General features: G+C 68.8%; 417 protein-coding genes, 4 tRNA genes and 2 pseudogenes (1 of these 423 cut by a window edge). 186 read left to right on the top strand and 237 right to left on the bottom strand.

Going from position 1 to position 449,425, the window contains the following annotated elements; all coding sequences use genetic code 11:
* From KHC28_RS07360 to KHC28_RS07380, 5 genes are all read left to right on the top strand, one after another.
* On the top strand, positions 1–690 hold a 690-nt coding region (locus tag KHC28_RS07360; RefSeq protein WP_214007702.1), incomplete at its 5' end, for a type IV secretion system protein.
* Positions 687–1,376, top strand: coding sequence for a conjugal transfer protein TrbF (gene trbF / locus KHC28_RS07365; RefSeq protein WP_214007703.1), 690 nt, complete (start codon positions 687–689; stop codon positions 1,374–1,376). The genes KHC28_RS07360 and trbF, both read left to right, overlap by 4 nt.
* The gene (gene trbG / locus KHC28_RS07370) at positions 1,373–2,356 is read left to right on the top strand and encodes a P-type conjugative transfer protein TrbG (protein WP_214007704.1); all 984 of its coding nucleotides are present in this window, start codon (positions 1,373–1,375) and stop codon (positions 2,354–2,356) included. The genes trbF and trbG overlap by 4 nt, the downstream gene beginning before the upstream one ends.
* Positions 2,353–3,534 (top strand): TraB/TrbI/VirB10 family type IV secretion system protein, encoded by a 1,182-nt coding sequence (locus KHC28_RS07375; RefSeq protein ID WP_214007705.1) that lies wholly within the window; start codon positions 2,353–2,355, stop codon positions 3,532–3,534. The genes trbG and KHC28_RS07375 overlap by 4 nt, the downstream gene beginning before the upstream one ends.
* Before the next feature lie 2 nt (positions 3,535–3,536).
* Entirely contained in the window at positions 3,537–3,809 is a 273-nt protein-coding gene (locus KHC28_RS07380; protein ID WP_214007706.1) for a DUF2274 domain-containing protein, read from the top strand.
* On the opposite strand, the gene KHC28_RS07385 is transcribed toward KHC28_RS07380, so the two are convergent.
* The 5 genes from KHC28_RS07385 to rutR all read right to left on the bottom strand — a co-directional run bounded on the left by KHC28_RS07385 (position 3,769) and on the right by rutR (position 7,728).
* On the bottom strand, positions 3,769–4,686 hold the full coding sequence (locus tag KHC28_RS07385; RefSeq protein ID WP_214007707.1) for a LysR family transcriptional regulator: 918 nt from the start codon (positions 4,684–4,686) through the stop codon (positions 3,769–3,771). The genes KHC28_RS07380 and KHC28_RS07385 overlap by 41 nt on opposite strands.
* Before the next feature lie 285 nt (positions 4,687–4,971).
* A tRNA-Gly gene (locus tag KHC28_RS07390) sits at positions 4,972–5,046 on the bottom strand.
* A gap of 124 nt (positions 5,047–5,170) precedes the next feature.
* Positions 5,171–6,250 carry a threonine aldolase family protein gene (locus KHC28_RS07395; RefSeq protein ID WP_312893126.1) on the bottom strand — a complete coding sequence of 360 codons (1,080 nt, stop codon included), beginning with the start codon at positions 6,248–6,250 and terminating at the stop codon, positions 5,171–5,173.
* 67 nt (positions 6,251–6,317) lie between these two features.
* A complete protein-coding gene (locus KHC28_RS07400) occupies positions 6,318–6,956 on the bottom strand; it encodes a DsbA family protein (protein WP_214007708.1) in 639 nt (212 codons plus the stop codon).
* Between the two features lie 52 nt (positions 6,957–7,008).
* The gene (rutR, locus tag KHC28_RS07405) at positions 7,009–7,728 is read right to left on the bottom strand and encodes an HTH-type transcriptional regulator RutR (protein ID WP_246564489.1); all 720 of its coding nucleotides are present in this window, start codon (positions 7,726–7,728) and stop codon (positions 7,009–7,011) included.
* Positions 7,729–7,821: 93 nt separating this feature from the next.
* Here rutR and KHC28_RS07410 point away from each other — a divergent pair, with 93 nt between their 5' ends.
* Positions 7,822–8,811, top strand: coding sequence for an esterase-like activity of phytase family protein (locus tag KHC28_RS07410; RefSeq protein ID WP_214007710.1), 990 nt, complete (start codon positions 7,822–7,824; stop codon positions 8,809–8,811).
* Between the two features lie 48 nt (positions 8,812–8,859).
* Here KHC28_RS07410 and KHC28_RS07415 read toward each other — a convergent pair whose 3' ends face one another.
* Positions 8,860–9,483: a queuosine precursor transporter gene (locus tag KHC28_RS07415; RefSeq protein ID WP_214007711.1), complete on the bottom strand. Its 624-nt coding sequence runs from the start codon at positions 9,481–9,483 to the stop codon at positions 8,860–8,862.
* Between the two features lie 15 nt (positions 9,484–9,498).
* Positions 9,499–9,795 (bottom strand): 50S ribosomal protein L28, encoded by a 297-nt coding sequence (gene rpmB / locus KHC28_RS07420; RefSeq protein WP_214007712.1) that lies wholly within the window; start codon positions 9,793–9,795, stop codon positions 9,499–9,501.
* Positions 9,796–10,151: 356 nt separating this feature from the next.
* Between rpmB and KHC28_RS07425 the strand changes: the two genes are divergently transcribed.
* Positions 10,152–11,042, top strand: coding sequence for a DUF3108 domain-containing protein (locus tag KHC28_RS07425; RefSeq protein WP_214007713.1), 891 nt, complete (start codon positions 10,152–10,154; stop codon positions 11,040–11,042).
* A gap of 31 nt (positions 11,043–11,073) precedes the next feature.
* Here the strand turns inward: KHC28_RS07425 and KHC28_RS07430 are convergent, their stop codons facing one another.
* Entirely contained in the window at positions 11,074–11,643 is a 570-nt protein-coding gene (locus KHC28_RS07430) for a DUF4269 domain-containing protein (protein ID WP_214007714.1), read from the bottom strand.
* A 141-nt stretch (positions 11,644–11,784) separates the two neighbouring features.
* On the opposite strand from KHC28_RS07430, the gene KHC28_RS07435 reads away from it, so the two are divergent.
* The 4 genes from KHC28_RS07435 (at position 11,785) to KHC28_RS07450 (ending at position 17,136) form a co-directional block, all read left to right on the top strand.
* The gene (locus KHC28_RS07435) at positions 11,785–15,204 is read left to right on the top strand and encodes a helicase-related protein (protein WP_214007715.1); all 3,420 of its coding nucleotides are present in this window, start codon (positions 11,785–11,787) and stop codon (positions 15,202–15,204) included.
* Between the two features lie 30 nt (positions 15,205–15,234).
* Complete coding sequence (locus KHC28_RS07440; RefSeq protein WP_214007716.1) at positions 15,235–15,540, top strand: RNA-binding S4 domain-containing protein; 306 nt, start codon at positions 15,235–15,237, stop codon at positions 15,538–15,540.
* 283 nt (positions 15,541–15,823) lie between these two features.
* A complete protein-coding gene (fdxA, locus tag KHC28_RS07445; RefSeq protein WP_214007717.1) occupies positions 15,824–16,159 on the top strand; it encodes a ferredoxin FdxA in 336 nt (111 codons plus the stop codon).
* A 383-nt stretch (positions 16,160–16,542) separates the two neighbouring features.
* Positions 16,543–17,136, top strand: a complete 594-nt coding sequence (locus tag KHC28_RS07450) for a CarD family transcriptional regulator (RefSeq protein WP_214007718.1) — start codon at positions 16,543–16,545, stop codon at positions 17,134–17,136.
* A gap of 1,210 nt (positions 17,137–18,346) precedes the next feature.
* Here the strand turns inward: KHC28_RS07450 and KHC28_RS07455 are convergent.
* Both KHC28_RS07455 and KHC28_RS07460 read right to left on the bottom strand, forming a co-directional pair.
* Positions 18,347–18,913 carry a cytochrome b gene (locus KHC28_RS07455; RefSeq protein ID WP_214007719.1) on the bottom strand — a complete coding sequence of 189 codons (567 nt, stop codon included), beginning with the start codon at positions 18,911–18,913 and terminating at the stop codon, positions 18,347–18,349.
* Between the two features lie 10 nt (positions 18,914–18,923).
* Positions 18,924–19,997 carry a catalase family peroxidase gene (locus KHC28_RS07460; protein WP_214007720.1) on the bottom strand — a complete coding sequence of 358 codons (1,074 nt, stop codon included), beginning with the start codon at positions 19,995–19,997 and terminating at the stop codon, positions 18,924–18,926.
* Positions 19,998–20,316: 319 nt separating this feature from the next.
* Here KHC28_RS07460 and KHC28_RS07465 point away from each other — a divergent pair, with 319 nt between their 5' ends.
* From KHC28_RS07465 to KHC28_RS07550, 18 genes are all read left to right on the top strand, one after another.
* The gene (locus KHC28_RS07465) at positions 20,317–20,814 is read left to right on the top strand and encodes a universal stress protein (protein WP_214007721.1); all 498 of its coding nucleotides are present in this window, start codon (positions 20,317–20,319) and stop codon (positions 20,812–20,814) included.
* A 68-nt stretch (positions 20,815–20,882) separates the two neighbouring features.
* Positions 20,883–21,731: a hypothetical protein gene (locus tag KHC28_RS07470; RefSeq protein ID WP_214007722.1), complete on the top strand. Its 849-nt coding sequence runs from the start codon at positions 20,883–20,885 to the stop codon at positions 21,729–21,731.
* A 68-nt stretch (positions 21,732–21,799) separates the two neighbouring features.
* Positions 21,800–22,354 (top strand): NifU family protein, encoded by a 555-nt coding sequence (locus KHC28_RS07475; protein WP_214007723.1) that lies wholly within the window; start codon positions 21,800–21,802, stop codon positions 22,352–22,354.
* Between the two features lie 166 nt (positions 22,355–22,520).
* Entirely contained in the window at positions 22,521–23,204 is a 684-nt protein-coding gene (tsaB, locus tag KHC28_RS07480; RefSeq protein WP_214007724.1) for a tRNA (adenosine(37)-N6)-threonylcarbamoyltransferase complex dimerization subunit type 1 TsaB, read from the top strand.
* 33 nt (positions 23,205–23,237) lie between these two features.
* Positions 23,238–23,735, top strand: a complete 498-nt coding sequence (locus KHC28_RS07485; RefSeq protein ID WP_214007725.1) for a GNAT family N-acetyltransferase — start codon at positions 23,238–23,240, stop codon at positions 23,733–23,735.
* Positions 23,736–23,910: 175 nt separating this feature from the next.
* Positions 23,911–24,342 (top strand): Fur family transcriptional regulator, encoded by a 432-nt coding sequence (locus KHC28_RS07490; protein ID WP_214007726.1) that lies wholly within the window; start codon positions 23,911–23,913, stop codon positions 24,340–24,342.
* Between the two features lie 15 nt (positions 24,343–24,357).
* Positions 24,358–25,122: a lyso-ornithine lipid O-acyltransferase gene (olsA, locus tag KHC28_RS07495; RefSeq protein WP_214007727.1), complete on the top strand. Its 765-nt coding sequence runs from the start codon at positions 24,358–24,360 to the stop codon at positions 25,120–25,122.
* 287 nt (positions 25,123–25,409) lie between these two features.
* Complete coding sequence (miaB, locus tag KHC28_RS07500) at positions 25,410–26,855, top strand: tRNA (N6-isopentenyl adenosine(37)-C2)-methylthiotransferase MiaB (RefSeq protein ID WP_214008156.1); 1,446 nt, start codon at positions 25,410–25,412, stop codon at positions 26,853–26,855.
* 35 nt (positions 26,856–26,890) lie between these two features.
* A complete protein-coding gene (locus tag KHC28_RS07505) occupies positions 26,891–28,030 on the top strand; it encodes a PhoH family protein (RefSeq protein ID WP_376772650.1) in 1,140 nt (379 codons plus the stop codon).
* Positions 28,027–28,545, top strand: a complete 519-nt coding sequence (gene ybeY, locus KHC28_RS07510) for an rRNA maturation RNase YbeY (protein WP_214007728.1) — start codon at positions 28,027–28,029, stop codon at positions 28,543–28,545. Before KHC28_RS07505 ends, ybeY begins: the two co-directional genes overlap by 4 nt.
* A 6-nt stretch (positions 28,546–28,551) precedes the next feature.
* Complete coding sequence (locus tag KHC28_RS07515) at positions 28,552–29,814, top strand: hemolysin family protein (protein ID WP_214007729.1); 1,263 nt, start codon at positions 28,552–28,554, stop codon at positions 29,812–29,814.
* A complete protein-coding gene (gene lnt / locus KHC28_RS07520) occupies positions 29,804–31,486 on the top strand; it encodes an apolipoprotein N-acyltransferase (RefSeq protein WP_214007730.1) in 1,683 nt (560 codons plus the stop codon). The genes KHC28_RS07515 and lnt overlap by 11 nt, the downstream gene beginning before the upstream one ends.
* Positions 31,487–31,591: 105 nt before the next feature.
* A complete protein-coding gene (locus KHC28_RS07525) occupies positions 31,592–32,002 on the top strand; it encodes a helix-turn-helix domain-containing protein (protein WP_214007731.1) in 411 nt (136 codons plus the stop codon).
* A 121-nt stretch (positions 32,003–32,123) separates the two neighbouring features.
* Positions 32,124–33,317 carry a methionine adenosyltransferase gene (gene metK / locus KHC28_RS07530; protein WP_214007732.1) on the top strand — a complete coding sequence of 398 codons (1,194 nt, stop codon included), beginning with the start codon at positions 32,124–32,126 and terminating at the stop codon, positions 33,315–33,317.
* Between the two features lie 134 nt (positions 33,318–33,451).
* Positions 33,452–34,195: a tRNA (guanine(46)-N(7))-methyltransferase TrmB gene (trmB, locus tag KHC28_RS07535; protein WP_214007733.1), complete on the top strand. Its 744-nt coding sequence runs from the start codon at positions 33,452–33,454 to the stop codon at positions 34,193–34,195.
* Positions 34,196–34,272: 77 nt separating this feature from the next.
* Positions 34,273–34,620, top strand: a complete 348-nt coding sequence (locus tag KHC28_RS07540) for a hypothetical protein (RefSeq protein ID WP_214007734.1) — start codon at positions 34,273–34,275, stop codon at positions 34,618–34,620.
* Complete coding sequence (locus KHC28_RS07545; protein ID WP_214007735.1) at positions 34,620–35,024, top strand: phage holin family protein; 405 nt, start codon at positions 34,620–34,622, stop codon at positions 35,022–35,024. Before KHC28_RS07540 ends, KHC28_RS07545 begins: the two co-directional genes overlap by 1 nt.
* 245 nt (positions 35,025–35,269) lie before the next feature.
* On the top strand, positions 35,270–37,054 hold the full coding sequence (locus tag KHC28_RS07550) for a tetratricopeptide repeat protein (protein ID WP_246564491.1): 1,785 nt from the start codon (positions 35,270–35,272) through the stop codon (positions 37,052–37,054).
* A gap of 124 nt (positions 37,055–37,178) precedes the next feature.
* Here the strand turns inward: KHC28_RS07550 and KHC28_RS07555 are convergent, their stop codons facing one another.
* The 3 genes from KHC28_RS07555 to KHC28_RS07565 all read right to left on the bottom strand — a co-directional run bounded on the left by KHC28_RS07555 (position 37,179) and on the right by KHC28_RS07565 (position 39,959).
* On the bottom strand, positions 37,179–37,601 hold the full coding sequence (locus KHC28_RS07555; RefSeq protein WP_214007736.1) for a DoxX family protein: 423 nt from the start codon (positions 37,599–37,601) through the stop codon (positions 37,179–37,181).
* Positions 37,602–38,001: 400 nt separating this feature from the next.
* A complete protein-coding gene (locus KHC28_RS07560) occupies positions 38,002–38,484 on the bottom strand; it encodes a hypothetical protein (protein WP_214007737.1) in 483 nt (160 codons plus the stop codon).
* 236 nt (positions 38,485–38,720) lie between these two features.
* Positions 38,721–39,959: an MFS transporter gene (locus tag KHC28_RS07565; protein WP_214007738.1), complete on the bottom strand. Its 1,239-nt coding sequence runs from the start codon at positions 39,957–39,959 to the stop codon at positions 38,721–38,723.
* A 392-nt stretch (positions 39,960–40,351) separates the two neighbouring features.
* Between KHC28_RS07565 and KHC28_RS07570 the strand changes: the two genes are divergently transcribed.
* Positions 40,352–41,281, top strand: coding sequence for a DMT family transporter (locus KHC28_RS07570; protein WP_214007739.1), 930 nt, complete (start codon positions 40,352–40,354; stop codon positions 41,279–41,281).
* Between the two features lie 19 nt (positions 41,282–41,300).
* Here KHC28_RS07570 and KHC28_RS07575 read toward each other — a convergent pair whose 3' ends face one another.
* Complete coding sequence (locus KHC28_RS07575; RefSeq protein WP_214007740.1) at positions 41,301–43,721, bottom strand: thiamine pyrophosphate-binding protein; 2,421 nt, start codon at positions 43,719–43,721, stop codon at positions 41,301–41,303.
* Positions 43,722–43,860: 139 nt separating this feature from the next.
* Between KHC28_RS07575 and KHC28_RS07580 the strand changes: the two genes are divergently transcribed.
* The gene (locus KHC28_RS07580; RefSeq protein ID WP_214007741.1) at positions 43,861–44,334 is read left to right on the top strand and encodes an Lrp/AsnC family transcriptional regulator; all 474 of its coding nucleotides are present in this window, start codon (positions 43,861–43,863) and stop codon (positions 44,332–44,334) included.
* Positions 44,335–44,454: 120 nt separating this feature from the next.
* On the opposite strand, the gene KHC28_RS07585 is transcribed toward KHC28_RS07580, so the two are convergent.
* The 3 genes from KHC28_RS07585 to KHC28_RS07595 all read right to left on the bottom strand — a co-directional run bounded on the left by KHC28_RS07585 (position 44,455) and on the right by KHC28_RS07595 (position 46,973).
* Complete coding sequence (locus KHC28_RS07585; protein ID WP_214007742.1) at positions 44,455–45,345, bottom strand: LysR family transcriptional regulator; 891 nt, start codon at positions 45,343–45,345, stop codon at positions 44,455–44,457.
* A 19-nt stretch (positions 45,346–45,364) separates the two neighbouring features.
* Positions 45,365–46,471, bottom strand: coding sequence for a YeiH family protein (locus KHC28_RS07590; RefSeq protein WP_246564493.1), 1,107 nt, complete (start codon positions 46,469–46,471; stop codon positions 45,365–45,367).
* 109 nt (positions 46,472–46,580) lie between these two features.
* Complete coding sequence (locus KHC28_RS07595) at positions 46,581–46,973, bottom strand: RidA family protein (protein WP_246564495.1); 393 nt, start codon at positions 46,971–46,973, stop codon at positions 46,581–46,583.
* Between the two features lie 525 nt (positions 46,974–47,498).
* Here KHC28_RS07595 and KHC28_RS07600 point away from each other — a divergent pair.
* The 8 genes from KHC28_RS07600 (at position 47,499) to KHC28_RS07635 (ending at position 56,089) form a co-directional block, all read left to right on the top strand.
* The gene (locus KHC28_RS07600) at positions 47,499–48,485 is read left to right on the top strand and encodes an ABC transporter substrate-binding protein (RefSeq protein ID WP_214007743.1); all 987 of its coding nucleotides are present in this window, start codon (positions 47,499–47,501) and stop codon (positions 48,483–48,485) included.
* Positions 48,486–48,582: 97 nt separating this feature from the next.
* Positions 48,583–49,386, top strand: a complete 804-nt coding sequence (locus KHC28_RS07605) for an ABC transporter permease (RefSeq protein ID WP_214007744.1) — start codon at positions 48,583–48,585, stop codon at positions 49,384–49,386.
* 11 nt (positions 49,387–49,397) lie between these two features.
* Positions 49,398–50,237, top strand: a complete 840-nt coding sequence (locus KHC28_RS07610) for an ABC transporter ATP-binding protein (protein ID WP_214007745.1) — start codon at positions 49,398–49,400, stop codon at positions 50,235–50,237.
* Between the two features lie 42 nt (positions 50,238–50,279).
* Positions 50,280–51,083, top strand: coding sequence for an SDR family NAD(P)-dependent oxidoreductase (locus tag KHC28_RS07615; protein WP_214007746.1), 804 nt, complete (start codon positions 50,280–50,282; stop codon positions 51,081–51,083).
* 117 nt (positions 51,084–51,200) lie between these two features.
* A complete protein-coding gene (gene hisD, locus KHC28_RS07620) occupies positions 51,201–52,526 on the top strand; it encodes a histidinol dehydrogenase (RefSeq protein ID WP_214007747.1) in 1,326 nt (441 codons plus the stop codon).
* A gap of 3 nt (positions 52,527–52,529) precedes the next feature.
* Positions 52,530–53,552 carry a zinc-dependent alcohol dehydrogenase gene (locus tag KHC28_RS07625; RefSeq protein WP_214007748.1) on the top strand — a complete coding sequence of 341 codons (1,023 nt, stop codon included), beginning with the start codon at positions 52,530–52,532 and terminating at the stop codon, positions 53,550–53,552.
* Complete coding sequence (locus KHC28_RS07630) at positions 53,549–54,850, top strand: hypothetical protein (RefSeq protein ID WP_214007749.1); 1,302 nt, start codon at positions 53,549–53,551, stop codon at positions 54,848–54,850. The genes KHC28_RS07625 and KHC28_RS07630 overlap by 4 nt, the downstream gene beginning before the upstream one ends.
* Before the next feature lie 87 nt (positions 54,851–54,937).
* Complete coding sequence (locus KHC28_RS07635; RefSeq protein ID WP_214007750.1) at positions 54,938–56,089, top strand: alpha-hydroxy acid oxidase; 1,152 nt, start codon at positions 54,938–54,940, stop codon at positions 56,087–56,089.
* Between the two features lie 189 nt (positions 56,090–56,278).
* Here KHC28_RS07635 and mmsB read toward each other — a convergent pair whose 3' ends face one another.
* The 15 genes from mmsB to ytfQ all read right to left on the bottom strand — a co-directional run bounded on the left by mmsB (position 56,279) and on the right by ytfQ (position 75,172).
* Positions 56,279–57,466, bottom strand: a complete 1,188-nt coding sequence (gene mmsB / locus KHC28_RS07640; RefSeq protein ID WP_214007751.1) for a multiple monosaccharide ABC transporter permease — start codon at positions 57,464–57,466, stop codon at positions 56,279–56,281.
* Positions 57,463–59,055, bottom strand: coding sequence for a multiple monosaccharide ABC transporter ATP-binding protein (mmsA, locus tag KHC28_RS07645; protein ID WP_214007752.1), 1,593 nt, complete (start codon positions 59,053–59,055; stop codon positions 57,463–57,465). Before mmsA ends, mmsB begins: the two co-directional genes overlap by 4 nt.
* A gap of 90 nt (positions 59,056–59,145) precedes the next feature.
* On the bottom strand, positions 59,146–60,210 hold the full coding sequence (gene chvE, locus KHC28_RS07650; RefSeq protein ID WP_214007753.1) for a multiple monosaccharide ABC transporter substrate-binding protein: 1,065 nt from the start codon (positions 60,208–60,210) through the stop codon (positions 59,146–59,148).
* A gap of 151 nt (positions 60,211–60,361) precedes the next feature.
* On the bottom strand, positions 60,362–61,324 hold the full coding sequence (locus KHC28_RS07655; RefSeq protein ID WP_214007754.1) for a 2-dehydro-3-deoxygalactonokinase: 963 nt from the start codon (positions 61,322–61,324) through the stop codon (positions 60,362–60,364).
* A complete protein-coding gene (locus KHC28_RS07660) occupies positions 61,324–62,247 on the bottom strand; it encodes an SMP-30/gluconolactonase/LRE family protein (RefSeq protein ID WP_312893128.1) in 924 nt (307 codons plus the stop codon). The genes KHC28_RS07655 and KHC28_RS07660 overlap by 1 nt, the downstream gene beginning before the upstream one ends.
* Positions 62,234–64,039, bottom strand: a complete 1,806-nt coding sequence (locus tag KHC28_RS07665) for an IlvD/Edd family dehydratase (RefSeq protein ID WP_214007755.1) — start codon at positions 64,037–64,039, stop codon at positions 62,234–62,236. The genes KHC28_RS07660 and KHC28_RS07665 overlap by 14 nt, the downstream gene beginning before the upstream one ends.
* A 10-nt stretch (positions 64,040–64,049) precedes the next feature.
* Complete coding sequence (locus KHC28_RS07670) at positions 64,050–64,970, bottom strand: Gfo/Idh/MocA family protein (protein WP_214007756.1); 921 nt, start codon at positions 64,968–64,970, stop codon at positions 64,050–64,052.
* Between the two features lie 82 nt (positions 64,971–65,052).
* Positions 65,053–66,651 (bottom strand): aldehyde dehydrogenase (NADP(+)), encoded by a 1,599-nt coding sequence (locus KHC28_RS07675; RefSeq protein WP_214007757.1) that lies wholly within the window; start codon positions 66,649–66,651, stop codon positions 65,053–65,055.
* Positions 66,648–67,580, bottom strand: coding sequence for a dihydrodipicolinate synthase family protein (locus KHC28_RS07680; protein WP_214007758.1), 933 nt, complete (start codon positions 67,578–67,580; stop codon positions 66,648–66,650). The genes KHC28_RS07675 and KHC28_RS07680 overlap by 4 nt, the downstream gene beginning before the upstream one ends.
* Positions 67,581–67,639: 59 nt before the next feature.
* Positions 67,640–69,397, bottom strand: a complete 1,758-nt coding sequence (locus tag KHC28_RS07685) for an IlvD/Edd family dehydratase (RefSeq protein ID WP_214007759.1) — start codon at positions 69,395–69,397, stop codon at positions 67,640–67,642.
* Between the two features lie 12 nt (positions 69,398–69,409).
* Positions 69,410–70,132: a FadR/GntR family transcriptional regulator gene (locus KHC28_RS07690; protein ID WP_214007760.1), complete on the bottom strand. Its 723-nt coding sequence runs from the start codon at positions 70,130–70,132 to the stop codon at positions 69,410–69,412.
* Positions 70,129–71,121 (bottom strand): galactofuranose ABC transporter, permease protein YjfF, encoded by a 993-nt coding sequence (gene yjfF, locus KHC28_RS07695; protein WP_214007761.1) that lies wholly within the window; start codon positions 71,119–71,121, stop codon positions 70,129–70,131. Before yjfF ends, KHC28_RS07690 begins: the two co-directional genes overlap by 4 nt.
* Positions 71,118–72,101 carry an ABC transporter permease gene (locus KHC28_RS07700; protein WP_214007762.1) on the bottom strand — a complete coding sequence of 328 codons (984 nt, stop codon included), beginning with the start codon at positions 72,099–72,101 and terminating at the stop codon, positions 71,118–71,120. Before KHC28_RS07700 ends, yjfF begins: the two co-directional genes overlap by 4 nt.
* An 11-nt stretch (positions 72,102–72,112) precedes the next feature.
* Positions 72,113–73,684 (bottom strand): sugar ABC transporter ATP-binding protein, encoded by a 1,572-nt coding sequence (locus KHC28_RS07705; protein WP_214007763.1) that lies wholly within the window; start codon positions 73,682–73,684, stop codon positions 72,113–72,115.
* A gap of 510 nt (positions 73,685–74,194) precedes the next feature.
* Positions 74,195–75,172: a galactofuranose ABC transporter, galactofuranose-binding protein YtfQ gene (ytfQ, locus tag KHC28_RS07710; RefSeq protein WP_214007764.1), complete on the bottom strand. Its 978-nt coding sequence runs from the start codon at positions 75,170–75,172 to the stop codon at positions 74,195–74,197.
* A 279-nt stretch (positions 75,173–75,451) separates the two neighbouring features.
* Between ytfQ and KHC28_RS07715 the strand changes: the two genes are divergently transcribed.
* On the top strand, positions 75,452–75,901 hold the full coding sequence (locus KHC28_RS07715; protein ID WP_214007765.1) for a GNAT family N-acetyltransferase: 450 nt from the start codon (positions 75,452–75,454) through the stop codon (positions 75,899–75,901).
* A gap of 116 nt (positions 75,902–76,017) precedes the next feature.
* Here KHC28_RS07715 and trpS read toward each other — a convergent pair whose 3' ends face one another.
* Complete coding sequence (trpS, locus tag KHC28_RS07720; protein WP_214007766.1) at positions 76,018–77,073, bottom strand: tryptophan--tRNA ligase; 1,056 nt, start codon at positions 77,071–77,073, stop codon at positions 76,018–76,020.
* Between the two features lie 139 nt (positions 77,074–77,212).
* The gene (murJ, locus tag KHC28_RS07725) at positions 77,213–78,802 is read right to left on the bottom strand and encodes a murein biosynthesis integral membrane protein MurJ (RefSeq protein ID WP_214007767.1); all 1,590 of its coding nucleotides are present in this window, start codon (positions 78,800–78,802) and stop codon (positions 77,213–77,215) included.
* Positions 78,803–78,981: 179 nt separating this feature from the next.
* Here murJ and KHC28_RS07730 point away from each other — a divergent pair, with 179 nt between their 5' ends.
* Together KHC28_RS07730 and KHC28_RS07735 are read left to right on the top strand one after the other, a co-directional pair.
* Complete coding sequence (locus KHC28_RS07730; protein WP_214007768.1) at positions 78,982–79,983, top strand: adenosine kinase; 1,002 nt, start codon at positions 78,982–78,984, stop codon at positions 79,981–79,983.
* 107 nt (positions 79,984–80,090) lie between these two features.
* Positions 80,091–80,915 (top strand): class I SAM-dependent methyltransferase, encoded by an 825-nt coding sequence (locus tag KHC28_RS07735; RefSeq protein ID WP_214007769.1) that lies wholly within the window; start codon positions 80,091–80,093, stop codon positions 80,913–80,915.
* A gap of 96 nt (positions 80,916–81,011) precedes the next feature.
* Here KHC28_RS07735 and KHC28_RS07740 read toward each other — a convergent pair whose 3' ends face one another.
* A complete protein-coding gene (locus KHC28_RS07740; RefSeq protein ID WP_214007770.1) occupies positions 81,012–81,560 on the bottom strand; it encodes an ActR/PrrA/RegA family redox response regulator transcription factor in 549 nt (182 codons plus the stop codon).
* Between the two features lie 130 nt (positions 81,561–81,690).
* The gene (locus KHC28_RS07745) at positions 81,691–83,052 is read right to left on the bottom strand and encodes an ActS/PrrB/RegB family redox-sensitive histidine kinase (RefSeq protein ID WP_214007771.1); all 1,362 of its coding nucleotides are present in this window, start codon (positions 83,050–83,052) and stop codon (positions 81,691–81,693) included.
* 252 nt (positions 83,053–83,304) lie between these two features.
* Between KHC28_RS07745 and KHC28_RS07750 the strand changes: the two genes are divergently transcribed.
* The gene (locus tag KHC28_RS07750) at positions 83,305–84,684 is read left to right on the top strand and encodes a polyhydroxyalkanoate depolymerase (RefSeq protein WP_214007772.1); all 1,380 of its coding nucleotides are present in this window, start codon (positions 83,305–83,307) and stop codon (positions 84,682–84,684) included.
* Positions 84,685–85,081: 397 nt separating this feature from the next.
* On the opposite strand, the gene KHC28_RS07755 is transcribed toward KHC28_RS07750, so the two are convergent.
* The 3 genes from KHC28_RS07755 to KHC28_RS07765 form a co-directional block, all read right to left on the bottom strand.
* Entirely contained in the window at positions 85,082–85,615 is a 534-nt protein-coding gene (locus KHC28_RS07755) for a hypothetical protein (RefSeq protein WP_214007773.1), read from the bottom strand.
* 124 nt (positions 85,616–85,739) lie between these two features.
* Positions 85,740–86,693: an AraC family transcriptional regulator gene (locus KHC28_RS07760; protein WP_214007774.1), complete on the bottom strand. Its 954-nt coding sequence runs from the start codon at positions 86,691–86,693 to the stop codon at positions 85,740–85,742.
* Between the two features lie 121 nt (positions 86,694–86,814).
* Positions 86,815–87,711 carry a LysR family transcriptional regulator gene (locus tag KHC28_RS07765; protein ID WP_214007775.1) on the bottom strand — a complete coding sequence of 299 codons (897 nt, stop codon included), beginning with the start codon at positions 87,709–87,711 and terminating at the stop codon, positions 86,815–86,817.
* A 138-nt stretch (positions 87,712–87,849) separates the two neighbouring features.
* On the opposite strand from KHC28_RS07765, the gene KHC28_RS07770 reads away from it, so the two are divergent.
* On the top strand, positions 87,850–88,614 hold the full coding sequence (locus KHC28_RS07770) for an SDR family oxidoreductase (RefSeq protein WP_214007776.1): 765 nt from the start codon (positions 87,850–87,852) through the stop codon (positions 88,612–88,614).
* A 296-nt stretch (positions 88,615–88,910) separates the two neighbouring features.
* Here the strand turns inward: KHC28_RS07770 and KHC28_RS07775 are convergent, their stop codons facing one another.
* From KHC28_RS07775 to nthA, 4 genes are read right to left on the bottom strand one after another with little or no spacing between them, the layout of a single operon-like run.
* Positions 88,911–89,249 carry a nitrile hydratase accessory protein gene (locus KHC28_RS07775; RefSeq protein WP_214007777.1) on the bottom strand — a complete coding sequence of 113 codons (339 nt, stop codon included), beginning with the start codon at positions 89,247–89,249 and terminating at the stop codon, positions 88,911–88,913.
* Positions 89,246–89,611, bottom strand: coding sequence for an SH3-like domain-containing protein (locus KHC28_RS27705; RefSeq protein WP_214007778.1), 366 nt, complete (start codon positions 89,609–89,611; stop codon positions 89,246–89,248). The genes KHC28_RS07775 and KHC28_RS27705 overlap by 4 nt, the downstream gene beginning before the upstream one ends.
* Positions 89,611–89,949: an SH3-like domain-containing protein gene (locus KHC28_RS27710; RefSeq protein ID WP_214007779.1), complete on the bottom strand. Its 339-nt coding sequence runs from the start codon at positions 89,947–89,949 to the stop codon at positions 89,611–89,613. Before KHC28_RS27710 ends, KHC28_RS27705 begins: the two co-directional genes overlap by 1 nt.
* Positions 89,949–90,662 (bottom strand): nitrile hydratase subunit alpha, encoded by a 714-nt coding sequence (nthA, locus tag KHC28_RS07790; protein WP_214007780.1) that lies wholly within the window; start codon positions 90,660–90,662, stop codon positions 89,949–89,951. Before nthA ends, KHC28_RS27710 begins: the two co-directional genes overlap by 1 nt.
* Before the next feature lie 272 nt (positions 90,663–90,934).
* Here nthA and KHC28_RS07795 point away from each other — a divergent pair, with 272 nt between their 5' ends.
* Positions 90,935–92,059, top strand: a complete 1,125-nt coding sequence (locus KHC28_RS07795) for a linear amide C-N hydrolase (RefSeq protein ID WP_214007781.1) — start codon at positions 90,935–90,937, stop codon at positions 92,057–92,059.
* Positions 92,060–92,132: 73 nt separating this feature from the next.
* Here the strand turns inward: KHC28_RS07795 and phoB are convergent, their stop codons facing one another.
* From phoB to KHC28_RS07830, 7 genes are all read right to left on the bottom strand, one after another.
* Entirely contained in the window at positions 92,133–92,834 is a 702-nt protein-coding gene (gene phoB / locus KHC28_RS07800) for a phosphate regulon transcriptional regulator PhoB (RefSeq protein ID WP_214007782.1), read from the bottom strand.
* Between the two features lie 32 nt (positions 92,835–92,866).
* Entirely contained in the window at positions 92,867–93,583 is a 717-nt protein-coding gene (phoU, locus tag KHC28_RS07805) for a phosphate signaling complex protein PhoU (RefSeq protein ID WP_214007783.1), read from the bottom strand.
* A gap of 26 nt (positions 93,584–93,609) precedes the next feature.
* Positions 93,610–94,431, bottom strand: a complete 822-nt coding sequence (pstB, locus tag KHC28_RS07810) for a phosphate ABC transporter ATP-binding protein PstB (RefSeq protein ID WP_214007784.1) — start codon at positions 94,429–94,431, stop codon at positions 93,610–93,612.
* Positions 94,432–94,438: 7 nt separating this feature from the next.
* On the bottom strand, positions 94,439–95,272 hold the full coding sequence (gene pstA / locus KHC28_RS07815) for a phosphate ABC transporter permease PstA (protein ID WP_214007785.1): 834 nt from the start codon (positions 95,270–95,272) through the stop codon (positions 94,439–94,441).
* A 14-nt stretch (positions 95,273–95,286) separates the two neighbouring features.
* Positions 95,287–96,264, bottom strand: coding sequence for a phosphate ABC transporter permease subunit PstC (gene pstC / locus KHC28_RS07820; protein WP_214007786.1), 978 nt, complete (start codon positions 96,262–96,264; stop codon positions 95,287–95,289).
* A gap of 201 nt (positions 96,265–96,465) precedes the next feature.
* Positions 96,466–97,509 carry a phosphate ABC transporter substrate-binding protein PstS gene (gene pstS / locus KHC28_RS07825; protein WP_214007787.1) on the bottom strand — a complete coding sequence of 348 codons (1,044 nt, stop codon included), beginning with the start codon at positions 97,507–97,509 and terminating at the stop codon, positions 96,466–96,468.
* Positions 97,510–97,653: 144 nt separating this feature from the next.
* Complete coding sequence (locus tag KHC28_RS07830; protein WP_214007788.1) at positions 97,654–98,979, bottom strand: ATP-binding protein; 1,326 nt, start codon at positions 98,977–98,979, stop codon at positions 97,654–97,656.
* 146 nt (positions 98,980–99,125) lie between these two features.
* Here KHC28_RS07830 and ppk2 point away from each other — a divergent pair, with 146 nt between their 5' ends.
* Both ppk2 and KHC28_RS07840 read left to right on the top strand, forming a co-directional pair.
* Positions 99,126–100,187, top strand: coding sequence for a polyphosphate kinase 2 (ppk2, locus tag KHC28_RS07835; protein ID WP_246564497.1), 1,062 nt, complete (start codon positions 99,126–99,128; stop codon positions 100,185–100,187).
* Between the two features lie 224 nt (positions 100,188–100,411).
* Entirely contained in the window at positions 100,412–101,170 is a 759-nt protein-coding gene (locus KHC28_RS07840; protein WP_214007789.1) for a hypothetical protein, read from the top strand.
* A gap of 33 nt (positions 101,171–101,203) precedes the next feature.
* Here KHC28_RS07840 and KHC28_RS07845 read toward each other — a convergent pair whose 3' ends face one another.
* Together KHC28_RS07845 and KHC28_RS07850 are read right to left on the bottom strand one after the other, a co-directional pair.
* A complete protein-coding gene (locus tag KHC28_RS07845) occupies positions 101,204–102,361 on the bottom strand; it encodes a putative bifunctional lysylphosphatidylglycerol flippase/synthetase (protein ID WP_246564499.1) in 1,158 nt (385 codons plus the stop codon).
* Positions 102,362–102,580: 219 nt separating this feature from the next.
* A complete protein-coding gene (locus KHC28_RS07850; RefSeq protein WP_312893129.1) occupies positions 102,581–104,434 on the bottom strand; it encodes a potassium transporter Kup in 1,854 nt (617 codons plus the stop codon).
* 625 nt (positions 104,435–105,059) lie between these two features.
* Between KHC28_RS07850 and KHC28_RS07855 the strand changes: the two genes are divergently transcribed.
* Positions 105,060–105,698 carry a TetR/AcrR family transcriptional regulator gene (locus KHC28_RS07855; RefSeq protein ID WP_214007791.1) on the top strand — a complete coding sequence of 213 codons (639 nt, stop codon included), beginning with the start codon at positions 105,060–105,062 and terminating at the stop codon, positions 105,696–105,698.
* A gap of 3 nt (positions 105,699–105,701) precedes the next feature.
* Here the strand turns inward: KHC28_RS07855 and KHC28_RS07860 are convergent, their stop codons facing one another.
* The 3 genes from KHC28_RS07860 to KHC28_RS07870 all read right to left on the bottom strand — a co-directional run bounded on the left by KHC28_RS07860 (position 105,702) and on the right by KHC28_RS07870 (position 108,566).
* Positions 105,702–106,565, bottom strand: a complete 864-nt coding sequence (locus KHC28_RS07860) for a Rossmann-fold NAD(P)-binding domain-containing protein (protein ID WP_214007792.1) — start codon at positions 106,563–106,565, stop codon at positions 105,702–105,704.
* A gap of 115 nt (positions 106,566–106,680) precedes the next feature.
* Positions 106,681–107,799 carry a tRNA epoxyqueuosine(34) reductase QueG gene (queG, locus tag KHC28_RS07865; RefSeq protein ID WP_246564501.1) on the bottom strand — a complete coding sequence of 373 codons (1,119 nt, stop codon included), beginning with the start codon at positions 107,797–107,799 and terminating at the stop codon, positions 106,681–106,683.
* Positions 107,800–107,876: 77 nt separating this feature from the next.
* Positions 107,877–108,566: a glutathione S-transferase family protein gene (locus KHC28_RS07870; protein ID WP_214007794.1), complete on the bottom strand. Its 690-nt coding sequence runs from the start codon at positions 108,564–108,566 to the stop codon at positions 107,877–107,879.
* Between the two features lie 218 nt (positions 108,567–108,784).
* Between KHC28_RS07870 and KHC28_RS07875 the strand changes: the two genes are divergently transcribed.
* The 10 genes from KHC28_RS07875 (at position 108,785) to KHC28_RS07920 (ending at position 117,843) form a co-directional block, all read left to right on the top strand.
* A complete protein-coding gene (locus KHC28_RS07875) occupies positions 108,785–109,168 on the top strand; it encodes a VOC family protein (RefSeq protein ID WP_214007795.1) in 384 nt (127 codons plus the stop codon).
* A 146-nt stretch (positions 109,169–109,314) separates the two neighbouring features.
* Positions 109,315–110,244, top strand: coding sequence for a sugar phosphate isomerase/epimerase family protein (locus tag KHC28_RS07880; RefSeq protein WP_214007796.1), 930 nt, complete (start codon positions 109,315–109,317; stop codon positions 110,242–110,244).
* Between the two features lie 283 nt (positions 110,245–110,527).
* The gene (gene dnaK, locus KHC28_RS07885; RefSeq protein WP_214007797.1) at positions 110,528–112,426 is read left to right on the top strand and encodes a molecular chaperone DnaK; all 1,899 of its coding nucleotides are present in this window, start codon (positions 110,528–110,530) and stop codon (positions 112,424–112,426) included.
* 240 nt (positions 112,427–112,666) lie between these two features.
* Positions 112,667–113,812: a molecular chaperone DnaJ gene (dnaJ, locus tag KHC28_RS07890; RefSeq protein ID WP_214007798.1), complete on the top strand. Its 1,146-nt coding sequence runs from the start codon at positions 112,667–112,669 to the stop codon at positions 113,810–113,812.
* A gap of 165 nt (positions 113,813–113,977) precedes the next feature.
* Complete coding sequence (locus tag KHC28_RS07895; protein WP_214007799.1) at positions 113,978–114,577, top strand: class I SAM-dependent methyltransferase; 600 nt, start codon at positions 113,978–113,980, stop codon at positions 114,575–114,577.
* A gap of 114 nt (positions 114,578–114,691) precedes the next feature.
* Positions 114,692–115,288: an NADPH-dependent FMN reductase gene (locus KHC28_RS07900; RefSeq protein WP_214007800.1), complete on the top strand. Its 597-nt coding sequence runs from the start codon at positions 114,692–114,694 to the stop codon at positions 115,286–115,288.
* Between the two features lie 68 nt (positions 115,289–115,356).
* Positions 115,357–116,079, top strand: coding sequence for an orotidine-5'-phosphate decarboxylase (gene pyrF, locus KHC28_RS07905; protein ID WP_214007801.1), 723 nt, complete (start codon positions 115,357–115,359; stop codon positions 116,077–116,079).
* A 37-nt stretch (positions 116,080–116,116) separates the two neighbouring features.
* On the top strand, positions 116,117–116,740 hold the full coding sequence (locus KHC28_RS07910) for a DUF1330 domain-containing protein (RefSeq protein ID WP_214007802.1): 624 nt from the start codon (positions 116,117–116,119) through the stop codon (positions 116,738–116,740).
* Positions 116,741–116,940: 200 nt separating this feature from the next.
* Entirely contained in the window at positions 116,941–117,180 is a 240-nt protein-coding gene (gene rpsU, locus KHC28_RS07915) for a 30S ribosomal protein S21 (RefSeq protein ID WP_214007803.1), read from the top strand.
* A 156-nt stretch (positions 117,181–117,336) separates the two neighbouring features.
* Complete coding sequence (locus KHC28_RS07920; protein ID WP_214007804.1) at positions 117,337–117,843, top strand: GNAT family N-acetyltransferase; 507 nt, start codon at positions 117,337–117,339, stop codon at positions 117,841–117,843.
* A gap of 6 nt (positions 117,844–117,849) precedes the next feature.
* On the opposite strand, the gene KHC28_RS07925 is transcribed toward KHC28_RS07920, so the two are convergent.
* The 6 genes from KHC28_RS07925 to KHC28_RS07950 all read right to left on the bottom strand — a co-directional run bounded on the left by KHC28_RS07925 (position 117,850) and on the right by KHC28_RS07950 (position 121,859).
* Complete coding sequence (locus tag KHC28_RS07925) at positions 117,850–118,122, bottom strand: hypothetical protein (RefSeq protein ID WP_213366745.1); 273 nt, start codon at positions 118,120–118,122, stop codon at positions 117,850–117,852.
* 207 nt (positions 118,123–118,329) lie between these two features.
* Positions 118,330–118,833, bottom strand: coding sequence for a tyrosine phosphatase family protein (locus KHC28_RS07930; protein ID WP_214007805.1), 504 nt, complete (start codon positions 118,831–118,833; stop codon positions 118,330–118,332).
* Positions 118,830–119,426, bottom strand: coding sequence for a YfbR-like 5'-deoxynucleotidase (locus KHC28_RS07935; protein WP_214008163.1), 597 nt, complete (start codon positions 119,424–119,426; stop codon positions 118,830–118,832). Before KHC28_RS07935 ends, KHC28_RS07930 begins: the two co-directional genes overlap by 4 nt.
* A 32-nt stretch (positions 119,427–119,458) precedes the next feature.
* Complete coding sequence (locus tag KHC28_RS07940) at positions 119,459–120,097, bottom strand: DNA-3-methyladenine glycosylase I (RefSeq protein WP_214007806.1); 639 nt, start codon at positions 120,095–120,097, stop codon at positions 119,459–119,461.
* Complete coding sequence (ygfZ, locus tag KHC28_RS07945; RefSeq protein WP_214007807.1) at positions 120,097–120,942, bottom strand: CAF17-like 4Fe-4S cluster assembly/insertion protein YgfZ; 846 nt, start codon at positions 120,940–120,942, stop codon at positions 120,097–120,099. The genes KHC28_RS07940 and ygfZ overlap by 1 nt, the downstream gene beginning before the upstream one ends.
* Before the next feature lie 119 nt (positions 120,943–121,061).
* Positions 121,062–121,859: a Crp/Fnr family transcriptional regulator gene (locus tag KHC28_RS07950; RefSeq protein ID WP_214007808.1), complete on the bottom strand. Its 798-nt coding sequence runs from the start codon at positions 121,857–121,859 to the stop codon at positions 121,062–121,064.
* Between the two features lie 256 nt (positions 121,860–122,115).
* Here KHC28_RS07950 and KHC28_RS07955 point away from each other — a divergent pair, with 256 nt between their 5' ends.
* Positions 122,116–123,168, top strand: coding sequence for a sensor histidine kinase (locus tag KHC28_RS07955; protein ID WP_214007809.1), 1,053 nt, complete (start codon positions 122,116–122,118; stop codon positions 123,166–123,168).
* A 124-nt stretch (positions 123,169–123,292) separates the two neighbouring features.
* The gene (locus KHC28_RS07960) at positions 123,293–124,627 is read left to right on the top strand and encodes a dihydroorotase (protein WP_214007810.1); all 1,335 of its coding nucleotides are present in this window, start codon (positions 123,293–123,295) and stop codon (positions 124,625–124,627) included.
* A gap of 19 nt (positions 124,628–124,646) precedes the next feature.
* Here the strand turns inward: KHC28_RS07960 and truA are convergent, their stop codons facing one another.
* A complete protein-coding gene (truA, locus tag KHC28_RS07965) occupies positions 124,647–125,396 on the bottom strand; it encodes a tRNA pseudouridine(38-40) synthase TruA (protein WP_214007811.1) in 750 nt (249 codons plus the stop codon).
* Positions 125,397–125,512: 116 nt separating this feature from the next.
* On the opposite strand from truA, the gene polA reads away from it, so the two are divergent.
* Positions 125,513–128,461, top strand: a complete 2,949-nt coding sequence (gene polA, locus KHC28_RS07970; RefSeq protein ID WP_214007812.1) for a DNA polymerase I — start codon at positions 125,513–125,515, stop codon at positions 128,459–128,461.
* 18 nt (positions 128,462–128,479) lie between these two features.
* On the opposite strand, the gene cysW is transcribed toward polA, so the two are convergent.
* The 3 genes from cysW to cysP all read right to left on the bottom strand — a co-directional run bounded on the left by cysW (position 128,480) and on the right by cysP (position 131,401).
* Positions 128,480–129,358, bottom strand: a complete 879-nt coding sequence (cysW, locus tag KHC28_RS07975) for a sulfate ABC transporter permease subunit CysW (protein WP_214007813.1) — start codon at positions 129,356–129,358, stop codon at positions 128,480–128,482.
* Between the two features lie 2 nt (positions 129,359–129,360).
* Positions 129,361–130,182 (bottom strand): sulfate ABC transporter permease subunit CysT, encoded by an 822-nt coding sequence (gene cysT / locus KHC28_RS07980; protein WP_214007814.1) that lies wholly within the window; start codon positions 130,180–130,182, stop codon positions 129,361–129,363.
* Between the two features lie 199 nt (positions 130,183–130,381).
* Entirely contained in the window at positions 130,382–131,401 is a 1,020-nt protein-coding gene (gene cysP, locus KHC28_RS07985; protein WP_214007815.1) for a thiosulfate ABC transporter substrate-binding protein CysP, read from the bottom strand.
* Between the two features lie 213 nt (positions 131,402–131,614).
* Here cysP and KHC28_RS07990 point away from each other — a divergent pair, with 213 nt between their 5' ends.
* From KHC28_RS07990 to KHC28_RS08010, 5 genes are all read left to right on the top strand, one after another.
* A complete protein-coding gene (locus KHC28_RS07990; RefSeq protein ID WP_214007816.1) occupies positions 131,615–132,388 on the top strand; it encodes a phosphoribosylanthranilate isomerase in 774 nt (257 codons plus the stop codon).
* A gap of 50 nt (positions 132,389–132,438) precedes the next feature.
* Positions 132,439–133,596, top strand: a complete 1,158-nt coding sequence (trpB, locus tag KHC28_RS07995) for a tryptophan synthase subunit beta (RefSeq protein WP_214008164.1) — start codon at positions 132,439–132,441, stop codon at positions 133,594–133,596.
* Positions 133,593–134,432, top strand: coding sequence for a tryptophan synthase subunit alpha (gene trpA / locus KHC28_RS08000; protein ID WP_214007817.1), 840 nt, complete (start codon positions 133,593–133,595; stop codon positions 134,430–134,432). Before trpB ends, trpA begins: the two co-directional genes overlap by 4 nt.
* A 133-nt stretch (positions 134,433–134,565) precedes the next feature.
* Positions 134,566–135,501 carry an acetyl-CoA carboxylase, carboxyltransferase subunit beta gene (accD, locus tag KHC28_RS08005; protein ID WP_214008165.1) on the top strand — a complete coding sequence of 312 codons (936 nt, stop codon included), beginning with the start codon at positions 134,566–134,568 and terminating at the stop codon, positions 135,499–135,501.
* A gap of 7 nt (positions 135,502–135,508) precedes the next feature.
* A complete protein-coding gene (locus tag KHC28_RS08010; protein ID WP_214007818.1) occupies positions 135,509–136,870 on the top strand; it encodes a bifunctional folylpolyglutamate synthase/dihydrofolate synthase in 1,362 nt (453 codons plus the stop codon).
* A 147-nt stretch (positions 136,871–137,017) separates the two neighbouring features.
* Here the strand turns inward: KHC28_RS08010 and infC are convergent, their stop codons facing one another.
* Positions 137,018–137,542: a translation initiation factor IF-3 gene (gene infC / locus KHC28_RS08015; protein WP_214007819.1), complete on the bottom strand. Its 525-nt coding sequence runs from the start codon at positions 137,540–137,542 to the stop codon at positions 137,018–137,020.
* A 303-nt stretch (positions 137,543–137,845) separates the two neighbouring features.
* Between infC and KHC28_RS08020 the strand changes: the two genes are divergently transcribed.
* Entirely contained in the window at positions 137,846–138,628 is a 783-nt protein-coding gene (locus KHC28_RS08020; RefSeq protein ID WP_214007820.1) for an alpha/beta hydrolase, read from the top strand.
* A 12-nt stretch (positions 138,629–138,640) separates the two neighbouring features.
* On the opposite strand, the gene rsmD is transcribed toward KHC28_RS08020, so the two are convergent.
* Both rsmD and KHC28_RS08030 read right to left on the bottom strand, forming a co-directional pair.
* On the bottom strand, positions 138,641–139,210 hold the full coding sequence (gene rsmD, locus KHC28_RS08025; protein ID WP_214007821.1) for a 16S rRNA (guanine(966)-N(2))-methyltransferase RsmD: 570 nt from the start codon (positions 139,208–139,210) through the stop codon (positions 138,641–138,643).
* A gap of 17 nt (positions 139,211–139,227) precedes the next feature.
* Entirely contained in the window at positions 139,228–141,702 is a 2,475-nt protein-coding gene (locus tag KHC28_RS08030; RefSeq protein WP_214008166.1) for a pseudouridine synthase, read from the bottom strand.
* 128 nt (positions 141,703–141,830) lie between these two features.
* Between KHC28_RS08030 and KHC28_RS08035 the strand changes: the two genes are divergently transcribed.
* Positions 141,831–142,259: a nucleoside deaminase gene (locus KHC28_RS08035; protein WP_214008167.1), complete on the top strand. Its 429-nt coding sequence runs from the start codon at positions 141,831–141,833 to the stop codon at positions 142,257–142,259.
* 15 nt (positions 142,260–142,274) lie between these two features.
* Here KHC28_RS08035 and KHC28_RS08040 read toward each other — a convergent pair whose 3' ends face one another.
* The 8 genes from KHC28_RS08040 to KHC28_RS08075 all read right to left on the bottom strand — a co-directional run bounded on the left by KHC28_RS08040 (position 142,275) and on the right by KHC28_RS08075 (position 150,241).
* Positions 142,275–143,180: a patatin-like phospholipase family protein gene (locus KHC28_RS08040; RefSeq protein ID WP_246564504.1), complete on the bottom strand. Its 906-nt coding sequence runs from the start codon at positions 143,178–143,180 to the stop codon at positions 142,275–142,277.
* 83 nt (positions 143,181–143,263) lie between these two features.
* Positions 143,264–144,529, bottom strand: a complete 1,266-nt coding sequence (gene purD / locus KHC28_RS08045; RefSeq protein ID WP_214007823.1) for a phosphoribosylamine--glycine ligase — start codon at positions 144,527–144,529, stop codon at positions 143,264–143,266.
* A gap of 161 nt (positions 144,530–144,690) precedes the next feature.
* Positions 144,691–146,706, bottom strand: coding sequence for a MacB family efflux pump subunit (locus tag KHC28_RS08050; protein ID WP_214007824.1), 2,016 nt, complete (start codon positions 146,704–146,706; stop codon positions 144,691–144,693).
* Between the two features lie 10 nt (positions 146,707–146,716).
* The gene (locus KHC28_RS08055) at positions 146,717–147,919 is read right to left on the bottom strand and encodes an efflux RND transporter periplasmic adaptor subunit (RefSeq protein ID WP_214007825.1); all 1,203 of its coding nucleotides are present in this window, start codon (positions 147,917–147,919) and stop codon (positions 146,717–146,719) included.
* Between the two features lie 117 nt (positions 147,920–148,036).
* The gene (locus KHC28_RS08060) at positions 148,037–148,228 is read right to left on the bottom strand and encodes a hypothetical protein (RefSeq protein ID WP_214007826.1); all 192 of its coding nucleotides are present in this window, start codon (positions 148,226–148,228) and stop codon (positions 148,037–148,039) included.
* Between the two features lie 16 nt (positions 148,229–148,244).
* Complete coding sequence (locus tag KHC28_RS08065) at positions 148,245–149,135, bottom strand: S49 family peptidase (RefSeq protein WP_214007827.1); 891 nt, start codon at positions 149,133–149,135, stop codon at positions 148,245–148,247.
* A 105-nt stretch (positions 149,136–149,240) separates the two neighbouring features.
* Positions 149,241–150,020, bottom strand: a complete 780-nt coding sequence (locus KHC28_RS08070) for a tRNA1(Val) (adenine(37)-N6)-methyltransferase (protein WP_214007828.1) — start codon at positions 150,018–150,020, stop codon at positions 149,241–149,243.
* Positions 150,017–150,241, bottom strand: a complete 225-nt coding sequence (locus KHC28_RS08075; RefSeq protein WP_214008168.1) for a putative signal transducing protein — start codon at positions 150,239–150,241, stop codon at positions 150,017–150,019. The genes KHC28_RS08070 and KHC28_RS08075 overlap by 4 nt, the downstream gene beginning before the upstream one ends.
* Before the next feature lie 173 nt (positions 150,242–150,414).
* On the opposite strand from KHC28_RS08075, the gene KHC28_RS08080 reads away from it, so the two are divergent.
* On the top strand, positions 150,415–151,425 hold the full coding sequence (locus KHC28_RS08080) for a polyprenyl synthetase family protein (protein ID WP_214007829.1): 1,011 nt from the start codon (positions 150,415–150,417) through the stop codon (positions 151,423–151,425).
* A gap of 69 nt (positions 151,426–151,494) precedes the next feature.
* Here KHC28_RS08080 and KHC28_RS08085 read toward each other — a convergent pair whose 3' ends face one another.
* Both KHC28_RS08085 and KHC28_RS08090 read right to left on the bottom strand, forming a co-directional pair.
* Entirely contained in the window at positions 151,495–151,818 is a 324-nt protein-coding gene (locus KHC28_RS08085) for a YnfA family protein (protein ID WP_214007830.1), read from the bottom strand.
* A 24-nt stretch (positions 151,819–151,842) separates the two neighbouring features.
* Positions 151,843–152,778: a 4-(cytidine 5'-diphospho)-2-C-methyl-D-erythritol kinase gene (locus KHC28_RS08090; protein WP_246564508.1), complete on the bottom strand. Its 936-nt coding sequence runs from the start codon at positions 152,776–152,778 to the stop codon at positions 151,843–151,845.
* A 218-nt stretch (positions 152,779–152,996) separates the two neighbouring features.
* Between KHC28_RS08090 and rimP the strand changes: the two genes are divergently transcribed.
* The 9 genes from rimP (at position 152,997) to KHC28_RS08135 (ending at position 164,320) form a co-directional block, all read left to right on the top strand.
* Complete coding sequence (gene rimP, locus KHC28_RS08095; RefSeq protein WP_214007831.1) at positions 152,997–153,842, top strand: ribosome maturation factor RimP; 846 nt, start codon at positions 152,997–152,999, stop codon at positions 153,840–153,842.
* Entirely contained in the window at positions 153,842–155,458 is a 1,617-nt protein-coding gene (gene nusA, locus KHC28_RS08100; protein WP_214007832.1) for a transcription termination factor NusA, read from the top strand. The genes rimP and nusA overlap by 1 nt, the downstream gene beginning before the upstream one ends.
* Positions 155,459–155,575: 117 nt before the next feature.
* Positions 155,576–156,271: an RNA-binding protein gene (locus KHC28_RS08105; protein ID WP_214007833.1), complete on the top strand. Its 696-nt coding sequence runs from the start codon at positions 155,576–155,578 to the stop codon at positions 156,269–156,271.
* A gap of 65 nt (positions 156,272–156,336) precedes the next feature.
* A complete protein-coding gene (gene infB / locus KHC28_RS08110; RefSeq protein WP_214007834.1) occupies positions 156,337–159,192 on the top strand; it encodes a translation initiation factor IF-2 in 2,856 nt (951 codons plus the stop codon).
* Between the two features lie 151 nt (positions 159,193–159,343).
* Positions 159,344–159,787, top strand: a complete 444-nt coding sequence (gene rbfA / locus KHC28_RS08115; protein WP_214007835.1) for a 30S ribosome-binding factor RbfA — start codon at positions 159,344–159,346, stop codon at positions 159,785–159,787.
* A gap of 8 nt (positions 159,788–159,795) precedes the next feature.
* A complete protein-coding gene (gene truB, locus KHC28_RS08120) occupies positions 159,796–160,848 on the top strand; it encodes a tRNA pseudouridine(55) synthase TruB (protein ID WP_376772652.1) in 1,053 nt (350 codons plus the stop codon).
* Between the two features lie 205 nt (positions 160,849–161,053).
* Positions 161,054–161,323 (top strand): 30S ribosomal protein S15, encoded by a 270-nt coding sequence (gene rpsO / locus KHC28_RS08125; protein WP_214007837.1) that lies wholly within the window; start codon positions 161,054–161,056, stop codon positions 161,321–161,323.
* 265 nt (positions 161,324–161,588) lie between these two features.
* Positions 161,589–163,745, top strand: a complete 2,157-nt coding sequence (gene pnp, locus KHC28_RS08130) for a polyribonucleotide nucleotidyltransferase (protein ID WP_214007838.1) — start codon at positions 161,589–161,591, stop codon at positions 163,743–163,745.
* Positions 163,746–163,870: 125 nt separating this feature from the next.
* The gene (locus tag KHC28_RS08135) at positions 163,871–164,320 is read left to right on the top strand and encodes a hypothetical protein (protein WP_214007839.1); all 450 of its coding nucleotides are present in this window, start codon (positions 163,871–163,873) and stop codon (positions 164,318–164,320) included.
* Positions 164,321–164,362: 42 nt separating this feature from the next.
* Here the strand turns inward: KHC28_RS08135 and KHC28_RS08140 are convergent, their stop codons facing one another.
* From KHC28_RS08140 to KHC28_RS08165, 6 genes are all read right to left on the bottom strand, one after another.
* A complete protein-coding gene (locus KHC28_RS08140) occupies positions 164,363–165,391 on the bottom strand; it encodes an asparaginase (RefSeq protein WP_214007840.1) in 1,029 nt (342 codons plus the stop codon).
* 282 nt (positions 165,392–165,673) lie between these two features.
* A complete protein-coding gene (locus tag KHC28_RS08145) occupies positions 165,674–166,027 on the bottom strand; it encodes an antibiotic biosynthesis monooxygenase family protein (RefSeq protein WP_214007841.1) in 354 nt (117 codons plus the stop codon).
* Between the two features lie 37 nt (positions 166,028–166,064).
* Positions 166,065–167,384 carry a glycolate oxidase subunit GlcF gene (gene glcF, locus KHC28_RS08150; protein ID WP_214007842.1) on the bottom strand — a complete coding sequence of 440 codons (1,320 nt, stop codon included), beginning with the start codon at positions 167,382–167,384 and terminating at the stop codon, positions 166,065–166,067.
* A 5-nt stretch (positions 167,385–167,389) separates the two neighbouring features.
* Positions 167,390–168,631: an FAD-binding protein gene (locus tag KHC28_RS08155; protein WP_214007843.1), complete on the bottom strand. Its 1,242-nt coding sequence runs from the start codon at positions 168,629–168,631 to the stop codon at positions 167,390–167,392.
* Positions 168,632–168,655: 24 nt separating this feature from the next.
* Entirely contained in the window at positions 168,656–170,071 is a 1,416-nt protein-coding gene (locus KHC28_RS08160; RefSeq protein ID WP_214007844.1) for an 8-oxoguanine deaminase, read from the bottom strand.
* A gap of 14 nt (positions 170,072–170,085) precedes the next feature.
* A complete protein-coding gene (locus KHC28_RS08165) occupies positions 170,086–171,630 on the bottom strand; it encodes an FAD-linked oxidase C-terminal domain-containing protein (RefSeq protein WP_214007845.1) in 1,545 nt (514 codons plus the stop codon).
* A gap of 215 nt (positions 171,631–171,845) precedes the next feature.
* Between KHC28_RS08165 and KHC28_RS08170 the strand changes: the two genes are divergently transcribed.
* Positions 171,846–172,253: a hypothetical protein gene (locus tag KHC28_RS08170; RefSeq protein WP_214007846.1), complete on the top strand. Its 408-nt coding sequence runs from the start codon at positions 171,846–171,848 to the stop codon at positions 172,251–172,253.
* Here the strand turns inward: KHC28_RS08170 and KHC28_RS08175 are convergent.
* Positions 172,246–172,995 (bottom strand): hypothetical protein, encoded by a 750-nt coding sequence (locus tag KHC28_RS08175; RefSeq protein ID WP_246564510.1) that lies wholly within the window; start codon positions 172,993–172,995, stop codon positions 172,246–172,248. The genes KHC28_RS08170 and KHC28_RS08175 overlap by 8 nt on opposite strands.
* A 320-nt stretch (positions 172,996–173,315) precedes the next feature.
* On the opposite strand from KHC28_RS08175, the gene KHC28_RS08180 reads away from it, so the two are divergent.
* Positions 173,316–174,629, top strand: coding sequence for a DUF3422 family protein (locus KHC28_RS08180; protein ID WP_214008171.1), 1,314 nt, complete (start codon positions 173,316–173,318; stop codon positions 174,627–174,629).
* A gap of 75 nt (positions 174,630–174,704) precedes the next feature.
* Here KHC28_RS08180 and KHC28_RS08185 read toward each other — a convergent pair whose 3' ends face one another.
* The 8 genes from KHC28_RS08185 to KHC28_RS08220 all read right to left on the bottom strand — a co-directional run bounded on the left by KHC28_RS08185 (position 174,705) and on the right by KHC28_RS08220 (position 185,750).
* Positions 174,705–175,799 carry a hypothetical protein gene (locus KHC28_RS08185; RefSeq protein WP_214007847.1) on the bottom strand — a complete coding sequence of 365 codons (1,095 nt, stop codon included), beginning with the start codon at positions 175,797–175,799 and terminating at the stop codon, positions 174,705–174,707.
* Positions 175,800–176,075: 276 nt separating this feature from the next.
* On the bottom strand, positions 176,076–177,422 hold the full coding sequence (locus KHC28_RS08190; protein WP_214008172.1) for a M16 family metallopeptidase: 1,347 nt from the start codon (positions 177,420–177,422) through the stop codon (positions 176,076–176,078).
* Between the two features lie 104 nt (positions 177,423–177,526).
* Entirely contained in the window at positions 177,527–178,891 is a 1,365-nt protein-coding gene (locus KHC28_RS08195; protein WP_214007848.1) for a M16 family metallopeptidase, read from the bottom strand.
* A gap of 338 nt (positions 178,892–179,229) precedes the next feature.
* Complete coding sequence (locus KHC28_RS08200; protein WP_246564512.1) at positions 179,230–179,937, bottom strand: hypothetical protein; 708 nt, start codon at positions 179,935–179,937, stop codon at positions 179,230–179,232.
* 70 nt (positions 179,938–180,007) lie between these two features.
* Positions 180,008–180,505, bottom strand: a complete 498-nt coding sequence (gene lspA / locus KHC28_RS08205; protein ID WP_214007849.1) for a signal peptidase II — start codon at positions 180,503–180,505, stop codon at positions 180,008–180,010.
* Complete coding sequence (gene ileS, locus KHC28_RS08210; RefSeq protein WP_214007850.1) at positions 180,502–183,564, bottom strand: isoleucine--tRNA ligase; 3,063 nt, start codon at positions 183,562–183,564, stop codon at positions 180,502–180,504. Before ileS ends, lspA begins: the two co-directional genes overlap by 4 nt.
* 98 nt (positions 183,565–183,662) lie before the next feature.
* The gene (locus KHC28_RS08215; protein ID WP_214007851.1) at positions 183,663–184,616 is read right to left on the bottom strand and encodes a bifunctional riboflavin kinase/FAD synthetase; all 954 of its coding nucleotides are present in this window, start codon (positions 184,614–184,616) and stop codon (positions 183,663–183,665) included.
* 222 nt (positions 184,617–184,838) lie between these two features.
* Positions 184,839–185,750, bottom strand: a complete 912-nt coding sequence (locus tag KHC28_RS08220) for a TIGR01459 family HAD-type hydrolase (RefSeq protein WP_214007852.1) — start codon at positions 185,748–185,750, stop codon at positions 184,839–184,841.
* A 328-nt stretch (positions 185,751–186,078) separates the two neighbouring features.
* Here KHC28_RS08220 and KHC28_RS08225 point away from each other — a divergent pair, with 328 nt between their 5' ends.
* Positions 186,079–186,495: an Ohr family peroxiredoxin gene (locus KHC28_RS08225; RefSeq protein ID WP_214007853.1), complete on the top strand. Its 417-nt coding sequence runs from the start codon at positions 186,079–186,081 to the stop codon at positions 186,493–186,495.
* Between the two features lie 494 nt (positions 186,496–186,989).
* Here KHC28_RS08225 and KHC28_RS08230 read toward each other — a convergent pair whose 3' ends face one another.
* The 7 genes from KHC28_RS08230 to KHC28_RS08260 all read right to left on the bottom strand — a co-directional run bounded on the left by KHC28_RS08230 (position 186,990) and on the right by KHC28_RS08260 (position 193,205).
* On the bottom strand, positions 186,990–187,379 hold the full coding sequence (locus KHC28_RS08230; RefSeq protein ID WP_312893133.1) for a lipopolysaccharide assembly protein LapA domain-containing protein: 390 nt from the start codon (positions 187,377–187,379) through the stop codon (positions 186,990–186,992).
* Between the two features lie 27 nt (positions 187,380–187,406).
* Entirely contained in the window at positions 187,407–187,700 is a 294-nt protein-coding gene (ihfB, locus tag KHC28_RS08235) for an integration host factor subunit beta (protein WP_213353364.1), read from the bottom strand.
* An 84-nt stretch (positions 187,701–187,784) separates the two neighbouring features.
* Positions 187,785–188,747, bottom strand: a complete 963-nt coding sequence (gene sppA / locus KHC28_RS08240) for a signal peptide peptidase SppA (RefSeq protein WP_246564514.1) — start codon at positions 188,745–188,747, stop codon at positions 187,785–187,787.
* A gap of 113 nt (positions 188,748–188,860) precedes the next feature.
* Complete coding sequence (locus tag KHC28_RS08245; protein WP_214007855.1) at positions 188,861–189,475, bottom strand: DapH/DapD/GlmU-related protein; 615 nt, start codon at positions 189,473–189,475, stop codon at positions 188,861–188,863.
* A 3-nt stretch (positions 189,476–189,478) separates the two neighbouring features.
* A complete protein-coding gene (locus KHC28_RS08250) occupies positions 189,479–190,282 on the bottom strand; it encodes a DUF1045 domain-containing protein (protein ID WP_214007856.1) in 804 nt (267 codons plus the stop codon).
* A 43-nt stretch (positions 190,283–190,325) separates the two neighbouring features.
* Positions 190,326–191,465, bottom strand: a complete 1,140-nt coding sequence (locus KHC28_RS08255; protein WP_214007857.1) for an alpha-D-ribose 1-methylphosphonate 5-triphosphate diphosphatase — start codon at positions 191,463–191,465, stop codon at positions 190,326–190,328.
* A gap of 117 nt (positions 191,466–191,582) precedes the next feature.
* Complete coding sequence (locus KHC28_RS08260) at positions 191,583–193,205, bottom strand: gamma-glutamyltransferase family protein (protein ID WP_214007858.1); 1,623 nt, start codon at positions 193,203–193,205, stop codon at positions 191,583–191,585.
* A 142-nt stretch (positions 193,206–193,347) separates the two neighbouring features.
* Here KHC28_RS08260 and KHC28_RS08265 point away from each other — a divergent pair, with 142 nt between their 5' ends.
* On the top strand, positions 193,348–193,587 hold the full coding sequence (locus KHC28_RS08265; protein ID WP_214007859.1) for a hypothetical protein: 240 nt from the start codon (positions 193,348–193,350) through the stop codon (positions 193,585–193,587).
* Between the two features lie 36 nt (positions 193,588–193,623).
* On the opposite strand, the gene KHC28_RS08270 is transcribed toward KHC28_RS08265, so the two are convergent.
* Positions 193,624–194,031, bottom strand: a complete 408-nt coding sequence (locus KHC28_RS08270) for an SRPBCC family protein (protein WP_214007860.1) — start codon at positions 194,029–194,031, stop codon at positions 193,624–193,626.
* Between the two features lie 641 nt (positions 194,032–194,672).
* Between KHC28_RS08270 and KHC28_RS08275 the strand changes: the two genes are divergently transcribed.
* The 5 genes from KHC28_RS08275 (at position 194,673) to hemH (ending at position 200,519) form a co-directional block, all read left to right on the top strand.
* Entirely contained in the window at positions 194,673–195,803 is a 1,131-nt protein-coding gene (locus tag KHC28_RS08275) for a type III PLP-dependent enzyme (RefSeq protein WP_214007861.1), read from the top strand.
* A 227-nt stretch (positions 195,804–196,030) separates the two neighbouring features.
* A complete protein-coding gene (locus tag KHC28_RS08280) occupies positions 196,031–196,672 on the top strand; it encodes a GNAT family N-acetyltransferase (RefSeq protein WP_214007862.1) in 642 nt (213 codons plus the stop codon).
* A gap of 339 nt (positions 196,673–197,011) precedes the next feature.
* The gene (locus KHC28_RS08285; RefSeq protein WP_214007863.1) at positions 197,012–198,439 is read left to right on the top strand and encodes a homospermidine synthase; all 1,428 of its coding nucleotides are present in this window, start codon (positions 197,012–197,014) and stop codon (positions 198,437–198,439) included.
* A gap of 146 nt (positions 198,440–198,585) precedes the next feature.
* A complete protein-coding gene (locus KHC28_RS08290) occupies positions 198,586–199,290 on the top strand; it encodes a glutathione S-transferase N-terminal domain-containing protein (protein ID WP_214007864.1) in 705 nt (234 codons plus the stop codon).
* Between the two features lie 161 nt (positions 199,291–199,451).
* Complete coding sequence (gene hemH / locus KHC28_RS08295) at positions 199,452–200,519, top strand: ferrochelatase (RefSeq protein WP_214007865.1); 1,068 nt, start codon at positions 199,452–199,454, stop codon at positions 200,517–200,519.
* Positions 200,520–200,927: 408 nt separating this feature from the next.
* Here the strand turns inward: hemH and KHC28_RS08300 are convergent, their stop codons facing one another.
* A complete protein-coding gene (locus KHC28_RS08300) occupies positions 200,928–202,010 on the bottom strand; it encodes a bifunctional transcriptional activator/DNA repair enzyme AdaA (protein WP_214007866.1) in 1,083 nt (360 codons plus the stop codon).
* An 86-nt stretch (positions 202,011–202,096) separates the two neighbouring features.
* On the bottom strand, positions 202,097–203,368 hold the full coding sequence (locus KHC28_RS08305) for a polyhydroxyalkanoate depolymerase (protein WP_214007867.1): 1,272 nt from the start codon (positions 203,366–203,368) through the stop codon (positions 202,097–202,099).
* Positions 203,369–203,806: 438 nt separating this feature from the next.
* Between KHC28_RS08305 and KHC28_RS08310 the strand changes: the two genes are divergently transcribed.
* Entirely contained in the window at positions 203,807–204,451 is a 645-nt protein-coding gene (locus tag KHC28_RS08310) for a glutathione S-transferase (protein WP_246564575.1), read from the top strand.
* 188 nt (positions 204,452–204,639) lie between these two features.
* Positions 204,640–205,215 carry a sugar O-acetyltransferase gene (locus KHC28_RS08315; protein ID WP_214008175.1) on the top strand — a complete coding sequence of 192 codons (576 nt, stop codon included), beginning with the start codon at positions 204,640–204,642 and terminating at the stop codon, positions 205,213–205,215.
* A gap of 27 nt (positions 205,216–205,242) precedes the next feature.
* On the opposite strand, the gene KHC28_RS08320 is transcribed toward KHC28_RS08315, so the two are convergent.
* Complete coding sequence (locus tag KHC28_RS08320; RefSeq protein WP_312893134.1) at positions 205,243–206,127, bottom strand: dihydrodipicolinate synthase family protein; 885 nt, start codon at positions 206,125–206,127, stop codon at positions 205,243–205,245.
* Between the two features lie 255 nt (positions 206,128–206,382).
* Positions 206,383–208,038 (bottom strand): arylsulfatase, encoded by a 1,656-nt coding sequence (locus KHC28_RS08325; protein ID WP_214008176.1) that lies wholly within the window; start codon positions 208,036–208,038, stop codon positions 206,383–206,385.
* Positions 208,039–208,426: 388 nt separating this feature from the next.
* Between KHC28_RS08325 and KHC28_RS08330 the strand changes: the two genes are divergently transcribed.
* The gene (locus KHC28_RS08330; protein ID WP_214007870.1) at positions 208,427–208,696 is read left to right on the top strand and encodes a hypothetical protein; all 270 of its coding nucleotides are present in this window, start codon (positions 208,427–208,429) and stop codon (positions 208,694–208,696) included.
* A gap of 80 nt (positions 208,697–208,776) precedes the next feature.
* Here KHC28_RS08330 and rpsA read toward each other — a convergent pair whose 3' ends face one another.
* The 7 genes from rpsA to aroA form a co-directional block, all read right to left on the bottom strand.
* Positions 208,777–210,483 (bottom strand): 30S ribosomal protein S1, encoded by a 1,707-nt coding sequence (gene rpsA, locus KHC28_RS08335; protein ID WP_214007871.1) that lies wholly within the window; start codon positions 210,481–210,483, stop codon positions 208,777–208,779.
* A gap of 435 nt (positions 210,484–210,918) precedes the next feature.
* Positions 210,919–211,407 carry a GNAT family N-acetyltransferase gene (locus KHC28_RS08340; protein WP_214007872.1) on the bottom strand — a complete coding sequence of 163 codons (489 nt, stop codon included), beginning with the start codon at positions 211,405–211,407 and terminating at the stop codon, positions 210,919–210,921.
* Between the two features lie 126 nt (positions 211,408–211,533).
* The gene (locus tag KHC28_RS08345) at positions 211,534–211,755 is read right to left on the bottom strand and encodes a hypothetical protein (RefSeq protein WP_214007873.1); all 222 of its coding nucleotides are present in this window, start codon (positions 211,753–211,755) and stop codon (positions 211,534–211,536) included.
* A 221-nt stretch (positions 211,756–211,976) separates the two neighbouring features.
* Positions 211,977–212,753 (bottom strand): precorrin-6A synthase (deacetylating), encoded by a 777-nt coding sequence (cobF, locus tag KHC28_RS08350; protein WP_214007874.1) that lies wholly within the window; start codon positions 212,751–212,753, stop codon positions 211,977–211,979.
* A 7-nt stretch (positions 212,754–212,760) separates the two neighbouring features.
* Entirely contained in the window at positions 212,761–213,186 is a 426-nt protein-coding gene (locus KHC28_RS08355; RefSeq protein WP_214007875.1) for a carboxymuconolactone decarboxylase family protein, read from the bottom strand.
* A 51-nt stretch (positions 213,187–213,237) separates the two neighbouring features.
* Positions 213,238–213,867 carry a (d)CMP kinase gene (gene cmk, locus KHC28_RS08360; protein WP_214007876.1) on the bottom strand — a complete coding sequence of 210 codons (630 nt, stop codon included), beginning with the start codon at positions 213,865–213,867 and terminating at the stop codon, positions 213,238–213,240.
* Positions 213,864–215,234: a 3-phosphoshikimate 1-carboxyvinyltransferase gene (gene aroA / locus KHC28_RS08365; RefSeq protein WP_214007877.1), complete on the bottom strand. Its 1,371-nt coding sequence runs from the start codon at positions 215,232–215,234 to the stop codon at positions 213,864–213,866. Before aroA ends, cmk begins: the two co-directional genes overlap by 4 nt.
* Positions 215,235–215,392: 158 nt before the next feature.
* Here aroA and KHC28_RS08370 point away from each other — a divergent pair, with 158 nt between their 5' ends.
* Together KHC28_RS08370 and KHC28_RS08375 are read left to right on the top strand one after the other, a co-directional pair.
* Complete coding sequence (locus tag KHC28_RS08370) at positions 215,393–215,794, top strand: TIGR02300 family protein (protein ID WP_214007878.1); 402 nt, start codon at positions 215,393–215,395, stop codon at positions 215,792–215,794.
* Positions 215,795–215,946: 152 nt separating this feature from the next.
* A tRNA-Ala gene (locus KHC28_RS08375) sits at positions 215,947–216,022 on the top strand.
* A gap of 161 nt (positions 216,023–216,183) precedes the next feature.
* On the opposite strand, the gene KHC28_RS08380 is transcribed toward KHC28_RS08375, so the two are convergent.
* On the bottom strand, positions 216,184–216,849 hold the full coding sequence (locus KHC28_RS08380; RefSeq protein WP_214007879.1) for a TetR/AcrR family transcriptional regulator: 666 nt from the start codon (positions 216,847–216,849) through the stop codon (positions 216,184–216,186).
* Between the two features lie 217 nt (positions 216,850–217,066).
* Between KHC28_RS08380 and KHC28_RS08385 the strand changes: the two genes are divergently transcribed.
* From KHC28_RS08385 to KHC28_RS08405, 5 genes are all read left to right on the top strand, one after another.
* On the top strand, positions 217,067–218,596 hold the full coding sequence (locus tag KHC28_RS08385) for an efflux transporter outer membrane subunit (RefSeq protein ID WP_214007880.1): 1,530 nt from the start codon (positions 217,067–217,069) through the stop codon (positions 218,594–218,596).
* 61 nt (positions 218,597–218,657) lie between these two features.
* The gene (locus KHC28_RS08390; protein ID WP_376772635.1) at positions 218,658–219,878 is read left to right on the top strand and encodes an efflux RND transporter periplasmic adaptor subunit; all 1,221 of its coding nucleotides are present in this window, start codon (positions 218,658–218,660) and stop codon (positions 219,876–219,878) included.
* A gap of 17 nt (positions 219,879–219,895) precedes the next feature.
* The gene (locus KHC28_RS08395) at positions 219,896–221,848 is read left to right on the top strand and encodes a MacB family efflux pump subunit (RefSeq protein ID WP_214007881.1); all 1,953 of its coding nucleotides are present in this window, start codon (positions 219,896–219,898) and stop codon (positions 221,846–221,848) included.
* 209 nt (positions 221,849–222,057) lie between these two features.
* Positions 222,058–224,220 (top strand): malate synthase G, encoded by a 2,163-nt coding sequence (locus tag KHC28_RS08400; protein WP_214007882.1) that lies wholly within the window; start codon positions 222,058–222,060, stop codon positions 224,218–224,220.
* A 260-nt stretch (positions 224,221–224,480) separates the two neighbouring features.
* Positions 224,481–226,763 (top strand): mechanosensitive ion channel domain-containing protein, encoded by a 2,283-nt coding sequence (locus KHC28_RS08405; RefSeq protein ID WP_214007883.1) that lies wholly within the window; start codon positions 224,481–224,483, stop codon positions 226,761–226,763.
* Positions 226,764–226,795: 32 nt separating this feature from the next.
* On the opposite strand, the gene KHC28_RS08410 is transcribed toward KHC28_RS08405, so the two are convergent.
* The 6 genes from KHC28_RS08410 to KHC28_RS08435 form a co-directional block, all read right to left on the bottom strand.
* Positions 226,796–228,634 carry a monovalent cation:proton antiporter-2 (CPA2) family protein gene (locus tag KHC28_RS08410; RefSeq protein WP_214007884.1) on the bottom strand — a complete coding sequence of 613 codons (1,839 nt, stop codon included), beginning with the start codon at positions 228,632–228,634 and terminating at the stop codon, positions 226,796–226,798.
* Between the two features lie 252 nt (positions 228,635–228,886).
* Positions 228,887–229,171, bottom strand: a complete 285-nt coding sequence (locus tag KHC28_RS08415) for a formate dehydrogenase subunit delta (RefSeq protein WP_214007885.1) — start codon at positions 229,169–229,171, stop codon at positions 228,887–228,889.
* Positions 229,161–229,994 (bottom strand): formate dehydrogenase accessory sulfurtransferase FdhD, encoded by an 834-nt coding sequence (fdhD, locus tag KHC28_RS08420; protein ID WP_214007886.1) that lies wholly within the window; start codon positions 229,992–229,994, stop codon positions 229,161–229,163. The genes KHC28_RS08415 and fdhD overlap by 11 nt, the downstream gene beginning before the upstream one ends.
* Positions 229,995–230,006: 12 nt before the next feature.
* Positions 230,007–232,865 carry a formate dehydrogenase subunit alpha gene (fdhF, locus tag KHC28_RS08425; RefSeq protein ID WP_214007887.1) on the bottom strand — a complete coding sequence of 953 codons (2,859 nt, stop codon included), beginning with the start codon at positions 232,863–232,865 and terminating at the stop codon, positions 230,007–230,009.
* Between the two features lie 11 nt (positions 232,866–232,876).
* Entirely contained in the window at positions 232,877–234,436 is a 1,560-nt protein-coding gene (locus KHC28_RS08430; protein ID WP_214007888.1) for a formate dehydrogenase beta subunit, read from the bottom strand.
* On the bottom strand, positions 234,433–234,906 hold the full coding sequence (locus KHC28_RS08435; protein WP_214007889.1) for a formate dehydrogenase subunit gamma: 474 nt from the start codon (positions 234,904–234,906) through the stop codon (positions 234,433–234,435). The genes KHC28_RS08430 and KHC28_RS08435 overlap by 4 nt, the downstream gene beginning before the upstream one ends.
* Before the next feature lie 247 nt (positions 234,907–235,153).
* Here KHC28_RS08435 and KHC28_RS08440 point away from each other — a divergent pair, with 247 nt between their 5' ends.
* From KHC28_RS08440 to KHC28_RS08485, 10 genes are all read left to right on the top strand, one after another.
* On the top strand, positions 235,154–236,686 hold the full coding sequence (locus tag KHC28_RS08440) for a YifB family Mg chelatase-like AAA ATPase (protein ID WP_214007890.1): 1,533 nt from the start codon (positions 235,154–235,156) through the stop codon (positions 236,684–236,686).
* 277 nt (positions 236,687–236,963) lie between these two features.
* Positions 236,964–237,815, top strand: a complete 852-nt coding sequence (locus KHC28_RS08445) for an alpha/beta hydrolase (protein ID WP_214007891.1) — start codon at positions 236,964–236,966, stop codon at positions 237,813–237,815.
* Positions 237,816–237,929: 114 nt separating this feature from the next.
* Positions 237,930–239,096 (top strand): ABC transporter substrate-binding protein, encoded by a 1,167-nt coding sequence (locus KHC28_RS08450; protein WP_214007892.1) that lies wholly within the window; start codon positions 237,930–237,932, stop codon positions 239,094–239,096.
* Between the two features lie 55 nt (positions 239,097–239,151).
* Positions 239,152–240,075, top strand: a complete 924-nt coding sequence (locus tag KHC28_RS08455) for a branched-chain amino acid ABC transporter permease (RefSeq protein WP_214007893.1) — start codon at positions 239,152–239,154, stop codon at positions 240,073–240,075.
* Positions 240,072–241,007 (top strand): branched-chain amino acid ABC transporter permease, encoded by a 936-nt coding sequence (locus KHC28_RS08460; RefSeq protein ID WP_214007894.1) that lies wholly within the window; start codon positions 240,072–240,074, stop codon positions 241,005–241,007. Before KHC28_RS08455 ends, KHC28_RS08460 begins: the two co-directional genes overlap by 4 nt.
* Positions 241,004–241,771 carry an ABC transporter ATP-binding protein gene (locus KHC28_RS08465; RefSeq protein WP_214007895.1) on the top strand — a complete coding sequence of 256 codons (768 nt, stop codon included), beginning with the start codon at positions 241,004–241,006 and terminating at the stop codon, positions 241,769–241,771. The genes KHC28_RS08460 and KHC28_RS08465 overlap by 4 nt, the downstream gene beginning before the upstream one ends.
* The gene (locus KHC28_RS08470; RefSeq protein ID WP_214007896.1) at positions 241,772–242,491 is read left to right on the top strand and encodes an ABC transporter ATP-binding protein; all 720 of its coding nucleotides are present in this window, start codon (positions 241,772–241,774) and stop codon (positions 242,489–242,491) included.
* Between the two features lie 290 nt (positions 242,492–242,781).
* Positions 242,782–243,693: a l-ornithine N(alpha)-acyltransferase gene (gene olsB, locus KHC28_RS08475; RefSeq protein ID WP_376772654.1), complete on the top strand. Its 912-nt coding sequence runs from the start codon at positions 242,782–242,784 to the stop codon at positions 243,691–243,693.
* A gap of 173 nt (positions 243,694–243,866) precedes the next feature.
* On the top strand, positions 243,867–244,289 hold the full coding sequence (locus KHC28_RS08480) for an Hsp20 family protein (protein WP_214007898.1): 423 nt from the start codon (positions 243,867–243,869) through the stop codon (positions 244,287–244,289).
* A gap of 45 nt (positions 244,290–244,334) precedes the next feature.
* The gene (locus KHC28_RS08485) at positions 244,335–244,616 is read left to right on the top strand and encodes a BQ00720 family protein (RefSeq protein WP_214007899.1); all 282 of its coding nucleotides are present in this window, start codon (positions 244,335–244,337) and stop codon (positions 244,614–244,616) included.
* Positions 244,617–244,686: 70 nt separating this feature from the next.
* On the opposite strand, the gene gshB is transcribed toward KHC28_RS08485, so the two are convergent.
* From gshB to rsmI, 3 genes are all read right to left on the bottom strand, one after another.
* Positions 244,687–245,628 carry a glutathione synthase gene (gene gshB, locus KHC28_RS08490; RefSeq protein WP_214007900.1) on the bottom strand — a complete coding sequence of 314 codons (942 nt, stop codon included), beginning with the start codon at positions 245,626–245,628 and terminating at the stop codon, positions 244,687–244,689.
* Positions 245,629–245,740: 112 nt separating this feature from the next.
* Positions 245,741–246,103, bottom strand: coding sequence for a YraN family protein (locus KHC28_RS08495; RefSeq protein WP_214007901.1), 363 nt, complete (start codon positions 246,101–246,103; stop codon positions 245,741–245,743).
* The gene (gene rsmI, locus KHC28_RS08500) at positions 246,100–247,005 is read right to left on the bottom strand and encodes a 16S rRNA (cytidine(1402)-2'-O)-methyltransferase (protein ID WP_214007902.1); all 906 of its coding nucleotides are present in this window, start codon (positions 247,003–247,005) and stop codon (positions 246,100–246,102) included. Before rsmI ends, KHC28_RS08495 begins: the two co-directional genes overlap by 4 nt.
* 166 nt (positions 247,006–247,171) lie before the next feature.
* Between rsmI and KHC28_RS08505 the strand changes: the two genes are divergently transcribed.
* Positions 247,172–248,401: a penicillin-binding protein activator gene (locus tag KHC28_RS08505; RefSeq protein ID WP_214008178.1), complete on the top strand. Its 1,230-nt coding sequence runs from the start codon at positions 247,172–247,174 to the stop codon at positions 248,399–248,401.
* A gap of 5 nt (positions 248,402–248,406) precedes the next feature.
* Here KHC28_RS08505 and hemW read toward each other — a convergent pair whose 3' ends face one another.
* The 3 genes from hemW to rph are packed head-to-tail and all read right to left on the bottom strand — an operon-like array spanning position 248,407 to position 250,954.
* Entirely contained in the window at positions 248,407–249,552 is a 1,146-nt protein-coding gene (hemW, locus tag KHC28_RS08510; protein ID WP_312893135.1) for a radical SAM family heme chaperone HemW, read from the bottom strand.
* A gap of 25 nt (positions 249,553–249,577) precedes the next feature.
* Complete coding sequence (rdgB, locus tag KHC28_RS08515; protein WP_214007904.1) at positions 249,578–250,237, bottom strand: RdgB/HAM1 family non-canonical purine NTP pyrophosphatase; 660 nt, start codon at positions 250,235–250,237, stop codon at positions 249,578–249,580.
* A 3-nt stretch (positions 250,238–250,240) separates the two neighbouring features.
* The gene (gene rph, locus KHC28_RS08520; protein ID WP_214007905.1) at positions 250,241–250,954 is read right to left on the bottom strand and encodes a ribonuclease PH; all 714 of its coding nucleotides are present in this window, start codon (positions 250,952–250,954) and stop codon (positions 250,241–250,243) included.
* 280 nt (positions 250,955–251,234) lie between these two features.
* Between rph and hrcA the strand changes: the two genes are divergently transcribed.
* Both hrcA and grpE read left to right on the top strand, forming a co-directional pair.
* Complete coding sequence (gene hrcA / locus KHC28_RS08525) at positions 251,235–252,335, top strand: heat-inducible transcriptional repressor HrcA (protein ID WP_214007906.1); 1,101 nt, start codon at positions 251,235–251,237, stop codon at positions 252,333–252,335.
* 80 nt (positions 252,336–252,415) lie between these two features.
* Positions 252,416–253,030: a nucleotide exchange factor GrpE gene (gene grpE, locus KHC28_RS08530; protein ID WP_214007907.1), complete on the top strand. Its 615-nt coding sequence runs from the start codon at positions 252,416–252,418 to the stop codon at positions 253,028–253,030.
* Between the two features lie 69 nt (positions 253,031–253,099).
* On the opposite strand, the gene KHC28_RS08535 is transcribed toward grpE, so the two are convergent.
* The 9 genes from KHC28_RS08535 to hisB all read right to left on the bottom strand — a co-directional run bounded on the left by KHC28_RS08535 (position 253,100) and on the right by hisB (position 259,391).
* A complete protein-coding gene (locus KHC28_RS08535) occupies positions 253,100–254,044 on the bottom strand; it encodes a hypothetical protein (RefSeq protein ID WP_214007908.1) in 945 nt (314 codons plus the stop codon).
* Positions 254,045–254,084: 40 nt separating this feature from the next.
* On the bottom strand, positions 254,085–254,744 hold the full coding sequence (locus KHC28_RS08540; RefSeq protein WP_214007909.1) for an alpha-ketoglutarate-dependent dioxygenase AlkB family protein: 660 nt from the start codon (positions 254,742–254,744) through the stop codon (positions 254,085–254,087).
* A 7-nt stretch (positions 254,745–254,751) separates the two neighbouring features.
* Complete coding sequence (gene coaA / locus KHC28_RS08545; protein ID WP_214007910.1) at positions 254,752–255,711, bottom strand: type I pantothenate kinase; 960 nt, start codon at positions 255,709–255,711, stop codon at positions 254,752–254,754.
* A 126-nt stretch (positions 255,712–255,837) separates the two neighbouring features.
* Entirely contained in the window at positions 255,838–256,167 is a 330-nt protein-coding gene (locus tag KHC28_RS08550) for a phosphoribosyl-ATP diphosphatase (protein ID WP_214007911.1), read from the bottom strand.
* Positions 256,168–256,177: 10 nt separating this feature from the next.
* A complete protein-coding gene (gene hisF, locus KHC28_RS08555) occupies positions 256,178–256,951 on the bottom strand; it encodes an imidazole glycerol phosphate synthase subunit HisF (protein ID WP_214008179.1) in 774 nt (257 codons plus the stop codon).
* Positions 256,952–256,962: 11 nt separating this feature from the next.
* Positions 256,963–257,697 (bottom strand): 1-(5-phosphoribosyl)-5-[(5-phosphoribosylamino)methylideneamino]imidazole-4-carboxamide isomerase, encoded by a 735-nt coding sequence (hisA, locus tag KHC28_RS08560; protein ID WP_214007912.1) that lies wholly within the window; start codon positions 257,695–257,697, stop codon positions 256,963–256,965.
* A complete protein-coding gene (gene hisH / locus KHC28_RS08565) occupies positions 257,694–258,350 on the bottom strand; it encodes an imidazole glycerol phosphate synthase subunit HisH (protein ID WP_214007913.1) in 657 nt (218 codons plus the stop codon). Before hisH ends, hisA begins: the two co-directional genes overlap by 4 nt.
* Complete coding sequence (locus KHC28_RS08570; RefSeq protein ID WP_214007914.1) at positions 258,347–258,781, bottom strand: DUF2628 domain-containing protein; 435 nt, start codon at positions 258,779–258,781, stop codon at positions 258,347–258,349. The genes hisH and KHC28_RS08570 overlap by 4 nt, the downstream gene beginning before the upstream one ends.
* 16 nt (positions 258,782–258,797) lie before the next feature.
* Entirely contained in the window at positions 258,798–259,391 is a 594-nt protein-coding gene (hisB, locus tag KHC28_RS08575) for an imidazoleglycerol-phosphate dehydratase HisB (RefSeq protein ID WP_214007915.1), read from the bottom strand.
* A 154-nt stretch (positions 259,392–259,545) separates the two neighbouring features.
* Between hisB and KHC28_RS08580 the strand changes: the two genes are divergently transcribed.
* From KHC28_RS08580 to hslU, 3 genes are all read left to right on the top strand, one after another.
* Positions 259,546–260,745 carry an MFS transporter gene (locus KHC28_RS08580; protein ID WP_214007916.1) on the top strand — a complete coding sequence of 400 codons (1,200 nt, stop codon included), beginning with the start codon at positions 259,546–259,548 and terminating at the stop codon, positions 260,743–260,745.
* 64 nt (positions 260,746–260,809) lie between these two features.
* Positions 260,810–261,382, top strand: a complete 573-nt coding sequence (hslV, locus tag KHC28_RS08585; RefSeq protein WP_214007917.1) for an ATP-dependent protease subunit HslV — start codon at positions 260,810–260,812, stop codon at positions 261,380–261,382.
* Positions 261,383–261,484: 102 nt separating this feature from the next.
* A complete protein-coding gene (gene hslU / locus KHC28_RS08590) occupies positions 261,485–262,795 on the top strand; it encodes an ATP-dependent protease ATPase subunit HslU (RefSeq protein WP_214007918.1) in 1,311 nt (436 codons plus the stop codon).
* A gap of 30 nt (positions 262,796–262,825) precedes the next feature.
* Here hslU and KHC28_RS08595 read toward each other — a convergent pair whose 3' ends face one another.
* The 4 genes from KHC28_RS08595 to KHC28_RS08610 are packed head-to-tail and all read right to left on the bottom strand — an operon-like array spanning position 262,826 to position 265,814.
* Positions 262,826–263,191, bottom strand: a complete 366-nt coding sequence (locus KHC28_RS08595) for a helix-turn-helix domain-containing protein (protein WP_214007919.1) — start codon at positions 263,189–263,191, stop codon at positions 262,826–262,828.
* Positions 263,188–263,808 (bottom strand): Smr/MutS family protein, encoded by a 621-nt coding sequence (locus KHC28_RS08600; protein WP_214007920.1) that lies wholly within the window; start codon positions 263,806–263,808, stop codon positions 263,188–263,190. The genes KHC28_RS08595 and KHC28_RS08600 overlap by 4 nt, the downstream gene beginning before the upstream one ends.
* Entirely contained in the window at positions 263,805–265,064 is a 1,260-nt protein-coding gene (gene mltA, locus KHC28_RS08605; RefSeq protein WP_312893136.1) for a murein transglycosylase A, read from the bottom strand. Before mltA ends, KHC28_RS08600 begins: the two co-directional genes overlap by 4 nt.
* Positions 265,065–265,076: 12 nt before the next feature.
* Positions 265,077–265,814 carry a Tim44/TimA family putative adaptor protein gene (locus tag KHC28_RS08610; RefSeq protein ID WP_214007921.1) on the bottom strand — a complete coding sequence of 246 codons (738 nt, stop codon included), beginning with the start codon at positions 265,812–265,814 and terminating at the stop codon, positions 265,077–265,079.
* A 398-nt stretch (positions 265,815–266,212) separates the two neighbouring features.
* Here KHC28_RS08610 and secB point away from each other — a divergent pair, with 398 nt between their 5' ends.
* Positions 266,213–266,677, top strand: a complete 465-nt coding sequence (gene secB / locus KHC28_RS08615) for a protein-export chaperone SecB (protein WP_214007922.1) — start codon at positions 266,213–266,215, stop codon at positions 266,675–266,677.
* Between the two features lie 35 nt (positions 266,678–266,712).
* Here the strand turns inward: secB and dnaQ are convergent, their stop codons facing one another.
* Genes dnaQ through KHC28_RS08640 form a run of 5 tightly spaced genes read right to left on the bottom strand, consistent with a single transcriptional unit; the run spans position 266,713 to position 270,391 of the window.
* Positions 266,713–267,432 (bottom strand): DNA polymerase III subunit epsilon, encoded by a 720-nt coding sequence (gene dnaQ, locus KHC28_RS08620; RefSeq protein WP_214007923.1) that lies wholly within the window; start codon positions 267,430–267,432, stop codon positions 266,713–266,715.
* Positions 267,433–267,436: 4 nt separating this feature from the next.
* On the bottom strand, positions 267,437–268,057 hold the full coding sequence (gene coaE, locus KHC28_RS08625) for a dephospho-CoA kinase (RefSeq protein WP_312893137.1): 621 nt from the start codon (positions 268,055–268,057) through the stop codon (positions 267,437–267,439).
* A complete protein-coding gene (locus KHC28_RS08630; protein ID WP_214007924.1) occupies positions 268,054–268,899 on the bottom strand; it encodes a shikimate dehydrogenase in 846 nt (281 codons plus the stop codon). Before KHC28_RS08630 ends, coaE begins: the two co-directional genes overlap by 4 nt.
* On the bottom strand, positions 268,896–269,534 hold the full coding sequence (locus KHC28_RS08635) for a Maf family protein (protein ID WP_214007925.1): 639 nt from the start codon (positions 269,532–269,534) through the stop codon (positions 268,896–268,898). The genes KHC28_RS08630 and KHC28_RS08635 overlap by 4 nt, the downstream gene beginning before the upstream one ends.
* On the bottom strand, positions 269,534–270,391 hold the full coding sequence (locus tag KHC28_RS08640; RefSeq protein WP_312893139.1) for a pyruvate, water dikinase regulatory protein: 858 nt from the start codon (positions 270,389–270,391) through the stop codon (positions 269,534–269,536). Before KHC28_RS08640 ends, KHC28_RS08635 begins: the two co-directional genes overlap by 1 nt.
* A 332-nt stretch (positions 270,392–270,723) precedes the next feature.
* Here KHC28_RS08640 and hemE point away from each other — a divergent pair, with 332 nt between their 5' ends.
* The 4 genes from hemE to KHC28_RS08660 all read left to right on the top strand — a co-directional run bounded on the left by hemE (position 270,724) and on the right by KHC28_RS08660 (position 274,305).
* Complete coding sequence (gene hemE, locus KHC28_RS08645; RefSeq protein WP_214008182.1) at positions 270,724–271,758, top strand: uroporphyrinogen decarboxylase; 1,035 nt, start codon at positions 270,724–270,726, stop codon at positions 271,756–271,758.
* 62 nt (positions 271,759–271,820) lie between these two features.
* A complete protein-coding gene (hemJ, locus tag KHC28_RS08650) occupies positions 271,821–272,246 on the top strand; it encodes a protoporphyrinogen oxidase HemJ (RefSeq protein ID WP_214007927.1) in 426 nt (141 codons plus the stop codon).
* 276 nt (positions 272,247–272,522) lie between these two features.
* On the top strand, positions 272,523–273,788 hold the full coding sequence (gene rho / locus KHC28_RS08655) for a transcription termination factor Rho (protein ID WP_213352391.1): 1,266 nt from the start codon (positions 272,523–272,525) through the stop codon (positions 273,786–273,788).
* A gap of 97 nt (positions 273,789–273,885) precedes the next feature.
* On the top strand, positions 273,886–274,305 hold the full coding sequence (locus KHC28_RS08660) for a hypothetical protein (RefSeq protein WP_246564520.1): 420 nt from the start codon (positions 273,886–273,888) through the stop codon (positions 274,303–274,305).
* 319 nt (positions 274,306–274,624) lie between these two features.
* On the opposite strand, the gene KHC28_RS08665 is transcribed toward KHC28_RS08660, so the two are convergent.
* Positions 274,625–276,658 carry a thioredoxin domain-containing protein gene (locus tag KHC28_RS08665; protein ID WP_214007928.1) on the bottom strand — a complete coding sequence of 678 codons (2,034 nt, stop codon included), beginning with the start codon at positions 276,656–276,658 and terminating at the stop codon, positions 274,625–274,627.
* 90 nt (positions 276,659–276,748) lie between these two features.
* Here KHC28_RS08665 and mnmE point away from each other — a divergent pair, with 90 nt between their 5' ends.
* The 5 genes from mnmE (at position 276,749) to KHC28_RS08690 (ending at position 282,988) form a co-directional block, all read left to right on the top strand.
* Entirely contained in the window at positions 276,749–278,122 is a 1,374-nt protein-coding gene (gene mnmE, locus KHC28_RS08670) for a tRNA uridine-5-carboxymethylaminomethyl(34) synthesis GTPase MnmE (RefSeq protein ID WP_214008184.1), read from the top strand.
* 294 nt (positions 278,123–278,416) lie between these two features.
* A complete protein-coding gene (gene mnmG, locus KHC28_RS08675) occupies positions 278,417–280,267 on the top strand; it encodes a tRNA uridine-5-carboxymethylaminomethyl(34) synthesis enzyme MnmG (protein ID WP_214007929.1) in 1,851 nt (616 codons plus the stop codon).
* Between the two features lie 146 nt (positions 280,268–280,413).
* Complete coding sequence (gene rsmG, locus KHC28_RS08680) at positions 280,414–281,091, top strand: 16S rRNA (guanine(527)-N(7))-methyltransferase RsmG (protein WP_214007930.1); 678 nt, start codon at positions 280,414–280,416, stop codon at positions 281,089–281,091.
* Positions 281,092–281,169: 78 nt separating this feature from the next.
* Positions 281,170–282,057, top strand: a complete 888-nt coding sequence (locus KHC28_RS08685; protein WP_246564522.1) for a ParA family protein — start codon at positions 281,170–281,172, stop codon at positions 282,055–282,057.
* Between the two features lie 19 nt (positions 282,058–282,076).
* On the top strand, positions 282,077–282,988 hold the full coding sequence (locus tag KHC28_RS08690) for a ParB/RepB/Spo0J family partition protein (protein ID WP_214007931.1): 912 nt from the start codon (positions 282,077–282,079) through the stop codon (positions 282,986–282,988).
* Between the two features lie 34 nt (positions 282,989–283,022).
* Here KHC28_RS08690 and holA read toward each other — a convergent pair whose 3' ends face one another.
* From holA to KHC28_RS27845, 4 genes are all read right to left on the bottom strand, one after another.
* Positions 283,023–284,048 carry a DNA polymerase III subunit delta gene (gene holA / locus KHC28_RS08695; protein WP_214007932.1) on the bottom strand — a complete coding sequence of 342 codons (1,026 nt, stop codon included), beginning with the start codon at positions 284,046–284,048 and terminating at the stop codon, positions 283,023–283,025.
* A 7-nt stretch (positions 284,049–284,055) separates the two neighbouring features.
* Positions 284,056–284,700 (bottom strand): hypothetical protein, encoded by a 645-nt coding sequence (locus KHC28_RS08700; protein ID WP_214007933.1) that lies wholly within the window; start codon positions 284,698–284,700, stop codon positions 284,056–284,058.
* The gene (leuS, locus tag KHC28_RS08705; protein WP_214007934.1) at positions 284,687–287,326 is read right to left on the bottom strand and encodes a leucine--tRNA ligase; all 2,640 of its coding nucleotides are present in this window, start codon (positions 287,324–287,326) and stop codon (positions 284,687–284,689) included. The genes KHC28_RS08700 and leuS overlap by 14 nt, the downstream gene beginning before the upstream one ends.
* Positions 287,327–287,447: 121 nt before the next feature.
* Complete coding sequence (locus tag KHC28_RS27845; protein WP_214007935.1) at positions 287,448–289,094, bottom strand: diguanylate cyclase; 1,647 nt, start codon at positions 289,092–289,094, stop codon at positions 287,448–287,450.
* A gap of 241 nt (positions 289,095–289,335) precedes the next feature.
* On the opposite strand from KHC28_RS27845, the gene KHC28_RS08715 reads away from it, so the two are divergent.
* Positions 289,336–290,022, top strand: a complete 687-nt coding sequence (locus KHC28_RS08715; RefSeq protein ID WP_214007936.1) for a YggS family pyridoxal phosphate-dependent enzyme — start codon at positions 289,336–289,338, stop codon at positions 290,020–290,022.
* Between the two features lie 20 nt (positions 290,023–290,042).
* Here KHC28_RS08715 and KHC28_RS08720 read toward each other — a convergent pair whose 3' ends face one another.
* Entirely contained in the window at positions 290,043–290,612 is a 570-nt protein-coding gene (locus KHC28_RS08720; RefSeq protein ID WP_312893141.1) for a L,D-transpeptidase family protein, read from the bottom strand.
* 166 nt (positions 290,613–290,778) lie between these two features.
* On the opposite strand from KHC28_RS08720, the gene KHC28_RS08725 reads away from it, so the two are divergent.
* From KHC28_RS08725 to arfB, 3 genes are all read left to right on the top strand, one after another.
* Positions 290,779–291,465 (top strand): response regulator transcription factor, encoded by a 687-nt coding sequence (locus KHC28_RS08725; RefSeq protein WP_214007938.1) that lies wholly within the window; start codon positions 290,779–290,781, stop codon positions 291,463–291,465.
* A 78-nt stretch (positions 291,466–291,543) separates the two neighbouring features.
* Entirely contained in the window at positions 291,544–292,032 is a 489-nt protein-coding gene (locus KHC28_RS08730; protein ID WP_214007939.1) for a cyclic nucleotide-binding domain-containing protein, read from the top strand.
* A 114-nt stretch (positions 292,033–292,146) separates the two neighbouring features.
* A complete protein-coding gene (gene arfB / locus KHC28_RS08735; RefSeq protein ID WP_214007940.1) occupies positions 292,147–292,578 on the top strand; it encodes an alternative ribosome rescue aminoacyl-tRNA hydrolase ArfB in 432 nt (143 codons plus the stop codon).
* A gap of 42 nt (positions 292,579–292,620) precedes the next feature.
* Here arfB and KHC28_RS08740 read toward each other — a convergent pair whose 3' ends face one another.
* Entirely contained in the window at positions 292,621–292,833 is a 213-nt protein-coding gene (locus tag KHC28_RS08740; protein ID WP_214007941.1) for a DUF1674 domain-containing protein, read from the bottom strand.
* Between the two features lie 189 nt (positions 292,834–293,022).
* On the opposite strand from KHC28_RS08740, the gene htpX reads away from it, so the two are divergent.
* From htpX to KHC28_RS08755, 3 genes are all read left to right on the top strand, one after another.
* The gene (gene htpX / locus KHC28_RS08745; protein WP_214007942.1) at positions 293,023–293,994 is read left to right on the top strand and encodes a zinc metalloprotease HtpX; all 972 of its coding nucleotides are present in this window, start codon (positions 293,023–293,025) and stop codon (positions 293,992–293,994) included.
* A gap of 172 nt (positions 293,995–294,166) precedes the next feature.
* Positions 294,167–294,242, top strand: a tRNA-Thr gene (locus KHC28_RS08750).
* A gap of 157 nt (positions 294,243–294,399) precedes the next feature.
* Entirely contained in the window at positions 294,400–294,588 is a 189-nt protein-coding gene (locus KHC28_RS08755) for an Arm DNA-binding domain-containing protein (protein ID WP_214007943.1), read from the top strand.
* A 57-nt stretch (positions 294,589–294,645) separates the two neighbouring features.
* Here KHC28_RS08755 and KHC28_RS08760 read toward each other — a convergent pair whose 3' ends face one another.
* From KHC28_RS08760 to KHC28_RS08790, 7 genes are all read right to left on the bottom strand, one after another.
* Positions 294,646–295,107, bottom strand: coding sequence for a hypothetical protein (locus tag KHC28_RS08760; RefSeq protein WP_246564525.1), 462 nt, complete (start codon positions 295,105–295,107; stop codon positions 294,646–294,648).
* A 131-nt stretch (positions 295,108–295,238) separates the two neighbouring features.
* The gene (gene arcC / locus KHC28_RS08765) at positions 295,239–296,177 is read right to left on the bottom strand and encodes a carbamate kinase (RefSeq protein WP_214007945.1); all 939 of its coding nucleotides are present in this window, start codon (positions 296,175–296,177) and stop codon (positions 295,239–295,241) included.
* A gap of 1 nt (position 296,178) precedes the next feature.
* Positions 296,179–297,180 carry an ornithine carbamoyltransferase gene (locus KHC28_RS08770; protein ID WP_214007946.1) on the bottom strand — a complete coding sequence of 334 codons (1,002 nt, stop codon included), beginning with the start codon at positions 297,178–297,180 and terminating at the stop codon, positions 296,179–296,181.
* A gap of 22 nt (positions 297,181–297,202) precedes the next feature.
* Positions 297,203–298,429, bottom strand: a complete 1,227-nt coding sequence (locus KHC28_RS08775; RefSeq protein ID WP_214007947.1) for an arginine deiminase — start codon at positions 298,427–298,429, stop codon at positions 297,203–297,205.
* Entirely contained in the window at positions 298,426–299,805 is a 1,380-nt protein-coding gene (locus KHC28_RS08780) for an amino acid permease (RefSeq protein WP_214007948.1), read from the bottom strand. The genes KHC28_RS08775 and KHC28_RS08780 overlap by 4 nt, the downstream gene beginning before the upstream one ends.
* 4 nt (positions 299,806–299,809) lie before the next feature.
* Entirely contained in the window at positions 299,810–301,285 is a 1,476-nt protein-coding gene (locus KHC28_RS08785) for a YfcC family protein (RefSeq protein ID WP_214007949.1), read from the bottom strand.
* Between the two features lie 96 nt (positions 301,286–301,381).
* Entirely contained in the window at positions 301,382–302,140 is a 759-nt protein-coding gene (locus KHC28_RS08790) for a TorF family putative porin (RefSeq protein WP_214007950.1), read from the bottom strand.
* 573 nt (positions 302,141–302,713) lie between these two features.
* Here KHC28_RS08790 and KHC28_RS08795 point away from each other — a divergent pair.
* Both KHC28_RS08795 and KHC28_RS27305 read left to right on the top strand, forming a co-directional pair.
* Positions 302,714–303,097, top strand: a complete 384-nt coding sequence (locus KHC28_RS08795; RefSeq protein WP_312893142.1) for a hypothetical protein — start codon at positions 302,714–302,716, stop codon at positions 303,095–303,097.
* Between the two features lie 216 nt (positions 303,098–303,313).
* Positions 303,314–304,264: an IS5 family transposase gene (locus tag KHC28_RS27305; RefSeq protein WP_312893153.1), complete on the top strand. Its 951-nt coding sequence runs from the start codon at positions 303,314–303,316 to the stop codon at positions 304,262–304,264.
* Here KHC28_RS27305 and KHC28_RS08805 read toward each other — a convergent pair.
* The 6 genes and pseudogenes from KHC28_RS08805 to KHC28_RS08830 form a co-directional block, all read right to left on the bottom strand.
* Positions 304,224–305,564: an HlyD family type I secretion periplasmic adaptor subunit gene (locus KHC28_RS08805; protein WP_214007951.1), complete on the bottom strand. Its 1,341-nt coding sequence runs from the start codon at positions 305,562–305,564 to the stop codon at positions 304,224–304,226. The genes KHC28_RS27305 and KHC28_RS08805 overlap by 41 nt on opposite strands.
* Positions 305,561–307,699 (bottom strand): peptidase domain-containing ABC transporter, encoded by a 2,139-nt coding sequence (locus KHC28_RS08810; RefSeq protein ID WP_214008187.1) that lies wholly within the window; start codon positions 307,697–307,699, stop codon positions 305,561–305,563. Before KHC28_RS08810 ends, KHC28_RS08805 begins: the two co-directional genes overlap by 4 nt.
* Positions 307,700–308,122: 423 nt before the next feature.
* Positions 308,123–308,440 (bottom strand): hypothetical protein, encoded by a 318-nt coding sequence (locus KHC28_RS08815; RefSeq protein ID WP_214007952.1) that lies wholly within the window; start codon positions 308,438–308,440, stop codon positions 308,123–308,125.
* Positions 308,441–308,488: 48 nt separating this feature from the next.
* Positions 308,489–317,341, bottom strand: a complete 8,853-nt coding sequence (locus KHC28_RS08820) for a beta strand repeat-containing protein (RefSeq protein ID WP_214007953.1) — start codon at positions 317,339–317,341, stop codon at positions 308,489–308,491.
* Positions 317,342–318,267: 926 nt separating this feature from the next.
* Positions 318,268–318,543 carry a hypothetical protein gene (locus KHC28_RS08825; RefSeq protein WP_214007954.1) on the bottom strand — a complete coding sequence of 92 codons (276 nt, stop codon included), beginning with the start codon at positions 318,541–318,543 and terminating at the stop codon, positions 318,268–318,270.
* A gap of 199 nt (positions 318,544–318,742) precedes the next feature.
* Positions 318,743–319,015: pseudogene (locus KHC28_RS08830) on the bottom strand (IS3 family transposase); the annotation flags it as partial.
* Positions 319,016–319,278: 263 nt separating this feature from the next.
* On the opposite strand from KHC28_RS08830, the gene KHC28_RS08835 reads away from it, so the two are divergent.
* Complete coding sequence (locus tag KHC28_RS08835) at positions 319,279–320,340, top strand: class I SAM-dependent methyltransferase (RefSeq protein WP_246564527.1); 1,062 nt, start codon at positions 319,279–319,281, stop codon at positions 320,338–320,340.
* 148 nt (positions 320,341–320,488) lie between these two features.
* Here KHC28_RS08835 and KHC28_RS08840 read toward each other — a convergent pair whose 3' ends face one another.
* Positions 320,489–321,085 carry an IMPACT family protein gene (locus KHC28_RS08840; protein ID WP_214008188.1) on the bottom strand — a complete coding sequence of 199 codons (597 nt, stop codon included), beginning with the start codon at positions 321,083–321,085 and terminating at the stop codon, positions 320,489–320,491.
* A gap of 98 nt (positions 321,086–321,183) precedes the next feature.
* On the bottom strand, positions 321,184–321,435 hold the full coding sequence (locus KHC28_RS08845; protein WP_214007956.1) for a hypothetical protein: 252 nt from the start codon (positions 321,433–321,435) through the stop codon (positions 321,184–321,186).
* Between the two features lie 236 nt (positions 321,436–321,671).
* On the opposite strand from KHC28_RS08845, the gene KHC28_RS08850 reads away from it, so the two are divergent.
* Positions 321,672–321,833, top strand: a complete 162-nt coding sequence (locus KHC28_RS08850; RefSeq protein WP_214007957.1) for a hypothetical protein — start codon at positions 321,672–321,674, stop codon at positions 321,831–321,833.
* A gap of 585 nt (positions 321,834–322,418) precedes the next feature.
* Here the strand turns inward: KHC28_RS08850 and KHC28_RS08855 are convergent.
* Positions 322,419–322,838: a winged helix-turn-helix transcriptional regulator gene (locus KHC28_RS08855; RefSeq protein ID WP_214007958.1), complete on the bottom strand. Its 420-nt coding sequence runs from the start codon at positions 322,836–322,838 to the stop codon at positions 322,419–322,421.
* Between the two features lie 84 nt (positions 322,839–322,922).
* Here KHC28_RS08855 and KHC28_RS08860 point away from each other — a divergent pair, with 84 nt between their 5' ends.
* Positions 322,923–323,657 (top strand): SDR family NAD(P)-dependent oxidoreductase, encoded by a 735-nt coding sequence (locus KHC28_RS08860; RefSeq protein WP_214007959.1) that lies wholly within the window; start codon positions 322,923–322,925, stop codon positions 323,655–323,657.
* 253 nt (positions 323,658–323,910) lie between these two features.
* On the opposite strand, the gene KHC28_RS08865 is transcribed toward KHC28_RS08860, so the two are convergent.
* The 9 genes from KHC28_RS08865 to KHC28_RS08905 all read right to left on the bottom strand — a co-directional run bounded on the left by KHC28_RS08865 (position 323,911) and on the right by KHC28_RS08905 (position 332,770).
* On the bottom strand, positions 323,911–325,185 hold the full coding sequence (locus tag KHC28_RS08865) for an L-fuconate dehydratase (protein ID WP_214007960.1): 1,275 nt from the start codon (positions 325,183–325,185) through the stop codon (positions 323,911–323,913).
* Positions 325,186–325,218: 33 nt separating this feature from the next.
* On the bottom strand, positions 325,219–326,064 hold the full coding sequence (locus KHC28_RS08870; protein WP_214007961.1) for a fumarylacetoacetate hydrolase family protein: 846 nt from the start codon (positions 326,062–326,064) through the stop codon (positions 325,219–325,221).
* 22 nt (positions 326,065–326,086) lie between these two features.
* A complete protein-coding gene (locus KHC28_RS08875) occupies positions 326,087–326,818 on the bottom strand; it encodes an SDR family oxidoreductase (protein WP_214007962.1) in 732 nt (243 codons plus the stop codon).
* Between the two features lie 27 nt (positions 326,819–326,845).
* On the bottom strand, positions 326,846–327,175 hold the full coding sequence (locus KHC28_RS08880; protein WP_214007963.1) for an L-rhamnose mutarotase: 330 nt from the start codon (positions 327,173–327,175) through the stop codon (positions 326,846–326,848).
* Positions 327,176–327,187: 12 nt separating this feature from the next.
* Positions 327,188–328,027, bottom strand: a complete 840-nt coding sequence (locus tag KHC28_RS08885) for an amidohydrolase family protein (RefSeq protein WP_214007964.1) — start codon at positions 328,025–328,027, stop codon at positions 327,188–327,190.
* Positions 328,028–328,034: 7 nt separating this feature from the next.
* Entirely contained in the window at positions 328,035–329,039 is a 1,005-nt protein-coding gene (locus KHC28_RS08890) for an aldo/keto reductase (protein ID WP_214007965.1), read from the bottom strand.
* A gap of 64 nt (positions 329,040–329,103) precedes the next feature.
* Complete coding sequence (locus tag KHC28_RS08895) at positions 329,104–330,060, bottom strand: ABC transporter substrate-binding protein (RefSeq protein WP_214007966.1); 957 nt, start codon at positions 330,058–330,060, stop codon at positions 329,104–329,106.
* 86 nt (positions 330,061–330,146) lie between these two features.
* Positions 330,147–331,187: an ABC transporter permease gene (locus tag KHC28_RS08900; RefSeq protein WP_214008189.1), complete on the bottom strand. Its 1,041-nt coding sequence runs from the start codon at positions 331,185–331,187 to the stop codon at positions 330,147–330,149.
* A gap of 17 nt (positions 331,188–331,204) precedes the next feature.
* Positions 331,205–332,770 (bottom strand): sugar ABC transporter ATP-binding protein, encoded by a 1,566-nt coding sequence (locus tag KHC28_RS08905; RefSeq protein WP_214007967.1) that lies wholly within the window; start codon positions 332,768–332,770, stop codon positions 331,205–331,207.
* Positions 332,771–333,006: 236 nt separating this feature from the next.
* Here KHC28_RS08905 and KHC28_RS08910 point away from each other — a divergent pair, with 236 nt between their 5' ends.
* Positions 333,007–333,702, top strand: a complete 696-nt coding sequence (locus tag KHC28_RS08910; protein WP_214007968.1) for a FadR/GntR family transcriptional regulator — start codon at positions 333,007–333,009, stop codon at positions 333,700–333,702.
* Between the two features lie 121 nt (positions 333,703–333,823).
* Here KHC28_RS08910 and katG read toward each other — a convergent pair whose 3' ends face one another.
* Positions 333,824–336,001: a catalase/peroxidase HPI gene (gene katG, locus KHC28_RS08915; RefSeq protein ID WP_214007969.1), complete on the bottom strand. Its 2,178-nt coding sequence runs from the start codon at positions 335,999–336,001 to the stop codon at positions 333,824–333,826.
* A gap of 250 nt (positions 336,002–336,251) precedes the next feature.
* On the opposite strand from katG, the gene KHC28_RS08920 reads away from it, so the two are divergent.
* Positions 336,252–337,241: a LysR substrate-binding domain-containing protein gene (locus KHC28_RS08920; RefSeq protein ID WP_214007970.1), complete on the top strand. Its 990-nt coding sequence runs from the start codon at positions 336,252–336,254 to the stop codon at positions 337,239–337,241.
* Positions 337,242–337,272: 31 nt separating this feature from the next.
* Here the strand turns inward: KHC28_RS08920 and KHC28_RS08925 are convergent, their stop codons facing one another.
* The 3 genes from KHC28_RS08925 to KHC28_RS08935 form a co-directional block, all read right to left on the bottom strand.
* Positions 337,273–337,623, bottom strand: a complete 351-nt coding sequence (locus tag KHC28_RS08925) for a hypothetical protein (protein WP_214007971.1) — start codon at positions 337,621–337,623, stop codon at positions 337,273–337,275.
* Between the two features lie 554 nt (positions 337,624–338,177).
* A complete protein-coding gene (locus tag KHC28_RS08930; protein ID WP_214007972.1) occupies positions 338,178–340,418 on the bottom strand; it encodes a transglycosylase SLT domain-containing protein in 2,241 nt (746 codons plus the stop codon).
* Between the two features lie 364 nt (positions 340,419–340,782).
* On the bottom strand, positions 340,783–341,556 hold the full coding sequence (locus KHC28_RS08935) for an SDR family oxidoreductase (RefSeq protein WP_214007973.1): 774 nt from the start codon (positions 341,554–341,556) through the stop codon (positions 340,783–340,785).
* A gap of 416 nt (positions 341,557–341,972) precedes the next feature.
* Here KHC28_RS08935 and KHC28_RS08940 point away from each other — a divergent pair, with 416 nt between their 5' ends.
* Entirely contained in the window at positions 341,973–342,860 is an 888-nt protein-coding gene (locus tag KHC28_RS08940) for an oxygenase MpaB family protein (protein WP_214007974.1), read from the top strand.
* A 53-nt stretch (positions 342,861–342,913) separates the two neighbouring features.
* On the opposite strand, the gene KHC28_RS08945 is transcribed toward KHC28_RS08940, so the two are convergent.
* The 8 genes from KHC28_RS08945 to KHC28_RS08980 form a co-directional block, all read right to left on the bottom strand.
* Complete coding sequence (locus KHC28_RS08945; protein WP_214007975.1) at positions 342,914–343,129, bottom strand: hypothetical protein; 216 nt, start codon at positions 343,127–343,129, stop codon at positions 342,914–342,916.
* Between the two features lie 56 nt (positions 343,130–343,185).
* The gene (locus KHC28_RS08950) at positions 343,186–343,815 is read right to left on the bottom strand and encodes a hypothetical protein (protein WP_214007976.1); all 630 of its coding nucleotides are present in this window, start codon (positions 343,813–343,815) and stop codon (positions 343,186–343,188) included.
* A 389-nt stretch (positions 343,816–344,204) separates the two neighbouring features.
* A complete protein-coding gene (locus tag KHC28_RS08955) occupies positions 344,205–344,837 on the bottom strand; it encodes a DUF3313 domain-containing protein (protein ID WP_246564529.1) in 633 nt (210 codons plus the stop codon).
* A gap of 137 nt (positions 344,838–344,974) precedes the next feature.
* The gene (locus KHC28_RS08960) at positions 344,975–346,324 is read right to left on the bottom strand and encodes a sensor histidine kinase (RefSeq protein WP_214007978.1); all 1,350 of its coding nucleotides are present in this window, start codon (positions 346,322–346,324) and stop codon (positions 344,975–344,977) included.
* The gene (locus tag KHC28_RS08965; protein ID WP_214007979.1) at positions 346,321–347,070 is read right to left on the bottom strand and encodes a response regulator; all 750 of its coding nucleotides are present in this window, start codon (positions 347,068–347,070) and stop codon (positions 346,321–346,323) included. The genes KHC28_RS08960 and KHC28_RS08965 overlap by 4 nt, the downstream gene beginning before the upstream one ends.
* An 87-nt stretch (positions 347,071–347,157) precedes the next feature.
* Positions 347,158–347,553 carry a hypothetical protein gene (locus KHC28_RS08970; RefSeq protein ID WP_214007980.1) on the bottom strand — a complete coding sequence of 132 codons (396 nt, stop codon included), beginning with the start codon at positions 347,551–347,553 and terminating at the stop codon, positions 347,158–347,160.
* Between the two features lie 542 nt (positions 347,554–348,095).
* A tRNA-Leu gene (locus tag KHC28_RS08975) sits at positions 348,096–348,182 on the bottom strand.
* A gap of 123 nt (positions 348,183–348,305) precedes the next feature.
* On the bottom strand, positions 348,306–349,085 hold the full coding sequence (locus KHC28_RS08980; RefSeq protein ID WP_214007981.1) for a glutamine amidotransferase-related protein: 780 nt from the start codon (positions 349,083–349,085) through the stop codon (positions 348,306–348,308).
* Positions 349,086–349,246: 161 nt separating this feature from the next.
* Here KHC28_RS08980 and KHC28_RS08985 point away from each other — a divergent pair, with 161 nt between their 5' ends.
* On the top strand, positions 349,247–350,443 hold the full coding sequence (locus KHC28_RS08985) for a CaiB/BaiF CoA transferase family protein (RefSeq protein WP_214007982.1): 1,197 nt from the start codon (positions 349,247–349,249) through the stop codon (positions 350,441–350,443).
* Between the two features lie 527 nt (positions 350,444–350,970).
* On the opposite strand, the gene KHC28_RS08990 is transcribed toward KHC28_RS08985, so the two are convergent.
* From KHC28_RS08990 to acnA, 7 genes are all read right to left on the bottom strand, one after another.
* Positions 350,971–351,645 carry a class I SAM-dependent methyltransferase gene (locus tag KHC28_RS08990; protein ID WP_214007983.1) on the bottom strand — a complete coding sequence of 225 codons (675 nt, stop codon included), beginning with the start codon at positions 351,643–351,645 and terminating at the stop codon, positions 350,971–350,973.
* A 406-nt stretch (positions 351,646–352,051) separates the two neighbouring features.
* On the bottom strand, positions 352,052–352,711 hold the full coding sequence (locus KHC28_RS08995; RefSeq protein WP_214007984.1) for a hypothetical protein: 660 nt from the start codon (positions 352,709–352,711) through the stop codon (positions 352,052–352,054).
* Positions 352,712–352,879: 168 nt separating this feature from the next.
* Positions 352,880–353,968 (bottom strand): agmatine deiminase, encoded by a 1,089-nt coding sequence (aguA, locus tag KHC28_RS09000; protein ID WP_214007985.1) that lies wholly within the window; start codon positions 353,966–353,968, stop codon positions 352,880–352,882.
* Positions 353,969–354,100: 132 nt separating this feature from the next.
* Positions 354,101–354,982 carry an N-carbamoylputrescine amidase gene (aguB, locus tag KHC28_RS09005; RefSeq protein WP_214007986.1) on the bottom strand — a complete coding sequence of 294 codons (882 nt, stop codon included), beginning with the start codon at positions 354,980–354,982 and terminating at the stop codon, positions 354,101–354,103.
* 45 nt (positions 354,983–355,027) lie between these two features.
* Complete coding sequence (locus KHC28_RS09010; RefSeq protein WP_246564612.1) at positions 355,028–355,369, bottom strand: DUF2794 domain-containing protein; 342 nt, start codon at positions 355,367–355,369, stop codon at positions 355,028–355,030.
* Positions 355,370–355,850: 481 nt separating this feature from the next.
* Positions 355,851–356,810 (bottom strand): DUF1223 domain-containing protein, encoded by a 960-nt coding sequence (locus KHC28_RS09015; RefSeq protein ID WP_214007988.1) that lies wholly within the window; start codon positions 356,808–356,810, stop codon positions 355,851–355,853.
* 286 nt (positions 356,811–357,096) lie between these two features.
* Positions 357,097–359,781: an aconitate hydratase AcnA gene (gene acnA / locus KHC28_RS09020; protein WP_214007989.1), complete on the bottom strand. Its 2,685-nt coding sequence runs from the start codon at positions 359,779–359,781 to the stop codon at positions 357,097–357,099.
* Between the two features lie 220 nt (positions 359,782–360,001).
* Between acnA and ccmA the strand changes: the two genes are divergently transcribed.
* The 9 genes from ccmA (at position 360,002) to KHC28_RS09065 (ending at position 368,333) form a co-directional block, all read left to right on the top strand.
* The gene (gene ccmA / locus KHC28_RS09025; RefSeq protein ID WP_214007990.1) at positions 360,002–360,667 is read left to right on the top strand and encodes a heme ABC exporter ATP-binding protein CcmA; all 666 of its coding nucleotides are present in this window, start codon (positions 360,002–360,004) and stop codon (positions 360,665–360,667) included.
* On the top strand, positions 360,664–361,335 hold the full coding sequence (gene ccmB / locus KHC28_RS09030) for a heme exporter protein CcmB (RefSeq protein WP_214007991.1): 672 nt from the start codon (positions 360,664–360,666) through the stop codon (positions 361,333–361,335). Before ccmA ends, ccmB begins: the two co-directional genes overlap by 4 nt.
* A 341-nt stretch (positions 361,336–361,676) precedes the next feature.
* Positions 361,677–362,231: a F0F1 ATP synthase subunit delta gene (locus KHC28_RS09035; protein ID WP_214007992.1), complete on the top strand. Its 555-nt coding sequence runs from the start codon at positions 361,677–361,679 to the stop codon at positions 362,229–362,231.
* A 1-nt stretch (position 362,232) separates the two neighbouring features.
* Positions 362,233–363,762, top strand: coding sequence for a F0F1 ATP synthase subunit alpha (atpA, locus tag KHC28_RS09040; protein ID WP_214007993.1), 1,530 nt, complete (start codon positions 362,233–362,235; stop codon positions 363,760–363,762).
* Positions 363,763–363,802: 40 nt separating this feature from the next.
* Positions 363,803–364,681 carry a F0F1 ATP synthase subunit gamma gene (locus KHC28_RS09045; RefSeq protein ID WP_214007994.1) on the top strand — a complete coding sequence of 293 codons (879 nt, stop codon included), beginning with the start codon at positions 363,803–363,805 and terminating at the stop codon, positions 364,679–364,681.
* A 26-nt stretch (positions 364,682–364,707) separates the two neighbouring features.
* Positions 364,708–366,141 carry a F0F1 ATP synthase subunit beta gene (gene atpD / locus KHC28_RS09050; protein ID WP_214007995.1) on the top strand — a complete coding sequence of 478 codons (1,434 nt, stop codon included), beginning with the start codon at positions 364,708–364,710 and terminating at the stop codon, positions 366,139–366,141.
* Between the two features lie 97 nt (positions 366,142–366,238).
* Complete coding sequence (locus KHC28_RS09055; RefSeq protein WP_214007996.1) at positions 366,239–366,655, top strand: F0F1 ATP synthase subunit epsilon; 417 nt, start codon at positions 366,239–366,241, stop codon at positions 366,653–366,655.
* Positions 366,656–366,758: 103 nt separating this feature from the next.
* On the top strand, positions 366,759–367,451 hold the full coding sequence (gene tenA, locus KHC28_RS09060) for a thiaminase II (RefSeq protein WP_214007997.1): 693 nt from the start codon (positions 366,759–366,761) through the stop codon (positions 367,449–367,451).
* An 87-nt stretch (positions 367,452–367,538) separates the two neighbouring features.
* A complete protein-coding gene (locus KHC28_RS09065) occupies positions 367,539–368,333 on the top strand; it encodes a GntR family transcriptional regulator (RefSeq protein WP_214007998.1) in 795 nt (264 codons plus the stop codon).
* A 339-nt stretch (positions 368,334–368,672) separates the two neighbouring features.
* Here KHC28_RS09065 and infA read toward each other — a convergent pair whose 3' ends face one another.
* Entirely contained in the window at positions 368,673–368,954 is a 282-nt protein-coding gene (gene infA / locus KHC28_RS09070) for a translation initiation factor IF-1 (protein WP_144341050.1), read from the bottom strand.
* A 193-nt stretch (positions 368,955–369,147) separates the two neighbouring features.
* Positions 369,148–370,773 carry a DEAD/DEAH box helicase gene (locus KHC28_RS09075; protein ID WP_214007999.1) on the bottom strand — a complete coding sequence of 542 codons (1,626 nt, stop codon included), beginning with the start codon at positions 370,771–370,773 and terminating at the stop codon, positions 369,148–369,150.
* A 336-nt stretch (positions 370,774–371,109) separates the two neighbouring features.
* On the opposite strand from KHC28_RS09075, the gene KHC28_RS09080 reads away from it, so the two are divergent.
* A complete protein-coding gene (locus tag KHC28_RS09080; RefSeq protein WP_214008000.1) occupies positions 371,110–371,850 on the top strand; it encodes a class I SAM-dependent methyltransferase in 741 nt (246 codons plus the stop codon).
* 7 nt (positions 371,851–371,857) lie between these two features.
* Here KHC28_RS09080 and metW read toward each other — a convergent pair whose 3' ends face one another.
* Together metW and metX are read right to left on the bottom strand one after the other, a co-directional pair.
* Positions 371,858–372,490: a methionine biosynthesis protein MetW gene (metW, locus tag KHC28_RS09085; protein ID WP_246564616.1), complete on the bottom strand. Its 633-nt coding sequence runs from the start codon at positions 372,488–372,490 to the stop codon at positions 371,858–371,860.
* A gap of 35 nt (positions 372,491–372,525) precedes the next feature.
* Positions 372,526–373,761: a homoserine O-acetyltransferase MetX gene (gene metX / locus KHC28_RS09090; RefSeq protein WP_214008002.1), complete on the bottom strand. Its 1,236-nt coding sequence runs from the start codon at positions 373,759–373,761 to the stop codon at positions 372,526–372,528.
* 161 nt (positions 373,762–373,922) lie between these two features.
* On the opposite strand from metX, the gene KHC28_RS09095 reads away from it, so the two are divergent.
* Genes KHC28_RS09095 through KHC28_RS09105 form a run of 3 tightly spaced genes read left to right on the top strand, consistent with a single transcriptional unit; the run spans position 373,923 to position 376,971 of the window.
* Positions 373,923–374,861 (top strand): chorismate mutase, encoded by a 939-nt coding sequence (locus KHC28_RS09095; protein WP_214008003.1) that lies wholly within the window; start codon positions 373,923–373,925, stop codon positions 374,859–374,861.
* A 42-nt stretch (positions 374,862–374,903) separates the two neighbouring features.
* Positions 374,904–376,046, top strand: coding sequence for a histidinol-phosphate transaminase (gene hisC, locus KHC28_RS09100; RefSeq protein ID WP_214008004.1), 1,143 nt, complete (start codon positions 374,904–374,906; stop codon positions 376,044–376,046).
* Positions 376,036–376,971: a prephenate/arogenate dehydrogenase family protein gene (locus KHC28_RS09105; protein WP_214008005.1), complete on the top strand. Its 936-nt coding sequence runs from the start codon at positions 376,036–376,038 to the stop codon at positions 376,969–376,971. The genes hisC and KHC28_RS09105 overlap by 11 nt, the downstream gene beginning before the upstream one ends.
* Positions 376,972–377,208: 237 nt before the next feature.
* Here the strand turns inward: KHC28_RS09105 and KHC28_RS09110 are convergent, their stop codons facing one another.
* Entirely contained in the window at positions 377,209–377,619 is a 411-nt protein-coding gene (locus KHC28_RS09110) for a VOC family protein (protein WP_214008006.1), read from the bottom strand.
* A 74-nt stretch (positions 377,620–377,693) separates the two neighbouring features.
* Complete coding sequence (locus KHC28_RS09115; protein ID WP_214008007.1) at positions 377,694–378,437, bottom strand: helix-turn-helix transcriptional regulator; 744 nt, start codon at positions 378,435–378,437, stop codon at positions 377,694–377,696.
* Between the two features lie 96 nt (positions 378,438–378,533).
* On the opposite strand from KHC28_RS09115, the gene KHC28_RS09120 reads away from it, so the two are divergent.
* Positions 378,534–378,992, top strand: a complete 459-nt coding sequence (locus tag KHC28_RS09120) for a hypothetical protein (RefSeq protein WP_246564531.1) — start codon at positions 378,534–378,536, stop codon at positions 378,990–378,992.
* Between the two features lie 97 nt (positions 378,993–379,089).
* Complete coding sequence (locus tag KHC28_RS09125; RefSeq protein ID WP_214008008.1) at positions 379,090–379,233, top strand: hypothetical protein; 144 nt, start codon at positions 379,090–379,092, stop codon at positions 379,231–379,233.
* A gap of 555 nt (positions 379,234–379,788) precedes the next feature.
* On the opposite strand, the pseudogene KHC28_RS09130 reads toward KHC28_RS09125, so the two are convergent.
* Positions 379,789–381,282, bottom strand: a pseudogene (locus tag KHC28_RS09130) (CoA-acylating methylmalonate-semialdehyde dehydrogenase).
* A 113-nt stretch (positions 381,283–381,395) separates the two neighbouring features.
* Between KHC28_RS09130 and KHC28_RS09135 the strand changes: the two are divergent.
* The gene (locus tag KHC28_RS09135; protein ID WP_214008009.1) at positions 381,396–382,289 is read left to right on the top strand and encodes a LysR family transcriptional regulator; all 894 of its coding nucleotides are present in this window, start codon (positions 381,396–381,398) and stop codon (positions 382,287–382,289) included.
* Here KHC28_RS09135 and KHC28_RS09140 read toward each other — a convergent pair.
* Entirely contained in the window at positions 382,286–383,311 is a 1,026-nt protein-coding gene (locus KHC28_RS09140; protein ID WP_214008010.1) for an aldose epimerase family protein, read from the bottom strand. The genes KHC28_RS09135 and KHC28_RS09140 overlap by 4 nt on opposite strands.
* Complete coding sequence (locus KHC28_RS09145; protein WP_214008011.1) at positions 383,308–383,991, bottom strand: GntR family transcriptional regulator; 684 nt, start codon at positions 383,989–383,991, stop codon at positions 383,308–383,310. Before KHC28_RS09145 ends, KHC28_RS09140 begins: the two co-directional genes overlap by 4 nt.
* A gap of 373 nt (positions 383,992–384,364) precedes the next feature.
* On the opposite strand from KHC28_RS09145, the gene KHC28_RS09150 reads away from it, so the two are divergent.
* The 5 genes from KHC28_RS09150 (at position 384,365) to KHC28_RS09170 (ending at position 390,021) form a co-directional block, all read left to right on the top strand.
* Complete coding sequence (locus KHC28_RS09150; RefSeq protein ID WP_214008012.1) at positions 384,365–385,261, top strand: dihydrodipicolinate synthase family protein; 897 nt, start codon at positions 384,365–384,367, stop codon at positions 385,259–385,261.
* Between the two features lie 269 nt (positions 385,262–385,530).
* Positions 385,531–386,769 (top strand): NAD(P)/FAD-dependent oxidoreductase, encoded by a 1,239-nt coding sequence (locus KHC28_RS09155; protein ID WP_214008013.1) that lies wholly within the window; start codon positions 385,531–385,533, stop codon positions 386,767–386,769.
* Positions 386,770–386,787: 18 nt separating this feature from the next.
* Complete coding sequence (locus KHC28_RS09160) at positions 386,788–387,789, top strand: 4-hydroxyproline epimerase (protein WP_214008014.1); 1,002 nt, start codon at positions 386,788–386,790, stop codon at positions 387,787–387,789.
* A 26-nt stretch (positions 387,790–387,815) separates the two neighbouring features.
* Positions 387,816–388,916: a cis-3-hydroxy-L-proline dehydratase gene (locus KHC28_RS09165; RefSeq protein WP_214008015.1), complete on the top strand. Its 1,101-nt coding sequence runs from the start codon at positions 387,816–387,818 to the stop codon at positions 388,914–388,916.
* A 67-nt stretch (positions 388,917–388,983) separates the two neighbouring features.
* A complete protein-coding gene (locus tag KHC28_RS09170) occupies positions 388,984–390,021 on the top strand; it encodes a trans-3-hydroxy-L-proline dehydratase (protein WP_214008016.1) in 1,038 nt (345 codons plus the stop codon).
* Between the two features lie 467 nt (positions 390,022–390,488).
* Here the strand turns inward: KHC28_RS09170 and KHC28_RS09175 are convergent, their stop codons facing one another.
* From KHC28_RS09175 to KHC28_RS09225, 11 genes are all read right to left on the bottom strand, one after another.
* A complete protein-coding gene (locus KHC28_RS09175) occupies positions 390,489–393,227 on the bottom strand; it encodes a TIGR02302 family protein (protein ID WP_214008017.1) in 2,739 nt (912 codons plus the stop codon).
* A 201-nt stretch (positions 393,228–393,428) separates the two neighbouring features.
* Entirely contained in the window at positions 393,429–394,697 is a 1,269-nt protein-coding gene (gene lysA / locus KHC28_RS09180) for a diaminopimelate decarboxylase (protein WP_214008018.1), read from the bottom strand.
* Positions 394,698–394,778: 81 nt separating this feature from the next.
* Positions 394,779–394,994 carry an LPS translocon maturation chaperone LptM gene (lptM, locus tag KHC28_RS09185; RefSeq protein ID WP_230360160.1) on the bottom strand — a complete coding sequence of 72 codons (216 nt, stop codon included), beginning with the start codon at positions 394,992–394,994 and terminating at the stop codon, positions 394,779–394,781.
* Between the two features lie 108 nt (positions 394,995–395,102).
* A complete protein-coding gene (locus KHC28_RS09190; protein WP_214008019.1) occupies positions 395,103–395,921 on the bottom strand; it encodes an exodeoxyribonuclease III in 819 nt (272 codons plus the stop codon).
* Positions 395,922–395,984: 63 nt separating this feature from the next.
* Positions 395,985–396,239, bottom strand: coding sequence for a hypothetical protein (locus tag KHC28_RS09195; protein ID WP_214008020.1), 255 nt, complete (start codon positions 396,237–396,239; stop codon positions 395,985–395,987).
* 31 nt (positions 396,240–396,270) lie between these two features.
* A complete protein-coding gene (locus tag KHC28_RS09200; RefSeq protein ID WP_214008021.1) occupies positions 396,271–396,951 on the bottom strand; it encodes a LolA family protein in 681 nt (226 codons plus the stop codon).
* Between the two features lie 128 nt (positions 396,952–397,079).
* Entirely contained in the window at positions 397,080–399,554 is a 2,475-nt protein-coding gene (locus tag KHC28_RS09205; RefSeq protein WP_246564624.1) for an FtsK/SpoIIIE family DNA translocase, read from the bottom strand.
* 195 nt (positions 399,555–399,749) lie between these two features.
* Positions 399,750–401,009, bottom strand: a complete 1,260-nt coding sequence (locus KHC28_RS09210) for an aminotransferase class I/II-fold pyridoxal phosphate-dependent enzyme (RefSeq protein WP_312893144.1) — start codon at positions 401,007–401,009, stop codon at positions 399,750–399,752.
* Positions 401,010–401,444: 435 nt separating this feature from the next.
* Complete coding sequence (locus KHC28_RS09215) at positions 401,445–402,797, bottom strand: ammonium transporter (RefSeq protein WP_214008023.1); 1,353 nt, start codon at positions 402,795–402,797, stop codon at positions 401,445–401,447.
* A 52-nt stretch (positions 402,798–402,849) separates the two neighbouring features.
* Positions 402,850–403,188, bottom strand: coding sequence for a P-II family nitrogen regulator (locus KHC28_RS09220; protein WP_214008024.1), 339 nt, complete (start codon positions 403,186–403,188; stop codon positions 402,850–402,852).
* Between the two features lie 303 nt (positions 403,189–403,491).
* A complete protein-coding gene (locus KHC28_RS09225) occupies positions 403,492–404,385 on the bottom strand; it encodes an acyl-CoA thioesterase (protein WP_214008025.1) in 894 nt (297 codons plus the stop codon).
* 84 nt (positions 404,386–404,469) lie between these two features.
* Between KHC28_RS09225 and KHC28_RS09230 the strand changes: the two genes are divergently transcribed.
* A complete protein-coding gene (locus tag KHC28_RS09230) occupies positions 404,470–405,720 on the top strand; it encodes a ubiquinone biosynthesis hydroxylase (RefSeq protein ID WP_214008026.1) in 1,251 nt (416 codons plus the stop codon).
* Positions 405,721–405,738: 18 nt separating this feature from the next.
* Here the strand turns inward: KHC28_RS09230 and KHC28_RS09235 are convergent, their stop codons facing one another.
* On the bottom strand, positions 405,739–405,960 hold the full coding sequence (locus KHC28_RS09235) for a Trm112 family protein (RefSeq protein ID WP_214008027.1): 222 nt from the start codon (positions 405,958–405,960) through the stop codon (positions 405,739–405,741).
* A gap of 180 nt (positions 405,961–406,140) precedes the next feature.
* Here KHC28_RS09235 and KHC28_RS09240 point away from each other — a divergent pair, with 180 nt between their 5' ends.
* Positions 406,141–406,815 (top strand): GntR family transcriptional regulator, encoded by a 675-nt coding sequence (locus KHC28_RS09240; protein WP_214008028.1) that lies wholly within the window; start codon positions 406,141–406,143, stop codon positions 406,813–406,815.
* 6 nt (positions 406,816–406,821) lie between these two features.
* Here the strand turns inward: KHC28_RS09240 and KHC28_RS09245 are convergent, their stop codons facing one another.
* Together KHC28_RS09245 and KHC28_RS09250 are read right to left on the bottom strand one after the other, a co-directional pair.
* Positions 406,822–407,637 (bottom strand): gamma-glutamyl-gamma-aminobutyrate hydrolase family protein, encoded by an 816-nt coding sequence (locus KHC28_RS09245; RefSeq protein WP_312893145.1) that lies wholly within the window; start codon positions 407,635–407,637, stop codon positions 406,822–406,824.
* Positions 407,638–407,716: 79 nt separating this feature from the next.
* Entirely contained in the window at positions 407,717–408,145 is a 429-nt protein-coding gene (locus KHC28_RS09250) for a DUF1801 domain-containing protein (RefSeq protein ID WP_214008029.1), read from the bottom strand.
* 91 nt (positions 408,146–408,236) lie between these two features.
* Here KHC28_RS09250 and KHC28_RS09255 point away from each other — a divergent pair, with 91 nt between their 5' ends.
* From KHC28_RS09255 to KHC28_RS09265, 3 genes are all read left to right on the top strand, one after another.
* The gene (locus tag KHC28_RS09255; protein ID WP_214008030.1) at positions 408,237–408,803 is read left to right on the top strand and encodes a prolyl-tRNA synthetase associated domain-containing protein; all 567 of its coding nucleotides are present in this window, start codon (positions 408,237–408,239) and stop codon (positions 408,801–408,803) included.
* A gap of 70 nt (positions 408,804–408,873) precedes the next feature.
* Positions 408,874–409,797 carry a thioredoxin gene (gene trxA, locus KHC28_RS09260; RefSeq protein ID WP_214008031.1) on the top strand — a complete coding sequence of 308 codons (924 nt, stop codon included), beginning with the start codon at positions 408,874–408,876 and terminating at the stop codon, positions 409,795–409,797.
* Between the two features lie 80 nt (positions 409,798–409,877).
* Positions 409,878–410,549: an LON peptidase substrate-binding domain-containing protein gene (locus KHC28_RS09265; RefSeq protein WP_214008032.1), complete on the top strand. Its 672-nt coding sequence runs from the start codon at positions 409,878–409,880 to the stop codon at positions 410,547–410,549.
* Between the two features lie 80 nt (positions 410,550–410,629).
* Here the strand turns inward: KHC28_RS09265 and KHC28_RS09270 are convergent, their stop codons facing one another.
* The 4 genes from KHC28_RS09270 to KHC28_RS09285 form a co-directional block, all read right to left on the bottom strand.
* Positions 410,630–413,812, bottom strand: coding sequence for an efflux RND transporter permease subunit (locus KHC28_RS09270; protein ID WP_214008033.1), 3,183 nt, complete (start codon positions 413,810–413,812; stop codon positions 410,630–410,632).
* Entirely contained in the window at positions 413,812–415,071 is a 1,260-nt protein-coding gene (locus tag KHC28_RS09275; RefSeq protein ID WP_214008034.1) for an efflux RND transporter periplasmic adaptor subunit, read from the bottom strand. Before KHC28_RS09275 ends, KHC28_RS09270 begins: the two co-directional genes overlap by 1 nt.
* Positions 415,068–415,772, bottom strand: coding sequence for a TetR/AcrR family transcriptional regulator (locus KHC28_RS09280; RefSeq protein WP_246564532.1), 705 nt, complete (start codon positions 415,770–415,772; stop codon positions 415,068–415,070). Before KHC28_RS09280 ends, KHC28_RS09275 begins: the two co-directional genes overlap by 4 nt.
* A gap of 217 nt (positions 415,773–415,989) precedes the next feature.
* The gene (locus KHC28_RS09285) at positions 415,990–416,502 is read right to left on the bottom strand and encodes an RNA pyrophosphohydrolase (protein ID WP_214008194.1); all 513 of its coding nucleotides are present in this window, start codon (positions 416,500–416,502) and stop codon (positions 415,990–415,992) included.
* Between the two features lie 257 nt (positions 416,503–416,759).
* On the opposite strand from KHC28_RS09285, the gene KHC28_RS09290 reads away from it, so the two are divergent.
* Complete coding sequence (locus tag KHC28_RS09290) at positions 416,760–417,767, top strand: alpha/beta hydrolase family protein (protein WP_214008036.1); 1,008 nt, start codon at positions 416,760–416,762, stop codon at positions 417,765–417,767.
* Positions 417,768–417,845: 78 nt separating this feature from the next.
* Here the strand turns inward: KHC28_RS09290 and KHC28_RS09295 are convergent, their stop codons facing one another.
* From KHC28_RS09295 to KHC28_RS09325, 7 genes are all read right to left on the bottom strand, one after another.
* Positions 417,846–418,250, bottom strand: a complete 405-nt coding sequence (locus KHC28_RS09295; protein ID WP_214008037.1) for a hypothetical protein — start codon at positions 418,248–418,250, stop codon at positions 417,846–417,848.
* Between the two features lie 289 nt (positions 418,251–418,539).
* On the bottom strand, positions 418,540–419,889 hold the full coding sequence (locus tag KHC28_RS09300; RefSeq protein ID WP_214008038.1) for a S41 family peptidase: 1,350 nt from the start codon (positions 419,887–419,889) through the stop codon (positions 418,540–418,542).
* Positions 419,886–421,499: a murein hydrolase activator EnvC family protein gene (locus tag KHC28_RS09305; protein ID WP_246564534.1), complete on the bottom strand. Its 1,614-nt coding sequence runs from the start codon at positions 421,497–421,499 to the stop codon at positions 419,886–419,888. Before KHC28_RS09305 ends, KHC28_RS09300 begins: the two co-directional genes overlap by 4 nt.
* A gap of 70 nt (positions 421,500–421,569) precedes the next feature.
* Positions 421,570–422,052: a 23S rRNA (pseudouridine(1915)-N(3))-methyltransferase RlmH gene (gene rlmH / locus KHC28_RS09310; protein ID WP_214008039.1), complete on the bottom strand. Its 483-nt coding sequence runs from the start codon at positions 422,050–422,052 to the stop codon at positions 421,570–421,572.
* Positions 422,053–422,071: 19 nt separating this feature from the next.
* Positions 422,072–422,485, bottom strand: coding sequence for a ribosome silencing factor (gene rsfS, locus KHC28_RS09315; RefSeq protein WP_214008040.1), 414 nt, complete (start codon positions 422,483–422,485; stop codon positions 422,072–422,074).
* Between the two features lie 282 nt (positions 422,486–422,767).
* Positions 422,768–423,397, bottom strand: coding sequence for a nicotinate-nucleotide adenylyltransferase (locus tag KHC28_RS09320; RefSeq protein ID WP_312893146.1), 630 nt, complete (start codon positions 423,395–423,397; stop codon positions 422,768–422,770).
* Entirely contained in the window at positions 423,394–424,692 is a 1,299-nt protein-coding gene (locus KHC28_RS09325; RefSeq protein WP_214008041.1) for a glutamate-5-semialdehyde dehydrogenase, read from the bottom strand. Before KHC28_RS09325 ends, KHC28_RS09320 begins: the two co-directional genes overlap by 4 nt.
* Before the next feature lie 244 nt (positions 424,693–424,936).
* Here KHC28_RS09325 and KHC28_RS09330 point away from each other — a divergent pair, with 244 nt between their 5' ends.
* The 12 genes from KHC28_RS09330 to KHC28_RS09385 all read left to right on the top strand — a co-directional run bounded on the left by KHC28_RS09330 (position 424,937) and on the right by KHC28_RS09385 (position 433,536).
* The gene (locus KHC28_RS09330; protein WP_214008197.1) at positions 424,937–425,770 is read left to right on the top strand and encodes a YihY/virulence factor BrkB family protein; all 834 of its coding nucleotides are present in this window, start codon (positions 424,937–424,939) and stop codon (positions 425,768–425,770) included.
* An 85-nt stretch (positions 425,771–425,855) separates the two neighbouring features.
* Positions 425,856–426,344, top strand: a complete 489-nt coding sequence (locus KHC28_RS09335; protein ID WP_214008042.1) for a MarR family winged helix-turn-helix transcriptional regulator — start codon at positions 425,856–425,858, stop codon at positions 426,342–426,344.
* Positions 426,341–427,033 carry a GNAT family N-acetyltransferase gene (locus KHC28_RS09340; RefSeq protein WP_214008043.1) on the top strand — a complete coding sequence of 231 codons (693 nt, stop codon included), beginning with the start codon at positions 426,341–426,343 and terminating at the stop codon, positions 427,031–427,033. The genes KHC28_RS09335 and KHC28_RS09340 overlap by 4 nt, the downstream gene beginning before the upstream one ends.
* Before the next feature lie 119 nt (positions 427,034–427,152).
* On the top strand, positions 427,153–427,608 hold the full coding sequence (locus tag KHC28_RS09345; RefSeq protein WP_214008044.1) for a baeRF12 domain-containing protein: 456 nt from the start codon (positions 427,153–427,155) through the stop codon (positions 427,606–427,608).
* A gap of 177 nt (positions 427,609–427,785) precedes the next feature.
* A complete protein-coding gene (locus KHC28_RS09350) occupies positions 427,786–428,262 on the top strand; it encodes a TspO/MBR family protein (protein WP_214008045.1) in 477 nt (158 codons plus the stop codon).
* Between the two features lie 52 nt (positions 428,263–428,314).
* Positions 428,315–428,518, top strand: a complete 204-nt coding sequence (locus KHC28_RS09355) for a twin transmembrane helix small protein (RefSeq protein ID WP_214008046.1) — start codon at positions 428,315–428,317, stop codon at positions 428,516–428,518.
* A 9-nt stretch (positions 428,519–428,527) separates the two neighbouring features.
* On the top strand, positions 428,528–429,109 hold the full coding sequence (locus KHC28_RS09360; RefSeq protein ID WP_214008047.1) for a cob(I)yrinic acid a,c-diamide adenosyltransferase: 582 nt from the start codon (positions 428,528–428,530) through the stop codon (positions 429,107–429,109).
* Between the two features lie 15 nt (positions 429,110–429,124).
* Positions 429,125–429,763, top strand: coding sequence for a glutathione S-transferase family protein (locus KHC28_RS09365; RefSeq protein WP_214008048.1), 639 nt, complete (start codon positions 429,125–429,127; stop codon positions 429,761–429,763).
* 109 nt (positions 429,764–429,872) lie between these two features.
* Positions 429,873–430,592: a rhomboid family intramembrane serine protease gene (locus KHC28_RS09370; RefSeq protein WP_214008049.1), complete on the top strand. Its 720-nt coding sequence runs from the start codon at positions 429,873–429,875 to the stop codon at positions 430,590–430,592.
* A 273-nt stretch (positions 430,593–430,865) separates the two neighbouring features.
* Positions 430,866–431,618, top strand: coding sequence for an electron transfer flavoprotein subunit beta/FixA family protein (locus KHC28_RS09375; protein ID WP_214008050.1), 753 nt, complete (start codon positions 430,866–430,868; stop codon positions 431,616–431,618).
* Position 431,619: 1 nt separating this feature from the next.
* Positions 431,620–432,582 carry an electron transfer flavoprotein subunit alpha/FixB family protein gene (locus KHC28_RS09380; RefSeq protein WP_214008051.1) on the top strand — a complete coding sequence of 321 codons (963 nt, stop codon included), beginning with the start codon at positions 431,620–431,622 and terminating at the stop codon, positions 432,580–432,582.
* Positions 432,583–432,654: 72 nt separating this feature from the next.
* Positions 432,655–433,536, top strand: a complete 882-nt coding sequence (locus KHC28_RS09385) for a 3-hydroxybutyryl-CoA dehydrogenase (RefSeq protein ID WP_214008052.1) — start codon at positions 432,655–432,657, stop codon at positions 433,534–433,536.
* Positions 433,537–433,576: 40 nt separating this feature from the next.
* Here KHC28_RS09385 and KHC28_RS09390 read toward each other — a convergent pair whose 3' ends face one another.
* On the bottom strand, positions 433,577–434,170 hold the full coding sequence (locus tag KHC28_RS09390; protein WP_214008053.1) for a TetR/AcrR family transcriptional regulator: 594 nt from the start codon (positions 434,168–434,170) through the stop codon (positions 433,577–433,579).
* Positions 434,171–434,292: 122 nt separating this feature from the next.
* Here KHC28_RS09390 and KHC28_RS09395 point away from each other — a divergent pair, with 122 nt between their 5' ends.
* Positions 434,293–434,601 (top strand): putative quinol monooxygenase, encoded by a 309-nt coding sequence (locus KHC28_RS09395; protein ID WP_214008054.1) that lies wholly within the window; start codon positions 434,293–434,295, stop codon positions 434,599–434,601.
* 321 nt (positions 434,602–434,922) lie between these two features.
* Here KHC28_RS09395 and KHC28_RS09400 read toward each other — a convergent pair whose 3' ends face one another.
* Entirely contained in the window at positions 434,923–435,330 is a 408-nt protein-coding gene (locus tag KHC28_RS09400; protein ID WP_214008055.1) for an OsmC family protein, read from the bottom strand.
* 130 nt (positions 435,331–435,460) lie between these two features.
* On the bottom strand, positions 435,461–436,897 hold the full coding sequence (locus tag KHC28_RS09405) for a helix-turn-helix domain-containing protein (RefSeq protein WP_214008056.1): 1,437 nt from the start codon (positions 436,895–436,897) through the stop codon (positions 435,461–435,463).
* A 135-nt stretch (positions 436,898–437,032) separates the two neighbouring features.
* Here KHC28_RS09405 and KHC28_RS09410 point away from each other — a divergent pair, with 135 nt between their 5' ends.
* Both KHC28_RS09410 and aceA read left to right on the top strand, forming a co-directional pair.
* Complete coding sequence (locus tag KHC28_RS09410; RefSeq protein ID WP_214008057.1) at positions 437,033–437,281, top strand: hypothetical protein; 249 nt, start codon at positions 437,033–437,035, stop codon at positions 437,279–437,281.
* 157 nt (positions 437,282–437,438) lie between these two features.
* Positions 437,439–438,752, top strand: coding sequence for an isocitrate lyase (gene aceA / locus KHC28_RS09415; protein ID WP_214008058.1), 1,314 nt, complete (start codon positions 437,439–437,441; stop codon positions 438,750–438,752).
* Positions 438,753–438,927: 175 nt separating this feature from the next.
* Here the strand turns inward: aceA and KHC28_RS09420 are convergent, their stop codons facing one another.
* The 3 genes from KHC28_RS09420 to tlpA form a co-directional block, all read right to left on the bottom strand.
* Complete coding sequence (locus KHC28_RS09420; protein WP_246564536.1) at positions 438,928–439,878, bottom strand: DMT family transporter; 951 nt, start codon at positions 439,876–439,878, stop codon at positions 438,928–438,930.
* A gap of 195 nt (positions 439,879–440,073) precedes the next feature.
* Positions 440,074–440,988 (bottom strand): alpha/beta hydrolase, encoded by a 915-nt coding sequence (locus tag KHC28_RS09425; protein ID WP_312893147.1) that lies wholly within the window; start codon positions 440,986–440,988, stop codon positions 440,074–440,076.
* 14 nt (positions 440,989–441,002) lie between these two features.
* Positions 441,003–441,800, bottom strand: coding sequence for a thiol:disulfide interchange protein TlpA (gene tlpA, locus KHC28_RS09430; protein WP_214008060.1), 798 nt, complete (start codon positions 441,798–441,800; stop codon positions 441,003–441,005).
* Between the two features lie 27 nt (positions 441,801–441,827).
* On the opposite strand from tlpA, the gene argH reads away from it, so the two are divergent.
* Positions 441,828–443,213, top strand: coding sequence for an argininosuccinate lyase (argH, locus tag KHC28_RS09435; RefSeq protein WP_214008061.1), 1,386 nt, complete (start codon positions 441,828–441,830; stop codon positions 443,211–443,213).
* A 38-nt stretch (positions 443,214–443,251) separates the two neighbouring features.
* On the opposite strand, the gene KHC28_RS09440 is transcribed toward argH, so the two are convergent.
* Positions 443,252–445,600: a heavy metal translocating P-type ATPase gene (locus tag KHC28_RS09440; protein ID WP_214008062.1), complete on the bottom strand. Its 2,349-nt coding sequence runs from the start codon at positions 445,598–445,600 to the stop codon at positions 443,252–443,254.
* Positions 445,601–445,683: 83 nt separating this feature from the next.
* On the opposite strand from KHC28_RS09440, the gene KHC28_RS09445 reads away from it, so the two are divergent.
* Positions 445,684–446,142, top strand: a complete 459-nt coding sequence (locus KHC28_RS09445) for a MerR family transcriptional regulator (RefSeq protein ID WP_214008063.1) — start codon at positions 445,684–445,686, stop codon at positions 446,140–446,142.
* 38 nt (positions 446,143–446,180) lie between these two features.
* On the opposite strand, the gene hpt is transcribed toward KHC28_RS09445, so the two are convergent.
* Positions 446,181–446,747, bottom strand: coding sequence for a hypoxanthine phosphoribosyltransferase (hpt, locus tag KHC28_RS09450; protein WP_214008064.1), 567 nt, complete (start codon positions 446,745–446,747; stop codon positions 446,181–446,183).
* A gap of 172 nt (positions 446,748–446,919) precedes the next feature.
* Here hpt and ftsE point away from each other — a divergent pair, with 172 nt between their 5' ends.
* From ftsE to KHC28_RS09465, 3 genes are read left to right on the top strand one after another with little or no spacing between them, the layout of a single operon-like run.
* Positions 446,920–447,579 (top strand): cell division ATP-binding protein FtsE, encoded by a 660-nt coding sequence (gene ftsE, locus KHC28_RS09455; protein WP_214008065.1) that lies wholly within the window; start codon positions 446,920–446,922, stop codon positions 447,577–447,579.
* Complete coding sequence (locus tag KHC28_RS09460) at positions 447,572–448,582, top strand: cell division protein FtsX (protein ID WP_214008066.1); 1,011 nt, start codon at positions 447,572–447,574, stop codon at positions 448,580–448,582. The genes ftsE and KHC28_RS09460 overlap by 8 nt, the downstream gene beginning before the upstream one ends.
* A gap of 12 nt (positions 448,583–448,594) precedes the next feature.
* Positions 448,595–449,287 carry a YdcF family protein gene (locus tag KHC28_RS09465; RefSeq protein ID WP_214008067.1) on the top strand — a complete coding sequence of 231 codons (693 nt, stop codon included), beginning with the start codon at positions 448,595–448,597 and terminating at the stop codon, positions 449,285–449,287.
* Here KHC28_RS09465 and KHC28_RS27715 read toward each other — a convergent pair.
* Positions 449,263–449,425 carry the 3' end of a M23 family metallopeptidase gene (locus KHC28_RS27715; RefSeq protein WP_214008068.1) on the bottom strand. The gene runs 1,049 nt beyond the window's last position, so 163 of the gene's 1,212 nt are visible here — the last part of the coding sequence; the start codon falls outside the window, past its right edge — the gene reads right to left on this strand; its stop codon occupies positions 449,263–449,265. The two genes, KHC28_RS09465 and KHC28_RS27715, sit on opposite strands and share 25 nt — an antisense overlap.

Genomic DNA, 449,425 nt, shown 5'->3' on the forward strand with positions numbered 1-449,425 from the left:
ATCCCCTTCGGCCTGTTCGGCAAAACCGCCTTCATGGCCGAACGGGTGCTGGGCAACGTCGTCTCCTCCGGCATCAAGGTCATGGTGCTCGCGGTCATCATCGGCATCGGCTCGACCCTGTTCGGCCAGTTCACCGCGGGGTTTGGGGGGCAGACGCCAACCATCGATGATGCGATGGCCATCGTGCTCGCCGCGCTGTCACTGCTCGGCCTCGGCATCTTCGGTCCCGGCATTGCCGCCGGCCTTGTGTCCGGTGGCCCACAGCTGAGCGCCGGAGCGGCCATCGGCACAGGCCTCGCCGCCGGTGGCGCCCTGATGGCGGCCGGCGGTGCCGCCAGCCTCGCAGTTCGGGGCGGCGGGGCCGCACTCTCGGCGACGGCGGCTGCGGCGCGCGGTGGTGCGACAGCCTACAGCATTGGTGCGGCCGGTCAGTCCGGCATGGCGGGTGTCACCTCCGGTCTCGGTGGCCTCGCGCGGGCCGCAGGCGCCGCCGCCGTGTCACCGCTCACGAACACCATCAACGGCACGGCCTCGGCTTCCGCGGCCGGTGACGTGCCCGACTGGGCGAAGCGCATGAAGCGCGGCCAGTCCCTTCGCCATGGCGTCTCCGCCGCCGCCCATGCTGTCCGTTCCGGCGACAGCCATGCCGGCGGCTCTTCCGTTTCCCTCAGTGAGAGCGACCGCTCATGAGCCTCTTCAAGCGACCCGCGACCCATTCCGGCACCTCGCCCGAACCCGTCACGCCCTATCAGAAGGCAGCCCAGGTCTGGGATGAGCGCATCGGCTCGGCCCGTGTGCAGGCAAAGAACTGGCGGCTGATGGCGCTTAGTAGCCTGTTCCTCTCGGCCGGCTTTGCCTCGGCGCTGATCTGGCAGTCGACGAGGGGCACCGTCATGCCCTGGGTGGTCGAGGTCGATCGTCTCGGCCAGACGCAGGCCGTTGGACCCGCCACCGGCGATTATCGCCCCACCGATCCGCAGATTGCCTGGCATCTTGCCCGCTTCATCGAGCAGGTGCGCAGCCTGCCGGCCGATCCCGTTATCGTGCGGCAGAACTGGCTCAGGGCCTATGAATTCACTACCGATCGCGGCGCCGCCGCTCTGAATGATTATGCCCGCGCCAACGATCCGTTCACACGGGTCGGCAAGCAGCAGATCGACGTCGAGGTCTCCAGCGTGATCCGGGCCTCCCCGGATTCCTTCCGCGTCGCCTGGGTCGAACGACGGTACGAGAACGGCCAGCTCGCCGCCACCGAGCGCTGGAGCGCGATCCTGACCCTGGTGATTCAGCCGCCGCGCGATGTCGAGCGCCTGCGCTCCAATCCGCTCGGCATCTATGTCAACGCCATCAGCTGGTCGCGGGAGATGAGCCAGTGAAAACGTCCTTCCGTAAACCCGCATCTCCGGCTTTCCGCCGATCCGCCTTTGCGGTTCTCCTGTTCTCGGCACCCGCGCTGGGGGGCTGCGCATCGGCACCGAAGCCGCCGCAGATCAGCTATGACAGTGTGGTGCCGGCGCTACCGGCGGTGCCGACAGTGGTTCCGGATGAGCATCCGCGCCCGCTCCACACGCCGCCCGCCTGGACGCCGGCAAAGGGCGGTACGGACGCCAAAACGGCCGTCGCTCGCGTCGAGAACGCCAATGCGGCGGCCCGCGTGGAGCCGCGCCGCGAGGGCTATTACAACGCCATCCAGATCTATCCCTGGAGCGAGGGCGCGCTCTACCAAATCTATGCAGCGCCGGGCCAGATCACCAACATCGCACTGGAGCCGGGCGAGAGCCTGACCGGCAGCGGACCCATCGCGGCGGGCGACACCGCGCGCTGGATTATCGGTGACACCGAGAGCGGCGAAGGGGCAAGCCGGCGCGTGCATGTGCTGGTGAAGCCGACGCGGGCGGACATCTCCACCAACCTTGTCATCACCACCGACCGACGCAGTTACATGATCGAGCTGCGCGCCGGCGAGAAGCCCTATATGCCGGCCGTCGTCTGGGCCTATCCGCAGGTTCCGGGAGCGCAGCGCCCCAGTATTCCGCCGGCCCCGGTCATTCCGAGCTTCGCCGCCCGAAACTACCGCTATGCGCTCACCGGGGACACGCCGCCCTGGCGGCCAATGGCCGTCTATGACGACGGGCGCAAGGTCTATGTTGAGTTCCCGCGTGGCATCGTGCAGGGCGAAATGCCGCCGCTCTTCGTCATCGGAGCCGACGGTGAGGCGCAGATCGTCAACAGCCGCATCCACCAGAACATCCTGATCGTCGATCAGCTGTTCGGTGCGGCCGAGTTGCGCCTCGGCGGCGGCGAGCGCCCGCAGAAGGTACGGATCGAGCGCACGGACGGGAGGCCGGCATCATGAGCATCCCCGACAATCATGACCTCGAGGCGGATCTCGGCGCTCGGACCACCGATCACGCCGCGGCAATGCGGCTGCGTCCCGAGCCGCCGCGCGTCACGCGTCTCTCGCGCAAGGTCCTCGCCGGCGCCGGGCTGGTTGTCAGCCTCGGCATAGGCGGCGCCCTGATCTATGCGCTGCAGGGGCGCGATAAGGGCACCGGCGGCGAGGAGCTCTACTCCACCCAGAACCGCTCCACGGCCGATGGCCTTGCCGGCCTGCCACGGGACTACACCGGGCCGATCCTGGGTCCGCCGCTGCCAGGCGATCTCGGTCGGCCGATCCTTGAGGCACAGAACCGCGGCCAGCCCGTTGTGCCGCCGACACTGACAGCGACACAGGTCGATCCCGAGCAGCAGCGGCGCCTCGCCGAACAGGAAGCCGCGCGGACCAGCCGCGTCTTCTTCCAGGCGGCGCAGGCTCGCGCGCCGGCGCCATCAGTGAAGAGTGCTTCCGGCTTCAGCGGCCCTGGCTCGGCAGGAACGAGCGGCACGTCCTCACCCCAGGATCGCCAGCTTGCCTTCCTCAATGCCACTGTGGATCGGCGCGTCGTCGCATCCGATCGAGTCATGGCACCGGCATCGCCCTACGTGCTGCAGGCGGGTGCCGTCATCCCGGCCGCGCTGATAACCGGCATACGTTCCGACCTTCCGGGCCCGATCACCGCCCAGGTGATCGAGAACGTCTATGATAGCCCGACCGGCCGCATCCTGCTCATCCCGCAGGGCACGCGGCTGCTCGGCCAGTACGACAATGGCGTCGGCTTCGGTCAGCGCCGCATCCTGCTGGTCTGGAACCGACTAATCTTCCCCAATGGCCGCTCCATTGTGCTGGAGCGCCAGCCCGGCACCGATGCGCAGGGCTATGCCGGCCTCGAGGACGCCGTCGACATGCACGGGTGGGACCTCGCCAAGGCGGTCGGGCTCTCGACTCTGCTCTCCGTAAGCGCCGAGCTCGCCATGGATGATGAGGACGAACTGATCCAGGCGCTGCAGAGCGGGGCGCAGGACACCATCAACGATGCCGGGCAGGAGATCATCCGCCGGCAGCTGCAGGTCGCGCCAACCCTGACTATCCGGCCGGGATTCCCGGTGCGGGTCATGGTCACCCGCGACCTGATGCTCGAACCTTACAGGTACTGACTATGGCGAAGCTCAAACTCGGACCCATCACGAACGACAAGCCAGTAAAAGTGGCGCTGTCGCTGCCCGGGGCGTTGCACCGCGATCTTGTCGCCTATGCCGAGGTGCTCGCGCGGGAAACCGGCGAGCCGGCCCCGGATCCCGTGAAGCTCATCGTACCCATGTTGGAGCGCTTCATCGCCACCGATCGCGAGTTCGCCAAGGCGCGCCGCGAGGTTGGCGGCGCTGCGAGCATCAGCGTGTCGCTGCCCGCTCCTGGGCCATCTTCCGTGTGAGGCTGAGCAAGGTGCGCACCGCCGGATTATCGTTTTTCGGCGAATAGATCACCGAAAACGGGATCGCCTCGCCGGCAAGAGGCCGATACACAACCTTCCGCAGGCTGATGACCGTCTCGGATTCCAGCACCGGCACAATCCCGCGCCCCGTGGCGACGAGACCAAGAAGGCTGTAGCGGGCAAGCTGCTGCGTGCTGATACGCGGGGAGATGTCGAGCTCACGGAATTTGCGTCCAAGGAACCCGCGCACCTCGTTGCCCGAGCCTTGGGTGCGTACCAAGAAAGTCTCGTCGGCGAGATCGCCCCATGAGAGCTGCTCACTCTGGGCCGGGCGGTGCAGGCGCGGCAAGGCGAAGAACAAAGGTTCGGTCCACAGAGGGATAGCATCGCAGTCCGCCCAGCCTTGCCGGCCGAGGATGTAAGCGGCATCGAGATCGAACCGCCGGATCGCGGCCGCATGGCTCTCTGCAGGGGCCTCCACGAAATCGATGTGCACACCGGAATAGCGCTGGTCGTACCTGTGGAATAGGTCGGCCAGGAAGCCGGAGGCCAGCTTCGAGAACAGTCCGATTCTCAGGTGACCTTCTTCCACACGACCGAACGCCGCGGCCTCCTCGCCGGCCTCGCGAATCTGACCCAGCGCCTGCCGTGTCCGGCTGAGATACCTTTGCCCCGCCAGAGTGAGGTTCACACCGCTTGAGTGCCGGATGAACAGCGAGACACCGATCTGATCCTCAAGATCCCGGACGCTCCGGCTGATGGACGACTCCTTGACCTCAAGAGTGACCCCCGCCTTGCGGAAACTTCCGTGCTCGGCGGCCGCCACGAAATAGCGCAGATGACGCAATTCGATCGAGGGTGATAACGGTGCAGCCATCCGGATTCCGGCGTTTTGAAAAACTTCTGGATATTGATACCCAAAGTTGCGGCCGGGTCGAGGGTTGCAAGGGGCTTTGCAACGCGGCCGTTGGGGCGCGCGCCGCCACGCGCAGCGCATAGACAGAGCGTCGCCGCTTCGAAAACCCCCGAACGCACGCCATAGCATCCGGGAATTTTCTTTCGGGAGCATAGATTCTGCTCAGAATGTCGCGTTCGGGGGCGAATCTAAGCAGCAAACGACCCGAAGGGCGCTTGCTAACTATCTGATTTTACTAGGAAAATTTGGAGCGGGCGATGGGATTCGAACCCACGACCCCAACCTTGGCAAGGTTGTGCTCTACCCCTGAGCTACACCCGCCCGCTCCTGTCGAGACCGGCCGGCAGCGCCAGCGACCTCGAACGGGCGCCTCTATGCCCCATGCCGAGACGGATTGCAACGCCCTTTGCTACAGTTTCGCGAAGCCTGTGGAAATGTCGGCGCCTCAGACGCCGCCGACCGGGGACAGGGCGAAGTCGCGCGCGGCGGCAACGAAGAGGTCCACCTCCGCCGCCGTGGTGGCGAAGGACGTGACCAGCCGCACCACGTTCGGCGCCCAGCGGTCGGCATAGAAATAGAAGCCGGCCGCCAGCAGCGCCGCCGCCATTCCGTCCGGCAGCTTGCAGAACAGGATGTTGGCCTCGGCCCCCTCCTGCACCTCCACGCCTGTCACCTCGGCCAGCCCGCGTCCGAGCCGGTCCGCCATCGCATTGGCATGATGGGCATTGGCGAGCCACAGATCGTCGGCGAGATAGGCCTCCATCTGCGCGGCGAGGAAACGCATCTTGGAGGTGAGATGGCCGCCACGCTTGCGGCGCAGCGCCAGTTCCTGCGCGCGCTTCGGATCGAAGGACAGCACCGCCTCCACGCCCATCGCGCCGTTCTTGGTCGCGCCGAAGGAAAGCAGGTCTACCCCGACCTTCCAGCTCATCTCCGCCGGCGAGACGCCGAGCGCCGCCACCGCATTGGCGAATCGCGAGCCGTCCATGTGCAGCGCTAGCCCCGTTTCGCGGCACACCGCGCCGAGCGCCGCGACCTCGTCGGGCGTGTAGAGCGTGCCAAGCTCGGTCGCCTGGGTGATGCTGACGCAGGCCGGCTGGACGGCATGCACGTCGCCCTTGCCATCCCGGGCCTTCACCAGCAGGGCTTCGGGATCGATCTTGGCCAGCGGCCCGTCGACCGGCACCAGCTTGGCGCCACCGGTGAAGAATTCCGGCGCGCCGCATTCGTCGTTCTCGATATGGCTCAGCGGATGGCAGAGCACCGCCCCCCAGGGCGGGGTCGCCGCAGCGAGGCACAACGTGTTGGCGGCGGTGCCGGTGGTCACCAGCAGAACCGTCACCTCGCGCTCGAACAGCTCGGCGAAGCGACGCTCCAGCTGCGCGCTCACCTCGTCGGCGCCATAGGATCGCGCCGTGCCGCCATTGCAGGCGGCGAGCGCCTCGAGGATCTGCGGCGACACGCCGGCCATGTTGTCGCTGCCGAAGGCCGGCATACGGGTGGGCGAGGCGGGAGAGATCGTCACGGCAGCTTCCTTCCAGTTCCAAGGTCGCCAGTTCCCAAGTCACCAATTCCTGGCGCGGCGACCATCCTTATCGCTCCGCCGCCCGGCGGCGGGCATCGGCGACCACGTCCACAAAGCCTTGATAATCCAGCGCGGCGGCCACCTTGTAGGGTCCGACCAGATAGACCGGCGTGCCCGGCAGCTGGAGCGCCTTGGCCTGCTCATTGTTGCGCTTGAGCACCCCGGCGATCGGCTCGACATGCTTGTCGACGTCGATGTTCAGGCGGGCGAGATCGAGGCCAGCGCGCTTCAGCGCCTTGCTCATGCCCTCCTCGTTCATGGAACGGCTCTGCAGGCCCATAAGCGCGTGATGGGCGGCCTCGTAGCGGTCCTGGTACTTGGCGGCGAGAGCGAGCCGGGCCGCCGTCACCGACGATTTATGCAGGATCGGCCAGTCCTTGTAGACGAGGCGGATCTTGCCGTCGGTCTTGATCAGCTTGGCCAGCGCCGGCGTCGCACCTTTGCAGTAGCCGCAATTGTAGTCGAAGAAGGCGACGATGGTGACGTCACCGGCCGGGTTGCCGCCGACCGGCACATCCGGATCGAACAGCAGCGCCTGCACGTCAAGCGCCGGCGCCGCCGATGAATTCTCCTCCGCCAGCGGCGCCGTCAGCACCGCGCCGAGCGAGACGCCCATGGCGGAGCGCAGGAAGGTGCGGCGGTGCATCGGACATCTCCAGGAGGGCGCGACGGACGCGGGATGGCGAAAATCGAGGCAGCTAAGGCTCTGAGCGGAAACGGATTCCCTCAAGGATGATGCGGCTGACATTCTCGGCCGCCGCGTTCGCGAAAGCCTCGTCGCCGAGACCGGTGCCGAGCAGCGCGTCGATCTGGCCGGCGAAGTCGGCATAATGCTGCGTCGTCGCCCAGATGGCAAAGATGAGGTGGTGCGGGTCGACCGGGGCCAGCTTGCCGGCGGCGCTCCAGTCGCGGATCATCGCTGCCTTGGCGTCGACCAGCTGCTTGAGCGAGGTTTCCAGCTCATGCTTCAGCAGCGGCGCGCCCTGCACGATCTCCAGGCAGAACAGCCGCGACGCCTCCGGCTGGGTGCGCGAGAACAGGATCTTGCGGCGGATATATTCGCCGATGGCGACAGTCGGATCCGCCTCCGGCTCGATGGCGCGCAGCGGCGCCAGCCACTCGTCGAGCAGGCGGCTCAGCACCGCGACGTAAATTTCCTCTTTGGAAGCAAAGTAATAGAAGAGGTTGGTCTTGGAGACCCCGGCATCCTCGGCGATCTGCTCCACCGTGGTGCCGTGCAGGCCGGCGCGGGAGAACAGGCCGAGCGCGGCGTCGAGGATGGCGGTGCGCTTGGCCTCGATCTGCTTCAGCCGGCGCGGGGTCTTCGGGTGAGCGGTGCGCTGGCCGGGCGGGGATTTGGGCGCCGCCGGCGCCTTGGCCTTGCCGGCTGGATTCCGCGTGACCGCGCTGCGTGCCAACGACCGATACTCCTTCCACGTCCCGGACTGACATGACATGGAAATCAACGGCGTCGCAATATGAAGCGGCGTTCCGCCGCTTCGGAGATTGCGATGTTCGATGTCAAGTCATTGATTTTGGTTGGCTTTATCTCCGTCTCGGCGGTTACCGCAGCCGCTCAGACGGCGCCGATCACGGTGCGGGCGACGCCGATCGAGCACTTCGACGCCTCCGGCCGCACGCGGATCGGCGCGCTGGAATTCCGTGGCGGCCTGGTACTGGCCTCGCCGGAGGCCCATTTCGGCGGGCTGTCGGGTATGGCGCTCGACGCCACCGGAGAGAAGCTTATCGCCTTGACAGACAAGGGTTATTGGCTCTCCGCCACCCTCACGAGCGAGGAGGGGCGGCCGACCGGCCTCGCCGATGTGCGCATGGCACCGCTGATGGCCGCCAACGGGCGGGAGCTCGCCGAGCAGGGGCTCGGCGACAGCGAATCGCTCGCCCTCACAGGGCAAGGCGTGGTGGTCGGCATCGAGCGTCGCCACGAGATCTGGAGCTTTCCCGGCCCGGACCCGCTGGCGGCGAAAGGCAAACAACTGATATCTTTCAAAGGGATAGCCGAGCTTGGCTCCAATGAGGGTATCGAGGCGCTGGCGATCCCGCCCGAGGGCAAGCCGGCGGCGCTGATCGCCATCGCCGAGCAGGATCCGAAGGACCCGACCATCCTGCCCGGCTTCCTGTTCTCGCCGCTCGACAAGCCCCGGCTCGTGGGACGCTTTGCCATTGAAAGGATTGACGAATTCAGCGCCACCGACCTCTCGCTCGGGCCGGATGGCAAGGCCTATCTACTGGAGCGCCGCTACGACCCGCTGCGCGGGGTGGCCATGCGCATCCGCCGGTTCGAGCTGGCGCAACTCGTTGACGGCGCTCGGCTTTCCGGCGAGGTACTGATGGAGGCGCACCGGGCGGCGGCCATCGACAACATGGAGGCGCTGGCGGTGACGCGCAACGCGGCGGGCACCATCCTGCTCACCGTGCTGTCGGACGACAATTTCTCGCCGCTGCAGAAGACCGTGCTGCTGCGCTTCGCACTGGTGCCGTGAGACCGGTGCGGTGGACGATCAGGCCGACGGGCGGGGAAAGATGGCCGATCAGGCCGAGGTGCCGGAGACCGGCGCGGTCCAGGGCTTCAGCCGGCCCATCAGCGCGCCATAGGGCACCAGGGCGACGAGCGCACAGGAGAGCTTCACCAGGAAGTCGAAATAGGCGAGGCCCATCCACAGCGGCACCGTGATGCCGGTCGAGGCATAGGTGACGGGGACGGACATGTCGGCGTCGCCCGCGAAGGCTAGGGAGAAGAACAGCACCGTGTCGAGCGCCGAGCCGAGCAGGCTACCGGCGAGCGGCGCCTGCCACCAGCTCATGCGGCGCAGGCGGTTGAACACGGTGATGTCGAGCAGCTGGCCGACCAGGAAGGCGCTGCCGGAGGCGAGCGCGATGCGCGGGGTGGCGAGCCACACCGACAGCAGCACCGCGAGGGCGAAGCCGGCATAGACGACGCGCCGCGTCACCGCCGGTCCGAACCGGCGGTTGGTCAGGTCATTGACGAGAAAGGCGAGCGGATAGGTGAAGGCGCCCCAGGTGAGCGCCTCCTGCAGACCCCAGAACTGCACCGGGTACTGCACGGCGACGTTGGAAGCCGCCACCACCGCCATCATGGCGAGGATGGGCAGCATCAGCGCCCGCAGCGAGACCCGCGTTCCGGCGATCCGCATCGGCTCAGGCCCGGATCACGCCGCGACGGCTTCAGCCGAGGCCTTCACGACCGCGCGCTTCAGCTCGACGGCCTTCTGCGACAGCTCTTCGGCGCGGGCCTTGAGCAGGAACGCATCGAGACCACCGCGGTGATCGACGGTCCGCAGGGCATTGGCGCTCACGCGCAGCTTCACCGACCGCTTCAGCACGTCGCTGGTGAGCGTGACGTTCACCAGGTTCGGCAGATAGCGCCGACGGGTCTTGCGGTTCGAGTGGCTCACGAGATTGCCGGTCAGAACCGCCTTCCCGGTAAGTTCACACCGACGGGACATCGTGGACTTCCTTAATGTTCGCAGCTGCCGCGCGCCGGACCCGAATATCGAGCCTTGCGATCTTGCAGGCAGCATCCGTGAAAGAGTGCGCTCCTATAGGCAAGCGGCCCGCACACGTCAAGGCTCAAGACAGAGCGGTGACATGATGGGCGCGGGACGCGGAAGCGGGCCGCGACGGCTGCCGGCGACGCCCGCCGGGGCCGGAAGCCTCGCGCGGGTGCCTCGCGCACAGGTGATGGGCGCGGGCCGCGGGCGTCACAGTTCCGCCGGCTTCGACGGCCATCGGAAATCATAATAGACTGATTCCCCACTGTGATTCACGGCCCGCGCCGCGCGGCCGCCGGAGCCTTTCATTCATGCCGCGTCCCGTGCCGCGTCTTCTGTCGCCTTCGCGCCTGCCACGCCTGCTGGCATTCGCCGGCGTAGCCTTGGCCGGGACAGCCTTGGCCGGCGTCTCCCCCGCCCTCGCCGACGGCAAGCTGGAAGCGCGCTACAAGCTGTCGCTCGCCGGGCTGGAACTCGGCCGCGCCGCCTTCCTGCTCGAAGTGGACGACAATTCCTATACCGCCTCCGGCAGCGCCCGTCTCACCGGCGTGGTGCAGGCGATCTCCTCCGGCAAGGGCTCGGCCGGCGCGCGCGGCACGGTGCAGTCGGGCGCGCTGGTGCCGCGTTCCTTCGCCATGGAAGCGGAAACCGAGAAGAAGGCCGAGGCGATCCGCCTGTCGCTTGCCGGCGGCAACGTCACCGACGCCAAGGTGGAACCGCCGGTACCGCCCGCCGACGACCGCGTGCCGATGGCCGACAAGGACAAGCGCGGCGTGCTCGACCCGATGACGGCGGCTTTGTTCCTGGCGCCGGGCTCTGGCGACCTGATGGCGCCGAAAAATTGCGAGCGGCTGCTGCCGGTGTTCGACGGCCGCCAGCGCTACGACCTCGACCTCAGCTTCGAGCGGGTCGACCAGGTGAAGGCCGAGAAGGGCTATGCCGGCCCGGCGCTGGTGTGCCGCATTTCCTACAAGCCGGTGGCCGGACATCGCGCCAACCGCACCAGCGTCAAATTCATGATGCGGAACAAGGAAATGTATGTGTGGTTGGCGCCGGTCGCCGGCACGCGCGTGCTCGCCCCGTTCCGCGCCTCGGTGGCGACCGCCATCGGCGTGGCGCAGATCGAGGCGGTGTCGTTCCAGACCGAGCCGATGGTCGCCAAGGGCGCCGGCGCCGCGCCGGCCAAGGCGGGCGTGCAGTAGGGCGGACGCCCGCGCGGGACGTTTCTCCTGTCTATTCCTTTATAGCGGTGTCGAGACCCGCTTGCGCCAGCAGCCCGGCGAGCGCGGCGTCGTCCTGCTCGAACAGCGCCAGCATCGCCGCATGGGGATTGCCGGCGAGGCCCAGCACGGCGGCGAAGGCCGGCTCGGTCTTCAGCCCGGCCTGCCGCCGCGCCATCACCGCCGCCCGCAGCCCATCGCCGCCCAGCGCCAGCAGGCGCTGCTCGACGCGAAAATGCCGCCAGCCGGCCTGCCCGGCGACCGGGCACGGTGCCGCGAACACCTCGAACGGCCAGCCCGCCGCGGTGAAGCTCGCCACCACCGGCCGGCCATCCTTCCGCCACTGCCAGAGCCGGAAATGTTGCTCCCGGCGAAACTCATCCCACATGAGACGGGCGACGGCCTCCGGCTCACGCGCATGGCAGACTATGTCGATGTCGATGTCGCTGCCGGCGAGGTCGAGGCCGAGCGGCGGCGTGCCGACCACATGTGGGTCGAAGCCGGCGAGGCGGTCCATGAGGCCGGTTGCCGCCAGCGCGGCGCGGTAGTCGCGGATGGGAGTTGGTGACGTCGATGCGATCATCCTGTTTCCCTGCGGCGGCGCGCGTCGCCGCCTCGCCCGGCGGACCGATTCGCCGATGGCGCGCATCCCATGCTAGAACGGCCGCCCTTCCGGCTCGACGGAACGGTCGCCGCATGAACGTTACCTGGTGAACGTCGTCTTATGAACATTGCCGCCCCGCCGGACATTGCCCGCGCCGCCCACGCCGCCTCGCTGAACCCGCTGCCGCCCCGCCTGCGCGCGCGCGGCGTCACCGCCGTGCTCGGGCCGACCAATACCGGCAAGACCCATCTCGCCATCGAGCGCATGCTCGGCCATTCCTCCGGGCTGATCGGCCTGCCGCTGCGCCTGCTCGCCCGCGAGGTCTACCAGCGCCTCGTCGAGCGCGCCGGCGCCGACCAGGTGGCCCTCGTCACCGGCGAGGAACGCATCAAGCCGCCGCATGCCCGCTACTGGGTGGCGACGGTGGAGGCGATGCCGCGCGACCTCGACGTCGCCTTCGTGGCGCTGGACGAGATCCAGATCGCCGCCGACCTCGATCGCGGCCACGTCTTCACCGACCGGCTGCTCAACCGGCGCGGCCGCGAGGAGACGCTGCTGCTCGGCGCCGCCACCATGCGCCCGCTGGTCGAGAAACTGATCCCCGGCGCCAATATCCTGGTGCGCCCGCGCCTGTCGCAGCTCACCTTCGCCGGTGAGAAGAAGATCACCCGGCTGCCGCGCCGCTCCGCCATCGTCGCCTTCTCCGCCGACGAGGTCTACGCCATCGCCGAACTGGTGCGCCGCCAGCGCGGCGGCGCGGCGGTGGTGCTCGGCGCGCTCTCCCCGCGCACCCGCAACGCGCAGGTCGCGATGTACCAGAACGGCGATGTGGATTACCTCATCGCCACCGACGCCATCGGCATGGGGCTCAACCTCGACGTCGACCATGTCGCCTTCGCCGGCGACGTGAAGTTCGACGGCTGGCAGTTCCGCCGGCTCAACCCCGGCGAGCTCGCCCAGATCGCCGGCCGCGCCGGCCGCGCCCAGCGCGACGGCACCTTCGGCACCACCGGGCGCTGCCCGCCCTTCGATGCCGAGCTGGTCGAGCGGCTGGAGAGCCATGCCTTCGATGCCCATCGCGTGCTGCAATGGCGCAACACCGCGCTGGACTTCGCCACGATCGAGACGCTGAAGCGCAGCCTCGCCGAGCCGCCGCGCGAGGAAGGCCTGACCCGCGCGCCCACCGCCGCCGATGTGGAAGTGCTGGAAGCGCTGGCACCGGACCCGGAGGTGCGCCGCTTCATCGGCAGCCGCGCCGGGGTGGAACGGCTGTGGGAAGCCTGCGGCCTGCCGGACTATCGCAAGGTGTCCCCGGCCTCGCATCGCGACCTCGTCGGCACCGTCTACGACCACCTGATGCGGCTCGGTCGCCTCGAAACCGACTGGTTCGCCAAACAAGTGGCCTTGGCGGACCGGACGGAAGGTGACATAGACACGCTGTCGGGACGTATCGCGCAGATCCGTACGTGGACCTTCGCGGCCAACCGTCCCGACTGGCTCGACGACCCGGAGCACTGGCAGGGGATAACACGGCGCGTGGAGGACCGACTCTCCGACGCGCTTCATGAGAGGCTGGCAAACCGTTTCGTCGACCGACGGACGAGCGTCCTGATGCGGCGCCTGCGGGAAAACGCAATGCTCGATACAGAAATCACCAAGACCGGCGACGTCGTCGTGGAAGGCCATGTGATCGGCCATCTGCTCGGATTCCAGTTCGCGGCGGACGCCTCCGCCGGCGGCCCGGAGGCGAAAGCCTTGCGCGCCACCGCCCAGAAGGCGCTGGCCGGCGAGATCGAGGCCCGCGCCACGCGGCTCTCGGAAGCCGGGGACGATGCCTTCGTGCTCTCCGCCGACGGCACGCTGCGCTGGATCGGCGACCCCGTCGCCAAGTTGATCCCCGGCGAGGAGGTGCTGACCCCGCGCCTCAAGATCATCGCCGACGAGCACCTGACCGGCACCGCCCGCGACGCGGTGCAGGCGCGGATCGACCTGTGGCTGAAGGCGCATACCGAGAAGCTGCTCGGCGCGCTGCTGGCGCTCGGCAAGGCCGAGGACGTCACCGGCATCGCCCGCGGCATCGCCTTCCAGCTGGTCGAATCGCTCGGCGTTCTGGAGCGCCAGAAGGTCGCCGAGGAGATGAAGACGCTGCCGCAGGAGCAGCGCGCGGTGCTGCGCGCCCATGGTGTGCGCTTCGGCGCCCATCACATCTACCTGCCGGCGCTGCTGAAGCCGGCGCCGCGCGCGCTCGCCGCCCAGTTCTGGGCGCTCAAGCATGGCGGGCTGCAGCAGAAGGGCCTCGACGAGCTGCCGCATCTCGCCGCCTCCGGGCGCACCTCGATCGCGGTGGACCCGGAGATCCAGAAGGGTCTCTACCGCGCGGTGGGCTTCCGCGTCGCCGGTGAGCGGGCGGTGCGCGTCGACATTCTCGAGCGCCTCGCCGACCTGATTCGCCCGGCGCTGGCCTGGCGCCCCGGCGCGACCGGCGAGAAGCCGGCCGGCGCCTTCGACGGCAGCGGCTTCACCGCCACCGTCGCCATGACCTCGCTGGCGGGCTGCGCCGGCGAGGACTTCGCCTCCATCCTGCGCTCGCTCGGCTACCGCATGGAGCGCCGCCCGGCGCCGGTGGAGCCGGCGGCGGAAGCACCTGCCTCCGAGACCGTGACGGTCGAGGACGTGACGGACGCCGCGACGGCGGAAGCCGGCGCCGAGGTCGTGGCCGACGCGACGGACGAGCCGGCAGCGGAACCCGTCGTCGAGCCGGCCGTGGAAGCGGTGGCTGACGAGGCGCCGGCGGTCGAGCTCACCGAGACCAGCGTCGAGGTGGCCGAGCCGGCCGAAGAGCCGGCGCTGGAAGCCGCCGCCGAAGTGGCCGAGGCTACCGAGATCGGCGAGGCCGCTCCGGTGGAAGCGCCCGTGGAAGCATCGGTCGAGACGGAGGCTGTCGAGGCGATTGCTGCCGAAGCTGCGACCGTCGAGGCAACTATTGCCGAGCCGGCGCCCGCCGAGCCGGCGATGATCGAGGTGTGGCGTCCGGGTCGTCCGGCCGGCCAGCCGCATCATCGCGGCGGCCAGCGCGGGGCTCCGCGCGGTGGCGCGCGCCAGGGTGAGGGCGCCGAGGGCGGACGCCGCTTCGAGCGTGGCCCGGCTCGCGAGGGTCAGCCGCGCGACGGCCAGCCCCGTGAGGGCCAGCCGCGTCCCGAGGGCGAGGCCGCCCGTGCCGCCGATGGCCGGCGCGACGAGAATCGCCGCGACGACCGCCGTCCGCGCCCGGAGCGCGGCGAGCGGCCGGATCGCGGCCCGCGTCCCGAGCGGAGCGAGCGCCCTGGCGGGCGCGAGGAGCGCGGCGAGCGTGGGGAACGTCGCGGCGGCGAGCGTCGCAACGAGTTCCGCGACGGCCCGCGCCACGACCAGCGGCCGGATCACCGCGCCGCCCAGCGCAACGAGCCGCCGCGCCGCGACAAGCCGGTGGATCCGGATTCGCCCTTCGCCAAGCTGCTGGCGCTGAAGGCGAAGATGGAAGCCGAAAAGGACGGCAAGTAGGAAGCCCCCCGGGCTTCCGGGAGGGCGGCCTTGAGCGGCGAGCGGCATCGTCTCGACGTCTGGCTGTGGCACGCGCGCTGCGTGCGCACTCGCAGCGCGGCGGCCGATCTGGTCCGCGCCGGCCATGTGCGGCTCAACGGCGCGCGGGTGAGCGCGCCGGCACAGCCGGTGCGGCTCGGCGACGTGCTCACCGTCGCCCTCGCCGGCCGGGTGCGGCTGATGAAGGTGACCGGATTTTCCGAGCGTCGGGGGGATGCGCAGGCGGCCCGCGAGACCTATCTGGATCTCAGCGAGCCGCTCGAGGGCGGCGAGGGCGCGTCGGAAGGCAAGCACTAGCCGGAATCGGGCACCCAGCCTCGCGGGAGCCCTGCGTCCGGGGCGGGTCTGCCCCTCGCGTCAGGCGGGACAGCGGTAGCCCGAACCGTTCGTGCCCGGTTGCGCGGCGGCAGGCGGTGCGCTAGAGCGCTCAGCGGCCGGGTGAGAGACCCGGCCCGCCACAGCGCTCTCGATAGGTTGATCGGGAGCATGTTCTCCTCGCAAAAGGCATTTCGGTTTTTGCGGAACATGCGCTAGGTAAGGGCCGCGGGTAAATCACGCGTCCCGCACGGAGATAGGATAAATGCCCTACGTCGTGACGGACAATTGCATCAAGTGCAAGTACACCGACTGCGTCTCGGTGTGCCCCGTCGACTGCTTCTACGAGGGCGAGAACTTCCTGGTCATCCACCCCGATGAATGCATCGACTGCGGCGTTTGCGAGCCGGAATGCCCGGCCGAGGCGATCAAGCCCGACACCGAGCCGGGGCTGGAGAAGTGGCTGCAGATCAACGCCGACTACGCCAAGGTCTGGCCCAACATCACCGACCGCAAGGACCCGCTGCCGGACGCCAAGGAGTGGGATGGTGTAGCCGACAAGCTACAGTATCTCTCGCCGGAACCCGCTAAGCAGGACTGACGACGCGACCCGCACGGCGGACGTTACGTCACCCGACCCGACGCGCAAGATTCGCGAGCGGCGGCGAGGCCGTGCGCACGCTGCGTTGCGGCAGTGTTTTGATTCTGTGCCGAATTGTGCTATAACCCTTTTCGAGCAGTCGATTGGGTTTGCCATGGCGCAACGCTCCGGATTTGGAGCGATCCCCCCGGAATTGATGAAGGGCTTGGTCTGACACGCCATTGGCGCGTGCCGGGGACCCCCCGATTTTCCGTCGTCGGCTGATGGTACGGCTCCGGTAATCCGCCGGTGCCGGGCGTGTCTTATGCCCGGAGCGATCCGGGATGGCAAGTCGGCCGAGGTGGCCGGGTGCCGAAGAACCGAGACCCAGGAGCAGGCTCAGCATGTCGACGAAGAAGCCGTCCACCAACGTCCGTCAGGGGTTCAAGACGGGCGAGCATATCGTGTACCCGTCGCATGGCGTCGGGCGCATCACGTCGATCGAAGAGCAGGAAGTGGCGGGCTTCAAGCTCGAACTGTTCGTCATCCACTTCGAGAAGGACAAGATGACGCTCCGTGTCCCGGTGCCGAAGATCGCCTCGGTGGGCATGCGCAAGCTTTCTGAACCGGCGGTGATGAAGAAGGCTCTGGAGACGCTCAAGGGCCGCGCCCGGGTGAAGCGCACCATGTGGAGCCGCCGCGCCCAGGAATACGAAGCCAAGATCAATTCCGGTGACATCGTCGCCATCTCCGAGGTGGTGCGCGACCTCTATCGTTCCGACGCCCAGCCCGAGCAGTCCTATAGCGAGCGCCAGCTCTACGAGGCCGCGCTCGACCGCATGGCCCGCGAGCTCGCCGCGGTGGAGAACCTGACCGAGACCGAGGCGATCAAGTCGATCGAGGCCAATCTGCAGAAGGGCCCGCGCCGGCCCGGCAAGGGCGAGGAAGCCGAGGCCGAGGACGTCGACGACACCGACACCGAGGAAGCCGCCGCCTGAGCGCGCCGCTTTACGACACACGAAAAGCCCGGCCTCGCGCCGGGCTTTTCTTTTGGCGCTGCAGTGCGGGGCGCCGGCCGTTAGCGGCCATGCAGGGGCGGGCGCCCTGTTTCCGTGGGAACGAGCGGGGCGGCGGGCCGCACGGCGTGATGGCGCGGGTATGGTACGGCGTAGTCCCGGGGGCGCAGTGCGGTGGGACGCCGGAAGCGGGGCGCCGTCCCCCTCTACACGCGCGCGCCTCCACGCGCGCGACGAATGGCTGGGCAAGCCGTCGACTGGGCGAGGCGACAGCCGAGAGAGGCAGCCGTCGAGGCATGACCCGATGGGAGCAGGCGCCTCGATGCCATGACGGCGTCGTAGCCGCACCGGGCGGGCGCAGGACATTCCGGCGTCGCCTATCGCTCGGACGGGGCGGTGGCGCCTAAGACGCAGCGCCATTGTCGCGGCTGCACCAGGCGGGGCTGGTCCGGCATCGCCGTCGCTCGGGCGGATCGGGGCGCCCCACATACCGGCAGAGCCGGGCATCCCAGGGAACAGGGCGGGGGTAGCGTCGCGCCGCCCGGCAAGATGCGGCAAGCATGGCGCCACCCTCCCGGCACGCGCCGCCAATGGCCGGGAGATGCCGATAGCTGGACGGACCGCGCGCTGAGCGAGCCATCCGTCAGCGGGGGCCTGGTGCGAAGCGGGCACATCGCGGCCCTGCCCGGTATCGCCGCCGCATCGTGCGGCGTTCCGGCACCGCATGTCGCTCAGACAGGTGGGTGCACGCCCTGTGATGCCGCGCCGGTGGCGCAGCCGTAACAGACGGGAGCGGAGCGGTCCGGCGCCGCGTATGGCTCAAAAGGGCGGACGAACCGCCAGGTGCCCGCCGAGCCGGGCATCACGGGATGTGGGGTGCGGGCAGTGGCATGCCATTCACCGCGCTTTGGGGGAGATGTTCACGCCGGCCCTCCCGTCGGACAGGACGTAGGAGACTGGCGCCCGCCGTCATCGCGAGCCCTTCGGGCCGAGCGAAGTGGCAAAATCCGGGGGACACGGTTGGCCCGAGCAAATAGCCGCAAGCCGTAGCTCGCTCGATTTGGCCTGCCGGACAGACGGACCAGACACCGCCACAAGTCATAGCCACCCGTCACAACCCGCGAGCTTCGGCCCGCGTGTCATCGTCCAGTAGTCTCGGCCCACCGGACACACCGGCCGGACACGCGCCCGCTCATTCCGCCGGCGTCGTGCCCTCGCGGGGACGGGCGACCGGGGCCATGCTCTCGAACACGCCGTCGCGACGGATGAGGGCGTGGAACAGCCCGGCCGCCAGATGCATCAGGATCAACGCGAAGAAGGCGAAGGCCAGCCAGACATGCGCCTGCCACAAGAGCGCGTGCAGCCCGGCATTCTGCGGCAGGATCGACGGCAGGCGGATGCCGCCATACAGCACCACCGGATAGGCGCCGGCCGACAGCATCGCCCAGCCGAGCAGCGGCATGGCGATCATCAGCGCGTAGAGCCCGTAATGCGAGAGATGCGCGGCGAGCTTCATCGGCGCCGGCATCGAGGCCGGCAGCGCCGGCGCGCCATAGACGAAGCGCACCGCCAGCCGGAGAAGCGCCAGCAGCAATATGACGATGCCGAGCGTCTTGTGGGCTTCGAGCAGCGGCAGGTATGTCGGCATCACCGTCGACACCATGCCCACGCCGATGAACAGCATGGCGAGGATGCCGACGGCCATCAGCCAGTGCAGTGCGCGCTGGAGGACGGTGAACCGGGTCGACTGAGCGTTCATCGTCTCCTCCTCACGGCTGCGCGGTCGAAGCGGCGGGCTTGGCCGGCGCCTGGTAGGGATAGTCCTTCCATTCCGCGGTGCGCAGATTGTAGGAGCGCGCATAGGCGGCGGAGCGGGCGGCCGGGAACGGATCGTCGGAGACGGCGATGCCGTCCGGCAGCAGGGTCGGGTCGAAATTGATGTCGCGGCAGGGGCCGTCGCGCTCGTCCTCGACCTTCTCGACCACCAGCGTGCCGGCCTCGACGCTGCGCCGGCCCGCCGGCCACGCCTTGCTCGGATCGTCGGTCGGATCGCCGGGATCGGCCACGGTGAGCACCAGCGTCCAGCGCTGCGGCGCGCCGGCCACCCGCTCGGCGATATCGGTTTCCAGATGGTTCGGCCCCAGCTTGGCGAAATCGGCCGGGCTGAGCGGCTCGAGCTGCGCCTGCGGCCTGAACGACCAGCGCACCGCACTGGTGGTGCCGGCGGCGTTCGTGAACAGGAAGGCGTTGAGGCTGTTGAACGCATCCTCGGCATAGCTCGCCATGAAGGGCGCGCTGCCGGCCCAGCCGGCGAAGGTCGCGAATTCCGGATGCCCGGCGATGAAGCCCTTCATCGCGTCGGGATCCTTGCTGTGGCTCGCCTCCAAGAGGGCGTAGAAGGCGTCCGGCGTCGCCACCGGGAAGAAGGGCGGATCGATCATCGCCGCGCGCCACACCTGCCCGCCGGCGGTGATCTGCAGGCCGAGGCCGCGCACCCGCACGGTGGCGTCCGGCGCGTTGGGATCGGGCGTGCCGAGATTGAAGCGGCCGACCACCGGATAGCTGCCGGCGGCCAGCTGGGGGGCCTTCGACAGCGCGGCGCCCTGCCCGTTCGACTGGAAGGTGCCGGTGAAGCAGATGCCCTTGGCGTGGTTGCGGCGATGGCCGAGCGCCGGGCCGCCCGGCGGCGCCAGCGCGCCCACCAGCTTTGGCGGGGTCAGCCTTTCAGGCGACAGGAAGCCGCCGGTATAGGCGAACGCCCCGGCGGCGGCGGCGACGACGCCGGCGATGAGAACCAGCGAGCCGATCGCCGCGCGGGAGGTCGGCGGAGGCGACTGAGCCATGAAAGCGCTTCCCATGCTGCGGCCCGGCCGGACACGCCGGCGCGGGCAAGCGACCCAAGGATGGAGTCATTCTAGGCTAGCGCATACCTCGCGACTTCTCCATTCGGCGCCGCTCTTGCCGGATCGCACGCCGGGGCGGGCGGGCAGCTCGCCGGCGGCCCATGGCGCGCTGAAGACCGGCGCCGCCCGCCGGGCCGGCCCAGTCCCCATCCGCGTCATCGGGAAGCGGTGGCGCCGCATGGCTTTGCACCTCCGCGACCTGTGGTAGAAAGGACGACCGGGACGCTGCGCGCTCCGGCGCCGGGGGAGTGATTGTTCAATGCCGCGCAGGCGCCAGAGCCACGAGCCGGGACATCGCCGGAAGTTTCTCGTGGTGATCGACGACACGCCGGAATGCGACCGTGCCGTCTATTACGCCGCCCGCCGCGCCGCCCGCACCCAGGGCGGGGTTGTGATGCTGGCGGTGCTGCAGCTCGCCGACGTGCAGAGCCAGTGGCTCGGTGTCGCCGAGCTGATGCGGGCGGAGGCGACCGACAAGGCCCGCGCCCGGCTCGACCATTTCGCCGCCCGCACCCGCAACCTGTCCGGCGTCGAGCCGGAACAGGCGGTGCATGAGGGCGAGGTCGCCGGCGAGATCCTCAAGCTCATCGAGGCGGACGAGGACATTGCCGTGCTGGTGCTGGCCGCCGGCACCGGCAGCGAGGGACCGGGGCCGCTGATCGCCGGGCTCGCCGGCGGGCTGCTCGACGGCCTGCCGATCCCCGTTACCATCGTGCCCGGGCAATTGTCCGACAGCGAGATCGACGCGCTGGCCTGACATCGCCCGATCCGTGCCGGCCCCTTGCGGGACAAGTGCGTCGCAGAGTGTATCGAGGGGGGAGTGTGATGTCGTCCGGTTCGCTGATGCCCGTGCATGCCCTGTGGATCGGTCCCGAGCTCGGGCCGATGGCGCGGGCCTGCCTCGCCTCCTTCCTGCGCATGGGCCATGCGGTGACGCTGCACGGCTACCAGCGCCCGCACGACCTGCCAGCCGGCATCGCCTTCGCCGACGCCGCCCTGCTGGTGCCGCCGGAGCGGATCATCCGCCACCGCGAGACCGGCAGCTACGCGCTGTTTGCCAATGTATTCCGCTACCGGCTGCTGCAACGCGTCGACTGCCTCTATGTCGATTGCGACGTCTATTGCCTGAAGCCGGTTGAGCGGGCGGACTATCTGTTCGCCTGGGAAGACGACGTCCACATCAACGGCGCGGTGCTGCGGCTGCCGAGGGAGTCGGCGCTGCTGCGCGCCCTCAATGCCGTCGCCGCCGACCCGACGCCGATCCCGCCCTGGCTGCCGGAGGAACTGCAGGAAGAACTGCGGGAAAACGCCCGGCAGGGCCGGCCGACCAGCGTCCAGGACATGCCCTGGGGCGTGCTCGGTCCGCGCGCCATAACCTGGCTGGCCAAGGATTGCGGCGTCGACGGCAAGGCGCTGCCGCCGGAGAGCTTCTACCCGATGCACTACACCGACGTGCACCGGATGCTCGACCCGGCGCTGACCATCGAGGACCTGGTGACGCCGAACTCGCAGTGCCTGCATCTCTACCACGAGCTGCTGCACCGGCTGGATCTCTCCGCGGTGCCGCCCTCCTCGCCGCTCGGGCGGATATTGGCGGAGCCGATGCCGCCGCCACTGCCCACTCCCCCGCCGGGACGGTGGGAGCGGCTGCGAGGCTTCCTTTGGCGGTCGTGAACGCCTATCTATAACGATACCAAACCACGTCGCCGGGGCCTTGAACCCCGGTAGGCCAGGAGCATGAAATGTTTATCCAGACCGAGCCGACCCCGAATCCCGCCACGCTGAAGTTCCTGCCCGGCCGCAGCGTGCTCGGCGCCGGCACCTTCGAGGCGCGCGACGCCGACGAGGCCGCGCGCTCGCCGCTCGCCGCCAAGCTGTTCGACATTCCCGGCGTCACCGGCGTGTTCTTCGGCTCCGACTTCGTGACCGTGACCAAGGACACCGCCGAGTGGGCGCATCTGAAGCCGGCGATCCTCGGCGCCATCATGGAGCATTTCGTCTCCGGACAGCCGGTGCTGCCCGAAGAGCATGAGCACGCCGATGACGACGCCTTCTGGGAAGAGAAGGACGCCGGCCTCGTCGACACCATCCGCGAGCTGATCGACACCCGCGTGCGCCCGGCGGTGGCCAATGACGGCGGCGACATCACCTTCCGCGGCTACAAGGACGGCGTGGTGTTCCTCGCCATGAAGGGCTCCTGCTCCGGCTGCCCCTCCTCCACCGCGACGCTGAAGAACGGCATCGAGAACCTGCTCCGACATTTCGTGCCGGACGTCGTCGAGGTGCGGCCGGTCTGAACCGCCGCATCCTCGCCATCCTGACGTGGTCCGAGGTGCCGCGGGACCCGCCGCGGGACCTGCCGCGGTGCCCGTCGTCGCCGGCGGGCCGCCTGTGGAGGGGACCTGACGAGGCTTTGCCTCGCCATCCGGCCATGTGCAAGGTGAGGCGAAGGACAATGGCGCCATGCTGATTCTCGCCCTCGATACCGCGCTGGAGGCCTGCTCCGTCGCCCTCCACGACGCCGCCCGCGACGAAACGCTGGCGCGCGCCTCGCAGGAGATGAACCGCGGCCATGCCGAGGCCTTGGTGCCGATGGTCGACCAGGTGATGGTCGCGGCCGGCCGCGTCTTCGCCGATATCGGCATGTTCGCCGTCACCGTCGGGCCGGGCAGCTTCACCGGACTGCGGGTCGGGCTGTCGGCGGCACGCGGCTTCGGCCTCGCCCAGGACCGGCCGGTGATCGGCATCACCACGCTCGCCACGCTGGCGGCGCCGCTGCTCGCCCTCGACGACGGCGTGCCGGTGGTCGCCGCCATCGATGCGCGGCACGACAATCTCTATGTGCAGATGATCGGCCCCGGCGGCCGGGTGATGGTGTCGCCGCGCCAGCTGCCGCTGAAGGAAGCGGTGCGGGCGGTGGCCGGCGGCGCGGTGCGGCTGGTCGGCTCCGGCGCGCCGCTCATCGCCGCCGCCTGGCCGGACGCCGCGCCGGCGCCGGTCGAGGTGGTGGCCACCAATACGCCGGACCCGGTCTGGCTGGCCCGGCTCGCCGCGGTGGCCGACCCGGCCAAGTCCGAGCCGCGCCCGCTCTATCTGCGCGACGTCGACGCCAAGCCGCAGACCGCGGCCCGCATCGCCCGGCGCTGAGCGCGGGAGGCGGCGCGCCATGGGCCGGCGGCGATGAGCTGGAAGATCACCGACATCACCCGCGCCTGGCGCGCCGCGCCGGCCTTCCGCCCGGCGGTCGCCGCCGACGCCGAGGCGCTGGCGGGGCTGCACGCGGCGAGCTTCCGCATCGGCTGGGAGGCGGCGGAATTCGAGCGCCTGCTCGCCGACCGGCTGAGCCGGGCGCTGGTGGCGACCGACGGCCCGGGCGGGCGGCCGACCGGCTTCATCCTCACCCATGGCGTCGCCCCGGAAATGGAGATCCTCTCCATCGCGGTGGCGCGCTCGCATCGCGGCGGCGGCATCGGCCGGACGCTGGTGGAGAAGGCGATGGCCCGCCTCGCCGCCGAGGGCTTCGCCGTGCTGTTTCTCGAGGTCGAGGAAGGCAACCGCCCGGCGGTGGCGCTCTACGAGAAGACCGGCTTCGTCGAGATCGGCCGCCGGCCGGGCTATTATCGCGATGCCGGCGGCAAGCCGGTGGCGGCGATCGCCATGCGGCGTGACCTGAGGTAATTCGACGTCCGCCCCGCGCGTGGGGATAGCGCGGGAGGAATCGGTTGCCCTCCACCGACGGGTTGCGCCATAAGCAGCGGAACAGTTGCGAGGGTGGGGTCCGTTCTCGCCGCACATGCCTTTGGGCGTCATGCCTTTCGGCATTGCGGAACCGGCCCCGGGAGACGTTGCGCGGATGACCGACAAGCCGACCGCCATCGAGGAGGCCTGCGTGACGCTGGGCCTGCGCATGACGGACCAGCGCCGGGTGATCGCCCGCGTCATCGCCGACGCGCAGGACCATCCCGACGTCGAGGAATTGCATCGTCGCGCCGTGGCGGTGGACGACCGCATCTCGATCTCCACCGTCTACCGCACGGTGAAGTTGTTCGAGGACGCCGGCATCATCGAGCGGCACGATTTCCGCGACGGCCGCTCACGCTACGAGCCGGTACCGGACGAGCATCACGACCACCTGATCGACCTGCGCAACGGCACGGTGGTGGAGTTCCGCTCCGAGGAGATCGAGCATTTGCAGGAGGAGATCGCCCGCAAGCTCGGCTTCCGCCTCGTCGGCCACCGGCTGGAGCTCTACGGCGTCCCGCTCGATCCCCAGCCGAAGAAATAGGCGAAGAGACCGGCGATGCGCCCCGTCCTCGTGCTGGTGCCCGTCGCGCTGCTCACGCTCGCCGGCATTCCCGCACAATGGCTGGCGGTGAAGCTGAACCTCGACGCCCGGCGGTGGATCCCGGTGCTCTATCACCGGGCGGTGCTGGCGCTGGTCGGGGTGCGGGTGCGGGTCAGCGGCGCCCCGGCGCCCGAGCGGCCGCTGCTGATCCTCGCCAACCACGTCTCCTGGCTCGACATCTGCGTGCTCGGCTCGCGCTTCCCGCTCTGCTTCGTCGCCAAGAGCGAGGTGGCCGGCTGGCCGGGCATCGGGCTGCTCGCCAGGCTGCAGCGCACCATCTTCGTCGACCGGCAGGCCCGGGCCGCCACCGGGCGGGTGAGCGAGACGATCGCCGCCCGGCTCGGCGCCGGCGACCCGGTGGTGCTGTTCGCCGAGGGCACGTCGAGCGACGGCAACCGGGTGCTGCCGTTCCGCTCCGCGCTGGTCGGCGCCGCCCGGCCTAGCACCGACGGCGCGCCCGCCGCCATCCAGCCGCTCGCCATCGCCTATGTGGCGCAGGGCGGCGTGTCGCTCGGCCGCGCCCGCCGGCCGCTGGTGGCCTGGTACGGCGACATGGACCTGGCGCCGCATCTCATGGAGATCCTGCGGCGCGGCGGCGTCGAGGTCGAGCTGTGCTTCGGCGCGCCGATCCTTGGCGCCGACCGCAAGGCGGCGACCGGCCGCGCCGAGGCTTCCGTGCGCGCCATGATGAGCGAGGCGCTCAATCCCCGGCCGGTGTGACGGCAAGGGCGAAGAGGCGGACGGCAGGACGGGTAGCGGGGGTGAAAACCCGGCGGCGGCTCATTTCCTTTTGCCGGGAATCCCGCTAAACAAGGACAGGTGTCGACCGAGGAGACGTAGACGATCTCGACCAGGGAACGAGCGGCGGTAAGCGGAGGCGCCTCGTCACGGGCGCATGACAAGCGCGCCGTGTCCTCAACCTTCAGCGACCCTGCGGCCGGTGCGGCCGGGCAGGGCGGGTCGATCGAGACGCCATGAGTGACTTGCAGGAAGCGCGCGAAACCCAGATGCCGCACGACGTGCGAGAGCCGGGGAATGCACGCAAGATTTACGTCCGGTCCTTCGGCTGCCAGATGAACGTCTATGACGCCCAGCGCATGACGGACACCATGGCCAAGGAAGGCTATGTCGAGACCGACAAGCCTGATGATGCCGACCTCATCATTCTCAACACCTGCCATATCCGCGAAAAGGCGGCGGAGAAGGTGTATTCCGAGCTCGGCCGGCTGCGCGTGGCGCAGGAAGAGGCCGGCCGCAAGCCGATGGTGGCGGTGGCCGGCTGCGTCGCCCAGGCCGAGGGCGCCGAGATCATCAAGCGCGCCCGCATGGTCGACCTCGTGGTCGGGCCGCAGAGCTACCACAAGCTGCCCGAACTGGTGGCGCTGGCGCAGGAAAAGCACGGCCAGCACAAGAAGGGCATCGTCGAGACCGAATTCCCGGTCGAGGACAAGTTCGACTTCCTCGCCCCGCCGACCAAGCAGGCGATCGCCAAGCGCGGCCCCACCGCCTTCGTCACCGTGCAGGAAGGCTGCGACAAGTTCTGCACCTTCTGCGTGGTGCCCTATACACGCGGCGCCGAAGTGTCGCGTCCGCTCGGGCGCCTCCTCGACGAGGTGAAGCGCCTCGCCGATGGCGGCGTGCGCGAGGTGACGCTGATCGGCCAGAACGTCAACGCCTATCACGGGCTCGACGACCATGGCCGCAGCGCCAATCTCGCCGAGCTGATGGCGCGCGTCGCCGAGGTGCCGGGCATCGCCCGCATCCGCTACACCACCAGCCATCCGCGCGACATGGACGACGAGCTGATCGCCGCCCATCGCGACATGCCCCAGCTGATGCCCTATCTGCACCTGCCGGTGCAGTCCGGCTCCGACCGCATCCTCGACGCGATGAACCGCAAGCACGGGCGCGAGGCCTATTTCGAGCTGGTCGCCAAGGTACGGGCGGCGCGGCCGGACATCGCCTTCTCCTCCGACTTCATCGTCGGCTTCCCCGGCGAGACAGACGCCGACTTCGCCGACACGCTCGACCTGGTGGACAAGGTCGGCTTCGCCGGCGCCTTCTCGTTCAAATACTCGCCGCGCCCCGGCACGCCGGCGGCGACCCTGGGCGCGCAGGTGCCCGAGGCGGCGATGAACGAGCGCATCTATGCGCTGCAGGCGCTGCTCGACAAGCAGAAGGCGGCGTTCGACGCCGCCTGCCGCGGCCGGCGCTTCGACATATTGCTCGAGAAGCCCGGCCGGCTGCCCGGCCAGCTGATCGGGCGCTCGCCCTATCTCCAATCCGTGGTGGTGCTGGCTCCGCGCGAGGCGATCGGCACGCTCGCCAGCGTCGTGATCCGCGACGTCAGCACCAAAAGTCTTTCCGGCGACATCGTCGCGGGCGAATTCTGGCCCGAGGGCGTGCCGGCCGGCGCGAACTTAGTGAGGCAGGACGAACAACTGGAGGCCTGATGGTGCGTCGTGGGGGATCGGACACGGATCGGACACTGGTGGCGACCCGGACGGGAGCGCGTGGAAGCGGGACGACGGCTCAGGCGGCCCCGGCGGCCCGCTGGCTGCCTCCCGACACCGAAACGCCCGGCCAGACCGTACTCGCCTTCGACGACAACCGGCTGGCCAGCCTGCTGTTCGGCAATTACGGACAGAACCTCGCCACCATCGAGCGACGGCTCGACATCGTCGCCGAGCAGCGTGGCAACCATGTCACGCTGGAAGGCCCGCGCGAGGCCTGCGACCAGGCGCGCCACGTGCTCGAAACCCTCTATGCAAGGCTGAAAAAGGGCGGCGAGATCGCCCCCGGCGACGTCGAGGGCGTGCTGCGCGAGGCGGCTTCCCAAGGCTTCCTGTTCGACTTCGACCCGGCGACCAAGAAGCAGAGCTTCGACGAGATCCAGCTGCGACGCCGCCCGGTGCGCGCCCGCACCCTGGCGCAGGACGCCTATATCCGCGCGCTGAAGCGGCAGACGCTGGTGTTCGGCGTCGGCCCGGCCGGCACCGGCAAGACCTGGCTGGCGGTCGCCTATGCGGTGCACCTGCTGGAGCGCCGCGTGGTCGACAAGCTGATCCTGTCGCGCCCGGCGGTGGAAGCGGGCGAGCGGCTGGGCTTCCTGCCCGGCGACATGAAGGAGAAGGTCGACCCGTATCTGCGGCCGATCTACGACGCGCTGCACGATCTGATGGACCGCAATTTCGTCGAGCGGGCGCTGACCTCCGGCGAGATCGAGATCGCGCCGCTGGCCTTCATGCGCGGGCGCACGCTGGCCAATGCCTGCGTCATCCTCGACGAGGCGCAGAACACCACCTCGATGCAGATGAAGATGTTCCTCACCCGCCTGGGCGAGAACTCGCACATGATCATCACCGGCGACCCCAGCCAGATCGACCTGCCGCCCGGCCAGGTGTCCGGGCTCGGCGAGGCGGTGTCGCTGCTGCGCGACGTCGAGGGGGTCGAGGTGTGCCACTTCGAGGCCTCCGACGTGGTGCGCCACGAGCTGGTCGGCCGCATCGTCGCCGCCTATGACGGCAAGGCCGCCGCCATCCGCCGGGCCGCCACGCCGGCGCGGGAGCCGGCACCGGCGCCGGTCATCGAGGCCGTGCCGCCCCCCACGGAGGAACCGCCGCAATGAGCGAGGACTTCGCCATCGAGGTCGACGTGCTGGCCACCGCCGATCAGTGGTCGGCGCATCCCGGCGCCGCCGAGCTGGTGACGCGGGCAATCCGCGCCGCCCATGCCGGGGCGATGGCGGAGTACGATCTCGGCCTCGAGAGCGGCGAGGTGGCGGTGATGCTGACCGACGACGCCGGCATCCGCACGCTCAATCGCGACTGGCGCTCCAAGGACAAGGCGACAAACGTGCTATCATTCCCGACGCCGCAGGTGGCGCGGGAGGCCGGAGAGCCCCATCTGGGCGATATCGCCATCGCCCATGAAACCGTCGCCCGCGAGGCGGCCGCCGAGGAGAAGAGCTTCGACGACCACCTGACGCATCTCGCCGTTCACGGCATGCTGCATCTGCTCGGCTTCGACCACGAGACGCCGGACGAGGCCGAGGAGATGGAAGCGATGGAGCGGCGGATCTTGTCCGGCCTCGGCATCGCCGATCCCTATGCCGAGACCGAACCTGTTCATCAAACCCACTAGAAGGCCATGTCCGACCCTGTTTCCAACCCCGTCTCCAAGACGCTGCCCCCCGCCGACGCCAGCGACGGGCCAAGTATAAGTTCCTCCCCGCTTCCCGCCGAGCCGCGCGCCAGCGAGGGGCGGGGAGGATTGCTCGACCGGCTGCGCCACCTGATCGGCGGATGGCGGACCACCGGTTCGCTGCGCAGCGATCTCGCAGAGGCGTTGGCCTCCAATGCCGATATCAGCGCCGACCTGTCGGCGACCGAGCGCGCGATGCTGAAAAGCATCCTCGAGCTGCGCGAGCAGCGGGTGGGCGACCTGATGGTGCCCCGCGCCGATATCGTCGCGGTGCAGAAGGACATTCCGCTCGGCGAGTTGCTCGCGGTGTTCGCCGATGCCGGCCATTCCCGCCTCGTGGTCTATGACGACACGCTCGACGACCCGGTGGGGATGGTCCATATCCGCGACCTCGTCACCTATCTGACCCAGCGCGCCATGACCTCGCGTCCGCCCGCCGCGCTCGGCCGTCCGCGCCCGCCGCGGCCCGAGCCGGGCGAGAACCGGGGCGATGCGAAGCTGGCGCCGGCCTTCAACCTCAAGGCGATCGACCTGTCCGCCTCGCTGAGCGCGGCGCGGCTGATCCGCCGGCTGCTGTTCGTGCCGCCCTCCATGCCGTCCATCGAGCTGCTGGCCAGCATGCAGGCGAGCCGCATCCATCTCGCCCTCGTCATCGACGAATATGGCGGCACCGACGGCATCGTCTCGATGGAGGACCTCGTCGAGGAGATCGTCGGCGACATCGAGGACGAGCACGACGACGACGAGGCGCCGATGATCGCCCGCCAGGCGGATGGCAGCTACATCGCCGATGCCCGCGCCGGCCTCGACGAGGTGGCCGAGATGGTCGACCCGGCCTTCGCCACCGGCGAGGAGGCCGAGGAGGTCGACACGCTGGGCGGCCTGCTGGTGACGCTCGCCGGCCGGGTGCCGGTGCGCGGCGAGATCGTCTCCGGCCCGGGCGCCTTCGAGATCGAGGTGCTCGACGCCGATCCGCGCCGGGTGAAGCGGCTGCGCATCTCGCCCGCCCGCGGCAACGGCCATGCGGGGCGCGATGCCGTCGAGCGGCCGGCCGACGAGCCCGCCGCGCCTTCGGCCAGCCTGCCGCCGCCGGCCCAGCAGGCCGGCACCGACCCGCGTGTGGCGGATCCGCGCCTCGTGGATCCGCGCGCGGCCGAAAACCGTGCGGCCGAAAACCGTGCGGCTCTGCGCGGCCCCGATGCGGCGTGACACGTTGCCGGCCGGCGCGGCCGGGCCGTCGGGCGACCGCTCGGTGGCCGGCCGTCCGGCAAGCGGCCTGCTCGATCGCTTCGTCGGCCTGCTGCGACACGGCTCCCTCCGGCGGCGGGGGCTGATCGCGCTGGCCGCCGGAGCGGTCTCGGCACTCGCCATGCCGCCCTTCGGGCTGTGGCCGCTGCTGGCGCTGACCTTGCCGGTGCTGGTGCTGCTGCTCGACGGCGTGCGCGCGCGCGCCACGGGAGTGCGCGCGGCATTTGGGCCGGCCTTCGGGCTCGGCTGGTGCTTCGGCCTCGGCTATTTCGTCGCCGGGCTGTGGTGGATCGGCGCCGCCTTCCTGGTGCAGGCCGACGATTTCGCCTGGCTGATGCCGTTCGCCGTGCTCGGCCTGCCGGCCTATCTCGCGCTCTATACCGGGCTCGGCGCCAGCGCCTGCATGCTGCTATGGCCGCGCGGGCCGGCGCGCTTCCTCGGCTTCGCGGCGCTGATGACCGGCACTGAGTGGCTGCGCGGCACGCTGCTCACCGGCTTCCCGTGGAACAATTTCGGCTACGCGCTGGGCAACGACCTGAATTTCGCCCAGTCGAGCGCAGTGTTCGGCGTTGCCGGGCTGTGCCTCGTGACCCTCGCCTGCCTGTCGACGCCGGCGGCGCTGGTCGACGGCTCCCGCTCCCGGTGGGCGCGCCTCGGGCCGCCACTCGCCGCCGCGCTGGTGCTGGCGGGGATGTGGCTCGGCGGCGCCTGGCGCCTCGCCCATGTCGAGGTCGGCACGGTGCCCGGCGTCAAGCTGCGGCTGATGCAGCCCGACCTGCCGCAGGACCAGAAATTCCGCTACGAGGCCCGACGCGAGGTAATGGACCTCTACATCGCCACCAGCGAGAGCGCCGGCGGGCTCGACGGCATCACCCATCTGTTCTGGCCGGAATCGGCCTTCCCGTTCTTCCTCGAGCGCGAGCCCGAGGCGCTGGCGCGGCTGCGCACCATGCTGCCGCCGGGCACGACGCTGATCACCGGCGCCGGCCGGCTGCAGGAACGGCCGAACCAGCGCCCGGCGATCTATAACAGCCTGCTCGCGCTCGATTCACAGGGGCGGACGATCGCCACCGCCGACAAGGTGCATCTCGTTCCGTTCGGCGAATACCTACCGTTCCAGGAAACGCTGGAAGCGCTGGGCTTGCAGCAACTGACGCGTGTGCGCGGTGGTTTTTCGGCCGCGACGGACCGAAAACCGATGGAAATTTCGGGATTGCCCCCGGTCCTACCGTTAATATGTTACGAAGCAATATTCCCCGCCGAAATTGTATCGGTAAGCAATTCCTATGAATTGCATCGTCAGGGCCTATTACTAAACGTCAGCAATGATGCCTGGTTCGGCGACACGCCCGGACCGTTCCAGCATTTCGAGCAGGCCCGCATGCGCGCGATCGAAGAGGGATTACCGCTGGTCCGCGCTACGAATAACGGCATTTCGGCCATTGTCGATCCGCTCGGACGCGTGATCGGCCTTCTACCGTTGGGTGCGCGCGGCGTGCTTGATGGCGCATTGCCGCAAGCACTTCCGCGCACCATTTATGCCAATATTGGCAATCTTGTATCCAACTTCCTCGCGACGCTGTTTCTGCTACTCGCCTTTGCATCGCAACGAGGATATACACGTGCAGATTGATCGACGTGTGCGCGTAGTTTGCCTAGACTGCCTGCCCTGATCGATGCGCTTTCCCTACTCGCTGCGGGCAGGGGAGGTATTTTTTTGTCCGTTTCGGGGAAGCCGATGACCAAGAAGTCTCCCAACCCAATTGATAAGCATGTTGGTAGCAGGGTGCGCATGCGCCGGATGATGATCAACATGAGTCAGGAAAAGCTGGGAGAAAGCTTAGGGATTACTTTTCAGCAGATTCAGAAATACGAAAAGGGCACCAACCGCATCGGCGCCAGCCGGCTGCAGCACATCTCGACCGTGCTGGCCGTGCCGGTTGCGTTCTTTTTCGAGGGTGCGCCCAGCACCGGCACCGTCGCGCCCGGCTTCGCCGAGGACAGCTCGCCGGCCTATGTGGCTGATTTCCTCGCCACCTCCGAAGGCCTGGCGCTTACCCGCGCTTTCACCCGCATCTCCGATCCCAAGGTGCGTCGCCGGATCGTCGACCTCGTCGAGACCCTTGCCGACCAGGGCGGTGCGGCCTGATCGCGCCGTTCGTTTTTCCGAACAAATTCGTCCGGAAAACTTGACCTGCCTCATCCGTGTTGCCAAAAAAGGCGGCCGGACGTTTTTTCGTTGCGCCGGCGATGAGATGAGGATCCGACGCATGTCTCGACAAGACTATATTTTCACGAGCGAATCCGTTTCCGAGGGCCATCCCGATAAGGTCTGCGATCGTATTTCCGATGAAGTTGTCGATGCGTTCTTCCGCGAAGGCCCGAAGCTCGGCTGGGATCCGAGCCATCTGCGCGTCGCCTGCGAAACCCTCGCCACAACCAACCGGGTGGTGATCGCCGGCGAGACCCGCGGCCCGGCCGCCATTACCCGTGACTTCGTCACCCACATCGCCCGCCTCGCCATCAAGGATATCGGCTACGAGCAGGACGGCTTCCACTGGGAAGACGCCGATATCGAGGTGCTGCTGCACGCCCAGTCGGTCGACATCGCCCAGGGCGTCGATTCGGCCGGCAACAAGGATGAAGGCGCCGGCGACCAGGGCATCATGTTCGGCTATGCCTGCCGCGAGACGCCGGAGCTGATGCCGGCGCCGATCTATTACGCGCACCGCATCCTGAAGCTGCTGGCCAATGCCCGCCACTCCGGCGAGAGCTCGGTGCTCGGCCCCGACGCCAAGAGCCAGGTGAGCGTGCGCTACGAAGGCGGCAAGCCGGTCGAGGTCACCCAGATCGTGCTGTCGACCCAGCATCTCGACGCCGACCTGTCGTCGCACGACGTGCGCGCCATCGTCGAACCCTATATCCGCGAGGCGCTGCCGGAAGGCTGGATCACCCCCGGCACCATCTGGCACGTCAACCCGACCGGCAAGTTCGTCATCGGCGGACCGGACGGCGATTGCGGGCTCACCGGCCGCAAGATCATCGTCGACACCTATGGCGGCGCGGCCCCGCATGGCGGCGGCGCCTTCTCCGGCAAGGACCCGACCAAGGTCGACCGCTCGGCCGCCTATGCCGCGCGCTACCTCGCCAAGAACGTGGTGGCGGCGGAAGTCGCCCAGCGCTGCACCATCCAGCTCGCCTACGCCATCGGCGTCTCCGACCCGCTCGCGGTCTATGTCGACCTGCACGGCACCGGCGTGGTCGAGGAAGCCAAGCTGGAGAAGGTGCTGCGCGAGGTGATGAACCTGCGCCCGCGCGGCATCCGCGAGCATCTCGAGCTCAACAAGCCGATCTATGCCCGCACCGCCGCCTATGGCCATTTCGGCCGGGCGCCGGAAGAAGATGGCGGCTTCTCCTGGGAGCGCACCAACCTCGCCGCGGCGATCCGCGCGGCGGTGAGCTGAGCGCACGCCGGGACCGGCCGTCGGCATAGGCCATCAGCATGGGCCATAGGCTCGTGCCGCTTGCGCCTTTTGATTCCTGATCTTATGCGGGGCGGATCTGCGGGTCCGCCCCGCTTCGTTTTTCGGTAACGACCATGATCAGCCCGGACGAGACCAGCCCGGACGAAACTCGCGCCGACGAGCACGGCCACGACGCCGCCGCGTCCGGCACCGCCTTCTACGGCCGGCGCAAGGGCAAGCCGCTGCGCGCCCTGCAGGCCCAGCACCTCGAACAGGACCTGCCGCGCCTGCAGATCGACCTCGCCACGCTCGGCGAGGCCCCGCTCGCGGCGCTGTTCCCGGTGCCGGTCAGCGCGGTGCGGCTGGAGATCGGCTTCGGCGGCGGCGAGCACCTGCTTGCCGAGGCGGCGCAGCATCCCGGCATCGGTCATATCGGCGCCGAGGCCTTCGTGAACGGCGTCGCCAAGGCGACGACGGGCATCGTCGAGGCCGGGCTCGCCAATGTGCGGCTCTATGGCGACGACGTGGTGCCGCTGCTCGACGCGCTTCCCGCCGGCTCGCTGGAACGCATAGACCTGCTCTATCCCGACCCCTGGCCGAAGCGCCGCCACTGGAAGCGCCGTTTCGTGCGCCCGGACAATATCGACCGCTTCGCCCGCCTGCTGGCGCCGGGCGGGCATTTCTGCTTCGCCACCGATGTCGAGGACTACGCCGCCTGGACGCTGCGCCACCTACTCGCCGATGCCCGCTTCGAATGGACCGCCCGCGTCGCCGACGACTGGCGCCGCCCCTTCGCCGGCTGGCCGGGCACCCGCTACGAGGCGAAGGCGCTGCGCGAGGGACGTATCCCGGGCTATTACGAGTTCCGCCGCATCTGACTACCGCATAAGGTGGAACCCCAGCGCGCCGCGAACGTTATCGCCGGCATCACCGGGGTATGGCACAGGAGACGAGCATGGCCGATCCGAATCCGCAGGAAGATTTCTCCAAGCTCACCGCCGACCTCGCCGCCCTGCGCGAGGACGTCGCCAAGCTCGCCGAATCGCTGGCCGCGCTCGCCAAGCAGGAAGGCGCCGCCGCCGCCGAGACGGTGAAGGAGAAGGTGCGCAGCGGCAAGGCGCAGGCCGAGGCCACCGCCGCCGGCCTGCTCGACGAGGGCGCGGCCGCCGTCGAGGACGCCAAGGCCTGCGCCTCCGCGCTGTGCCGCGACGCCAGTGGCGCCATCGAGCGCAATCCCTTCGCCGCGGTGGTCGCGGCGCTCGGCATCGGCTTCGTCTTCGGCCTGATCTCGCGGGGCCGGTGATGCTGAAGCTGCTGCTCGGTCTCGTCGGCGCGGAGGTCAATCTGGCGCTGCGCCGCACCGCGACGACCGCGCTGTTGCTGCTGCTCGGCGCGCTGCTGTTCGGCGGCGCGCTCATCGCCGCGATGGCGGCCTTGTTCATCGCGCTGGCCGAGGCTTACGACCCGCTGGTGGCGGCGCTGCTGATCGCGGCGCTGTGCTTCGTGCTCGGCACCGTCCTGCTGATCATCGCCTATGCGCGGCTGAAATCGCCGGCCCGCCGGCAGGCGCTGCCGCTGGTCGGCCTGCGGGCGGCGCCGATTCGCCCCGAGGCAGGCCCCGCCGAGCCGCCCTTCGCCGCCCAGACCGTGGTGGGGATTGCCGCGGTTGCGGCGATTGTCGGCCTTATTCTTGGCCGACGTATCTGAAACTCTCGGCTTCGTGCGCGACTCAGGCTGTTCCGAGGCCCGCCCCGTTCTTGCGGGAGCTGGCAAAAAGGAACAATCTGCCCGCTGGCATTGGGAGGCCGCCTCGGCAGTCGCCCAGGAATCAGCCGCCCGGATGGTGGCCCCTCGGCTCGTAGCCAGTTGGGTAACTATTTGAGTGGCAATCTGGGCTATCGGCTGTCCGATCGGTTGCGGCTGACCACGCTTCGCCGCTGGAGGTTTTGGATTTGACGTTTCGACGCTCGTCGCTGCGGCCGGGTGTGGCCGTACTCGCCCTGCTCACCGCCCTTGGCGGGGCGAGCGCGGCAAAGGCCGAGGCGCCGTCGGCGGCGCTGATCGCCCGCTCCTCGCCCGCCGGCAATTATCTCGCCGCCCGCCTCGCGCTCGCCGAGCGCGACACCGGTGCCGCCGCCGCCTATTACCGGGCGCTGGTGCGGGTGTTCCCGCGCAATGGCGAAATCCTGGAGCGCGCCTTCCTCACCCTGCTCGCCGATGGCTCGATCGACGAGGCGGTGGAGCTCGCCCAGCGCATCGTGCGCATCGACCCCGAGCACGCGCTCGCCCGGCTGGTGCTCGGCGTGAAGGCGATCAAGGGCAAGCAATATGTCACCGCGCGCTCCAATCTGCGCCGTGCCGGCGACGGCGCCATCGCCGAACTGAACTCGACCCTGCTCAGCGCCTGGGCGCAGTTCGGCTCCGGCAATGCCCGCCAGGCGGTCGCCTCCATCGACGAATTGCAGGGGCCGGAATGGTATGCCGGCTTCAAGGCGCTGCATGCCGGGCTGATCCTCGACGCCGCCGGCATGCGCAAGGAAGCCGGCCAGCGGCTGGAACAGGCGGTGCGGGTCGATCCGCGCTCGCTGCGGGTCGTCGACGCCTATGCCCGCTGGGCCTCGCGCAGCGGCAACAAGAAGCTCGCGGTCGAGACCTACGAGGCCTATGACAAGGTGGCGCCGAACGATCCGCTGGTGGAGCGCGCCATGGCGCAGCTCGACGCCGGCAAGACGCTGCCGCCGCTGATCGACACGCCGCAGGCCGGCGCCGCCGAGGTGATGTACGGCCTCGGCGCCGCGCTCGGCCGCCAGGGCGGCGAAGACCTCGCCATGGTCTATCTGCAGCTCGGCCGCTGGCTCGATCCCTCGCATCCGCTGATCGAGGTGACGCTTGCCGACCTGTTCGAGAGCCTGAACAAGCATGACGAAGCCATCGCGCTGTTCCGCGCCGTGCCGGCCGATTCGCCGCTGAAGCTGAACGCCGACATCCAGCTCGGCATCAACCTCAACGCCGCCGGCAAGAAGGACGAGGCCGAGAAGACGCTGGAAGAGGCGCTCGGCCGCAACCCCAAGGACCTGCGCGCCATGATGGCGCTGGGCGACGTGCTGCGCGCCAACGAGCAGTTCGACCGCTCGGTGGAGATCTACACGCGGGCGATCGACCAGATCGGCACCCCGACCGGCCAGAACTGGATGCTGTTCTACTTCCGCGGCATCGGCTACGAGCGCACCAAGCAGTGGGCGAAGTCGGAAGCCGACCTGAAGAAGGCGCTGGAGCTGCGTCCCGACCAGCCGCACGTGCTGAACTATCTCGGCTATTCCTGGATCGACCAGGGCGTCAATCTCGACCAGGGCATGGAGATGATCCGCAAGGCGGTGACGCTCCGGCCGGATGACGGCTATTTCATCGACAGCCTCGGCTGGGCCTATTACCGCATCGGCAAATATGACGACGCGGTGCGCGAGCTGGAGCGGGCGGTCGAGCTGAAGCCGAACGAGGCTGTCATCAACGACCATCTCGGCGACGCCTACTGGAAGGTGGGGCGGCATCTGGAGGCCCGGTTCAAGTGGAACCATGCCCGCGACCTCAACCCCGAGCCGGCCGACCTTGCCAAGATCGAGCGCAAGATCGCCGTCGGCCTCGACGAGGCGCAGAAGACCGAGGCGGCGCAGATTAACACCACCGCCGAGAAGCCGGCGACACCGCCGGCCGACAAGCCGGCCGGCCAGGGCGGCTGACCGGGGTCGAACGGATCCGAGCGGGACGGAGCTTCCGGCCGCTCTCCTGTGAAACAGCATCGCCGGCCAGGTGGCGTCACCTGGCCGGCGATGTGCTTTTGGGAGGTACTCAGGCGTCGGGCGTTCAGGCGTTGGCGGCGCGGGCGAACAGCAGCGGGCGCGAGCGCAGCGCGAAGGCACCGTCGCCGAGCAGCCACAGGGCGAAGGAGGTCGCGATCAGGAAGGCGGGGTATTCCCAGCCGCCGCCGGGGACCGAGAACAGCCAGCCATTGCCGATATGCGCGCTCATGGCACCGACCATGACCGGGATCATGACCAGGGCGACGTGACGGGCATAGAGGCCGGCGACGATGAGCACGCCGCCGACCAGTTCGGCGAGGATGACCGGTCCGGCGAGCGCGCCGGGCATCCCAATGCTGTCGAGATAGCCGGCGAATCCGGGGACGGTGAAGACGACATACTTCATCAGCGCATGCGAGATCCACATGAGGCCGAGGGCGACGCGCAGGATGAAGACGCCATAGGGGGCGGAGCGATTGTCGAGCATGGTGTGAGTTCCGTGTCTGGTGCGATGGGGTGAAGTAACCGTGCACCAGAGCTAACCCATCGCATGGAAGCACGCGATAGCCGGAAAATCTCAACCAATATTGCTATTTTGCAATGTAAAGCCGATGCGCCGCTTTACCGGACGCACCGACGTTGCCAGCTCAAAGCCGCCTGACGACCGCTTCAGTGCTTCGGGCAGCAGGGATTGGGTTGGCGCTGGCGGGACGAGGCTTCATCCCGCACCGGAGACAATCTCACCGCCCTTACCGCGCGAAAGACGGCTGGCCGCCTAGCGGGTTGCCTCGGTGCGGCTACACGCACCGCAGCCGCAGGACGCTTCCAGCGAGGCGCGCCAAGACCGGCCCTGGATAGACCCATCCTGGATCATTGAAAGGCTTCGGTCAGTGAACGCCGTCGATCTGTGCGGTCTTGGTGCCGGTGTCGGAGGTCTTCCTCGCCCGTTCCACCAGCCGGGTGCGGCCGCTGCCGCCACGCTTGAACTCGCACCACATCTGGTCGAAGCCGGCGAGATTGCCACGGAAGGCATCCCCCGCGGTCTTCTCCAGCTCGAAGCAGGGCTGGAAGGCGACGCCCTTCAGCTTGGCGCAGACCTTCTCCGACGAGGTCTGCACCGTGCCGGCCGGCAGGGTGACATAGCGGGCATTGCCCTTGCCGCGCACCTGGATGGTGCCGGCCACCGAGCCATCCTTCAGCACCCGGCCGGAGCCGACCGTGCCCTCGTAGCAGCTATACGAGAAGGTGCGCCCCATCACGAAACGCTCAGCCGCCTGCGGCGTCAGCGTCTCCGCCGAGGCGTCCGGCGACATTCCGGCCGCACAGGCAGTGAACGCAGCAGCCGACAGCAGAACGGTGGTGATCCGCATCCGAGACCTTCCCAACAGATGGAGCCCCCAAGCCCCGGGGAACCGCATAGTCACGATGCGTCGCAAGCGCCGCCTCCCGCAAGGGCCGGGCCGGAACCCGGCACCGTAGCGGATCACGCGGCGCCGCACCTGTTGCAGGAATGCTACGCCGGCGCATGGCCGATCCGCCTCGACGCATCGGCACGCAGCATGCGCCCGGGATGGTTAACAGCCGGGAAACGCGTCGGTAAGTGGGTTTAGGCCGCCGCGGGATGGCGGCGCTCGGCCACCGGACGCTCGACGATCGGCAGGTTGATCACCGCCGAGGCGAAGGACAGCGCCACCGACAGCCACCAGACCAGGTCGTAGGAGCCGAGCTTCTCGTAGAGCAGGCCGCCCAGCCACACGCCGAGGAAGCCACCGACCTGGTGGCTGAAGAAGGCGAAGCCGTAGAGCATGGCGAGGTAGCGGGTGCCAAACATCAGCATCACCAGCCCCGAGGTCGGCGGCACGGTGGACAGCCACAAAAGCCCGATGGCGATGCCGAAGCCGATCGAGGTGACCGGGCTGGCCGGCAACAGGATGAAGGCGATGATGACCACGCCGCGGGCGAAATAGATCCAGGCGAGCAGCAGCCGGCGGGAGAAGCGCGCCGACATCCAGCCCGAGGAGAGCGAGCCCACCATGTTGGCGAGGCCGATCACCGCCAGCGTCCAGCCGCCAATGGTGATGGAAAGACCGCGATCGGTGAGATAGGCCGGCAGATGGGTGGTGACGAAGGCGAGCTGGAAGCCGCAGGTGAAGAAGCCGAGCACCAGGAACACATAGCTCGGATGGCGGAAGGCCTGGCCGAGCGCGGCGCCGATGGTCTGCCTCGGCTCGGCGTTCGCCACCGCGACGCGCGGCGGGCTCATCAGCGCCACCGCCAGTGGCATCACCATCAGCATGGCGCCGCCGAATAGGATCAGCGTCTCCTGCCAGCCGACCGAACCGATGAGGCCGTTGGCGAGCGGCGGGAACAGGAACTGGCCGAAGGAGCCGGCGGCGGTGCCGGCGCCGAAGGCCATCGGCCGCCAGCGGTCCGGCAGCATCTTGCCGAAGGCGGCCAGCACGATGTTGAACGAGCAGCCCGACAGGCCGAAGCCGACGATGACGCCGGCGGAAAGATGCAGCAGGCCCGGCGTCGAGGCATAGGCCATCATCGCGAGACCGGCGGCGTAGAGCACCGCCCCGACGCACAGCACGCGGGCGACCCCGTAGCGATCGGCGATGGCACCGGCAAAGGGCGTCCCCAGCCCCCAGAGCAGGTTCTGGATGGCGATGGCGAGGCCGAACGTGTCGCGCCCCCAGCCATATTCATGCGTCATCGGCAACAGGAAGATGCCGGAGGACGCCCGCGGCCCGAAGGTGAGCATGGCGATGAGGCAGCCGCACAGCACGATGAGGAGCGGCGCGCGCCGCGCCATGCCGGAAGCGGTGATCGGGGAGGCGGACATGGAGACATCCCGGCGGCCAGAGGGAGCATCAGGGATACAACCCTGTCGCGGGCGACAGAAACGAATAATTTTCCGGCCGGCCATCAGCAAAGTAGATGGATCGTTCCGCAGTGTCATGCGCCACCCCGCATGGCAACGGCCAGAGAAATGACGCAGCGTCATCCTCAAGCAGCATTTGCGGAGACGGCCGGGGTGTGGGATGGCTCCTCGCGCGGCGCCATCCGGCCCGTGCCCTCCTCGTTGCCCGGCCGCCGGCATTGCCCTATCCCGCGATGCCCGGTACCGCCCCCACTCCCCGGGGCGGCCGGCCGCGCGTATGGGCGCGGACCACTGGCGGAAGCCGTCTCGCGCAGACCCATGACAGGCCCCTTCCGCAGCATGACCTCCCGCTCATGACCTCTCCCGCCGCCGACCGCCCGGCACCCCCGCTCTCCGCCTATGGCCACCTGCTCACCATCTATCTGGTGTGGGGCGCCGCCTATCTGGCGGTGAAGATCTGCATTTCCGGCCCGGCGGCGATCACCGTGCCGCAGCTGCAATCGACGCGGATGTGGGGGGCGACGCTGCTGATCGGCCTGGTGGCCCTCGCCCGCACCAAGAGGGTGCCGCGGCTGACGCGGCGCGATATCGGCTTCTGCGCCGCCAGCGGCGTGCTGATGTGGGTCGGCGGCAACGGCCTCGCCACGCTCGCCTCGCGCCACGCCACCTCCAGCTTCATCGTCATGGCGATGGGCGCCATCCCGCTGTGGAGCTGCCTGCTCGAACTGGTCATCGCGCGGACGGTGCCGACGCGCCGGGTCTTGCTGGGGCTGGCGCTGGGCCTCGGCGGACTTTTCCTTGTGGTCGCGCCGACGCTGATCGGCACGCATGCGACGATCATCGAGCCCGGCTATGCCGGCTTCACCGTGTTGCTGCTGGTCGGCGCCGGGCTGAGCTGGTCGCTCGGCACCATCGTGCAGCGGCCGCTGATGCAGCGGGTGCGGCCGGAATGGGCGGCGACGCTGCAGCTGTGCACCGCGGCGCTGGTGCTGTCGGTGATCGCCGCCGGCGAGCACGCGCCGCTGCCGGACATGCCGAGCCTGCGGCAATGGCTGGCCTTCGGCTTCCTGATCGTCTTCGCCTCGGTGATCGGACTGACGTCCTACATCAGGGTGATCGGCGCCTTCAGCCCGGTGATCGCCACCACCTTCGCCTATGTGAACCCGATCGTCGGCGTGCTGCTCGGCTGGATCCTGCTGGGCGAGGAGATCGCGCCGGTGTCGCTCGCCGGCCTCGCCGTCGTGCTCGGCAGCATCGCCATCGTGCTGAGCGGGCGGCGCTGAGCCGCCTTACCTCACAGCCTCACCCCACCGCGCGCAGATGCCGGATCGGCCGGCCGGGGGTCATCGCCTGCGCGGCGCGGACGATGCCCTGGGCATCGATGCCGTAATGGCGGTAGAGATCGGCCAGCGTGCCGGTCTGGCCGAAACGCTCGACGCCGAGCGCCCGCACCCGGTGGCCGTGCACCGCGCCGAGCCAGCCGAGCGTCGCCGGATGGCCATCGATGACGGTGACGAGGGCGCAGTGCGGCGGCAGTTCGGCCAGCAACCGCTCGACATGCGCCTCCCCGGCCTCGCCGCTCTCGCGCAGCCGCTGGGCGCCGGTCCAGCCGGCATGCAGCCGGTCGGCGGAGGTGACGGCGAGCAGGCCGACATCGCGGCGGTCCTCGGCGACCAGCCCGACCGCCTCGATGGCCTCTGGTGCCAGAGCGCCGGCATAGGCGACGACCACCTGCGCGTTCGGCCCCGGCCGGCGCAGCCAGTAGCCGCCAGCGACGATGTCGGCGGCCAGCGCCTCGTCCATGACGCGGCGCGGCTGCTCGATGGTGCGGGTGGACAGGCGCAGATAGGCGGCGCCGCCCTGCGCATCGGCGAGGCCGTTCGCCTCGGGCGTCGCCGGGCCGGAGCGCTGCATGTAGTCGAAGGCGAAGCGCAGGATGACCGAGAGTTCGTCGACGAAGGCCGGCTCGAAGCTGGCGAGCCCGTCCTGCGCCATGCCGATCAGCGGCGTGGCGATCGACTGGTGCGCGCCGCCCTCCGGCGCCAGCGTCACACCCGACGGCGTGGCGGCAATGAGGAAGCGGGCATCCTGGTAGCAGGCATAGTTCAGCGCATCGAGGCCGCGCTCGATGAACGGATCATAGAGCGTGCCGACCGGCAGCAGCCGCTCGCCGAACAGCGAATGCGACAGGCCGAGCGCCGAGAGCATCAGGAACAGGTTCATCTCGGCGATGCCGAGCTCCATGTGCTGGCCCTTCGGCGAGAATTCCCAGTTGAAGGTCGAGGGAATGCGCTCCTTGCGGAAGGTGTCGGCCATGGATTCGCGGGCGAACAGTCCGCGCCGGTTCACGAAGGCGCCGAGATTGGTGGACACCGTCACATCCGGCGAGGTGGTGACGACGCGGGCGGCGAAATCGTCGTCGCGCTTGGCGATCTCGTGCATCAACAGGCCGAAGCCCTGCTGGGTCGACATCGCCGGCTGCAAGGCGACGTCGAGGCGCGCCGGCAGCGCCAGCTCCGGCGCCTCGTGGCGGCGGGCGCCCTTGGCGTTGAATGGAGCGACGTCGAGGAAGGCCCTCAGCCGCTCGGCCGGCAGGGCGAGCCCCTCGAACGGCTCCCATTCATGGCCGGGACGGATGGCGTGGCGGGCGCGAAAATCCTCCATCTGCGCCGGGGTCATCAGGCCGGCGTGATTGTCCTTGTGGCCGGCGAGCGGCAGGCCGTAGCCTTTGATGGTATAGGCGATGAAGCAGACCGGCCGGTCATGCTGTCGCGCGGCCTCGAAGGCGGCGGTGAGCGAGGCGAGGTCGTGGCCGCCGAGATTGGTCATGAGCCGCGCCAGCTCCTCGTCGGAGCGACGCTCGATCAGCGCGGTCACCGCGCCCTGGTCGCCGATCTCGTCGAGAAGGCGCTTGCGCCACGCCTTGCCGCCTTGGAAGGTGAGGGCGGAATAGAGCTGGTTCGGGCAGGTGTCGATGAAGCGGCGCAGCGCCTCCCCGCCCGGTTCACTGAAGGCGGCCTGCTGCAGCGACCCGTATTTCAGGATGACGACGTCCCAGCCGAAATTGCGGAAGATCTGCTCGAGCCGCTGCCACAGCCCCTCGCGCACCACCGCGTCGAGGCTCTGGCGGTTGTAGTCGACCACCCACCAGCAATTGCGCAGCCCGTGCTTCCAGCCTTCGAGCAGCGCCTCGAAGATGTTGCCCTCGTCCATCTCGGCATCGCCGACCAGGGCGACCATCTTGCCTTCCGGGCCGTGACCGAGATCCTTGGCGCGCAAAAAATCCTGCACCAGCGAGGCGAACAGCGTCTGGGCGACGCCGAGGCCGACCGAGCCGGTGGAGAAATCGACGTCGTCGACGTCCTTGGTGCGCGAGGGATAGGACTGCGCGCCCTTGTAGCCGCGGAAATTCTCCAGCTTCTCGCGGCTCTGGTGGCCGAACAGGTACTGGATGGCGTGGAACACCGGGCTGGCATGCGGCTTCACCGCCACCCGGTCCTCCGGTCGCAGCGCCTTGAGGTAAAGCGCCGCCATGATGGTGGCGAGCGAGGCGGAAGAGGCCTGATGGCCGCCCACCTTCAGCCCGTCGACATTCGGCCGGACATGGTTGGCGTTGTGGATGGTCCACGTCGCCAGCCAGAGCAGCTTCTTCTCCAGTTCCGCGAGTTCCAATTCCGCCGCTTGCCGGGGGTTCTCCCGGCCTTCCGTCCGTTGCGTCGCCATGTTCCCTCTCCGGGTGCCCTTTCCGGCATGCCGAGAAAAGACAGTACGCCCGCGCACGGCACGGTTGCAGCTATTCTCGGGCACGAAAGCGGGCCATATTGGCTGGATATGCCAATTATCGCGCCAGACGTGGCTGGATATGACCGAGATCGCCCTCGACGCCATCGACCGCCGGATACTCGCCGCGCTGCAGGCGGACGCGCACGCCACCATGGAGCAGCTGAGCGCGCTGGTCGGGCTGTCGCCCTCGCCCTGCGCCCGGCGGGTGCGCCAGCTGGAGGCGGCCGGGGTGATCAAGCGCTATGTCGCGGTGATCGACCAGGACAAGGTCGGGCTGCCGATCAGCGTCTTCGCCTCGATCAAGCTGGAGCGCCAGCGCGAGGAGGAGCTCGACCGCTTCGCCAAGGCGATCATGCGCTGGCCGGAGATCGTCGAGTGCTACCTGATGACCGGGCAGCGCGACTACCTGCTGCGCATCGTGGTGAAGGACCTGCCGGCCTATGAGGCCTTCCTCAAGCGGACTCTGACCCGGCTGGAGGGCGTCGCCTCGATCGAATCGAGCTTCGCGCTCGGACAGGTGAAGCACGCGCAGGGGCTGCCGATCAGCGAGTGAGCCAGCCTCGCCAGCGTCTGGAGCCTTTCCGGTGAACTTCGGTTAACCGGAAAGGCTCCAGGGTCTTGCTCCGACGCGTTTTCTTCACGCGAACCGGATTCCACTTCGCTCGAAAACGCTCTAGTCGCCCTCGGCTTCCGTGACGAGGTCGAGAAAGGCCTGCGCCGCCCGGGTGCGGTAGCGCTCCTTGTGGCGCAGCGCGAGGAAACGGCGCGGCGGCAGCGGGAAGGCGATCTCGGCGAGCGTGCCGGCGCGGATGGCGGCCGCCGCCACCCGGCGGGACAGCACGGTGACGCCGCTGCCGGCCTCCACCGCCGCCCGCACCGCCTCGTTGGATGGGTATTCCAAGGCGACGTTCAGCCGCTCCGCCGCTAGCCCGAGGTCGGCGAGATGCGCCTCCAGAACCGCGCGGGTACCCGAACCCGGCTCGCGCAGCACCCAGGGACCCGCGAGCAGCTGCTCCGGCGCGCTCGGCGGGCGCCAGGCCCAGGGATGGGTAACCGGCGTCACCAGCACCATCTCGTCCTCAGCCACCGGCAGCACCGCCAGCGCGGCATCGTCAAGCTCGCCCTCGGCAAAGCCGAGATCGGCATCGCCGAGCCGCACCTGCCCGGCGACGAAATCGGTGTTGCCGACCGCAATGGCGACCGAGATGCCGGGATGGCGGGCGCGGAACCGCTCGACCTGTCGCGGCAGCCAGTAGCCGGCGATGGTCTGGCTGGCAGCGAGGCTGAGCGCGCCATGGGCGAGGCCGGAGAGATCGGCCAGCACCTTCTCGGCCGCCGCCGCCTGCGCCAGCACCGCCTTGGCCTCGACGAGAAACAGCCGGCCGGCCTCGGTGAGCTCGATGCGCCGGCCGATGCGGTCGAACAGCCGGGTGGCGTAGCGCGCTTCCAGCGCCGCGATGGCAGCGCTGGTGGCCGACTGGGTGAGATTGAGGTCGGCCGCCCCCTTGGTGACATGCTGGCGCGCGGCGACGGCGACGAAGATGCGCAGCTGTTCGAGGGTCATTCCGGTCCGTCGCCGATGCTCATGCGGTGATCTTCACCAGCATAAGACTGAAACCGGCGATGAAGGCAAAGGCGGCGAAGCCGAGCGCGAAGGGCCGGATGCCCTTGGCCCTCAGCTTGGCGAGGCTGGTCTCCAGCCCCATCGCCGCCAGCGCCATCGACAAGAGGAAGGAGGTGGCGACGACGAGGTGCGACTTCAGCTCCGCCGGGAGGGTCACCAGGCTGTTCAGCGCCACCATGCCGAGGAAGCCGAGCACGAACCACGGCATGGGCGGGCGGGCGCCGCCGGCCTCGCCACCGGCAACCTCGTCCCTTTGCCGGCGCGCCCGGCGGGTGGCCATGAGGCCGAGCGCGATCACCACCGGCGCCAGCAGCATCACCCGCGACAGCTTGGCGATGGTGCCGAACTCGCCGGCGGCGGCGCCGTCCTGATAGGCGGCGGCGACCACCTGGGCGATCTCGTGGATCGAGGCGCCGGCCCACAGGCCGTAGGCATGCGGCGACAGATCGAGCACGCCGACCAGCAGCGGGTAGCCGAGCATGGCGATCGAGCCGAACACGGTGACGCAGGCCACCGCATAGGCGACGTCCTCGTCCGGGGCGCGGGTGACGGTGTTGGTGGCGATCACCGCCGAGGCGCCGCAGATCGAGGTGCCGGCGGCGATCAGCTCGGCGAGGCCGCGCTCGACGCCGATCAGCCGGCCGAGCCAGGTGGTGAAGACGAAAGTGGCGACCAAGGTGAGGGCGATCACCGCGACGCCGGTGCCGCCGACCTCCGCCACCTGGGCGGCGGTGAGCTGCAGGCCGAGCAGCACGATGGCGGCGCGCAGGACGCGGCGCATGGCGAAGGCGACGCCGGGCCGGGCGCGGGCCGGGGTGCCGAGGACATTGTGCGCGACCATGCCGATGAGGATGGCCAGGATCATCGGGCTGAGCCCGCCCAGATAGGGCAGCTGGCGCAGGCCGAAGGCGGCGGCGGCGATGGCGGCGGTAAGGGCAAGGCCCGGCCACAGCGCGAGCAGCGGCGCGGCGGCGGCGGACCGGATCGCCGGCGCGGCGCGATCGGCGGCGCGGACGAGCCCAACCATGGGGGCGGAATGCTGGGCGGCATGCGAACGAGCGGCCATCACCGGATCTCCCCGATGCCGGACATTCCGGCGATGGCCTTTGATCGCAAACTCAGATCAATCGATCCAACGCATTATTTGGATCATTTCGTTCGTTAAAATCGAACGATCAAGCGCCACGATGGGCGACGAAGTCAATCTCCACCCGCGCACCATAGGCGAGGCCGGTGACGCCGACGCAGGTGCGGGCCGGCAACCGACCTTCCGGGAAATAGCTGCGATAGGTCTCGTTGAAGACGGCGTAGTCCTCATGAAACTCGGTGAGGAAGGCGCGGGCGCAGACCACATGCTCGAAGCCGAGGCCGAGCCCGGCGAGAACGAGACGCAGATTCTCCATGACGTTGCGGGTCTGTGCCGCGACGCCCTCCGGCAGCACGCCCGGCGCCGCCGGGGTATCCGGCATCTGGCCGGTGACGAAGACGAAGCCGTCGCATTCGACGGCGTGGCTGAACGGCGCCACCGGCTTCGGGCCACCGGCGATCATGTGGAACAGGGCGGACATGCGAGGGACTCCGGACCAAAAGGCGCCGCGGCGGACGAACCGGCCGGCGATGCACCGCGCCGATGCAAGCGCGGGGCCGCACGCCGATGACGAGCAGCTCCAACTTCCCGAAGGACAGTTCGCGCGCAGGCCCCGGAGACCTGCGCGGAATACGTGCATCCGGCGCGACGGCCGGCCGGTTGAGGCGGCGCCGGGGCGGGCGGAAAAGTGAAGCAACGCAGCGCCCGGCAGGGCTGCGGCCCACCCCCGTGGGGACCCAAGAAAAGGGCGACACCTGCTCAAAAAACAGGCGTGCCTGACATTTCGAATTTGTATAGCGTTTTTCGAGCCTCAGGGCGAAGCCGAAATCCTCGCCCTGATAAGCTAACTATCTGTCTTGAAAACAGTTTTGCGGTACTAAGAATAGACACTTTCCAGAGGGGCACAGCCCCGGATCGCCACGCTTTATCCGCAGAAAGCCACGTGGCGAAGGCAGGCAGCACGATGGGCCGGACCAACCCGGACGGCACCGCAGGGAGACGCAGCATGATGACCAAAATCTTCCGCCGGTGCCTTGCCGGCGCGCTCACCGGGGCGGTCCTGGCGGCCGCCGCGGCGCAGCCCGCCGCCGCCGGCAAGATCTCCATCGGCCACACGATCTGGGTCGGCTACGGCCCGCTCTACCTCGCCAAGGAGCTCGGCTTCTTCAAGGAGAACGGCGTCGACGCCGACTTCCAGGTGGTCGACGATTCCGCCCTCGCCATGGCCGCCCAGGCCGCCGGCAAGCTGGACGGCACCGCCACCACGCTGGACGAGATCCTGAAGTACCGTTCGCCGGACTTCTGCTTCAAGGCGGTGGCGCTGTTCGACGAGAGCCATGGCGGCGATGGCATGGTCTCGCTGAAGGAGATCAACTCGCTCGCCGACCTCAAGGGCAAGACGGTGGCGATGAACGAGGGCTCCACCTCGCAGTTCTGGTTCTCCTACCTGATGAAGAAGGGCGGCATCCCGCTGAAGGACGTCGAGGTGCTCAACATGAGCGCCGACGCCGCCGCCGCCGCCTTCATCGCCGGCCAAGTGCCGGCCGCCGTGACCTGGGAGCCGAACCTCACCCTGGTGAAGACCAAGAATGTCGGCAAGGTGCTGACCGACAGCGCCGCCACGCCGGGCGTCATCATCGACGTGCTGGAATTCTCCTGCTCGGTGCTGAAGGACCGTCCGGCCGACGTGAAGGGCTTCATCGCCGGCCTGCAGAAGGCCGTCGACTACATCAAGACCAACCCCGACAAGGCCTATGAGATCATGGCCAAGGGCGTGGGCGGCTACCTGAAGGAGCCGAAGGACTTCGCCGACGCCGCCTCCGGCGTGAAGTTCTACGACAAGGCGATGACCATCGAATATTTCGGCACGGCGGCGAAGCCTGGCCCGGCCGCCGACGTCATCAAGCTCGGCAACGAGATCTGGTCCGACCTCGGCAAGATCAAGAAGCCGGTCACCTATGACGAGATCATCGACTCGTCGTTCACCCAGTGACGTGCACTCAGTGACCTGCACCCAGTGACGTGCCTTTCCTGACCTTCCGGGACGCGGCCGACGCCGCGTCCCGCCCCTCTTCGGACGGTGACACCGCATGGCCCGCAAGCGCTCCCTCGTCGATCTCTGCCTGACGCCGAAAGCCGAGATTCCCACCGGCCTGCGCTTCGCGGTCTCGACGCTGATGTGGGTGCTGGTGCTCGGTGCCTGGTCGATCGCCACCTATGGCGGCTTCATGCAGGACATCTTCCTGCCCTCGCCCTCCGCCGTGATCGGCGCCTTCTTCCGGCTGTTCGAGGACGGCACGCTCGGCCAGCACATCTGGGCCAGCGTGAAGGTGGTGGTGATCGGCTTCGTGATCTCCTCGATCATCGCCGTGCCGCTCGGCCTGTTGATGGGCACCTTCCGCGTGGTGCAGGCCGGCCTCGAGCCGCTGGTGAACTTCATCCGCTATTTGCCCGTGACCTCCTTCGTGCCGCTGTTCATCCTGTGGATCGGCATCGGCATCGAGCAGCGGATCATGGTGATCTTCTTCGGCACCTTCTTCCAGCAGCTGGTCATGATCGCCGACGTCTCGCGCGGGGTGCAGAAGGACCTCATCAACGCCTCCTACACGCTCGGCGCCACACGGCGCGACGCGCTGCTGCACGTTCTGACCCCCGCGGCCATGCCCGGCGTGATCGACACGCTGCGCGTCACCATGGGCTGGGCCTGGACCTATCTCGTCGTCGCCGAGCTGGTCGCCGCCTCCTCCGGCCTCGGCTACATCTCCATGAAGGCGATGCGCGGCTTCCAGGTCGACGTCATTTTCCTCGCCATCGCGGTGATCGGCATTCTCGGCCTGCTCACCGACCTCGTGTTCCGGCTGCTGCGCATGCGGCTGGTGGCGTGGGCGAACTGAAGGAGCCGACCATGACCGCCGTGACCGCCCTGCGCGAGGTTTCCGCCGCCACGATACCGGCCACGCCGAGTGCCCCGCGTCTGCGCATCGAGGATGTGCGGCTCGAATATACCACGCGGCAGGGCAAGACCGTCGTCGCCATCGACAACATCTCCATCGACGTGCCGGACAACCAGTTCGCGGTGATCGTCGGCCCGTCGGGCTGCGGCAAGTCGAGCCTGCTCTATCTCGTCGCCGGGCTGAACGAGCCGACCTCCGGCCGCATCCTGCTCGGCAACGAGGAAGTCGACGGGCCGGGGCCGGACCGCGGCATGGTGTTCCAGAGCTACACGCTGTTCCCCTGGCTCACCGTGCGCGAGAATGTCGAGTTCGGGTTGAAGCGCCGCAAGGTGCCGGCGGCCGAGCGCGACGACATCGTCAACCGCTACCTCAACGAGACCGGCCTCGCCGCCTTCCACGACGCCTACCCCAAGCAGCTCTCCGGCGGCATGATGCAGCGCGTCGCCATCGCCCGCGCGCTCGCCAACGATCCGAAGATCCTGCTCATGGACGAGCCCTTCGGCGCGCTGGACAGCCAGACCCGCCACTCGATGCAGAAGCTGCTGCTGCGGGTGTGGGAACAGCACAAGAAGACGGTGCTGTTCGTCACCCACGACATCGACGAGGCGATCCTGCTCGGCGACCGCATCTATGTGATGACCGCCCGCCCCGGCCGCCTCAAGGAGGAGGTGGTGGTCGACATCCCCCGCCCGCGCGCGCTCGACATGGTGATGGACCCGGAGTTCATCGCGGTGAAGCGGCATATCCTCGAACTACTGAAGAACGAGATCAAGGACGACGACGAGCACTAGGTCCGTCGCCGAAGAGCAGCCTCTGTAATGACGCCCGCACCGATGCCCCCCGCGACGACAACAGCCTCCGCGACGAACTGGCTTTCGCTGTTCGAACTGACCGACCGCAAGGCGCTGGTGACCGGCGCCAGCCGCGGCATCGGCCGGATGCTCGCCGTGGCGCTCGCCTCCGTCGGCGCCGATGTCGCCATCGCCGCCCGTTCGCGCGCCGCACTCGCCGATACCGCCGCCGAGATCGAGGCCACCGGCCGGCGCGCCCTGCCGGTAGAGATCGACGTGACCGATGCCGCACGCTGCCGCGCCGGCGTGGCGGAAGCCGCCGAGGCGCTGGGCGGGCTCGACATCCTCGTCAACAATGCCGGCATCGAGCAGGTGTGCCCCTCGCTGGACGTCGAGGAGGAACTCTGGGACCGCATCCTCGACACCAACCTCAAGGGCGCGTTCTTCTGCGCGCAGGCGGCGGCGCGGGCGATGAAGGCCGCGAACCATGGCGGCGCCATCATCAATCTGTGCTCGCTGACCTCCGAGGTCGGTGTCCCGACGGCGGTGCCCTATGGCTCGTCGAAATCCGGCCTGCTCGGCATGACGCGGGCGCTGGCGGCGGAATGGGCGAGCCTCGGCATCCGCGTCAACGCCATCGCACCCGGCTATTTCCGCACCGACATGACCGACGTGTTCTATGCCAATGACGCCTGGCAGACGGCGATGCTCGGCAAGATACCGCAGGGGCGGTTCGGCGAGCTCGGCGACCTCGCCGGGGCGGCGATCTTCCTCGCCTCGCCGGCCTCCGCCTATGTCACCGGCCAGTGCCTGCCGGTGGATGGCGGCTATCTCGCCTCGATCTGACCCCGGCGCCGCACCGCTCAGGAATCAGGCAGCGACGCGAAAAGTTTGGCCTCCCGGTTGCGTGAATATGGCTATACATATTCCGTCCGAATGAGGCGTGATCCCGAAGGAACGGCCATGTCGGACACCTGCAATCTCCACGAACTCGCCACCCTCGACGCGGAGGCCCGCGCAGCACTGCTGAAGCGCTCGGAGACCGACCTTTCCGGCTTCATCGACAAGGTGCGCCCGATCATCGAGGCGGTGCGGCTGGAAGGCGACGACGCGCTGGCCCGCTTCGGCCGCGAGCTCGACAAGGCCGATCTCGCCGCCGACCGCATCAAGGTGACCGAGGCCGAGTTCGACGCCGCCTTCAAGGCGGTGGAACCGGAAGTGATCGAATCCATCCGTTTCGGCATCTCCAACATCCGCACCTTCCACGAGGAGCAGGCGCCGGAGCCGATGTGGCTGAAGGAAGTGCGCCCCGGCGCCTTCGCCGGCGACCGCTGGACGCCGATCCAGTCCGTCGCGCTCTATGTGCCGCGCGGCAAGGGCGCCTTTCCCTCGGTGACGATGATGACGGCGGTGCCGGCCAGCGTCGCCAAGGTACCGGACATCGCCATCGTCACCCCGCCGACCGCCGATGGCGGGGTCGACGCGGCGACGCTGGTGGCGGCGCGGCTCGCCGGAGTGGAGACGGTGTACAAATGCGGCGGCGCGCAGGCGGTAGCTGCGGTCACCTATGGCACGCAGACGGTGGGCAAGGCGCTCAAGATCGTCGGGCCGGGCTCCCCCTGGCTGGTGGCCGCCAAGCGGCTTCTGTCCGGCATCATCGACACCGGCCTTCCCGCCGGCCCCTCCGAGGCGATCATCTTCGCCGACGGCACGGTGAACGGCGCGGTGGCAGCGCTCGACCTCTTGATCGAAGCCGAGCACGGGCCGGACTCCTCGGCCTATCTCGTCACCCATTCGCGCGAGGTGGCGGAAGCCGCGCTGAAGGCGCTGCCCGAGCACTGGGCGCGGATGACGGAGCAGCGGGTGGCGTTCTCCAAGGCGGTGCTGACCGGCAAGAGCGGGGGCATCGTGCTGACCTCTTCGGTCGAGGAGAGCATCGATTTCATCAACGCCTATGCGCCGGAGCATCTGGAGATCCTCTCCACCGATCCGTTCGCGCATCTCGGCCGCATCACCGAGGCAGCGGAAGTGCTGATGGGGCCGCACACGCCGGTGACCATCGCCAATTTCGTGCTCGGCCCGAACGCCGTGCTGCCGACCAGCCGCTGGGCACGCACCTATGGGCCGCTCTCGGTGACGGATTTCCTCAAGCGCTCCTCCATCGGCTACGTCACCGCCTCGGCCTATCCCGAATTCGCCGGCCATGCCCGCCGCCTCGCCCGCTATGAGGGCTTCTCCAGCCACGAGAACGCGGTTTCCGAGCTGCGCGACCAGCTGCTGAAGGGCTGACCGATGAAAGCGGTGCGGCTGCATGGTGCCGGCGATCTGCGCGTCGAGGAGGTGCCGGCGCCCGGCTCGCCCGAACCCGGCTGGGTGCGGCTGAAGGTGACGGCGGCCGGCATTTGCGGCTCCGACATCCATAATTTCCGCACCGGGCAGTGGATCAGCCGCGCGCCCTCCATCGCCGGGCATGAGCTGGCCGGAGTGGTGACCGAGATCGGCGCCGACGTGACCGGCTTTGCCACCGGTGACACGGTGGTGGCGGATTCGCGCTTCTGGTGCGGCGACTGCGCCGCCTGCCGGGATGGGCGGCATCACCTGTGCGAGAAGCTGGGCTTCGTCGGCGAGGCCTGCGATGGCGGTTTCGCGCAGGAGATCGTGCTGCCGGCGCGCCTCCTGCTGGCGGTGGCGCCGGAGGTCGACCCGGCGGTGGCGGCGATGGCCGAGCCGCTGGCGGTGGCGCTGCACGCGGTGAAGCGGCTCAGGCCGCAGCCCGACGAACCGGTGCTGGTGCTCGGCTGCGGGCCGATCGGCGGCCTCGCCGCGCTGGTGCTGGCGCGCCGCCATGACGGGCCGATCCTGGTCGCCGACCGCAATGCCGCCCGCGCCGCGCGGGTGGCGGAGGTAACCGGTGCGACGGCGGTGGCGCTCGATGCCGGCGAGATCCGCGCCGTGCTCGGCGGCGTGCTACCCGCCGCCGCCATCGAGGCGACCGGCTCCACCGCCGCGCTCGCCCATCTCATCGGCGTGCTGGAGGGCGGCGGACGGGTGGCACTGGTCGGCATCTTCCACGGCACGCTCGACATCGACCCGAATCTCCTGGTCGAGCGCGAGCTGACCATGATCGGCTGCCACGCCTTCACCGACGAGCTGCCGGCGGCAGTGGCGCAGCTGGCCGGGCTGGAAGCCGATCTCGTCCGGCTGGTCGACCGGCAGATCGGCCTCGACGCGGTGCCCGACGCCTATCAGCGGCTGATCCGCGGCGAGGCGAGCGGGCTCAAGACCATCATCCGCCCCGATGGGGTGCCGACATGAGCCACTCGCCCAGCCGTACCGCGGAATTGCGGGCGCTGGCGGCGCGCGACCCGAAGACGGCGGAAGCGCCGCTGGCACGCCTGCTGGCCGATCTGTTCGGGCTGCGGGCGACGAATGTGCGGATCAATCTCGACCAGTACAGCCTCAACTCGCTCAACGGCTTCTTCGACACCGAGGGCGGCGCCTTCTTCTTCAAGTTCCATCAGGAAGAGGGCGAGGAAGCGATGGCCGGCGAGTATTACCGCGCCGACATCCTCGCCCGCGCCGGCCTGCCGGTCGACCAGCCCGTGCATGTCTCGACCGAGCCGGGCGAGCAGATCCTGGTCTATCGCCGCCGGAATGAGCCGCGCTTTTCCGATGTGGTGCGCGCGCTCGACCTCGCCGATGACGCGGCGATGCGGGAGCTCGCGATCGAGGCGGAGCGCGGGCTGTCGCGGCGGCTCATAGCCACCTATCGCGCCAGCCTGCACCCGATCACCACTGACGAGGCGGTGGCCGAGCCGATCCACCGGCTGTTCCACGAACGGCTGGTCGACCGCCTGCCGGAGGGCGGGCGGCGTTATCCCGGCGGGCGTTTCGCCGACTATTATGTCGGCAAGTCCTTCGCCTTTCCCGGTGTCGAGCTGGACTGGGCCGAGTTGGCGACACGGCGCTTCGTCATCAACGGCACCGCCTATGCCCGCCCGCTCGGCGAGCTGTTCGACGCCGCCGCGGCGCGGCTGCGGCCGGAACGCCTCGCCGATGCCGGCGGGGTGGTCGCCCATGGCGACGCGCACAACGCCAATGTCTGGTTCACCCGCGCGGGAGAGACGGCGCAGCTCGCCTTCTTCGATCCGGCCTTCGCCGGCGCCAATGTGCCGGCGCTGCTCGCCGAGGTGAAGGCGACCTTCCACAACGTGTTCGCGCATCCGTTCTGGCTCTACGACCCGGCGCTGGCCACCGAGCGGTTCTCGGCGTCCGCGCGACTGGAGCCCGGTCATCTCGTCGTCGAGACCGACTGGGCGCTGTCGCCGGTGCGGCAGGGGCTGCTGGAGGTGAAGGCGCAGGAAGTCTGGCGGCCGCTGCTCGCCGACCTCGCGGCGCGTGGCCTGCTGCCGGCGGACTGGCGCGAGGTGATCCGGCTCGGCCTGTTCCTGTGCCCGACGCTGGTGATGAATCTGCGCGCCGGGGTCCGCTCGCACACACCAGTCTCCTCGCTGATCGGGCTGTCGGTGGCGGTGATGGTCGGCTCGGAGCCGGTGGCCGGCGAGGATGTGGTGACGCGCTTCCTCGACGCCATCGATCCCGCGCGGGACTGAGCCGCCGGCTTCGCCCTTGGTCCAGCGCGACAAGCCGGGTGCCGGCGGCCTATAGGAACGCACAGCAATGAGCGCCGGAGTGCAGCCATGACCATCGTCAATGTCGAGGATGCCCGCGCGGCGGCCAAGCGCCGGCTGCCGAAGATCTTCTTCGACTATGTCGATGGCGGCTCCTTCAACGAGGACACGCTCAGGGCCAACCGCGCCGATTTCCAGCGCTGGACGCTGGTGCAGCGGGTGCTCAACGACATCTCGGTGCGCGACCTCTCGACCGATTTCCTCGGTGCCCGCCATCCGCTGCCCTTCATGCCGGGGCCGGTGGGGTTCCTCGGCCTCTATGCCGGGCATGGCGAGATAGCGGCGGCGCGCGCGGCGCATGCGGTCGGCGTGCCGCTGTGCCTGTCCACCTTCTCCATCGCCTCGCTGGGCGAGCTGCGCGCCGCCACCTCCGGGCCGCTGCATTTCCAGCTCTATGTGATGAGCGACCGCGCCATCGGCGACGAACTGCTCGCCCAGGCGGAAGGCGCCGGTGTCGACACGCTGTATCTCACCGTCGATACCGCCATAACCGGCGTGCGCGAGCGTGACGTGCGCAACGGCTTCCGGGCACTGACGCGGATCACCCCGGCGCTCGGGCTGCGACTGGCGACCCGGCCGCGCTGGTGCCTCGACATGCTCAGCGCCGGCATGCCGGAGGTGGGCGCGGTGAAGCACCGGGCGGAATTCGGCCGGGGGGTGCTGGAGCAGGCCGGAAACTTGTCGCGGCGCATCGACACCGGGCTGTCGTGGAAGGATGTCGACTGGCTGCGCGGACGCTGGAAGGGCCGGCTGGTGCTCAAGGGCATCCTGTCGCCGGAGGACGCGCTGACAGCGCGGGCGGCGGGGGCGGATGCCATCGTCGTCTCCAACCATGGCGGGCGGCAGCTCGACAGCACCTCCTCCACCATCGCGGCGCTGCCGGCCATCACCGATGCGCTCGACGGCTCCATGGAGGTGCTGTTCGACGGCGGCGTGCGGCGCGGGGCGGACATCGTGAAGGCACTGGCGCTCGGCGCGTCCGGCGTGCTGCTCGGCCGCGCCTATGTCTACGGGCTCGGCGCCGGCGGCGAACAGGGCGTCGCCCGCATCCTCGCCCATCTCGCCGAGGAGGTGAGCCTCACCCTCGCCTTGATGGGGCTGACCTCGGTGGACCAGTTGAAGGCACGCGGGCGCGCGGCGCTGGCGCCGCGCACTCTTTAGAAGGAAGGTTCTGCGGCGCTGGCGCCGCGCACTCTTTAGAAGGGAGGTTCTGCGGCGCTGGCGCCACGCACTCTTTAGAAGGAAGGTTCTGCGGCACTGGCGCCGCGCACTCTTTAGAAGGGAGGTTCTGCGGCGCTGGCGCTGCGCACGTTCTAGAAACCGGCCCGGCGGCGCCGAGCCGGTCCCCTGTTACGCCCGCTTCTGGTTGTAGACGTCGAGGCAGACGGCGCCGAGCAGCACCAGGCCCTTGATCACCTGCTGGTAGTCGATGCCGATGCCGAGGATCGACATGCCGTTGTTCATCACTCCCATGATGAGCGCGCCGATCACCGCGCCGCCGACCCGCCCGACGCCGCCATAGGCCGAGGCGCCGCCAATGAAGCAGGCGGCGATGACGTCGAGCTCGAAACCGAGCCCGGCCTTGGGGGTCGCGGTGTTGAGGCGGGCGGCGAAGATGAGGCCGGCCAGCGCGGCGAGCACGCCCATATTGACGAAGGTGAGGAAGGTGAGCCGCTCGGTCTTGATGCCCGACAGCTTGGCCGCCTTCTCATTGCCGCCTACCGCGTAGATCTGCCGGCCGATCACCGTGCGGGTGGTCATGAATCCGTAGAGCGCCACCAGCGCCGTCATGATGACCAGCACATTGGGCAGGCCGCGATGCGAGGCGATCAGATAGGCGAAATAGACGATCACCGCGAAGAACACCGCGTTCTTCAGCATGAAGAAGCCGTAGGGCTCGGTCTCGATGCCGTGGCTCTCCTGCCGGGCGCGGGCACGAAAGTTCTGCCACACCAGCGCCAGCGCCAGGACCGCGCCGATGGCGAGCGAGGTCGGGTAGAGCGTGCCGGCATCAGGGACCAGTTCGGGGATGAAGCCGGAGGACAGCTTCTGGAACTCGACCGGGAACGGGCCGACCGACTGGCCGGCCAGGATGGCCAGCGCCAGCCCCTTGAACACCAGCATGCCGGCCAGGGTGACGATGAAGGACGGGATCTTGAAATAGGCCACCCAATAGCCCTGCGCCGCGCCGATGGCGGCGCCGAGCAAAAGACAGATGAGGGTGGCCGGCACCCAGGGCACGCCCAGCTTGACGATCAGCACCGCCGCCACCGCGCCGACGAAGCCCGCCACCGAGCCGACCGACAGGTCGATATGGCCGGTGACGATGACCAGGAGCATGCCCAGCGCCATGATGACGATGTAGCTGTTCTGCAGCACGAGGTTGGTGAGGTTCAGCGGCCGCAGCAGCGTGCCGTTGGTCACCACCTCGAAGAAGATCATGATGGCGAACAGCGAGAGCATCATCCCGTATTCGCGCAGATTATTCTTCAGGAAGCCGGCATGGGACGGCTTTTCCTTCAGCGCGGCGTCGCTCATGGACGTTCTCCTTCGCGCGAGAGGGCTGGGCTCGAGGGCGCAGGGCTCGAGAAGGCTGGGCCCTTGTCGGTCTGGCGCATGATGGCACGCATGATCTTCTCCTGCGTGGCCTCGGACCCCAGGAACTCGCCGACGAAAGCGCCCTCGTTCATCACGCAGATGCGGTCGCAGATGCCGATCAGTTCCGGCATCTCCGAGGAGATGACGATCACGCCTTTGCCGGCATCGGCCAGCTCGTTGATGATGCAGTAGATTTCATATTTCGCGCCGACGTCGATGCCGCGCGTCGGCTCGTCGAGGATCAGCACCTTCGGGTCGGTGAACAGCCATTTCGACAGCACCACCTTCTGCTGGTTGCCGCCGGAGAGCTTGCCGGTCTCCTGATAGACGCTGTGGCTGCGGATGCGCATCCGGGTGCGATAGTCGGCGGCGACCTTCAGCTCCTTCACGTCGTCGACCACATTGGCCGAGGCGACGGCGGCGAGGTTCGCCAAAGTGATGTTCTTGCGGATGTCGTCGGCGAGCAGCAGGCCGAGCTGCTTGCGGTCCTCGGTGACATAGGCGAGGCCGGCATCCACTGCGCGGCGCACGGTGGAGAGGTCGGCCTCGCGGCCTTCGATCTCGGCCCGGCCGGTGATCTTCTGGCCATAGCTGCGCCCGAAGATGCTCATGGCGAATTCGGTGCGCCCGGCGCCCATCAGCCCGGCAATGCCGACGATCTCGCCGCGCTTCACCTCGAAATCGACATTGCGGATCATCTGCCGGTCGGCGTGCTGCGGATGGAACACCGACCAGTCGCTCACCCTGAAGATGGTGTCGCCGATATGCGGCTCACGCTTCGGGTAGCGATGCTCGAGGTCGCGGTCGACCATCTTGCGGATGATGCGATCCTCCTCCACCGCGCCTTCGGAGCAGTCCATGGTGTCGACGGTGCGCCCGTCGCGCAGCACGGTGATGCGGTCGGCGACCTTCGAGACCTCGTTCAGCTTGTGCGAGATCAGGATGGAGGCGATGCCCTGCGCCTTGAACTCCAGGAGGAGGTCGAGCAGCGCGGCGCTGTCCTTCTCCGACAGGCTGGCGGTCGGCTCGTCGAGGATGAGCAGGCGCACCTTCTTCGACAGCGCCTTGGCGATCTCGACCAGCTGCTGCTTGCCGACGCCGATATTGGTGATCAACGTGTCCGGCGCCTCGTCGAGCCCGACCTTGGCGAGCAGTTCCTTCGACCGGCGGTGCACGGCGCCGCGATCGATGACGCCGAAGCGTGCCGGCGGATCGGTGAGGAAGATGTTCTCGGCGATCGACATCAGCGGGATAAGCGCGAGCTCCTGATGGATGATGATGATGCCGAGCGCCTCGGAATCGTTGACGTCGCGGAAGCGCCGCTCCTCGCCGTCGAACAGGATGGCGCCCTCATAGGAGCCGTGCGGGTGCACCCCGCTCAGCACCTTCATCAGGGTCGACTTGCCGGCGCCGTTCTCGCCGACCAGCGCGTGGATCTCGCCCGGCTCGACGGTGAGATCCACGCCGCTCAGCGCCTTCACCCCGGTGAAGTTCTTGCTGATGCCGCGCATTTCCAGAAGGGCGTTCATGAGCCGCTTCCTCTCGAACAGACCCCGCGCCGGACGGGATCGAACCGCCGGCGCGGGAGCCTCTGGGTTGACGGGAGGCTCTGGGTCGCCTCAGTTGATCTGGTTCTGCTTGTAGTAGCCCGAACCGACCAGCACCGGTTCCCAGTTGCTCTTGTCGACCACCACCGGCTTCAGCAGGTAGGACGGCACGACCTTCTTGCCGTTATTGTACGTCTTGGTGTCGTTCACCGTCACCGTCTTGCCCGACAGCGAGGCGTCGACCATGTCGGCGGTCACCTTGGCGAGCTCGCGGGTGTCCTTGAAGATCGAGGAATACTGCTCGCCGGCCAGCATCGACTTCACCGAGGGCACCTCGGCGTCCTGACCGGTGACGACCGGCATCTTCATGCCGCCCGAGCCGTAGCCGACGCCCTTGACCGAGGACAGGATGCCGATCGACAGCCCGTCATAGGGCGAGAGCACGCCGTCGAGCTTCTTGTCCGAGTAATAGGCGCTCAAGAGGTTGTCCATGCGGGCCTGGGCGGTGGCGCCGTCCCAGCGCAGGGTGGACACCTTGTCCATGCCCATCTGGCCGGAGGCGACCTTCAGCGTGCCGTTGTCGATCAGCGGCTTCAGCACCGACATGGCGCCGTCGTAGAAGAAATACGCGTTGTTGTCGTCCGGCGAGCCGCCGAACAGCTCGATGTTGAACGGCCCCTTGTTCTCGGGATAGCCGAGGCCCTTCAGCAGCGACTGCGCCTGCAGCACGCCGACCTGGAAATTGTCGAAGGTCGCGTAGTAGTCGACATTCGGCGTCTCGCGGATCAGCCGGTCATAGGCGATGACCTTGATGCCCTTGTCGGCGGCCTGCTTCAGCACATCGGACAGGGTGGTGCCGTCGATGGAGGCGATCACCAGCACCTTGGCGCCCTTGGTCACCATGTTCTCGATCTGCGAGAGCTGGTTGGGGATGTCGTCCTCGGCATATTGCAGGTCGGTGTTGTAGCCGCGCTCCTTCAGCACCTTCACCATGTTGTCGCCGTCGGCGATCCAGCGGGCGGAGGACTTGGTGGGCATGGCGATGCCGACGGTCGCCTTCTCCTGGGCGGAGGCGGCACCGGCGAACATCAGCGCCCCGAGGGCGAAGGCGGAAAGCGTCGTGGTCAGGCGTTTCATCTCGGTCTCCCATTTGGATTGGATGGCCGCGTTTTCGCGTGCCGTGTTCTTGGCGGCGAGCGGACACCGGGTCCGTCGCCGCGCGCGACGTCAGCCGCGCCTCACCGCGAGGCGCGCAAGCTCTCCCGTGGGCGCGACGGGCGGGCCGCGCTCATCGCACCCCTCCCCCGGCCGGCGCGAAGGCGATGCGGGCCGCCTCGTGCAGCCCCTCGCGCACGCAGGTCTCGGCATCGCGCCGCGCGACATCGGCGATCTCGGCCACGGCGAAGGCACGGCGATACAGCGCCGCCGCCGCGCCGGAAGCGATCAGCACCGTGCCGTCCAGCCGGCCGAGACGCTGGCGGGCGCCGGCGATCTCCATGCCGATCAGCAGGCCGGAGAGGCGAGCCTGCGCCTCCTCCACCGGCACGTCGGCGAGCAGCCAGCCGGCACGCAGCTCGAACAGGCGGTTGCCCACCGTCTCCGGCGCCTCCAGCGCATCGGCGACGCCGCGCGCGAAGGCCGGCGCGGCGGGATCGACCGGCGGCGCCCCCTCCACCGCCGGCGCGATCACCGAGCCGGTGCGCAGGAGCTGGAACAGTTCACCGGTCATGAAGGTGGAGAAGCGCTCGACCGCGCCGTCCTCCAGCCGCACCCATTTGGAGTGGGTGCCGGGCAGGCAGGCGAGGCCATCGAACCCCTTGCGGTCGCGGTGCCCAGCCTCCCGGCCCTCGCGCGACAGCGCCAGCATCTGGGTCTCCTCGCCGCGCATCACGTCGGGATGGCGGCGGCGGCGCTGGGCGATGCCCGGCAGGATGGCGACCTTGCGGCGGGCGGCGGGCACCGCGGTGGCCAGCTCCGCGAGCCGGTCGAGGCGCACCGGGGCGTCGAGATAGGCGGCCTCCTTCCAGCCCGAGCGCGAGCCGACCATGCCGCACATCATCGCCGGCACGCCGGCGGGCACGCCGAGCGCGGCGAGATGCGATTCCAGCACCATCTCGAAACCCTCGGCGGCGGAGGCGGCGAGCCCCTGGGCGCTGCGGCGCTCGGCCAGCACATGGCCGTCAGCATCCAGCGTCCACAGGCGGAAGCTCGACGTGCCCCAGTCGACCACGACATGAGCGGGAACCCGCATCACAGGCCTCCCAGCCGCACGCGCGGCTCGGCGCGTCCACGCGCGCCGACATCGAGCAGGAAGGTCCGGCCATGGCCGGGATCGCCGGCGCGCGCCGCCTCGTCCATCCCCTCGAAGGCGGAGGTGACCAGCAGCCGGTCGAAATCGCGGCCGACGAACACCGGGCAGCTCGGCTGCCGGGCCGGCACGTCGAGGCTGCGGACCAATTCGCCGGCCGGCGAATAGACGTTGACCCGGCCGCCGCCCCAGATGGCGCACCAGATCAGACCCTCGGCGTCGGTCACCGCACCGTCGAGGCCGCCGGGCTCCGGGCGACGGTGCAGCGCCCGCGGCTCGCCCTCCGGCAGGCCGGTCAGCGGGTCGAGCTCGACCCGGAACAGCGTGTTCTCGCGGGTGTCGGCGAAATAGCCGACCGTGCCATCCGGCGAGAAGCAGATGGCGTTGGGGATGCTGATGCCGGAGAACAGCCGCAGGAGGGCGCCGGCGCGGAAGGCATAGATGGCGCCGGCGCCCTGCTCGGCGCGCTTGCCCATGGTCGACACCCAGAAGGTGCCGGAGGGATGCACCCGCGCATCATTGGAGCGCGTCGCCGGATCGTCGGCCTCGATCTCCGCCACCTTGTCCAGCCGGCCGCTGGCGATGTCGCGCAGCATCAGCCCGTGCTCGGTGGAGATGAGCTGGCGGCGCTCGTCGACGATGGCGAGAGCGCTCGCCATCACCGGCAGCTCATGCACGCGGTGCGCGCCGCCGGAGGGGCTCTGGGCGTAGAGGTGCTTCTCCAGAATGTCGAACCACCACGCAGTGTCGCTCGCCGCGTCGTAGCTCGACCCCTCGCCGAGATGGCAGCGCGCGGCGCAGAGCAGCGTCGCCGCCCCAGCGGGCAAGGGGGCAGCGGCTTGAGTGGGGGCGCTAGTGGTTGTCACGCGGCATCCCCATGGTCTGGGCGATGCGCTGGTAGCGCACCGCCGGCTCCAGCACCGCGCCGGTCTCCAGCTGGCCGACGAAACTGCGCTGAATCTCCTGCCAGGGCGTCTGGTGCGCCGGATAGTGGTAGCCGCCGCTCGCCGCCAGCTCCTGCCGGCGCCGTTCCAGTTCTTCCTCGGAAATCAGCATGTTGGCGCTGTTGCGCTTCAGGTCGATGCGCACCCGGTCGCCGGTGCGCAGCAGCGCGAGGCCGCCGCCGACCGCCGCTTCCGGCGAGGCGTTGAGGATGGAGGGCGAACCGGAGGTGCCGGACTGGCGGCCGTCGCCGATGCAGGGCAGCGCATGCACGCCGGCCTTGATGAGGTAATCCGGCGCCCGCATGTTCACCACTTCCGCCGCGCCGGGATAGCCGACCGGACCGGCGCCGCGCATGAACAGCACCGTGTGCTCGTCGATGGTGAGCGCGGGGTCGTCGATGCGGGCGTGGTAGTCCTCCGGCCCGTCGAACACCACCGCGCGACCCTCGAAGGCCTCGGGATCCTCCGGGTTGGAGAGGTAGCGGTCGCGGAACTCCTGCGAGATCACGCTGGTCTTCATGATCGCCGAGGAGAACAGATTGCCGCGCAGTACGCGGAAGCCGGCCCTCTGCTTCAGAGGCGTCTCATAGGGACGGATGACGTTCTCGTCCTCGATGCGCGCTTCGCGGCAATTGTCGCCGAGGGTACGGCCATTGGCCGTCATCGTCTCCTCGACGATAAGCCCTTGATTCATCAACTGCTTGACCACCGCCGGCACGCCGCCGGCGTGGTAGTAGTCCTCGCCGAGATATTCGCCCGCCGGCTGGAGGTTGACCAGCAGCGGCACCTCCTCGCCATAGGTCTGCCAGTCGTCGATGGTGAGCTCGACCCCGACATGGCGGGCCAGCGCGTTGAGGTGGATCGGCGCGTTGGTGGAACCGCCGATCGCCGAATTCACCCGGATGGCGTTGAGGAAGGCGTCGCGGGTGAGGATGTCGGAGGGCTTCAAATCCTCATGCACCATCTCGACGATGCGCAAGCCGGTGCGGTAGGCGACTTCCTGCCGGTCGCGATAGGGCGCCGGGATGGCGGCGGAGCCGGGCAGTTGCATGCCGAGCGCCTCGGCGAGCGAGTTCATCGTCGTCGCCGTGCCCATCGTATTGCAGTAACCCGTTGACGGCGCTGAGGAAGCTACCAGCTTGACGAAGCCGGCATAGTCGATCTCGCCGGCCGCCAAGAGCTCGCGCGCCTTCCACACGATGGTGCCCGAGCCGGTGCGCTCGCCCTTGTACCAGCCGTTCAGCATCGGCCCGACCGACAGCGCGATGGCGGGGATGTTGACGGTGGCGGCGGCCATCAGCAGCGCCGGGGTGGTCTTGTCGCAACCGATGGTCAGCACCACGCCGTCGAGCGGGTAGCCATAGAGGACTTCCACCAGGCCGAGATAGGCGAGGTTGCGGTCGAGGCCGGCGGTGGGGCGCTTGCCGGTCTCCTGGATCGGGTGCACCGGGAACTCGATGGCGATGCCACCGGCCTCGCGAATGCCCTCGCGGGTGCGCTTGGCGAGCTCGATATGGTGGCGATTGCAAGGGGATAGATCGGATCCGGTCTGGGCGATGCCGATGATCGGGCGCCCGCTCTGCAGCTCTTCCTGCGACAGGCCGAAATTCAGGTAGCGCTCGAGATAGAGCGCGGTCATGTCGATGTTGTGCGGGTTGTCGAACCAGGCGCGGGAGCGCAGCTTGCGGTCGGATTTGGGGGCGTTGCCGTGCATGATGCTCTCCTCAACCTTCGAACGGTTCCACCACGATACGCCGACCGAGCAGGAATGCATCGGCGACGTGCTGCAGCGGCGACAGGTCGACATCGCTGGCGCGACAGGCGACCAGATCGACGAAGTGTCTGTAAATGCCGGGATATTCGGCTTCCGGTTCTTCGATCAGCGACTTGCCGTCGAGGAACAGCTTCGAGCCGCCGAGCGACAAGGTGAGTTTTCCCGCCGCCGTCTCGACATGGATGTCCCAGGTCTGCGGGCCGGTTTGCAGGAAATCGAGCTCGGCGCGGATCGGCACTCCCGAGCTATCGGCGAAATCCAGCGCCGCCTCGATGGGAGCGTCGCGGTTCGCCGGGAAGCCGAGGGTGGCCTTCGTCAGGAAGAAGGGGTTGGGCAGGATGCGGGTCAGGATCGATAAGGCATTGATTCCAGGATCGAAAACCCCGAGACCGCCGGGCTCGAAGATCCAGTCCTGGCCGGGATGCCAGACGCGGACATCCTCCTTCCACTCCACCGTGACGGCGCGGGGGGCATGCTCGGCGAGGAAGGCGCGGGCGGGCTCCACCGCCGGCGCGAAACGCGAGTGCCAGGTGGCGAACAGCGTCCGGCCGGATGCCTGCGCCGCCGCGACCAGCGGAGCCAATTCGCTCACGGTAGCGCCGGGCGGCTTCTCAAGAAGCACGTGTTTTCCGTAACTTAGCGCCAGCGCCGCCTGCTCGCGGCGCACCTGCGGCGGGGTGCAGAGCGCCACCGCGTCGACCGCGACGTCGCTCGCCAGCAATTCGTCGAGGCCGGCGAAATGCGGCACGCCCTCCAGCGTGGCGTTGCGGCTGGCGATGGCGACCAGTTCGATCCCCTCCGTCTTCGCGATGGCGGGGAGGTGCTGGTCGCGGGCGATCTTGCCGAGGCCGACAATGGCGAGACGGATCATGACGCGCTGTCCGATGAGAGCGAAATCGAGGGCAGTGAGGTGGACGATGCGGCCGATCGGCCGACCGGGATGACCGATGCGATCATCTTCCACCCTCCGACGCGGGCGCCGGCACGATGGTGCCGTCGAGGAGGCGCGGCAGGCGCAGCGGATTACCGTCCTTCACCGCCGGCGGCAGCAGGGCCTCGGGCAGGTCCTGGTAGCAGACCGGGCGCAAGAAGCGGCGGGTGGCGAGCGTGCCCACCGAGGTCGAGCGCGGGTCACTGGTCGCCGGGAAGGGGCCGCCATGCACCATGGCGTGGCAGACCTCGACGCCGGTTGGCCAGCCATTGGCGAGGATGCGGCCGGCCTTCTCCTCCAGCACCGGCAGCAGCTCGGCCGCCAGCCCATGGTCGGCGGCGTCCAGATGCAGGGTGGCGGTGAGCTGGCCCTCCACCGCGCGGGCGACACTGAGCATCTCGGCGGCGTCGCGGCAGCGGATCACCAGGGAGGAGGCGCCGAACACCTCGTGCGACAGCGCCTCCCCGGCGAGGAAGGCGTGGGCGTCCGCGACGAACAGCGCCGGACGGCAGGCATTCGGGCCGCCTTCCCTGCCGCCGCGGGCGATCTCGGCGGCGCCGGCTTCGGCGAGCGCGGTCACGCCCCTCGCATAGGCACCGGCAATGCCGGGGGTGAGCATGGTGGCGGAGGGCGCCGCCGCCACCGCGGCGCCGGCGCTGGCGAGGAAGCGGTCGAGCCCGTCGCCCTCGATGGCGATGACGAGCCCCGGATTGGTGCAGAACTGGCCGGCGCCCATGGTCAGCGAGCCGACGAAGGCGGTGCCCAATGCCTCGGCGCGGGATTCCAGTGCGGCGGGCAGCAGGAACACCGGGTTGATGCTGCTCATCTCCGCATAGACCGGGATCGGCACCGGGCGACGCGCGGCGATGGCCACCAGAGCGAGGCCGCCCGCGCGGGAGCCGGTAAACCCCACCGCCGCGACGCGCGGATCCGCCACCAGCTCACCGCCGAGTTCGTGCGAGGTGCCGGTGAGCAGCGAGAACACGCCTTCCGGCAGGCCGGCCTTCGCCACCGCCGCGCGGATGGCGCGGCCCACCAGCTCCGACGTGCCGGGATGGGCGGGATGGCCCTTGACGATCACCGGACAGCCGGCCGCGAGCGCCGAGGCGGTGTCGCCGCCGGCCACCGAGAAGGCGAGCGGGAAATTCGAGGCGCCGAACACCGCCACCGGGCCGACGCCGATATGGCGCAGCCGCAGATCGGCGCGCGGCAAGGGCTTGCGCTCGGGGAGCGGAGAATCGAGGCGCGGCTCGTCGGCGCCGCCGGAGCGGATCCAGCTGGCGAACAGCCGCAGCTGGCCGGTGGTGCGGGCGCGCTCGCCCTGAAGCCGGGCGGCGGGCAGCCCGGTCTCCTGCGACGCCCGCTCGATGAGCGCGTCGCCGATCGCCTCGATCTCGGCGGCAACGCCGTCGAGGAAGGCCGCGCGGGCTTCCGGTGTCGTCGCGCGGTAAGCGGGGAAAGCGCTCGCGGCGAGAGCAGCGGCGGCGGCGACATCTGCCGCGCCGGCCTCGACGAAGGCCGGCTCAATCTCGACGGCGCGCGCGGGATCGACGGCGCGGAAGGTCAGGCCTTCCGTCACCTCGCGCGAACCGATCAGCAGGGCACCGGTGATCATGGTCATTTTCCCCAGCTCAACACCACGGGATCGAGCGTGCGCGCGATCTCGATCAACCCGGCGCGGGTGGCGGGATGCACCGGCGGCAGCGGCGCACGCAGCGTGTCATGGGCGATGACGCCGCCTTCCTTCATCAGGATCTTGCACGCCGCGAGGCCGGTCTGGCGGTTCTCGTAATTGATCAGCGGCAGCCAGCGGGCATAGGCGGCCACCGCCGCTGCGCGGTCGCCGGCGACATAGGGATCGATGATCTGGCGGATGCCGTCCGGATAGCCGCCACCGGTCATGGCGCCGGTGGCGCCGGCGTCGAGATCGGCCATCAGGGTGATGGCCTCCTCGCCGTCCCACGGCCCCTCGATGGCGTCGCCGCCGGCCTCGATCAGCGCCCGCAGCTTGCCCGCCGCGCCGGGCACCTCGATCTTGAAATAGGCGAGCTGCTCGATCTCCTTCGCCATCTTCGCCAGGAAGGGCACGGAGAGCGGGGTGCCGGCGACCGGGGCGTCCTGCACCATGATCGGGATATCCACCGCGTCCGACACGCCGCGATAGAAATCGTAGATCGCCGGCTCCGGCACCCGGAAGGTGGCACCGTGATAGGGCGGCATGATCATCACCATCGCCGCGCCCATCTCCTGCGCCCGCTTCGAGCGCTCGGCGCAGACGAAGGTGGAGAAATGCGTGGTGGTGACGATCACCGGCACCCGGCCGGCGACATGCTCCAGCACGGTGCGCATGACGAGGTCGCGCTCGTCGTCGGTGAGCACGAACTGCTCGGAGAAATTGGCGAGGATGCACAGGCCGTGCGAGCCGCCGTCGATCATGCAGTCGATGGCGCGCTTCTGTCCCTCGAGGTCGAGCCGGCCATCGGCATCGAACACGGTCGGGGCGACCGGGAAGACGCCTTTATAGGGACGGGCGGCGGAAGTCGTGGTCATCGGGCAACCTCAAGCGGATCGATGCGAACAGGGGTCGGCAGGTCGGCAGTGCAAACGGGTCAATGGTTGTCGCGCGGCACCGGCGAACCGGAGCGACCGACCAGGAAGTCGAAATCGGCGCCGCGATCGGCCTGCAGCACGTGGTCGATATAGAGGCGCTGGTAGCCGCGCACGGCGTGGGGCTCCGGCGCCACCCACGCGGCGCGGCGAGCCGCGAGCTCGGCCTCCTCCACATGCAGGTGCAGCGAGCGGGCGGGCACGTCGAGGGTGATGAGGTCGCCGTTCTTCACCAAGGCGAGGGGGCCGCCGGCGGTCGCCTCGGGAGCGACGTGCAGCACCACCGTGCCATAGGCGGTGCCGGACATGCGGGCATCGGAGATGCGGATCATGTCGCGCACGCCCTGGCGCAGGAGCTTAGCCGGCAAAGGCATGTTGCCGACCTCCGCCATGCCGGGATAGCCCTTCGGCCCGCAATGCTTCAGCACCATGATGCAGGAGGCGTCGATGTCGAGGTCCTCGTCGTTCACCGCGTGGTGCATCTCCTCGACGCTCTCGAAGACGACGGCGCGGCCGGTATGGCGCATCAGTTCGGGCGAAGCCGCCGACGGCTTGATGACGGCGCCATCCGGCGCGAGGTTGCCGGTGAGGATGGCGATGCCGGCCTCTTCCTTGAACGGCGCCTCGAACGGGGTGATGACCTCGGCGTTCCAGTTCGGCGCCTGCGCGACGTTCTCCCACAAAGTGCGGCCATTGGCGGTGCGGGCGTCCTTGTGCAGCAGGCCGCGCTCACCGAGCGCACGCAGCACGGCGGGCAGGCCGCCGGCATAGTAGAAATCCTCCATCAGGAAGCGACCGGACGGCATCAGGTCGACGAGACAATGGATGTCGCGGCCGAGGCGGTCGAAATCCTCGAGGGTGAGGTCGACGCCGATGCGGCCGGCGATGGCCAGCAGGTGGACGACGGCATTGGTGGAGCCGCCTATCGCCGCCAGCGTGCGGATGGCGTTCTCGAAGGCGTCGCGGGTGAGGATGTCGGAGGGCTTCAGGTCCTCATGCACCATCTCGACGATGCGGCGGCCGGCCATGCGGGCGAGCAAGGCGCGGCGGGCGTCGGCGGCGGGAATGGCGGCGTTCTCCGGCAGGCCGATGCCGAGCGCTTCCACCATCGAGGCCATGGTCGAGGCGGTGCCCATGGTCATGCAGGAGCCGGCCGAGCGATTCATGCCGGCCTCCGCCGCGTGAAACTCCTCCAGCGTCACCTCGCCGGCGCGCAGCTGCTCGCTCATCGAGATGATGTTGGTGCCGGATCCGATGATCTGGCCGCGATAGACGCCGCGCAATTGCGGGCCGCCGGAGACGCCGATGGCGGGGAGATCGGCGGAAGCGGCGCCCATCAAGAGGGCCGGGGTAGTCTTGTCGCAGCCCATCAGCAGCACCACGCCATCGAGGGGATGGGCGCGGATCGCCTCCTCGACATCCATCGAGGCGAGATTGCGGAACAGCATGGCGGTGGGGCGCATCGTCACCTCGCCGAGCGAGGAGACCGGGAATTCCAGAGGATAGCCGCCGGCATCCAGCACGCCGCGCCGCACATGCTCGGCGAGGTCGCGGAAATGGATGTTGCAGGGGGTGAGCTCGGACCAGGTGTTGCAGATGCCGATCACCGGGCGGCCGTCGAACTGGTCCTGCGGCGTGCCGGAGTTCTTCAGGAACGAGCGGTAGTAGAAGCCCATCTTGTCCTGGCGGCCGAACCACGCCTGGCTACGCAGGGTCTTCTTGCTGCGCGAAGTCTTCTTGTTGTCTGTCTCGTCGCTCATCCCGGCACCCGTTCAGCCCGCCGCGCCGTGGCGGCGCAGGCCATTGAAGATCACATGCGTCATCGCCGCGCCGGCCGCCTCGGCATCCTTGTCGGCGATGGCCTCGACGATGCGCTCATGCGCGACCACCGCGACGTCGCGCTCGCGCGCATCCGCCGGGGCGGAGAGCACGAAGGAAGCCCGCAGCGCCGCCTCGATCACCGCGCCGATGGAGCGCATGAACGGGTTGCCGGAGGCGTTGGCGATGGCGATGTGCAAGGCGAGGTCGCCCTCGGCGAAACCCTCGGAGGCGCCGGGCTCCTCGCCCATGCGGGCGACGGCGACGCGCATCAGTTCGAGGTCTTCCTCGGTGCGGCGCTCGGCGGCGAGCGCGGCCGCGCGGGGTTCAACCGCCAACCGGATCTCAGCGAGGTCGCGCAGGAAGCGGCGGTCGATGCCGGCATCGAGATGCCAGGCGAGCACGTCCGGATCGAACATGTTCCACGCCGAGCGCTCGCGCACCACGGTGCCGACGCGCGCCTTGGTGGACAAAAGCCCCTTGGCGACCAGCGTCTTGACGCTCTCGCGCAGCACCGGGCGGGAGACGCCGAACAGCAGCGTCAGCTCGGCGTCGCCCGGCAGCTTCGCCCCCTCGCCATAGCGGCCGGCGATGATGTCGATGCCGATGGTGCGCGCCACCTCGGCATGGTTGGAATGGCCGCGGCGGGCGGGGATGACGATGATCCGGGAATTCATGCGTGGGCGCCTCCGGTCGCGTGACGGCGCGAACGCCGCGCCAACCCCAGCGTAACCTGCTGGAAACCGATGAAGGCAAACAGCAACAGCCCGGTGGCGATCTTCGCCCACCAGCTCGACAGCGAGCCGTCGAACGAGATGTAGGTCTGGATCAATCCCTGGATCAGCACGCCGACGAAGGTGCCGAACACGAAGCCGTAGCCGCCGGACAACAGCGTGCCGCCGATCACCACTGCCGCGATGGCGTCGAGCTCCACCCCCACCGCCGACAGCGAGTAGCCGGACGAGGTGTAGAGCGAGAACACGATGCCCGACAGACCGGCCAGCGCGCTCGACAGCGTGTAGATCAGCACGGTGGTGCGGGTGACGTTCACCCCCATCAGCGCGGTGGAGACCCGCGAGCCGCCGAGCGCATAGACATTGGCGCCGAACCGGGTGAGGTGCAAAAGCACCATGCCGCCGAGGACGACGAGGATCATGATCATCGCCGGCACGGTGAGCCGGGCGCCGCCGGGCAGCCGCAGCGCCTGCTCGGCGAGGTGGGAATAGAGATCGGCGGTGATCGGGATCGATTCCGTCGACATCAGGAAGCTGGCGCCGCGCGCGAGGAACATGCCGGCCAGCGTGACGATGAAGGGCGGCAGCTCGAAATATTCGATCGCCGCGCCCATCGCCGCGCCGAACAGCGCCGAGATCACCAGGACAGCCAAGAAGGCGGCGAGCGGCGGCACGCCCCAGCGCTCGATGGCGATGGCGAGGAACACGGTGGAAAAACCGATCACCGAGCCGACCGACAGATCGATGCCGCCGGAGATGATGACGAAGGTCATGCCCACCGCGACGATGCCGAGAAAGGCGTTGTCGGTGAACAGGTTCATCACCACCCGCAGCGAGGCGAAGTTCGGGAAGGTGAGCGAGCAGACCAGGAAGCCGATCAGGAACACCGCCGTGGTGGCGGCGACCGGCAGGAGACGGCTGGTGGCGTTCATGCGCGCCTCCCGAACAGGTTGGAACCGAGGCCGGCAAGGCGCGGCGACTGGGCGAGCAGCACGGCGAGCACCACCACCGCCTTGACCACGAGGTTGGTCTCGGGCGGGAAGCCGGACAGCAGGATGCCGGTGTTCATCGCCTGGATGATGAGGGCGCCGACCACCGCCAGCACCAGCGAGAAGCGCCCGCCGAAGAGCGAGGTGCCGCCGATCACCACCGCCAGGATGGCGTCGAGCTCCAGCCACAGGCCGGCATTATTGGCATCGGCGCCGAGGATGTCGGCGGCGGCCACCACGCCGGCGATGGCGGCGCACAGCCCGCACCAGGCATAGACCGCGAGCGTGATCAGCCGCGTGCCGACGCCGGCCAGCGCGGCGGCACGGGCATTGCCGCCGGTCGCCTCGATGAGCAGGCCGAGCGCGGTGCCGCGCACGATGAGCAGCGTCAGCGCCAGCAGAGCCAGGGTGATGACGATCGGGGTGGGCAGGCCGAGCACCGAGCCGCCGCCGAGAAAGGCAAGCTCCGGCGAGGTGAAGGTGACGATCCGGCCCTCGGTGATCAATTGGGCGATGCCGCGCCCGGCCACCATCAGGATCAGCGTGGCGACGATGGGCTGGATGCCGAGCACCGCCACCAGGAAGCCGTTCCACAGGCCACAGGCGAGGCCGGCGCCGAGCGCGGCGGCGAGCACCACGGGCAGCGGGTAGCTGTCGGCGAGGCTGGCGGCGATGGCGCCGCAGATCGCCATCACCGCACCGACCGACAGGTCGATGCCGCGCATGGCGATGACCAGCACCATGCCGAGCGACAGGATCGCCACCGGCGCGCCGCGGTTGAGCACGTCGATCAGGCTGCCGAACAGGCGGCCATCCTGCAGGCGGATGTCGAAGAACTGCGGCGACACCACCCAGTTGATGGCGAGGATGACGAGCAGGGCCACCACTTGCGAGGTGCCGACGCGGGGAAGGCGAAGCGACATGATCCCCTCCCTCACGCGGCCTGCTCGCCCGCCGGCACATCGGCGGCGATGGCGGCGAGGATGCCGGGCACGGTGACGTCCTCGCCGGTGAGGCGGGCGACATGGTGGCGGTCGCGCAGCACGATCACCTCGTCGGCATAGGTGACGATCTCCTCCAGTTCGGAGGAGACGACGAGCAATGCCATACCGTCGGCGCACAGCCGGCGGATCAGCGCGATGATCTCGGCGTGGGCGCCGACATCGATGCCGCGCGTCGGCTCGTCGAGGATCAGCAGGCGCGGCTCGGTGGCGAGCCAGCGGGCCAGCAGCGCCTTCTGCTGGTTGCCGCCGGACAAGAGCCCGATCGGCCGCTCCGGGTCCGGCGGGCGGATGTCGAGCAGGCGGATGAATCGGGCGGCGATCTCGTCCTGCTCGCGGCGCGACAGCGGCTTCAGCGCGCCGCGCTTGGCCTGCAGGGCGAGCACGATGTTCTCGCGCACGGTGAGCTCGGCGACGATGCCCTCGGTCTTGCGCTCCTCCGGGCAATAGCCGAAGCCGAGATGCAGCGCCTCGGCCGGACTCGCCAGCGCCACCTTGGCGCCGTCGACGGTGGCGGTGCCGGTGTCGGCGGTCGCGGCACCGAAGACCAGGCGGGTGGTCTCGGTGCGGCCGGAGCCGAGCAGGCCGGCGAGGCCGACCACATGGCCGGGGCGCAGGGCGAGGTCGAAGGGCGCGACATAGCCGGCCTTGCCATAGCCCTCGAAGGCGGCGAAGGCGGCCTCGCGCTCGCCGGCGGCCTCGCCCGACGCGGCGGCGGGGGCGCGCTCGGCGGTGGCATGCGCTAGCTCGCGGCCGAGCATCATCTTGACCAGATCGAGCCGGGGCAGCTCGGCGGTGGTGGCGCTGCCGGCGAGCCGGCCGTTGCGCAGCACGGTGATGCGGTCGCAGATCGCATAGACCTGATCGAGGAAATGCGTGACGAAGACGATGCCGATGCCGCGCGCCTTCAATTTGCGCATCACCGCGAACAGGATCTCGACCTCATGGGCGTCGAGGCTGGCGGTCGGCTCGTCGAGGATCAGCACCCGGGCCGACTGGTCCACCGCGCGAGCGATGGCGACGATGTGCTGCACGGCGACGGAATAGCTCTCCAGCGGCGCGGCGACGTCGATATGCAGATCGAAGCCGGCCAGCACCGCCGCCGCGCGCCGGCGCATCTCGCCCTCGCGGACCAGGCCGAAGCGGGTGGGCTGGCGGCCGAGGAACAGGTTCTGCGCCACCGACAGGTTGGGAGCGAGATTGACCTCCTGATAGACGGTGGCGATGCCCGCCTGCGTCGCCTCCGCCGCCGAGCGCGGGGCGATCAGGGCGCCGTCGAGCCGCAGCGTGCCGGCGTCGCGATGGACGACGCCGGTCATGCACTTGATCAGCGTCGACTTGCCGGCGCCGTTCTCGCCGAGCAGCGCATGCACCTCACCCTGACGCAGGGTGAGGCTGACGCCGTCGAGCGCCCTGAAGCCGGCAAAGGACTTGGAGAAGCCGGCGAGCTCCAGCAGGGGAGCCGGATCGCGGCGATCGTCGGTCGGGGTGTCGCTCGGGGTCATGGAACGCTCTCGCCGGCGGCGGGCCTCGGTGGACAGGCTGTGGACGGATCGGTGGACAAGCCGCCGTTCTCCACAGGGAGAAGAGGTGGACGGCGCCGCCGGAGGATCGAGGCGTGAGCCCTTCCGGCGGGTAGAGAGCGGGCGGAGACGGCGAGCCGTGCGGGACGTACTGGCCCGACGGGCTCGGACGGGTCTCGCAGCGGAGCTTTGCGGAGTCGCCCCGTCCTCCTCGCCCCGCATGGACACGGCGATTGCCGCGTTCAGTTCCGGCAGGGTCGAAACCGGAAACAGCCGGCTTCGACGGAGAGGTGGCCCGCGAAGCGGATCGACGAGGGGGACGCACCGGGACGCGTCGAAGACCCCTCGCCCCGCTGCTCTCCCGTCAACGTCGGAGATTTCCGACGTTGACCCGGCTGGCGGCCTACCCCGACAACTGCCGAGATCGGTGCGGAGAGAGGGAGAGGCACCGCTTTCGCGGAACCTCGCCCGATGGAAGGCCCGCTCAGACGCTCAGTAGCCGAGGTCCTTCTTGGAATCGTAGATCGCCTTCGGGTTGTCGGCCTGGGTGTAGAGCTTGGATTCGGTCTGGATCCACTTCGGCGGCACCGTGCCCTTGTCCTTGTAGGCGACGATGGCGTCGAAGGCCGGGCCGGCCATGTTGGGGGTCAGCTCGACGGTGGCGTTGGCCTCGCCGGCCGCCATCGCCTTGAAGATGTCCGGCACCGCGTCGATGGAGACGGTGAGCACCTCGGTGCCCGGCTTCAGCCCGGCTTCCTTCATCGCCTGGATGGCGCCGACCATCATGTCGTCATTATGCGCGTAGACGGCGCAGATGTTCTTGCCGCCGCCCTCGGCCTTGATGAAGCTTTCCATGACTTCCTTGCCCTTGGCGCGGGTGAAGTCGCCGGTCTGCGAACGGACGATCTTGACGTTGGAGGCGCCGGCAATGCCGTCCTCGAAGCCCTTCTTGCGGTTGGCGGCGACCGAGGCGCCCACCGTGCCCTGGAGCTCCACCACGTTGCAGGGCTTGCCGGCGACGGTCTTCACCAGCCACTGGCCGGCGACCTTGCCCTCATGCACCGAATCCGAGGTGACGGCGGTGAGGTAGAGTTCCTTGCCGGAGGGATCGATATCGCGGTCGAGCAGCACGACCGGGATCTTGGCCTCCTTGGCCTCCTTCAGCACCGTGTCCCAGCCGGTGGAGACCACGGGGGCGAGGAAGATGGCGTCGACGCCCTGGGCGATGAAGGAGCGGATCGCCTTGATCTGGTTCTCCTGCTTCTGCTGGGCGTCGGCGATCTTGAAGGTGATGTTGCGCTTCTTCGCCTCCGCCTTGGAGACGGTGGTCTCCGCCGCGCGCCAGCCCGATTCCGAGCCGATCTGCGAGAAGCCGACGGTGAGGTCGCCCGCGCGGGCGCCGGTCGCGAACAGGGCGCCGGACAGAGCCGCAGACATGGCAGTAGCGAGCATCAAAGCTTTGAAGGACATGGCGTTTCTCCCGTGAGGTTCAGCTGCGCGCCACTTCCGGGCGCTTGTGAGCTGGCGTTTTATGGCACGGTTTGGAACGCTTGAATAGTCATACTGTTTGACTTTTCAGCCGCAGTGCAGCGGGCCCTTCGCGGCCGCGAACGTCATGGCGGAGCTGACGCAACGGCCCGGCCGGCGCGCGGCCGCCAGCGGTCCGCGCTTGCCGGATCGGACGGGGGCGCCGAAGCTGCGGGGTTCCGGAAATCGGCGGATCACCGCCACCTTTGAGCGAGTGCCGCCATGCTGATCCGCCCCGCGACGCCGGCCGACGAAGCCGCGATTCTCGGCCTGCTCCGCCAGATCGCCGCCGAGGCCGACGAGCCGGATTACGGCCCGCAGTGCAGCGATGCGCGGCTGCTGGAGGTGATCGACCAGTGCCGGACGCTGGTGATGGAGCGGGACGGCGCCGTCATCGGCATGAGCGCGGTGCGGGTGCTGGATTTTTCCGAACATCCCGACGCGCCCGGCGCGAAGGCGGCGTTCCTCATGGCGTTCGGCATCGAGACCTCGCAGCGCCGCCGGGGCCACGGCGCCGCGCTGTTCGCGGCGATGCGCGCCCTACTCGGCGAGGAGGGCGTGGAGGCGCTCAGCCTCAACGTGTCGGCGGCCAATGAGGCGGCGCAACACTTCTATCGGCGGATGGGGCTGGCGGTGCGCTCCATGCACATGGGCATGAGCCTTGTGCCATGAGGCTCGTGCCATAAGCCCTGCGGTGGGCCCGGCCGCGCCGGAACAGCGGCGCGGCTGCCGATGTCCGGCGAGCAGACACCCTCAGAGGGAACGGCAGGGGCGGGGACCGCCCCTCGTCAGTGCACGAAGCCGACGATGTCCTTCACCTGGCGCATGGTGACGTCGGCGATGGCGCGGGCGCGCTCGGCGCCGTCGCGCAGCACCGCGTCGATATGGCCGGGATCGGCGACGAGGCGCTTCATCTCGTTACCGATCGGCCCGAGCTTCTCCACCGCCAGCTCGACCAGCGCGCCCTTGAAGGTGGAGAACTGGCCGCCGCCATAGGTCTCCAGCACGACTTCCTTGCCGGTGCCGGACAGCGCCGCGTAGATGCCGACGAGGTTCTCCGCCTCCGGGCGGCCCTTGAGGCCGTCGAGCTCGGTGGGCAGCGGCTCCGGATCGGTCTTCGCCTTGCGGATCTTCGAGGCGACGGCGTCGGCGTCGTCGGTGAGGTTGATGCGCGACAGGTCGGAGGGGTCGGACTTCGACATCTTCTTTGAACCGTCGCGCAGGCTCATCACCCGCGCGGCCGGCCCGCCGATCAGCGGCTCGGTGAGCGGGAAATAGCCGCCCTCCTCGCCCCGGCCGAGACCGTTGGCGGCGATCGAGTCGGAGAAGTCGTTGTTGAACTTCTGCGCGATGTCGCGGGTGAGCTCGATATGCTGCTTCTGGTCCTCGCCGACCGGCACGTGGGTGGCGTGGTAGAGCAGGATGTCGGCGGCCATCAGGTTGGGATAGGCGTAGAGGCCGACCGAGGCGTTCTCGCGGTCCTTGCCGGCCTTCTCCTTGAACTGGGTCATGCGGTTCAGCCAGCCGAGGCGGGCGACGCAGTTGAACACCCAGGCGAGCTCGGCGTGGCCGGAGACCTGGCTCTGGTTGAAGACGATGTGCCGGGTCGGGTCGATGCCGGCGGCGAGATAGGCGGCGGTGACTTCGCGGATGTTGCGCGACAGCTCGGCCGGGCCGCCCCAGACCCGCATGTCCGGGGTGATGGCGTGCATGTCCACCACGCAATAGATGCAGTCGAAGCTGTCCTGCAGTTCGGCGAAGCGCTTGATGGCGCCGAGATAATTGCCGAGATGCAGGTTGCCGGTCGGCTGCACGCCGGAAAACACGCGCTGCTGGACGTTCATTACACCCTCGAAAAGGCTCGCATCCTCGAAGAAACGGGATCTCCCGCCGGGTCCGCCGCGGACGCGGCTTTCCGGGGTCCGCGTCATGGCACGCACGGCCTGACGGCGCAAGGGCTGTAAGCCTGAAGCCCGCGCGAGTTCAGCGACGCGGCAGCAGGCCGAGGCCGCCGGCGGCAAGCCCATAGGCGACGACACCGGCCAGCACCACGCCGCCGAGCGCCAGCGTGCCATGAAGGCCGCCGGCGGCGAGCGGGCCGGCGAGGAGATGCGCGCCGAGCCCGACCGGCAGCGCCATGACGAGCGTCGCCGCGAGACAGGCGGCCAGCCGCCGCCACTCGCCGCCGTCGAGACGCAGCAAGCTGGCACGGGCGAGCCCGCCCCACAGGCCGATCAGCGCCACCACGCTGGAGACGACGACGCCGAGCGCCGGCCCGGCCAGACCGAGCGGGCCGGCGGCGGCGAAGCCGACCAGCCCGCCGGCGACCAGCGCGGCGAGGCAGACCCGGGTAACCAGCCGGCCGAGCCCCTGCGCGAAGGCGGCGGTCGACAGGATGCGCTCCATCGCCTGCAAAGGCAGGCTCGCCGCCAGCATCGCCAGCGCGGTGACGGTGAGCGCGGTCGCCTGCGCGTCGAAGGCGCCGCGCTGGAACAGCACCCGCACGATTGGCTCGGCCAGCAAAGCGAGGCCCATCGCCGCCGGGGCGGTGAGCGCCAGCGCCGCGACGAGGGCATGACCTGTCAGATTCTCCGGCCGGCCGCGCACGGCCAGCGCCGGCAGCAGCACCGCCCCGGCGCTCGCCCCGACGAGGCCGAGCGGCAATTCGACGAGACGGGTGGCGTAGAACAGCGCCGAGACGCCGCCGTCGAGACCGGAGGCGCTGGCATTGGCGACGAGAATGCGCAGCTGCGGCAGCGCGGCGGCGAACAGCGTCGGCCCGGCGGCCAGCAGCACCGGCAGCGCTGCCTTGAGCGCCGCGCGGTTCGGCATGAGGGCGGCCGGCCGGTAGGGCAGCGCGGCGCCGATCACCATGAGCTGTGCGAACGCGCCGGCCAGCGTCGCCAGGGCGAGGAACACCAGCGCGCGGGCGCCGAATCCCTCGTGGCCGCCGGCATGGAGGAGGGCGAACAGGCCGATCACCGCCAGCACCGCGAGATTGCCGACGGCGGGTGCGAAGGCCGGCCTCGTCACCCGGCCGGCGGCGTTGACCAGCGCGGCGAGCACGCCGGCGCAGGCGGCCAGCGGCAGGGCGAACATGGCGATGCGCCCGGCCAGTACCGCGCCGCCGGCGCGGGCGGGATCGTCGAGGAAGCCCGGCGCCAGCAGCGCCGCCACCTGCGGCATGAACAGCGCCAGCCCGGCCGCCAGCAGGCCCGCCGCGACGGTGAAGGCGAGGATCAGCGCCCCGGCAAAGGCCCCGGACGGCGCGACGGGCGTCGTGGAGGAGGGCGGGGCGGTACCGGCGGGAGCGGAGGCTTCAACCTCCGACGCGGCGGGAGCGACGTCGGCCGGAGCAGGGGCGGCGGGCAGGCGCGGCAGGATGGCGGCGTTGAGCGCCCCCTCCCCCAGCAGCCGGCGGGCCAGCTGGGGAATGGCGAGGCCGGCGACCGAGGCGTCGGCCACCGCGCCGGTGCCGAACAGCGCCGCCACCGCCGCGTCGCGGGCAAAACCGAGCACGCGCGAGAGCAGCGTCAGCGAGACGACGGTGGAGGCATGCCGCAGCAGGGACATCAAGGCGCCGGCGGTTGGGACCCTGCCAGCAATAGACGCTTGCAAGGCGTGGCGGAAGGGCGCGGCGGAAGGGGACTGCGGCGCGCGCTCGGAGGGGCCGCGTGCGGCTCGGTCACGTTGCGGGCGGTTCCCCGTTCTGCTACCGGACAATACCCCTTCCCCATGCGAAAGGACCGCACGTGACCGCGCCAACCCTCGATGTGATCGGTTTCGGCAACGCCATCGTCGATGTGCTCGCCCGTGCCGAGGACGACTTCCTGATCGCCCATGGCATGCGCAAGGGCGGCATGACGCTGATCGACGAGGAACGCGCCGAAACGGTCTATGCCGCCATGGGGCCGGGCATCGAGATTTCCGGCGGCTCGGCGGCCAACACCATGGCCGGCATCGCCGAGCTGGGCGGGCGCGCCGGCTTCGTCGGCAAGGTGAAGGACGACGCGCTCGGCGCCATCTTCGCCCATGACATCGAGGCAGCCGGCGTCGCCTACCGCACCCCGGCGGCCCCCGACGGCGCCGCCACCGCCCGCTGCCTGATCCTGGTGACGCCGGACGGCGAGCGCACCATGAACACCTATCTCGGCGCGGCGCAGGACCTCACCCCCGACGACGTGGTCGCCGCGACGGTGGCGAGCGCCACCGTGACCTATCTCGAAGGCTATCTCTGGGATCCGCCGCCGGCCAAGCAGGCCTTCCTCAAGGCCGCCGCCATCGCCCACGATGCCGGGCGGCACGTGGCGCTGACGCTGTCCGACGCCTTCTGCGTCGACCGCTACCGCGCCGAGTTCCTCAAGCTGATGCGCGAGGGCACGGTCGACCTCGTCTTCGCCAATGAGGGCGAGCTGAAGGCGCTGTACGAGACCGCCGATTTCGACACCGCCCTCGCCCAGCTCTCCACCGACGTACGCCGGGCGGTGGTGACCCGCTCCGAGCAGGGCGCGCTGTGGGTGTCCGGCAATGAACGCGTCGCGGTGCCCGCCCACCCGGTCGAGGAGGTGGTCGACACCACCGGCGCCGGCGACCTGTTCGCCGCCGGCTTCTTGCACGGTTTCTCGCGCGGCTTCGCCCCGGCGGAATCGCTGCGGCTCGGCGCGCTCTGCGCCGCCGAGGTGATCGGCCATATGGGGGCGCGCGCCGAGCGACGGCTGAAGGAGCTGGCGCAGGAGAACGGGCTGCGCATCTAGACATTCCGTTACGGAATGGACATGGAGCGCCGGACGCAACTTCGTCACGATTGCCGGCGAAGCTCGGGGTGTACCGCGTTGCGGGGTCCGTCGCAGAGGTTCGCCAGATGAGCGTCGTCCAGCTCCAGACCCCGCCTATCCCTTATGACGCCGCCCGCTTCCGTTCGACGGCGGACTATTACGGCCGCTACCGCCAGCCCTACCCGCCCGAGCTGATCGCGGCGGTGGCGGATCGCGTCGGGCTGGAAGCCGGCGACCGGCTGCTCGACCTCGGCTGCGGGCCGGGGCCGCTGGCGATCCTGTTCGCGCGGCTCGGCTACGACGTCACCGGCATGGATCCCGAGCCCTCCATGCTGGCGGCGGCCAAGGCCGATGCGGCGGCGGCCGGGGTGCGGCTCGAACTGATCCGCGGCTCGTCCTACGACCTCTCGCCGGCGCTCGGCCGGTTCGGCGCGGCGGTGATGGGCCGCGCCTTCCACTGGATGGACCGGCCGGCGACGCTGCGCGCGCTCGACGCGCTGATCGAGCCCGGCGGCGCGGTGGTGCTGATGGGCGACCGGCGGCTGCACGCCACCCCGGACTGGCATGCGGTGCTCGACCGGCTGGCCGAGCGGCACGTGCCGCAGCGCTATGCCGACCGGCGGGCGCGCCAGCAGCCGGGCTGGGTGCCGCATGAGGCGGTGCTGCTCGCCTCGCCCTTCGCCCATGTCGAGCGGATCGGCCGCATCCTGCCCCGCGAGCGCGGCATCGAGGATGTGATCGGCCTCGCCTATTCGCGCTCGCTCACCTCGCCGGCGGCGCTCGGCGACGCCCAGCCGGCCTTCGAGCGCGAGCTTCGCGACGAACTCGAACGGCTCGCCCCGGACGGGCGCTTCCACGACGTCATCGAGATGAGCGCGGTTCTGGCCTTCCGGAACCCGCCGGAGCACTGACGCGCGTCTGCCGGCGGAAGCCGGCAAATGGAGGACGCGATCCGCCGGCGTCTGCCGGCGGGGGCGGGCTCAGCGCGAGCGCCCTATCGCGGCGCCCTACCTCGGCGCCCTTTTGGCGAGGATGCGCTGCAGCGTGCGGCGGTGCATGGAGAGACGGCGCGCCGTCTCCGACACGTTGCGCCCGCACAGCTCGTAGACCCGCTGGATGTGCTCCCAGCGCACCCGGTCGGCCGACATCGGGTTTTCCGGCAGCTGCGGCTTGTAGTCGGCCTGGGCGTTGAGCGCGGCGCAGATGTCGTCGGCGTCGGCGGGCTTGGCCAGATAGTCGACCGCGCCCATCTTCACCGCGTTCACCGCGGTGGCGATGTTGCCATAGCCGGTGAGGATGATGCCGCGCGCTTCCGGGCGGCGGCGCTTCAGCGCCGAGATGACGTCGAGGCCGTTGCCGTCGCCGAGCCGCATGTCGACCACGGCATAGGCCGGCGGGCCGCCCTCGACGCGGGCAAGGCCGTCGGCGACGGTTTCCGCCGTCGTCACCGCGAAGCCGCGCATTTCCATGGCGCGGGCCAGACGCTGGAGGAAGGGCCGGTCGTCATCGACGATCAGCAGCGAACGTTCGATGTTATCGGCGGTAGTATCGAGCATGGCGTTTCCCCGGCGAGGGGCTCCCTTGCGGCCGCCATGCGTTGCGGCGGCCTCACTATTTTATGCGAGGCTACACCGCAGGGGCGGCAATGCACAGCGCCGTGGCATTATAGCGCAGCGTCAACGCTTGTCATTTCACCTCGACGGCGACGGCGTCCCGCTCGGAAATATCGATCTGCCGGCGCGGCCAGCGCACGGTGACGCGGGCGCCGTGGCGCGGGGCCGGCAGGTTCACATAGGCGAGCTCGGCGCCGGAGCGCTCCAGCAGCGTCTTGGCGATGAACAGGCCGAGCCCGAGCCCGTGCTCGCCATCCTCGCCATCGCCGTTCTCCTCGCGCCGCCAGCGATGGCGGCCGCGGCTGGTGAGATAGGGCGCGCCGATGCTGTCGATGAGCTCGGCCGGGAAGCCCGGCCCGTCATCGGTGACGGTGACGACGATGTCGCGGTCGTTCCAGTCGGCGGCGATCTCCACCCGGCGGGCGGCGAAGTCGACCGCGTTCTCGACGATGTTGCCGAGGCCATAGATCAGGCCGGGATTACGGGCGATCACCGGCTCGCCGATGCGGGTGGTGGCGGAGACCTCGACGGCGATGCCGAAATCGCGGTGCGGCGAGGCGACGTCCTCCAGGAGATGGGTGATCTTCATGCGGTCGAACGGCGCCTCGCCGGCGTCGAGCGTGGTGAGGCGGCGCAATATGGCGCGGCATCGGTCGGACTGCTCGCCGAGCAGGCGGATATCATCGGCGAGCGGGCTGTCGGCCGGCAGGCCGCGCGCCAGCTCCTTGGCGACCACGGTGATGGTGGCCAGCGGCGTGCCGAGCTCATGGGCGGCGGCGGCGGCGAGGCCGTCCAGCGCCGAGAGGTGCTGCTCGCGCGCCAGCACCAGCTCGGTGGCGGCGAGCGCCTCGGACAGTTCGCGCGTCTCCTCGGCCACCCGCCAGGCATGGGTGCCGATGAAGGCGATGGACACCGCCAGCGCGCACCAGATGGCGGCGAGATAGAGCGGCGGCAGCAGCGGGCCGCCACCGACAACGTCGCTGTGCCGCCAGGGCAGCGGCATCTGCCACAGCCCGACCAGCGCCGCGAGGCCGCCGGCGAGCAGCCCGAGCAGCAGGGTGGAGCGCGGCGACAGCGCGGTGGCCGAGATCAGCACCGGGGCGAGGAACAGCACCGCGAAGGGATTGGCGAGGCCGCCGGTGAGGAACAGCAGTGCCGCCACCTGCAGGATGTCATAGGCCAGCAGCCAGGTCGCCTCGGTATTGGACAACCGCCGCGCGCCGGGCGAGCGCAGGCGCAGAGCGAGGTTCAGCCATGCGGAAAGCGCCACCACCGCGAGGCAGGCGCCGATCGGCACGGTGAAGCCGAGCAGCCACTGCACCACGACGATGGCGGCGGTCTGGCCGGAAATCGCCAGCCAGCGCAGGCGGATGAGCGTGTCCAGCCTGAGGCCGAAAAAGCGCTCGCCGATCGGATGATCCAGCGAAAGTGGCATTTTGTTCCCCCTTGCGCGCCCTCTATACAGGCAAGCGACGCGCGGCGGGAATGCGCTGATTCGTTTGACGTGCGGCCGAAAGCGACTATGTGTTGCGCTGCACAACAATCCCGCCGGTTTCTTCGCTATCGCGGGAACCCGGGCGGGACCTCGGGAATTGCCGACCTACCGACGAGGCTACGCCGGCCGGATGCGGGCGGTTCTACCGGTACAGGTGCGTTGCAGAACCCCACTCACACATCGGAGGCGCGTATGGCGATCGGTGTATTCGGGACGTTGCCCGACGCGGAAGCAGTCGCAGGGACGCCGGCGGAAATGCTGGAGGCGGCCTCGGTCTTCTCCAAGCCGCTCTACTGGATGTTCGAGATGGGCCAGGCAGCGCTCGACCCGCTGCGCATGCTGGCGGATGCCGGGCGGCTGTATTACCGCAACCCGGCCAACCCGCTCGCCCATACCGATTTCGGCCGCACGTTGCTCGCCGGCTTCGAGATGTTCGAGCGCACCACGCGGCGCTACGGCAAGCCGGACTGGCGGATCGACCACACCACCGTCGGCGGCGCCAAGGTGCCGGTACGCATCGAGACGGTGTGGGAAAAGCCGTTCTGCCGGCTCATCCATTTCGAGCGGGTGTTCTCGCGGCCGCCGCGCCGGCCGCAGCCCCGCATGCTGATCGTCGCCCCGCTGTCCGGCCACTACGCGACGCTGCTGCGCGGCACGGTGGAGACGCTGCTGCCCAACCACGACATCTACATCACCGACTGGACCGATGCGCGCGAGGTGCCCTTGAGCGCCGGGCGCTTCGACCTCGACGACTACATCGACTACCTGATCGAGATCTTCCACTTCCTCGGCGGCGGCGTGCACGCGCTCGCCGTGTGCCAGCCGGCGGTGCCGGTGCTGGCCGCCGTGTCGGTGATGGAGGCCAAGGGCGACCCCGACGTGCCCGCCTCCATGGTGCTGATGGGCGGCCCGATCGACACCCGCGAGAGCCCCACGGCGGTGAACAACTTCGCGGAAGCGCGCGGGCTCGACTGGTTCCGCCGCAACGTCGTCACCACCGTGCCGTGGCCGCATCCCGGCGTGATGCGGCAGGTCTATCCCGGCTTCCTGCAGCTGCACGGCTTCATGAGCATGAATCTGGAGCGGCACCTGCAGGCGCATGCCGACATGTTCCGCCATCTGGTGAAGGGCGACGGCGACAGCGCCGCCAAGCACCGCGACTTCTACGACGAATATCTCTCGGTGATGGACCTGCCGGCGGAATATTACCTGCAGACGCTGCAGGCGGTGTTCATCGACCACGCGCTGCCCAAGGGCACCTTCACCCATCGCGGCGAGAGGGTCGATCCCGGCGCCATCCGCAACGTGGCGCTGCTCACCGTCGAGGGCGAGAACGACGATATTTCCGGCGTCGGCCAGACCCAGGCGGCGCACAAGCTGTGCGTGAACCTGCCGGAGGAAAAGCGGGCGCATTATCTCCAGCCGACCGTCGGCCATTACGGCGTGTTCAACGGCTCGCGCTTCCGTGCCGAGATCGCCCCGCGCATTTCCGACTTCGTGCTGAGCCATAACTGGCCGAAGAAGGGCCACAACCAGCCGGCGCAGGCCGCCAAGGCCGAGCCGGAGGCCTGAAGAATGGCGGGGCCGGCCATGGCTCGCTCCGCCTGGCCCGCCCCGCCCGTCCGGCTCGCGCCGTCGGTGGCAATAAACGATCCCGGGCGGGATTTGGGAGCCGCCGCCCAGGCAATATGCTCCGACGGGCGGACCGAACCCCGTGAGGCCGAAACGCCCCGGGTCCCAGTGCGGCGGCCGCGAAAACCTGCCGCCCGCACCCGTCGCCGTGCTGAAATCCTCGTCTTGCAGTCCCCGTCTTGAAATCCTGGCGCTGAACTCGCCGTTCCGGCACCGATGACGGGCTGGACGTCCGCCGGCACCGCACGCCCCCCGGCGATCCGCAACCGGCCAAGTGCCGCCACGGATGAGGGCGCCGGCGGAGGTCCCGCGCCGGCGAGATCACTCGCCGACGACGCTATTCGCTCGCGACGTCCTGCGGCATCAGCCGGTCGAGGCGCGACACCAGCGGGCGCACGGTCGCGGCATCCGGCCGGCCGGCGGCGCGCAGCTGGCCGAGGCGCTGCTCGTGCTCGTCTACGAAGGCGAGGGCGGCAGCCCGCTGCTCCGGCGTCATGCGCGGCGTGTGCTCGAGGCGCTTGCGCATCTGCGCGAAGCGGGCGTCGAGCGGGGCCTCCGGCAGATTGGCGAGATAGCCGCAGAAGGTGGCGTCGAAGGCGGCGCGCCAGCTCTCGCGGGTGAAGCCGGCCTTGGCGATCAGGCCGCCGCGCACCTCGTCGCGGGTGAACCACTCGTCGGCGGTCTCCTCGTCATAGGCGAGCGGGCCGAGCTCGGGCGACAGCTTCTCGACGAGATCGACCACCTTGGCGGCCTCGGCGGTGGTCAGCGCTGCGGGACTGGCCATCGCATGGGCGACGAGGCCGGCGAGCAGGACGAGCGCAAGCGTGACGATAGCCGCACGCGTCCGCAGGCGTAGGGGCAGGTAAGACATGATTGGCACTCGCTGGTGAAACGCGAGCGTCTTGCTAAACGGACCGGACGGTCCGGTCTCGGCATCGCGCGCAGCAACTGGGCGTGCCGCGCAGCCGGTTACGCGGTCTTCGACTCCCCGGACGTCAGTTTCTCCTCGCCCGTACCGCCCGCGCCCGCACGTCGGACGGCGTGCAGCCATAGCGGCGGCGGAAGGCGCGGTTGAAGGTCGACAGGTCGGTGAAGCCGGCATCGAAGGCGAGGCTGGCGATGCTCTCGCGGCTCGACGGATCGCCGAGCCGGCGGAAGGCGCGCTCCAGCCGCGCCTCGCGCAGGAAGTCCGAGAAGCTGGTGCCTTCCTGCGCGAACAGGAGCTGCACATAGCGCGGCGAGATGCCGTGGCGGCGGGCGATGGCGGCGATGTCGAGCTCGGGATCGTCGAGCCGGGCGAGGATGTGCCGCTGGATCAGCGCCAGCCGGGCGCCGCGCAGCGCCGAGCCGTGCTGCTCGGCGCCCTCCGCCGGATTGGCGGCGAGGGTGAGCGCGGCGAGCCGGGTGAGATGGTCCGCCGCCAGCCGGGACGCCTCCGGCGTCGCCGGCGGGTGTCGGCGCAGCAGCTGGGCATAGCCGACCAGCAGGCCGAGCCCGGCCGTCTCGCGTCCCGCCGTGCGGAAGGCGTGGCCGCCAAGGCCGGGCACCAGCGCCGCCAGCACCCGGCGCGGCAGTACCAGCACCTCGTAGCAGCTGGCCGGCGCCCGCGTGACGAAGCGCGCCGACTGGTCGAAGGCCAGCAGCTCGCCGGCGCCGACGGCCAGCGTGCGGCCGCCGTCGATCTCGGTCTCGTAGCCGACGGGATTGACCAAGAGCTGGTAGTCGTCGCGGCCATCGGCGAGCAGCTCGCGCGACCTCACCCCGGTGAAGGCGTCGTAGCAGGCGTCGCCGACCAGCACGCCGTCGAGCGGCAGGATGGAGAAGCGGGCGCGGAAGCTCTCGGAGTCCACCGGATTGAAGTTCATGCCGGCGGCATGGCGGCCGACCACATCATGGATGAAAGCGAGGCGCTCGTGCCGCGGCACGTCCTCGGTCGACAGGCGTTGCATGGCGTTCCCCCCGGACAGCCTTGGTCTTTTGCCGTGTTGCGGGCGGACAGGTGTGACGCTACGGCAGAAAAGTCAATCCGGCGACGACGGAGGCACAGCGGAGGCTTGATGGAGGCGCGGCTCACGGCTCCCAATAGGGCGGGTCGCCGAACGCCTGCCGCAGCCAGTCGGCCAGCGCCCGCAGCTTGGCCGGGGGACGGCGCCCCTCCGGGTGGGCGACATAGATGAATTCCGGCTCCGTCACCGCGCCGACCTCGACCGCCACCAGCGTTCCGGCCTTCAGCGGCGGCCCGGAGATGAACAGCGGCAGCAAGGCGATGCCGAGCCCGGCGAGGGCGGCGTCGCGCATCAGTTCGCCATTGTTCACCCGCAGCGCCGCCGGCGCACGCAGATGCACCGTTCCGTCCTCGGTGAGGAAGCGCCAGTCGGCGATGCCGCGGCCGGTGTAGAAGATGCCGCGATGCGCCTCCAGCTCGGCGAGGCTGCACGGCGTGCCGTGGCGGGCGAGATAGTCCGGCGAGGCCACCAGCACCCGCCGGCTGCGGGCGAGACGCCAGGCGACCAGCCGGCTATCATGCAGCGGCCCGTGCCGCACCACACCGTCATAGCCTTCCGAATGGGCGTCGATGCGGCGGTCGTCGAGATCGAGGGTGAGCTCGATGCGCGGATGCCGGGCGAGGAAGGGGTAGAGCGCCGGGCCGAGATGCAGCCGGCTAAAGGTGACCGGCGCGGAGAGCCGCAGCGGTCCGGCCAGCGCGCCGCGCCGCTCGGCCAAGGCGGCGGCGGCGGATTCCAGTTCGTGCAGCGCCCCCGAAGCGCGCTCCAGAAAGGCGAGGCCGTCCTCGGTGAGCGACAGCTTGCGGGTGGAGCGGTGGATCAGGCTGGCGCCGAGCCGCTGCTCCAGCTCCTTCAACCGGTCGCTGACCACCGATTTCGAAAGCCGCAGCCGACGGGCCGCCTCGCTGATCGAGCCCGCCTCGGCAATGGCGACGAAGGCGGCGATGCCGTCGAGCTTCATCGTTCGGATTTCCCGGACACCAATTCCATTTTCCGCAGGCTAATCCGAACGCTTCGGCATCGCCATACTCCCTGCCGACACAATGACAACCGGCGGGCCGGCCGCGCGGCGGCGGTTCGCAACCTCAGGAGAATTACGATGGGACGTCTTCAGGACAAGGTGGCGCTGATCACCGGCGCCAGCTCCGGCATCGGCCGGGCGACGGCGACGCTGTTCGCCCGCGAGGGCGCGAAACTGGTGGTGGGCGCCCGCCGGCAGGCCGAGCTCGACGCGCTGGTGGCGGAGATCACCGCCGCCGGCGGTGAGGCCGTGGCGCTGGCCGGCGACGTGAGCGCCGAGGACTATGCCCGCGCGCTGGTGGCGCTGGCGGTCGAGCGGTTCGGCCGGCTGGACATCGCCTTCAACAATGCCGGCACGCTGGGCGAGAAGGGCCCGAGCACCGGCGTGTCCCTCGACGGCTGGAACCAGACGCTGGCGGTGAACCTCACCGGCGCCTTCCTCGGCGCCAAGCACCAGATCGACGAAATGGCGAAGACCGGCAGCGGCTCGGTGATCTTCACCTCGACCTTCGTCGGCTACACGACGGCGTTTCCGCAGATGGCCGCCTATGCCGCCTCGAAGTCCGGGCTGATCGGCCTCACCCAGGCGCTGGCGGCGGAATATGGCCCACAGGGCATCCGGGTGAACGCGCTGCTGCCCGGCGCGGTGGAGACCGAGATGTATCGCGAGGCCAACAACACGGCGGAGGCGCAGGGCTTCATCAACGGCCTGCACGCGCTGAAGCGGGCCGGCCAGCCGGAGGAGCTGGCGCGCGCCGCGCTCTATCTCGCCTCGGACGATGCGTCCTTCGTCACCGGCACCGCGCATCTGGTGGATGGCGGGCTGTCGATCACCCGGACGTAACTGCTCCAGCGTGACTGCCAGTCAAGTCGAGCGTTGCCGCGTTCGGTCCGGCGATGCCAAAGCCGGAGGCAGGAGGAGGTTCGGGCAGAGAGCTGGACGGCCCCGGCACGACGCCTGGAACCACGCCATTGCGGAGCGTCGAGCCCCTCACCCTACCCCCTCCGTCACCATCGGATGTCTCCGCTGGTGACCTTACTGGGTGACGAACTCGGCAGCAGCCGAGTTCGTGCGGGGGAGCGGGAGTGGCGGCCGCTGGCGGCGATGGCTGCCCGCGCCCGCAGATCCTTCACGCCCGTTCAGCCGGCCCGCGCGGGATCGACGGCGATGGGGGTCAGGCGGGCGACATGGTGATGGTCGGAGGCGCGGAACCGCACCACCGCCCGCGCCTGATCGAGAAAGGCGCCGGCCTCCATCAGCCCCTTGTCGACCAGCAGCTCCACCGCCGCCTCGTGCCATGAGACATAATAGGGCTGGTCCGGATGGGCGTGGATCTCGGCGCTGAGCCGGGCGGCGAATTCCGGCCATTCGAACAGGCCGCGCTCGTGCAGCTTCACCACCAGCGCGAAGGCCTGCGCCTCCCACGGGGCGGCGAAGGCCTTCGGCCGGTCGAGATCGGGCAGCAGCGGGCCGGTCACGGCGTCACCTCCACGGGGGCGGGCAGCAGATAGCTGTCCCACAGGTCGATGGTGAGGCTGTCGGTCGCCGCGCCCTGCGGACCCCAGAGCTCGCGCATGTCGAAGCGCACGGCGTAGCAATATTCCCGCGTCTCCTCATCGCCGATGGCGCGCACATCCGGCAGCGCATAGAGGCCGTGCACCTTCACCACCACGCCGCGCTTGCCGCGGCAGTAGCGCGGCAGCCGCGTATGGGTGAGCGGGCTGAGCGTGCGGGTGACGACCTTGTCGCCCGGCGCGAAGGCCGGCACGCGGGCGGGATCCTCGATCCGGGTGGTGGCGCCGGTGGCGAGAATGTCGAGAATGTCGGCGGCGCTGAGCATCAGGCGTCTCCGGCGAGAATGTCGGCGGAAGGGGCGCGGCCGGCGGCGAGATGGCGGCCGAATTCCTCGGGGGTCATCAGCCCCTTCTCCATCATCAGCCGCGCCACCGCGAACCACCATTGCTCGTAATAGGGGCGGGTGAGGTACGTCACCGGCTCCAGCCGCTCGCGCGACTGGCGGAACTCGTCGTCGGAATAGTGCGCGCCGATGGTGACCATGAACAGCGCGCACATGCGCCGCTCCCACTCGTGCTTGAACACCGGCTCGCTTCCGTCATAGCCCGCCGGCACCACCCGGCCGAAGCCGTCGAAGCCGCCGCAATCATGTACCGAGTTCATTAGGCCGGCTCCGGGCTCAGGGCTTCGGTGACGCCGATCATGCTGTCGCGGGAGACGAGGGCGGCGAGCGCCGCCTCGTCGAGGCCCTCTGTGCCCTCCGGGCGGCGGGGGACGACGAGGTAGCGCACCTCGGAATTGCTATCCCAGACGCGGATCTCGGTGCTGTCCGGCAGCACGGTGCCGAATTCGGCCAGCACCGAGCGCGGGTCGCGCACGATGCGGGTGCGGTAGGGCATGCTCTTGTACCAGACAGGCGGCAGGCCGAGCACCGGCCACGGGTAGCAGGAGCACAGGGTGCAGACGACGACGTTGTGCACATCCGCCGTGTTTTCCAAGGCCACCATGTTCTCGCCCTGCGCGCCGGCGAAGCCGAGATCGGCGATGGCGGCGTTGGGATCGGCGAGCAGCCACGCCTTGTAGACGGGATCGGCCCAGGCGCGGGCGATCACCCTGGCGCCGTTCTTCGGGCCGATCTGGTTCTCGTAGAGGTCCACCACCGCGTCGAGCGCCGATGGATCGACCAGCCCCTTCTGGGTGAGCAGTTCCTCCAGCGCCTTGACGCGGGCGCTGATCTCGATGTCGGCGATCGACATCAGTAGCGCGTCGACTTCCTCGGAGTGGATGCGGTGGAAATGATCGTGATCATGGCCCTCATGCGAATGATCACCGTGCGAGTGATCGTCATGATCGTGGTCGTCGTGCTGCCCTGCCATGCCGATGCGGTCCGCCCAAGAGACTGAAATCGCCAGCCTGAAGTCACTGGCCTGAAATCGCCGGGAAAGCCGCATTATGCGGACACGCCCTGCGCGTGTCGACGATGCAGGGGTAGAAAAACGGCATGGTGAAAAAGCAGGCGCCCCGGCAGACGCAGCTGCACGTGCAACCTCCCGACTGATCGGCCCCGGCGTTTAGCCACTTAGATACCCTTGCCGCCGGCCGGATCTGCCTTACGCTGCGCCCGCCGAAATAGAGAGGGATTCGCGCCATGTTCGAGGCAAAATCGAAACGCCGGACGCTTGCGGGACGCGGCGCCCGCCTCGGCGTCTCCCTCGCTGTGGCGCTGAGCCTCGCCCTCGGCGCGCCGGCGCAGGCCTGCACCAGCTTCCTGCTGGGCACCTCCGACGGCGCCTATGTCTATGGCCGCACCATGGAATTCGGCTTCAAGCTCGCCTCCGACGTGATGGTGATCCCACGCCACTTCGCGCTGGCCGGCACCGGTCCCGGTGGCAAGCCCGGCATCGCCTGGACCTCGACCTATGCCGCCGTCGGCATGAATGCCTTCGGCCTGCCGGTGCTGACCGACGGCATGAACGAGAAGGGCCTCGCCGGCGGCATCCTGTATTTCCCCGACTATGCCGGCTATGCCGACCCGGCCAAGGCGGACCCGAAAAGCGCCATGGCGCCGTGGGACTTCCTGACCTGGGCGCTGACCAACTTCGCCACCGTGGCCGAGGTCAAGGCGGCGCTCGCCGGCATCACGATCGTCGACGTCGCCCAGCCGCAAATGGGCATCACCCCGCCCTTCCACTACACGCTGCACGACGCCGGCGGCGCCTCGCTGGTGATCGAGCCGGTGGGCGGCGAGCTGAAGGTCTACGACAACCCGTTCGGGGTGATGACCAACGCCCCCGACTTCAGCTGGCACCTCACCAATCTCAAGAACTATGTGAAGCTCTCGCCGGTCAACGCACCGGACATCAAGGTGGGCGGCCAGACGATTTCCTCGTTCGGCCAGGGCTCCGGCCTGCTCGGCATTCCCGGCGACCCGACGCCGCCCTCGCGCTTCATCCGCGCGCTCGGCTATGCGATGTCGGCGCAGAAGCTGCCGAGCGGCGAGCCGAGCGTGCGCCTCGCCGAGCACATCCTCAACAATTTCGACATCCCGGTCGGTTTCATCCAGCCGGGCGGCGGCAGCACCGCCGATCTGGAATACACCCAGTGGTCGTCGGTCGCCGACCTCAAGAACCGGCGCTACTATGTGAAGACCTATGACGACCAGGTGCTGCGCGCGGTCGACCTGACGAGCTTCGACCTCGACGCCAAGGCCCTGGCCGTCGCGCCGCTGAAGCCGATGCCGACCCCGCCGCCGCTGGCCTTCCCCAAGCCGTGAGGCGAGGCTCCGCCGACCAGCCTTCCGCCGACCCGTGGGCCGGCGGAACCGTTTGCCGCATCGGCACCGCGCCTCAATGGGCGCGGGCGAACATCTCGTTGAAGGAATAGCCGGAGCCGCGCACGGTGCGGATCGGGTCGGGCTGGCGCGGACGGTTCAGCGCCTTGCGCAGCCGGCCGACATGCACGTCGACGGTGCGCTCGTCGATATAGACGTCCTGGCCCCAGACGCCGTCGAGCAGTTGCTCGCGCGAATAGACCCGGCCCGGCGACTGCATCAGGAACTCCAGCAGCCGGAACTCGGTGGGGCCGAGATGCAGCTCGCGGCCGGAGCGGTGCACCCGCTTGGTCTCGCGGTCGAGCTCGATGTCGCCGGCGCGCAGCAGCGTCGAGATATGGTCGGGCTTGGCCCGGCGCAGCAGCGCCCGTACCCGCGCCACCAGCTCGGGCACCGAGAATGGCTTCACCACATAGTCGTCGGCGCCGGTGGCGAGGCCGCGCACGCGCTCGGTCTCCTCGCCGCGGGCGGTGAGCATGAGGATCGGCATGCGCTCGGTTTCCGGCCGAGCGCGCAGGCGCCGGCACAGCTCGATGCCGGACAGGCCCGGCAGCATCCAGTCCAGCAGGACCAGATCCGGCACCTTCTCGCGCAGCCGCGTCTCGGCCTCGTCGCCGCGCGCCACGCTCTCGACCGAATAGCCCTCGGCCTCGAGATTGTAGCGCAGCAGCAGGGTGAGCGGCTCCTCGTCCTCGACGATGAGAATGTTGGTCGGCATCGCTTATCCCGTGAGAAAGATCCGCCCCCGCCTCAGGAGGGGAACGGAACCGAGGTCAGGCTGGTGGTATCCTGCTTCGGCCGCTCGTCGGTCAGCAGCTGGCCGGTGGCGAGATAGTGCACCGTCTCGGCAACGTTGGTGGCGTGGTCGCCGATGCGCTCGATGTTCTTGGCGCAGAACAGCAGGTGCGTGCACAGCGAGATGTTGCGCGGGTCTTCCATCATGTAGGTGAGGAGCTCGCGGAACAGCGAGGTGTAGAGCACGTCGATCTCGCCATCGCGCTTCCACACCTCGATGGCGCGGGCGTCGTCGCGGCCGGCATAGGCGTCGAGCACTTCCTTGAGCTGCTCGAGCACCATGCTGGACATGTGCTCGACGCCGCGCACCAGCTTCTGCGGGTGGAACTCGCCGGTGAGGGCGAGCACGCGCTTGGCGGTGTTCTTGGCGAGGTCGCCGATGCGCTCGAGGTCGTTGGCGATGCGCATCGCGGCGACGACCTCGCGCAGGTCGCCGGCCAGCGGCTGGCGACGGGCGATGGTGAGGATCGCCTTTTCCTCGATCTCCCGCTGCAGGAGGTCGATCGGGCCGTCGAGCACGATCACCTTCTGGGCAAGCTCGGCGTCGCGCTTGATCAGCGCCTGCACGGAATCGGCGACCAGCTGTTCGGCCTGGCCACCCATCTCCACCACGTGGCGGCTGATCTCCTTGAGATCGGTGTCGAACGAGGAGACGATGTGTTCGGAGGGCATCGGACGATCCTTTTTCCCGTCGCCACTCAGCCGAAGCGGCCGGTGATGTAGTCGCGGGTGCGCGCCTCGCGCGGATTGGTGAAGATCTCGTTCGACGGCCCGACCTCGATCAGCTCGCCGAGATAGAAGAACGAGGTGATGTCGGCGCAGCGGGCGGCCTGCTGCATGTTGTGCGTCACGATGACGATGGTGAATTCCTGCTTCAGCTCGTCGATCAGGTCCTCGATCTTCGAGGTCGAGATAGGATCGAGCGCCGAGGTCGGCTCGTCGAGCAGGATCACTTCCGGCCGCACCGCGATGGTGCGGGCGATGCACAGGCGCTGCTGCTGGCCGCCGGACATGCCGAGCGCCGAAGTGTGCAGGCGGTCCTTGGTCTCCTCCCAGATGGCGGCCTTGCGCAGGCACCATTCCACCCGCTCGTCCATCTGCGACTTGGAGAGGCTCTCATGCAGCTTCACGCCGAAGGCGATGTTGTCATAGATCGACATCGGGAACGGCGTCGGCTTCTGGAACACCATGCCGATGCGCGAGCGGATTACCGTCGAGTCGAGGTTCTTCGACAGGAGGTCGCCGCCGTCGAAATGGATCTTCCCTTCCGCGCGCTGGCCCGGATAGAGCTGGTACATGCGGTTGAACACGCGCAGCAGCGTGGACTTGCCGCAGCCCGACGGCCCGATCATCGCGGTGACGCGCTTCTCGGGAATGGTGAAGTTGATGTTCTTCAGCGCGTGGTTGTCGCCGTAGTAGAAATTCAGCTTCTCGACCTTGAGCTTGGGCTCGGCGGACGGCGCGGTGGCGCGATTGACGGCGGAAGCGATGTCGATCGAGGTATCGGGTGCGAAATTCATGGCCGTCTCACTTCATCTTCGCCAGAACCAGGCGGGACAGGACGTTCAGGGTCAGCACCCCGACGGTGATGATGAGGGCGCCGGCCCAGGCAAGGGCGACCCAATCCTCGAAGGGGCTGGCGGCGTATTGATAGATCGCGATCGGCAGCGACGCCATGGGCGCCGACATGTTCAGCGACCAGCCATTATTGCCGAGCGAGGTGAACAGCAGCGGCGCGGTCTCGCCGGCGGCGCGAGCCAGCGCCAGCAGGATGCCGGTGACGATGCCGGCGCGGGCGGCGCGCCAGGTAATGAAGGTGACCACCTTCCACTGCGGCGCGCCGAGCGCGAAGGCCGCCTCGCGCAGGCCGATCGGCACCAGGTTGAGCATGTCCTCGGTGGTGCGCACCACCACCGGGATGACCAGGATGGCGAGCGCCGCCGAGCCGGCCCAGCCGGAGAAGCCGCCGAACGGCACCACCAGCAGCTGGTAGACGAACAGACCGATCAGGATCGACGGCGCCGACAGCAGCACGTCGTTGACGAAGCGCACGACGTTGGCGACCTGGGTGCCGCGGCCGTTCTCAGCGAGGAAGGTGCCGCACATCAGGCCGATGGGCGTGCCGACGATCAGCGCGACGCCGATCTGGATCAGCGAGCCGACGATGGCGTTGAGCAGGCCGCCACCCGCGCCGGGCGGCGCGGTGATCTTGGTGAAGACGTGCGGGCCGAGGGCCGGAAGGCCGCGGGACAGCAGCGTCCACAGGATCCAGGCGAGCAGCACCAGCGAAAGTGCGGCGAAGCCGGTGGAGATGGCCTTGACGACGTAGTCGGTGGTGCGACGGCGGGCGAGCGATGCCATGATTTCCTCTCCCCTCAGCCCTTGAGCTTCGAACGCACCAGGAGGCGCGACAGAGCGAGAACGATGAAGGAGATGACGAACAGGATGAAGCCGAGCTGCAGCAGCGACTGCAGCTTGAGCGAGCCGATCGACGCCTCGGGGAACTCGTTGGCGATGGTCGAGGCGATGGTGGCGCCCGGCGCGAACAGCGAGGCCGACATGCGGGTGGCGTTGCCGATGACGAAGGTGACCGCCATGGTCTCGCCGAGCGCGCGGCCGAGGCCGAGCATCACCGCGCCGACCATGGCCGTGCGGCCATAGGGCACCGAGACGTTGCGATAGACCTCGTAGCTGGTGGCGCCGACGCCGTAGGCGGATTCCTTCAGCATCGGCGGCACCGATTCCAGCACCTCGACGAACATCGCGGTGATGAAGGGCAGGATCATCAGCGCCAGGATCAGGCCGGCGGTGAGCATGCCGGCGCCGAGCGGCGGCCCCTGGAACAGCGCGCCGAGCAGCGGGATCGGGCCGAGCCACTCGATCAGCGGCGGCTGCACATAGGCGGCGATCAGCGGCACCACGATGAAGAAGCCCCACATGCCGTAGATGATCGACGGGACGGCCGCGAGCAGCTGGATGGCGACGCCGATCGGCCGGCGGAACGGACCGGGGGCGATCTCGGTGAGGAAGAAGGCGATGCCGAAGGAGAGCGGCAGCGCCACGATGACGGCGATCACCGCGCTCGCCACCGTGCCGAACACCATGACGCCGGCGCCGAAGCGCTCGGTGACCGGGTTCCAGGTGGTGGACCAGAGGAAGGAGATGCCGAACTCGCGTAGCGCGGGCAACCCGCCCTCGAAGAGCATGGCGATGATGAGGCCGAGCAGAACCAGCACGAAAATGCCGCTGGCCCAGAGCAGGCCGACGAAGATGGGATCGCTGATGCGCCCGGTCGGCTTGTGCGCGGCGAGCAGGGCCGTGTCGGCCTCGGTTCCGCTGATAGAGGCAGCCATGTCGAATGTCCTTGAGCGCTGTCGCCGCTGATGCGCTTGAAACGGGATTGCCTGCTCACCGGCCTGACGGGCGCCTCGATGGACGCTCGCACCCGGGGCGGGCAAGACGCGGAAGGCACGGCACGGTATCGGCGAGCGAAAGGCGAGGGGGCGGCCGTCAGGACGGCGACACCCCCTCGCCCGCTATCGGAGCCTTGAGGCTCAGTTGGTCCAGACCGCCTTGCCGTCGGCCTTCACTTCGGCCTTCCAGGCGTCGCGGATGGCGCTGACCACCGAGTCCGGCAGCGCGATATAGTGCAGCTTCTCAGCGATGGCGTCGCCCTCGGCGCCGTACGCCCAGTCGAAGAACTTGATCACTTCGGCCGACTGCGCGCCGTTGGCGGGGTTCTTCGGCAGCAGGATGTAGGTGGCGCTGGTGATCGGCCAGGCCTTCTCGCCGGCGGTGTCGATCATCGAAGCGGCGAAGTTCTTCGCGCCCTTCCAGTCGGCGGCGGCGGCGGCGTCCATGAAGGCGGCGGTGGTCGGCTTCACGACCTTGCCGGCCTTGTTGACGAGGTTGGTCGAGGTCAGCGAGTTGGCCGCGGCATAGACGAACTCGACATAGCCGACCGCGCCCTTGGTGTTCTTCACGGTGCCGGCAATGCCTTCATTGCCCTTGGCGCCGGCGCCAGCCGGCCACTGCACCGAGGTTGCGGCGCCGATGTTGGACTTCCAGTCCGCGCTGACCGAAGCGAGGTAGGAGGTGAACACGAAGGAGGTGCCCGACGAATCCGAGCGGTAAACCGGGACGATGGCCAGATCCGGCAGCGTCACGCCCTTGTTGAGCGCGGCGATCTTCGGGTCGTTCCACTTGGTGATCTTGCCCTGGTAGATGTCGGCGAGGGTGGCGCCGTCGAGGGTGAGCTGGCCGTCGGCGACGCCGTCGATGTTGACGATGGCGACCACCGAGCCGATCACGGTCGGGAACTGCAGCAGGCTGGCCTGCTCGAGCTTGTCGTCCTTCATCGGCGCGTCGGAGGCGCCGAAATCGACCGTGCGGTTGACGATCTGGTTCTGACCACCGCCCGAGCCGATCGACTGATAGTTGAGGCCGGTGCCGGACTTCGCCTTATAAGCCGCAGCCCAGGCCTGGTAGACCGGGGCCGGGAACGAGGCGCCCGCGCCGTTGATGTCGGCAGCGAAGGCGTTGCCGGTCAGGGCGGCGAACGAGACCACGGCGACGCCGAGGAGGCGGTTGAATTTCAAAGGTCTTCTCCCAGTGCTTCAGCGGCTCGCGCGGCGCACGAGCCGGGCCGGAGGTGTTGCCCGTAGGCGGTGATGGATCACACGGGACTCTTAACGACCGGACGCCACCGTTCTATGACTTTGCAATGACACTTAAATGACAGGTCAAGCCATTGTCTTGGCGTCGTTTTTCGTCACTTCTGCCGGCAGTGCCGCCAGCCGGACCGAGAATGTCGAGCCATCGCCCGGAATGCTGTCTATGCCGAGCCGGCCGCGATGACGGGCGACGATGTGCTTGACGATGGCGAGGCCGAGCCCGGTGCCGCCCTGCTCGCGCGAATGGGCGGTGTCGACGCGGTAGAAGCGCTCGGTGAGGCGGGGCACGTGCTCGGGGGCGATGCCCGGCCCGTAGTCGCGGATCGCCACCAGCGCATCGTCGCCGTCGCGCGACAGGGTGATCTCCACCCGCTCGCCGGAGGCGCCATATTTCAGCGCGTTCTCGACCAGGTTCTCGAAGACGCGGATCAGCTCGTCGCGGTCGCCCTGCACCAGCACCGGCGCCGCCGGCTGCTCGAAGACGATCTCCACGCCCCGCTCGGCGCCGAGCGGGGCCAGCGCCTCGCGCACATGGCCGACCGCCGCGCCCAGATCCACCCGCGACTGCGGGCGCATATGGGCGTTGAGCTCGATGCGCGACAGCGACAGCAGGTCGTCGATCAGGCGCGACATGCGCCGGGCCTGCTCGGCCATGATCTTGAGGAAACGCTCGCGGGCGGTGGCGTCGTTGCGGGCCGGGCCCTGCAGCGTCTCGATGAAGCCGGAAAGCGAGGCGAGCGGGGTGCGCAGCTCGTGGCTGGCATTGGCGATGAAATCGACCCGCATCTGCTCGACGCGCCGCTGCGGGGTGAGGTCGGTGAAGCTGAGCAGCAGCGCCTCGACCTTCTCCGCGCGGCCCCCGCCGGTGCCCGGTCCGGTGACCGGCACGATATCGGCGCGCAGCCAGCGGTCGACCGGCACCCGCTGGCTGAACTCGACGCGACGGGCCTTGCCGTCGGCGCTGGCGGCGCGGATCGCCTCCAGCACTTCCGGCACCCGCACCGCGAAGGAGACGGGATCGCCGACGCGCACCGCGGCCAGCATGCCGGACGCCCGCGCATTGGCGGCGCGCACCGTGCCGCGATGATCGAGCAGCAGCGCCGCCTCCGGCAGCGCCACCACCAGCGCGGCGAGCCGGTCCGGCGGCGGTGCCGGCGGCTCGCGCAGCCGCGACAGGGCGGCGGCGACCGGCTGGCGGAAGCGCCAGCGCCCCGCCGGCAGGCAGGCGGCAAAAAACAGCACGCCGCCGAGCAGCAGCGCAGGACCGGTGGCAAGCACCTCCTGCCCCACCGCGACGAGCAGGCCGAGACCGCCGGCGAGCAGAATCCAGCGCGCCGCGAGGAGGCGCTCGCCGAGCGTCTCACGCGCGAACGGACCGGATTCTTCGATGCTCATGGCGCTCACCTCCTCGGGATGCCCAAATTTCATTCTTTACGTTATGTTGTGTTCGCCTGCCCGGATGGATTCGCCGGAAAATCCGTCCAGCGGGCGAGGGAGCGACTCAACCATTTCTTCTTATGGTCTCATCGAGAGGCTTCCATATGACGAAGAAGGCGAACCGCGCGGCGGTCAAGCCCGTCGCCGCGAAATCCTCCACCACCGACGCCGTCACGGCGCAGGACGCCCTCCCCGACATGCCGGTGCCAGGCCCCGACGGCGACGGCCGCAAGAAGGCGCAGGGGAAAGGCGCTGGCGGAAAAAGCGCGGCGGGCAAGAGCGGCGCGTCGAAGGACGGCGATGCCGGGCGGCTCGCCTCGGCGCTCGGCAGCTTCTCGCTCGACCTGCCGTCGCTTCCGGCGATCATCGACGAGCGCGCCTATCGCAGCGGCAACTATCCCTATGCCGACCGGCCCAAGCGCAAGCACTACGAAAAGGAGCTGCTCGGGCTGCAGATCGAACTCCTGAAGCTGCAGCGCTGGGTCAGCGAGACCGGCGAGCGCATCGTCATCGTGTTCGAGGGGCGCGACGCGGCCGGCAAGGGCGGCGCCATCCACCGCTTCGTGCAGCACCTCAACCCGCGCTTCGTGCGGGTAGTGGCGCTGAGCAAGCCCACCGAGGCCGAGGCCGGCCAGTGGTATTTCCAGCGCTATATCGCGCATCTGCCGCGCAAGGGCGAGATCGTGCTGTTCGACCGCTCCTGGTACAATCGCGCGGTGGTCGAGCCGGTGATGGGCTTCTGCACGCCGCAGGAGACGGCGCATTTCCTCGAACAGGCGCCGACCTTCGAGAAGATGCTCGCCGAGGACGGCATCCGCCTGTTCAAGATCTGGCTCGACATCGGCCGCGAAATGCAGCTGAAGCGGCTGTTCGCCCGCAAGAAGGACCCGCTGAAGCACTGGAAGCTGTCGCCGGTCGACCTCGCCGCGCCCTCCCGCTGGGAGGCGATCTCGGCGGCGCGCGACGCGATGATCGCCGCCACCGACCAGCCGGGGGCGCCGTGGACGGCCGTGCTCGCCAACGACAAGATGCGCGCGCGGCTCGGCGTCATCCGCCAGGTGCTGGCGCGGCTGCCCTATGCGGAGCGCGACGACCGGGTGGTCGGCGTGCCCGACCCGCAGATCGTGCTCGACGGGCGCAATTTTCTGCACCGGGCCGATGGTTGAGCCCTGCTGGCGCCCAGATTGCCTGCCAGACCTCATCGGCATAAGAGCATGACGCTGCGTCGGTCATTGGGGGCGGATGCGCAACAGGCGCCAGGTCGTCCGGCAAATGCCGGACGCGATCAGGATGTTGCGTCGCGCTGTCCCTGCCTGGAACGAGGCCGGCGCCGACCGCATCATCCTTCCGCCCGATCCCACTTCGTCCGACCCGGGACCGCGACCGCGACATGATCTTTCTCCGGCCGATCCGGCGCTTGCTGACCACGGGCCTGTGCGGCCTGTGCGCGGGCGCGGCTGCCGCCGCCGAACCCTCGCCGCCCGGGCCACCGCCCGGCCTGCCGCCCGGCTACGGGCCACCCGGTTTCGAGGCGCCGCCCTTCGGGCCGCCGGCGGGGGTGTTCGGCCCGCCGCCCTTCGCGCCCGCCCCGTTCGGGCCGCCGGCGCCGGGACCGATGCCGCCGCGCCCCTCCATCGACTTCACCCTGCGCGGACGCACCCTGCCGGAGGGCGGCGAGGTGCATATCGTGCATCGCCAGGGCCGCATCCGCGTCGATGTCGGCGTCGCCGCGGTGACGACGACGCTGACCGGCTTCATCGACCTGAAGGCCCGCAAGCTCGCGGTGCTGTCCAACCTGCCCGGCCTCGGCCGGGTGGCGGTGGAGATGACGCTGCCGCCGGAATATGCGGCGATCGACATGCCGGCCGACAGCCAGTACTGGGGCACCGACACGGTCGCCGGCGAGCCCTGCGACATCTGGCGCGGCACCGACCGCACCACCGCGGCGCCGATCGAGGCCTGCATCACCCTCGATGGCGTGCCGCTGCGCTCGCTGACCTATACCGATTCCGGCAAGAAGGTGATGTTCCAGGCAACGGAGATCTCGCGCGCGGCGCTGTCGCCCGACGCGGTGTCGCTGCCCAAGGGGGTGAAGGTCAAGCGGCTGCCGAGCGCCATCCAGGGCATGGTGCCGAGCCTGACGCGCTGACGAGCCGGCCGGAAGGCCGGACGGGGCCGGAGCTCAGCCGACCGCCCGGCGCGGCGCCTCGCCGACGGCCTCGGCCAGTCCGCCGCCCGACACCGGCCCGGCCCCCGACGGCGCATCTCCCGACAGAACATCTCCCACCTGCGGCTGCAGATCGTCGAGCCGCGCGGGCAGGGCGGCGGCGGCCAGCGCCGTATCGAGCGAAGCGGGCACGCCCACCTTGCGCCGGCGGCTGAGCAGCAACTCGCGAACGCCCATGGTGACGAGGGCGATGGCGAAAGGCGTCACGTAGTAGAGCAGACGCAGCAGCAGCAGCGCGCCGAGCAGCGGCTCCTTCTCGAACTGCGACAACGCGACCAGCATGGCGGCGTCGAACACGCCGAGCCCGCCGGGCGCATGGCTGGCGAAGCCGAGCAGCGTCGCCGAAATGAACACCACGCCGAGCGCGATCGGGTCGATGAACGGCGTCTGCGGCATCAGCACATACATCGCCGCGGCGCAGAAGGAGAGATCGACCATGCCGATCACCATCTGCAGCAGCGTCAGCTTCCAGCCCGGCAGCGTCACCTGCCAGTGGCCCTTGCCAATGCCGATGCGGCGCGGCTTCAGCCCGACCCACACCACATAGGCGGCCAGCGCCGCCAGAAGACCGAGGCCGATCAGCCGGTTGATCCAGGCCGGCAGCTGGTCGACCGCGCTCGCCGCCCACGGCTCGATGCTGATGCCGAGGCCGAGGATCGCCATGTTGCCCAGCCAAAAGGTGAGGCCGGTGATGAAGCACAGCTTGGCGACGTCCACGGCCCCGAGCCCGTGCGCGGAATAGATGCGGTAGCGCACCGTGCCGCCGGTGAAGGCGGAGAAGCCGATATTGTGGCCGATGGAATAGGAGGTGAAGGAAGCCAGCGCCGCCGTGCGGTAGGGCACATGGCTTTTGCCGATGGTACGCAGGGCGAACCAGTCGTAGAAGGTCAGGGTGAAATAGGCGCAGGCGACGAACAGCGCGGCGAGCGCCACCCGCCAGGGCGGGGTATCGGTGAGCGCGTCCAGCACCTCGCCGGGGTGGATGTTGCGCAACATCTCGTAGAGCACGATCACGGCGACGCCGATGATGGCCAGGCTGGCCACCACCCCTACGCCATGCCAGCCGACACGCTCGCGTAAGAACTTCGCTATCGCGCTCAGCGTGCTGCTCATGGCGTTCCCGTCATCCCGTCTGTCGTCATGCGCGTTCCCGACCCAGGCGTAGCAGAGCTTGGCCTCCGGCGGAACCGCCCATCACTGCGGCGACACCGCGCGGCGAACTTCCCTTAGGGAACAGGCCGAGGCACCCCGCCATGGAAGGGCGCGCTTGTCGGCCCAGAACGCGGCAACCCCGTGACGGCGGCATGACGGTCGCGTTTGTGTGAACCGCGCTCATAGCCGCACCGGATAGCCGATTTCGATGGTGCGCGGGCGCGGCAGGCCGAACCGGTCCACCGAGCGCTCGGCGTTACGCGCCAGAAAGGCGAAGACATGCGCGAGCGCGTCGCGAATGCCGAGGATTTCCTCCGGCGGCATGATGCGCTCGTGGCCGATGACATAGACCGCCTCGTCCGGGTCGATGCCCAGCGAATACAGCGCCGGGCCGAGCACCGAGGGCACGTCGATCTGCTGCATGTAGCCGAAGCGCACATCGACCCGCACATGGCCGGGATCGAGCACGGTGACGCGCACCCGCTCGTCGACCGGCACGCGCGGGCGCGAGGCGATCCACACCGAAGCGATGACCGATTTCGAGAACTGCACGTTGAACAGGTCGGACAGCCGGCCGAGCGCCACCGGGGTCAGCGCGCCGCCGCGCGACAGGAAGATGGCGGTGCGCGCCGAGGTGGCGCAGCCGGCCGGCTTGCCGCGGGCGACGAACTCCTCCAGCGGCTCGGCGAAGCGCTTCTGCTGGATGCCCAGCCCTTCGAGCCCACGCCGCCAGCTCACCATCACCACCAGCACCAGCGAGGCGATGGCGACCGGCAGCCAGCCGCCGTCGTGCAGCTTGGTGAGGTTGGCGGCGGCGAAGGAGACGTCGACCACCAGGAGCCCGCCGGCGAGACCGACCAGAGCCAGTACCGGCAGCCGGTCGAGCCGCTTCACATAGGCGACGAACAGGATGGTGGTGGAGATCATCGCCATCGCCACCGCGATGCCATAGGCAGAGGCGAGCCGGTCCGACGAGCCGAACGACACCACCACCGCGGTGCAGGCCAGCATCAGCAGCCAGTTGAGCCGACCGATATAGATGTGCTGGTCGTTATGCTCGCTGGTGTAGCGGATGCGCATCGGCGGCAGGTAGCCGAGTTCGATCGCCTGCTTGGCGAGCGAGAACACACCGGTGATGATCGCCTGCGAGGCGATGACGGTTGCCGCCGCCGCCAGGAACAGCAGCGGCACGTCGAACATGTCCGGCGACAGGTCGTAGAACGGGTTGCGCACCGCCGCCGGGTTGATCAGCACGGTGGCGCCCTGGCCGTAATAGTTGAGCAGCAAAGCGGGCATCGCGACGAACAGCCAGGCGCGGGTGATCACCCGCCGGCCGAAATGACCGAGATCGGCATAGAGCGCCTCGCCGCCGGTGATGGCGAGGAAGGCGGCGCCGAGCACCGCGCCGGCGAACCAGAAATGATCGGCGATCAGGGCGATGCCGTAGCGCGGATCGACCGCCACCAGGACGCCGGGCTGCTGGACGATGCCGTAGACGCCGAAGGCGCCAAGCGTGACGAACCAGAGCAGCATGATCGGGCCGTAGAAGGCGCCGATGCGGTCGGTGCCGGCCCGCTGCGAGACGAACACCGCCAGGATCACCACCACGGTGACGGCGACGATCCAGTGGTCGAGCGCCGGCGCCACCACTTCGAGGCCCTCAATGGCGGAGAGCACCGACATGGCCGGGGTGAGCACGCCGTCGCCGATCAGCATCGCCGCGCCGACCAGCCCGGCGACCAGCAGCCACAGCCGGGCGCCATTGGCGCTGCGGTGCAGGTCGAGCAGGGTCACCAGGGCGAGAATGCCGCCTTCGCCGTCATTGTCGGCCCGCAGCACCAGCAGCACATATTTGATGGTGACCGACAGGATGATCGCCCAGGTGATCAGCGACAGGATGCCGAGCACCTCGTCCGGCGTCGCCGCGGCGCCGCCTACCGCCAATAGGCCCTGCTTGAAGGCGTAGAGCGGGCTGGTGCCGATGTCGCCGAACACCACGCCGAGCGCCGCGAGTTCGGCGGTAAAGGGGATCACGCGTTTCGCGCTGGTCGTAGAAGAGGTCCGGGCCATAATGCCTCGTTATGCCCCTGACGGACGGCACGCTAGGCACCGGCCGCCCCGGCCGCTGCGGACGCATTTCACCAAACTGGCCCTTGGCATGATCGACGCCGACGATGAGGAGGAAGTCGCGCACCGCAGCAATAGCGCGGCGCGCCGCCGACGCCAAGCGGTGTTTCCCCAAAAGTCCGGCAAGCATCGGCCGGCGCTGGGGAACCCGGGTCCCGGACACGCCGGACCTCTGCCGGCGCGAACGGAGACAGGCGGTAAGCCGGGAAGATTTGAGGGAGAGGAGCGTGGGGGGGCGGAAGCTCCCCTCCCTCAACCATCCGTCGGAGCGATCCTCAGGCTTGCGGGAGCCATTCGGACTCACGACGGCGGCAACCGGCCCGGCCGGAACTCCGAAGAGCTAGGCGGCCGGAGTATTGGATCCAATTTACCGTCTGAACCGTTCGGTCAGTCGCTAGGAGGCTATATAGGCCCGGGAACCGGCTTTGTCAGCGGGGTCGAGAAATCTTCAACCGCAATAGCGGCAACGTGATCACGACAATTCGAAAACGTACTAGGTTTCGTGGCGAATCCCCGCGCAGCGATGATCCTCATGCCCTCCGCGCTCACCATCCCGAACGACTGGACCTTTCCCGCCGCGAGCGGCAAGCGCCGGCAGATCCTCGACGGCGCCGCCGGGGTCTTCCTGGCGAGCGGCTTCGACGGCGCCAGCATGGGCGAGATCGCACGGGCGGCCGGCGTGTCCAAGGGTACGCTCTACACCTACTTCGTCTCGAAGGAGGAGCTGTTCCGCGCCCTGCTGCGCGAGAAATGCTCGGATATTGCCGAGCGCTGCTTCCAGCTCGACCCGCAGGGCGAGGTGGACGCCGAGCTCACCGCCGTCGCCCGGCGCTACATCGCGGCGATGGCGGAACCCGACTACATCGCCACGCTGCGGGTGGTGATCAGCGCCGCCGAGAAATTCCCGGCCGTCGGCGCCGCCTATCACGAGGCGGGCATCGAGACCACCGTGGCGCTGCTAAGCCGCTGGCTGGCCGGCAAATCCGCCGATGGCGAACTCGCCATCGAGGAGCCGGAACTGGCGGCCAGGCAATTCATCTGCAGCTGCTATGCCCAGACCGTCACCCCGGTGCTGTTCGGCGACCTGAGGCGGCCGGCGCCCGAGGCGGTCGCCCGGGCGATCCGCTTCACCGTCGACGCGTTCCTGCGTGCCTTCGCGCCAAGGCCCTGAGTCTCAACCGCCGGTCCCGATCCCCTCGCCGGCGGCGAACAGCGCGTCGAGCCCCTCGCGGTAGCTGGGAAAGGCCAGATCGACCCCGAGGTCTCGCTTGAGCCGCTCGTTGCGCACCCGGCGATTGTCGGCCCAGAAGGACAGCGCCATCGCCGACATGGAGGCGGACGCCTCGGCGAAGGGCACCGGCACCGGCTCCGGCCGGCCGAGCAGGCGGGCGGCATGGCGCACCGGCGCGCAGGCCGGGGAGGGCTCGTCGTCGACCACGCTCACCGCACCGTCGAAGCCGAGGCGGAAGGCGGCATCGACGGCGCCGGCAATGTCGTCGACATGGATGCGGTTGAACACCTGGCCGTCGCGCTCGATGCAGCGGGCGCTACCATCGGCGACGTCGACGAGGGCGTTGCGGCCGGGTCCATAGATGCCGCCGAGCCGCAACACCGCCACCGGCCGGCCGACGCGGGCACCGAGCGCCTGCCACGCCGCTTCCGCCTCGATCCGGCGGACGGTCCGGGGCTTGCCGCCAGCGAGCGGAGCGCTCTCGTCGATCCAGCCGCCGGCGCTGTCGCCATAGACGCCGATGGTGGAGAGATAGACGATCGGGCCGGTGCCCTTGGCGAGCGCCTCACCGAGCAGCGGCAGGAATGGATCGCCGCCCTCGCCCGGTGCGGCGCTGACCAGCACCGCCGCCGCACCGGCTGCCGCCTCGGCCAGGCCCGGCGACTCCGGTGCCAGCAATTGCATGTCGCCTTCCACCACCCGCTCGCCCTTGCGCGAGGTGCCGAGGCGGCGGTCGAACCGCGCGCCGAAGCGCGCGGCATAGGCGCGGGCACAGAAGCCGTAGCCAAGGCAGATCAGCGTCGTCACGCGGCGGTCTCCAGCATGGGCATTTTCGCGCGACGTGGCGCCGTCTCGCGTGAAGAAAATGCGTCACAACAACAATCCGGAGCCTGTCCGGCGAACCGTGTTCCACCCGACATCCCTAGGCCTCCCATTCCGCTCGCACCGAGGCATCGGCCTCGACCGGCAAGTGGCGGGCGGCGAGCCCGGCGAAGTCGTCCGGCGGCAGCAGGCGCGCAAGCGCCCACACCGCCGCGCCGCGGATCAGCGGCGCGGGATCGTCGAGCAGGCGCCCCGCTTCGCCGGCAAGGGCGGCGTCGCCGGAATTGCCGATGGCGGTGAGCACGTTGCGCAGGAACCGCACCCGCCCGGTGCGCTTGATCGGGCTTTTCGCGAAGCGGGCACGGAACGAGGCGTCGTCGAGCCGGGCGAGCTCGGCGAGCGACGGGTTGCGGTTCTCGTCGCGGGCGGCGAGGCGCGCCTCGCGACCGGTCTGCGCGAACTTGTTCCACGGGCAGGCGGCGAGGCAGTCGTCGCAGCCATAGATGCGGTTGCCGATCAGCGGGCGCAGCTCGCGTGGGATCGGGCCGCGATGCTCGATGGTGAGATAGGAGACGCAGCGCCGCGCATCGATGCGGTAGGGCGCGGGAAAGGCGCCGGTCGGGCAGGCGTCGAGGCAGGCGCGGCAGGAGCCGCAATGGTCGCGCTCGGGTGCGTCCGGCGGCAGTTCCAGCGTGGTGGCGATGGCGCCGAGCAGCAGCCAGGAACCCTTTTCGCGCGAAACCAGATTGGTGTGCTTGCCCTGCCAGCCGAGCCCCGAGGCGGCGGCGAGCGGCTTCTCCATCAGCGGGGCGGTGTCGACGAACACCTTCACCTCGACGGTTCCGGCACTGCCGGCGCGCGGCACGAAGCGCGAGCAGATGCGCTTCAGCTTGCCCTTGATCAGCTCGTGATAGTCGTCGCCGCGCGCATAGACCGAAATGGCGCCACGCAGGCGGTCGTCGAGCGCCGCGCGGGGGTCCTCGTCCGGGCCGTAATTGAGGCCGAGCATGATGACGGAGCGCGCCTCCGGCCACAACGCGCGTGGCGAGGAGCGGCGCGCCGCCGTCTCCACCATCCAGTCCATGTCACCCTGCGCGCCGTCAGCCAGCCATTCGGCGAGGCGTGGCGCCGCCTGCGGGATGGCGTCGGCGGCGCAGATGCCGATGGCGTCGAAGCCTTCCTCGCGAGCGAGATCGACCAGCAGGGATTTGGCCGACAACAGGGATCTGGCCGACGGCGACGACTTGTCTGCCGGCAAGGACGTGACAGCCTGCGGGGATGTGGCCGCGCCGGGGGTCAGAAATCCAGATCCGCGTAGCAGGCGGCCGGCGGCATGCCCGCCATGGTCAGGGCGAGCAGCGGCCGGAACGCCGGGCGCGACTTGATGCGCGCGTACCAGATCTTCGCCGTCTCGTCCTCGTCCCACGGCACGTCGCCCAGATAGTCGACGCAGGAAATATGCGCAGCGGCGGCGAGGTCGGCATAGGTGAGCCGGTCGCCGGCCAGCCAGTTCCGCGTCTTCAGAAGCCAGCCGATATAGTGCAGATGATAGCGGATGTTGGCGCGGGCAGCACGGATGGCCGGCATGTCCGGCGGGCCGCCGCCGGCCTCGCGCGGCATGTAGCGCTTGTAGACCTTCTCGCGCACCAGCGGCTCGGACACCTCGAAGTAGAACTTCTCGTTGAACCAGGCCATCAGCCGGCGCACCTCGATGCGCTCCTCGCGACCACCCGGCAGCAGGCGGCGGTCGCCCATCGCATGGCCGTAGGTCTCGTCGAGATATTCGGCGATGACGGTGCCGCCCGGCACCACCAGCCCGTCCGCCTCCACCAGCACCGGGGTCTGGCCGGCCGGATCGAGCACCAGGAAACCCGGTCGCCGCTCCCACACCCGTTCCTCGATGAGTTCGGGAGCCATGCCCATCTCGCCGAGGGCGAGACGGATCAAACGCGAGAACTGGCAGAAGGGGTGATGATAGAGCTGCATTGTCCGGGGAGCGCCGCGCGGCCGCCTCAAATGAGCGCCGTCCGCTGATCGGTCTAGAGGGGTTCCGGCGACATCGCAAGCGATGACGGCATCAAGATGGCAGCAGCGGCGGGGCTTGCCGATACTGCCCGGTACGCTTTTTTCGACGTATCGTATCCGAGCCGTTAACGTGACCGGCCGGGCGCGACCGGCCGACAACAAACAAAGGGAGGACACCCATGGCCCACACCCCACAACACGGCACCGTCGTCTGGAACGAGCTCAACAGCCACGATGTCGAGGCCGCCAAGGGCTTCTACGGCCGGCTCATGGGCTGGGACTTCGTGCCGATGCCGATGGGCGACGATACCTACTGGATCATCCGCAAGGACGGCACCGACATTGGCGGCGTATTTCCGATGAAGGGCCCGGAATTCGACCCCATACCGCCGCACTGGATGACCTATCTCGCCGTCGACGATGTCGATGCCAGCACGAAGGAGGCGACGGCCGCCGGCGGCAAGGTGCTCAAGGGCCCGTTCGACGTGCCGGGGGTCGGCCGCATCGCGGTGGTGAAGGACGCCGAAGGCGCTGTAATGGGCTGGATTTCGCCGAAAATGTGAGGCGGCTCAAGGCCCTTATGACCCTCCGGATGCCCCAGGGGCATTAGGCGATTCCGACATTCGCGTGTCATGTTGCGGGCGCAGTTGCGTCGCGCAAGCGGCGCGGCCGCGTCCATCCACCTGCGAAGTGAAGGATGATCCGAACGATGCAGATGCCCCTCCCGGCTTCCCCCATACGTGCCTGTGGCTATTCCCTGCGTGAAGGCAGTCCCGAGTTCGACGACCTCGGCCTTTCTCTCGACGAAGCGGAGGCGCTCGGCGTCGATGTGGTGGAGCTGCCGGCCTATGCGTGGCATCTCATCGTCGGCGGCCGCGTGCTCTCCACCCGCCTCACCGACCTCTCCCGCGCCCTTGCCGGCCGCAGGCTCGGCTACACGATGCACGGGCCGCTGGCGATCAACCTGATGGACGTGCCCGAGCGGCTGGCCCGCCACGAGGCGGTGCTGGAAGCCTCGATCGAGATCGCCGGTGCCGTCGGCGCCGCCCATCTCGTCATCCATACCGGCATGGTGCGCGAGCAGGGCGACGACATCGAGGTCGCCTATGCCCGCCAGCGCGACGCGCTCGACCGCGCCGGCGACAAGGCCGCCAGCGCCGGCGTGACGCTGTGCGTGGAGAACATCTTCCGCTTCGCCGGCGCCCGCGAGACCGCGACCCCCTTGAAACTCGCCGGCGAGATCGCCGCCATCGACCACAGGGCGGTGAGGGCGACGCTCGATGTCAGCCATGCCTTCATCCGCTGCGCCGAGATCCGGCACGATCCGCTGATCGAGATCGCCGCGCTGGCGCCCTACGTCGCGCATCTGCACCTGCATGACAGCTTCGGCCGGCCGAGCGACCTGTGGACCTACCACCCGGCCGAGGCGGCGGCCTTCGGCGAGGGCGACCTGCATTTGCCGATCGGCTGGGGCGACATCGACTGGCAGGCGGTGGCGGAAGCGGTGCCGCTGGCCCCCGGCGCGGTGGCGATCCTCGAACTCAATCCGCGCCACTGGCGGGAAATCCGCCCGCAGGTGCCGGCGCTCCGGGCGCTGGCGGCGCGGTTCCGCGGCGTCGAGAACGCCGTCGCCGCCTGACCCGCCGGCGGAACGCCCGCCGCGGGAAAGCCGCGCGGGCAGCCGGCGTCGTCGATTCCGGCGCGACGGCCCGGGCGCGGGCGGTTTCGAGCGGGTTCTTGCCCAGAAGGCTTCTTGCAGGCACGGAACGCCGCCCCTATATCGGCGGCGAACGGCGCGATGAAAAAGCGCCGTACCCAATCTATCGGGGGCCGGTCCGGGGGAGGGCTCAGCGCGATGCGCCAGTGCCATCCTCTCCGGGTGCTCAATGAGGTCCGGCCGGCCTGCCAGAAGGAGAATGTACATGTCTAAAGTCATCGGTATCGACCTCGGTACGACCAATAGCTGCGTCGCCGTCATGGAAGGCACCTCGCCGAAAGTGATCGAGAACGCCGAGGGCGCCCGCACGACGCCCTCCATCGTCGCCTTCACGGAGGATGGCGAGCGCCTCGTCGGCCAGCCGGCCAAGCGCCAGGCGGTCACCAATCCCGAGCGCACCTTCTTCGCGGTGAAGCGCCTGATCGGCCGCCGCTACGACGATCCGATCATCGAGAAGGACAAGAAGCTGGTCCCCTATTCCATCGTGAAGGGTGACAATGGCGACGCCTGGCTCGAGTCGGACGGCAAGAAATATTCGCCCTCGCAGATCTCCGCCTTCACGCTGCAGAAGATGAAGGAGACCGCGGAGGCGTATCTCGGCGCCAAGGTCGACAAGGCGGTCATCACCGTCCCGGCCTATTTCAACGACGCCCAGCGCCAGGCCACCAAGGACGCCGGCCGCATCGCCGGCCTCGAAGTGCTGCGCATCATCAACGAGCCGACGGCTGCCGCGCTCGCCTACGGCCTCGACAAGAAGTCGGCCGGCACCATCGCCGTGTATGACCTCGGCGGCGGCACGTTCGACGTGTCGATACTCGAGATCGGCGACGGCGTGTTCGAGGTGAAGTCGACCAATGGCGACACCTTCCTCGGCGGCGAAGACTTCGACATGCGCCTGGTGAACTACCTGGCGGATGAGTTCAAGAAGGAGCAGGGCATCGACCTGCGCAACGACAAGCTCGCCCTCCAGCGGCTGAAGGAAGCCGCCGAGAAGGCGAAGATCGAGCTGTCGAGCGCGCAGCAGACCGAGATCAACCTGCCCTTCATCACCGCCGACGCCTCCGGGCCGAAGCACCTGACCATGAAGCTCACCCGCGCCAAGTTCGAGGCGCTGGTGGACGACCTGATCCAGCGCACCGTCGAGCCCTGCCGCAAGGCGCTCAAGGACGCCGGCCTGTCCGCCGGGCAGATCGACGAGGTGGTGCTGGTCGGCGGCATGACCCGCATGCCGAAGGTGCAGGAGATCGTGAAGCAGTTCTTCGGCAAGGAGCCCCACAAGGGCGTCAACCCGGATGAAGTGGTCGCCATCGGCGCCGCCATCCAGGCCGGCGTGCTGCAGGGCGACGTGAAGGACGTGCTGCTGCTCGACGTCACCCCGCTCTCGCTCGGCATCGAGACGCTGGGCGGCGTGTTCACCCGCCTGATCGACCGCAACACCACCATCCCGACCAAGAAGAGCCAGGTGTTCTCCACGGCGGAAGATGGCCAGACCGCGGTGACCATCCGCGTGTTCCAGGGCGAGCGCGAAATGGCGGCGGACAACAAGATCCTCGGCCAGTTCGACCTCGTCGGCATTCCCCCCTCGCCGCGCGGCGTGCCGCAGATCGAGGTCGCCTTCGACATCGACGCCAACGGTCTGGTGAACGTGTCGGCCAAGGACAAGGGCACCGGCAAGGAACAGCAGATCCGCATCCAGGCTTCGGGCGGCCTGTCGGACGCCGACATCGACAAGATGGTGAAGGACGCCGAGAGCCACGCCGCCGAGGACAAGAAGCGCCGCGCGGTGGTGGAAGCCAAGAACCACGGCGAAGCGCTGATCCACTCGACCGAGAAGGCCCTCGCCGAGCATGGCGACAAGGTCGGCGCGGCCGAGAAGGGCGCGATCGAGGCTGGCGTCGCCGAGCTGCGCACCGCGCTGGAGGGTGACGACGCCGAGGCGATCGCCGCCAAGACCAACGCCCTCGCCCAGGCCTCGCTCAAGCTGGGCGAGGCGATGTACGCCGCGCAGCAGGGCGGCGGCGAGGCCGAGGCCGGCGCGCCGAAGGACGACGTGGTGGACGCCGAGTTCACCGAAGTCGACGACGACAAGAAGAAGTCGGCCTGATCGGCTTTTTCGCAATCCCCGCCCCGGGAGTCCGCTTCCGGGGCGGCTTTGTAATGACGATGCAGGCAGACCGCCGCCACCTTCCGTCCGTTTCCCGGCGGACCAGGCTGCCGGCGGCAAGTTTCCTGCATGTAACGGGCCCGAATGTCCCGCCAGCCGCGCGCCTTCCCTGGGATTTGACCAGGGATTCGCGCGGAGCGGCTGGCCAGTGGACGAAACAATTCGGCGGCACGGCGACCCATGGCCAAGATTGACTATTACGAACTGCTCGAAGTGACCCGCACCTGCTCGGACGGGGAGCTGAAGTCGAGCTATCGCAAGCTCGCCATGAAGTGGCACCCCGACAAGAACCCCGGCGACACCGGGGCGGAGGACCGCTTCAAGCAGATCAGCGAAGCCTATGACGTGCTGAAGGACCCGCAGAAGCGCGCCGCCTATGACCGCTTCGGCCATGCCGCCTTCGAGAATGGCGGGGGCGGGGCGGGCGCCGGCTTCGGCAACGACTTCGCCTCCACCTTCTCCGACATCTTCGACGACCTGTTCGGCATGGGCGGCGGCCGGCGTGGCGGCGGCGGCGGCGGGCGGGGCACCGGGCGCGAGCGCGGCGCCGACCTGCGCTACAATATGGAAATCACGCTGGAGGAGGCGTTCGGCGGCAAGGATGCCACCATCCACCTGCCGACCTCCATCACCTGCGAGGCCTGCACCGGTACCGGCGCCAAGCCCGGCACCCAACCGACCTCCTGCCGCACCTGCGGCGGAGCCGGACGGGTGCGGCAGGCGCAGGGCTTCTTCACGCTGGAGCGCACCTGCCCGAGCTGCCAGGGTCGCGGCCAGGTGATCGAGGATCCCTGCCCGGCCTGCGCCGGAGCCGGGCGCGTCACCAAGGAGCGCACGCTGCAGGTCGGCATCCCCGCCGGCGTCGAGGACGGCACCCGCATCCGCCTCGGCGGCGAGGGCGAGGCCGGCGCGCGCGGCGGCCCGGCGGGCGACCTCTACATCTTCCTCTCGATCGGCCCGCACGATTTCTTCCAGCGCGACGGCGCCGACCTGTTCTGCCGTGCGCCGATCTCCATGGTGACGGCGGCGCTGGGCGGTTCCTTCGAGGTGCCGACCATCGACGGCGACACTTCCAAGGTGAAGATCCCCGAGGGCACCCAGTCCAACAAGCGCTTCCGGCTCGCCGGAAAGGGCATGCCGGTGCTGCGCACCCGCAATCGCGGCGACATGTATGTGCAGGTGGTGGTGGAAACGCCGCAGAACCTCACCCGCCGCCAGCGCGAGCTGCTCGCCGAGTTCGAGACGGAATCCTCCAAGGAGAACCACCCCGAGGCGCACGGCTTTTTCGCCAAGGTGAAGGATTTCTTCGCCGGGGATGCGGAATGATGCCCGTGACTGACGCATCGGCAGCAACCGGAACGTCATCGGGGTGTAACGGCTGCGTCATCGCCGTGACTTAACATTGCCCAATAGCGCGCCTAGTCTTCGCGGATTGCCTTTCGTTCCCTTCATTCACGGCCGGTCGTTTCGGCGCTTTGGAATCCAAGTGGCATGCTGCATCGCTCCTGCTCCGACAGCCCGAAGTCGCGTCCCGACGAAGTCCGCTTCCTGCAATCCTGGCTCCAGGACCCGCTCCGTACCGGGGCGGTGTCGCCCTCCGGCCGGGCGCTGGCACGCACCATGGCCGGCTATGTCGACCCCGATTCGGACGGGCCGATCATCGAGCTCGGCCCCGGCACCGGCCCGGTGACGGCGGCGTTGCTCGCCCGCGGCGTCGCGCCCGAGCGACTGGTGCTGATCGAGTACAACCCGGAATTCTGCAAGCTGCTGCAAGCGCGCTTTCCCGGCGTGAACGTGATCCGCGGCGACGCCTATGGCATCAGCAAGACGCTGGACGGCATGCTCGACAAGCCGGCGGCGGCGGTGGTGTCCTCGCTGCCGCTGTTCACCCGCCCGGTGGCGGAACGCTACAGCCTGCTCGACCAGTCCTTCGAGCTGTCGCGGCCGCAGGCGCCGTTCATCCAGTTCACCTATGCGGTGGTCTCGCCGGTGCCGTTGCAGGCCGAGCGCTTCGACGCCCATCGCAGCCCGCGCGTCTGGGCCAACCTGCCGCCGGCGCGCGTCTGGGTGTATCGTTCCCGCACCGCCTGACACCGGCCCTCGACGGGCGGCGCGGCCGGCGGTGCCGCTCCGCCGTGCCGGCATCCGGCGTTCCGGTTCCCAATGGTTCCGGTTCGCAGCGTTTCCTTCTGCGCGGAGACTCCCATGCGCCCGCCCAAGATCCTCACCTTCTCCGGCTCGATCCGCACCGGCTCCTATTCGGCGACGCTCGCGGCGATCGCCGCCAAGGAACTCGCCCTGCTCGGCGCCGAGCCGGTGCTGATCTCGCTTCAGGACTATCCGCTGCCGATCTACGACGCCGACCTCGAAGCCGAGGAGGGCGTGCCGCAGGCGGCCGAGCAGCTGCGTAGCCAGCTGGCGCTGGCCGACGGCGTGTTCATCGCCACGCCGGAATATAATGCCGCCGTGCCGCCGCTCCTGAAGAACGCCATCGACTGGGCCAGCCGCGCCAAGGGCGCGCCGGGAGGCGGCGGCCATGACCCGTTCAAGGGGCCGGTCTTCGCCATCGGCTCGACCTCGCCGGGCGCGCTCGGCGGCTATCGCGCCGCGATGATGCTGCGCCAGGTGCTGGCGCTCGGCCTCAGCGCGCTGGTGCTCGCCGAGCAGGCGATGGTGCCCGCCGCGCACCAGGCTTTCACCGACGCCGGCGATTTCAAGGACGAACGGCAGCTGGAACGCTTGCGCGGAACGCTCCGCACGCTTATCGACCAGTCGGCGCTGCGCGCGGGCCTGCGCGCCTAGCGCCATTGCGGGCCACCGCGCCGAGATGCGGCCGGATCGTCCAAGAGCCCGCCGACCGGAGACTGCCGATGAGCCCCGCCGCGCGCCTTGCCGTTCCCGATCCGCGCGATCGGCTGATCGTCGCCCTCGACCTGCCCTCGCTCCGGGCGGCGGAGGATGTGGTCTCCCGGCTCGGCGACACGGTGAGCTTCTACAAGATCGGCTATGAGCTCGGCTTCGCCGGCGGCCTCGGCTTCGCCCGCGAGCTGATCGGCGAGGGCAAGAAGGTCTTCATCGACTTCAAGCTGCACGACATCGGCAACACGGTGGCGAAGGGCGTGGCGAGCGTCGCCCATATGGGCGCCAGCTTCCTCACCGTGCACGCCTACCCCCAGACCATGCGCGCGGCGATGGAAGGCAAGGGCGCCAGCCCGCTGCGCATCCTCGCCGTTACCGTGCTGACCTCCTATGACGAGGCCGACCTCGCCGAGGCCGGCTATGCCGCCGGCGTCGACGCCACGGTGCGCCGGCGGGTGGAACAGGCGCGCGAGACCGGCATAGACGGCATCGTCTGCGCTCCGACCGACGCCGCCATGGTGCGCGAGGTGCTGGGGCCGAGGCGCGCCATCGTCACCCCCGGCGTGCGCCCGGCCGGCGCCGCCGCCGGCGACCAGAAGCGCATCGCCACGCCGGGCGACGCCATCCGCGCCGGCGCCGACCATCTCGTGGTCGGCCGGCCGATCGTCGGCGCGCCGGACCCGGCCGCCGCCGCCCGCGCCGTGCAGGCCGAGATCGCCGCCGCGCTCGCCTGAGCGACCGGGTTTTCCGAACAGGGAAAGGTTCACCAGCATGGCCAAGGGTTACTGGATCAGCCGCATCGACGTGCGCGACACCGAGGCCTACAAGCCCTATGTCGCCGGAGCCGACGCCGCGATCGCCGCTTTTGGCGGCCGCTTCCTGGTGCGCGGCGGCGAGTTCGAGGCGCCCGAGGGCGTGGCGCGCTCGCGCAATGTCGTGGTGGAATTCAAGGACTACGACACCGCGCTCGCCTGCTTCCAGTCGCCGGAATACCAAGCCGCCTACCAGCACCGCCTCGCCTCTTCCGACGGCGAGCATCTGGTCGTCGAGCAATATGAAGGCAACCAGCCGGCGGCGGGCGTGATCGACGGACCGGCCAGCGGCCCCGGCACCGCCTATTGGGTGATGCGCATCGACGTGCACGATCCCGAAGGCTACAAGCCTTATATCGCTGCCGACGCCACCGCCGTCGAGGCCTCGAAGGGCTGGTTCCTGGTGCGCGGCGGCCGGCATGCGGCGGTGCACGGCCCTGCTCGCTCGCGCAACGTGGTGCTCGCCTTCAAGGACTACGAGACCGCCCGCACCGCCTATCACTCGGCCGCCTATCAGGCCGCGCTGGTGTTCCGCAAGGCGGCCGCCGAAGCCGAGGTGATCATCATCCGCGGCGCGGAATAGGCGGTTTTCACGCGAAAGTGGCCGCATCGGCGGGATTCGCCGGAGCGCTCCCGCGCGGCCTGTGGACAAGCAGAAACGGTTCTGCTATGTGCGCACACCTTGATCGGCAGAGTGCCGTCCCGACTGGTTTTCGGAACGCCTTTCCCCCGATCTCCGAGATTCAACGCATCGCAATAGCGAAGGCACGAAGAGGAAGACACGTGCAGGTTCTTGTTCGGGACAACAATGTCGATCAGGCCCTGAAGGCCCTCAAGAAGAAGATGCAGCGCGAAGGCATTTTCCGCGAGATGAAGCTGCGCGGTCACTACGAGAAGCCTTCCGAGAAGCGCGCCCGCGAGGAGGCCGAGGCCATCCGCCGCGCCCGCAAGCTGGCCCGCAAGCGCGCCCAGCGCGAAGGCCTGCTGCCGTCCAAGCCGAAGGTCGTCGCCGGCGCTCGCTGAGCGGCACGGCCCCACGGGGCCTCCGGATACCGATATCCATGAGCGCGGTGACGTTGTCGCCGCGCTTTTTGGCGTTTGCGCCGGCGTCGCCGTCGCGACGCCGCCCACACGACGCGATATCCCCGGCAATGCCGCGAGCGGACAAGGAGCGGCAGGATGACCGACGCACCTGACCGGCCCGTCGCCCCGCCCCTACCGGAGGGAACGCCGATCCGCGACCTGCGCACGGCCACTCATGTGGCGGCCCTCGTCGCCGATCGGATCTGGCGGGCCTGGTGGCGCGATCAGGGCGTGCCGCTCGACGCGGTGCGGGCACGGCTGGAGGAAAGCCTCGGCGTTGCGCCCGTTCCGACCACCCTCGTCGCGCTGCGCGGCACGCAACTCCTCGGCACCGCCTCGCTGATCGCAAGCGACATGGAGCAGCGGCCGGCGCTGTCGCCCTGGGTGGCGGCGTTGTGGGTGGAGCCGGCGCATCGGCGGGCCGGCATCGGCGCGGCGCTGACGGAGGCGGCGAGCCGTCTCGCCTTCCGCCTCGGCCATGCGCGCGTCTATCTTGCCGCGCTGCCGGAGAAGGCGGATTTCTATCGCCGCCGCGGCTGGGCGACCTGCGAGACCGACGTCGACGGACTGGATATTCTCAGCCGGGCATCCCCGCCCGGCTGACGCGCCTCACTGGCGGTTCATCGGCACGGTGTATTCGCCGGCGCGGATGCGCTCGGCAAGCCGCGCCGCGAAATCGGCGGCCGCGTCCTCGCCATAGGTGGCGACCATCGAACGGATGGCGGTGAACAGCGCCGCCTGCGCGAGACAGTCCTCGTCGAGGCCGTCATAAACCGCCTCGTTCCACGCCTCGTCGAGATAGGCAAGCGCGGCATGGCGCTCGTCTTCCTGCGCCCGCTCGGCAGCGGGATCGATGGCGGTCGGATCGGTAATCTCGGACAAGCTGGCACCTCCGCGCGCATCAAGCGCGACCGACTCACCATAGCACGACGATCCCGATGGTCCCCTCATGTTTTGAACAAGGGTTAACGGCCGTCGGGAAACCGCCGCATTGTGTCATTTCGGTCGCGACTGTTGCGCAATAGCCGCAGAATGCGGCCGCAGCATGGTCCCCGAAGGTCAGCCTGCCCGACCTAGCACGTAGCGGGATCAGTAGGCGAGCTCAAAGGGCTCGCCTTCCATCGCCTCGCGGCCCCGGCCGATGGCGGCGACCGCCGCGCTCATGCGGCCCTGCCGGCCGAGCGCAGCGTCGGCGAGCGACACCAGGAGCGCGTTCGGCGTGGCGCTGGGCGATGCCGCGCGCAGGGCGCGGGCGATCGCCATCTCCTCGCGCTCGGGGTCGAGCGCGCAGGCAGCGATGAAGGCGGAGGCGGTGGACCGGCTGATGCCGGCGAAGCAGTGCACCACCAGCGGCGCCTCGCGCGGCCAGCGACGGGCGAAGGCGAGGATCGCCGCCACATGCTCCGCGGCCGGGTGGATCAGCCCTTCCTGCGGCGCCACGATGTCGTTGAAGCCGACAAAGAGATGATCCTCGGCGCGGATGACGGCCGGGCGCAGCACCGGCGTGCCGACATTGATGACGGTGAGCACATGCGAGGCGCCGGTGCGCGTCACCGTTTCCTCGAGGCGCGAGAGCGGGCAGACATGGATCATTTCGGGGCTCCGGGCGCCGGGTCGACGAGTTCGGTGAAACGGGCGAGGAAGCGCATCTTGGCCTCGCCGGCGCTCCACGGGGTGAGATGCTCGCGCTCGGCGGCGGCATCGAGCGGAAACGGCGCGCCGAAGAAGCGCCGGGCCTCGCCGACCTCGAAGCCGGCGAGGCGGGTGGCCTCCAGGAAGGCGCTGGCGCGGTCGGCCGCCTTCACCTTGCCGACCAGCACCGCCGGCCATTGCGCCGGCAGGCCGAAGCGCAGGCTGATCGCCGTCAGAAGGCGTGCCTCGACACTCTTGTAGTCGCCGCCGATCACCGCCTTGAACGGGCTGATCATATCACCGACCACATATTCCGGAGCGTCGTGCAGCAGCATGGCGAGGCGCCAGCGGCGGTCGAGGTCGACGCCGGCGGCCTGCGCCTGCCGGCGGGCGATCAGTTCCACCAGCACCGAGTGCTGGGCGACGGAGAAGATGTGCTCGCCGCTGGTCTGGCCGTTCCAGCGGGCGACGCGGGCGAGGCCGTGGGCGATGTCCTCGATCTCGACGTCGAGCGGCGAGGGATCGAGCAGGTCCAGCCGCCGGCCGGACAGCATGCGCTGCCATGCGCGGGCGGCACGGGCGGCGCTCAACGGCAAGCCTCGGATTTGGCGGCCTCGGATTTGGCGGCCTCTAACTTGCCGGGGCCGAATTCCCGCGCGCCGTGCCGGTGGCAGGTGACGTCATGGTCGTCGACCATGCCGACCGCCTGCATGAAGGCGTAGACGATGGTCGGACCGACGAAGTTGAAGCCGCGGCCCTTCAGCTCCTTCGACATCGCCTGCGCCACCGGCGAGGTGACGATGGGCGCGTCGCCCACCTCGCGGCCATTGTCCAGGGTCGGGCCGTTGATGCCCCACAGCAGCGCCGAGAACCCCGGCCCCTTCTCCATAATGTCGAGCCAGACGCGGGCGGAGCGGATGGTCGCCTCGATTTTGGCGCGGTTGCGCACGATGCCGACATCCTGCATCAGCACCTCGACCTTGTCGGGCCCGTAGCCGGCGATGATCTCCGGCCGGAAGCCGTCGAAGGCGCGGCGGAAGCCGTCGCGCTTGCGCAGGATGGTGATCCAGGCAAGGCCGGCCTGGAAGCCGTCGAGGATCAGCTTCTCGAACAGCGCGCGGTCGTCGAGCTCCGGCACGCCCCACTCGGTGTCATGATAGGTGACGTAGAGCGGATCGGTGCCGCACCATTTGCAGCGGTGGAGACCGTCGGCGTGAATGTGCATCAGGCGGCGCTCCCGGTGCCCGGAATGACAAAGCTGGCCCAGTCGAGCCGTTCGGGCACCAGCGTCGCGCCGTCCGCCTCGACGGCCAACCCGGATTCGCGCGCCTCGGCGAGGCGGTCGAGGCGCACCGTCGCCAGAAGCCGCCCCTCGACGCCGGAGCCGACCGTGCCGAGCGTCTTGCCGCCGGCGAGGATCGGCGTGCCGGGAGCCGGCGGGGTACCGCACACCGCGAACGGCACAATGCGGGTACGTGCGGTGCCGCGGTGCTGCATGCGGCTGACGATCTCCTGGCCGACATAGCAGCCCTTGTCGAAGTCGATGCCGCCCAGCTGGTCCATGTCCGCCTCATGCGGGAAGGCGTCGGCATAGGCGAAATCGCGCCCGCCCTCCGGCACGCCGAGCGCCACGCGATGCGCCTGCCAAGAGGCCTCGTCGGCATCCGGCGCGACGGCGGCGCCGGGCGCCAGCAGGAAGCGGGTGCCGAGCGCCGGCAGGCGCGGATCGGCGAAGGCGGGGGCGCCAACGGGCGGCTCGCTTCCGCCCCAGGCGACGCCGACGCGCCAGCCTTCCAGCGCCGCGATCTCCACCTTGGCGCGCAAACGATAGAGGGTGAGGCGCTTCAGCAGCTCGGCGAGGCGGTCGGCGGGCAGGTCGAGGCGGAAGCCGTCCTCGTCGCCGAGCACGAACATGTCGGCGATGATCTTGCCCTGCGGGGTGAGCAGCGCGGCATAGCGCGCCGCGCCCGGCGCCGGGGTGCGGGCGGTGAGCAGATTGTCGAGGAAATGCGCCGCATCGGCGCCACCGATCCGGGCGAGAGCACGCTGTTCGAGAAGAGCGATGGGCATGCAGCCGCCTCCCGGCACGATGGGCGCCGGCATCGATACCGACTCGACCGGCGGACCGGCCGTTTCGCACAGGTAAGGCGAGCGGGCGGCGCCGGCAAGAGCGGAGAGGCGCTCGCTCCTTACGTCCGGCGCGGCGCGGCCGGGGCACCGATATCGGCGCTGTGGCCGGCGAAGTCGATGCTGGGATAGACGCCGCTGAGCACCTCGTCGAAATGGCGGCGAACCGCCTCCGAACACTCGCAGCTGGCCTGCCTCAGGCGGACCGCGTCCCTCACCACCAGCCGGCCGCGCCGCGTGTCGACCGCCCCCGCCTCGCGCAGCGCATGCAGCACCCGACCGACATAGGACCGCCCTACCGCCAGCATGGCGGCGAGTTGCTCCTGGGTGAGGCGGACATTCTCGTCGCCGGTGCGCTCCATGGCGCCGATCAGCCATTTGGCGGTGCGTTGTTCGATGGAATGGGCGGCGTTGCACGCCACCGACTGGAAGATCTGCGCCAGCAGGCAATCGGCATAACGGGCGAACAGGTGGCGCAGCATCCCCGACTGCTCCTTGGCACGCTCGAGATCGGCGCTGTCGAGCCGCAGCAGCGGCCCGCCGATCTGCACCTGCGCCCGGCAATAGGCCGGCAGCCGGCCCTGGCTGACGATGCCGCCAACCGCGCCTTCGCGCCCGACCATGCCGACCTCGGCGGGGCGGCCGTCCTCCAGCATCACCATGAAGGAGATGAGGGTCGGCCCGCAGGGGAAATAGACCGTGCGCACATCGTCGCCCGGCTCGTACAGCACAGTGCCGGCGGGCCGCTCCAGCCGCATCAGATGACTACGCAGCAGCGCGAAATCCACGTCGCGCACCGCCGCCAGCAGATTGTTGCCGGTCGCCGCACCGCCGATCCCGACATTGGCCACGCTCGCCATTCCGCCGCCCTCCGTTCGCATTGGGTAGACTGGCAACGCGGTAGGGGAAGAAATGTTCACCAGTGCGCAGAACGCGGCGCGCGCAGGCCCTACAAGGGAGGTAGCGAGCTAGGCATGCAGGGGCATGTTCGCCCTGGGGCCTTGCGCATCAGGTGGGAAGAAGGCGGGCGGATGGCCGTTCAACGGACGACGGGACGGAACGACACGCAGCGCAATCCTCCGCGCGGCCACGGCGGGAAAGCGGCCTGCCGTCCGCATGAGTGAACCCTCGGTCCGCCCCTCGCGGCTTTCGCCGTTCTGGAGGCTGGTGACGGCGGCGCGGCCGCTGCGCCGTCACCCCTGGCTGGGCGACGCGGTCGGCCTCGCCATGCTGGCGGCGGCGGTGGCGCTGCGATTCGCCGTCGACGACGTGCTGCCGCCGGGCTTCCCCTTCCTCACCTTCTTTCCGGCGGTCATCCTCACCACCTTCTTCTGCGGGCTGAGGCCGGGGCTGACCTGCGCGGCGCTGTCCACCGTCGCGGCCTGGGTCTTCTTCATCGGCCCGGCGACCGGCATGGACATCGCCGACGGCCAGGCGCTGCTGGCGCTGGCCTTCTTCGTCGCCATCGCCACCATCGACATCGCGCTGATTCATTTCACCTTCCGCGCCGCCGAGCAGCTGCGGGAGGAGCAGGAGACTACCGCCCGGCTCTATGAGAGCCAGCGCATCATGTTCCAGGAGCTGCAGCACCGCGTCGCCAACAACATGCAGTTCGTGGCGGCGCTGCTGAACCTCCACAAGCGGCGCGCCGCCGGCGACCCAGCGCAGGCGCTCGGCGCGCTCGACGAGGCGCGCGCGCGGCTCGACACCATCGCGCGCATCCATCGGCATCTCTACGCCCCCGAGCGGATCGACATGCCGACCGGCCAATATCTGCGCGAGCTCTGCGGCGAGATAACCGCCGCTGCCGGCGTCGAGGGCATCGCCTGCGAGGTCGCCTCGCCGGACCTGCCGCTGAACGTGACCCAGCTGACCACGCTGTCCATGCTGGTCGCCGAGATCGTCACCAACTCGCTCAAGCACGCCTATGCCCCGGGCGACGCCGGCACGCTGCGCCTCGCGGTGAGGCCACGCGGCGAGCGGCGCTACGAAATCGCCATCGCCGATGACGGGCGCGGCCTGCCGGAGGGCACCGACCTTAGCCAGAGCAAGGGCCTCGGCTGGCGGATCATCCAGGGTCTCGCCAGCCAGCTCGACGGCGAAGCCCGGCACGGCACCGCCCCCAGTGGCACCGGCACGGAGGTGCGGGTGGAATTCGCCATAGCCTGAGCACGGCGGGCGGGAGCGTGCCGTCCGCCGTGGCCGATTCTTCCGCCGTGGTCTTGCGGCCGGAACTGGGCTAAGAGCGCGCAGCGCTTTCATGCATCGGCTTCCACCAGCGGAGACCCCCACCATGACCCAGACCTTCGACCTTCTCCTCAAGGGCGGCACGGTGGTGAATCAGGACGGTGTCGCGGTGCGGGACGTCGGCGTGACCGGCGGGCGCATCGCCGGCATCGGCTCCTTCGACGCCGCCCAGGCCGGCGAGACCGTCGACTGCACCGGCCTGCACGTGCTGCCGGGCGTCATCGACACCCAGGTGCATTTCCGCGAGCCCGGCATGGAGCACAAGGAAGACCTGGAGACCGGCTCGCGCGCGGCGGTGATGGGCGGGGTGACGGCGGTGTTCGAGATGCCGAACACCAATCCGCTCACCACCTCGGCCAGTGCGCTGGAGGACAAGATCGCCCGCGCCACCGGGCGCATGCATTGCGACTTCGCCTTCTTCGTCGGCGGCACGCATGACAATGTGAAGGACCTGCCGGAGCTCGAAATGCTGCCCGGCGCCGCCGGCATCAAGGTGTTCATCGGCTCCTCCACCGGCTCGCTGCTGGTGGCCGACGACCCCGGCGTGCGCGAGATCCTGAAGGTGATCCGCCGCCGCGCCTCCTTCCACTGCGAGGACGAGCCGCGCCTCGCCGAGCGCAAGGGCCTGCGCGTGCCCGGCGACGCCTCCTCGCACCCGGTGTGGCGCGACGAGATCGCCGCGCTGACCGCCACCACCCGCCTCGTCAACCTCGCCCGCGAGGTCGGCAAGCGCGTGCATGTGCTGCACGTCACCACGGCCGAGGAAATGCTGTTCCTCGCCGACAACAAGGACGTCGCCAGCGTCGAGGTGACGCCGCATCACCTCACCATGGATGCGAGCTGGTACCAGCGCCTCGGCTCGCTGGTGCAGATGAACCCGCCGGTCCGCGACGCCCGCCACCGGGATGCGCTGTGGGCGGCGCTGGCCGCCGGCGTGGTCGACGTGCTCGGCTCCGACCACGCGCCGCACACGCTGGAGGAGAAAGCCAAGCCCTATCCTGACAGCCCCTCCGGCATGACCGGCGTGCAGACGCTGGTGCCGATGATGCTCGACCATGTGAATGCCGGCCGGCTGACGCTGGAGCGCTTCGTCGACCTGTCGAGCGCCGGGCCGGCGCGGCTGTTCAACATCGCCACCAAGGGGCGGATCGCGGTCGGCTACGATGCCGACTTCACCGTGGTCGACCTGAAGCGGCGCGAGACCATCACCAATGGCTGGATCGCCTCCCGGCCGGGCTGGACGCCCTATGACGGCATCGAGGTCACCGGCTGGCCGGTCGGCACCTTCCTGCGCGGCTCCAAGGTGATGTGGGAAGGCGAGCTCACCACGCCGTCCTCCGGCACGCCGGTGCGTTTCATGGATGCGCTGAAGCCGCTGTGAGGCGGCTTCAGCAGGTCACTCAATACGTCACTTCCGCCAGATACAGCCCCGCCGACGGCGCCATCGGGCCGCAGCGCGTGCGGTCCCGCGCCTCCAGCGCCGCCTTGACGTCGCCGGGGGTCCAGGCACCCTCGCCGACCTTCACCAGCGTGCCGACCATCGAGCGCACCTGATGGTGCAGGAAGGACCGCGCGGCGGCATGGACGCGGATCTCCGTGCCGAAATCGAGCGGCGCCGTCTGCACCTCCAGCCGGTCCAGCGTCTTCACCGGCGAATTGGCCTGGCAGCCAATGGCGCGGAAGGTGGTGAAATCGTGCCGGCCGACCAGCTGCCGCGCGCCCTCCGCCATCGCCTGCGCGTCGAGCGGGCGCAGCACCCGCCACGCCCGGTCGCGGTCGAGCACCAGATCGGGGCGGCGCACGATGATGCGGTAGAGATAGCGCCGGCCGATGGCCGAGAAGCGGGCATGGAAATCGTCCGGCGCCACCTCCGCCGCCAGTACCGCCACCGGCAGCGGCCGCAGATGCGCGTTCATCGCATCGCGCACCGTGTCGGGACGCCAGTGCTTCTCCAGCTCGATATGGGCGACCTGCCCGGTGGCGTGTACGCCGGCATCGGTGCGCCCGGCGCCCTGCACATGGACGCGCTCACCGGTGAAGCGCTCCACCGCATCGGTGAGCGCGCCCTGCACGGAGGCTCCCTCGGCCTGGATCTGCCAGCCGACGAAGGGCGTGCCGTCATATTCGATGGTGAGCTTGTAGCGGGGCATGGTCCTCGTCCTCGGCGCTCTGTAGCGCCGGGCGGGCGCGCCGTCACTATCTGCGCTCCCGCCCTTGCCCCGACGGACAGGCTTGGGCATCGTGCGCGCCCGAAACGGAGCCCGCCATGACCGACCGCACCGACATCGTAGACCCGAACGACCATGTCGTGCTGATCGACGGCTCGGCCTACATCTTCCGTGCGTATCACGCGCTGCCGCCGCTCACCCGCTCCTCCGACAAGCTGCCGATCGGCGCGGTGGCCGGCTTCTGCAACATGCTGTGGAAGCTCGTCCGGGCGCAGGGCTTCGAGCCGAAGCCGACCCATCTCGCGGTGGTGTTCGACAAGTCCGAGCAGACCTTCCGCAAGGACATCTACCCGCTCTACAAGGCGCAGCGTCCGGACCTGCCGGAAGACCTGATCCCGCAGTTCCCGCTGATCCGCGAGGCCACCCGTGCGTTCGACCTCGCCTGCGTCGAGCAGGCCGGCTTCGAGGCCGACGACATCATGGCCACCTATGCCGAGCAGGCGAAGAAGCGTGGCGCCCGCGTCACCATCATCTCCTCCGACAAGGACCTGATGCAGCTGGTCGACGACAATGTCCGCATGTACGACCCGATGAAGGACAAGGCGATCGGCGTCGACGAGGTGTTCGAGAAGTTCGGCGTCACCCCGGACAAGGTGATCGACGTGCAGTCGCTGGCCGGCGATTCGGTGGACAACGTGCCGGGCGTGCCGGGCATCGGCATCAAGACGGCGGCGCAGCTGCTCGCCGACTACGGCGACCTCGATACGCTTCTGGCCCGCGCGAGCGAGATCAAGCAGAACAAGCGCCGCGAGAACCTGATCGAGTTCGCCGACCAGGCGCGGCTGTCGCGCGAGCTGGTGACGCTGAAGCGCGACGTGCCGGTGGAGGTACCGCTCGACGAGATCGCCGTGGTGGAGCCGGAGGGCCGGCGGCTGGTCGCCTTCCTCAAGGCGATGGAATTCACCACCCTGACCCGCCGTGTCGCCGAGGCCTATGAGATCGAGGCCGCCGCCATCGAGCCGGATCCGAAGCTGATGGCCGGCGCGCCGGCCTCGCTCGCCTTCGCCGAGGCGGCCGGGCTGGCGGATCAGGAAGCGCCGGAGGCCGGGACAGCGGCACCGGCCGGCGCCGCGACGGATGGCCTGGCTTCGCCGAGCGTCCGGGCGGTGGCCCGCGTCGAGGCCGCGGCCAAGACCCCCGTCGACCGCACGCGCTACGAGACGGTGATGGACATCGCCCGGTTGCGGGTGTGGGTCGGCAAGGCGTTCGAGGCCGGCATCGTCGCCATCGACACAGAGACCAATTCGCTCGACGCGATGCAGGCCGAGCTGATCGGCTTTTCGTTGGCGCTCGCCCCCAACGAGGCCTGCTACGTGCCGCTCCAGCATGTCGGCGCCGGCGACGGGCTGTTCAGCGAGGGCATGATCCCCGGCCAGATCCCGCTCGCCGAGGCGATCGCGACCATCAAGCCGCTGCTCGAGGACGCGGGCGTGCTGAAGATCGGCCAGAACCTCAAATATGACTGGCTGATCCTCGCCCGCTACGGCATCGAGATCGCTCCCTATGACGACACGATGCTGCTCTCCTACGTGCTCGACGCCGGTACCTCGCCGCACGGCATGGACCCGCTCTCGGTGCGCTGGCTGAACCACACGCCGATCAAGTACGAGGAGGTCGCCGGCAAGGGAAAGAGCGCCGTCACCTTCGACAAGGTCTCCATCGAGAAGGCGGTGGAGTATGCCGCCGAGGATGCCGACGTCACGCTGCGGCTGTGGGAGGCGCTCAAGGCCCGCCTCGTCGCCGAGCGCAAGAGCACCGTCTACGAGACGCTGGAGCGGCCGCTGGTCACCGTGCTCGCCAATATGGAGCGGCGCGGCATCCTCATCGACCGGCAGATGCTCTCGCGGCTGTCCGGCGATTTCGCGCAGGGCATGGCGCGGCTGGAGGCCGAGATCTCCGAGATGGCGGGCGAGAGCTTCAATCCCGGCTCGCCCAAGCAGCTCGGCGACATCCTGTTCGGCAAGATGCAGATCCCCGGCGGGCGCAAGACCCCGACCGGCGCCTGGTCGACCGGCGCCGACGTGCTGGAGGAACTCGCGGAACAGGGCCACGAGCTGCCGCGCCGCATCCTCGACTGGCGCCAGCTCCAGAAGCTGAAATCCACGTATGCCGATGCGCTGCCGACCTATGTGAACCCGCATTCGGGCCGGGTGCACACCTCCTTCGCGCTGGCGGCGACCACCACGGGGCGCCTCTCCTCCTCCGAGCCGAACTTGCAGAACATCCCCGTGCGCAGTGAAGAGGGCCGCAAGATCCGCAAGGCCTTCGTCGCCGCGCCCGGCCACAAGCTGGTCTCGGCCGACTATTCGCAGATCGAACTGCGGCTGCTCGCCGAGATCGCCGACACCCCTTCGCTGCGCCAGGCCTTCCAGGACGGGCTCGACATCCACGCCATGACCGCCTCGGAAATGTTCGGCGTGCCGATCGCCGGCATGCCCTCCGAGGTGCGCCGGCGCGCCAAGGCGATCAATTTCGGCATCATCTACGGCATCTCGGCGTTCGGATTGGCCAACCAGCTGTCGATCCCCCGCGAGGAAGCCGGGGCCTATATCAAACGCTATTTCGAGCGCTTCCCCGGCATTCGCGCCTATATGGACGAGACGCGCAACTTCGCCCGCGAGCACGGTTATGTGGAGACGCTGTTCGGCCGGCGCTGCCACTACCCCGACATCGCCGCCAAGAACCCGTCGATCCGTGCCTTCAACGAGCGCGCCGCGATCAATGCGCGGCTACAGGGCTCGGCGGCCGACATCATCCGCCGCGCCATGGCGCGCATGGATGCGGCGCTGGCGGCGGCCAAGCTGGAAGCCCGCATGCTGCTGCAGGTGCATGACGAGCTGATCTTCGAGGTTCCGGACGCCGAGATCGAGGCGACCATTCCGGTGATCACGCGGGTGATGGAGGAGGCGCCGATGCCGGCAGTGTCGCTCAACGTGCCGCTGAAGGTCGAGGCCCGCGCCGCCGCCAATTGGGACGAGGCGCATTGAGCCGGCGGACGGCCGCGCCTAGTGCGCGGCCTCGCGCGCTTTATCCAGCCGCTCGATGATCGCCTTGGCGACCAGCGTGACCAGAGCCACGGCGGTGAGCAGGGTGGCCACCGCGAAAGCCGCCACCGCGTTGTTGTCCTGGTAGAGCAGCTCGATCTGCAGCGGCAGGGTGTTGGTCTGGCCACGGATGTTCCCGGAGACGATCGACACCGCGCCGAACTCGCCCATCACCCGCGCATTGCACAGGGCCGCGCCGTAGAGCAGGGCGAAGCGGACATTGGGCAGCGTCACCAGCCGCAGGATGCGCCAGCCGCCGGCACCGAGCGTCACCGCCGCCTCCTCCTCCTCGGAGCCCTGCGCGATCATCAGCGGGATCAGCTCGCGGGCGACGAAGGGCGCGGTGACGAACAGGCTCGCCAGCATGATGCCGGGCACCGCGAACATGATCTTGATGTCCCACGCTTCCAGCGTCGGCCCAAGCAGCCCCTGCGCGCCATAGACGAACAGATAGGCGACGCCGGCGATGATCGGCGAGATCGAGAACGGCAGCTCCACCAGCGCCACCAGGAGGTTGCGGCCGGGGAAGGAGAACTTGGCGATGCACCAGGCGGCGGCGATGCCGAAGCCGATATTGATCGGCACCACCACCAGCGCGGTGATCAGCGTCAGCCAGATGGCGTATTGGGTGTCGGGCGCCGCGAAGGACGCGGCATAGGCGCCCCAGCCATGCTTCAGCGCCTCGGCGAAGATGGCGGCGAGTGGCGCCACCAGGATGAGCGCGGTGACCAGCAGCACCGCGCCGATCAGCACCCGGCGGGTCGTCGCGCCGCTGCCGACGCGCACGCGGGCGCCGAGATCGTCCTTGCGCGGGCGGGGAATGGTGGGGGGCGCGGCCATGTTCAGTCCGCCGATCCGATCCGCCGCTGCTGCCACAGCTGGATCATGTTGACGAGGAACAGCATCACGAAGGCGGTGGCGAGCAGCGTCGCGGCGATGGCGGCGGCGGCCGGGTAGTCATATTCCTCGATGCGGATGAAGGTGAGCAGCGACACCACCTCGGTCTTGCCCGGAAGGTTGCCGGCGATGAAGATGATCGCCCCGAACTCGCCGAGCGAGCGCGCGAAGGACAGCGACGCCCCGGTGAGGAAGGCGGGGAAGATCGCCGGGAAGATCACCGTGGCGAAGATGCGCCGATCCGAGGCGCCCAGCGTGGCGGCGGCCTCCTCGACATCGGCGTGCAGGTCCTCCAGCACCGGCTGCACGGTGCGCACCACGAAGGGGATCGAGGTGAAGGCCATGGCGATGGCGATGCCGAGCGGCGTGTAGGCGACATCGATGCCGAGCGTCGCCAGCGGGCCGCCGAACCAGCCGTTCTTCACGAACAGCGCCGAGAGTGCGAGGCCGGCCACCGCGGTCGGCAGGGCGAAGGGCACGTCGACGAGGGCGTCGAGCAGCCGCTTGCCGGGAAACTCGTAGCGCGCCAGCACCCAGGCCAGCGCGAGGCCGTAGACGCAGTTGAAGGCGGTGGCGAGCGCGGCGGTGCCGAAGGTGATGCGGAAGGCGTTGGCGGTGCGCGGACCGGAGAGGATGGCGAGGTAGCGCTCCCAGCCGACATCCAGCGCCTGCCAGACCAGCGCGCCCAGCGGCAGCAGCACGATGAGGCTGAGATAGAGCAGGGTAATGCCGAGCGACAGTCCGAAGCCCGGTATGACGCGGTTCAACGGCTCGGCTCCTTCCCCTCGGCGACGGCCACTTCTCGGCCGATGGCCGGTGCAGGACCGGCCATGCCGCACTTATCCGCCAATGTCCAGTGCCACACCGGTTTTCACGACGATGGAACGGAAAATGGCCGGATGCGATCCGGCCATTCCCGATCTGCGCTCCTCTCCCCGCCCGGCGCCGCGCGGGGAGAGGCGAGGCTCATTTGCCGACGAAGAGCTGGTCGAGCTTGCCGTCCGAGACGAAGTGGGCCTTCTGCAGCTTGTCCCAGCTGCCGAACACGTCCTCGACCTTGACGAGGCGCACCGGGGCGAACTTGGCCTTGAACTGCTCGGCCACCGCCTTGTCGACGACGCGGTTGTTGGCCTGCGCGGCGATGGTCTGGCCTTCGGTGGAATAGAGCCAGGTCAGGTAGTCGGTCGCCACCTGCCGCGAGCCGCGCTTGTCGACCACCTTGTCGACCACTGCGACCGGGAACTCGGCGAGCAGGCTCACCGGCGGCACCACGACCTGGAAGTTCTTTTCCTTGTAGGCGTCCTTGGCGCTGATGACCTCGGCCTCGAAGGTGATCAGCACGTCGCCCTGCTCGCGCTCGACGAAGGAGGTGGTGGCGCCGCGCCCGCCGGTGTCGAAGACGACGACGTTGGAGAGCAGCTTCTTGGCGAAGGCGTCGGCCTTGGCCTCGTCGCCGTTGAACTTCTCCAGCGCGAAGGCATAGGCGGCGATATAGGTGTAGCGGCCATTGCCCGAGGTCTTCGGGTTGGGGAACACCAGCTTGACGTCGTCGCGGACGAGGTCGTCCCAGTTCTTCACATTCTTGGGATTGCCGGCGCGCACCAGGAAGGCGGGGAAGGAATACCAGGGCGACGCGGCGTTGGGCAGCCGGGTCTGCCAGTCCTTGGCGACGAAGCCCTTATCGACCAGGAACTGGATGTCGGTGATCTGGTTGAAGGTGACGACGTCCGCCTCCAGGCCCTCGACGATCGAGCGCGCCTGCTTGGAGGTGCCGGCATGGCTCTGGTTGACCTTGATCTCCTTGCCGGTCTTCGCCTTGTAGCTCGGCTCGAACTTGGCGTTGATCGCCTCGAACAGCTCGCGGGCGATGTCGTAGGAGGCGTTGAGGATCGAGGTCGGCTCGGCGGCCCGCGCCGACGGCACGGCCGCCGAGAGCACGAGGGGCGCCAGGGCGGCGGCAAGGACGAGGCGGCGCGACAGGCGCATGGCGTAGTCTCCAGACGGCAATGATTTATCGATTAGAATTTGTGGAAATAACAATTCCACAGTCGAAATTGATTTAGCATGTCGATTGTCGTGACGGAAGGGTGAATCCGCGCTCCCCGGCGATCCTTCCATCCGGCAGGCCCGGCAAAAGCCTGCAAAAACTCGCGCCGACGGCCGGTTCCGTGCTAGTGGCAGCGCCGAGGAGTGATGCGCGTGGCCATCGAGATCAAGATCTGCGGGCTGAAGACGCCGGAGGCGCTGGATGCGGCGCTTGCCGCCGGTGCCGACATGGTCGGCCTCGTCTTCTTTCCCAGGAGCCCGCGCCATGTCGCCCTCGCCGATGCCGCCGCACTGGCCGAACGCGCCCGCGACCGATCGGCGGCCGGGCATGGCGGTAACCGCGTGCGCGTGGCGGCACTGACCGTCGACGCCGATGATGCCGAGCTCGACGCGATCGTCGCCGCCGTGCGGCCCGACATCCTCCAGCTGCACGGCCACGAGACGCCGGAACGGGTCCGCGCTCTGCGCGATCGCTTCGGGCTGGAAATCTGGAAGGCGGTCGGCATCGCCGGAGCGGAGGACCTCGCCCGCCTGCCGGCCTATGAAGATGTCGTCGACCGGCTCCTGCTCGACGCCAAGCCGCCCAGGGGCGCGGCGCTGCCCGGCGGCAACGGCGTGCCGTTCGACTGGAATCTGCTGCGCGGCCTTGACCTCGCAAAGCCCTTCATGCTGTCAGGGGGGCTGACGCCTGAGAATGTCGGGCAGGCGCTGACCATCACCCAGGCGCCGGCGGTCGACGTTTCGTCTGGCGTGGAGAGCGCGCCGGGCATCAAGGATCCGGCGCGGATCGCCGCCTTCATCCGTCACGCGCGGGAAGCCGCGTGCCATTTCGAACCCGTCGCCGGCTCGCCGGCGGAATCCTTGCCGGCAATATCTCTGCCGGCAGAGCAGACGAGCCCCGCCAACCTAACGAGCTCCACGTCGTGAACGCACCCAACTCCTTCCGCACCGGCCCCGACGAGAGCGGGCATTTCGGCATGTTCGGCGGCCGTTTCGTCGCCGAGACCCTGATGCCGCTGATCCTCGATCTGGAAAAGGCCTATCAGGACGCCAAGGCGGACCCCGCCTACAAGGCGGAGATGGATGCCGGGCTGAAGCACTATGTCGGCCGGCCGAGCCCGCTCTATTTCGCCGAGCGGCTCACCGAGCACCTGGGCGGCGCCAAGATCTATTTCAAGCGCGAGGAACTGAACCACACGGGTTCGCACAAGGTGAACAACGTGCTCGGCCAGATCCTGCTCGCCCGCCGCATGGGCAAGCCGCGCATCATCGCCGAGACCGGCGCCGGCCAGCACGGCGTCGCCACCGCGACGCTGTGCGCGCGCTACGGGCTGAAATGCGTCGTCTATATGGGCGCGCTCGACGTCTCCCGGCAGGCGCCGAACGTGTTCCGCATGAAGATGCTCGGCGCCGAGGTGGTGCCGGTGCAGGCCGGCGCCAAGACGCTGAAGGACGCCATGAACGAGGCGCTGCGCGACTGGGTGACCAACGTGCACGACACCTTCTACTGCATCGGCACGGTGGCGGGCCCGCACCCCTACCCGGCGATGGTGCGCGACTTCCAGTCGATCATCGGCCACGAGACCCGCGCCCAGATGCTGGAACAGGAAGGCCGGCTGCCGGACAGCCTGATCGCCTGCATCGGCGGCGGCTCCAACGCCATGGGGCTGTTCCACCCCTTCCTTGACGATCCGCACGTCAAGATCTGGGGCGTCGAGGCCGCCGGCCACGGCATTCCGAGCGGCCAGCATGCCGCCTCGCTCACCGGCGGACGGCCGGGCGTGCTGCACGGCAACCGCACCTATCTCCTGATGGACGATGACGGCCAGATCGCCGAGGCGCACTCCATCTCCGCCGGCCTCGACTATCCCGGCATCGGCCCGGAGCATAGCTGGCTGCACGATACCGGCCGCGCCAGCTACATCTCGGCGACCGACGAGGAGGCGCTGGCCGCCTTCCAGCTGGTGTCACGCCTCGAGGGCATCATCCCGGCGCTGGAGCCGGCGCATGCGCTCGCCAAGGTCATCGATCTCGCGCCGACGCTGCCGAAGGACCATTTGATGGTGGTCAATCTCTCCGGCCGCGGCGACAAGGACATCCCGCAGGTGGCGGACATTCTGGGAACCCGCATATGAGCTCGCGCCTCACCCAACGCTTCGAGGCTTGCGCCCGCGAGGGTCGCGCTGCGCTCGTCACCTTCGTCACCGCCGGCGACCCGGACCACGACACCTCGCTGGCGCTGCTGAAGGCGCTGCCGGCCGCCGGTTCCGACGTCATCGAGTTCGGCGTGCCGTTCACCGATCCGATGGCCGACGGCCCGGCGATCCAGGCCGCCGGCCTGCGGGCGCTGAAGAATGGCCAGACGCTGGTCAAGACGCTCGCCATGGTGCGCGCCTTCCGCGAGACCGACACCACCACGCCGGTGGTGCTGATGGGCTACTACAATCCGGTCTATATTTACGGCGTCGAGCGCTTCCTGGTGGACGCCAAGGCAGCCGGCGTCGACGGGCTGGTGGTGGTCGACCTGCCGCCGGAAGAGGATAACGAGCTGTGCCTGCCGGCGCTCGCCGCCGGTCTCGCCTTCATCCGCCTGGCCACCCCGACCACCGACGACAAGCGTCTGCCGACGGTGCTGAAGAACACGGCGGGCTTCGTCTACTACGTCTCGATCGCCGGCATCACCGGCGCGGGCTCGGCGGATGCCGGTGCCGTCGCGCAGGCGGTGACGCGGATCAAGGCGCATACGCCGCTCCCGGTAGCGGTCGGCTTCGGCGTCAAGACGCCGGCGCAGGCCGCCGCCATCGCCGCCAATGCCGACGGCGTGGTGGTGGGCTCGGCGCTGATCGACGCGCTGCGCGGCACGCTCGACGCCGAGGAGAAGGCGACGCCCGCCACCATCCCGGCCGTCACCCGCCTCGTCTCGGCGCTGGCGGAAGCGGTGCGCACGGCGCGGCCGGCGGCCGCCGAATAGCGGGGATCGCCTTTTCCTCGCCTTGCTGCATGATTACTTGCTGCGTAACCACTCGCTGCGTAACCACTTGCAGCGTGACCAGATGCAGGCCGGCGCCGCCACGCGCCGCCTCGACCACCTCGGAGCCGAGCCCTTGAACTGGATCTCGAACGTCGTCCGCCCCAAGCTCAACAGCTTCCTCAATCGCCGGGAAGTGCCGGAGAACCTGTGGGTGAAGTGCCCCGAGACCGGGCAGATGGTGTTCCACAAGGACCTCGAGGCCAATCTGCACGTGATCCCGGGCTCCGGCTATCACATGCGCATGGAGCCCACGGCCCGGCTGCGTGCCACCTTCGACGGCGGCAAATGGTACGATATCGCCCTGCCGTCGGTCGTTGCCGACCCGCTGAAGTTCCGCGACGAGAAGCGCTACACCGACCGGCTGAAGGACGCCCGCACCAAGACCGGGGCGCAGGACGCGCTGAAGGTCGGCTATGGCAAGCTCGAAGGCCTGCCGGTGACCGTCGCCGTACAGGATTTCGGCTTCATGGGCGGTTCGCTCGGCATGGCGGCGGGCGAGGCCATCGTCACCGGGCTGGAGACCGCCGCGGCCCGGGGCACGCCCTTCATCATCTTCGCCTCCTCCGGCGGCGCGCGCATGCAGGAGGGCATCCTCTCGCTGATGCAGATGCCGCGCACCACTTGCGCGGTGCAGGAACTGCGCGAGGCGCGGTTGCCCTATATCGTCGTGCTCACCAACCCGACCACCGGCGGCGTCACCGCCTCCTACGCCATGCTGGGCGACGTGCATCTCGCCGAGCCGGGCGCGCTGATCGGTTTCGCCGGCCCGCGCGTCATCGAGCAGACCATCCGCGAGAAGCTGCCTGACGGCTTCCAGCGCTCGGAATTCCTGCGCCAGCACGGCATGGTCGACATGGTGGTGCACCGTCACGACATGCGCGCCACCCTCGCCCGACTCTGCCGGCTGCTGATGCGCGCGCCCGCTGTCGAGACGACGCCGGCCCGTGCCGAGGAACCGGCCACGACGCCGGACGCCGTCGCCGCTCCCGCCGCTCCGGCGGCTTCCTGACGCGAGGATGACTGCCGTGCCTGCCCTCCCGGCCGCCGGCGATGGCGCCAGCCCGCCCATCGATACCATCTTCGAGCGGCTGCTGGCGCTGCATCCCAAGCTGATCGACCTGTCGCTCGACCGTATGGAGCGGTTGATGGCGCGGCTCGGCCATCCCGAGCGCCAGCTGCCGCCGCTGATCCATGTCGCCGGCACCAATGGCAAGGGCTCCACCGTCGCCTTCATGCGGGCGATACTGGAAGCCGCCGGCAAGCGGGTGCACGTCTACACCTCGCCGCATCTGGTGCGCTTCAACGAGCGCATCCGCCTCGCCGGCCGCCTGGTCGAGGACGCCCAGCTGGTCGACGCGCTCGACCGGGCGGAGAAGGCCAATGGCGGCGAGCCGATCACCTTCTTCGAGATCACAACCGCAGCGGCCTTCCTGCTGTTCGCCGAAGTGGAAGCCGATGTGCTGCTGCTGGAAGTCGGCCTCGGCGGCCGGCTCGACGCCACCAATGTGGTGGAAAGCGCGCTGGTCAGCGTCATCACGCCGGTATCGATCGACCATGTCGACTTCCTCGGCGAGACGGTCACCGCCATCGCCGGCGAGAAGGCCGGCATCCTGAAGCCCGGCGTGCCGGCGGTGATCGGCCGGCAGAACGAGGCGGCGCTGCGGGTCATCGAGCGGCAGGCCGCGCGGATGCGCGCGCCGCTGACCATCATGGGCGAGCAGTTCCAGGCGCATGACGAAGGCGGCCGGCTGATCGTCGCGGACGAGCACGGGCTGTTCGACCTGCCGCGCCCGCGCCTGGTCGGCCCGCACCAGATCGAGAATGCCGGCCTCGCCGTCGAGGCACTGCGGATCGCCGGCCTTGTCGTGCCTTCGCTGACGCTGCCGCCCCGCGCCTTCGAGGAGGGCGTGCGCGCGGCGGAATGGCCGGCGCGGCTGCAGCGGCTCGGCTCCGGCCCGCTCACCGCCCATGCGCCGGAAGGCGTCGACATCTGGCTCGACGGCGGCCACAACGCCGCCGGCGGACAGGCTCTCGCCGCGGCGCTGGCCGATATCGAGGACCGGGTACCGCGCCCGCTGGTGCTGATCGTCGGCATGCTCGGCACCAAGGATTCCGGTGCCTTTCTCGCCCCCTTCGCCGGGCTGGCGCGCGAGCTCATCGCCGTGCCGGTGCCGGGCGACCACAAGGGCCGCTCGCCGGAGGAGGTCGCGGCCGCCGGCGCGGCGCACGGCATCTCGTCCTCGACGGCACCGAGCGTGGCCGCCGCCCTTGACGGGCTCGCCGCCTTCCCGGTGGCGCCGGCGCCACGGGTGCTGATCGCCGGCTCGCTCTATCTCGCCGGCGCGGTGCTGGGGGAAAACGGCAACCTGCCGGAATAGGCTCCGCCGGCCTCCCCGGGCCGAATGGCAGCTACGACAAGCGCAGTAACCGCGCAAGGCTCCATCCTGCAGACGCGCGAAAGCACCGGCGCCCGCCAGGGCCCGGCCACTCTCGCTCGAAACAGGTGGCGGCGTCGGCGACCGCGCTCAGCGCGGCGCCAGCACCATGATCATCTGCCGGCCTTCCAGCAGCGGCTCGGACTCGACCTTTGCGATGGTCGCGAGCTCTTCCTTGACCTTGTTGAGCAGCTTGTAGCCGAGCTCCTGGTGCGCCATCTCGCGACCGCGGAAGCGCAGGGTGACCTTCACCTTGTCGCCTTCGTCGAAGAAGCGGTGGATCGCCTTCATCTTCACCTCGTAGTCATGGGTGTCGATGCCGGGACGCAGCTTGATTTCCTTGATCTCGACGACGTGCTGCTTCTTGCGCGCCTCGCTGGCCTTCTTCTGGTTCTGGTACTTGAAGCGGCCGTAATCGAGGATCTTGCAGACAGGCGGAACCGAGTTCGGCGCGATCTCGACGAGATCGAGGCCAGCTTCCTGCGCCAGGGCAATGGCATCGCGCGTCGGCACGACGCCGCGATTCTGCCCGTCCTGGTCGATGAGCTGGACTTCACGGATACGGATGTCTTCGTTGACGCGCGGGCCTTCCTTCTCAGGCACGGCGGCTCTCATGGGGCGACGAATGGGGGTCTTCTCCTCTGACGTTCCGGGTACATCCTACCGCGCATCTCGGGACAGGCCTGTCGGCTCGTTCACGCGCGTATAGAACGGTCGCAGAACATCGGTACAAACCCGCCGGAAGTCAACGGTCTTACCTAACGTAAAGAGATACGAAAGCCGCGATAATAAGCAATTTCCTCTCCGACGCTGCCTTTTGATGTTGCTTTTCGGCATCCACGACGCCTTGAGTGCGTCGCTGGCCGGCCGATTCCGCCGTGTCGGCACGCGTATGGACACGGGGCAGCGAGGACGCGAATGGCCGACGACACGCCGGATCTCACCGAGGCGCGCTTCATCGAGGTCGGCCAGCCGGCGCGACGCATCGCGGTGCGCACCACGCCGGGACGCAGCGAGGAGGGCGCGCCGGGCCTCTTGTGGTGCGGCGGCTATCTCTCGGACATGCGCGGCACCAAGGCCGAGGAGCTGGCGAAATGGGGCACCGCTCACGGCCGCCAGGTCGTGCGGTTCGACTATTCCGGTCATGGCGAATCCGGCGGCGACTTCATCGACGGCACGATCTCCGATTGGGCGGAGGACGCCGTCGCGGTGTTCGACCGCTGCACCCATGGGCCGCAGATCGTCGTCGGCTCCTCCATGGGCGGCTGGATCTCGCTGCTGCTGGCCCGGGCGCTGGCCGCGCGCGGCGACAAACGGCTCGCCGGCCTCGTGCTGATCGCCCCGGCACCGGACTTCACCGAGGAGCTGATGTGGAAGGCGATGACGCCGGAAATTCGCACCGAGCTGGTCGAGAAAGGCGTCTGGTACCGCGAATCCGAGCACGGAAGCAGCCCGATCACCCTGAAGCTGATCGAGGACGGGCGACGGCACATGGTGCTTGGTGAACCCTTCGCGGTCGGCTGCCCGGTGCGGATTCTGCAGGGCGTCGCCGACGATGTGGTGCCGTGGCGCCACGCGATGAAGCTGGTCACCTGCCTCGCCGAGGACGACGTGGTGGCGACGCTCATCAAGGATGGCGACCATCGGTTGTCGCGCCCGGAGGACATCGATCGCCTGCTCGGCGCCGTGGCCTCGCTCTAGGATGCGCGGCCGCTAATCGGTCGCACCGCCCGGCGCGCGCAGGAAGACCACCTCGGTGGTGTCGTAGCGCCGGCGCTCCAGCTCGGTGAAGCCGTCCGGCGGTGTGAAGCCGGACTGCACCGCCTCCTCGACGAGAATGAGCGCGCCCGGCGCCAGCCAGCCACCGTCACGCGCGCCCTCCAGCGACGTCTCGGCGAGGCCGTGGCCATAGGGCGGGTCGCAGAAGACGAGATCGAAGGCATCGCTGGCGAAGGCGGTGCCGAGCTTGGTCGCGTCGCGGCGGAAGATGCGGGTGATGCCGCCGAGCCCGAGCGCCTCGATATTGGCCCGGATCAGTCCGCGCGACTCGGACGCTTCCTCGACGAACACCGCGAACTTCGCCCCGCGCGACAACGCCTCGAGGCCGAGCGCGCCGGTACCGGCAAACAGGTCCAGTACCCGGGCGCCGTCGGCCGCGTCGTCATAGGCATGCGCGAGGACGTTGAACAACGCCTCGCGCAGCCGGTCGGTGGTGGGACGGGTCGCGCTGGAGCTCGGCCCCCGCAGGGGCCGACCGCCAAAACGGCCGCCGACGATGCGCATCGCCCGGCTTCCCGCGTTCAGCTACGCGGCGGACGCGGGCCGCGGGGCTTCGACGGACCACCTGACGGCCGGTCCCCGCGCGGCTTGCCGCCGCCGGGCTTGCCGCCAGAGCCCTTTCCGCCGAAACCTTTGCTGCCGCCAGGCTTGCCGGCGAACTTGCCGGCGGGACGCCCGCCGGGCTTGTCGCCGAAGGCGCGCTCGCCGCGCGGCTTGTCGCCGGCGAAGTTCTTCGCACCATAGGTCTTGCCGCCGGCACCCGCACCCTTGCCAGCCGGCCGGCTGTCACGACGCTCGCCGTCTTCGCTGGATCGGGACGGACGACCGCGCCCGGCCTCCTCCGACTTCACCCGGCCGCTATAGGGCCGGTCGCTGCCTTCGCCGCGGAAGGAGCGCTCGCGGAACGGGCGCTCGCCCTGTTCGCGACGCGGCGCACGCGCCGGCCGCTCCTCGCCATCGCGGGAACGGAACGGACGCTCGCCCTCCTCACGCTTGCGGAAGGGGCGGTCGCCCTCCGGCCGGTCGGCACGCGGACGGAACGGACGTTCGCCGCGCTCACCCTCCTCGCGCGGCGTGCGGGAGCGGAACGGGCGCTCACCCTGCTCGCGCGTGCGGAAACCGCCCTCGTCGGAACGCGAGCGGAAGGGCCGGGCAGCCGCGGCTTCCTCGCGCGGCGTGCGCGGACGGAAAGCCCGCTCGGTACGCTCGCCTTCCTCGCGACGCGGGGCACGGGCGGGACGCTCCTCGCCGTCGCGGCTGCGGAACGGGCGATCGCCCTCCTCGCGGCGCGGACGCTCGCTACGGTCACGGAACGGGCGCTCACCCTCCGGGCGCTCGGCGCGCGGACGGAACGGACGCTCGGCACGCTCGCCCTCCTCACGCGGCGGACGCGGACGGAAGCTGCGCTCACCGCCCTCCTCACGACGCGGACCACGGGCGGGACGCTCCTCGCCGTCGCGGCTGCGGAACGGGCGCTCGCCATCCTCGCGGCGCGGACGCTCGCTACGGTCACGGAACGGGCGCTCACCCTCCGGGCGCTCGGCGCGCGGACGGGACGGACGCTCGGCACGCTCGCCATCCTCGCGCGGCGGACGCGGACGGAAGCTGCGCTCACCGCCCTCCTCACGACGCGGACCACGGGCGGGACGCTCCTCGCCGTCGCGGCTGCGGAACGGCCGGTCGCCGTCCTCGCGGCGCGGACCCTCGCTACGGGCGCGGAACGGGCGCTCGCCATCCGGGCGCTCGGCACGCGGACGGGACGGACGCTCGGCGCGCTCGCCCTCCTCGCGCGGCGGACGCGAGCGGAAGGTGCGCTCACCTCCCTCGTCGCGGCGCGGACCACGGGCGGGGCGCTCCTCGCCGTCGCGCTTGCGGAACGGGCGGTCGCCCTCGGCGCGGCGGCCGCGCGGCGGCGCCCGCTCGGGCTCGGGCTCCGGCGCGTTGCTCTTCACCCGCTGTACCAGCACCTTGCGACCCTTGCGGTCGGCGACGATGCCGGCGGTCACCTGGCGCTCGGCGCTCGCCTCGGTGTCGATCGGCTTGCGGCGATGGCGGTCCTCGGCGCCTTCCGGCTTGGCATAGCGCGCCGCCTTGCCACGCGCCGGCGGACGCGGCGCCTCCTCGTCGGAGCCGTCATAGACGAAAAGCGGGCCGTCGAAATCGGCGGCGGCGGCGGCGGACAGTTCAGGGCCAAGCTGGTCGGCGAGCACGCGGGTGCGTACTTCCTCGACCGCGCCCTGCGCGATCTCGCCGAGCTGGAACGGCCCGTAGGACAGGCGGATCAGCCGGTTCACCTCGAGGCCGAGCGAGCCGAGAACGTTACGCACCTCGCGGTTCTTGCCCTCGCGCAGCGCCAGCGTCAGCCAGGAATTGGCGCCCTGCACCCGGTCCAGCACCGCCTCGATGGGGCCGTAGTGCACGCCGTCGACGGTGATGCCGCCGATCAGCGCATCGAGCTTGTCCTGGGTGATCTCGCCCTTGGCGCGCACGCGATAGCGGCGCAGCCAGCCGGTCTCCGGCAGCTCCAGCACCCGCGACAGGCCGCCATCATTGGTGAGCAGGATCAGGCCTTCGGTATTGAGGTCGAGCCGGCCGACCGAGACCAGGCGCGGCAGGCCCTCGGGCAGGATCTCGAACAGGGTCGGGCGCCCCTCGGGATCGAAATTGGTGGTCACCACGCCCTTGGGCTTGTGGTAGAGGAACAGCCGCGTGCGCTCCTTGGCCGGCAGCGGGCGACCATCGACGGTGATGGCGTCCTCCGCCGTCACGGTGCGGGCGGGGGTGTCGAGCACCTCGCCATTCACCGCCACCCGGCCCTCGCCGATCCACTCCTCGATCTCGCGGCGCGAGCCGAGACCGGCGCGGGCGATCACCTTGGCGACGCGCTCCGCCTCCCTCGGCTCGGCGGGAGCAAGGTTGCGCGGTGCGCGCGGCACGCGGTTCTGTTCCTTGCGGGGCGCGGCAGAAGGGCGCGAGGGCGGAGTGCGCGGGGGCATTTTGGGCATTTGGGAAATATCCGAAACTTTGGTCGGCGGTGCTATCACGTCCTTGGCGCGGACGCGAGCATTTGGGACACGAACGGTTGAACGACGACGAGAAGAGCCCCCCGGCACGGCCCGATTTCATGGATCGGGCGCTTCAGGAAGCGAGAAAGGCCGCCGAGCGCGGCGAGGTGCCGGTCGGCGCGGTGGTGGTACGCGAAGGCGACATCGTGGCGGCGGACGGCAACCGCACCCGCGAACTCGCCGACCCCTCGGCGCATGCCGAGATGCTGGCGATCCGTCAGGCGGCGGCGCGTCTCGGCACCGACCGGCTCTCCGACTGCGATCTCTATGTGACGCTGGAGCCCTGCACCATGTGTGCGGGCGTCATCGCCTGGGCCCGGCTGCGCCGGCTATATTACGGCGCCGCCGACCCCAAGGGCGGGGCGGTGGAGTCCGGCGTGCGCTTCTTCTCGGCGCCCACATGCCACCATGTGCCGGAGATCTATGACGGGATCGGGGCAACCGAGGCGGCGACGCTGCTGAAATCGTTCTTTTTCGCGCGCCGCTAGCCTGTCAGGACGAGATTACGCCAGCACCGCCTCCACGCGGCGCTTCACCTCGTCCTTCACCGGCTCGGCGGCCTTGAAGATCGCGGCGGCGCGGAAGAAGTCCAGCACGCGGAAATTATCGACATTGGGCCGGATCAGGATGTCCGGCGCGCCGGACTTCAGCTTCTCGGCGACGATCGAGCCCGCCATGATCTGCAACGCCGCGAACATGGCGTCGAAGGGACGGGGCACGCCCCGCACCTCGCCGCCCGGACCGCCGGTGATGTCCACCGCCAGCACCTTGTCGGCGCGCAGCCGCAACAGGTCGAAGGGCAGCGGGTTGACCGCGCCGCCGTCGACCAGCGTATGGCCGCCATGCACCACCGGGCGGATCAGCCCGGGGATCGCCAGCGAGGCCGCCACCGCCGGGCGGATGTCGCCGGAGTGCATCACCTGCTCGCGCCGGGCCCAGTAATTTGTGGCGACCACATGCAGGGGGATCGCCAGTTCGTCGAAGCGCTCGGGCACCGAGGCCGGTAGGAAGCCTTCGAGGAACTTCTCGGCGTCGAGCAGCACCGGGTTGCCGAGCCCGCCGAACAGGTCGGCGATGCGCCCGACCCGCGCGGCGAGCAGGCGGCGCATCACCTCGCCGCGATCCTTCATCAGGCCCGACACCATGTGGCGCAGCTCCAGCGCCGGGATGCCGGAGGCATAGGCGGCGCCGATCAGCGCGCCGATCGAGGCGCCGGCAATGGCGACCGGGCGGACGCCGAGCTCGTCGAGCGCCTCCAGCACCAGAATGTGCGACAGCCCGCGCGCGCCGCCCGAGCCCAGCGCCACGGCGAGCGAAGGCTCGCGCCCGGCGACGGGCACGCCATGCGAGGAAAGAACCGGTTCGTGAGGCGGCGCGTGACGTCCGCGCGCGGCGTGAGGATCGTCCATGGCGGCTGTCTCGCACGATTCCGCGGCATTTGTTTGAAAGGCCGCAGTAGTTTCCATGACAAGCCGGCCGATAGGCTAGACGCCTATTCCGCCAGCGCCCGCCAAGCGATGTCGGAGCGGCAGAAGCCTTCCGGCCAGTCGATGCGCGCCACCGCGTCATAGGCGCGCTCGCGCGCCTCGGCGACATTGGCGCCGATGGCGGTGACGTTGAGCACCCGCCCGCCATTGGCCAGCAGTTGCGCGCCCTCGCGCCGCGTGCCGGCGTGGAAGACATGCACGCCCGGCGTCGAGCCGGCGACCTCGACGCCGTTGATCGGCGTGCCCTTCTCATAGGAGCCGGGATAGCCGCGCGCCGCCATGACCACGGTGATGGCGGCGTCCGGCACCATCGACACCCGCTCGTCGGCCAGCGCGCCGGTGGCGGTGGCGTAAAGCAGCTCCAGCAGGTCGCCTTCCAGCCGCATCAGCAGCACCTGGCATTCCGGGTCGCCGAAGCGGACATTGTATTCGATGAGCTTCGGCCCATCGATGGTGATCATCAGCCCGGCGAACAGCACGCCCCGATAGGGGCTGCCACCGTCGGCGAGCGCGCGGGCGGTCGGCTTGACGATCTCGGCCAGCGTGCGGCGCTCCATCTCGGCGGTGAACACCGGCGCCGGCGAATAGGCGCCCATGCCGCCGGTATTCGGCCCCTGATCGCCGTCGAAGGCGCGCTTATGGTCCTGCGCCGAGCCGAAGGGCAGCACCGTCTCGCCGTCGACCAGGCAGAAGAAGCTCACCTCCTCGCCTTCGAGGAACTCCTCGATGAGGATCTCGGTGCCGGGGGTGCCCATGGCGAACACCTCGTCGACGGCGGCGAGCGCCTCTTCCAGCGTCATGGCGACGACGACGCCCTTGCCGGCCATCAGCCCGTCGGCCTTCAGCACGATCGGCGCGCCGCGCCGGCGCACGAAGTCGCGCGCGGCCTCCGCCTGCGAGAAGCGTCCGAAGGCGGCGGTCGGAATGTCGTGCTGGCGGCACAGCTCCTTGGTGAACAGCTTGGAGCCTTCCAGCTGCGCCGCCACCCGGCGCGGGCCGAACACGTTGATGCCCTCGGCGGTCAGCCGGTCGGCGATGCCGTCGACCAGCGGTGCCTCGGGGCCGACCACCACCAGGTCGATCTTCTCGGCGGCGCAGACCGAGACGATGGCGTCATGGTCGGTGAGCGGGATGGTCTCGATGCAGCGGGCATGCTCGGCGATGCCGGGATTGCCGGGAATGGCGATCAGCGCGGTGAGCGACGGGCTCTGCGCCAGCTTCCAGGCGAGTGCATGCTCGCGGCCGCCCGAACCCAGCAGCAGAACCTTCATGCCTCGTCTCCCTTTGCGCCACCCGGTTGCGCGTCATCCGATCCGCGCTTCGCCTAGACGACCGCGCCCCTCGGGGCAAGAGGGCGCTGCGATTCGGGCGCCTCACATAGGGCACCGCGAACAGAGGGCGACATGAGAGGGCCGGCGGACCGGGAACCCGCCTATTCGTAGGCGAGCGCCACCACCGGATCCATCCCGGCCGCCTTGCGCGCCGGCAGATAGCCGAAGATCAGCCCGGTGAGGAAGGCGCAGCCGAAGGCGAGCAGCGGCGGCAGCAGCGACAGCACGATGTTGACGCCCAGCATCCCCAGCGCCACCGCCGCGCCGATGCCCAGCACCACGCCGACGGCGCCACCGACGCCGCACACCACCAGCGCCTCGGTGTTGAACTGCAGCATGATGTTGCTCATGCGCGCGCCGGTCGCCATGCGGATACCGATCTCGCGGGTGCGCTCGGTGACGCTCACCAGCATGATGTTCATCACCCCGATGCCGGCGACGATCAGCGAGATCGCCGCGACGCAGCCCAGCACCAGCGTCAGCGTCTCCTGCGTCGCCACCGCGGTTTCCAGGAACTGCGCGGTGTTGCGGACCTGGAAGTCCTCGGCCTGGTGGCGCTCGCTGAGGATGCGCGTCACCTCGCGCTCGACGGCGGGGATGTTGGCGGCGTCGTCCACCTTCAGCGTCACCGAATTGACGAAGCGCCGGCCGAACACCCGCACGAAGCCGGTGGAGAGCGGTACCAGCGCCACGTCGTCCTGGTCCTGGCCGAAGGCGTTGGCGCCGCGCGCGCCGAGAATGCCGATCACCTGGTACGGCACGTTCTTGACCAGCACGTAGCGGCCGATCGGGTCGTCCTCGCCGAACAGGTTGCGGGCGACGGTCTGGCCGAGCACCAGCACCGGCGCATAGGCTTTCACGTCGTCGGCGGAGAACATCACCCCGCGCTCCATCGGCCAGTCGCGCGCGGCGAGATAATCGGCCGTGGTGCCGGCGATCTGGGTGAAATAATCCTCGGAGCCGAAGCGCATGGTGTAGCGGCCGGTGCGCTCCGGCGCCACCGCGCCGAGGCCGGGGATGACGCGCAGCGCATCGGCGTCCTCCGGCAGCAGCGTGGCATTGTCGCCGGAGGTGCGGATGCCCACCGCTCCCGGGCGGACGATCAAGAGGTTGGTGCCGATCTGGGCAATGCGCTCCAGCACCTGCTTCTTGCCGCCATCGCCCACCGCCAGCATGGTGATCACCGAGGCGACGCCGATGACAATGCCGAGCAACGTCAGCACGGTGCGGAACAGGTTGGCGTACATGGAGGCGAAGGCCATGCGCACCGCCTCGGCGAGATCCGGCAGGAAGCGGGCGAGGCCGCCGCGCTCTTCCAGATGACCGGCCGGCTTCGGCGGGGCAGAGGGCGGAGGCAGCGCCGCGCGGGGCGTCGGCTCGTCGGAGACGATATGGCCGTCCTGGAAGCGCACGATGCGCCTTGCATGCGCCGCCACCTCGGCGTCGTGGGTGATGAGGATGACGGTGTGGCCCTCGGCGTTCAGCTCGGTGAGCAGCGCCAGCACCTCCTCGCCGGAGCGGCTGTCCAGCGCGCCGGTCGGCTCGTCGGCGAGGATCACCGGCGCGGCGTTCATCAGCGCGCGGGCGATGGAGACGCGCTGCTGCTGACCGCCGGAGAGCTGGCTCGGACGGTGCTCGGCGCGCTCGGCGAGGCCGAGCCGGGCCAGCAGGGCATGGGCGCGCGACACCCGCCGCTCCTTGGCGAGCCCGGCATAGATGGCGGGGATCTCGACATTCTCCGCCGCCGTCAGGCTCGGCAGCAGATTGTAGCGCTGGAACACGAAGCCGAAGGTGGCGCAGCGCAGATGCGCCAGCGCGTCCGGATCGAGCCCGGCGACATCGACCCCGGCGACGCGGTAGCGGCCATTGCTCGGCCGGTCGAGGCAGCCGACGATGTTCATCAGCGTCGACTTGCCCGACCCGGACTGGCCCATGATGGCGATGAACTCACCGGGCATGATCGACAGCGACACCCGGTCGAGCGCCCGCACCACCGTCTCGCCGTTCGGGTAGAGGCGGCTCACCTCGACGAGCTCGACGATCGGCACGCCCGGCGACGATCCGCCGACCGCCTCGAGTGCCCGGATCTCGGTGTCGGAGGTGATGTCCCCGCCCATCGCCGCCGCCTCAGCCGAGCCGCGGCGGCATCGCCGGCGGGCGGCCCTGCCCCGGGGTGGCGCCCGGCGCGCGATTGCCGGTGATCACCCGATCGCCGACCGACAGCCCGCCGAGGATCTGCGTCATCGAGCGGTTCGACAGCCCCGTCGTCACCTTGCGCTCTTCCACGGCGCCGTCGCGGGTGAGTACGCGCACGGTCTTCTCGCCGTCACGGCTGGCCCGGATCGCCGCGGTCGGCACCAGCGGCACGCCCTTGGCCTCGCCGAGGCGGAAGAACACCTGCGCCGTCATGCTGGTCATCAGCGTCAGGTCGTCGTTCGGCACGTCGATCAGCACATTGTAGAGCACCACGTCGTTGACGACGGTCGGCGTCGGCTCCACCTGCCGCACCGTGCCCTCCCAGCGCCGGTCCGGCAGGCCGAGGGTGTTGAAATAGCCGGGCGTGCCGACCTTGATGCGCGGAATGTCGCCTTCGGCCACCTGTGCCGTCACCGTCATGGTCTGCAGGTCGGCGATGCGCAGCACGATAGGGGCGGATTGGTTGGCGTTCAGCGTCTGGCCCGGCTTGGCCGAGAGCGAGACTACCGTGCCGTCCATCGGCGCGTAGATCTTGGTGTAGCCGAGATTGGCGAGGTCGCCGTCCAGCGTCGCCTGCGTCTGCTTGATCTGCGCCTGCAGCGCATCGATCTTGGCTTCGCTGATGCGCGCCGTCGCGGTGGCAGCGTCGGCGGCGTCCTTGCTGCCGGACTGGTTGGCGAGCAATTGCTGGGCCCGCTCGTTGCGCAGCCGGTCCAGCACCAGCTGCGCCTGCGCCTGCGCCAGCTGCGCCTTGAGGTTGTCGAGATTGGCGCGGTCGCCGGTGACGCGGGTCTGGTAGACGGTGGGGTCGATCTCGGCGAGCAGGTCGCCCTTCTTCACCACATCGCCGACATCGGGATTGATCGTGCGCAGCTGCCCGGAAACCTGAGTGCCGACATCGACATAGGTCTTGGGCTGGATATTGGCGATGGCGGTGACCAGCGTCTCGATGTCGCCCAGCTCGACCCGGCTGGTCTGATAGGCCGGTGCCTCGACGGCGCGCTCGCGTACGAAATAGGCGTAGCCTGCCCCGCCGGCGGCAAGCAGCGCAACCAGCGCCAGCCACGGCCAGCGCCGCCGCCGACGCGGCACGGCGCGCGTCTCACCCACTTCCGTACCGGAGCGCTGGAGCATCGTCGGTCCCGTCTCTTCCCCTGCCTTCCCAAGGGGATAGACTGGAAGCGGGAACGCGCAAAATGAATTCGCGGTAATGTCGAAACCGCCGGCTTCCCTCGGGTCGCGCCGTGCGGTTCATCGATCCTGCGGCCGGTATTCGCCGGTATCGGGATCCCGCTTCAGCGTCGCGGCAGGCGAGCGTGCCGCCGCCTCGTCGCGACGGGCCTCGTCGAGCTCCGCATTCACCCGGCGCGACTCCTGCGCCAGCATCTTGACCAGAGCGGCGGCGCCGAGGGCGCCCAAGGCGACGATCAGGAAGGGGGGCATGAACGGGTTCCCTCGATTAGAGACCGAAGCGGCCCCACAGCGCCCGCGCCTCGGCAGCATGGAGCATCTCGTCGGCAAGACCGGCGCCGATCGCCGAAGCCGAGGCCGCCGCGCCGACGCCGGGGACGCGCCGGCTGAACAGACCACCGCCGGACTGGATCAGCGGAGTGACGACCTTGTCGCCGTAGCGGGCGCGCAGGAACGAGCGCAGATCGCCGATGGTGTCGACGAGGCCGAGCTCCTGCGCCTGTTCCGCCGACCAGAACTCGCCGGAGAACAGCGTCGCCTCGTCGGCGGTCAGCACATCGCCGCGCCGGGTCCGCACCAGGCCGGCAAACACCGTGTGGATCTCCTTCTGCAGGCCCTTCAGCCGCTCGACATCCTCGGCCTTTTCCGGCTGGAAGGGATCGAGCATCACCTTGCGCTCGCCCGCGGTGTAGACGCGGCGGTCGATGCCGAGCTTGCCCAGCGCCCGGTCGAAGCCGAAACCGGCGCTCACCACCCCGATCGACCCGACGATCGAGAACGGGTCGGCGACGATCTCGTCGGCGGCACAGGCCAGCATGTAGCCGCCCGAGGCCGCCACATCCTCGACGAAGGCGAGAACCGGCAGCTGCTTTTCCGCCGCGAGGTCGCGGATGCGCCGGTAGATCAGATGCGACTGCGCCGGCGCGCCTCCCGGCGAATTGATCACCAGCGCCACCGCCTTGGCTCCCTTCACCGCGAAGGCCTTGTCGAGGCTCTTCGCCACCCCGGCGAGGGTGAGGGCGGGGCGCAGCGGCGAGCCGACGCCGATGGTACCGGTGAGCCGAACCACCGGCACGACGGCTGCGTCGTCGCGCAGCGCAGCCGGCAGGATGGGCGCCATGTGCCGGCGCAGCGAAGTGAACAGGGACGCGTTTGCCATGTGCAAGACATAGGGCGCCGCGCGAAAAGGCTCAAGCGCCCACGCCGCCGCCGGCGATAACGCTCCGGCGAGGCACTTCAGAGGGGAAGCTTCAGGCGAGGCGTGTCAGGCGAGGCCCGCTCCCTCGCGCAGCACCGCCTCGGCCTGTGGTGTCGGCTGGCCCTCGCCATCGGCGAGCAGCAGCCCGGGCAGCAGCGCCGGCGGGGTGCGGCGCCCCTTCACCGCCCCGACCAGCACCCGGATCGCCGGCGCCTCCGGCCGGCCATGCACCGGACGGATCGTCACAGCGCCGAAACGCCCAGTCAGCGTCGCGAGGATGATGTCGAGCGCCTCTGGCCGGTGGATGAGGATAAGCCGGCCGCCGGGGGCCAATAGCCGCTCGCCCGCCCGTACCCAGTCTTCCAGCGCATTGTCCGGCGTCATATGGGCGAGCGCCCGCCGGTCGCTCGGCGAAATCCGGTGGCGCGCCGGATCGTTGAAGGGCGGGTTCATCAGCACCGCGTCGGCGGCGCGGGGACCGGGTGCGGCCGGCCCGCCCGGCCGGGCGAGCATCGCGATGTCGGCCTCCACCACCGCGACCCGCGCCGACAGGTCGGGTTGCTGGCGCTCGGCATTGCGGCGGGCCAGCGCGGCGGTCGCCGGGTCGAGCTCGACGAGATGCAGCCGCGCGGCGGGCAGCCGCACCGCCACCGCAAGGCCCGCCGCGCCGACGCCGGCACCGAGATCCACCACATGCCGGGCCGAGGCCGGCACGCTGGCGGCGAGCAGCAGCGCGTCATGGCCCGCGCGATGGCCGCGCGCCGGCTGCAGCAGCCGCAGCCGGCCGCCGAGCAGCGCGTCGTCGGTGAGCGGCAGGACCTCCGGGGGAGGCAAGGCCTCGCTCATTCCGGCACCAGTTCGCGCCCGAGCCCGGCGGCGACCAGAAGGCGGCGGGCGCGATTCGCCGCGTCGTCCTCCACCAGGAGGCGGCGGGGAATGACCCCGAGCGAGCCTTCGAGGATGCTCATGTGCCGGTCGAGCACCAGATGGCCGATGCCTTCCGCCGCCAGCAGCGCCTCGACGGCGGAGATGAGGACCGGATCGTTGGTACGCATGATTTCCCGCATGGACACCATCATGGCACGACGCTCCCCGGCTGGGGAGGGGCGCCGGCCTCGGGGCATCGGCCGCTCCGACGCCCGGAAGCGGAGCCGGACTGCCGTTTCCGCCGACGGCTTGCCCGATCGGGGGGGCTGTCCTTATTGTGGCGCCGGTTTTTACATCCTGTCGGAAAATGACTGTGGCTGTCGTCGTTCCCTTCGATCCCGTTGCCGAACCGTCGCTCGAGACCATCCTCTCTCTCGTCCGCGACGACATGGAGCGCGTGAATGCGCTGATCCTGTCGCGCACCGGCTCCGACGTCACCATGATCCCCGAGGTGGCGCAGCATCTTATTTCCTCCGGCGGCAAACGTCTGCGTCCGATGCTGACCATCGCTACCGCAGTGCTCGCCGGCTATCAGGGCGACGGGCATGTGAAACTCGCCGCCTCCGTCGAGTTCATGCACACCGCGACGCTGCTGCACGACGACGTGGTTGATGACAGCGACATGCGGCGCGGCAAGCCCGCCGCCCGCATGCTGTGGGGCAATGAGGCGAGCGTGCTGGTCGGCGACTTCCTGCTCGGCCAGGCGTTCCGCATGATGATCGAGGTCGGCGACCTGCGCTGCCTCGACATCCTGTCGACCGCCGCCGTGCTGATCGCGGAGGGCGAGGTGGCCCAGCTCGCCGCCGCTAAGAACACCGCGACCAGCGAAGACGAGTATCTCACCGTCATCCGCGGGAAGACGGCGGAACTGTTCGCCGCCGCCTGCGAGGTCGGTCCGGTGCTCGGCAAGCTCACCAAGGCCGAGCAGGCGGCCTGCCGCAGCTATGGCATGAATCTCGGCATCGCCTTCCAGCTCATCGACGACGCGCTCGACTATGGCGGGCAGCGCGCCAAGCTCGGCAAGAACGTCGGCGACGATTTCCGTGAGGGCAAGATCACCCTCCCGATCGTGCTCGCCTTCCGGCGGGGCAATGAGGAGGAGCGGGCGTTCTGGACCCGCTGCCTGCAGGATGGCGAGATCGGCGAGGGCGACCTCGAACGGGCGATCGAGCTGCTGTCCCGCCACAACGCGCTCGCCGACACGGTGGAACGCGCCCGCCACTACGGCGCCATCGCCCGCGACGCCCTCGGCCTGTTCCGGGACGGCCCGGCCAAGCAGGCGCTGATCGACGTGGTGGAGTTCTGCGTCGCAAGAGCCCGCTGACGAGGGCCCGCTGACAGGGGCTCGCTGCCAAGGACCGCTGCCAAGGCCCGCTGAAAGGCGATCCGGCGGTCAGCCGCGCGGCGCGTAGAGGATGATCGCCGCGCCGGCGAGGCAGACTGTACCGCCGACCACGTCCCAGCGGTCGGGACGAAAGCCTTCGACCGCCCACAGCCAGGCCAGCGACGCGACGATGTAGACGCCGCCATAGGTGGCAAAGGCACGCCCGGCGTGCTCGGCATCAACCTTGGTCAGCAGCGCCCCGAAGGCGATCAGGCTCAGCGCCCCCGGCGCCAGCCACAGCGGGTTGGCGCCGGAGCGCACCACCGCCCAGAAGGCGAAGCAGCCGGCGATCTCGGCGAGCGCCGCCAGCGCGTAGATCAAGGCCGTCGTCATTCCGCCCCCGTCAGCCCGACATCGTCAGCCGAGCACCGTCGACTTCACCCACCAGTCCGGCCGCGCGGCGATGACGGCCTTCGCCGCCCGCGCGGCGGCGCGGCAATCGTCATAGAGCCCGAAAAACGTCGCCCCCGAGCCGGACATGCGCACCAGCCGCACCTCCGGCGTCGCGGCGAGCACATCCGCCACCTCGCCGAGCGAGAGTTCGAGCGCGCGGGCGGGCGGCTCGAGATCGTTCGGCACTTCGACGAGGAAAGCGAGCGCCTCCGCGCGTGTCGCAAAGCCGTCGGGCCGCGGCGGCGGCCGGCGTATCTCTCCCGGCGCGAGGCCGAGGGCGCGAAACACCGACGCCGTCGCCACCGGAAGGCGCGGATTGACCAGCACCAAGCCGAAACGCGGCAGGGCGACCGGGGAGAGCGCTTCGCCGCGCCCACCCATCCAGCTGGAGCGGCCATAGAGGCAGACCGGCACGTCGGAGCCGGTGGCGAGCGCCGCCGCGTAGAGGCGCGGATCGTCCGGCGCCAGCCCGTTCGTGCGGGCGAGCAGCCGCAGCGCCGCCGCCCCGTCCGCCGAACCGCCGCCAATGCCGGAGGCGACCGGCAGCCGCTTGTCGAGCACGAAGCGGCCAATCCTCAGCCCCTCGACCCGCGCCTTGAGTTCGCGTGCGGCCTTCAGCACCAGATTGTCGGGCTCGACGGTGAGCGTCGCCGCGCCCGGACCGGCAAGATCGAGGCCGGGTTCGCCCTCCGGCTCGTAGGTCAAGCGGTCGCCGGCGCCGGCAAAGGCGACGAGGCTCGACAATTCGTGATAGCCGTCCGCCCGGCGGCCGAGCACGGCGAGGGACAGGTTGATTTTCGCCGGAGCTCGCTCGGCCAACCGCGCGAGGAGCGAGGACGAAGCAGGCAAGGACGGGGCGGGCGCCACGACGGCAGCAATCGGCATGTTCGGATCGGCCATGATCTGCTTATGGGCGGCGGCGCGACGGCCGGCAAGCCGCCTTCGACACCGGCGGTGAATTGCCCCTCCCGACGCGGCGACTTGCGCCGGACCCGCATTTCGCTGTATATGACGGCCATTCACTTATCTCAGATGGCCTGACGGTCGGTTGAGAGTGGGTTCCACCGCCGGGACCCGCTCTTTTTGCATTGCGGACCATCACGGGTCCGGCGAGGACGATGAGCGAGAACGACATCAAGTCCGACAAGGTTGCCGAGCCGGTTTTCGAAACCCGGCTGGACGAGCCGCGTCTCGTCACCGAGACCGGCCCTGCCGCGCGGGTGGCGGCGATCGTCGCGCCGGTGCTGGAAGGCCTCGGCTTCCGGCTGGTCCGGGTCAAGATCTCCGGCGGCGACGCGATGACGCTGCAGATCATGGCCGAGCGGCCGGACGGTTCGTTCGGCATCGAGGAATGCGAGGCGGCGAGCCGCGCGATCTCGCCGGTGCTCGACGTCGAGGATCCGATCTCCGGCGCCTACAATCTCGAAATGTCCTCGCCCGGCATCGACCGGCCGCTGGTGCGCTCCAGCGACTTCGACCGCTGGGCCGGCCACGAGGCCAAGGTGGAGCTCGCCGTGCCGTTCGACGGCCGCAAGCGGTTCCGCGGCCTGCTGCTGGGCCAGAAGAACGGCGCAGCGGTCATCCGCCTGCCCGACGCTCCGGCCGGCACGCCCGACACCTATGAGCTGCCCATCGCCGATATCGGCGAGGCGCGCCTCGTCATGACCGACGCGCTGATCCGCGACGCCTTGCGCCGCGACAAGGCTCTGCGCGAGGGCGCGGGGATCGACGAGGACGATATCGATACCGCCGATCTCGGCGACGCGTCGTTCGAGGACGATGCCGACGAAGTGGAAGACGGCGAGGCGGAAGGCGACGAAACTGTCGTCCGCATCGTTCCGGCCAAGAAGATGCCGGTGCGCGCCACGCCGAAGGCGAAGCCCGCCTACAAGCCGAAGGGCGCCGCCAAACCCGCCAAGAAATCCAACGCAAAACGCAAATCCCCCGCGAAGGAGACGCACTGATGGTTGTCGTCAGCGCCAACCGGCTCGAGCTTCTGCAGATCGCTGATGCGGTCGCCCGCGAGAAGTCGATCGACCGGACCATCGTCATCGCCGCCATGGAAGACGCGATCGCGAAAGCCGCGCGCTCCCGCTACGGCGCCGAGACCGACATCCATGCGGAGATCAACCCCCGCACCGGCGAACTGCGCCTCGCCCGTCACCTGCTGGTGGTCGACCAGGTGGAGAATTCCGCCATCGAGATCGACCTCGTCGGCGCCCGCCGGCTGAACCCGGCCGCGCAGGTGGGCGATTCCATCGCCGACACGCTGCCGCCCTTCGATTTCGGCCGTATCGCCGCCCAGTCGGCCAAGCAGGTCATCGTGCAGAAGGTGCGCGAGGCCGAGCGCGACCGGCAGTACGAAGAATTCAAGGACCGCATCGGCGAAATCGTCAACGGCGCGGTCAAGCGCGTCGAGTACGGCAATGTCGTCGTCGATCTCGGTAAGGGTGAAGCCTCGCTGCGTCGCGATGAATTGCTGCCGCGCGAAGTCTTCAAGGTCGGCGACCGCATCCGCGCCTATGTCTACGACGTGCGCCGCGAGCCGCGCGGCCCGCAGATCTTCCTGTCGCGCACCCATCCGCAGTTCATGGCGAAGCTGTTCGCCCAGGAAGTGCCGGAAATCTACGACAACATCGTCGAGATCAAGGCCGTCGCCCGCGACCCCGGCTCGCGCGCCAAGATCGCCGTCACCTCGCGCGATTCCTCGGTCGACCCGGTCGGCGCCTGCGTCGGTATGCGCGGCTCGCGCGTGCAGGCGGTGGTGAACGAGCTGCAGGGCGAGAAGATCGACATCATTCCGTGGTCGAACGACGTCGCCACCTTCATCGTCAACGCGCTGGCGCCGGCGGAAGTGGTGAAGGTCGTGCTCGACGAGGACCGCGAGCGTATTGAAGTCGTGGTGCCGGATGCCCAACTAAGCCTCGCCATCGGCCGTCGCGGCCAGAACGTCCGCCTCGCCTCCCAGCTCACCGGCTGGGACATCGACATCATGACCGAGGCGGAGGAAAGCGAGCGGCGCCAGAAGGAATTCGCCGAGCGCTCCAAGATCTTCGCCGAGGCGCTCGACCTCGACGAGATGATGGGCCAGCTGCTCGCCTCCGAAGGCTTCGCCAGCGTCGAAGAGCTCGCCTATGTGCCGATCGCCGAACTCGCGAGCATCGAGGGCTTCGACGAGGACACCGCGCAGGAACTGCAAAGCCGCGCGCAGAGCCACCTCGCCGAGGTGGAAGCCGCCTTCGACGAGCGCCGTCGCGCGCTCGGTGTCGAGGACGAGCTGCGCGAGGTGCCGGGCGTGACCTCGCCGATGCTGGTGGCGTTCGGCGAGAACGACATCAAGTCCGTCGAGGATCTCGCCGGCTGCGCCACGGACGACCTGACCGGCTGGACCGAGCGCAAGGACGGCGAGACCGTCCGCGTGTCCGGCGCGCTGGAGGGCTTCCAGCTCTCCCGCGAGGACGCCGAGGCGCTGATCATGCAGGCCCGCGTCAAGGCGGGCTGGATTTCGGCCGATGAGCTCGCCACCGCGGGCGACGAGGCCGAGGAGACTACCGAGGAGGACGCCGGCAACCCGGCGTGAGCCAGGACCGGCATGATGCCTGGATCGGTCTGCGCCCCGGTGTTGCCTTCGTCCCGCTGACGGAGGCGTGCCCCGGGCTCGCTGTCCGGCCCGGCGTGAGCGGAGTGTCACGCAGCGATGCAGCAGGCGGGCGAACAGGGCGGAGCGCAGGACGTCGCGGACGACGCGGCGGATGAAGGCCTCGCCGTCGAGGCGGAGGAGACCGATGCCGGTCCCGCCGCCGCGCGCCGCGAGCTGACGCGGCTGTGCCTCGCCAGCCGCACCGTGCGGCCGGTCGGCGAAATGCTGCGCTTCGTGGTGGCGCCGGACGGGCAAGTGGTGCCCGACCTCGCCGCCAAGCTTCCCGGGCGCGGCGCCTGGGTCGGGGCCACCCGCTCCGAACTGGCGCTGGCCGTGAAGAAGAAGGCCTTCGGCCGCGCCTTTCGCGGCAAGGGCCGCGTCGATCCGGGTCTTGCCGACCTGGTCGACGTCCTGTTGGAGAAGGACGTGTTCAGCGCCCTCAGCTTCGCCAACAAGGCGGGGCAGCTGGTGACGGGCACGACCAAGGTGGCGGAGGCGCTCCAGGGCGGCGCCGCCATCCTCGTCCACGCCAGTGAAGCGGCACGGGACGGGGTCACGAAACTCGATGCTCTCGCCCGGCGCGTCGGCGAGGCCGAAGGTAAGAAAATAGCCTTCGTTAACTCTTTGTCAGGCGTGCAATTGGACTTGGCGTTGGGCAGGGCAAATGTGGTACATGCTGCGCTGCTCGCCCATCCGACAAGCGCAGGGTTTCTTGCGCGGGTAAGAAGGCTCGAGAGCTGGCGCGCTGGATAAGCGAAGCTGGCGCACAGATTTGAGGCATCCCGCAAGGGGCGGTGATGCTCAGGAACGGATACCGAATGACCGATACGAAGAACCCCGGCGAGAAGACGATGGGCGTTGGCCAGGGCAAGACCCTGACGCTCAAGAGGCCTGTCGAGCAGGGCGTCGTTCGCCAGAGCTTCAGCCATGGGCGCTCCAAGTCCGTGGTGGTCGAGAAGGTGAAGCGGCGCGTGATCGGTCCGGGCGAGAAGCCCGAGGCTCCGTCCGCGCCTTCCGCTGCTCCCGCCGCGCCCGTCGCTGCTGCTCCCGCCGCCCCGGCTGTCGCCGCCGCCGCTCCCGCGCCGTCGGCGCCGCGCCCCGCGCAGCCGCCCCAGGCCGCGCGTCCGGCGCAGGCTCCGCAGGCCGCTCGCCCGGCACAGGCGTCGGCGCCGCAGCAGGGCGCCCGGCCCGCCGGCACGTCGCAGCAGCCGCAGCGCCCGCCCATGCAGGGACGCACCCAGCCCTCGCCCGGCTCCAACTATTCCGGCCCGCGTCCGGGCCCCGTCGGCACCCGTCCCGGCGGCGTCGTGCTGCGCTCGCTGACCGAGGAGGAGGCCCGCGCCCGCACCGCCGCTCTTCAGGACGCGCGCCTGCGCGAGGTCGAGGAGCGCAAGCGCGCCGAGGAAGAGGCCCGCCGCCGCGCCGAGCGCGAAGCCCGCGAAAAGGTCGAGCGCGAGGCCGCCGAGGCCCGCAAGCGCGAGGAAGAGGCGCGTCGCGCCTTCGAGGAAGAAGCCAAGCGCAAGTCCGAGCAGGAGGCGCGCAAGCGCTTCGGCGAGGAGGCCCCGGCGCAGCCGGCCGCGCAGCCGCGCGCCGCCGCTCCGGCCGCTGCCGCGCCGTCCGCCCCGGCTGCCGCCCCCGGCGCCCCGCGCGTCGCGACGCCCCGCAACGCCACCATGGATGCCGAAGACGACGAGCGCCGTCCCGTCCGTCGCGGTCCCGGTGGTGCGCCCGCGCGTCCCGCCCCGCCGCCGCAGAAGCCCACCCGCCCCGCCGGTGGCGAGAAGAATCGCGGCCGCCTCACCCTGGTGACGGCGCAGTCCGGTGACGAGGAGCGCCAGCGTTCGGTTGCGGCCTTCCGCCGCCGCACCCAGCGCATGAGCGGCCACCGGCATGTCGAGACCAAGGAGAAGATCTCCCGCGAGGTCACGGTCCCGGAGACGATTTCCATCCAGGAACTCGCCAACCGCATGGCCGAGCGCGCGGTCGACGTCATCCGCCTGCTGATGAAGCAGGGCCAGATGGTGAAGATCACCGACGTGATCGACGCCGACACCGCCCAGCTGATCGCCGAGGAACTCGGCCACACCGTGCGCCGCGTCGCGGAATCGGACGTCGAGGAAGGCCTGTTCGACACGCCGGACGCGCCGGAGAACCTGCTGCCGCGTCCGCCGGTCGTCACCATCATGGGCCATGTCGACCACGGCAAGACCTCGCTGCTCGACGCGCTGCGCTCGGCCAATGTGGTGTCCGGCGAGGCCGGCGGCATCACCCAGCACATCGGCGCCTATCAGGTGACCTCGCCGCTCGGCGGCAAGATCACCTTCATCGACACGCCCGGCCACGCGGCGTTCACCGCCATGCGCGCCCGCGGCGCCAAGGTGACGGACATCGTGGTGCTGGTGGTGGCGGCCGATGACGGTGTCATGCCGCAGACGGTGGAAGCCATCAGTCACGCGCGCGCCGCCGGCGTGCCGCTGATCGTGGCGATCAACAAGATCGACAAGCCGGACGCCAAGCCCGAGCGCGTGCGCAGCGAGCTGCTGCAATACGAGATCCAGGTCGAAAGCCTGGGCGGCGAGACGCTCGAAGTGGAAGTGTCGGCCAAGGCCCACACCAATCTCGACAAGCTGCTCGAACTGATCAGCCTGCAGGCGGAAGTGCTCGACCTCAAGGCGAACCCCGACCGCGAGGCCGAGGGCACCGTCATCGAGGCCAAGCTCGACCGTGGCCGCGGCCCGGTCGCCACCGTGCTGGTGCAGCGCGGCACCCTGCATGTCGGCGACATCGTCGTCGCAGGCGCCGAGATGGGCCGCGTGCGCGCGCTGATCTCCGACAAGGGCGCGCAGCTCGGCGAAGCCGGCCCGTCCATGCCGGTCGAGGTGCTCGGCTTCAACGGCACCCCGGAGGCGGGCGACCGCCTCGCAGTGGTCGAGAGCGAGGCCCGTGCCCGCGAGATCACCGACTACCGCAAGAACCAGAAGCGCGAAAAGGCGGCGGCGCGTTCCGCTACCGTCCGCGGCTCGCTGGAACAGATGATGAGCCAGGCGAAGACGGCGGGCCGCAAGGAATTCCCGCTGATCATCAAGGGCGACGTCTCCGGTTCGGTGGAAGCGATCGTCACCTCGCTGGAGAAGCTCGGCACCGACGAGGTGCAGGCCCGCATCATCCACTCCGGCGCCGGCGGCGTGAACGAGAGCGACGTGACGCTGGCCGAGACCGCCAATGCGGTGATCATCGCCTTCAACGTGCGCGCCAACAAGGAAGCCCGCGAGGCGGCCGACCGTGCCGGCATCGAGATCCGCCAGTACAACATCATCTACGATCTGGTGGATGACGTGAAGGCGGCGATGGGTGGCCTGCTCGCCCCGATCAACCGCGAGACCATGCTCGGCAACGCCCTCATCAAGGAGATCTTCGCGGTCTCCAAGGTGGGCAAGGTCGCCGGCTGCCTGGTCACCGACGGCATCGTCGAGCGCGGCCAGCATGTCCGCCTCATCCGCGACAACGTCGTCATCCACGAAGGCAAGCTCGCCACGCTCAACCGCTACAAGGATGCGGTCAACGTGGTGCAGTCCGGCCAGGAGTGCGGCATGTCCTTCGAGAACTACCAGGACATGCGCGCCGGCGACGTCATCGAATGCTACCGCGTCGAGGTGGTCCAGCGCACGCTGTGACCCCTGCCGCAGGGCACGACGGCCGGACGGTTTGCCGCCCGGCCGCCTGAGAAGTACCGCGGGAGCCGGACGGTCCGAATCCGTCGGCTCCGGTCGAAGCCGTCCCGCTTTCCGGCGTCACCGGTGCGGGCGTTGAGGAACGTTGAACGTCATGAAGACCAAAGCGAGCTCGGGCACCGGCCCGAGCCAGCGCCAGCTGCGCGTCGGCGAGCTGGTGCGCCATGCCCTGTCCGACATTCTGTCGCGCGGCGACCTGCCTGATCCGGCCTTGTCGAAGGTGCTGATCACCGTGCCGGAAGTGCGGATGAGCCCGGACCTGAAGATCGCCACCTGCTTCGTCATGCCGCTCGGCGGCAAGGACACCAAGGCGGCCATCGACGCGCTGGCGACCAATGCCAAGCCGCTGCGCGGCGAGATCGCCCGCCGGGTGGAGCTGAAATACGTCCCCGAGCTGCGCTTCCGCATCGATACCTCCTTCGAGGAAGGCGCGCGCATCGATGCGCTGCTGCGCTCGCCGGACGTCGCCCGCGACCTCGACCATCAAGACGACCCGAACGACGACGACAACGAGAACAACAAGGACGATCAGGCATGAGCGCCCCCATGATCGAGGCCGCCACGGCCGAAGCCCTCATCGACGACGCCATCGTCGACGAGACCCACGCCGCCCCGGCTGCGGCTCCCGACGACGCCCGCCCGCGCGGGCCGAAGGGCGACCGCCGCGAGCGTCCGGCCCGGCGGCCCAAGCGCGACGTCGATGGCTGGGTGCTGCTGGACAAGCCGGTCGGCATGACCTCCACCCAGGCGGTCGGCGCGGTGAAATGGCTGTTCCAGGCCAAGAAGGCCGGCCATGCCGGCACGCTCGACCCGCTCGCCTCCGGCTGCCTGCCGATCGCGCTCGGCGAGGCGACCAAGACCGTGCCCTTCGTCATGGACAGCCGCAAGGTCTACCGCTTCACCGTGCGCTGGGGCATCGAGACCGACACCGACGACAGCGAGGGCCAGGCCGTCGCACAGTCGGAGGTCCGCCCGGACCGCGACGCCATCCTCGCCATCCTGCCGGCGTTCCGCGGCGAGATCGAGCAGGTGCCGCCGGCGTTCTCGGCGCTGAAGATCAATGGCGAGCGCGCCTACGACCTGGCGCGCGACGGCATCGCCGTCGAGCTGGCCGCCCGCACCGTGGTCATCCACCGGCTCGACCTCGTCGACATGCCGGATGCCGATCACGCGGTGTTCGAGGCGGAATGCGGCAAGGGCACCTATGTGCGCTCGCTCGCCCGCGATTTCGGCCGCCGGCTCGGCACGCACGGCCACATCACCGCGCTGCGCCGCGGCGTGGTCGGCACCTTCGCCGAGGAGCAGCTGATCCCGCTCGACGCCCTGCGCGCCATGCATGCGGACAATGGCGAGACCCCTCCCTTCGCGGCGCTGCGCCCGGTGGAGATCGGCCTCGACAGCCTGCCCTCGCTGCGGGTGAGCCCGGCGGATGCGGCGCGCCTCGCGCGCGGCCAGTCGATCATCCTGCGCGGACGCGACGCGCCGATCCTCGAAGGCCCGGTCGCCATCACCGCCGGCGGCCGGCTGGTGGCGCTCGGTGACGCCGAAGGCGCCGAGATCTTCCCCCGGCGCATCTTCCACCCCGGCCCGGCCTCCTGAGCGGCAAGGCCGGCAGAGAAGATGCGACTGGCATCGCGGGCGTTTTCGTGTATGGTGCGCCCGCGTTGCGGACCTGTCGGTCCGCGCGAGCCTTTCGCTTTTCGACCGCGCTGGACGACATCCCGGCCCGGCCGATCCGCGAAACCGGCGGCTCCGCGCCAAGCGGTCCGCCACATCGATTACCGAAAACCGGAAAGGATACCCGATGTCGATCACGCCGGAGCGCAAGCAGGCGCTCATCGCTGAATATGCCACCAAGCCGGGTGATACCGGTTCGGCGGAAGTGCAGGTTGCGATCCTCACCGAGCGCATCACCAACCTCACCGGCCACTTCAAGGGCCACGCGAAGGACAACCACTCCCGTCGCGGCCTGCTCAAGATGGTGTCCGCGCGTCGCGGCCTCCTCGACTATCTGAAGAAGACCGAGGAAGCCCGCTACAAGTCGCTCATCCAGCGGCTCGGCATCCGCCGCTGACGTTTAGCCGAGGCTCGCACCGGCCGGTGCGGGCCTCGTGCGCTATCAGGATGGCGCCGGCGAATACTACGCGGCGCCGCCTCACGAAGACTGGAACCTGAGGAACAGGTTCCGGAGAACGCAAAAGCGGCGGGCATGGGGCTCGCCGCGTCCGACAGAAGCGGCGGCCATGGCAGGATCGCCGGAGACTTGGCCCGGCGTATCCCGGAGTGCGGAGTCTCCCGCCGTCTTGCCCATGGCCCCCTTCGGAAAGCCAGAGACAGACATGTTCGACATTCACCGCGAGGAACTCGACTGGGGTGGGCGCACGCTCTCCCTCGAGACCGGCAAGATGGCGCGTCAGGCCGACGGCGCCGTGCTCGCGAAATACGGCGACACCACCGTGCTCGCCACCGTGGTCTCCGCCAAGGCGCCCAAGCCCGGCCAGGACTTCTTCCCGCTCACCGTCAACTACCAGGAAAAGGCCTATGCGGCCGGTCGCATTCCCGGTGGCTACTTCAAGCGCGAAGGCCGTCCGAGCGAGAAGGAGACGCTGGTCTCCCGCCTGATCGACCGCCCGATCCGCCCGCTGTTCCCCGATGGGTACAAGAACGACACCCAGGTCGTGGTGACCGTGCTGTCGCACGATCTCGAGAACGATCCCGACATCGTGTCGCTGGTCGCCGCCTCCGCCGCGCTCACCCTTTCCGGCGTGCCCTTCATGGGCCCGGTGGGTGCCGCCCGCGTCGGCTTCATCGACAATGAATATGTGCTGAACCCCTCGGTCGACGAGCTGAAGGATTCGGCGCTCGACCTCGTGGTCGCCGGCACCGCCGACGCCGTGCTGATGGTGGAATCCGAGGCCAAGGAGCTGTCCGAAGAGGTCATGCTCGGTTCGGTGATGTTCGGCCACCGCCACTTCCAGCCGGTGATCGACGCCATCATCCGCCTCGCCGAGAAGGCCGCCAAGGAGCCGCGCGACTTCGCCGCTCCCGACCACTCGGCGCTCGAGGCCGAGCTGCGCGGCCTGATCGAGGCCGACCTGCGCGACGCCTACAAGATCGCCCGCAAGCAGGACCGCTATGACGCGGTCGGCGCCGCCAAGGCCAAGGCCAAGGCGCATTACGCCGCCCTCGCCGCCGAAGGCAAGGACGTGCCGGACGCCCAGACCCTCGGCGAAGTGCTGAAGGAGCTCGAGGCCAAGATCGTCCGCTGGACCATCCTCGACGAGGGTGTCCGCATCGACGGCCGCGACACCAAGACCGTCCGTCAGATCGTTTCGGAAGTCGGCGTGCTGCCGCGTACCCACGGCTCGGCGCTGTTCACCCGCGGCGAGACGCAGGCGCTGGTCGTCGCGACCCTCGGCACCGGCGAGGACGAGCAGTTCATCGACAGCCTGGAAGGCACCTACAAGGAGCGCTTCCTGCTGCACTACAACTTCCCGCCCTTCTCGGTCGGCGAGACCGGCCGCATGGGTTCGCCCGGCCGTCGCGAAATCGGCCATGGCAAGCTCGCCTGGCGCGCCATTCGCCCGATCCTGCCGCCGCAGCACGAATTCCCCTACACGCTGCGCGCGGTGTCGGAGATCCTCGAATCCAACGGCTCGTCCTCGATGGCGACCGTTTGCGGCACCTCGCTCGCCCTGATGGACGCCGGCGTGCCGCTGCGTCGCCCGGTGGCCGGCATCGCCATGGGCCTCATCCTCGAGGGTGACAAGTTCGCCGTGCTCTCCGACATCCTCGGCGACGAGGATCACCTCGGCGACATGGACTTCAAGGTGGCCGGCACCGAGAAGGGTGTCACCGCCCTGCAGATGGACATCAAGATCGCCGGCATCACCGAGGAGATCATGAAGGTCGCCCTCGAGCAGGCGAAGGGTGGCCGTGCGCACATTCTCGGCGAGATGGCCAAGGCGCTGACCGGTGCCCGCGCCGAGCTCGGCGAGCATGCTCCGCGCATCGAGGTGATCCAGATCCCGGTCGACAAGATCCGCGAAGTGATCGGGTCGGGCGGCAAGGTCATCCGCGAGATCGTCGAGAAGACCGGCGCCAAGATCAACATCGAGGACGACGGCACCGTGAAGGTGGCCTCGGCGTCCGGCGAGTCGATCAAGGCGGCGCTCAACTGGATCAAGTCGATCGCTTCCGAGCCGGAAGTCGGCCAGATCTATGAGGGCACCGTGGTGAAGGTCGTCGATTTCGGCGCCTTCGTGAACTTCTTCGGCGCCAAGGACGGCCTCGTGCACGTCTCGCAGCTCGCCAAGGAGCGGGTGTCCAAGCCTTCCGACGTGATCAAGGAAGGCGACAAGGTGAAGGTGAAGCTGCTCGGCTTCGACGAGCGCGGCAAGACCCGCCTGTCGATGAAGGTCGTCGACCAGGCCACTGGCGAGGACCTCGAAGCCAAGGGCAAGGCCGAAGGCAACGAGGCCGGCGCCGCCGAGTGATCGGCCGTCTGGTTTCTGGTTAAGAGCGGGGCGCCTTCGGGCGCCCCGTTTCGTTTTGGTCGACCGAATGCCTCCATTGGCAACCCAGGCACGAGGACAGGCCGTCGGCAGACTGGAGATTGCCGATGGACAGAAGCAACGTCGACGATCGGCTTGTGATCCACGCCCTTCTCGATGACCTCGTCGAGGATGGCACCAGCTTCGACACGACCAAAGCCACCCAACTGATCGCCCGGGTGCCGATCACGCAGAAATCGTCACCGTTCCAGTTCAGGAGCGCGTGGAATAGCAGCACCTCCCAAAGCGGCTATGCGGCCGGCATTGGCCAGAGTTCGATCAAGGAGGACGAGGAAAAGTCGGTCGAGATCGGTGCCGACCGGCGCTGGCGAATTGGTGGCTACAAGATCGAGCACGAACCCGGTCAACTCGATATCGAACTGATGTGGGCGGACACCAAACGCGATCCAACCGGCAGCCTGTGCCGGTTGACCTACGATCCGCCGAGCGGGCGCCCGTCGATGCTGTATCTCGGCGAGCAGCGCGGCCTGAAGCTCGGCCCGCTGTTCTTCAGCTAGGGGCCCTTCTACAAGCCATGGAAGCATCCGGCCTGACGCCGGCTATCGGAACGCCGCGACCGCCTCCGCGATCGCCTCGCGCGAGCACCCCGCCTTCAGCGCCAGCACCAGCATGAGCCGCGCCTTCAGCGCCGGCAGCAGCCCGGCGGGCAGCGCGCCGCGGGCGATCAGGTCGATCTCCGAGCCGGGATAGCCATAGGTGCGCTCGAACACCGGTCCGCCGAGCGTGCGGCTCGCCAGCACCACCGGCATCTGCCGCACCAATGCGCCGACCGCCTCGGCCATCACGCCGGGGACGTGGCCGGCACCGGCGCCCTCGATCACCGCGCCGCGATAGCCGAGGCCGGCCAGCGCCGGCAGCAGCCGACCGTCGTCGCCCATGCCGATCTTGACCAGCGCCACCGGCGGCAGCTCGATATCGGCGCCCGCGGCAGATGCCGGCATCAGGTCGGGCAAGGTGGGCGGCAGGGTGAGCGGCGTCACGCGGGAGAACAGCCGCGCCTGCCCCTCCGCCACCAGCCCGAGCGGGCCGCCATTGTCGGAGACGAAGGCAGAGGTGAGCGCGCTGTGCCCCTTGCGGACATAGCGGGCGGCATGGATCTCGTCGTTCAGCACCACCAGCGTGCCGAGGCCGCGCGCCGCCGGGCTGGCCGCGACGATGGCGCCCGCCAACAGATTGGCCGGTCCGTCGGCGCCGGGCTGCTGCGGCCCGCGCATGGCGCCGATCACCACCACCGGCCGGTCGTCGCGCACCATGAGGTCGAGCGCGAAAGCGGTCTCCTCGATGGTATCGGTACCCTGGATCACCAGCGCACCGTCGAAACCGTCGGCGAAGGCGGCACGGATCTCGGCGGCCACAGCGGCGATGTTGCCGAGCGTCAGCGAGGAACTGCCGACCCGGAACGGCGAGCGTGCCTCGATCTCCGCGATCTCGGCCAGCGCCGGCACCGCCGCCACCAGATCGGCGGCGCCCAGCGTCGGCGCGATGCCGCCGGCGGCGGAGGCGGTCATGGTGATGGTGCCGCCCAGCGACAGGGCGAGCAGGCGGGGACGGCGGAAGATCTCGGGCATGGTCGATCCGGCGGCAGGGGGGCCCTTTTCTATAGTCGCTCCCTGCAACCTTGTCGCTTGGTCCACGCCTTGGATCGCGGCCAGGCTCCCGCCTCCCGATCAGAAGAGGACAGAGCGAGAGGTCCCCGCCGTCCCGCCGCACGAGCCACCTCCCATCGAAACCGGATATTACCGGTTTCGACCCGACCCGAACGACGGAGCCGGACGTGTCCAGTTGCGCCTTGGCCGGAACCGGACGCGGCAGCTACCGAGTTCGGACAGGAAAGCGACCATCGGACCGGCCTACAAGGCCGGCGGATGCGCCGCGCGGCTGTCGTCCGGCACCTCGTCGCGCGCGTCCATGCCATAGTCGCGCAGAATGGCGGCCACCCGCAGCCGGTAGTCGCGGAACACGCCGGCGCGGCCCTTGCCCTGTGCCGCGCGATGCGAGGGCAGGCAGCGCCAGGCTCGCACCGCCTCCTCGTCGCGCCAGATCGACAGCGACAGCAGCTTGCCCGGCTCGGTCAGGCTCTCGAAGCGCTCCACCGAGATGAAGCCGTCGCGGCCCTGAAGGTCGGCCTTCAGCGCTGCGGCGAGTTCGAGATAGTGCTCGCGCTGCCCGTCAGCCGGCCAGACCTCGAAAATAACGGCAATCATGTCGGCCTCCCTGGAGCCGCCGGCTCATTCCGCCGGTTCACTCCGCAGCTACGGCGAACGGCTCCGGCAACGGATTGGGCCCGCCGGTCGCCCAGTCGAGCAGTTCGACCGTGTGCACGGTCGGAATGGCGGTGCCGCCGCCGATCTGGGTCAGGCAGCCAATATTGCCGGCGGCGATCACCTGCGGCTGGGTGCGCTCGATATTCGCCACCTTGCGGTCGCGCAGCCGGCCGGCGATCTCCGGCTGGAGGATATTGTAGGTGCCGGCCGAGCCGCAGCACAGATGCCCTTCCGCCGGCTCCAGCACGGTGAAGCCGGCGCGGGCCAGCAGCTCCTTCGGCGCCGTCTTCACCTTCTGCCCATGCTGCAGCGAGCAGGCGGAATGGTAGGCGACGCGCATCCCCGCCGCGATCACCGGCACCGGCAGCTCGCGCTCGACGAGGAACTCGCTGACGTCCTTCGCCAGCGCGGACACCTTGGCCGCCTTCTCGGCATAGGCCGGCTCGAGGCGCAGCATGTGGCCGTAATCCTTGATCGTCGTGCCGCAGCCCGAGGTGGTGACGATGATGGCATCGAGCCCCTCGCCCTGGATCTCCCGCCACCAGGCATCGACATTGGCGCGGGCATTGGCGAGCGCCGGCTCTTCCTTGCCCATGTGATGGGTGAGCGAGCCGCAGCAGCCGCCACCGACCGGCCGCACCACTTCCACCCCCATGCGGGTGAGCAAGCGGATCGCCGCCTCGTCGATCTCCGGCCGCAGCACCGGCTGGGCGCAGCCGTCGAGCAGCGCGACGCGGGCGCGGCGGGCGCCCAGCGCCGGGAACTGGCGCACATTCTCGCTGGCCGAGCGGCTCGACGGGCGGGCCGGTGCCAGCTTCAGCATGGCGGCGACCGGGGCGAGGCCCGGCACCTGGCCGATCATCCCGGCGAAGGGCCGCGCCAGCATGGCGCCGGCGAGCGACAGGCGGAACAGCGAGCGGCTCGGCAGCACCCTGGCCAGCACCGCGCGCAGCGTGCGGTCGAGGAACGGGCGCTTATAGGTCTTCTCGATATGGTCGCGCGCATGGTCGACGAGATGCATGTAGTGCACCCCGGACGGGCAGGTGGTCATGCAGGACAGACAGGACAGGCAGCGATCGACATGCTTGGCGACCTCGGCGGTGGCCGGCCGGTCGTTCTCCAGCATGTCCTTGATCAGGTAGATGCGCCCGCGCGGCGAATCGAGCTCGTCGCCGAGCAGCGCGTAGGTCGGGCAGGTGGCGGTGCAGAAGCCGCAATGCACGCAGGCGCGCAGGATCTGTTCGGAGCGTGCGACCTGCGGATCGGCGAGCTGGGCAAGCGAGAAATGGGTCTGCATGGTCCTCACACTCCCGCATACATGCGGCCGGGGCTCAGCACCCGGCTCGGGTCGAAACCGTCCTTCATCCGCTTCACCAGCGCGCCGGTGACGGGATCGAGCGGCTGGAACACCTCCAGCGCCGCGCGGGTGGCGGCATCGGCGCGGATCAGCGTCGCATGCCCGCCCGACTGCGGCCCGCCGACGGCGGCGAGCACGCCGCGCACCAGCTCGGCGCGCGGATCGGCGTCAGGCATCTCGATCCAGATCAGCCCGCCGGCCCAGTCGTAGAAGCAGGCGCCGCCCGCCTCGGCGACGGCGACGCCGATGGCGGAGGCCTTCATCGGCGCGGTCGAGACCCGCCAGACCGCCCGCTTATGGTCGCCGGCGAAGGGCTCGACGTCGCGCAGCGCCCGCCACAGCGCGGCGGAGCTCTCGGCCTCCAGCCGCCCGAGCGTGCCGAAACCGGCGAGCAGCCCTTCGAGCTTCTCGCGGCGATGGCGGATCGAGGGCGGCACGCCCTCCAGCCGCAGCGCCGTCACCGAGCTGCCGGCGAGCGCCAGGGCGGGAATGTGCCCGGTGACGCCGAACGGCACATGCGCGGCGCCGGAGACGTCGTAGAACGAGCCGACCGCCGCGCTCATCGCCTTCGCCGCCGTGGCGTCGTCGAGGCCGTAGATCAGCAGCGTCTCCAGCGTCTCCGGGCGCGGCAGCACCTTGATGGTCAGCTCGGTGAAGGCGGCGAGCGTGCCATAGGAGCCGGACAGGCCGCGCGGCAGGTCGTAGCCGGTCACGTTCTTCACCACCCGGCCGCCGGCCTTGAACGCTTCGCCGCGCCCCGACACCGCGCGCAGGCCGAGCGCATGGTCGCGGGCGGCGCCGGCGGAGGGACGGCGGGGACCGGCGAGATTGGTCGCCATCAGTCCGCCCAGCGTGCCCTCGCCGCGCGGACGGCCGAGCAGCGGGCCGTAATCCATCGGCTCGAACGCCATCATCTGGTTGGAGGCCACCAGCAGCGCCTCGATCTCGGCCACCGGGGTGCCGGCCTTGGCGCTCAGCACCAGCTCGGCCGGCTCGTAGAGGCTCACCCCGGTGAGCGCGGAGAGATCGAGCGTGGCGTCGGTCTGGATGTGGCGACCGAGCGCCTGCTTGGAGCCAGAGCCGGCGACATCGAGGGTTCGGCCTTCGGAAACCGCCCAGCGGACGGTCTCGACGACGTCGGCTTCATCGCGGGCTCGGAGGCGGTCGGCGGTGGTCGGCGGGGTCATGGTCGGCTCACTCGCGGGCGGTCATCAGAACGGGAGGGCGGCAAGGCGCGCCGCATGTCGGTTGTGCTCGGCGATCACCGCCGGCAGGTCGATGGTGACGATCTCGCCACGCTCCACCACCGGCCTTCCCTGCACCACCGTCCAGCTGGCACGGTGCGGGCCGGTGAACAGCGTCGCGGCGACCGGATCGGCCAGCCCGCCGGCAAAGGCGAGGTCGTCGAGGCGGAAGGCGGTGAAGTCGGCGCATTTGCCGGGTGCCAGCGCGCCGATGTCGTCGCGCCCCAGCACGGCGGCGCCGCCCAGCGTCGCCAGCTCCAGCGCCCGCCGGGCGGTCATCCATTCATGGTCGCGCGAGGGATCGGAGGTCGACAGCGTGGTGTCCGGCCCTTCCGGCGGGCGCAGGCTGATCTGCAGCCGCGCCAGCAGCATCGCCTGGCGCGCCTCGCCGAGCATGTGGTTGGAATCGTTGGAGGCCGAGCCGTCGACGCCAAGGCCGACTTTCACCCCGGCGCGGCCATAGGCCATCACCGGCGCGATGCCGGAGGCGAGCCGCATATTGGAGGAGGGACAGTGGCACACCCCGACCCCGGCGCCGGCGAAGCAGCCGATCTCGTGGTCGTTCACATGCACCGCATGGGCGAACCAGACATCCGGCCCCAGCCAGCCGAGTTCCTCCATATAGGCGACCGGCCGCTTGCCGAAGCGCTCCAGCGTGTAGCGCTCCTCGTCGATGGTCTCGGCGAGGTGGGTGTGCAGGCGCACGCCGTGGCGGCGGGCCAGCGCCGCGCTGTCGCGCATCAGCTCCGGCGACACCGAGAAGGGCGAGCAGGGGGCCAGCGCGATCTGCAGCATCGAACCCGGCGCGGCGTCGTGATAGGCGCCGATCACCCGCTCGCTATCGGCGAGGATGTCGTCCTCGCGCTCGACGCAGCTGTCCGGCGGCAGGCCGCCACGGCTCTCGCCGAGCGACATCGAGCCGCGCGAGACCATGAAGCGCAGCCCGATCTCGCGGGCGGCGCCGATCTGGTCGTCGACCCGGCAGCCATTGCGGAACACATAGGCGTGGTCGAAGGCGGTGGTGCAGCCGGACAGAGCGAGCTCGGCGAGGCCGACCAGCGTCGCGGTACGCGAGGCTTCCGGCGTGCGGGCGCCCCAGATGCGGTAATGCGCCTTCAGCCAGCGGAACAGGTTGGTGTTCTGCGCCGCCGGCAGGTTGCGGGTCAGCGTCTGGTCGAGATGGTGGTGGCAATTGACCAGCCCGGGCAGCACCACATGGCCGGAAAGGTCGATCACCCGGTCGGCGGTGGCCGGCAGGGTCTCGGATGGCCCCACCGCCTCGATCCTGCCGTCGCGCGCGAAAACGCCGCCGCCGGGAATCTCCCGGCGCGCCCCGTCCATGGTGACGAGGATGTCGGCATTCCTCGCGAGCAGCGTCGCCACGTTCCCGTCCTCGCTCAGAACCGCGGAATGTCGGGGAACGGCACCTGCCCCCGGCTGATATGCATGCGCCCCAGCTCGGCGCAGCGATGCAGCTGCGGGAACATCTTGCCAGGGTTGAGCAGCCCGTCGGCGTCGAAGGCGCATTTCAGCCGCTGCTGGTGCGCGAGATCGGTCTCGTCGAACATCGAAGGCATCAGATCGCGCTTTTCCACCCCGACGCCGTGCTCGCCGGTGAGCACGCCGCCTACCTCGACGCAGAGCAGCAGGATGTCGCGGCCGAACGCCTCGGCGCGCTCCAGCTCGCCCGGCTTGTTGGCGTCGTAGAGGATCAGCGGGTGCAGGTTGCCGTCGCCGGCATGGAACACGTTGGCGCAGGCCAGCCCGTATTTCGCCGACATGTCGATCATGCCGGACAGCACGCGCGGCAGCGCCTTCCTCGGGATGGTGCCGTCCATGCAGTAATAGTCCGGCGAGATCCGCCCGACCGCCGGGAAGGCCGCCTTGCGGCCGGCCCAGAACGCCATGCGCTCCTCCTCGCTGGTGGAGGCGCGCAGCGTCATGCAGCCAAGGCCCGAGGCGATCTCGGACACCCGGCCGATCAGGTGGTTCACCTCGGCTTCCGGGCCGTCCAGCTCGACGATCAGCAGCGCCTCGACATCGAGCGGGTAGCCGACCTTCACGAAGGCCTCGGCCGCCTCGATGGCAAGCTTGTCCATCATCTCCATGCCGCCGGGGATGATGCCGGCGGCGATGATGGAGGCGACGCATTCGCCGGCCGCTTCCGAGGAGGGGAAGCCGACCAGCACCGCCCGCGCGGTCTCCGGCTTCTTGAGGATGCGCACCGTCACTTCGGTGACGACGCCGAGGAGCCCTTCCGAGCCGACGATCAGGCCGAGCAGGTCGAGCCCGCCGGAATCGAGATGCTGGCCGCCGAGGCGCATCACCTCGCCGGTGATCAGCACCATCTCGACGCCCATGACGTTGTTGGTGGTGAGGCCGTATTTCAGGCAGTGCACGCCGCCGGAATTCTCCGCCACATTGCCGCCGATGGTGCAGGCGATCTGCGAGGAAGGGTCGGGCGCATAATAGAAGCCGTTATGCATCACCGCATTGGTGATGCCGAGATTGGTCACGCCCGGCTGGGCGGTCACGGTGCGGTTGTCGAAGTCGATGTCGAGGATGGCGTTGAACTTGCCCATGCCGAGCAGGATGGCGTCCTCCAGCGGCAGCGCGCCGCCCGACAGCGAGGTGCCCGCGCCGCGCGGCACCACCCGCACGCCGTTGGCGTGGCAATAGGCCAGCACCTTCGACACCTGCGCGGTGGTGGAGGGCAGCACCACGGCGAGCGGCAGCTGCCTGTAGGCGGTCAGCCCGTCGCTCTCATAGGGGCGCATCTCGATCTCGGTGTCGATCACCCCCTCGCCCGGCACGATGGCGCGCAGATCGGCGATGATCGCCGCCCGCCGCGCCAGCACGTCGCGCTTGGGCTCGGGCATGACGAGCGCGTGGTACTCGACATCCCCCGCCGCGTGCGCGGCCGATCCCTCTGGCTGGGACATGGCGATCCTCCCGTACGGTCATTCGACCCGTTCTAGAGAACCAATGCACCGCCTCTGGTAAAAAATCTAGACCAGCGCCCCTTATCTGTTGGTCGAGACCGATCAATTCGCCGCGCCATGGCATGGGGTGACTTGCGCCGGATCAAGGCGAGGATCACCTCATGGAGAGAAGAAGGAGCATGCTTGTGCATGCCGCGAGAGAGGAGAAACGTCCGATGACCGCCCACCCGTCCGCCGTTGCCGCCACCCTGAAGCGCATCCGCCTCCATCTCGCCCGCTCGAAGGAGTTTCCGGAGGGCAGCGCGCGGTACGGCTATGAATTCGTCGCTCCGCTCGACGAGACCGGCCATATCGACCTGGCGGCCTGGCGCCTCGCCCGCGAGGAATGCACGGTGCGCCGATTCTGGGGCAATGAGCGGCCGGAGGAAGGGCGGCTGATCCATCGCGCCGGCGGCGCCAATGGCGCGACCTGGGTGTTCGACTACGACCAGGGCGCGGCGGAGGATGACGAGGCGGGCTACCGCTTCGGCGACCACGCCTTCGCGCCGGGCGAATATGTCTCGCTGCGCGACGAGGACGGCGAGATGCATACCTTCAAGGTGGTGTCGGTCGAGGTCAATTAGGCGCGCGGACGGCGGCCGGGACCGCGGCGGTCTCGGTGGCCGGCGCGGTCGCCGGAGCACCGCTGCTGGTCGCCGGGCTCGCCACGGCGGGCACCGCCGCCGGCGGCGTGGTGGCGATCGGCGCGGCCGGCGCCACCGGGCGGGGCCGGCGCGGGCGCGGGGCCGGGCGGTCGATCATGCCGATGACCTGCTCGTGCAGCTCGGCCAATTTGTCGATGTTGAAATGGCCGATCTTGTCGTTGCCGCCCATGTTGATGTTCTGCACCTTGGGGCCGGCGACCGGCTTGCCGGAGCCCGAGGCGACGTAATAGTTCACCACCTTGCCGATGGAGGCCGAGGCGGTGGTCGGCGTCACCGGGTCGAAGGTGACGACCAGCGGCACCGGCACGCCCTCGCCGCTCACCTTGTTGCCCATATAGACCGCGGCGTCGGCGCCGAGCGAGTGGCCGACGATCACCACCGGCGAGGGGCGGCGCTTGCCGGCCTTGGCCTCGGCGACCGCGGCGGCCGACACCGCCTGCCAGTCGGCGTAGGAATGCACGGTGGCCTTGATGCCGCGCGCGTTCAGCTTCTTGGCGAGATCGTCCATGCCGAGCGAGAAGATGTTGGCGAGCCCGCGCAGCAGATAGACACGCGGCTTGGCATCCGGCTGGGCGGCGGTCTGGGCACCGGCGGGTGACGACATTGCGAGGGCGAGAACGAGGACGACGCACAGACCCCAAATACGCGCAAGCAATGTCATGTTTCGATTCCCAAGCCGACCCAGCACAACTTTCATGCATCCGCCACATTTGGCAATGCAATCGAAAATTCCTAACGCGATCGGCATTGCCCGGCCGTTAATGCATCCGTGTCACAGAAGCCCGTCCCGCGACCCGGTTTCGCACCCTGACGGGCCGAAGCGGCCTTGCCTTGCCATCGCCTCCGTGCAACCGCTGCGGCCGGGGTAAAGTTCCGCGCGATGGCGCCCGCGGCGCTTCAGGGAGGTTCGTCATGGCCGATGTCACCGTGTCCGGCGCATCCGATGACCCGGCAAGCCCGCCATCCGGCGCATCACCCGCGATGCCGGCCTCGGGGCTGTCGCCGTTCCGCGACCATCCGCTGCGCGCCAGGGTGCTGGCGGAACTGCATGCTCGCCCCTTCGTGCCGGTGGCAACGCCGGCGCGGCTGCTTCACCTCGCCTTCCTGGTGAACCGCGACGAAGCCCGCGCCGACCGCGACGCCTTCGCCGCGCTGTGCGCCGCGCGCGGCCAGCCGGCGCCTTCTAAGCAGGCCAAGCAGCACCGCACCACCTTCGGCGGCGTGCATGTGCGCTGGGAGCGCCATGCCGAGTTCACCACCTACACCTGGGAATTGCCGGCGGAGGACATCGTCGAGGGCGGCTTGCCCTTCCATCCGTCCTCGGCGAGCCTGATGGCGTCGCTGGCGCATTTGCCGCAGCCGGGGCCGCTGCTGGTGGCGGTCGACCTGCACCTGACCACCGACACCGCCGATTCGCTCAGCCTCGAACGGCTGTTCGACCGCGCCAGCCTCGCGCGCTCGGATGTCGAGGATGGCTTCGCCGAGATCGCCACCGACTTCCAGCCGGATGTCGCCGGCTTCGTGCGCATCCTGGTGCGCGACCGCGGCATGACGCCGGATGCCGCCGGCGCCCTCGTGCAGCGGGTGCTGGAGATCGAGACCTACCGCACCCTCGCTTTGCTCGGCCTGCCGGAGGCGATGCGCCTCGCGCCCGCCATCGCCCGCGTCGAGGAGCGGCTGCGGGCGGTCACCACCGAGATGAAGAACACCGAGGGTCTCGCCGCCAATCACAAGCTGCTCGACGAGCTCACCTCGCTCGCCGCAGAAGTGGAGGCCGACGCCGCCGCCTCGCTGTTCCGCTTCGGCGCCAGCCGTGCCTATGACGAGATCGTCGGCCTGCGCCTGCGCACCATCGGCGAGCGGCCGATCGCCGGCTTCCCGACCTGGCAGCAATTCCTCGCCCGTCGGCTGCAGCCGGCGATGCGCACCTGCGAGACCACCGAGCAGCGGCAGGCCAACCTGTCGCTCAAGCTCACCAGCGCCGCCAATCTGCTGCGCACCCGCGTCGACGTCGAGCTGGAGCAGCAGAATCGCGACCTGCTCTCCTCGATGAACAAGCGCGCCCGCATGCAGCTGCGCCTGCAGCAGACCGTCGAGGGTCTGTCGGTGGCGGCGATCTCCTATTACGTAGTCAGCCTGCTGCACCATGTGCTGGAGGGGCTGCACGCCGCCGCCGAGCATGCCGGCCTGCACTACGATGTCGGCATCGCCACCGCGCTGGCCGTCCCCTTCGTGGTGCTGGCGATCTGGATGGTGGTGCGGCGCATCCGTCGCGGCCATTTCGACGAAGGCTGAGCTCCGCAAAAGCACGAAGCCCGCCGCCGGTGAGGGCGACGGGCTCGGATGGACGGCAAGCGGGCGCCGCTTCCGCTATTGCGAGAAGCCGCCGGTCGAGGGAGCCGGCGCGCCGATCCACTGCGTCCCGCCGCTCGACGAAGCCGAGGAGGACGCCGCCGGGGCCGGGCTGGTCTGCGGCGCGCCGATCATCGGCGAGGAGGCGGAGGCCGCCGGCGCAGTGGCGGCGGGAGCGGTCGCGGCAGGGGCCGGCGTGACCCGTGCCGGCGTGGTCGCGGCGGCGGCGGCGGGCGCCGCGGCGGGGCTCGCCTGAGCCGGGCGCGGCTGCGCCGGCTGCTGGGCCGGCCGGGCCTGGGCCGCCGGGCGCGGACGGGTGGTGCGCCGCGCCTCGGCCGCGCCGGCCTGCGAATCGAAGCCGACATAGACGACGTAGCGCTCCAGCGCCTCCGGCGTCGGCAGCGGGAAGGTGACGTCGTCGGCGACCAGGCCGAAATCCACCTGCATCACGCCCTGGCCGATCTCCACCGGCACCGCGTAGAGCTTGGTCCAAACCGGCTTCGGCGTCGGGCCTTCCTCGACCACGGCGAGACGCAGCGGCACCGTCACCTTGCCGGGGCCGCCCTTGGCGCCAAGCAGCACGCGGCCCTGGATGCCGACACGCATGTTCATGTCCGGGCGGGCGAAATGGCACTCGCGCGAGAAGGCGCCGAGATTGGCCTGGTAGCGGACGCCGCCCTCGGCGCCGCTATCGGTGACCTGCCAGCTGGCGGCACCACCGCGCACCTGCACGCCGGGGCAGCTATAGTCGTCGGGATTGACGCCGGCGCTTGAATTGGCGCCGAGGCTGCCAGAGCCGGCCACCACGGTCTGCGCCGAGCCGGTGCCGCGCGCGGCGGTCACCGGAGCCGGCAAAGCGGGTGCGGCCGGCGCGGCGCGGCCGACGGCGGTCGGCCCGGAGGGCGAGCCGGCGGTCGGGGCGACGGTGGTGGTCTCCATGGTCGAGCCGAAACCGCCCTGGCCGTCGGTATTGCCGCCGCCCATCGGCCCCTCATTGCCGCCGCCGCCGAGGCCGCCGGCGCAACCCGCCAGCAGCAGCCCGAGAGCCGGCACGATGATGAGGCGGCGTGCGGAACCCGTCATCCCCGCGATGCCGAAAACGCCTTCACGCATAGGCACGTTCCCCTGTCCTCCCGGCGTGACGCCCGCCCGCAACGCAGGAGGCGCCGCCGCCATGGCCGCCATACCGCGCTTTTTTCGCGTCATCCGCCGATCCCAAAAGAGCATCCACCGCGAAAGCTGAACGGCCTTTGCGGCGAGAACATGCTCCAGTTCGTTGAATCCAGAGCGCTTTCCACCGATCGGGCCGCAAGGCCCGTCCGGTGGAAGCTCCAGTGCGGCCGCTCTTATAGCAAAGCAAGGCCGCGCGGGGGAACCGGGGATGAGCGCTCAGCCGCCCGAACCGCCATTCGGCGCGCCCTTCACCGGCACGGCACCGGCATTGGCGAGCCCTTCCGGCTTGCCGACCAGGCTGAACAGCAGCGCCGGGTTCTCGCGGAACCGGCCGGCGACGCGCTTGATGTCGTCGAGCGTCACCGCCGCCACCAGCTCGTTGCGCCGGTCGATATAGTCGATGCCGAGATCGTCGATCTGGATCTGCAAGAGCTGCGAGGCCACCTTGGCAGATGAGTCGAAGCGCAGCGCGAAGGAGCCGATCAGGTAGCTCTTGGCATCGGCGAGCTCTTCTTCGCTCGGCCCATCGGTCAGCAGCTTCAGATATTCGGCGCGGATGAGATCCACCGTCTCGCCGGCCCGCTCGTTCTTGGTGGCGGTGCCGCCGAGGATCAGCCCGGCATGGTCGAGCGGCGCGAGGTGGCTATAGACCGAATAGGCGAGGCCGCGCTTCTCGCGCACTTCCTTGAACAGCCGCGAGGAGAAGGCCGAGCCGCCCAGCATGTGGTTGAGCACGAAGGCGGGGATGAAGTCGGGATCGTTGCGCTTCAGCCCGATGCCGCCGAACACCATCGAGGTCTGCGGCACGTCGAGGGTCTTCACCTCCACGGCGCCGAGGCCCTGCGGCACCGCGTCCGGCACCGGCGTCAGCTCGGCCTTGGCCGGCAGCGCGCCGAACATCTGGTCGAGCGCCGGGGCGAGCTGCTCGGGGGTGATGTCGCCGACCACGGCGATCTTGAGGTTGTCGCGGGCCAGCGTGCGTTTCGCGAAAGCAGCGAGGTCGCCGCGGGTGATGGCGGGCACGCTCTCCAGCGTGCCGGACAGCGGCCGGCCATAGGGATGATTCGGGAACGCCTTCGCCGACCAGGCGAGGCTCGCCTGCGTCGAGGGGTCGTTGGCGCGACGGCGCAGGCCGGCGAGCTGGCCCTGGCGGATGCGCTCCACCGCTTCGTCGTCGAAGCGCGGCGCGTTCACCGCGAGCTTCATCAGCTCGAAGGCCGGCCCGACATTCTCCGACAGGGTGCGCAGCGAGCCGCCGACCATGTCGCGGGAGGCGTCGAAGCGCAGCTCGATCGCCTTCTCGGCCATCCTGTCCTGGAAGGCGCGGGCGTCGAGGTCTCCGGCGCCCTCATCGAGCAGCGAGGCGGCGAGGCTGGCGACGCCCGGCTTGTCGGCGGGGTCCTGCGCGCCGCCGCCGATAAAGGCGATCTCCATCGCCACCAGCGGCAGCGTGGTGTCGTGCACCAGCCAGGCCTCGATGCCGCCGGGGCTCACCACGCGCTGGATGCGGGTGGTCTCGGACTGGGCGGAGGCGGGCGGGGCGAGGGAAACGAGGGCGGTCATGGCAATGAGGCCTGCGGCGAGGTTGCGGGCGGACGGAACAAGGGCGGCAAGGCCGTCGGTCGAAAGCAGGGCGGCGAAGCCGCGCGGCGCGCGGACGGCGGCGCTCACGAGCGCTTCTCCGGGCTGGCCGGGGCGGCGGCCGCGTCGCGGGCGGGCAGCAGCTCGCTGGTCACCGCCCGCGCGGGAACGAGATAGCGCCGCGCCACCTCCTTCACCTCGTCGGCGGTCACCTGCTTCACCTCGTCCGGCCAGTTCCTGACGTCGTCGACGGTGGTGCCGGTGGCGAGCGCGGCGCCATAGATGCGCGCCAGCGTCGCCTGGTTGTCCTGGGCGTAGATCGCCTCGGCGACAAGGCGGGTCTTGGCGCGCTCCAGCTCGGCGGCCTCCGGCCCGTCGGCGGCCAGCTTGGCGATCACCGCGTCCATCGCGGTTTCGAGCTTGGCCATGTCGACGTCCGGGCGCGGCGTGGCGGAGACGCCGAAGCGGGTATCGTCGAGCGCCGTCGACTGGTACCAGGCGCCGGCGCCGGCGGCGAGGCCCTGCTCCACCACCAGCTCGCGATAGAGCCGGCTGGTCGAGCCGCCGCCCAGCACCTGCGCCAGCACGTCGAGCGCGACGCTGTCCTTCTTCTCGTTGCGATAGGCCGGCACCAGATAGGCGCGCGACAGGCTCGGCTGGCCGACGCGGGCATCGGCGAGGGTGAGGCGCCGCTCGGCGCGCGGCACTGGCTCCTTCGGGCGCACCCGCTCGGCGGTCTCGGCGCGGCGGGCGACCTTGCCATAGGTCTCCTCGGCGAGCTGCTTCACCGCCTCCGGCTCGACATCGCCGGCCACCACCAGAATGGCGTTGTTCGGCGTGTAGAAGCGCTTGTAGAAGGCCAGCGCGTCCTCGCGGTTGAGCTGCTTGATCTCGTCTTCCCAGCCGATGATCGGATGGCCATAGGGATGATTGGTGTACATCGCCGCCTGCGCGGCTTCCGAAAGCTGCGCGCCGGGGTCGTTGTCGGTGCGCATGCGGCGCTCTTCCAGCACCACGTCGCGCTCGGGCAGCACCACCTCGTCGGTGAGCACCAGCCCGGTCATGCGGTCGGCCTCGAAGCCCATCACCGTCTTCAGGTGCTCCTTGGCGACGCGCTGGAAATAGGCGGTGTAGTCGGTGGAGGTGAAGGCGTTCTCCTGCCCGCCGAGCTTGGACACCACCTGCGAGAACTCGCCGGCGGGGTGCGTCGCGGTACCCTTGAACATCAGGTGCTCGAGGAAATGCGCGATGCCGGACTTGCCGGGCTGCTCGTCGGCGGAGCCCACGCGGTACCACACCATATGCGTGACCACCGGGGCGCGATGATCGGGCACCACCACCACCTGCATGCCGTTGTCGAGCGTGTATTGCGCCACCTCGGCGGCCTCGGCGGGGCGGGGAGCGGCAAGGGCGGCAGCCCCGGTGGCAGCGGCAAGCAACAGAGCGGACATCAGCTTTCCAGTCGACATAACGGCATCCGGTTGGGTCATATGGGTACGCCGCGCCGCCCGCGCATCCCCGTTCGACGGGAAGGGCGGGCAGGTTCGCGCCGGGCGTGCCCGCAGCATGTTCCGCAAGCGTCGCACGAGTAGGGCGACAAGAACATGCTTGCGCTGGTTAAATCGCCGTAAGGGTGGCACGGAACCGCAAGGGTTCGACCCCGGCGAGGGTCAATCCCCCGTGATCGCCCATCGTGACCGCCGATTGCGATCGCCCGGCATGGCCGCCGATCACGAGGGGCCAGAAATGCAAAAGGCCGGCTGCGAAGCCGGCCTTGCGAGGGATGCGCTCAGTTGCGCTCCTTGTTGCGCTGGACCTGGTCGAACCAGTTGAGCGGGTTCCAGGCCTTGTCTTCCGGCCGCTCGGCGACCACGCCATAGGTGGCGCCGGGGGCCGGGGTCTGGAAGCCCGGCGGCGGCTGGGTGAGCGATTCGCGGTCCGGCTCGCCGGCGAACACCAGCGGCTTCTCTTCCTTCTTCGCGCCCCAGCCGAGGAAATCCATGCCGCTCGGCTTCAGCCAGTCCTCGCGCGCCGCCGCGTTCTCGCCCTTCGCCTTGTTGTTGGACGGGATGCCGGTGCGGGTGCTGGCCATTTCGGCCGGGGTGAGCGCGCGGGTCTGCGTGTTGTCGTTGACGTGGTTCTTCACCTTCTTCGACGCCGCTTGCTCTTTCTTCTTGCGCTCGTCGTCATAATCCTTCGGCCAGGCCGGATTCTGCGTGATCGCGGCGGTATCGCGCGGCGCCGGCAGCGAATCGCCGGCCCCCGGCGGCACGACGAGAGGGCCGCGCTCGCGATAGTCGATTTCCGGCGGCGGCGGCGCCACCAGGCCGAGGGTGGTGAGCATCTGCTCGGTAAAATTGTCTTCCTGGGCGGCGGCGGGCGCGACGCCGAGCAGCGTCAGGGCCACCAGCCCCGAAGTGAAGGCGGCGGCGATGGCAAGACCGCCTGCAAGGCCTCGCGCGATCACGCGGCGCGGGGCAATGGTCGATGTCGTCATCCGGTCGTCTCCTGCCAACCCCCGGCCGACGCAGAAGGGTCGGTCGATGGGCGCGCACGCAGTTTCCACGTCAGGACGGCGTTTTTTGGGCGCCGCCGAAGAAGGAGTCATACAAAAGCAGCGCCACGCCGGCAACAATGGCGACGTCCGACAGATTGAACACGTACCAGTAGAAGCCGAAGGCGTGCAGCGACACGAAGTCGAACACCGCGCCATAGGCCACCCGGTCGATGGCGTTGCCGAGCGCGCCGCCGATCAGGAGCCCGAGCGCCACCGCCTCGACGCGCCGCTCGGTGCGCGCCAGCCAGAACCAGAACAGCACCGCGGCGGCGATCTTCAGCCCGCCCAGCAGCCACCAGCCATCGGCGCCGCCGGCGAACATACCGTAGCTGATGCCGGTGTTCCACGCCCGCACGAAGTCGAGGAACGGCAGCACCGTCACCTTGCCGTCGTCGCCGAAATCGACGCCGTGGAGCACCGCGAGCTTCGACGCCTGGTCGACGACCAGCGCCAGCAGCGCGTAGAGCGCGCCGGTCCGGGTGAGCGGGCCGGTGAGGCGCAGCCTCATTCGGCGGCCCGCCGGCCGGTGGCGCGCTCGCGCAGCGCCTGCGCGTCGCGCGGGGTGACGTCCGGATAGTCCGGATCGGTGCCGACTAGCGGCGAGATCTTCCAGGAACGGGCGCATTTGTGCCCTTCCGCCTTGGCCGGCACCACCGCGACGCCCGGCACGTCGTCGAGGCGGAAGGCGTCCTTCGGCCCCTCATCCGGCATCAGATGCGCGTCGGAGGTGATGCACACCTCGGCGAGGTCGACGGCGCTGACCGCCGCGAACAGGTTGGCGTCCGCGACATGGATCACCGGCGCCGCCTCCAGCGAGGAGCCGATCCGCTTGGCGGCGCGCTCGATCTCCAGCGCGCCGAGCACCACCCGGCGCACCAGGCGGATCTTGCGCCACTCGTCGGCCAGCGTCGCGTCGCGCCACTTGGCCGGCGTGTCGGGGAAGGTCTCCAGATGCACCGAGCCGTCCTGCGACGGGAACCGGGCGAGCCAGGTCTCCTCCGCGGTGAAGGGCAGGATCGGCGCCAGCCAGATCACCAGCCGGCGGAACACCTCGTCGAGCACGGTCAGGCAGGCGCGGCGCGTCACCGAGGAGATCGGGTCGCAATAGAGCGCGTCCTTGCGCACGTCGAAATAGAACGCCGACAGCTCGGCGGTCATGAACTGGGTCAGCGCCGCGTTCACCCGCTTGAAATCGAAGCCGGCATAGGATTCGCGCACCACCTTGTCGAGTTCATGCAGCCGGTGCAGCACCATGCGCTCCAGCGCCGGCATGTCGACATAGGCGACGCGCTCGCTCTCGCGGTAATGGTGCAGCGAGCCGAGCAGCCAGCGCAGCGTGTTGCGCAGCTTGCGATAGGTCTCGACCGTGGTCTTGAGGATCTCCGCGCCGATGCGCAGATCGTCGGAATAGTCGGAGGCGCACACCCACAGGCGGAGGATGTCGGCGCCGGAGGACTTGATCACCTCCTGCGGGGCGACCACGTTGCCGATCGACTTCGACATCTTGCGGCCCTGCTCGTCGAGCACGAAGCCATGGGTCAGCACCACGTCATAGGGCGGCCGCGCGCGGGTGCCGCAGCTCTCCAAAAGCGAGGAATGGAACCAGCCGCGATGCTGGTCCGAACCCTCGAGATACATCACCCGGTCCGGCCCGCCATTGAAGGCGCGGTCGACCTTGAGGTCGTCGCGCACCTCCAGCGTGAAGGCGTGCGTCGAACCCGAATCGAACCAGACGTCGAGGATGTCGTCGACCTTGTGCCATTCATTGGCGCTGTAGTCGGTGCCGAGGAAGCGCTGGGTGGCGCCATCCTTGTACCAGGCGTCGGCGCCCTCGGCGGCGAAGGCCTCGGCGATGCGCGCATTCACCTTGTCGTCGCGCAGGATCTCGACGGTGCCGTCGCCCTTGTCCTTGACGAAGACGGCGATCGGCACGCCCCAGGCGCGCTGGCGCGACACCACCCAGTCCGGGCGGTTCTCGATCATGCCGTTGATGCGGTTCTCGCCGGAGGCCGGCACCCAGTCGACGCCGGCGATGCCGCCGAGCGCCCGCGCCCGCAGCGTGTCGCCGGCGGTCGCCGAGCCGTCCGCCGCCGCGATGTCCTTGTCCATCGCGATGAACCATTGCGGCGTGTTGCGGAAGATGATCGGCGCCTTGGAGCGCCAGCTGTGCGGATAGCTGTGCTTGATGCGCCCGCGCGCCATCAGCTTGCCGGCGGCGGCCAGCGTCTTGATGACGAGTTCGTTGGCGTCGCCGTCCTTGCCCTTGTCGTCCATCACCCGATGGCCGGCGAACAGCGCCACATGGTCGTAATAATAGCCGTCCGGCCCGACCGTGTGCGGCACCTCGCCGAGCTTCTCGGCGATGTAGAGATTGAAGTCGTCGGCACCGTGCCCCGGCGCGATGTGCACGAAGCCGGTACCGGCCTCGTCGGTGACATAGTCGCCGGCCACCACCGGCACGCCGAAGTCGAAATAGCCGTTGGTGCCCTCGACGCCGCGCAGCGGATGCGCGCAGACGAGATGGGTCGGGTCGACCTCCTTGTGGCGCTCATAGCCGGTGACGCGCGCGGCCTTGAACACCTCGGCCGCCAGCTTGTCGGCGAGGATGAAATGCTCGCCGACCTTGGCCCAGTTGTCGGACGCCGCTTCCGTCACCTCGTAGACGGCATAGGTGACGTTCTTCGAGAACGAAATGGCGCGGTTGCCGGGGATGGTCCAGGGCGTGGTGGTCCAGATCACCACCGAGGCACCCTCATAGGAGGGGAACAGATGGATGTCGGCGGCCTTGTCGGCCGGGTCGAGCCCCTTGGGCAGGCCGCCCGCGGTCGCCGCGCTCTTGCGATAGCCGGTGACCGGGAACTTCACATAGATCGTCGTCGAGGTGTGGTCGTGATACTCGACCTCGGCCTCGGCGAGCGCGGTGCGCTCCACCACCGACCACATCACCGGCTTGGAGCCGCGATAGAGCAGGCCGTTCGCGGCGAACTTCATGATCTCGCGGGCGATCTGCGCCTCGGCGTCGTAGCTCATGGTGACATAGGGATGATCCCAGTCACCGCCGACGCCGAGCCGCTTGAACTCGGCGCGCTGCACGTCGATCCAGCCCTGCGCGAAGGCGCGGCATTCCTGGCGGAACTCGACGACCGGCACCTCGTCCTTGTCGCGGCCCTTGGCGCGGTACTGCTCCTCGATCTTCCACTCGATTGGCAGACCGTGGCAGTCCCAGCCCGGCACGTAGTTGGAATCGTGGCCGAGCGCGCCCTGCGAGCGCACCACCACGTCCTTGAGGATCTTGTTCAGCGCGTGGCCGATATGGATGTTGCCATTGGCATAGGGCGGGCCGTCATGCAGCACGAAGCGCGGCTTGCCGGTGCCGGCCTCGCGCTGGCGGCGATAGAGGCCGATCTCTTCCCAGCGGGCGAGGAATTCCGGCTCGCGCTGCGGCAGCCCGGCGCGCATCGGGAAATCGGTCTGCGGCAGGAACAGCGTCGACGAGTAGTCGTGCGCCTCGCCGCCCTCGGTGTCGGGCGTCTTCGGCTCGCGGCCTTCGCTGTTACGGTTCGTCATGGACCGGCTCCTCACGCTGTCGGGCACGGTGTAAGCGCAGCGGCGAGGTGGTGCAAGGGTTTGCAACCGTACTTAAGGTGCCCTGCGAGGCGACCGCCTCAGCCGGCGCCGAGGATGGCGCGGGCGCGGCGGCTGTCCTCGTCCATCTGGACGATCAACGGCTCGATGCCGTCGAATTTCAGTTCGGGGCGCAGATAGGCGTGGAACGCCACCTTCAGCTTGCGGCCATAGAGGTCGCCGGACCAGTCGAACACGAAGGTCTCCAGCCGTGGCGCGCCGTCGTCGAAGGTCGGGCGGCGGCCGAAGCTCGCCACCGCCGGCCGCGCCACCCCGTCGATCTCCACCGTCACGGCATAGATGCCGTGCGCGAGCTCGATGGTCGGGTCGAGGCGCATATTGGCGGTGGGATAGCCGAGCTCGCGGCCGCGCTTGTCGCCATGGATCACCTCCGCCTCGATGGTGAAGGGCGCGCCCAGCATGTGCGCGGCCTGCTCGACGCGGCCCTGCGCGAGGGCGGCGCGGATCGCGCTGGAGGAGATCTGCGCGCCGTCGTCGAGCAGCGGCGGCACGATCTCCACCGAGAAGCCGTGGCGCGCGCCCGCCTCGCGCAGGAAGGCCGGCGAGCCGCCGCGCGCCCGGCCGAAATGGAAGTCGAAGCCGGCCACCACGCAGGCGACGCCGAGCCAGTCGACCAGGATCTCGGTGACGAAGCTCTCGGCATCCTTCGCCGCCAGCAGTGCGTCGAAGGCAAGCACCGCTGCCCCGTCGAGCCCGGTCGAGGCGAGCAGGCCGAGCTTCATCGGCTCTGGCGTCAGGCGGAACATCGGCTCGTTGGGACGGAAATAGGCGCGCGGATGCGGCTCGAAGGTCAGCGCCACCGCCGGCTTGCCGGCGGCATGCGCCCGCCGCACCGCCTCGCCGATCACCGCGCGATGGCCGCGATGCACGCCGTCGAAATTGCCGATCGCCACCACCGGATGGGCGAGGGCGGCCGGTACGGCGTCGCCGCCGCGTAGCACGATGAAGGGAGGGGGGGCGGGGGAAGCGCTCATCGGGGCAACACCGTCGGAACCTGCGTCACGGATCGCGCGCAAACTGGAGAGGCGCGGCCGGCACGTCAACGGCACACCCCTAGCCGCTTTCCGCGCCCCGCGAAACCGGCGCGCCGATACGAATAAGCTATCGCCTCGACAGGTTGCGCCTAGGGTCGGTCAAATCAGGCCGGCGGGTTCGGCTCCGCTCGATCGGGTCGACAAAGCCCGGCCGTGGCGCGGCTACCAGACCAGCTGCGGCGCGGCGGCGACCGGCCGGCCCGGCCCGTCCTCGATCAGCCGGGCGAGCGCCTTCGGGTCGATGGTGCCGGAGCGCTCCAGCCCCAATTCGCCGGCATGGATGCCGCCGGCGATGAACAGGCAGTCGATGCCTACCCCGAGCGCGCCGGCGAGGTCGGTGCGCAGCGCGTCGCCAATGGCGAGGAAGCGGTTCGGCTCCGCCGGCGCGCCGCGAAGTTCCGCCGCCTTGGCGAAGGCGGCCTCGTAGATCGGCCGGTGCGGCTTGCCGCACCAGATCGCCTCGCCGCCGATCGCCTGATAGGCCTCGGCGAGCGCGCCGGCGCACCAGATCAGCTCGCCGCCGCGCTCCACCACGATGTCGGGATTGGCGCAGATCATGGTGAGATCGCGTGCCTTCATCGCCGCCAGCGTGTCGCGATAGGTCTCGGGGGTCTCGGTGGTGTCGTCGAACAGCCCGGTGCAGACCACCAGCTCGGAGGCCTCCATCTCCACCAGCCCGACGCCGGCGCCCTGGTAGATGCCGAGGTCGCGCTCCGGTCCGAGATGCCACACCTTGCCGGCGCCACGCGCGCGCAGCAGCCCGGTGGTGACGTCGCCGGAGGTGACGATGGCGTCATAGGCGGTGCGGGGGACCCCGAAGCGGTCGAGGATCACGCCGACATCGGCGTTCGGCCGCGGCGCGTTGGAGACGAGGATGACCGTGCCGCCGGCGGCGCGGGCCCGGATCAACGCGTCCGAGGCGGCGGCGAAGGCGTTGGCGCCGTTGTGCAGCACGCCCCAGACGTCGCACAGGATCACGTCGTAGCGCGGCGCCAGCTCGGCGAAGGGCAGCACCGGGATCGCGGCGGCGGAGATGGACGCAGACGGCGCAGACGAAGACGGCACAGACGACATGGGCGGGGCGACCTCGGCGGGCGGATCGGAACGGGAAGGGCGACGAAGTTGGGCCAGCAAGTGCCATGCCGGCCGCCTCGGCACAAGGCCGGCGGCGGCATGGCTGCCTCCCGCTGCGGCAGCGCCGCTCCCGGCCAAGCTCGCCCATGACCACGCGCTCACAACGCGGCCCGGCTTGCCGCTTCGCACGCGCACGATGGCGCGCTGGCGGCTTTATGGCGTTGCCGGCCGGCACCGTCGCCCTATGTTCATCCCGCCCGTCGATGATCGGCGACATCCGCAAGTCCGACATTCGCAAGCCCGACATTCGCAAGCCAAGGAGCACCTGATGACCGCGACCACGCTCTTCACCGGCACCGCCACCGCCAAGGGCGGCCGCCACGGCCATTCCGCCACCAGCGACGGCTCGGTGTCCGTCGATCTCGGCATGCCGAAGAATGGCGTGCTGGAGCCGGGCAAGACCACGCCGGAGCACCTGTTCGCCACCGGCTATGCCGCCTGCTTCGGCTCGGCGGTGGAAGCGGTCGGCGGGCAGAAGAAGCTCGACGTCTCCGACGCCTCGGTGACGGTGGCCGCCTCGCTGCAGAAGAGCGACACCGGCTTCAGCCTGGCGGTGAAGCTCACCCTCAAGGCGCCGGCGCTGACCAAGGAGCAGGCGCAGGAAGTGATCGAGGCGGCGCACCAGATGTGCCCCTATTCCAAGGCGACGCGCGGCAATATCCCGGTCGAGCTGGCGGTGGAGTGACGCCGCAGGCGGACGTGTCGGCCCGGTTTCACGCCGGGCCGGTACCCGCCTGTCCCGCCATATCGGCGTCGCCGTTCCCGGGAGCGCGGTTCGGAAGGCGCGAGTTCGGGGACGCCAACCGCAGACGCGGAGTCAGGCGAGCGTCCCGCGCGACGATCCGCCGCTCGGGGTAGGAAGCGTTCGCCCATCGGCAGGCGCGCCCGTCGCACGTCCCGGCAACGCCGCGGGCAAGAGGCTTTCACGAGAAAGGCGGCCCGAAGGCAGGGCTCCCTCGCCGGCCGGCAAGCACCCGCCCCCTTCACGACATTGTCGCCGACGGGCATTCCGGTACGCATCGTCGTCGGCCGGAGCCGACCCACGCCGGTTGCCGCGAGCACGTGCACAAGTAAACGCAGGCGACATCGCGGCCAGCGCGGGTTCCCGGGCAAACGGCCCGGTCAACCACACTGCCGCACGCTGGCCGGCGCAGTTCGACGCGCGCCGCCGAAAGCGGCCTAGGCCGCGTCGCGCCGATGGTCGGGCAGCGCCGCCGGGCCGATCGGGCCCATGGCACCGCCCGGCGCCAGCGGAACGCGCGGCGCGCGCTCCGACATCGCCGCGCGCAGGCTGTCCACCTGCGCATTGGCCCGGCGCGCCTCGCGGCCGGCGCTGCGCGCCGCCCGGCGATAACGGCCCTGCCGCAGCCACACCGCGACCCCGCCCAGCACCACGCCGATGACGAGGCTCGCCAGCACCACCACGAAGAGCGGCAGCTCCGCCGACAAGGCACCGGCAAAGGGATCCAGCACCAGCGTCACCGGATGACGGTTTGCCACCGCCAGCATGATGAGGCCGATGGAGACCGGCAGGATCAGCACGATGGTTAGGATGCGACGCAACAGCACGCCTTCACTCCCGCTTGCTCAGGCCGGCTATTCGAGATCCACGCCGCCGTTCAGGCGCTCGCGCATCTCCTTGCCGGTCTTGAAATAGGGCACGGCCTTGCCGTCGACCGCCACATGCGCGCCGGTGCGCGGGTTGCGCCCGGTGCGCGCCGGGCGCGCCTTTACCGAGAAGGCGCCGAAGCCGCGCAATTCCACCCGGTCACCCCGGGCGAGCGCGCCAACGATCTCGTCGAGGATCGCATTCACGATGTTCTCGACGTCGCGCTGATAGAGATGCGGATTGGCTTCCGCGATACGCTGGACTAGTTCCGACTTGATCATCGACGCCCCGGCCCCTTTTTCGTCTTCGGCTCGTCGTAAATCCGAAAACACTTTATTCTCGAAACTGTTGGCTCCCCCCAAAGCCTAATCGCGAGGGTGCCAGAGGGCCAAGAGACCGTCAAGGCGAGACTGCGCCGCGGCGTCGAAAGCCGGGCCGATCAGCAGGGTCGCGACGTCGTCGAGCCCGAACAGCCCCATGAGCCGCGCGCTGGCCGCCTTGAGCCAGCCGAATTCCTCGCTGGAACGCCCGGTGCGCCACACCCGCACCGGCAGAGTCTCGGCCACGTTGCGCTCGCGCGCCAGATAGGCGCGGGCGGTGCGCTCGTCGCCGAGCTCGTCAACCAGGTTGAGCGGCAGGCCCTGATGCGCGGTGAATACCCGGCCGTCGGCGACGAGGTTCAGCTTGTCGCCGGAGATCGCCCGTCGCTCGGAAACCAGGCCGCGGAACCAGTCATAGCTGTCGGTGACCAGCGACATCACCGCCGCCCGCGCTTCCGGGCTGGTCGGCTCGAAACCGTTCGGCACCGCCTTGAGCGGGCTCGACTTGATGGTCTCGTAGGCGACGCCCACCGTCTTCATCAGGTCGGTGAAGTTCGGGTATTGGAAGATCACCCCGATCGAGCCGACCATGGCGTTGCGCGGCGCCACGATATGGTCGGCGCCCATGGCGGCGATATAGGCGCCGGAGGCAGCCATGCCGTCGACCACCGCCACCACCGGCAGCTTGCCGGCGAGGCGGCGCAGCCCGTCATAAAGCTGTTGCGAGCCGACCACGGTGCCGCCGGGGCTGTCGATGGCGATGATCACCGCGCGGGCGCCGGAGCGGGCGATGTCGTCGAACATCTCCAGCCGCTCGCGGTCGTTACGGATGATGCCGCCAATGCTCACCCGCGCCACATGCGGCGCCGAGCGCGGGGTGAATCCGCCATCGCTCCACCAAAACGCCGCCAGTGCGGCGCCGGCGGCGAGCACCAAGAGCACCGCCACCCGCCAGAAGGTGAGCTTGCGACGCAGCCGCCGGCGCTCGATCAGGGAATCGACGTCCATCGCAGTGCCGAGCATCGGTTCCGGGCCGCTCCGTCATGAAAATGCGCCTCTGACGTAGGGCTCAAGTTCGGCGCGCGCAAGGCAGCAGGCAGAAACGCGACAGGAGGCTGCGTTCAGCCGCCGTGCTTCTCCAGGAACGCCTCGACCGCCAGCGTGCGGAAATCCTCCAGCGCGGCATGCAGCCGCGTGTGCCCCCAGTGCCACCAGCCGAGCGCCTGCAGCCGGTCGCCGATCCCGGCGGCGAAGCGGGCACGGATCGGCCGCGCCGGATTGCCGCCGACGATGGTGTAGGGCGGCACGTCCTTGGTGACCACCGCGCCGGCCGCCACCACCGCGCCGTCGCCTATGCTTCGGCCGGGCAGCACGATGGCGCCGTGGCCGATCCAGACATCGTGGCCGATCGTCACCCATTGCGCCCGGCGGCGATCGAAGAAGCTTTCCTCATTCGCCGCGCCGTCGAAATAGTCGCCGGCGCGATAGGTGAAATGCGACTGGCTGGCCCGCTCCATCGGGTGGTTGCCGGGATTGATGCGGGTCATCGCGGCGATGGAGGTGAACTTGCCGATGGTGGCGTAGGCGATGTCGCTGTCGTTCACCACATAGGAATAGTCGCCGAGCTCGACCTCGACGAGCCGGGTGCGCTCGCCGATTTCGGTGTAGCGGCCGAGCCGCGAGGCGTGCAGCTCGGCGGTGGCGTCGACGAGAGGCGCCGGTCCCAGTTTGGTCACGCCTCAGCTCCCGAAGGCATAGCGTTCGATCAGCCGGAAGCGCTCGCCGCCATCCGGCCGCCCGTCCTGGCGGTACAGCGCGATGCCGCCGACGATCAGCGGCCCGTCGGCGCCGCTCTGCGCGAAGAGCTGGGCCAGCTCCTCCTCGGCGGCGACGCGGTCGGCGTCGTCGAGCGGGCCGGTCAGCGTCATGTGGAAGCGGAAATCGTCGAGCACATAGGGATAGCCCCAGCGCCCGAGATAGTCCTTCTGCCGCTCGGTCAGCGGCGCGCGCAGCCGGCGCTCGCGCTCCGCCTCGGTCATCGGGGCGCGGAAATCGTCGAAGGCCGCCACCGCGCCGGCGGCGAGCCGGTTCAGCGCCGAGCAGGTCGACACCGTCTTCAGCGCGAAGAAGCGGCCGATCGAGGCCAGCATCACCCCGGCGCAGGCGAAGCTCGCCCGGTCGGCGGCGAAGCGGGCGCACACCGCGCGCAGGCCCGCCTCGTCCTTGTCGGGCGCGAGGCGGAACGGCGCCTTCAGCGTGCCGTGGAAACCATAGCGGCGCGGCTCGGCGGTGAGGTCCCGCCAACGCTCCGGCGTGAAGCGCGACAGCGCCGGCAGCGGCGCCTCCCGCCCGGTCTCGGCGTCATAGCCGATCACCGAGGAGCCGAAGCGCCAGAGCGGGCTCTTGGCCGGCGGGGCGAAATAGATGGCGTAGCGCGGGTCGCTCGGCCGGGTCTCCGACCGGCGGGGCTCCGCCGGCTCGACGGCCAGGGTGTCGATGCGCCCGGCATCGGCCGGCCGGATATCATTCAGTATCGTCGTCATGCGTCCTCCCGAGAACAGCTTCGCCTGCGCGAAGTCCCGTCGTTCAGAAGATGCGCCGGCCGGCGAGGAACACTTCCCTCACCACCGGCGTGTCGTCGATCACGTCGAAGATCATCAGGTCGGCCCGCAGGCCCGGCTCCAGCCGGCCGCGGTCGGCGAGCCCGGCCAGCGCCGCCGGCCGGGAGGAGACCAGCGCCAGCGCCGCCGGCAGCGTCAGGCCGGGGTCGCGGGTCAGCGCCAGCGCGGCCTGCAGCAGGCTCGCCGGCACATAGTCGGAGGCGAGCGCGTCGATCAGCCCCTCGGCCGCCAGCGCCCGCATCGACACGCCGCCGGAATGCGAGCCGCCACGCACCGCGTTCGGCGCGCCGCCGATGGTGGCGAGCCCGGCCGCCCGCGCCGCCTGCGCGGCTTCCGGCGTGGTGGGGAATTCGGAGATGGTGCAGCCGGCCGCCTTGGCGTCGGCGACATGTTCCGGCGTGGTGTCGTCATGGCTGGCCAGCACGATGCCGGAACCGGCGAACAGATCGACCATGCGGGCGAAATTGCCCGGCACCGCCGCCCGGCCGCGCGCGGCGCGCTCGCCCAGTTCGCGATCCATCTCCTCGGCGGTCTTGCCGATGCCGGAGAGATAGGTCTTCAGGTGCTCGACATTGCGCCATTGCCGCGCGCCGGGCGTGTGGTCCATCAGCGAGGCCAGCGACAGGCTCGGCCGCCCCTCGGCCTGCGCCACCAGCGCCTCCAGCGTCGGGTCGGTGAGTTCGCAGCGCAGATGCAGCCGGTGCTCGACGCGGAACATGCCGCGCGCCATCCCCTCGTCGACGGCGTCGAGCATCACCGTGTACAGCGCCCGGCGGTCGGCCTTGGACTGGTCGAAGCCGCCGGCGCAGATGGCGTCGAACACGGTGGTGACGCCGGAGCCGGCCATCTGCGCGTCATGCGCCAGCGCGGCGGCGCGGGCGTCCGGCCAGATCACCTTCGGGCGCGGCACGAAATGGCCCTCCAGCGCGTCGGTGTGCAGGTCGATCAGGCCGGGCGCCAGATAGGCGCCGGCGAGGTCGACCGCCTGCGGCAGGTGCGAGCGGCCCTCGTCGACGGCGCGGATGTCGCCGCCCTCGACGACCAGCGTGCCCTCGACGACGGCCTCGTCGAGAACGAGTCGGGCATTGGTGAGAATCGTTTCCATGGGCCGCGCGTCTCGCATGTTGCCGTGACCATTCGATGAACCCGCGCGAAACGCTTTTCACGCAAGCACTGCGTCGTCTGCACTGCGTCGTCCGCTCTCACCCTCCCGCGCCGCGCGTCACACCGCCTCGGCGTCGCCGTCGGAGCGCGGGTCGTGCGTGCCCTCGACCTGCCCCTTCGGATGCAGCACCACCGCCCCGGCATGGCCCATCGTGTCGCTGAAATCCTCCGGCAGCGCGCTCAGCTCGTGGCCGGCGCGCAAAAGGTCGTCGGCGACGCGCGAATCGAACGCGCCCTCGACCCGGAGCCCGATGGTGTCGTCGCCCCAGGTGCGGCCGAGCAGCCAGCGCGGCCGTGCCACCGCCTGGCCGAGCGGCACGCCGAACATACCGTAGCGGCTCATCACCGCCGCATTGGTCTGCGGCTGGCCTTCGCCGCCCATCGAGCCGAAGGCGACGAACCGCCCGTCCGGCAGCTCGGCCATGCAGGGGTTCAGCGTGTGGAACGGCCGGCGGCCCGGCTCCAGCGGGTTCGCCGCCTTGGGGTCGAGCGAGAAGGAGGCGCCGCGATTCTGCAGGAGAATCCCGGTCGAGGGCGACACCAGCCCCGAGCCGAACTCCCAGTAGATCGACTGGATGTAGGACACCGAGATGCCGCTCTTGTCGGTCGCGCCCAGCCACACCGTGTCGCCGCGCGCCGCCTTTTGCGGCCACGGCGCGGCGCGGCGCCTATCGATCGCCGCCGCCTCGCGCTCCAGCGCCGCCGCCGTGAGGAAGGACGCCAGGGCGACGGTCAGCCGGTCATGGTCGGTCACCACGCGGTCGCGCACCAGGAAGGCGCGCTTGGTCGCCTCGACGAGACCGTGAATATGGGCGAAGCCTTCCGGCTCGGCGACGCCGAGCTGGTCGAACACGCCGAGGATCATCAGGCTGGCCAGTCCCTGCGTCGGCGGCGGCGAGCCCCACAGCTTCATGCCGCGCAGCGTCGCGGCAAGCGGTTTGCGCTCCATCGCGCGATAGGATTCGAGGTCGGCGCGCGTCACCGGCGAGCCGGCGCGCTCCAGATCGGCGGCGAGCTCGCGCCCGACATCGCCGCGGTAATAATCGGCGAGCCCGGCGCCGGCTAGCTGCTCCAGCGTGTCGGCGAGCCGCACGACGCGCTGCGTCGTCCCCTCGGCAGGCGGCTTGCCACCATCCTTGCCTCCATCGGCGAGATAGGCCTTCGCGAAGCCCGGCACGTCCTTCAGCTCGGCGAGCTTCTCGGCCGTCAGCCGTTCCTGCGAGGCCGAGACCGGATAGCCGGCGCGGGCATGGTGGATGGCGTCCTCCAGCAGCCGCTTCAGCGGCATGCGGCCGCCGAGCCCCTTCGCCATCTCCATGGCCAGCATCCAGCCGCCGATCTGGCCGGGCACGGTGAGCGCGGCGAGCGGGCCGCGCGTCGGCACGGCGTCGTAGCCGGCGTCGCGGTAGAAGGCGCGCGTCGCCCCGGCACCCGCATAGCCGGCGGCCTCGATATAGGCGACCCGGCCGGACGGGCCGCGGATCAGCCAGAAGCCGTCGCCGCCCAATTGGTTCATGTGCGGATAGACCACGGCGATGGTGGCAGCAGCGGCCAGCATCGCCTCCACGGCGTTGCCGCCCTCCTCCAGCACGGCGCGGCCGGCGAGCGCGGCGAGGCGGTGCGGCGCCGCGATCACCCCGCGCCCGCCGTGGCGGCTCTCATGTGCGGCGAAGCGGTCCATCTGCTGCCCTCCCGAATTCACGCCGCGAATCACGCTCCCGTGGGGCGACTTGACCCGCGCGCCCGGGCATAGCAGGTTGCGCGCCGCCGATTAAGGCAAGAAGACGCAGCTAAGACAGAGCTAGACAGGACTGGGAAGACTGATGAGCACGGGCCGTCGCATCCGCTGGGACCATGTCAGCACGGTGGTGAGCGCCGCCATTCTGCTGGGCGCGGAACTGATCGGCGCCGGCCTCGCCGCCGGCTGGGCGGTCGCCGCCCTGTTCAATGCCGGCTGGGTGACGGAGCTGATCTTCGAGGGCGTCTTCGGCCTGCTCGCCATCTACGGCATCTACCGCTTCATCGTGAAGGCCAAGAGCGTCGAGCCCTTCGTCGAGGGCTGAATTCCGGCCGGCCCCGCTTCCGCCGGGGCTCGGGGATCACGCCCCGCCTTCCATCAGCGCCTTCAGCCGCGCGAGATCGCGCCGCACCCAGTCGGCATCGGCGGCGAATTCCGCCGCGTCCATGCCGTCCCGCTGGTAAAGCGTGAAGATCACCTCGCAGCCGTCGCCATTGGCGACCACCCGCATCGGATTGTGCATCGGCGCGCCCCGCTCGGGAATCAGCGTGTGGTCGAGCACGCCATACGCGTTCGGCGGCGTGAAGCGCACCCGCATCGGCCCGAGCGGCGCCTCCACCTGCCAATCGGCGCCGCCCAGCGGCACCATCCCCGCGCCGAGACCTTCCGCCCACAGCGCGAAGTTCGCCGGCTCCGAAAGAAAGCCGCGCACCTCTTCATAGGGGCGCGCAATGCCGACGCCGATATGCAGGGCGGGCCGAGGCGACATGGCCGTCCTCCGGATGCGGATCCGAACGGAACCGGAACACATCCGCCTCCGCCTGGCAAGGCCGCACGCGTGGAAGGCGACGCTTCGTTTCGCAACGAATTGAAACCGCTCGGCTTTCGCGCCGCAGGCGGGCGCGCCGGCAAAAATCTGCAAAACCCGCTTGCATGTGACGGCGAATGTCCCTACATCACGCCTCGCCCAATATTCGCACGTGCCTGTGGTCGCGTGCCGATCGGCGGAAGTCCGGACAAGAGGCCGGAAAGTCGCCAGTCAGATCGGTAGCCGGAGGCGAAACCGGCGCACTCAGCTCTCAGCTGGGAACGTGACTTGAAGCAACGACGTAGCGGGCTTTTTTGGTCTCTGTCGGCCCTCCAAAGGTCGGGAAACTGAAGAGGCACTACTTCTTGCCGGGCGTGCGGTCGGGTCTCCCGTACCAAGCGAAGGCATCGGCCGAACGAGAGCGCTCTCCACATGCGCTCGCGAACGTGTCCGTGCCACGGCTCCATTTCATCCGGCCAAACGGCAAAAACCGTGCGGCCGGCGAACGGAGGCGCATTCTCGCCACCGACGCGGCTCAATGACGCCGCGCGGGCGAGGGATCGTCTCCATGGGTCGAAGCTTCGGGTCACTGGGAGAGCGCCATGACCGACCGTATTCGCGAGTTCCTCCGCAACCGACGTGAGGAAGGTCCCTGCGTCGTCGTCGATCTCGACGTCGTGCGCGCCAATTATGGCGCCTTCGCCCGCGCGCTGCCGGATACCCGCGTCTTCTACGCGGTGAAGGCCAACCCGGCGCCGGAAGTCCTCGGCCTGCTCGCCGAGCTGGGCTCCTGCTTCGATTGCGCCTCGGTCGCCGAGATCCAGATGGCGCTCGCCGCCGGCGCCACGCCGGACCGCATCTCCTATGGCAACACCATCAAGAAGGAGCGCGACATCGCCCGCGCCTTCGAGCTGGGCGTGCGCCTGTTCTCGGTCGACTGCCAGGCCGAGGTGGAGAAGGTCGCCCGCGTCGCCGCCGGTTCCAAGGTGTTCTGCCGCATCCTGTGCGACGGCGCCGGCGCCGAATGGCCGCTGTCGCGCAAGTTCGGCTGCGAGCCGGAAATGGCCGTCGACGTGCTCGAGCACGCCCATCGCCTCGGGCTGGAGGCGCATGGCGTCTCCTTCCATGTCGGCTCGCAGCAGAAGAACGTCGAAGCGTGGGACGCCGCTCTCGCCTCCGCCTCGTCGATCTTCGCCGAATGCGCCGAGCGTGGCTTCACCCTGTCGCTGGTCAATCTCGGCGGTGGTTTCCCGACTAAGTACCTGCAGGACGTCCCGGCCGCCGAGGCGTATGGCGAGGCGATCTTCTGCGCCCTGTCGCGTCACTTCGGCAACGCCATCCCGCAGACCATCATCGAGCCGGGTCGCGGCATGGTCGGCGCCGCCGGCCTGATCGAGGCCGAGGTGGTGCTGATCTCGAAGAAGTCCGAGACCGACACCATGCGCTGGGTCTATCTCGACATCGGCAAGTTCGGCGGCCTCGCCGAGACGATGGACGAGGCGATCCGCTACCCGATCCGCACCGAGCGGGACGGCGACGCGACCGAGCCCTGCGTGCTGGCCGGCCCGACCTGCGATTCGGCTGATGTGCTCTACGAGAAGACCCCGATCGAGCTGCCGATCTCGCTCGCCATCGGCGACAAGGTGCTGATCGAGGCCACCGGCGCCTACACCACCACCTATTCGGCGGTGGCGTTCAACGGCTTCGATCCGCTGCGCTCCTACGTGATCTGAGGCGGCGCGAGCCGGCTCAGAAAGCGCTCCCCGCGGCCGGCTCGTCCGGTCGCGACGTCTGCCGCGCCGGCCGCAATCGGTCGCGGCGACGGGAGCGTCCCGGATCCCCATCCGGGCCTCGTGTCGGGCGGAACCAAGCCGCCGCAGCGGAACAACCCCGCCGCACCGGACTTTCACAATTCCTTTTCACCTCTTTGCCCGGGAGAACCGGGTGTTGGAGGCCGTCAATGGAACGTGCCGTCACCGAGTTCACCGCCGCCGCCGCTGTCACCGCCCCGGTCGATTTCACCGGTCCCGCGCCCGCGATCTCGCTGGAGCGCCCGGCCGATATCGCCCAGCGCGAGGCGCTGCTCGACCTGGCGTTCGGCCGCGCCGCCCGCTTCGGCAAGACCTCGGAGCGCCTGCGCGAGGGTCGCAAGCCGGCGGACGGCCTCGCCTTCGCCGCCCATGGCGCCGACGGCCGGGTGGTCGGCACGCTGCGCCTGTGGCACGTCACGGCCGGCCCGTCGCGTCCCGCGCTGCTGCTCGGCCCGCTGGCGGTGCATCCGTGGTTCCGCGACCGTGGCCTCGGCAAGGCGATGATGGTCACCGCGATCTGCGAGGCGACCCGTCTCGGCCACGGCGCCATCCTCCTGGTCGGCGACGCGCCCTACTATGCCCGCTTCGGTTTCGAGGTGGCGCTCACCGAGGGACTGTGGCTGCCCGGCGCCTTCGAGCGTTCGCGCTTCCTCGGCCTCGAACTGAAGTCCGGCGCGCTGAAGGGCGCGCGCGGCCTGGTCAGCCCGACCGGCGAATTCCTCGCCGCCCCCAGCCTCAGCGAGCTGATTGCCCGCGAATCCGTGCCCGCCGAGATGAAACGTTCGGCCTGAGGCATGAGCGCCTTCCCCTCGGGCTAAGGTCCCGGCCGGCAGGGAGGCGTTTTCGGTTCGACGGGTTAAGCATGTCCCGCCGGCCGGCCCTGTGGTGTTGCCACGCGGCCGGTCCCGTGCGTGACATGTTCCGGCGCCGCCCCGGTGCGGAGACCGCCTGCCTGCGGTCCCCCGGGGCGGCGTCCGCCTTCCCCCTCGTCGCGATGTCATGCGCGCGTCGTCAAAGGCGCGGCAGGCTCGCTTGTCCCGTGCGGCGCCGCTATTGACGCCGCCCCCCCGCCCCACCATGGTGCCCCGCACCTGCAAAGTATTGAGGCAACCAAAGGAGTTCCCCTGAGAATGTCGGTCTGGCCGGTCTATGGAAAAATCGACGGTCCCATCGTGATGATCGGCTTCGGCTCGATCGGGCGTGGTACCCTGCCGCTGCTGGAGCGGCATTTCGACTTCGACAAGGACCGTCTCACCGTCATCGATCCCAAGGACGACAACCGCCATCTGCTCGACGAGCGTGGCATCACCTTCGTCCAGCAGTCGATCACCCGGGAGAACTACCGCGACGTCCTCGTGCCGCTGCTCAGCACCGGCGGGCGCGGCTTCGTCATCAACCTGTCGGTCGACACCGGCTCGGTCGACATCATGACGCTCGCCCGCGAGCTGGGCGCGCTCTACATCGACACCGTGGTGGAGCCGTGGCTCGGCTTCTATTTCGACAAGGACGCCACCCCGGCGAGCCGCTCCAACTACGCGCTGCGCGAGAGCATGCTGAAGGCCAAGCGCGCCAATCCGGGCGGGCCGACCGCGGTCTCCTGCTGCGGCGCCAATCCCGGCATGGTGTCGTGGTTCGTCAAGCAGGCGCTGGTCGACATCGCCACCGACACCGGCATCGCCTTCGAGGAGCCGACCTCGCGCGAGGGCTGGGCGGCGCTCGCCCAGACGCTCGGCGTCAAGGGCATCCACATCGCCGAGCGCGACACCCAGCGCGCCGCCGATCCCCGCCCCTTCGGCCATTTCATCAACACCTGGTCGGTGGAGGGCTTCGTCTCCGAGGGCCTGCAGCCGGCCGAGCTCGGCTGGGGCACGCATGAGAAGTGGCAGCCGGAGACCGCCCGCTCGCACAATCAGGGCTCCGGCGCGGCGATCTACCTGATGCAGGCCGGCGCCGCCACCAAGGTGCGCACCTGGTGCCCCTCGCTGGGCGCCCAGCATGGCTTCCTGGTGACGCATAACGAGTCGATCTCGATCGCCGACTATCTCACGGTGCGCGAGGGCGCGGGCGTCACCTACCGCCCGACCTGCCACTACGCCTATCACCCCTGCAACGACGCGGTGCTGTCGTGGCACGAGATGCTCGGCAATGAGGGCAAGTTCCAGGACGAGTGGACCATCCTCAGCGAGCACGAGATCGTCGACGGCCGCGACGAGCTCGGCGTGCTGCTGTTCGGCCATGCCAGGAACGCCTACTGGTACGGCTCCCAGCTCACCATCGAGGAAGCCCGCGACCTCGCGCCCTACCAGACCGCCACCGGCCTGCAGGTGACCTCCGCCGTGCTCGCCGGCATGGTGTGGGCGATGGAGAACCCGGACGCCGGCATCGTCGAGACCGACGAGATGGACTACAGGCGCTGCCTGGAAATCCAGCGGCCCTATCTCGGCACCTTGAAGGGCTACTACACCGACTGGACGCCGCTCGACGGCCGCCCCGGCCTGTTCCCCGAGGACATCGACGCCAGCGATCCCTGGCAGTTCCGCAACATCCTGGTGCGGTGAGGGTTTTCCGCACGGGCGAGGAATGAGGAAATGGCCGGGCCGCGTCCCGGCCATTTTCGTTCGGCAGGGCGTCCGCGCCCGGCTGGCATCCGCCCGCCGCGTACATAAGTAAGGCTCCGATATCCCGTCCCGAACCGGAGCCTCACGTGACCGATCTCTCGGCCTTCCCGATCACCGCCCGCTGGCCCGCCAAGCACCCCGACCGCCTCCAGCTCTACTCGCTGCCCACCCCCAACGGGGTGAAGGTGTCGATCATGCTGGAAGAAACCGGCCTGCCCTATGAGGCGCACACCATCAATATCGGCAAGGACGAGAGCTGGACGCCCGAGTTCCTGTCGCTCAACCCCAATGGCAAGATCCCGGCGATCCTCGATCCCAACGGTCCCGGCGGCCAGCCGCTGGCGCTGTTCGAATCCGGCGCCATCCTGCTCTATCTCGCCGAGAAGACCGGCAAGTTCCTCCCCACCGATGCCGCCGGCCGCTACGAGGCCGTCCAGTGGGTGATGTGGCAGATGGGCGGGCTCGGGCCGATGTTCGGCCAGCTCGGCTTCTTCCATAAGTTCGCCGGCGCCGCCTATGAGGACAAGCGCCCGCGCGAGCGCTACGCCAAGGAGAGCGCCCGGCTCATCCGCGTGCTGGAGACCCGGCTCGAGGGCCGCGACTGGATCATGGGCGACGACTACACCATCGCCGACATCGCCTCGCTCGGCTGGGTGCGCAACCTCATCGGCTTCTACGGTGCCGGCGAGCTGGTCGCCTATGACGAACTGAAGAACGTGCCGGCCTGGCTGGAGCGCGGCCTCGCCCGCCCGGCGGTGCAGCGCGGGCTGGAGATCCCGCCGCGCCCGTGACGCCGCCAGCCGATCCGGTGCCCCGCGCCCGGATGTGACACGCCGCCACGCCGGCCCCGGCGTGGTGGCAGCCCCGCTCATTTCACCTATAAGCGGGCGGGAGCGACAACGACCCGCCCAGGATCTGCCCAACACTCGACAAGGACCCGCAAGGACGCCTGATGAACCAGACCGTGACGCCGCCGGGCACCGCCAGCGCGCAGCTGCCCAAGGACCATCCGCCGGTGAAATCCGGCAAGATCGGCGTGCTCATCGTCAATCTTGGCACGCCGGATGGTACCGATTACTGGTCGATGCGGCGCTATCTCGGCGAGTTCCTCTCCGATCCGCGCGTCATCGAGGTGAACCGCGTCTTGTGGTGGTTCCTGCTCAACGTGATCATCCTGTCGAAGCGCCCGCAGGCCAAGGGCAAGGATTACGAGACGGTCTGGAACAAGGAGCGCAACGAGGGCCCGCTGCGCACCATCACCCGCGCGCAGTCGGACAAGCTCAGCGAGCGGCTCGCGGCCAAGGATGCGCGCCTCGTCTTCGACTGGGCGATGCGCTACGGCAACCCGTCCATCGCCTCCCGTATCGAGGCGCTGAAGGACCGGGGCTGCGACCGCATCCTCCTGGTGCCGCTCTATCCGCAATATGCCGCGGCAACCTCCGCCACCGTATGCGACGCCGCCTTCGACGCGCTGAAGAAGATGCGCTGGCAGCCGGTGCTGCGTGTCGCCCCGCCCTGGCCGGACGAGCCGGTCTATATCGAGGCGCTGGCCAATTCGATCACCTCGTCGCTCGCCTCGCTCGACTGGGAACCGGAGCTGGTGCTCGCCTCCTTCCACGGCATCCCGAAGGAATATTTCGAGAAGGGCGACCCGTATCACTGCTATTGCTACCAGACCGCCCGGCTGGTGCGCGAGAAGCTCGGCTGGCCGGAGGAGAAGCTGAAGCTCACCTTCCAGTCCCGCTTCGGCAAGGCGGAATGGTTGCAGCCCTACACCGACAAGACGGTCGAGGCGCTGGCGAAATCCGGCGTGAAGCGGCTCGCGGTGATCACCCCCGGCTTCGTCGCCGATTGCCTGGAGACGCTGGAGGAGATCGCCGGCGAGAATGCCGAGATCTTCCACCATAATGGCGGCGAGCAATTCCACTTCATCCCGTGCCTGAACGATTCAGAGCCGGGCCTTGACGTGCTGGAGGCGGTGATCCGCCGCGAGCTCGCCGGCTGGGTGGACCTGGGGTGAAGGCCGAATTCCGGCGGCCGGGATTCCCCGATCCACGTCACCGCGGCCGGAGCGTAGCGACGAGCCGGAATCGTCCGCGGAGCGCCGGCGGATTCCGGATCGACCTTTCGGTCGTCCGCGCTGACGAGCCGGCTTCCGGTCATTCGAGAGACCACAGTCGCCGCGCCGGATGAGACTGGCTTACTTACCTCTCCCCATTGGGGGGAGGTGGCCCACGCAGCGGGTCGGTGAGGGGAGACACCATCGGGAGGCGTCGAAGACCCCTCGCCCCAACCCTCTCCACCGAACTCGGCTGTTGCCGGGTTCGGTCAGCAGCAACATCGAACTCGGCAACAACCGAGTTCGATGCGGGGAGAGGGAGCGAAGCCGGTATGGAGGGAGAGCAAGGCCCCTCACCCAGCTTCCCCCTCACGCCGCCGGCGCGGCGCGGGCATATTGCCGCTCGATCTCCAATAGCTTCTGCTTGCGCCACAGCCCGCCGCCATAACCGGTGAGCGAGCCGTCGGCGCCGATCACCCGGTGGCAGGGAATGATCAAGGCCAGCTGGTTGGCGCCGTTCGCCCGCGCCACCGCGCGCACCGCCGCCGGCTGGCCGATATGGCGGGCGATCTCGCCATAAGAGCGCGTCTCGCCCGGCGGGATCTGCCGCAGCTCGGCCCATACCGCGCGGGTGAAGGCGCTGCCGTGCTGGGCGAGCGGGGTGGAGAATTCCGCCGATTCGCCGGCGAAGAATCGCCCGAGCTCGGCGCGGATCTGCTCGGTCGGCGCGTAGGTGCCGATGCCGATCTCGCCCTTGGCGAGCGCGGAGAGCTTGCCGAGCTCGGTCGGCAGCGCCTTGCGGTCGACGAATTCGAGGAGGTGCAGCTGCGAGGCGCTCGCCAGCGCGATCATGTCGCCGATCGGGGTGGCGATCCAGTCGGCGAGCAACAGGCCGCGCCCGGTGAGCTCGCCCGGCGCGCGGCCGATCAGCTTGGCGAAAGCGGCGCGGAAGGCGCTCGGCGAGGAGAAGCCGGCCTCCTGCTGCGCGGCGATCACCGAGCCGCCCAGCGCCAGCGTCTCGAAGCCCTCGCGCAGCCGGCGCTGGCGAGCCATCTCGATGAAGGTCATGCCGAAATGCCGCTTGAAGCTGCGCCGCACGGTGGAGAGGTCGAAGCCCATGCGCGCGACGTCGCCCTCGCTCCAGCGCCGCTCCGGCCGCTCGTCCAGCGCCTTCAGGAGCGCGGCGATGATCGGGTCGGCCTCAGCGGCCGGCCGGAGAGGGTGGCAGCGCTTGCAGGGGCGGAAGCCCGCCTCGATGCATTCGCCGATGGTGGCGTGGAAGCTGCAATTCTCGGCGAGCGGCTTGCGGGCCGGGCAGGTCAGCCGGCAGAACACGCCGGTGGTGGCGACGCAGACGAAGGCGCGCCCCTCATAGCTCTCGTCGCGATCGAGAAGCGCGCGGTAGAGCGTCGGGTGATCGGGCAGGTTGAGACCTGGGAGATCGAACAGCATGCGATCAGTCTAGCAGCCCGCGCCGGGGCCGCCGCCGCAAATCGGGCGTCTATTTCAATCGCAGCCCACCGCGCCGCCCCCCGCGTTCAGTCCGCCGCCAATATGTGGCCGCGCACCAGCGGATAGACCTGGCTCTGCCAGCGGCGGCCGGAGAACACGCCGTAATGGCCGACGCCGGCCTGCATGTGGTGGCGCCGCTGGTGCGGGCGCAGGCTGGTGCACAGGTCCTGCGCCGCCACCGTCTGGCCGACGGCGCAGATGTCGTCGCGCTCGCCCTCCACGGTGAGCAGCGCGGTGCGGCGGATGGCGCGCAAATCGACCGGCTCGCCGCGATAGGTCAGCACGCCGCGCGGCAGCTCGTGCTCCTGGAACACGATGCGGATGGTCTCCAGGTAGAACTCGGCGGCGAGGTCGAGCACGGCGAAATACTCGTCGTAGAAGGTCTTGGCGGTCGTCGCCTTCTCGTGCTCGCCCATGGCGAGGTTCTCGAACAGCTCGACATGCGCCTTCACATGCCGGTCCATGTTCATCGCCATGAAGGCGCCGACCTGCACGAAGCCGGGATAGACCTTGCGGCCCGAGCCGGCAAAGCCCGGCGGCACGGTGGCGATGAGATTGCTCTCGAACCAGTCGAGCGGCTTCGATATGGCGAGCTCGTTCACCTTGGTCGGGCTGATGCGGGTGTCGACCGGCCCGGCCATCAGGGTGATGGAATGCGGCGTCGCCGGGTTGGCGTCGCGGCCCATCACCGCGGCGGCCACCAGCACCTGCACGCAGGGCTGGCACACGGCGAGCGCGTGCGCGCCGGGGCCGACGATCTCCAGGAAGCGGATGACGTGCTCGACATAGTCGTCGAAGCCGAACCGCCCGGCCTCCAGCGGCACGTCGCGGGCATTGTGCCAGTCGGTGATGTAGACGTCGTTCTCCGGCAGCAGCGTCTTAACCGTGCCGTGCAGCAGGGTGGCGAAATGGCCGGAGAGCGGCGCCACCACCAGGATGCGCGGCTGCGGCTGGTCGGTGTCCTTCTTGAAATGCAGCAGCGAACCGAAGGGCAGGCGCGCGACCACCTCCTCGGTCACCTCGACCTCGCGGTTGCCGACGCTCACCGTGTCGATGCCGAAGGCCGGGCGCTGGTGGCTCAGGCTGAAGCGCTCGAACATCTCCAGCGCCGCGACCATGTTGCGCATCATCGCCCCGGCGCCGAATCCCGCGAATCCCGGCGCCGCCAATCCCGGCAGCGACAGGCCGGGCAGAGCGCCCCCGCCCATGGTGGTCTCGATCATGCGGCGCGACAGCCGCGCCATGGTGCGTAGCGGATCGAGCAGATCGGCCTGGGCCTGGTAGGCGGCGTAGATCATGCGCGGCGGGCTCCCGGACGGCACGGCGGAGCGGCTGGGAATATCGCGGGGCGAGGCGCCCCGACCCGGTCCAAAGGACACGCTAGAGCAAAGCGACGTCGGGCACGATACGACGAACGGCGTTGACCGTGCGGCAGATCGCGCGCGTCATTCGCGATGGCACGAGTTATGATTACATCCGGATCGCCCAAGCTCCTTTGGCCCAAGCCCTCCGGCTTAATCACAGGACCATCCGCCATGCCTGCCCCGAAACGCCGCGCCTCGCCTCCGACCGTCCCCGAGCCGGCAGGCGCCGAGCGGCCGGCGAAAGCCCCGACCGGCAGGAAACCCACCGGTAAGGCAGCCGCCGGAAAGACCCCGGAAAGCGTGTCGCCCGCCGGCACAGCGGCCTCGTCCAGCCTCGAATCCACCAAACGCTCCACCCGCCGCCCGAAGACCTTGCTCACCATCAGTAGCAAGAACTATTCCTCATGGTCGCTGCGCGGCTTCCTGCTGTGCCGCATGGCCGGGCTGGATTTCGCCGAGGCGCGGGTTTCCGCCGACGATCCCTCGATCCGCGCCGAGCTGCTGCTGCAGTCCTCCTCCTTCCTGGTGCCCCGGCTCGACCATGACGGGCTGCGCATCTGGGACACCCTCGCCATCGGCGAATACCTGCATGAAATCGCGCCAGAAGCCGGCCTGCTGCCCAAGGATCGGGCCGCCCGCGCGCATTGCCGCTCGATCAGCGGCGAGATGCATTCCGGCTTCGCCAATCTGCGCTCGGCGCTGCCGATGAACATCAAGGCGCATCATCCCGGCTTCAAGGTGTGGACCGGGGCGCAGGCCGACATCGCCCGCATCGTCGCCATCTGGAACGAATGCCTCGGCGCCTATGGCGGGCCCTATCTGTTCGGCGCCGCCCCGACGATGGCGGACGCGATGTACGCCCCGGTGTGCTCGCGCTTCACCACCTATGACGTGCCGCTCGATCCGCTCAGCGCCGGCTATTGCGCCACCATGCTGGCCTTTCCCGCCATGCAGGAATGGAGCGCGGCGGCGCGCGAGGAACCGGACGAGATGGAGGAACTCGACGTCGAGTTCTGACCCCCGGCGCCCGGATCGCGGCGGAGGTGAGAAAATCCGCCGGCCATCCCCATCATCCCCACGATTCAGAGCGTCGCCAAACGTGATGGCGGCGGCGCTTCCGGGCTGACCGGATCTCCGCTAATCGGGCAGCTTCACGATGGACGATCCCGATGGCGCTGCCCGCGTTCAAGCTTTACGACGACACCATGCCCCCGAGCGAATTCGAGAAGATGCTGGCCGGCGAGCTGTATCGCGCCGCCGACCCGGAGATTCAGGCCTGCGCCGCCGCCGCCTTCGCCTGGATGGCGCGCTACAACGCCTCGCTCGGCCTGTCCGAGGCGGCGCGCGGCGAGTTGCTGCGCCAGCGGCTTGGCAAGGTCGGCGCCGGCACGGTGGTGCGCCCGCCCTTCCATTGCGACTACGGCTTCAACATCCGGCTCGGCGCCGGGGTGTTCCTGAACTTCAACTGCGTCATCCTCGACGTCGTCGAGGTGCGCATCGGCGACGGCACCCAGATCGGGCCGGGCGTGCAGATCCTCACCGCCGACCATCCGCGCGATCCGGCCGAGCGGCGCGGCGGGCTCGAATTCGGCCGGCCGGTGACTATCGGGCGTAATGTGTGGATCGGTGCCGGCGCGATCATCCTGCCCGGCATCACCATTGGCGACGACGCGCTGATCGGCGCCGGCGCGGTGGTGACGAAGGACGTGCCGGCCGGCGCCAAGGCGCTCGGCAACCCGGCGCGGGTTCAAGGCCCGGCGTCGACGGCGGACGCCGCGTAACGGACGGCCGCACGCCGCCCGCGCCGATCAAAGCGGCCGCAGGGCCGCCTCGACGCGGGCCCGCACCTCGCCGGCGAGCGGCAGGATCGGCCGCGGCGGCTGTAGCCGGGCGAGGCCGAGCAGTTCGGCGATCACATACATCACCCGAAAGCTGCCGAACTCCTTGAACAGCTGCCAGAGCGGCTGGAAGGCGGCGTCGAGGCGGCGCACCTCCGCCGCGTCACCGGCCTGCGCCGCCCGCGTCAGCTTCAGCGCCGGCTCGGGCAGCAGCCCGGCCGCCACGCTGTACCAGGCGTCGCCGCCGGCCAGCAGCGCCTCCGCCGCCCCCCAGTCGCCGCTATAGCCGATGGTGAAATCCGCCGGCGTGCGGGCGCGCAGCCGGGCCATCTCGCCGGCGAAGTCGCCATCGGCAGGCAGCGGCATCTTCACGGCGGCGATGTCGGGCACGCCCGCCAGCCGCACGATCAGCTCGTCGCTGAAGGTGAATTTGGTGGTGCCGGGATTGTTGTAGATGCACAGCGGCCGCTCGCCGGCCTGCGTCACCGCGACGAAGTGCTGGAACACCTCCTCGCCGGTCAGCGGCGTGTAGGACATCGGCGCCAGCAGCAGCCCGTCGGCCCCGGCCTCGCGCGCGTCGCGGGCGAGCGACAGCGCATCGTCGGTGCGCAGCGTGCCGACGCCGACGATCAGCGGCACCCGGCCATCCACCGCCTCCACCGCCGCCCGGAGCGCGCGCTTGCGCTGGTCGAGCGAGAGAAAGGCATAGCCGCCGGTGCTGCCGAGCAGGCCGATCGAATCCACCCCGGCCGCCACCAGGCGCTCGAGCAGGCGGCCGAGCAGCTCGGCCTCGACGCGGCCCTCCGCGTCGGTCGGCGTCAGCGAAAAGGCGGATAGGCCGCGAAACAGCTCCACGAAAGGCTCCTCATATGGCTCGACACAGAACTCGACGGACAACTCTACACCCACCCGACCGCCGCCGCCCGCCGCCCGCCGCTCGCGCGCGCGGCGGCCAGGCCTGTCCGCCTCATCGATGCCTGCTGCCTCCCCGGTCCGTTCGGGAGCGATCGTGCTCATTCGGGCAAGGCGCCGGCAGCCGCAGCGCCGGCCGCTGTCCCGCAATGTCCCGGGGGCGGGCGTCGTGCGCCCGCCCTGCTACCGCACCCGCCGCTACTCGCCGGGGCGGCTGTTCCGCATCTGCCGCACCTGCTGGACAACCTGTTCGAGATTGTAGCTGGCCGGATCCTGCAGCGGCGGATAGTCGATATAGGTCTCCAGTTCCCGCAACCACAGCGCCTGGCCGATCGGCAGCAGGTTCCAGTCATAGACATAGGCCGTCACCGGGCCGGCGAGGGCGCCGCCCATGCCGAACAGCGTCTTGATCTGCTCGCCGATCGAGGTCTCGAATGGGTCGCGCTTGATGTTGACCACCTGCGTCCAGTGATAGGGCATCACGCCGCTGATGAAGCCGGCCGGCGCGTCCGACACCATGGCGAAATACATCTTCCAGTTCTTGTAACGGACCGCCGAGGGATCCTTGCCGGAATAGTAGAAGAAGGTGTCGCGGGCCGATTTTTCCGACGAACCTTCGAGATAGGCCCGCTGGTTCACGCCATCGAGCGTGGTCTTGACGATGCCGGGATAGTTGCCCTGCTCGATCCGCGCTTTTAGCGCGTTGCCCTTGTCGCCGCCGGCGATATCGACCAGCGTCGGCAGCCAGTCGAGCGACGCGAACATCTGCGTCTTCAGCGTGCCGGGCGCGATATGCCCGGGCCAGCGCACCACCAGCGGCGCCCGCATGCCGCCTTCCCAGGTCGACAGCTTGCCGCCCTTGAAGGGCGTGGTGCCGCCATCAGGGAAGGTGATGGTCTCGGCGCCGTTGTCGGTGGTGAAGACGACGATCGTGTTGTCGAGCTCGCCCATCTCCTGAAGCTTCTGCAGGACGAGGCCGATATTGTCGTCCATCTGCTTCATGCCGGCTTCGTTGACGCCCCAGTCCTTGCCGCCGGGCTCGCCCACCATGCCCATATACTTGTCGGACAGCACGGTGGTGATGTGCATCCGCGCCGGGTTGTACCAGACGAAGAACGGCTTGCTGGTTTTCTGCGGGTCGTTGCGGTCGAGGAAGTCGATGACCTTGGCGGAGATTTCCTCGTCCACGGTCTTGGAGCGCTCCAGCGTCAGCGGCCCTTCATCCTTGCAGGTCTGATTGGCCGAGGTACCGTCCGACGAGGTGCAGGAGAGCACCGGGCGCGGCGGCGTCAGGCAGATGGTGGTCTTGGGGTCCACGGCGCCGGCCGGGTCGGCAAGGCCGGGCACCGGCGTGTTGCGGCAGGGCGGCGCCACCGTCTGCTGCGTCGGCGTCGCGTTGATGTCGGGGAAGCTCACGCCCTGCATGGCGTCGAGATGGTAGAGATAGCCCCAGAACTCCTGGAAGCCGTGCGCGGTCGGCAGCGCGTCGGTATGGTCGCCGAGATGGTTCTTGCCGAACTCGCCGGTGGAATAGCCGAGATCGTGCAGGAACTTCGCCAGCGCCGGCGTGCCCGGCCGCAGATAGGAGGGGCTGCCCGGCAGCTGCGGCGGAATCATGCCGGTACGCAGCGGATGCATGCCGGTGAAGAAGGCGTTGCGCCCGGCGGTGCAGCTCTGCTCGGCATAGTAATCGGTAAACACCGCGCCTTCGCGGCCGATGCGGTCGATGTTCGGCGTCTCGCCGACCATCAGGCCGCGATGGTAGATCCCCGGCTGCATCCAGCCGATGTCGTCGCCCATGATGAACAGGATGTTCGGCCGGGCGGGAGGCTGTTGCGCCTGCGCCGGCGGCATTCCCGAAACGATTGCGGCCGCCGCCGTCAATGCCGTGGCGGCACCGAGAAGTCCGACGAATCGTCTTGCCAATACGTTCATATTTCCGCTCCCTGAAGGGCGGAAGTCTTGATTATTCTATTCCTTTACGAGCTTCCGCCGACGATGCCTCGACGAGGGGCGCACTTATCTACCACTTTCCACGAGTAAATTCACGAATTATTCGCTTAAATCCGAAGCATAACGTCATTTTCACTTACCTATGTCAGGATAACACTCTGAACGGTAGGTGATTTTCTTGGGACAGGCGGCAAGTCCCGGCATGCCCCGCCGCATCCGGCGGAACCGGGGCGGGCCCGCATCTGTTCTTCCCGCGAGACGAGCAGGACCAGCCGAGGAGGACGTGTGCATGGCCGATGCCAACGCTGCCGATATTCCTGAACCTCCGGCGCCGGACATCCCGGAGCCGCCGCGCACGCCGCCCGGCGGGCCGGACATTCCCGCCCCGCCCGACAGCCCGGACGCCCCGCCGGCGCCGGCGGAGGATCCCGACGTGCCCGATCGCGGCCCCGACATTCCCCCGCCAGGGCGCGGCGAGCCCGATATCCGTCCCGGCAACATCCCGCAGGAGCTGCCGCCGGACAGCCTGCCGCCGACGGCCGACCCTTTCGCGATCTGACCGCCAAAATAAAACGGCCGGCACCCGAGGGCGCCGGCCATCATTACTTCCTGCCGATCAGGCGAACGAGGCGAAGCCGATCACTCGGCCTTCTCGTTGGCCTTCTTCAGCGCGGCGCCGAGGATGTCGCCCAGCGAGGCGCCGGAATCCTGCGAGCCGAACTGGGCCACGGCTTCCTTCTCCTCGGCGATCTCGAGCGCCTTGATCGAGACCTGCACCTTGCGCGCCTTGCGGTCGAACAGGGTGACGCGGGCATCGAACTTCTCGCCGACGGCGAAACGGTCCGGACGCTGGTCGCCGCGGTCGCGGGCCAGTTCCGAGCGCTTCACGAAGGTCGACATGTCGGTGCCGATGATCTTCACCTCGACGCCGCCGTCCTTCACGTCGGTGACTTCGCAGGTGACGATCGCGCCCTTCTTCAGCTCGCCGGCATCGGCGAAGGGGTCGCCCGCCAGCTGCTTCACGCCGAGCGAGATGCGCTCCTTGTCGACGTCGACGTCGAGAACGACCGCCTTGATCACGTCGCCCTTCTTGAACTCGTCGATGACCTGCTCGCCCGGACGGTTCCAGTCCAGGTCCGACAGGTGCACCATGCCGTCGACGTCGCCGTCGAGGCCGAGGAAGAGGCCGAACTCGGTCTTGTTCTTGACCTCGCCTTCCACCACGGCGCCGGCCGGATACTTCTCGGCGAAGGCGTCCCAGGGGTTCTGCAGGGTCTGCTTGAGGCCGAGCGAGATGCGGCGCTTGACCGGATCCACCTCGAGGATCGCCACTTCCACTTCCTGGGAGGTGGAGACGATCTTGCCGGGGTGGACGTTCTTCTTGGTCCAGCTCATCTCGGAGACGTGGATGAGGCCCTCGATCCCCGGCTCCAGCTCGACGAACGCGCCGTAGTCGGTGATGTTGGTGACGCGACCCTTGAAGCGGGCCTCGACCGGGTACTTGGCCTCGATGCCCTCCCACGGATCGCCGAGCAGCTGCTTCATGCCGAGCGAGATGCGGTGGGTCTCGTGGTTGATCTTGATGATCTTCACCTTGACCGTCTGGCCGATGTTCAGCACCTCGGTCGGGTGGTTCACGCGGCGCCAGGCGATGTCGGTGACGTGCAGCAGGCCGTCAATGCCGCCGAGGTCGACGAACGCACCGTAATCGGTGATGTTCTTGACCACGCCGTCGATGACCTGACCTTCTTCGAGGTTCTGCACCAGCTCGTGGCGCTGCTCGGCGCGGGTCTCTTCGAGAACCGTGCGGCGCGAGACCACGATGTTGCCGCGGCGACGATCCATCTTGAGGATCTGGAACGGCTGCGGGTTGTGCATCAGCGGGCCGACGTCGCGGATCGGGCGGATGTCCACCTGGGAGCGCGGCAGGAAGGCCACGGCGCCGTCGAGGTCGACGGTGAAGCCGCCCTTCACCTGGTTGAAGATCACGCCGGTGACCTTCAGCTGGTCGTTGAACGCCTTTTCGAGGCGGACCCAGCTCTCTTCGCGGCGGGCCTTGTCGCGCGACAGGACGGCTTCGCCGAGCGCGTTCTCGACGCGCTCCAGATAGACTTCGACCTCGTCGCCGACCTTGATCTGCTGGTCGCGGCCGGGGCCGGCAAATTCACGCAGCGCCACGCGACCTTCGGTCTTCAGACCGATGTCGATGATGGCGAGGTCCTTCTCGATGGCGACGACGACGCCCTTGACCACCGAGCCTTCGGCGGGTTCGGCGACGGAGAAGCTCTCTTCGAGCATCGCGGCGAAATCGTCGCGGGACGCCAGTGCGGTTTGAGTAGCGGACATAGAAGCTCCTAGCCAGGGGATTGCGCCGGACGGGGTTTTTGGGCGCCCTTCCCGTCACGGGCATCGGGTCTGGCGATCCCGATGCGGCCTCCGGGGTAAGCCGGGGGCCCGGCGCTCTGGCCGTGGCGGAGTGGGCGTAGATACGCCTAAAGGCCGCGCCGGCCCGCGGGCAGAACCCGGAACCGCACGGCTTTGACCGGAAGCCTCGCTAGGGCCTCGCTCACGCGCGTAGGCGCGGGGAGACCGGGGCGGAGCCGTCCGGCGGCTGTCATATAGTGCAAGAGGGGGAGAAAGGCGAGGGGGTGCGTAGTTTCCCGGCAATCCGCGCTTGTTCGGCGGACGGCGTGGAGAAAACAGCGCCGCGACCACCACAATCGGCCCGTTGGCGATAGTGTTTCGGTCCACCCAACCGGCGCGGCCGGTCGCTGAAAGCCGTCACCGATGAAGCGACTGGAACATCACCAGAGCGTCGACATATCCCACGGAGGGATGGTGAAACGCACCGGGGATCCTGCCGACAATCTCGAAGCCCATCCGCTGCCAGAGGCGGACAGCCCGTTCGTTGGTGCTGACCACGAAGTTGAACTGCATGGCTCGATAGCCCTGCTCTCTCGCATGGTCGAGGGAGTGCTCGCACATGCGCTGGGCAATCCCTCGGCCTACAGCTGCCGAACTGGTCATGTAGCCGCAATTGCAGACGTGACGGCCGCCACCAGCCTGGTTCGGGCGCATGAAATAGGTGCCGACGATCTCTCCGTCGTCCTCGGCGACAAACGTCTCTTTGTCAGACCCCATCCAATAGGCGAGCGCATCGGCCTCGCTCATGTTCGGGTCGAGCGTGTAGGTCACACCATCTCTAATGGTCGGCAGGATGATGGCGCTTATCGCCGGCGCATCCGCCGGATTGGCTTTCCGGATCAGCATGGCGCCTCACATATCGGGTGCCGCCCGACACCGCCAGTGGGAAGCTACTACCCGCTTCGTGGCTCCCTTCAGATCGGCCGCATATGCGGCACCTGCTTTTGCCGCACCGCTCCGCGGGTCGCCCTCTCACCGCCCCCGCGCGGCGCGCACCACCACTGCCGTCGCCAGCAGCACGGCAGCGGCGCCGAGGCAGCCGCAGATCAGCCCGGCCGGGGTGACGCGACCGGTGCCCTGCAGCCGGAACAGGTTGCCGATCCTGAGGTCGTAGGCGCCGTGGATCTCTTCCGGGTGGGCCGGCACATAGCTGGCCTCGATGTCGGAACGCGTGGCGGGAACGTTGTCGGCCATGATCGGTCTCCGGGGAGGACAGGCGACGGCAGGAAACGGCACGGACGACACGCAGCACGGACAGGACATGTCACCAGCAGGTGGCGACGCTGCCGGGTGGCAAGCGGTCGAAACACAGGGGCGCACCCGCCTCAGCCGATCATGCGGCAAGAATTACCGGCACGGAAGCGCGGCACCGCCCCGATATCCCCGCCCGGTGTCGCCCATCCGGGCGCGGCGCCCTAGGGCGTCCGGCCGCCGGCCGGCCAGGGTCCCCGGGCGAGCCACACATCCATGACCCAGCCTTTCCGCGCCCGCGCCTCGGCGCGCCGGCGCAAAATCTCCGCGCCCACCTCCATGAGCCGCCCCGCCACCAGCATCTCGTCGGGGGTGCCGAGATAGGCGCCCCACCACACCTGCCCGTCGAAGCCGCGCGCCATCAGCGCCGCGAGGCCGGAGCCGTCGTCGAGCAGCGCCACGAAGGCCGGCGCGTCGGGGGTCGCCTGCGCCACCAGCCGGCCGGTGGTCACCTCCACCTTCTCGCCGATGCCGTTGAGCGGGATGCGGTGCGCCGCGCACAGCGCCTGGATCGCCGAGATGCCGGGCACCACCTCGATCTCGAACGGCACGCCCGCGCCGGCCGCGCGTTCCAGCACCCGCAGGGTGGAATCGTAGAGCATCGGGTCGCCCCAGACGAGCAGCCCGCCGACGCCGTCCTCGGCGATCTCCCCGGCGATCAGCCGGGCAAACAGCGCCGCCCGCGCACCATGCCAGGCCTCGACCCCGGCGAGATAGCCGCCTTCCTGTCCCCGCTTCGGGCTCGGCACCGTCACCGATCGCCACGGCGCGGTGCGGTGCGCGGCGAGGATCGCCTCGCGCCTCTGCACCAGCTCGGAAGCCGCCTCGCCCTTGTCGAGCAGGAAGAACACGTCGACCCGGTTGATCGCCTCGACGGCGCGCAGCGTCAGCGCGGCGGGATCGCCCATGCCGATGCCGATGACGATGACGCGCCGGGTCATTTCGAGCTCATTCGGCAGCGGGGGCGGGCGCGGCATCCCCCCGCGCGGCGAACACCCGCTTGGCGACGAACAGCGCGTTGAGTGCCGCCGGGAAGCCGGCATAGAGCGCCATCTGCATGATGGTCTCCACCACCTCCTCGCGGGTGGCGCCGCAATTCAGCGCCGAGCCGATATGCACCTCCAGCTCGCGCTCGGCATGGCCGAGGGCGACCAGCCCGGCGACGGTGGCGAGCATGCGGGTGCGCAGGTCGAGCCCGGGGCGGGAATAGATGTCGCCATAGCCGAACTCGAAAATATAGCGGGCGAAATCGGGGGCGATGTCGCCGAGCGCCGTCATCACGTCCTGCCCGGAGCGGCCGGTGATCTCGGCCAGCTTCGCCTGTCCGCGCGCCAGGCGGTCGTCCCGGCGGTCGGCATCGGTCGCATCGGTCATGTCGGGCTGCCTTCTGGCCTCATGCTACACCTCACCGGCCTGCCCGCCGGCTTATTGCCGGCCGGTGCGCGCGGCGGCGATGGCGAGCGCGCGGGCGATGCTCTCATGCTTGTCGAGCGCCGTGTTGTCGAGCAGCACCGCATCGTCCGCCCGCACCAGCGGCGCGGCGGAGCGGCTGCTATCCCGCTGATCGCGCTTGAGAATATCGTCGAGCACCGATTGCGGCGTCACCTCTTCCCCGCGCGCCGTCAGCTCGGCGAAGCGGCGGGCGGCGCGGGCCTCCGGGGTGGCGGTGACGAAGATCTTCACCTCCGCCTCCGGGGCGATGACGGTGCCGATGTCCCGGCCGTCCAGCACCGCCCCGCCCGGCTGGCGGGCGAAGGCGCGCTGAAGCTCGATAAGTGCCTGTCGAACCTCGGGAATCGCCGCCACGCGCGAGGCGGCCTCGCCCACGGCCCCGGCCCGCAGCGCCTCGGCATCGAGGCCTTCCACCTTCAGCGCGGCCGCGAGACGGGTCAGCGCCGGCACGTCGGAAAAGTCGAGCCCACGCGCCAGAACCTCGGCGCCGACAGCGCGATAGAGCAGGCCGGTATCGAGATGTGGCAGGCGGAAATGCGCGGCGAGCGCCCGCGCCACCGTGCCCTTCCCGGAAGCCGCCGGCCCGTCTATCGCGACGATCATGCCGCGTCACCGATGGCGGCGCCCAGCCCCTTCATCAGCGGCACGAAGGCCGGGAAGCTGGTAGCGACGAAGGAAATATCGTCTATTTTCATGGGCTTGCCGGAAGCGAGCCCCATCACCAGGAAGCTCATGGCGATGCGGTGATCCATGTGGGTGGCCACCGTGCCGCCGCCGGCGACCGCACCGGTGCCCTCGACGATGAGGTCGTCGCCCTCAATGGAATGCGCGACGCCAGCCTCGGCAAGCCCGGCCGCCACCGCCGCCAGCCGGTCGGATTCCTTCACCCGCAGCTCGGAGAGCCCGCGCATCCGCGTGGTGCCGCGCGCGAACGAGGCCGCCACGGCGAGAACCGGGTACTCGTCGATCATCGACGGCGCCCGCTCGGCCGGCACGTCGACGCCGGTGAGCTCGGAGTGGCGCACCCGCAGGTCGGCGACGCTCTCGCCGCCCTCGACCCGCTCGCCGAGCAGCTCGATCGAGGCCCCCATCTCCTTGAGCGTCTTGAACAATCCGGTGCGCAGCGGGTTGGTCATCACCCCGGTTATGGTGATGTCGGAGCCCGGCACGATCAGCGCCGCCACCAGCGGGAAAGCCGCCGAGGAAGGATCCGCCGGAACGGCGATCGGCGCCGGCGTCAGCTCGGGCCGGCCCTTCAGCGTCACCTTGCGGCCATGCGCGCCATGGGCTTCCACCCGCACCTCGGCACCGAAATGCGTCAGCATGCGCTCGGTATGGTCGCGGCTGGCCTCCTTCTCGATCAGCGTGGTCTCGCCCGGGGCACCGAGCCCGGCGAGCAGCACCGCCGACTTGATCTGCGCCGAGGCGACCGGGCTCTCATAGGTGATCGGGATGAGGTCGCGGGGCCCCTTGAGACGGATGGGCAGCCGACCGCCCTCGGCGGCCTCCTCGACGGAAACCCCCATCTTTTCAAGCGGATCGAGGATGCGGCGCATCGGCCGACGTCGCAGGCTCGCATCGCCGTCGAACGTCGCCTCGATGGGGCTGCCGGCCACCATGCCCATCATCAACCGGGCGCCGGTGCCGGAATTGCCGAAATCGAGCGGCGCGTCCGGGGCGCGCAGGCCGCCAATGCCGACGCCCTCGACGCGCCATTCGCCGGCGCCGAGCCGCTCCACCCGGGCGCCGAGCGCGGCGCAGGCCTTGGCGGTGTTGAGCACGTCCTCGCCTTCCAGCAAGCCGGTGATCCGGGTCTCTCCGATGGCGAGCGCCCCGAAAATCAGCGCCCGGTGCGACACCGACTTGTCGCCCGGCACCTTCACGACGCCGGAAAGCGGGCCGGATTTGGCGGCGGTGGCGGGGGAGGGTGCGGCGGCATGTCCGCCGGAGGAATGGGCAACGGCACTCATTGAAGGCACCTCGAGGAAAGCTTAAATAGGGCGCGAACCCTCCTTACACGGCGGCGCGGGCCGCGTCACGGCTTTGCATAATTGCGGCTTGACAGCGCAAGAAGCACCGTCCAATGGGAGCGACCCTTTTTCACCCACTACCTTCCGAGGTCCGAACCGTGGTGAAACCCGAACTTGGCACCAAGCGTGTCTGCCCCGTCACGGGGCGCAAATTTTACGATCTGAACAAGGATCCGGTGGTCTCGCCCTATACCGGGCAGATCGTCCCGATCACCGCTCCGATCAGCCGCGGCCGGCCCGAACCCGTTCGCGCGACTGAGACCGAGAAAGAGGCCGAGGCGGATGACGCCGAGGACGTCGAGCTGGTCTCGCTGGAGGAGGCCGACGACGAAGCCGCGGCCCCGGCCAAGGCGGCGACCTCCGACGACGACATCGAGATCGACGACGACGTCGAGGCCGATGGCGATGACGACGACACCTTCCTCGAAGAAGACGAGGATGACGGCGACGATGTCACCGATCTGATCGGCGACGGCATCGAGGACGACGAGGAAGGTTGAGGAAGAAATCCACAGGGCGAGGAAATCGAGACTTGCAGTCTCCTTCGCCCTGTGCTTTACGAGCGCACCGCAGCGGTTGACGCCGCCGCGACAAGTCGGGTGATCCCCAAGCGAGCCGCTTCCGCGATGCTCGCACGCCCGGCGCCCCCGGTGGGGCCATAGCTCAGTTGGGAGAGCGCTTGAATGGCATTCAAGAGGTCGGCGGTTCGATTCCGCCTGGCTCCACCAATTTTCGCCTCAGTGGCGATTTACTAGAAAAATCAGCACCTTGGGACGCAGGTCCGGTCGGGCTGCGCTTGGTCGCACCCCAAGCGGCATGGCCCTTTCCGAGTCAGGCTGGCGGCGCGCACCGGATTCGTGAGCCGCGCTGGATTCGTGAGCGCAGCGCCTCAGCGCGGCATCAAGCCCTCGACCATCACCCGGATGGCCTCGCGCAGATAGAGGCGGCGATCCATTTCTTCCGGCCAGTCCGGAAGCTCCGGAAGCTTCAGCGGCACGGCGCCGAAAATCAGGTCCATCAGCATGCGCGCGGTGAACTCCGGGCTGGCGATGCGGATGCGGCCGCACGCCGCCTGACGGTCCAGCCAGGCGGTGAGCTCGGCCCGCGAGGGGTCGGCGCCGTGCACGCGCACGACACTGCCAAGCTCGGGAAAGTGCCGCATCTCCGCCAGCACCATGCTGATCATGGCCATGCGCTCCTGATTTTCCGTGTCGTCGATGTCGACCCGGAAAATGGCGGCGATGGCGTCGACGAGCGACAAATGGTCGTAGTCGCCGGGCAAGGCCAGCATCGCGAAGCGGTGCTGCTCGATGATCGCCGCGAACAGGTCGATCTTGGCCGGGAATAGTCGATAAAGCGTGCGCTTGGAGATCCGGCACTCGGCGGCGATCTCATCCATGGTGGTGCGGCCATAGCCGCCGGCCACGAACAAGGCGCGCGCCTGCGCGACGATCTCAGCCGCCTGCTCGGCATCGGAACGAGCCTTGGGCCGCCCGCGCCCGCGCCTCGGCAGGCCCAGATCCACCTCCATCGACCCGGCATCCGGCATCTGCATTCGCCCTCTCCACCGACCTGTTGCGCCGCAGCACCGCCCGGTCGGATTCGCCGTTGCAAGAATTGACACGTGATAAATCGATCAATTATAGAAACGCTAAAGTTTTGTAAATAAGGATCGGCCGGTGTCGCTTCCATTTTCCCGCCGCAAAGTCAGCGCTCCCGTACCGACCTTGGCCTCCCGGCCCGGGGCCAAGGCGAAGCGGAGCTGATCCCCCGTGACGTTTCTCGCTTTGGGCCGTCCGGCCACGCTGCTGATCTCGGCCCTGCTGCTCGCCGGCTGCGCCGTCGGCCCAGACTACAAGACGCCGCAGCTCAATGTACCCGCCCATTGGGGCTCCAAGAAGCCGAAGACCGCGCCCCGGCCGCCCGAACTGGCGCAGTGGTGGAAGCGGCTGCGCGACCCGGTGCTCGACGGCCTCGTTGACGAAGCCGTCGCCGGCAATCTCGACGTCGCCACCGCCAAGGCTAAGATCCGCGAAGCCCGCGCTTCCTATCGACAGGCGGTGGGCACGCTGCTGCCGGGCGTCGACGGCTCGGCCTCGCTCACCCGCAGCGACAACGGCTCCAACGTGTCGAGCGGCGGCGACGTCACCGTCGCCGGCCCGTTCACCCAGTACCAGGCCGGGCTCGACGCCAGCTGGGAGGTCGACCTGTTCGGCGCCAACCGGCGCGCCGTCGAGGCGGCCCGCTACGGGCTCGACGCCGCCGAGGAGGATCTGCGCGCCACGCTGCTGACCCTGGTCGGCGACGTCGCCAATTACTACGTCCAGGCCCGCTCGGCGCAGGCGCGCGCCGCGCTGGCCCGCCGCACCGCCGCCTCGCAGCGAGAGACCGCCGCGCTCACCCGCACGCAGTACAATGCGGGATCGGCCTCCGGCGTCGACGTCGCCAACGCCTCCGGCCAGGCCGCGAGCACCGAGGCCAACATTCCGACCTACGAGGCGGCCTATGCCGAGGCGGTGCACCGGCTTTCGGTGCTCACCGGCCAGGCGCCCGCCGCGCTGATCCTGCGGATGAACGCGGCGCGGCCGATCCCGACGCCGCGGCTGCCGATGCCCACCGGCATTCCCGCCGACATCCTGCTGGCGCGGCCGGACGTGCGCGTCGCCGAGCGGCAATATGCCCAGTCCACCGCGCTGATCGGCGAGGCGGAAGCGGCGCTCTATCCGAGCATCAGCCTCACCGGCTCGGTCAGCTCGACCGGCACCAAGCTCGGCGACCTCGCCAAGAGCTCGTCGATCAGCTGGTCGATCGGACCGTCGCTGACCGTGCCGATCTTCAATGGCGGCCAGCTGCGCGCCGCGGTGGATGTCACGGAAGCCCAGCGCGACCAGTCCTTCATCGCCTACCGCGCCTCGGTGCTGACCGCGCTGGAGGATGTCGAGAACGCCATCGTCTCGCTGAGCCAGGAGCGCATCCGCCAGGGCACGCTCTCGACGTCGGTGCAGCACTATCGCGAGGCGACGCGGCTGTCGCGGGCGCTGTACCAGTCGGGCTCGTCGAGCTTCCTCGACGTGCTGGATTCCGAGCGCTCGCTGTACTCGGCGGAGGATTCGCTGATCGAGAGCCGGGCCTCCATCGCCACCGACTACATCGCCCTCAACAAGGCGCTGGGCGGCGGCTGGGACGGCACGATCAACAGCTCGAAGCCCGAGGTGGTGGACACCAATACCGGCCCGCACTTCGCCACCGCTCCCTCGCCGCGCCAGCCGTCGCCCCAACAGCCCTCGCCCAACGCACCATGAGCCGCCACTTCATGAGCCTGCATGCCCGCTATCGTCCGGCGGAGCCCGTGGAGAACGCCCGGTGAGCAAGGCGACCCGCGCCCTCGGCGCCTGCGTGCTGGCCGCCGTGCTCGTGGCCGGCGGCGGCTATATGTGGCAGCGCCGCACCGCCGCCGCCACGCCCACTCTCATCACCGCGCCGGTGACGCGCGGCGACATCGAGGAGACCGTACTCGCCACCGGCACGCTGAAGCCGGTGAAGCTGGTGGCGGTCGGCGCCCAGGCCTCGGGCCGCATTACCGCGGTCAACGTCAAGCTGGGCGACACGGTCCATGCCGGCGACCTGCTCGCCGAGATCGATTCGGTGACGCAACAGAATGACCTGCGCACCGCCGAGGCCTCGCTCGCCAATGTCACCGCCCAGCGGGCGGAGAAGCAGGCGACGCTGCGACTGAACGAAACCACGCTGGCCCGCCAGAAGCGCATGGTCGACCAGAACGCGGTGTCGCGCGCCGATTTCGACACGGCGGAAGCCAATGTCGACGTCACCCTCGCGCAGATCGACGCCTTGTCGGCGCAGATCGTCGAGGCGCAGGTGGCGGTCGACACCGCCCGCGCCAATCTCGGCTATACCCGCATCACCGCGCCGACCGACGGCACCGTGCTGTCGATCGTCAGCCAGCAGGGCCAGACGGTGAACGCCGTGCAATCGGCTCCGACCATCGTCATCATCGGCCAGCTCGACACCATGACGGTGCGCACCGAGATTTCGGAAGCCGACATCGTGCGGGTGAAGCCGGGCCAGCCGCTCTATTTCACCGTGATCGGCGATCCCGACCGGCGCTACGACGCCACGCTCGGCTTCATCGAGCCGGCGCCGGAATCGATCCGCAGCGATTCCAGCTTCTCCTCCTCGACCACGTCGAGTTCGAGCAGCACCTCCTCGTCCTCCTCGACGGAGGCGATCTACTACAATGGCGTGTTCGACGTGCCGAACCCGGAAGGGCGCCTGCGCACCTACATGACCGCCGAGGTGCGCATCGTGCTCGGCAGCGCCAGGGGCACCCTCACCATTCCCGCCGCGGCGCTGGGCGAGCGCGACGGCGAGGGTCGCTACCAGGTGCGGATCGCCAACGCCAATGGCAGCGTGTCGACGCGCGCGGTCGAGATCGGCCTCAACAACAAGATCATCGCCCAGGTGCTGTCCGGCCTCGAGGAGGGCGAGCGCGTGGTCATCGATCAGGCGACCGGCCAGACCGGGACCGCGTCGTCACGACCGCCCGGCCCGCCGATGGGGCTGTAAGGGTGGGGACTGCGAGCATGGGCCAGCCGCTCATCGAGATCCGCGACCTCCGCCGTGAGTTTCCCTCCGGCGAGCGCAGCATCACGGTGCTGAAGGGCATCGACCTCACCATCGAGGCGGGCGAGATGGTGGCGATCGTCGGCGCCTCCGGCTCCGGCAAGTCGACGCTGATGAACATTCTCGGCTGCCTCGACCGCGCGACGTCCGGCACCTACCGCGTCGCCGGCCGCGACGTCGCCGCGCTCGACGCCGACGAGCTGGCGGCGCTGCGGCGCGAGCATTTCGGCTTCATCTTCCAGCGCTACCATTTGCTGGCCGAATTGACCGCGCTCGGCAATGTCGAGATTCCCGCCATCTATGCCGGCCAGACGCCCGGGGCGCGCCGCACCCGCGCCGCCGCGCTGCTCGGGCGGCTGGGCATGGGCGACCGCACCGGGCACCGGCCCGGCCAGCTCTCCGGCGGCCAGCAGCAGCGCGTCTCCATCGCCCGCGCGCTGATGAACAACGCCAACGTCATCCTCGCCGACGAGCCGACCGGCGCGCTCGACAAGCACAGCGGCGAGGAGGTGCTGCGCATCCTCGCCGAGCTCAACGCCGAGGGCCGCACCGTCGTCATCGTCACCCACGACATGCAGGTGGCGAACCGCACCCGTCGCATCATCGAGATCAGCGACGGCGAGATCATCTCGGATCGCCGCCTGGCGCCGCAGCCCGACGCGCCGACCGCCGAGAAGTCGGCATCGCCGGTCCGCGGCCGCCTCGGCGCCTTCGCCGACCGCTTCCGCGAAGCCTTCTTCATGGCGCTGCTGGCGATGCGGGCGCATGGGCTGCGCACCTTCCTCACCATGCTCGGCATCATCATCGGCATCGCCTCGGTGGTGAGCGTGGTGGCGCTCGGACAGGGCTCGCAGCAGCGCGTGCTCGCCAACATCTCCAGCCTCGGCACCAACACGCTGGAGATCTTCGCCGGCAAGGATTTCGGCGACACCCGCTCCGGCCGGGTGACGACGCTGGTGGTGGCCGATGCCAACGCGCTGGCCGGCCAGCCCTATGTGGCGGCGGTGACGCCGACGGTCTCGACCTCCTCCACGGTGCGCTACGGCTCCAAGGAGGCGAACGCGCTGGTGAACGGCGTCGGCGCGCAATATTTCGCCGCCAAGGGCACTCGCCTCGCCGAGGGTCGGCTGTTCGATGCCACCGGCGTGCACACCCTCGCCCAGGACGTCGTCATCGACGAGAACACCCGCAAGACGCTGTTCGGCGACCTCGCCGGCAGCCCGATCGGCGAGGTGGTGTTCATCGGCAAGGTGCCGGCGCGGGTGATCGGCGTCACCGCCCCGCAGCAGGGCGGCTTCGGCTCCAGCCAGAACCTGTCGCTCTATCTGCCCTACACCACCGTGCAGGCGCGGGTGATCGGTTCGAGCTCGCTGCGCTCGATCACCGTGCGGGTGGCCGACGACGTGCCGACCGATCTCGCCGAGCAGGCGGTCACCCGGCTGCTCACCCAGCGCCACGGCACCAAGGACTTCTTCATCCTCAACACCGACGACATCCGCAAGACCATCACCGCCACCACCCAGACGCTCGCCTTGCTGATCGCCGCCATCGCGGTGATCTCGCTGGTGGTCGGCGGCATCGGGGTGATGAACATCATGCTGGTATCGGTGTCCGAGCGGGTCGGCGAGATCGGCGTGCGCATGGCGGTGGGGGCGCGGCGTGCCGACATCCTGCAGCAGTTCCTCATCGAGGCGGTACTGGTGTGCCTGATCGGCGGCGTGCTCGGCATCGGCGCGGCGCTCGGGCTCGGCGTGCTCGCCGGTGCACTCGGCTCCGGCTTCAGCTTCATCTACTCGACCGCCTCCATCGTGGCAGCGGTGCTGTGCTCCAGCTTCATCGGCATCGCTTTCGGCTTCCTGCCGGCCCGGAACGCCTCGCGGCTCGATCCGGTGGCGGCGCTGGCGCGCGACTGACCCCTTTACCGGCCTTCCGCGGAGGAAGAATGGAACTTCCCACGATTCCAGGACTTTAGCGAAAAACGGCGCTCTTCTCGGCGGCCCGGCGGCCGGTCCATACCCGACTATATGCGATATTGCATTGCACTCCTTTATCGCTGCATAGCAAAAAATGGACAGCCTCTGCCGGCATGGGCGCCGGCCAAATGCTCGGAGTACGCCAAATCATGAGCACCGTTGACATTGCCGGCCTGCGGATCGACGCCGACCTCTATGCTTTCGTGAATGACGAGGCCATTCCCGGCACCGGGATCGACCCCGCCGCCTTCTGGCAGGGCTTCGCCGAGATCGTCGGCGAATTCTCGCCCCGCAACGGCGCGCTGCTCGCCAAGCGCGACGCACTGCAGACGGTGCTCGACGACTGGCACCGCAGCCACAAGGGCCGAACCATCAATCCGGCCGAATACGAGACCTTCCTCAGCGACATCGGCTACCTGCTCCCCGAACCCGACGCGGTGACGGTGACGACGCAGAATGTCGACGATGAGCTCGCCCGCATTCCCGGCCCGCAGCTGGTGGTGCCGATCACCAATGCCCGCTACGCGCTGAACGCCGCCAATGCGCGCTGGAACAGCCTTTACGATGCGCTCTACGGCACCGACGCGCTGCCGGAAGAGGGCAGCGCCGCCCGTTCGGGCGGCTTCAACCCGATCCGCGCCGCGCTGGTGGTCGCCAAGGTGCGCGACTTCCTCGACGAGGCCTTCCCGCTGACCGAGGGCTCGCATCGCGATGCCACCGGCTATGCCGTCGAAACCGGCGCGCTCAAGGTGACGCTGGCCTCCGGCGCCGTCGCCGGCCTCGCCGAGGACGCCCAGTTCGCGGGCTTCACCGGTACAGGCGCCGCACCCACCGCCATCCTGCTCGCCAATCACGGCCTGCATGTCGAGCTGAAGATCGACCGCACCAGCCGCATCGGCGCCACCGATCCCGCCGGCGTCGCCGACGTGATCGTCGAGGCCGCCGTCACCACCATCATCGACTGCGAGGACAGCGTCGCGGTGGTGGATGCCGCCGACAAGATCCTCGTCTACCGCAACTGGCTCGGCCTGATGAAGGGCACGCTCAGCGCTCATTTCGACAAGGGCGGCTCCACGGTGGAGCGCCACCTTGCCGGCGACCGCGTCTACACCGCGCCGGACGGCGGCGAGAAGGTGCTGCACGGCCGCAGCCTGCTGCTGGTGCGCAATGTCGGCCACCACATGATGACCGACGCGGTGCTCGGCGCCGATGGCGCCGAGATCCCGGAGACGCTGCTCGACGCCGCCGTCACCTCGCTGATTGCGCTGCACGACCTCAAGGGCTCGGGCCCGCTGCGCAACAGCCGCACCGGCTCGGTCTACATCGTCAAGCCGAAGATGCACGGGCCGGAGGAGGTCGCCTTCGCCGTCGAGCTGTTCGGCCGGGTCGAGGCGCTGCTCGGCATGGCGCCGACCACGCTGAAGATCGGCATCATGGACGAGGAGCGCCGCACCAGCGCCAACCTCGCCGCCGCCATCCACGAGGCGCGCGACCGGGTGGTGTTCATCAATACCGGCTTCCTCGACCGCACCGGCGACGAGATCCACACCTCGATCGAGGCCGGCCCGATGGTCCGGAAGAACGAGATGAAGTCGCAGGTCTGGATCAAGGCCTATGAGGACAACAATGTCGATGCCGGCCTGAAGGCGCATCTCGACGGCAAGGGTCAGATCGGCAAGGGCATGTGGGCGATGCCGGATCGCATGGCCGACATGCTGGTGCAGAAGATCGCCCACCCGCTCGCCGGCGCCAACACCGCCTGGGTGCCCTCCCCGACCGCGGCGACGCTGCACGCCCTGCACTACCACAAGGTCGACGTCTTTGCCCGACAGGCCGAGCTGCGCCACCGCACGCCGGCGGCGCGCCGCGACATCCTGACGATCCCCGTCGTCGATCGCGGCAACTGGGAGCCGGCGGCGGTGCAGGAGGAACTGGACAACAACATCCAGGGCATCCTCGGCTACGTCGTGCGCTGGGTCGACCAGGGGGTGGGCTGCTCCAAGGTGCCGGACATCCACGATGTCGGGCTGATGGAAGACCGCGCCACGCTGCGCATCTCCTCGCAGCACGTCGCCAACTGGCTGCTGCACGGCGTCTGCACCCCCGAGCAGGTGGAAGAAACGCTGCGCCGCATGGCCAAGGTCGTCGATGCGCAGAACGAAGGCGACCCCGCCTATGTGCCGATGGCGCCCGGCTATGACGGCTTCGCCTTCCGCGCCGCGCGCGAGCTGGTCCTCGAAGGCCGCACCCAGCCCAACGGCTATACCGAGTTCATCCTCCACCGCCGCCGCCGCGAGGCCAAGGCGGCCTGATGACGGCCGCCTGACGACCGCCGCCTGACGCCGCCACCCGCCCGAGGCGGGTGGCTTTCCCACCGACACGAGAGCGGTGGCGGCATTGATTTCCCAATGGACAGCCGGAGCGGCGCGACCGATAGTGCAAGGGTCGCGCCGATTATGACCGCCTCGAAGCGACCCGCTGAATTCGGGGCATCGCCCGTGGCACTCCGCCCGGGCCGCCATCCGGCCCCCACAGCGTCTGGACCGGCGGTCGATTGTCCGGCCAAGGCTCCATGAACCGTCTGCGTCGCGTCGTACTCGCCCTTCTCCTGCTGCTGTCCGCAGCCCCGGTCGCCGCCCAGACCCCCACCCCTGCGCCGCTCAGCCAGCAGCAGTTCGACCAGCTGGTGGACTCGCTCAGCAAGGCGGTGGCGGAGCGGCTGAAGACCAGCGGCGCGACCCCTGCCGCAACTCCGCCGGCCTCGACTCAACCTGCATCAACCCCATCGGCCACCCCATCGGCCGAAGCCGCCGCCCCCGTGCCGGCCTCTGAGCCCGCCCCGGCGCCCATGATGAGCATGGCGGGCGAGGAGCCGATGAGCGAAAAGCTCATCGAGGTGCTCGACCGCAGCGACGACGTGCTGGCGGAACTGCCGGCGCTGATCGAACAGGGCGGCCGCCTGCCCCATATTCTCGGCGCCGAGATGAACAATGGGCACGAGCCTGGCCGCTTCCTGCTGCTGCTCGCCGCCTGCGTCGCCGTGGCGCTCGGCACGGAGAAGCTGCTGCGCTTCGCGCTGCGGCCGCTGCGGCACCGCCTCGCCAGCCGGGTGAGCGGTGTCGCCTCGCTCTGGGCGCTGACGGCGCTGATCAGTATCGACGTGATGATCATCGCCGGCCTGTGGCTGGCGACGCATGCGATGATCGTCGGCTTCTTCGAGGGCGAGGTGCCGCAGGCACGGCTCGGCTATCTCGTGCTCACCAGCGTGTTCTACTGGCGCCTCTATCTGGTGGTGTTCCGCATCGCCCTGCGGCCGAACCTGCCGCAGGCACGGCTCGCCGAGATCGACGACGCCGGGGCGCTGAAGATCTATCGCTGGACCGCGGTGCTGATCCTGGTGGCGATCGCGCTCGCCGATTTCCGCCGCATCCTCGAGGGCATACAGGCGCCGACGCTCGTGGTCGCCTGCGCCATGCTGGTCAATACCCTCATACTCACCAGCTTGCTCATCGCCGGTTCGGTGGCCATCCGCGAGCCGATGGGCAAGTGGTTCCACGGCCTCAGCCAAGGCGGCAAGCCGGGGCCGCTGGTCGCCAGCATCGCCCGCTTCTGGCTGATCATCGCCATCCCGTTCTTCCTGGTGCTCGGCATGGCCCGCGTCTACGGCGCCCTCACCACCGCCATTGGCGTGCAGGAGGCGATCGCGATGACGATGAACGTGCTGATCGGCCTCCTGGTGCTCGAATCCTTCATGGACAAAGTCTGCCGCCTGATGCAGCGCGAGGAGGCCCAGGCGCACAACCACCCGAAACGGGAACGAGCAATCGAGGCGCTGATGCGCTGCGTGCGGGTAGCGATCCTGCTCGGCGCGCTGTCACTCTTGTTTCGCATCTGGGCCGTGCATGGCGTCGGCATGATGGACATGAGCGGCTACAATGCGCTGGCGGCCGCCGCCCTGCCGGCCGGTGCCATCCTGCTCGGCGCCTACTGTGCCTGGCAGGCAGTGGAGTACTTCACCAAGTTGCATGCCGCGCCCGCCACTTCGGGGCTTCCCGGCCACCAGGACACCGAGGACGCCGCCGCCCCGACCACCGCCTCGCGCATGAGCACGCTGATGCCGCTGCTGCGGGTGACGATGCTGCTCGCCATCATCGTCATGGCAGCACTGACCGTGCTGTCCCAGCTCGGCATCAACATCACGCCGCTGATCGCCGGCGCCTCCATCGTCGGCCTCGCCATCTCCTTCGGCAGCCAGACGCTGGTGAAGGACATTGTCTCCGGCGTGTTCTACCTCGTCGACGACGCGTTCCGGGTCGGCGAATACATCGATTGCGGCAGGGCCAAGGGAACGGTCGAGGGCTTCACCCTGCGCTCGCTGAAGCTGCGCCACCAGAACGGCATGGTGCACACCATTCCGTTCGGCCAGCTCGGACAGATCACCAATTTCAGCCGCGATTGGTCGACGCTGAAGTTCAACCTTCGCTTCACCCGCGACACCGATATCGAGAAGCTGCGTAAGACGGTGAAGAAGATCGGCATCGAGCTTCAGGACGATCCCGAATACAAGGACGACTTCCTGGCCCCGCTGAAGATGCAGGGTGTCGCCGATATCGCCGACAACGCGCTCGTCGTGCGCTTCAAGTTCACCGTGAAGCCGACCCGCCCGACGGTGATCCAGCGCGAGGCGGTGAAGCGGATGATCCGCATCCTGCCGGAGCAGGGCATCGAATTCGCCAACAACACCGTCTCGGTGCAGTCCATGACCAGCGGCGATCCGGCGGCGGCGGCCGCTGCCAGCCGCAAGGTCGCCAACGACATTGCCGAGAAAATAGCGGCGGAAGCCGCCGCTGGCTGAGACGGGCGGGCGGAACGCTCTGCCCGCCCGCGCTAGCCAGAAAACTCGGTCTCGTGGCGCAGCGCGTCTTCCGCCTCGGGATTGAGCGGATGCGCCTCGCGGTCTGGCGGCACCAGCGGTTCCGGCTCGGCGGCCATGCGGCCGGGCCCGTAGTCGACCCCCTCCTCCATCTGGCGCTGGAGGCGCTGGCGGTCGAGTTCGCGCACCTCGGCGATGATGTTGCGGGCGGCATCCGTCGCCACGCCATTGGCTCGCAGCGTCGCATTGCCGAAGGCCAGCGCGGATTCGAAGGTCTCGCGGATCTCGTAATCGACGCCCTTGGCCTGCAGGGAGAGGCTGTGGGTGCGGTCATAGGCGCGCACATGCAGCCGGACATGTGGCACGTTGGCCCGGAGGATCTCGACGATACGATCGGCGGTGTCGCGGCGGTCGACGCACACCGCCACCACCCGCACTCGTTCGGCTCCCGCCGCGCGCAGCACATCGAGCCGGGTGCCGTCGCCGTAATAGATGCGGAAGCCGAAGCGGCCAGCGCTCTGGATCATCTCGACATCGTTGTCGATGATCGTCACTTCCAGCCCCTGGGTCAGCAGGCACTGCGAGACGATCTGCCCGAAGCGGCCGAAGCCCACCACCAGCACCGAGCCATGGGCATCGGAGAAATCGTCCGGCTTCGGCACCGTGGCATCGCGACGCTCCAGCCGGCGAGCGATGCGCTCGCCGATCAGCGCCACCGGCGGGCCGAGCATCATGGTCATCGCTGCACAGGCGGAGAGCAGATCCGCCTGCGCCGAGGTGAGCAGGCCCAGGCTGAGGCCGAGCGGGAACAGCACGAAGGAGAACTCGCCCGCCGAAGTCAGCACCGAGGCGGCGCGCACCGAATCCGCCTCCGACCCCTCGGACAGGTGGAACACCGCCCACACCGACACCGCCTTCACCACCGTCACCAGCAGGGTGCCGAGGATCAGCAGCGGCGCGTTGGCTAGCACGATGCCGAGATTCATCGACATGCCGATGCTCATGAAGAACAGCGCGATCAGCAGGCCGCGAAAGGCGTCGACATTGGCTTCCAGCTCGTGGCGGAAGCTCGATTCCGACAGCATGACCCCGGCGAGGAACGCCCCCATCGCCATCGACATGCCGACCGCCGCCATCAGCGCGCCGGCGCCGAGCACCACCAGCAGCGCCGCGCCGGTCATCACCTCGCGGGCATTGCTGCGGGCGAGCACTTCGAACAGATGCGGCAGCAGATAGCGGCCGGTGCCGATCACCACCGCCACCGCCCCCAGCACGATGCCGACGTCGCGCAGCGAATCGAGGATGGACTGGCCCTCATGCGTGCCGGGCACCATCAGCGGCATCAGGGCGATCAGCGGCACCACCGCCATGTCCTGGAACAACAGAACCGCGAAGGCGCGCTGGCCATAGGGCTGGGCGAGGCCGTTCTTCTCCTCCAGCAATTGCAGGGCGATCGAAGTCGCGGACAGCGCGAGCGCCAGACCGGCGATGGCACCGGCGCGCCAGTCGAAATCCTTGCCGGCATAATGCGCCAGCACGGCGATACAGCCGCCGGTGAAGATCAGCTGTGCGGCGCCGATGCCGAAGATGGCCCGCCGCAGCGCCAGCAGGCGCGACAGCTTGAGCTCCAGCCCGATGACGAAGAGCAGCAGCACCACGCCGATCTCGGCGACGGTGATGATGCGCTCGGGATCGCGGATCGCCCCCAGTCCCGAGGGTCCGATGGCGATGCCCGCCGCCAGATAGCCGACGATGGGCGAGAGACCGAGCCGCCGGGCGAGAGGAACCGCTACCACCAGCGCCACCAGGAAGACCAGCGCCGAGATCAGCAGACCGTACCCGTCCCCGTGCATTCCCGCTCTCTCCCTTACGCGACCGGCCGCTGCGCCCGGTCTCGTGCCCCCGCTGTTCCGATGCTCTCCGGCAATGGCGGAACGATGGTCGCGACGCGGCCGAAAGGCGCCGCGGCCATCCGATCACCTTTCGCGGCGGGACAGAAGACGTCTAGCCGAAATGCCCGGAAAAACGACAGCACAACGCCCGCGCGGCGGTGGCCGGCGGGCGTTGCGAGAGAAGCGGAGAGCGGTGACGGCGCAGCCGCGCGCTCAGTGATGCGTGGGCAGGGTCTCGGCGGCGCGGGCCACCGGAATATCGGTGCGCTTTACCGGCGGCAGCGTCTTGAGCGATTCGACGACCAGCGGCGTCAGCCCCTCGCCGCCTTCGGAAATGTGGTCCTCGATCTTGGCACGCATGCGCGGCTCCCAGAAATCCTTGACGTGCTTGGCGATGCCGACCACCGCCCTGTCGTGCTTCTGGGTGGCGAAGAAGGCACCGATCTGGTTCGCCATGTAGATCAGCCGCGGCAGGCTGTCGTGCGAATCATGCGACATGGGGAACGGTCTCCGTGTTGGGTCCGCCGGTCGCGATGCGCTGCGGATGGGTAAAGACTTCAAATCCGTCGTCCCGCGCGATCGCCGCGAGGGTGATGCCCGCCGCCTCGGCGGTCCGGACAGCCAAGGCCGTGGGTGCGGAGACCGCCACCAGTACCGGGGCGCCAAGCATGGCGGTCTTCTGGACCATCTCGATCGACACCCGGCTGGTCAGCAGCACGATGCCGTCCACCGCCTGCCGGTCCTGCCGCACCAGGTGGCCGACCAGCTTGTCGAGCGCGTTGTGGCGTCCGACATCCTCGCGCACCGCCACCAGCCCGGCCTCCGGCTCCCAGAAGCCGGCGGCATGCACCGCGCGGGTGGCGTGGTTGAGCTGCTGCGCCGGGGCGAGGGAAGCGATGGCGCCGGCAATGTCCGCCGGGGAGAACACCCGCCCCCCGCCGACCGACCGCGCCGGCTTCACCGCCAGTTCGAGGCTCTCCACCCCGCACAGGCCGCAGCCGGTCGGCCCGGCGATCTGCCGCCGCCGCGCTACCATATGGCCGGCGCGCTCGGCATTGATCCACAAGCGGATCTCGACGCCCTCGTCGAACTCGAGAAGCTCCAGATCCTCGACATCGGACCGCGCGCCGATCACGCCCTCGGTGAGGCTGAAGCCAATGCCGAAATCCTCGAGATCGGCCGGCGTCGCCATCATCACGGCATAGGTGGAGCCGTTATGGACGATGGCGACCGGCGTCTCCTCGGGGATCGCACGCTCGCCTTCCCGCACGCCTTGGGGCGTGCAGGCCAGACGGGAAACGCGGACAACCGGCTCGATCATCGCCCGATGCTATCACTCCGCCGCTTCAACGGCGATACGGCGGCTCTGGCGAGCGAAGGCGTCATAGTCTTCCTGCCACTGCGACGGCCCGTTGGAACGGGCGACCTGCACCGCCGTCACCTTGAACTCGGGGCAGTTGGTCGCCCAGTCCGAGAAGTCGGTGGTGACGACGTTGGCCTGGGTCGTCGGGTGGTGGAAGGTGGTGTAGACGACGCCCGGCGCCACGCGGTCGGTGATCTCCGCCCGCAGGGTGGTGGAGCCGGCGCGGCTGTCGATGCGCACCCAGTCGCCTTCGCGCACGCCGCGCTGCTCGGCGTCGTGCGGATGGATCTCCAACAGGTCCTCCGGGTGCCAGGCGACGTTGTCGGTGCGGCGGGTCTGCGCGCCGACATTGTAGTGGCTGAGGATACGGCCGGTGGTGAGCAGCAGCGGGAAGCGAGCGCCGGAACGCTCGTCGGTCGGCACATATTCGGTGACGACGAACTTGCCCTTGCCGCGCGCGAAGGTCTCGATGTGCATGATCGGCACGCCTTCGGGATTGGCATCGTTGCAGGGCCACTGCACCGAGCCCATCTCGTCGAGCTTCTTGAACGACACGCCGGCGAAGGTCGGGGTGAGCGCGGCGATCTCGTCCATGATCTGCGAGGGGTGGGTATAGTTCCAGTCCATGCCGATGGCACGGGCCAGCAGCTGCGTCACTTCCCAGTCGCCATAGCGGTTCTTCGGCGCCATCACCTTACGCACCAGCTGGATGCGGCGTTCGGCATTGGTGAAGGTGCCGTCCTTCTCGAGGAAGGTGCAGCCCGGCAGGAAGACATGGGCGTAGTTGGCGGTCTCGTTCAGGAACAGGTCCTGCACCACCACCAGCTCCATCGCCGCCAGGCCGGCCGCGACATGCTTGGTGTCGGGATCGGACTGCAGGATGTCCTCGCCCTGGATGTAGATCGCCTTGAAGGTGCCCTCGACGGCGGCGTCCAGCATGTTGGGGATGCGCAGGCCGGGCTCGGCATCGAGCGGACGGCCCCACATCGCCTCGAAGGTGGCGCGGGTGGCATCGTCGGAGATGTGGCGGTAGCCGGGCAGCTCGTGCGGGAACGAGCCCATGTCGCAGGAGCCCTGCACGTTGTTCTGGCCGCGTAGCGGGTTCACGCCGACGCCGCGACGGCCGATATTGCCGGTCGCCATGGCGAGGTTGGCGATCGCCATAACCGTGGTCGAGCCCTGCGAGTGCTCGGTAACGCCGAGGCCGTAATAGATCGCCGCGTTGCCGCCGGTGGCATAGAGCCGGGCAGCGCCGCGGATCAGCTCGGCCGGCACGCCGGTGAGCTTGGAGACAGCTTCCGGCGAATGGCGCTCGTCGGCGACGAATTCCGCCCAGTCCTGGAACTCGTCCCAGTCGCAGCGCTCGCGCACGAAGGGCTCGTTGACCAGTCCCTCGGTGACGATGACATGCGCCAGCGAGGTGACGATGGCGACATTGGTGCCGGGCTGCAGCGGCAGGTGGAAGTCCGCCTTGATGTGTGGCGAGCGCACCAGGTCGATGCGGCGCGGATCGACGACGATCAGCTTGGCGCCGTCGCGCAGGCGCTTCTTCATGCGCGAGCCGAACACCGGGTGGCCGTCGGTCGGATTGGCGCCGATCACCAGGATGACGTCGCTGTCCTCGACCGAATCGAAGTCCTGCGTGCCCGCCGAGGTGCCGAAGGCCTGGTTGAGGCCGTAGCCGGTCGGCGAGTGGCAGACACGGGCGCAGGTATCAACATTGTTGGTGCCGAAGCCGGCGCGGATGATCTTCTGGACGAGGTAGGCTTCCTCGTTGGTGCAGCGCGAGGAGGTGATGCCGCCCACGGAACGGCGACCATAGGTCTCCTGGATACGCTTCAGCTCATTGGCGGTGTGGGTGATCGCCTCTTCCCACGACACTTCCCGCCACGGATCGGTGACCTTGGCGCGGATCATCGGGTTGAGCACGCGATCCTTGTGCATCGCGTAGCCCCAGGCGAAGCGGCCCTTGACGCAGCTATGGCCGCGATTGGCCTTGCCTTCCTTCCACGGCACCATGCGCACCACTTCCTGGCCGCGCATCTCGGCCTTGAAGGTGCAGCCGACGCCGCAATAGGCGCAAGTGGTGACCACCGAATGCTCCGGCGTGCCGATCTCGATCAGCCGCTTCTCGGAGAGGGTTGCGGTCGGGCAGGCCTGCACGCAGGCGCCGCAGGACACGCATTCCGAGGTGAGGAAGGCTTCCGACTGGCCGGGCGACACACGGCTGTCGAAGCCGCGGCCGGAAATCGTCAGCGCGAAGGTGCCCTGCACCTCTTCGCAAGCACGCACGCAACGATTGCAGACGATGCACTTGGCCGGGTCATAGGTGAAATACGGGTTCGACTCGTCCTTGGGCATGACGAGCTCGGAGGTCGGGGCGAAGTGGTTCGCGCCCTCCATGCCGTAGCGCACCTCGCGCAGGCCGACCGCGCCGGCCATGTCCTGCAGCTCGCAATCGCCATTGGCGGCGCAGGTGAGGCAGTCCAGCGGGTGGTCGGAGATGTAGAGCTCCATCACGCCCTTGCGCAGCTGCGCGAGGCGGGGCGTCTGGGTATGCACCTTGATACCTGGCGCCACCGGCGTGGTGCAGGAGGCCGGGGTGCCGTTGCGGCCCTCGATCTCGATCAGGCAGAGGCGACACGAGCCGAAGGCGTCCAGCATGTCGGTGGCGCAGAGCTTGGGGATCTGCGTCCCCATCTCCATCGCCGCGCGCATGATGGACGTGCCTTCCGCGACCGTGACCTCGACGCCGTCGATGGTGAGCGTCACCATCTTGTCGGTCTTGGGGGCGGGGGTACCGTAGTCGATCTCATGGACGAGAGACATGCGTGTCCTCCTCACTCGGCGGCTTCGAGGCGACGGGGCGTGTCGCCGAATTCTTCGGGGAAATGGGTGAGGGCGCTAAGCACCGGGTAGGGCGTGAAGCCACCAAGCGCGCAGAGCGAGCCGAGCTTCATGGTCTGGCAGAGGTCCTTGAGCACTTCGAGGTTCTTCTCGCGGCGCTCGCCGGCGATGATGCGGTCGATGACCTCGACGCCGCGGGTGGAGCCGATGCGGCAGGGTGTGCACTTGCCGCAGCTCTCCACCGAGCAGAACTCCATGGCGAAGCGGGCCATCTTCACCATGTCGGCGTTCTCGTCGAAGACGACGATGCCGCCATGGCCGATCAGCGCGTCCTTGGCCGCGAAGGCCTCGTAGTCGAAGGGCAGGTCGAACTGCCAGGTCGGCACATAGGCGCCGAGCGGGCCACCGACCTGCGCCGCCTTCACCGGGCGCCCGGACGCAGTGCCGCCGCCGATGTCGTTGATGAGCTCGCCGAGGGTGATGCCGAAGGCGGTCTCGAACAGGCCGCCGAACTTCACATTGCCGGCGATCTGGATCGGCATGGTGCCGCGCGAGCGCCCCATGCCGAAATCCATGTATTTCTGAGCGCCGTCGGCGAGGATGTGCGGCACCGCCACCAGCGACAGCACGTTATTGATCACCGTCGGCTTCTGGAACAGGCCCTTATGGGCCGGCAGCGGCGGCTTGGCGCGCACCGTGCCGCGACCGCCCTCGAGGCTGTCGAGCAGCGCGGTTTCCTCGCCGCAGACATAGGCGCCGGCGCCCATGCGCACTTCCATGTCGAAGCTGTGCTGCGAGCCGGCGATGTTGACGCCCAGCATGCCATGCGCGCGCGCCGCCTCGATCGCCTTCTCCATCGCCCAGATGGCGTGGGGATATTCCGAGCGGGTGTAGACGAAGCCCTTGGTCGCTCCGACCGCCAGGCCGGCAATGGTCATGCCCTCGATCAGCTGGAAGGGGTCGCCTTCCATGATCATGCGATCGGCGAAGGTGCCCGAATCGCCCTCGTCGGCGTTGCAGACGATGTATTTGCGGTCGGCCTTGGCATCCGCCACGGTCTTCCACTTGATGGCGGTCGGGAAGCCGGCGCCGCCGCGGCCGCGCAGGCCCGACTTCTTGACTTCCTCGATGATCTCCGCCGGGCCGAGCGCCAGTGCGCGCTCAAGGCCGCGATAGCCGCCATGCGCGACGTAGTCGGCATAGGAGGCGGGATCGACGATGCCGCAGCGGGCATAGGTCAGCCGCGTCTGCTTGGCCATGAAGGGATGCTCTTCCGGCTTGCCGATGCGCAGCGCATGCGCGGCGCCGGTGAGGAAGCCGGCCTCGAACAGGCCCTCGACGTCGGTCTCTTCCACCGGGCCATAGGCGATGCGGCCTTCCGGCGTCGCGACCTCGACCAGCGGCTCCAGCCACAGCATGCCGCGCGAGCCGGTGCGGATGATCTCGACCGGCTGCTTGCGGGCGAGCGCCGCAGCCTGGATGGACTCGACCACCTCGTCGGCGCCGCAGGCGATGGCGCAGGCGTCCTTGGGAACGTAGATGCGGATGGTCACGATTGCGCCTCCGAGATCAGTGCGTCGAGGCGACGCTCGTTGAGACGGGCGACGATGCGGCCGTCGAGCATGGCGGAGGGCGCGGTGGCGCACAGGCCGAGGCAATAGATCGGCTCCACCGTCACCCGGCCGTCGGCCGTGGTCTCGCCGAGCTTGCAGCCGAGCTTGTGCTCGGCATGGGCGGCGAGCGCGTCACCACCGGCGGCCTGGCAGGCCTCGGCGCGGCACAGCTTCAGCACGTGCTGGCCGGCGGGCTCGTGGCGGAAATCATGATAGAAGGTCACCACGCCGTGCACTTCCGCGCGCGACACGTTGAGCTTCTCGGCGAGCATCGGCACGACGGCATCCGGCACATAGCCGAAGGTTTCCTGCACCGCGTGGAGCATCGGCATCAGCGGGCCTTCGAGATGGACGAATTCGCCGATGACGGCTTGCGCCCGCTCCTCGCTCCAGGGCTCGTAGTGCGGCATTTTCTCCCGGACCTTCTTTTAAAGTTTTCCAATGGAGAACATCGTGCCGCAGTTGACCAAAATCAATTCCGGTGTTCCGTCTCTTGATAGAAAGGTTCTATCGAACGACCCCTGCGCCGCAGAGGAAACCGACAAATCGGCGCTCGTGTTCCCTTAATGTTCTTGACGCTGTCTCTGCGTCCCCTACAGTGAGGTATCGGGGGCGGGGCGCACGCCGGCGCCGCGCGAAGACGTGATCGGGGGCGGCATGGTCCAGCGGGTGGCGACGGTGGCGTTCGAGGGCATCGAGGCGCGTCCGGTCGACGTGCAGGTGCAGGTCAGCCCCGGCCTGCCGGCCTTCAACCTCGTCGGCCTCGCCGACAAGGCGGTGACCGAAGCGAAGGAGCGGGTGCGCGCCGCGTTGATCGCCTCCGGCCTCGCGCTGCCGCCCAAGCGCATCACCGTCAATCTCGCCCCCGCCGACCTGCCGAAGGAAGGCAGCCATTACGACCTGCCGATCGCGCTCGGGCTGATGGCCGCCATCGGCGCCATTCCCGCCGAGGCGCTGGAGGGATTCACCGTGGTCGGCGAACTGGCGCTCGACGGCCGCATCGCCGCGGTGGCCGGGGTGCTGCCAGCCGCCATCGGCGCCAATGCCCGCGACCACGGGCTGATCTGTCCGGCGGAATGCGGGCAGGAGGCGGCCTGGGCCAGCCCGGACATGCCGGTGCTGGCTCCTTCCTCGCTGATCCAGCTGGTCGGCCACCTCAATGGCCGCCAGCGCCTGACCCGTCCCGAGCCGCGGCTGGAGACCGCCGGCGCCGCCTTGCCGGACCTCTGCGAGGTACGCGGGCAGGAAACTGCCCGCCGGGCATTGGAGGTCGCCGCTGCCGGCAGCCATAACCTGCTGTTCTGCGGCCCGCCCGGCGCCGGCAAGTCGATGCTGGCGCAACGTCTGCCCTCGATCCTGCCGCCGCTGGCGCCGGCGGAACTGCTGGAAGTCTCGATGATCGCCTCGGTGGCCGGCACGCTGCAATCGGGCGCGCTCACCGACCGACGGCCGTTCCGTGCCCCGCACCATTCCGCCTCCATGGCGGCGATGGTCGGCGGTGGCAACCGTGCCCGGCCGGGCGAGGTCTCGCTCGCCCATAATGGCGTGCTGTTCCTCGACGAACTGCCGGAATTCCAGCCCTCGGTACTCGACGCGTTGCGCCAGCCACTGGAAACCGGCGACGCCTTCATCGCCCGCGCCAATCACCGCGTCACCTATCCCGCGCGGTTCCAGCTGGTGGCGGCGATGAACCCCTGCCGCTGCGGTCGCGCCGGCGAGCCGGGCTTCACCTGTCGGCGCGGGCCGCGCTGCGCCGCCGACTATCAGGCGCGGCTGTCGGGGCCGTTCCTCGACCGCATCGACCTGCATCTTGATGTGCCCGCGCTCTCCGCCGTCGATCTCGTGCGGCCCGCACCGGCGGAATCGAGCGCCACGGTCGCCAGGCGGGTGGCGGCGGCGCGCGATATCCAGGCCGAACGTTTCGCTGCCCTCGGCCGGCCGGACCTCACCACCAACGCGCAGGCATCCGGCCCGATTCTGGAGGACATCGCCTCCCCCGATGCCGGCGGCGCGGCTCTGCTGACCGACGCCGCCCGCATCATGCGGCTATCGGCCCGCGGCTATCACCGGGTTCTGCGGGTGGCGCGGACCCTCGCCGACCTTTCCGGTGCCGAAACGGTTTCCCGCGCCCACATCGCGGAAGCTCTGGCCTACCGGGTCGGCGCCGACCGGGCGACGGTGGCCGCGTGATCAGGTGAGAATGGTCGCGCCAGTCCGTCACGGAAGCGTAGCGGTGTCTGCATCATCGGCACGACGGTAGGGGCACGATCGCGAACCCGCCGGTGAACGCGCGAGAGCTCATCGGGCTGGCAGCGCCCGGCGCTTTATCCAGCGAAGCGCCCGACTATAAGGTCACGTTCGCCTGCAACGCGGCGCGTCGGCCGATGACCTTGCCAATGACCCGGCCTTCCGCATGTTCCGGCCAAGGCGCGAGGCACGCCGCCCCACCATGTGAAAGACGCATGCCATGAACCCGCCGGCCGTAGCCATCGATGAGACCAGCGAACTCCAATACAACCTGGCGCTCACCGTGCCGGACATGCCGGTCACCACCGGCGCCTGGCCGGCGCGGGCGGAGGCGGCCCGCCGGCGGCATCCGCCGCTTGCCGATCTTGCCTATGGAACGCATCCGCGCGCCCGGCTCGACCTGTTCCGGGCCCCCTCTCCGCGCGGTACCTTCGTCTTCATCCATGGCGGCTTCTGGCGGGCGCGCTCGAAGGACGAATTTTCCTGGATCGCAGAACCCTTCCTCGCCGCCGGCTATTCAGTAGCGCTGCCCAGCTATCCGCTGTGCCCGCAGGCACCTTTTGCCACCATCGCGCCGGCCATCCGCGCCGCCTTCGCACATCTCTATCGCGTGCTTCTCTCACCGGACGAGCGAGCGCGCATCGTCATCTCCGGCCACTCGGCCGGCGGCTATCTCGCCGCCGACCTGCTGACGGTGGATTGGCAGGCGCTGGACCTGCCAGCTATCCCCTTCCAGGGCGTGCTGCCGATCTCCGGTGTGTTCGATCTTTCCCCATTGGTCGCCACCAGCATCAACGGCGATCTCCAACTCACCCGGGAGGAAGCCGTCCGGCTCAGCCTGCACCAGACACCGGCCCGCTTCCCGGTTCGCACCGTGGTGGCGGTCGGTGCAGCGGAAACCGATGGCTTCCGGCAGCAGAGCACGGGATTGGCGGAACGCTGGCATGACCTGTCGCCCACCCTCCTGACCGTGCCCGGCGCCCATCACTTCGACATTCTCGACAGCCTCGCCACACCGGACGGGCTGCTGCATGCGGCGGCGCGCGACCTGCTCGATGCCGATCCCGCCTGACGGATGGCCTCCGGGGCAACTATCGCTCTGGATGCACGGGGGGATTGTTGCGCCCGCCTTCCCCATGCCAGAAAGCAGACGGGATGACTTTGGGTGAACCGGGGAGACTTCGACGTGAAGCGGACGATCGGCGCTGCGGCGCTCGCCACCATTCTGGCCCTGCCGGGCGCCGCCGGCGCCGATGAGCTGAAGATCGGGCTGATTTCCACCCTCTCCGGCCCCTCGGCGGCGCTCGGCCAGCATCTGCGCGACGGCTTCCTGCTGGCGGTTAAGCAGCGCGGCGGCAAGCTCGGCGGCGAGGCCGCCGAGGTGATCGTGGTCGACGACGAGCTCAAGCCGGATGTCGCCGTCACCAAGGCAAAGGCGCTGGTCGACCGCGACAAGGTCGACTTCGTGGTCGGCGTGGTGTTCTCCAATGTGATGAACGCCGTCGCCAAGCCGCTGGCGGAATCCAAGACCTTCCTGATCAGCGCCAATGCCGGCCCGTCCACCCTCGCCGGCGAGGGGTGCAGCCCATATGTGTTCTCCGCCTCCTACCAGAACGACCAGAACCACGAGGTTCTCGGCAAATACGCGCAGGACAAGGGCTACAAGAAGGTGGTGCTGATGGCGCCGAACTATCAGGCGGGCAAGGATTCGCTCGCCGGGTTCAAGCGCCACTACAAGGGCGAGGTCGCCGAGGAGATCTACACCCAGCTCGGCCAGCTCGACTTTTCCGCCGAGCTCGCCCGCATCGCCGCGGCCGAGCCGGACGCGGTATTCACCTTCATGCCGGGCGGCATGGGCGTGAACCTCGTCAAGCAGTACCGCCAGGCCGGCCTCGCCGACACCGTGCCCTTCCTTTCCGCCTTCACCGTCGACGAGACCACGCTGCCGGCCACGCAGGGCGCCGCGCTCGGCCTGTATTCCGGCGCCGCCTGGGCTCCCAATCTCGACACGCCGGAAAACAAGGCCTTCGTCGCCGCCTTCGAGAAGGAATATGGCTATGTCCCGGCACTCTACGCCGCGCAGGCCTATGACGCGGCGCTGATGATCGATGCGGCGGTGAAAGGGCTCGGTGGCAAGCTCGACGACAAGGAGGCGGTGCGCGCGGCGCTGAAGAAAGCCGACTTCAAGTCGGTGCGCGGCGCCTTCTCCTTCAACACCAACCAGTTCCCGATCCAGGACTTCTATCTCGTCAAGGTCGCCAAGCGGCCGGACGGCAAGTTTGAGACCGAGATCGCCGAGACGGTGTTCAAGCAATATGGCGACGTCTATGCCGCCAAATGCCCGATGAAGTGATGCGTTTCCTTTCGGGGGCAGCGGCCGGCGGCCGGAGGCAAGGCCGGGCACGGGCATGAGCACCACGCTCCTCCTCATCCAGACGCTGAACGGGCTGCAGCTCGGCGTGTTGCTGTTCCTGATCGCGGCCGGGCTGACGCTGGTGTTCGGGGTGATGGATTTCATCAACCTCGCCCACGGCGTCCAGTACATGCTGGGCGCCTATTTCCTCGCCGCCTTCGCCGCCGCCACCGGCAGCTTCGCGCTCGGACTGGTGCTGGCGCTCGGCGCCGCGCTGCTGTGCGGCGTGGTGCTGGAACGGCTGGTGCTGCGCCATCTCTATGGCCGCGACCATCTCGACCAGGTGCTGGCGACCTTCGGCATCATCCTGTTTCTCAACGAGGCCGTGCGCGCGCTGTGGGGCTCGGCGCCACTGCATGTCGACATTCCCGAGGCGATGTCCGGCGCGGTGCGGCTGATGCCCGGCCTGCTCTACCCGTTCTACCGCCTGGTGCTGATCGGCGCCGGCCTCGGGGTGGCGCTGCTGCTCTATGTGCTGGTTGCCCATACCCGCATCGGCATGCGCGTGCGTGCCGGGGCGAGCGACGCGGCGATGGTGTCGGCGCTCGGGGTGAATGTCGGCCGGCTGTTCACCCTGGTGTTCGGCTTCGGCGCCATGCTGGCCGGCTTTGCCGGCGCGCTGGCGGCGCCGATCCTCTCGGTGGAGCCAGGCATGGGCGACAACATCCTCATCCTCGCCTTCGTGGTGGTGGTGATCGGCGGCATCGGCTCGGTGCGCGGCGCCTTCGTGGCGGCGCTGCTGGTCGGACTGGTCGACACGCTCGGGCGCTCCTTCTCCACCAGCCTGATGCGGCTCGCAATGGATTCCTCGGCCGCCGCGCAAGCCGGCCCGGCGCTCGCTTCCATGCTGGTCTATGTGTTGATGGCGCTGGTGCTGGCGGTGCGCCCGCGTGGCCTGTTCCCCGCGAGGGCGGGATGAGCGCATCCGCCCGACATTCCCTGCTGCCGCTGCTCATCGGCGCCGGCTTCGTCCTGGTGCCGCTCATCACCGGCGGCGACGTCTATGCGGTGAACCTTGCCATACGCATCATGTGCCTCGCCATCGCGGCGATCGGGCTCGATCTGATCCTCGGCTATGGACGGCTGGTCAGCTTCGGCCATGCCGCCTTCTTCGGTGCCGGCGCCTATGCCGTCGGCATCCTGTCGACGCACGGCTTTACCAGCGCGCCGCTGCTGATCGGCGCCGCCATTCTCGCCGGCGCGGCGCTGGCCCTGCCGATCGGCGCGGTCTCGCTGCGCACGCGCGGCGTGTATTTCATCATGATCACGCTGGCCTTCGGGCAGATGCTGTTCTTCACCGCCACCAGCCTCTCGGCCTATGGCGGCGACGACGGGCTGAGCCTGCCGGCGCGCGCCACCTTCCTCGGCACCGATCCGTTCGGATCGCCGCTGAGCTTCCACTATGTGGTGCTGGCGTTGCTGGCGCTCGTCTATCTCGGCGGCCGCGTCCTCGTCGCCTCGCGCTTCGGCCGGGTGCTGCGGGCAGGCGGCGAGGACGAGCGGCGGGTGATCGCCGCCGGCTTCCCGATCACCGCCTACCGGCTGGTCGCCTTCGTCATTGCCGGCGGGATAGCCGGGCTCGCCGGCGGTCTCTATGCCGAATTCACCGAGTTCGTCAGCCCGGCCTATCTGTCGTGGCAGCGCTCGGGCGAGTTCATCGTCATGGTGGTGCTGGGCGGCACCGGATCGCTGCACGGGGCGGTGCTCGGCGCCGCCGGCGTGGTGCTGCTGGAGGAGTGGCTCGCCGAGTTCACCGAACATTGGCGGCTGATCTTCGGCCCGCTGCTGGTGCTGGCGGCGCTGGCGGGACGGGACGGCCTTGCCCGCCTGCTCGGCAGGGGAAAGCCATGAGTCTGGCCTCGTGCGCCGCGCCCCCGGTCCTGCAGCTCCAGGGCCTCGTCAAGCATTACGGCCGGCTGCGGGTCAGCGACGATGTCTGGCTCGATGTCGCGCCGGGCGAAATCCACGCGCTGATCGGCCCCAACGGCGCCGGCAAGACCACGCTGATCGGCCAGATCGCCGGCGAGATCCTAAGCGACTCCGGCCGCATCCTCCTCGGCGGCGTCGACGTCACCGGCGAGAGGCCGCACCGACGCGTTCATCGCGGCCTCGCCCGCTCGTTCCAGATCACCCGGCTGATCGGCGGCTTCAGCGCGCTGGAGAATGTCGCGTTGTGCGCCCAGGCGCTGGACGGATCGAGCTTCCGCTTCCTCGCGCCGGTCCGCCGCGACGCGGGACTGAACGCCACCGCCATCGCCGCGCTCGTGGAGACCGGTCTGGCGGAGCGGGCCGACATCCCCGCCGGCCGGCTGAGCCACGGCGAGAAGCGCCAGCTGGAGCTGGCCATGGCGCTGGTCGCCAGCCCGAAGCTGATGGTGCTGGACGAGCCGATGGCCGGGCTGGGCAAGGCGGAGACGCAGGCGATGATCGCGGTGCTGCGCCGGCTCGCCGGGCAGGCGGCGATCCTGCTGGTCGAACACGACATGCATGCCGTCTTCGCGCTCGCCGACCGCATCAGCGTGCTCGTCGAGGGCCGCATCATCGCCTCCGGCCCGCCGGACGCCATCCGCGCCGACACTGCCGTGCGCGCCGCCTATCTCGGCGAGGAGGCGTAGATGCTGGAACTCTCCGACGTCGCGGCCGGCTATGGCGGCAACCAGGTGCTGTTCGGCGTTTCGCTCCGCGTCGGCGCCGGCGAGGCCGTGGCGCTGATGGGGCGCAACGGCATGGGGAAGAGCACGACGGTGAAGACCGTCATGGGCCTACTGCCGGCCAGCGGCGGCGCCATCTCCTTCGCCGGGCGCCCGATCCTCGGCCTGCCGCCCTACCGCATCGCCAATGCCGGCATCGGCCTGGTGCCGGAAGGCCGGCGCGTCTTTCCGACCTTGAGCGTGCGCGAAAACCTGATCGCCACCGCCCGCGCCGCCGAGGCGGGCCGCGACGGCCAGCCGAAGGCGCCGGACTGGACGCTCGCCGCGATCTACGAATTGCTGCCCCGCCTCGCCGAACGCCAGCGTCACCTTGGCAGCCAGCTCTCCGGCGGCGAGCAGCAGATGCTCGCCATCGGCCGGGCGCTGATGACAAATCCCCGGCTGGTGATCCTCGACGAGGCGACTGAGGGACTGGCCCCGCTGATTCGCGCCGAGATCTGGGCCTGCCTGGAACGGCTCAAGCAGGCAGGCCTCGCCATTCTGGTCATCGACAAGCATGCCGACGCGCTGGCGCGCATCGCCGACCGGCACGTCATCCTGGAGAAAGGCCGCGTGGCCTGGAGCGGCGACACCAACGCCTTCCGCGCCGATCCCGGCCTCAAGGACCGCTTCCTGCATGTATAAGTCGGCTAATCATCGACAGGATGACTTACGGGAATGACCGTAGCCGCCGGGCAGTGGAGCATTCGTCGCATGTGTCGGGGCCGGCGCGGCGCGCGACTACCGTATCTGTCACATCGCCGTTGGAAAAACGTGATTCTGTCGCCCCTTGAAACTATGATATGTGACGGTTTCAGGGGCACGCCATGACGCGTTACTTTGCCGACGATGCGGTCGTTACGCCGTCGAATCCATTCGCTTCGGCGCTGCGTCTGGTCTTGCCCTCTTCGCTCGCTCCCCACATCGCCGAACCCATGCGCCGCATGGCCGGCCCGCTGGCCCCCTCGCGGCTGATGCCGGCGCTGCGCTCCTATTCCGGCCTGCGCCACCGCGAGACCCGCGCCGCGCCGGGCCCGGAGAGCCTCGGCCGCATCGGTTCACTGGAAGTGCGCCTCGCCCGCACCGCCGCCGACGTCCGCCGGGCGCAACGGCTGCGCTACCAGGTGTTCTACGAGGAGATGTCGGCGCTGCCCAGCGCCGCCGCCCGCCTGGCGCGGCGGGACTTCGACGGCTTCGACGCCATTTGCGACCATTTGCTGGTGCTCGACCACGACGCCTGCCGGCTGGTACGCGGCCGCCGGGTGCCGACGGTGGTCGGTACCTACCGCCTGCTGCGGCAGGAGATCGCCAACCGCCATGGTGGCTTCTACACCGCCGGCGAGTTCGACATCGCCCCGCTGCTCGCCCGTCATCCGCACCGTCGCTTCCTGGAGCTCGGCCGCTCCTGCGTGCTGAGCTCCTACCGCACCAAGCGCACGGTGGAACTGCTCTGGCACGGCATCTGGGCCTATGTGCGCCAGCACGGCATCGACGTAATGTTCGGCTGCGCCAGCCTGGAAGGCACCGACCCTCTGGCGCTGGAACGCCCGCTGGCCTTCCTGCACCATTTCGCCCCTTCCGATCCGGAATGGCGCGCCCGCGCCCTGCCCGGCCGCGCGGCGGGCATGGACGCCATGTCCAAGGACGACCTCGACGCCAAGAAGGCGCTCAACGAGCTGCCGCCGCTGATCAAGGGCTATCTGCGACTCGGCGCCCAGATCGGCCAGGACGCGGTGATCGACCATCAGTTCGGCACCACCGACGTGCTGATCGTGATGCCGATCGAGCGCATCGATCCGCGCTATCTCGGCCATTTCGGCATGAATGGCGAGCGTCACGCCGCCTGATCCCGTAGTGCCCGATCGATCCTCCGTCGCGATTCCGGGTAGCGCCTTGGCTGGGTAGCATCCTGGCCAGCGACATCTTGCGCGCCGGTACGGTCCTGCCCATATCTCGATGCAACGGGATGCCTTACGGGGTCCCACACTGCAAAGTCGCTTCGGACAAGGACTTTGGGAGCATGTCGCGCATTCCCACGCTGTCGAGCCCCTTCCTGCTCGGGTTCGATGAGGTGGAGCGGGCGCTGGACCGGGTCGCAAAGGGCTCGGACGGCTACCCGCCCTACAATGTCGAACGCATCGCCGTACCGGGCCAACCGGAGCGGCTGCGCATCACACTTGCGGTCGCCGGCTTCGCCCGCGACCAGCTGGATGTGACGCTTGAGGAGAAGGAGCTCGTCATCCGCGGACGCCAGGCGGAGGAACCGCAGCGGACCTTTCTTCACCGGGGCATCGCTGCCCGTCAGTTCCAGCGCACCTTCGTGCTGGCCGAGGGCATGCATGTCATCGGCGCCGAACTGAAGAACGGTCTTTTGTCGGTTGATCTCGTCCGACCGGAACCCGAACGGGTGGTCAGGCGTATCGCTATAGCAACCGACGAGTGAGTGCCCAGAGCCGGTCTCGACAGCTAGGATAAGGAGTCGCGGACCATGACCAACGAATTCACCTTCGATACCGCCGCCACCGGCGGCGCGCCCGACGCCCTGACGCCGGAAGCCTTCGCAAATCTCGGTGGCGGCCATATCGCCTATGTGCGCCCGATCGATTCGGCGGACGCCGCCCGGATGTTCCCACAGGCGCGGCTGGAGCCGGGGCTTAAGCTGTTCACGCTGCATGCCGCCGACGGCACGCCGATGATGCTCACCGACAGCCGCGAGGCGGCGATTGCCTCGGCGATGCAGAACGAGTTGGTCACCGTCAGCGTGCACTGAGCTGGCAAGGCCATTGCGAGGCCATTGAATGCGCAAGGCGCCGTCCGGGCCGGACGGCGCCTTTTGCTTGTCAGCTCCGCTTCGCCTCGATCGCGTCCCAGATCAGCGCCGCGATATCCGGGCCGCCCAGCCGGCGGATGGCGCGGATGCCGGTCGGCGAGGTGACGTTGATCTCGGTGAGATTGCCGTCGATCACGTCGATGCCGGTGAACAGCAGGCCCTTCGCCTTCAGCGACGGGCCGAGCGCCTCGCAGATCTCCCTCTCCCGGGGCGTAAGGTCGGTCTCCTTCGCCGCGCCACCACGCACCATGTTGGAGCGCAGGTCGCCGGCGCTCGGCACGCGGTTGACGGCGCCGGCGAACACGCCATCCACCAGGATAATGCGCTTGTCGCCCTGCGTCACTTCCGGGATGAAGCGCTGCACCACCCAGGGCTCGCGGAAGGTGGTGGCGAACAGATCGTAGAGCGAGCCGAAATTCAGGTCGTCGCGGGTGAGACGGAACACCGCCGCGCCGCCATTGCCGTAGAGCGGCTTCACCACGATGTCGCTGAACTCGTCGCGGAACGCCTTGATCTCCTCGATGTCGCGGGTGATCAGCGTCGGCGGCATCAGCTCGGGGAACTCGGTAACGAAGATCTTCTCCGGCGCATTGCGCACATGGGCGGGGTCGTTCACCACCAGCGTCTTCGGGTGCACCCGCTCAAGCAGGTGGGTGGCGGTGACGTAGTGCATGTCGAAGGGCGGATCCTGACGCATCAGGATGACGTCGAAGCCGTCGACCCGCACCCGCTGCTTGTCGCCCAGGGTGAAATGGTCGCCCTTGACGTCGCGCACTTCAACCGGCTGCACGGTGGCGAAGACCTCGCCGTCGCGCATGGCGAGGGTATCGGGCGTGTAGTAGCTCAGCGCATGCCCGCGCGCCTGCGCTTCGAGCATGAGGGCGAAGGTCGAATCACCCGCAATGTTGATGCGGTCGATCGGGTCCATCTGGACGGCGACGTTGAGGCTCATGGATGCTGACGTCCCAAGGGAGGAGGGGCCGCATACGCGGCATTCGTCCCCTGTTTACCGCCTCGCGCCGGCCGGCGCCACGCATCCGCGCGCCCAGCCTCTCACATACGGATCAGTCCGCCTCGAAGGCACCCGGCAGATGCACCGGCGCCCGCCCCGGCGCGAGCAGCACCACGTCGAGCCGCATGTCGAGGGCGGCGAATTCGGGATGCGCGGCGAGCCAGACCTCCGCCGCTGCAGCGATACGCCGGCGCTGGCGGACCAGCACCGATTCAGCAGCTGCCCGCAGCCCCGACCGGGCCTTCACTTCCACGAACAGCAGCAAATCCTCGCGACGGGCGATCAGGTCGATCTCGCCGCGCGGCGTGCGCACCCGCCGCGCCAGAATGGCGAAGCCCTGCTCCGCCAGCAGCCGAGCGGCGGTTTCCTCGGCAGCGACGCCACGGGAAAACGCCGTCGGCTTCGGCACAGTCATTCGTCGGCTTCCGCCTGCAGCGCCAATGCCCGCGCATAGACATCGCGCCGCGGCCGGCCGGTGGCCGCGGCCACCGTGGCGGCGGCGTCCTTGAGCGAGAGGCTGGCCAGCGCCCGGCGCAGCGCGACATCGATATCGGCGTCGCTCGCCTCGTTCGCGCCCGGCGGACCGATCACCAGCACGATCTCGCCCCTTGGCGGGCCGGCTTCGGCGTAATGCGCGGCGAGACCGGGGAGCGGACCCCGCCGGACCTCCTCGAACGCCTTGGTGAGCTCGCGGCAGACCGCGGCCGGCCGCTCCCCCAGCCCGGCGGCGAGGTCGGAGAGGCTCTCCGGCAGGCGCGGCCCGCTCTCATAGAGCACCAGCGTCGCCGGTATCGTCGACAGCTCGGCGATACGGCTGCGGCGGGCGCCGCGCTTTTGCGGCAGGAAACCATCGAACAGGAAGCGATCGGTCGGCAGGCCGGCCGCCACCAGCGCCGCGAGGCTGGCCGAGGCACCGGGCACCGGCACGATGCGGAACCCCGCCTCGATCGCCGCCTCCACCAGCTTGTAGCCGGGATCCGACACCAGCGGCGTGCCGGCATCCGACACCAGCGCCACCGTCGCCCCGGCCTCCAGCCGGGCCAGCAGACGCGGCCGCATGCTGGCGGCATTGTGATCGTGGTAGGCGACCAACGGCGTTTCGATGCCGTAACGATCAAGCAGACGCCGCGTCACCCGCGTATCCTCGCAGGCGACGATGTCGGCGCCGGCCAGTGTCTCCAGCGCCCGCACGGTGACGTCGCCGAGATTGCCGATCGGCGTCGCCACCACGTGCAATCCCGCCTCAAGGCGCGGTGCCGGCACACTCTGGCCGACCAGACGGAAGGATCGCGGGGTATCGGTGGGCGGCTGGGTCATCGTGTCGCCATTCTAGAAGGCGAGAGCGGTGCCGTCATGCCCGCAGGGCTTCACGAGAGGGGATATGTCAGGCTTTTTGCGCCGTTTCTCGGCCCGCGTGGCGTGACAGGCGGTCGCCCGGCATCCTACAAGAGTAAACATGCCCGCCCAGCCATCCGACGAGGCGATGACCGAGCCAGACACGAAGGTGCAGACCGGCGCCCGCGCCGCACTCCGCCACAGCCGTCGCGGCTTCCTGCTCATGGCCGGCGGCGCGACGCTCGCTGCCTGCAGCTCGATGCCGGACTCGCCGCCGCCGCAGGCCGCCCTGCCGCCGGCTCCCGCCGTTCCCGCGCAGCCGGCCAACACGCTCGGCGCCGGCTCGGTGCGCATCGGCCTCATCCTGCCGCTCGGCGCGAGCGGCAATGCCGGCATCGCCGCCCAGTCGCTGAAGAACGCCGCCGACATGGCGATCGCCGAGTTCACCGGTGCCAATATCCAGCTCGTCGTCAAGGATGACGGCGGCACCGGCCCCGGCGCGCAGACGGCGGCGCAGCAGGCGCTCGACGAAGGGGCGAGGGCGGTCATCGGGCCGCTCTTTGCCCATACCGTCGCATCCGCCGGTCAGGTGACGCGCACCCGCAACGTCCCGCTGGTCGGCTTTTCCACCGACACCAATGTGGCGACGCGCGGCGTCTATCTCCTTTCCTTCCTGCCGCAGACCGATGTGGTGCGGGCGGTACGCTACGCCTCGACGAGCGGCCGGCGCGCCTATGCGGCGCTGCTGCCGGACAATGCCTATGGCTCGGTGGTCGAGGCCGCGTTCCGCGAGACGGTGCCGGCGGCCGGCGGCCGGGTGGTCGGGCTCGAGCGCTACACGCCCGGCAATGCCGGCCAATATGCCGAGGCCGCCCGCCGCATCGCGCCGTCCGCCATGCAGGCGGACGCACTGTTCCTGCCGGATTCCGGCGAGGCCGTGCCGCAGCTGCTTCAGGCACTGACCGCAGCCGGCGTCAACCTGTCCGGCAAGCAGCTGATCGGCACCGGCCTTTGGGACAGCGCGGCGCTGTTCAACGTGCCGCAATTGCAAGGCGGCATCTTCGCCGCGCCGGATCCGGCCGGCTTCCGCGCCTTCTCGCAGCGCTACGAGGCCCGTTTCGGCCAGCGGCCGGTGCGCACCGCAACTCTGGCGCATGACGCTGTCTCGCTGATGGCGGCGCTGGTCAATACTGGCGGCGAGGCGGGGCTGAACGACACCGCGATCCAGAACCCGTCCGGCTTCAGCGGCATTGACGGCGTCTTCCGCTTCCGCGCCGACGGCACCAACCAGCGCGGCCTCGCGGTCATGCGAATCGCCAGCGGCAGTACCCAGATCGCCAGCCCGGCGCCGCGCAGCTTCGCCGAACAGGGAATTTAGGGCGCCTAGGCCGCCAGATCGGCAACGATGGCGTCGAGCACCGGGAATCCCTGCGGCGTCACTCGCAGCCGGCCATCGGCGTGCTCTTCGAGCATGCCCTCGCCGATCAGCGCCGCCACGCGCGCGGCATCGAAATCGCGGCCGGCCAGCGCCATGAAGCGGTGACGGTCGATGCCCTCGGCAAGGCGTAGCCCCATGATGAGATATTCGTCGGCCTGCTCCGGCCGGCTGAGCTCGTCATCGACCACGAGACCGTGGCCTTCCGCCTCGATCTGTTTTAGCCAGGCCTCCGGCCCGCGCTCGGTGGAGGTGGCCCGCCGCCCCTCCGGCGTATCGAGCCGGCCATGGGCGCCGGGACCGATGCCGGCATATTCGCCATAACGCCAATAGAGCAGGTTGTGCCGGCTCTCGGCGCCGGGACGGGCGTGGTTGGAAATCTCATAGGCCGGCAGCCCGGCGGCCGACGTGGTCTCCTGCGTCACGTCCCACAGCGCGCGGGCGATCTCCGGATCCGGCGTCTTCAGCTTGCCGGCGCGGTGTAGCGCCGCGAACGGCGTACCATCCTCGATGGTGAGCTGGTAGAGCGAGAGATGCTCGCATCCCTCGGCGATGGCGCGCTTCAGTTCACGCGCCCAGTCTTCCGGACGCTGGTCCGGCCGGGCATAGATGAGATCGAAGGAGGAGCGCTCGAAGGCCGAGCGGGCGATGGCAACCGCCGCCAACGCCTCGGCGGCGCTGTGCATCCGTCCGAGCGCCTTCAGCGAGGCGTCGTCGAGCGCCTGCACACCGAGCGACACCCGGTTGACGCCGGCGGCGCGATAACCGCGAAAGCGCCCGGCCTCGACGCTGGTCGGGTTGGCTTCCAGCGTCACCTCGGCGCGGGCATCGAGCGGCCAGGCGTCGTCAATAGCGCTCAGGATGCCTTCCACCGTCGCCGGCGCCATCAGCGAGGGCGTGCCGCCGCCGAAGAAAACGCTTTGCGTGCGCCGCTGGCCGGTGCGCGCGCGCATATGGGCGATCTCGGCGCGAAAGGCGGCAAGGAAACGCGCCTCGTCCGGCGGGGCATGGCGCACATGCGAGTTGAAGTCGCAATAGGGGCATTTGGCCTTGCAGAACGGCCAATGCACATAGACGCCGAATCCGGGGTCCACCGGCGGCGGCGCCCTATCGGCCCGGTCAGTCAAACCGAGCTCCGAAACAGGCTTCCGCCAGCTTGATGAAGGCGCGGGCGCGGTGCGACCCGCCCCGGCCGAGCGGCGGCATGGCGTGCTTTTCTTCGCCGTTCATCTCGCCGAAGGTACGGGCGGAACCATCCGGCAAAAACATCGGATCGTAGCCGTGACCGCTGTCGCCGCGCGGCGGCCAGATCATCTCGCCGGAGACCACGCCCTCGAAATCCTCGACATGGCCGTCGGGCCAGGCGACGCACAGCGCCGAGATGAAATAGGCGCGGCGCTGGACCGGATCGACTGCATCGACCTTGCGCAGTTCCTCTTCGACCCTGGCCATGGCGTGCCCCCAGTCGCGGCCCGGCCCGGCCCAGCGGGCGGTGTAGAGGCCCGGGGCGCCGCCCAGCGCCTCGACACAGAGGCCGGAATCGTCGGCGAAGGCCGGCAGGCCGGTCGCCTCGCAGGCGGCGCGCGCCTTGATGCGGGCGTTCTCCTCGAAGGTCAGCCCGGTCTCCTCCGGCTCGGGCAGGCCGAGATCACCGGCCGAGACCAGCTCGACGCCATAGGGCTCCATCAGTCCCCGCATCTCGATGAGCTTGCCGGGATTGTGGGTGGCGATCACCACCCGGCCGACGAGGCGGCGATGTTCCTGACGATCCTCATCCATGGCTCAGGCCACCGCCATCTTCTGCAGGTCGACCAGCCGGGAAACGCCCTTGCGGGCGAGGCCGAGCATGGCGTTGAACTCGTCCTCGGTGAACGGCGTCTTCTCCGCCGTGCCCTGGATCTCGACGAAGCCGCCGGAGCCGGTCATCACGAAATTGCAGTCGGTGCCGGCGTCGGAATCCTCGACATAATCGAGATCGAGGCGCGGCTCGCCGTCGATGATGCCGCAGGACACCGCGGCAACGTGATCCCGCAGCGGAATGGTCGAAAGCATGCCCCGAGTCTTCATCCAGCTCAGGCAGTCATGCAGAGCGATCCAGGCACCGGTGATCGAGGCGGTGCGCGTGCCGCCATCCGCTTGGATCACGTCGCAATCGACGGTGATCTGCCGCTCGCCGAGCTTTTCAAGGTCGACGATGGTGCGCAGCGAGCGCCCGATCAGCCGCTGGATCTCCATGGTGCGGCCCGAAGGCTTGCCAGCCGTCACCTCGCGGCGGGTGCGCTCATGGGTGGCGCGCGGCAGCATGCCATACTCGGCGGTGACCCAGCCGCGGCCCTGCCCCTTCAGCCAGGGCGGCAGCCGCTCTTCCAGCGTCGCCGCGACCAGAACATGGGTCTCGCCGAACTTCACCAGGCAGGAGCCTTCCGCATGGCGCAGCACGCCGCGCTCGAAGCTGACGGCCCGCATCTCGTCGGGGGCGCGGCGTGAGGGACGCATGCTGAAGTCTCCATGAGGCGTTGCCGGGCGAGGCGGCACCGGCGCGGGCGAAAAACGCGACTGATCATCGCCGATCCCGTTCGCATTCCTCGACAGGCGGAATGGCAACGGCTTTCGGGCGCTCCTTGTAAGGGGCAGTCCCGTGCGACCGCAAGCGCATAACGCCGCGACACGAATGGCGCCGGAAACACGATACCGGCAGGCAATGCTTGAAGGCTCCCGCGCGAATGCCGATTATATGTTTCACATGAAACGTCCCGACGGCGATTCCGGCGCAGCCATGCCTCTCGATCCAATCCTGGCTTCAAGCTCTCCCTCCCTCGCCAAGCTCGACGAGCGCTCGCGGGAGATTTTTCGGCAGATCGTCGAGACTTATCTCGCTACCGGCGAGCCGGCGGGGTCGCGCAACATTTCCCGGCTCATTCCCATGACGCTGTCGCCGGCCTCGGTGCGCAACGTGATGGCCGATCTCGAGGCCGCAGGCCTCATCTTCGCCCCGCACACCAGCGCCGGGCGCCTGCCGACCGAGCGCGGCCTGCGCTTCTTCGTCGATTCCCTGCTGGAGATCGGCGACGTCTCGGAGGAGGAGCGCAACGCCATCGAGGCGCAGGTGAAGGCAGCCGCGCGCGCCCAGACCGTCGAGGGCGTGCTGGCGGAAGCCTCCAACCTGCTCTCCGGCCTGTCGCGCGGGGCCGGTGTCGTCACCACCACCAAGAGCGACGCCCGGCTGAAGCACATGGAGTTCGTGCCGCTCGACCCCACGCGGGCGCTGCTGATCCTGGTCTCCGAGGACGGCGAGGTGGAGAACCGGCTGGTGCCGCTACCGGCCGGCCTGCCCGCCTCCGCCCTGGTCGAGGCCACCAATTTCCTCAACGCCCGCACGCGTGGGCGCACCCTCGCCGATTTGCGCATCGAAGTGGAACGCACGCTGGCCGCCCGCCGCGCCGAGCTCGACGAGGTGACGGCACGCATCGTCGCCGCCGGCCTCGCCTCCTGGTCGGGCGGCGACAAGGCCGAGCGGCGGCTGATCGTGCGCGGCCAGACCAAGCTCCTGCAGGATCTTAGGGCCATCGAGGATCTCGAACGGGTCCGCCTGCTGTTCGATGATCTCGAGGCGAAGCAGGAAGTGGTCGACCTTCTGGGGCGGGCGGAGGACGCGCAGGGACTGCGCATCTTCATCGGCTCGGAGAACAAGCTGTTCTCACTGTCGGGCTCTTCCACCATCGTCGCGCCCTATCGCGACGGGCAGGGTCGGGTGGTCGGGGTGCTCGGCGTCATCGGGCCGACGCGGCTGAACTATGCCCGCATCGTGCCCATGGTGGACTTCACCGCCGGGGTGGTCAGCCGGGTCCTGGGGCGGCCCGGCTTCGATGCGGCTTGATTTTTTCAGGCCACGACCCGATATGGCGGGTCAAATCGGGCGTGCAGTGCCCGCTATCCTTTTCCCCCGACGAGGCAGTCATGACCGAAGATAACCGCAAGCCGGCGGACGCTTCCGACGAGGTCGCCGGTACGCCGAGCGAAGAGACCGTCGGCGCGGCTGAAAATGGCGAGGACGGCTTCGCCGCCGAGCGCGAGCGCTACGAGGCGGAGATCGCCGCGCTCAAGGACAAGTTCCTGCGCGCTTTCGCCGAGGCGGACAATGTGCGCCGCCGCGCCGAGCGCGAGGTGGCCGATGCCAAGGTTTACGGCATCACCGGCTTCGCCCGCGACGTGCTGTCGCTGTCCGACGATTTCGAGCGCGCGCTCGGCGTCATCGACGCCGACGCCCGCGCCACCGCCGAAGGCACGCTGAAGACGGTGCTGGACGGCATCGAGCTCACCGCGCGCAGCCTCAACCAGACGCTAACCAAGCACGGCGTCGCCCGCATCGAGGCCGAGGGCGCGAAGTTCGACCCCAATCTGCATCAGGCGATGTTCGAGGTACCGAATGCCGAAGTGCCGTCGGGCACCGTGGTGCAGGTGATCCAGCCCGGCTACACGATCGGCGGCCGCGTGTTGCGCCCTGCACTGGTGGGCGTCTCCAAGGGCGGCCCCAAGGCGGCGCCGGCCGAAACCCAGAGCAGCCAGAGCTGATCCGGCACGACCCCGCCGGAAGATCCCCAAGATTCCGGCTTTGGATCCTCCGGCTTCCGGGGCCGCGCTTCAGCGCGGCTCCAGCCCGTCGCGCAGTGCCCGCAGGCTGTCGAAGTCGCGGGTGAAATCGTCGGCCGGCAGCACGCCGACCATGCGGATATAGTTGGCGCGGCCGAAACGCAGCCACTGCACCACCTTCATCGGCTTGCCGGTCTGCTGGTCCGCCGCATTGGCGACGATCTCGATGCCCTGCTGACCACCGATTCGCAGCGGGCCACCACGCTCGACGCGCAGGTCGCGAACGCCCGGCACCGAAGCGATGGCGCGCTTGGCGAGGCTTTCCCGCTCGTTCTCGTCGATTTCGCCTGGAACCATGCCGGCAATGAAGATCGGCCTGCCACCGGCTTCGGGCCCGGAGGTCTCGCCCTTGACCAGCAGCACCGCCGAGGTGCCGAGCACCCGCATCACCTTGAACCCCTCCAGCGACTGGAAGGTGAAGGGCAGGCGCGCCAGCATCTCCTCCTGGGTCGGCGGCGCGCGGAACACGACGGTGGCCAGCGCCGCCTCGACGGTCGTATCGGGATAGCGGCTGGCGGATTCCTCGGGCAGCTGCGCCGTCACCAGGGCCGTCTGGTCCTTGCCGCCGGCCAGCAGGATCCACTTCTTCAGCGCTACCGCCCCGACGGTCTGGTAGCCATAGAGCATCAGCCCGCGCCCGCCATCGGGGAGGGCGATCTCGCGCTGCGTCTCGATGGTCACGCCCTGCTTCTGCAGCGTGTCGCGGTTGAAGGTCTTCACGATGGAATCGAAATCCCCGTGCGGCACTTCCACCACCACGATGGCGGCCTTGGCGGCACGGTCCTCGAAACCGGCCACGCCGGCGATCGGCGTCATGCCGTCCGGGGGCTCCAGGCCGACAGAGCCGCCATTCGGGAACACCGGCTCCGCCGCTGCCGCGAGGGTCGAGCCGGCCAGCGCGGCAATAAGAACGGCGGCGCGGACGAGGCGGCGCATGGCATGTCCTTCCATGGGAAAGCGATTCGGTTGCTTCTGCTCATAACGCCGCATCCGGCTCCTCGCGAGCCGGATGCACGCGGCGTAACGTCAGATTGATGCGGCCGGGCTGGCTGAGCAGCGTCGACGTACCAGCCAGAATACGATCTATGCCGTGAAAGGCCAGCCGGCTCGACCCGGAAAGCAGCAAGGCGTCGCCGGAAGCGAGGCGGATGGAGCGGGTGCCGCCACGCCGCTCGGTGCCACCGAGGCGGAAGATCGCGGTATCGCCGAGCGAGAGCGAAAGCACCGGCGCGGCGAATTCCTGCTCGTCCCGGTCCTGATGCAGACCCATGCGGGCCTCGGGCCCATACCAGTTGATCAGGCAGGCTTCCGGGGGGAGGTCGGCGTCGGACAGTTCGTCCCAGGCTCGGCGTAGAGCGGCGGGGAAGGGCGGCCAGGGAGTGCCCGTCTCCGGGTGCCGGGGCTGGTAGCGATAGCCGCTCTCGTCCGACACCCAGCCGAGCGGCCCGCAATTCGACATCCGCACCGAGAAAGGCTTGCCGGTGCGCGGCATGCGCGGGGTGAACAGCGGCGCCGTCGCCAGCACCTCGCGGATATCGGCAACCAGCGCCTCCTGCGCGGGCCGGTCGAGATAGCCCTGCCACCACAGGCAGCCGGGCGCGAGTTCGAGCGGGGCGGGGATCGATGCGAGGGTCATGGCACGCTCACAGCTTGCGCAGCGCCACCGCCTCCACCTCGTGGTCGCCGCCCTTGCGCAGGATGAGGTCGGCGCGCTGGCGCGTGGGCAGGATGTTCTCCTGCAGGTTCACCAGGTTGATCGAGCGCCAGATGGCGCGGGCGGTCTGGTCGGCCTCGCTGCCGGAAATGCCGGCATAGCGGTGGAAATAGGCGGCGGGATCGCGGAAAGCGGTCTCGCGCAGCCGCATGAAGCGCTCGACATACCAGCGCTCGAGGATCGCCTCGTCGGCGTCGATATAGACCTTGAAGTCAAAGAAATCCGAGACGAAGGGAATGCCCTTGCCGTCCTTGGGCGGGCGGCTGGTCTGCAGCACGTTCAATCCCTCGACGATGAGGATGTCCGGCTGGTCGACCTCGACGCGCTCGTTCGGCGTCACGTCGTAGTTGAAGTGGCTGTAGATCGGTGCCGCCACCGGGTGCCGGCCCGCCTTGATGTCGGTGAGGAAGTGCAGCAGCGCCGGCAGGTCGTAGCTTTCCGGGAAGCCCTTTTTCTGCATCAGCCCTTCCCGCTCCAGCACCGCATTGGGCAGGAGGAAGCCGTCGGTGGTCACCAGCGCCACCTTGGGCGTGTTAGCCCAGCGGGCGAGCAGGGCCTGCAGCACGCGCGAGGTGGTCGACTTGCCCACCGCCACCGAGCCGGCGACACCGATGATGTAGGGCATCTTCCCGGCCTCTTCCGGGCCGAGGAATTTCTGCATGGAGCGGAACAGCTTCTGCGTCGCCCCGACATAGATGGACAGAAGCCGCGACAGCGGCAGGTAGATCTCCTCGATCTCGGCCAGCGACAGCCGGTCGTTGAGGCCCTGCAACCGGGCGATCTCCTCGGGCGTCAGCGGCTGCGGCGTATCGGCGCGCAGCGCGGCCCATTCGGCACGCGAGAAATTACGGAAGGGCGAAAGCCCCTTGCTGTCGAGCTTCATGTCCATAGGCTGGGCTTCCTCGGAGCGGCATATGCCGTCATTGCCCGAACTTGGCTTCGCCGGGCTTTGGTCGACCGTATACCACATTCACGCCACGCCTGATATGGGCGACCTCCCGCGTGGCGGGGGCGCTCAATTGGCGGGACGCGACGCCTTTTCCTCGATGCCCGAACGGGCGGTACGACGACCGAGCTCCGCATAGATGTCCTCGAGGGCAATGCCCCGCGCGTGGAGCAGCACCATGAGATGGTAGAGAAGGTCCGCACTCTCCGAAACGACGGCTTTGGTATCAGCCGATACCGCCGCGAGAGCGGTCTCGACCGCTTCCTCGCCGAGCTTCTGGGCGCATTTGGCGACGCCCTTCTCGATCAGCGAGCGCGTATAGGAGGGCGGGCCGCCGCCGGCCGCCCGCTCGGCGACGATGCCGGCGAGATCGTCGAGTGTCACGCGTGTGTCCGTCATGCCAATCCCCTCAGCTGCGCCGCACCGGCAGGCCGGCCTGCGCGAGCCGATCCTTGGCAGCACCGATGGTGAAGGTGCCGAAATGGAAGATCGAGGCGGCCAGCACCGCGCTCGCCCGGCCGTCGCGGATGCCGTCCACCAGGTGATCGAGCGTGCCGACGCCGCCGGAGGCGATCACCGGCACCGAAACGGCATCGGAAATGGCGCGGGTGAGGGCGAGGTCGAAGCCTTCGCCGGTGCCGTCGCGGTCCATCGAAGTGAGCAGGATCTCGCCGGCCCCCAGAGCCACCACCTCGCGGGCATACTCCACCGCGTCGATGCCGGTGCGATTGCGCCCGCCATGGGTGAAGATCTCCCAGCGGTCGGCTTCGCCGGGCTGAGACACCTTCTTGGCGTCGATGGCGACGACGATGCACTGCTCGCCGAACTTCTCCGCCGCCTCGCGCACGAATTCCCGCCGGTTCACCGCCGCGGTGTTGATCGACACCTTGTCGGCGCCGGCATTCAGCAATGCGCGGATGTCCTCGACCGTGCGCACTCCGCCGCCGACGGTGAGCGGCATGAAGCACTGCTCGGCGGTGCGGCTGACCACGTCGATCAACGTGCTGCGCGCCTCGACGCTGGCGGTGATGTCGAGGAAGCACAGCTCGTCGGCGCCAGCGGCGTCATAGGCCTTGGCCGCCTCCACCGGATCGCCGGCATCGCGCAGGTCGACGAATTTCACGCCCTTGACCACGCGCCCGTCCTTGACGTCGAGGCAGGGGATGACGCGAACCTTGAGCATCGAATCCTCGCTCACGCCGATACTCCCGCGACCAGCGCCAGCGCCGCGCGCGGATCCAGCCTTCCGTCATAGAGCGCCCGGCCGGTGATGGCGCCTTCAAGCTTTTTCGACCGGGGCTCCAGCAGCGCCTTCACGTCGTCGATGGAGGCAAGGCCGCCGGAGGCGATCACCGGGATGGAGATGGCGTCGGCCAGTGCGATGGTGGCCTCGAGGTTGAGGCCCTTCAACAGGCCATCGCGGGCGATGTCGGTGTAGATGATGGCGGCGACGCCGGCATCCTCAAAACGCTGCGCCAGTTCGAGCGCGCCGAGATCGGACGTCTCCGCCCAGCCTTCCACCGCCACGCGGCCATCCTTGGCGTCGAGCCCTACGGCGACGCGGCCGGGGAAGCGGCGGGCCGCGTCCTTCACAAAGGCCGGGTCGCGCACCGCCGCAGTGCCGAGAATGACACGGGTGACGCCCTTCTCCAGCCACGCCTCGACGCCGGCGAGGTCGCGAATGCCGCCGCCGAGTTGCACCGGCATGGCGACGGCCTCGAGGATGCGCTCCACCGCGCCGGCATTTACCGGCTTGCCGGCGAAGGCGCCGTCGAGATCGACGATGTGCAGATAGCGGAAGCCCTGCGCCTCGAACTCGGCCGCCTGTTGGGCCGGATCGTGGTTGAACACGGTGGCGCGTGCCATGTCGCCCTGCTGCAGGCGCACGCACTTGCCTTCCTTGAGATCGATGGCGGGAAAAAGGATCACGGCGTCCACGTCAGGAAATTGGCGAGAAGGGCGAGGCCAAGGCGCTGGCTCTTCTCGGGATGGAACTGGGTGCCGGCGAGGTTATCGCGGGCGACGACGGCGGTGACCTTGCCGCCATAATCGGCGGTCGCCACCAATTGCTCGTCCCGCGCGGCGGCGAGGTGGTAGGAATGCACGAAATAGGCGTCGAGCCCATCCGTGCCGGTGGGGATGCCGGCGAGCAGCGGATGTGGGCGCCGGACGTTCAACGAGTTCCAGCCCATATGTGGGATCTTCAGCGACGGATCATCCGGGGCGATCTTCACGACATCGCCGGCGATCCAGCCAAGACCAGCCGTCTCGCCATGCTCCAGCCCACGCTCGGCCATCAGCTGCAGGCCGACGCAGATGCCGAGGAAGGGCTGGCCCTTCTCGATCACCGCCTCGTTCAGCGCCTCCACCATGCCGTCCACGGCATCGAGACCGCGACGGCAATCGGCATAGGCGCCGACGCCGGGCAGCACGATACGGTCAGCCCGGCGCACCGCCTCGGGATCGCTGGTCACGACCACCCGCGCACCGGAGCCACCCTCCCGGGCAGCACGCTCCAGCGCCTTGCCGGCCGAATGCAGATTGCCGGACCCGTAATCGATCAGCACAACCGTCTCGTTCATCGGGTCCCCGCCTCAGGAAACAGGCCGAGCACCGGGCCCGGCACGGCGCCGATGCCGAGCCGCGCCTCGAAGAAGCGCCGCTCGGCGGCCTCGGCAAAATCGGCACTCACCACACCGGCCTCCTCATAACCGAGCCAGGCGAGCTTACGGCGCCGCAGCGTCGGCAGCTCCAACGCCACGAACAGGTTCGGCACCAGCAGCACCAGAAGAAAGCTGTCACCGAGTTCGACATTGATATAGGCCGCCAGCAACGCGGCCTCGACTGCCGCATAAACCGCGAAAGCCAGCCACAGCCGGTTCGCCAGCAGCACCAGCGGCGCGAAAAATAGCGCCCGCCAGGCGAAGGCCTCGCGCACCAGCACGACCTGCTCGCTCCAGCCTTCCTCGCCGGGAAGCCCGTCCTCGGGCTCGAACACCGTCCATACCGCCATTGCCGGTCCTCCGGGCTCAGCCGCCGAGGCTGCCCTTGGTGGACGGAACCTCGCCCGCCGCCGCCGGATCGATGGCCACCGCCGCCCTCAGCGCCCGCGCCAGCCCCTTGAAGCAGCTCTCGGCGATGTGGTGCGCATTGGCACCGTACAGCGTCTCGACATGCAGGGTGACGCCGGCATTGATGGCGAAGGCCTGGAAGAACTCGCGCACCAGCTCGGTGTCGAACTCGCCGATCTTCGCCACCGCGAACTCGGTGCGGAACACCAGGAACGGCCGGCCGGAAATGTCGAGCGCGACGCGCGTCAACGTCTCGTCCATCGGAAGGTGCAAGCTGGCATAGCGGGTGATGCCGCGCATGTCGCCCAGCGCCTGGCGCACCGCCTGGCCGAGCGCGATGCCGACATCCTCCACCGTATGGTGGAAGTCGATATGCGTGTCGCCCTTCGCCGCAATGTCCATGTCGATCCGCGAATGGCGGGCGAGCAGGTCCAGCATGTGGTCGAAAAAGCCCACGCCGGTCGCAATCGCCGCCTTGCCGGTCCCGTCGAGGTTCACGGCGAGGCGGATATCTGTTTCCTTGGTGGCGCGGGTGATGGACGCCTTACGCATGATCGGGCTCCCGAAAGAGCCGGCGTCTTAGCAGCATTGCCACGCGGGCGCCACATAAAGGCGTCCCGGCCCGGCAAGCGGCTGGGCCGGCTCGTGCTTTGCCGTCATCATCCTCCGCGCCGTCGGTGCCCGACCCTACCCGAACGGACGATCCATGGATCTCGCCACGTTGCGCGCCCGTGCCCCGCTGTTCCTCGCCGTCTTCATCGACATCTTCTCCTTCGGGCTGATGTATCCGCTGATCGTGGCGCTGTTCGGCGGCGGCTGGGTTGCCGAAACCTATGCGCCGGCGACCCGAGACGCCCTGCTCTCGCTTGCCTTCGCGCTGTTTCCGATCGGCATGTTCTTCGGCGCCTCGCTACTCGGCGACCTGTCCGACGCGCTCGGTCGCCGTCGGACGCTGATGCTCTGCATGGGCGGGCTCGCCGCCGGCTACGCGCTGATGTGGGCGGCACTTGAGATCGGGCATCTCTGGCTGTTCTTCCTCGGCCGCCTCGCCTGCGGCCTGATGGCCGGCACGGCGCCGATCGCCCAGGCCTCGGTGGTCGATGCCGCGCCGGAAGACCAGCGCAGCGCCGCCATGGCGCAGGTCGTGCTCGTCAACACGCTCGGCATGGTCGCCGGCCCGGCGATCGGCGGCGTGCTCGGCCATTGGGACTTCCGGCTGCCGCTCGGTCTCGCGCTGGCGCTCTGCCTCGTCACGCTGGCGCTACTGCGCAGCGCGCATTTCGCGAGCGACGAAGCCCGGCGCGTGCTCAAGCTGGACTGGAAGCAGCCCTTCCTGCTGCTGGTGCGCATCGGCGACCGGCCGGCGATCCTGCTGCCCGGCGCGTCCTTCTTCCTGTTCCAGCTCGGTTTCCTGATCTACTACACCTTCATCCTCGTGGAGATGCAGGGCTCCTACGGCTTCTCGACCGCCGAGCTCGGCCTGTTCTCCATGGTGATGGGCATTGGCTGCGCCATCTCCTCCGCCTGGGGCTTCAGAACGCTGCGCGCCCGCTTCGCCAGCGACAAGCCGGTGACGCTGATCGGCCTCGCTCTGTGCGGCCTGTTCGTCGCGGCGAGCGCCTTGCCTATCCCGGCCGCCGGGCAGGTGGCGCTCGCCTTCCTGTCGACCTTCAGCAATATCTTCGCCTTCATCACGCTGCTAACCGCCATCTCCTCCTCGGTGGACGAAAGCGAGCGCGGCTGGGCGCTCGGCGTCGCCAATGCCGAGGTGGCGCTGTCGGTGTTCGTCGCCGGCCTGCTCACCAGCCTGCTCACCCTGTTCTCGAGCGATGTCTTCCTGCTGCTCGGCGGGCTGATCGTGCTCACCAGCCTCCTCCCCGCCGTGCGGATGCGGGTGGCGGGCTGACGCATGCGGCTGGTTGCGAAACGGTGGCTCGTCGCTAAGTAAGAGCTCTGTTTCGGAGTTCCCCATGCACAGCAGCGGTTTTCCCACCCAGCACGCCCCCGACACCATCTACGGCACCACCATCGTCTCGGTACGCGACGGCACGCGCGTCGCCATCGGCGGCGACGGGCAGGTGACGCTCGGGGCGACGGTGATGAAGTCGAACGCCCGCAAGGTACGGCGGCTCGGCAAGGGCGACGTGATCGGCGGTTTCGCCGGCGCCACCGCCGACGCCTTCACCCTGTTCGAGCGGCTCGAGGCCAAGCTCGAGCAATATCCCGGGCAGTTGCAGCGCGCCGCCGTCGAACTCGCCAAGGATTGGCGCACCGACCGCTATCTGCGCCGGCTGGAAGCGATGATGATCGTCGCCGACGCCAGGATCACCCTGGTGCTGACCGGTACCGGCGACGTGCTGGAGCCCCAGCACGGCATCGCCGCCATCGGTTCGGGCGGCAACTATGCCCTGGCGGCCGCCCGCGCGCTGGCCGACAGCGGTCAGGATCCGGAGGCGATCGTGCGCAAGAGCCTGGAGATCGCCGCCGACATCTGCATCTACACCAACGGCAACCTCACCATCGAGACGCTGGATGTCGCGTGAGCCCGGCCCGGCCGGAGCCTGCGCCATCGTCACAGACATCTGCCCAACACCGTTCGGCGACGCGCTCGCGACGAGACGGACCGCCGAGAGGACCTTGAGCCCATGAACAATTTCTCGCCCCGCGAAATCGTCTCGGAACTCGACCGCTACATCGTCGGCCAGCACAAGGCCAAGCGGGCGGTGGCCATCGCGCTGCGCAACCGCTGGCGGCGCCAGCAGCTGCATGGCCAGCTGCGCGAGGAGGTTCTGCCGAAGAACATCCTGATGATCGGCCCGACCGGCGTCGGCAAGACCGAGATCTCCCGCCGCCTCGCCAAGCTGGCCGGCGCGCCCTTCCTCAAGGTCGAGGCCACCAAGTTCACCGAGGTCGGCTATGTCGGCCGGGATGTCGAACAGATCGCCCGCGACCTGCTGGAGATCGGCATCAGTCTGGTGCGCGACGCCAAGCGCAAGGAAGTCGAGGCCAAGGCGCATCTCGCCGCCGAGGAGCGGGTGCTCGACGCGCTGGTCGGGTCGACCGCCTCGCCCGGCACCCGCGAGAGCTTCCGCAAGAAGCTGCGCGACGGCCTGCTCGACGACAAGGAAGTCGAGGTCGAGCTGGCTTCCGGCGGCGGGCAGGGCATGCCGATGTTCGAGATTCCCGGCATGCCGGGCGCGCAGATGGGCGCGATCTCGATCGGCGACATGCTGGGCAAGGCGTTTGGCGGCCGCTCCAAGCCCCGCCGCGTCACCGTCAAGGACGCGCATCCGCTGCTGCTGTCGGAGGAGGCGGACAAGCTGATCGACCAGGACGCCATCGTGCAGGAAGCGATCCGCTCGGTCGAGGAGAACGGCATCGTCTTCCTCGACGAGATCGACAAGATCGCCGGTTCCGAGCGGCGCGGCGGCGGCGACGTCTCGCGCGAGGGCGTGCAGCGCGACCTGCTGCCGCTGATCGAGGGCACCACCGTCTCGACCAAGCACGGGCCGCTGAAGACCGACCACATCCTGTTCATCGCCTCGGGCGCCTTCCACGTCTCCAAGCCCTCCGACCTCTTGCCGGAGCTGCAGGGCCGCCTGCCGATCCGCGTCGAGCTGGAGCCGCTGTCGCGCGAGGATTTCAAGCGCATCCTCACCGAGACCGAGGCCAGCCTCGTCAAGCAGTCGGTGGCGCTGATGGACACCGAAGGGGTGACGCTGGACATCACCGAGGACGCGGTGGAAGCCATCGCCGACCTCGCGGTGGAGGTGAATGCCACGGTGGAGAATATCGGCGCCCGCCGCCTGCAGACGGTGATCGAGCGGGTGCTGGACGATCTGTCCTTCACCGCGCCGGATCGGGCAGGCGAGACCGTGACGGTCGATGGCCCCTATGTGCGCGAGCGGGTCGCCGACCTCGCCAGCAACACCGATCTCAGCCGTTTCATCCTGTAGAACGGCTGTTTCACGTGAATCCGTGAAGGATCAGCCCGGCCGGCTCAGGATCTTGAGCCGGCCGAGCAGCTCGGCGACCGCCTCCTGCGGCAGGGTGGCGATCTCGCGGGCCAGAACATTGGCGAGCTCGGTCGCCTCCGGCGACAGGCCGGCGGTGTCGACCACCACGCGCGGGTCCGACATCTCGGCCAGCATGCGCAGTGCTTCCGCCTCGTCCCAGATGACGTTGAAATAGGCCATGATGCGCTGGAGCATCAGCCAGGTCGGCTGGCCGCGCTTGCCGTGCTCCAGCGCTGAGAGGTAGGCGGCCGAGACGCCGATCTGCTCCGCCATCTGGCTGAGCGTCACGCCGCGCTCCGCCCGCATCTCGCGCATGCGCCGGCCGAACGGGGTCAACGCGGCACCTCCCGTACCCGACGCAGGCGCACATAGAGCGCGCCCTCGCCGCCATGGCCGCGACCGGCGGTCTCGAAGCCGATGACGACATGGCGCAGCGCCGGCTCGGCCAGCCATTGCGGCACCAGCCGGCGCAGCACGCCGCGCTCGCCTTCGCCGAACAGCGACGCTGCCCTGCCGACAGCCGGGCCACCTCCCTTGCCGGTGATCACCAGCACCACCGCGAGGCCCTGTCCCTGCGCCGAACGCAGGAAGGCGCCGAGCCGGTGATGCGCCGCCGCCTGCGTCAGGCCGTGCAGGTCCAGGCGGGCATCCACCTCGGCGCCGCGCGTCAGCCGCCGCCGCAGCTTCGGCTCCAACGGTGCCAACGGGGGAGGAGCGGGCGGACGCGGTGGCGATACGGGCTTAGGTAGCGCCGTCGCGACGGGTTTTTCCTTCGGCGCCGCCTCTTCGGCGACCAATTCGGCGAAGCCCGGCTCGGGTCGCGGCATCGCCGGCGGCTCCGGGCGCAGCCGCCTCACCGAGCGGGTGACCTGCTCCCACAATGCGCGCTCCTCGGCAGCCAATCCCCGCCGGCGGCGGGAGGTGCGGGGAGGCTGGTCGTCCTTGTCGCTCATTGCCCGTCGATCCCCGGCGGACGGCGGGACGGGCGCGGCGCCGGATGCGGGCGGAACGGATCGACCGAACGAGGAACCAGCACGGCGAAGTTGCCGGGGTCCTTGATGCGGCCGGCTATCGAACCGGCCTCGGCGCCGGCGCCGAAGAAGATGTCGGCGCGCGCCGGGCCCACGATCGCCGAGCCGGTGTCCTGCGCAATGGTCAACCGGCGGAACGGCTGCGACGCGCCGTCCGCGCCCAGCGGTAGCTGGGCATCGAGGAAGATCGGCGTCCCGTAGACATGGATGCGCTTGTCGACGGCGATGGAGCGCTCGGCCACCAGCGGCAACCCCTGCGCGCCGACGGCGCCATCGCTGTCCGACAATTGGTCGGCGATGCGGAAGAAGACATAGGAATGGTTCTCGCGCATCAGCGCCTTTCCCTCCTCGGGATGCGCGGCGATATAGGCGCGAATGGCGTCCATCGACATCTTTTCCCGCGGAACGATGCCTTTCTCCACCAGAATGCGACCGACAGGCGTGTAAGGCTGGCCGTTATGGCCGTCATAGTTCAGCCGCAGCAGCCGTCCGTCCGGCAGCCGGACCCGCACCGAGCCCTGGATCGCGGCGAAGAAGGCATCGGCGGGATCGCGGATGAAGGCGACCTCCAGCCCCTTCCCGGCCAACGCGCCGTCGTCGATGGCGGCGCGGTCGTAATAGGGCACGCGGACGCCGTTCTCCTCGCGAAACGCCTTGCCACGATTGGCCGGCACGCCGTCCTGCGAGGGGATTTCCAGGATCAGGTCGGGCGGCCGGCGGTAAAGCGGCGTCGCATAGTCGTCGGTGCGGGTCCGCGAGCCGGCGACCTCCGGTTCATAATAGCCGGTGAGGAAGCCCTGATCGCTGGTAAGCGGGGCGACGCGCAGCGGCCGGAACTCCCGCTCGAAGAAGGCGCGTGCCCTCGCCTCACTCAGCCGCGCGGGCAGACGCGCTGCCTGTCGGCAGGTGCGTTTCAGCGCGGTAAAGACCGGGCGCGCGGGATCGACGAGATCGGAGCCGGAGCGGATCTTGCCGCAGCTACGCCGGAAGGCGGCGAGCGCCGCGCGCGGATCGTCCTCCCGCCAGCCGGGCAGATCGGCAAACGCCAGCGGCTCCACCGCCGCATCGGCGAAGAGCGGCGGCGCCGGGGACGGCACGGCCCTGGCCTGCACCGCCGGCGAAACGAGGATCAGTCCGGCCGCGAGCAGGGGCCGCAGGATGGGGGCGAGCGCTAGCACCCGGCCAGCGTATCAGGAAGCCGCCTCGGTCGCGACGAGCTTCCAGTTGGGATCGCGGGCGCCGAGATCGCGGGAGAAGGTCCACACATCGGTGACATCCGCCACCAGTTCCGGATCGCCATCAACCACCTGGCCGTTGCGGTCGCGCGTTACCGAGATCAGCTGCGACAGGAAGCGCACGGTGATCTGCGCCGTGCGGCCCTTCACCGACGCTTCGGTGACATCCGCCTTCTCGATGCCGACGAAGCGGGTCTCCATCTTCTCGCCGCGCGTCTCGCGCTCGGTGATGGCGGCGGCGAAGCCGTCGAACACGTCGCGGGCCAGCAGGTCCTTCAGCGAGGCGCGGTCTCCCTCGGCGAAGGCAACGACGATCATCTCATAGGCGGCACGCGCGCCGGTGAGGAAGTGCTTGGCGTCGAAGCCGCGATCCTGGGCGGCGATGGCATCAAGGCCGTTGGCCACCGCCGAGCCGATCTCGGCGACACCCGCCCAGCGCTGCGGCGCCGGCTCGGATTCGTCGACCGGTTCCACCGGGGCAGGAGGGACGGCCTGCTCGCCGTTGCGATCCGGAAAATTGATGATCTTGTCCGCGCCGGACTCGCTGCCGACGGGCGCCTTGGCGGCGTCGCGCCGCGAATAGGGATCATAAGGAGGGCGCTCGCGGCCGGTCCGCTGACCGAGCACGCTGCGCAGCCGGATGAAAATGAACACGGCCAGCGCCAGGAATATGATCGTATAAATATCGAACACTTCGCTTTTCGCCGTTGTCGTCGCCCCCGGGGCGACCGGAAGCGAGGGGTGTGTCACGCCGCCGCCCGGTCCAATCCGGGAAGACGCCTTCCATGCTATTTACGTCGTTCTGGCGATTTCGCCAGTCTCCCCGCATCACGGGTTGACCCAACGACACCATCTTGCCGGTTCGTCCTTATCCGACAATTCGATGAATGAGTAGAGCACGACCGTTCCATGCGGCAAAGCCGCGCCGGCGGCGGCGGGCTCCGGGCCGCCTCGCGGAGCCGCCTTGTGAGCGGGGGGCAACCGTGTTAGCCACTCTCGCCCTTCAAGCCCTGCCGTCGGCACAAATGCCGGCGCCGCAGCGCATCCCGCCGACGCGAGGCGCCGCCGGACGGTGGCGCACGGAGATCATAATGGCCGAGAACGACGCGACCCCCGCCATGCCCACGCTGCATGTGCTGACCCAGTACATCAAGGATCTCTCCTTCGAGAATCCCGGCGCGCCCGAATCGCTGGCGCCGCAGGGTCAGCCGCAGATTGGCATTCAGATCGGCGTGAACGCCCGCCCCGTCCGTGAGGGCGAGTACGAGGTCGAGCTGAAGATCGAGGTGAAGGCCGAGATCCAGAACAAGACGCTGTTCGCGCTGGAGCTGCTCTATGCCGGCGTGTTCCGCGCCCAGAACGTGGCGCAGGAGACCGTGCATCCCTTCGTTATGATCGAATGCCCGCGCATGCTGTTCCCGTTCGCGCGCCAGATCGTCGCCGACACCGTGCGCAATGGCGGCTTCCCGCCGCTGATGATCGATCCGGTCGACTTCGTGACGCTCTATCGCCAGCGCATGGCGAAGACCCCGCCGAGCAACGTGCTCGCCTCCTGACGAGACCCGTCGCGTCGCCGCCTTGCGGCAGCGGATCAGCCCGGCTGGTCCGCTTGCGGTGCGGCGACGTAGTCGGTCCAGATCGCTGCATCGCCGAGCGTGCGCACGAACGCCGCATGGGCGGCTATCTCCGCTTCCGACAGGCGCGGAGCCAAAGGCGCCGTCCGGGTGAGCACGACCAGCTCCAGCCCTTCCGCCGTCGTTTCCGTGGTCGTCTCGGCCACGGTGAGGCCCAGCGCCGTCTGGCGCCCGCCGGCCAGCTCGGCATAGACGTCCGCCAGCAATTCGGAATCGAGCAGCGCGCCGTGCTTGGTGCGGCGCGAGCCATCGATGCCGTAGCGCGCCATCAGGTCGTCGAGGCGGTTCGAGGCGCCGGGATGGCGCCGGCGCGCCATGGCGAGCGTGTCGATCACCCGGTCGAAGGTCAGCGGCGGCCGACCGGTTCGCGACAGCTCGGCATTGATGAAGCCGATATCAAACGAGGCGTTGTGGATCACCAGCGGCGCATCGCCGATGAAGGCGAGGAAATCGTCGACGACCTGCGCGAATAGCGGCTTGTCGGACAGGAACTCCGCCGACAGCCCGTGCACGTTGAACGCCTCGACCGGCATGTCGCGCTCGGGATTGATGTAGACGTGGAAATTCTGCCCGGTCGGGATGCGGTTGAAGATCTCGACGCAGCCGATTTCCACCAGCCGGTCGCCGCGCAGCGGATCGAGGCCAGTGGTTTCGGTATCGAGTACGATCTCGCGCATCGCATCACTCCTGTGTGGCAGTCAGTTGGCGAACCAGTTCGGCGACGGCGGCACGGGCCGCCTCGATGCCGCTGCCGGTGTCGATGAGGTAGTCGGCGCGCCGCCGCTTTTCCGAATCGGGAATCTGCTTGGCGAGAATCGCCTGGAATTTCTCTTCCGTCATGCCCGGCCGGGCCAGAACCCGCGCGCGCTGCACAGAATGCGGCGCCGAGACCACCGCCACCGCATCGACGCGCGCCTCGGCGCCGGTCTCGTAGAGCAGTGGAATGTCGAGCACCGCCAGCGCGGCCTCGTCGAGGCGCGCCTTTTCGAGGAAGGCCTGTTCGCGCCGGCGCACCAGCGGATGCACGATGGCCTCGAGCCGCTTCATCGCCTCGGCATCGTGCAGCACGCGGGCGCCGAGCCTCGCCCGGTCGACATGCCCGTCGACCGTAACGCCAGGAAACGCGGCTTCCACCGGCTCCACGCCCTCATGGGCATAGATGTCGTGCACGGCGGCGTCGGCGTCATGGACGGACACGCCAAGCTCGCGGAACAGGCCGGCGGTGGTCGACTTGCCCATGCCGATCGAACCGGTCAGCCCGAGCCGGAACGGCCGGTGCCTCCCGATCTTCGTCGACGTCACGTGAGCTGCCCCTTGGCCCTCAGATCCTCAACCGCCAGCGCCCGCAGCGCCGGCGTCACCTGCGGCGTCACCCCGAACCAGCGCTGGAAACCCGGCGTCGCCTGGTGCAGCAGCATGCCGAGTCCGTCCACCGCCGCGAGGCCGCGCGCCCGGGCTGCGCGCAAAAGCGGCGTCTCCAGCGGTACATAGACGGCATCGGTCACCACCGCGTCCGGCGACAGCAGCGACAGGTCGATATCCAGCGGCGGCTGGCCCTTCATCCCGAGCGAGGTGGTATTCACCAACAGCCGGGCGCTGGGCAACGTGCCGGCGAGATCGCGCCAATCCACCGGCAGCACCTTGTCGCCGAACTGTGCCCGCAGCGCCTCGGCACGCGACAGCGTACGGTTCGCCACCGTGACGCGGCCAATGCCGCGGCTGAGCAGGCCATAGACGATCGCCCGCGCAGCGCCGCCCGCTCCGAGCACCACCGCTTCGTCCAGCGCCCGGTCCCAACCGGGCGCGGCGGCGTCGAGATTGGCAAGGAAACCATGCACGTCGGTATTGGCGCCGTGCAGCCGTCCGTCGGCAAGCCACAGCGTGTTCACCGCCCCCAGGGCCTCGGCAACGGGATCACGCTCCACGGCGGCGGCGAAGGCGGCCTCCTTGTGCGGCACGGTGACATTCGCCCCGACAAGGCCGCTGGCGGCGAAATCGGCGAGGAAACCGGCGATTTCTTCCGGCGGCACGTCGCGCCGGCCATAGCTGCCGTCGATGCCATGTTCGGCGATCCAGTAGCCATGGATCAGCGGCGAGCGCGAATGGGCGACCGGATGGCCGATGACGACGACGGCACGTGTCACAGAAGATCTCCACGGGCGCGCAGGAAGGCCAGCAGCGGGATGAGCGGCAAGCCGAGGATCACCATGTGATTGCCCGTCACCTTCTCGAACAGATGGATACCGAGCCCTTCCAGCTGGTAGCCGCCGACGCTCGACGACACCGAAGGTCCCGCCTCGGCGAGATAGGCGGTAAGCGCCGCCTCGCTGAGCTCGCGCATGGACAGCAGTGCGGATTCGACGGTGCGGAACACCACCTCGCCATTGAGCGCCACCGCGATGCCGGAATGCAGCGCATGGGTATGGCCGGCCAGGCGGCGCAACTGCTCGGCGGCGGCGGCAAGATCCACCGGCTTGTGGAAGCGCTCGTCGCCGAGCGCCAGCGTCTGATCGGCACCGATGACGAGGCGGCCGGGGCGCAGCGCGCTTCCGGCAAGCGCCTTGGCGATCGACAGTTCCACCGCGATCTTGGCCGGCGAGGCCCCTTCCCGCAGCAGCCGGTCCTCTATGCCGCGCTCGTCGACCTCGATGCTCACGGTTTCGACCGGCAACCCGGCCGCCGCCAGCAGCGAGAGCCGGGCGATGCTCTTGGAAGCCAGCACCAGCGCATCGCTGGCCTGCCACAGCGAATGGGTGTCTCTCACGTCGCGCTCCGGCATCAGCCCCTGTTCTCCGCCAGCTTGCGACGATGTTCCTGCAGTAGGCCGATGATCGCCGCCGCGGTTTCCTCGATCGAGCGGCGGGTGACGTCGATCACCGGCCAGTCGTTGCGCGCGCATAGCCGCCGCGAGAAGGCGATCTCCTCGGCGACGGAATCCCGATCAATATAGGAATCGTTGGACTGGCCGGCATTGAGCCCCATCAAACGGTTGCGGCGGATCTCCACCACCCGCTCGGCACTCGCCACCAGCCCGACCACCAGGGGACGCCTCAGCTCGGCGAGGCCCGACGGCACCGGGATGTTAGGCACCAGCGGGATGTTGGCGGTCTTGATGCCGCGATTGGCGAGATAGATGCTGGTCGGCGTCTTCGACGAACGGGAAATGCCGAGCAGCACGACATCGGCGGCCTCGAGCCCGTCGGTGTGCTGGCCGTCATCGTGCATCACGGTGAAGTTCATCGCGTCGATACGGCGGAAATATTCGCCGTCGAGCTGGTGCTGGCCGCCGACGCGCGGGGTCGGCGCGCCACCGAGATAGGCCTGGAACAGCCGCACCACCGGCGCCAGCACCGAGAGCACCGGGATGCCATTGTCGAGGCAATAAGCCTTCAGCCGGTTGCGCAGCTCCGGTTCGGTCAGGGTGTACAGCACGATACCGGGATATTCGTCGATATCGCTGAGCACCTTGTCGAGCTGCTTGTGGGTGCGCACCAGCGGATAGATGTGCTCGATCGGCTTCACCCCGCTGTACTGCGCGGCGGCGGCGCGGGCGACGCTGATCAGTGTCTCACCGGTCGAATCCGACACGAGGTGCAGGTGATAATAGTTCTCGGCCGGTCGGGCGCTGTCGGTCACGGAGCCATCCACAGGGCTGTGCATAGGCTGGGAACAAGCCATGTGCCGGGGACGCTGGCAAGGGCCCGCCTGGGGATGACGGGGGAATCCATCCACATAAGTGCCGGCTGTGGGCGATCCGCGCACCGCGAAGCGAACTGTGAGGATAAGCCGCGCCGACTAATCCAAGCCCTTGAAATATCCGAGCTAATCAGCGGCGTGGGAATCGGGGAAAACGGCGAGGAGCTGGGGGCTGGTTGCCCGATCCGAGGAACCCGGCTAATGCCCACCCACAAACACTGAAGACTCTCATTTAAAGAGATTAATGAAGTATGAAAGGCGTGGTGGACGACATGCTTCCCCGATCGATCATCCTTCAGGCTCTCGCCGGCCATGTCCCGGACCGCACGCCGGTCTGGATGATGCGCCAGGCCGGGCGCTATCTGCCGGAATATCGCGAGCTGCGCGCCAAGGCCGGCGACTTCCTGTCCCTCTGCTACAATCCCGACTACGCCACCGAGGTAACGCTCCAGCCCATCCGTCGGTTCGGCTTCGACGCGGCGATCTTGTTCTCCGACATCCTGGTGGTGCCGCACGCACTCGGCATGAAGCTCGCTTTCGAAACCGGCGAAGGGCCGCGGCTCGATCCGGTCGGGAGTCTTAGCGATCTCAAGGGCTTGCGTGAAACGCTGGACCCTTCTCGCACCTCGCCGGTCTTCGAGGCGGTGGCGAAGATCCGCGCCAACCTGCCAGTCGAGACCGCATTGCTCGGCTTTTGCGGCGCGCCCTGGACAGTGGCGACCTACATGATCGCCGGGCGCGGCACCCCCGACCAGGCGCCGGCCCGCATTGCCTCGCTGATGGATCCGGCCTTCTTCGACGCCCTGATCGACCGGCTGGTCGAGGTCTCCGCCGACTATCTCGTCGGGCAGCTGGAGGCCGGCGCCGACGCGGTGCAGATCTTCGATTCATGGTCCGGCGTGCTCGATCCGGAAAGCTTTGTGCGGTGGACGATCAGGCCGATCGCGCGGCTGGTGAGGCTGGTGAGGACGAAGCGGCCGGGTGCGCGCATCATCGCCTTCCCGAAGGGGGCGACGCTGGCCGGTCTCATCCGCCTCGTCGAGGAAACCGGGGTCGACGCGGTCGGGCTGGACTGGACCGCCGAGCGCAAGGCGGTGCGCCTCGCCCTTGGTGGCAAGGTGGCGCTGCAGGGCAACCTCGATCCGCTGGCGCTGATCGCCGGCGGGGCGGGCCTCGATGCCGCCATCGACGCGCTGATGGCCGACCTGCGCGGCGCGGCGCATATCTTCAATCTCGGCCACGGCATCCGTCCGGAGACGCCGATCGCCCATGTCGAGCAGATGCTGCGGCGGGTCAGGGGCTACTGACCGCCTCGGGATCGCGCTTTTCGGACGCCAAACCGCCTCCTTCGCCGCTGGAACCGCTCGCAATGCTCTACGACTGGATCAAGGCGCTGCACATCCTCGCCGTCATCTCCTGGATGGCGGGGATGCTCTATCTGCCGCGGCTGATGGTCTATCACTGCGACGCGCCGGCGGGCTCGCCGCAATCCGAGACCTTCAAGGTCATGGAACGGCGGCTGCTCAAGGCGATCATCAACCCGGCCATGGGTGTCACCTGGCTGGCAGGGCTGTGGCTGGCCTGGCAGGGCGGCTGGTGGGTGGCGCCGTGGTTCCACGCCAAATTCGCGCTGGTGCTGGCGATGAGCGGCTTCCACGGCTTCCTGACCGCGCGGGTGCGGGATTTCGCCGAGGACCGCAACACCCGTTCGGCGCGGTTCTACCGGGTGGCCAACGAGGTGCCGACGCTGCTGATGATCGCCATCGTGATCCTGGTGGTGGTGAAACCGTTCTGATCGCGCTTCCGTGTTCGGCCTCGCCTCCCCGGCGCGCGGAAACCGTATTGGGTGGGCTTGCGCGGAATCGCGGGCTTGCCTATGGTGCGCTCTCTTCCACGAAGCTGGCTGACGCATCGCTTTCATCGGCATCTTCCCAGGGTGCCGGCCGATGGGTCGGACAGGAGGCGGGCTTCTTGCCGGCCCGGTCCGCAGACCAGCGCTTCCCTTACTCCCCGATTGTCCGGGCCGGATTCCGATCCCCCCGGAAACATCCAAACACCGAGGCCCTTTCCCATGGGGGAAATGAAGCTCCAGGACCTCAAGTCCAAGACCCCGGCCGAGCTGCTCGTCACCGCCGAGGAACTTGAGGTCGAGAACGCCAGCACGCTGCGCAAGCAGGAGCTGATGTTCGCCATTCTGAAACAGCTGGCCGCCCGCGAGACCGACATCATCGGCGAAGGCGTCGTCGAGATCCTCTCCGACGGCTTCGGCTTCCTGCGCTCGCCGGACGCCAACTACCTGCCCGGGCCCGACGACATCTATGTCTCGCCTTCGCAGATCCGCCGCTTCGGCCTGCGCACCGGCGACACCGTCGAGGGGCAGATCCGCTCTCCCAAGGAGGGCGAGCGTTATTTCGCGCTGCTCAAGGTCAACACGATCAATTTCGAGGACCCAGAGAAGATCCGTCACAAGATCAACTTCGACAACCTCACCCCGCTCTACCCCGACGAGCGGCTGAAGCTGGAAATCGAGGATCCGACCCGCAAGGATTTCTCGCCGCGGATCATCGATATCGTCGCGCCGATCGGCAAGGGCCAGCGCGGCCTGATCGTGGCGCCGCCGCGGACGGGTAAAACCGTTCTCCTGCAGAACATCGCCCAGTCGATCACCACCAACCATCCCGAGTGCTACCTCATCGTGCTGCTCATCGACGAGCGGCCGGAGGAAGTCACCGACATGCAGCGCTCGGTGAAGGGCGAGGTGGTGTCCTCCACCTTCGACGAGCCGGCCCAGCGCCACGTGCAGGTGGCGGAGATGGTGATCGAGAAGGCCAAGCGCCTGGTCGAGCACAAGCGCGACGTGGTGATCCTGCTGGACTCCATCACCCGCCTCGGCCGCGCCTACAACACCGTGGTGCCGTCCTCCGGCAAGGTGCTGACCGGCGGTGTCGACGCCAACGCCCTGCAGCGCCCCAAGCGCTTCTTCGGCGCGGCGCGCAACATCGAGGAAGGCGGCTCGCTGACCATCATCGCCACCGCGCTGATCGAGACCGGCTCGCGCATGGACGAGGTGATCTTCGAGGAGTTCAAGGGCACGGGTAACTCCGAAGTCATCCTCGACCGCAAGGTCTCCGACAAGCGCGTGTTCCCGGCCATCGACATCACCCGCTCGGGCACCCGCAAGGAAGAGCTGCTGGTACCGAACGACGTGCTCAAGAAGATGTACGTCCTGCGGCGTATCCTCAATCCGATGGGCACGGTCGACGCCATCGAATTCCTGCTGGACAAATTGCGCCAGACCAAGACCAATGGCGACTTCTTCGACTCGATGAATACCTGAGGCGATTACCTTACGGGAAGCACCGGACGGCGAAGGCCGGCGGTGCTGACCCGGAGACCTGCGGCGGATCGGCGAACCTCTGGCAGCGGAGACGGCCATGGCGATGCGGTGGAGCCTTCTCGTTCCGGCAAGTTCGATCTTGCTGGCGAGCTGGATTCTGCCGGCCGCGTCGGCCCTTGCCACTCCGATCACCGGCGGCATGGCCGAGCGCGAGCCGCCGGCCGCGGTGCTGTGGATCACGCTGCTGACCATTGCCGGGCTGAGCCTCGCCATGTCGTGCCGGCGCTGGTGGCTGCCACTGATGCTGTGGGTGCCGGTGGCCTTCGCGGTGTCACTGATCATCGCCGAGCTCGCCGACCCGGTGATCGGCGCGGCGATCCGCGAGGAGCTCGGCGGCTTCTACGTGTTGCAGGCCGATCTGTGCGCCGCGCTGGCGATCATCGTGCCGCTGGCCTTCGCCAATAGCCGGTTCGACCGCCAGGATGTCGACAAGCGTCGCAACCGCCGGCTCGGGTGAGGGCGAGGCCGGGCTCGGCGGTTTTCCACATGGCATCGATGCGTTTATCGTGGCGGGTGAGGGTCGCTCCCCTCCTTCGCAGGATGGCGGTCGATATTCGGCAACCGCAGCGAGTCACGTGATCGATTCGCTACCGGAATGATGCCTCTCACATTTGACTCAGGGCAGCCGTTTCGGACTCGATCCGATGGATGGGTCGTAGGATGCGGTTTTGCCGTCACGGGCGATTTCTGTGGCGCTACGGCGATGGGGCGATTTTGTCCCCGATTTATCCACAGGCTTGCGCACAGGATGCGCACAGCGGGTGTCTTTGCCTGATTCAGCTCGGCGTCGGGCGGTCGAGCAGGGCCGCGAGCGCACTCGGCTCGGTGACCGGCAGCGAGCAGGTGGCCTCGCGGCAGAAGAAGGCGGACGCCTCGTGTGCCGCCTGTGCCTTCGCCGCCGCCGGATGGGCGGCGGGAAGCTCGGCGGCATCGGTGACGCGCGACAGCACCGCGTCGATCAGCGGCAATTTGCGCGCGGCGTCCCAGAGTGCGTCGGCCGCCGGATCGCCAGCGGCGCCGATCACCACGATCTCCGGCGCGCGCAGTCTTGTGTCGAGCGCGTTGAGCAGGCCGGCATGGCTGTAGAGCTGCGGCGCCGCGCGAGGGAGAAGGCCATCGAACAGCCCGTCGAGACGGGTACGCCAGCCTTCGTCGCCGGTCAGCGCGGCGAGATGCGCCAGCACCCGTGCCGCCAGCGCGTTCGGATTGGTGACGGCATCGTCCATGGTGGCATCGGGACGCAGGATCAGCCCCTCGGCATCGTCGGCGGTGAGGTAGTAGCCGCCATCCGGCCCGGCGTGATGGACATCGAGCGCCCGCATCCAGCTGACGGCACGGTCGAGATAGAGGGCATCACCGGTGGCCGCGTGCAGTGCCAGCGCCGCGCCGGCCATGGCGGCATAGTCCGACGACAGGCCGGGCTGCACCAGCTTGCCCTGCCGGTAGCTGTGGCCGAGCCGGTCGCCGCGCGCCATGTGGGCGACGACGAAATCGAAGGCGCGGCGGGCCAGTTCCAGCCATTCCGGCCGGTCGAGCCGGCCGGCCGCACGGGCGAGGGCGGCGATCATCAGCCCGTTCCAGTCCGCCAGCACCTTGTCGTCGCGACCGGGCGGCACGCGCCTGGCGCGCACCGCCAGCAGCTTGTCGCGCAACAGTGCGAGGCGGATCTCGTCGGCGCCGGAGCGTGGCAGTTCCTTCAATCGATTCGGGATCGAAACGCCTTCCCAATTGCCGAATGGGGTGATGTCGTAGTGCCGGGCGAAGAACTCGGCATCCTCGGCTCCCAGCGCATCGAGCAGCTGCTTCAGCGTCCAGACATAATAGCGGCCCTCATGCCCTTCGGAATCGGCGTCGAGGCTGGCGGCGAAGCCGGCGGTGTCGCTTGCGCCCGGCACCAGCATTTCGCGTTCAAGCCAGCCAACGGTTTCCTCGGCGCGCTGGCGGAACAGCGGTTCGTGCGTCTCGACGAAGGCCAGCGACAACAGGTCGAGCAGCTGGGCGTTGTCGTAGAGCATCTTCTCGAAATGCGGCACCAGCCAGTGGTCGTCGACTGCGTAGCGCGAATAGCCGCCGCCAATGTGGTCGTAGATGCCGCCCTCGCTCATGGCGTCGAGCGCGTGCAGCGCCTCGTTGCGCAGCCGCTCGCGGCCGGTGCGCTCATAGGCGCGCCAGAGCAGCTCGAGGAACGGCGTGTTGGGGAATTTCGGCGCGCCCTTCAGCCCGCCATGCTCGGGATCCATGATGCCGAGGATGCGGCCGGCGACGTCGTCGAGCTCGTTGGTGCCGATCACCACCCGGCCTTCGGGGCGGGCTCGCTCGCGCAGCCGATGTAGCAGCGCCTCGCGATTGGTGGCGATGCGCGGGTCGCCCGACGCATAGGCATTGGCCATGGTCTTCAGCACATCGGTGAAGGCCGGCTGGCCGTAGCGCGCCTCCTTGGGGAAATAGGTGCCGCCCCAGAACGGCGCGCCCTCGGCATCGAGGAACATGGTCATCGGCCAGCCGCCGGAGACGCCGAGCTGCTGCAACGCCGCCATGTAGATCTGGTCGATGTCGGGGCGTTCCTCGCGGTCGACCTTGATGTTCACGAAAAGCTCGTTCATCACCGCCGCGGTGGCGTCGTCCTCAAAGCTCTCATGCGCCATGACGTGGCACCAGTGGCAGGCGGCGTAGCCGACCGACAGCAGTACCGGGCGGCCGCTGCGTTTCGCCTCCTCGAAGGCGGCCGGCGTCCATTCCCACCAGTCGACGGGGTTGTCGGCGTGTTGCAGCAGATAGGGGCTGGCGGCGTCGGCGAGGCGGTTCGGCACGGCGTCTCTCCCGTCGGACGAGGGCATCGGGCGCAAATGGCGAATCTTCAACTTAGGGCGTAGCCGGTGAGCGGACAGGAAGAAAGCAGAATCGCCCCGGAAGGCGGCACCCCGCAGGGCGGCGTCCGGGACACCATCGCGGCGGTGTCGAGCGGCACGGGCGCGGCGGCGGTGGCGGTGATCCGGGTCTCCGGCCCGCAGGCCGGGACGGCGGTGACGGCGTTGGCCGGACGGTTGCCGCTGCCGCGCCGGGCGAGCCTCGCCCGCCTGACCGATCCGCGCACCGGCGAAGGGCTGGATTCGGCGCTGGTGCTATGGTTTCCCGGCCCCGGCAGCGCCACCGGCGAGGACATGGCCGAGTTCCAGGTGCATGGCGGGCGGGCGGTGGTCGCCGCCGTGCTGGCCGTGTTGTTCGTCCTGCCGGGGCTACGGCCGGCCGAGCGCGGCGAATTCTCCCGTCGCGCCTTCCTCAATGGCCGGATGAGCCTCGCCGAGGCGGAGGGCCTCGCCGACCTGATCGCCGCCGAGACGGCGCAGCAGCGCCGGCAGGCCTTGGCGCACGCCTTTGGCCATCTCGCCGACCGGGTGACGGCCTGGCGCACCACGCTGGTGCGCGGCATGGCGCTGGTCGAGGCCGGCATCGACTTCGCCGACGAGGAGGACGTGCCGGCCGAGGCGCGGGCCTTGGCCCGGCCGGGACTTCAGGCGCTGCTGGCCGAACTGGATCGGGCGCTGGCCGACCGGCGCGGCGCCATGGTGCGCGAGGGGGCGGCGCTGGCCATCGCCGGAAGGCCCAATGCCGGCAAGTCGTCACTTATGAACGCGCTGGCGGCGCGTGATGTCGCAATCGTCTCCGACGAGCCGGGCACCACCCGCGACGTGCTGGAGGTGGCGCTCGACCTCGACGGCCACAAGGCGATTCTCATCGACACCGCCGGCCTGCGCGAGGCGACGGGGGCGGTGGAAGCCGAGGGCATCCGCCGGGCGCGGGCGCGGATCGAGGCGGCCGACCTGGTGCTGTGGGTGCACGACGGCAGCACCGACGGTGCCGGCGAGATCGCGGCGGAGATCGACCCGCCGCTAGGCGCCGAAGTGTGGCTGGTGCTCAACAAGAGCGACCTCGCCGAGGTCGCCGCGCGGCTGCCGGGCGCGGCGCGGGCGTTCCCGGTCTCGGCACGCACGGGGGAGGGGCTCGACGCGCTCACCGAGGCATTGGCCGGTTTCGTCGCAGCGCGGGCGGCCGGGGCCGAGCACCCGGCGCTGATCCGCGAGCGCCAGCGCGGCGCGGTCGCCGAGGCGGCCGGCCATCTCGAGCAGGCGCTATCCGGATGGGAGACGCTGAGCGACGAGCTGATCGCGGAGGAGCTGCGGCTCGCCGCCCGCGCGCTTGGCCGGGTGACCGGTGCCATCGATGTCGAGGACCTGCTCGATGTGGTGTTCCGCGAGTTCTGCATCGGCAAGTGACGACCGGGCAGATGGCGGCATGCCGGTGACGGGTGGGTGGGTCACCGGCTCCGGGGTCGCCGCGGGGGGTGGATTCACGTGAAACCGTGCCTCGGGTTCACGTACGCTCCATCGATTCGCCGCCGAATTGTTTCACGTGAATCAGGGTAAATGGCTGCTTAACGCCCCCCCAGCGGCGGCTCCCGGCTGGCCTGCTCCGGCCCGATGGCGTGAGCGCCGCGAGGCTGTCCGGCTTGACGTCCCGGCGGAATTGGCGCTTCAACTCCCGCCGACACTCCCGAAGGACCGAATGGAATGAGCGACACGCGTTTCGACGTGCTGGTGATCGGCGGCGGCCATGCCGGAACCGAGGCGGCGGCCGCTGCCGCGCGCGTCGGCGCCCGCACGGCGCTGATCACCCATCGTCGCGACACCATCGGCGCCATGTCGTGCAATCCGGCGATCGGCGGGCTCGGCAAGGGGCATCTGGTGCGCGAGATCGATGCGCTGGACGGGCTGATGGGCCGGGTCGCCGACCAGGGCGGCATCCAGTTCCGCCTGCTCAACCGCCGCAAGGGTCCCGCCGTGCGGGGGCCGCGCGCGCAGGCCGACCGCAAGCTCTATGCCCGCGCCATGCAGGCGGCGATCGCGGCGCAGCCGAACCTCACCGTCATCGAGGGCGAGGCGCATGACCTCGTGATCCAGGCCGGTCGCGTCGCCGGCGCGATGCTGCGCGACGGCCGCACGCTGACCGCCGGCGCGGTGGTGCTGACCACCGGCACGTTCCTCAACGGCCTCATCCATATCGGCGACCGGCAGACCCCGGCGGGGCGCATGGGCGAGGCGCCGGCGCTCGGGCTCTCCGACACGCTGGCGCGGCTCGGCCTGACGCTCGGCCGGCTGAAGACCGGCACGCCGCCGCGCCTCGATGGCCGGACCATCGACTGGGCGTCGCTGGAGATGCAGCCGGGCGACGAGCCGCCGGAGCCGTTCTCGGCGCTGACCGAGCGGATCACCAACCCGCAGGTCGAGTGCGGCATCACCCGCACCACCCCGGCGACGCATGAGGCGATCCGCGCCAATATCGGCCGCTCGGCGATGTATTCCGGCAATATCAAGAGCGTCGGCCCGCGCTACTGCCCGTCCATCGAGGACAAGATCGTCCGCTTCGGCGAGCGCGAGGGGCACCAGATCTTCCTCGAGCCGGAGGGGCTCGACGACCCCACCGTCTATCCGAACGGCATTTCCACCTCGCTGCCGGAAGAGGTGCAGCGGACGCTGCTCGCCACCATTCCCGGGCTGGAGAAGGTGGTGATGCTGCGGCCGGGCTACGCCATCGAATACGACCATGTCGATCCGCGCGAGCTCGCCGCCACGCTGGAGGCGAAGAAGGCGTCGGGCCTGTTCCTCGCCGGGCAGATCAACGGCACCACCGGCTATGAGGAGGCGGCGGCGCAGGGGCTGGTCGCCGGGCTCAACGCCGCCCGGCGGGCGGCCGGCATGGACGGCGCCACCTTCGATCGCAGCGCCGCCTATATCGGCGTGATGCTCGACGACCTCGTGACGCGCGGGGTGAGCGAGCCCTATCGCATGTTCACCTCGCGCGCCGAATACCGGCTGTCGCTTCGGGCCGACAATGCCGACCAGCGGCTGACCTCGCGCGGCGTCGAGCTCGGGCTGGTCGGCAGCGTGCGCGAGCGGCTGTTCGCCGGCAAGCTCGAGGCGCTGCATCGGGTGCGGGACTGGAGCCGCTCGGTGTCGCTGACCCCGGCCGAGGGCGACCGCCACGGGCTGACCCTCAATCGCGACGGCCAGCGGCGCAGCGCCTTCGACCTTCTGTCCTACCCGCATGTGAGCTGGGCGGATATCTGCCGCATCTGGCCGGAGGCTTCGAGCGAGGATGCCGGTATCGGCGAGCAGGTGGAGATCGACGCCAAATACGCCGTCTACCTTCACCGGCAGGAGGCGGACATCGCCTCGTTCCGCCGCGAGGAAGCCGCCGAGCTGCCGGAGCTGGACTATCGCGGGCTGGCCGGGATCTCCAACGAGATCAAGGCCAAGCTGGAATCGATTCGGCCCCGTACCATTGGCCAGGCCGGCCGCATCGACGGCATGACGCCGGCGGCGCTGGCACTGCTGGCGGCGCATGCGCGCAAGGCGCGCTGACAAGACGCACTGACATGGCGCGCTGATACGGAAAGCTGCCGCATAGGGTGTGCCGAGGCCGGCGGTGCGGCAGAGGGGCCGGGATAACCGCGCCGGGAAGGCCGCCGGATTTTTACCCGCTCGCCGCGGCGGGGTATGCTGCCAGCATGATGACCGCCGATTCGGATGACCGCCGCCGCGCTCTCACGCTCACCCCTGTTTCACGTGAAACAGAGGACCGTCTGGTCGCGATTGTCGCGCTGCTGGAGAAGTGGCAGCGCACCATCAATCTGGTGGCGCCGGGCACGCTGCCGAAGCTGTGGACCCGCCATATCGCCGATTCGCTGCAGCTGGTGCCGCTGGCCGGAGAGGTGACCCGCTGGGTCGATCTCGGCTCCGGCGGCGGCTTTCCCGGATTGGTGGTGGCCGCGGTGCTGGCCGAGCGCGACGGTGCCGATGTGACGCTGGTGGAGAGCGACAGCCGCAAGGCGGCGTTTCTGCGCGAGGCGGCGCGGATCGCCGAGCTGCCGGCCACCGTCCTGCCGATGCGCATCGAGCAGGTGGCGCCGAAGATCGCCGCCGGGGTGGAGGTCGTCTCGGCGCGGGCGCTGGCGCCGCTGCCGAAACTGCTCGATCTCAGCTATCCCTTTCTGGCGCAGGGCGCACGCGGCCTGTTTTTGAAGGGACAAGATGTTGATAACGAATTGACCGAGTCATCTAAATCTTGGAGAATCGATGCCTCGATTACCGAGAGCCTCACCGATCCCGGCGGCCGCATCCTGGTGGTCGAGCGGGCGGTGCCGCTCGGTCACGATCCGGCCGGACCGACACGGCCCGGTCGCTGAGAGTCGGTACGACATCAGGGCCGGTACAGGCCGGCCAGAAGCGACCCCTGGGGCGACCACGGAAAGCGGGAACGGACCATGAGCGAGATCGGGGACGATACCATAGCCGGCGAGGCGGTCTCGCTGGCGCCGCGCGCGCCGGCCGTGGTGCCGCGCGTGCTGGCGCTGGCCAACCAGAAGGGCGGTGTCGGCAAGACCACCACCGCGATCAATCTCGGCACGGCGCTGGCCGCCATCGGCGAGACGGTGCTGATCGTCGACCTCGACCCGCAGGGCAATGCCTCGACCGGGCTCGGCATCGAGCGCCGCGACCGGCGGATCTCCACCTATGACGTGATGTGCGGCGAGGCGACGCTGCGACAGGCGGCGCTGCCGACCGCGGTGCCGCGGCTGCATATCGCGCCGTCCACCATGGACCTGTCGGGCCTGGAGCTGGAACTCGCCGCCTCGCGCGACCGCGCCTATCGGCTACGCGACGCGGTACGACGGCTGAACGCGGATTCGTCTCATCAGCGTAACGAATCCCTCGAGTTCACCTATGTGCTGATCGACTGCCCGCCGTCGCTGAACCTGATCACCGTCAACGCCATGGCGGCGGCGAACGCCATTCTGGTGCCGCTGCAGTGCGAGTTCTTCGCGCTGGAGGGCCTCTCCCAGCTGCTGAAGACGGTGGAGCAGGTGCGGCAGACACTCAATCCCAGCCTGTCGATCCATGGCGTGGTGCTCACCATGTTCGACGCCCGCAACAACCTGTCCAACCAGGTGGTGCAGGATGTGCGGCAGTTCATGGGCGAGAAGGTCTACGAGACGATCATCCCGCGCAATGTGCGGGTGTCGGAGGCGCCGTCCTACGGCAAGCCGGTGCTGCTCTACGATCTCAAATGCGTGGGATCGCAGGCCTATCTTCGTCTCGCATCCGAAATAATCCAGCGCGAGCGCAATCTGCGCGCGTCGGCGACGGTCTGAACGGTTCTAGGAGCGCTCCATGGCAATGGCGGAAGATGGTGGCCGTTCGCGGCTCGGTCGCGGTCTGGCGGCGCTGATCGGCGATTTCGGCGACGATAGCCCGGCGACGCCGGAGCGCGCCGCGCCTTCAGGCGCGGCGCGACGGGTGCCGGTGGCCTTCCTGCGGCCGAACCCGCGCAACCCGCGCCGGACCTTCGTCGAGGCGGATCTCGAGGATCTCGCCAATTCGATCCGCGAGCGCGGCATCATCCAGCCGATCGTGGTGCGCCAGCAGGCGGGCCAGCGGGACGCCTATGAGATCGTCGCCGGCGAGCGGCGCTGGCGCGCCTCGCAGCGCGCCGGCGTGCACGAGGTGCCGATCGTCGTCGTCGACGTATCCGATCGCGAGGCGCTGGAAATCGCCATCATCGAGAACGTCCAGCGCGCCGACCTCAACCCGCTGGAGGAAGCGGCGGGCTACCAGGAGCTCGCCGACCAGTTCGACTATTCGCAGAACGACCTGGCGCGGGTGATCGGCAAGAGCCGCTCGCACGTCGCCAACACGCTTCGGCTCCTGAAGCTGCCGGACAGCGTGAAGGCCTATCTCGCCGACGGCCGGCTGTCGGCCGGCCATGCGAGGGCGTTGCTGACGCAGGACGACCCGGAGACCATTGCGCGCGCCATCGTCGAGCAGGGGCTGAATGTGCGCGCCGTCGAGGCGCTGGCGCAGGAGCTCAACGAGGCGAAGGCACAAGCCGAGGGCAAGCCGGCGCGCAAGCCGCGCACGGCGCGCGAGGTCGATGCCGACACGAAGGCGCTGGAAAAGCAGCTTTCGGATGTACTCGGCCTCACGGTCAGCCTGCGGCATGACGGCAAGGCCGGCGAGCTCCGCATCCGCTACGCCTCGCTGGAGCAGCTCGACGAGCTGTGCCGCCGGCTGTCGGCGGGCTGACCCACTTCCGATTCGAGAACGAAACGAACGACGCTCAGCCGCGCCGGGCGGCGGCGGCGAGCTGAAGCAGCGCGCGCTCGGCCAGCTCCGGCCCGAGCAGCGCATTGCGGCGCGCGGCGAGCAGGGCATCGTCGACGGCGAGCAGCGCCTTCTCAAGCCGGGCGGCGGTCCATGAGCGCAGCGCCTTCTCGACCAGTGGCTTGCGGCGGAAGTGGATCGCCGGGCGGGCGCCGTCGATGGCCCGCTCGACGCTGCCTCCCGCCTCGATGCCGAGCCGCATCAGATGCAGCCCCTGGGCGGCGCGAGCCACCGAGCCGAGGATGACGTCGCCGCGCATGCCTTCGCCCAGCGCCTTGCGATAGGCGGTGGCGGCCTCGGCCGAGAGGCCCGCGAGTGCGTTGTCGACCACCTCGTCGAGGGCGAGCGCCGAGGCGTCGCCGACGATGTCGCGCACATGCCGGGCGGTGATGCGCGGCTCGCCGGCGACATAGAGCAGCAGCTTCTCGACCTCGCCGCGCGAGGCGAGACGGTCGCCGCCGAGCAGCGACATCAGCTCCTCGCGGGCATCGCGGTCGATGGCGATCCCGGCGCCGGCGGTCATGGTGTCGATCAGCCGGGCGAGGTCACGCTCGCTGTCAGCGTAGCAGGCGACGGCGTTGGCGCGCGGCGAGGATTCGCAGCTGGTCCGCAACGGCGCGCCCTTCTTGAGGTCGCCGGCTTCGATCACCACCACCGCGTCGAGAGCGGGCATGGCCAGCAGCGCCTCGACGGCGGGAACGATGTTCTTCGAGCCGGCGCGTACCGAGATCACCCGCCGGCCGCCGAACAGCGCCACCGTGCCGGCTTCGTCGACCAGCCGGCCGGGATCGCCGGCGATGTCGTCGCCGTCGATCCGCACCAGGCCGAACGGATCGGTGGAGCCTTCCCCGGCTTTGGCGAGGAAGATGCGGGCGCGCTCGCGCACCAACCCGGTGTCCGGCCCGAACAGCAGCAGCACCGGCCGCAGTGGATCGATGCGCGACAGCGTGGCCTCGACGTCGCCGGGCCTGACCGCGACCATAAGGGGCTCAGCTCTTCGGCGGCGCCGAGGTGGGCGTGCCGATGAGGGGCGTAGAGGGATCGGTGATGGTGGCGGATCCGGCCGCCGCGCCGACGCTGCCCTTGTTGGTGAAATAGACCGCCAGCTGGCTGCGGATGGTCTCGGCCACCACGGTGGACGCGCGGTTCTGCGCGTCGCGGATGGCGCGGGCGCGAGCGAAGCGCTGGTAGCCGCTGTCGATCGAGGCCTTGCCAAAGGCGTTGGAGGCGGTGACCGGCTTCTTGTCGTTGCCGGCCTCGAACAGCTGCCACTTCGAATCGACGGTGATCATCTCGACCTCGGGCAGGCCGGAGACCGGGTCGATGATGACCGAGCTGGTGTTGTCGGTGATGTTCAGCACCAGCCGGTAGGGGGCGCCGACCGGGTTGCCCGCGCCGCCGGTGAGGGCGAAGATCAGGTCGTTGCGCACCTCGTTGGAGACGCGCCCCTGGGCGAACACCACCTCGACGTCGCGCAGCTGGTCCTGCAGCCCGGTGCCGGCCTCGTTGGTGCTGTTGGCGTACATCGGCCGGAAGCAGCCGGTGGTGAGACCGGACAGCAGCACGACGCCGGCGAGGGCGATGAGGCGGCGGCGGGACGGCGCGGCTTTGCGCGGGAAGTCAGGCGACGACATTCACGATCCTCTGCGGAACCACGATGATACGCTTCGGCGCGCGCCCGTCGAGGGCCTCGGCGACGAGATCGAGCGCCAGCACCGCCTGTTCGACCTCGGCGGGGCTCGCCTGCTTCGGCACGGTGATCTCGCCACGCCGCTTGCCGTTGATCTGGATCGGCAGCGTCACGCTGTCGTCGACCAGCAAAGCGGGGTCGCTCGCCGGCCAATGGGCGGTAGCGGCGAGACCTTCCTGGCCGAGCACCGTCCAGCATTCCTCAGCGAGATGCGGCACCATCGGCGCCACCACCGACACCAGGATCGATGCCGCCTCGCGCAGGGCGAAGGCGAAGTCGGGCGCAGCCGTGCCGGCCTTGCGCGCCGCCACGAGCGCGTCGCCGAACTCATTGGCGAAGCCATGCACGCGGGCGACGGCCACGTTGAAGCGCAGGCGCTCGATATCATCGGCCACCTGGACGGCGAGACGATGGGAGGCGCGGCGCAGCGCGGTCGATTCGGCGCCGAAATCACCGGGCGCGGCGACGCCGGCCGGGGCCAGCGCGACGGTGTCGCCGACCAGCCGCCAGATGCGCTGCACGAAGCGCCAGGCGCCCTCGATGCCGGCGCTGGTCCATTCGCTGTCGCGCTCCGGCGGGGTGTCGGAGAGCATGAACCAGCGGGCGCAGTCGACGCCATAGGTGTCGGCCACCACTTCCGGCGGCACGACGTTGCGCTTCGACTTCGACATCTTCTCCGGCGCGCCGACGGTGACCGGTTCATCGGTGCCGACGCGCACGGCGGTGCCGTCCGGCCGCTTCTCGACCTCCTCGGGGAACAGCCACTTGCCGGTGGCGTCCTTGTAGGTCTCGTGGACGATCATGCCTTGAGTGAACAGGCCGGCGAAAGGCTCCTTCACCGAGACGCGGCCGATCTTCGCCAGCGTGCGGGTGAAGAAGCGCGAATAGAGCAGGTGCAGGATCGCGTGCTCGATGCCGCCGATGTACTGGTCGACGGCGAGCCAAGCGTCGGCGGCGTCCTTCTGCAAGGGCGCGGTGTCGGGCTGGGAGGCGAAGCGGGCGAAGTACCAGGACGAATCCACGAAGGTGTCCATGGTGTCGGTCTCGCGCCGGGCCTTGGCGCCGCAGTTCGGGCAGTCGACGTGCTTCCAGGTCGGGTGGCGGTCGAGCGGGTTGCCGGGCTGGTCGAAGGTGACGTCCTCCGGCAGGCGCACCGGCAGCTGGTCCTCGGGCACCGCCACCGGGCCACAGCTCTCGCAATGGATGACCGGGATCGGGCAGCCCCAATAGCGCTGGCGCGAAATGCCCCAGTCGCGCAGGCGGTAGTTGACCGCCCGCTCGCCGACCGGCGCATTGCCGGCGATCTCGTTCTCGAGGCGCAGCGCCACGGCTTCCTTCGCCTGCGGCACGTTGTTGCCGTCGAGGAAGCCGGAATTGAACAGCGTGCCGTCGCCGTCATACGGGCCGTCGGCCACCGAGAACTGCGCCGGATCGGCGCCGGTCGGCAGCACCACCGGCACGATCGGCAGGCGGTACTTGGTGGCGAAGTCGAAGTCGCGCTGGTCATGCGCCGGGCAGCCGAAGATGGCGCCGGTGCCGTAATCCATCAGCACGAAATTGGCGACATAGACCGGCACCGAGGGACCGCCCAGCGGATGGGCGACCTTGAGGCCGGTATCGTAGCCCATCTTCTCCTGCGTCTCGATCTCGGCGGTGGAGGTGCCGCCGCGACGGCACTCCTCGACGAAGGCCTTCAGCGCCGGATCCGTCGCCGCCAGCGCCTCGGTGAGCGGGTGGCCGGGCGACAGCGCCAGGAAGGAGGCGCCGAACAGCGTGTCCGGGCGGGTGGTGTAGACCTTGATCTCGGTGGGCAGGCCAGCGGGGGCGTCTTCCAATGCGAAGCGGACATGCAGGCCCTCGGAACGGCCGATCCAGTTGCGCTGCATCAGGCGCACCTTGTCCGGCCAGCGCTCCAGCGTGTCGAGGCCGGCGAGCAGCTCCTCGGAGGCGTCGGAGATGCGGAAGAACCATTGGGCGAGCTTGCGGCGCTCGACGAGGGCGCCGGAGCGCCAGCCGCGGCCGTCGATCACCTGCTCGTTGGCGAGCACGGTGTTGTCGACCGGGTCCCAGTTCACCTCGCTCTCGCGGCGATAGACGAAGCCCGCCTTGAGGAACTGCAGGAAGATGCGCTGCTGCTCGCCATAATAGGACGGATCGCAGGTGGCGATCTCGCGCGACCAGTCGAGCGACAGGCCGAGCAGCTTGAGCTGCTCGCGCATGGTGGCGATGTTCTCGTAGGTCCACTTGCCCGGATGGGTGTTGCGCTCGATGGCGGCGTTCTCGGCCGGCAGGCCGAAGGCGTCCCAGCCCATCGGGTGCAGGACGTTGAAGCCCTTCATCCGCTTGAAGCGCGCCACCACGTCGCCCATGACGTAGTTGCGGCCATGGCCGATATGGATGCGCCCCGACGGATAGGGGAACATCTCCAGCACATAGTATTTCGGCCGCGGATCGTCATTGGCCGTGCGGTAGATGCCGCGCTCGTCCCAGAGCTTCTGCCAGCGGGGTTCCGCCTCACGGGCATTATAGCGTTCGGTGGTGGTCGAGGTCTGGGGCGAAGGCGATGTCATGGAAGCCGGTCTTGTCGTCGCGGTCGGTGGGAGTCGGGCGGGGATGGCAGGCCGCCCGCGCGCGGAAAATCGCGCGCAAGGACTGGCGGCGCCGGACTAGGGCACGAAGTCGGCGCCGCGGTCAACCTCCGGCGGCGCCTCGCCTCGCCGTGGCGGAGACGGCGCTCGCCTTGTCGCCACTCCCTGGGCCGCCCGGCCGTACCAGCCCGGCGAGCCGCACCCGGTTGCGGCCGGCCTGCTTGGCGGCATAGAGCGCCTGGTCGGCCGCCATCATCAGGTCGCCGCCGAACAGTTCCGGCCGAGGCTCGCAGGTGGCGCAGCCGATGCTGACCGTGACGGGGCCACCAACCACCGAGGCGTGGTCGAGGCCGAGTTCCTCGACCGCCCGCCGCAGCCGCTCGGCGAGCTCGGCCGCCGAGGCGAGAGTGGCGCCGGGCAGCAGCACGGCGAATTCCTCGCCGCCGACGCGGGCGATCACGTCGGTGCCGGCCACCGCGCCGGCGAGCGCCTGGGCGATGCGGCTGAGGCAGCGGTCGCCGTCCAAATGGCCGTAATGGTCGTTGTAGATCTTGAAGTCGTCGACATCGATCATCAGCACGCCGAGATGGCGGGCCGTGCTCCATTGCACGGCGAAGACGGCGTCGAAGCTGCGCCGGTTGGCGATGCCGGTGAGCGGATCGAGGCTGGCCAGCGAGCTGAGCCGCCTGTTGGCGCTGCGCAGCGCCTCCTCGCGATGGGTGAGCTCCTCCGCCATCGCCTCGAAGGCGGAGGTGAGCGGCGCCAGCTCGGTGATGACCACCCGGCCGCCCTCGCGCTCGTGCTCGTCGCGCTTGCCCTGGCCGAAGCGGGTGAGGCGGCGCGACAGCGCCTGCACCGGGGCGACGATCAGTCTTTCGCCGGCGATCCACAGCCCGGCCAGCAGCATGGCGATGGCGGCGAGCAGCGTCGCCCCCGCCCGCCAGGTGGCACGCTCGACCTCGCGCGTCACCGCCGTCAGGTCGATGCCGACGATGAGATGCATGTTGCTGGCGGGCAGGCGGCCGAAACCGTACAGCCGCATGCGGCCGTCCGGCCCGGCGGCGGTGACGGTGCCCTGGCTGCGGGCCATGGCGGCGCGCACCGGACCGGTGCCGGCGAGCGTGCGGCCCACCAGCTGGTGGCGATCGGGAAAGGCGGTGAGGGTAAGGCCGGCGGCATCGACGACGATGGCCTCGGCATTGCTGCCCAGCTGGTTGGCGAAGGATTTCGGGAACAGTTCGTCGATGCCGAGCCGCGCCATCACGGCGCCGCGCGGCATGCCGTCATCGTCGAACAGCGGCTGGGCGAGATAGATCGCCGGCATCGGGTCGAGCAGGCGCTGCGGCACGGGGTCGAGATTGGCGATGCCGCGCATGGCGATCTTGAAATAGTCGCGGCCGGCGACGCTCAAGCCGACCGCCTTCTCGGTGGTGCCGCAGACGATGAGGCCGTCGGCATTGGCGACGAACAGCGATTCGACAGAGCCCGACACCGCCAATATGGCCGGCAGGTCCGGGCAGAACTGCTCGCCGACCTGCGATGCCACGGTGGCCAGCATGGAGCGCGCGGCGACCAGCGCCAGATTGTAGTTGCCGACGCCCTGCTCCACCACGTCGAGCACCTGCGTGCGCGCGGCGGCGAGCCGTTCCTGGTGGAGGCCGACAATGCTGGAGGTTCGTTCGGCGACAAGCAGGGCCATCGCCAGGATGACGAAGACGGCGAGGCGCACCCGGAGGCTGACGGTCCGCACGCGCGGACGGACCGTGGAGGGGGCGCGGGATCGTAAGGGGCCGGGAGAGGGGGCCTCGTCGGCGCCCCGATCTTTCGTCACCGAATGTCGTGCGTGCTCTGGCCAGCGATATCTGAGGCTACTCCGAGTGTCGGCACCCGGCAAGGATAGGTGCGCGAAATCCCGCGCGGCGGCTGTCAAATCGCGCCATTGCTTGGCATATGAGGCGTCTGGTTCGCCCGCCGCCCGAAGGAAGCCCGCCATGACCGCCGCTTCGCCCGCCGTCTCGACCGTTCCCCTCTACCTCGCCGAGGTGCGCGCCGCCATCGCCCGCGCCTGTCGCGACGCCGGACGGCCGGAGGACGCCGCCAGGCTGGTCGCGGTGTCCAAGACCTTCGACGCCGACGCCATCCGCCCGGCGCTGGAGGCCGGGCAGCGTCGCTTCGGCGAGAACCGGGTGCAGGAGGCCAAGGCGAAATGGCCGGAGCTGAAGGCGGAGTATCCCGATGTCGAGCTGCACCTGATCGGGCCGCTGCAGAGCAACAAGGTGCGCGAGGCGCTGGCGCTGTTCGACGTGATCCACACGCTGGACCGTCCCTCGCTGGCGAAGGAGCTCGCCAAGGAGATCCCGCGCTCTGGCCGGCCGGCGCCCCGGCTGCTGGTGCAGATCAATACCGGCGAGGAACCGCAAAAGGCCGGCGTGGCGCCGCTGGAAGCCGATGGCTTCCTCAAGGCCTGCCGCGACGAATACGGCCTCGCGGTGGAGGGGCTGATGTGCATCCCGCCGGCCGGCGAGCCGGCGGCGCCGCATTTCGCGCTGCTCGCCACCATCGCCCGGCGCAACGGGCTGTCGGTGCTCTCCATGGGGATGAGCGGCGACTACGAGACCGCGGTGGCGCTGGGCGCCACCCATGTGCGGGTCGGCAGCGCCATTTTCGGCGCGCGCTGAGGACGCTTAACCAAGGCGGCTCAGCCGACCACGAGGGCGGTGCGGGGACCGATGCGCGCCAGCAGCCGCATCAGGTCGGCGCGGCGGAAGGCGATGCAGCCAGCGGTGGGCTCGAAGCCCTCGCGCGCCAGATGGACGAACACCGCCGATCCGCGCCGGGCGCGGCGCGGGCGCTGGTTGTGGTCGAGCACCAGTACGAGGTCGTAGAGGTGGTCCGGCCGCCACATCTCCTCATGCGAGGGGCGGAACGGCGCGCGCACCGGCCGGTTGTAGCGCCCATGCGACGGCGCATCGCACCACAGGTCGTCCGGCCGGGTGCGGCGCAGCGGCAGGCCGCTCGCCGGCCGCCGGCCGTGATCGGCGCGCCAGCGCAGCTCGAGCGGGTGCCAGGTGCCGGCCGGGGTGGCGCCGTCGCCCTCGCGCTTGTCATGGCGGATGCCGCCGCGCCCGAGCGCCACCGGGGCGGCGAATCCCGGTGCCAGAACGAGGCCGCGCGTGGGGCTGCCGGGGCGGGCGACCACGCGCAGCCGGGCGATCGTCCCCGGCTTTTGTTTGCGAAAGCTCTTCTTCTTCACGCGTTTTCCGTTCACGATCACGTCACGAGCCGGGCCGTATCGCCTTTTAGCGTCGCGGTCACTCTTGCCGAAGGTGCCGAGCCTGCCTAGTCCGGGAGCGTGATCGACGACGAAGCTGACATCACGCCTGGGTTTCGGAAGACGGACAGGCAGCGCAACTCAAGCGATCGGAAGCTGACAGATGGCGAATGCTCAAAGGGTTCTGGTGGTCGACGACGACAGGGAACTGCGCGAGGCCCTGGTGGAGCAGCTCGCCCTCTATGACGAGTTCGAGGTGGTATCCGCCGACAGCGTGCGCGCCGCGCAGGAAGCGGTCGACAATGGCCGCATCGACCTGGTGCTGATGGATGTCGGCCTGCCGGACGGCGACGGCCGCGAGGCGGTGCGCGCCATGCGCCAGAAGGGCTTCAAGGCGCCGGTGATCATGCTCACCGGCCACGACACCGACAGCGACACCATCATGGGGCTGGAAGCCGGCGCCAATGATTATGTGGCCAAGCCGTTCCGCTTCGCGGTGCTGCTCGCCCGGCTGCGGGCGCAGATGCGCTCGCACGAGGCGAGCGAGGACGCGGTGTTCACCATCGGGCCGTACACCTTCCGCCCCGGCGCCAAGATGCTGGTGACTGAGCGCAACTCCAAGATCCGCCTCACCGAGAAGGAGACGGCGATCCTGCGCTATCTCTACCGCGCGGGGAAGAAGCCGGTGGCGCGCGAGATCCTGCTGCAGGAAGTGTGGGGCTACAATTCCGGCGTCACCACTCACACGCTGGAAACCCACATCTACCGGCTGCGGCAGAAGATCGAGAAGGATCCGTCCCACCCGAATCTGCTGGCTACCGAGGCCGGCGGCTACAAACTGGTACCCTGACCGCGCGTCAGGTGATTCACTTGCCGGTGAATCTGATTCGCGCGGGTGATTCGCTCGCGCAGGAGGTGGGCCCGCCCGATGGCCATCGAGGACGACATCGCGCTGCTCGAAGGCGTGCCGCTGCTGCAGCTGCTCGGCCGCGAGGGACTGCGCGTGATCGCCATCAGTGGCGATACGCGGCGGCTCAACGAGGGCGAGGTGCTGTTCCGCGAGGGCCAGTTCGCCGACGCCGCCTATGTGGTGGTGAGCGGCCGGCTGCGGGTGTGCCACGAGAACCCGGCACGCAGCGCCAAGCCCGGCCATAGCGAGGAGGTCGGTCCCGGCACGCTGCTCGGCGAGATCGCGCTGATCACCGACACCAAGCGCCCGGCCACCGCCACGGCGCTGGCACCCTCGTCGGTGCTGCGCATTCCGCGCGTCATCTTCATGCGGACGGTGGAGAGCTACCCGGAATCGGCGGTGCGCATCGCCGAGGCGCTAGGCGAGCGGGTGAGCGCCACGCTCGCTCAGCTGGAGAGCGTGCGCCGGCAGCTCGACGAGATCGGCGCCACGTCCGGCGGACGTTGAGGCGCGGCGCCCGGGACCGGGAGCGCCTCGCAGCCCTTTCGTTGCCTTGTCGCTTTTCCCGCCGTGCCGGGATATTTCGGGCGACCTGACCAAGCTCCAGCCCGGACCGGCGCGATGATCCCCGTCACCAACCGCATCAGCCTCGCCGAGGAGGAGATCGTCGAGGTGTTCGTGCGCGCCTCCGGGCCGGGCGGGCAGAACGTCAACAAGGTGTCGAGCGCGGTGCAGCTGCGCTTCGACGTGCGCTCCTCGCCGAACCTGCCCGAAGCGGTGAAGGAACGGCTGGAGAAGATCGCCGGCAAGCGGCTGACCAATGACGGGGTGATCGTGATCTCCGCCCAGCGCTTCCGCACCCAGGAACGCAACCGCGAGGACGCCCTCGCCCGGCTGGTCGAGATGATCCGCGAGGCGGCGGTGGTGCCGATCACCCGCCGGCCGACCCGGCCGACGCTCGGCTCGAAGATCCGCCGGCTGGAGGGCAAGGCCAAGCGCTCCGGCGTCAAGGCGCTCCGGCGCGACAAGCCGGGCGGCGGCGCGGAAGACTAGGCAGGCGAGAGATCAGGCTGGGTGGGAGGATTGGGCGCGGCCTCAGAAATCCGAGGCGATGCCCTTCACTTCCCAGTCGCCATAACGCACCGGCTCGGGGCCGCCGCGCCCGTCGATCTCCTTCGGCAGCGGCGCCGGCGTGCCCTCGGCGGCGCGGCGGGCGGCGGCCTCCTCCAGCGCGCGGCGGGCGGCGGGGGTGAGCTCGCGGGCCGGGGCCGGCGGCGGGGAGGCAGGGGCTTTGGTGTTCTCGTCCATGGTTCATTGGAAGCACCGCGCGCGGGGCGGCGTCAAGCTGGCGGGACTGCCGGCGGGTGGCTCGGCAGCCGTTCCGATGGCGCTCGGGCGGCGGTCCGGCGAGGCGCGGCTCCCTTGCGGCAGCCGGCGGGACTTCCCATCCTATTTCCAGTACGGGCGCCGCCGGAGCGGCGCCGCACGAGGAAAGCGATGAACTATTTTCGCACGGCGATCCTGCTGGCGGGGATGACCGCGCTGTTCATGGCGGTCGGCTACCTGATCGGCGGATCGAGCGGCATGATGATCGCGCTAGTGGTCGCCGCCGGCATGAATCTGTTCAGCTACTGGAATTCCGACCGCATGGTGCTGTCGATGTACGGCGCCCGCGAGGTCGACCGCGCGAGCGCGCCGGAATTCGTCGGCATGATCGAGCAGCTGGCGGCGCGTGCCGAGCTGCCGATGCCGCGCGTCTACATCATCGACAGCCCGCAGCCCAACGCCTTCGCCACCGGCCGCAACCCGCGCAACGCCGCAGTGGCGGCGACCACCGGCCTCCTCAACGCGCTGTCGCGCGAGGAGGTCGCCGGGGTGATGGCGCACGAACTGGCGCACATCAAGCATTACGACACGCTGACGATGACGATTACCGCGACGCTCGCCGGCGCCATCTCGATGCTGGCGAATTTCGCGATGTTCTTCGGCCACAGCCGGGAGAACAACAACAACCCGTTCGGCATCATCGGCACCATCCTGATGATGGTGCTCGCGCCGCTGGCGGCGATGGTGGTGCAGATGGCGGTGTCGCGCTCGCGCGAATATGTCGCCGACCGTACCGGCGCGCTGATCTGCGGCCAGCCGCTGTGGCTGGCCTCGGCGCTGGGCAAGATCGCCAATTTCGCCCACCAGGTGCCGAACATGGAGGCCGAGCGCAATCCGGCCACCGCGCATATGTTCATCATCAACCCGCTGTCGGGCGAGCGGATGGACAACCTGTTCTCCACCCACCCCGCCACCGAGAACCGCATCGCCGCCTTGCAGGCGCTGGCGCAGGAGATGGGCGCTGCGGCCCCGGCCGCTTCCGGCTGGAGTGGGCAGCCGCGCGGCGGGGCGACGGCGCGCCCCTCGTCCGATCCGTGGGGACGCGGCGGCCAGGAAGGCGGGCGGCGCGGCCCCTGGGGCTGAGCCGCGCTCCGGTCCGGGGCCGGCTTCGACCGGGTACCTCGGCGAGGACGTGGCGGAAGCTTGGCGGGGGCATAGAGGGACGCGCGGTGCCATATTCGACGCAATGTCGGCGGCACGCTTGAAAAACCGCGACTTCGCGGCTATCAGAGGCGCCGTCGATGCGCCTTTGTGGGCCGCGGTAGCTCAGCTGGTAGAGCAACGCATTCGTAATGCGTGGGTCGGGGGTTCGAATCCCTTCCGCGGCACCATTACCCCGCCCTGCGGGGTCCGGCACAGTCCAACAAACACAGAAAAATCAACGGCCTGCGCACTGATCGGTGTCCAGCGCGGGCCGGTGACGTGCAGCCCTCTCCAACATGAACGTTGGTACGGGCGATGGTATCGCCCCGATTTAGTGTATCGCCCATGCCGCTCAGCGAACTCGCCTGCCGGAACATCAAGCCGGGCAAAACCCTCAAGAAACTCTCCGATGGGGGAGGCCTGCAGCTCTGGCTTCAGCCCAATGGCTCGAAACTCTGGCGCCTCGCCTACCGCACGATGATCCAAGCCAATGGGGCCAACCTCCTCCTGAATGGCGGATCGCAAAATACATAAACGGCGCAGTCATCGTCGCACTGGCCAGTCCATGTCCGCTCCCGGACCCTTCGCGGGCTATTTCCGGGTCCAGGTGAGGAAGAAGCCGACATCGCCCGGCATGCCGTTCGGCCAGTCGACGATCATCGCCTTCAACCCGTAGCCCGCCGGCTTCAGCCGGTCGCGCCAGAGCTCGTAGGCCTGGCGCGGCCGCCCGGTCAGCGTGTCGGGCCAGCCCTCCAGCGTGTTGTTGATCGCCCGGCCGTGGTCGGTGCACAGCAGGTTCGGGAAGCGCATCACCATGATCTCGGTGTCGCCACGCTCGGCGGCGGCGCGCAGCTTCACCTGAAGACGGCCGGAAATCTCCGCCAGTGCCTCCGGCGTCAACTCCATCGGCTCGGACAAGGTCTTGGCGAGCTGCTCGCGCGCCAGAGTGGCCTGGCCCATGGCGTCCACGACCTCCTTGGCATGCGCCATGGCGATCTTTTCCATGTAGTTCTGCAGATCCGCCGCCGACATGAAGGTCTCGTCGGCAAGCATCCGGTTTTCGGCGTCAGGTGTTGTCGGGTTCTTGCTCATTATGGGACTCCGTGTGACGGAAAGTAGCTTCCGACATGCATAGTCAACGCCTTCACAGGGTGTGTATTTATTCAAGCCGGACCCGGCGATGGCTAGGCGTGGAATTCGGCGGCCCCCGCCTCTCGCCAGATCGTCGTCCCCTTCTCGCCCCGGATGGCGGCGCCGACATCCGCCAGGGCACAGATCACCGCCTTGCCGCCGGTGAGCCGGGCAAATTCCTGCGCCGCCTCGACCTTGGGACCCATCGAGCCAGCCGGGAACGCGCGAGGATCGATTTCGTCGGGGCTGACGGTCCGGATCGCCCGTTGCTCGGGCGTGCCCCACCCGAGATAGACGGCGTCGGCGTCGGTCGCGCAGACGAAGACATCCGCGCCGATCTCGCGGGCCAGCAACGCGGAGGCGCGGTCCTTGTCGACCACGCACTCGACCCCGATCAGCTGGCGCGTCGCGCCCGGCTTGTACATGGTCGGAATGCCGCCGCCGCCAGCGGCAATCACCACGGCCCCCTTCTCGAGCAACCAGCGAATGGGCTGCAGCTCGAAGATTCGCAAAGGGCTGGGCGAGGGTACGACGCGACGCCAGAACTTGCCGTCCGCCTTGACCGTCCAGCCTTTCGCAGCCGCCTCCTGCTTGGCCTGCGCCTCGTCATAGACCTTGCCGATGAACTTCGTGGGGTCCTTGAAGGCAGGGTCGTCGGCGGAGACCTCGACCATGGTGAGGATGGTCGCGATCGGCTTCTCGAGCGGCACGAGATTGCCGAGCTCCTGCTCGATCATGTAGCCGATCATGCCCTCGGTTTCGGCTCCGAGCACGTCGAGCGGGGCATCCTCGCCCGGATAGGCCTCCTCCTGCAGAGCGAGCAGGCCGACCTGCGGGCCGTTGCCATGCGTGATGACCAGTTCATGGTCGGCGACGAGCGGGGCGAGCGCTTCCGCGGCGATCTGGGCGTTGCGGCGCTGGTTCGAAGCGGTGAGCTTCTCGCCGCGGCGGAGCAGGGCGTTACCGCCCAATGCGACAACGATGCGGGCCATGTCAGGCCCCCAGCGTCGCGACGAGGATCGCCTTGATGGTGTGCAGGCGGTTCTCAGCCTGCTCGAACGCGATGTTCATCGGGCTTTCGAACACCTCGTCCGTCACCTCCATCTCGCTGAGGCCGAACTGGTCGAAGATGTCCTTCCCGACGCGCGTATCGGTGTTGTGGAAGGCCGGCAGGCAATGCATGAACTTGACCCGCGGATTGCCGGTCTTCTTCATCAGCTCCATGTTGACCTGATACGGCTTCAACAGACGAATGCGCTCGGCCCACACCTCCTTCGCCTCGCCCATCGAGACCCAGACGTCGGTGTGCACGAAGTCCACCCCCTTCACTCCGGCGTCGATGTCGTCGGTGATGGTGATCCGCGCGCCGCTCTCGGCCGCCATCTGGCGGGCGATCTGCTGCACGTCGTCGTCAGGCTGGTTTTCGCGCGGCGCGATGAGGCGCACGTCGCAGCCCATGATGGCACCGAGCACCAGCAGCGAGTTGCCCATATTGTTGCGGGCGTCGCCGAGGAAGGCATAGCTGATTTCATGCCTCGGCTTTTCGGAATGCTCGACCATGGTCAGCATGTCCGCGAGCATCTGCGTGGGGTGCCAGTCGTCGGTCAGGCCGTTATAGACCGGCACGCCGGCGTAGCGCGCGAGTTCCTCGACCATCCCCTGGCCAGCGCCGCGGAACTCGATCGCGTCGAACATGCGGCCGAGCACGCGTGCAGTGTCCTTCATCGATTCCTTGTGGCCGATCTGGCTACCTGCCGGGTCGAGATAGGTGACGTGCGCGCCCTGGTCGTGGGCCGCGACTTCAAAGGCGCATCGCGTCCGGGTCGAGGTTTTCTCGAAGATCAGGCAGATGTCCTTGCCCTTGAGGGTCTCCTGCTCGGTCCCCGCATATTTCGCGCGCTTCAAGTCACGCGACAGTTCGAGGAGATAGAGCATTTCCCGCGTTGTGAAGTCGTCCAGCTTCAGGTAGCTGCGACCGCGAAGATTGAAAGGCATTGGCGTTCCTCCACCGATAGGTTCAGTAGGCCGGGTCGCGCAGGATCGGGCAGGTCATGCAATGACCGCCGCCGCGTCCCCGTCCCAATTCCTGGCTGCCGATTGTGATGACTTCGATCCCGGCCTTCCGGAGCAGCGTGTTGGTGTGGATGTTCCGGTCGTAGCCGATGATCACGCCGGGCTCGAGCGCAACGACATTGTTGCCGTCGTCCCATTGCTCGCGCTCCTGCTCGAAGTCGTTGCCGCCGGTTCCCACGACGAGAAGATCGTCGAGGCCGAGCGCCTCCTTGTACACGTCGAAAAGGTGGCCCTTTTCCTTGGTGATCTCGATGCGGTCATCGCCATTCGGCCGCAGCGAGAAGCAGGTGATGGCGTCGACCACCTCCGAGAAGGCGGTGACCTTGTCGTGGTCGAGGCAGGTAAACACCGTGTCGAGATGCATGGCCGCGCGCGATTTCGGCATCGCGCATGCTATCACCCTTTCGGCAGCTCCCTTGGCAAAGAGGCGGCTCGCCACTTGGTTGACCGCTTGCCGGGTGGTCCGCTCGCCCATGCCGATCAGGACGACGCCCTTGCCGATCGGCATGACGTCGCCGCCCTCCATGCTGGTGTTGGCCCAGTCCTCGTCGCTGTCCCCCCACCAGATGTCGAATTCGTTCTCGGTGAAGGCCGGATGGAACTTGTAGACCGCGCGCTGGTAGAGCGTCTCCGGCTTGCGAGCCGGCCAGAACATCGGGTTGCAGGTCACGCCGCCATAGATCCAGCAGGAAGGGTCGCGCTGGAACAGGGCGTTCGGAACCGGACGGATGAGGAATTCCGTCGGCGACAGCGCTTCCTGCATCAGCGGCGTGACCAGGTCCTTCGGCAGGTCGCTGATGACGATGCCGCCGAGAAGGTGGCGCGCCAGCAGATGGCCATCGAGCTCGTCCAGCCAGGGCCTCAGGATGCGGGCGAGCATCGGCCCCACCTGATTGTCGGTGACGCGCCGGTCGAGCACGAAGGAACGTCCTTCGGGTACCTGATCGAGCACCTCGGCCAGCAAATCCTGGATGTCGAAGACCTCGACCCCGCGATCCTTCATGCGCAGCACGAAGTCGGCATGGTCGGCGCGGGCCTTCTGGACCCAGATCACGTCATCGAACAGAAGATCGTGGCAGTTGCCCGGGGTGAGCCGCTCATGGGCGAGCGACGGTCGCGACACCATTACCTTTCTGAGCTTGCCGATCTCCGAATGGACCCCGAGTTTCATGACCTGTTCCTCCCGATGGATGAGGTCGGCGATTCTGCCTGTCGCCGCGACATCTGCCACTTGATGAAGACGTGAACGGGGATACCCGCCAGTACCAGCAACAGGCCGAGAAACACCGTCTCGTGGCCCGCGCCGTAGATGGCCCAGCCCGAATAGAGGAAGGCGAGGCCGCCTAATATCGCGATCCGGCCCGATTGGGTTCCGGCGGGATGGCCGCGCCGGATCAGGATCATCAGCTCCGCGAAGGAGCAGAGCGCATAGGGGAGCAAGCTCGACATGACGGCCAGCAGGACGATCGTGTTGAACGCATCCACCAGCCCACGCGAGAAGTTCATGACGACCAGAAGGCCGGCCAGGATGTTGGAGAAGACGAGCGCGTTGGCGGGAGTGCCGAAGCGCGACAGCATGCCCATCGGCCTCGGAAACACCCCGTCCAGCGCCGCGCCATACGGTACCTGCCCGGTGAGCAGGGTGAAGCCATTCAGGGTGCCGAAGGTCGAGATGACCGCGCCGATCGCGACGAGCACGCCGCCGGCCGGCCCCCACAGCGTGCGCGCGACATCGGCCAGCGGGGCGCTCGACGCGCCGAGTGCCGCAGGGGGCACGACGCCGATCGCGACCGTCGTCACCACGATGTAGACGGTGGCGGCGATCAGGACGCCGAGGATGGTCGCCCGCGGGATGGTCTTCTCCGGCTGCCGTATCGAGCCGGACGGGACCGTCGCCGATTCGAGGCCGAGATAGGCCCACAGCGTCAACGCGGCCGCCGCCGAGATCGCGCCGAGGTTCGACATGCCGCTGATGTTCGCCGGCGTGAAATGCGCCGGCTCGATCCAGAACACCCCGAAGATGCCGATCATCAGGAGCGGGATGAGCTTCAGGATGGTCGTCACCACCTGCACGGCGCCGGCCTCCTCGACGCCCCGCACATTGATGAGGGTGAGCAGCCCGATGGCGCCGAGAGCGACGGCCATCGCCAGCGTGGGGGACTGCGCGACCGCCGGGACGAGATAGCCGACATAGCCGGCGAGAGCGACCGCGACCCCGGCATTGCCGGTCCACAGCGCGATCCAGTAGCCCCATGCGATGATGAAGCCGGCGAACTCGCCATAGCCGGCTTCGCTATAGGCGTAAGGGCCTCCGGTCTTGGTGACGATCCGGGAGAGGCGGCCGAAAATGATCGACAGCACGATCGCACCGGCCGATGTCACCACCCAGCCGGCGATCGAGATCGGCCCGATCGCCGCCAGCGAGGCGGGAAGCAGGAAGATGCCCGAGCCGATCATGTTGCCGACCACGAGAGCCGTGCAGGCGATCAGTCCGAGCTCGCGCGGCCTGTGATCGCCCTCGCGGGAGGGCTTGTTGTCCTCGGCCATCGGCTCAACCGGGCGTCTGCGTGCTCGTCGGAGCCTTGGGGGGTATCGGGGTATCCGAAGTCAACGCGGCGAGGCTGAGCGCGCCGACGATGATGACCATCAAGATGACGAGCAGCGGCCAGAGAAAGCGCAGCCAGCGATCATAGGAGACGCGCCCGATCGCCAGGCCGCCCATCACCACGGCGAAGGTCGGGTTGAACAGGTTCACCCAGCCATTGGCGGACTGGTAGGCCGTCACCGCCAGATCGCGCTTGACGCCGGCGAAATCCGACAGCGGCGCCAGGATCGGCATGGTCAGCACCGCGAGGCCCGACGACGACGGCACGAGGAAGGACAGCAGCGTCTGGAAGACCAGCATCACGTTGATGAAGATGACATGGCCGAAACCCGCGAGCATCCCGGCCAGCCCGTGCAGGATCGTGTCGGTGATCTTGCCCGCATCCATCACCACCACGATGCCGCGCGCGACACCGATGATGAGCGCGACGCCGAGCAGGTCCCTGGCGCCGTTCACGAAGGTGTTGACGAAGGTCTCCTCGTCGAGGCTGGTCTCGGCCGAGAACTTCGCGACGATCCAGGTGAGGATCGACATTCCGAGAAACAGGGCCGACATCTCCGCCATCCACCAGCCCAGCCGGATCACGCCATAGAGCATGATCGCGAAGGTGATGCCGAACAGCGCCAGGATGATGCTGCGCACGCGGGTGAAGGCCGGCAGGGCTTCGCCGCTGCCGGTGCCCTTCAGGAAATGCGCGATGTTCGCCTCGCGCTGATCGGCGACGAGCGAGGTGGAAGGATCCGTGCGCACGCGTGCCGCGTAGCGCATGACGAAGACGATGCCGGCCGCGAGGCAGACCACCAGCAGCAAAAGACGCAGCAGCAGGCCCTCGGTGAAGGGGACCCCGGCGGCGTTCGAGGCGATGACCGTCGCGAAGGCGTTGACCGTCGATCCCAGCGTCCCGATGCCGGCTCCCAGCATGATCACCGCGACGCCGGTCAGGGCGTCGTAGCCGGCGCGGATGAAGATCGGCAGGATGATCGCGTAGAAGGCGAGGCTCTCCTCCGCCATGCCGTAGGTCGTGCCGCCCGCGGCGAAAGCGATCATCAGGATCGGGATCATGAGAATCTCGCGCCCTCGAAGGGCACGCAGCAGGCCTCCGATGCCCGCGTCGATTGCCCCTGTCCGCGTGACCACCGCCAGGAAACCGCCGATGACCAGCACGAAGACGGCGACATCGATGGCGTTCGCCTTGCCGGTTGCGGGATCATAGAGGCCGGCGATCGGCGCCATCAGCACCGCCTTCAGCCCCTGCGGCTCCGCGTCGACCTGATGAAACGTCCCCGGCACCGGAGCCGCACGGTCGAGCGCGGCATTGAAGGCGCGCTCGTATTGGCCAGCTGGAATGATCCAGGTCAGTACCGCGACGACGATGATCAGGAAGAAGAGGACGGTGAAGGCGGTCGGGAACTTCTTCGGCATGATGACAAGCCATCGTCGCTGGGCCTGCCTTGGCAGGCTGATGTGAAGCAGAACGTTTTCAGGCTCTTAGGCATTGAGGCCGGGCCGAGGGTCGCGCTAGCGACCCGCCTTCTTCAAGGCGGACAGTGTCGTATCGAAAGAGATGGTGAAGACGATGCGCGCGTCGCATCCGTCCGCGAACCCGCTGCGAACGACGCAGGCGTCGCCCCCGAGATCCGTGTCCCAGTAGCGCAGGTCGAAGGTGAGCGATTTCCACGTGTAGGAAATGCCGGCGGTCCAGGCCAGTTGCTCGTAGGCGGCCGGGTCCTCGAAGAACTGGTAGCCGATCCCGCCATAGATCGCGAAGTCGTGCGGCAGTGGAACCTCGACGCCTCCGGCCACGAAGGTGGCGGTGTTTCCGCTCTGATTGTAGTCGGGCGCGAAGAAAAGCCGACCCGCGAGGGTGAAAAGGCCGGAGACATCGTAGTCCGCCTTGGCATACAGCTCGCCGTAATCCGGACTCACGCTTTCAGGTGCATAGAAGTAATGCACATAACCGAGGTCGAGCTTCAACGGTCCGAATTCCGGCCGGATGCCGAGCGCGGTGTCGATCTCGGCTCCTGAGTAGCCGGCTCCGAAGTCGACGTTCGACGACCAGATATTGGCGTAGAGGGGCCCGAAGGACGGCTCCACATAGCCCTGTATGGCGGGACGATTGGCGGAATTGGTGATACCGCGCGAGACATAATCCGTCGTTGCGGCGATGCCGAATGCAACATCGAGCGGCCAATTTGCCGGCGATCCCATGTCGGATGTCGCAGGAGGCGGGATCAGCTGAAGCATCGGCTCCGTTGCCATCGCATCGGCAGGCGACATAATAACTACTATAGATATAACCGTAACGAACCTACGAAACCAACATTCATCATCAAGGGGGCCGTGCAATTGCTGCAAATTTTGTGATGAATTCGTTTTAAAAGGCATTCATCCCTCCCCATTGACAATCACGCAATGGGATAATTTATTTTATATACCGCTAGTTGCAGGTTCGATTTTATAATTTTGACGAACATGCAGCATTCGGGAAATATATTTCCATGAAATGCGCAGGCGCAATAGAGGTCGGAAGTTTTTTGCCGCTCGTATCGGCGGACCTGGCATCGTGACGCGATGGGTGAGCTTATAAATAATGCGTATTTTGTAATTATGTATGCAGAATAATTCTGTTGATTGACGAATTTTATCTACTCGGCAGCGATATTTTGCCCGCGGTCGATATAGTGGTCATACTACATGAGACGATTCCGTCGCGTTTCGGCTTCTGTTTGCGACGCTGCTCATGGGGCGTCCGCCCCTCAACAGCTTCCGCCACTACTCACCAAGTCATGCGGGCAATCGCTGAAGCTCTATCGTCTCACCGGGCTCATACGCTCGACGGATGCGCCCGTCGTGCCGAGCTACCTTCAACAAAAAAGGCGATGGGGGTGGACGTGGCAAGTTAGGCTTGTCGGGACGCCGCGCTCGTGTTTGAGGGCTCGCGGGCGCTGTTCTTTCTGCCGGTCGCTGGCGGCAGCCCAGGAAAGCGGCGCCGATCCATTCGAGGTTTTTCCCATTGCGATCCACTGCGAACTGAAGAAAACGCATCACGTCTTTTATCTATCGCGTGTCGACGCGAACGGCGTCGCGACCTACATCTCGCCAAGTCGTGCAGCTGGAACGATCACGGTCGATGGGGCCGCGCAGAGGATTGGCGGCGACCAGTCGGGAAGCTGTAAGGGCAAGACGCTGGAGCAACTGCGCGAGAGCAAGCAGACGCTGGATGTGTCGCGCTAGGCTCAGGATCCGTTGATCTGCTTTGGTCGATCTGATTCAGGCTCCTGAGGAGACTGGATATCAGTGGCCTGTATTGGCTGGCGGACGAGCAGGTGGCTCGGATGCAGCCCTATTTCCCAAGAGCCACGGCAAGCCCTGGGTGGATGATCGCCGGGTGCTGGCGGGATTATCTTCGTCAACCGCCATGGCCTGCGCTGGCGCGATGCGCCGGCAGCCATAGTCCGCATAAGGCGCTGTATGCTCGCTGGAAGCGCTGGAGCGAGGCAGGCTCATCCGGATGATGAGGCGTTGTCCATCCCCCACGCCGAGCGCCGCACGGTCATGATCGACGCGACCCGTCTGAAGGCGCACCGCACGGTTTCGAGCCTGCGGGTAAAGGGGCGCATCGGGCGACTGATCGGACGCACCAAGGGCGGCATGAACACCAAGCTTCACGCGTTGACCGATGTGAATGGACGCCCGACGGCCTGTTCTATGACGGCAGGCCAGGTGAGTGACGACACCGGCGCCGCAGCCCTGCTGGACAGTCTGTCGAGGGCGCAGCGGCTGACGGGCGACCGGGTTTATGACACGGACTGGTTCAGAGACGTCTCGCAGGCCAAGGGCATCAAGCCCCGCATCGCGGAGCGGAAATCCCGAACCGAGCCCATGCGCCACGACAAGCGCCGATACAACCGCCGAACCCGCATCGAGATCATGTTTGGCGGGCTGAAGGACTGGCGGCACGCCACCACCCGTTACGACCGATGTCCGACCGTCTTCCTGTCCGCGATAGCCCTCGCGGCAATCGCGCTCTTCCGGCCGCGCATCCTGAGCCTGGCGTGCCGTGCTGCCCAACATGAAAGCTGGTGCGGTTGCCGGTCTTGCATATCGGGCTCGGTATCGGCCCGCCTCCGAGGTGTCGGCCGTGCCACTCACCGATCCCGCTGCCGCAATACAAAGGCCGGTGAACCCCTCGGAAACGGTCCCATGGCGGTGGCCTACAGCTTTGGTTTGCAACCCAATGGCTTCAAGCTCTGGCGCCTTGCCTGCCGGTTCGATGGTAGGCAGAAGCTTCTTGCTATCGGCCCGTACCTATTGATCCCACTCGTGGAGGCGCACCAGGCGCGCGACCACCTGCACGGACTCATCGCGGCTCGCGCATGCCCTCATCCATCACCCGCATGATCGGGTAGATCACATAGGAGATTACCGTCTGCTGTCCGGCATCGATCTCGGCGCGCGCCGTCATGCCGGGCGAGAGGCCGAGGCCGCCATTGGCAAATCGTTCGACGCTCGCCGGATTGAGCACAACCCGCGCGCGAAAATACGAACCGCCGCCCTGCATTGGCTCGCGCTTCACCGCATCCGGGCTCACCACCTTCAGCGTGCCGTTGAGCATGCCGTGGCGCTGGAAGGGAAAGGCGTCGAGCTTCACTCGCACCGTGTCGCCGACGCGCACCATGCCCCGGTCGGCGGCGTCGATCTCCACCTCGGCCTCAAGTGGAGTGTTGGACGGCACGATGGTCACCAGCGGCTCGGCCGATTGCAGGACCGATCCGACCGAGCGCTTCGCCACCTCCATCACGACCCCGTCTACCGGCGAGGTCAGCGCGCTGAGGCTCATCTTGCGCCGCGCCTTGGTGGCTTCCTCGTTGACGGCATCGAGGGTGCGGTCGGCCTCGACCAGTTGCTCCTCGGCGCGCCGGCGCCATTCCTTGACGAACGCCATCCGCTTGGCGCGGGAGGCCGCAAGCTCGTGCTCCAGTTCCTGCTGCTCGCCGCGCAGCGTGTCGCGCTGGGTGATGGCGCTCAGCGTGTCGGCCTGTGCTTGCAGCAGCTGGAAGCGCGAGGTGTAGTTGCCCTCATAGGATTTGGCGCGGATATCCTCCATGTCGTGCAGCAGCTTCACGCGGCCGTCGATCGCCGCCAGCGACGCCCGGTTGGTGTCGAGCTTGGCTTCGATGCGGCGGATCTCCTCATCGAAATTGGCGAGGTTGGCGGCATATTCCGCCTGCCTCTCCGTGTGGAGACGTACCTGCGTCGCCCGGTTCGGCTCGCCGGAAGGGTCGGAGAACGGCTGCCCGCCGAGTTCGGCATGGAGGCGCGCAACCTCCGCCTCCAGCCCGTGCTGGCGCTCCTCGAGGGCATTCTGGTCCGCGCCGACGAAGGTGGTGTCGAGCTGTACCACCGTCTGACCGGCGCTCACCCAGTCACCCGCCCGGACGAGGATGGTTCGCACCACCGCCGATTCCAGTGGCTGCACCACCGCCAGTGGCTCGGAGGCAAAGAGCTGGCCGTTGGCCACCACGATGCGGTTGATCTGCGCCACGCTCGCCCAGACCGCGAAGGCCGCTACCAACAGGACGATGATCAGTGCGCCGGTGCGCGCCGGCAGCGGGATACGCCGCTGCTCCAGCGCCAGCGCATCCGGCAGGTACTTGGCGACGGCATCGCCGGCGGCGCGGCGGTTCAGCGGCGCGTTCATGCCGCCCGGCTCGTCTGCTGGCCCCAGAGCTGGCGATAGAGCGGGCAGTCGCGCAGCAGCGCCTCATGCGGCCCGTGCCCGACCACACGACCGCGATCGAGCACCACGATCAGGTCGGCGCTGCGTATGGTGGTCAGCCGGTGCGAGATGGCGATGGTGGTGCGCTGTCGCGCGAAGCGCTCGAGATTGGCGACCACCACCGCCTCGCTCTCGGGGTCGAGGGCGCTGGTCGCCTCGTCGAGGATCAGGATGGGCGGGTCGCGCAGCAGCGCGCGGGCGATGGCGAGCCGCTGCTTCTGGCCGCCGGAGAGATTGGTCGCGCCTTCTTCCAGCAGCGTGTCGAAGCCCTGCGGCAGCAATTCGATGAAGTCCTGCGCCCCCGCCTGCCGCGCCGCCTCCATGATCTCGGCAAGGCTGGCGCCCGGCCTCGTGGCCGCGATGTTGTCGCGCACGCTGCCGCGGAACAGGAAGGCGTCCTGCAGCACCACGCCCATCTGGCGGCGGATATCGGCGAGGTCCATCTCGCGCACATCGGCACCGTCGAAGCGGACGATGCCGGACTGTACCGGCAGCAGCGTCTGGATCAGCCGGGTCAGCGTGGTCTTGCCAGAGCCGCTCGGCCCGACGATGCCGACAAAGGCGCCGGCGGGAATGGTGAGGCTCACCCCGTCCAGCGCCGTCGCCACGGCGCGCGGATACTGGAAACGCACATCGGTCAGCGTGATCTCGCCGCGCAGCTTGGTCCGGAGGCCGCGGCCGAGATTGCGCTCGGCCGGCTGGTTCATCACCTCGCCGAGCATGCGCACCGACAGCGCCGCCTCCTGATATTCGTTGAGCAGGCCGACCAGCGCCACCAGCGGCCCGGAGACGCGCCCGGCCAGCATCTGGAACGCCACCAGCGCACCGACGCTCATCGTACCGGCGAACACCGATTCCACGCCGCCCCAGACCACCGCGACCATCATCAGCCGCTCCAGCAACGCCGAGATCTGCCGGGCGGTCATGGCGATCTTGCCGACCTCGAAATGCCGCTCGATGGCGTGCGCCGCCTCGCCGTCCCACTGCCGGCGCTGGCGGGCCTCCAGCCCGAGCGCCTTGATGGTCGGCATGCCGTGAATGGTCTCGACCAGCAGTGCCTGCCGGCTGCCCTCGGCGCGATACAATTGCTGGAGACGCCGGCGATAGGGCACGATCAGCAGGCCGATCACCGCGCAGATCGCCAGCGAGAAGCCGATGACGATGGCGGTCAGCTTCAGGCTGTAGAAGGCCAGCGTCGGGATGAACACGATGAGCACGCTGGCGTCGAGCAGCGTCATGAACAGCCGCCCGGTAAGGAACTCGCGCACCACCGAAGCCTGCTGCATGTGCTTCACCAGCACGCCGGCGGTGCTTGCCTCGAAGAACATCGACGGCAGCGACAGCAGATGGCCGAAGGTGCGGGTGGTGAGCCGCACGTCGATGCGGGTGGTGGCGTAAAGCAGGAAATAGGAACGCAGATAGCCGAGCACCGCCTCGAAGACGAGCGCGATCAGCACGCCGGCGCCGATGACATACAGCGTCGAAATGGCGTGGTGCACCAGCACCTTGTCGATCACCAGCTGAAAGAAGATCGGCACGGCAAGCGCCAGCGCGTTCAGCACCAGCGCCATCAGGCCGATCTCGCCGAACAGGCCGCGCTGGCGAAGGATTTCCGGGATGAACCAGCGCAGGCCGAAGGGCTGGTCGGGATCGCCCAGCGAGAAGCGGCGCTTCAGCAGCACCGCGGTGCCGGAGCAGGCGGCGGTGAAGCGGGCGCGGTCGATGGCTATCGCCCCGGCCTGCGGTGCCAACGGATCGACGATGGCGAGGCGGACCTCCTCGCCCTCATCCATGCGTCCGGAGAGGATCACCGCATTGCCGTTGTCGAGCAGCGCGATGGCCGGAAAGGCGGCGCCGAGCCCGATCAGCGTGTCCCAGTCGAGCCGTATCGCCCGCGCGGTCAGGCCCTGCGCGGCGGCAATGGCGGCAAGATGCTCGGCATCGGGCTCGGAGGTGAGGGCGGTGTCATGCACCAGCCGCTCGACATCGAGATCGAGCCCGTGATGCCGGGCCACCGCCGCGAGGCATTGCAGCGCCGTGTGGCGACAGGTCGGCATGTCGGTGCCGCCTCCGCCGCTATGGATGTCCTCAGCTCTCATGGGCTACCTGCGCCGAGCTTGCGTCGCCGCCGCTTCTGGCACTGCCACAGGATCTCGGAGAGCCCGGCGTGAAAGGAAGCCCGGCCGACGAGGGGGCCGCGGCTCGACGTCCTGGTGCGCGAACTCCCGGTGGGCAGTCTGTTGGCAGGTCCGGCCGTGACGCGTCGACAGGGGTGATGCCCGTCTTGGCAGACCCGGCCACGACCGGTCGGGCCGCCGGAGATCCCGTCTCGACAGGCCTGGCTGTCGCGAGGCTCGCGCCCGGCGGTTCGCCGCGGCCACCAGTGCGCGCCGCGACATTCTCCCGGATCGAAGCAGAACCGGAGCCTCGCCCGGCCATCCCCCGCAACGGCCGGCCGACATCGGCTCGCATCAGCACCTTCACGGCACCGGGAAATTCGGCGAGGCATCGCCATTGCCGGCCGGTTTCGGCGCGGCGACGACGGTCTCGGGCAGGCCGGCCGGCGCCGGCTCGCGCTTGACGATGCCCTGCTGAATCAGCACGTCGAGCATGCGCTGCATCATCTCCTGCGCGCGCAGGAAGCCCTCCACCGGCAACACCACGCGCTGGCGAAAGCGTGGCACCGGCTGACCGTTCGCGTCGCGTTCGGTGGGCGACTGCGAGACGAGGTCGATGCGGATCGTCGACCCGGTCACCGAGATGTCGCCGAAGCCGTCGGCGAAGATTTCGTCACTCATCGGGCACTCTCATCCTGTTCATTGCATCGGGCGGCAGGCGAAGGCGGGTCAGGCCGCGAGGCTTGACGTTGCGTTGAAGCTGCTCCAGCTGCTCCAGTTCGTGCCGTTCGATGCTCGGACCCAGAGATTGTCGGTGCTTCCCGCGGCACCGGCAACGAAGCTGACAGAACTGAGGGCGCTCGCCATCACGTCGATGGTGCTACCGGCCGACTGTGCGGTGCCGCCGACGCTGAACTTGCCGGAAGTCGCCTCCGGGCTGAGGTCAATGAACTGGTAGGCGGTGATCGGCGTGCCGCCGGTGCTGGCGACCGTAAACAGCGAACTGACCGCCGTGGTGCCGGAGACGCTGGTGTCGGTGGTCGTTACGGTCGGCGCACCCGCCGCGACCGTCGTCACATTGGCGGCGCCCCAGGCACTGTAGCCTCCGGCATTGGCGGCGCGCACGAAGATCGTGTCCTGACCCGAGGCGGTACCGGCCACGAATGTGGTGGTAGCCAGCTGGGCTGGCGTCAGGGTCACTGGCGTGCCGGCAGCCTGTGTGCTGCCGTTGATGCTGATCGTCCCGCTGCCGGCCGTCGCCGTGGTGTCCATCACCTGATAGGTGACGACGCTGTCGCCGCTCGCCAGCGTTACGCTGAACAGCGAGTTCAGAGCGGTCGATGCGCCGGTGGTCAGCGTCTTGTCGATGCCGGCGACCTGCGGTGTAGCGTCGTCATTGGTGATGGTGCCTGTTGCCGTCAGCGTCGAGCCGCCGCCGAAGAGGTTGGCATTGGTGGGGCTCGACAGCGTCAGCGAGAAGGTCTCGGTCGGCTCGGAGACGACGTCGCCGGTGACCGGCACGCTGATGGTGCCGGTGGTGGCGCCGGCGGCGATGGTCAGCGTCCCGGAGATCGCGGTGTAGTCCGAACCCGCCGTCGCCGTGCCGTTGGCGGTGGTATAGCTGACCGTGGTGGCGAGGTTCGACGCTGCCGACAGCGTAACCGTGAATACAGCGTTCACCGTGCCGCTATTGCCCTCGGCAAGGGTGACGTTGCCGATCGACAGCACCGGCTTGGCGTCGTCATTGGTAATGGTGCCGGTGGCCCGCAGCGTGCTCGCCCCGCCCGAGAAGGTCGCCCCGTTCGCGTTCGACAGCGTCAGGTAGAAAGCTTCATTGGCCTCGTAGCGGGTGTCGCCCCTGACCGCGACGTTGATGGTGCCGGTCTTGGAGCCGGCGGCAATCGTCAGCGTACCCGAGGCGGCGTTGTAGTCGCTGCTCGACAGCGCCGAATTGTTGGAGGTCGCGTAGGAGAAGGTCGTGCTGGTGGCCGAGACGGCCGACAGCGTGACCGTGAAGGTGGCGTTCTTGGTGCCGCTATTGCCTTCGGTCACGCTCACATTGGCCATCGTCGCCACCGGCGGCGCGTCGTCATTGGTGATGGTGCCGGTGGCGCTCAGCGTCGCGCCGCCGCCGGAGAACGTGGCTCCGGTCGGCGAGGACAGCACCAGCGAGAAGGTCTCGTTGGGCTCATAGCTGGTATCGCCGGTCACCGGCACGCTGATGGTACCGCTGGTGGCGCCGGCGGCGATGGTGAGCGTGCCTGTCGTCGCGGTGTAGTCGCTGCCGGCCACGCCGGTGCCGTCGGCGGTGGCATAGGCGATGGTGGTCGCCACTTCCGAGGCCGCCGACAGGGTGACGGTGAACAGCGCGGTCGCCGTTCCGCTGTTGCCCTCGGCGACGCTCGCGCCGGCCAGCGAGATCACCGGCAGGGCGTCGTCATTGGTGATGGTGCCGGCGGCGGCGAGCGTCGGGCCGCCACCCGAAAGGCTGGCGCCGTCCGGCGCGGACAGCACCAGCGAGAAGCTCTCGTTGCTTTCATAGACGGTGTCGCCGATCACCGGCACGGTGATGACGCCGCTGGTGGCGCCGGCGGCGATGGTCAGCGTGCCGGACGTCGCGGTGTAATCCGCGCCGGCCTTGGCGGTGCCATCGGCGGTCGCGTAGCTGATGGTGGTGGCGCGACCCGAGGCCGCCGACAGCGTGACGGTGAAGCTCATCGTCGCGCTGCCGCTGTTGCCTTCGGCCAGCGTCGCCGCGGCGATCGAGGCGACCGGCGCGACGTCGTCATTGGCGATGGTGCCGATCGCCGACAGCGTCGAGGCGCCGCCGGTGAAGGTGGCGCCGCTGGGCGAGGACAGCACCAGCGACAGCGTCTCGTCGGCCTCGTAGAGTGTGTCGCCGGCCACCGTCACGCTGATGGTGCCGGAGGTGGCGCCGGCGGCGATGGTCAGCGTGCCCGACTTGGCGGTGAAGTCCGAACCCGCCGTCGCCAGGCCGTTGGCGGTGGCATAGGCGATGGTGGTGGCGGCGCCGGACGCCGCCGACAGCGAAACCGTGTAGGTCAGCGTGACGCTGCCGCTATTGCCTTCGGTGACCGTCGCGTTGCTGATCGAGGCGACCGGTGCCGCGTCGTTGTTCTTGATGGTGCCGGTGGCGCTGAGCGTCGAGCCACCGCCCGAGAGGGTGGCGTCGGTCGGCGCGGACAGCACCAGGGACAAGGTCTCGTTGGCTTCGTAGAGGGTGTCGCCCTTGATGCCGACGCTGATGGTGCCGCTCGTCGCGCCGGCGGCGATGGTCAGCGTGCCGGACGCCGCGTTGTAGTCGGAGCCCGACTTGGCCGTGCCGTTGGAGGTGGCGTATTTGACCGTGGTGGCGACCGCCGAGGCGGCCGACAGCTTCACGGTGAACACCATGTTCGCCGTGCCGCTGTTGCCCTCGGTGACGTTGACCGCCGCCATCGAGATCACCGGCGGCGCGTCGTCATTGGTGATCGTGCCTGTCGCGCTCAGCGTCGAGCCGCCACCCGAAAGGCTGGCGCCGCTCGGCGGCGACAGCACGAGTGAGAAGCCTTCCGCCGTCTCGTAGAGCGTCTCGCCCGTCACCGCCACCGAGACCGTCGCGGTGGTTTGGCCGGGTGCGAAGGTCACCGTGCCGGAGGTCGCCGCATAGTCGATGCCGGCTTTGGCCGAGCCGTCCGCCGTCGTGTAGCCGACGGTGACCGGCACCTCGGACTGGTTCGACGACAGGGTGAGGGTGAACACCGCCGAGGTGGTGCCGCTATTGCCCTCCACCAGGGTGACATTGCCGACGCTCAGCGTGACCGGATTGATCGACAGGGTGTAATCGACCACTTGGGACGCGTAATAGCCCGACACCCTCACATAATAGTCACCGGCCGTCAGGGTGCGGCCGTAATACATGTCCGTGTTGTCGTCGCTATAGAGACCGCTGGCGACCGAGGCGCCATTGGCGTTGAGCAGATCGAGATCGGCAACCCCGCTTGAGGTGAGGCCGAACTCGACATAGGTCGCACTGGTCAGCGAGAAGCGGTAATAATCGAGATTGGTGGCGGTGGACGACGCCGACACCTGTTCGGAGACGGTGACTAGCGACGGGTTGCTGCCGAAATCATGGGCATCGGCGAAGCCGGAGCCGGCGATCTCCGGCATGGCTTCGGCCTTGAGCGACAGGGCATAGCCGCTGGACCCGCCGGAACTCGGTGCCACCCGGACGTAATAGGTGCCGGCGACGAGGACGTCTGTCGCCGTTCCCGCCGCGCCGTCGATATGGCTGTTGGCGATGGTGATCCCGGTGGCCTCGCCCGAGACGGGATAGATGGTGGCATTCACATAATCGGTGGTGCCGGCGAGGCCCAGCGTGATGACCGACGCCTTGTCGAGCGTGAAGCTGTAGACGTCGAGCGTATCGCTGCCGCCGACCCAGTCCTTCGCGGTGACGCCGCTGGCGGTCACCGCACCGAGGCTCTTCGCGGTGGCGAGGGTGTTGCCGGCGGCATCGGTGGCCGAGGTGCCGATGGCGGGCGCGCCGGTCCAGTAGGACAGGTCGTAGGCGGCTCCGGTGGCCGGCGTGCCGTCATTATAGGTCACGCTGAACGTGTAGGTGCCGGCGCCGAGTGTCTGCATCGTCGCGGCATTGGCGTTGGCCTCGCCGCCATAAGCCGCCCAGACCTGGTTGGCCGTCGAGTCGGCGAGCCGCATGAAGAGGCTGCGACCGGTACCCTGCACCGCGAAATTCATCACGGTGGACTGCGTCAGGGTGAAGGTGAAGCTGTCGGAGGCATCGCCCTCGCCGACCCACTCGGTGAGGGTCTGCACGGTCGCGGTCGGCGTGATCGCCGTCGCGCCGGTGGTGACGGTCCCCGGCTGCGGCTCGACCCGCGCGGTGAGGCGGTAGTCGGTGCCTGAACCGTAGAAAGTGCCGGTATAGGCCATCCAGTCGACCACTGCATAGTAGGTGCCGGCGGCGAGATCATAGCTGCCGGACGCCTCAAGGTACTGATCGCTGCTGAAGGCCTGGCCGAAGCCGGTGCCATCGGCACGGAAGATCTCGAAGCCGGCATAGCGGGACACGGTATCGAGGTCGAAGGAGACCCGCTGGGCGGAGCTGAGCGTGAAGCTGTAATAGTCGGCGCCGCCGGCATTGCCGACCCAATCGGTCTTGGTCACCCCGGCCCCGGTGAGCGTGCCGAGGCTGGTGGCCGTGGCATTGCTATGGCCCGCCGACCCGTCGACGGCCACCGCCGAGGCGCTCAGCGTATAGGCATCCGAGCCCCAGCCGGTGCTGATGTCGAGTGTGTAGGTTCCAGGGCCGAAGATGAAGTCGAAGGTACCCGGATGGCCGGCGGAGGCATATTCGGTGATCGCGCCGCCCAGCACCGCGGTCAGGTTGCCGCCATCCAGCCGGAGCGTCACCCGCGACACGGCGCTCAGGGTAAAGCTGTAATAGTCGTGCGGGTCGCCGATCACGCCGTAATCGTTGCTGCTGAACGCGGTGTCGGAGACGGTCACCGGCGCGGCACCGAGCGTGCCGAGGCTGGTGGGCGCCGCCGAGCTGTTGCTGCCGGCATTGGGCAACACGGTGGCGGAGGCGCTGATCTGGTAGCCGGTATTGCCGCCGGTGCGGCTGACCACCGCGTAGTAGGAACCGGCCTTCAGCACCGGATCGCCGTAGCTGAGATAACGGCTGTCGTTGAAGTCGTCGACGATCACCGTGCCCGACGTGTTCTGGATGTCGAATTGCAACGGAGCCGAATTGCCGGCGCCGGCGTCGACGAAGCGGAGCGAGACGGCCGAGGTTCCCGTGAGGGTGAACCTGTAATAGTCGAGCGTGTCGGAGCTGCCGACCCAGTCGGCGAGCGTCACCGGAACGGTGCCGAGCGTCCCGAGATTATACGCCGACGAGCGCGCATTGCCGGCATTGTCGGTCGACGAACCGCCGAGCGGGATCGTTCCCGTCGAATAGGTGAGCGTGTAGGCGTCCTGCTCCGTTGTGTTGTCGACCCGGACCACATAGGTGCCGGCATCGAGGCTGACCGTGGTGGTGTGGATCGAGGTGTCGGTGACGTCGCGGATATAGGACCCGTCCGCGGCCAGCAGTCGGAAACCGGTATAAGCCGACCCCGCATCGAGCCGCAGATTGAGCTTCTGCGCCGTGGCGAGGGTGATGCGATAATAGTCCGCCCCGCCCACCGGGCCGGTCGAATCCGCGACGGTGACAGGCGTCGCGCTGGGGGCCAGGACCGTGGCGCCGGGATAATCCTTGCCGGCCGTGCCATCGGCGCTGGTGGCGGTGAGGTTCAGGTCGAAGCGGACGTCGTGCTCCGCCGCCGGGCTGTCGACGAAGACATAATAGGTTCCGGCCGCCAGCGTCGCCTTGAGGGTGTCGGTGCCGTAGACCGCGCTGCTGCCCTGCGACGCATTGTTCGCGTTGAGGAGCGAGACGCTGAAGCTCTGCCCTGACCACCAGTAGTAATAGTTGCTCGCCTGCGTATCGCGGGCGGTCAGGCTGACGGTGGCCGCCTTGTCGAGGGTGAAGCTGTAGAAATACTCGCCGTCCTGTCCCCCGCCGACAAAGCCGCTCGTCGCCAGCCCGGCGCCGCCGACCGCCAGCGCGCCGAGCGATTGCGCCGAGGCGAAGGTGTCGTGCGTGGTCGAGGGCGCCGGCGTCACGGCGGCGGCGTTGCTGGACACCGACAGGCTGTAGTCGAAATTCTCATAGGGCGCCGAGAGCCGCAGGAAATACTCGCCGGCGGTGAGATTGGCGAGCGTGGATTCCATCGCGCCATCGAGGCCGAGCGTGAAGTTGCGGATGGAATTGCCGAAATCGTCATAGATGTTCGCGATCACCGTGCCGGCGCCGGTGAGGGCGACGGTCACCGCGCCGTCGCTGCCGACGGTGAAGCGGAACACGTCGTCGGCGCCGGTGCTGAGATGGTCGCTGAAGGTCGTGGCGGTAGTGCCGATCACCCCGAGCGAGGTGGCATCGGCCAAGGTGGAGCCGGCGGCGTCGGCAAGGGTGCGCACCGTCGCGGCGGTCACGGCATAGCGGGAGGAACCGCCGGAATCGCCCGTGACATAGGCGTAATAGGTGCCGGCCGTGAGTTCGACCTCGCCGCGCCGGAGGTCGTCATAATAATAGTTGTCGAACCTGGCGATCTCGTTGTTGGTGGAGCTCCAGATACCCAGCCAGGTCGGTCCGTCAGGCGACGTCAGGTCGAACCGCACCTGCGAGAGCGCGCCGACGGTGAATTTGAACACGTCCTGAAGGTCGGTGCCGGTGGTGCCGCCCACCCAGCCCTTGACGGTCGTGCCGGCGCTGGTCAGCGCACCGAGATCCTGTGCGCCGGTGTAGCCGAAGCCGGTCAGGCCGACATTGGCGGTGCCGACGCTCGGCGCCCCGGTCCAGTAGTCGAGCGTGTAGGCGGTGTCGTTGTTGTTTCCCTGCACCTGCACGTAATAGGTGCCGGCGGTGAAGCTTACAGCATCTCCAAATCCACTGAGATCGGCGTACTCCAGCGTGCTGCCGGAGGCATCGTAGAGATAGAAAGACCCGCCGCCGATGCTGGTACCACGCAGATTCACCGTGGCGGCCGACGACAAGGTGAACTTGAACCAGTCCTCATTGGCGCCGACGCCGACCCAGTCGCTGACGGTCTTGACCGTCGAGGTCGGCGAAAGCGTGCCGGCGGTGGCCTGCGTGGTTTTCGCCGCGCCGTTCAGCGCGGTGGCCGAGACGGCGAAGGAATAGGCGCTATTGCCATAGTCGTAATAGAGCGGTTGGCCGTGGATGTAGTAGGTCCCCGCCGCGAGCGTGATGGCCTGGGCGATGTTGTCGCCGGTGGTGTCGAGCGTGGCCAGGACCGAGCCGTCGCCGGTCTCGATCGCCAGGCGGACATTGTCGCCCGAGACGCTCGGCGAGCGCAGCAGCACCCGCGAGGCCGCCGACAGGGTGAAGGAATAATAGTCGTTCGGCGCCGCAGTTCCGACCCAGTCGCTCTTGCTGATGGCGGTCGAGGACAGCGCGCCCAACGCCGTCGCGGTGGCCTGCGTCGCGCCGGCGGTGCCGTTGGGATTGCCGAGCGCCTGCGCCGTCAGCGTGTAGCCGGTATTTCCGTAGGTGCCGTTGTCGACCAGTACCTTGTAGGTTCCGGCCGCCAATGTCGTCACGATCACGCCGTCCGAGCCGAGCGTGGCACGGTCATAGAGATAGTCATTGCCGGAATAGACGGGGTTGCCGCTACCGTTGACGATGGCGACATAGGGCAGATAAACGCCATTGCTGGCCGTGGCCAGCCGCAGCGATACCGTGGTGACGCCCGTCAGCGTGAAGCTGTAATAGTCGACCGGGTCGGCCGTGCCGACCCAGTCGGTCTTGGTCACCGGCGTCGCGGTGAGCGTGCCGAGGCTGGTGGGGCTGGCGATGTTGTTGCTCACCGCATCGGGCAGCGCCTCGACCTTGGTCTGCAGGCTGTAGCCCGTGCCGATGCTGCCGATATTGGTCACCCGCGCATAATAGGTGCCGGCGGCCAATGCACGCTGCGCCGAAGCGAGAGTAAAGCCGCTTCCCGCACCATAGTCGGTTCCCAGCACATTGCCGTTGCCGTCGAGCAATTCGATCGCGGCATCGGAGCCGGCGGCGAGCCCGGAAAGCTTCAGCGTGATCAGCCCGAGCTTGGTGGTGGTGAAGGAATAGACGTCGATACTGTCGGTTTGGCCGTTCACCTTGACATATTCGGCGGTGGACACCGAGGTCGAGACCGTGCCCAGGGCACGTGCGGCCGCCAGCGTGCTGCCGGCGCTATCGGTCTGGCTGCTGGTGCCGACGGTCGGATTGCCGGTCCAGTAGGAAAGATTGTAGTTCTGCACGCCGTCGGTGCCGTCGTGAAACACGGTGACGTAATAGGTGCCGGCGGCGAGCAGCGCCGACAGCTCGCCATTCGCCTGCCCGCCTTCATTCCAGGCGTCGGCAGAATCCTGCATGAGGAAGTTGCCTGCCGCATCGCGCACGGCAATCGTGGAACCTTGGACGTTGGTCAGTCCGCTCAGGCTGAGATTCAGCCGTCCCGCCGCGCTCAGCGTGATGGCGTAGACATCCGGCCCGGTCCGCGGATGCACGACGTCGCTGACCGTCTGTACCGTAGTGGTGGGTGCCGCCAGCACCTTCGGCGCCAATAGGCTGGTCCCCGTCGCGCTGTCGCCGATAGCGGTCGCGGTGAGGCTCGCCGTGTAGGGGGTGTCGTCGCCGGTCTGGCGCACCGCCAGGTAATAGGTGCCCGCCACGAGCCGGTTCGACAGCACCGTCGGGGTCAGTTCCGACGCGTCGTTATACGCAATCTCCTGCAGTTGAGCATTGTAGATGTTGACATAACCGCTACCGAGCAGCCCGGACAGGCTGACCTGCAGCGAGGCGGCGCTGGTCAGCGTGAAGCGATAGTAATCCACCCCGTCGCGGCTGCTGACGACGTCGCTGACCGTGATGGTGCTCGATCCCAGCACCCCGAGATCGCCGGCGCTGGCGATCGTGTCCCCACCGAGATCCTGCGGATTGAACGCGACGGTCATGCGGCAATTCCTCTCAGATCGCACGCCATGAAGGACGGGTGCTGCGGTGGCGTGGGGAGATGGGATTTGGACAGGAACAGTTTCTGCCCGCAGGACGGGTCAGCGTGTACGTCAGTTCGCTCACACCAAAGGGAAGGTGCGTATCGGCTCGAAACGGAAAGACTGGCAGAAGGGCGTGGCGGCATAGCCTGACTAAATGATCAAGGGTTATACTGCTTACTCATCCCGGAAGCCGGAATGCGCATCATTTCGTATGGAAATTCAGGGAGCGGCGGGAAGGCACTGCGCACGCGGAATTTGAACGGTGCACGCTTGACGTACGGTCCCGTAGCCTTCACAGGTCGAATGGCGACCTGGTAAATAGGGATTTACTTGAATACACACTAATGCGAATTCAGCGTCAAGAGACGTATCTCGTCGAAAATAAAAATTATCTTTTAAGTTATTCGACTATATCCATTATATATTTCTATTGGAAATAAAATAACGCGCCGAATGTGGCGTTGAATTTCATAATATGAATCGTCATTTTTTATCTACATTTAGAAATATACTTTATTGTTGTCTTTCATTTGTCGTGTATTTGAAAAAGTCTTGTGCTTAATTGTAAGGTATGAGGCGGCGATTCATACGGAACTTGATATTTTATAGGAATTTGGTATATAATTATGTACTAATTTACTTCCTATTTTTTATTAAATGAGTAGTTTCGAGCCTCAACACTCGCCGAATGTGGTGCTCCGGTCGATGGGGTCGCCTGCACATTGTCGCGTTAAAATCCCGGCGTTCCGGTCGAGCGTGGAATCCGTCCGGTTGGGCCAACCAGTCTCGTCAGACGGGAGTGAATACCTTCCAAGGCCAGGGCCAGGGCTGCCGCGTTCCCAGAATTTGAACCCGCGTGACGCCGGAAAATTCCGGGATTGGATTCATGCCGCGCCGCGCTGGATGTGGTCTGAGGGCGTCGGCCCGGTCAATTCGGTCGGTTCGTCGTCCTTGTCATGGATGAAGACGTGCCCTTCCCCGATCTCGGTACCTGCCTTCTTGATGGAGGCGTGTATGACCTCGATCGAGGTGCCGTCGGGCCGATTGACGTCGGCGAGACGGTCGTGATGCCGGATGGTGATGAAGACGGTGATGGACTTGGGAGGCCTGGCGGACGGGGAACGCGCCGCGTTCAAAGGATCCAGCGCAAGCCCACGCACAAACTCGGAAAACCTTCAGCACAATCATCGTGTCTCGAAATTGCTGATGATCAATGCATCCAGTATCTCAATGACCGCTTCAGGCGGTCTCACGCCTAAAGCCGAGGTCCTGCCGGCGGCCCGATCTCGCCGTGCAAATCAAGTGAGCGAATGCCTGGAACCGGAGATTTGGCCAGCAGCCGGTTTTGTGGACACGAGATCAAGCCAATTTAGCTTGTTCCTCGAACTCGACAGGGCTCAGCCAGCCCGGTGTCGAGTGCCGGCGCCGGCGATTTCAGAAGCGCTCGACGTCGTCGAATACATGTGCTCCCGCGCCGTCTTCCGTCCTGCGGACCTTGCTCATCGTGCGCATAGTCTTGAGATACGAGGAGAAGCTTGCCATCCCAGCGTTGTCCCAGACGTTGCCCGACCGGCTTATCGAACAGGTGATGCCGTGATCGGCCATCAGGTGCTGGAACGGCTCGCTGGCGTGGATGCCAAGGTCCGCAACGGACGCGGGACTGGCCTTGCCAGCGAAACGGGATGGCGGTCGAAACCACTCAGCGTTCACAGCGCCAACGTGACAATACAAATCGAATTTGCTACAACTATCTAACATATAGGACGCATTGAGGCCATGTCAGAAGCAACGCTGACAGTTCTCGACAATGTTGTTTGTGCCTGCCGCGTCCTCTGCGCCAATAGCATCCCATCTTAAGCGATCGCGATCTGGCGGTCTTACTCGGAGGGAATGTGATGCAGGTCAACGAAGACAAGCTGCATGCGCTGGTCGGAAAGATGCTCAACGATCTTGGCGGCGCTTTCAGCGTTCCAACGGTACGACTTGGGCTGAGGCTTGGTCTCTTCAAAGCGCTTCACGAACACGGACCGGTTACTGCGGCCGATTTGGCCCATGCAGCCGGCGGGCTGGCCGAGCGTTATGTGCGTGAGTGGGCACTCGCTCAGGCGGCGAATGGCTACATCGATTTCGAGAGTGCCTCCGGGAAATTCAGCCTGTCACCTGAGCAGGCCATGGTGTTCGTCTCGAAAGATAGCCCCGTCTACCTCGAGGGCGCGTTCGATCTGGTCGCGGCGATGATCGAAGGTGAGCCGAAGGTCGAGCACTCTTTCCGGACGGGGGCCGGCGTGCGCTGGGGAGATACCGCCGGATGCCTGTTCTGCGCCACAGGCGCCTTCTTCAGGCCGGGCTATGTCAACAATATCGTGCAGAACTGGCTGCCTGCTCTCGTTGGTGTCGAGGACAAGTTGAGGGCGGGAGCAAAGGTGGCAGACGTCGGGTGTGGGGTCGGTTTCTCAACACTTCTGATGGCTGAAGCGTACCCCAATTCTCAATTTGTCGGTTACGATTTCCATGAGCCGTCTGTTGAGGAAGCGAAGGTCCATGCGCAGGCGCATGGGTTGAGCCACAGGGTGAAGTTTATCGCGACGACCGCCAAGGATATCGAGGAAGGCGGCTTCGACCTCGTGACAAGCTTCGACTGCTTGCACGACATGGGCGATCCGCGTGGGTGCGCGGATCACATGCGACAAATCCTGAAGAGCGACGGAACGTGGATGGTCGTCGAGCCGATCGCCGGCGATCGGCCCGAAGAGAATATGAATCCCGTTGGCAGGCTCTACTACAATGCATCGACGATGATCTGCGTGCCCACGTCGTTGGATCAGGAGGTAGGAGAAGGATTGGGCGCTCAGGCGGGAGAGGCCAAGCTGACAGAGGTCATGCGCGCTGGTGGATTCACGCGCGTGGGAAGAGCGACTGCCGGCCCATTCAATATGGTGTTGGAAGCACGGGTGTAGCCGCCGAGGATGCCGGCGTCGGCGCCGATGCTCGTATTACAGATTACAATCACCACCGGAGCTCGAAGGCAGTGCGGCGGCGTGAACCGGCCTCGGCCGGTTCCGCTGCATTATTCGTGCGGCCTCGAGCGACGACGTGTCGGCATGGCTATTCGTTCCATCGGATCGCCGAACGTCCGCTGGTCAGATCGGTAAGCAGCCGCTCCACGCCACCTGCTTCCGATATTGGTGCAGACACCGACAGGATCGCGCCGCTGTCCGTAAACGCTTGAACCCCCACCTGCACGCCCGGGAGGGCGCTCAACCTTGCCTGGACCAGCGTCAAATCACTGAACCCGCATGAGACCGTCCCGGAGATGGCCTCGATGAGCGCTGCCTTTTCAGCTTCGCGCAAGCAGAGGGCCGCCGTTCCGCCATAGGCACGGATCAGGCCGCCGCTGCCCAGAAGGACGCCACCGAACCAGCGGGTCACGACAACGGCGACGCGATCGAGGCCTTGCCCGTCGATGGCGGCAAGGATCGGCTTGCCGGCGGTTCCGCCGGGTTCCCCATCGTCGTTGAAGCGGTAGGTCTGCCCCAGGCGCCAGGCCCAGCAATTGTGATTGGCCGCCGGATCCGACTGTGCCGCGATGAAGTCTTTCGCCGCCGCCTCGTCCGCGACAGGACCGGCGACCGCAATGAAGCGGCTCTTCTTGATCTCTTGCCGGCGTATAGCGAGTTCAACGAGGGTAAGGCGCGCGACCATACGCTCGTCTATCACGAGCTGTGTCCTGAATCTCCTCCGGCCTGAGGGGGGCCTGACCGCCGCCGTCAGCGCCTTCCAGCCACCGGTTCGATAGAAGTTCAGCATGAAGTGGCCGATGCCTTCACGACGAGCTTGCGCTGCCCTTCGGACGTAGCGCCGTCCCCCAGGTTCGCGTCGGTCACCACCATGTCGGCGAGCTGAAACGCCTCGAACTCCGCGCTGAAAGCCGTGCCGCCTTGTTCGGCCAGCGATCCGACATCGAACACGAGCCGGCGCTCATCGTCATTGCCGATAACCTCGCGCAGATGCCGGAGGGCGTGGCGAACGGCCTGGAAGCCGGCCGCCGGCATCCCGATGCCGGCCTCGACGGCTCCGGTGATTGAGCATGATGGAGATCAAGATGCGCGCCCCTCCAACATGGCCATGGCCGTGCTGGCCTCAAGGTTGTCCGTCGCGCCGCTTGGGGCACGGGAAGTGCCGCGGCCGGCGCTGGTCAAACGGATCAACAGCGGCAGCTGCCCGCCAAGGCGGAGGCCGGGGCGCTGCGCGACGAGAGCTCCACTGCCAGCAGGCGACACAGGCCTCCATGACGATGCTGCCGGCGCTGAACGTCACCGGCATGCACGACGGTTCGGAGGCGCTGTTCGGCAAGGGATATGACATCTTCCCCATCTGGAAGGGGCGGATGGACAGCCGCATATGGGTGCCGACGCCCAATGCCGACGTCATCGCCCGACTGCGCCGATGACACTTCGAAGGGCTATTTTCGGTGAGGTCGCTCACCTATTACGTCTTTTACGTCTTCCTCTTTCTCCGCGCCGTCATGGCGAAGGGCAAGGCGTACCGATCCGGCTCCCGCCGCCGCGTTGGCGGAGCAGACGTGCGTCTATCGCCTCTTCGCGATGGAAAAGGACGCAAGTCGATGCGGTTCTGCGATCAGACCTGAAATCCGGACGATCTCGTCAAGGTCGGATGAAGACCATCGGATGGTCGAAGGTGCCGGCATTCCCGGCCTCAAATCGAGCGGAGAGGAGACCAGGCGGGTGGTTCCCGAGACGTTCTTCGACCGGTTCGGCGAGGTTCTCGGTATCTTCGTCCTGCTGCCGGGAGGGGCCGCGCCGTACCAGCCGATCCGGCTGCTGCTCGATGTCGCGCAGGAACCCGAACTCAGGACGGTGCCGGTGGAGAGGCCGCGCAGCCCGACGAGGAAGTCATCCGGTGCTTCTTCCTGCGGAAGCATACCGGCTGGCTGGCCGGAAGTGGCTGGAATCGCTCGGTCAACAGCGCAACGCCGATGGATCGCGGACGCTTCAGTCAGCGCGACTCGCGAGCTTCAGACAGGGCGTTTGCGGTTTCCTGTCTCTCGCCGCGCGAAGACGCGGGTGACCTCGGCCAGGTTCTCCGTGCCCCAGGTGCAGAGCGGCACCAGGGCCTCGGCGAGGCCGAGACCCAAGGGGGTAAGGCTGTAATCGACCCGCGGCGGGATTTCCTTGTAGTCGGTCCGCTTCACCAGGCCGTCCGCCTCCAGCTCCTTGAGCTGCTGGATCAGCATCTTGTCGCTGACGTCGCGCACGGCGCGGCGCAGTTCGCCATAGCGGGTGGGCCCGCCCTGGGCGAGGAAATACAGGATCAGCGGCTTCCACTTGCCGGCGATGACCCGCAGTGTCGCGTCCAGCCCGCAGGTGAAGCCGGGGAGCGTCGGGGTGCAGCTCGGAGTCTGCGGCGGGGTGGGGTCAGAGGCGTTCGATGACATTTCCAGGTACTTACCAAAAGGTGCATACTTGTCGATAAGTAGGTAGCCAGCCAACTCTGTGCAACCTTAATGAAGGAGCACATCATGAGCAGGCTACACGGAAAGACCGCAGTGGTGACCGGCGGTGGGACCGGCATCGGGCTCGGGGCGGCCAAGAGGTTCATCGAGGAAGGCGCGTTCGTCTACATCTTCGGCCGGCGACAGGAGGCACTCGACGCCGCCCTGGCGCAGCTGGGACCGCAGGCGCGGGCGGTGCAGGGCTCGGTGACAGATCTCGCCGATCTCGACCGGCTGTACCGGACGGTGAAGGACGAACGCGGCAGGCTCGACATCCTGTTCGCCAATGCCGGGACCGGAGCGTTCGCGCCGCTCGGCGAGATCACGCCCGAGCACTACGACCAGATCTTCGACGTCAATGTGAAGGGGCTGGTGTTCACGGTGCAGAAGGCGCTGCCGCTGATGACGGCGGGTGCGTCGATCATCCTCACCGGCTCGAGCACGGGTGTGATGGGGACGCCGCAGTTCAGCGTCTACAGCGCCACCAAGGCGGCGATCCGCAACCTGGCGCGCAGCTGGGCGCTGGACCTGCGCGGCACCGGCATCCGCGTCAACGTGCTGTCGCCCGGGCCGACTCGGACCGAGCTGGCGGTGGAGGTCGTGGGCGAGGAGGCATTGGACGCGCTCGGCGCCACGACGCCGCTCGGCCGCATGGGCGACCCGACCGAGACGGGAGCGGTGGCGGCGTTCCTCGCCTCCTCGGACAGCAGCTTCATGACCGGCGGCGAGGTGTTCGTCGATGGCGGCCTGGCGCAGGTCTGAGGTGGCAGCCACGTGAAAGGGGGGGCGGCAAGCGAGGTCGAGGCCCCCAAGCCGGCTCGACCGGACCGGTCTCGCCGCGAGGTGCCCCACCATGTCGGGTCCGACAATGGGCCGCGCGCTGGCTGGCAAGGCGGGACGCGACGGGGAGATGACGGGGCGGGATCGTGGATCCCGCCCCTCCGGGCGCGATCATCGACGGCGGGCGGTTCGGCTCGAAAGCCGAGACACGCCCGTCGGCGTTGACGGTCCGCCTTCAGCTATGGGCGAAGGCCTTCAGCGTCTCCGGCTTCATCTCGATGGAGAAGCCGGGCAGCTTGGGCGGCATGTAGGCAGCGTTCTCGATCACGCAGGGATCGAGGAAATGCTCGTGCAGATGGTCGACATATTCGATCACCCGGCCGTCCTTGGTGCCGGACACCGCGACATAGTCGATCATCGACAGGTGCTGCACATATTCGCACAGGCCGACGCCGCCGGCATGCGGCCACACCGGCAGGTCGTACTTCGCCGCCACCAGCAGCACCGCCAGCACCTCGTTCAGCCCGCCCATGCGGCAGCTGTCGATCTGCACCACGTCGATGGCGCCCTCGGCGATGAACTGCTTGAACATGATGCGGTTCTGGCACATCTCGCCGGTGGCGACCTTCACCGGCGCGACCGCCTCGCGGATCTTGCGGTGGCCGGCGATGTCGTCCGGGCTGGTCGGCTCCTCGATGAAGAACGGCTTGGCGAAGGCGAGCTGCTTCACCCAGTCGACCGCCTGGCCGACCTCCCACACCTGGTTGGCGTCGATCATCAGATAACGGTCGGGGCCGATCACCTCGCGGGCGATGGTGAGGCGGCGTATGTCGTCATCGAGATCGCGGCCGACCTTCATCTTCACATGGTTGAAGCCGGCGTCGATGGCCTCCTGGCACAAGCGGCGCAGCTTGGCGTCGTCATAGCCGAGCCAGCCGGCCGAGGTGGTGTAGCAGGCATAGCCCTCGGCCTCGAGGGTGGCGATGCGCGCCGCCTTGCCGGCCTCGGCCTTACGCAGGATGGCGAGGGCGTCGTCGCGGTCCAGCACGTCGGTGAGGTAGCGATAGTCGACGATGTCGGCGATCTCCTCCGGCGACATGTCGGCGACGAGGCGCCATACCGGCTTGCCGGCCTGCTTGGCGAGCAGGTCCCAGAAGGCGTTGACCACCGCGCCGGTGGCGAGGTGCATCGCGCCCTTCTCCGGGCCGATCCAGCGCAGCTGGCTGTCGCTGGTGAGGTGCCGCCAGAACTTGCCCGGCGCTTCGCGCACCGTGTCGAGCTCGACGCCGACCACGAGGTGGCGCATGGCGGAGATCGCCATGCAGCAGATGTCGTTGCCGCGGCCGATGGTGAAGGTCAGCCCGTGGCCGTCGAGGCCGGCCACGTCGGTTTCGAGGATGACATAGGCGGCGGAGTAATCCGGGTCCGGATTCATCGCATCCGAGCCGTCGAGCGACAGCGAGGTGGGAAAGCGCAGGTCGATGACCCGCATATTGGTGATTTTCGCCATGGCGGAGCCTCCGGCAGGATCGGTGAATGAGGATCAGAGATCGGGGACGAAGGTCTGCTTCTGCGAGCCGAGCCCGTCGATGCCGAGCTCGACGACGTCGCCGGCCTTCAGGTAGCGGGGCGGCTTGAAGCCGAGGCCGACGCCGGGCGGCGTGCCGGTCGAGATGATGTCGCCGGGCTGCAGGCTCATGAACTGGCTGAGATAGGAGACCAGATAGGCGACGCCGTAGACCATGGTCTTGGTGGAGCCGTTCTGCATGGTCTGCCCGTTCACCTTGAGCCACATGCCGAGGGTGTGCGGGTTCGGGATGGCCTCCTTGGTCGCCAGCCAGGGGCCGATCGGGCCGAAGCCGTCGCAGGACTTGCCCTTGGTCCACTGGCCGACGCGCTCCAGCTGGAACTCGCGCTCGGAGACGTCGTGGCAGACGCAGTAGCCGGCGACGTAGTCCATCGCCTCCTCCTGCGAGACATATTTAGCCGTCTTGCCGATGACCACGGCGAGCTCGACCTCCCAGTCGGTCTTGGTCGAGCCGCGCGGGATCGGCACGGTGTCGTTCGGCCCGGCAATGGCCGAGGTCGCCTTCATGAACACCACCGGCTCGGGCGGCATCTCCATGCCGGATTCCGCCGCGTGGTCGGAGAAGTTGAGGCCGATGCAGATGAACTTGCCGACCCCGGCGACGCAGGGGCCGAGGCGGGTGCCCTCGGCGACCAGCGGCAGCGAGCCGGCATCGAGGCCGGACAGCGCGGCGAGCGCGGCGGGATCCAGCGCCGCGCCGGCAATGTCCGGCACATGGGCGGAGAGGTCGCGGATGCGGCCCTCGGCGTCGATCAGGCCCGGCTTTTCCCGGCCCGCCTCGCCATAACGCACGAATTTCATGGAAGTTTTCCTTTCGTGCGGATCAGAGCGACCAGCCGCCGTCGATGGCGATGGCCTGGCCGGTGGTGTAGGTGGCGCCGGCGAGATAGACGGCGAGGTCGGCGATCTCCTCCGGCGTGCCGATGCGGCCGATCGGCTGGCGGGCGATGAAGGCGGCGCGGGTCTGCTCATAGTCACCCTGGGCGCGCAGGCGGTCCTGCAGCGAGGGGCTCTCCACCGTGCCGGGGCAGATGGCGTTGCAGCGGATGTTGTGCGCGACATAGTCGGCGGCCACCGACTTGGTCAGGCCGATCACCGCCGCCTTGGTGACGCTGTAGGCGAAGCGGTTCGGCACGCCTTTGATCGAGGAGGCGACGGAGGCCATGTTGATGATGGCGCCTTCCTTGCGCTCCAGCATGCCGGGCAGCACGGCGCGGATGGTGCGCACCATCGACTTGATGTTGAGGTCGACGGCGAAGTCGAGGTCGCCGTCCTTCATCTCGAGGATGCTGCCGGGATGCACCACGCCGGCGCAGTTGAACAGCACGTCGACCGCGCCGATGCCGGCGACATAGTCGGCGACCGCCTTGTCGTCGAGCACGTTCAGCTTGGCGGTGACGAGCCGGTCGGAGGCCGGCAGCTCGGCGAGCAGCGCCTCGTTGATGTCGGTGGCGTACACCTTGGCGCCGGCCGCCAGATAGGCAAGGGCGCTCGCGCGGCCGATGCCCTGCGCGCTCGCGGTGACAAGGACGGTCTTGCCCTCAAGATTGGCCATGGCCAGTTCTCCGTTCTTCGCTATCGGTCAGTCGAGATGGAAGACTTCTTCCGCCATGGCCCACCATTCGCCGTCCTTGCGGGTGGCGAGCGGGCGCTGGCAGGGAATGGTCAGCTTCCACCACTCCTGGTTCTTCGGGTCGGCGGCCATCTTGGCCATGTCGGCCTCGAAATCGCTGCCGTGGTACTCCCAGGTGCCGAACAGGATGTTCTCCGGCTCGCGCAGGAAGATGGTGTAGTTGCGGATGTTGCAGCGGGTGATCAGGTCGAGCACCTCCGGCCACACGGCGGCGTGCAGCTGCTTGTAGGTCTCGACCATGCCGGGCTCGAGCCCGATCATCATTCCCATGCGTTGCATAACAGGCTCCGTTCAGGCGGCGGTCGACGCCGGGGCGTCGGCGAGCCGGTAGAAGGTAGCGGCGTTGCCGCCGAACACGGCGTCGTGGTGCTCGCCCGGCACGATGGCCTGGCACTGCTCGACCCAGGCGACGTAGTCGCCGGCGAGGCGTAGCACCGGCCAGTCGCTGCCGAAGATCAGCCGTTCCGGGCCGAACAGCTCCAGCAGCGTCTCGGCATAGGGGCGCACCGCGATCGGGGCGTTGCCGCCGGCCTCGGTGAGCAGGCCCGAGAGCTTGCACCAGACGTTGGGCGGCGCCGCGAGGCGGGCCATGGCGCGGCGCCAGTCGGTGATGCGGCCCTCGGCGATCGGCGGCTTGGCGCCGTGGTCGATGACGATGCGCAACTGCGGGTGCCGGGTGGCGAAGGCGGTGAGCGGGCCGAGATGGCGCGGCAGCACCAGCGCGTCGAAGCCGAGGTCGTGGGCGATCATCGCCTCCACCGCCGGGTCGAGTGCGGCATCGTCGATCCAGCCATCCTCGGCGATGTCCTGCAGCATCGGGCGCAAGCCCCTGAGCTTCGGCTTGGCGGCGAGGCGGGCGACGGCTTGCGGCGCGCCGGGCGCCTTGAGGTCGGTCCAGCCGACCACCGCCTTGATGAAGCCGTGCCGGCCGGCGAGGTCGAGCATGTAGGCGGTGTCCGCCTCGCGCTCCATGGTCTGCACCAGCACGGTGCCATCGAAGCCGTTGGCGGTGAGCAGCGGCTCGAGGTCTTCCGGCCCGAAGTCGCGATAGATCGCCGCGAGCTCGGCCGGCGGCCACTGGCCGGCCCGGTCGGCGATGCGCCAGAAATGCTGGTGGGCGTCGATCCGCATCACCGCCTCACACCGGGACCGGGGCGCCGTCGGCGATCAGCCCGCGCTCCTTCAGCCGGTTCCAGAACGAGGCCGGGATGGTCTCCTCGAACCAGCCGATATTGGCGGTGATCTGCTCGGCGTTGCGGGCGCCGGAGACCACGGTGAGGGTGGCGGCATGGGCGAGCGGGAATTGCAGCGCCGCGGCCTGAAGGGTCACGCCCTCTTCGGCGCAGGCGGCGCGCAGCGCTTCGACGCGGGCGACGATGTCGGCGGGCGCGTCGCCATAGTTGAACTTGTTGCTGCCGGCGAGGATGCCGGAGTTGAACACGCCGGCGGCGACGATGCCGACGCCGCGCCGGGCGCACTCGTCCATGAAACCGAGGCTGTGCTGCTCCAGCAGCGTGTAGCGGCCGGCCAGCATGCAGATGTCGAGATCGGCGACCTTGAGCGCGTCCTCGATGATCTCGAACTCGTTGACGCCGAGGCCGAACGCCTTGATCGCCCCCTGCTCGCGCAGGCGGGTGAGCGCGCGGAAGCCACCGCCCTCGGTCAGCTGGTTCCAGTAGTGCTCGTGGAGCTCGCCATGGGTGAAGCGGCCGATGTCGTGCACGAACAGGATGTCGGGCGCCAGCAGGCCAAGCCGCTGCTGGCTGGCCTCGAAGGAGCGCATGATGCCGTTGTGGGAATAGTCGAACACCGGGCGGAACGGCAGCGGCTCGGCATAGCCGTCCTCCATCGCGCCGACGGTCGGGTCCGGCGTCATCACCCGCCCGACCTTGGTCGAGACGGTGTAGCTGTCGCGCGGCAGGTCGGTCAGCATGGTGCCGAGCCGACGCTCGGAACGGGTGAAACCGTAGAAGGGGGCGGTATCGAAATAACGCACGCCCGCGTCCCAGGACGCCTGAAAGGCGCCGGCGGATTCGGCGTAGCTGGTCACGCGGTAGAGGTTGCCCATCTGCGCGCAGCCGAGGCCGATCGCGGTGGCGGCGACCTGGGTACGGGCGTGGATGCGTTTGTCGCCGGCCTTCATGATGTCCGTGTCCGTTCGGAAAGGCGGGGCGCCGGCTGTCCGGCGCCCCGCAGGCGGGAGGTGATCAGTAGAGGACGTTCTTGGCTTCCGGCTGGTCGATGTTCGCCTTGGTGACCACGACGGCGCCGGTGTCGACGAACTTCTCGACCTTCTGCTTGCCGATCAGCTTGGAGACGGTCTTCACGCCGAGGTCGCCCATCTGGAACGAGCCCTGCACCACGATGGCGGTGAGGGTGCCGTCCTTGACGAACTCCTGCAGGTCCTGGTTGCCGTCGAAGCCGACGGCGACGATCTTGCCGGACTTGCCGGCCTGCTTGATGGCGCGGGCCATGCCGATGGCGGTCGGCTCGTTGGCGCCGAAGATGCCCTTCAGGTCGGCATTGGCGGCCAGCACGTCGGTGGTCTGGTTCAGCGCCGTCGCCATCTGCGACTGCGAGTAGAACGGGCCGACGATCTGGAGCTTGGAGTTCGCCTTGATGTAGTCGGTGAAGCCGCCCACGCGGCCGATCTCCGAGCCGGCGCCGGCGACATAGGACATGACGGCGATCTTGCCCTCGGTGCCGACCTTGTCGATCAGCGCCTTGGCGGCGAGCTCGCCAGCCTTGCGGTTATCGGTGGCGAGGAAGGACTGGTAGTACTGCTCGGCGCCCTTGGCGAGCTGGCTGTCGACGATCACCACCGGGATGCGGGCTTCCCACGCCTTCTTCACCGCCGGCACCAGCGCGTCGGGATCGGAGGGGGCGAGCACGATGCCGGCGACGCCGCGGTTCACCGCGTTCTCCACCATGTTCACCTGGTCGGCGATGGCGGATTCCGAGGCCGGGCCCTGGAAGGTGAGGGTGTTGGCGCCACCGGCTTCCTTGAGCGCGGCGTCGGCGCCCTTCTGCACGTTCTGCCAGAAGGTGGAGTTCACCGTCTTGACGATGACGGCGATCTCGCCGGCCTGGGCCGAGGTCTGGGTCACTGCGGCGGCACTGAGCAGCACCGCCGAGGCGAGCAGGGCGGAGACGAGCTTCTTCATGGTTTCCTCCAGATTCATGCGTTCGTCGGGGGACGGCGCCGGTTTTCCGGTCGCCGGGCGGCTTTGGAAGGGAGCGGGCGCCGCGGTCAGCGGCGGTTGCGCAGCTGGTCGATCCACACGGTGAGCAGGATGACGAGGCCGATGATGATCTGCTGCGTGAAGGCGGAGACGCCGTTCATGTTCAGCCCGTTGCGCAGGATGCCGATCACGAAGGAGCCGATGAAGGTGCCGGAGATGGTGCCGACGCCGCCGATCAACGAGGTGCCGCCGATCACCGCCGAGGCGATGGCGTCGAGCTCGTACATCACGCCCTCGTTCGGCTGGGCGGTGACGAGGCGGCTCATCAGCACGCAGCCGGTGAGGCCGGCGAGCGAGCCGGACAGGATGTAGGTGAAGCAGGTGACGCCGGAGACGTTGACGCCGGAGAGCCGCGCCGCCTCGGCATTGGAGCCGACCGCGTAGATGTGGCGGCCGAGCACCGAGCGGTTGAGCATCAGCGACACCGCGAGCGCGATCACCACCATCAGCACCACCGGGTAGGGGATGCCGGGGAACACCACGTTCGGGAAGCCGTCGTCGCCGATATTGACGATGCGGAACAGCGCGCCGTTGCCGAGCTCGCCGAAGCTCTCGCCGAGACCGGACACCGCGCGCGCGCCGGTGATCTGCAGGGCGACGCCACGGGCGATCAGCATCATGCCGAGCGTGGCGATGAAGGGCGGCAGCCGCATCTTCGTCACCAGCACGCCGTTGACCAGGCCGCACAGCGAGCCGGTGAGGATGCCGATCATCATGGCGACCGGCACGGGCATGCCGAGCTCCTTCACCGCCAGCGCCGCCACCACGCCGGCCAGCGCCAGCACCGAGCCGACCGACAGATCGATGCCGCCGGTGATGATCACGCAGGTGGCGCCGATGCCGAGCAGGGCGATCGAGGTCACCTGCAGGGCGATGGTCATGCCGTTATTGACGGTGAAGAAGGCGCCGGTGCTCAGCGAGAACACGACGATCAGCACCAGAAGGCTGCCGAGGGCGGCGAATTTCTGGATGATGTCCTTCTGGCGGTCGGAGAGGCGGCGGCCGGACGGGGCGGGCGTCTTGCTGGCTGGCGGGGTGGTGACGGTCATGGTCATTCTCGGCTCCGTCAGTGGCGGCTGTCCGGCCGTCCGTAGCCGGAGGCGTAGCGCATGATTTCTTCCTGGTTCGTGCGGGAGGTCTCCAGCACGCCGGTGATGCGCCCGTGGTGGAACACGCAGACGCGGTCGGTCATGCCGAGGATCTCCGGCAGTTCCGACGAGATGAGCACGACGCCGATGCCCTCGGCGGCCAGCTCGTCCATGATCTTGTAGATGGCGAACTTGGCGCCGACATCGATGCCGCGCGTCGGTTCGTCGAAGAACAGCACCCGCGACTTGCGGAACAGCCACTTGCCGATGATGATCTTCTGCTGGTTGCCGCCGGAGAGCAGGCGGACCGGCTGCTTGATCGTCGGCGTCTTGATGCTGAGCAGGTCGACATAGCGCTTGGCCACCTCGGCCTGCCGGGCGAAGTCGATCAGCCCGAAGCGGTTCGACACCTCGTCCATGTTCGCCAGCGTCATGTTGGCGTCGACCGGCATCTTCACCGCGAGGCCCTGTGCCTTGCGGTCCTCGGAGAGATAGGCGAGGCCGGCGGCGATGGCGTCGCGCGGCGAGCGGATCACCAGCTGCCGGCCTTCCAGCGTCACGGTGCCGGCGTCGATGGCGTCGGCGCCGAAGATGGCGCGCGCCACCTCGGTGCGTCCCGCGCCCATCAGCCCGGCGAAGCCGAGGATCTCGCCCCGCTTGAGCTCGAAGTCGATGTCGGCGAACACGCCGTTGCGGGTGAGCCCCTTCACCGCGAGGACGACGTCGCTCGACGGCGTCGAGGTGCGCTCGGGGAACTTCTCCTCCAGCGAGCGGCCGACCATGCGGGTGACGATCTCGTCCACCGTGGTGGCGGCGAAGTCGTCGGTGGCGACGTAGCGGCCGTCGCGCAGCACGGTGACGCGGTCGACGATCTCCGCCATCTCGTCGAGGCGGTGCGAGATGTAGATGATGCCGACGCCGGCGGCCTTGAGGTCGTGGATGACCTTGAACAGCAGCCGGGTCTCCTGCTCGGTGAGCGAGGAGGTCGGCTCGTCCATGATCAGCACTTCGGCGTTGAGCGACAGCGCCTTGGCGATCTCGACCATCTGGCACTGGGCGACCGAGAGCTCGCGCACCAGGCGGTTCGGATCGATGGCGACACCGAGCCGGTCGAGGCAGGCCTTGGCGTCGGCGCGCAGCTTCTTGCGGTCGACCAGGAAGCCGCGGCGCGGCTCGCGGGCGAGATAGATGTTCTCGGCGACGGTGAGGTGCGGCACCAGGTTGAGTTCCTGGTGGATGATGGCGATGCCGACCGCCTCGGCCTCCAGCGGGGAGGCGAACTGGCGGGGCTGGCCCTTGTAGACGATGCGGCCGGAGGTCGGCTGGAACACGCCGCTGATGATCTTCATCAGCGTCGACTTGCCGGCGCCGTTCTCGCCGCAGACCGCGTGCACCTCGTGGCGCCGCAAATTGAAGCTGACGCCCTGCAGCGCCTTCACGCCGGGAAATTCCTTGGTGATGTTCTCCAGCGCGAGCAACGGCTCGCCCTGCGCAACACCATGCGGCGCCCGCAGCGTGTCGCCGGCGGTCTGGCTATACGCCATCCTGTCCTCCCATGGCCGCTATCGCGACGTGGTGCCCGCTCGTGTCGGGTCTTGTTCGGCTGGTTGGCCGCTTGCTTTACCTATGGTGTCAGGCGCAGAACTGGTCAAGCCAATTTTTGCCAACAAGGCCGAAATCGGTCAGGCCGCTTGGAAAGATGCTGTTATACCAGAGTGTTGCGGGCCGCTTGCCGGCAGCGGTCTCGACTTTTATGGTAAGGCCAAACTAGGACGCGACGATGAACATCATCCGAACCGCTGAGCGCCGGCTCTATCAGCAGGTGGCCGACCAGATCCGCGGGCTGATCCTGAGCGGGGATTTCTCCACCGGCAGCCGGCTGCCGGCGGAGCGCGAGCTCGCCCAGCAGCTCGGCGTCTCGCGTCCCTCGCTGCGCGAGGCTCTGATCGCGCTGGAGATCGACGGCACGGTCGAGATCCGCATGGGGTCGGGCATCTATGTGACCGGGGCGGGCGAGCGCCGGCCGCTCGCCGTGGCGGCGACCGGCGAAAGCCCGGTGGAGCTGATGGAGGCGCGCGCCACGGTGGAGAGCGCGGTGGCGGCGCTGGCGGCGGCACGGATCACGCCGCTGGCGTTGCAGGCGATGCGCAGCATTCTCGATGCGATGCGGGCCGATATCGAAGAGGAGCGCAAGCCGCTCGACCATGACCGGCAGTTCCATCTCGCCATAGCTGGCCAGACCGGCAACAGCGTCATCGTCCGGCTGGTGGCGGAGCTGTTCGACGAACGGCACAGCCCGATGTCCTCGCAGTTCCGCGCGCATTTCGACACGCCGGTGAACTGGCTGTCGGCGCTGGCCGAACACGAGGCGATCCTGGCGGCGCTGGAGGTGCGCGACGGTCCGCTCGCCGAGGCGCTGATGCGCGTGCATCTGGCGGAATCGAAGCGCCGCTGGCTCGAGAGCGAGCCGCGCTGATCGACCGCTCTCTCGGCTCGCCGGCGGAGCGCTGTCGATGAAGAAAGCGGCTGGCGGAATTCAGGCTTGAATGACCCTCCCGCCTCCGGGTCGCGGAGGCGGGAGGGGTGTTTCGCGAGGATCAGGCGAGGTCGAAGCGGTCGAGGGTCATCACCTTGGTCCAAGCAGCGACGAAGTCGTCGACGAACTTCGCCTGCGCGTCCGTGCTGGCATAGACCTCGGCCAGCGCGCGCAGCACCGAGTTCGAGCCGAACACCAGGTCGACGCGGCTGCCGGTCCAGGCGAGCTCGCCGGTGGCGCGGTCCTGGCCCTCATAGAGGGTCTTGGAGTCGTCGGCCGCCTTCCACTGCGTGCCCATGTCCAGCAGGTTGACGAAGACGTCGTTGGTCAGCGCACCCGGCCGCTTGGTGAGCACACCGTGCGAGGTGCCGCCGGTGTTGATGTTGATCGCGCGCAGGCCGCCGATCAGCACCGTCATTTCCGGCGCGGTCAGGGTGAGCAGCTGCGCCCGGTCGATCAGTGCCACCTCGGCCGGCGCCTTGGCTCCCAGCTTCTGGTAGTTGCGGAAGCCGTCCGCCGCCGGCTCCATCACCTCGAAGGCATGGATGTCGGTCTCGTCCTGCGCGGCGTCGGTGCGGCCCGGCGCGAACGGCACCACCACGTCGCGGCCGCCGGCCTTGGCCGCCGCCTCGACGCCGGCATTGCCGGCCAGCACGATCAGATCAGCCAGCGAGACCTTCTTGCCGCCGGTCGCGGCGAGGTTGAACTCCGACTGGATGGCTTCCAGCACCGTCAGCACCTTGGCGAGCTGCACCGGCTGGTTGACCTCCCAGTCCTTTTGGGGAGCGAGGCGGATGCGCGCGCCATTGGCGCCGCCACGCTTGTCGCCGCCGCGGAAGGTCGAGGCGGAGGCCCAGGCGGTGCCGACCAGCTCGGAGACGGAGAGGCCCGAGGCCAGTACCTTGGCCTTGAGCGAGGCGATGTCGGCGGCATCGACCAGCGGATGCGCGGCCGGCGGCACCGGATCCTGCCAGATCAGCACTTCCTTCGGCACTTCCGGGCCGAGATAGCGCGAGCGCGGGCCGAGATCGCGATGGGTCAGCTTGAACCAGGCGCGGGCGAACGCCTCGGCGAAGGCCTGCGGGTTCTCCAGGAACCGGCGCGAGATCTTCTCATAGGCCGGGTCGACCCGCAGCGACAGGTCGGTGGTCAGCATGGTCGGCTTATGCTTCTTCGACGGGTCGTGCGCGTCGGGGATGACCGACTCGGCGTCCTTGGCTTCCCACTGGATGGCGCCAGCGGGGCTGCGGGTCTGCACCCATTCATACTTGAACAGGTTCTCGAAGAAGTGGTTGCTCCACTGCGCCGGGGTCTGCGTCCAGGTGACCTCGAGGCCCGAGCCGATGGCATCGCCGCCGAAACCCGAGCCAAAATCGCTGTGCCAGCCGAGGCCCTGCGCCTCCAGCCCGGCGGCTTCCGGATCCGGCCCCTTATGCGACTCGGCCGAGGCGCCATGGGTCTTGCCGAAGGTGTGGCCGCCGCCGATCAGCGCGACGGTTTCCTCGTCGTTCATCGCCATGCGGGCGAAGGTCTCGCGGATGAACGCCGCCGCCGACAGCGGGTCGCCATTGGCGTTCGGGCCTTCCGGGTTGACGTAGATCAGGCCCATCTCGGTAGCGCTGAGCGGGGCGGCGAACTTGTCGAGCGGACGGTGCTGGAGCCAGCTGGTCTCCGAGCCCCAGAACACGTCCTGGTCAGGCTCCCAGGTGTCGGCGCGGCCGCCGGCGAAGCCGAAGGTGCGGAAGCCCATGGTCTCCAGCGCGACATTGCCGGTGAGGATGAACAGGTCGGCCCACGAGATCTTCTGGCCGTATTTCTGCTTGATCGGCCACAGCAGGCGGCGCGACTTGTCGATGTTGACGTTGTCCGGCCAGGAGTTCAGCGGAGCGAAGCGCTGCTGGCCGCGACCGCCGCCGCCGCGGCCGTCGGCCAGGCGGTAGGTGCCGGCGCTGTGCCAGGCCATGCGGATGAACTGCGGGCCGTAATGGCCGAAATCCGCCGGCCACCAGGGCTGCGAATCGGTCATCAGCTTGCGCAGGTCGTTCTTCAGCGCCTCATAGTCGAGCTTCTGGAACTCTTCGCGGTAGTCGAAGGCCGGGTCCAGCGGATCGGACTTGGACGAGTGCTGGCTCAGAAGGTCGACGCGCAGCTCTTTCGGCCACCAGTCGCGGTTCTGGGTACCGCCGCTGCCATGAGCGACCGGGCATTTGCCGGTGCTTCCTTCAGTCGTGTCGCTCATGCTTCTCTCCGATCGAGGCTGGGTTCGTTGCGGTACTCGGTGGGGCGAACCGACGGATGCGCGGGAACGCTATCCCATGTCATGGTCAGTTCGGTGAACGGGCGCGGGACAGCCGGTATGGTGCTCTGATGGCGCAGCGGTCGTGACATCGGCAGCTCCTGTTCCTCGCCCCAATCCCTCGCCAAGGCTCTAGCAAATCCTCTTCATTAGATTAATTCCGATTTACTGATTGTTGTGATAAGTTTCCCTTATGAAAAACGTCACCTTCAAGCAGCTCCGCTATTTCGAGGCACTCGCGCGCCACGGCCACTTCCGCCGCGCGGCCGAAGCTTGCGGCATTTCCCAGCCGGCCCTGTCGATGCAGATCAAGGAACTGGAGGAGGAGGTCGGCATCGAACTGTTCGAGCGCGGCGCGCGCCAGGTCCGGCTCACCGGCTTCGGCGAGGAGTTCGCGCCGCGCATCCGCGACATTCTGCGCGCGGTCGACGAACTGGGGGACCTTGCGCGTGTCTCACGCGACCGGCTGGTCGGGCGGCTGCGCATCGGGGTGATCCCGACGGTCGCGCCCTACCTGCTGCCGACCTTGCTCGGCAATCTGAGCCGCCTGCATAACGGGCTCGACATCCATGTGCGGGAGACGCAGACGCCGAAGCTGCTGCAGGAGCTGGAGGAGGGACGACTCGATACCGCCATCGTCGCCCTACCGGTCTCCGAGCCGGCGTTGACCGAGATCACCCTGTTCACGGAGAACTTCGTGCTGGTGCGGCCGGGGGCGGATGAGGGCAAGCCGGTGCCCGGTCCCGAGGCGGTGCGCGAGATGCGGCTGCTGCTGCTCGAGGAGGGCCACTGCTTCCGCGACCAGGCACTGTCCTTCTGCAATGTGGACATGCGTGCTGCGCCGCCGCGCGACTTCCTCGACGCCAGCTCATTGTCCACGCTGGTGCAGATGGTCGATGCCGGCATCGGCGTGACGCTGATACCGGAAATGGCGGTGCCGGTGGAGACGCGCTCGGCGAGCGTCTGCATCACGCGGTTCCGCGACCCGCAGCCGTCGCGCACCATCGGCATGGTCTGGCGCAAGACCAGCCCGCTGGCCAAGCAGTTGCAGCAGATCTCCGAGGCGGTGCGCGACGCCACCGATACGCTGCGCCGGCCGCGCGGCGCCGTTCTCCTACCCTCGACATCGGCAGGCCGGGAGGCGCTTCCGGCTCCGGTGTCGGAGGCGACGCGGCGCGACTGAGGCCTGCCGCGCCGCGCTTCGTTCATGTACGTCAGCGCCACCCATACCAGCAGTCACGGAACGGCCGGCCCCAGCGGTCGCGGCGCCAGCCGCAGACCCGGCGGCGGTAGCGCCGACGCTGACGGCGCCAATAGCCCCGCGGCCGGCCGGGAGGCGGTCCCCAGCCCCATTCGCCGCGTGGCGGTCCCCAATATTGCGCCTCGTCGATCACGGTGCCGTCCGGCGTCGCGGCGGCGGGGTCGGCGGTGGCGGGGTCTTTCAGCTGGAGGTCTTTCAGCTGATCGAGCGGCACCGCCTCGGCTGAGGAGGCGAATGCCAGTCCGGCCGTGGCCCCGGCGCCGATGACGCCAGCGAGGCCGAGCAGGAATCCACGTCTATCCACGTCACTCTCCCACATGGGGACGTCCCCGCGCGGTGCGGAAGCGGTTCCATGTACCGCTACAACGCCAGAGCGGGGACGAGGGTTTCGCCGACCCGGGTGCGATGGTGCCGCCGCTTCGCGTCGCCAAGCCGGCGGAAACACGGCCGAAGCGTGCCGTCCGCAGGGAGAAGTCGGGAAGGCGCACGGCTCCGCCGGTTTCCCGAGAGGCGCCGCGCGATTCCGCGTCCGGCAAGATGATCGACGGCGCCGATTGTCACCCGCCGACTGCGCGCGCTCGCGCGTTTCCGGCGGTGTCATCGGCCCCACGCGAGCGTGCGGAGAGGGAGCGGCGGGATGGGGAGAGGACAGAGCGTCGCCAGCCGTCGCTGCCGCTCCTCAGCCGAGGTGGGAATGCGGTCGAATCGTTATCGTATTGCCGGCGAATAAACGGCAGCGATACGGAGATTCGTCGGCACCGCAGCGTCGGGCCTACGTCGTTCCACCGTGCGTCGGCATCCGTCCAGACGGTCGCGGCACGACCATCGGGCCGCTGCGAGCCCGTCGGCCCCCCAATGTCACAGCAGCTGGGCGACCTCGAAATGCATGCCGTCCGGCCGGGTGCTGAAATGCCCGCCCCAGTAGAAGCCGTGCTTGTTGGCGATCGGCACCAGCTCGCGCAGGCAGCCCTTCTCGCCGATCGCCGCCGGCTCGACGCCGAGCGAGTTCCAGGCGGCGTTGATGTCGAACGCGGTGCCGAAGGCATGGTTGGACAGCTTGGTGGTGCTCTTGCGCTGGAAGCGGGCGACGAACGCCCCGTCATAGGTGAGGATGTGGTCGATCAGCCCCGCCTTCTCCCATTCCAGCCACAGCGCGATCAGCTGGTCCTTCGCCTTGACATGGAAGCGCATGGCGAGCGGGCCCGGCTTGCCACGGAAGCTTTGCAGCGGGATCTCCACCTTGACGATGTTGCGGGCCTCCCAGTCGCCGAGGATGCGGATGTTCTCGGGATTGCCGGCGATCGGGGCGGACACGAATTGGAAGGCGCCGAACAGCTTCTGGCGGTCCTCCAGCGATACCAGCGCGCGGAAGGACGGGCGTGGCGGGAAGTCCGGCGAGGAGACGTCCAGCACGGCCGGCGGCGGGGCGATGCCCGCCAGCTCCTGCGCGAAGCTCGGGCAGTCGCGCGTCTTGCCCCAGTCCTCGTCGTCGGAGACGCGCATGGCGTCGTTGAACCAGGCGACGAACTTGTCGATGTGCTCGCCGGTCCCGCGCGGGAAGCAGTGCAGCTTCCAGCGATTGGCCGCCGCGTCGTCGCGCTTCAGCGAGCCGGCATTGTAGGCGGCGGCGACCCGCGGCGGATCGAGCTGGGTGGAGCTGCGCTGCTTGGCGATATAGGCGGAACCGGCATCGATCGAGGTCGCCGGGTCGAGCAGATCGTCGGCACGCAGGCTGGTGCGGCCGGTGGCGTCGCGCGCTGTCTTCACCAGTGTCTGCATCAGCCCGACGCTCTCGTCGTTGATCTGCGGTTCCGGGCGGCGGGCATCGGGTTTGCCGGAACTCTCGGTGGCGATGGTGGCGACGATCAGCTCCACCGGCACGCCGTATTTCTTCGCCGAGGCGGCGCAGAGCGGCCCGAACATGTCCCAGATCTTGCTGACGGTGGTGGGCTCGCCGGGCGTGCCCTCGGCGCGGGCGCCGTCGATGGCGATGCCGGACGTGGTCAGCGCCCAGCTCACCGCGTCCGGGAAATGGCGGTGCGGGTGCACGAGCTTGGGCATCAGCTCGGTGAGCACGCTGGCGCTCATCGGCCTGGCCGGTTCCGGCGCCGGCTCCTGGGCCGTCCCTTGGGCCGCGCCCTGGGTCGACGGGGCCACGATGATCGTGCCGGCAGGAGTGCCGGGCGAGGCGCCCGCAGCCGGGGCGGGCGTCACCGTGGTGACGGAGCCGTCCTCGGCCACCACCACGGCGGGGCTCTTGGCCTCCGACACCGACTTCGCCACCTGCTCGACGGTGCGCATGTTCTCCTTCGCCTGGCGCTCCTGGCTCTCGGTGGTCCGCTGCTGCAGCCCGGCGGCCAGCACGTCCTTGTTGCGCGAACTCTGCGAGGAGCCGAGCCAGAAGCTGATCACCGTGGCGAAGGCGGCGGCGAGCGCGCCGACGCAGATGTTGATGATCTGCACGACGAAGTCGGAGCGCGGCTGCACCAGCGCGGCGATCTGCTCCGGCCTGAGCGTGCCGACGATGTCGTTGAGCCCCTTGGGCAGTTCCGGCGGCTGCGGCACTTCCAGCCGGTTCTTCAGCAACAGGAACGCGACCAGCACCAGGAAGAAGCCGATGGTGACGATGTAGGACAGCACCATCGGCGTGCGGGCAACGATGGTATCCTTGTCGATCAGCGAGCTCAGCAATTGCCGCGCCCCGCTGGTCTCGACATTGTCCTGCTGGCGCTGCTCCAGCGCCGCCTTCTCGGTGGCGACCAGTTCGTCCAGCTTGGCCTTGTGGGTGGCGAGGTCGCGGTCGAGCGCGTCCCTGCGGGCCTGGGCTTCCTGGGCGATCTCGTCGCGCCGGCGCTGCGTCTCGGCCTCCAGCGCCAGCTTCTTCTCGTCGGCGACGATGCGGGCGAGCGCCAGCCGCAATTCGGCGGCGGCGGCCGGGTCCTGGTCGACCTTTTCCTGCGCCGCGGTGGCATCGCTCGCGCCGGTGGTGCGGGCGACGGCACTTACCACCGCCTCAGCGACCTTCTCGCCGCGGTCGCCGACGAGAAAGTCCAGCAGGCTGGGAAGCAGGTTGCCGGCAAGCAAAATCAGCGGATTCATGAGGCCCCCCAGCCTGTTCATGTCGCGCTAATCGGGAGGTGTTCTTCCCGTAGATCTCTGCTTCTGCACGAATACTTCACGTTAACACAGTGAGGGGCAACAGGTCGAATCGGCACGCATGGACCACCGGCCAGCGTGACCATCGGCAGGATCGGCCGCAAGAGGGACGGCTTCCGGACGCTTGGGGGCGTAGCGCAGAAGCCGTCCCTGCGAGGAGCCTGGGTAGCCGGAGCGCCTGCGGCCTCGAGCTACCCGTCGCTCCCCTTCCCGTTCGGCGGATTGAGGTCGCCGGCGGGCGCCCGGAACGACATTGCGGAGCCGGCCCGGGCGATGACGACATCGAAGGGGACGAGGTGATCGAGAACTATTTGGTGGTGTAGCCGCCATTCACGAGGATGGTCTGGCCGGTCATCCACCAGCCCTCGGAGACGAGGAGCCGGATCCACGGCACGATGTCGGCGATGTCGGTGAGCCCGGTCTTGGAGAAGCCGGACAGCGCCGCCGCCGTCTTGTGATAGGCGACCGCCTCGGCTCCCTCGGCCGGGTAGAAGAACGGGGTGTCCATCGGTCCGGGGCCGATCGCGGTCACCGAGATGCCGCGGGTGCCGAATTCCTTGGAAGCGGCGCGGGTGAAGTGCTCGACCGGTGCCTTGGTGCCGGCATAGGAGGAATAGAACGGCGTGTAGGCGCCGAGCAGCGAGGTCACGAGGGTGACGATCTTGCCGTTGTCGTTCACGTGCCGGCCAGCCTCCTTGAGGAAGAAGAAGGCGGTCTTGGCGTTGACGGCGCTCATCTCGTCATAGTCGGCTTCGGTGATCTCGCTCATCGGCTTCTTCAACACCTTGCCGACGGTGTTGATGGCGATGTCCGGGCGGCCGATGGCGGCGACGGTGTCGGCGAACAGTTTCTCCACCGCGCCGGCGGTGGTGAGGTCGGCCTGGAAGGCGACGGCCTTGGCGCCGGCGGCTTCGACCGCAGCGAGGGTGGCCTCGGCCTCCGGCCGCGAGGCGGCGCTGTTGTAGTGGATGGCGACGGCCTTGGCGCCGTGGGCGGCGAGATCGCGGGCGAGCAGGCCGCCCAGATTCTTGGCGCCGCCGGCGATGATGATGGTCTTGCCGGAGATGCTGTGATCGGCCATGGCGACTGCTCCTGTGCTGCCCTGCGCGCGACGTCATGCGCCGTCGCTCACGCGAAGGCAGACTATCGCCCTGGGATTACAGATAAAATCGAAGTGGCCGGCATTCCCTGTCAGAACCGCAGCATCCTGTCAGGATGCTCCCACAATCCGTGCAGGGACGGCCGGCTGGGCAAGGCCGGGGAGCGGGCCGGCGACCGGGCGGTCGGCTTCTTCCGGCAGATCCGGCAGCCTTGTGCTCGTCGGGCACATATGGTGGTGCGGCCGTCGGCCTCGGGCGAGGTGCCCCCGAGACCGTCCTGTTCGCGCGGGTCGCATTTTCGGCGAGCACCTCGGTCGTTCAATGGCGCATACTCCTTGGCGAACATCAGGTGACCGACCGGATGGATCCGAGGCTTGGTCGAAATATACGTGGACGCATGAACCCCCGGCTTGTTCTCGAGAACGCGGTGAACCCTGTCCGTTCCGCCCTGCAGCGCAATATCCGGCAGATTACCGGCGCCGGCGTCATCAACTTCGACGAACCGCCGGGCGATCCCGGCCTGTTCGGCCCGGAATCGATGGTTTGGCAGGTCCATGCGGACTTCGTGCCGATGATTGTCGGCGGGGTCTCCGCCCTGATGACGCAGATGCTGCATCCGCTCGCCATCGCCGGCGTGTGGGACCATTCCAACTTCCGCGCCGATGTGATGGGGCGGCTGGCGCGCACGGCGCAGTTCGTGGCCGGCACCACCTATGCCGCCCGGCCGACGGCGGAAGCGCTCATCGAGCGCGTGCGCCAGCGCCATCTGAGCGTGGCCGGCATCGATGCCTCGGGAACGCCTTACAACGCCAGCGACCCGGCCCTGCTGACCTGGATCCATGTCGCCGAGGCCTCGGGATTCCTGGCGGCGCATCGCGCCTTCGTCGCCCCGCACATGCCCGAGGCCGAGCAGGATCGCTATTTCCGCGAGATGGCCCTTGTGGCCGAGATGCTGGGCGCGCGGGACGTGCCGGTCACCGCGGTGGCGGTGGACGCGTATCTGCGGTCCATGACGCCGGGACTGCGCTTCGACCAGCGGACGCGGGAGGTGCTGGAGGTGATCTCGTCCGCCCCGGTGCAGTCGCCCGCCCTGAGGATGTTTCGCCGCTTCGTGATGGCGGCCGGTGGCTCGCTCATGCCCGAGCCGATCCGCGAGCTGATCCCCAAATCCGAGCGACCCGATCTTATTGGCGCGGTCCAGCTGATGAGCTGGGCCACCCCGGTCGGGCGCTGGGCGTTGCGCAATGGCGCCGCAGCCAGGGCGCGACGGCGTATGTCGATCTAGTCTCGTACCCCGGCGCCCGGCCGATCCACGGCACGATCTCGCACCATTCGTGGCTATGGCTGCTGGTAGGCGACGGACCCGTTTCTGTCCGCCATGTTGCTCCCGCTCAGCGGCACGGGGTCGATCATCCCCTCGTCTTCGTCATCGCCCTCAAGATGCGCGACGATGATCCCCGAGGCGATAAGCAGCAGGGGCAGGCCGATTGCAACGGGAAGGAGAAAGGCGACGATTGCCGTTCCCCACATGAAAGCGTCGGCGATGAGCTGCATCGTTGTCATATCCTTGTCATTGGGTAACCGATGAACGGCTGTCCGGATCGCGCAAGTCACCAGATCGCGCTGGCCATGCGGGAGAGCGCGCTCTGTCCGATCGCCAGAGTGGTACGCGGCGCGTCGGCCAGCTGACCGAGGGCATATCGACCGCCCGCCAGAACGAGCTGGCCTCCCGTCAATTCGGCCTCCGGGTTCGGTCGCTGCGCGGTATCGGCGACAGGTGGCACTGGCGGCGTCGGCGGGAGCGGGCTGCGAATGCGAGCAATGACGAGCGGATCGCGCGTCTCGCACATCGTGCTGCAGCGGTCGAAGCGCTCGATCGCCGAGGTGGTGACTGTCGTCTTTTTCACCGGCTGGCGCTTGATCTCGGTCTTGGTCGGCGCGGCGGCGTCGGCCAAGATCGCCATGGATGAGGCGGTCGCCGCGCGTGCCGGGCTCGCAACGATGCGTGGGGCGCCACGCTCCTCGATCTCGGCAAACAGGCGATTGAGCTCCACAGGGTCCGGCAAGACGCTCGCCATCCGCTCGCTGGCGGCCGAGTCCGCCATCGGCGTCCTGTCCTGTTTGGGGACGGCCGCATAGACGAGCCCGGCGGCGATCCCGCAGAGACCGAGGCCGATACTCCACATCCGGATCGTGTCGTTCTGCCTGAGCCAGGACCTGGAAATCATAGCTTTCATCATAGTCCTAAGTCCTTCCATCCATTTTTCGCGCCGTTACGTCTGTCTCCGACGTAAAGGCCACATGGATAAGCTTGCTGTTGACCAGAGAAGTGGGAGCTGCGGACGGCGCGCGCGGGGGGGCGGATGGTGCGCCGCCCGCAGCTCGGGTTCCGTCGGTGCCCAGGCGCGTGATCATGGCTCGGACCGGATCTCGTCCTTGAGCGAATGACGCCTGTGTGCGGGGTGCGCCAACGGAACCTTGGGTGAGAGCCGATGGTGGCTTCGGCTCTGCGATGGGATTGCTCACGGGCGGTACTGGCCGGGGCCGCCCGACGCTGTGTGGGGGAACAAGTATTCGCGTGTCCCGGCCTCGCGCATTTCCGGCCCCGCGCGCCGCGACGCCGGGATCGCTATCGGAACCTCGCGGCGAGCTCTTCGGCTCCTCTGTCGATGCCGGCTTTTGCAGCGGTCAGGTCGCCCATGCTCGCCCCGATATTGGACGGCTTGGGGAACTGCTTGCCGACGAAGGCGGTCAGCAGACGATTGGAACGGGAGTCGAAGACTTCGACGGCATACATCACCGAGCCGGTGAAGCTGCCTTCCCCATCGCGCGCCGTCTGCACGCCATTATAGACGAGGCCGGCGACGTCGATGCGGGAGAAGGTGCCGAGCACGGGCGTGTTCTTGACGGCGCCCGTCAGGGTCACCCGTACCCGCAGTGTATGCGGCGATGGCTTGGTGGCGGGCGCGAAGCGCGTGGCCAGCTGCTGCGCGAAGCGGTCCTGCAAATAGTCCGCGAGGGTCTTCCTGTCGGCCTCCGTCAGCTCGCCGAATTGATTGTCCGCTCCCTGATAGATGACGACGGGATCGAGGATCGCGCTGTCGTAGTCCGACCAGTTCGTGTTGCTGCTGTAGCTGAACGGCACGCGGCCGGCGTTCGCGGAAGCGTCGGGTTGCAGCAACGATGACGAGGCCAGTTCGCTGTAGTGGCTGGGCGCCGCGGATTGACATCCTGCAAGGGTCAGGCTGCTGGCGATCAGCAAGTAAGTGCGGCTCCGCATCGGCGTAACATTCCTCGATAAAAGATCCGGGAAACTCCCTTCGGACGAGGAAACCCTAGAGGCGGAGATGTTGTGGTGGCTGTTTTGATATTAAGAGATGTTACGTGGGCGCGTGCGTACTAATCGGTTGTTTTCGCGGTCGAATCTTCAGTGTCTGCCGGCAGGACGAGCCGGGCTATGAGGCCATGAGGCTCGCGGTCGATGAGCCGAAGCGAACCGCCATGCGCCTTGGCCATCCCGTTGGCGATGGGTAAGCCCAGGCCGATGCCGCTGCGTGGTGCCGCCGTGCGCGCTGTGTCGGCCTTGAAGAACGGCTCCAGCGCCCGCGTCTTCAGCTCGTCGGAAAGACCGGGTCCATCGTCGCGGACCTCGATCAGAACATCGCCGTCTCGGTCTTCGCGATAGGCGAGTTCGATCTGCGTGCCGTAGCGCGATGCGTTGTCGATCAGGTTGGAAAGGGCGCGGGTCAGGGCGCGCGGCATGCACGTGTACACCAGCCGCCTCGGTCCGATGACGGAGACGGTGATGTTGATGTCGGCATAGTCGGCCGCGATCGTCTGCATGAGGCTCGCAAGATCGATTCGACGTCGAGGCTCCCTGCCGCTTTCCGTATTGCCGAGATACCGCATGCTCTCGTCGACCATCGCCGACAGGTTGGAAATGTCCTGCAGCATGGCCTGCTGGAGTTCCGCATCGGGGCAACGCTCCGCGCGCATGCGCAGTCGCGTGAGCGGGGTGCGCAGGTCGTGCCCGATCGATCGCAGCAAAGCGGTTCGCTGGCCGATCATGCGGCGGATCCTGGATTGCATGACATTGAGCGAGTTGCCGAGGCTGCGGATCTCGAAGGCGCCATTGGCGTCGAACGACTCCTGCGAGTCTTCGTCGAGGCTGATGCGCCGCGCGGCGGCGGCGAAATCGATCAAGGGTCGCGTGAGGTGGTAGCTGAGATAGTAGGAGAGCAGCAGCACCGGCAGCACCACCAGGGAGGTGATTCCCAGTGTCCGCATGACCTCCTCGGGTCGCGACGGGAAAGCCGGCAGGTCCGGGCGCAGGAGGATCGATCGATGCTCGTCGATTCGCACGGCCAACGGGGCACCCGTGCCGGGGGCGGCATCGCTCAGGATCACCAGTCGATCGACGAGGTCGCGGAAGACTCGCTGGTCGACATAGCCGGATCTCAGGTCGAGTGCGTCGGCAATCGGCCGCTCGACCATTTCCGCCTGCAGGCCGTCTCTCGCCGCCGCCTCGATGACGGATCGCTGCTGCTCGGAGGAGGCCGCCGCCCGGATCTCGTCGGCGATGATCGGGATATGGCCGGCGACGAAGCTCGCCCACTCGACGTGATGATAGCCGATTTCTCTCAGGGCGCCGCGCACGGCGGCGAAGGCGGCGAGGAGGAAGATCGGCAGGACGGCGAGCAGAAAGATCTGCTTGCGCATCGATGCAAGGCTGAGGCGCCTGAGGATCATTCTTTGTCGACCGTCGGAGTGAAGAGATAGCCGCCGAGCCGAACCGTCTTGATCAGCGACGGCTCCTTTGCGTTGGGTTCGATCTTCTGGCGCACGCGGCTGATATGGACGTCGATGCTGCGCTGGACCGGGCCGGCGGTCCCGGCATGCGTCAACGAGAGCAGCTGCTCGCGCGTCATCACCCGTCCGGGGTTGGAGCAGAACGCCTGCAGGATGTCGAACTCCGCGGTCGTCATCGAAATCTCGACGCCGTCCGGGTCATGCAGGCTTCGCCCGACCGGATCGAGCCGCCACCCGGCAAAGATGAGGACCGACCGCCGGTTCTCCGCTTGGCTCACATAGGAGGCCCTGCGCAACAGCCCCTTGATCCGCACCAGAAGCTCGCGGGAGTTGAAGGGCTTCGTGACGTAGTCGTCGGCGCCGAGCTCCAACCCCAGGACGCGGTCGATGTCCTCTCCCAATGCGGTGAGCATCAGGATCGGCACCGGCCCGGATGCCCGTAGCCGGCGGCAAATGCTGAAGCCGTCCTCGCCGGGCAGCATCGCGTCGAGCACGATGAGGTCGAATGCCTGGCGCTTCAGCAGTCGGTCCATCTCATGGCCCGAGAGGGCTGCCGTGGCGATGAAGCCGGCCTCCCTCACCAGGTCGGCGAGCAACTTCGCGATGTCGCGATCATCTTCGACGATCAGCACGGAGGGTGAGATGCGATGCCCGTTCTCGCCCGATGCGGGCGCAACCTCCAACATGACAGATGACTCCAGGAACTCGGCGGGGGCGCCCTATGATCGGCCGGGCTCGCCGGAACAGCCGTGCGGCAACAGGAACGTTCGCGCTCAGGACGCGCCGTCCATGGGGCGTGCCACCGATCGTTCCACGGGGCGGGCCCGACGCCGCCGATGGAAGGCGCGAAGACGCGCGAGCATAGCCTCCCTGTCGAGAAAATCATCCGTCGCTCGATCGCCGTTCGCTCCCCACCGACGGCAGAATGGAAAAATGTCGAGGAGCGGAAGATCGGACCGCGCCGTAATTGGCCCGACGAGACTTGCGACGGTGAGAATGCCCACATAGCCAGCCAGCGGCAGCGCCTCGTCGAGCTCGGCGATATCCCTGGTGCCGGTCACCGAGAAGCCGGCGGCCGTCAGGGCATCGTTCATCATCGCCAGCATTTGTTGATCCGGTATGCAGACCAGGAAGTCGCGGGAGCTGGATGCATGGGGCGTCGGACTCATGGACGGACTTTCCTGGGGCGGCTTGCCTGCGGCTTTCCTCCTAGGGTTGATGCGTTCGGTGTGAACGGGGATGTTGACTTGTTAAGATTTGTTTCCGTCGCGATCCGTGCTCGCGGACGTGCCGGGAGGCCGGCGCGCGGCAGGGACAGCGCAGCGCTTCCATCGGCGGGCGATCTTGGCGGGAGGAAGAATAGGCAGGCGCGGCGGATCGCCGGGCGTCCTTCCCGCGGGAATCGGCGATCGTCTTGTGATCGGGAGGAAGCGGGCCGGGTAGCCATATGAGCCCCACGCCGCGGTCTGCGTCTGCGAGTGGAAACGACGATGGCCAGCGGTCGGCATGCACGACGAAGCGCCCGCCCCGGTATCCGGATCGGGAAGCGCCTGCCTGGCTTGGCCGTTTTCTCGCGGCCCGGGGCGACGCCGGGAGGTTAAAGCTCGACAGATGGATTCCGTACCGGGGAGGCATCGATGCCCGGCGCGCCGAGGCGGAACGAAGGCGAACCGCCGCGATGGAGTGGCGGGCGGCATCGCGCAAGCAAACATGGTGCGGGCGGTCGGACTCGAACCGACATATCCGTGAGGACGGCGGATTTTGAGTCCGCTGCGTCTACCAATTCCGCCACGCCCGCGCGGGGAGCTATCTATAACGGATGGCGCGGCTCGCCAAGCGGCCATCGCGCTATCGAACCGCCATCGCACCGACAATGCGAGGCCGGGCTTCCGCCGGTCCGGCAATACCGCCCGCGGACGGCTTAGGCCGACAGCCGGGCCAGCGGGTCGAGCCCGGTCGGCGCGGCCGCCTCGGGGAAGCGGGCGTCGAGCCAGCCGCCGAACACCGTCTCGGCCATCGCGCCGGCCGCCATCGCGCAGTCGCGGCCCTGCCGGCGCAGCTGGCGTACGTCGATGCCGGCGGCGGCGAGCGCCACCGCGTGGCCGACATACCATTCCTCCAGCCCGCGCGGATCGGCCTCCAGATGGAATTGCAGCGCCAGCCCGGCCTCGCCGCAGGCAAAGGCCTGGTTCTCGCGCCGGGCGTCGAAGGCGAGCCGGCGGGCGCCGGGCGGTAGCTCGATGCCGTCGCCGCGCCAGTGCAGCACCTTGGCGCCGGGCTGGCCGAGTGGCGCCAGCGCCGAGCGCCGGCCCTCGGGGGTCAGCGATAGCTCGCCCCAGCCGATCGGCGTCGGGGCGCCGGCCTCGACCCGTCCGCCGGTTGCCGCCGCCATCAATTGCGCGCCGAGGCCGATGCCGAGCGTCGGCAGCCCGCGCGCCAGCCGGCGCTCGATCAGGTGCATCTCGCTGTCGAGGAAGCGGAAGGCGCGCCGGTCGCCGAGGCCGATCGGACCGTCGAGCACGATGACGAGGTCGGCGTCGCGGATGGAATAGTGCGACAGCTGGTCGGTGCTCGCCTCGCAATAGGACACCGACCAGCCGCGCGCGTCGAGCGTGCGGGCAAAGCTCCCGAGGTCCTCGAAGGCCACATGGCGGATCGCCACGGCGGAGAGCCGCCGGTCCGCGCGCTGCCTGCCGCGCATAGTCACTACCTTCCCATCGCTATATCCACATGAATATAACGATGGGAAGGCCGCCGGATGCAAGCCCGTTCGCGCCTGCGGCGTCTCCGCCTTTGGACGGGCGCTTGCCCCGTGGCGTCGGATACCGCTATGTGCGGTCCCGCGAAACCGAGGGGACCCCCATGCAAGGCGCGCTCGACGGCATCAAGGTACTCGACCTGTCGCGGGTCCTTGCGGGGCCATGGGCGACGATGACGCTCGGCGATCTCGGCGCCGAGGTGTGGAAGGTCGAGAATCCCGGCACCGGCGACGACACCCGGACCTGGGCACCGCCCGCCGCCGGCGGCATCGCCACCTATTATCTCGCCGCCAACCGCAACAAGAAGAGCCTCGCCGTCGACCTCACCACGCCGGAGGGACGCGAGATCGTCATCGGCCTCGCGCGCCAGGCCGACATCGTCATCGAGAATTTCCGCCCGGCGAGCCTGCGCAAGTTCCGCCTGACCTATGAAGACCTCAAGGCGATCAACCCGCGGCTGATCTATTGCTCGATCTCCGGCTATGGCCGCGGAAACGCGCAGGAAGACCGGCCCGGCTATGATTTCGTCATCCAGGCGGAATCCGGCTTCATGGCGATCACCGGCGAGGCCGAGGGCGAGCCGATGAAGCTCGGCGTCGCCTTCGTGGACCTCGTCTCCGGCATGAACGCGGTGCAGGCGATCCTCGCCGCCCTCTATATGCGAGAGCGTACCGGGCACGGACAGGCGATCGACATCGCGCTGATGGACGGGGCGCTGTTCCTGCTCGCCAATGTCGCCTCGGCGCATCTCAACACCGGGGCGGAGGCGAAGCGCTTCGGCAACGCGCACCCCTCCATCGTGCCCTACCAGATCTTCGCCTGCCGCGACGGGCGCCTGGCATTGGCGGTCGGCAATGACGAGCAGTATCGCCGGCTGTGCGTCAACGTGCTCGGCGCGCCCGAGCTCGCCGCCGATCCCCGCTTCGTCACCAATCGCGGCAGGGCGGAAAACCGGGCGGAGCTGTTGCCGCCGCTCTCGGCGAAGATCGCCGGCTTCGCGCTGGGCGAGATTCTCGATGAGCTGCATCGCTTCGGCATTCCCGCCGGCAAGGTGCACACGGTGTCGGAGGCCTTCGCCGGCGAGACGGCGCAGCTGCGCGGCAGCGTGGTGGAGACGTCGCATCCGTCCATCGGCACGTTCCGCTCGGTGGCGAGCCCGCTGCGGCTGTCGGAAGCGCCGCCCAGCGTGCGCGCGGTGCCGCCGGGGCTTGGCGAGCATACCGACCTCGTGCTGGCCGAGGCGCTGGGCTACGCGCCGGACCGGATCGCCGCGCTGCGGCAGGCCGGCGTGATCGGCTGAGTGGCGGTCGCTGGGCGCAGGGGAGCGGCGCCATGCCTCGCTCGTCTCTCCGCCGTTCTCGATGTGGTGCCCGCCGCGCGGGACCGGCCGTATACCGTTTCGATCCGATCGGGTGGGCGACGGGCCAGCTGCGTGCCAAGTGAATGGCGCGGCGGCAAATCCGCATCCAGATTCAGCAAAGCATGCCGTGCCGCGGTGACGGCGGCGTTGATCTCAGGCAGCGTAAATCTTCTTCCCTGCCGCATTGTTGCTGACACACGGAAGGATAGATCTCGGCCGGCATAGAAAAGCCACGGCGAAACTGCCCGCGCCGGATAATGACGGCTTGATCGAGGGGCCGGCGACATTGTCTGTCGCTACATCGGCCACATATTGAACACCCCGCAAGCATGGCATCCCGCCTTTGGAGACGGTCTGCCATATGCCCATGCAGCGTGTTCCGGTTCCTTACCCGGAAAACCGATGGGGCGAGGGGGAGCCGAGGACAGCACCCGCCGTGGCTTCGACGGGTGCCGACCGCCGGTGGATCAGCGCTGGTCGCCCAGGGTCCTGCGCATCGCCGCCGCCAGATCCCGGTGATTGAGATCCGGCTTCGGCCGCAGCACGGCCAACCTCTCGACCTCTTCCACGACCTCGGAAAACTGCAGCACCGAGTGATAAGCGGTGCGATTCCAGAAATCGTGCACCATCACCGTGACGTGCGGCGGGCCGAACATATAGGCGGACAGGGTGCAGGCGGCCCGGAAACGTCCATCCACGAAGACGAGATCCGGTTTGAACATCGGAGCCAGCTGCCAGGGCGCCATCACATAGGACGACCAGCGGCCGCGCAGGCTCTTGTCGCTGGGCTTGCCCCAGGCGCCGACCGGCCCGATATCGCCATGGATCAGAGAGAGCCGCCCTCGCGCCTTCGCTCTTCCCAGCGCCGGAATCCGTTCCAGCCGGTCCAGCCATTCCGGGTCGGAATCAACGCTCATCACGCGCGCGACGCCGAGCCGGATGAATTCGTTGGTGGAGTGCCCGCAGCCGAACTCGATGACGCTGCGCGCCTGCTTGGCATGCCGGGAGAACGCTTCCAGTTCGGCCCGGGTCATCGTCGGCTTGAGCGTGGGGATGGCGATTTCCGCAGAGGCAATCGGCTCGTTGGGAATAACAGCCGAGATAACCGGTTCAGCGGACAATATTGGCGTTGCAAAGTTCATGGTGTCTCCCTGCTCTGGGATCTCGGTCCTGGTAAAACCTGGCGGTTTTGATCCGACGCCGTTGTTTCGGCGTTTGAATTATTTTTCAACCGAACTCATGCATATGTAAGGCGATATTCAAATAAGAGTCTTGTTGAATGGAAGAGCGAGATGAAAACGTAGATTGTTTGATCTTGCGATGCAATAAAAAGGATTCGGAATAATGACTGACCTATTATCGTCCGCCATTAAAACGAATCTGAAACATAATTCGGAGTCTTTTTATCGTTCCGAAGAATATGAGCCGGCAAATCTGAGAGGTACATGTAAACCGTGTCGACATGCCGCAGATGAGCGGCGGCGGCCGCGGAGCGGTTACCGGATAAAGAAGAACGAGAATATCGTGCGGTGATACGTCGCTTTGCCGTCAGCGCGGCTCGACGAGGGCCGGGCGCAGCGCCGTCGCCAGCGCCACGAGGTCGAGGCCCGGCGCGGCGCGCAGCACCGCCAGCGTCTCCGCTCGCTCCACCACGTCGGCGAAGGCGAGCACCGCGTGGTACTCCGGCCGGCTCCAGAAATCATGCGCCACCACGGTGACGCCGGGCGGGCCGAACAGCAGCGCGGCGAGGATCGAGGCGACGCGGAAGCGCCCGTCGACGAAGACGAGATCGGGGGCGTAATCCGGCTCGCGCACCCAGGGCGCCAGGGGATAGGCCGGCCAGCGCTGCTTCAGGCTGCGGTCCTTCGGCTTGCCCCAGTTCTTCACCGGGCCGAGATCGATATGGACGAAGCCGAGGCGCCCCTCGGCCTCCGCCGCGGCCAGTTCCGGCACCAGCCGCAGCCGCTCGATCCAGGCCGGATCGGAATCGATGCTGAGAATGCGCGCCACGCTGAGGCGGACGAACTCGCCGGTGGAATGGCCGCAGCCATATTCGACGATGCTCCGCGCCGTCCGGGCGTACCGCAGCAGCGTGTCGAGCTCGGCCGGGCTCAAGGTCGGCGCGAGCAGCGGCACGCTCGTCCCGGCAGGTTCGCCGGTCGGCGCAGCGGCGTCATTCGCCTCCGGCGGTTCGGTCGGCAGCGTCATCGGTGTCTCCCCAGCCGGCGCACGCTAGAGCGTTTTCGAGCGAAGCGGAATCCGGTTCGCATGAAGAAAACGCGTCCGAACAAGACCCTAGAGCATCTCCGGCGAACATCGGCTCGCCGGAGATGCTCTAGCCGCCCGCGTCCGCAGAGGAAAGCCGGAGCTTGCCGATCAGCCCGGCCTTCCCGCCGGCTGCTGCTGGGTTATGCAATGGATATTGCCGCCGCCGAGCAGGATCTCGCGGGTCGGCAGCGCCACCACCTCGCGGCCGGGGAACAGCCGGGCGAGGATCTCCGCCGCCTCGCCGTCATGGGCGGGGTCGAGCGCGGGCATCAGCACGAAGCCGTTGCCGACGTAGAAATTGACATAGGAGCCGCCGAGCCGCTCGCCGACCTGCCGTGTCATGGTGCCGCCGGAGGTGAGGTCGATCGCTTCCTCCGGGGTGCGGAACAGCGGTCCGGGCAGCGGCAGCTTCACCACCTCGATGGCGCGACCCTTGGCGTCGCGCGCACCGCTCAGCCGGTCGAAGGCGTCGCGCGAGATGGCGTATTGCGGGTCGGCCGGGTCGTCGCACCAGGTGAGCGCGATCACGCCCGGCCGCACGAAGCAGGCGATATTGTCGATATGGCCGGAGGTTTCGTCGTCCACCAGCCCGGCGCCGAGCCAGAGGATGGTCGAGACGCCGAGATGATCCTTCAGGTGCTGCTCGATCTCCTCGCGGGAGAGGTCGGGATTGCGGTTGGGGTTGAGCAGGCATTCCTCGGTGGTGAGCAGCGTGCCCTCGCCATCGACATGGATCGAGCCGCCCTCCAGCACCAGCGGCGCGGCGTAGCGCGGCGCGCGCTCGGTCTCCAGCACCTTGGCGGCGATCAGCCGGTCATTGTCATAGGGCGAATAGAGTCCGCCCCAGGCGTTGAACTCCCAGTCGACACCGCGCAGCCGGCCCTCAGCGTCGCTGACGAAGGTCGGCCCGCTGTCGCGGCACCAGCTGTCGTCGCTCAAAGCCTCGACGAGGCGGATATGCGGCGGAAGCTGCGCGCGGGCGTTCTGCCATTGCGCGGCGGTAACCAGCATGCTCACCGGCTCGAAGCGGGCGATCGCGCTCGCCACCGCCGTGAAGGCGGCCTGCGCCGGCACCGCGCCCTCGCGCCAATTATCCGGCCGCTCCGGCCAGATCATCCAGGTGCCGTCATGCGGCTCCCATTCGGCCGGCATGCGGAAGCCATCGGCGGTGGGCAGGCTGGGGAGCGTGTCGGTCATGCTGGGCTCGTCGATAAGGGAGAGCGGTGGCGGCAAGGGTGGTGGCGGAAGGATCGGGCAGGTCGGCCCCGCCCGGCCCTGTCCGGGCGGTTACTCTCGCGGGGTCACCCTCGCGGGGTCACCCTCGCGTGGTCATCCTCGGGTGGTCTTGCCATCGAGGGTGAGGATCGGCGCGTAGAGCTCCGGCCGCCGGTCGCGGAACACGCCCCATGAGCGGCGCTGCTGCGCCACCGCGTCGAGGTCGAAGCTCGCCACCAGCACGCTCTCGTCGGTGCGACCGGCTTCCGCCACCTTCTCGCCGGTCGGCCCGGCGATGAAGGAGGAGCCGTAGAAGGTGATTTCGGTGCCGTTACGACCGGGTTCGGTGCCGATGCGGTTGGAGGCGACCAGCGGCATCAGATTGGCGCCGGCGTGGCCCTGCATCACCCGCTGCCAATGAGCGGCGGAATCGAGGCTGGGGTCCTGCGGCTCGGAGCCGATGGCGGTCGGGTAGAGCAGCACCTCGGCGCCCATCAGCGCCATGACGCGCGCCGATTCCGGGAACCACTGGTCCCAGCAGATGCCGACCCCGACGCGCCCGACCGCAGTGTCCCACACCTTGAAGCCGGTATCGCCGGGCGAGAAGTAGAACTTCTCCGTGTAGCCCGGCCCGTCGGGAATGTGGCTCTTGCGGTAGATGCCCATCACCGTGCCGTCGGCGTCGATCATGGCGAGGCTGTTATAGGCCGCCGGCCCGGCACGCTCGAAAAAGGAGAGCGGCAGGACCACGCCGAGCTCGGCGGCCAGCGCGGCGAAATGCGCGATCAGCTTGTTGCCCTCGACCGGGGCGGCGAGATCGAGGAATTCGTGGAGCTGGTCCTGGCAGAAATACGGGGTCTCGAACAGTTCCTGCAGCAGGATCAGTTTCGCCCCCTGAGAGGCCGCCTCGCGCACCAGGCGCTCGGCGCGGGCGATATTGCCGGGAACGTCCCAGTCGCAGCGCATCTGGGTGGCGGCGAGGGTCAGGAGGCGCATGGGGAACTCCGGTCGCGCGGGAAGCCGAATCGGGGCGGCTGTGGCTCAGTTGACCGCCCGCAGAGGCTTTTCCAACACCGCGAGCACGCGGGCAAGCTCATGTCCGCGCTTCAGGATGAGCCCGGTCTGCGACACCACCGTGTAGACGCCCTGCTTGCGGGCGAGGCGCGGATCCTTCTCCACCCGGTAGATCGGCACCTCGGCGGCGCGGCGGAAGATGGAGAACACCGCCCGGTCCCGGGTGAAGGCGATAGCGTAGTCCCGCCATTCGCCCAGCGCTACCATGCGGCCATAGAGGCCGAGAATGCGGTCGAGCTCGTGCCGGTCGAAGGTGACGACGCTGTCCTTCTGGCCGCTCTTGTCGTCGGCGCGCGCGCCGGCGGCCAGTCCTATGGGTTCGATATCCGCCACGCGGACCTCCCGGAACCTTGCCGAAGCCTTGCTGGAGATGGCCGCCGCCCCGGCGGGCCGCGACGCATCATCGATCTGTCATGATCGCCTCTGCATCCGGCGGCCACAAGCCCCCGGATGCCGTGGCGACCTTGTGAGGGGCCGGATACCAGCCCCCGCCCGTACGGAGTTCCGCCTCTCACGGCCTCGTCAACGACGGACACAGGCTTGCCAAGATTCGGCCTTTCGGCCGCCAAGTCGGGGGCGGATAAGATTAACCTTAGCGTCAGGCCGATCCGCGAAGCGCATCGGTTTCCCAGCCCCCCAGCCCCCCGCGGCGTCGCGTGGAACGTGCCTGGCGCTACACAGGTTCAATCCCCAATCAACTGATCAAGGCTGGTCGCAACGCCGGCCTTTTCTTTTGCCCGGCGCAAGGGGCCGGCTTCCCGCGCATCGCCGGGCAGCCCGTGCGGATCGTTCAGGGAATCGGCTGGAGAGCGGCGCCGAGGATCGGGCCGGGCGCGGCGGAGGAGCCGGACTGCACCAGCACCGCCAGCGCGTCGATGTCGACATCGTTCGGCCGGCGCAGTGGCGCCTCGAAGCTGGCGGGCGCGCCGGTCCAGTCGCCGAGCTTCACCCAGCCGCGCACCACATTGTGGTAGGTGATCTGCGTGCCCTCGTTCTCGCCGCGGCCGATATCCACCTTGGCCTTGCTGGCCACCGGGCAGAGCCAGACCTCGCCGGCGCCGCTGCCGGGCCCGACGGCGACATGCAGCTTGCCGTCACGCACGCTCAGCGTCACCGGCACGTCCGGCGCGCGGGAGGTGGCGAGCGTCTGTTCCAGCGCCGAGCGGTCATTGCCCACCGCCATGGCGGTGCCGTTCACCACCGCCTGCGGGGTGAACATCTTGGAATCGCCGCGCAACTTGGCATAGGCCTTCTGGCGCGAGGTGTGGCCGTGCTTGGCCAGCGTGTCCTTCCAGCCGAGATAGTCCCAGTAGTCGACGGCGAGGGTGAGCGCGATCACGTCCGGCCGGTCGGCGATCTCGGCCAGCAGCTTGTCGGCCGGCGGGCAGGCCGAGCAGCCCTGGCTGGTGAACAGTTCGAGGATCGCACGCGGCTTGGTCACCGCGTGGATCGGCGCGGCGGCGGCGGTGTTGGCGGTCGCGGCCGCTGCGTCCTGCGCGCGGGCGGGGGCGGTGGTCGCGGCGATCAGCCCGATGAGCGCCAGCCCCCGGATCGCCGCTCTCCCGATGCCAAGTCCGAGAATGTTTTGTCCGAGAATGTTTTGTCCGAGAATGCTCCGTCCGAGAATGTTGCGTCCCAGACTATCCCGCCCCGCACGATCCCGCTCCGCGAGATACGCCCTCAACCCCGCAAGGCGGGGGAAGGCGGCTCGGGGGAGAAGGCCGGCAGGGCCGGAGAAGGGGAACGGCATCGGCGCGGAAATTCCTCATCTTCGTCCCGACGGGCGGGGGGCGGCAGGTGGGGACGGCAGTGGGCAGCGAAACGGTACCGGCTAGGCTTTAGGACGCACCACAGCCGGCCGCCAGTCACATTGGAGTGTCGCTCGCGCACGGAAGGGTGAAGTTGCCGCAAGGTCACGAAACGGCAGCTCTCCGGCCCTCCCGCCGCAGCGGCGCCGCCGGCGGGGGCGGAGCCCGGAAACACGGACGGCGCGGGGATGCCCCGCGCCGCTCATTTCACGTGAAACAGCCGGCCGGTCAGGCGGCGAGATTGCGCAGCACGTACTGGAGGATGCCGCCATTGCGGAAATAATCCAGCTCGTCCAGCGTATCGATGCGGCAGGTCAGCGGCACGTTCTTCACCGTGCCGTCGGCGAACACGATCTCGGCGATCAGCGTCTGGCGCGGCTTCAGGTCGCCCTCGATGCCCTTGATGGTGACGACCTCGTCGCCCTTGATGCCCAGCGACTGCCACGAGTCGTCGTTCTGGAACACCAGCGGCACGATGCCCATGCCGACGAGGTTCGAGCGATGGATGCGCTCGAAGCTCTGGGTGATGACGGCGCGGATGCCGAGCAGGCGGGTGCCCTTGGCCGCCCAGTCGCGCGAAGAGCCGGTGCCGTATTCCTTGCCGGCGAAGATCACCGTCGGCACGCCTTCCTGCTTGTAGAGCATGGCGGCGTCGTAGATCGGCATTTCCGTGCCGTCGGGCCAGTGCTTGGTGAAGCCGCCTTCCTTGCCGCCCAGCATCTGGTTCTTGATGCGGATATTGGCGAAGGTGCCGCGCATCATCACCTCATGGTTGCCGCGCCGCGTGCCGTACTGGTTGAAGTCGGCGGGGCGGACCTGATGGTCGCGCAGATAGTAGCCGGCGGGGCTGGCTTCCTTGATCGAACCGGCCGGGGAGATGTGGTCGGTGGTGATCGAATCGAGGAACAGGCCCATCACCCGCGCCTTGAGGATGTCGGTGACGGGTTCCGGCTCGCGGGTCATGCCGACGAAGTAGGGCGGGTTCTGCACATAGGTCGAGCGATCGTCCCAGGCATAGGTCTCGCCCTGCGGAATCGCGATCTTCTGCCAGTTCTCGTCGCCCTTGAAGACGTCGGAGTACTTCTCCAGGAACATCGTCTTGGTGACGTTCTCGCGGATGAACTGGGCGATCTCCTTGTTGGAGGGCCAGATGTCCTTGAGATAGACCGGCTGGCCGTCCGAGCCGGTGCCGAGCGGCTCGGTGGTCAGGTCGATCTGCAGCGAGCCGGCCAGCGCATAGGCGACCACCAGCGGCGGGGAGGCGAGGTAGTTCGCCTTCACATCCGGGTTGACGCGGCCCTCGAAGTTGCGGTTGCCGGAGATGACGGCGCCGGCCACGAGGTCGTGCTTGTTGATGGCTTCGGAGATCGGCTCGGGCAGCGGGCCGGAATTGCCGATGCAAGTGGTGCAGCCGAAGCCGACCAGGTTGAAGCCGACGGCGTCGAGGTCCTTCTGCAGGTCGGCGGCGGCGAGATAGCCTTCCACCACCTGCGAGCCGGGTGCCAGCGAGGTCTTCACCCACGGCTTGGACTTCAGCCCCTTGGCGACCGCGTTGCGGGCCAGAAGGCCGGCGGCGATCAGCACCGAGGGGTTGGAGGTGTTGGTGCAGGAGGTGATGGCGGCGATGGTCACGTCGCCATGGCCGAGCGTGTAGTCGGTGCCTTCCACCGGCACGCGCTTGTCGGCCTCGCCGGGCTTCTTGAACTCGCCTTCCAGCGCGGCGAGGAAGCCCTGCTTGGTGCCGGAGAGCAACACGCGGTCCTGCGGGCGCTTCGGGCCGGCCAGCGAGGGCAGCACGGTGGAGATGTCGAGCTCGAGGACGTCGGTGAACACCGGATCGGCGATGCCGTCGAAGCGCCACATGCCCTGCGCCTTGGAATAGGCGGCGACCAGCGCGACGCGGTCGGGATCGCGGCCGGTCTCGTCGAGATAGGCGATGGTCTCTTCGTCCACCGGGAAGAAGCCGCAGGTCGCGCCATATTCCGGGGCCATGTTGCCGATGGTGGCGCGGTCGGCGAGCGAGAGGTGCTCGAGGCCGGGGCCGAAGAACTCGACGAACTTGCCGACCACGCCCTTCTTGCGCAGCATCTGGGTGACGGTGAGCACGAGGTCGGTGGCGGTGATGCCCTCGTTCAGCTTGCCGGTCAGCTTGAAGCCGATGACTTCCGGGATCAGCATGGAGACGGGCTGGCCGAGCATGGCCGCCTCGGCCTCGATGCCGCCGACGCCCCAGCCCAGCACGCCGAGGCCGTTCACCATGGTGGTGTGGCTGTCGGTGCCGACGCAGGTGTCGGGATAGGCGACGGTGGTGCCGTCCTCGGCCTTGGTCCACACCGCCTGGGCGAGGTATTCGAGGTTCACCTGGTGGCAGATGCCGGTGCCGGGCGGCACGACGCGGAAATTGTCGAAAGCCGACTGGCCCCATTTCAGGAAGCGGTAGCGTTCCTGGTTCTGCTTGTACTCTTCCTCGACGTTCTTGCCGAAGGCGTCGGCATTGCCGAAGAAGTTGACGATCACCGAATGGTCGATGACGAGGTCGACCGGCACCAGCGGGTTGATCTTGGTGGGCGAGCCGCCGAGATGCACCATGGCGTCGCGCATGGCGGCGAGGTCGACCACCGCCGGCACGCCGGTGAAGTCCTGCATCAGCACGCGGGCCGGGCGATAGGCGATCTCGCGCTCGGCCTTGCCGCGGTTGACCAGCCAGTCCTTGATGGCGACGATGTCGTCCTTGGTCACCGAGCGCCCGTCCTCGAAGCGCAGCAGGTTTTCAAGCAGGACCTTCATCGAGAAAGGCAGCGCCGACACCCCGTCGAGGCCGTTCTTCTCGGCGTCCGGCAGGCTGTAATAGGTGTAGCTGTTGTTTCCGACGGTGAGGGTCTTGCGGCTTTTGAAGCTGTCGAGCGACGTCACGGTTGGCCGGTCCTCGGTAAGAGTGGACTCGACACGCTCTTTACGACCTTGGACAGGAAGCGGTTGCGCGGGCTATAGCTCGCGCGGCCCGGCCTGAGGCCACGGCGCATCGTTCGGTTTTCTTTATAGAGCGATTTCAAACCACGATCCTAGGGGTCTGACGGGGTGCAGCGCAAAATAGTGCAGGGCGGGGGCGATACGGCCGCTCCGGGGATGACCGATGCAGCTAGTCGTTAGGGAAGTCGCCTGCCGGCGGGGCGCGCGCGAACTGTTCCGCGGCCTCGGTTTTACCGTCCCGGCGGGGCGCGCGCTCGTGGTCACCGGACCGAACGGTGCCGGCAAATCCTCGCTCCTAAGACTTTTGGCGGGGCTGGCGTCGCCGGTATCGGGATCCATCCAACTGGAGGGCGCGCCGGAGCCGGACGCCTATCGTGAGCAGGTGCACTATCTCGGCCATCTCGATGCCCACAAGCTGGCGCTGAGCGCGAGCGCCAATCTCGGCTTCTGGCGCGACCTGCTCGGCGGCGTCGATCAAAGCTCGGCGCTGGAGGTCGAGGACGCGCTGGAGGCGGTAGGCCTCGGCGGCCTCGGCGGGCTGCCGGTCGCCGTGCTCTCCGCGGGCCAGAAGCGCCGGCTCGCCCTTGCCCGCCTCCTGGTGGTCGAGCGGCCGCTCTGGATCCTCGACGAGCCGACCACCGCGCTCGACGCGCGGGCGCAGGCGCTGTTCGCCAGCCTCGCGCGTGCGCATGTTGAAAAGGGTGGCCTGCTGGTCGCCGCCACCCATGCGCCGCTCGACCTCGGCGCCGGCGATTCGCTGGATCTCGGCGCGCATGTCGCACATTCCGCGCCTGTTGCGGATGCCGCCGCCGGGGAGGACGCGGCGTGACCCGTGCCTTCCTCGCGCTTGTCCGGCGCGACCTCGCGCTCGCCCTCGGCAATGGCGGCGGCGCCGGGCTCGGGGTGGTGTTCTTCCTCGCCGTGGTGGTGGTCACTCCCTTCGCCATCGGGCCGGACCTCAACCTGCTCGCCCGCATCGGCCCGGCGATCCTGTGGATCGGCGCGCTGCTCGCCTCGCTGATCGGCCTCGACCGGCTGTTCGCCGCCGATGCCGAGGATGGCTCGCTCGACCTGATGTTCATGAGCGAATTGCCGGTGGAACTGGCGGCGGCGGCCAAGGGCCTCGCCCATTGGCTCGCCACCGGCCTGCCGCTGGTGGTGGCGGCGCCGGTGCTGTCGCTGCTGCTCAATCTGGAGCCGGCGGCGATCGGCGCGCTCTGCCTCACCTTGCTGGTCGGCACGCCGGCGGTGACGTTCCTCGGCCTGGTCGGCGCCGCCTTCGCGGCGGCGTTCCGGCGCGGCGGGCTCTTGGTCGCGGTGCTGGTGATGCCGCTCACGATCCCGGTGCTGATCTTCGGGGTGGCGGCGACCGGGGCGGCGATCGGCGGCACGGTGCCGTTCGGCGCGCCGTTCCGCATCCTTGCCGGCTTGTCGCTCGGCGCGCTGGTGCTCGGCCCGGTGGCTGCTGCCGCCGCGCTGCGCGCCACGCGGGAATGAAAAATATTTCCATTCCCGCGAATCGGCCGGCTCTGGCATACCAGGTGCAGCAATGCGCCGCAGGTGGCGGCAAGCCGTTGAAACGCCGCCGGGAACCCCGTGGCGGCGTGGCAAGGCGGCACCAGCCGGGCACCAATGGGGCGCTACGTCATTTGCCTGCCCGAATCCATGCTTTCACCGTGTTGCAGCATGGGAAGAGGCGTGTTAGGGAACCGCCCGACCTGATTGGGGGGCCCGCTCGGTCGGCTCTTCCAGTTCAGTTCGAAACCCTTGTAAATCCGGGTTCGACCCCTAGCCGTGCCGGCTGTGGCGGACGACCCGAGAAGCCCGAGAGAGGCACGGTGGCGGAGACCTACGTATCCGGTGTGGCGGGGCGCTATGCGACGGCTCTTCTCGAGCTGGCTCGCGAGGCCGGTGCCATCGACGCTGTGAAGGCTGACCTCGACCGGTTCGGCGCCCTCATCGCCGAGAGCGATGACCTGAAGCGTCTGGTGCGCAGCCCGGTCTTCTCCTCCGAGGAGCAGGAGCACGCGGTGGCCGCGGTGCTCGACAAGGTCGGGATCGGCGGTCTCGCCAGCAATTTCTTCAAGACGGTGGCGGCCAATCGGCGCCTGTTCGCGGTGGAGGCGATCATGCGCGCCTTCGACGCGCTGGTGTCGGTCGAGAGGGGCGAGGTCGTGGCTGAGGTCACTGTCGCCCAGCCGCTCTCCGATGCTCACGCCGCCACCCTCAAGGGCGCGCTCGACCAGATGACCGGCAAGAGCGTGCAGCTCGCCGTCACCGTCGATCCGTCCCTGCTCGGTGGTCTCAAGGTCAAGATCGGCTCGCGTCTCGTCGACGCCTCGCTCAAGACCAAGCTCAATTCGATCCGCACTGCGATGAAAGAGGTTCGCTGATATGGATATCCGCGCCGCAGAAATTTCCGCGATCCTCAAGGAACAGATCAAGAATTTCGGCCAGGAAGCCGAAGTCTCCGAGGTGGGTCAGGTCCTGTCCGTCGGTGACGGCATCGCCCGCGTCTATGGCCTCGACAACGTCCAGGCCGGCGAGATGGTCGAGTTCGAGAACGGCACGCGCGGCATGGCGCTGAACCTCGAAATCGACAATGTCGGCGTCGTGATCTTCGGTTCCGACCGTGAGATCAAGGAAGGCCAGACCGTCAAGCGCACCGGCGCCATCGTCGACGTGCCGGTCGGCAAGGGCCTGCTCGGCCGCGTCGTCGACGCGCTGGGCAACCCGATCGACGGCAAGGGCCCGATCGAGTTCACCGAGCGCCGCCGCGTCGACGTGAAGGCGCCCGGCATCATCCCGCGCAAGTCGGTGCACGAGCCGATGCAGACCGGCCTGAAGGCGATCGACGCCCTCATCCCGGTGGGCCGCGGCCAGCGCGAGCTGATCATCGGCGACCGCCAGACCGGCAAGACCGCCATCGCGCTCGACACCATCCTGAACCAGAAGCCCATCAACCAGGGCACCGACGAGAAGGCCAAGCTCTACTGCGTCTACGTCGCGGTGGGCCAGAAGCGTTCGACCGTCGCCCAGTTCGTGAAGGTGCTGGAAGAGCAGGGCGCGCTGGAATATTCCATCATCGTCGCCGCCACCGCCTCGGACGCCGCGCCGATGCAGTTCCTGGCGCCGTTCGCCGGCACCGCCATGGGCGAGTTCTTCCGCGACAACGGCATGCACGCCCTCATCATCCATGACGACCTGTCCAAGCAGGCCGTGGCGTACCGCCAGATGTCGCTGCTGCTGCGCCGCCCGCCGGGCCGCGAAGCCTATCCGGGCGACGTGTTCTATCTCCACTCGCGCCTGCTCGAGCGCGCCGCGAAGCTGAACGACGAGAACGGCGCCGGCTCGCTGACCGCCCTGCCGGTCATCGAGACCCAGGCCAACGACGTGTCGGCCTACATCCCGACCAACGTGATCTCGATCACCGACGGCCAGATCTTCCTTGAATCCGACTTGTTCTTCCAGGGCATCCGCCCGGCGGTGAATGTCGGCCTCTCGGTGTCGCGCGTCGGCTCCTCGGCGCAGATCAAGGCGATGAAGCAGGTCGCGGGCAAGATCAAGGGCGAGCTCGCCCAGTATCGCGAGCTGGCCGCCTTCGCCCAGTTCGGCTCGGACCTCGACGCCTCGACGCAGAAGCTGCTCAACCGCGGCGCCCGCCTCACCGAGCTCCTGAAGCAGTCGCAGTTCTCGCCGCTGAAGGTCGAGGAGCAGGTGGTGGTGATCTATGCCGGCACCAACGGCTATCTCGACACGCTGCCGGTGAGCAAGGTGCGTGCCTTCGAGGACGGGCTGCTGCTGTTCCTCCGCACCAAGCACGCCGACATCCTCGATACCATCCGCACGTCCAAGGAGCTTTCCAAGGACACCACCGCGAATCTCGTCAAGGCGATCGACGCCTTCGCGAAGACCTTCGCCTGATCGGGCGAAGCGGCGTCGAGGGCACGGGAGCCGAGGGTAGATGGCCAGCCTCAAGGAACTGCGCAACCGCATCGCTTCGGTGAAGGCGACGCAGAAGATCACCAAGGCGATGCAGATGGTCGCCGCCGCCAAGCTGCGGCGCGCCCAGACCGCCGCCGAGGCGGCGCGTCCCTATGCCAAGCGCATGGAGAGCGTGCTCGGTAACATCGCGTCCGCCGTTTCCGGCGGGCCGGATGCGCCGCTGCTGCTCACCGGCACCGGCAAGGACAATGTGCACCTGCTGCTCGTGCTCACCGCCGAGCGCGGCCTGTGCGGCGCCTTCAACTCCTCGATCGTCCGCCTCGCCCGCGAGCGGGCCAACGCGCTGATGGCGCAGGGCAAGACGGTCAAGATCTTCTGCGTCGGCCGCAAGGGCTACGAGCCGCTGCGCCGCCAGTTCGAGCGGCAGATCGTCGACTTCGTCGAGCTGCGCGCCAACAAGGGCGTCACCTTCGCCGAGGCGCAGACGATCGCCGAGAAGATCATCGGCATGTTCCAGGCCGGCGAGTTCGACGTGGCGACGCTGTTCTTCTCGCGCTTCCAGTCGGTGATCTCGCAGACCCCGACCGCGCAGCAGATCATCCCGGCGACCTTCCCGGCCGTCGCGGCGGCTGCCGGCGCCGTGGCGACCTATGAATACGAGCCGGACGAGAACGAGATTCTCGCCGACCTGCTGCCGCGCAACCTCGCGGTGCAGATTTTCACGGCGCTGCTGGAGAACGGCGCGTCGGAGCAGGGCGCCCGCATGAGCGCCATGGACAACGCTACCCGCAACGCGGGCGACATGATCAAGAAGCAGACGCTGACCTACAACCGCACCCGCCAGGCGATGATCACGAAGGAACTGATCGAGATCATCTCCGGCGCCGAGGCGCTGTGAGGCAAGGGACCAGAAGGACACCGAACATGGCTAAGGTCGGACGCATCACGCAGGTCATCGGCGCCGTCGTCGACGTGCAGTTCGAGGATCACCTCCCGGAGATCCTCAACGCGCTTGAGACCACCAATAACGGCGCGCGGCTCGTGCTCGAGGTTGCCCAGCACCTCGGCGAGAACACCGTGCGCACCATCGCCATGGACTCGACCGAAGGTCTGGTCCGCGGCACCGAGGTGAAGGACACCGGCGGCCCGATCTCGGTGCCGGTCGGCGAGGCCACCCTCGGCCGTATCATGAACGTCATCGGCGAGCCGGTGGACGAGGCCGGTCCGGTGATCGGCGAGACCACCCGCGGCATTCACCAGCCGGCCCCCTCCTATGCCGACCAGTCGACCGAGGCCGAGATCCTCGTCACCGGCATCAAGGTGGTGGACCTGCTGGCGCCCTACTCCAAGGGCGGCAAGGTCGGCCTGTTCGGCGGCGCCGGCGTCGGCAAGACCGTGCTGATCATGGAGCTGATCAACAACATCGCCAAGGCGCACGGTGGCTACTCGGTGTTCGCCGGCGTCGGCGAGCGTACCCGCGAGGGCAACGATCTCTACCACGAGATGATCGAGTCCAAGGTGAACGTCGACCCGCACGAGAACAACGGCTCCTCGGCCGGTTCGAAGTGCGCCCTGGTGTACGGCCAGATGAACGAGCCGCCGGGCGCCCGCGCCCGCGTCGCGCTGACCGGCCTCACCGTCGCCGAGCACTTCCGCGACCAGGGCCAGGACGTGCTGTTCTTCGTCGACAACATCTTCCGCTTCACCCAGGCGGGCTCGGAAGTGTCGGCGCTGCTCGGCCGTATCCCGTCGGCGGTGGGCTATCAGCCGACGCTGGCCACCGACATGGGCGCGCTGCAGGAGCGCATCACCACCACCACCAAGGGTTCGATCACCTCGGTGCAGGCGATTTACGTGCCGGCCGACGACCTGACCGACCCGGCCCCGGCCGCCTCCTTCGCGCATCTCGACGCCACCACCGTGCTGTCGCGCTCGATCGCGGAAAAGGGCATCTACCCGGCGGTGGATCCGCTCGATAGCACCTCGCGCATCCTGTCGCCGCTGATCATCGGCGACGAGCACTACACCGTGGCGCGCCAGGTGCAGCAGACGCTGCAGCGCTACAAGTCGCTGCAGGACATCATCGCGATCCTGGGCATGGACGAGCTCTCGGAAGAGGACAAGCTCACCGTCGCCCGCGCCCGCAAGATCGAGCGCTTCCTGTCGCAGCCCTTCCACGTCGCCGAAGTCTTCACCGGTTCGCCGGGCAAGCTCGTCGACCTCGCCGACACCATCAAGGGCTTCAAGGGCCTGGTGGAAGGCAAGTATGATCACCTCCCGGAGCAGGCCTTCTACATGGTCGGCACCATCGAAGAGGCGATCGAGAAGGGCAAGAAGCTGGCCGCCGAGGCGGCGTGATACCGGGCGGCGTGACGGAGCCCCGGTCCTTCTCGTGAGGGCCGGCCGTCGGGCCGCCGGGATCGTGCCTCTTTAGTTTGCTGGCGCTGGAGGAATCATGGCCAACTTCCCGTTCGAACTCGTCTCGCCCGAGAAGCTCGTCTATTCGGGTTCGGTGAGCGAGGTTGTGGTTCCCGGCGCCGAGGGCGAGTTCGGCGTGCTCGCCGGCCATGCGCCCTTCGTGTCGGTGCTGAAGCCGGGCGTGCTCATCATCAAGGGTGAGGGCAAGGTGCAGAAGCTGTTCGTGCGCGGCGGCTTCGCCGAGGCGAACCCGCAGGGCCTCACCGTGCTCGCCGAGACGGCGGTTCCGCTGGCCGATCTTGGCGGCGGCAGGCTCGCCCAGATGATCAAGGACGCGCAGGAAGACGTCGAGGACGCCAAGGACGACGCCACCCGGCTGAAGCGCCAGACCGTGCTCGATGCGCTGAAGGCGACCGCCGCCGCTATAGAGGCTGACGGGCGCACCGCGCATTGATCGGCCCCCGCCCGGCGGGTAGAACAGACGAGATGAAACGAGGCCGTCCGCAAGACGGCCTTTTTCATGTCCGGGAGACCCCCGTTTTTCTGGGAGACACGCGATGACCGTCGCCGCGACGCTGGATGTTGCCCCTTCCTTCAGCCGGGAGGCCTGGCAGCGCAATCTTCCGGTCTATGACGCCATCCGCACCATGCCGTTCAACGAGGCGCTGGCGGACGGCACGCTCGGCGTCGGCCGCTTCCGCCACTACATGGTGCAGGATGCGCATTATCTCATCGCCTTCGGCCGGGCGCTGGCGGTCGCGGCCGCCAAGGCCGACGATGCCGATGGGCTGGTGCAGTTCGCCGAGGCGGCGAAGGTGGCCGTCATCGTCGAGCGCTCGCTGCACACCGATTTCTTCCGTTCCTTCGGCATCGCGCCGGCGGATTTCGAGGCGACGGAGATGTCGCCGGTCTGCCACCATTATTCCAGCTTCCTGATCGCCAGCGCCCATGCCGAGCCCTATCCGGTGGTGCTGGCGTCGCTGCTGCCCTGCTTCTGGATCTATGCCGAGATCGGTCGCGACATTCTCGGCCGCGCCACCCGCCCGAACCCGTACGACGCCTGGATCGACACCTATGCCGGCGAGGAGTTCCACGAGGCGGTGCGGGCGGTGATCGCCAGCACCGACCGCGCGGCGGATGCCTCCTCGCCGACGGTGCAGGCCCGCATGCACCGCGCCTATGCGCATGCCTGCAAGCTCGAATGGATGTTCTGGGATTCGGCGTGGCGCGAGGCCGGCTGGCCGGTCTGAGCCGTCGCGGCCCGGCTGTTGCATGGCATGGCGGGCCGTCCCGAAGGTGATTAGTCTGGCGGCAGCCGGCCTGCGCCGCGGAGGAACATGGACCAGCCCGTCGTCGATAGTCCGGTCGCCCAAAGCCCCGTCTCCGAGCGTGGACGCTCGGAGGCGCCGATCCGTGCCCGTATCCTGCAGGCGATCTTCGAGCGACGCCTGCATCCCGGCGAGAAGCTGACCGAGGAGCGCGTCGCCGAACTGTTCGGCGTCAGCCGCACCGTGGTGCGCCAGGCGCTGGCGCGGCTCGCCCAGGATGGCATCGTCGAGCACCAGCCCAATCGCGGTGCCTTCGTCGCGGCGCCGAGCCGCGCCGATGCGCGCCATGTGCTCGATGCCCGCGCGGTGGTGGAACCGGAGATTGCCGCCTCGGCCGCCTGCGGCTGCGCCGCGCCGGCGGTGGCGCGGCTGCGGCACCATGTTGCGATGGAGAACGAGGCCCGCGCCGCCGGCGAGCGGGCGACGCTGGTGCGGCTCACCGGCGAATTCCACATCGCGCTGGCCGAGGCGGCCGGCAATCCGGTGTTCGTGCGGCTGCTGACCGAACTGCAGGCGTTGTCCTCGCTCGCCATCCTGCTCTATGCCCGCGGAGAGCACGCTGCCTGTCCGCCGCACGAGCATGGCGACATCCTCGCCGCCATCGAGGCCGGCGACAGCGAGCTGGCCGCCCGGCGCATGCGCGACCACATCGTGCATGTCGCCGAGGAACTGGACCTGTCGGAGCCGCCGGAGCGCCCGCTTGGCCTCGCCGAGGCGCTGGGGCTGGAGCCGGCCGGCGTGACGCGGCCCGGCCGGTCAGCGGCGCGGCTGCGCCGGGAGCCGACGCCCGGCGGCATCGCCTAGGACATGTTCCGCGAGAGCTGAAAGGCCTTCGCGACGGCAACGGGCTTCGGCTCATCGGATCTGGAGCCCGGCCACGGGCCGGTCGAGACGCTGTCGCTTACACCTGCCGGAGCGGCAACACAAAATCCCCGCGCGGATCCGGGATCCGGCGGGGCATCGGTCTGTGGTGGAAGAAGAAGGCCACCGGCCTTCGCGGCGACCCGGCCGGGTGCCGCGCGTCCGGGGCGTCTCCGGCGCCTAGGGCATTTTCAAGCGAAGTGGATACCGTTTCGCATGAAGAAAATGCGTGTCGTCAAAGACTTAGAGAAATTCTGGTGAACTGGGTTCACCGGAATTGCTCTAGCGGCGACGGCCCGGCGGCGGGCGACGCTGGCCGGAACCGACCGGAGGGGTCGGGCCGCCGGTCTTGTGGCGGAAATTGATGCGCCCGCGCTCGAGGTCGTAGGGCGACATCTCCACCACCACGCGGTCGCCCACGATGGTCCGGATGCGGTTCTTCTTCATCTTGCCCGCCGCATAGGCGAGAATCTCATGTTCGTTGTCGAGCACGACGCGGAAGTTCCCGTCGGGCAGCACCTCGGTGACGGTGCCGTCGAACTCGAGCAGTTCCTCTTTCGCCATTCCTGGCTCTCCTTGCCGAAGCCTTTTCGAGCTGTCGTCAGGGCAAATACCCTGACTCCAGCGCTTTGTCTCGCCCAAAGCCCGTTCCTGCCGGCTCAAATCGTCCGATCGACAGGAAAGTGCTTCCGGCAACCATGCGTTGGTGCCGCCGGCGTCCTATGGCTGGGTGCCATGGACGCCGTCGGAGCCGATCTCAGCGCGCCGGGCCGCGCGACCGCGACGGACGCTCGCCGCGACCACCCTCGGGGCGGGGCCCCTCGTGATGCGGGCGCTCGTGACGCGAACCTTCGTGACGGGGCCCTTCATGGCGCGGACGCTCATGACGGGAGCCCTCGTGACGGGGCCCTTCATGACGATGGCCCTCATGACGGACGCCCTCGGGGCGAGGCCCCTCGTGACGCGGGCGCTCGCCGCGCGCCGGCTGCATGAAGCCGACGCCGCTCATCTCGCCGGCGCGTCCTTCCGAACGCCCCTCGGGACGGCCTTCGCCACCGCGATATTCGGGGCGGCCGCCCGGACGGCCAGGCCGCCCGGCGGGACGCGGACCGCGCTCGCCTTCATTGCGCGAGCCCTCGTTGCGCGGCCGCTCGCCGCGACCGCCACGCGGACCACGCTCCTCGCGCGGCGGGCGCTCGTCGCGGAAGCCCTCGCGCACCGGCCGGCCCTCGCGGCGGCTCTCGCCGCGACGGTCGACGCTGGGGATGGTCAGCTTGATCAGCCGTTCGATGTCGCGCAGATAGGCGCGCTCCTCGCCGTCGCACAGCGAGACGGCGATACCGTCGGCGCCCGCGCGGGCCGTCCGACCAATGCGGTGGACATAGCTTTCCGGCACGTTGGGCAGGTCGTAATTGATCACGTGGCTGACGCCGGGCACGTCGATGCCGCGCGCGGCGATGTCGGTCGCCACCAGCACCTTCACCTTGCCTTCGCGGAAGGCGGCAAGCGCCCGCTCGCGCTGCGGCTGCGACTTGTTGCCGTGGATGGCCTCGGCGTCGATGCCGGCGCCGGCAAGGCCCTTCACCACCCGGTCGGCGCCGTGCTTGGTGCGGGCGAAGACCAGCGCGCGGTCGAGCCCGTCGCCCTGCAGCACCTCGATCAGCAGGTCCGGCTTGCCGGCGCGGTCGGTGAAGAACACCTTCTGCTCGATCTTGTCGGCGGTCTTGGCGACCGGCGTCACCGCGACGCGCACCGGGTCGGTGAGCAGGGCGGCGGCCAGCTTCTCGATCTCCTTCGGCATGGTGGCCGAGAAGAACAGGTTGCGGCGCTTGGCCGGCAGGCGGGCGACGATGGCGCGGATGGCGTGGATGAAGCCCATGTCCAGCATCTGGTCGGCTTCGTCGAGCACGAACACCTCGACCTCGTTCAGCCGCACGGCGTCGTTCTCGATCAGGTCGACGAGGCGGCCGGGAGTGGCGACGAGCACGTCGACGCCGTTCATCAGCGCCCGCGCCTGCCGGCCGAGCGGCACGCCGCCGATGGCGAGGGCGGTCGAGGGACGGATGTGCTTGCCGTATTTGCGGAAGCTTTCGAGGATCTGGCCGGAGAGCTCGCGGGTGGGCGAGAGGATCAGCGCGCGGGCGGTGCGGCGTTCCGGCCGGCGGCGCTCGGTGATGAGGTGCTGCAGGATCGGCAGCGCGAAGGCCGCGGTCTTGCCGGTGCCGGTCTGGGCGATGCCGATGAGGTCGTGGCCGGCGAGAACCTGCGGCACGGCCTGTGCCTGGATGGGGGTGGGGGTGTCGTGGCCAGCTTCGGCCAGCGCCTTCAGGATGGGCTCGGCGAGGCCGAGCTCGGAAAAGGAGGTCAAGTAACGTTCTTTCATGGGGGCGACGTCCGGCCGTGCGCCATGATCGTGCGCACCGCCCGTCGCGGGGATGGTGGACACCCCGCGTGGCCTGGGACGTCGGCGAAACCGGTTGATCAGGGGCCGAAGACTGCCGCGGCACTCGCATGAGCGAGCCATATGCCGAAGCGGAAATCGAGCGACGCGGCCCCGATACGAGCACGGCTTTCACAGGCTCATCCGCCCGTCCGTCTCGCATGCACCGCCTATGTGGCGCAAAAAGGCGAGGATTTCAAGGCATCGCCGCTTATATAGATGAGGCCGCTGCCGCAGCGGTGCCTTCCGGTCCCGTCATCCAGCCGCTCCAGGAGCCTCATGTATCCCGACGTCGTCGATCTGCGCAGCTTCTACGCCCAGCCGCTCGGCGTGGTGGCGCGCCGGCTGGTCGGCCGGGCGGTGCGCCAGCGCTTCGACAATGTGCGCGGGCTCTCCGTGCTCGGCATCGGCTATGCGACGCCCTATCTCGGCGTGTTCCGCGAGGAATGCGAGCGGGCGCTGGCCTTCATGCCGGCGGCGCAGGGCGTCACCCGCTGGCCCTCGCGCGCGCCGACGCTGGCGGCGCTGGTCGACGAGAGCGAACTGCCGCTGCCCAATGCGGTGATCGACCGGGTGATCGCGGTGCATCTGCTGGAGCACACGCCGGACGCCGCCGAGGTGCTGCGCGAGGTGTGGCGGGTGCTGGCGCCGGGCGGGCGCCTGCTCTGCGTGGTGCCGAACCGGCGCGGCGTCTGGGCGCGGGTGGACAATAATCCGTTCGGCCATGGCCGGCCCTATTCGCGCAGCCAGGTCATCGCGCTGCTGCGCGAGGCGCTGTTCACCCCGGTGGGCTGGGGCGAGGCGCTGTACATGCCGCCGGTGACGCGCAGCTGGTTCCTGCGCTCGGCGGTGGCGTGGGAGCGGGCGGGCGGGGTGTTCGCCTCGCCCTTCGCCGGGGTGCACATCGTCGAGGCGACCAAGCAGGTCTACAAGCCGGTGGCGGTGAAGCGCCGCGCCCGCATCCAGGTGCTCTCCCCGGTGCTGGAGCCGGTGCTCTCCCCCCAGCCAGCCGGCGGGTGAGGGCTCCTCACTCCCCCCGCGACAGCAGGAAGACCGCCTGCTCGCCGAGGAGGTTCCACACCGCCCATGGCAGGTTGAGGCGCACCTTCTGGCCGTAGCCGTTCAGTGCCGTGGCGTGCTCGATGCGCGCGCCCACCTCGTCGACCAGCGCGACGAAGTCGCGAATGGTGCAGAAATGGATGTTCGGCGTGTCGTACCAGCTATAGGGCAGGTTCTCGGTGGAGGGCATGCGCCCGTTGAGCAGCAGGTCGAGCCGCACCCGCCAGAAGCCGAAATTTGGGATGGAGACGATGACGCGGCGTCCCACCCGCAGCATCTGCTCCAGCACCCATTTCGGCCGCCGCGTCGCCTGCAGCGTCTGCGAGAGGATGACGTAGTCGAAGGCATCGTCGGGATAGTCGGCGAGGTCGATGTCGGCGTCGCCCTGGATCACCGCGAGGCCGCGCGCCACCCCGGCATTCACCCCGGCGCGGGAGATCTCGATGCCGCGCGCGTCGCAGCCGCGCGTGGTAGCGAGCAGCTCCAGCAATTCGCCGTCGCCCGAACCGACATCGAGTACCTTCGCGCCCGGCTCGACGAGGTCGGCGATGATCAGGAGGTCGACGCGCTTGCCGGAGGCGGCGCGGGCGGCTTCCTTCATGGTCAGGTCGTGCAGGACGACGTCGCGCGGGCTCATCAGGCGACCCCCAGCGTGCGGGCGGCGGAATCGAGGAAGCCGCGGGTGATGGCGGTCAGCTCCGGCTCGTCGAGCAGGAAGGCGTCATGGCCCTTGTCGCTCTCGATCTCGGCGAAGGACACCGAGGCGCCGGCGGCGTTGAGCGCGTGCACCACCGCCCGCGAATCCGAGGTCGGGAACAGCCAGTCGGAGGTGAAGGAGACCAGGCAGAACCGCGTCTTGGTGCCCTTGAAGGCGTTGGCGAGCACGCCGCCATAGTCGCCAGCGAGGTCGAAATAGTCCATCGCCCGGGTGACGTAGAGATAGGAATTGGCGTCGAACCGGTCGACGAAGGCCTCGCCCTGGTGGCGCAGATAGGATTCCACCTGGAAGTCGGCGTCGAAGGAGAAGGTGCGCCCGTCGCGGTCCTGCAGCCGCCGGCCGAACTTCCGGTGCAGCGAGCCGTCCGACATATAGGTGATGTGCGCCGCCATGCGCGCCACCGCGAGGCCGCGGCGCGGGCTGGTGCCTTCGAGCAAATAGCGCCCGCCGCGCCAGTCGGGATCGGCCATCACCGCCTGGCGGCCGACCTCGTGGAAGGCGATGTTCTGCGCCGAGTGGCGGGCGGCGGCGGCCATCGGCATCGCCGCGAACACCCGCTCGGGATAGCTTACCGCCCATTGCAGCACCTGCATGCCGCCCATCGAGCCGCCGACCACGGCGAGCAGCCGGTCGATGCCGAGATGGTCGACGAGCATCGCCTGCGCCCGCACCATGTCGCGGATGGTCACCACCGGCAGGTCGAGCCCATAGGGCGCGCCGGTCGCGGGGTTGATCGAGGACGGGCCGGTGGTGCCGAGGCAGCCGCCGAGCACGTTGGAGGAGATGACGAAGAAGCGCGTGGTATCGATCGGCTTGCCCGGCCCGATCAGCGTCTCCCACCAGCCCGGCTTGCCGGTCACCGGGTGGATGTTGGCGGCGTGCTGGTCGCCGGACAGCGCGTGGCAGATCAGGATGGCGTTCGACTTGTCGGCGTTCAGCGTGCCATAGGTCTGGTAGGCGATCTGGAACGGGCCGAGCGTGACGCCGGCATCGAGGGTAAGCGAGCGCTCCGGCCCGAAGCGCACCAGTTCGGATTGCGGGAAGTCCGCCTGCGCCCGCGCCAGCGCCTCATAGGCGCGACCGGGGCCGACCGGGCGCTCTTGGCCGCCGGCGTCGGTGGGGTTGGGGTCGTTCACCGTCTCGCTCTCGGACATCTCAACCGTCTTACCGGACGAACAGTTCGTTATAACGGACGATGCGATGATCCCACAGCACCATCTTGTCAATAGCCGTCGGCCGGATTTGCGTCCAGCCGGTCGCTTGGCCGTGCAGATTTCGTTTTGCAGCGCGCCCGTGCGGGTCTAGAGAGCGGAACATGACCGCGCCCGACCATTCGCTTGCCCAAAGCGCCGCCGTTCCTGCCGTCGCTGCCGATCCGGCGGCGTCGCTGGCGGTTCTGCGCGCGGAGATCGACCGCATCGACGCCGCCATGCACGCGCTGTTGATCGAGCGCGGCGAGATCATCGACCGGCTGGTCGAGGTGAAGCGCGCGCGCGCCGCCGAGGGCGGCTCGGCGTTCCGCCCGGCGCGCGAGGCCTCGATGATGCGGATGATCGTCGACCGGCATCGCGGCATCCTGCCGCTGGACACCGTCGAGAGCATCTGGCGCGTCATCATCTCCACCTTCACCTATGTGCAGGCGCCCTATGCCGTGCATGCCGACCTCGCCTCCGGGGAGGCGGCGATGCGCGATACGTCGCGCTTCCATTTCGGCTTCACCGTGCCCTTCCTCGCCCATATGGGCGCGGGCGCGGTGGTGAGCGCGGTCGCCGGCTCGCGCGGCGATCTCGGGCTGGTGCCGGCCTTCGCCCCGCCCGGTGCCGGGCCGTGGTGGACCGCGCTCGAAGGCGACAGCGCGCCGAAGATCATCGCCCGCCTGCCCTTCGTCGAGCGGGCCGACCATCCCGCCGGCCTGCCGGTGTTCTGCATCGCTCATCCGGTCACCGAGGGCGCCGTCACCGAGGTCGAGGTGTGGAGCGTGCGGGTCGCCGGCTGGAACGCCGGCGCGGCGCGGGCGCTCGCCCCGCTGGCCGAGACGCTGGCGGTGCCGGATCGCGGCCTCGACGGCGCGGCGCTGCTGATCTCGCTGCCGCTCGCCGGTGCGGTCGGCCTCGACACCGTGCTCGGCGCGCTCCGGGCCTGTGGCGCCTCGGTGCGCTCCGCCGCGCTCATCGGCTCGCATGCGGGCCGATATAGCCACGACGCCGGCCGCCCCGCGCGTCCGCCGGCGTCGTCGATCGCCCCCGCGCCCTAAGCCCCCATCCGTTCCTTCCCGTCCGTTGCCGGAGTTCCCGCTATGTCGGCCTCGTCCTCGTCGATCACCCCCGTTGCCGATCGTCCCGTCCCGCGTCCCGGCGTGCTGGCGATCGAGGCCTATGTGCCCGGCAAGGCGCAGGCGGGAGGCGCGGTGAAGACCTACAAGCTGTCGGCCAACGAGAATCCGCTCGGTCCCAGCCCGAAGGCGCGCGAGGCCTTCCACGCCGCCGACGCGCTGGAGCTCTATCCCGATGGTTCGTCGACCAAGCTGCGCGAGGCCATCGCCGGCGCCTATGGGCTGGACGCCGGCCGCCTCGTCTGCGGCACCGGTTCGGACGAGCTGATCACCCTCATCGCCGCCGCCTATGCCGGGCCGGGCGACGAGGTGATCTATTCGCAATACGGCTTCCTGGTGTACCGCATCGCCACGCTGGCGGCCGGCGCCACCCCGGTGGTGGTGCCGGAGAAGAACCTCACCGCCGATGTCGACGCGCTGCTGGCGGCGGTCACCGAGAAGACCCGCATCGTCTTCCTCGCCAACCCGAACAACCCGACCGGCACCTATCTGCCGTTCGACGAGGTGCGCCGGCTGCAGCGCGGCCTGCCGTCGCACGTGCTCCTGGTGCTCGACGCCGCCTATGCCGAATATGTCCGGCGCAACGACTATGAATCCGGCATCGAGCTGGTGGCGACCGCCCGCAACGTCGCCATGCTCAGAACCTTCTCCAAGATCCACGGCCTCGCGGCGCTGCGCGTCGGCTGGCTGTACGGCCCGGCCGAGGTGGTGGACGCGGTGAACCGCATCCGCGGCGCCTTCAACGTCAATTCCGCCGCCATCGCCGCCGCCACCGCCGCCATCGGCGACACCGCCCATGTCGAGGCGGCCGTCGCGCATAACGACGTCTGGCTCGCCTGGGTCACCGACGCGCTGACCGCGCTCGGCCTCACCGTCACGCCGAGCGTCGGCAATTTCGTGCTGGCGCATTTCCGGGATGTCGAGGGCCGGCGCGCCCGCGACGCCGACGCCTTCCTCTCCGCGCGCGGCCTGATCCTGCGGCGGATGGACGCCTATGGCCTGCCGGGCGCGCTGCGCATCACCATCGGCACCGAGGAGGCGAACCGCCTGCTCGTCGCCGTGCTGTCCGAGTTCCTCGGCAGTAAGGAGCCCGGCCATGGTGCTTGATCCGCCGCTGCCGCGCCCGATGGTCGGTCGGCTCGCCGTTATCGGCGTTGGCCTGATCGGTTCGTCGATCCTGCGCGCGGCCGATGCCCGCCAGCTCGCGGAGGTCAGCGTCGCTTATGACGCGGCGCCGGAGGTGCGGGCCCGCGTCGCCGAGCTCGGCATCGCCGACGAGGTCGCCTCCTCCCCCGCCGAGGCGGTGCGGGACGCCGACATCATCGTCCTCTGCGTGCCGGTCGGCGCCATGGCGGCGGTGGCCGAGGCCATCGCCCCGCATGTGAAGCCGGGCGCCATCGTCTCCGATGTCGGCTCGGTGAAGGGGGCGGTGCTCTCCGCGCTGTCCACGCATCTGCCGGCGGGCGTGCACATCGTGCCGGCGCATCCGGTGGCCGGCACCGAGTATTCCGGCCCCGACGCCGGCTTCGCGACGCTGTTCAAGAACCGCTGGTGCATCCTCACCCCGCCCGAGGGCGCGGAGGAGGGCGCGGTGCAGGCGGCCTCGGCGCTGTGGACGGCGCTGGGCGCCAATGTCGAGATCATGACCGCCGAGCACCACGACCTGGTGCTGGCGATCACCTCGCATGTGCCGCATCTCATCGCCTACAACATCGTCGGCACGGCGGCGGATCTCGAGAAGGTCACCTCCTCCGAGGTGATCAAATATTCCGCCGGCGGCTTCCGCGACTTCACCCGCATCGCCGCCTCCGATCCGACCATGTGGCGCGACATCTTCCTCAACAATCGCGAGGCGGTGATCGAGGTGCTCGGCCGTTTCACCGAGGACCTGATCGCGCTGCAGCGGGCGATCCGCTGGGAGCAGGGGGAGACGCTGTTCAACCTGTTCACCCGCACCCGCGCCATCCGCCGCTCGATCATCGAGGTCGGCCAGGAGACCGCGGCGCCCGACTTCGGCCGCGAGCGCGGGTAGCGGCGTCGGATCCGGTTCGGGTAGATCGACCGCCGCACGGCTCCCCCACCCCGGCGGGGAGAGGGCTGGGATGAGCGGGCTTCCGGCTCCACGATCGCTGCTTCTCCTCACCGATCCGCGCCACGGGCCATCTCTCCGTCGAGGCCGGCTATTGCCGGCTTCGGCCTTGCCAGAGCTGAACGCGACCATGGCCGGGATCGGACGGGGAGAGGGAGCTTCACCGCAGGCAGGCGCTCCTCACGCCGCCTTGGCCTCGGTTGCTTCGGGGATCGCCGCGTCGCTCTCCAGCTTGGCGTAGACGCGCAGCCGATGGCCGTCGGGGTCGAGCGCCACGAAGCTGCGGCCGAAATCGAGATCGGTGGGCGGCAGCGCGATCGCCACGCCCTTCTTCGCCCATTGCTCATAGGTGGCGTCGACGGCGGCGGCGTCCGCCACCTTGAAGCCGATCTCGTTGCCGCCGGAGCGCAGATGCGGCGTCGGCTTCACCCCGTCGCGCCGCCACAGGCCGAGCCGCAGCCCCGGCGCCAGCGCGAACAGCGCGTGGCCGGCGCTGGTCTCGAGCGGCGCGCGCTCCAGCACGTCGCCATAGAAGCGGGCGCTCGCGCGGGGGTCGTTCACATAAAGAAACAGGTTGCTGGCATCGATCATGATCGGCCCCCGAAAATCCGTGCTGCGATGAATCATGGGAGACTACACGCCCATGCTGCCAAATTCCGGCAGCATCATGCGGCGTCGGTCGGTTCCTCGGCATAGGCCGCCGGCAACGCCCCGGGCTCGCGCGGCGGCTGCGCGTGCTTCCACTGCTTCCAGCGCTGCACCAGCTCGGCCCGGCGGGTGGGGTAGCGCGCCTCCAGCATCTCGGCGCTGGCGATGCGGTCGGTGCGGAAGCTGCGGAAGTCGCTGCGCAATTCGCACCAGCCGATCATCAGCCGCACCTGGTCGAAGAAGGCGAGCGCGAAGGGCCAGACCACCCGCTCGCTCGCCGCGCCATTGGCGTCGCTGTAGCTCAGCCGCAGCTTGCGCTCGGTGCGGATCGCCTTGCGCAGCAGCGCCGGGTCGATGGCGTCGGCGGGGATCGGCGCCCCCGGGGCGATGAACAGCGAGGAGCCTTCCAGCTCCTCGCGCAGATCGGGCGGCAGCACCGCGCTGACACGGGCGAGTGCGCTCAGCGCCGCCTCGGCGAGCCGGCCGTCGGCACGCCCGGCCACCCAGCGCGAGCCGAGCACCAGCGCCTCGATCTCCTCCGGCGTGAACATCAGCGGCGGCAGCAGGAAGCCGGGCCGCAGCACATAGCCCACCCCCGGCTCGCCCTCGATGGTGGCTCCCTGAGCCTGCAGGCTGGCGATGTCGCGATAGAGCGTACGCAGGCTCACGCCGATCTCGTCGGCGAGCGCGCGCCCGCTTACCGGGCGGCGGTGGCGGCGCAGCACCTGCAACAGGTCGAACAGGCGTTCGGAACGGGACATGCCGCATTATAGCCGCAGCCCTGCTGACGGATACTGGCAGCAGCCTCGCCGATTCCCGGCGCTATCCGCCTTTCCCCTGCCGAAAAGGAGACGCTCATGCCGAACCCCGTCGGAGCCGCCAAGGGCCGTGCCAAGGGCCGTGTCACGCGCCGTGGCCTGCTGCTCGCGCTCGGCCTGTCGCTCGCCGGTGCGGGCGTCGCTTCCTCCGCCGCGTCGGCCGCCACCTCCGCTCCCCGCCCGGCGGCCGATCCGCTGGTCGGTCGCGTCTGGGTGGAGGCGAAGCCGGCTTCCGGCCTGCCGGGCACCATGCTGGTGTTCCTGCCGGACGGCACGCTGATCATGGATTCCTGCTGGGAGACCTATGCGCTGCGCCGATGGACCCGCACCGCGCCGGATGCCGTCGCGTGGGACGAGGACGGCGCGACGATCGCCGCGAAGGTGGCGTCGGTGTCGCCGACGCAGTTGACGCTGAAGGTCAGGGCGGGCAAGGACACGGTCGAGCACCGCTATGCGGTGGCGAAGGTGCCCTATGTCTGCCCGGACATGAAGCGCTAGGACAGGATGGACCGGGCCGGGGCGCGTTCCCCGGCATGCCGTGGCGCAGGCCCGATGACGGGCGCGCCTCGCGGTCCGGCCGAACGGAGAGCATCAGGTGCAGTCACGTCTTCGCAACAGCCTCTTCATCGCCGCGATGGCGCTGCTGGTCATCGCAGTCGCCGGCAGCATGATCATCGCCGTCACTTTCAGCCGCATGAGCACCCCCGCCGGAACGCCTCCCGCCACGCAGAACGAGTGAGGCCGGGCGCACCGGTCCTGCCCGGAGCAACCCTCGTCCAGTGCCGGCGAAGATGCCGTGTACGGGCCGCCATGGCCGAGCTGGCCTGCCGTCTCGTCGCGCCGGTGCGGCGTTCGGGATCGCCGCTGACCGAAGTGGTACGTCGCTACAGAATCGCGCAAGAAAATGTCGCAAATCGCACGTGATCATGCCCTGAAATTGCCGTGCAACTCCCTGACGCTACGAGATGTCAAGGGAAGCTTGCTGCTTTACCGGAGGCACTGATGATGACGAAACTTCGTGCGTGGATGTTCGTTACCGCCGTCGCTCTCGCTGCCGTCGCGGCGAGCGGGGATGCGTTCGCCTATAAGATTATCGGTAACGGCTGACCTTCCCCGCGTCGGTCCCCCGGCGCGGGGTCTTCCTTCCGGGATGTCGGGCTTTCCCGACATCCCGGCGAAACCGCCTCGCGCGATCCTGCCCTGGGCCCAGCCGCCCCAAACGAAAATGCCCGGCTCATCGCCGGGCATTCGTATTTGTTAGCCGGATTCGCATCCGGCGATTCGGGGCCGAGCCTCAGCTGCCGGTGGTCGGCATGACGAACTGGGCGCCGGCGCGGATGCCGGTCGGCCAGCGGGCGGTGGTGGTCTTCATCTTGGTGTAGAAGCCGACGCCTTCCATGCCATAGACGTTGCGGTCGCCGAACACCGAGCGCTTCCACCCGCCGAAGGAGTGGAACGCCACCGGCACCGGGATCGGCACGTTGATGCCGATCATGCCGGCCTTGGCGTCGCGGTCGAAGGCGCGGGCGGCATCGCCGTCGCGGGTGAAGATGGCGGCGCCGTTGCCGTATTCGTGGTCGTTGACCAGCTTCAGGGCGTCCTCATAGTCCGGCACGCGCACCACCGAGAGCACCGGGCCGAAGATCTCTTCCTTGTAGATCTTCATGTCGGTGGTGACGTCGTCGAACAGGCAGCCGCCGAGGAAATAGCCGTCCTCATAGCCCTGCAGCTTGAGGCCGCGCCCGTCCACCACCAGCTTGGCGCCGGCGGCGACGCCGTCGTCGACATAGCCGCGCACCTTGGCGAGGTGCTCGCGGGTGACCAGCGGGCCCATCTCGCTGTCCTTGTCGAGGCCGGGGCCGACCTTCAGCGCCTACACCTTTGGCACCAGCTTCTCCATCAGCGCGTCGCCGACGCCGCCGACCGCCACCGCGACCGAGACCGCCATGCAGCGCTCGCCGGCCGAGCCGTAGCCGGCGCCCATCAGCGCGTCGACGGTCTTGTCGAGGTCGGCGTCGGGCATCACCACTAGGTGGTTCTTGGCGCCGCACAGCGCCTGGGCACGCTTACCGTGCGCGCAGGCGGTCTTGTAGACATATTCGCCGATGGCGGTGGAGCCGACGAAGCTCACCGCGGCGATGTCGGGATGGGTCAGCAGCGTGTCGACGGCTTCCTTGTCGCCCTGGACCACGTTGAACACGCCCTTGGGCAGGCCGGCCTCGACCAGCAGCTCAGCGAGCATCAGCGAGGGGGTCGGGTCCTTCTCGGAAGGCTTCAGCACGAAGGTGTTGCCGCAGGCCAGCGCCACCGGGAACATCCACATCGGCACCATGACCGGGAAGTTGAACGGGGTGATGCCGGCGACGACGCCGAGCGGGTGGCGGGCCGAGAACACGTCGACGCCGCGCGCCACCTGCTCGGTGAAGTCGCCGCGCAGCAGATGCGGGATGCCGCAGGCGAACTCGACCACCTCGATGCCGCGGGTCACTTCACCCTTGGCGTCCTCGAAGGTCTTGCCGTGCTCGAGGGTGATCGCCTCGGCCAGCTTGTCGATGTCACGGTCCAGCAGGTTCTTGAACTTGAACATGATGCGGGCGCGGGTCAGCGTCGGCGTGTCGGCCCAGGCCGGGAAGGCCGCCTTGGCGGAGGCCACCGCCTCGCCCACCGTGGCGGCCGAGGCCAGCAGCACCTCGCCCGACTGCGCGCCGGTCGCGGGGTTGAACACCGAGGACGTGCGTCCCGCCGTATTCACCTGCTTGCCGTCGATGTAATGCCCGATCACCGCCATGGATGCCTCCTCCGGAGCCTTGTTCGCCGCTGTTGTGCGTGCGAAAACGGATCAACTCAACGACCATGTTGCCGCATCCGTTGTGCGGAATTTCCATATCAGATCGAAGAACCATGGATTGGGATCATCTGCGCGTCTTCCTCGCGGTGGCGCGGGCCGGCCAGATGCTGGCCGCCGCCCGCCAGCTGGGGCTCGACCACGCCACGGTCGGCCGGCGCATCGGTGCGCTGGAGACCGGGCTGGGCGCCAAGCTGATCGAGCGACGCACCACCGGCAGCGCGCTGACCCCCGCCGGCGAGCGGCTGCTCGAGCACGCCGAAAGGATCGAGACTGAGCTGCTTCAGGCACAGTCGGCGCTGGGCAATGCCAACCTCGCTTTGTCCGGCACGGTGCGCATCGGCGCGCCGGATGGGTTCGGGGTGTATTTCCTCGCCCCCCGGCTGGGGGAGATCGCCGAGCGCTATCCGGGGCTCACCATCCAGCTCGCTCCGCTGCCGAGGAGCTTCTCGCTGCCCAAGCGCGAGGTCGACATCGCGGTAACGCTCCAGAGACCGCATGAGGGACGGCTGGTCGCCCGCAAGCTCACCGATTACAGCCTCGGCATCTACGCCTCATCGGCCTATCTCGCCCGCACTGGCCCCATCGTCCATCTCACCGGCCTCACCGGTCACGTGCTGGTGACCTATGTCGAGGACCTGCTTTACTCGCCGGCGCTCGACTATTTTGAGACCTTCCGCGGCATCGAGGCGCGGCGCATCGAATGCGCCAGTGTGGTCGGGCAGATGGAGGCGGTGCGGGCCGGCGCCGGGGTCGGCATCCTCCACGACTACGCGGCGCAGCGGCACCCTGAGCTCGTCAAGCTGTTGCCGGAACACAGCTTTCGCCGTTCCTACTGGCTGGTCGCCCATGCCGACGTGCATGAGCTGCGCCGCATCCGCGAGGTGGAAAGCTGCATCGTCGATGCGGTACGCGCCGCCCGCCACAGCTTCGTCGCCGACGGGTCCTAGGCGAAACGGTATTCGGTGACCTGACGATAGATCTCGCCGGGCCGGAGCCAGGGCGAGGGGAAGCCGGGATGGTTCACCGCGTCGGGGCAATTCTGTGCTTCGAGACAAATTCCCGCGTGTTTGCCGTGGGTTAGGCCGTCGAGACCCTTGTCGGTCTCGGCCAGCATCGAGGCGTCGTAAAGCTGAAGCCCCGGCTCGGTGGTCCACACCTCCAGCGTCCGCCCATTGCGCGGGCAGGCGACGCGCGCGGCGAAGCGCAGTTCGCCAAGTGGTTGATCCAGAACGAAATTAATGTCGTAGGTGATGCCGCTGTCGCCGAGACGGCGCGGGGTGCGCAGGTCGTAGCCGGTGCCTTCGACCGGCGCGATCTCACCGGTCGGCACCTTCAGCGCATCCAGCGCGGTATAGCTCCGGGCCGGAATCTCCACCGTGAGCTCATGCGAGGAATGGCCGGGATCGAGGGTGAAATAGGAGTGGTGCGCCAGATTCACCGGCGTCGTCGCGTCGCTGCGCGCCTCCATCTCCACCCGCAGCGAGCCGGGCGAGAGAAGCCGATAAGTGCATGAAAGATCGAGGTTTCCCGGATAACCCTCCTCGCCGTCCGGCGCGATGCGGGTGAAGGTGACGGTGTCCGCATCCACCGCCGCGATCTTCCATGGCCGGTGCGAGAAGCCGCGCGCGCCGCCATGCAGATGGGTGACGCCGCGTTCGTTGCGGGCCAGCGCGTACTCCCTGCCGTCCAGCGAAAAGCGTCCGCCGCCGATACGGTTGGCAACGCGCCCGCAAGTGGCGCCGAGATAGGAGGGGTTGGCGATGTAGCTGTCGAGATCGCTGAAGCCGAGCGCCCCGTGATGCAGCGCGCCGTCCGGCCCCGGCACCATCAGGTCGCGCAGCGTCGCCCCCCAGCTCAGCACGCGGGCGTGGGCGCCGGAGGCGGCCTCAAGGGTGACCTCATGGAGCTCCTCGCCCTCGAAGCTTCCGATATGCTTGACATTGCTAGGCAATTGTCCGGCGGTGGTCATGGCTGGGAGTTCTCCTGCGCACGGGTTCGGGTCAGGAAGGCGACCAGTGAATCGGCGGCGCCCAGAATATGCTCGCGGGTGAGCTGCGCCGCCAATTCGGAATCGCCGGCGATGCAGGCGTCGAGAATGCCCTGGTGCTCGCGCCGCGCCCGTGCCATGCCGTCGGTCAGCACCAGCTGGGCACGCAGATAGCGGTCGACGCGGTCGAGGGCGGTCGAGATGGTCTGCAGGTAATAGGGCCGGTCGGCGGGCTCGTAGAGGCTGTAGTGGAAGCGCCGGTTGAGGTCGCCCCAGCGCGAGGAATCCGGCTCGGTGGCGAAGGCGCGGGCGAATTCCTTGGCATGTTCAAGGGCTTCCGGCGACATCCGCTCGATGGAATAGCGCAGGATTTCCGGTTCCAGCAGCGCGCGGAACTCGAACACCTCGCGGATTTCCGCAATCGACAGCGTGGTCACCACCGCGCCGCGATAGCGCTGGGTGGAGACGAGGCCCTGCTCCTCGAGGCGGGTGAGTGCCTCGCGCACCGGTATCCGGCTGACATTGAACATGCGGGCGATGTGATCCTGCCGCAGCACCTGGCCTTCCGAGATGTCGCCCTTGGCGATCGCCTCGCGCAGCGCATCGAAGATCACGTCCGCGGGCGACGGCATCTGCGCGATGTCGGTTGCCTTCACTTTCACCTGCCGCCTCCCACCCCGTCCGCCAATCCGCTCTACCTGCTGCGGGGCCGCCCTGCAATCGGGCGTCGGCGCGCCGCGTCCGGCGAACTGCCCAACAATCTCGCACACTGCCTGTGAAAAGGATATTGCATATTGGATCCAAAAAAGCGAAGCTCTTGCTATTGGCTGAGGGAGGGCGATGATCCGCATCGCCCGTGCCTCCGCCTCCGCCCGCGAGGTTCCGACCGGGCCGTGCTTTCACCAGGGGAAGACCCGCGACGCCGGCTGCCGGCCCTGGAAAGGATCCAGCGCTCGGCCGTCCGAACATGCCAAACATCGCGGCCCTCCGCTGATCCGCCATTGAATTTATCTGATCCGACAGGAGCTTACCGCCATGTGGTCTGGCATTCTGCCCGCCGTCACCGCCAAGTTCACCGAGAACGACACCCTCGACATCAAGGAGATGGAGCGCTGCTTCGCCTGGCAGATCGCCTCGGGCGTCGACGGCCTGATCGTCAACGGCTCGCTCGGCGAAGGCCCGATGCTCTCGCATGACGAGCGCCTCGACGTGTTGCATGTGGCGAAGAGCGTCGCTGGCGGCCGGCCGGTGCTGATGACCATCGCCGACGCCGCCACCCGCGACTGCGCCAGCCTCGCCGAGCGCGCGGCCAAGGCCGGGGCCTCGGGCCTGATGATCGTGCCGAGCCTCGTCTATCACACCAATGCCAAGGAAACGGTGGCGACGCTGAGCACCATCGCCGCTGCCGCCGACCTGCCGGTGATGATCTACTCCAACCGGATCGCCTACCGGGTGGATGTCACGCTCGAGATCATGGACGAGCTCGCCGCCGACAAGCATTTCGTGGCGATCAAGGAATCCTCCGACGACATCCGCCGCACCACCGAGATCATCAACCGCTTCGGCGACCGCTTCGACGTGTTCACCGGCGTCGACAATCTGGCCTTCGAGGCGCTGGCCGCTGGCGCGGTCGGCTGGGTCGCCGGCCTCGTGGTCGCCTTCCCGGAGGAGACGGTCGCCATCTACCGGCTGATGCAGGCCAAGCGCTATGACGAGGCGCTGGCGATCTATCGCTGGTTCCGCCCGCTGCTCGATCTCGACGTGTCCTCCTACCTCGTGCAGAACCTCAAGCTGGTCGAGGCGCTGGTCACCGGCACCACCGAGCGCGTGCGTGCCCCGCGCCTGCCGCTGGAAGGCGCGCGCCGCGCCGAAGTCGAGCGGCTGGTCGCCGAGGCGCTCGCCCGCCGCCCGATGCTCGCGAAGGCGGCGTGAGGCCGGGATCGGTTGCTGGAGCCGAGCACCAGAGCTCCCTCTCCCTGCCGGAACTCGGCTGTCGCCGAGTTCGGCATGTGTAGGGTCACCATCGGATGCATCCGATGGTGATAGGAGAGGGGTCTTCTTCGGTTCCGCAATCGTGTAACCCCTCACCGACCCACTTCAAGGGCCACCTCTCCCCAACGGGGAGAGGGAAGAAAGCGAGCAAATCTCCTCGCGGCGGCCGACCGGCCTTTGGCGCGAGAGATCATGAGAAGACAGGCACCATGAGCGACGAGGTGGTGATCGTCGGGGCCGGGATTGTCGGCCTCGCCGTCGCCTTTCACCTGCAAGGCGAGGGGCGTCGGGTGCGCCTCGTCGAGCGCGGCGGCGTGGCCGAGGGGGCCAGCCGCGGCAATGCCGGCGCCTTCGCCTTCACCGACATCCTGCCGCTCGCCTCGCCCGGCATCATGCGCAAGGCGCCGAGATGGCTGATGGATCCGCTCGGGCCGCTCGCCATCCCGCCTTCCTATCTGCCTTCCATCGCGCCGTGGCTGCTGCGGTTCTGGCGTGCCAGCCGGCCGGACCGCTACCGTCGCAGCCTCGTGGTGCAGGGTGAATTGATGCGGGTCGCCTCCGGGGCGATGGAGGCGATGGTGCGCGACGCCGGCCTGTCGGATCGTGTCCGCGCGGACGGCAATCTCCAGCTCTATGAGAGCGAGGCCGAGCTCGCGGGCGCGCGGGAGGGCTGGGAACAGCGGGCCCGCGCTGGCATCGCCTTCGAACACGTGCGCGGCGCCCGGCTTGCCGAATTGCAGCCCGGCCTGTCGCCGCGCTTCGTCGCCGGCACCTTCACCCCGCACTGGAAGACCGTCGACGACCCCTATCACTTCGCCCTCGCCTTGTTCGACGCGGTGATGGCGCGTGGCGGCACCGTCACCCACGGAGAAGTGACCTCCGTGGCTCCGGCGGAAGGCGGCGTGCGGGTAAAGCTGCACGACGGCACGGCCCTCGATGCCGCGCAGGCGGTGGTGGCAGGAGGCGCCTGGTCGCGCCCGCTCGCCGCCGGGCTCGGCGACGCCATCCCGCTGGAGACCGAGCGCGGCTACAATACCACACTGCCGCCCGGCGCCTTCGATCTGCGCCGCCAGTTGACCTTCGGCGGCCACGGCTTCGTCGTCACGCCGCTGTCGACCGGTATCCGTGTCGGCGGCGCGGTCGAGCTCGGCGGTCTGGAGCTGCCGCCCAATTTCAAGCGCTCCGAGGCGATGCTGAAAAAGGCCGCCGCCTTCCTGCCGGGCCTTCGGACCGCCGGTGGCGCGCAATGGATGGGGTTCCGCCCGTCCATCCCGGATTCGCTCCCGGTGATCGGCCGCTCGCGGGCGAGCGAGCGCATCGTCTATGCCTTCGGCCACGGCCATCTCGGCCTCACCCAGAGCGCGGGCACCGGGCGGCTGGTGGCCGACCTCCTCATGGGGCGCCGGCCCTCCATCGACATCGCCCCGCTGCGGGCGGACCGCTTCTAGTCCTCGGATCCCATCATCATGGCGCGACACAGCTTTTTCTGCATAGACGGCCACACTTGCGGCAACCCGGTGCGCCTGGTGGCCGGCGGCGGTCCCAACCTCCAGGGCGCCAGCATGATCGAGAAGCGGGCGCATTTCCTCGCCGAGTATGACTGGATCCGCAAGGGCCTGATGTTCGAGCCGCGCGGCCACGACATGATGTCCGGCTCGATCCTCTACCCGCCGACCCGGCCGGATTGCGACGTCGCCATCCTGTTCATCGAGACCTCCGGTTGCCTCGCCATGTGCGGGCACGGCACCATCGGCACGGTGACCATGGCGATCGAGCACGGCCTCGTCACCCCGAAGACGCCCGGCGTGCTGAAGCTCGACACCCCGGCCGGCCTCGTCGTCGCCGAGTACCGGCAGGAGGGGCAGTATGTCGAGGAGGTCCGCCTCACCAATGTGCCCGGCTTCCTGCATTCGACCGGGCTGACGGCGGAGTGCCCCGGCCTCGGCGAGATCACCGTCGATGTCGCCTATGGCGGCAATTTCTACGCCATCGTCGAGCCGCAGGGCGCGTACCGCGACATGGCCGACTTCACCGCCGGCGACCTCGTGCGCATGAGCCCGGCTTTGCGCGCGGCGCTCAACGCGAAATACGAGTTCGTCCATCCGGAAAAGCCGGAGATTCGCGGCCTGTCGCACATCTTGTGGACCGGCGCCGCGCGCGATCCTGAGGCCCATGCCCGCAACGCGGTATTCTACGGCGACAAGGCCATCGACCGCTCGCCCTGCGGCACCGGTACCTCGGCGCGCATGGCGCAACTGGCCGGCAAGGGGAAGCTCGAGGTCGGCGACGCCTTCGTGCATGAGAGCATCATCGGCTCGCTGTTCAAGGGCCGGGTCGAGGCGGCGGCGAAGGTCGGCAACTATGACGGCATCGTGCCTTCCATCGGCGGCTGGGCGCGGATGACCGGCTACAACACCATCTTCATCGACGACCGCGATCCGTTCGCGCACGGTTTCATCGTGACCTGATCCCTTCTTCTGTCGCGGAGCTGTCCATGAAGATCACCGGCATCAAGGCGTGGCAGGTCGATCTGCCGCTGAAGGAAGGCCGCTACAGCTGGTCGAACGGCAATTTTGTCGAGGTGTTCGATTCCACCGTGGTGGCGGTGGAGACCGATGCCGGCATCACCGGCTATGCCGAATGCTGCCCACTCGGCTCGGCCTATCTGCCGGCCTATGCCGCCGGTGTGCGTGCCGGCCTCGCGGAGATCGCGCCGAAGCTGATCGGCCTCGACCCGACCGATCTCAACGTGCTGAACCGCCACATGGATGCGGTGTTGCGCGGGCACCCCTACGTGAAGGCGCCGATCGACATCGCCTGCTGGGATATTCTCGGCAAGGCGACCGGCCTGCCGGTCTACAAGCTGCTCGGCGGCGCGGCGCAGGAAAAGGTCGCGCTCTACCGCGCGATCTCGCAGGAGGCGCCGGAGGCGATGGCGGCGAAGATCGCCGGCTACAAGGCGCAGGGCTACACCAAGTTCCAGCTCAAGGTCGGCGGCGATGCCGATCAGGATATCGACCGCATCCGCGTCACCCGCGCCATTCTCGAGCCGACCGACGTGCTGGTCGCCGATGCGAATACCGGCTGGACGCGGGCCGAGGCGGCGCGCATCGCCGCCGCGGTGGCCGATCTCGACGTCTATATCGAGCAGCCCTGCCCGACCTATGAGGAGTGCCTGTCGGTGCGCGCCCGCACGGTCCGGCCCTTCGTGCTGGACGAGGTGATCGACGGCGTCGGCACGCTGATGAAGGCGCTGGCCGACGACGCCATGGACATCATCAACCTGAAAATCTCCAAGGTCGGCGGGCTCAGCAAGGCGCGGTTGATGCGCGACATCTGCGTCGCCTCCGGCACGCCGATGACCATCGAGGACACCTGGGGCGGCGACATCGTCACCGCGACCATCGCTCATCTCGCCCGTTCGACGCCGGAGGAATTCTGCTTCTCGGCGACCGACTTCAACAGCTACGGCACGATTGATATCGCCGAGGGCGCGCCCAGGCGCGTCGACGGCTTCATGACCGCCCCGGACACGCCCGGCCTCGGCATCACGCCGGTCTTCGACGCGCTCGGCGCACCGGTGCTGGTCGTCTGACGCCGTTGCTCCCTCGCCCCGTCGGGGAGAGGGAGCCGACATCGCCCGCTTTCCCATCGAGGCTCCCATGCGCTCCACCAAGATCGTCCATGTCGTCGGCTGCCATGCGGAAGGGGAGGTCGGCGACGTCATCGTCGGCGGCGTCGTCCCGCCGCCGGGCGACACGCTGTGGGCGCAGTCGCGCTTCATCGCCGCCGACAACAATCTGCGCAACTTCGTGCTGCAGGAGCCGCGCGGCGGCGTGTTCCGCCATGTGAACCTGCTGGTGCCGCCCAAGGACCCGCGCGCCGTCGCCGGCTTCATCATCATGGAGCCGGAGGACACCCCGCCCATGTCCGGCTCCAACTCGATCTGCGTCGCCACCGTGCTGGTCGATACCGGCATCGTGCCGATGACGGAGCCGGAGACCCGCATGGTGCTGGAGGCGCCGGGCGGCCTCATCGAGGCGACCGCCTATTGCCGGGGCGGCAAGGCCGAGCGGATCAAGGTGGTCAACCATCCCTCCTTCGCCGACCGGCTCGATGCGAAGCTGGAGGTCGAGGGGCTCGGCACGCTTACCGTCGACACCGCCTATGGCGGCGACAGCTTCGTCATCGTCGACGCCCATGCGCTCGGCTTCGCCATCCGCCCGGACGAGGCGAAGGACCTTGCCGAGACCGGCATGAGGATCGTCAAGGCGGCGAATGCCCAGCTTGGCTTCCGCCACCCGGAGAATGCCGACTGGGATCACATCTCGTTCTGCCAGTTCGCCGCGCCGCTCACTCAGGAGGACGGCGTCGCCTCCGGCGCCAATGCGGTGGCGATCCGCCCCGGCAAGATCGACCGCTCGCCGACCGGCACCGGCTGCTCGGCGCGGTTGGCGGTGCTGCACGCCAAGGGGGTCCTGAAAGTGGGCGACCCGTTCATCGGCCGCTCGATCATCGGCTCGCGCTTCGATTGCCGCATCGAGGAGGAGACGACGATCGCCGGGCGCAAGGCGATCCGCCCCTCGATCATGGGCCGCGCCTTCGTCACCCACACCGCACAACTGATGCTCGACCCCGAGGACCCCTGGCCGGCCGGCTACCGCCTCACCGATACCTGGCCGCTCTGGCGGCCGGAGTAACGGCGGGAGCAACGGACACGCGAAAGCTGGCGGGGGGCCGGACGGCGCCCTCCTCTTCTCCTCGCCGGGGAGGGGGTACCGGAACCGAGAGCTTCCACAGTCGGGCCGCCCCTCTCCCAACCCTCCGAGCCGACCTCCCTCAATGGAGACGGATGAAGCGGCGCCGGACCAGCGGGTTGGCGGGCTCTTCGAAGGATGATCCGGATCGCATGGCAGTCCGCGAGCGATCCCGACCCGAAGCCGCGCTCCGGTCGGGATCGCGTGTCTCGCTCTGTCATATCTTCTCCCCAACAAGGAGAAGTGGCCCGTATAGCGGGTCGATGGCGGGAGGAGGCAGTGGGAGGCACCAAGACCCCTCACCCCGTTCTCACCCCGGTGCGGAAAGGGAGCCTCCACCCTCGCGGACGATTGGATGCGGAGCCCGCCTCCGGCTGGGATGACGGCAAGAGCGCCAGGCCGGCCGCTGTTCAGAAATCCCTGAGCAGCCGCTCGAGATAATCCAGCTCCAGCTGCGGGCGCTGCGGGTCGCCGAAGCGGCGGCGCAGTTCCTCAAGCACCCGGCGGGCGCGCTGCACGTCCATCTGGTCCGGCACCTTCACCGTGGTGTCGTCGCCATAGTCGCGCGAGCGCAGCGGCCGGCCGAGCGGGTCGGTGCGCTCGGCCTGCTGGCCGGAGGGCGAGCCCGGCCCGCCCTGCTGTCCAGGTTGGCCCTGCATCGCCTCGGCCATCTGCTGGGCGCCGCGACGCAGCGATTGCAGCGCCTCGTTCTGCGCGTCCACCGCGCCGGTGCCGTCGCCATTGCCGAGCGCCTGCTCGGCCTCGCGCATCGCCTGCTCGGCTTCGGCGAGGCCGCCATCGCCGGGCATGCCCTGTCCCTGCTGGCCTTGCCCTTGCTGGCCCTGCTGCCCCTGCTGGCCTTCGCCCTGTTGCCCCTGCTGACCCTGCTGGCCGCGATTGCGCATCGCCTGCTGCATCTTCTCGCGCAGCTGCTTGAGCTGGTCGCGCAATTGCTGCTGGTTCTGCTGCAGCTGGCCGAAATCCTGACCCTGCTGCTGGCCCTGTTGTCCCTGCTGACCTTGTTGTCCCTGCTGGCCGTCCTGTCCCTGCTGGCCCTGGCGGAAGGTCTGGTCGCGCAGGCGCTGCTGGCGGCGGATCATGTCGCCGAGCTGGTCCATGGCCTGCGACATCTGGTTCTGGCCCGGGCGGCGCTGCTGCTGGCGGCCGGCCTGCAGGCCGTTCAGCATGTTCTGCAATTCGCTCAGCATCTGCCGCGCGGAATCGCGGGCGCCGTTGCGGGCCATGTTCTCGATGTCGTCGAGCATCTTCTGCAGGTCCTGCGGGCGGACCGTGCGGACATTGGGATCCGGCGGTGCCTCCGCCATGTCGCCATTGCGCTGCGCCTCCTGGGCGAGCGCCTTCATGAAGTCCTCCATCGCCTTGCGCAGCTCCTGCGCCAGCTTCTGGATCTCCTGGTCGCTGGCGCCATTTTCCAGCGCGTCCTGTAGGGCCTGCTGGGCGTCGCGCAGCTTCTTCTCGACGTCGGACATGTCGCCGTCTTCGATGCGGACCGCGACTTCCCAGAGATAGTCGACCACGCCGCGCAGCTCGTCGTCGTTGCGCGCGGCCTCTAGCCGCCAGAAGGCGGTGCGCAGGCCGAGATAATGCGCCGGATCGGGGGTGAAGCGCTCCGGCGCGATCGCCAGCGTCTCCAGCGCCACCGCGACCTGCTGGCGCTGGTTGGCATCGAAAGCGAGAATGCGCCGCTGCTCGACCAGTGCGCGGGCCAGCGGGTTGTTGAAGGCGCGGGCGGGGAGGGAGAAGCTCTTCGGCGCGGTCGAGCCGAGATTGCCCGCATCGTCCTTGGCGACCAGGGTCAGCGTCACACGCGTGCCGGCCCAGGGGCTCTCGGTGAGGTCCTTGGTGGTCTGGCTGGTGCCGGATTTCGGCCGGCCGCCCGGCAATGGAAGCGGGAAGTTCGGCGCCTCCACCAGCGGGTGCGGCGCGGGCTTCGCCGGCGCGTTCTTCAGCGCGAACAGCGGTGCTGCCGGCGGCACGGCGGTGAAGCGCGCCTCGGCGCCGGTGACGCCATAGTCGTCCTCCACCTTGTAGGCGAGCACCAGGCCGGTGCGGCCGGAGGCGCCGGGCTCCTTGGCGAAGGCGATGGTGGGCGGCCTGTCCGGCACCACGGTGAACTGCCAGGTCAGGCTGCGGCCGTCCGGCCCGGCGATGCGCGCGGTGCCGTCGCCGGCGATGACGAAGCGCTGCTCGCCGGCTTCCGGATGGGGCGGCTTCGCGGCGGCCTCCGCGGGCTTGGCGGCGCCTTCCGGCGCGGCGGCTTCCTGCTCGTCCGCCTTCGGCGCGGGCGGGGCGATGCCGCCGGACACCGACAGGGGCGAACCGGACAGTCCGGTCACCCGTACCACCAGCTCGCTGCCGGCCGGCACGCTCATCGCGGCGGCGCCATGGATCTCCGGCTCGGCTGCGGCTGCGGCGGTGTCGCGGCTTTCCTCGGAACGCAGGCCCGGCAGGATCACCGGCGGGCGCATCGTATAGGCCGGCGGGTTGACCCATGCGTCGATGCGGTAGGGCTTGGGCGCGATCGCCGCGGTCCAGTCGAAGGCGGCGCCGACACGCCTTATATGGTCGCCGGTGGCGATGAAGAAGCTGGCGATGACGCCGAGCAGCACCAAAGCGCGGAAGGCGCGCGGGTCGCGGGCGGCGAGGCGGGGGGAGGGCAGGCCGGCCCGCAGGCTGCCGAGCTGGCCGGCAACGCGGCTGAGATGCGCCCGCCATAGCGCCGCTGCCACCGGATCGTCCGGCCGAGTGGCGAGATGGTCGGCGAGCGCGGTCACCGGGCGGTGGGCGATGCCGCTGGTGCGATCGAGTCGCGCCAGCGACTCGTCCTCGGAGGGGCGGCGGATGCGCAGCGCCGGGATCAGCGCCGCGGCGAACAGCAGCGCGAAAAGGATGAGTCCGATGACGCGGGCATAGCTCGGCACCATCAGCCACACGCCGAGCCAGGAGACGATGAGGAAGATGCCGAGGACGCCGAGCACGGTGGCGAGCGCCGGCCAGATGCGTTCCCACATCAGCGCCGCGCCGGCACGGCGCAGTGCCGTCGCCAGCCGGGCCTCGGCACGCTCGACAATCGCCGCCCGGCGGGTCTCGCTGGCGGATTGCGTATGGTCTTCCGGTGCTGCCGTCACGCGCTCAAGCCTCCGACACACCAGCCCCTGTCAGCCACGCCTCTCGGTCGTCTCGGCCAATCCCCAACGTCACCTTAGCAGCTATGCGCGGGGGCGCTACCCCCGCCGCAAAAACGGGCATGCCCATACGTTCATCGCTGCGTGAGCGCCGAAGGCTCCGCAGGCGGAGAATGTGGCAGGTCCGGCGGGACGGCGTCCGGCTCAGCCGAGCCAGCCGGGCAGCTTGTCGAGCGCGATCAGCGCCTCCGGGTCGAGGCGCGGCCGCACCACGGCATAGTCGCCGTCGCGCACCAGAACCTCGGGCACCAGCGGGCGGGTGTTGTAGGTGTTGGCCTGCACCGCGCCATAGGCGCCGGCGGTCATCACCGCGATGAGGTCGCCGGCCTTCAGCCCCGGCAGCCGCCGTCCCAGCGCCAGGAAGTCGCCGGATTCGCACACCGGCCCGACCACGTCGGCGAGCATGCCGGCCTCGCCGGCCGCCGCTTCGCGCACGGGCAAAATTTCGTGATGCGCGTCATAAAGCGTCGGGCGGATGAGGTCATTCATCGCCGCGTCGACGATGACGAAGGTCTTGCCCTCGCCTTCCTTCACATAGAGCACGCGCGCCAGCAGCACGCCGGCATTGGCCACGATCAGCCGCCCGACCTCGAAGACGAGGCCGAGGCCGAGATTGTGGGTGTGCCGCTTGATGAGCGCCGCATAGGCCGAGGGCAGCGGCGGGTCGGGCTCGCCGGCGACATAGGGCACGCCGAGCCCGCCGCCCAGGTCGAGATGGGTCAGCGGGAAGCCTTCCGCCAGCAGGTCGCGGGCGAGTTCGGCCAGCACGGCGGCGGCATTGTCGAACGGCTCGAGGTCGGTGATCTGGCTGCCGATATGCATGTCGACGCCGGTGACCCGGATCCCCGGCAGCGAGGCGGCGTGGCGGTAGACTTCGCGGGCGCGCGACACCGGGATGCCGAACTTGTTCTCCGACTTGCCGGTGGAGATCTTGGCGTGGGTCTTGGCGTCGACATCCGGGTTGACGCGGATGGAGACCGGCGCGGCCACCCCGTGGCTCACCGCGACCTCGGAAAGGGTCAGCAGCTCCGGCTCGCTCTCGACATTGAAGCACATGATGCCGGCGTCGAGCGCGGCGGCCATTTCCTCGCGGGTCTTGCCGACGCCGGAGAACACGATCTTGTGCGGGTCGATGCCGGCCGCCAGCGCCCGCTTCAGCTCGCCGCCGGAGACGATGTCGGCGCCGGCGCCGAGCCGGGCCAGCGTACGGATCACCGCCTGGTTGGAATTGGCCTTCAGCGCGTAGCACACCGTCGCCCTGGTGTCGGCGAAAGCCTGCGCGAACACCTTGTAGTGCCGCTCCAGCGTGGCGGTGGAATAGACATAGACGGGGGTGCCGACCTCGCGGGCGATGTCGGCGAGGCTGACGTCCTCGGCATGGAGGACGCCGTCGCGATAGCTGAAATGATGCATGGCGGGCTCGAGGGTTGGCGGGCTCGACGGCTGACGGCGCCGGAAGGTCCGAAAAGGCCGAAAGTCAGAAAGGTCCGGAGGTCAGAGCAGCCCATCGAGGATGAAGGGCTTGTTCGGTTTCACCGGCCCGGTGTCCTTCGGCATCTTGCCGTCCGGGCCGGGCGTGCCGAGCGCGGTGCCGGGCGGCGGCTCCAGCGGGCCCTTCACGCCGCAGCCGGCCATGGCGAGCGCGCCGCCGAGCGCGAGCAAAGCGGGAAGAAGGCGGAGCGCGGCAGGCAGTCGGTTCGGGCGGGGCACGGAACGTCCTCGGAAGAAATGGGCGAGCGCACTATAGCGGCGAATCGGCGAAAGGCGAGGCCGGCGAAGGGTATGCCGTTGCAGGGTGCGCCCTTCGCCGGCGATGGTTCAGGCGTCGAACGTCACCATGACCGGGATGTGGTCGGAGGGTCTGTCCCAGCCGCGGGCCTCGCGCAGCACGGTCATGGCCTTCGCGGTCGGCGCCAGCGCCGGGCTCGCCCACACATGGTCGAGCCGCCGGCCGCGATTGGAGGCTTCCCAGTCGGCAGCGCGGTAGCTCCACCATGTGTAGAGCTTCTCTGCCGGCGGCACGAAGTTGCGCATCACGTCGACCCAGCCGCCGGCGGCCTGCAGCCGTCCGAACCGCTCCACCTCGATCGGCGTGTGGCTGACCACGTCGAGGAGCTGCTTGTGGCTCCACACGTCGGTCTCCAGGGGCGCGACGTTGAGGTCGCCGACCAGCACCGAGCGCGCGCCCGGCGCGGTCGGGTGCAGCGTCTCCCAGGCGGTGGCTTCGTCGAGGAAGGCGAGCTTGTGCTTGAACTTCGGGTTGAGCTCGGGGTCGGGAATGTCGCCGCCGGCGGGAATGTAGAAATTGTGCACCGTCACCGGCGCGTCGAGCCCGGCTTCCTTGCCGAGCACCACCGAGATGTGGCGGGCGTCGCCCATGTCGCAGAAGCCCTGCCGGCTCACGCTCTCGAAGGGCCGCTTCGAGAGGATGGCGACGCCGTGATAGCCCTTCTGGCCGTGGATCGCCGCATGCGGATAGCCGAACTTCGCCGCTTCCTTCAGCGGGAAGCGGTCGTCCGGGGTCTTGGTCTCCTGCAGGCAGATGACGTCCGGCTGGAGTTCGGCGGCGAGGCGGGCGACGAGCTCGATGCGCAGCCGCACCGAATTGATGTTCCAGGTGGCGATGGAAAGCGGCACGGGAGGACCTTGCTCGATCAGGGCCGCAAGGAGCGCGGCCGCGAGGATATGAGCGGTCTTCTATCAATCCAGCGCGGCGGGATGAAGAGAATGATGGCCTGAAAAGGTCGAAGGTTTTCGCGAGCAGCCCGTATGGGTCTCGAAATGCTCGAAATGCGCCCGCTGGCCGGTGGTGCCCTGCCTGTGGGCGCGTACCCGCCCATGGCATTCGGGGCAGCGCATGCGCTCCGGGCGCAGGCGAAGGGCGTCCTCTATGCCGAGCCGTTGCCAGCCCCGGCCGAGGGAAACCTCGCATTCGTCGATGATGTCGTGTGCCATGCCGCTATCTTTCGCGGCGGCGGGTCTTCCGTCAATTCCGGTTGATGACGAACAGCATGGGGTCCGGCCGCTCGGAGGTGTCGAGGTTGGACACCGCCACGGTGGTGTCGAAGCCCTGCGGGTCGGTCACCGTCCACTGCTTGAGCTGCATGGTCTTGGCGTCGAACATGATCATCAGCCGGTAGGTGCCGATCATCGGCTGCTTCTCTTCCAGCACCACGGTGGCGAACACGTCGTCCTGGTAGACGCCGGTGACGTTGGCGTTGCGGGCGAGGTCGAAATTCTCGGCGAGGATGAAGCGCAGCGGCGTCGCCGACAGCGGGGTGATGTCCTGCGTCTTCAGCTTCTTGTCGCGCACCGCCACCGAGCGGCCGTCGGCCACCAGCTCGACCCGGCTGGGCGGGTCGTATTCGAAGAGCACCCGGCCGGGCTTGAGGATGTAGAACTGCCCCTGCCGGCGGGTGCCGTCCGGGTCGACCTGCACGAAATTGCCGGTCATGCTCTTGAAGCTGTTGAAGTAGGTATTGATCCGCTGGATGGTCTGCTGCGCCGCCTTCTGGCCGGAGGCGGCGGCCACCTGCACCGCCGGCTGGCCGTCGACGGCAGCCTGCACCGAAGGCGGCAGCGGCACGCCGTTGGACTGCTGCGCGAACGCCGGAGCCGCGAGGACGGCGAGGGCGACGCAAAGGGAGACGGGCAGGATCGGGCGCATTGGGCACTCTCGTCGGCGCGGGCGGCGCGAAGCGGGACGTCGTGTCGTGCTTATAGGCGGTAGGCGCTCGCTGTGGCGAGGATAAGGCTGTGTCACCCGGCCCGCGGGCGCTGCGTCATCCGACGCGATCAACCCACTTCGGCGTCGCGCGGTTCCACCAGGATCTCGCGCTTGCCGGCATGGTTGGCGGCGGAGACGAGGCCCTCGTCCTCCATCCGCTCCATCAGCGAAGCGGCTCGATTATAGCCGATCTGCAGCCGGCGCTGGATGTAGCTGGTCGAGGCCTTGCGGTCGCGCATCACCACCGCCACCGCCTGCTCGTAGAGCCCGCCGCCCTCGCCGCCGAACTCGCCCTTGTCGAACACCGCGCCGTCCTCGCCCGCCGACCCCTCGTCCTCGTCGACGGTGACGGCGTCCAGATAGTCGGGCTGGCCCTGCGTCTTCAGGTGCTCGACGACGCGCTCGACCTCCTGGTCGGAGACGAACGGGCCGTGCACGCGCGAGATGCGCCCGCCGCCGGCCATGTAGAGCATGTCGCCCTGCCCGAGCAGCTGCTCGGCGCCCATCTCGCCGAGGATGGTGCGACTGTCGATCTTCGAGGTGACCTGGAAGGAGATGCGGGTCGGGAAGTTGGCCTTGATGGTGCCGGTGATGACGTCGACCGACGGGCGCTGGGTGGCCATGATCAAATGGATGCCGGCGGCGCGGGCCATCTGGGCGAGGCGCTGGATGGCGCCTTCGATGTCCTTGCCGGCGACCATCATCAGGTCGGCCATCTCGTCGACGACGATGACGATGTAGGGCAGCGGCGTGAGGTCCATCTCCTCGCGCTCGTAGATCGCCTCGCCGGTCTCGCGGTCGAAGCCGGTCTGCACGGTGCGCACGATCTGCTCGCCCTTGGCCATCGCCTCGGCGATGCGGGCGTTGAAGCCGTCGATGTTGCGCACGCCGACCTTCGACATCTTGCGGTAGCGCTCCTCCATCTCGCGCACCGCCCATTTGAGGGCGACGACCGCCTTCTTCGGGTCGGTGACGACGGGGGAGAGCAAATGCGGGATGCCGTCATAGACGGAGAGTTCCAGCATCTTCGGGTCGATGAGGATCAGCCGGCACTGGTCCGGGCGGTGCCGGTAGAGCAGGCTCATGATCATGGTGTTGATGGCGACCGACTTGCCCGAACCGGTGGTGCCGGCGACCAGCAGATGCGGCATGCGCGCGAGGTCGACCACCACCGGCTCGCCGCCGATGGTCTTGCCGAGCGCCAGCGCCAGCTTGTGCGCCGCCTCGCCGAAATCCTTTGCGGCGATGATCTCGCGCAGCAGCACTTTCTCGCGCTTCGGGTTGGGCAGCTCGATGCCGATGGCGTTCTTGCCGGGGATCACCGCCACGCGCGCCGAGACCGCACTCATCGAGCGGGCGATGTCGTCGGCGAGGCCGATGACGCGGCTCGACTTGATGCCGGGCGCCGGCTCCAGTTCGTAGAGCGTCACCACCGGGCCGGGACGCGCATGGACGATGGCGCCGCGCACGCCGAAATCATCCAGCACGCTTTCGAGGTCGCGCGAGTTCTGCTCCAGCGCCTCGTCGTCGAGCGCCGGCGTGTTGCGCGCCGGCGGCGGCGCCAGCAGGTCGAGGCCGGGATGGGCGTAGCGCAGCCGCTCCTCGTCGCGCTCGGCGCGCCCGCCGCGGATCGAGCGCAGCGGCGGCCGGCGGCTGGTGCGGGTCTTCTCCGGCACCGGGTGCGGCGGCGGCAGGTCGTCGTCCGGGGCGTCGAGGAAGCCGGCCTCGTCGCGCTCGTCGTCCTCCCATTCGCGCCCGTCGTCGTCGCGGTCCTGGCCACGGAAATTCGGCTCGCGGCGCGTGCCGCGCGGCAGCAGGTCGTCCTCGTCCTCCACGCCGACCAGCGAGCCGAGGCGGGCCATCATGCCGCGGCGGCGGCGTGGATAGGCGGCGCGGCCCGGCTGCAGCCAGGCCTTCAGCGACAGCCACCAATGGGCGAGCGCGCCGAGGGACAGCAGGCCGAAGCGGGCCGGCTCGTCGTCCTCGAAGCCGGCAACGTCCTCCTCCGGCTCTTCCGGGCGCTTCAGGCCGAGGCCGAAGGCGAGCGGCAGGGTCATCACCGAGCCGAACAGGCAGAGGGCGCCGGCGATGGTGTAGTCGAAGGAGGTCAGCCAGCCGGAGCGGATCAGCGAGGGCAGGATCAGCATCGCTTCGCCGAGCACGCCGCCCAATCCGCTGGGCAGTGGCCAGGTGCCGAAGCGCGGCAGGCAGGCGGCGAAGCCTGCCGCCAAAGCGGTGCCGGCGGCGAGGGCGAGGATGCGCGCCCGCAGCCGGTAGGGCGGGCGATGGGTCAGGAGCCGCCAGCCCCAGACGCCCACCGCCAGCACCACCGCGAGGCAGGCGATGCCGAATAGCTGCATCAGCAGGTCGGCGACCACCGCGCCGGGCATGCCGAGCAAATTGTGCGGCGTGGCGGCGCTGGAGCGCGACAGGCTGGGGTCGTTGGCGGACCAGGTCGCCAGCGCCACCAGCGTCAGGCCGCACAGGCCGACGAGCAGCAGGCCGACCATTTCGGCGACGCGCCGGTGCAGGGCGTTGCGCATTTCCTCCGGCAGCAGCCGGCGGCGGGCGCCGCGCCCGCGCACCGAGGCGCCGGCCTTCGACCTCTGAGCCTGGCGCGGCAGCACGGGTTCGGGCGCGCGGGGCTGCGCCTGTCGCGTCCGCGGCGTCCGGCTCGTCGACTGTGTCTGCCCGCCCATCTTCCCGCCTCGATTCCGCTTGCCACCCAAAGGTTCGGCTCAGCTCAGCCCGGCCACCACGCGCGGCAGCGCCGCCCGCGTGGTGGCAAGGTCCTGCACCAGCGCGAGGCGCAGATAGTCTGCGCCCGGATTGCGCCCGTCGCTCTCCGAGCGGCACAGATAGCCGCCGGGAACCGTGCGCAGCCCTTCGCGCCGCCACAGAATGCGTGCCGCCTCCTCGCCGCCGCCGACGCCGGAGACGTCGAGCCACAGGAAGAAGCCGCCATCCGGCCGCTCATAGCCGAAGCGGCCGGCGAACACCTGGTCGGCGATGTCGAACTTGGCGCGGTAGAGCGCGCGGCTGGCCTCGACATGCGCCTCGTCGGCGAGGGCGGCGATGCCGACATGCTGCAACGGCTCGGGCACCTGCGGCGCGGCGACGTTGCGCAGGTCGGCGAAAGCCGCCATGAAGCCGGCGTCGCCGGCGCAGAAGCCGCAGCGCAGGCCCGGCAGGCTGGAGCGCTTCGACAGCGAGTTGAACGTCACCACCCCGGCATAGTCCGGGCCGCCGACTTCCAATATGCCGGTCGGCGGCGCGTCGCCGAGCCAGATTTCCGAATAGCATTCGTCGGCGAAGACGAGGATCTCGTGGGCGCGGGCGAGCGCCACCAGCCGCTCCAGATAGGCGCGCGGCGCGATGGTGCCCTGCGGGTTGGCCGGCGAGGCGAAATACAGCGCGACGGTGCGGGCGAGCAGGCGCGGATCCAGCGCGTCGAGATCCGGCAGCCAGCCGCCGGAGGCCGGGAGCGGCAGCGACACGCTCTCGCAGCCGGCGGCTTCGGCACCGGCGCCATAGGCGGCGTAGAATGGATTGGGCAGCAGGATGGCCGGTCCGCCGGCCTCGGCGATGGCCTTCGCCTTGGCCGGCGAGACCAGCCGGCGGGCGAGGATGGCGGCGAGGAACAGCCCCTCGCGCGAGCCGTTCAGCACCAGCACCTCGCGCTCGGGGTCGAGCGGGCGCGGCAGGGCGTAGCGGCGCCCGCACCATTCAGCGGCGGCCGCGCGGAATTCCGGCAGGCCCTTGCCGGCGGGATAGCGGCCGAAACCGTCGAGATGGGCGGCCAGCACCTCGCCGACGAAGGGCGGAATGGCGTGGCGCGGTTCGCCGACCGCGAGGCTGAGCGCCGGCTTGCCGGGCTCGATGTCGGCGAGCAGCTCGCCGAGGCGGATGAAGGGCGAACGCGCCGCCGGTCCCGAATCCGGCCGGAGGGCATCCGGCGGCGGGAGGCTGGCGGGATCGTTCGACGACGTTGCGGGCACGGGGATCACGGCTCGTCCATCATGGTTAGCGATTCAAAATAGCGCCGAGCGGTAAAGGCGCCCTTAACCATGACCACAGCAGGGCAACGACCGGCGAACAAGGCCGATGACCCCGCGAAGCCCTTCCTCGGGCTTCGGCGAGCGAATGTGAGGCGGGGCGCGACGCCCAGTGCCCGCGACTTCCGGACGTCCGTTCGCAAATCTTCCGGGCCGGCCGGCGCGAGGCCCGTCGCGCGGCGAGGGCGCAACGTGACATCCGGGGGAGCCCGGCGCTCACCGCCGGCTGGCAGCGGTTCGCCGCCGGGCCATCCCCATACGGGTCCGGAAAACGTCCCCCCGCAAACGCAAAACCCCGGCCGAAGCCGGGGCTGCACGCCTGCGCGGGGGCAGGAGAGAACGGCGCGGGCGATACCCGCGCCGGGACCGGTGTGCCGGTCAGCTGTGATAGGCGCGCTCGCCGTGCTCGACGATGTCGAGACCCTCGCGCTCCTTCTCCACCGACGGACGCAGGCCGACGATGACGTCGACGACCTTGTAGAGGATCGCCGAGACCACGCCGCCCCACACCAGGGTGACGGCAACCGCCTGGACCTGCACCCACACCTGGTGGCCCATCGCGTAGTCGGCGATGCCGGGGCCGCCGAGCGCCGGGGCGACGACGATGCCGGTGCCGATGGCGCCGACGATGCCGCCGACGCCGTGGACGCCGAACACGTCGAGGCTGTCGTCATAGCCGAGCGCGTTCTTCACCGTGGTGCAGAAGAAGAAGCAGATGATGGACGCGACGAAGCCGAGCACGATGGCGCCGATCGGACCCGAGAGGCCGGCGGCGGGCGTGATGGCGACCAGGCCGGCGACCATGCCGGAGATGGCGCCGAGCATGGAGGGCTTGCCCTTGGCCAGCCACTCGATGATCGTCCAGCCGACGATGGCGCCGGCGGTGGCGACGAAGGTGTTCACCAGCGCCAGGGTGGTGCCGGCATTGGCTTCGAGGTTGGAACCGGCGTTGAAGCCGAACCAGCCGACCCACAGGACGCTGGCGCCGACCATGGCGAAGGGCAGCGAGTGGGGAGGCATCAGCTCCTTACCGAAGCCGGTGCGCTTGCCGATGAGCAGGCAGCCGACCAGGCCGGCGATACCGGCATTGATGTGCACCACGGTGCCGCCGGCGAAGTCGAGCGCGCCGAGGCCGAACAGGTAGCCCTCGGAGAACCACACCATGTGGGCGATCGGGTAGTAGACCAGCGTCACCCAGAGGATGCAGAACAGCACGATGGCCGAGAACTTCATGCGCTCGGCGAAGGCGCCGATGATCAGCGCGGGGGTGATGGCCGAGAAGGTCATCTGGAACGCCATGAAGACGTATTCAGGAATCTTCACGCCCTTGGAGAAGGTGTCGGCGAGGCTCTCGGTGGTCACGCCGGAGAGGAAGGCCTTGGAGAAGCCGCCGATGAAGGCGTTGCCCGAGGTGAAGGCCAGCGAGTAGCCGTAGAACACCCACAGCAGCATCATCACGGCAGCAATCACCGTGACCTGCATGAGCACGGACAGCATGTTCTTGGCGCGCACCAGGCCGCCATAGAACAGGGCGAGGCCGGGCACGGTCATGAACAGCACGAGGATGGAGGACACCATCATCCAGGTGATGTCGCCCTTGTCCACGGTCACGGCGTCGGCCACCGCGTCGGTCGCCGGGGCCGCGGCCTCCTGCGCCAGGGCGGCAACGGCGAACAGCGCCGTCGTCGCCAGCGCGGGAAGGCCCGCGCGCATCCAAGTCTTGATCGTCATGGGTTGAGTGCTCCGTCGGAAACGTACGATGTCGGGATCAATGGCGCGGGCTTTAGAGGGCGTCGGCGTCGGTCTCGCCGGTGCGGATGCGCACGGCCTGGTCGATCGCGTAGACGAAGATCTTGCCGTCGCCGATCTGGCCGGTCTTGGCCGAGGTGGAGATGGCGTCGATCACCTTGGCGACCTGGTCGGACGACACCGCCACCTCGATCTTGAGCTTCGGCAGGAAGCTCACCGCATATTCGGCGCCGCGATAAATCTCGGTATGGCCCTTCTGCCGGCCGTATCCCTTGACCTCCGTAACGGTCAGTCCATGCACTCCGATACCGGTGAGCGCATCCCGGACCTCCTCAAGCTTGAAAGGCTTGATGATAGCCATGACGATCTTCATGGTTCCTGTCCCCGCTTGGCCCCGGATCGCAACAGGCGAATCCCGGGCGTTTCATGTCGGACTCGGCCAGGCGGGTTTCCCAACCCCAAGGACAAGCCGACAAACAGGAATCAAGTCGCGTGCCAACCGTGCAACGGTGCGGGGTTGCGCGGGGTCGGAGGCCGCTTTCGGGCGTATTGGGCCGGCGTCCGCGCGCCAAACGCCGATCGCGCCGCGCGGTTGTGCTGCTCAATTCTTGATCTGCCGTGCAGGGGCAGTTCGGACGGCGTCGAATTCTGGGCAAAAATTGCCTAAAAAATGATCTTATGCTGCCGCCGTAGGCGAAACCGGCCGAATCAGTCCCTCCTGCGCCACAGAGGCGACGAGGCGGCCGGTGCGGTCGTAGATCAGCCCGCGTGCCAGCCCGCGCGCGCCATGGGCGCTGGGGCTGTCCTGCACGTAGAGCAGCCAGTCGTCGGCCTTCAGCGGGCGGTGCAGCCACAGCGCATGGTCTAGGCTGGCGGCCTGGATGCGGTCGCCGAGCACGCTGGTGCCGTGCACCACCGTGGTGGTCTCCAGCAGCGTCATGTCGGAGGCATAGGCGAGCACCGCCCGGTGCAAGGCGGGGTCGTCGGGCAGCGCGCCGTCGGCGCGGAACCACACCTTCTGCTGCGGCTCGGCCGGCGGCGCGACGTTGCCGGCGCGCAGACGCTGCATCAGGTTCACCGGCCGCAGTTCCACCGGGCGCGGCCGGGTCCAGTAATTGCGCACCGAGGGAGCGAGCGAATCGAGCAGTTCCTTCGGCAGGTCGCGCGCGGAGGGTACCTCCTCCGGCGTCGGCACGCCCTCGGGCATCGCCATCTGGTGGTCGAGGCCGTCCTCGGCGATGTGGAAGGACACCGACATGATGAAGATCGGCCGTCCGTGCTGTACCGCCACCACCCGGCGGGTGGCGAAGCTGCGGCCGTCGCGCACCCGCTCGACCTGGTAGACGATGGGAATCTGCGGGTCGCCGGCGATGATGAAATAGGCGTGCATGGAGTGGGCGGCCGCCGTTTCCACCGTGCGCTGCGCCGCCACCAGCGCCTGTGCCAGCACCTGCCCGCCGAACACTCGTGTGCGGAACGGCCAGGATTCCGGCGGGTTGTGGCCGCGGAACAGGTTGACCTCCAGGGCCTCGAGATCGAGCAGCTGGACGAGCTCGGCGATCGGCGTCATGTCCGCAGTCCCCGCACGGTGTTCTTTGATCGGTAGCTAAGGCATAAGATGCCGCCGGTACAGTGCCACGAAGGAAGGGTCGTCATGCCGCAGCAAGCCGAAGGCGCCGGAAGCACGGGCTTCGACGTCGTCATCGCCGGCGGCGGTCTCGCCGGCCTGTCGCTGGCGCTCGCCCTCCGGCACGGGCTTGGGGACGGGGCGCGGCTGGCGGTGGCCGACCCGGCCTTCGCCGCGCCTTCGCCGCGCAGTACCGATCTGCGCGCCTCCGCCTTCGCCGCCGGCGCCCGCCGCCTGCTGGAGACGGTCGGCGTGTGGGAGCGCGTCGCCGCCGAGGCGCAGCCCATGCTGGCGATGGAGATCACCGACAGCCGACTCGGCGATGCCGCCCGGCCGGTATTCCTGCATTTCGACGGCGAGGTGGAGCCGGGCGAGCCCTTCGCCCATATGGTGCCGAACGCGGCACTGCAGGACGTGCTGGCCGAGGTGGCCCGCGCCGCCGGGATCGTGCGGCTGCCGGCCCCGGTCGTGGCCTATTCCGCGCAGGCCTCCGGCGTCTCGGTGACGCTGAAGGACGGCAGCGCCGCCACCGCCGCGCTGCTTGCCGCCTGCGATGGCGGCCAGTCGCGGCTGCGCAGCCTTGCCGGCATCACCACCATCGGCTGGTCGTATCGGCAGTCCGCCATCGTGATGACGGTCGGCCATGAGCGGCCGCATGAGGGCAAGGCGGTGGAGCATTTCCTGCCCGCCGGCCCATTCGCCCGGCTGCCGCTCACCGGCAACCGCTCCTCCATCGTCTGGACCGAGGAGAGCGGCGCTGCCGAGCGGCTGCTCGCCTTGCCGCGCGTGCTGCTGCTCGACGAGCTGGAGCAGCGATTCGGCCTCGAACTCGGCGCGCTGGAGATCCTCGACACTCCGAAGGCGTTCCCGCTCGGCTTCCAGATCGCGCGGCGCTTCGTCGCCGACCGGCTCGCTCTGGTCGGCGATGCCGCCCACACCGTCCATCCGATCGCCGGGCAGGGCATCAATCTCGGCCTGCGCGACGTCGCGGCGCTGGCGGAGGCAGTCACCGATGCCGCCCGGCTCGGGCTCGACATTGGCGGGCCGGACCTGCTGGAGCGCTACCAGCGCTGGCGGCGCTTCGACACCGTGTCGATGGGGGTGGCGACGGACGGGCTCAACCGGCTGTTCGGCCAGCGCTCGGACGTGCTGCGGCTGATGCGCGACATCGGCATGGGCGTGGTCGACCGCCTGCCGGGGCTGAAGGGGCATCTCATCCGCGGTGCCGCCGGGCTTGGCGGTCAGCCGCCGCGGCTGCTGCGCGGCGAGGCGCTGTGACGCGCCGGTGCGCAGGCCTCAGCGCCGGGCGGCTTCTTCCTCGGTCAGCTGGCGCGCCTCGTCGGCGAGCATGATCGGGATGCCGTCGCGGATCGGGTAGGCGAGGCGCGCCGCGCGCGAGACCAGTTCATGCGCCTGCCGGTCATAGTCGAGCGGCCCCTTGGTCACCGGACAGACCAGGATCTCCAGCAGCTTGGCGTCGAGCTCATATCCGGTGCGGTGGGCGGCGGTCTCGGTCATGTGTCGATTCCGTGACAGTGTGGAAGCCAGCGCCCGCTTATAGCCGACGCGGCGCGCCGTTATAGGGGGCGATCCTGACAATCGCGCGTCAGCATGCCAGAAGAATGTGACCGCCCCGTGCGCCGCCGGGCCGGTCCGCCCACGATCCGCCTTTCCAGCCTCAGGACCCTTCCCGCGCCGATGGATACCGCCTCCCTCGCCCTCGCCGATGAGCCGCGCCTGCCCGGGGAGACCGTGCAGCAATGGGTGTTCCGCCGGTTGCGGCGATCCGTGATGAGCGGTCGCTTCCCGCCCGGCCAGGCGGTGACCATACGCGGCCTCGCCGAGGCGCTGGGGGTCTCGGCCATGCCGGTGCGCGAGGCGCTGCGGCGTCTCGTCGCCGAGCGGGCACTGGTGCTGCTCGACAATCGCCGCGTCCGGGTGCCGGAGATGACGGCGGAGCGCTTCGACGAACTCTTCGCCGCCCGCACGCTATTGGAGAGCGAGGCGGCCGCCCGCGCCTTGCCCGGCGCCGACGCGGCGTTCTGCGAGCGCCTCGCCGCGCTCGACAGCGTGTCGGATGCGGCGTGGCGGCTGGGCGACATCGAGGCGATGATCGAGAGCAATCTCGCCTTCCACACCGCGCTCTACAGCACCCGCCCCGATTCGGTGCTGATGCCGCTGATCGAATCGGTGTGGCTGCAGATCGGCCCGTTCATGCGTCTCGCGCTGACCGATCTCGAGGAGCATTACCGGGTCGATCGCCACCGGGAGGCGCTGGCGGCGCTGGCTGCCGGCGACGAAGAGGCGCTGCGCAGGGCGATCGAGGCCGATATCCGTGACGGTATCGGCCATCTGCGCGCCCAGCTCGGCTGACGCGGGTTACTCCGCCGCCTTCAGCGTCCGGCCGCCGCGCCGCTCGGCCCGCTGGCGCGCGGCGGCGCCGAAGGCGGCGAACACCGCGCTCGACAGCTTGTCGTCCCAGAAGCGCCATTCCGGGTGCCACTGGATGGCCAGCGTGAAGCCGGGCGCGTCGGTCACCCGGAACGCCTCGACGAGCTCGTCCTCGGCGCGCGCTTCCACCGTCAGGCCCGGCCCCAGCCGATTGACGCCCTGGCCGTGCAGCGAGTTCACCCGCCAGCGCGACGCGCCGGCGAGGCCTTCGAGCAGCCCGCCCGGCTCCAGCACCACATCGTGCACCGGGGCGTACTGGCCGGCGATGTCGAGGCTGGAATCCTCGCGATGGTCGAAATGGCCGGGCTGCTCATAGACCTTCTGGAACAGCGAACCGCCCAGCGCGACGTTCATCTCCTGGAAGCCGCGGCACACGCCGAACAGCGGCACGCCGCGCTCGATGGCGCCGCGGATCAGCGGGATCGACAGGTCGTCGCGGTGCGGGTCGGAGGGCAGCGGCGGATTGTAGGGTGCGTCGCCATAGAGATGCGGCGCCACATTGGAGGGGCTGCCCGGCAGGAAGATGCCGTCGACCAGTTCGAAGATCTCGTCGAGCACCAGCCGTTCCGGCTTCATCGACGCATCGACCGCCGAGACGGTGCCCGGCAGCAGCACCGGCAGCGCCTGGGCGCCGTTCGCCACCGCATAGATGTATTTCTCGGTCACGCCATGCACGACGTGCCCGCCGGAAGCCTTCACGTCGCAGATGACGCCGATGACAGGACGCATTGTGATCACTTTCACGGTTGGTTGCCCAGATGTGGGATCGCCGCCCCCATCCTGTCAACGGCTCTTTCGATCGAGAGCCGGCGCCGGCGGCGCTTCAGGGTGTCCAGCCGGGCAGGGCGACGGCCTGCCGGATCCAGTCCGCCAGCTGCACCTCGTCGCGCGGGTCATCCTCACGGATGTCGATCCAGCGCACCTGTCCGCTGCGCGGCGTGCCGCCCCGTGGCACCGGCGTGAGCGACAGGCCGTCGAAGAAGCTGACCTTCACGTAGCGGGTGAAGACGTGGAACGACAGGAACCAGCCGCGCCCCTCGACGCCGTAGAAGGGCGAGTTCCACCGCACGGCCTTGCGCACCCCCGGCACCGCCTCGACGATCAGCGCGTCGAGCCGCCGGCCGAGAGCCTGCGTCCAGCCCGGCATGGCGGCGATATAGGCCTGAACCGGCGCGTCGCCGTCGCCCTTGGCGATCTGCGGGTTGCCGCCCGAAAGCAGGGCGACGGGCTTCGACGACTTTCGATCCGTCATGTCGTGCCGCTCCTTCCGCTGCGTCGCATCGACAGACTAGGCAATTCGGTCGGCGACGCCTAGAACCGGCGAGCCCCGCGAAGGATCCGCCATGCCCGCCCTCACGCCCGACGACCTGTTCGCCCGCCTCGCCGAGCTCGGCATCGAAACGACCACTGTCGAGCACCCGCCGGTGTTCACGGTGGCGGAATCGCAGGCGGTGATCGAGGCGCTGCCCGGCGGGCACACCAAGAACCTGTTCCTCAAGGACAAGAAGGGCAACCTTTTCCTCGTCGTCGTCGGGCAGGACGTACCGGTCGATCTCAAGAGCCTGCATGGCCCGCTCGGCGCCGCCAGCCGGCTGTCCTTCGGCAGCGCCGAGCTCCTGGACGAGGTGCTGGGGGTGAAGCCCGGCTCGGTGACCGCCTTCGCGCCGGTGAACGACGGGGCCGGCCGGGTGCGGGTGATCGTCGATGCCGAATTGATGGATCACGCGCAGATCAACTGCCATCCGCTGGTCAACACTGCGACCACCGCCATCGCCCGCGATGATCTCATCCGCTTCCTGCGCGCCACCGGCCATGAGCCGCTGATCCTCGCGGTGCCGCGCCGCACGGAGGCGCCTGTCGGCGTCGACGCGGCGGCCGTCGGAGCCGATGCGGCGCCCGGCGGCGCCTGAGCGGTTGCAATCGCCGCCCGACCGACCATTTTAGTCACCGACCGAGTACCGATCGCTTCGAGGACGTCACATGCTGCTCAATCAGTCCGCCGCACCGGCCGCCAACGGCGCTGAGGCCGGTGACGGTGTCATCATCGACACCACCACCCGCAGCTTCATGAAGGACGTGGTGGAGGAATCGCAGCGCCGCCCGGTGCTGGTCGACTTCTGGGCGCCCTGGTGCGGCCCCTGCAAGCAGCTCACCCCGGTAATCGAGAAGGTGGTACGCGCCGCCAAGGGCAAGGTGCGTCTCGCCAAGATGAACACCGACGAGCATCCCACCGTCGCCCAGCAGCTCGGCATCCAGTCGCTGCCCACCGTCTACGCCTTCGTCAACGGCCAGCCGGTCGACGGCTTCATGGGCGCGCAGCCGGAATCGCAGGTGCAGGCGCTGGTCGACCGTCTGGTCGCCGCCGGCGGCGGCGGGCCGGACCTCGCCGAGATCCTCGCCAGCGCCGATGCCGCCCTCGCCGAGGGCGACGCCGCCGGCGCCACCGAGCTCTACGCCCATGTGCTGGCCGAGGAGCCGGGCAATGTGAAGGCGCTCGCCGGTATCGCTCGCGCCCATCTCGCCACCGGCGACCTCGAGCAGGCCAAGGCGACCCTCGCTCTGGTGCCCGAGGCCGGCGCCGGCGATCCGGCGGTGGCCGCGGTGCGCGCCGCCATCGATCTGGAGGAGGCCGCGGCCGCCCTCGGCGACGTGCGCGAGCTGGAGGCGAAGGTCGCGGCCAATGCCGCCGACCATCAGGCCCGCTTCGACCTCGCTCTGGCGCTCAATGCCCGCGGCAAGCGCGAGGAGGCGGTCGACGAACTGCTGACCATCGTGCGCAAGGACCGCAACTGGAACGAGGACGGCGCCCGCAAGCAGCTGGTACAGTTCTTCGAGGCGTGGGGGCCGACCGACGAGATGACGGTGCTTGGCCGTCGCCGGCTGTCCTCCATCCTGTTCTCCTGACGGCCCGCCCGGCGAGGGCCGCGTCCGTCTTTTCGCGTGACTGACGGCCGGCCGGCGGGGTCGGCCTTTTCGGAGGGCTGATGGCGATCAATCGCCCCTATGGCGGGCCGGCGGAGCTTCCTGCCGCGGTGCCGCTGTTTCCATTGGACGGCGCGCTGCTGCTGCCGCGTTGCCAGCTGCCGCTGAACATCTTCGAGCCGCGCTACCTCGCCATGGTGGACGATGCTCTGAAGGGCGAGCGGGTGATCGGCATCATCCAGCCGGTGCCGGCGCTGGTCACCACCGCCAATCCGGCGCTGCAGGGGGTCGGCTGCCTCGGCCGCATCACCGAATTCGCCGAGAGCGGTGACGGTCGCTATCTCATCACCCTCACCGGTATCACCCGCTTCCGCCTCGGCGGCGAGATCGCGGCGACCACGCCCTACCGGCAGGCGGGGCTGGACTTTTCCGGCTTCGAGGACGACTTCACGCCGAATATCGGCGCCGAGGCGGTGGATCGCAGCCGTCTCCTGAAGACGCTCGCCGCCTATCTCGACGCCAACCGCCTGGAAGCCGACTGGGAAAGCATCAAGGACGCGCCGAACGAGGCGCTGGTCAACGCGCTCGCCATGATGTCGCCGTTCGGCGGGCGGGAGAAGCAGGCGCTGCTGGAGGCCGTCACCCTGGCCGACCGGGCGGAGATGCTGATCGCGGTGACCGAAATGGCGCTGGCCCGTGGCGGCGACGGCGACACCGAGGCGCCGCTGCAATAGCGGTTCGAGGTATCGCGATGACAAAGGGCCGGATCGATGATCCGGCCCTTTTCATTTCATGGCTGCATTGCGCCTGAGGTTCACTCCGCCGCCATCGGCGGGTGCGGCATGGTGTGCAGAGTCGCGGCCGGCGCGGTCGAGGAGGCCGCCGGCGCCTCAGGCTCGTCGCGCGGGCCGACGAAGCGGCCCAACAACCGGGCCAGCCAGCGCCCGAGATCGTCCATCAGGGTGAACACCGCCGGCACGAACACCAGCGACAGCAGTGTCGAGGCCAGAAGCCCGCCGATCACCGCGATCGCCATCGGCGCGCGGAAGTCCGAGCCCTCGCCGAGGCCCATGGCGGAAGGCACCATGCCGGCCGCCATGGCGATGGTGGTCATGACGATCGGCTGCGCGCGCTTGCGCCCGGCCTCGATCAGCGCCGTGGTGCGGTCATGTCCCGCCTTCACCGAGTCGATGGCGAAATCGACCAGCAGGATGGCGTTCTTGGTCACGATGCCCATCAGCATCAGGAAGCCGATCACCACCGGCAGCGTCATCGCGTTGTTGGTGATCAGCAGCGCCACGAAGGCGCCGCCCACCGACAGCGGCAGGGCCACGAGAATCGTGATGGGCTGCAGGAGGTTGGCGAACAGCAGCACCAGCACCGCCAGCACCATCATCACGCCGGCGCCCATGGCGGTGGCGAAGCCGCCGAACACCTCGGCCATGATCTCGGCGTCGCCGGCCTCCTTCAGCGTCACCCCGGCCGGCAGGTTCTTCGCGCCCGGCAGCGCATAGACCTCGGCCAGCGCCTCGCCGAGCTGGGTGCCGGTGGTGAGGTCGGCCTCGATGGCGACGCGCCGCGCCCGGTCGTAGCGGTCGAGGCTGGTCGGGCCGGTGGCGAAGGAGATGTCGGCCACCGCGTCGAGAGGTACCGCGGCGCCGGCGGCGGTGCGCACCTTCAGGGTGCGGAAGGTCGCGAGGTCAGCGCGGGCATTCTGGTCGAGCTGCACGCGGATCGGCACCTGCCGGTCGCCGGCGGAGAATTTGGCGAGGTTCTGCGAGATGTCGCCGATGGTGGCGATGCGTACCGTCTGGGCGATGTCGGCGACGGAGACGCCGAGCTGCGCGGCTTCCGACAGCCGCGGCATCATCCGGAGTTCCGGCCGCTCCAGCGCCGCCGAGGTCACCACATTGGTGAGGCCCCTCACATCGGCGCGGATCTCGCGCTCCAGCTTCAGCGCCGCCTGCTCCACCGCCGCCCCGTCCGAGCCGGAGAGGATGACGGTGAATTCGCGCCCGCCGGGGCCGGCGCCGCCGGAAGCGCCGAAATTGAAGCGCAGATCGGGGATGGCGGCGATCTCCCGCTGCATCCGCGCCTCGAACTGCTTCTGGGTGTCCTGGCGTTCGGCGCGCGGCTTGAGGTTGATGATCATCGTCGCCTTGCGGACCTCGCCGGCGGCGCTGACCGGACCCACCGCCACGCCGCCGCCGCCGGTGGCGAACACGCTCGCCACTTCCGGCTGGTTCTCGAACAGGGTGGTGACCTCGTTCACCACCCGGCGGGTCGAATCCAGCGTCGAGCCGGGCGGCAATTCCAGCGCCAGCACCGAGCGCGAGACGTCGGCATTGGGGATGAAGCCGGAGGGCAGCAGCGTCGACAGCCACATCGAGCCGATAAACAGGAGGATGCCGGCCGCCACGGTGACGAAGCGGTGGCGCACGCTGGCGCGCAGCAGCCGGATGTAGCCGCGCATCAGCGCGCTGTCAGGCTTCTCGCGATGGCCGTGCTCGCGCAGGAAATAGGCGGCGAGCATCGGGGTGAGCAGCCGCGCCACCAGCAGCGAGAACAGCACCGCCACGGCGACGGTGATGCCGAACTGGCGGAAATACTGGCCGGCAATGCCACCCATGAAGCTCACCGGCGCGAACACCGCGACGATGGTCAGCGTCGTCGCCACCACGGCGAGACCGATCTCGTCGGCGGCGTCGATGGCGGCGCGATAGGCCGATTTGCCCATGCGCATATGGCGCACGATGTTCTCGATCTCGACGATGGCGTCGTCGACCAGGATGCCGGTCACCAGCGTCACTGCCAGCAGGCTCACGCCGTTGAGCGAGAAGCCGAGCATGTCCATCACCCAGAAGGTGGGCAGGATGGAGAGCGGGATGGCGGTGGCCGAGATGATGGTGGCCCGCCAGTCGCGCAGGAACAGCAGCACCACGATGATGGCGAGCACCGCGCCCTCGATCAGCGTGTGCATCGCCGAGGTGTAGTCGGCCTCGGTGTAGCGCACCATGGAATCGATCAGCGTGATCCGCGCTTCCGGATGCGCCGTCTCCAGCTGTCGCAGCGTCTCCTCGACCCGGTTGGCGACGTCGACATCCGAATAGCCCTTGGCGCGGTAGATGCCGAAGGCGACCACCGGCTTGCCGTCGAGCTGGGCGAAGATGCGCGGCTCGGCGGCGCCGTCGGTGACGGTGGCGAGGTCGGCCAGCCGCACCTGCCGCGCCGAGGAGGTGGCGGTGGCCGGCAGCGAGATGCGGGTCTCGGCGAGGTCGGCGACGGTCAGCGCCCCGCCCAGCGTGCGCACCGATTGTTCCTGGGTGCCGATCTCGCCGCGGCCGCCGGCGAGATCGACATTGGTGGCGACCAGCTGGCGGTTGACGTCGGCGGCGGTGACGCCGAGCGCGGCCAGCTTGTCGGGGTTCATCGAGATGCGGATCTCGCGGTCGACGCCGCCCTCGCGCTTCACCTGCGCAACGCCGCGCACGCCCTGCAGCGCGCGGATCACCGTGTCGTCGACGAACCAGGAGAGTTCGTCCGGCGTCATCTGCGGCGCCGAGGCGGCATAGGTGACGATCGCCATGCCCTCGACGTCGACGCGCTGGATCAGCGGCTCCTCGATGTCCTGCGGCAGCTCGGAACGTATGCCGGTGACCGCGTCGCGCACGTCGTTCACCGCGCGGTCGACCTGCGTCTCCAGCTGGAACTCCACCGTGGTCACCGAGGCGCCCTCGGTGATGGAGGAGGTGATGTGCTTCACTCCTTGGGTGCCGGCGATCGCGGTCTCGATGCGCTTGGTCACCTGGGTTTCCAGCTCGCTCGGCGCGGCGCCGGGCTGGGTGACGGTGACGGTGACGATCGGCACGTCGATGTTCGGCATGCGCGTTACCGGCAGCCGGTCGAAGGTGTAGAGGCCGAGCGCGGTCAGCACCACGAACAGCACGATGGAGGGGATCGGCGAGCGGATCGACCAGGCGGAGATGTTGAGCGCCATCACACGCCGCCCTTGACGTCGGCGACCGGCACCGGGCTCACCCGGTCGCCGTCGCGCAGGAAGCCGCCGGCGCGGGCGACCACGTTCTCGCCGTTGGTCATGCCCTCGGTGATCTCGACGAAGCCGTCGCCCATCAGCCCGGTCTTCACCGCGCGGTGGTGCACCGTGTCGCCGTCCACGACCAGCACGAAGGCGCCGTCCTTGTCGAACTGCACTGCCGAGAGCGGCAAGGCAAGGCCGGTGTGGCGGGCAAGCTCGATGTCGCCGCGCGCATAGGCGCCGGGGCGCATGCGCGGGTCGTCCGGCAGGGCGACGGCGACGCGCGCGAGGCGGGTGGCGGGATCGACCTTGGCGCCGACCAGGCGCACCGTGGCGACCAGCGGGGCGGTGAAGCCGGCCGGGGTCACCGCGACCGGCATGCCCGGCTTCATGCGCGGCAGCGCCGATTCCGGCACCTCGGCATTGAGGTCGATGGCACCGTCCTTGACGATGCGGAACAGCGGCTCGCTATTGGCCGACAGCACGATGGCGCCGAGGCGCGCGCCGCGCGAGGAGACGATGCCGGCCTCCGGCGCCTTGATCTCGGTGCGGCCGAGCCGGACCTCCAATTCGTCGCGATTGGCCTTGATCTGCGCGGCGTCCGCCTCGGCGGCGGTCACCATTTGTCGTGCGGCGGCCACCTGGGCGGTGGCGACCCGCACCGCGCGCTCGCGCTGGTCGAGCACTTCCTGCGAAGTGGCGCCGGTCTTGATCAGAGTACGGGCGCGCTCCACCGCGGCTTCCGCCTCGATGCGCTGGGCATCGGCCTGCTCCAGCGAGGCCTTCTGCTGGGCGATGGCGGCCTGCGCCTTCGCCGCATTGGCGGTGTTCTGCGCCAGCAGCGCCACCAGCGTGTCGCGCGACAGCCGGGCGAGCACCGCGCCTTTGGCGACGCGGTCGCCTTCCTCGACCAGGATCTCGGTGATCCGGTAGCCGTCGATCTCCGGCCCGACCATGATCTCCTCGCGGGCGGCGAGGGTGCCGGTCACCGGCAGGCGCTCCACCACCTCGCGCGGCGTCGCCGGCACCACGCTCACCGTGACGCCGCGGGCGGCCTTGGGCTCGGGGGCAGTGGTGGCCTGCGCCGGATCGGTTACGCCGAGCCGGAGGCCGAAGGGAACGCGGTCGCGCAGCGCATAGCCGCCGACCCCCACCACGAGGACGGTCATGGCGAGGGCGAGGGTCACCCGGCCGCGCAGGGTGGAAGGAGCGATCTTCATGTCGGGTCGACCATGGCGGGTTTGGCGGGGGCGAGCATGCGGGCGATGAGATCGCCGAAGCCGGGCATCATGGCGGCGAGCGGCAGCTCCGGCTGCAGCCGCCGGCGCAGCAGCAGCCCGTCGCCGATGGCGTCGATCAGCGTCATGGCGATGTCGGGATCGATGTCGGGGTCGATCTCGCCGCGCTGCTGTCCGGCGATGAGGGCGTCGCGGATGGCGTTGCCCATCTCCTCGTCGGCTTCGTCGAACTTGGCCTTGAGCTTGGGGTTGCGCGCGGCCTCGGCGGCGATTTCCGGGCCGAGATCGGCGCACACCATCGGCATCTCGCCGGAGAACAGCGCCTGGCCCATGGCGGTGAGGCCCGCGGCGAAGCTCGGCGCGGCGTGCATCATGTCGAGCATCTGCATGCGGGCGCTGCGCTCTTCCTCGACGATGGCGAGGATGATGGCATCCTTGGACGGGAAATAGCGATAGAGCCCGCCCGGGCTCATTCCCGCCTCGGCGCAGATTTCCTGCATCGAGGTGGCGTGGAAGCCGGAGCGGGTGAAGCAGGCGGCGGCGGCGTCGAGCACCCGCCGGCGCGGATCGGCCTTGCGGCGGCGGGCCGGCGTCGCGACGCCCGCCTCGGCGCCGGCCGGCGGCACGGAGGCGGGATCGGCGAGCGCATCGGTACTGCGGGCGGTCTCGGACACGGCGGCCATGCGGTGATCCATCTGAGGAGGCCCCCGCGAGAGGGTCCATCCGAATGCGAACGAACGTTCGTTCTCATTATCGCGACGTGAGTTGACAATCAAGAACGAACGTTCGTTCGCAAAAATAACCTTGCGTCAAACGGTGGCGGAAATTCGGCGGCCGCTCGGTGTTTCCGGCCGACGCAGCGTCGCGAGCCCGCCGGCGCGGATCCGTGCCGGCCGTCGGCTAGGGCTGCTTTTCCACTACCGGCGCCAAGGCGGCGACCACCTTCTCGTAGACGGCACGCTTGAAGGGGATGATCAGTTCCGGGGTGTTGCCGAGTTTCTCCCAGCGCCATTCGGCGAATTCCGGCTTGTGCTTGCCGCCGCCGGGATGTCGCACGTCGATCTCGCCGTCCTTGCCGGTGAAGCGCAGCGCGATCCATTTCTGCATCTGGCCGCGATAGCGCCCCTTCCAGGCTTCGCGGGCGATCGGCTCGGGCAGGTCGTAAGGCAGCCAGTCCGGAACCTCGGCCAGCGGCTCCACCGAGCGGACATTGGTCTCCTCGTAGAGTTCGCGCAGCGCCGCGTCCTCCGGGCTCTCGCCCTCGTCGATACCGCCCTGCGGCATCTGCCAGGAATGGGTGGCGTCGACATGCTCGGCGCCGCCGACGCGGCGGCCGACGAAGACCAGCCCGTCGCGGTTGACGAGCACGACGCCGACGCAGGGGCGGTAGGGAAGCTGTTCGAACGGGATCATCGCAAAGGCCGGTACATGCGCGGACACCTCGCCGCCCATCCATCATAGGCGCTGGCGGTGACGGAACGTAGGGCCGGATGGATTTATGCTTACCGGGCGTCGGCGGCCGGCTTCCGGGAAACCGGCGCGGGCCGGCTTCTGGAAGGCCGGTGTCCGCTGCCGACAATGTCCGCGCGAACGCCGGCCTCTGCCGGCATTGACAGCGGCCGGCCAGCTGCTTTCCCTAGCTGGCGGAACAGACACGAGCCGGGGTTGCGGTGGGTTTCAACGTCGGCTTCACGGAGGGCGTCTTCGCCGATCCGTCCCGCCCGGACTGGTCGGGCGACGGCCCGCGTCCGTTGCGCTGGTCGGCCTGGTATCCGAGCGACGAGCCGGGGGCGGAAGCTGAGGCATCGTCCGCCACCTTCCGTCCACGGTCCTTGCGCCGCAACGCCCGTCCGAGCGGAGATGCCGGCCGGTTGCCGCTGGTGCTGCTCTCGCATGGCACCGGCGGCACGGTCGCCGGCCTTGGCTGGCTGGCGCACCGGCTGGCGGCGGACGGCTTTCTCGTCGCCGGCGTCGATCATCACGGCAACACCGCCCGCGAGCCGTACCGGGCGGAAGGTTTCCTATGCTGGTGGGAACGCGCCGGCGATCTCGCGCGGCTCGCCGACCATCTGCTCGCCGATCCGCGCTTCGCCGGCCGCATCGATCCCGACCGCTTCCACGCCGCCGGTTTCTCGCTGGGCGGCCACACCGCGCTGGCACTGCTCGGCGCGGTCAGCGAGATGTCCCGCTTCCTCGACTGGTCGGCCGGCCAGTCCTTCGGACGCGGTCCGCGTGAATTTCCCGATCTCGCCGACCGCATCGCGCCGCTGCTGGCGGAGAGCCCGGTGTTCCGCGCCTCGTGGGAGCGGCAGTCGCTGCCCTGTCGCGATCCGCGCATCCGCTCGGCGTTGCTGATGGCGCCGGCGCCGACCGTGCGGGCCCTCACCCCGGAAAGCCTTGCCGCCATCAGCGCCCCGGTGGTGCTCACCGTCGGCGGTGCCGACCGCGAGGCGCCGGGCGAGGCCGGCGCGATATGGTTGCGGGACCGGCTTTCCGCGAGCCGGCTGATACCGCTCGGCGCCGAGGTCGGGCACTATGTGTTTCTCGACGAATGCACGCCGGCCGCCTGTCGCGACGCTCCGGAAATCTGCATCGATGCACCCGGCGTCCATCGTGCGGCAGTTCATGCCGAGGTCACGGCGCTGGCACTCGACCTGTTCGGGGCAAGCATCGGCTGATGGGTCTTGTCGGCGGTTCGGCAAGCTCCGACGGGTGCACGCTCCGACGGGTGACCGTCGCCCGCGCGCTATCGCTCGCTAGCGCGCCACCGTCGTGGCGTCGCCCGGCGGCAGCACTTCCACCACTTCGCGCAGGCCGGTCGCGGCATCCATCAGGGTGAAGGCGCCGGGACCCGGCCCGTTATCGGTCTGCGAGCCCGGCCGCAGCATCGGCGCATCGGCGGCCACCGGCGCGGTCCCCGCCTCGAAGCTGCCGCCCAGCAGCGGCCCGTCGGCGCGCGCCACCCCGGGGGTGTCGCCCCGCAGGATCAGCCAGGCCGAGGCGACGGCGACGATGGCCAGCCCCGCCAGGCCAAAGATCGCCACCGCGGCGCGATTGAGCTCGCTGTCGCGGCCGATATCGCGGCCGAGCGGCTGCTCGCCCTCGGCAATGGTCTTCGGGAAGGCCGGCATGGCCGCCGGCGGCTGGCGAAGCAATGTCATGCGACGCTTGTCGAACCGGACCAAGGCAGCATCGGGGCAGGGCGGGGGGTGAAAGACGGAAAAAACGCTGAAAATTGCGATGTTTCGCCGCTGTTGCCGGAATGCCGCGTCCCCCCCGCGCGTCGTCGCGGCACGCACCCGGCCGCCGGCATCGACGGACAGGGATGCGGCACCCGGCGGCGTCGCCGTCGTCCGCGCCCGTGCCCGCCTGTCGAAGAGGGGCGCGCAAACGAAGAACCCCGCCTCGCGGCGGGGTTCGGGTCGGGTCGAGATGGTCGGCCGGGCCGGATCAGTTCGGCACGGCGGCCTTGGGATCGGCCGGATAGGCGGCGTTCTTCTGCAGGCCCTTCATCAGGTCGATCGCCAGCTTCAGCTGGGTGTCGTCCTTCGGATCCGGCGGCACATAGGCCGGCGAGCCGGTCTTCTCGTCGTCGCCGTTCTTCAGGTGGCCCTTCAGCGAGGCCTCGCCGCGGGTGGTCTCCACCCCGGCCGCCTCGGCCTTTTCCTTCACTTCCTGCGGCACGTCCTGCACCAGCTCGATGTCCGGCGAAATGCCCTTGGCCTGGATCGAGCGGCCCGACGGCGTGTAGTAGCGCGCCGTGGTCAGCTTGATCGCCGCATTGCCGGAGACCGGGATCACCGTCTGCACCGAGCCCTTGCCGAAGGACAGCGAGCCGAGGATGGTGGCGCGCTTGTGGTCCTGCAGCGCGCCGGCGACGATCTCCGAGGCCGAGGCCGAGCCGCCGTTCACCAGCACGATCACCGGCTTGCCCTTGGCAAGGTCGCCCGGCCGCGCGTTGCGGCGCTCGATCTCGTCGGGGTTGCGGCCGCGGGTGGAGACGATCTCGCCGCGGTCGAGGAAGGTATCGGAGACCTCGATCGCCTGGTCGAGCAGGCCGCCCGGATTGTTGCGCAGGTCGATGATGTAGCCCTTGAGCTTGTCCTCGCCGATCTGCTTGGCGAGGTCGTCCATCGACTTCTTCAGCCCCTCGGCGGTGTTCTCGCTGAAGGAGGTGATGCGGATATAGGCGATGTCGTCCTGTTCGACGCGGGCGCGCACCGACTTGATGTTGATGATGTCGCGCACCAGGGTCAGCTCGAGCGGCTTGTCCTGGCCCTTGCGGATCACCGTCAGCTTGATCGGGGTGGCGACGGCGCCGCGCATTTTCTCGACCGCCTGGCTGAGCGTCATGCCCTTGACGTCTTCGTCGTCCAGCTTGGCGATCAGGTCGCCGGCCTGGACACCCGCCTTGGCGGCCGGGGTGTCGTCGATCGGGGCGACCACCTTCACGAGGCCGTCCTCCATCGTCACCTCGATGCCGAGCCCGCCGAACTGGCCGCGGGTCTGCACCTGCATGTCGCGGAAGTCCTTGGCGTCCATGTAGGTGGAGTGCGGGTCGAGCGAGGCGAGCATGCCGTTGATCGCCGCCTCGACCAGCTTGGCGTCGTCCGGCTTCTCGACATAGTCGGCGCGCACGCGCTCGAACACGTCGCCGAACAGGTTGAGCTGGCGGTAGGTGTCCGAGGCCGCCGCCATCGCCGTGGCCGGCTCGAGCAGCAGGCGCGGCTGCGAAACGCCAACGGCGACGATAGCGCCGATCGCCGCGCCCATCAGAAATACAGACGTCCTACGCATCATCCGCGTGCCTTCTCGCTCTCGCTCGTCACCCACCAGGGGGTCGGGTCAATCGAAATTCCGTCCTTGCGGAATTCGACATAGAGAATGGGTTGGGCGGTTCCAAGGCCGACCGAAGAAACCAGCTGAGGGCCGTCGCCCATCACCCCGACCGGTTCTCCGGACAATACGAACTGTCCCAACTCGACCGTTATCTTATCCATCCCGGCCATTAGGATATGGTATCCGCCGCCGGCGTTGATGATCAATAGTTGTCCGTAAGAGCGGAACGGTCCCGCATAGACCACCCAGCCGTCGCTCGGCGCCGCCACCTGCGCCTGCCGGCGGGTGCCGAAGGACATGCCCTTCTCGGCGCCGCCATAGCCGTCCTCGGCGCCGAAATTCTTCAATATGCCGCCGCTTACCGGCAGCGGAAGCAGGCCGCGCGCCTCGGCGAAGGCGACGCCCGGCGTCATGCGGCCGGGGTTGCGCAGTGCGGCGAGCCGCTCGCTCGGCGATTGATTCGTCTTGCTTGTCAGAGCCTTGGCGGCATCGGCCGCCTTGCGGGCGGCGGCGATTTCGGTTTCCATGCGCTTTAGCAGGTCGCGCACATTGCTCGCCTCGGCGGCGAAGGCGGCGGCGCGCTCGCGCTCGGCGGCCAGCGCCGTCTCGCCCTGCTCCAGCGAGCGCTGGCGCTCCTCGATCAGGGCGGCGGTGCGGCGGCGCTGCTCGCCCAGCGTCGCTTTCAATTCTGCGAGAGCGTCGCGCTCGGCGGCCACGTCCTTGCGTACCCGCTCCTGCGCGGCGAGCTCGCTGGCGAGCAGTTCGGTCTCGGCCTTGAGCTCGGGCAGCACCGCGCCGAGCAGCATCGCCGAGCGCACCGATTGCAGCGCGTCGTCCGGGCGCACCAGCAGCGCCGGCGGCGGGTGGTTGCCGAGCCGGGCGAGGCCGCCGAGCACCTCGGCCATCTCGTCGCGGCGTGAATCGAGCGATTCGCGGATATCCGCCTCCTCGCGCTCCAGTGCGACGAGGCGCTGCTCACTGGCGTCGAGCTTGTCCTCGACGTCGCGCACCTTGGTGGCGGTATCGATCAGCGCGGCATTCAGCTTGGCGCGGTCGCCCTTCAGCGTCTCGATATCGCCGGCGAGCCGCGCCTGCTCGGCGGCGCTGCCCTTCATGTCGGTCTCGAGCTGCTCCATGCGCTGCTTCTGCGCCTGGCTCCGCGCGGCGGAATCGGAGGCCGGCGCCGGGCGCGGCGGGTTCTGGCCGACCGTCGGGCCGGGCGACGCGGCATTCGGATCGGTGCCGGGATTCGAGCCGGTGACCTGGCTTCCCGTCGCCTGACTTCCCGTCGCCTGACTTCCCGTCGTCTGGCTTGCAGCCGGGGTCGAGTCCTGGGCAGGCGCCTGCCCTGTCCCGGCCGGCGCCTCCGTGCCCGGCGCCTCCATTGCGTCGGGCGTCGTCGGCGTGTCGAGGGTTTCCTGCGGTTCGGTGAGCCGCTGCTGCCCCTGCTCGCCTTCTCGGCCGTGCACCGCTTCGGCGAGCGTGCCGGCGGCGAGCGCGAGCGCCAGCATCGCCGCCACGGAACGGCGGGCGCGCAGGCGCGAGGGACGGGCAGGGATGTGTCGAGGCATTGGATCAGCAGAGCGGCAAGCTGGTTAACGCGCGCTTAACCGGGGGCGACGGCGTCCCCGCAATCCCCGATCATCCCTTGTGATAGGGATGGCCGGCGAGAATGGTGGTCGCTCGGTAGAGCTGTTCCGCCAGCATCACACGAACCAGCTGATGCGGGAAGGTGGCACGGCCGAAGGCGATCAGCTTCTCGGCACGGGCGCGCACCGGCGGGCTCAGCCCGTCCGCCCCGCCGATCACCAGCGCCAGCGCGCGGGTGCCGCGATCGCGCCGCGCGGCCATGTCGTCGGCGATTTCCTCGGAGGAGATCTGCGTGCCGCGCGGGTCGAGGGCGATGATGCCGGCGCCCTCGGGCAGGGCGGCGAGGAGGGCGGCGCCTTCCTCCGCCATGCGGTCGTCCGGCCGGCGCGCCGAGCTTTCGCCCAGCTCGACGATGTCGGGACCGGAAAGCCCGAGTGCCCGCGCGCCCTTCGCGGTCCGGTCGATGTAGCGGGCACACAGTTCCCGCTCGGGCCCGGCCTTGAGGCGGCCCACCGCGACGATCAGAAGGCGCACCCGCCGGAGCCTCGTATTGTCAGCCGCGCGACGGCTTGGCTGCGTCCGGGCGTCCGCCCGACCACATCTTCTCGATGCTGTAGAACGCCCGCACTTCCGGCTGGAAGATGTGGACGATCACGTCGCTCGCATCGATCAGCACCCAGTCGCAGGCCGGCTGGCCTTCGACGCGGACGCCCTTCACGCCGAATTCCTTGAGGGCCTCGACGAGGTGATCGGCGAGCGCGCCGACGTGACGCTGCGAACGGCCGGACGCCACCACCATGTGGTCGGCGATGGTGGTCTTGCCGCGCAGGTCGATGGATGTGACGTCCTCCGCCTTGTCGTCGTCGAGACGGGCGAGAACGAGGGCCAGGATCTCGTCGGCGTCATAACGCGCTTCGGAGACCGGGGCAGCTGCCGGGCTAGTGGGGGCGGCTGCGGAAAGCGCCATACTGGACAGGGGTCCGAATCCTCTCATAAGGCATATGAGGTGGAGGTTTTCCCCACCGTCAATGCTCCCTTAAGATATCGTGGAATGCCCCTGCTTTTCAAGCTTTGTCGGCGTTTCCGCCATGTTGCGTCGCACGCGGCGCAACTTCCCGCTCCGATCTGCGACCCATGCGGGGCAATATGGCGCCCCGGCCGGTGTCGCGAGGGACGCAACTTCGGGTCCTCGCCCGGGCCGTGCGCAATGCAACTCTGGGTCTCCAGCGCCGCCGCCGGCGGCACGGCGTCAGACCTCGTCGCGGGCCGCCCGCGAGCGCAGCGCGGTGGAGGAGAGCGGCGATTTCAGCCCGTGCAGGAACATCCAGGCCGGCGCCGTCGCGTCGGCCAGCTGCGGGGCCAGCCGCTCGTCGAGCCGCCAGCGCGCCAGCGCCTGCGCCGCCGGGGCGGCGGTGGCGTTGAGGCTCAGCCCGGCGCGGTCGATCACCGCGATCGGCAGGAGGTCGGCGATGTCGCGCCAGCGCTGCCAGCGGTGGAAGCTGGCGAGGTTGTCGGCCCCCATCAGCCAGACGAAGCGCACGCCGGGGCGACGGCGGATCAGCTCGGCCACGGTGTCGCGGCTGTAGCGGGTGCCGAGCCCGGCTTCCAGCCCGGTCGGCACCAGCGCCGGATGGTCGGCGACCTGCCGCGCCAGCGCCAGCCGCGTGGCGAGCGGCGGCAGGTGGCCATTGTCCTTCAGCGGGTTGCCGGGCGTCACCAGCCACCACACCCGGTCGAGCCGCAGCTTCTTCAGCGCCAGCAGGCTGGCGGCGCGGTGCGCGGCATGCGGCGGGTTGAACGAGCCGCCATAGAGGCCGATCCGCATGCCCGGCGCCGACGGCGGGATGCGCAGATCGGCCGGCCGAACGTCCAGTGTCACGGCCGGATCTGGCCGGTGCCGCGCACCCGGTATTTGAACGAGGTCAGCTGCTCGGCGCCGACCGGCCCGCGCGCGTGCATCCGCCCGGTGGCGATGCCGATCTCGCCGCCGAAGCCGAACTCGCCGCCATCGGCGAACTGGGTCGAGGCATTGTGCACCACGATGGCGGAATCGACCTCGGCGAGGAAGCGCTCCGCCGCCGCCGCGTCCTCGGTGAGGATGGCGTCAGTGTGGTGCGAGCCGTGCGTCTCGATATGGTCGATGGCGGCGTCGAGCCCGTCCACCACCTTGGCCGAGATCACCGCGTCGAGATATTCGGTGTCCCAGTCCGCCTCGCTGGCCGGCTTCACCCGCGCATCGGCCGCCTGCGCCGCTTCGTCGCCGCGCACTTCGCAGCCGGCATTGATGAGCATCGATACCAGCGGCGCCAGCATCTCGCCGGCGACGGCGCGGTCGACCAGCAGCGTCTCGGCGGCGCCGCACACGCTGGTGCGCCGCAGCTTGGCGTTCTTCACGATGGTCAGCGCCTTGCCGAGATCGGCGGCCCTGTCGACGAAGATGTGCACGATGCCTTCCAGATGCGCGAATACCGGCACCCGCGCCTCGTCCTGCACGCGGGCGACCAGGCTCTTGCCGCCGCGCGGCACGATGACGTCGATATTGCCGTCGAGCCCGGACAGCATCGCGCCCACCGCCGCGCGGTCGCGCGTCGGCACCAGCTGGATGGCGTCGGCGGGAAGCCCCGCCGAGACAAGGCCCTTCACCATTGCCGCATGGATGGCACGGCTGGACTGGAAGCTGTCGGAGCCGCCGCGCAGGATCACCGCATTGCCGGCCTTCAGGCACAGGCTGCCGGCATCGGCGGTGACGTTGGGCCGGCTCTCATAGATGACGCCGACCACGCCGAGCGGGGTGCGCACGCGCTCGAGACGCAGCCCGTTCGGCCGCTCCCAGCTCTCGGTCACCTTGCCGACGGGATCGGGCAACTCGGCGATCTCGGCGACGCCGGCGGCGGTCGCCTCCAGCCGCGCCGGGGTCAGGGTCAGCCGGTCGATCATCGATTCCGACAGGCCGGCGGCGCGGGCGCGCGCCACGTCTTCCTCATTGGCGGCGAGGATGAGCGCGGCATCGGCGCGGATCGCCGCCGCCGCCGCCTTCAGCGCCGCTTCCTTCACCGGCGCCGGGGCGAGGGCGAGCTTGCGGGCGCTGGCGCGGGCGCGCGCTCCCAGCTCGCGCATCAGCGCGCGGACATCGGTTTCGGCTTCGGTGACGGCGCGCAGCTGGCCGGCGGACATGGCACTCACTCGTGATCGACGGGTTGGCGGAACGAAACAGGGCGGCCCTTCTATCACATTCCATTGCCGCTGCGCCAAAAACCCGTGCGGCGCATGTCGGCGAACGGAGCGTTTCGCTAGTCCTCAGCTTAACCCTGTGGCTGGAATCCGCGCCGCGAGGCTTGCCATTTGCGCCCCGACGTCCGATTTCGTTACCAGCCATCCGTCGCCGCCTCGCGCCGCCATCCCGGGAGACACGAGCATTATTCTGCGTGCCTACGATATCGCCTGGGATGCGTTCTGGCGCTTCGTCGAGGACGATGGCTGGGCGATCGCCAGCCACATCGCGCTCTCGGCGCTGATGTCGCTGTTCCCGTTCCTGATCTTCGTCACCGCTCTGGCCGCCTTCTTCGATTTCCAGGACCTCGCCAAGGAGACGGTGCAGCTGATGCTGGAGGCGTGGCCGGCGCAGGTCGCCGCGCCGATCGGGCGGGAAATCTCCTCGGTGCTCACCCATGTGCGCACGGACGCGCTGACCGTCGGCGTGGTGCTCGCCATCTACTTCTCCTCCAACGGCATCGAGAGCCTGCGCATCGGCCTCAACCGCGCCTATGGGGTGAAGGAGATGCGCTCCTGGTACTGGCTGCGGCTGGAATCCATCGGCTATGTGCTGGTCGGCGCCGCCGGCCTGCTCGCTCTGTCCTTCCTGGTGGTGCTCGGCCCGGTGCTGTGGCTCGGCGCGGTGCGCTTCCTGCCGGCGCTGGAGCCGTTCAGCGGGGTCATCACCTTCCTGCGCTACGCCGCCACCTCGGTGATCCTGATCGTGGCGCTGGTGGTGGCGCATATGTGGCTGCCGGCCGGGCGCCGGCGGCTGTCGGACGTGGCGCCGGGCATCCTCGTCACGCTCGGGCTGTGGCTGGGCGCCGGCGCCGCCTTCGGGCGCTACCTCGCCGCCTTCGCCGGCAATTACGTCACCACCTATGCCGGCCTCGCCTCGGTGATGATCGCGCTGGTCTTTCTCTACACCACCGCCTCGATCTTCGTGTATGGCGGCGAACTCAACGCCGCCATCCGCCGCGCCCGCGAGGAAGCCTACTAGCCCGGCCGTCCTGCTCCCGGCGGCTGCCTTGCCGGCAATAACATAACACGTTATATAACTTGTTATATTGATCGGGAGATCGCGCATGGACGACATATTGCGGGCGCTTGGCCATCTGGCGCTCGGCAGCCGGTTGAAGCGGCTCGGCGAGCAGTTGCAGGCCGACACCCAGCATCTGCTCGACGAGCTGGATCCGCTGCTGCCATCCGGCCAGCATCCCTTCCTCGCCGCGCTCGACCGACTGGGTCCGCTTACCGTCGGCGATCTCGCGCAGGCGCTCGGCGTCTCGCAGCCCGGCGTCACCCGCACGGTGGTGCGCCTCGTCGAGCGCGGGCTGGTGGAGACCGGGCCCGGCCCGGACGACCAGCGGCAGAAGATCGTCGCGCTCAGCGCCGCCGGGCGCGAACTCGTCGAGGCGGCGAAGGCGGAACTCTGGCCGCGCATCGACGCCGCCGTCGCCGAGCTCTGCGCCGGCCTCGACGGCCCGCTGCTCGCCCAGCTCGCGGCGATCGAGGACCGGCTGGCCGCCGCGCCGCTGCATCGCCGCGCCCGCAGCAAGGAGAGAGCCCGTTGACCGCGCATCCGCTCGATCGCCCGGTCTGGGCGGCGCTGACCAGCCGGCATGCCCCGCTTGCCGAAGGCGGCCCGCTGGCGAAGCGCTTTCCCGCCGACATCCTGCCCTTTGCCGCGCTGCGCGACGACAGCCCGGAGGCCGGCCATGCGCTGATGGCAATGCTCGCTCCCGGCGCCAGCGTGGTGCTCGCCGAGGCGGAGGCGGTGAGGCTGCCGGCCGGGCTGTCGCCGGCCTCGGTTGCCGAGGCCGTGCAGATGGTCGCCGATATGCCCGCCCTGGCGCGTTTCCTGCCGGCGGAAGACGGGGCGGGCCTCGTGCCGCTCGGCCCGTCCGACGCCGCCGAGATGCTGGAGCTGGCGACGCTCACCCGGCCCGGTCCGTTCAGCGTGAAGGCGCTGAGCGTCGGCCGGTTCTGGGGCGTCCGTCTCGAGGGCAGGCTGGCGGCGATGGCCGGCGAGCGGCTGCGGCAGCCCGGCTTCACCGAACTGAGCGGCGTGTGCACACATCCAGATTTTCGCGGCCGTGGCCTTGCCCGCACCCTGTCGCTGTTCGTCGCCGCCCGGATCGCCGCCACCGGCGACGCCCCCTATCTGCACGCCTATGCCGGCAACGCCGCCATCCGTCTCTACGAATCGATCGGCTTCCGCCTGCGGTGTCCGATGCGGATCGTCACCGTCCGGGCCGGCTGAGGCGCGCGGCGGAACTTTCGCCGGCGCCCGGCCTTGACCTCGATCCTTGACCCCGATCAAGGCGCCGTCCCGCACATAGGCGTGGGATGGCCGGCAGGACAGCAGAGGAGATCCGGCACATGACCCATTCCGACAAGTTTCGCCTTCCGGCCGGGGCGCTCGTCGCGGTGTGCGATGGGCGGCGGGCGCTGTTCCTGCGCAATGAGGGCGACCAGGCCTTCCCCAATCTGCGCACCCGCGAGGTGCATGAGCAGGACAACCCGCCGACCGCCGCCCAGGGCACCGACGCGCCCGGCCGCGTGCACCAGTCCACCGGCACCGCGCGCTCGGCGGTGGAGACCACCGATTTCCACGCGCTCGCCGAGGCCGCCTTCCTGCGCCGTATCGCCGAGCGGCTGGAAGCGCTGCTTGCCGCCGGCGAGGGCACCGCGCTGGTCATGGTCGCCTCGCCGCGCGCGCTCGGCGTGCTGCGCCCGCTCTATGGACGGGCGGTGCAGGAGGCGCTGATCGGCGAGGTCGACCGCGACATGGTGAAGCTGCCGGTCTACGAGATCGAGAAGCACGTCGCCGCGTGATTGCCGCAGCGGCGAATCCCGCCGGGCGCCCGCAACCGGACGCCCGGCGGCGCGCGTTCCGTGCCCGGCGGGGCGGCTTTCCCACGGTCTTTCCCAGCGTGACTTGATCCGCGTCGGCCGCTCCGCCGTAATGGGGGGAGTCGCCGACCCGTCTGTCGCCCTGCCGGAGGACCGAATGTGAAGACGCTTTCCTTCTTCCGCCTGGTGGTCAGCGTCGGCCTGTGCCTGGCGGTGGGCGCCATCGGCTCCCTCGCCACCACGCCGAAGATCCCCACTTGGTACGCCGGTCTCACCAAGCCGGCCTGGACGCCGCCCGACGCGGTGTTCCCGGTGGCGTGGACCACGCTCTATGTGCTGATGGCGGTGGCGCTGTGGCGGCTGTGGCAGCTGCACACGACTTCGCCGGCGCGGCGGCTGGCAGTGGCGCTGTTCTTCCTGCAACTGGCGCTCAACGCGCTGTGGTCGCCGATGTTCTTCGGGCTGGAGGCGCCGGGGGCGGCGCTGGCGGTCATCATCCTGCTGGTCGGCGCGGTCGCCGCCACCATCTGGGCCTCAGCCCGCATCGACACCATCGCGGCGTGGCTGCTGGCGCCCTATCTCCTGTGGCTCGGCTATGCGACGGCGCTGAACGCTGCCATTGTGGCGATGAACTGAGCGGGCGCCCTCTTCGGCGTCCCGCCGCAGCGGAGGCCAGACGAGGCCACTTATGGACATTCTCTTCATCGCCAAGTTCGTGGTGCTGCCGATCGCCCTCGGGGCGGTGGCGGTGGTGCTGATCCTCGGCCTCGCCAACATGGTGCGCGGCGGCTCGCCGCTGCGCTCGCAGAAGCTGATGCAGTGGCGCGTGCTGCTGCAGGCGGTGGCGCTGTGCTTCGTGCTCGCCACCATCATCCTGATGCACCGGGGCTGAGGCGCCGCCATGGTCGTGCTCAACCGCATCTACACCCGCACCGGCGACGACGGCACCACCGCGCTCGGCTCCGGCGAACGCCGGCCCAAGCACGATCTGCGCGTCGCCGCCTATGGCACGGTGGACGAGACCAACGCGGTGATCGGCGTCGCCCGGCTGCATCTGGCTGATCATCCCGACATGGACGCGATGCTGGCCCGCATCCAGAACGACCTGTTCGACCTCGGCGCCGATCTCTGCACCCCCGATGACGGCGTCGACCGGGGGTGGGAACCGCTGCGCATCGTCGCCGCGCAGGTCGACCGGCTGGAGCGCGACATCGACGTGCTGAATGCCGGGCTGAAGCCGCTGCGCTCCTTCGTGCTGCCGGCCGGCACGCCGGCGGCGGCGCATCTGCACGTCGCCCGCACCGTGTGCCGGCGCGCCGAGCGGATGATGGTCGAGTTGGCCGGCCGCGAGGGAGAGATCGTCTCGCCGGCGGCGATCAAATATGCCAACCGCCTGTCCGACCTCTTGTTCGTCATGAGCCGGGTCGCCAATGCGGGCGCCGGCGGCGATGTGCTGTGGGTGCCGGCGGCGGGGCGGGACTGATTTCGGGGGGCCTCGATGCGCACGCCGCCGCGCCTGTTCGGCGCCAGCTACAGCGTCTATGTGCGCATCGCCCGGCTGGTATTGGCCGAGAAGGGCGTCGCCTGCGAACAGGTTCCGGTCGACATCTTCGCTCCGGAAGGCCCGCCGCCCGATTATCGGGAGCGCCACCCGTTCGGCCGCATCCCGGCCTTCGAGCATGACGGCTTCCGCCTGTACGAGACCGGCGCCATCACCCGCTATGTCGACGAGGCCTTCGCCGGGCCGGCGCTGCAACCCGTCGCTCCCCGGGCACGGGCGCGGATGAACCAGCTGATCGGCATCGCCGACGCCTATGCCTATCCGGCGCTGGTCTGGGGCGTCTATGTCGAGCGGGTGGAGAAGCCGGAGCGCGACATGCCCGTCAACGAGGCGGCCATCGCGGCGGCGCTGCCACCGGCCCGAATTTGCCTCGCGGCGATGGCGGAGCTGATGGGCGAGGGGCCGTGGCTCGCCGGCGCCACGCTGTCGCTGGCCGACCTGCACGTGGCGCCGATGATCGACTATTTCCTCAAGACCCCGGAAGGCGCGGCGATGCTCGGCGGCTTTCCCGGCCTTTCCGACTGGTGGGCCCGCCTCGCCGCGCGGCCTTCGCTGGCCCTCGCCGGAATCGACTAGCGCATCGGCGTCAGCACTGTGGCGCCCGCCGGCGCGACGCGGCATTCTGCGTCGGCGGAGCGCCGGTGCCCGCGCCCCGAATCGCTAGAACCGCAGGCCATCGCCCACCATGCTGCTGCCGATCAACGACGACAACCCGCTGGAAGGCATCACCCACGCCTATGTCACCTGGGCGCTGATCGCGGTGAACGTCGTCATCTTCGTGCTGGTGCAGCACGGCTACCGGCCGGAGATCGACGTCGCCACCGTGTTCGGCTACGGCGCCATCCCGGCGGTGGTGCACCACGCGGCGGTGCTGCCGGCCGAATATGAGCGGCTGCCGGCCGAGCTGACGCTGATCTCCTACATGTTCCTGCATGGCGGCTGGCTGCATCTCGCCGGCAACATGGCCTTCCTCTGGGTGTTCGGCGACAATGTCGAGGACGCGCTCGGCCATGCCCGCTATTTCGTCTTCTATCTCGCCTGCGGCGTCGCCGGCGGCCTCGCCCACTCCTTCGCGGTGCCGGAATCGGCCTCGCCGTTGGTCGGGGCCTCGGCGGCGATCTCCGGGCTGGTCGGCGCCTATCTCATGCTGCACCCCAATGTGCGCATCTGGGTGCTGATGTTCATGCGCATCCCGATCCGGGTGCCGGCGATCTGGCCGCTCGGCGCCTGGATCGCCTTCCAGATGTGGAACGCCCTGCGCGCCGGCGAGGCCGACACCGCCTGGTGGGCGCATGTCGGCGGCCTCGTCACCGGCGCGGTGCTGGTGGTGTTCCTGCGCCGGTCCGGCGTGCCGCTCTGGGTGACGACACGCGACGGCACCCCGGACGGGCATCCGCCGATCTGAGCTGCCGCGATCTGATCCGAGGCGGTGCGGGCCGTCCGCCGCCCCGCCGGCCGGGGTCGGACAGGGCTTGCGCCGTCTTTTGGAAATTTCAGAATTCCATAAGCGGCAAAAGGATTCGCGCGGGTTCCCTTTCGTCGAATCGTTACGTTGACAGGCCGTGGGGCTGTCCATAGTTTCCGCGGCGCCTCGCGGGGTCGCGCCTGTCGCGCGCGGCGCCATTCCTGGAGTTCGAGACTGCCGACCCGCCGATGCGGGCGGCGGGAGATCCGGCCGATGAAGATCCTCGTGCCCGTCAAGCGGGTGGTCGACTACAACGTGAAGATTCGCGTCAAGCCGGATGGCTCCGGCGTCGAGCTCGCCAACATCAAGATGGCGATGAACCCCTTCGACGAGATCGCGGTGGAAGAGGCGCTCCGCCTGAAGGAAGCCGGCAAGGCGACCGAGGTGATCGCGGTGTCGGTCGGTCCGGCCAAGACCGAGGAGACCATCCGCACGGCGCTGGCCATGGGCGCGGATCGCGGCATCTGGGTGAAGACCGAGGACGCCTCGGTGGAGCCGCTCGCCGTCGCCAAGCTGCTCAAGGCCATCGTGGCGCAGGAAGCTCCCGGCCTCGTCATCCTCGGCAAGCAGGCCATCGACGACGATTCGAACCAGACCGGCCAGATGCTGGCGGCGCTGCTCTCCTGGCCGCAGGCGACCTTCGCCTCCAAGGTGACCGTCGACGGCGAGACCGCCACGGTGATCCGCGAGATCGACGGCGGCCTGCAGACGCTTGAGCTCGCGCTGCCGGCGATCCTCACCACCGATCTGCGCCTCAACGAGCCGCGCTACGCGTCGCTGCCCAACATCATGAAGGCGAAGAAGAAGCCGATCGCCGAGACCACCCCGGCCGATCTCGGCGTCGACATCGCCCCCAAGCTCGAAGTGCTCAAGACCGTCGAGCCCGGCGGGCGCTCGGCCGGCATCAAGGTCGCCTCGGTGGCCGAGCTGGTCGACAAGCTGAAGAACGAGGCGGGAGTGATCTGACATGGCGACCCTGCTGTTTGCCGAACATGACGACGCGCATCTGAACCCGGTCACCGCCCGCGCGCTGACCGCCGCCCTGGCGCTCGGCGCGCCGGTCACCGTCGCGGTGGTGGGCGCGAACGCCCGCCCCGCCGCCGAGGCCGCCGCGAAGCTCGAGGGCGTCGCCGAGGTGCTGCTGGTCGACGCCCCCGCCTATGCGCATCGCCTGGCCGAGCCGGTCGCCGCGCTCGGCGTGGCGCTGGCCGCCGAATATGACGCGCTGGTCGCCCCCTCCACCGCCGTGTGGAAGAGCGTCCTGCCGCGCATCGCGGCGCTGATCGACGTGATGCAGGTCTCCGACGTCACCGCGGTGGTGTCGCCCGACACGTTCGAGCGGCCGATCTATGCCGGCAACGCCATCCAGACCGTCCGCGTCACGACGGCGAAGAAGGTGCTGACCATCCGCACCGCCGGCTTCGCCGCCGCGGTCGAAGGCGGCTCGGCGCCGATCCGCGAGGCCAGTCCGGACGCATCGGCCGCCGGCGAGGCGAAGGGCGCGACCTTCGTGTCGGAGGCGATCGCGCAGATGGCGCGTCCCGAGCTCACCGCGGCGCGGGTCATCGTTTCCGGCGGCCGGGCGCTCGGCTCGGCGGAGAACTTCCACAGCGTCGTCGAGCCGCTGGCCGATGTGCTGGGTGCCGCCGTCGGTGCCTCGCGCGCGGCGGTCGATGCCGGCTACGCACCGAATGACTGGCAGGTCGGCCAGACCGGCAAGGTGGTGGCGCCCGAGCTCTATGTCGCGCTCGGCATCTCCGGCGCGATCCAGCATCTCGCCGGCATGAAGGACTCGAAGGTCATCGTCGCGGTGAACAAGGACGAGGAGGCGCCGATCTTCCAGGTCGCCGATTACGGCCTGGTCGGCGACCTCTTCCAGATCGTGCCGGAACTGACGGCGGAAATTGCCAAGGTAAAGTCAAACAGCTGAGGCAAAAGGTCGGGAGCGGGATATAGTGGGTATCCCGCCCCACATGGACTGCGGCGGCAACGGGCGAAGGTGATGGGTTTCGAGATCAAGCGCGTCGGCATCATCGGTGCCGGACAGATGGGCAATGGCATCGCGCATGTGTGCGCGCTCGCCGGCTACGACGTCATCCTCAACGATCTCGTGGCTGACCGCATCAAGTCCGGCCTCGCCACCATCAACGGCAATATGACCCGCCAGGTGTCGAAGGGGCTGTATTCCGACGCCGAGAAGCAGGCGGCGCTCGCCCGCATCGGCGGCTCGGACAATATGGGCGACCTCGGCGATGTCGACCTCGTCATCGAGGCGGCGGTCGAGAAGGAGGAGATCAAGCGCAAGATCTTCGCCGCCGTCTGCCCCTATCTGAAGCCGGAGGCGATCCTCGCCACCAACACCTCGTCGATCTCGATCACCCGGCTGGCGGCCACCACCGACCGGCCGGAGCGCTTCATCGGCATCCACTTCATGAATCCGGTGCCGATCATGCAGCTCGTCGAGCTGGTGCGCGGCATCGCCACCGAGGACGAGACGTTCGAGCTGTCGAAGGGGTTCGTCACCCGGCTCAACAAGACCTATGCGGTGTCGGAGGATTTCCCGGCCTTCATGGTCAACCGCATCCTGCTGCCGATGATCAACGAGGCGATCTACACCCTCTATGAGGGCGTGGGCTCGGTCGACGCCATCGACACCGCCATGCGGCTCGGCGCCAACCACCCGATGGGGCCGCTGCAACTCGCCGATTTCATCGGCCTCGATACCTGCCTGTCGATCATGCAGGTGCTGCATGAGGGGCTGGCCGATTCGAAGTACCGGCCCTGCCCGCTGCTGGTGAAGTATGTCGAGGCCGGCTGGCTCGGCCGCAAGACCCAGCGCGGCTTCTACGATTATCGCGGCGAGAAGCCGATTCCGACCCGCTGACGCGCTCTTGATGCCGTCCTGACGCTTTCGCCCTCCCGGTTCAGCCGGGAGGCGGACGCGTTCCGTGGCAGAACAGCTCGGCGCAGGCCCGCGCGAGCTCACGGCGGCGGTCGTCGCTTGCCTCCATGCGCCCGAACTGCTCGAGCAGCCCCACCAGCAGGCGGGCGATGAGTTCGGCCGGCAGGTCGCCGCGGAACAGGCGGTCGGCCTGTTCGCGGGCGATGTTGTCCGCCACCCAGTGCACCAGCCGCGCCTTGGTGATGGTGCAGCCCGGCGGCTGGAAGAAGCCGATCTCGGTCAGCTCGCGGTCCTCGGCCATCAGGTCGAGAAACCGCCGGAAGCTCAGCGCCACCCGGTCGGTGAACTCGGCATGCGGGATCGAGGGGTCGAGCAGGTTGCCGAGCGTCGTCTGCTGCAGCCGCTGGCGAAACGCCTCCACCCGGTCCTCATAGGCGGCCTCCTTGCTGGCGAAGTAGAGATAGAAGGTCGGCTGGGTGACGCCGGCCTCGCGTACGATGTCGGCGACCCGCGTCGCCTCGTAGCCCTCGCGCGCGAACACCCGGGTCGCCGCGCGACGCAGCCGCTCGCGGGTGCGCTCGCCCTTGGTGGTTTCGGCCGGAACCGGCGCCGACATCCTCTTCGCTCCCGGGTGGATATGCGCAATGTGCATGGCTTCGCGACGGCCTGCCCGCCGATCATACTCGACGATAATATTACTCGCCAGTATGTTTTCGAGGCACGCCACAGGAGAAGTCCATGACCGTCCCCGTCGTCGCCATGTTCCTCGTCAAGCCGGGTTCGGAGAGCCTTGTCGAAGGCCTGTTCCGCGGTGTCATCGCCGCCACCCATGCCGAGGAGGGCTGCATCGCCTATCAGCTCAACCGTGATCTGGAAGAGCCGCGCCGCTTCGTCTGGACCGAGGAATGGGCGAACCGCGAGCTGCTGGACAAACACCTGGCGGCGCCGCACATCGTCGAGCTGTTCGCCAAGCTGCCCGAGCATATCGAGACGTCGGCGGTCATTGCGCTGCGGCCGCTCGCCGGCGGCGCCGCGACGACGGCCTGAGGCGGTTTCCCCGAATCGGTCCTGCCCCCGAATTCGGTGTGTCCGCGGATCCGTCGGATACGCAGATGCCATCGTCGGGCGGGCGCTGACGCCGTACCGGCGCCCCGCTTCGTCTGGTGCGGCGTCAATCCCGTCCGGCTTGGGGGGAAGGGCATCACCGGGCGCCGGGACGCGTCTTGTCGCGTCCGGCGCCCGGCATATTCTCTGCGACCCCTCGCGTCCCACGGTTGCGGCGACGGGGCCAGGGCCGGACACAGGTTCCGACCGGTCTCCCGGCCGGTCCGGCCGGTCGGGAGGCGTATAGGTCGCGCCGGTCCGCCGTCAGGCGGCGGCCAGCTCCAGATGCACGCCGCGGCGGAGCGAATTGCCCACCGCCGAGGTCGTGAAGGCCTTAGCGATCAGTTCCTGATTGTCGACGTCGCGCGGTAGCGCGCTCACCTGGGCGGTGAGACGGGCGCCGGTCGCCATGGGTGGCTCGCCATCGAAGTCCACCTCCACGCTCACCGACACCTCGGTGAGGATCACTCCCATCGCGTGGGCCGTGAGGTGAAGATCGTTGCAGAAACAGCCGCCGATGGCGAGCGCCAGCAGCTGGTTGCCGTTGAAGCCGAGGCCCGCACCTCCGGCCACCCCCTCCGCCCGGTCTACCGTCACCGTATGGCCGCCGACCCATCCGGTCGCGGCCTGGGTGCCCGGCACGCTCCTCAGCTCGACATGCGTCGTCGCCATGGTCGCCTCCCGGTTCGCACCTTCCGTCCGCCGGTAATCCCCGGCTAGCCGAAGGCCCGACATGCTCCTCCGGTCCGGCCGATCCCGCAAGCCCCTTTCCGGCGCGCCGTTGCGGCGGTAGCCGGTGGCCTCAATTGCCCCAGCGGCCGGGGGCATAGAAGCTCTCGGCCCGGTCACGTTCATTCATGGTGAAGTGGTGGTCGGCCGGCGGGTGGGCGCGCTGCTCGCAGTCGAGGCGCGGGCAGATGCGGCAGCCGACGCCGATCGGCACCGTCTGGCTGGGATCGGCGAGGTCGATGCCATCGGCATAGACCAGGCTGCCGGCATGGGCGATGTGGCAGCCGAGCCCGATCGACAGGTGCCGGCGCGGCGCCTGGTAGCCATAGCCGCCGCGCGCATAGGAGCGGGCGATGCAGAAATAGCGCTGGCCCTCCGGCATCTGGCTGATCTGCACGTTGATCCGCTCGGGATGCAGGAAGGCGGAATAGACGTTCCAGCGCGGGCAGGCGCCGGAATGGCGAGAGATGCGGATGCCGGAGAGCGAGAAGCGCTTGGATATGTTGCCGGCTATATCGGTGCGGATCAGGTGCAGCGGCACCCCCATCTGGCCCGGCCGCTGCAGCGTCGTCATGCGCTGGCACACCTGCTCGAAGCTGGCGCGGAACCGGCGCTGGATGCGCTCAATGTCGTAGCGCGTCTCGCGGCAGGCCTTGAGGAACGGCTCATAGGGCATGATTAGTGCGCCGGCAAAGTAAGAGGCCAGCGCGTTGCGTGCCACCACCGGCGCATCGGCCGGCAGGTCGCTCTCGTCGACCAGCCGGTCGATCTCCGCCCCGGCGGCGAACAGGCCGATCTGGTGCGCCACCGCGAAGGCGGCGGAGGCCGGCTCCAGCACCTCGGCGGTCAGCACCTCGCGCCGCTCCGGGTCGTAGCGCCGGGCGATGCCGGCCGGCAGGTTGGCGGTGCGCCAGTTCAGCCCGAACACGTTGAACAGGTAGTTGCGCAGCCCGTAGTCGAGCGAATCCGGCTCGGCGTCGACATCGGCGCGCACCCGCTCGGCCGCCGCCTCCAGCGTCGGGAAGTGGTTGGCATTGGCCTGGATGAAGTCGGAGACCGCGTCGGTCGCCGGATGCCCGCCGGTCATCTGTCCGGGGGGAGGTCCGCCCGGCTCGGGGGAGCCGGCGCTGCCGGCCCGCGCGCCGCGCAGCGCGCGATACTGGTCGTAGAGCCGCACCACCGCCCGGCCGATCGCCGGGTTGGAATTGGCGAGGTCGCGCACATCCTGGTTGGTCAGGCTGGAATCGGCGAACACCTCGTCGCCGAACAGCTCCATCAGGTCGCCGATCAGCCGCGTCTCGTCATTCTCCACCAGCTCGCCGGGCTCGATGCCGAAAAAGCCGGCCAGCTTCAAGAGCAGCGGCACGGTGATGCGCCGGCGGTTGTGCTCGATCAGGTTGAGATAGCTGGCGGAAATGGCGAGCGCGCTCGCCAGCTCCGCCTGCGAGACGCCGCGCTGGCGCCTCAGCCGCTGGATGCGCCCGCCGACCTGGGGATCGTCCGTCGCCATCGCTTTGCTCGCTTTACAATCCGCGTGGAAGAACTTTACAGCACTTTTCAGCTTAACACCATGATTTTCTTATATATCTTGCTTTGAGGTGTCGAGTGGTCAAATCTTTACATCAGCCAAACACGGAGCGCGACCATGTCGACCCACACTCACCGCACCCGCAGCCATCGTAACGAGAGCGACGAGTTCATCACCATCATCGGTCAGGACGCCGAGGAAGTGAGCCGCGTCTACGCCAAGGACGGCCTGGCGGCGAAGGGCTTCTCGATCCTGCATCGCATGGGCCGCCACAGCTTCCGCCTGCCGGAAGGCTCGCCGCTCGCCGCGCATCTCGGCCCCGAGCCTATGGTGGCCGCCACCTATATGCGCCGGGCCGGCAGCTGAGGCACCGGCGCGGCAGAGCGCGAAATACCGGGCGGTCCGCTTAAACGGCGCCGCCGAGCTCCAGCGGTACGGCCGATGTCCGTGCCGCCGCGCCGCCCGGTCGATCCGCGTCCTGCCTTCGCTCATCGACATCTGTAAAAGCTTTACCGAGGACATCATGCTCGACACTGCCCGCCCCAGTGGCGACCGCCAGTCGCCGAACCCGCCCTTCGCCGCGCCGCACTGGGCGCCCGATCGCTGGAACGGCATCTCCCGTACCTTCACCCCGGCCGATGTCGAGAAGCTCGCGGGCTCGCTCCGCATCGAGCACACCCTCGCCCAGCACGGCGCCCGCAAGCTGTGGGAGCTGCTGCACGACCGCGACTTCCTGCCCACCTTCGGCGCCTATACCGGCAACCAGGCGGTGCAGCAGGTGAAGGGCGGGCTGGAGGCGATCTACCTCTCCGGCTGGCAGGTCGCCGCCGACGGTAATTCGTCGGGCGACATGTATCCCGACCAGAGCCTTTACCCGGTCGACAGCGTCCCGGCGGTGGTCCGCCGCATCAACAAGGCGCTGCTGCGCGCCGACCAGATCCAGACGCTGGAGCGCTGCGAGGGCAAGTCGGAGGCGAAGACCGACTATGTCGTGCCGATCATCGCCGATGCCGAGGCCGGCTTCGGCGGCCAGCTCAACGCCTATGAGCTGACCAAGGCGCTGATCGAGGCCGGCGCGGCGGCGGTGCACTTCGAGGACCAGCTGGCCTCGGAGAAGAAGTGCGGCCATCTCGGCGGCAAGGTCCTGGTGCCCACCCGCACCTTCATCCGCACGCTGAACGCCGCCCGTCTCGCCGCCGACGTGCTCGGCGTGCCCACGGTGATCATGGCGCGCACCGATGCCGAGGCTGCCCGGCTCATCACCTCGGACATCGACGAGACCGACGCGCCCTTCATCACCGGCGAGCGCACGGCGGAAGGCTTCTACCGGCTGAAGGGCGGCTTCGAGGCCGGCATCGCCCGCGCGGTGGCCTATGCTCCCTATGCCGACCTGTTGTGGTGCGAGACCTCGACGCCGAGCCTCGACGATGCCCGCCGCTTCGCCGAGGGGGTGCACAAGGTCCATCCCGGCAAGATGCTGGCCTATAATTGCTCGCCCTCGTTCAACTGGGCGAAATACATGGACCGGGCGGCGATGAAGCGCTTCCAGGCCGAGCTCGGGGCGATGGGCTACAAGTACCAGTTCATCACGCTGGCCGGCTTCCACTCGGTGAGCTTCACCACCTTCGACCTCGCCCGCCGCTACAAGCAGGACGGCATGGCCGCCTATTCCGAGCTGCAGGAGGCGGAGTTCGCCGCCGAGGCGCAGGGCTTCACCGCCACGCGCCACCAGCGCGAGGTCGGCACCTCCTATTTCGACGCCATCGCCACCGCGCTGACCAACGGCATGAGCGCCACCACGGCGATGCAGGACTCGACCGAGACGGCGCAGTTCTGAGGCGATCCCTTTGGGGAGGCGGCCGGCTTCCGAGACGACCGTCTCACTTGCCCTCTCCGGCAACCCGCCGGAGAGGGTTTTTCATGTCCGGGCCGCTCTCCTCGGCCGTCGCGCGGCAAGTACGGCCGGGCGTGGGTGAAGGCGAGGGCGTGGCGCGGGAGTGCCGCTCCCGCCGCTAGACCCGCCGCCCGAACAGCATCTTCGCCGGCCGGCCGTCGATCGCCGCTAGCCCGAGCGCGATCAGCGCGAAGCCGGCGATCTCGCGCGCCTCCAGCGCTTCGCCCAGCACCAGCGCCCCGAGCAGGATCGCGCTTACCGGCACCAGGAAGGTCACCAGCGAGATATTGGTGGCGCCGTTGCGGCCGAGGATGCGGAAATAGATGACGAAGGCGATGCCGGTCGATAGCGCACCGAGGCCGATCAGCGCGCCGATCACATGCGGCGAGGGTACCGGCAGGCGCCAGGGCTGCTCGAACAGCGCCGCCACCGGCACCAGCAGCACGGTGGCGCAGATCAGCTGCATCATGGCGACGCCGAGCGGCGGCAGGCCGCGAAACCGCCGGCCATAGACGGCGGCGAAACCGTAGGACACCGTCGCGCCGATGGCGGCGAGCTGCGCCGGCAGCTCATGGCCGCCGAGCCGGCCGAGCAGCGCCGGCCCCATCATCACCGCCACGCCGGCAAAGCCGACCGCCACGCCGATCAGCCGGCCGGCGGTCAGCTTCTCGTCGCGGGTGAACGCCTGCGCCACCAGCACGGTGAACAAAGGCGTCGCGGCGTTGAGGATGGAGGAGAGCCCGCTGGGCAGGTGCTGCTGCGACCAGGCGATCAGGCTGAACGGGATCACCGTCGACAGCAGGGCGATGACGACGAACTGGCTGAGCAGCCGGCGGTCGAGCGGCAGCTGGATGCCGTTCAGCCGGGCGATCAGCGCCACCACGATGGCGCCGATGGCGACGCGGGTCAGCACCATGGTCAGCGGCGGGATCTCGGCGATGGCGATCTTGCCGAAGAAGAACGAGCCGCCCCAGATCACCGAGAGCAGCACCAGCAGCCCCCAGTCCACCGGTCCCATCGGCACGACGTCGGAGGAGGACGGGCCGGGGCGGACGGTCGGGCGGGGCATGGAACTCTCCGGGCAGGCGATGCGGCGGGGTCGTCACGTGCAGAGGTGGACGGTCGCAACCGGGCCGATGGCGGGAGATACCAGCCGGCCGCCGGCGGCGCCACCCGTTTCGGGTGACGACCGTCACGCCGTCCATGGCCTAACCGTCGGTTGGAGAATTCGTCAGGGCGGGAGAGCCTCAGAGCGGAAGACGTTTCAGAGCGGAAGACTTGCCAGCCAGGCGGCGAAGCGGTCCGGCCATTGGCCGCTCGGGGTGCCCGGCCGGCCGAGGCCGAAGCCATGGCCGCCGCTCGCCAGCATGTCGAGTTCCACCGGCACGCCGGCGCGCCGGCAGGCCTCCGCCATCAGCGGCGCCTGGCGCGGGTCGCTCACCGGGTCGTCGGCGGCCTGCACGAGGAAGGTCGGCGGGTAGCGGGCATCGACATAGGTCTCGGCCGACCATGCCGCCGCTTTGTCCGGCAGGGGATGCCGGCCGACCAGCTGGCGCTGCGCCGAGGTCGGGTGCAGCGCCTCGGAAAGGCTGAGCACCGGATAGATCAGCGCCGCGAAATCCACCCGCACGCTTGCCGTGTCGGCGGCATCGACGGCGGGATAGGCGCCCATCGGCGCCGCGCCGGCCGTCAGCGCCATCAGATGCGCGCCGGAGGAGAAGCCGAGCACACCGATCCGGCGGATCCCCGGCTCCGCGATGCCGGAGGCGAGCAGCTGCAGCGCCCGCCGCGCATCCTGCAACGGTACTACCGGCCCGGCGCTCCAGCCCTCGCCGGGCAGCCGATAATCGAGCACCGCCGCCGCCAATCCGTGAGCGGCGAGCCAGCGCGCCGCCGGCAGCGCCTCCTTGCCGTCCTCGATATGCCGGTAGCCGCCGCCGGCGGCGACGAGCACAACGGTTTCGGCGGGGCGCTCGGGCAGGAACAGCGTCAGGGTCGGCCGGGAGACGTTGCTGAGCGCGGCGCGCCGGTCGATGTCGGGAGCACCTTGCGGCCCGCCGCCGCCGGGCGGCGTATCCGGCCAGAGCGGCACTACGCGCGGCGCCGGAGACTCTTCCGCCGCCACCGCCCCACCGCCGGCGAGCAGCGTCAGCAAAGCGAGCAGCTCGCGCCGGTTCACCGCCGGGCCCGCCGTCAGGGATTGGCGTAGGCGGCGCGGGCGGCGTCGATGAGCGCCAGCGCCTCCGGGCTCGCCCATTCCGCCGGCCCGGCTATATGGCCGATCTCGCAGCCCTCGGCATCGATGAGCATGGTAGTCGGCAGGCCGAAGCCGCGCCCGACGGCGCGCAGGTCCTGGAAGGCTTTCGCCTTGGGGTCGGTATAGAGCGCGAGGTTGCGGATCCCCGTCTCCTGATAGAAGCGCTTCGGCTTGTCGCCGTCGCGGGTGTCGATATTGATGGCGACCACCTCGAAGCCGTTGCCGCCGCGCTCGGCCTGCAGCTTGTCGAGTGCCGGCATCTCGGTGCGGCAGGGCACGCACCAGGTCGCCCAGATGTTGACGAGCCGCAGCCCCTCGCCGCCGATGCTCGCCAGCCGGGTCGACGCCCCGTCGGGAGCGATCACGGCGAGGTCGGGAATGCGGGTCGGCTTCAGCGTCGGGGCGAAGGCGGCGAGCTCCCCCTTGGCGAGATCGCCGAGCTTGCGCGCGGCGTCGCCGGCCCGGCTGCACTGACCGGCCTCACCGGCCGCCGCACTGGCCTGATTGGCCTGACTGGCCACCTCACCGGCCTTGTCGGCGGGCGGATTGGCGGGTCCGGTGGCGACGACCGGCGCGTCGGCGTTGCGCAGCCCCCCTCCGATCCCGTATACGCCAGCAAACCCGGCGGCGCCGCCCAAGACGAGGGCGAGCGCGGCATAAAGGGCAAGCCGTCCGCCGTGCCCGCGACCTTTGCCCGGAGGGGTCGGATCGATGGGCTCAGGTCGTTCGGTCATGGCCGTCCTCGCGGAGAAAAAGTCAGCATGAGCAACAAGATGTGGGGTGGCCGGTTCGAGACCGGACCGGACGCGATCATGGAGGAGATCAACGCCTCCATCGGGTTCGACCAGCGTCTATACGCGCAGGACATCGCCGGCTCCAAGGCGCATGCCGCCATGCTGGCCGCGCAGGGGATCATCACGGCATCTGATGCCGAAAAGATCGGCGAGGGTCTAGACACGATCCTGTCAGAGATCGAGGCGGGGCAGTTCACCTTCCAGCGTTCGCTGGAAGACATTCACATGAATGTGGAATCCCGGTTGGCGACCCTGCTCGGTGCCCCGGCGGGTCGCTTGCACACCGCCCGGTCGCGCAACGACCAGGTGGCGACCGATTTCCGGCTCTATGTCCGCGACACCATCGACACGCTGGATACGCAGATTGCCGATCTGCAGCAGGCACTTAGCGAGAAGGCGCTGGCGCATGCCGCCACCGTCATGCCCGGCTTCACCCATTTGCAGACCGCCCAGCCGGTGACCTTCGGCCACCATCTGCTCGCCTATGTCGAGATGCTCGGCCGCGACCGGGGCCGCCTCAGGGATGCCCGTGCCCGTCTCAACGAGTGCCCGCTCGGCGCCGCCGCGCTGGCCGGCACTTCGTTTCCGATCGATCGTTTCGTCACCGCAACGAGTCTCGGCTTCGACCGGCCGACCGCCAACTCACTCGATTCGGTCTCCGATCGCGACTTCGTGCTGGAGACGCTGGCGGCGTCCTCGATCTGCGCCATGCATCTCACTCGTTTTGCTGAGGAAATCGTTATCTGGACCTCGCCGCTGGTGGGTCTCCTCAAGCTGTCTGACCGCTTCACCACCGGCTCCTCCATCATGCCGCAGAAGCGCAACCCGGATGCCGCCGAGCTGGTGCGTGCCAAGATCGGCCGCATCGCCGGGGCGTTCTCGGGCCTGCTGATGGTGATGAAGGGCCTGCCGCTCGCCTATGCCAAGGACATGCAGGAAGACAAGGAAGGCGCCTTCGACGCGCTCGGCACCCTGTCGCTGATGGTTGCGGCAACCGCCGGCATGGTGCGCGACATGGTGCCGGACGAGGCGAAGATGAAGTCCGCCGCCGGTTCGGGCTATTCCACCGCCACCGATCTCGCCGACTGGCTGGTGCGGGTGCTCGGCCTGCCGTTCCGCGAGGCGCACCACGTCACCGGTCGCATCGTCGCGCTGGCGAGCGGAAAAAATGTGCCACTCCATAAGCTTAGCCTCGAGGACATGCAGTCGGCCGAGCCGCGCATCACCCAGGAAGTGTTCGGCGTCCTGTCGGTGTCGAAGTCGGTGGCGAGCCGCGTCTCCTATGGCGGCACCGCGCCGAAGAACGTCCGCGCCCAGGCCAAGCGCTGGCTGAAGCTGCTGGCGAAGGGCTGAAGACGCATCCCTCTCCCCGCCGAGGAGAGGGAGTGATCTCACTTCGATTTGCCGAGCAATCGCAGCGCGTTGGCGGTCACCAGCACGGTGGCGCCGGTATCGGCGAGGATCGCCGGCCACAGGCCGGTGATGCCGGCGATGGTGGTGACCAGGAAAAACGCCTTCAGTCCCAAGGCGATGCCGATATTCTGGCGGATATTGGCCATGGTCCGCCGCGACAGCTCGATCATCGCGCCGACATCGCCGACCCGGCCATGCAGCACGGCGGCGTCGGCGGTCTCCAGCGCCACGTCGGTGCCGCCGCCCATGGCGATGCCGACATCCGCCGCCGCCAGAGCCGGCGCATCATTGATACCGTCGCCGACCTTGGCGACGGTAAACCCTGCGCTCTTCAGCTCGCCGACGATCCGCTGCTTGTCCGCCGGCATCAGCTGGGCGCGCACCTCGATGCCGAGGTCGCGGCCGACCGCCTCGGCGGTGCGGGCATTGTCGCCGGTGAGCATCACCGTACGAATTCCCCGATCTGCCAAGGCCTTGAGCGCCGCTGCTGCGTCGGCGCGCGGCTCGTCGCGCATCGCAATGCCGCCGAGCGCGATCCCGTCCGCCACCAGCACCGTGACGGTCTTGCCCTGGGCGTTCAGCGCCTCGATCGCGTCGCGGCGTTCCGCGGCCAGCGGCGCCCGCTTGCCGGCGGCTGCCGGCGAGCCGAGGAACAGCGCCCGGCCGTCCACCGTCCCCGTCACGCCCTCGCCGCCGATGGCGCCGGCCTGCTGCGCCGGGGGGAGCGTGATGCCTTTCGCCTCGGCGGCGGCGAGGATCGCGGCGGCCAGCGGGTGCGTGGAGCCGGCCTCCAGCGCGCCGGCGAGGCGCAATATCTCGGCCTCGTCGCCGGAAAAGACAAGAATGTCCGTGACTTGCGGCTTGCCTTCGGTGAGGGTTCCGGTCTTGTCGAAGGCGACGGCGTTCACCTCGCGCAGCTTCTCCAGCACGGCGCCGCCCTTGATGAGCAGGCCGCGCCGGGCGCCGGAGGCCAGCGCCGCGGCGATCGCCGCCGGGGTGGAGATGACCAGCGCGCAGGGGCAGCCGATCAGCAGGATGGCGAGGCCCTTGTAGATCCACTCGTCCCAAGCGGCGCCGAACAGCAGCGGCGGCACCACCGCGACCAGCGCCGCCAGCAGCACGACGAAGGGCGTGTACCAGCGCGAGAAACGGTCGATGAAGCGCTCGGTCGGCGCCTTGCTCTCCTGCGCTTCCTCCACCAGGCGGACGACGCGGGCGATGGTGTTGTCGACGCTGGTGGCGGTGGCGCGCATGGTCAGCGCCGCCTCGCCATTCACCGTGCCGGCATAGAGCGGGTCGCCCGGCGCCTTGACGACCGGCACGCTTTCGCCGGTCACCGGCGCCTCGTTCACCGAGCTCGCGCCCTCCAGCACCGCGCCATCGGCGGGAATGCGCTCGCCGGGACGCACGAGGATGACATTGCCGACGGCGATCGCCTCGGCCGGAATCTCGCGGGTGGTGCCGTTCTCGACGAGGCGGGCGACCTTGGGCACCAGCGCGGTGAGCGCGCGGATGGAATCGCGGGCACGGCCGGCGGCGACGCCTTCCAGCAGTTCGCCGACGAGAAACAGGAACACCACCATCGCCGCTTCCTCGGCGGCGCCGATGATCACCGCGCCGATGGCGGCGATGGTCATCAGCATCTCGATGGAGAATGGCGTGCCGGCCAGCGCCGCCATTACCGCCCGCCGTGCCACCGGCAGCAGCCCGACCAGCATGGCGACGGTGACGATCTGGCGGTCATAGTCCGGCCAGAGATGCCCGGCGGCATAGGCGAGCACCAGCGCGCCGCCGCAGGCCAGCGTCAGCCGTGCCTTGCCGCTTCGCCACCAGGAGCCGGCTTCCATCGCATGGACATGGCCGTCGGCGGCACGGGCGGCGGGGATGGCGGGGGTGTTCACGTGGTCGTGCCCGTGCCCGGCGTGCCCGTGCCCGACGTGATCGTGATGCGCATGATCATGGTCGTCATGGCTGTGATCATGATCTCCATCGGAGCCATGCCGATGGCCGGCGTGATCATGTGCGGCGTGCGTGTGTCCATGGTCGTGCCCGCAGCCGCAGGGCTGTACATGGCCGTCATCGTGAGGCTGTGTCGCCGGCACCTCGGCCGGGCGAAGCAGAGGCGTGATGCCGTAGCCCAGCCCGCTCACGCGCTTCTCGATGAGCAGGAGATCGGCACCCTGATGCTCGACGGTCATGGTGCCGGCGGTCACCGACACCGCCACCTCGGAGACGCCCGAGACGCGGCGCACCGCAGTGTCGATCTTGGCGGCGCAGGACGCACAGTCCATGCCCTCGATGCGGTAGCGTTGCTTGAGCGCCGACATGCGCGCCTCCTTGTCCATCAGTGGAGGCGACGCTACATCCTCTAGCGACTAGAGGATCAAGAGGCGATTTCGGGGATTTCGATATGGCCAATCTCAGCATCGGCGCGGCGGCCAAAGCCAGCGGGGTCAAGGTGCCGACCATCCGCTACTATGAAAGCATCGAACTGCTGCCCAGCCCGCCGCGCACCGGCAGCAACCGCCGAACCTATGACGCCGGCGATGTGCGGCGGCTGGCCTTCATCCGCCACGCCCGCGAGCTCGGCTTCGAGGTGGAGGCGATCCGCACGCTGCTGAAGCTGCAGGACGAGCCCGAGCAGCCCTGCGCCGCCGCCGATGCCATCGCTCGCGACCGGCTCGCCGAGGTGGAGCACCGCATCGCCAGCCTGCAGGCCCTGCGCGCGGAGCTGATTCGGATGGTGGAGGGCTGTTCGCACGGCCATGTCGGCGCGTGCCGGGTGATCGAGATCCTCGCCGATCACGGCGAGTGCGCCTATCACCAGGGCGGCGAGCCGGCGGTCCTGGCTGGCCGGCCCGGCGGCTGAGCGCTCGGCGTCGCCGCGTGTCAGCTCCAGACTTCGCCTCAGCCCTCGGTCTGGGGGATATGGCCGATGAAGGGCAGCTGCCGATAGGCGTGGGCGACGTCCATGCCGTAGCCGACCACGAAATAGTCCGGGCATTTGAAGCCGACGAAGTCGGCCTCGATCTGCACCGCCCGCTTGTGCGACTTCTCCAGCAGCACGCACACCATCACGCGTCGCGCGCCGCGAGCGGCCAGCAGGTCCTTGGCGAAGGCGAGGGTGCGGCCGGATTCGAGGATGTCGTCGATCAACAGGACGTCGCGCCCCTTCACCTCGCTGTCGATGTCGCGCAGCACGGTGACGTAGCCGGCCGACACCTGCGAATCGCGGTAGCTCGACAGGGTGATGAACTCCACCTCCGGCGCCAGCCCGGCGTCGTGCATGGCGCGGATCAGGTCGGCGGCGAAGACGAAGCTGCCCTTCAGCACCGCGATCACCACCAGCTTCTCCGGCTTGGCGGCGACGATCTCGTCGGCGAGCGCGCGGTTGCGGGTGGCGATGGTCTCGGCGTCGAACAGCACCTCGATCTTCGGCGAGGCCGTCTGGGCTCCGGTATCCGCTTCGCTCATAATGTCTCCTGGTCGTCGAATGCGCGTACGGAAGGCAGGATGGACCGGGCGACCGCCCCGCGTCCAGCCACCGTGTCCGGCAGGCGGATTCCCGACAACGGCGCATACTCTATGTTAGGACAAGGCCGGCATGGTCGCCGGCGGCACGTGCTTGTGTCCTGAGGATTGCAGATTGGTTCGTTTCGAGAATGTCGGCCTGCGCTATGGCATGGGCCCCGAGGTGCTGAGGGATGTCACCTTCGGCATTCCTCCGCATTCCTTCCAGTTCCTGACCGGCCCCTCGGGCGCCGGCAAGACCACGCTGCTGCGGCTGATGTTCCTGTCGCTGCGCCCGACGCGCGGCCTCATCAACGTGTTCGGCCGCGATGTTGCCGCACTCGGCCCGGATGAGGTGGCGGCGCTGCGTCAGCGCATCGGCATCGTGTTCCAGGATTTCCGCTTGCTCGATCACCTCACCACCTATGAGAACGTCGCGCTGCCGCTGCGGGTGCAGGAGCGCGAGGAGGCGACCTATCGCGCCGAGGTGACCGAGCTGCTCGGCTGGGTCGGGCTCGGCGAGCGCATGCATGTGCTGCCGCCGGTGTTGTCGGGCGGCGAGAAGCAGCGCGCGGCCATCGCCCGGGCGCTGATCAGCCGGCCGGAGATCCTGCTCGCCGACGAGCCGACCGGCAATGTCGACCCGCGCCTGGCCCGCCGTTTGCTGCGTCTCTTCGTGGAACTGCACAAGACCGGCACCTCGGTGCTGATCGCCACCCATGACATCGCGCTGATGGACCAGTTCGACGCCCGGCGGCTGGTGATCAACCAGGGACGGCTGACCGTCTATGACTGACGCGCACCACATCTCCGATCCGCTCGGCGCCTCCCGGCCCGGCCTGTGGGCGCGGATCCGGGCGATGCTGCCCGGCGGCCGCGCCGCCGAGGTCGGTGCCGGCCGGCATCCGCGCGGTTCGCACGCCATCGTGCCGTCGGCCACCGTCACCGGCGGCGCGCTGGTCGCCGTCGTGGCGATCATGACCTTTCTCGCCGGTATCACCATCGGCTCGGTGGCGGCGGTCCGGTCGGTGGCCTCCGAATGGACCGCGGACATCGCCCGCGAAACCACCATCCAGATCAAGCCCGGCGGCGGACTGGACGTCGAGGCGGCCCTCGCCAAGGCGGTCGGTGTCGCCAAGGCGACGCCGGGCATCGCCGAGGCCCGCGCGCTCGACGCGAAGGAAACGGCCCGGCTGCTGGAGCCGTGGCTGGGGTCAGGGCTGGACTTGTCCAGCCTGCCGGTGCCGCGCCTCGTCGTGGTGACGCTGGCGCCGACGGCCGGCCCCGACACCGCCGAGGCGCTGCGCGCCGCATTGGCCGAGCAGGTGCCGTCCGCCAGCTTCGACGATCACCGGCAATGGACGCAGCGCCTGTCCTCCACCGCCCGCGCGGTGGTGGCGATCGGGCTCGCCGTGCTGGCCCTCGTCGCCGCCGCCACCGTGCTGTGCGTGGTGTTCGCCACCCGCGCGGCGGTGGATGCGGCGCGTTCCATCGTCGAGGTGCTGCATTTCGTCGGCGCCCGCGACGGCTTCATTGCTGCCGAATTCCAGCATCATTTTCTTGCCGTCGGCCTGAAGGGCGGCGTGCTGGGCGGTGGTGCCGCCATGGCGGTGTTCTTCCTGGCCTCGACCCTCCCGCACTGGATCGGTTCCGGCACGCCGGCCGATACGTTGCTGGGGGCGATGACGCTCGACCTGCGCGGCTATGGAGGCATTCTCGGCGCGTCGGTGTTGGTGGCGCTGGTTACGGCGGTAACCTCCCGCATCACCGTCTATCGGACGCTGCGCGGCATCAGCTGAGGTGGCCTATCCGTGACGAAAAGCGAATCAGCCTCGCCGCATCGCGACGCCGCGGCCCGTCCGGGTCGGGTCCGGTGGCTGCTGACATGCGTCGCCGGCCTGCTGGCGGCGACGGTGGTGCTGTTCCTCGTCGGTTTCGCGGCCTTCCTGTTCTGCATCCTCGGTCCGGACGATCGTACCGGGCGCACCGCCGATGGCATCGTGGTGCTGACCGGCGGCGCTGACCGGGTGGCGGAGGCGGCCAACCTGCTCGCCGACCAGCGCGGTCGCCGGCTGCTGATCACCGGGGTGCATCCGGAGACCACGCTGGTCGAGATCGGCCGCACCGTGCCAGTGGCGCAGACGGTGCTCGACTGCTGCGCCGAACTCGGCCGCTCGGCGCTCAACACTCGCGGCAATGCCATCGAGGCGGCGCAATGGGCGCATCGGCTCGGCTTCCGCTCGTTGATCGTCGTCACCTCTGGCTGGCACATGCCGCGCGCGCTGGTGGAAATGGAGCGCGCCATGCCGGATGTCGAGCTGTTGCCATATCCGGTTGCGGGGATGGTCCGCCCCGGCCCCTGGGGCGTACTCGTCTCCGGCCGCATGCTGCTGCTCGAATATGTGAAATATCTCGCTGCCTATGCCGGCATAAGGCCGTTGCCGGCGACGACCGACGAACTGACGGCGCTGTGGCCGCCTCACTCGCCGAAATCGACCACCTGATCGTTCAGCGGCAGCGCATCGACCTGCGGCCCGGTCAGGCGGGCCGTGTCGATCTTCAGCGCCCGGCCGCTCTCGAGCGCATCGTCCTCCTCGGGCGGCAGCACGCCCATGCCGGTGAAACGGCGAAACACATAGGGC

It is taken from the genome of Ancylobacter sonchi (assembly GCF_018390695.1).
GTDB lineage: Bacteria > Pseudomonadota > Alphaproteobacteria > Rhizobiales > Xanthobacteraceae > Ancylobacter > Ancylobacter sonchi.

Excerpts from the sequence above, each read along its gene's own strand:
- trbF (WP_214007703.1), top strand. The coding sequence starts at position 687 with ATGAGCCTCTTCAAGCGACCCGCGACCCATTCCGGCACCTCGCCCGAA.
- KHC28_RS07375 (WP_214007705.1), top strand. The coding sequence starts at position 2,353 with ATGAGCATCCCCGACAATCATGACCTCGAGGCGGATCTCGGCGCTCGG.
- KHC28_RS07380 (WP_214007706.1), top strand. The coding sequence starts at position 3,537 with ATGGCGAAGCTCAAACTCGGACCCATCACGAACGACAAGCCAGTAAAA.
- KHC28_RS07385 (WP_214007707.1), bottom strand. The coding sequence starts at position 4,686 with ATGGCTGCACCGTTATCACCCTCGATCGAATTGCGTCATCTGCGCTAT.
- KHC28_RS07400 (WP_214007708.1), bottom strand. The coding sequence starts at position 6,956 with ATGCACCGCCGCACCTTCCTGCGCTCCGCCATGGGCGTCTCGCTCGGC.
- KHC28_RS07410 (WP_214007710.1), top strand. The coding sequence starts at position 7,822 with ATGTTCGATGTCAAGTCATTGATTTTGGTTGGCTTTATCTCCGTCTCG.
- KHC28_RS07415 (WP_214007711.1), bottom strand. The coding sequence starts at position 9,483 with ATGCGGATCGCCGGAACGCGGGTCTCGCTGCGGGCGCTGATGCTGCCC.
- rpmB (WP_214007712.1), bottom strand. The coding sequence starts at position 9,795 with ATGTCCCGTCGGTGTGAACTTACCGGGAAGGCGGTTCTGACCGGCAAT.
- KHC28_RS07425 (WP_214007713.1), top strand. The coding sequence starts at position 10,152 with ATGCCGCGTCCCGTGCCGCGTCTTCTGTCGCCTTCGCGCCTGCCACGC.
- KHC28_RS07430 (WP_214007714.1), bottom strand. The coding sequence starts at position 11,643 with ATGATCGCATCGACGTCACCAACTCCCATCCGCGACTACCGCGCCGCG.
- KHC28_RS07435 (WP_214007715.1), top strand. The coding sequence starts at position 11,785 with ATGAACATTGCCGCCCCGCCGGACATTGCCCGCGCCGCCCACGCCGCC.
- fdxA (WP_214007717.1), top strand. The coding sequence starts at position 15,824 with ATGCCCTACGTCGTGACGGACAATTGCATCAAGTGCAAGTACACCGAC.
- KHC28_RS07450 (WP_214007718.1), top strand. The coding sequence starts at position 16,543 with ATGTCGACGAAGAAGCCGTCCACCAACGTCCGTCAGGGGTTCAAGACG.
- KHC28_RS07455 (WP_214007719.1), bottom strand. The coding sequence starts at position 18,913 with ATGAACGCTCAGTCGACCCGGTTCACCGTCCTCCAGCGCGCACTGCAC.
- KHC28_RS07460 (WP_214007720.1), bottom strand. The coding sequence starts at position 19,997 with ATGGCTCAGTCGCCTCCGCCGACCTCCCGCGCGGCGATCGGCTCGCTG.
- KHC28_RS07465 (WP_214007721.1), top strand. The coding sequence starts at position 20,317 with ATGCCGCGCAGGCGCCAGAGCCACGAGCCGGGACATCGCCGGAAGTTT.
- KHC28_RS07470 (WP_214007722.1), top strand. The coding sequence starts at position 20,883 with ATGTCGTCCGGTTCGCTGATGCCCGTGCATGCCCTGTGGATCGGTCCC.
- KHC28_RS07475 (WP_214007723.1), top strand. The coding sequence starts at position 21,800 with ATGTTTATCCAGACCGAGCCGACCCCGAATCCCGCCACGCTGAAGTTC.
- tsaB (WP_214007724.1), top strand. The coding sequence starts at position 22,521 with ATGCTGATTCTCGCCCTCGATACCGCGCTGGAGGCCTGCTCCGTCGCC.
- KHC28_RS07485 (WP_214007725.1), top strand. The coding sequence starts at position 23,238 with ATGAGCTGGAAGATCACCGACATCACCCGCGCCTGGCGCGCCGCGCCG.
- KHC28_RS07490 (WP_214007726.1), top strand. The coding sequence starts at position 23,911 with ATGACCGACAAGCCGACCGCCATCGAGGAGGCCTGCGTGACGCTGGGC.
- olsA (WP_214007727.1), top strand. The coding sequence starts at position 24,358 with ATGCGCCCCGTCCTCGTGCTGGTGCCCGTCGCGCTGCTCACGCTCGCC.
- miaB (WP_214008156.1), top strand. The coding sequence starts at position 25,410 with ATGCCGCACGACGTGCGAGAGCCGGGGAATGCACGCAAGATTTACGTC.
- ybeY (WP_214007728.1), top strand. The coding sequence starts at position 28,027 with ATGAGCGAGGACTTCGCCATCGAGGTCGACGTGCTGGCCACCGCCGAT.
- KHC28_RS07515 (WP_214007729.1), top strand. The coding sequence starts at position 28,552 with ATGTCCGACCCTGTTTCCAACCCCGTCTCCAAGACGCTGCCCCCCGCC.
- lnt (WP_214007730.1), top strand. The coding sequence starts at position 29,804 with ATGCGGCGTGACACGTTGCCGGCCGGCGCGGCCGGGCCGTCGGGCGAC.
- KHC28_RS07525 (WP_214007731.1), top strand. The coding sequence starts at position 31,592 with ATGACCAAGAAGTCTCCCAACCCAATTGATAAGCATGTTGGTAGCAGG.
- metK (WP_214007732.1), top strand. The coding sequence starts at position 32,124 with ATGTCTCGACAAGACTATATTTTCACGAGCGAATCCGTTTCCGAGGGC.
- trmB (WP_214007733.1), top strand. The coding sequence starts at position 33,452 with ATGATCAGCCCGGACGAGACCAGCCCGGACGAAACTCGCGCCGACGAG.
- KHC28_RS07540 (WP_214007734.1), top strand. The coding sequence starts at position 34,273 with ATGGCCGATCCGAATCCGCAGGAAGATTTCTCCAAGCTCACCGCCGAC.
- KHC28_RS07545 (WP_214007735.1), top strand. The coding sequence starts at position 34,620 with ATGCTGAAGCTGCTGCTCGGTCTCGTCGGCGCGGAGGTCAATCTGGCG.
- KHC28_RS07555 (WP_214007736.1), bottom strand. The coding sequence starts at position 37,601 with ATGCTCGACAATCGCTCCGCCCCCTATGGCGTCTTCATCCTGCGCGTC.
- KHC28_RS07560 (WP_214007737.1), bottom strand. The coding sequence starts at position 38,484 with ATGCGGATCACCACCGTTCTGCTGTCGGCTGCTGCGTTCACTGCCTGT.
- KHC28_RS07565 (WP_214007738.1), bottom strand. The coding sequence starts at position 39,959 with ATGTCCGCCTCCCCGATCACCGCTTCCGGCATGGCGCGGCGCGCGCCG.
- KHC28_RS07570 (WP_214007739.1), top strand. The coding sequence starts at position 40,352 with ATGACCTCTCCCGCCGCCGACCGCCCGGCACCCCCGCTCTCCGCCTAT.
- KHC28_RS07575 (WP_214007740.1), bottom strand. The coding sequence starts at position 43,721 with ATGGCGACGCAACGGACGGAAGGCCGGGAGAACCCCCGGCAAGCGGCG.
- KHC28_RS07580 (WP_214007741.1), top strand. The coding sequence starts at position 43,861 with ATGACCGAGATCGCCCTCGACGCCATCGACCGCCGGATACTCGCCGCG.
- KHC28_RS07585 (WP_214007742.1), bottom strand. The coding sequence starts at position 45,345 with ATGACCCTCGAACAGCTGCGCATCTTCGTCGCCGTCGCCGCGCGCCAG.
- KHC28_RS07590 (WP_246564493.1), bottom strand. The coding sequence starts at position 46,471 with ATGGCCGCTCGTTCGCATGCCGCCCAGCATTCCGCCCCCATGGTTGGG.
- KHC28_RS07595 (WP_246564495.1), bottom strand. The coding sequence starts at position 46,973 with ATGTCCGCCCTGTTCCACATGATCGCCGGTGGCCCGAAGCCGGTGGCG.
- KHC28_RS07600 (WP_214007743.1), top strand. The coding sequence starts at position 47,499 with ATGATGACCAAAATCTTCCGCCGGTGCCTTGCCGGCGCGCTCACCGGG.
- KHC28_RS07605 (WP_214007744.1), top strand. The coding sequence starts at position 48,583 with ATGGCCCGCAAGCGCTCCCTCGTCGATCTCTGCCTGACGCCGAAAGCC.
- KHC28_RS07610 (WP_214007745.1), top strand. The coding sequence starts at position 49,398 with ATGACCGCCGTGACCGCCCTGCGCGAGGTTTCCGCCGCCACGATACCG.
- KHC28_RS07615 (WP_214007746.1), top strand. The coding sequence starts at position 50,280 with ATGCCCCCCGCGACGACAACAGCCTCCGCGACGAACTGGCTTTCGCTG.
- hisD (WP_214007747.1), top strand. The coding sequence starts at position 51,201 with ATGTCGGACACCTGCAATCTCCACGAACTCGCCACCCTCGACGCGGAG.
- KHC28_RS07625 (WP_214007748.1), top strand. The coding sequence starts at position 52,530 with ATGAAAGCGGTGCGGCTGCATGGTGCCGGCGATCTGCGCGTCGAGGAG.
- KHC28_RS07630 (WP_214007749.1), top strand. The coding sequence starts at position 53,549 with ATGAGCCACTCGCCCAGCCGTACCGCGGAATTGCGGGCGCTGGCGGCG.
- KHC28_RS07635 (WP_214007750.1), top strand. The coding sequence starts at position 54,938 with ATGACCATCGTCAATGTCGAGGATGCCCGCGCGGCGGCCAAGCGCCGG.
- mmsB (WP_214007751.1), bottom strand. The coding sequence starts at position 57,466 with ATGAGCGACGCCGCGCTGAAGGAAAAGCCGTCCCATGCCGGCTTCCTG.
- mmsA (WP_214007752.1), bottom strand. The coding sequence starts at position 59,055 with ATGAACGCCCTTCTGGAAATGCGCGGCATCAGCAAGAACTTCACCGGG.
- chvE (WP_214007753.1), bottom strand. The coding sequence starts at position 60,210 with ATGAAACGCCTGACCACGACGCTTTCCGCCTTCGCCCTCGGGGCGCTG.
- KHC28_RS07655 (WP_214007754.1), bottom strand. The coding sequence starts at position 61,324 with ATGCGGGTTCCCGCTCATGTCGTGGTCGACTGGGGCACGTCGAGCTTC.
- KHC28_RS07665 (WP_214007755.1), bottom strand. The coding sequence starts at position 64,039 with ATGCACGGCAACGCCCCCAAATCCGACCGCAAGCTGCGCTCCCGCGCC.
- KHC28_RS07670 (WP_214007756.1), bottom strand. The coding sequence starts at position 64,970 with ATGATCCGTCTCGCCATTGTCGGCCTCGGCAAGATCGCCCGCGACCAG.
- KHC28_RS07675 (WP_214007757.1), bottom strand. The coding sequence starts at position 66,651 with ATGACCATGATCACCGGTGCCCTGCTGATCGGTTCGCGCGAGGTGACG.
- KHC28_RS07680 (WP_214007758.1), bottom strand. The coding sequence starts at position 67,580 with ATGACCACGACTTCCGCCGCCCGTCCCTATAAAGGCGTCTTCCCGGTC.
- KHC28_RS07685 (WP_214007759.1), bottom strand. The coding sequence starts at position 69,397 with ATGAGCGACGAGACAGACAACAAGAAGACTTCGCGCAGCAAGAAGACC.
- KHC28_RS07690 (WP_214007760.1), bottom strand. The coding sequence starts at position 70,132 with ATGAATTCCCGGATCATCGTCATCCCCGCCCGCCGCGGCCATTCCAAC.
- yjfF (WP_214007761.1), bottom strand. The coding sequence starts at position 71,121 with ATGAACGCCACCAGCCGTCTCCTGCCGGTCGCCGCCACCACGGCGGTG.
- KHC28_RS07700 (WP_214007762.1), bottom strand. The coding sequence starts at position 72,101 with ATGTCGCTTCGCCTTCCCCGCGTCGGCACCTCGCAAGTGGTGGCCCTG.
- KHC28_RS07705 (WP_214007763.1), bottom strand. The coding sequence starts at position 73,684 with ATGACCCCGAGCGACACCCCGACCGACGATCGCCGCGATCCGGCTCCC.
- ytfQ (WP_214007764.1), bottom strand. The coding sequence starts at position 75,172 with ATGTCCTTCAAAGCTTTGATGCTCGCTACTGCCATGTCTGCGGCTCTG.
- KHC28_RS07715 (WP_214007765.1), top strand. The coding sequence starts at position 75,452 with ATGCTGATCCGCCCCGCGACGCCGGCCGACGAAGCCGCGATTCTCGGC.
- trpS (WP_214007766.1), bottom strand. The coding sequence starts at position 77,073 with ATGAACGTCCAGCAGCGCGTGTTTTCCGGCGTGCAGCCGACCGGCAAC.
- murJ (WP_214007767.1), bottom strand. The coding sequence starts at position 78,802 with ATGTCCCTGCTGCGGCATGCCTCCACCGTCGTCTCGCTGACGCTGCTC.
- KHC28_RS07735 (WP_214007769.1), top strand. The coding sequence starts at position 80,091 with ATGAGCGTCGTCCAGCTCCAGACCCCGCCTATCCCTTATGACGCCGCC.
- KHC28_RS07740 (WP_214007770.1), bottom strand. The coding sequence starts at position 81,560 with ATGCTCGATACTACCGCCGATAACATCGAACGTTCGCTGCTGATCGTC.
- KHC28_RS07745 (WP_214007771.1), bottom strand. The coding sequence starts at position 83,052 with ATGCCACTTTCGCTGGATCATCCGATCGGCGAGCGCTTTTTCGGCCTC.
- KHC28_RS07750 (WP_214007772.1), top strand. The coding sequence starts at position 83,305 with ATGGCGATCGGTGTATTCGGGACGTTGCCCGACGCGGAAGCAGTCGCA.
- KHC28_RS07755 (WP_214007773.1), bottom strand. The coding sequence starts at position 85,615 with ATGTCTTACCTGCCCCTACGCCTGCGGACGCGTGCGGCTATCGTCACG.
- KHC28_RS07760 (WP_214007774.1), bottom strand. The coding sequence starts at position 86,693 with ATGCAACGCCTGTCGACCGAGGACGTGCCGCGGCACGAGCGCCTCGCT.
- KHC28_RS07765 (WP_214007775.1), bottom strand. The coding sequence starts at position 87,711 with ATGAAGCTCGACGGCATCGCCGCCTTCGTCGCCATTGCCGAGGCGGGC.
- KHC28_RS07770 (WP_214007776.1), top strand. The coding sequence starts at position 87,850 with ATGGGACGTCTTCAGGACAAGGTGGCGCTGATCACCGGCGCCAGCTCC.
- KHC28_RS27705 (WP_214007778.1), bottom strand. The coding sequence starts at position 89,611 with ATGCTCAGCGCCGCCGACATTCTCGACATTCTCGCCACCGGCGCCACC.
- KHC28_RS27710 (WP_214007779.1), bottom strand. The coding sequence starts at position 89,949 with ATGAACTCGGTACATGATTGCGGCGGCTTCGACGGCTTCGGCCGGGTG.
- nthA (WP_214007780.1), bottom strand. The coding sequence starts at position 90,662 with ATGGCAGGGCAGCACGACGACCACGATCATGACGATCACTCGCACGGT.
- KHC28_RS07795 (WP_214007781.1), top strand. The coding sequence starts at position 90,935 with ATGTTCGAGGCAAAATCGAAACGCCGGACGCTTGCGGGACGCGGCGCC.
- phoB (WP_214007782.1), bottom strand. The coding sequence starts at position 92,834 with ATGCCGACCAACATTCTCATCGTCGAGGACGAGGAGCCGCTCACCCTG.
- phoU (WP_214007783.1), bottom strand. The coding sequence starts at position 93,583 with ATGCCCTCCGAACACATCGTCTCCTCGTTCGACACCGATCTCAAGGAG.
- pstB (WP_214007784.1), bottom strand. The coding sequence starts at position 94,431 with ATGAATTTCGCACCCGATACCTCGATCGACATCGCTTCCGCCGTCAAT.
- pstA (WP_214007785.1), bottom strand. The coding sequence starts at position 95,272 with ATGGCATCGCTCGCCCGCCGTCGCACCACCGACTACGTCGTCAAGGCC.
- pstC (WP_214007786.1), bottom strand. The coding sequence starts at position 96,264 with ATGGCTGCCTCTATCAGCGGAACCGAGGCCGACACGGCCCTGCTCGCC.
- KHC28_RS07830 (WP_214007788.1), bottom strand. The coding sequence starts at position 98,979 with ATGAGCATCGAAGAATCCGGTCCGTTCGCGCGTGAGACGCTCGGCGAG.
- ppk2 (WP_246564497.1), top strand. The coding sequence starts at position 99,126 with ATGACGAAGAAGGCGAACCGCGCGGCGGTCAAGCCCGTCGCCGCGAAA.
- KHC28_RS07840 (WP_214007789.1), top strand. The coding sequence starts at position 100,412 with ATGATCTTTCTCCGGCCGATCCGGCGCTTGCTGACCACGGGCCTGTGC.
- KHC28_RS07845 (WP_246564499.1), bottom strand. The coding sequence starts at position 102,361 with ATGAGCAGCACGCTGAGCGCGATAGCGAAGTTCTTACGCGAGCGTGTC.
- KHC28_RS07855 (WP_214007791.1), top strand. The coding sequence starts at position 105,060 with ATGCCCTCCGCGCTCACCATCCCGAACGACTGGACCTTTCCCGCCGCG.
- KHC28_RS07870 (WP_214007794.1), bottom strand. The coding sequence starts at position 108,566 with ATGCAGCTCTATCATCACCCCTTCTGCCAGTTCTCGCGTTTGATCCGT.
- KHC28_RS07875 (WP_214007795.1), top strand. The coding sequence starts at position 108,785 with ATGGCCCACACCCCACAACACGGCACCGTCGTCTGGAACGAGCTCAAC.
- KHC28_RS07880 (WP_214007796.1), top strand. The coding sequence starts at position 109,315 with ATGCAGATGCCCCTCCCGGCTTCCCCCATACGTGCCTGTGGCTATTCC.
- dnaK (WP_214007797.1), top strand. The coding sequence starts at position 110,528 with ATGTCTAAAGTCATCGGTATCGACCTCGGTACGACCAATAGCTGCGTC.
- dnaJ (WP_214007798.1), top strand. The coding sequence starts at position 112,667 with ATGGCCAAGATTGACTATTACGAACTGCTCGAAGTGACCCGCACCTGC.
- KHC28_RS07895 (WP_214007799.1), top strand. The coding sequence starts at position 113,978 with ATGCTGCATCGCTCCTGCTCCGACAGCCCGAAGTCGCGTCCCGACGAA.
- KHC28_RS07900 (WP_214007800.1), top strand. The coding sequence starts at position 114,692 with ATGCGCCCGCCCAAGATCCTCACCTTCTCCGGCTCGATCCGCACCGGC.
- pyrF (WP_214007801.1), top strand. The coding sequence starts at position 115,357 with ATGAGCCCCGCCGCGCGCCTTGCCGTTCCCGATCCGCGCGATCGGCTG.
- KHC28_RS07910 (WP_214007802.1), top strand. The coding sequence starts at position 116,117 with ATGGCCAAGGGTTACTGGATCAGCCGCATCGACGTGCGCGACACCGAG.
- KHC28_RS07920 (WP_214007804.1), top strand. The coding sequence starts at position 117,337 with ATGACCGACGCACCTGACCGGCCCGTCGCCCCGCCCCTACCGGAGGGA.
- KHC28_RS07930 (WP_214007805.1), bottom strand. The coding sequence starts at position 118,833 with ATGATCCATGTCTGCCCGCTCTCGCGCCTCGAGGAAACGGTGACGCGC.
- KHC28_RS07935 (WP_214008163.1), bottom strand. The coding sequence starts at position 119,426 with ATGCTGTCCGGCCGGCGGCTGGACCTGCTCGATCCCTCGCCGCTCGAC.
- KHC28_RS07940 (WP_214007806.1), bottom strand. The coding sequence starts at position 120,097 with ATGCACATTCACGCCGACGGTCTCCACCGCTGCAAATGGTGCGGCACC.
- ygfZ (WP_214007807.1), bottom strand. The coding sequence starts at position 120,942 with ATGCCCATCGCTCTTCTCGAACAGCGTGCTCTCGCCCGGATCGGTGGC.
- KHC28_RS07950 (WP_214007808.1), bottom strand. The coding sequence starts at position 121,859 with ATGGCGAGCGTGGCCAATGTCGGGATCGGCGGTGCGGCGACCGGCAAC.
- KHC28_RS07955 (WP_214007809.1), top strand. The coding sequence starts at position 122,116 with ATGAGTGAACCCTCGGTCCGCCCCTCGCGGCTTTCGCCGTTCTGGAGG.
- KHC28_RS07960 (WP_214007810.1), top strand. The coding sequence starts at position 123,293 with ATGACCCAGACCTTCGACCTTCTCCTCAAGGGCGGCACGGTGGTGAAT.
- truA (WP_214007811.1), bottom strand. The coding sequence starts at position 125,396 with ATGCCCCGCTACAAGCTCACCATCGAATATGACGGCACGCCCTTCGTC.
- polA (WP_214007812.1), top strand. The coding sequence starts at position 125,513 with ATGACCGACCGCACCGACATCGTAGACCCGAACGACCATGTCGTGCTG.
- cysW (WP_214007813.1), bottom strand. The coding sequence starts at position 129,358 with ATGGCCGCGCCCCCCACCATTCCCCGCCCGCGCAAGGACGATCTCGGC.
- cysP (WP_214007815.1), bottom strand. The coding sequence starts at position 131,401 with ATGCGCCTGTCGCGCCGCCTCGTCCTTGCCGCCGCCCTGGCGCCCCTC.
- trpB (WP_214008164.1), top strand. The coding sequence starts at position 132,439 with ATGTTCGGCGGCCGTTTCGTCGCCGAGACCCTGATGCCGCTGATCCTC.
- trpA (WP_214007817.1), top strand. The coding sequence starts at position 133,593 with ATGAGCTCGCGCCTCACCCAACGCTTCGAGGCTTGCGCCCGCGAGGGT.
- KHC28_RS08010 (WP_214007818.1), top strand. The coding sequence starts at position 135,509 with ATGACTGCCGTGCCTGCCCTCCCGGCCGCCGGCGATGGCGCCAGCCCG.
- infC (WP_214007819.1), bottom strand. The coding sequence starts at position 137,542 with ATGAGAGCCGCCGTGCCTGAGAAGGAAGGCCCGCGCGTCAACGAAGAC.
- KHC28_RS08020 (WP_214007820.1), top strand. The coding sequence starts at position 137,846 with ATGGCCGACGACACGCCGGATCTCACCGAGGCGCGCTTCATCGAGGTC.
- rsmD (WP_214007821.1), bottom strand. The coding sequence starts at position 139,210 with ATGCGCATCGTCGGCGGCCGTTTTGGCGGTCGGCCCCTGCGGGGGCCG.
- KHC28_RS08030 (WP_214008166.1), bottom strand. The coding sequence starts at position 141,702 with ATGCCCCCGCGCACTCCGCCCTCGCGCCCTTCTGCCGCGCCCCGCAAG.
- KHC28_RS08035 (WP_214008167.1), top strand. The coding sequence starts at position 141,831 with ATGGATCGGGCGCTTCAGGAAGCGAGAAAGGCCGCCGAGCGCGGCGAG.
- KHC28_RS08040 (WP_246564504.1), bottom strand. The coding sequence starts at position 143,180 with ATGGACGATCCTCACGCCGCGCGCGGACGTCACGCGCCGCCTCACGAA.
- purD (WP_214007823.1), bottom strand. The coding sequence starts at position 144,529 with ATGAAGGTTCTGCTGCTGGGTTCGGGCGGCCGCGAGCATGCACTCGCC.
- KHC28_RS08050 (WP_214007824.1), bottom strand. The coding sequence starts at position 146,706 with ATGGGCGGGGACATCACCTCCGACACCGAGATCCGGGCACTCGAGGCG.
- KHC28_RS08055 (WP_214007825.1), bottom strand. The coding sequence starts at position 147,919 with ATGCTCCAGCGCTCCGGTACGGAAGTGGGTGAGACGCGCGCCGTGCCG.
- KHC28_RS08060 (WP_214007826.1), bottom strand. The coding sequence starts at position 148,228 with ATGCCCCCCTTCCTGATCGTCGCCTTGGGCGCCCTCGGCGCCGCCGCT.
- KHC28_RS08065 (WP_214007827.1), bottom strand. The coding sequence starts at position 149,135 with ATGGCAAACGCGTCCCTGTTCACTTCGCTGCGCCGGCACATGGCGCCC.
- KHC28_RS08070 (WP_214007828.1), bottom strand. The coding sequence starts at position 150,020 with ATGAGCGAGGCCTTGCCTCCCCCGGAGGTCCTGCCGCTCACCGACGAC.
- KHC28_RS08075 (WP_214008168.1), bottom strand. The coding sequence starts at position 150,241 with ATGCGGGAAATCATGCGTACCAACGATCCGGTCCTCATCTCCGCCGTC.
- KHC28_RS08085 (WP_214007830.1), bottom strand. The coding sequence starts at position 151,818 with ATGACGACGGCCTTGATCTACGCGCTGGCGGCGCTCGCCGAGATCGCC.
- KHC28_RS08090 (WP_246564508.1), bottom strand. The coding sequence starts at position 152,778 with ATGGCCGATCCGAACATGCCGATTGCTGCCGTCGTGGCGCCCGCCCCG.
- rimP (WP_214007831.1), top strand. The coding sequence starts at position 152,997 with ATGAGCGAGAACGACATCAAGTCCGACAAGGTTGCCGAGCCGGTTTTC.
- nusA (WP_214007832.1), top strand. The coding sequence starts at position 153,842 with ATGGTTGTCGTCAGCGCCAACCGGCTCGAGCTTCTGCAGATCGCTGAT.
- KHC28_RS08105 (WP_214007833.1), top strand. The coding sequence starts at position 155,576 with ATGCAGCAGGCGGGCGAACAGGGCGGAGCGCAGGACGTCGCGGACGAC.
- infB (WP_214007834.1), top strand. The coding sequence starts at position 156,337 with ATGACCGATACGAAGAACCCCGGCGAGAAGACGATGGGCGTTGGCCAG.
- rbfA (WP_214007835.1), top strand. The coding sequence starts at position 159,344 with ATGAAGACCAAAGCGAGCTCGGGCACCGGCCCGAGCCAGCGCCAGCTG.
- truB (WP_376772652.1), top strand. The coding sequence starts at position 159,796 with ATGATCGAGGCCGCCACGGCCGAAGCCCTCATCGACGACGCCATCGTC.
- rpsO (WP_214007837.1), top strand. The coding sequence starts at position 161,054 with ATGTCGATCACGCCGGAGCGCAAGCAGGCGCTCATCGCTGAATATGCC.
- pnp (WP_214007838.1), top strand. The coding sequence starts at position 161,589 with ATGTTCGACATTCACCGCGAGGAACTCGACTGGGGTGGGCGCACGCTC.
- KHC28_RS08135 (WP_214007839.1), top strand. The coding sequence starts at position 163,871 with ATGGACAGAAGCAACGTCGACGATCGGCTTGTGATCCACGCCCTTCTC.
- KHC28_RS08140 (WP_214007840.1), bottom strand. The coding sequence starts at position 165,391 with ATGCCCGAGATCTTCCGCCGTCCCCGCCTGCTCGCCCTGTCGCTGGGC.
- KHC28_RS08145 (WP_214007841.1), bottom strand. The coding sequence starts at position 166,027 with ATGATTGCCGTTATTTTCGAGGTCTGGCCGGCTGACGGGCAGCGCGAG.
- glcF (WP_214007842.1), bottom strand. The coding sequence starts at position 167,384 with ATGCAGACCCATTTCTCGCTTGCCCAGCTCGCCGATCCGCAGGTCGCA.
- KHC28_RS08155 (WP_214007843.1), bottom strand. The coding sequence starts at position 168,631 with ATGACCCCGCCGACCACCGCCGACCGCCTCCGAGCCCGCGATGAAGCC.
- KHC28_RS08165 (WP_214007845.1), bottom strand. The coding sequence starts at position 171,630 with ATGTCCCAGCCAGAGGGATCGGCCGCGCACGCGGCGGGGGATGTCGAG.
- KHC28_RS08170 (WP_214007846.1), top strand. The coding sequence starts at position 171,846 with ATGACCGCCCACCCGTCCGCCGTTGCCGCCACCCTGAAGCGCATCCGC.
- KHC28_RS08175 (WP_246564510.1), bottom strand. The coding sequence starts at position 172,995 with ATGACATTGCTTGCGCGTATTTGGGGTCTGTGCGTCGTCCTCGTTCTC.
- KHC28_RS08180 (WP_214008171.1), top strand. The coding sequence starts at position 173,316 with ATGCCGGCCTCGGGGCTGTCGCCGTTCCGCGACCATCCGCTGCGCGCC.
- KHC28_RS08185 (WP_214007847.1), bottom strand. The coding sequence starts at position 175,799 with ATGCGTGAAGGCGTTTTCGGCATCGCGGGGATGACGGGTTCCGCACGC.
- KHC28_RS08190 (WP_214008172.1), bottom strand. The coding sequence starts at position 177,422 with ATGACCGCCCTCGTTTCCCTCGCCCCGCCCGCCTCCGCCCAGTCCGAG.
- KHC28_RS08195 (WP_214007848.1), bottom strand. The coding sequence starts at position 178,891 with ATGTCCGCTCTGTTGCTTGCCGCTGCCACCGGGGCTGCCGCCCTTGCC.
- KHC28_RS08200 (WP_246564512.1), bottom strand. The coding sequence starts at position 179,937 with ATGACGACATCGACCATTGCCCCGCGCCGCGTGATCGCGCGAGGCCTT.
- lspA (WP_214007849.1), bottom strand. The coding sequence starts at position 180,505 with ATGAGGCTGCGCCTCACCGGCCCGCTCACCCGGACCGGCGCGCTCTAC.
- ileS (WP_214007850.1), bottom strand. The coding sequence starts at position 183,564 with ATGACGAACCGTAACAGCGAAGGCCGCGAGCCGAAGACGCCCGACACC.
- KHC28_RS08215 (WP_214007851.1), bottom strand. The coding sequence starts at position 184,616 with ATGAGCGCTTCCCCCGCCCCCCCTCCCTTCATCGTGCTACGCGGCGGC.
- KHC28_RS08220 (WP_214007852.1), bottom strand. The coding sequence starts at position 185,750 with ATGTCGTCTGTGCCGTCTTCGTCTGCGCCGTCTGCGTCCATCTCCGCC.
- KHC28_RS08225 (WP_214007853.1), top strand. The coding sequence starts at position 186,079 with ATGACCGCGACCACGCTCTTCACCGGCACCGCCACCGCCAAGGGCGGC.
- ihfB (WP_213353364.1), bottom strand. The coding sequence starts at position 187,700 with ATGATCAAGTCGGAACTAGTCCAGCGTATCGCGGAAGCCAATCCGCAT.
- sppA (WP_246564514.1), bottom strand. The coding sequence starts at position 188,747 with ATGGACGTCGATTCCCTGATCGAGCGCCGGCGGCTGCGTCGCAAGCTC.
- KHC28_RS08250 (WP_214007856.1), bottom strand. The coding sequence starts at position 190,282 with ATGACGACGATACTGAATGATATCCGGCCGGCCGATGCCGGGCGCATC.
- KHC28_RS08255 (WP_214007857.1), bottom strand. The coding sequence starts at position 191,465 with ATGGAAACGATTCTCACCAATGCCCGACTCGTTCTCGACGAGGCCGTC.
- KHC28_RS08260 (WP_214007858.1), bottom strand. The coding sequence starts at position 193,205 with ATGGACCGCTTCGCCGCACATGAGAGCCGCCACGGCGGGCGCGGGGTG.
- KHC28_RS08265 (WP_214007859.1), top strand. The coding sequence starts at position 193,348 with ATGAGCACGGGCCGTCGCATCCGCTGGGACCATGTCAGCACGGTGGTG.
- KHC28_RS08270 (WP_214007860.1), bottom strand. The coding sequence starts at position 194,031 with ATGTCGCCTCGGCCCGCCCTGCATATCGGCGTCGGCATTGCGCGCCCC.
- KHC28_RS08275 (WP_214007861.1), top strand. The coding sequence starts at position 194,673 with ATGACCGACCGTATTCGCGAGTTCCTCCGCAACCGACGTGAGGAAGGT.
- KHC28_RS08280 (WP_214007862.1), top strand. The coding sequence starts at position 196,031 with ATGGAACGTGCCGTCACCGAGTTCACCGCCGCCGCCGCTGTCACCGCC.
- KHC28_RS08285 (WP_214007863.1), top strand. The coding sequence starts at position 197,012 with ATGTCGGTCTGGCCGGTCTATGGAAAAATCGACGGTCCCATCGTGATG.
- hemH (WP_214007865.1), top strand. The coding sequence starts at position 199,452 with ATGAACCAGACCGTGACGCCGCCGGGCACCGCCAGCGCGCAGCTGCCC.
- KHC28_RS08300 (WP_214007866.1), bottom strand. The coding sequence starts at position 202,010 with ATGCTGTTCGATCTCCCAGGTCTCAACCTGCCCGATCACCCGACGCTC.
- KHC28_RS08305 (WP_214007867.1), bottom strand. The coding sequence starts at position 203,368 with ATGATCTACGCCGCCTACCAGGCCCAGGCCGATCTGCTCGATCCGCTA.
- KHC28_RS08315 (WP_214008175.1), top strand. The coding sequence starts at position 204,640 with ATGCCCCCGAGCGAATTCGAGAAGATGCTGGCCGGCGAGCTGTATCGC.
- KHC28_RS08325 (WP_214008176.1), bottom strand. The coding sequence starts at position 208,038 with ATGCCGCCGGCGCAGGCGCAACAGCCTCCCGCCCGGCCGAACATCCTG.
- KHC28_RS08330 (WP_214007870.1), top strand. The coding sequence starts at position 208,427 with ATGGCCGATGCCAACGCTGCCGATATTCCTGAACCTCCGGCGCCGGAC.
- rpsA (WP_214007871.1), bottom strand. The coding sequence starts at position 210,483 with ATGTCCGCTACTCAAACCGCACTGGCGTCCCGCGACGATTTCGCCGCG.
- KHC28_RS08340 (WP_214007872.1), bottom strand. The coding sequence starts at position 211,407 with ATGCTGATCCGGAAAGCCAATCCGGCGGATGCGCCGGCGATAAGCGCC.
- KHC28_RS08345 (WP_214007873.1), bottom strand. The coding sequence starts at position 211,755 with ATGGCCGACAACGTTCCCGCCACGCGTTCCGACATCGAGGCCAGCTAT.
- cobF (WP_214007874.1), bottom strand. The coding sequence starts at position 212,753 with ATGACCCGGCGCGTCATCGTCATCGGCATCGGCATGGGCGATCCCGCC.
- KHC28_RS08355 (WP_214007875.1), bottom strand. The coding sequence starts at position 213,186 with ATGACCGATGCGACCGATGCCGACCGCCGGGACGACCGCCTGGCGCGC.
- cmk (WP_214007876.1), bottom strand. The coding sequence starts at position 213,867 with ATGATCGTCGCGATAGACGGGCCGGCGGCTTCCGGGAAGGGCACGGTG.
- aroA (WP_214007877.1), bottom strand. The coding sequence starts at position 215,234 with ATGAGTGCCGTTGCCCATTCCTCCGGCGGACATGCCGCCGCACCCTCC.
- KHC28_RS08380 (WP_214007879.1), bottom strand. The coding sequence starts at position 216,849 with ATGCAGATGCCGGATGCCGGGTCGATGGAGGTGGATCTGGGCCTGCCG.
- KHC28_RS08395 (WP_214007881.1), top strand. The coding sequence starts at position 219,896 with ATGGGCCAGCCGCTCATCGAGATCCGCGACCTCCGCCGTGAGTTTCCC.
- KHC28_RS08400 (WP_214007882.1), top strand. The coding sequence starts at position 222,058 with ATGAGCACCGTTGACATTGCCGGCCTGCGGATCGACGCCGACCTCTAT.
- KHC28_RS08405 (WP_214007883.1), top strand. The coding sequence starts at position 224,481 with ATGAACCGTCTGCGTCGCGTCGTACTCGCCCTTCTCCTGCTGCTGTCC.
- KHC28_RS08410 (WP_214007884.1), bottom strand. The coding sequence starts at position 228,634 with ATGCACGGGGACGGGTACGGTCTGCTGATCTCGGCGCTGGTCTTCCTG.
- KHC28_RS08415 (WP_214007885.1), bottom strand. The coding sequence starts at position 229,171 with ATGTCGCATGATTCGCACGACAGCCTGCCGCGGCTGATCTACATGGCG.
- fdhD (WP_214007886.1), bottom strand. The coding sequence starts at position 229,994 with ATGATCGAGCCGGTTGTCCGCGTTTCCCGTCTGGCCTGCACGCCCCAA.
- fdhF (WP_214007887.1), bottom strand. The coding sequence starts at position 232,865 with ATGTCTCTCGTCCATGAGATCGACTACGGTACCCCCGCCCCCAAGACC.
- KHC28_RS08435 (WP_214007889.1), bottom strand. The coding sequence starts at position 234,906 with ATGCCGCACTACGAGCCCTGGAGCGAGGAGCGGGCGCAAGCCGTCATC.
- KHC28_RS08440 (WP_214007890.1), top strand. The coding sequence starts at position 235,154 with ATGGTCCAGCGGGTGGCGACGGTGGCGTTCGAGGGCATCGAGGCGCGT.
- KHC28_RS08445 (WP_214007891.1), top strand. The coding sequence starts at position 236,964 with ATGAACCCGCCGGCCGTAGCCATCGATGAGACCAGCGAACTCCAATAC.
- KHC28_RS08455 (WP_214007893.1), top strand. The coding sequence starts at position 239,152 with ATGAGCACCACGCTCCTCCTCATCCAGACGCTGAACGGGCTGCAGCTC.
- KHC28_RS08460 (WP_214007894.1), top strand. The coding sequence starts at position 240,072 with ATGAGCGCATCCGCCCGACATTCCCTGCTGCCGCTGCTCATCGGCGCC.
- KHC28_RS08465 (WP_214007895.1), top strand. The coding sequence starts at position 241,004 with ATGAGTCTGGCCTCGTGCGCCGCGCCCCCGGTCCTGCAGCTCCAGGGC.
- KHC28_RS08470 (WP_214007896.1), top strand. The coding sequence starts at position 241,772 with ATGCTGGAACTCTCCGACGTCGCGGCCGGCTATGGCGGCAACCAGGTG.
- olsB (WP_376772654.1), top strand. The coding sequence starts at position 242,782 with ATGCGCCGCATGGCCGGCCCGCTGGCCCCCTCGCGGCTGATGCCGGCG.
- KHC28_RS08480 (WP_214007898.1), top strand. The coding sequence starts at position 243,867 with ATGTCGCGCATTCCCACGCTGTCGAGCCCCTTCCTGCTCGGGTTCGAT.
- KHC28_RS08485 (WP_214007899.1), top strand. The coding sequence starts at position 244,335 with ATGACCAACGAATTCACCTTCGATACCGCCGCCACCGGCGGCGCGCCC.
- gshB (WP_214007900.1), bottom strand. The coding sequence starts at position 245,628 with ATGAGCCTCAACGTCGCCGTCCAGATGGACCCGATCGACCGCATCAAC.
- KHC28_RS08495 (WP_214007901.1), bottom strand. The coding sequence starts at position 246,103 with ATGACTGTGCCGAAGCCGACGGCGTTTTCCCGTGGCGTCGCTGCCGAG.
- rsmI (WP_214007902.1), bottom strand. The coding sequence starts at position 247,005 with ATGACCCAGCCGCCCACCGATACCCCGCGATCCTTCCGTCTGGTCGGC.
- KHC28_RS08505 (WP_214008178.1), top strand. The coding sequence starts at position 247,172 with ATGACCGAGCCAGACACGAAGGTGCAGACCGGCGCCCGCGCCGCACTC.
- rdgB (WP_214007904.1), bottom strand. The coding sequence starts at position 250,237 with ATGGATGAGGATCGTCAGGAACATCGCCGCCTCGTCGGCCGGGTGGTG.
- rph (WP_214007905.1), bottom strand. The coding sequence starts at position 250,954 with ATGCGTCCCTCACGCCGCGCCCCCGACGAGATGCGGGCCGTCAGCTTC.
- hrcA (WP_214007906.1), top strand. The coding sequence starts at position 251,235 with ATGCCTCTCGATCCAATCCTGGCTTCAAGCTCTCCCTCCCTCGCCAAG.
- grpE (WP_214007907.1), top strand. The coding sequence starts at position 252,416 with ATGACCGAAGATAACCGCAAGCCGGCGGACGCTTCCGACGAGGTCGCC.
- KHC28_RS08535 (WP_214007908.1), bottom strand. The coding sequence starts at position 254,044 with ATGCGCCGCCTCGTCCGCGCCGCCGTTCTTATTGCCGCGCTGGCCGGC.
- KHC28_RS08540 (WP_214007909.1), bottom strand. The coding sequence starts at position 254,744 with ATGACCCTCGCATCGATCCCCGCCCCGCTCGAACTCGCGCCCGGCTGC.
- coaA (WP_214007910.1), bottom strand. The coding sequence starts at position 255,711 with ATGGACATGAAGCTCGACAGCAAGGGGCTTTCGCCCTTCCGTAATTTC.
- KHC28_RS08550 (WP_214007911.1), bottom strand. The coding sequence starts at position 256,167 with ATGACGGACACACGCGTGACACTCGACGATCTCGCCGGCATCGTCGCC.
- hisF (WP_214008179.1), bottom strand. The coding sequence starts at position 256,951 with ATGCTCAAGGTTCGCGTCATCCCCTGCCTCGACGTCAAGGACGGGCGC.
- hisH (WP_214007913.1), bottom strand. The coding sequence starts at position 258,350 with ATGAACGAGACGGTTGTGCTGATCGATTACGGGTCCGGCAATCTGCAT.
- KHC28_RS08570 (WP_214007914.1), bottom strand. The coding sequence starts at position 258,781 with ATGGCGGTATGGACGGTGTTCGAGCCCGAGGACGGGCTTCCCGGCGAG.
- hisB (WP_214007915.1), bottom strand. The coding sequence starts at position 259,391 with ATGCGTAAGGCGTCCATCACCCGCGCCACCAAGGAAACAGATATCCGC.
- KHC28_RS08580 (WP_214007916.1), top strand. The coding sequence starts at position 259,546 with ATGGATCTCGCCACGTTGCGCGCCCGTGCCCCGCTGTTCCTCGCCGTC.
- hslV (WP_214007917.1), top strand. The coding sequence starts at position 260,810 with ATGCACAGCAGCGGTTTTCCCACCCAGCACGCCCCCGACACCATCTAC.
- hslU (WP_214007918.1), top strand. The coding sequence starts at position 261,485 with ATGAACAATTTCTCGCCCCGCGAAATCGTCTCGGAACTCGACCGCTAC.
- KHC28_RS08600 (WP_214007920.1), bottom strand. The coding sequence starts at position 263,808 with ATGAGCGACAAGGACGACCAGCCTCCCCGCACCTCCCGCCGCCGGCGG.
- secB (WP_214007922.1), top strand. The coding sequence starts at position 266,213 with ATGGCCGAGAACGACGCGACCCCCGCCATGCCCACGCTGCATGTGCTG.
- dnaQ (WP_214007923.1), bottom strand. The coding sequence starts at position 267,432 with ATGCGCGAGATCGTACTCGATACCGAAACCACTGGCCTCGATCCGCTG.
- KHC28_RS08635 (WP_214007925.1), bottom strand. The coding sequence starts at position 269,534 with ATGCCGGAGCGCGACGTGAGAGACACCCATTCGCTGTGGCAGGCCAGC.
- hemE (WP_214008182.1), top strand. The coding sequence starts at position 270,724 with ATGCTTCCCCGATCGATCATCCTTCAGGCTCTCGCCGGCCATGTCCCG.
- hemJ (WP_214007927.1), top strand. The coding sequence starts at position 271,821 with ATGCTCTACGACTGGATCAAGGCGCTGCACATCCTCGCCGTCATCTCC.
- rho (WP_213352391.1), top strand. The coding sequence starts at position 272,523 with ATGGGGGAAATGAAGCTCCAGGACCTCAAGTCCAAGACCCCGGCCGAG.
- KHC28_RS08660 (WP_246564520.1), top strand. The coding sequence starts at position 273,886 with ATGGCGATGCGGTGGAGCCTTCTCGTTCCGGCAAGTTCGATCTTGCTG.
- mnmG (WP_214007929.1), top strand. The coding sequence starts at position 278,417 with ATGAGCGACACGCGTTTCGACGTGCTGGTGATCGGCGGCGGCCATGCC.
- rsmG (WP_214007930.1), top strand. The coding sequence starts at position 280,414 with ATGATGACCGCCGATTCGGATGACCGCCGCCGCGCTCTCACGCTCACC.
- KHC28_RS08685 (WP_246564522.1), top strand. The coding sequence starts at position 281,170 with ATGAGCGAGATCGGGGACGATACCATAGCCGGCGAGGCGGTCTCGCTG.
- KHC28_RS08690 (WP_214007931.1), top strand. The coding sequence starts at position 282,077 with ATGGCAATGGCGGAAGATGGTGGCCGTTCGCGGCTCGGTCGCGGTCTG.
- holA (WP_214007932.1), bottom strand. The coding sequence starts at position 284,048 with ATGGTCGCGGTCAGGCCCGGCGACGTCGAGGCCACGCTGTCGCGCATC.
- KHC28_RS08700 (WP_214007933.1), bottom strand. The coding sequence starts at position 284,700 with ATGTCGTCGCCTGACTTCCCGCGCAAAGCCGCGCCGTCCCGCCGCCGC.
- leuS (WP_214007934.1), bottom strand. The coding sequence starts at position 287,326 with ATGACATCGCCTTCGCCCCAGACCTCGACCACCACCGAACGCTATAAT.
- KHC28_RS08715 (WP_214007936.1), top strand. The coding sequence starts at position 289,336 with ATGACCGCCGCTTCGCCCGCCGTCTCGACCGTTCCCCTCTACCTCGCC.
- KHC28_RS08725 (WP_214007938.1), top strand. The coding sequence starts at position 290,779 with ATGGCGAATGCTCAAAGGGTTCTGGTGGTCGACGACGACAGGGAACTG.
- KHC28_RS08730 (WP_214007939.1), top strand. The coding sequence starts at position 291,544 with ATGGCCATCGAGGACGACATCGCGCTGCTCGAAGGCGTGCCGCTGCTG.
- arfB (WP_214007940.1), top strand. The coding sequence starts at position 292,147 with ATGATCCCCGTCACCAACCGCATCAGCCTCGCCGAGGAGGAGATCGTC.
- KHC28_RS08740 (WP_214007941.1), bottom strand. The coding sequence starts at position 292,833 with ATGGACGAGAACACCAAAGCCCCTGCCTCCCCGCCGCCGGCCCCGGCC.
- htpX (WP_214007942.1), top strand. The coding sequence starts at position 293,023 with ATGAACTATTTTCGCACGGCGATCCTGCTGGCGGGGATGACCGCGCTG.
- KHC28_RS08755 (WP_214007943.1), top strand. The coding sequence starts at position 294,400 with ATGCCGCTCAGCGAACTCGCCTGCCGGAACATCAAGCCGGGCAAAACC.
- KHC28_RS08760 (WP_246564525.1), bottom strand. The coding sequence starts at position 295,107 with ATGCTTGCCGACGAGACCTTCATGTCGGCGGCGGATCTGCAGAACTAC.
- arcC (WP_214007945.1), bottom strand. The coding sequence starts at position 296,177 with ATGGCCCGCATCGTTGTCGCATTGGGCGGTAACGCCCTGCTCCGCCGC.
- KHC28_RS08770 (WP_214007946.1), bottom strand. The coding sequence starts at position 297,180 with ATGCCTTTCAATCTTCGCGGTCGCAGCTACCTGAAGCTGGACGACTTC.
- KHC28_RS08775 (WP_214007947.1), bottom strand. The coding sequence starts at position 298,429 with ATGAAACTCGGGGTCCATTCGGAGATCGGCAAGCTCAGAAAGGTAATG.
- KHC28_RS08780 (WP_214007948.1), bottom strand. The coding sequence starts at position 299,805 with ATGGCCGAGGACAACAAGCCCTCCCGCGAGGGCGATCACAGGCCGCGC.
- KHC28_RS08785 (WP_214007949.1), bottom strand. The coding sequence starts at position 301,285 with ATGCCGAAGAAGTTCCCGACCGCCTTCACCGTCCTCTTCTTCCTGATC.
- KHC28_RS08790 (WP_214007950.1), bottom strand. The coding sequence starts at position 302,140 with ATGTCGCCTGCCGATGCGATGGCAACGGAGCCGATGCTTCAGCTGATC.
- KHC28_RS08805 (WP_214007951.1), bottom strand. The coding sequence starts at position 305,564 with ATGAACGCGCCGCTGAACCGCCGCGCCGCCGGCGATGCCGTCGCCAAG.
- KHC28_RS08810 (WP_214008187.1), bottom strand. The coding sequence starts at position 307,699 with ATGCCGACCTGTCGCCACACGGCGCTGCAATGCCTCGCGGCGGTGGCC.
- KHC28_RS08815 (WP_214007952.1), bottom strand. The coding sequence starts at position 308,440 with ATGAGTGACGAAATCTTCGCCGACGGCTTCGGCGACATCTCGGTGACC.
- KHC28_RS08820 (WP_214007953.1), bottom strand. The coding sequence starts at position 317,341 with ATGACCGTCGCGTTCAATCCGCAGGATCTCGGTGGGGACACGATCGCC.
- KHC28_RS08835 (WP_246564527.1), top strand. The coding sequence starts at position 319,279 with ATGCAGGTCAACGAAGACAAGCTGCATGCGCTGGTCGGAAAGATGCTC.
- KHC28_RS08840 (WP_214008188.1), bottom strand. The coding sequence starts at position 321,085 with ATGGTCGCGCGCCTTACCCTCGTTGAACTCGCTATACGCCGGCAAGAG.
- KHC28_RS08845 (WP_214007956.1), bottom strand. The coding sequence starts at position 321,435 with ATGCCGGCGGCCGGCTTCCAGGCCGTTCGCCACGCCCTCCGGCATCTG.
- KHC28_RS08850 (WP_214007957.1), top strand. The coding sequence starts at position 321,672 with ATGACGATGCTGCCGGCGCTGAACGTCACCGGCATGCACGACGGTTCG.
- KHC28_RS08855 (WP_214007958.1), bottom strand. The coding sequence starts at position 322,838 with ATGTCATCGAACGCCTCTGACCCCACCCCGCCGCAGACTCCGAGCTGC.
- KHC28_RS08860 (WP_214007959.1), top strand. The coding sequence starts at position 322,923 with ATGAGCAGGCTACACGGAAAGACCGCAGTGGTGACCGGCGGTGGGACC.
- KHC28_RS08865 (WP_214007960.1), bottom strand. The coding sequence starts at position 325,185 with ATGGCGAAAATCACCAATATGCGGGTCATCGACCTGCGCTTTCCCACC.
- KHC28_RS08870 (WP_214007961.1), bottom strand. The coding sequence starts at position 326,064 with ATGAAATTCGTGCGTTATGGCGAGGCGGGCCGGGAAAAGCCGGGCCTG.
- KHC28_RS08875 (WP_214007962.1), bottom strand. The coding sequence starts at position 326,818 with ATGGCCAATCTTGAGGGCAAGACCGTCCTTGTCACCGCGAGCGCGCAG.
- KHC28_RS08880 (WP_214007963.1), bottom strand. The coding sequence starts at position 327,175 with ATGCAACGCATGGGAATGATGATCGGGCTCGAGCCCGGCATGGTCGAG.
- KHC28_RS08885 (WP_214007964.1), bottom strand. The coding sequence starts at position 328,027 with ATGCGGATCGACGCCCACCAGCATTTCTGGCGCATCGCCGACCGGGCC.
- KHC28_RS08890 (WP_214007965.1), bottom strand. The coding sequence starts at position 329,039 with ATGAAGGCCGGCGACAAACGCATCCACGCCCGTACCCAGGTCGCCGCC.
- KHC28_RS08895 (WP_214007966.1), bottom strand. The coding sequence starts at position 330,060 with ATGAAGAAGCTCGTCTCCGCCCTGCTCGCCTCGGCGGTGCTGCTCAGT.
- KHC28_RS08900 (WP_214008189.1), bottom strand. The coding sequence starts at position 331,187 with ATGACCGTCACCACCCCGCCAGCCAGCAAGACGCCCGCCCCGTCCGGC.
- KHC28_RS08905 (WP_214007967.1), bottom strand. The coding sequence starts at position 332,770 with ATGGCGTATAGCCAGACCGCCGGCGACACGCTGCGGGCGCCGCATGGT.
- KHC28_RS08910 (WP_214007968.1), top strand. The coding sequence starts at position 333,007 with ATGAACATCATCCGAACCGCTGAGCGCCGGCTCTATCAGCAGGTGGCC.
- katG (WP_214007969.1), bottom strand. The coding sequence starts at position 336,001 with ATGAGCGACACGACTGAAGGAAGCACCGGCAAATGCCCGGTCGCTCAT.
- KHC28_RS08920 (WP_214007970.1), top strand. The coding sequence starts at position 336,252 with ATGAAAAACGTCACCTTCAAGCAGCTCCGCTATTTCGAGGCACTCGCG.
- KHC28_RS08930 (WP_214007972.1), bottom strand. The coding sequence starts at position 340,418 with ATGAATCCGCTGATTTTGCTTGCCGGCAACCTGCTTCCCAGCCTGCTG.
- KHC28_RS08935 (WP_214007973.1), bottom strand. The coding sequence starts at position 341,556 with ATGGCCGATCACAGCATCTCCGGCAAGACCATCATCATCGCCGGCGGC.
- KHC28_RS08940 (WP_214007974.1), top strand. The coding sequence starts at position 341,973 with ATGAACCCCCGGCTTGTTCTCGAGAACGCGGTGAACCCTGTCCGTTCC.
- KHC28_RS08945 (WP_214007975.1), bottom strand. The coding sequence starts at position 343,129 with ATGCAGCTCATCGCCGACGCTTTCATGTGGGGAACGGCAATCGTCGCC.
- KHC28_RS08950 (WP_214007976.1), bottom strand. The coding sequence starts at position 343,815 with ATGATGAAAGCTATGATTTCCAGGTCCTGGCTCAGGCAGAACGACACG.
- KHC28_RS08960 (WP_214007978.1), bottom strand. The coding sequence starts at position 346,324 with ATGATCCTCAGGCGCCTCAGCCTTGCATCGATGCGCAAGCAGATCTTT.
- KHC28_RS08965 (WP_214007979.1), bottom strand. The coding sequence starts at position 347,070 with ATGTTGGAGGTTGCGCCCGCATCGGGCGAGAACGGGCATCGCATCTCA.
- KHC28_RS08970 (WP_214007980.1), bottom strand. The coding sequence starts at position 347,553 with ATGAGTCCGACGCCCCATGCATCCAGCTCCCGCGACTTCCTGGTCTGC.
- KHC28_RS08980 (WP_214007981.1), bottom strand. The coding sequence starts at position 349,085 with ATGCGCGGCAGGCAGCGCGCGGACCGGCGGCTCTCCGCCGTGGCGATC.
- KHC28_RS08985 (WP_214007982.1), top strand. The coding sequence starts at position 349,247 with ATGCAAGGCGCGCTCGACGGCATCAAGGTACTCGACCTGTCGCGGGTC.
- KHC28_RS08990 (WP_214007983.1), bottom strand. The coding sequence starts at position 351,645 with ATGAACTTTGCAACGCCAATATTGTCCGCTGAACCGGTTATCTCGGCT.
- KHC28_RS08995 (WP_214007984.1), bottom strand. The coding sequence starts at position 352,711 with ATGACGCTGCCGACCGAACCGCCGGAGGCGAATGACGCCGCTGCGCCG.
- aguA (WP_214007985.1), bottom strand. The coding sequence starts at position 353,968 with ATGACCGACACGCTCCCCAGCCTGCCCACCGCCGATGGCTTCCGCATG.
- aguB (WP_214007986.1), bottom strand. The coding sequence starts at position 354,982 with ATGCGCCTCCTGACCCTCGCCGCCACCCAGATGCGCTGCGACTGGGAC.
- KHC28_RS09015 (WP_214007988.1), bottom strand. The coding sequence starts at position 356,810 with ATGCCGTTCCCCTTCTCCGGCCCTGCCGGCCTTCTCCCCCGAGCCGCC.
- ccmA (WP_214007990.1), top strand. The coding sequence starts at position 360,002 with ATGCAGCTAGTCGTTAGGGAAGTCGCCTGCCGGCGGGGCGCGCGCGAA.
- atpA (WP_214007993.1), top strand. The coding sequence starts at position 362,233 with ATGGATATCCGCGCCGCAGAAATTTCCGCGATCCTCAAGGAACAGATC.
- KHC28_RS09045 (WP_214007994.1), top strand. The coding sequence starts at position 363,803 with ATGGCCAGCCTCAAGGAACTGCGCAACCGCATCGCTTCGGTGAAGGCG.
- atpD (WP_214007995.1), top strand. The coding sequence starts at position 364,708 with ATGGCTAAGGTCGGACGCATCACGCAGGTCATCGGCGCCGTCGTCGAC.
- KHC28_RS09055 (WP_214007996.1), top strand. The coding sequence starts at position 366,239 with ATGGCCAACTTCCCGTTCGAACTCGTCTCGCCCGAGAAGCTCGTCTAT.
- tenA (WP_214007997.1), top strand. The coding sequence starts at position 366,759 with ATGACCGTCGCCGCGACGCTGGATGTTGCCCCTTCCTTCAGCCGGGAG.
- KHC28_RS09065 (WP_214007998.1), top strand. The coding sequence starts at position 367,539 with ATGGACCAGCCCGTCGTCGATAGTCCGGTCGCCCAAAGCCCCGTCTCC.
- infA (WP_144341050.1), bottom strand. The coding sequence starts at position 368,954 with ATGGCGAAAGAGGAACTGCTCGAGTTCGACGGCACCGTCACCGAGGTG.
- KHC28_RS09075 (WP_214007999.1), bottom strand. The coding sequence starts at position 370,773 with ATGAAAGAACGTTACTTGACCTCCTTTTCCGAGCTCGGCCTCGCCGAG.
- KHC28_RS09080 (WP_214008000.1), top strand. The coding sequence starts at position 371,110 with ATGTATCCCGACGTCGTCGATCTGCGCAGCTTCTACGCCCAGCCGCTC.
- metW (WP_246564616.1), bottom strand. The coding sequence starts at position 372,490 with ATGAAGGAAGCCGCCCGCGCCGCCTCCGGCAAGCGCGTCGACCTCCTG.
- metX (WP_214008002.1), bottom strand. The coding sequence starts at position 373,761 with ATGTCCGAGAGCGAGACGGTGAACGACCCCAACCCCACCGACGCCGGC.
- KHC28_RS09095 (WP_214008003.1), top strand. The coding sequence starts at position 373,923 with ATGACCGCGCCCGACCATTCGCTTGCCCAAAGCGCCGCCGTTCCTGCC.
- hisC (WP_214008004.1), top strand. The coding sequence starts at position 374,904 with ATGTCGGCCTCGTCCTCGTCGATCACCCCCGTTGCCGATCGTCCCGTC.
- KHC28_RS09105 (WP_214008005.1), top strand. The coding sequence starts at position 376,036 with ATGGTGCTTGATCCGCCGCTGCCGCGCCCGATGGTCGGTCGGCTCGCC.
- KHC28_RS09110 (WP_214008006.1), bottom strand. The coding sequence starts at position 377,619 with ATGATCGATGCCAGCAACCTGTTTCTTTATGTGAACGACCCCCGCGCG.
- KHC28_RS09115 (WP_214008007.1), bottom strand. The coding sequence starts at position 378,437 with ATGTCCCGTTCCGAACGCCTGTTCGACCTGTTGCAGGTGCTGCGCCGC.
- KHC28_RS09120 (WP_246564531.1), top strand. The coding sequence starts at position 378,534 with ATGCCGAACCCCGTCGGAGCCGCCAAGGGCCGTGCCAAGGGCCGTGTC.
- KHC28_RS09135 (WP_214008009.1), top strand. The coding sequence starts at position 381,396 with ATGGATTGGGATCATCTGCGCGTCTTCCTCGCGGTGGCGCGGGCCGGC.
- KHC28_RS09140 (WP_214008010.1), bottom strand. The coding sequence starts at position 383,311 with ATGACCACCGCCGGACAATTGCCTAGCAATGTCAAGCATATCGGAAGC.
- KHC28_RS09150 (WP_214008012.1), top strand. The coding sequence starts at position 384,365 with ATGTGGTCTGGCATTCTGCCCGCCGTCACCGCCAAGTTCACCGAGAAC.
- KHC28_RS09155 (WP_214008013.1), top strand. The coding sequence starts at position 385,531 with ATGAGCGACGAGGTGGTGATCGTCGGGGCCGGGATTGTCGGCCTCGCC.
- KHC28_RS09160 (WP_214008014.1), top strand. The coding sequence starts at position 386,788 with ATGGCGCGACACAGCTTTTTCTGCATAGACGGCCACACTTGCGGCAAC.
- KHC28_RS09165 (WP_214008015.1), top strand. The coding sequence starts at position 387,816 with ATGAAGATCACCGGCATCAAGGCGTGGCAGGTCGATCTGCCGCTGAAG.
- KHC28_RS09170 (WP_214008016.1), top strand. The coding sequence starts at position 388,984 with ATGCGCTCCACCAAGATCGTCCATGTCGTCGGCTGCCATGCGGAAGGG.
- lysA (WP_214008018.1), bottom strand. The coding sequence starts at position 394,697 with ATGCATCATTTCAGCTATCGCGACGGCGTCCTCCATGCCGAGGACGTC.
- KHC28_RS09195 (WP_214008020.1), bottom strand. The coding sequence starts at position 396,239 with ATGGCACACGACATCATCGACGAATGCGAGGTTTCCCTCGGCCGGGGC.
- KHC28_RS09200 (WP_214008021.1), bottom strand. The coding sequence starts at position 396,951 with ATGCGCCCGATCCTGCCCGTCTCCCTTTGCGTCGCCCTCGCCGTCCTC.
- KHC28_RS09205 (WP_246564624.1), bottom strand. The coding sequence starts at position 399,554 with ATGCGCAACGCCCTGCACCGGCGCGTCGCCGAAATGGTCGGCCTGCTG.
- KHC28_RS09215 (WP_214008023.1), bottom strand. The coding sequence starts at position 402,797 with ATGACGATCAAGACTTGGATGCGCGCGGGCCTTCCCGCGCTGGCGACG.
- KHC28_RS09220 (WP_214008024.1), bottom strand. The coding sequence starts at position 403,188 with ATGAAGATCGTCATGGCTATCATCAAGCCTTTCAAGCTTGAGGAGGTC.
- KHC28_RS09225 (WP_214008025.1), bottom strand. The coding sequence starts at position 404,385 with ATGACGCCGATCGCCGAGCTCGTCCAGCTGCTCGATCTCGAGGCCCTG.
- KHC28_RS09230 (WP_214008026.1), top strand. The coding sequence starts at position 404,470 with ATGCCGCAGCAAGCCGAAGGCGCCGGAAGCACGGGCTTCGACGTCGTC.
- KHC28_RS09235 (WP_214008027.1), bottom strand. The coding sequence starts at position 405,960 with ATGACCGAGACCGCCGCCCACCGCACCGGATATGAGCTCGACGCCAAG.
- KHC28_RS09240 (WP_214008028.1), top strand. The coding sequence starts at position 406,141 with ATGGATACCGCCTCCCTCGCCCTCGCCGATGAGCCGCGCCTGCCCGGG.
- KHC28_RS09250 (WP_214008029.1), bottom strand. The coding sequence starts at position 408,145 with ATGACGGATCGAAAGTCGTCGAAGCCCGTCGCCCTGCTTTCGGGCGGC.
- KHC28_RS09255 (WP_214008030.1), top strand. The coding sequence starts at position 408,237 with ATGCCCGCCCTCACGCCCGACGACCTGTTCGCCCGCCTCGCCGAGCTC.
- trxA (WP_214008031.1), top strand. The coding sequence starts at position 408,874 with ATGCTGCTCAATCAGTCCGCCGCACCGGCCGCCAACGGCGCTGAGGCC.
- KHC28_RS09265 (WP_214008032.1), top strand. The coding sequence starts at position 409,878 with ATGGCGATCAATCGCCCCTATGGCGGGCCGGCGGAGCTTCCTGCCGCG.
- KHC28_RS09270 (WP_214008033.1), bottom strand. The coding sequence starts at position 413,812 with ATGGCGCTCAACATCTCCGCCTGGTCGATCCGCTCGCCGATCCCCTCC.
- KHC28_RS09275 (WP_214008034.1), bottom strand. The coding sequence starts at position 415,071 with ATGAAGATCGCTCCTTCCACCCTGCGCGGCCGGGTGACCCTCGCCCTC.
- KHC28_RS09280 (WP_246564532.1), bottom strand. The coding sequence starts at position 415,772 with ATGGCCGCCGTGTCCGAGACCGCCCGCAGTACCGATGCGCTCGCCGAT.
- KHC28_RS09285 (WP_214008194.1), bottom strand. The coding sequence starts at position 416,502 with ATGATCCCGTTCGAACAGCTTCCCTACCGCCCCTGCGTCGGCGTCGTG.
- KHC28_RS09295 (WP_214008037.1), bottom strand. The coding sequence starts at position 418,250 with ATGACATTGCTTCGCCAGCCGCCGGCGGCCATGCCGGCCTTCCCGAAG.
- KHC28_RS09300 (WP_214008038.1), bottom strand. The coding sequence starts at position 419,889 with ATGATGCGTAGGACGTCTGTATTTCTGATGGGCGCGGCGATCGGCGCT.
- KHC28_RS09305 (WP_246564534.1), bottom strand. The coding sequence starts at position 421,499 with ATGCCTCGACACATCCCTGCCCGTCCCTCGCGCCTGCGCGCCCGCCGT.
- rsfS (WP_214008040.1), bottom strand. The coding sequence starts at position 422,485 with ATGGCGCTTTCCGCAGCCGCCCCCACTAGCCCGGCAGCTGCCCCGGTC.
- KHC28_RS09325 (WP_214008041.1), bottom strand. The coding sequence starts at position 424,692 with ATGTCCGCCGGCCAGCTGCGCGCCGTCACCGAAGCCGAAACCGATGTC.
- KHC28_RS09335 (WP_214008042.1), top strand. The coding sequence starts at position 425,856 with ATGGACGACATATTGCGGGCGCTTGGCCATCTGGCGCTCGGCAGCCGG.
- KHC28_RS09345 (WP_214008044.1), top strand. The coding sequence starts at position 427,153 with ATGACCCATTCCGACAAGTTTCGCCTTCCGGCCGGGGCGCTCGTCGCG.
- KHC28_RS09355 (WP_214008046.1), top strand. The coding sequence starts at position 428,315 with ATGGACATTCTCTTCATCGCCAAGTTCGTGGTGCTGCCGATCGCCCTC.
- KHC28_RS09360 (WP_214008047.1), top strand. The coding sequence starts at position 428,528 with ATGGTCGTGCTCAACCGCATCTACACCCGCACCGGCGACGACGGCACC.
- KHC28_RS09365 (WP_214008048.1), top strand. The coding sequence starts at position 429,125 with ATGCGCACGCCGCCGCGCCTGTTCGGCGCCAGCTACAGCGTCTATGTG.
- KHC28_RS09370 (WP_214008049.1), top strand. The coding sequence starts at position 429,873 with ATGCTGCTGCCGATCAACGACGACAACCCGCTGGAAGGCATCACCCAC.
- KHC28_RS09375 (WP_214008050.1), top strand. The coding sequence starts at position 430,866 with ATGAAGATCCTCGTGCCCGTCAAGCGGGTGGTCGACTACAACGTGAAG.
- KHC28_RS09380 (WP_214008051.1), top strand. The coding sequence starts at position 431,620 with ATGGCGACCCTGCTGTTTGCCGAACATGACGACGCGCATCTGAACCCG.
- KHC28_RS09385 (WP_214008052.1), top strand. The coding sequence starts at position 432,655 with ATGGGTTTCGAGATCAAGCGCGTCGGCATCATCGGTGCCGGACAGATG.
- KHC28_RS09390 (WP_214008053.1), bottom strand. The coding sequence starts at position 434,170 with ATGTCGGCGCCGGTTCCGGCCGAAACCACCAAGGGCGAGCGCACCCGC.
- KHC28_RS09395 (WP_214008054.1), top strand. The coding sequence starts at position 434,293 with ATGACCGTCCCCGTCGTCGCCATGTTCCTCGTCAAGCCGGGTTCGGAG.
- KHC28_RS09400 (WP_214008055.1), bottom strand. The coding sequence starts at position 435,330 with ATGGCGACGACGCATGTCGAGCTGAGGAGCGTGCCGGGCACCCAGGCC.
- KHC28_RS09405 (WP_214008056.1), bottom strand. The coding sequence starts at position 436,897 with ATGGCGACGGACGATCCCCAGGTCGGCGGGCGCATCCAGCGGCTGAGG.
- KHC28_RS09410 (WP_214008057.1), top strand. The coding sequence starts at position 437,033 with ATGTCGACCCACACTCACCGCACCCGCAGCCATCGTAACGAGAGCGAC.
- aceA (WP_214008058.1), top strand. The coding sequence starts at position 437,439 with ATGCTCGACACTGCCCGCCCCAGTGGCGACCGCCAGTCGCCGAACCCG.
- KHC28_RS09420 (WP_246564536.1), bottom strand. The coding sequence starts at position 439,878 with ATGCCCCGCCCGACCGTCCGCCCCGGCCCGTCCTCCTCCGACGTCGTG.
- tlpA (WP_214008060.1), bottom strand. The coding sequence starts at position 441,800 with ATGACCGAACGACCTGAGCCCATCGATCCGACCCCTCCGGGCAAAGGT.
- argH (WP_214008061.1), top strand. The coding sequence starts at position 441,828 with ATGAGCAACAAGATGTGGGGTGGCCGGTTCGAGACCGGACCGGACGCG.
- KHC28_RS09440 (WP_214008062.1), bottom strand. The coding sequence starts at position 445,600 with ATGTCGGCGCTCAAGCAACGCTACCGCATCGAGGGCATGGACTGTGCG.
- KHC28_RS09445 (WP_214008063.1), top strand. The coding sequence starts at position 445,684 with ATGGCCAATCTCAGCATCGGCGCGGCGGCCAAAGCCAGCGGGGTCAAG.
- hpt (WP_214008064.1), bottom strand. The coding sequence starts at position 446,747 with ATGAGCGAAGCGGATACCGGAGCCCAGACGGCCTCGCCGAAGATCGAG.
- KHC28_RS09460 (WP_214008066.1), top strand. The coding sequence starts at position 447,572 with ATGACTGACGCGCACCACATCTCCGATCCGCTCGGCGCCTCCCGGCCC.